The sequence below is a fragment of the Usitatibacter rugosus genome (genome assembly GCF_013003965.1).
Lineage (GTDB): Bacteria > Pseudomonadota > Gammaproteobacteria > Burkholderiales > Usitatibacteraceae > Usitatibacter > Usitatibacter rugosus.
This window is the reverse complement of the sequence record NZ_CP053069.1, coordinates 2,996,284-3,443,408: the sequence shown is the minus strand read 5'-3', so window position 1 is coordinate 3,443,408 and position 447,125 is coordinate 2,996,284. Positions and strand designations below refer to the sequence as shown.

General features: G+C 66.9%; 428 protein-coding genes and 1 tRNA gene (2 of these 429 only partly in view). 226 read left to right on the top strand and 203 right to left on the bottom strand.

The window, feature by feature from the left end; genetic code table 11:
• From DSM104443_RS16245 to DSM104443_RS16220, 6 genes are all read left to right on the top strand, one after another.
• On the top strand, positions 1–1,077 hold the 3' portion of the coding sequence (locus DSM104443_RS16245) for a sigma-54-dependent transcriptional regulator (protein ID WP_171094064.1). The gene continues 300 nt to the left of window position 1, outside the view; only the last 1,077 of its 1,377 coding nucleotides appear in the window; its start codon lies beyond the left edge, outside the window; the stop codon is at positions 1,075–1,077.
• A gap of 107 nt (positions 1,078–1,184) precedes the next feature.
• Positions 1,185–1,685, top strand: coding sequence for a 1,6-anhydro-N-acetylmuramyl-L-alanine amidase AmpD (gene ampD, locus DSM104443_RS16240; RefSeq protein WP_171094063.1), 501 nt, complete (start codon positions 1,185–1,187; stop codon positions 1,683–1,685).
• 26 nt (positions 1,686–1,711) lie between these two features.
• Positions 1,712–2,893, top strand: coding sequence for an efflux RND transporter periplasmic adaptor subunit (locus DSM104443_RS16235; RefSeq protein WP_171094061.1), 1,182 nt, complete (start codon positions 1,712–1,714; stop codon positions 2,891–2,893).
• Positions 2,894–2,923: 30 nt separating this feature from the next.
• The gene (locus DSM104443_RS16230; protein ID WP_171094059.1) at positions 2,924–6,067 is read left to right on the top strand and encodes an efflux RND transporter permease subunit; all 3,144 of its coding nucleotides are present in this window, start codon (positions 2,924–2,926) and stop codon (positions 6,065–6,067) included.
• Positions 6,057–7,463, top strand: a complete 1,407-nt coding sequence (locus DSM104443_RS16225; RefSeq protein WP_171094057.1) for an efflux transporter outer membrane subunit — start codon at positions 6,057–6,059, stop codon at positions 7,461–7,463. The genes DSM104443_RS16230 and DSM104443_RS16225 overlap by 11 nt, the downstream gene beginning before the upstream one ends.
• Positions 7,460–8,245 carry an FUSC family protein gene (locus DSM104443_RS16220; protein ID WP_171094055.1) on the top strand — a complete coding sequence of 262 codons (786 nt, stop codon included), beginning with the start codon at positions 7,460–7,462 and terminating at the stop codon, positions 8,243–8,245. The genes DSM104443_RS16225 and DSM104443_RS16220 overlap by 4 nt, the downstream gene beginning before the upstream one ends.
• Here the strand turns inward: DSM104443_RS16220 and DSM104443_RS16215 are convergent.
• From DSM104443_RS16215 to DSM104443_RS16200, 4 genes are read right to left on the bottom strand one after another with little or no spacing between them, the layout of a single operon-like run.
• Positions 8,232–8,807, bottom strand: a complete 576-nt coding sequence (locus DSM104443_RS16215; protein ID WP_171094052.1) for a YSC84-related protein — start codon at positions 8,805–8,807, stop codon at positions 8,232–8,234. The two genes, DSM104443_RS16220 and DSM104443_RS16215, sit on opposite strands and share 14 nt — an antisense overlap.
• A gap of 27 nt (positions 8,808–8,834) precedes the next feature.
• Positions 8,835–9,968, bottom strand: a complete 1,134-nt coding sequence (locus tag DSM104443_RS16210; protein ID WP_171094050.1) for a hypothetical protein — start codon at positions 9,966–9,968, stop codon at positions 8,835–8,837.
• A gap of 13 nt (positions 9,969–9,981) precedes the next feature.
• Positions 9,982–11,682: an aspartate:alanine exchanger family transporter gene (locus tag DSM104443_RS16205; protein ID WP_171094048.1), complete on the bottom strand. Its 1,701-nt coding sequence runs from the start codon at positions 11,680–11,682 to the stop codon at positions 9,982–9,984.
• A gap of 34 nt (positions 11,683–11,716) precedes the next feature.
• On the bottom strand, positions 11,717–14,515 hold the full coding sequence (locus DSM104443_RS16200) for an aminotransferase class I/II-fold pyridoxal phosphate-dependent enzyme (protein WP_171094046.1): 2,799 nt from the start codon (positions 14,513–14,515) through the stop codon (positions 11,717–11,719).
• A gap of 442 nt (positions 14,516–14,957) precedes the next feature.
• Between DSM104443_RS16200 and DSM104443_RS16195 the strand changes: the two genes are divergently transcribed.
• The 16 genes from DSM104443_RS16195 (at position 14,958) to DSM104443_RS16125 (ending at position 27,474) form a co-directional block, all read left to right on the top strand.
• On the top strand, positions 14,958–17,849 hold the full coding sequence (locus tag DSM104443_RS16195; RefSeq protein ID WP_171094044.1) for a ribonucleoside-diphosphate reductase subunit alpha: 2,892 nt from the start codon (positions 14,958–14,960) through the stop codon (positions 17,847–17,849).
• The gene (locus DSM104443_RS16190) at positions 17,831–18,202 is read left to right on the top strand and encodes a hypothetical protein (protein ID WP_171094042.1); all 372 of its coding nucleotides are present in this window, start codon (positions 17,831–17,833) and stop codon (positions 18,200–18,202) included. Before DSM104443_RS16195 ends, DSM104443_RS16190 begins: the two co-directional genes overlap by 19 nt.
• Before the next feature lie 2 nt (positions 18,203–18,204).
• Positions 18,205–18,681, top strand: coding sequence for a hypothetical protein (locus DSM104443_RS16185; RefSeq protein ID WP_171094040.1), 477 nt, complete (start codon positions 18,205–18,207; stop codon positions 18,679–18,681).
• A 44-nt stretch (positions 18,682–18,725) separates the two neighbouring features.
• The gene (locus DSM104443_RS16180; RefSeq protein WP_171094039.1) at positions 18,726–19,049 is read left to right on the top strand and encodes an HNH endonuclease signature motif containing protein; all 324 of its coding nucleotides are present in this window, start codon (positions 18,726–18,728) and stop codon (positions 19,047–19,049) included.
• A 24-nt stretch (positions 19,050–19,073) separates the two neighbouring features.
• Positions 19,074–20,216, top strand: coding sequence for a ribonucleotide-diphosphate reductase subunit beta (locus tag DSM104443_RS16175; protein WP_171094037.1), 1,143 nt, complete (start codon positions 19,074–19,076; stop codon positions 20,214–20,216).
• A 125-nt stretch (positions 20,217–20,341) separates the two neighbouring features.
• Entirely contained in the window at positions 20,342–20,821 is a 480-nt protein-coding gene (locus DSM104443_RS16170; protein WP_171094036.1) for a TIR domain-containing protein, read from the top strand.
• A 3-nt stretch (positions 20,822–20,824) separates the two neighbouring features.
• A complete protein-coding gene (locus DSM104443_RS16165) occupies positions 20,825–21,421 on the top strand; it encodes an Nmad2 family putative nucleotide modification protein (protein WP_171094033.1) in 597 nt (198 codons plus the stop codon).
• Positions 21,406–22,518 (top strand): pyrophosphatase, encoded by a 1,113-nt coding sequence (locus DSM104443_RS16160; RefSeq protein WP_246232310.1) that lies wholly within the window; start codon positions 21,406–21,408, stop codon positions 22,516–22,518. The genes DSM104443_RS16165 and DSM104443_RS16160 overlap by 16 nt, the downstream gene beginning before the upstream one ends.
• A gap of 20 nt (positions 22,519–22,538) precedes the next feature.
• On the top strand, positions 22,539–23,189 hold the full coding sequence (locus DSM104443_RS22210) for a uracil-DNA glycosylase (protein WP_425509633.1): 651 nt from the start codon (positions 22,539–22,541) through the stop codon (positions 23,187–23,189).
• An 85-nt stretch (positions 23,190–23,274) separates the two neighbouring features.
• Positions 23,275–23,898 (top strand): TIR domain-containing protein, encoded by a 624-nt coding sequence (locus DSM104443_RS22205; RefSeq protein WP_171094032.1) that lies wholly within the window; start codon positions 23,275–23,277, stop codon positions 23,896–23,898.
• A 221-nt stretch (positions 23,899–24,119) separates the two neighbouring features.
• On the top strand, positions 24,120–25,100 hold the full coding sequence (locus tag DSM104443_RS16150; RefSeq protein ID WP_171094030.1) for a toll/interleukin-1 receptor domain-containing protein: 981 nt from the start codon (positions 24,120–24,122) through the stop codon (positions 25,098–25,100).
• Positions 25,097–25,912, top strand: a complete 816-nt coding sequence (locus DSM104443_RS22200) for a hypothetical protein (protein ID WP_171094028.1) — start codon at positions 25,097–25,099, stop codon at positions 25,910–25,912. The genes DSM104443_RS16150 and DSM104443_RS22200 overlap by 4 nt, the downstream gene beginning before the upstream one ends.
• Positions 25,913–26,011: 99 nt before the next feature.
• Complete coding sequence (locus tag DSM104443_RS16140) at positions 26,012–26,518, top strand: DUF1993 domain-containing protein (protein ID WP_171094026.1); 507 nt, start codon at positions 26,012–26,014, stop codon at positions 26,516–26,518.
• A gap of 6 nt (positions 26,519–26,524) precedes the next feature.
• The gene (locus DSM104443_RS16135) at positions 26,525–26,812 is read left to right on the top strand and encodes a hypothetical protein (protein WP_171094024.1); all 288 of its coding nucleotides are present in this window, start codon (positions 26,525–26,527) and stop codon (positions 26,810–26,812) included.
• A complete protein-coding gene (locus tag DSM104443_RS16130; RefSeq protein WP_171094023.1) occupies positions 26,813–27,064 on the top strand; it encodes a hypothetical protein in 252 nt (83 codons plus the stop codon). It abuts the gene before it with no gap.
• Between the two features lie 29 nt (positions 27,065–27,093).
• Positions 27,094–27,474, top strand: coding sequence for a hypothetical protein (locus DSM104443_RS16125; RefSeq protein WP_171094021.1), 381 nt, complete (start codon positions 27,094–27,096; stop codon positions 27,472–27,474).
• Between the two features lie 791 nt (positions 27,475–28,265).
• Here DSM104443_RS16125 and trxC read toward each other — a convergent pair.
• The gene (gene trxC / locus DSM104443_RS16120; RefSeq protein WP_171094019.1) at positions 28,266–28,691 is read right to left on the bottom strand and encodes a thioredoxin TrxC; all 426 of its coding nucleotides are present in this window, start codon (positions 28,689–28,691) and stop codon (positions 28,266–28,268) included.
• Positions 28,692–28,834: 143 nt separating this feature from the next.
• Here trxC and DSM104443_RS21925 point away from each other — a divergent pair, with 143 nt between their 5' ends.
• From DSM104443_RS21925 to DSM104443_RS16105, 3 genes are all read left to right on the top strand, one after another.
• Entirely contained in the window at positions 28,835–31,528 is a 2,694-nt protein-coding gene (locus DSM104443_RS21925; protein WP_246232297.1) for a patatin-like phospholipase domain-containing protein, read from the top strand.
• Between the two features lie 212 nt (positions 31,529–31,740).
• Positions 31,741–32,886 (top strand): hypothetical protein, encoded by a 1,146-nt coding sequence (locus DSM104443_RS16110; protein WP_212756742.1) that lies wholly within the window; start codon positions 31,741–31,743, stop codon positions 32,884–32,886.
• 15 nt (positions 32,887–32,901) lie between these two features.
• Positions 32,902–33,897, top strand: a complete 996-nt coding sequence (locus DSM104443_RS16105) for a hypothetical protein (RefSeq protein ID WP_171094015.1) — start codon at positions 32,902–32,904, stop codon at positions 33,895–33,897.
• Here the strand turns inward: DSM104443_RS16105 and DSM104443_RS16100 are convergent.
• Entirely contained in the window at positions 33,894–34,901 is a 1,008-nt protein-coding gene (locus DSM104443_RS16100; protein WP_171094013.1) for an AraC family transcriptional regulator, read from the bottom strand. The two genes, DSM104443_RS16105 and DSM104443_RS16100, sit on opposite strands and share 4 nt — an antisense overlap.
• A gap of 2 nt (positions 34,902–34,903) precedes the next feature.
• Positions 34,904–35,722, bottom strand: coding sequence for an SDR family oxidoreductase (locus tag DSM104443_RS16095; protein ID WP_171094012.1), 819 nt, complete (start codon positions 35,720–35,722; stop codon positions 34,904–34,906).
• 149 nt (positions 35,723–35,871) lie between these two features.
• On the opposite strand from DSM104443_RS16095, the gene DSM104443_RS16090 reads away from it, so the two are divergent.
• Positions 35,872–36,906: an alpha/beta hydrolase family protein gene (locus DSM104443_RS16090; RefSeq protein WP_171094010.1), complete on the top strand. Its 1,035-nt coding sequence runs from the start codon at positions 35,872–35,874 to the stop codon at positions 36,904–36,906.
• 171 nt (positions 36,907–37,077) lie between these two features.
• Here the strand turns inward: DSM104443_RS16090 and DSM104443_RS16085 are convergent, their stop codons facing one another.
• The 8 genes from DSM104443_RS16085 to DSM104443_RS16050 are packed head-to-tail and all read right to left on the bottom strand — an operon-like array spanning position 37,078 to position 44,756.
• On the bottom strand, positions 37,078–37,788 hold the full coding sequence (locus DSM104443_RS16085; RefSeq protein WP_171094009.1) for an SDR family oxidoreductase: 711 nt from the start codon (positions 37,786–37,788) through the stop codon (positions 37,078–37,080).
• Positions 37,785–39,248: a methyl-accepting chemotaxis protein gene (locus DSM104443_RS16080; protein ID WP_171094007.1), complete on the bottom strand. Its 1,464-nt coding sequence runs from the start codon at positions 39,246–39,248 to the stop codon at positions 37,785–37,787. Before DSM104443_RS16080 ends, DSM104443_RS16085 begins: the two co-directional genes overlap by 4 nt.
• A gap of 19 nt (positions 39,249–39,267) precedes the next feature.
• The gene (locus DSM104443_RS16075; RefSeq protein WP_171094005.1) at positions 39,268–40,170 is read right to left on the bottom strand and encodes an SDR family NAD(P)-dependent oxidoreductase; all 903 of its coding nucleotides are present in this window, start codon (positions 40,168–40,170) and stop codon (positions 39,268–39,270) included.
• Entirely contained in the window at positions 40,155–40,868 is a 714-nt protein-coding gene (locus tag DSM104443_RS16070; RefSeq protein ID WP_171094003.1) for an ABC transporter ATP-binding protein, read from the bottom strand. Before DSM104443_RS16070 ends, DSM104443_RS16075 begins: the two co-directional genes overlap by 16 nt.
• On the bottom strand, positions 40,865–41,617 hold the full coding sequence (locus tag DSM104443_RS16065; protein WP_171094001.1) for an ABC transporter ATP-binding protein: 753 nt from the start codon (positions 41,615–41,617) through the stop codon (positions 40,865–40,867). The genes DSM104443_RS16070 and DSM104443_RS16065 overlap by 4 nt, the downstream gene beginning before the upstream one ends.
• Positions 41,614–42,564, bottom strand: a complete 951-nt coding sequence (locus DSM104443_RS16060) for a branched-chain amino acid ABC transporter permease (protein WP_171093999.1) — start codon at positions 42,562–42,564, stop codon at positions 41,614–41,616. Before DSM104443_RS16060 ends, DSM104443_RS16065 begins: the two co-directional genes overlap by 4 nt.
• Positions 42,565–42,568: 4 nt before the next feature.
• Positions 42,569–43,453, bottom strand: coding sequence for a branched-chain amino acid ABC transporter permease (locus DSM104443_RS16055; RefSeq protein WP_212756740.1), 885 nt, complete (start codon positions 43,451–43,453; stop codon positions 42,569–42,571).
• A 58-nt stretch (positions 43,454–43,511) separates the two neighbouring features.
• Positions 43,512–44,756 carry a branched-chain amino acid ABC transporter substrate-binding protein gene (locus DSM104443_RS16050; protein WP_171093997.1) on the bottom strand — a complete coding sequence of 415 codons (1,245 nt, stop codon included), beginning with the start codon at positions 44,754–44,756 and terminating at the stop codon, positions 43,512–43,514.
• 109 nt (positions 44,757–44,865) lie between these two features.
• On the opposite strand from DSM104443_RS16050, the gene DSM104443_RS16045 reads away from it, so the two are divergent.
• Positions 44,866–46,512 carry a carboxylesterase/lipase family protein gene (locus DSM104443_RS16045; protein ID WP_212756738.1) on the top strand — a complete coding sequence of 549 codons (1,647 nt, stop codon included), beginning with the start codon at positions 44,866–44,868 and terminating at the stop codon, positions 46,510–46,512.
• Between the two features lie 21 nt (positions 46,513–46,533).
• Here the strand turns inward: DSM104443_RS16045 and DSM104443_RS16040 are convergent, their stop codons facing one another.
• The 3 genes from DSM104443_RS16040 to DSM104443_RS16030 are packed head-to-tail and all read right to left on the bottom strand — an operon-like array spanning position 46,534 to position 51,042.
• Positions 46,534–47,244: a TetR/AcrR family transcriptional regulator gene (locus tag DSM104443_RS16040; protein ID WP_171093995.1), complete on the bottom strand. Its 711-nt coding sequence runs from the start codon at positions 47,242–47,244 to the stop codon at positions 46,534–46,536.
• Positions 47,245–47,276: 32 nt separating this feature from the next.
• Positions 47,277–48,860 carry an AMP-binding protein gene (locus DSM104443_RS16035; RefSeq protein ID WP_171093993.1) on the bottom strand — a complete coding sequence of 528 codons (1,584 nt, stop codon included), beginning with the start codon at positions 48,858–48,860 and terminating at the stop codon, positions 47,277–47,279.
• A gap of 4 nt (positions 48,861–48,864) precedes the next feature.
• Positions 48,865–51,042 (bottom strand): TonB-dependent receptor, encoded by a 2,178-nt coding sequence (locus DSM104443_RS16030; RefSeq protein ID WP_171093991.1) that lies wholly within the window; start codon positions 51,040–51,042, stop codon positions 48,865–48,867.
• A gap of 114 nt (positions 51,043–51,156) precedes the next feature.
• On the opposite strand from DSM104443_RS16030, the gene DSM104443_RS16025 reads away from it, so the two are divergent.
• Positions 51,157–52,896, top strand: a complete 1,740-nt coding sequence (locus DSM104443_RS16025; protein ID WP_212756736.1) for a carboxylesterase/lipase family protein — start codon at positions 51,157–51,159, stop codon at positions 52,894–52,896.
• Here DSM104443_RS16025 and DSM104443_RS16020 read toward each other — a convergent pair.
• Positions 52,893–54,353 carry a M23 family metallopeptidase gene (locus DSM104443_RS16020; protein ID WP_171093989.1) on the bottom strand — a complete coding sequence of 487 codons (1,461 nt, stop codon included), beginning with the start codon at positions 54,351–54,353 and terminating at the stop codon, positions 52,893–52,895. The two genes, DSM104443_RS16025 and DSM104443_RS16020, sit on opposite strands and share 4 nt — an antisense overlap.
• Before the next feature lie 34 nt (positions 54,354–54,387).
• Positions 54,388–55,176, bottom strand: coding sequence for an IclR family transcriptional regulator (locus DSM104443_RS16015; protein WP_171093986.1), 789 nt, complete (start codon positions 55,174–55,176; stop codon positions 54,388–54,390).
• 57 nt (positions 55,177–55,233) lie between these two features.
• Here DSM104443_RS16015 and DSM104443_RS16010 point away from each other — a divergent pair, with 57 nt between their 5' ends.
• From DSM104443_RS16010 to DSM104443_RS15980, 7 genes are all read left to right on the top strand, one after another.
• A complete protein-coding gene (locus DSM104443_RS16010; protein ID WP_171093984.1) occupies positions 55,234–56,250 on the top strand; it encodes a TauD/TfdA family dioxygenase in 1,017 nt (338 codons plus the stop codon).
• Entirely contained in the window at positions 56,247–56,975 is a 729-nt protein-coding gene (locus DSM104443_RS16005; RefSeq protein WP_171093982.1) for an SDR family NAD(P)-dependent oxidoreductase, read from the top strand. Before DSM104443_RS16010 ends, DSM104443_RS16005 begins: the two co-directional genes overlap by 4 nt.
• A gap of 18 nt (positions 56,976–56,993) precedes the next feature.
• Positions 56,994–57,956, top strand: coding sequence for a Bug family tripartite tricarboxylate transporter substrate binding protein (locus DSM104443_RS16000; RefSeq protein ID WP_171093979.1), 963 nt, complete (start codon positions 56,994–56,996; stop codon positions 57,954–57,956).
• An 81-nt stretch (positions 57,957–58,037) separates the two neighbouring features.
• The gene (locus DSM104443_RS15995; protein WP_171093978.1) at positions 58,038–58,607 is read left to right on the top strand and encodes a carboxymuconolactone decarboxylase family protein; all 570 of its coding nucleotides are present in this window, start codon (positions 58,038–58,040) and stop codon (positions 58,605–58,607) included.
• Entirely contained in the window at positions 58,604–59,752 is a 1,149-nt protein-coding gene (locus tag DSM104443_RS15990) for a M20 family metallopeptidase (protein WP_171093975.1), read from the top strand. Before DSM104443_RS15995 ends, DSM104443_RS15990 begins: the two co-directional genes overlap by 4 nt.
• Positions 59,749–60,594 carry a polysaccharide deacetylase family protein gene (locus DSM104443_RS15985; RefSeq protein WP_171093973.1) on the top strand — a complete coding sequence of 282 codons (846 nt, stop codon included), beginning with the start codon at positions 59,749–59,751 and terminating at the stop codon, positions 60,592–60,594. Before DSM104443_RS15990 ends, DSM104443_RS15985 begins: the two co-directional genes overlap by 4 nt.
• The gene (locus DSM104443_RS15980) at positions 60,591–61,622 is read left to right on the top strand and encodes an aldo/keto reductase (RefSeq protein WP_171093971.1); all 1,032 of its coding nucleotides are present in this window, start codon (positions 60,591–60,593) and stop codon (positions 61,620–61,622) included. Before DSM104443_RS15985 ends, DSM104443_RS15980 begins: the two co-directional genes overlap by 4 nt.
• 49 nt (positions 61,623–61,671) lie before the next feature.
• Here DSM104443_RS15980 and DSM104443_RS15975 read toward each other — a convergent pair whose 3' ends face one another.
• From DSM104443_RS15975 to DSM104443_RS15965, 3 genes are read right to left on the bottom strand one after another with little or no spacing between them, the layout of a single operon-like run.
• A complete protein-coding gene (locus DSM104443_RS15975; protein WP_171093969.1) occupies positions 61,672–61,935 on the bottom strand; it encodes a MerR family transcriptional regulator in 264 nt (87 codons plus the stop codon).
• Entirely contained in the window at positions 61,932–62,879 is a 948-nt protein-coding gene (locus DSM104443_RS15970) for a DnaJ C-terminal domain-containing protein (RefSeq protein WP_171093967.1), read from the bottom strand. The genes DSM104443_RS15975 and DSM104443_RS15970 overlap by 4 nt, the downstream gene beginning before the upstream one ends.
• Positions 62,880–62,909: 30 nt before the next feature.
• Positions 62,910–63,278 carry a YciI family protein gene (locus DSM104443_RS15965; protein ID WP_171093964.1) on the bottom strand — a complete coding sequence of 123 codons (369 nt, stop codon included), beginning with the start codon at positions 63,276–63,278 and terminating at the stop codon, positions 62,910–62,912.
• A 162-nt stretch (positions 63,279–63,440) separates the two neighbouring features.
• On the opposite strand from DSM104443_RS15965, the gene DSM104443_RS15960 reads away from it, so the two are divergent.
• The gene (locus DSM104443_RS15960) at positions 63,441–64,169 is read left to right on the top strand and encodes an enoyl-CoA hydratase/isomerase family protein (protein ID WP_212756734.1); all 729 of its coding nucleotides are present in this window, start codon (positions 63,441–63,443) and stop codon (positions 64,167–64,169) included.
• Here DSM104443_RS15960 and DSM104443_RS15955 read toward each other — a convergent pair.
• Positions 64,166–64,396, bottom strand: coding sequence for a DUF2188 domain-containing protein (locus tag DSM104443_RS15955; protein WP_171093961.1), 231 nt, complete (start codon positions 64,394–64,396; stop codon positions 64,166–64,168). The two genes, DSM104443_RS15960 and DSM104443_RS15955, sit on opposite strands and share 4 nt — an antisense overlap.
• Positions 64,397–64,720: 324 nt before the next feature.
• Between DSM104443_RS15955 and DSM104443_RS15950 the strand changes: the two genes are divergently transcribed.
• A complete protein-coding gene (locus tag DSM104443_RS15950; protein ID WP_171093959.1) occupies positions 64,721–65,590 on the top strand; it encodes a pirin family protein in 870 nt (289 codons plus the stop codon).
• A 36-nt stretch (positions 65,591–65,626) separates the two neighbouring features.
• Here the strand turns inward: DSM104443_RS15950 and DSM104443_RS15945 are convergent, their stop codons facing one another.
• Complete coding sequence (locus DSM104443_RS15945; RefSeq protein WP_171093957.1) at positions 65,627–65,980, bottom strand: winged helix-turn-helix transcriptional regulator; 354 nt, start codon at positions 65,978–65,980, stop codon at positions 65,627–65,629.
• Positions 65,981–66,035: 55 nt separating this feature from the next.
• Between DSM104443_RS15945 and DSM104443_RS15940 the strand changes: the two genes are divergently transcribed.
• On the top strand, positions 66,036–66,554 hold the full coding sequence (locus DSM104443_RS15940; protein WP_171093955.1) for a hypothetical protein: 519 nt from the start codon (positions 66,036–66,038) through the stop codon (positions 66,552–66,554).
• Here the strand turns inward: DSM104443_RS15940 and DSM104443_RS15935 are convergent.
• Both DSM104443_RS15935 and DSM104443_RS15930 read right to left on the bottom strand, forming a co-directional pair.
• The gene (locus DSM104443_RS15935) at positions 66,551–69,070 is read right to left on the bottom strand and encodes a choice-of-anchor D domain-containing protein (RefSeq protein WP_171093953.1); all 2,520 of its coding nucleotides are present in this window, start codon (positions 69,068–69,070) and stop codon (positions 66,551–66,553) included. The two genes, DSM104443_RS15940 and DSM104443_RS15935, sit on opposite strands and share 4 nt — an antisense overlap.
• A 137-nt stretch (positions 69,071–69,207) precedes the next feature.
• Positions 69,208–70,122: a LysR family transcriptional regulator gene (locus DSM104443_RS15930; RefSeq protein ID WP_212756732.1), complete on the bottom strand. Its 915-nt coding sequence runs from the start codon at positions 70,120–70,122 to the stop codon at positions 69,208–69,210.
• A 94-nt stretch (positions 70,123–70,216) separates the two neighbouring features.
• Between DSM104443_RS15930 and DSM104443_RS15925 the strand changes: the two genes are divergently transcribed.
• Together DSM104443_RS15925 and DSM104443_RS15920 are read left to right on the top strand one after the other, a co-directional pair.
• Positions 70,217–71,266: a porin gene (locus tag DSM104443_RS15925; RefSeq protein WP_171093951.1), complete on the top strand. Its 1,050-nt coding sequence runs from the start codon at positions 70,217–70,219 to the stop codon at positions 71,264–71,266.
• A 2-nt stretch (positions 71,267–71,268) separates the two neighbouring features.
• Positions 71,269–72,774 (top strand): lyase family protein, encoded by a 1,506-nt coding sequence (locus DSM104443_RS15920; protein ID WP_171093949.1) that lies wholly within the window; start codon positions 71,269–71,271, stop codon positions 72,772–72,774.
• A gap of 25 nt (positions 72,775–72,799) precedes the next feature.
• On the opposite strand, the gene DSM104443_RS15915 is transcribed toward DSM104443_RS15920, so the two are convergent.
• Positions 72,800–73,762: a tripartite tricarboxylate transporter substrate binding protein gene (locus DSM104443_RS15915; protein WP_171093947.1), complete on the bottom strand. Its 963-nt coding sequence runs from the start codon at positions 73,760–73,762 to the stop codon at positions 72,800–72,802.
• Between the two features lie 79 nt (positions 73,763–73,841).
• Positions 73,842–74,324, bottom strand: coding sequence for an Lrp/AsnC family transcriptional regulator (locus DSM104443_RS15910; RefSeq protein WP_171093945.1), 483 nt, complete (start codon positions 74,322–74,324; stop codon positions 73,842–73,844).
• Between the two features lie 127 nt (positions 74,325–74,451).
• On the opposite strand from DSM104443_RS15910, the gene DSM104443_RS15905 reads away from it, so the two are divergent.
• The 3 genes from DSM104443_RS15905 (at position 74,452) to DSM104443_RS15895 (ending at position 76,835) form a co-directional block, all read left to right on the top strand.
• The gene (locus DSM104443_RS15905) at positions 74,452–74,889 is read left to right on the top strand and encodes a VOC family protein (RefSeq protein WP_171093943.1); all 438 of its coding nucleotides are present in this window, start codon (positions 74,452–74,454) and stop codon (positions 74,887–74,889) included.
• Between the two features lie 189 nt (positions 74,890–75,078).
• Entirely contained in the window at positions 75,079–75,585 is a 507-nt protein-coding gene (locus DSM104443_RS15900; RefSeq protein WP_171093941.1) for a DUF1993 domain-containing protein, read from the top strand.
• A gap of 38 nt (positions 75,586–75,623) precedes the next feature.
• Positions 75,624–76,835, top strand: a complete 1,212-nt coding sequence (locus tag DSM104443_RS15895; RefSeq protein ID WP_171093940.1) for a pyridoxal-phosphate-dependent aminotransferase family protein — start codon at positions 75,624–75,626, stop codon at positions 76,833–76,835.
• Here DSM104443_RS15895 and DSM104443_RS15890 read toward each other — a convergent pair whose 3' ends face one another.
• The 4 genes from DSM104443_RS15890 to DSM104443_RS15875 all read right to left on the bottom strand — a co-directional run bounded on the left by DSM104443_RS15890 (position 76,836) and on the right by DSM104443_RS15875 (position 80,286).
• Complete coding sequence (locus tag DSM104443_RS15890) at positions 76,836–77,282, bottom strand: SRPBCC family protein (RefSeq protein WP_171093938.1); 447 nt, start codon at positions 77,280–77,282, stop codon at positions 76,836–76,838.
• Between the two features lie 68 nt (positions 77,283–77,350).
• A complete protein-coding gene (locus DSM104443_RS15885) occupies positions 77,351–77,914 on the bottom strand; it encodes an NADPH-dependent FMN reductase (protein WP_171093936.1) in 564 nt (187 codons plus the stop codon).
• A 58-nt stretch (positions 77,915–77,972) separates the two neighbouring features.
• Positions 77,973–79,007 carry a glycosyltransferase family 4 protein gene (locus DSM104443_RS15880; RefSeq protein WP_171093934.1) on the bottom strand — a complete coding sequence of 345 codons (1,035 nt, stop codon included), beginning with the start codon at positions 79,005–79,007 and terminating at the stop codon, positions 77,973–77,975.
• A gap of 67 nt (positions 79,008–79,074) precedes the next feature.
• Positions 79,075–80,286 (bottom strand): MFS transporter, encoded by a 1,212-nt coding sequence (locus DSM104443_RS15875; RefSeq protein WP_171093932.1) that lies wholly within the window; start codon positions 80,284–80,286, stop codon positions 79,075–79,077.
• A 443-nt stretch (positions 80,287–80,729) separates the two neighbouring features.
• On the opposite strand from DSM104443_RS15875, the gene DSM104443_RS15870 reads away from it, so the two are divergent.
• The 5 genes from DSM104443_RS15870 (at position 80,730) to DSM104443_RS15850 (ending at position 86,836) form a co-directional block, all read left to right on the top strand.
• A complete protein-coding gene (locus DSM104443_RS15870; RefSeq protein WP_171093930.1) occupies positions 80,730–81,950 on the top strand; it encodes an RtcB family protein in 1,221 nt (406 codons plus the stop codon).
• 22 nt (positions 81,951–81,972) lie between these two features.
• Positions 81,973–82,995, top strand: coding sequence for an AAA family ATPase (locus DSM104443_RS15865; RefSeq protein ID WP_171093928.1), 1,023 nt, complete (start codon positions 81,973–81,975; stop codon positions 82,993–82,995).
• Positions 82,996–83,123: 128 nt separating this feature from the next.
• Positions 83,124–83,762: an aldehyde dehydrogenase iron-sulfur subunit PaoA gene (gene paoA, locus DSM104443_RS15860; protein WP_171093926.1), complete on the top strand. Its 639-nt coding sequence runs from the start codon at positions 83,124–83,126 to the stop codon at positions 83,760–83,762.
• Positions 83,759–84,706 carry an FAD binding domain-containing protein gene (locus DSM104443_RS15855; RefSeq protein WP_171093924.1) on the top strand — a complete coding sequence of 316 codons (948 nt, stop codon included), beginning with the start codon at positions 83,759–83,761 and terminating at the stop codon, positions 84,704–84,706. Before paoA ends, DSM104443_RS15855 begins: the two co-directional genes overlap by 4 nt.
• Before the next feature lie 3 nt (positions 84,707–84,709).
• Complete coding sequence (locus DSM104443_RS15850) at positions 84,710–86,836, top strand: xanthine dehydrogenase family protein molybdopterin-binding subunit (protein WP_171093922.1); 2,127 nt, start codon at positions 84,710–84,712, stop codon at positions 86,834–86,836.
• A gap of 82 nt (positions 86,837–86,918) precedes the next feature.
• On the opposite strand, the gene DSM104443_RS15845 is transcribed toward DSM104443_RS15850, so the two are convergent.
• Positions 86,919–87,428, bottom strand: a complete 510-nt coding sequence (locus tag DSM104443_RS15845; protein WP_171093920.1) for a BON domain-containing protein — start codon at positions 87,426–87,428, stop codon at positions 86,919–86,921.
• A 100-nt stretch (positions 87,429–87,528) separates the two neighbouring features.
• Entirely contained in the window at positions 87,529–90,249 is a 2,721-nt protein-coding gene (locus DSM104443_RS15840; protein WP_171093918.1) for a TonB-dependent receptor plug domain-containing protein, read from the bottom strand.
• Positions 90,250–90,448: 199 nt separating this feature from the next.
• On the opposite strand from DSM104443_RS15840, the gene DSM104443_RS15835 reads away from it, so the two are divergent.
• Both DSM104443_RS15835 and DSM104443_RS15830 read left to right on the top strand, forming a co-directional pair.
• Positions 90,449–91,381, top strand: coding sequence for a ketopantoate reductase family protein (locus DSM104443_RS15835; RefSeq protein WP_212756730.1), 933 nt, complete (start codon positions 90,449–90,451; stop codon positions 91,379–91,381).
• Positions 91,378–92,472 (top strand): enolase C-terminal domain-like protein, encoded by a 1,095-nt coding sequence (locus DSM104443_RS15830; RefSeq protein ID WP_171093916.1) that lies wholly within the window; start codon positions 91,378–91,380, stop codon positions 92,470–92,472. The genes DSM104443_RS15835 and DSM104443_RS15830 overlap by 4 nt, the downstream gene beginning before the upstream one ends.
• On the opposite strand, the gene DSM104443_RS15825 is transcribed toward DSM104443_RS15830, so the two are convergent.
• Positions 92,465–93,505 (bottom strand): SH3 domain-containing protein, encoded by a 1,041-nt coding sequence (locus DSM104443_RS15825; protein ID WP_171093914.1) that lies wholly within the window; start codon positions 93,503–93,505, stop codon positions 92,465–92,467. The two genes, DSM104443_RS15830 and DSM104443_RS15825, sit on opposite strands and share 8 nt — an antisense overlap.
• 75 nt (positions 93,506–93,580) lie before the next feature.
• On the opposite strand from DSM104443_RS15825, the gene DSM104443_RS15820 reads away from it, so the two are divergent.
• Positions 93,581–95,137 (top strand): alpha/beta hydrolase, encoded by a 1,557-nt coding sequence (locus DSM104443_RS15820; protein ID WP_171093913.1) that lies wholly within the window; start codon positions 93,581–93,583, stop codon positions 95,135–95,137.
• 69 nt (positions 95,138–95,206) lie between these two features.
• Positions 95,207–96,121 carry a VTT domain-containing protein gene (locus tag DSM104443_RS15815; protein WP_171093911.1) on the top strand — a complete coding sequence of 305 codons (915 nt, stop codon included), beginning with the start codon at positions 95,207–95,209 and terminating at the stop codon, positions 96,119–96,121.
• 74 nt (positions 96,122–96,195) lie between these two features.
• Here DSM104443_RS15815 and DSM104443_RS15810 read toward each other — a convergent pair whose 3' ends face one another.
• The 9 genes from DSM104443_RS15810 to DSM104443_RS15770 all read right to left on the bottom strand — a co-directional run bounded on the left by DSM104443_RS15810 (position 96,196) and on the right by DSM104443_RS15770 (position 104,254).
• A complete protein-coding gene (locus DSM104443_RS15810; protein WP_171093909.1) occupies positions 96,196–97,407 on the bottom strand; it encodes an ArgE/DapE family deacylase in 1,212 nt (403 codons plus the stop codon).
• Positions 97,404–98,627: an allantoate amidohydrolase gene (locus DSM104443_RS15805; RefSeq protein WP_171093907.1), complete on the bottom strand. Its 1,224-nt coding sequence runs from the start codon at positions 98,625–98,627 to the stop codon at positions 97,404–97,406. The genes DSM104443_RS15810 and DSM104443_RS15805 overlap by 4 nt, the downstream gene beginning before the upstream one ends.
• Complete coding sequence (locus DSM104443_RS15800) at positions 98,624–99,352, bottom strand: amino acid ABC transporter ATP-binding protein (protein ID WP_171093904.1); 729 nt, start codon at positions 99,350–99,352, stop codon at positions 98,624–98,626. Before DSM104443_RS15800 ends, DSM104443_RS15805 begins: the two co-directional genes overlap by 4 nt.
• Complete coding sequence (locus tag DSM104443_RS15795; RefSeq protein WP_171093902.1) at positions 99,333–99,989, bottom strand: amino acid ABC transporter permease; 657 nt, start codon at positions 99,987–99,989, stop codon at positions 99,333–99,335. The genes DSM104443_RS15800 and DSM104443_RS15795 overlap by 20 nt, the downstream gene beginning before the upstream one ends.
• Complete coding sequence (locus DSM104443_RS15790) at positions 99,986–100,660, bottom strand: amino acid ABC transporter permease (protein ID WP_171093900.1); 675 nt, start codon at positions 100,658–100,660, stop codon at positions 99,986–99,988. The genes DSM104443_RS15795 and DSM104443_RS15790 overlap by 4 nt, the downstream gene beginning before the upstream one ends.
• A 10-nt stretch (positions 100,661–100,670) precedes the next feature.
• The gene (locus DSM104443_RS15785) at positions 100,671–101,447 is read right to left on the bottom strand and encodes a transporter substrate-binding domain-containing protein (protein WP_171093898.1); all 777 of its coding nucleotides are present in this window, start codon (positions 101,445–101,447) and stop codon (positions 100,671–100,673) included.
• Positions 101,444–102,175, bottom strand: a complete 732-nt coding sequence (locus DSM104443_RS15780) for a GntR family transcriptional regulator (protein WP_171093896.1) — start codon at positions 102,173–102,175, stop codon at positions 101,444–101,446. Before DSM104443_RS15780 ends, DSM104443_RS15785 begins: the two co-directional genes overlap by 4 nt.
• 98 nt (positions 102,176–102,273) lie before the next feature.
• Positions 102,274–104,019 carry a DEAD/DEAH box helicase gene (locus DSM104443_RS15775; protein ID WP_171093894.1) on the bottom strand — a complete coding sequence of 582 codons (1,746 nt, stop codon included), beginning with the start codon at positions 104,017–104,019 and terminating at the stop codon, positions 102,274–102,276.
• Between the two features lie 43 nt (positions 104,020–104,062).
• Positions 104,063–104,254: a hypothetical protein gene (locus DSM104443_RS15770; RefSeq protein WP_171093892.1), complete on the bottom strand. Its 192-nt coding sequence runs from the start codon at positions 104,252–104,254 to the stop codon at positions 104,063–104,065.
• 140 nt (positions 104,255–104,394) lie between these two features.
• Here DSM104443_RS15770 and DSM104443_RS15765 point away from each other — a divergent pair, with 140 nt between their 5' ends.
• Positions 104,395–104,832 carry an organic hydroperoxide resistance protein gene (locus DSM104443_RS15765; RefSeq protein WP_171093890.1) on the top strand — a complete coding sequence of 146 codons (438 nt, stop codon included), beginning with the start codon at positions 104,395–104,397 and terminating at the stop codon, positions 104,830–104,832.
• On the opposite strand, the gene DSM104443_RS15760 is transcribed toward DSM104443_RS15765, so the two are convergent.
• The 3 genes from DSM104443_RS15760 to DSM104443_RS15750 all read right to left on the bottom strand — a co-directional run bounded on the left by DSM104443_RS15760 (position 104,813) and on the right by DSM104443_RS15750 (position 106,955).
• On the bottom strand, positions 104,813–105,712 hold the full coding sequence (locus DSM104443_RS15760; RefSeq protein WP_212756728.1) for a DMT family transporter: 900 nt from the start codon (positions 105,710–105,712) through the stop codon (positions 104,813–104,815). The two genes, DSM104443_RS15765 and DSM104443_RS15760, sit on opposite strands and share 20 nt — an antisense overlap.
• 45 nt (positions 105,713–105,757) lie before the next feature.
• Positions 105,758–105,949, bottom strand: coding sequence for a hypothetical protein (locus DSM104443_RS15755; protein ID WP_171093888.1), 192 nt, complete (start codon positions 105,947–105,949; stop codon positions 105,758–105,760).
• Positions 105,950–106,013: 64 nt separating this feature from the next.
• A complete protein-coding gene (locus DSM104443_RS15750) occupies positions 106,014–106,955 on the bottom strand; it encodes a LysR substrate-binding domain-containing protein (protein WP_171093887.1) in 942 nt (313 codons plus the stop codon).
• A 111-nt stretch (positions 106,956–107,066) separates the two neighbouring features.
• On the opposite strand from DSM104443_RS15750, the gene DSM104443_RS15745 reads away from it, so the two are divergent.
• From DSM104443_RS15745 to DSM104443_RS15730, 4 genes are read left to right on the top strand one after another with little or no spacing between them, the layout of a single operon-like run.
• Complete coding sequence (locus tag DSM104443_RS15745; RefSeq protein ID WP_171093885.1) at positions 107,067–107,744, top strand: RraA family protein; 678 nt, start codon at positions 107,067–107,069, stop codon at positions 107,742–107,744.
• Positions 107,744–108,577 carry an HpcH/HpaI aldolase/citrate lyase family protein gene (locus tag DSM104443_RS15740; RefSeq protein ID WP_171093883.1) on the top strand — a complete coding sequence of 278 codons (834 nt, stop codon included), beginning with the start codon at positions 107,744–107,746 and terminating at the stop codon, positions 108,575–108,577. Before DSM104443_RS15745 ends, DSM104443_RS15740 begins: the two co-directional genes overlap by 1 nt.
• Entirely contained in the window at positions 108,577–109,698 is a 1,122-nt protein-coding gene (locus DSM104443_RS15735) for an iron-containing alcohol dehydrogenase (protein ID WP_171093881.1), read from the top strand. The genes DSM104443_RS15740 and DSM104443_RS15735 overlap by 1 nt, the downstream gene beginning before the upstream one ends.
• Positions 109,699–109,718: 20 nt before the next feature.
• Complete coding sequence (locus DSM104443_RS15730; protein ID WP_171093879.1) at positions 109,719–110,684, top strand: Bug family tripartite tricarboxylate transporter substrate binding protein; 966 nt, start codon at positions 109,719–109,721, stop codon at positions 110,682–110,684.
• 78 nt (positions 110,685–110,762) lie between these two features.
• Here DSM104443_RS15730 and DSM104443_RS15725 read toward each other — a convergent pair whose 3' ends face one another.
• Positions 110,763–112,940 (bottom strand): winged helix-turn-helix domain-containing protein, encoded by a 2,178-nt coding sequence (locus DSM104443_RS15725; protein ID WP_171093878.1) that lies wholly within the window; start codon positions 112,938–112,940, stop codon positions 110,763–110,765.
• A gap of 242 nt (positions 112,941–113,182) precedes the next feature.
• On the opposite strand from DSM104443_RS15725, the gene DSM104443_RS15720 reads away from it, so the two are divergent.
• The 7 genes from DSM104443_RS15720 to lon all read left to right on the top strand — a co-directional run bounded on the left by DSM104443_RS15720 (position 113,183) and on the right by lon (position 119,643).
• On the top strand, positions 113,183–113,404 hold the full coding sequence (locus tag DSM104443_RS15720; protein WP_171093875.1) for a hypothetical protein: 222 nt from the start codon (positions 113,183–113,185) through the stop codon (positions 113,402–113,404).
• Between the two features lie 108 nt (positions 113,405–113,512).
• Positions 113,513–114,190 carry a glutathione S-transferase family protein gene (locus DSM104443_RS15715; RefSeq protein WP_171093873.1) on the top strand — a complete coding sequence of 226 codons (678 nt, stop codon included), beginning with the start codon at positions 113,513–113,515 and terminating at the stop codon, positions 114,188–114,190.
• 35 nt (positions 114,191–114,225) lie between these two features.
• Complete coding sequence (locus tag DSM104443_RS15710; protein ID WP_171093871.1) at positions 114,226–114,849, top strand: YqgE/AlgH family protein; 624 nt, start codon at positions 114,226–114,228, stop codon at positions 114,847–114,849.
• Positions 114,846–116,210 carry an MATE family efflux transporter gene (locus DSM104443_RS15705; protein WP_171093870.1) on the top strand — a complete coding sequence of 455 codons (1,365 nt, stop codon included), beginning with the start codon at positions 114,846–114,848 and terminating at the stop codon, positions 116,208–116,210. The genes DSM104443_RS15710 and DSM104443_RS15705 overlap by 4 nt, the downstream gene beginning before the upstream one ends.
• A gap of 69 nt (positions 116,211–116,279) precedes the next feature.
• On the top strand, positions 116,280–116,723 hold the full coding sequence (locus tag DSM104443_RS15700) for a low affinity iron permease family protein (RefSeq protein WP_171093868.1): 444 nt from the start codon (positions 116,280–116,282) through the stop codon (positions 116,721–116,723).
• Positions 116,724–116,783: 60 nt separating this feature from the next.
• On the top strand, positions 116,784–117,194 hold the full coding sequence (locus tag DSM104443_RS15695) for an Hsp20/alpha crystallin family protein (protein ID WP_171093866.1): 411 nt from the start codon (positions 116,784–116,786) through the stop codon (positions 117,192–117,194).
• A 13-nt stretch (positions 117,195–117,207) separates the two neighbouring features.
• Entirely contained in the window at positions 117,208–119,643 is a 2,436-nt protein-coding gene (gene lon, locus DSM104443_RS15690; protein WP_171093864.1) for an endopeptidase La, read from the top strand.
• Positions 119,644–119,724: 81 nt separating this feature from the next.
• Here the strand turns inward: lon and DSM104443_RS15685 are convergent, their stop codons facing one another.
• Complete coding sequence (locus DSM104443_RS15685) at positions 119,725–120,315, bottom strand: YceI family protein (protein ID WP_171093862.1); 591 nt, start codon at positions 120,313–120,315, stop codon at positions 119,725–119,727.
• The gene (locus DSM104443_RS15680; RefSeq protein WP_171093860.1) at positions 120,293–120,661 is read right to left on the bottom strand and encodes an ArsR/SmtB family transcription factor; all 369 of its coding nucleotides are present in this window, start codon (positions 120,659–120,661) and stop codon (positions 120,293–120,295) included. The genes DSM104443_RS15685 and DSM104443_RS15680 overlap by 23 nt, the downstream gene beginning before the upstream one ends.
• 169 nt (positions 120,662–120,830) lie before the next feature.
• Here DSM104443_RS15680 and DSM104443_RS15675 point away from each other — a divergent pair, with 169 nt between their 5' ends.
• Complete coding sequence (locus tag DSM104443_RS15675) at positions 120,831–121,142, top strand: thioredoxin family protein (protein WP_171093858.1); 312 nt, start codon at positions 120,831–120,833, stop codon at positions 121,140–121,142.
• Positions 121,143–121,210: 68 nt separating this feature from the next.
• Here the strand turns inward: DSM104443_RS15675 and DSM104443_RS15670 are convergent, their stop codons facing one another.
• Positions 121,211–121,840: an FMN-dependent NADH-azoreductase gene (locus tag DSM104443_RS15670; protein ID WP_171093856.1), complete on the bottom strand. Its 630-nt coding sequence runs from the start codon at positions 121,838–121,840 to the stop codon at positions 121,211–121,213.
• 103 nt (positions 121,841–121,943) lie between these two features.
• On the opposite strand from DSM104443_RS15670, the gene DSM104443_RS15665 reads away from it, so the two are divergent.
• Positions 121,944–122,849: a LysR family transcriptional regulator gene (locus DSM104443_RS15665; RefSeq protein WP_171093854.1), complete on the top strand. Its 906-nt coding sequence runs from the start codon at positions 121,944–121,946 to the stop codon at positions 122,847–122,849.
• Between the two features lie 81 nt (positions 122,850–122,930).
• Here DSM104443_RS15665 and DSM104443_RS15660 read toward each other — a convergent pair whose 3' ends face one another.
• The 5 genes from DSM104443_RS15660 to DSM104443_RS15640 form a co-directional block, all read right to left on the bottom strand.
• Complete coding sequence (locus DSM104443_RS15660) at positions 122,931–124,142, bottom strand: MFS transporter (protein ID WP_171093852.1); 1,212 nt, start codon at positions 124,140–124,142, stop codon at positions 122,931–122,933.
• Between the two features lie 258 nt (positions 124,143–124,400).
• A complete protein-coding gene (locus DSM104443_RS15655; protein ID WP_171093851.1) occupies positions 124,401–125,828 on the bottom strand; it encodes an efflux transporter outer membrane subunit in 1,428 nt (475 codons plus the stop codon).
• Complete coding sequence (locus DSM104443_RS15650) at positions 125,825–126,328, bottom strand: nuclear transport factor 2 family protein (protein WP_171093848.1); 504 nt, start codon at positions 126,326–126,328, stop codon at positions 125,825–125,827. The genes DSM104443_RS15655 and DSM104443_RS15650 overlap by 4 nt, the downstream gene beginning before the upstream one ends.
• A gap of 11 nt (positions 126,329–126,339) precedes the next feature.
• The gene (locus DSM104443_RS15645) at positions 126,340–129,531 is read right to left on the bottom strand and encodes an efflux RND transporter permease subunit (RefSeq protein WP_171093846.1); all 3,192 of its coding nucleotides are present in this window, start codon (positions 129,529–129,531) and stop codon (positions 126,340–126,342) included.
• 78 nt (positions 129,532–129,609) lie between these two features.
• Positions 129,610–130,788, bottom strand: a complete 1,179-nt coding sequence (locus tag DSM104443_RS15640; protein WP_171093843.1) for an efflux RND transporter periplasmic adaptor subunit — start codon at positions 130,786–130,788, stop codon at positions 129,610–129,612.
• Between the two features lie 241 nt (positions 130,789–131,029).
• Here DSM104443_RS15640 and DSM104443_RS15635 point away from each other — a divergent pair, with 241 nt between their 5' ends.
• Genes DSM104443_RS15635 through DSM104443_RS15610 form a run of 6 tightly spaced genes read left to right on the top strand, consistent with a single transcriptional unit; the run spans position 131,030 to position 134,142 of the window.
• Complete coding sequence (locus DSM104443_RS15635) at positions 131,030–131,695, top strand: TetR/AcrR family transcriptional regulator (protein ID WP_171093841.1); 666 nt, start codon at positions 131,030–131,032, stop codon at positions 131,693–131,695.
• A gap of 10 nt (positions 131,696–131,705) precedes the next feature.
• Positions 131,706–132,161, top strand: coding sequence for a GNAT family N-acetyltransferase (locus DSM104443_RS15630; RefSeq protein ID WP_171093839.1), 456 nt, complete (start codon positions 131,706–131,708; stop codon positions 132,159–132,161).
• Positions 132,158–133,033, top strand: coding sequence for a hypothetical protein (locus DSM104443_RS15625; RefSeq protein WP_171093837.1), 876 nt, complete (start codon positions 132,158–132,160; stop codon positions 133,031–133,033). The genes DSM104443_RS15630 and DSM104443_RS15625 overlap by 4 nt, the downstream gene beginning before the upstream one ends.
• A gap of 16 nt (positions 133,034–133,049) precedes the next feature.
• Complete coding sequence (locus tag DSM104443_RS15620) at positions 133,050–133,544, top strand: hypothetical protein (RefSeq protein ID WP_171093835.1); 495 nt, start codon at positions 133,050–133,052, stop codon at positions 133,542–133,544.
• A gap of 4 nt (positions 133,545–133,548) precedes the next feature.
• Positions 133,549–133,896, top strand: coding sequence for a ribonuclease E inhibitor RraB (locus tag DSM104443_RS15615; protein WP_171093833.1), 348 nt, complete (start codon positions 133,549–133,551; stop codon positions 133,894–133,896).
• A gap of 9 nt (positions 133,897–133,905) precedes the next feature.
• Positions 133,906–134,142, top strand: a complete 237-nt coding sequence (locus DSM104443_RS15610; RefSeq protein WP_171093831.1) for a hypothetical protein — start codon at positions 133,906–133,908, stop codon at positions 134,140–134,142.
• A 23-nt stretch (positions 134,143–134,165) separates the two neighbouring features.
• Here the strand turns inward: DSM104443_RS15610 and DSM104443_RS15605 are convergent, their stop codons facing one another.
• From DSM104443_RS15605 to ligD, 4 genes are all read right to left on the bottom strand, one after another.
• Positions 134,166–134,918 carry a spermine/spermidine synthase domain-containing protein gene (locus DSM104443_RS15605; protein ID WP_171093829.1) on the bottom strand — a complete coding sequence of 251 codons (753 nt, stop codon included), beginning with the start codon at positions 134,916–134,918 and terminating at the stop codon, positions 134,166–134,168.
• Between the two features lies 1 nt (position 134,919).
• Positions 134,920–135,774, bottom strand: a complete 855-nt coding sequence (locus DSM104443_RS15600; protein WP_171093827.1) for a tetratricopeptide repeat protein — start codon at positions 135,772–135,774, stop codon at positions 134,920–134,922.
• Between the two features lie 115 nt (positions 135,775–135,889).
• Positions 135,890–136,801 carry a non-homologous end joining protein Ku gene (ku, locus tag DSM104443_RS15595; protein WP_171093825.1) on the bottom strand — a complete coding sequence of 304 codons (912 nt, stop codon included), beginning with the start codon at positions 136,799–136,801 and terminating at the stop codon, positions 135,890–135,892.
• A 98-nt stretch (positions 136,802–136,899) separates the two neighbouring features.
• On the bottom strand, positions 136,900–139,632 hold the full coding sequence (gene ligD, locus DSM104443_RS15590) for a DNA ligase D (protein ID WP_171093823.1): 2,733 nt from the start codon (positions 139,630–139,632) through the stop codon (positions 136,900–136,902).
• 37 nt (positions 139,633–139,669) lie between these two features.
• Between ligD and DSM104443_RS15585 the strand changes: the two genes are divergently transcribed.
• Together DSM104443_RS15585 and DSM104443_RS15580 are read left to right on the top strand one after the other, a co-directional pair.
• Entirely contained in the window at positions 139,670–140,371 is a 702-nt protein-coding gene (locus DSM104443_RS15585; protein ID WP_171093822.1) for a DUF72 domain-containing protein, read from the top strand.
• Positions 140,368–141,042 carry an alpha/beta hydrolase family protein gene (locus DSM104443_RS15580; RefSeq protein WP_171093820.1) on the top strand — a complete coding sequence of 225 codons (675 nt, stop codon included), beginning with the start codon at positions 140,368–140,370 and terminating at the stop codon, positions 141,040–141,042. Before DSM104443_RS15585 ends, DSM104443_RS15580 begins: the two co-directional genes overlap by 4 nt.
• 52 nt (positions 141,043–141,094) lie before the next feature.
• Here DSM104443_RS15580 and DSM104443_RS15575 read toward each other — a convergent pair whose 3' ends face one another.
• The 6 genes from DSM104443_RS15575 to DSM104443_RS15550 form a co-directional block, all read right to left on the bottom strand.
• Positions 141,095–141,865 (bottom strand): LytR/AlgR family response regulator transcription factor, encoded by a 771-nt coding sequence (locus tag DSM104443_RS15575; protein ID WP_171093818.1) that lies wholly within the window; start codon positions 141,863–141,865, stop codon positions 141,095–141,097.
• Positions 141,858–143,105 (bottom strand): sensor histidine kinase, encoded by a 1,248-nt coding sequence (locus DSM104443_RS15570; protein WP_171093817.1) that lies wholly within the window; start codon positions 143,103–143,105, stop codon positions 141,858–141,860. Before DSM104443_RS15570 ends, DSM104443_RS15575 begins: the two co-directional genes overlap by 8 nt.
• A 242-nt stretch (positions 143,106–143,347) precedes the next feature.
• Positions 143,348–144,304, bottom strand: coding sequence for a TAXI family TRAP transporter solute-binding subunit (locus DSM104443_RS15565; protein WP_171093815.1), 957 nt, complete (start codon positions 144,302–144,304; stop codon positions 143,348–143,350).
• Positions 144,305–144,318: 14 nt separating this feature from the next.
• On the bottom strand, positions 144,319–145,278 hold the full coding sequence (locus tag DSM104443_RS15560; protein WP_171093813.1) for a Bug family tripartite tricarboxylate transporter substrate binding protein: 960 nt from the start codon (positions 145,276–145,278) through the stop codon (positions 144,319–144,321).
• A gap of 12 nt (positions 145,279–145,290) precedes the next feature.
• Complete coding sequence (locus DSM104443_RS15555; protein ID WP_171093811.1) at positions 145,291–146,079, bottom strand: alpha/beta fold hydrolase; 789 nt, start codon at positions 146,077–146,079, stop codon at positions 145,291–145,293.
• Positions 146,079–146,834, bottom strand: a complete 756-nt coding sequence (locus tag DSM104443_RS15550) for a class II aldolase/adducin family protein (protein WP_171093808.1) — start codon at positions 146,832–146,834, stop codon at positions 146,079–146,081. The genes DSM104443_RS15555 and DSM104443_RS15550 overlap by 1 nt, the downstream gene beginning before the upstream one ends.
• A gap of 187 nt (positions 146,835–147,021) precedes the next feature.
• On the opposite strand from DSM104443_RS15550, the gene DSM104443_RS15545 reads away from it, so the two are divergent.
• On the top strand, positions 147,022–147,240 hold the full coding sequence (locus DSM104443_RS15545; protein WP_171093806.1) for a DUF6496 domain-containing protein: 219 nt from the start codon (positions 147,022–147,024) through the stop codon (positions 147,238–147,240).
• Positions 147,241–147,312: 72 nt separating this feature from the next.
• On the opposite strand, the gene DSM104443_RS15540 is transcribed toward DSM104443_RS15545, so the two are convergent.
• The 8 genes from DSM104443_RS15540 to DSM104443_RS15505 form a co-directional block, all read right to left on the bottom strand.
• Positions 147,313–147,846, bottom strand: coding sequence for an SRPBCC family protein (locus DSM104443_RS15540; protein WP_171093804.1), 534 nt, complete (start codon positions 147,844–147,846; stop codon positions 147,313–147,315).
• A 7-nt stretch (positions 147,847–147,853) separates the two neighbouring features.
• On the bottom strand, positions 147,854–148,303 hold the full coding sequence (locus tag DSM104443_RS15535; RefSeq protein ID WP_171093802.1) for a VOC family protein: 450 nt from the start codon (positions 148,301–148,303) through the stop codon (positions 147,854–147,856).
• Positions 148,300–148,662, bottom strand: a complete 363-nt coding sequence (locus DSM104443_RS15530) for a YciI family protein (RefSeq protein WP_171093799.1) — start codon at positions 148,660–148,662, stop codon at positions 148,300–148,302. Before DSM104443_RS15530 ends, DSM104443_RS15535 begins: the two co-directional genes overlap by 4 nt.
• A 63-nt stretch (positions 148,663–148,725) precedes the next feature.
• A complete protein-coding gene (locus tag DSM104443_RS15525; RefSeq protein WP_171093797.1) occupies positions 148,726–149,082 on the bottom strand; it encodes a YciI family protein in 357 nt (118 codons plus the stop codon).
• A complete protein-coding gene (locus DSM104443_RS15520) occupies positions 149,079–149,468 on the bottom strand; it encodes a YciI family protein (protein WP_171093795.1) in 390 nt (129 codons plus the stop codon). Before DSM104443_RS15520 ends, DSM104443_RS15525 begins: the two co-directional genes overlap by 4 nt.
• On the bottom strand, positions 149,465–149,821 hold the full coding sequence (locus DSM104443_RS15515) for a DUF1428 domain-containing protein (protein WP_171093793.1): 357 nt from the start codon (positions 149,819–149,821) through the stop codon (positions 149,465–149,467). The genes DSM104443_RS15520 and DSM104443_RS15515 overlap by 4 nt, the downstream gene beginning before the upstream one ends.
• A gap of 88 nt (positions 149,822–149,909) precedes the next feature.
• Positions 149,910–151,160, bottom strand: a complete 1,251-nt coding sequence (locus tag DSM104443_RS15510) for an RNA polymerase sigma factor (protein ID WP_171093791.1) — start codon at positions 151,158–151,160, stop codon at positions 149,910–149,912.
• Positions 151,161–151,194: 34 nt separating this feature from the next.
• On the bottom strand, positions 151,195–152,094 hold the full coding sequence (locus DSM104443_RS15505; protein ID WP_171093789.1) for a LysR family transcriptional regulator: 900 nt from the start codon (positions 152,092–152,094) through the stop codon (positions 151,195–151,197).
• A 101-nt stretch (positions 152,095–152,195) separates the two neighbouring features.
• Between DSM104443_RS15505 and metE the strand changes: the two genes are divergently transcribed.
• Together metE and DSM104443_RS15495 are read left to right on the top strand one after the other, a co-directional pair.
• Positions 152,196–154,487, top strand: coding sequence for a 5-methyltetrahydropteroyltriglutamate--homocysteine S-methyltransferase (gene metE, locus DSM104443_RS15500; RefSeq protein ID WP_171093787.1), 2,292 nt, complete (start codon positions 152,196–152,198; stop codon positions 154,485–154,487).
• Positions 154,488–154,557: 70 nt separating this feature from the next.
• Entirely contained in the window at positions 154,558–155,346 is a 789-nt protein-coding gene (locus DSM104443_RS15495) for a hypothetical protein (RefSeq protein ID WP_171093785.1), read from the top strand.
• 11 nt (positions 155,347–155,357) lie between these two features.
• On the opposite strand, the gene DSM104443_RS15490 is transcribed toward DSM104443_RS15495, so the two are convergent.
• Complete coding sequence (locus DSM104443_RS15490; RefSeq protein ID WP_171093783.1) at positions 155,358–155,894, bottom strand: YaeQ family protein; 537 nt, start codon at positions 155,892–155,894, stop codon at positions 155,358–155,360.
• The gene (locus DSM104443_RS15485) at positions 155,894–156,160 is read right to left on the bottom strand and encodes a hypothetical protein (protein WP_171093781.1); all 267 of its coding nucleotides are present in this window, start codon (positions 156,158–156,160) and stop codon (positions 155,894–155,896) included. Before DSM104443_RS15485 ends, DSM104443_RS15490 begins: the two co-directional genes overlap by 1 nt.
• 84 nt (positions 156,161–156,244) lie before the next feature.
• Here DSM104443_RS15485 and DSM104443_RS15480 point away from each other — a divergent pair, with 84 nt between their 5' ends.
• The 4 genes from DSM104443_RS15480 to DSM104443_RS15465 all read left to right on the top strand — a co-directional run bounded on the left by DSM104443_RS15480 (position 156,245) and on the right by DSM104443_RS15465 (position 161,997).
• Positions 156,245–157,423 carry a TCR/Tet family MFS transporter gene (locus DSM104443_RS15480; protein ID WP_171093778.1) on the top strand — a complete coding sequence of 393 codons (1,179 nt, stop codon included), beginning with the start codon at positions 156,245–156,247 and terminating at the stop codon, positions 157,421–157,423.
• Positions 157,424–157,577: 154 nt separating this feature from the next.
• Positions 157,578–160,535 carry a sensor histidine kinase gene (locus tag DSM104443_RS15475; RefSeq protein ID WP_171093776.1) on the top strand — a complete coding sequence of 986 codons (2,958 nt, stop codon included), beginning with the start codon at positions 157,578–157,580 and terminating at the stop codon, positions 160,533–160,535.
• Positions 160,532–161,167: a response regulator gene (locus DSM104443_RS15470; RefSeq protein ID WP_171093775.1), complete on the top strand. Its 636-nt coding sequence runs from the start codon at positions 160,532–160,534 to the stop codon at positions 161,165–161,167. The genes DSM104443_RS15475 and DSM104443_RS15470 overlap by 4 nt, the downstream gene beginning before the upstream one ends.
• A 128-nt stretch (positions 161,168–161,295) precedes the next feature.
• Complete coding sequence (locus DSM104443_RS15465) at positions 161,296–161,997, top strand: alpha/beta hydrolase (RefSeq protein WP_171093773.1); 702 nt, start codon at positions 161,296–161,298, stop codon at positions 161,995–161,997.
• Positions 161,998–162,066: 69 nt separating this feature from the next.
• On the opposite strand, the gene DSM104443_RS15460 is transcribed toward DSM104443_RS15465, so the two are convergent.
• Both DSM104443_RS15460 and cls read right to left on the bottom strand, forming a co-directional pair.
• Positions 162,067–162,681 carry an arylesterase gene (locus DSM104443_RS15460; RefSeq protein ID WP_212756726.1) on the bottom strand — a complete coding sequence of 205 codons (615 nt, stop codon included), beginning with the start codon at positions 162,679–162,681 and terminating at the stop codon, positions 162,067–162,069.
• The gene (gene cls, locus DSM104443_RS15455; RefSeq protein WP_171093770.1) at positions 162,678–164,132 is read right to left on the bottom strand and encodes a cardiolipin synthase; all 1,455 of its coding nucleotides are present in this window, start codon (positions 164,130–164,132) and stop codon (positions 162,678–162,680) included. Before cls ends, DSM104443_RS15460 begins: the two co-directional genes overlap by 4 nt.
• A gap of 269 nt (positions 164,133–164,401) precedes the next feature.
• Here cls and DSM104443_RS15450 point away from each other — a divergent pair, with 269 nt between their 5' ends.
• The 4 genes from DSM104443_RS15450 to DSM104443_RS15435 all read left to right on the top strand — a co-directional run bounded on the left by DSM104443_RS15450 (position 164,402) and on the right by DSM104443_RS15435 (position 172,130).
• On the top strand, positions 164,402–165,874 hold the full coding sequence (locus DSM104443_RS15450) for a M20 family metallopeptidase (RefSeq protein WP_171093769.1): 1,473 nt from the start codon (positions 164,402–164,404) through the stop codon (positions 165,872–165,874).
• A 679-nt stretch (positions 165,875–166,553) separates the two neighbouring features.
• Positions 166,554–167,762: an MFS transporter gene (locus DSM104443_RS15445; RefSeq protein ID WP_171093767.1), complete on the top strand. Its 1,209-nt coding sequence runs from the start codon at positions 166,554–166,556 to the stop codon at positions 167,760–167,762.
• Positions 167,763–167,769: 7 nt separating this feature from the next.
• The gene (locus DSM104443_RS15440) at positions 167,770–169,029 is read left to right on the top strand and encodes an efflux RND transporter periplasmic adaptor subunit (protein ID WP_171093765.1); all 1,260 of its coding nucleotides are present in this window, start codon (positions 167,770–167,772) and stop codon (positions 169,027–169,029) included.
• Positions 169,026–172,130 (top strand): efflux RND transporter permease subunit, encoded by a 3,105-nt coding sequence (locus DSM104443_RS15435; RefSeq protein ID WP_171093762.1) that lies wholly within the window; start codon positions 169,026–169,028, stop codon positions 172,128–172,130. The genes DSM104443_RS15440 and DSM104443_RS15435 overlap by 4 nt, the downstream gene beginning before the upstream one ends.
• 141 nt (positions 172,131–172,271) lie before the next feature.
• On the opposite strand, the gene DSM104443_RS15430 is transcribed toward DSM104443_RS15435, so the two are convergent.
• The 3 genes from DSM104443_RS15430 to DSM104443_RS15420 form a co-directional block, all read right to left on the bottom strand.
• Positions 172,272–172,634, bottom strand: a complete 363-nt coding sequence (locus DSM104443_RS15430) for a hypothetical protein (protein WP_171093760.1) — start codon at positions 172,632–172,634, stop codon at positions 172,272–172,274.
• A 76-nt stretch (positions 172,635–172,710) separates the two neighbouring features.
• Positions 172,711–173,028, bottom strand: coding sequence for a hypothetical protein (locus tag DSM104443_RS15425; protein ID WP_171093758.1), 318 nt, complete (start codon positions 173,026–173,028; stop codon positions 172,711–172,713).
• Positions 173,029–173,062: 34 nt separating this feature from the next.
• The gene (locus DSM104443_RS15420) at positions 173,063–175,498 is read right to left on the bottom strand and encodes a putative bifunctional diguanylate cyclase/phosphodiesterase (protein ID WP_171093756.1); all 2,436 of its coding nucleotides are present in this window, start codon (positions 175,496–175,498) and stop codon (positions 173,063–173,065) included.
• A 125-nt stretch (positions 175,499–175,623) separates the two neighbouring features.
• On the opposite strand from DSM104443_RS15420, the gene asnS reads away from it, so the two are divergent.
• Positions 175,624–177,024, top strand: coding sequence for an asparagine--tRNA ligase (gene asnS, locus DSM104443_RS15415; protein ID WP_212756725.1), 1,401 nt, complete (start codon positions 175,624–175,626; stop codon positions 177,022–177,024).
• Positions 177,024–177,515 (top strand): pilin, encoded by a 492-nt coding sequence (locus DSM104443_RS15410; RefSeq protein WP_171096569.1) that lies wholly within the window; start codon positions 177,024–177,026, stop codon positions 177,513–177,515. The genes asnS and DSM104443_RS15410 overlap by 1 nt, the downstream gene beginning before the upstream one ends.
• Here DSM104443_RS15410 and DSM104443_RS15405 read toward each other — a convergent pair whose 3' ends face one another.
• On the bottom strand, positions 177,516–178,949 hold the full coding sequence (locus tag DSM104443_RS15405) for a hypothetical protein (RefSeq protein WP_171093752.1): 1,434 nt from the start codon (positions 178,947–178,949) through the stop codon (positions 177,516–177,518). It abuts the gene before it with no gap.
• 15 nt (positions 178,950–178,964) lie between these two features.
• Positions 178,965–179,918, bottom strand: a complete 954-nt coding sequence (locus tag DSM104443_RS15400; protein WP_171093750.1) for a YVTN family beta-propeller repeat protein — start codon at positions 179,916–179,918, stop codon at positions 178,965–178,967.
• 72 nt (positions 179,919–179,990) lie between these two features.
• On the opposite strand from DSM104443_RS15400, the gene DSM104443_RS15395 reads away from it, so the two are divergent.
• Positions 179,991–180,611, top strand: coding sequence for a glutathione S-transferase family protein (locus DSM104443_RS15395; RefSeq protein ID WP_171093749.1), 621 nt, complete (start codon positions 179,991–179,993; stop codon positions 180,609–180,611).
• A 122-nt stretch (positions 180,612–180,733) separates the two neighbouring features.
• Here the strand turns inward: DSM104443_RS15395 and DSM104443_RS15390 are convergent, their stop codons facing one another.
• A complete protein-coding gene (locus DSM104443_RS15390; protein WP_171093747.1) occupies positions 180,734–180,940 on the bottom strand; it encodes a cold-shock protein in 207 nt (68 codons plus the stop codon).
• A 241-nt stretch (positions 180,941–181,181) separates the two neighbouring features.
• Between DSM104443_RS15390 and DSM104443_RS15385 the strand changes: the two genes are divergently transcribed.
• Entirely contained in the window at positions 181,182–182,258 is a 1,077-nt protein-coding gene (locus DSM104443_RS15385; protein WP_212756724.1) for a S1C family serine protease, read from the top strand.
• 57 nt (positions 182,259–182,315) lie between these two features.
• Here the strand turns inward: DSM104443_RS15385 and DSM104443_RS15380 are convergent, their stop codons facing one another.
• The 4 genes from DSM104443_RS15380 to DSM104443_RS15365 are packed head-to-tail and all read right to left on the bottom strand — an operon-like array spanning position 182,316 to position 184,321.
• Positions 182,316–182,882 carry an SRPBCC family protein gene (locus tag DSM104443_RS15380; RefSeq protein ID WP_171093745.1) on the bottom strand — a complete coding sequence of 189 codons (567 nt, stop codon included), beginning with the start codon at positions 182,880–182,882 and terminating at the stop codon, positions 182,316–182,318.
• A 20-nt stretch (positions 182,883–182,902) separates the two neighbouring features.
• Entirely contained in the window at positions 182,903–183,433 is a 531-nt protein-coding gene (locus DSM104443_RS15375) for an SRPBCC family protein (protein WP_171093743.1), read from the bottom strand.
• Positions 183,430–183,960, bottom strand: a complete 531-nt coding sequence (locus DSM104443_RS15370; protein WP_171093741.1) for an SRPBCC domain-containing protein — start codon at positions 183,958–183,960, stop codon at positions 183,430–183,432. Before DSM104443_RS15370 ends, DSM104443_RS15375 begins: the two co-directional genes overlap by 4 nt.
• Positions 183,953–184,321, bottom strand: a complete 369-nt coding sequence (locus tag DSM104443_RS15365) for an ArsR/SmtB family transcription factor (RefSeq protein ID WP_171093739.1) — start codon at positions 184,319–184,321, stop codon at positions 183,953–183,955. Before DSM104443_RS15365 ends, DSM104443_RS15370 begins: the two co-directional genes overlap by 8 nt.
• A gap of 63 nt (positions 184,322–184,384) precedes the next feature.
• Here DSM104443_RS15365 and DSM104443_RS15360 point away from each other — a divergent pair, with 63 nt between their 5' ends.
• A complete protein-coding gene (locus DSM104443_RS15360; protein ID WP_171093737.1) occupies positions 184,385–184,984 on the top strand; it encodes a hypothetical protein in 600 nt (199 codons plus the stop codon).
• A 276-nt stretch (positions 184,985–185,260) separates the two neighbouring features.
• On the opposite strand, the gene DSM104443_RS15355 is transcribed toward DSM104443_RS15360, so the two are convergent.
• From DSM104443_RS15355 to DSM104443_RS15310, 10 genes are all read right to left on the bottom strand, one after another.
• Entirely contained in the window at positions 185,261–185,761 is a 501-nt protein-coding gene (locus tag DSM104443_RS15355) for a ferritin-like domain-containing protein (RefSeq protein WP_171093735.1), read from the bottom strand.
• A gap of 10 nt (positions 185,762–185,771) precedes the next feature.
• On the bottom strand, positions 185,772–186,551 hold the full coding sequence (locus DSM104443_RS15350) for a beta/gamma crystallin-related protein (RefSeq protein WP_171093733.1): 780 nt from the start codon (positions 186,549–186,551) through the stop codon (positions 185,772–185,774).
• A gap of 30 nt (positions 186,552–186,581) precedes the next feature.
• Positions 186,582–187,415 carry a transglutaminase-like domain-containing protein gene (locus tag DSM104443_RS15345; protein ID WP_212756722.1) on the bottom strand — a complete coding sequence of 278 codons (834 nt, stop codon included), beginning with the start codon at positions 187,413–187,415 and terminating at the stop codon, positions 186,582–186,584.
• Entirely contained in the window at positions 187,409–188,137 is a 729-nt protein-coding gene (locus DSM104443_RS15340; RefSeq protein WP_171093731.1) for a proteasome-type protease, read from the bottom strand. Before DSM104443_RS15340 ends, DSM104443_RS15345 begins: the two co-directional genes overlap by 7 nt.
• A 4-nt stretch (positions 188,138–188,141) precedes the next feature.
• Positions 188,142–188,411, bottom strand: a complete 270-nt coding sequence (locus tag DSM104443_RS15335; RefSeq protein ID WP_171093729.1) for a hypothetical protein — start codon at positions 188,409–188,411, stop codon at positions 188,142–188,144.
• A gap of 147 nt (positions 188,412–188,558) precedes the next feature.
• Positions 188,559–188,705: a lmo0937 family membrane protein gene (locus DSM104443_RS15330; RefSeq protein WP_171093727.1), complete on the bottom strand. Its 147-nt coding sequence runs from the start codon at positions 188,703–188,705 to the stop codon at positions 188,559–188,561.
• A 12-nt stretch (positions 188,706–188,717) separates the two neighbouring features.
• Positions 188,718–189,032 carry a BON domain-containing protein gene (locus tag DSM104443_RS15325; protein ID WP_171093725.1) on the bottom strand — a complete coding sequence of 105 codons (315 nt, stop codon included), beginning with the start codon at positions 189,030–189,032 and terminating at the stop codon, positions 188,718–188,720.
• A gap of 69 nt (positions 189,033–189,101) precedes the next feature.
• Positions 189,102–189,449 carry a hypothetical protein gene (locus tag DSM104443_RS15320; protein WP_171093723.1) on the bottom strand — a complete coding sequence of 116 codons (348 nt, stop codon included), beginning with the start codon at positions 189,447–189,449 and terminating at the stop codon, positions 189,102–189,104.
• Positions 189,446–189,664, bottom strand: a complete 219-nt coding sequence (locus DSM104443_RS15315; RefSeq protein ID WP_171093721.1) for a hypothetical protein — start codon at positions 189,662–189,664, stop codon at positions 189,446–189,448. The genes DSM104443_RS15320 and DSM104443_RS15315 overlap by 4 nt, the downstream gene beginning before the upstream one ends.
• A gap of 56 nt (positions 189,665–189,720) precedes the next feature.
• Positions 189,721–190,848, bottom strand: a complete 1,128-nt coding sequence (locus DSM104443_RS15310; protein ID WP_171093719.1) for a sensor histidine kinase — start codon at positions 190,846–190,848, stop codon at positions 189,721–189,723.
• A 155-nt stretch (positions 190,849–191,003) separates the two neighbouring features.
• On the opposite strand from DSM104443_RS15310, the gene DSM104443_RS15305 reads away from it, so the two are divergent.
• The 5 genes from DSM104443_RS15305 to DSM104443_RS15285 all read left to right on the top strand — a co-directional run bounded on the left by DSM104443_RS15305 (position 191,004) and on the right by DSM104443_RS15285 (position 203,185).
• Positions 191,004–199,487 (top strand): glycoside hydrolase family 94 protein, encoded by an 8,484-nt coding sequence (locus DSM104443_RS15305; RefSeq protein WP_343034614.1) that lies wholly within the window; start codon positions 191,004–191,006, stop codon positions 199,485–199,487.
• Positions 199,488–199,566: 79 nt separating this feature from the next.
• Complete coding sequence (locus tag DSM104443_RS15300; protein ID WP_171096560.1) at positions 199,567–200,217, top strand: Crp/Fnr family transcriptional regulator; 651 nt, start codon at positions 199,567–199,569, stop codon at positions 200,215–200,217.
• A gap of 70 nt (positions 200,218–200,287) precedes the next feature.
• Positions 200,288–200,998, top strand: coding sequence for a Crp/Fnr family transcriptional regulator (locus DSM104443_RS15295; RefSeq protein ID WP_171093716.1), 711 nt, complete (start codon positions 200,288–200,290; stop codon positions 200,996–200,998).
• 592 nt (positions 200,999–201,590) lie between these two features.
• The gene (locus tag DSM104443_RS15290; protein WP_171093714.1) at positions 201,591–202,643 is read left to right on the top strand and encodes an alpha/beta fold hydrolase; all 1,053 of its coding nucleotides are present in this window, start codon (positions 201,591–201,593) and stop codon (positions 202,641–202,643) included.
• A complete protein-coding gene (locus DSM104443_RS15285; RefSeq protein WP_171093712.1) occupies positions 202,640–203,185 on the top strand; it encodes a GNAT family N-acetyltransferase in 546 nt (181 codons plus the stop codon). The genes DSM104443_RS15290 and DSM104443_RS15285 overlap by 4 nt, the downstream gene beginning before the upstream one ends.
• Positions 203,186–203,202: 17 nt before the next feature.
• Here the strand turns inward: DSM104443_RS15285 and DSM104443_RS15280 are convergent, their stop codons facing one another.
• A complete protein-coding gene (locus tag DSM104443_RS15280; RefSeq protein ID WP_171093709.1) occupies positions 203,203–203,883 on the bottom strand; it encodes a TetR family transcriptional regulator in 681 nt (226 codons plus the stop codon).
• 125 nt (positions 203,884–204,008) lie between these two features.
• Here DSM104443_RS15280 and DSM104443_RS15275 point away from each other — a divergent pair, with 125 nt between their 5' ends.
• The 3 genes from DSM104443_RS15275 to DSM104443_RS15265 are packed head-to-tail and all read left to right on the top strand — an operon-like array spanning position 204,009 to position 209,935.
• The gene (locus DSM104443_RS15275; RefSeq protein ID WP_171093706.1) at positions 204,009–205,298 is read left to right on the top strand and encodes an efflux RND transporter periplasmic adaptor subunit; all 1,290 of its coding nucleotides are present in this window, start codon (positions 204,009–204,011) and stop codon (positions 205,296–205,298) included.
• Between the two features lie 9 nt (positions 205,299–205,307).
• Positions 205,308–208,529: an efflux RND transporter permease subunit gene (locus DSM104443_RS15270; protein ID WP_171093704.1), complete on the top strand. Its 3,222-nt coding sequence runs from the start codon at positions 205,308–205,310 to the stop codon at positions 208,527–208,529.
• Positions 208,526–209,935 (top strand): efflux transporter outer membrane subunit, encoded by a 1,410-nt coding sequence (locus DSM104443_RS15265; RefSeq protein ID WP_171093702.1) that lies wholly within the window; start codon positions 208,526–208,528, stop codon positions 209,933–209,935. Before DSM104443_RS15270 ends, DSM104443_RS15265 begins: the two co-directional genes overlap by 4 nt.
• A 164-nt stretch (positions 209,936–210,099) precedes the next feature.
• On the opposite strand, the gene DSM104443_RS15260 is transcribed toward DSM104443_RS15265, so the two are convergent.
• A complete protein-coding gene (locus tag DSM104443_RS15260) occupies positions 210,100–211,077 on the bottom strand; it encodes an NAD-dependent epimerase/dehydratase family protein (protein WP_171093700.1) in 978 nt (325 codons plus the stop codon).
• 36 nt (positions 211,078–211,113) lie between these two features.
• Between DSM104443_RS15260 and DSM104443_RS15255 the strand changes: the two genes are divergently transcribed.
• From DSM104443_RS15255 to DSM104443_RS15245, 3 genes are all read left to right on the top strand, one after another.
• Complete coding sequence (locus DSM104443_RS15255; protein ID WP_171093698.1) at positions 211,114–212,127, top strand: elongation factor P maturation arginine rhamnosyltransferase EarP; 1,014 nt, start codon at positions 211,114–211,116, stop codon at positions 212,125–212,127.
• Positions 212,128–212,220: 93 nt separating this feature from the next.
• Complete coding sequence (gene efp, locus DSM104443_RS15250; RefSeq protein WP_171093695.1) at positions 212,221–212,781, top strand: elongation factor P; 561 nt, start codon at positions 212,221–212,223, stop codon at positions 212,779–212,781.
• Between the two features lie 218 nt (positions 212,782–212,999).
• Positions 213,000–214,979 (top strand): YncE family protein, encoded by a 1,980-nt coding sequence (locus DSM104443_RS15245; protein WP_171093693.1) that lies wholly within the window; start codon positions 213,000–213,002, stop codon positions 214,977–214,979.
• Positions 214,980–215,075: 96 nt separating this feature from the next.
• Here DSM104443_RS15245 and DSM104443_RS15240 read toward each other — a convergent pair whose 3' ends face one another.
• On the bottom strand, positions 215,076–215,897 hold the full coding sequence (locus DSM104443_RS15240; RefSeq protein ID WP_171093691.1) for a fatty acid hydroxylase family protein: 822 nt from the start codon (positions 215,895–215,897) through the stop codon (positions 215,076–215,078).
• 117 nt (positions 215,898–216,014) lie between these two features.
• On the opposite strand from DSM104443_RS15240, the gene panB reads away from it, so the two are divergent.
• The 24 genes from panB (at position 216,015) to tal (ending at position 238,433) form a co-directional block, all read left to right on the top strand.
• Positions 216,015–216,905, top strand: a complete 891-nt coding sequence (panB, locus tag DSM104443_RS15235; RefSeq protein WP_171093690.1) for a 3-methyl-2-oxobutanoate hydroxymethyltransferase — start codon at positions 216,015–216,017, stop codon at positions 216,903–216,905.
• A gap of 3 nt (positions 216,906–216,908) precedes the next feature.
• Positions 216,909–217,577: a GntR family transcriptional regulator gene (locus tag DSM104443_RS15230; protein ID WP_171093688.1), complete on the top strand. Its 669-nt coding sequence runs from the start codon at positions 216,909–216,911 to the stop codon at positions 217,575–217,577.
• 34 nt (positions 217,578–217,611) lie between these two features.
• Complete coding sequence (locus tag DSM104443_RS15225; protein ID WP_171093686.1) at positions 217,612–218,592, top strand: Bug family tripartite tricarboxylate transporter substrate binding protein; 981 nt, start codon at positions 217,612–217,614, stop codon at positions 218,590–218,592.
• Entirely contained in the window at positions 218,592–220,235 is a 1,644-nt protein-coding gene (gene mdcA / locus DSM104443_RS15220) for a malonate decarboxylase subunit alpha (protein ID WP_171093683.1), read from the top strand. Before DSM104443_RS15225 ends, mdcA begins: the two co-directional genes overlap by 1 nt.
• Positions 220,236–220,239: 4 nt before the next feature.
• The gene (mdcC, locus tag DSM104443_RS15215; RefSeq protein WP_171093681.1) at positions 220,240–220,551 is read left to right on the top strand and encodes a malonate decarboxylase acyl carrier protein; all 312 of its coding nucleotides are present in this window, start codon (positions 220,240–220,242) and stop codon (positions 220,549–220,551) included.
• Positions 220,548–221,447: a biotin-independent malonate decarboxylase subunit beta gene (locus tag DSM104443_RS15210; protein ID WP_212756720.1), complete on the top strand. Its 900-nt coding sequence runs from the start codon at positions 220,548–220,550 to the stop codon at positions 221,445–221,447. Before mdcC ends, DSM104443_RS15210 begins: the two co-directional genes overlap by 4 nt.
• Positions 221,440–222,144 (top strand): biotin-independent malonate decarboxylase subunit gamma, encoded by a 705-nt coding sequence (locus DSM104443_RS15205; RefSeq protein WP_171093680.1) that lies wholly within the window; start codon positions 221,440–221,442, stop codon positions 222,142–222,144. Before DSM104443_RS15210 ends, DSM104443_RS15205 begins: the two co-directional genes overlap by 8 nt.
• Positions 222,145–222,148: 4 nt before the next feature.
• Positions 222,149–222,799, top strand: a complete 651-nt coding sequence (gene mdcG, locus DSM104443_RS15200) for a malonate decarboxylase holo-[acyl-carrier-protein] synthase (protein ID WP_171093678.1) — start codon at positions 222,149–222,151, stop codon at positions 222,797–222,799.
• On the top strand, positions 222,790–223,677 hold the full coding sequence (gene mdcB / locus DSM104443_RS15195; RefSeq protein ID WP_171093676.1) for a triphosphoribosyl-dephospho-CoA synthase MdcB: 888 nt from the start codon (positions 222,790–222,792) through the stop codon (positions 223,675–223,677). The genes mdcG and mdcB overlap by 10 nt, the downstream gene beginning before the upstream one ends.
• A gap of 2 nt (positions 223,678–223,679) precedes the next feature.
• Positions 223,680–224,594, top strand: a complete 915-nt coding sequence (locus DSM104443_RS15190; RefSeq protein ID WP_171093674.1) for an ACP S-malonyltransferase — start codon at positions 223,680–223,682, stop codon at positions 224,592–224,594.
• A 138-nt stretch (positions 224,595–224,732) separates the two neighbouring features.
• Positions 224,733–226,013 (top strand): ABC transporter substrate-binding protein, encoded by a 1,281-nt coding sequence (locus DSM104443_RS15185; protein WP_171093672.1) that lies wholly within the window; start codon positions 224,733–224,735, stop codon positions 226,011–226,013.
• Between the two features lies 1 nt (position 226,014).
• Positions 226,015–226,896, top strand: a complete 882-nt coding sequence (locus DSM104443_RS15180; RefSeq protein ID WP_171093670.1) for a branched-chain amino acid ABC transporter permease — start codon at positions 226,015–226,017, stop codon at positions 226,894–226,896.
• Positions 226,893–227,849, top strand: a complete 957-nt coding sequence (locus DSM104443_RS15175) for a branched-chain amino acid ABC transporter permease (RefSeq protein WP_171093668.1) — start codon at positions 226,893–226,895, stop codon at positions 227,847–227,849. Before DSM104443_RS15180 ends, DSM104443_RS15175 begins: the two co-directional genes overlap by 4 nt.
• Positions 227,846–228,622: an ABC transporter ATP-binding protein gene (locus DSM104443_RS15170; protein WP_171093666.1), complete on the top strand. Its 777-nt coding sequence runs from the start codon at positions 227,846–227,848 to the stop codon at positions 228,620–228,622. The genes DSM104443_RS15175 and DSM104443_RS15170 overlap by 4 nt, the downstream gene beginning before the upstream one ends.
• Position 228,623: 1 nt before the next feature.
• On the top strand, positions 228,624–229,328 hold the full coding sequence (locus DSM104443_RS15165; protein WP_171093664.1) for an ABC transporter ATP-binding protein: 705 nt from the start codon (positions 228,624–228,626) through the stop codon (positions 229,326–229,328).
• Between the two features lie 16 nt (positions 229,329–229,344).
• Entirely contained in the window at positions 229,345–230,208 is an 864-nt protein-coding gene (locus tag DSM104443_RS15160) for a phytanoyl-CoA dioxygenase family protein (protein WP_171093662.1), read from the top strand.
• Between the two features lies 1 nt (position 230,209).
• Positions 230,210–231,037 (top strand): isocitrate lyase/PEP mutase family protein, encoded by an 828-nt coding sequence (locus DSM104443_RS15155; protein WP_171093660.1) that lies wholly within the window; start codon positions 230,210–230,212, stop codon positions 231,035–231,037.
• A gap of 9 nt (positions 231,038–231,046) precedes the next feature.
• Positions 231,047–232,150: a Zn-dependent alcohol dehydrogenase gene (locus DSM104443_RS15150; protein WP_212756718.1), complete on the top strand. Its 1,104-nt coding sequence runs from the start codon at positions 231,047–231,049 to the stop codon at positions 232,148–232,150.
• Positions 232,147–233,178, top strand: a complete 1,032-nt coding sequence (locus DSM104443_RS15145) for an alpha/beta fold hydrolase (RefSeq protein WP_171093656.1) — start codon at positions 232,147–232,149, stop codon at positions 233,176–233,178. The genes DSM104443_RS15150 and DSM104443_RS15145 overlap by 4 nt, the downstream gene beginning before the upstream one ends.
• Positions 233,175–234,353, top strand: coding sequence for an MFS transporter (locus DSM104443_RS15140; protein WP_171093654.1), 1,179 nt, complete (start codon positions 233,175–233,177; stop codon positions 234,351–234,353). Before DSM104443_RS15145 ends, DSM104443_RS15140 begins: the two co-directional genes overlap by 4 nt.
• A 210-nt stretch (positions 234,354–234,563) precedes the next feature.
• Positions 234,564–235,646 (top strand): tartrate dehydrogenase, encoded by a 1,083-nt coding sequence (locus DSM104443_RS15135; RefSeq protein WP_171093652.1) that lies wholly within the window; start codon positions 234,564–234,566, stop codon positions 235,644–235,646.
• Positions 235,643–236,572: an ABC transporter ATP-binding protein gene (locus DSM104443_RS15130; protein WP_212756716.1), complete on the top strand. Its 930-nt coding sequence runs from the start codon at positions 235,643–235,645 to the stop codon at positions 236,570–236,572. The genes DSM104443_RS15135 and DSM104443_RS15130 overlap by 4 nt, the downstream gene beginning before the upstream one ends.
• On the top strand, positions 236,569–237,330 hold the full coding sequence (locus DSM104443_RS15125; RefSeq protein ID WP_171093649.1) for an ABC transporter permease: 762 nt from the start codon (positions 236,569–236,571) through the stop codon (positions 237,328–237,330). Before DSM104443_RS15130 ends, DSM104443_RS15125 begins: the two co-directional genes overlap by 4 nt.
• 50 nt (positions 237,331–237,380) lie before the next feature.
• Entirely contained in the window at positions 237,381–238,433 is a 1,053-nt protein-coding gene (gene tal, locus DSM104443_RS15120) for a transaldolase (RefSeq protein WP_171093647.1), read from the top strand.
• On the opposite strand, the gene DSM104443_RS15115 is transcribed toward tal, so the two are convergent.
• Positions 238,425–240,800: a phosphoketolase family protein gene (locus tag DSM104443_RS15115; RefSeq protein ID WP_212756714.1), complete on the bottom strand. Its 2,376-nt coding sequence runs from the start codon at positions 240,798–240,800 to the stop codon at positions 238,425–238,427. The two genes, tal and DSM104443_RS15115, sit on opposite strands and share 9 nt — an antisense overlap.
• Positions 240,801–240,901: 101 nt before the next feature.
• Between DSM104443_RS15115 and DSM104443_RS15110 the strand changes: the two genes are divergently transcribed.
• The gene (locus DSM104443_RS15110) at positions 240,902–241,951 is read left to right on the top strand and encodes an acetate/propionate family kinase (protein ID WP_171093645.1); all 1,050 of its coding nucleotides are present in this window, start codon (positions 240,902–240,904) and stop codon (positions 241,949–241,951) included.
• Between the two features lie 29 nt (positions 241,952–241,980).
• Complete coding sequence (locus DSM104443_RS15105; RefSeq protein WP_171093643.1) at positions 241,981–243,090, top strand: alpha/beta hydrolase; 1,110 nt, start codon at positions 241,981–241,983, stop codon at positions 243,088–243,090.
• A 65-nt stretch (positions 243,091–243,155) separates the two neighbouring features.
• Here the strand turns inward: DSM104443_RS15105 and DSM104443_RS15100 are convergent, their stop codons facing one another.
• On the bottom strand, positions 243,156–244,124 hold the full coding sequence (locus DSM104443_RS15100; protein WP_171093641.1) for an AraC family transcriptional regulator: 969 nt from the start codon (positions 244,122–244,124) through the stop codon (positions 243,156–243,158).
• A gap of 75 nt (positions 244,125–244,199) precedes the next feature.
• On the bottom strand, positions 244,200–245,387 hold the full coding sequence (locus DSM104443_RS15095) for a DUF2863 family protein (protein ID WP_171093639.1): 1,188 nt from the start codon (positions 245,385–245,387) through the stop codon (positions 244,200–244,202).
• A gap of 16 nt (positions 245,388–245,403) precedes the next feature.
• On the opposite strand from DSM104443_RS15095, the gene DSM104443_RS15090 reads away from it, so the two are divergent.
• From DSM104443_RS15090 to DSM104443_RS15080, 3 genes are all read left to right on the top strand, one after another.
• Complete coding sequence (locus DSM104443_RS15090; RefSeq protein WP_171093637.1) at positions 245,404–245,769, top strand: DUF2237 family protein; 366 nt, start codon at positions 245,404–245,406, stop codon at positions 245,767–245,769.
• 198 nt (positions 245,770–245,967) lie between these two features.
• Positions 245,968–246,894 carry a LysR family transcriptional regulator gene (locus tag DSM104443_RS15085; protein ID WP_212756712.1) on the top strand — a complete coding sequence of 309 codons (927 nt, stop codon included), beginning with the start codon at positions 245,968–245,970 and terminating at the stop codon, positions 246,892–246,894.
• A complete protein-coding gene (locus DSM104443_RS15080; protein WP_171093635.1) occupies positions 246,894–248,324 on the top strand; it encodes an exonuclease domain-containing protein in 1,431 nt (476 codons plus the stop codon). Before DSM104443_RS15085 ends, DSM104443_RS15080 begins: the two co-directional genes overlap by 1 nt.
• Here the strand turns inward: DSM104443_RS15080 and DSM104443_RS15075 are convergent.
• Entirely contained in the window at positions 248,316–249,014 is a 699-nt protein-coding gene (locus DSM104443_RS15075) for an SOS response-associated peptidase (RefSeq protein WP_171093633.1), read from the bottom strand. The two genes, DSM104443_RS15080 and DSM104443_RS15075, sit on opposite strands and share 9 nt — an antisense overlap.
• Positions 249,015–249,036: 22 nt before the next feature.
• Here DSM104443_RS15075 and DSM104443_RS15070 point away from each other — a divergent pair, with 22 nt between their 5' ends.
• A complete protein-coding gene (locus DSM104443_RS15070) occupies positions 249,037–249,465 on the top strand; it encodes an META domain-containing protein (protein ID WP_171093631.1) in 429 nt (142 codons plus the stop codon).
• A complete protein-coding gene (locus tag DSM104443_RS15065; protein WP_171093629.1) occupies positions 249,462–249,872 on the top strand; it encodes an META domain-containing protein in 411 nt (136 codons plus the stop codon). Before DSM104443_RS15070 ends, DSM104443_RS15065 begins: the two co-directional genes overlap by 4 nt.
• Before the next feature lie 47 nt (positions 249,873–249,919).
• On the opposite strand, the gene DSM104443_RS15060 is transcribed toward DSM104443_RS15065, so the two are convergent.
• Complete coding sequence (locus tag DSM104443_RS15060; RefSeq protein ID WP_171093628.1) at positions 249,920–251,827, bottom strand: potassium transporter Kup; 1,908 nt, start codon at positions 251,825–251,827, stop codon at positions 249,920–249,922.
• Between the two features lie 201 nt (positions 251,828–252,028).
• On the opposite strand from DSM104443_RS15060, the gene DSM104443_RS15055 reads away from it, so the two are divergent.
• On the top strand, positions 252,029–254,263 hold the full coding sequence (locus DSM104443_RS15055; RefSeq protein ID WP_171093626.1) for a carbohydrate binding family 9 domain-containing protein: 2,235 nt from the start codon (positions 252,029–252,031) through the stop codon (positions 254,261–254,263).
• A gap of 56 nt (positions 254,264–254,319) precedes the next feature.
• On the top strand, positions 254,320–255,540 hold the full coding sequence (locus tag DSM104443_RS15050; RefSeq protein ID WP_171093624.1) for an aspartyl protease family protein: 1,221 nt from the start codon (positions 254,320–254,322) through the stop codon (positions 255,538–255,540).
• Positions 255,541–255,613: 73 nt separating this feature from the next.
• Here DSM104443_RS15050 and DSM104443_RS15045 read toward each other — a convergent pair whose 3' ends face one another.
• The 8 genes from DSM104443_RS15045 to gstA all read right to left on the bottom strand — a co-directional run bounded on the left by DSM104443_RS15045 (position 255,614) and on the right by gstA (position 260,758).
• On the bottom strand, positions 255,614–256,888 hold the full coding sequence (locus DSM104443_RS15045; RefSeq protein ID WP_171093622.1) for a metal-dependent hydrolase family protein: 1,275 nt from the start codon (positions 256,886–256,888) through the stop codon (positions 255,614–255,616).
• A complete protein-coding gene (locus DSM104443_RS15040; RefSeq protein WP_171093620.1) occupies positions 256,885–257,430 on the bottom strand; it encodes a DUF1697 domain-containing protein in 546 nt (181 codons plus the stop codon). Before DSM104443_RS15040 ends, DSM104443_RS15045 begins: the two co-directional genes overlap by 4 nt.
• Positions 257,427–258,038 carry a DinB family protein gene (locus DSM104443_RS15035; protein ID WP_212756710.1) on the bottom strand — a complete coding sequence of 204 codons (612 nt, stop codon included), beginning with the start codon at positions 258,036–258,038 and terminating at the stop codon, positions 257,427–257,429. The genes DSM104443_RS15040 and DSM104443_RS15035 overlap by 4 nt, the downstream gene beginning before the upstream one ends.
• Positions 258,035–258,364: an MmcQ/YjbR family DNA-binding protein gene (locus DSM104443_RS15030; RefSeq protein WP_171093618.1), complete on the bottom strand. Its 330-nt coding sequence runs from the start codon at positions 258,362–258,364 to the stop codon at positions 258,035–258,037. Before DSM104443_RS15030 ends, DSM104443_RS15035 begins: the two co-directional genes overlap by 4 nt.
• Before the next feature lie 10 nt (positions 258,365–258,374).
• Positions 258,375–258,791 carry a DUF3052 family protein gene (locus tag DSM104443_RS15025; RefSeq protein ID WP_171093615.1) on the bottom strand — a complete coding sequence of 139 codons (417 nt, stop codon included), beginning with the start codon at positions 258,789–258,791 and terminating at the stop codon, positions 258,375–258,377.
• 70 nt (positions 258,792–258,861) lie between these two features.
• Positions 258,862–259,611: an SDR family oxidoreductase gene (locus DSM104443_RS15020; protein ID WP_171093613.1), complete on the bottom strand. Its 750-nt coding sequence runs from the start codon at positions 259,609–259,611 to the stop codon at positions 258,862–258,864.
• 149 nt (positions 259,612–259,760) lie between these two features.
• Positions 259,761–260,141 (bottom strand): tautomerase family protein, encoded by a 381-nt coding sequence (locus DSM104443_RS15015; RefSeq protein ID WP_171093611.1) that lies wholly within the window; start codon positions 260,139–260,141, stop codon positions 259,761–259,763.
• Positions 260,142–260,143: 2 nt separating this feature from the next.
• On the bottom strand, positions 260,144–260,758 hold the full coding sequence (gstA, locus tag DSM104443_RS15010; RefSeq protein ID WP_171093609.1) for a glutathione transferase GstA: 615 nt from the start codon (positions 260,756–260,758) through the stop codon (positions 260,144–260,146).
• Between the two features lie 103 nt (positions 260,759–260,861).
• On the opposite strand from gstA, the gene DSM104443_RS15005 reads away from it, so the two are divergent.
• Positions 260,862–261,257 carry a winged helix-turn-helix transcriptional regulator gene (locus DSM104443_RS15005; protein WP_246232290.1) on the top strand — a complete coding sequence of 132 codons (396 nt, stop codon included), beginning with the start codon at positions 260,862–260,864 and terminating at the stop codon, positions 261,255–261,257.
• Here DSM104443_RS15005 and DSM104443_RS15000 read toward each other — a convergent pair.
• Positions 261,242–262,204, bottom strand: a complete 963-nt coding sequence (locus DSM104443_RS15000; RefSeq protein ID WP_171093607.1) for an acyltransferase family protein — start codon at positions 262,202–262,204, stop codon at positions 261,242–261,244. The genes DSM104443_RS15005 and DSM104443_RS15000 overlap by 16 nt on opposite strands.
• A gap of 134 nt (positions 262,205–262,338) precedes the next feature.
• Here DSM104443_RS15000 and DSM104443_RS14995 point away from each other — a divergent pair, with 134 nt between their 5' ends.
• From DSM104443_RS14995 to DSM104443_RS14980, 4 genes are all read left to right on the top strand, one after another.
• Positions 262,339–264,183, top strand: a complete 1,845-nt coding sequence (locus tag DSM104443_RS14995) for a C1 family peptidase (protein WP_171093605.1) — start codon at positions 262,339–262,341, stop codon at positions 264,181–264,183.
• Positions 264,180–264,938: an SDR family NAD(P)-dependent oxidoreductase gene (locus DSM104443_RS14990; protein ID WP_171093603.1), complete on the top strand. Its 759-nt coding sequence runs from the start codon at positions 264,180–264,182 to the stop codon at positions 264,936–264,938. The genes DSM104443_RS14995 and DSM104443_RS14990 overlap by 4 nt, the downstream gene beginning before the upstream one ends.
• Positions 264,935–265,687, top strand: coding sequence for a sulfite exporter TauE/SafE family protein (locus tag DSM104443_RS14985; protein WP_171093600.1), 753 nt, complete (start codon positions 264,935–264,937; stop codon positions 265,685–265,687). The genes DSM104443_RS14990 and DSM104443_RS14985 overlap by 4 nt, the downstream gene beginning before the upstream one ends.
• 81 nt (positions 265,688–265,768) lie before the next feature.
• Entirely contained in the window at positions 265,769–266,014 is a 246-nt protein-coding gene (locus DSM104443_RS14980; protein WP_171093598.1) for a hypothetical protein, read from the top strand.
• A gap of 55 nt (positions 266,015–266,069) precedes the next feature.
• On the opposite strand, the gene DSM104443_RS14975 is transcribed toward DSM104443_RS14980, so the two are convergent.
• From DSM104443_RS14975 to DSM104443_RS14955, 5 genes are all read right to left on the bottom strand, one after another.
• Positions 266,070–267,623, bottom strand: a complete 1,554-nt coding sequence (locus DSM104443_RS14975; RefSeq protein ID WP_171093596.1) for an alkaline phosphatase D family protein — start codon at positions 267,621–267,623, stop codon at positions 266,070–266,072.
• Positions 267,620–268,123: a disulfide bond formation protein B gene (locus DSM104443_RS14970; RefSeq protein WP_171093594.1), complete on the bottom strand. Its 504-nt coding sequence runs from the start codon at positions 268,121–268,123 to the stop codon at positions 267,620–267,622. The genes DSM104443_RS14975 and DSM104443_RS14970 overlap by 4 nt, the downstream gene beginning before the upstream one ends.
• On the bottom strand, positions 268,123–268,740 hold the full coding sequence (locus DSM104443_RS14965) for a glutathione S-transferase family protein (RefSeq protein WP_171093592.1): 618 nt from the start codon (positions 268,738–268,740) through the stop codon (positions 268,123–268,125). Before DSM104443_RS14965 ends, DSM104443_RS14970 begins: the two co-directional genes overlap by 1 nt.
• An 80-nt stretch (positions 268,741–268,820) precedes the next feature.
• Positions 268,821–269,327, bottom strand: coding sequence for a universal stress protein (locus tag DSM104443_RS14960; RefSeq protein WP_171093590.1), 507 nt, complete (start codon positions 269,325–269,327; stop codon positions 268,821–268,823).
• Positions 269,324–269,992 carry a TerC family protein gene (locus tag DSM104443_RS14955; protein ID WP_171093589.1) on the bottom strand — a complete coding sequence of 223 codons (669 nt, stop codon included), beginning with the start codon at positions 269,990–269,992 and terminating at the stop codon, positions 269,324–269,326. The genes DSM104443_RS14960 and DSM104443_RS14955 overlap by 4 nt, the downstream gene beginning before the upstream one ends.
• Before the next feature lie 308 nt (positions 269,993–270,300).
• Here DSM104443_RS14955 and DSM104443_RS14950 point away from each other — a divergent pair, with 308 nt between their 5' ends.
• From DSM104443_RS14950 to DSM104443_RS14940, 3 genes are all read left to right on the top strand, one after another.
• On the top strand, positions 270,301–270,777 hold the full coding sequence (locus DSM104443_RS14950) for a helix-turn-helix domain-containing protein (RefSeq protein ID WP_171093587.1): 477 nt from the start codon (positions 270,301–270,303) through the stop codon (positions 270,775–270,777).
• Positions 270,713–271,075: a GlcG/HbpS family heme-binding protein gene (locus DSM104443_RS14945; RefSeq protein ID WP_212756708.1), complete on the top strand. Its 363-nt coding sequence runs from the start codon at positions 270,713–270,715 to the stop codon at positions 271,073–271,075. Before DSM104443_RS14950 ends, DSM104443_RS14945 begins: the two co-directional genes overlap by 65 nt.
• 96 nt (positions 271,076–271,171) lie before the next feature.
• Positions 271,172–272,518: an amidase gene (locus tag DSM104443_RS14940; protein ID WP_171093583.1), complete on the top strand. Its 1,347-nt coding sequence runs from the start codon at positions 271,172–271,174 to the stop codon at positions 272,516–272,518.
• Here DSM104443_RS14940 and DSM104443_RS14935 read toward each other — a convergent pair.
• Positions 272,481–273,155: a hypothetical protein gene (locus DSM104443_RS14935; RefSeq protein WP_171093581.1), complete on the bottom strand. Its 675-nt coding sequence runs from the start codon at positions 273,153–273,155 to the stop codon at positions 272,481–272,483. The two genes, DSM104443_RS14940 and DSM104443_RS14935, sit on opposite strands and share 38 nt — an antisense overlap.
• A gap of 271 nt (positions 273,156–273,426) precedes the next feature.
• On the opposite strand from DSM104443_RS14935, the gene DSM104443_RS14930 reads away from it, so the two are divergent.
• Entirely contained in the window at positions 273,427–275,547 is a 2,121-nt protein-coding gene (locus DSM104443_RS14930; RefSeq protein ID WP_171093579.1) for a putative bifunctional diguanylate cyclase/phosphodiesterase, read from the top strand.
• A 46-nt stretch (positions 275,548–275,593) separates the two neighbouring features.
• On the opposite strand, the gene DSM104443_RS14925 is transcribed toward DSM104443_RS14930, so the two are convergent.
• The 4 genes from DSM104443_RS14925 to DSM104443_RS14910 form a co-directional block, all read right to left on the bottom strand.
• The gene (locus DSM104443_RS14925; RefSeq protein WP_246232285.1) at positions 275,594–276,253 is read right to left on the bottom strand and encodes a transposase; all 660 of its coding nucleotides are present in this window, start codon (positions 276,251–276,253) and stop codon (positions 275,594–275,596) included.
• Between the two features lie 130 nt (positions 276,254–276,383).
• The gene (locus tag DSM104443_RS14920; protein WP_171093574.1) at positions 276,384–277,559 is read right to left on the bottom strand and encodes an amidase; all 1,176 of its coding nucleotides are present in this window, start codon (positions 277,557–277,559) and stop codon (positions 276,384–276,386) included.
• Positions 277,556–278,443 (bottom strand): polysaccharide deacetylase family protein, encoded by an 888-nt coding sequence (locus DSM104443_RS14915; RefSeq protein WP_171093573.1) that lies wholly within the window; start codon positions 278,441–278,443, stop codon positions 277,556–277,558. The genes DSM104443_RS14920 and DSM104443_RS14915 overlap by 4 nt, the downstream gene beginning before the upstream one ends.
• A gap of 55 nt (positions 278,444–278,498) precedes the next feature.
• Positions 278,499–278,909, bottom strand: a complete 411-nt coding sequence (locus DSM104443_RS14910; protein ID WP_171093571.1) for a nuclear transport factor 2 family protein — start codon at positions 278,907–278,909, stop codon at positions 278,499–278,501.
• 65 nt (positions 278,910–278,974) lie between these two features.
• On the opposite strand from DSM104443_RS14910, the gene DSM104443_RS14905 reads away from it, so the two are divergent.
• Genes DSM104443_RS14905 through DSM104443_RS14895 form a run of 3 tightly spaced genes read left to right on the top strand, consistent with a single transcriptional unit; the run spans position 278,975 to position 283,525 of the window.
• Complete coding sequence (locus DSM104443_RS14905; protein ID WP_171093569.1) at positions 278,975–280,165, top strand: ABC transporter substrate-binding protein; 1,191 nt, start codon at positions 278,975–278,977, stop codon at positions 280,163–280,165.
• A gap of 7 nt (positions 280,166–280,172) precedes the next feature.
• The gene (locus DSM104443_RS14900; RefSeq protein WP_171093567.1) at positions 280,173–281,048 is read left to right on the top strand and encodes a branched-chain amino acid ABC transporter permease; all 876 of its coding nucleotides are present in this window, start codon (positions 280,173–280,175) and stop codon (positions 281,046–281,048) included.
• On the top strand, positions 281,045–283,525 hold the full coding sequence (locus DSM104443_RS14895) for an ATP-binding cassette domain-containing protein (RefSeq protein WP_171093565.1): 2,481 nt from the start codon (positions 281,045–281,047) through the stop codon (positions 283,523–283,525). Before DSM104443_RS14900 ends, DSM104443_RS14895 begins: the two co-directional genes overlap by 4 nt.
• 46 nt (positions 283,526–283,571) lie before the next feature.
• On the opposite strand, the gene DSM104443_RS14890 is transcribed toward DSM104443_RS14895, so the two are convergent.
• Positions 283,572–284,270: a transposase gene (locus DSM104443_RS14890; protein ID WP_212756706.1), complete on the bottom strand. Its 699-nt coding sequence runs from the start codon at positions 284,268–284,270 to the stop codon at positions 283,572–283,574.
• Positions 284,271–284,370: 100 nt separating this feature from the next.
• Between DSM104443_RS14890 and DSM104443_RS14885 the strand changes: the two genes are divergently transcribed.
• The 6 genes from DSM104443_RS14885 to DSM104443_RS14860 are packed head-to-tail and all read left to right on the top strand — an operon-like array spanning position 284,371 to position 287,951.
• Positions 284,371–285,291, top strand: coding sequence for an ROK family protein (locus DSM104443_RS14885; protein WP_171093562.1), 921 nt, complete (start codon positions 284,371–284,373; stop codon positions 285,289–285,291).
• Positions 285,288–285,926: a DUF2238 domain-containing protein gene (locus DSM104443_RS14880; RefSeq protein ID WP_171093560.1), complete on the top strand. Its 639-nt coding sequence runs from the start codon at positions 285,288–285,290 to the stop codon at positions 285,924–285,926. The genes DSM104443_RS14885 and DSM104443_RS14880 overlap by 4 nt, the downstream gene beginning before the upstream one ends.
• Positions 285,927–285,975: 49 nt before the next feature.
• A complete protein-coding gene (msrA, locus tag DSM104443_RS14875) occupies positions 285,976–286,581 on the top strand; it encodes a peptide-methionine (S)-S-oxide reductase MsrA (protein ID WP_171093558.1) in 606 nt (201 codons plus the stop codon).
• A 58-nt stretch (positions 286,582–286,639) separates the two neighbouring features.
• Entirely contained in the window at positions 286,640–287,137 is a 498-nt protein-coding gene (locus tag DSM104443_RS14870) for a DinB family protein (protein WP_171093556.1), read from the top strand.
• Positions 287,134–287,739 (top strand): YceI family protein, encoded by a 606-nt coding sequence (locus tag DSM104443_RS14865; RefSeq protein ID WP_171093554.1) that lies wholly within the window; start codon positions 287,134–287,136, stop codon positions 287,737–287,739. Before DSM104443_RS14870 ends, DSM104443_RS14865 begins: the two co-directional genes overlap by 4 nt.
• A gap of 8 nt (positions 287,740–287,747) precedes the next feature.
• On the top strand, positions 287,748–287,951 hold the full coding sequence (locus tag DSM104443_RS14860; RefSeq protein WP_246232977.1) for a KTSC domain-containing protein: 204 nt from the start codon (positions 287,748–287,750) through the stop codon (positions 287,949–287,951).
• Here DSM104443_RS14860 and DSM104443_RS14855 read toward each other — a convergent pair whose 3' ends face one another.
• Positions 287,952–288,323: a hypothetical protein gene (locus DSM104443_RS14855; RefSeq protein ID WP_171093549.1), complete on the bottom strand. Its 372-nt coding sequence runs from the start codon at positions 288,321–288,323 to the stop codon at positions 287,952–287,954. It lies immediately after the preceding gene.
• A 228-nt stretch (positions 288,324–288,551) separates the two neighbouring features.
• Here DSM104443_RS14855 and DSM104443_RS14850 point away from each other — a divergent pair, with 228 nt between their 5' ends.
• Entirely contained in the window at positions 288,552–289,901 is a 1,350-nt protein-coding gene (locus tag DSM104443_RS14850; protein ID WP_212756704.1) for a serine hydrolase, read from the top strand.
• A gap of 598 nt (positions 289,902–290,499) precedes the next feature.
• Here DSM104443_RS14850 and DSM104443_RS14845 read toward each other — a convergent pair.
• The gene (locus DSM104443_RS14845; RefSeq protein WP_171093545.1) at positions 290,500–292,404 is read right to left on the bottom strand and encodes a DUF6600 domain-containing protein; all 1,905 of its coding nucleotides are present in this window, start codon (positions 292,402–292,404) and stop codon (positions 290,500–290,502) included.
• Positions 292,405–292,562: 158 nt separating this feature from the next.
• On the opposite strand from DSM104443_RS14845, the gene DSM104443_RS14840 reads away from it, so the two are divergent.
• The 6 genes from DSM104443_RS14840 (at position 292,563) to DSM104443_RS14815 (ending at position 303,856) form a co-directional block, all read left to right on the top strand.
• Entirely contained in the window at positions 292,563–295,769 is a 3,207-nt protein-coding gene (locus DSM104443_RS14840) for an AsmA-like C-terminal region-containing protein (protein ID WP_171093543.1), read from the top strand.
• A 64-nt stretch (positions 295,770–295,833) separates the two neighbouring features.
• Positions 295,834–297,522: an ABC transporter transmembrane domain-containing protein gene (locus DSM104443_RS14835; RefSeq protein ID WP_212756701.1), complete on the top strand. Its 1,689-nt coding sequence runs from the start codon at positions 295,834–295,836 to the stop codon at positions 297,520–297,522.
• A gap of 2 nt (positions 297,523–297,524) precedes the next feature.
• Positions 297,525–299,897, top strand: a complete 2,373-nt coding sequence (locus DSM104443_RS14830) for a prolyl oligopeptidase family serine peptidase (RefSeq protein WP_171093542.1) — start codon at positions 297,525–297,527, stop codon at positions 299,895–299,897.
• A 60-nt stretch (positions 299,898–299,957) separates the two neighbouring features.
• Positions 299,958–302,276, top strand: a complete 2,319-nt coding sequence (locus DSM104443_RS14825) for a heavy metal translocating P-type ATPase (protein ID WP_171093539.1) — start codon at positions 299,958–299,960, stop codon at positions 302,274–302,276.
• 7 nt (positions 302,277–302,283) lie between these two features.
• On the top strand, positions 302,284–303,246 hold the full coding sequence (dmeF, locus tag DSM104443_RS14820) for a CDF family Co(II)/Ni(II) efflux transporter DmeF (RefSeq protein ID WP_171093537.1): 963 nt from the start codon (positions 302,284–302,286) through the stop codon (positions 303,244–303,246).
• Positions 303,247–303,286: 40 nt separating this feature from the next.
• Positions 303,287–303,856 carry a DUF924 family protein gene (locus DSM104443_RS14815; protein WP_171093535.1) on the top strand — a complete coding sequence of 190 codons (570 nt, stop codon included), beginning with the start codon at positions 303,287–303,289 and terminating at the stop codon, positions 303,854–303,856.
• Here the strand turns inward: DSM104443_RS14815 and DSM104443_RS14810 are convergent, their stop codons facing one another.
• From DSM104443_RS14810 to maiA, 5 genes are all read right to left on the bottom strand, one after another.
• Positions 303,857–303,982, bottom strand: coding sequence for a 30S ribosomal protein THX (locus tag DSM104443_RS14810; protein ID WP_171093533.1), 126 nt, complete (start codon positions 303,980–303,982; stop codon positions 303,857–303,859).
• 49 nt (positions 303,983–304,031) lie between these two features.
• Positions 304,032–305,375: a hypothetical protein gene (locus DSM104443_RS14805; protein WP_171093532.1), complete on the bottom strand. Its 1,344-nt coding sequence runs from the start codon at positions 305,373–305,375 to the stop codon at positions 304,032–304,034.
• Positions 305,376–305,396: 21 nt separating this feature from the next.
• Positions 305,397–305,894, bottom strand: coding sequence for a hypothetical protein (locus DSM104443_RS14800; RefSeq protein WP_171093530.1), 498 nt, complete (start codon positions 305,892–305,894; stop codon positions 305,397–305,399).
• Positions 305,895–305,896: 2 nt separating this feature from the next.
• Positions 305,897–306,502, bottom strand: a complete 606-nt coding sequence (locus tag DSM104443_RS14795) for an RNA polymerase sigma factor (protein ID WP_171093528.1) — start codon at positions 306,500–306,502, stop codon at positions 305,897–305,899.
• A gap of 166 nt (positions 306,503–306,668) precedes the next feature.
• Positions 306,669–307,304: a maleylacetoacetate isomerase gene (gene maiA, locus DSM104443_RS14790; protein WP_171093526.1), complete on the bottom strand. Its 636-nt coding sequence runs from the start codon at positions 307,302–307,304 to the stop codon at positions 306,669–306,671.
• 25 nt (positions 307,305–307,329) lie between these two features.
• On the opposite strand from maiA, the gene DSM104443_RS14785 reads away from it, so the two are divergent.
• From DSM104443_RS14785 to DSM104443_RS14765, 5 genes are all read left to right on the top strand, one after another.
• Positions 307,330–307,929: a CoA pyrophosphatase gene (locus DSM104443_RS14785; protein WP_246232280.1), complete on the top strand. Its 600-nt coding sequence runs from the start codon at positions 307,330–307,332 to the stop codon at positions 307,927–307,929.
• 31 nt (positions 307,930–307,960) lie between these two features.
• Positions 307,961–308,605, top strand: a complete 645-nt coding sequence (locus DSM104443_RS14780) for a TetR/AcrR family transcriptional regulator (RefSeq protein WP_246232275.1) — start codon at positions 307,961–307,963, stop codon at positions 308,603–308,605.
• Between the two features lie 103 nt (positions 308,606–308,708).
• The gene (locus DSM104443_RS14775) at positions 308,709–309,581 is read left to right on the top strand and encodes an alpha/beta hydrolase (RefSeq protein ID WP_171093521.1); all 873 of its coding nucleotides are present in this window, start codon (positions 308,709–308,711) and stop codon (positions 309,579–309,581) included.
• 10 nt (positions 309,582–309,591) lie between these two features.
• On the top strand, positions 309,592–310,038 hold the full coding sequence (locus DSM104443_RS14770) for a hypothetical protein (RefSeq protein ID WP_171093519.1): 447 nt from the start codon (positions 309,592–309,594) through the stop codon (positions 310,036–310,038).
• Positions 310,035–310,460, top strand: coding sequence for a PaaI family thioesterase (locus tag DSM104443_RS14765; protein WP_212756699.1), 426 nt, complete (start codon positions 310,035–310,037; stop codon positions 310,458–310,460). Before DSM104443_RS14770 ends, DSM104443_RS14765 begins: the two co-directional genes overlap by 4 nt.
• Before the next feature lies 1 nt (position 310,461).
• Here the strand turns inward: DSM104443_RS14765 and DSM104443_RS14760 are convergent, their stop codons facing one another.
• Positions 310,462–311,085 (bottom strand): glutathione S-transferase family protein, encoded by a 624-nt coding sequence (locus DSM104443_RS14760; protein ID WP_171093516.1) that lies wholly within the window; start codon positions 311,083–311,085, stop codon positions 310,462–310,464.
• Positions 311,085–311,327, bottom strand: a complete 243-nt coding sequence (locus DSM104443_RS14755) for a hypothetical protein (RefSeq protein WP_171093514.1) — start codon at positions 311,325–311,327, stop codon at positions 311,085–311,087. Before DSM104443_RS14755 ends, DSM104443_RS14760 begins: the two co-directional genes overlap by 1 nt.
• Before the next feature lie 111 nt (positions 311,328–311,438).
• On the opposite strand from DSM104443_RS14755, the gene DSM104443_RS14750 reads away from it, so the two are divergent.
• Positions 311,439–312,146, top strand: coding sequence for an SDR family oxidoreductase (locus DSM104443_RS14750; RefSeq protein ID WP_171093512.1), 708 nt, complete (start codon positions 311,439–311,441; stop codon positions 312,144–312,146).
• Positions 312,147–312,230: 84 nt separating this feature from the next.
• Entirely contained in the window at positions 312,231–313,085 is an 855-nt protein-coding gene (locus DSM104443_RS14745) for a DUF6279 family lipoprotein (RefSeq protein ID WP_171093510.1), read from the top strand.
• Here the strand turns inward: DSM104443_RS14745 and nagE are convergent.
• From nagE to DSM104443_RS14725, 4 genes are all read right to left on the bottom strand, one after another.
• Positions 313,062–314,699 (bottom strand): N-acetylglucosamine-specific PTS transporter subunit IIBC, encoded by a 1,638-nt coding sequence (gene nagE / locus DSM104443_RS14740; protein WP_212756697.1) that lies wholly within the window; start codon positions 314,697–314,699, stop codon positions 313,062–313,064. The genes DSM104443_RS14745 and nagE overlap by 24 nt on opposite strands.
• Positions 314,696–317,158 (bottom strand): phosphoenolpyruvate--protein phosphotransferase, encoded by a 2,463-nt coding sequence (gene ptsP / locus DSM104443_RS14735; protein ID WP_171093508.1) that lies wholly within the window; start codon positions 317,156–317,158, stop codon positions 314,696–314,698. The genes nagE and ptsP overlap by 4 nt, the downstream gene beginning before the upstream one ends.
• Positions 317,155–319,419 (bottom strand): beta-N-acetylhexosaminidase, encoded by a 2,265-nt coding sequence (locus DSM104443_RS14730; RefSeq protein ID WP_171093506.1) that lies wholly within the window; start codon positions 319,417–319,419, stop codon positions 317,155–317,157. Before DSM104443_RS14730 ends, ptsP begins: the two co-directional genes overlap by 4 nt.
• A gap of 109 nt (positions 319,420–319,528) precedes the next feature.
• The gene (locus DSM104443_RS14725) at positions 319,529–322,234 is read right to left on the bottom strand and encodes a TonB-dependent receptor (RefSeq protein ID WP_171093505.1); all 2,706 of its coding nucleotides are present in this window, start codon (positions 322,232–322,234) and stop codon (positions 319,529–319,531) included.
• 183 nt (positions 322,235–322,417) lie between these two features.
• Here DSM104443_RS14725 and DSM104443_RS14720 point away from each other — a divergent pair, with 183 nt between their 5' ends.
• From DSM104443_RS14720 to nagA, 3 genes are read left to right on the top strand one after another with little or no spacing between them, the layout of a single operon-like run.
• A complete protein-coding gene (locus DSM104443_RS14720) occupies positions 322,418–323,164 on the top strand; it encodes a GntR family transcriptional regulator (protein WP_171093503.1) in 747 nt (248 codons plus the stop codon).
• Between the two features lies 1 nt (position 323,165).
• Complete coding sequence (locus DSM104443_RS14715) at positions 323,166–324,209, top strand: SIS domain-containing protein (RefSeq protein WP_212756695.1); 1,044 nt, start codon at positions 323,166–323,168, stop codon at positions 324,207–324,209.
• Positions 324,209–325,342, top strand: a complete 1,134-nt coding sequence (nagA, locus tag DSM104443_RS14710; protein ID WP_171093498.1) for an N-acetylglucosamine-6-phosphate deacetylase — start codon at positions 324,209–324,211, stop codon at positions 325,340–325,342. Before DSM104443_RS14715 ends, nagA begins: the two co-directional genes overlap by 1 nt.
• Positions 325,343–325,398: 56 nt before the next feature.
• Here nagA and DSM104443_RS14705 read toward each other — a convergent pair whose 3' ends face one another.
• Entirely contained in the window at positions 325,399–325,872 is a 474-nt protein-coding gene (locus DSM104443_RS14705; RefSeq protein ID WP_171093495.1) for a hypothetical protein, read from the bottom strand.
• On the bottom strand, positions 325,869–326,312 hold the full coding sequence (locus DSM104443_RS14700; RefSeq protein ID WP_171093493.1) for a hypothetical protein: 444 nt from the start codon (positions 326,310–326,312) through the stop codon (positions 325,869–325,871). The genes DSM104443_RS14705 and DSM104443_RS14700 overlap by 4 nt, the downstream gene beginning before the upstream one ends.
• A 66-nt stretch (positions 326,313–326,378) precedes the next feature.
• On the opposite strand from DSM104443_RS14700, the gene DSM104443_RS14695 reads away from it, so the two are divergent.
• From DSM104443_RS14695 to DSM104443_RS14685, 3 genes are all read left to right on the top strand, one after another.
• A complete protein-coding gene (locus DSM104443_RS14695) occupies positions 326,379–326,807 on the top strand; it encodes a nuclear transport factor 2 family protein (protein ID WP_171093491.1) in 429 nt (142 codons plus the stop codon).
• Positions 326,808–326,911: 104 nt separating this feature from the next.
• On the top strand, positions 326,912–328,531 hold the full coding sequence (locus tag DSM104443_RS14690) for a peptide chain release factor 3 (RefSeq protein WP_171093489.1): 1,620 nt from the start codon (positions 326,912–326,914) through the stop codon (positions 328,529–328,531).
• Positions 328,532–328,549: 18 nt separating this feature from the next.
• A complete protein-coding gene (locus DSM104443_RS14685; RefSeq protein ID WP_171093487.1) occupies positions 328,550–329,452 on the top strand; it encodes an extracellular catalytic domain type 1 short-chain-length polyhydroxyalkanoate depolymerase in 903 nt (300 codons plus the stop codon).
• On the opposite strand, the gene DSM104443_RS14680 is transcribed toward DSM104443_RS14685, so the two are convergent.
• A complete protein-coding gene (locus DSM104443_RS14680) occupies positions 329,449–329,826 on the bottom strand; it encodes a glutaredoxin domain-containing protein (RefSeq protein WP_171093485.1) in 378 nt (125 codons plus the stop codon). The two genes, DSM104443_RS14685 and DSM104443_RS14680, sit on opposite strands and share 4 nt — an antisense overlap.
• 153 nt (positions 329,827–329,979) lie before the next feature.
• Here DSM104443_RS14680 and DSM104443_RS14675 point away from each other — a divergent pair, with 153 nt between their 5' ends.
• Positions 329,980–331,482: a DUF3300 domain-containing protein gene (locus tag DSM104443_RS14675; protein ID WP_171093483.1), complete on the top strand. Its 1,503-nt coding sequence runs from the start codon at positions 329,980–329,982 to the stop codon at positions 331,480–331,482.
• Between the two features lie 49 nt (positions 331,483–331,531).
• Positions 331,532–331,858, top strand: a complete 327-nt coding sequence (locus DSM104443_RS14670) for a rhodanese-like domain-containing protein (RefSeq protein ID WP_171093481.1) — start codon at positions 331,532–331,534, stop codon at positions 331,856–331,858.
• Here DSM104443_RS14670 and DSM104443_RS14665 read toward each other — a convergent pair whose 3' ends face one another.
• On the bottom strand, positions 331,859–332,680 hold the full coding sequence (locus DSM104443_RS14665; protein WP_171093478.1) for a M90 family metallopeptidase: 822 nt from the start codon (positions 332,678–332,680) through the stop codon (positions 331,859–331,861). It lies immediately after the preceding gene.
• Positions 332,681–332,821: 141 nt separating this feature from the next.
• On the opposite strand from DSM104443_RS14665, the gene DSM104443_RS14660 reads away from it, so the two are divergent.
• On the top strand, positions 332,822–333,292 hold the full coding sequence (locus DSM104443_RS14660) for a VOC family protein (RefSeq protein WP_246232270.1): 471 nt from the start codon (positions 332,822–332,824) through the stop codon (positions 333,290–333,292).
• Positions 333,293–333,310: 18 nt separating this feature from the next.
• Here DSM104443_RS14660 and DSM104443_RS14655 read toward each other — a convergent pair whose 3' ends face one another.
• Genes DSM104443_RS14655 through pip form a run of 3 tightly spaced genes read right to left on the bottom strand, consistent with a single transcriptional unit; the run spans position 333,311 to position 335,452 of the window.
• Positions 333,311–334,114, bottom strand: coding sequence for an NYN domain-containing protein (locus tag DSM104443_RS14655; protein ID WP_171093476.1), 804 nt, complete (start codon positions 334,112–334,114; stop codon positions 333,311–333,313).
• 42 nt (positions 334,115–334,156) lie between these two features.
• Positions 334,157–334,444, bottom strand: a complete 288-nt coding sequence (locus DSM104443_RS14650) for a WYL domain-containing protein (RefSeq protein ID WP_171093474.1) — start codon at positions 334,442–334,444, stop codon at positions 334,157–334,159.
• Between the two features lie 30 nt (positions 334,445–334,474).
• Complete coding sequence (pip, locus tag DSM104443_RS14645) at positions 334,475–335,452, bottom strand: prolyl aminopeptidase (protein WP_171093472.1); 978 nt, start codon at positions 335,450–335,452, stop codon at positions 334,475–334,477.
• Between the two features lie 45 nt (positions 335,453–335,497).
• Between pip and DSM104443_RS14640 the strand changes: the two genes are divergently transcribed.
• Together DSM104443_RS14640 and DSM104443_RS14635 are read left to right on the top strand one after the other, a co-directional pair.
• Entirely contained in the window at positions 335,498–336,715 is a 1,218-nt protein-coding gene (locus DSM104443_RS14640; protein ID WP_171093470.1) for a polyhydroxyalkanoate depolymerase, read from the top strand.
• A gap of 22 nt (positions 336,716–336,737) precedes the next feature.
• Positions 336,738–337,010 (top strand): PhaM family polyhydroxyalkanoate granule multifunctional regulatory protein, encoded by a 273-nt coding sequence (locus tag DSM104443_RS14635; RefSeq protein WP_171093469.1) that lies wholly within the window; start codon positions 336,738–336,740, stop codon positions 337,008–337,010.
• A gap of 66 nt (positions 337,011–337,076) precedes the next feature.
• Here the strand turns inward: DSM104443_RS14635 and DSM104443_RS14630 are convergent, their stop codons facing one another.
• The 17 genes from DSM104443_RS14630 to DSM104443_RS14550 form a co-directional block, all read right to left on the bottom strand.
• Entirely contained in the window at positions 337,077–338,669 is a 1,593-nt protein-coding gene (locus DSM104443_RS14630; protein ID WP_171093467.1) for an adenylate/guanylate cyclase domain-containing protein, read from the bottom strand.
• Entirely contained in the window at positions 338,669–340,042 is a 1,374-nt protein-coding gene (locus tag DSM104443_RS14625) for a phosphomannomutase/phosphoglucomutase (protein WP_171093465.1), read from the bottom strand. The genes DSM104443_RS14630 and DSM104443_RS14625 overlap by 1 nt, the downstream gene beginning before the upstream one ends.
• Positions 340,039–340,995 (bottom strand): hydrolase, encoded by a 957-nt coding sequence (locus DSM104443_RS14620; RefSeq protein WP_171093463.1) that lies wholly within the window; start codon positions 340,993–340,995, stop codon positions 340,039–340,041. The genes DSM104443_RS14625 and DSM104443_RS14620 overlap by 4 nt, the downstream gene beginning before the upstream one ends.
• Positions 340,992–341,723 carry a type II secretion system protein N gene (gspN, locus tag DSM104443_RS14615; protein ID WP_171093461.1) on the bottom strand — a complete coding sequence of 244 codons (732 nt, stop codon included), beginning with the start codon at positions 341,721–341,723 and terminating at the stop codon, positions 340,992–340,994. Before gspN ends, DSM104443_RS14620 begins: the two co-directional genes overlap by 4 nt.
• A 1-nt stretch (position 341,724) precedes the next feature.
• Positions 341,725–342,192 (bottom strand): type II secretion system protein GspM, encoded by a 468-nt coding sequence (gene gspM, locus DSM104443_RS14610; RefSeq protein WP_171093459.1) that lies wholly within the window; start codon positions 342,190–342,192, stop codon positions 341,725–341,727.
• Entirely contained in the window at positions 342,189–343,277 is a 1,089-nt protein-coding gene (gspL, locus tag DSM104443_RS14605; protein ID WP_171093457.1) for a type II secretion system protein GspL, read from the bottom strand. The genes gspM and gspL overlap by 4 nt, the downstream gene beginning before the upstream one ends.
• A complete protein-coding gene (gene gspK, locus DSM104443_RS14600) occupies positions 343,277–344,203 on the bottom strand; it encodes a type II secretion system minor pseudopilin GspK (protein WP_171093455.1) in 927 nt (308 codons plus the stop codon). Before gspK ends, gspL begins: the two co-directional genes overlap by 1 nt.
• Positions 344,200–344,796, bottom strand: a complete 597-nt coding sequence (gspJ, locus tag DSM104443_RS14595; protein ID WP_171093453.1) for a type II secretion system minor pseudopilin GspJ — start codon at positions 344,794–344,796, stop codon at positions 344,200–344,202. Before gspJ ends, gspK begins: the two co-directional genes overlap by 4 nt.
• A gap of 70 nt (positions 344,797–344,866) precedes the next feature.
• Entirely contained in the window at positions 344,867–345,223 is a 357-nt protein-coding gene (gene gspI, locus DSM104443_RS14590; protein ID WP_171093451.1) for a type II secretion system minor pseudopilin GspI, read from the bottom strand.
• Positions 345,220–345,687 carry a pilus assembly FimT family protein gene (locus DSM104443_RS14585; RefSeq protein ID WP_171093449.1) on the bottom strand — a complete coding sequence of 156 codons (468 nt, stop codon included), beginning with the start codon at positions 345,685–345,687 and terminating at the stop codon, positions 345,220–345,222. The genes gspI and DSM104443_RS14585 overlap by 4 nt, the downstream gene beginning before the upstream one ends.
• Positions 345,662–346,090 (bottom strand): type II secretion system major pseudopilin GspG, encoded by a 429-nt coding sequence (gene gspG / locus DSM104443_RS14580; protein WP_171093446.1) that lies wholly within the window; start codon positions 346,088–346,090, stop codon positions 345,662–345,664. Before gspG ends, DSM104443_RS14585 begins: the two co-directional genes overlap by 26 nt.
• A 17-nt stretch (positions 346,091–346,107) precedes the next feature.
• The gene (gene gspF, locus DSM104443_RS14575; RefSeq protein WP_171093444.1) at positions 346,108–347,322 is read right to left on the bottom strand and encodes a type II secretion system inner membrane protein GspF; all 1,215 of its coding nucleotides are present in this window, start codon (positions 347,320–347,322) and stop codon (positions 346,108–346,110) included.
• Positions 347,323–347,328: 6 nt separating this feature from the next.
• Entirely contained in the window at positions 347,329–348,810 is a 1,482-nt protein-coding gene (gene gspE, locus DSM104443_RS14570) for a type II secretion system ATPase GspE (RefSeq protein ID WP_171093441.1), read from the bottom strand.
• Position 348,811: 1 nt separating this feature from the next.
• Positions 348,812–350,890 carry a type II secretion system secretin GspD gene (gspD, locus tag DSM104443_RS14565; RefSeq protein ID WP_212756693.1) on the bottom strand — a complete coding sequence of 693 codons (2,079 nt, stop codon included), beginning with the start codon at positions 350,888–350,890 and terminating at the stop codon, positions 348,812–348,814.
• An 81-nt stretch (positions 350,891–350,971) separates the two neighbouring features.
• Positions 350,972–351,787 (bottom strand): type II secretion system protein N, encoded by an 816-nt coding sequence (locus DSM104443_RS14560; protein ID WP_171093436.1) that lies wholly within the window; start codon positions 351,785–351,787, stop codon positions 350,972–350,974.
• 9 nt (positions 351,788–351,796) lie between these two features.
• Positions 351,797–353,524, bottom strand: a complete 1,728-nt coding sequence (locus tag DSM104443_RS14555) for an ABC transporter substrate-binding protein (RefSeq protein ID WP_171093434.1) — start codon at positions 353,522–353,524, stop codon at positions 351,797–351,799.
• A 187-nt stretch (positions 353,525–353,711) separates the two neighbouring features.
• The gene (locus DSM104443_RS14550; RefSeq protein WP_171093432.1) at positions 353,712–354,179 is read right to left on the bottom strand and encodes a YybH family protein; all 468 of its coding nucleotides are present in this window, start codon (positions 354,177–354,179) and stop codon (positions 353,712–353,714) included.
• 69 nt (positions 354,180–354,248) lie between these two features.
• Between DSM104443_RS14550 and DSM104443_RS14545 the strand changes: the two genes are divergently transcribed.
• The 5 genes from DSM104443_RS14545 (at position 354,249) to DSM104443_RS14525 (ending at position 360,002) form a co-directional block, all read left to right on the top strand.
• A complete protein-coding gene (locus DSM104443_RS14545; protein ID WP_171093430.1) occupies positions 354,249–354,716 on the top strand; it encodes a (2Fe-2S)-binding protein in 468 nt (155 codons plus the stop codon).
• Positions 354,717–354,724: 8 nt separating this feature from the next.
• Entirely contained in the window at positions 354,725–356,884 is a 2,160-nt protein-coding gene (locus DSM104443_RS14540) for a xanthine dehydrogenase family protein molybdopterin-binding subunit (RefSeq protein ID WP_171093428.1), read from the top strand.
• A 94-nt stretch (positions 356,885–356,978) separates the two neighbouring features.
• On the top strand, positions 356,979–357,944 hold the full coding sequence (locus tag DSM104443_RS14535) for an alpha/beta hydrolase (RefSeq protein ID WP_212756691.1): 966 nt from the start codon (positions 356,979–356,981) through the stop codon (positions 357,942–357,944).
• A gap of 47 nt (positions 357,945–357,991) precedes the next feature.
• Complete coding sequence (locus DSM104443_RS14530; RefSeq protein WP_171093423.1) at positions 357,992–358,969, top strand: XdhC family protein; 978 nt, start codon at positions 357,992–357,994, stop codon at positions 358,967–358,969.
• 28 nt (positions 358,970–358,997) lie between these two features.
• Positions 358,998–360,002 (top strand): GNAT family N-acetyltransferase, encoded by a 1,005-nt coding sequence (locus DSM104443_RS14525; RefSeq protein ID WP_171093421.1) that lies wholly within the window; start codon positions 358,998–359,000, stop codon positions 360,000–360,002.
• Here DSM104443_RS14525 and DSM104443_RS14520 read toward each other — a convergent pair.
• Positions 359,999–360,709: a hypothetical protein gene (locus DSM104443_RS14520; RefSeq protein WP_171093419.1), complete on the bottom strand. Its 711-nt coding sequence runs from the start codon at positions 360,707–360,709 to the stop codon at positions 359,999–360,001. The genes DSM104443_RS14525 and DSM104443_RS14520 overlap by 4 nt on opposite strands.
• A gap of 133 nt (positions 360,710–360,842) precedes the next feature.
• Here DSM104443_RS14520 and DSM104443_RS14515 point away from each other — a divergent pair, with 133 nt between their 5' ends.
• From DSM104443_RS14515 to DSM104443_RS14505, 3 genes are read left to right on the top strand one after another with little or no spacing between them, the layout of a single operon-like run.
• On the top strand, positions 360,843–361,607 hold the full coding sequence (locus DSM104443_RS14515) for a hypothetical protein (RefSeq protein ID WP_171093416.1): 765 nt from the start codon (positions 360,843–360,845) through the stop codon (positions 361,605–361,607).
• Positions 361,604–362,569 (top strand): Bug family tripartite tricarboxylate transporter substrate binding protein, encoded by a 966-nt coding sequence (locus DSM104443_RS14510; RefSeq protein WP_171093414.1) that lies wholly within the window; start codon positions 361,604–361,606, stop codon positions 362,567–362,569. The genes DSM104443_RS14515 and DSM104443_RS14510 overlap by 4 nt, the downstream gene beginning before the upstream one ends.
• 1 nt (position 362,570) lies before the next feature.
• Positions 362,571–363,464, top strand: coding sequence for an alpha/beta hydrolase (locus DSM104443_RS14505; RefSeq protein WP_246232975.1), 894 nt, complete (start codon positions 362,571–362,573; stop codon positions 363,462–363,464).
• A 92-nt stretch (positions 363,465–363,556) separates the two neighbouring features.
• Here DSM104443_RS14505 and DSM104443_RS14500 read toward each other — a convergent pair whose 3' ends face one another.
• From DSM104443_RS14500 to DSM104443_RS14470, 7 genes are all read right to left on the bottom strand, one after another.
• Positions 363,557–364,015: an RES family NAD+ phosphorylase gene (locus tag DSM104443_RS14500; protein ID WP_171093410.1), complete on the bottom strand. Its 459-nt coding sequence runs from the start codon at positions 364,013–364,015 to the stop codon at positions 363,557–363,559.
• A complete protein-coding gene (gene parS, locus DSM104443_RS14495) occupies positions 364,015–364,446 on the bottom strand; it encodes a type II RES/Xre toxin-antitoxin system antitoxin (RefSeq protein WP_171093407.1) in 432 nt (143 codons plus the stop codon). The genes DSM104443_RS14500 and parS overlap by 1 nt, the downstream gene beginning before the upstream one ends.
• 30 nt (positions 364,447–364,476) lie before the next feature.
• Entirely contained in the window at positions 364,477–365,007 is a 531-nt protein-coding gene (locus DSM104443_RS14490; RefSeq protein WP_171093405.1) for a hypothetical protein, read from the bottom strand.
• A gap of 54 nt (positions 365,008–365,061) precedes the next feature.
• Entirely contained in the window at positions 365,062–365,946 is an 885-nt protein-coding gene (locus DSM104443_RS14485; protein ID WP_171093403.1) for a DUF1684 domain-containing protein, read from the bottom strand.
• Positions 365,947–366,021: 75 nt separating this feature from the next.
• A complete protein-coding gene (waaF, locus tag DSM104443_RS14480; RefSeq protein WP_171093401.1) occupies positions 366,022–367,017 on the bottom strand; it encodes a lipopolysaccharide heptosyltransferase II in 996 nt (331 codons plus the stop codon).
• Positions 367,018–367,048: 31 nt separating this feature from the next.
• Positions 367,049–367,252, bottom strand: coding sequence for a zinc-finger domain-containing protein (locus DSM104443_RS14475; protein WP_171093399.1), 204 nt, complete (start codon positions 367,250–367,252; stop codon positions 367,049–367,051).
• 2 nt (positions 367,253–367,254) lie between these two features.
• The gene (locus DSM104443_RS14470) at positions 367,255–368,175 is read right to left on the bottom strand and encodes a branched-chain amino acid transaminase (RefSeq protein WP_171093397.1); all 921 of its coding nucleotides are present in this window, start codon (positions 368,173–368,175) and stop codon (positions 367,255–367,257) included.
• Positions 368,176–368,408: 233 nt separating this feature from the next.
• Between DSM104443_RS14470 and DSM104443_RS14465 the strand changes: the two genes are divergently transcribed.
• Complete coding sequence (locus DSM104443_RS14465; RefSeq protein WP_171093395.1) at positions 368,409–369,656, top strand: adenylate/guanylate cyclase domain-containing protein; 1,248 nt, start codon at positions 368,409–368,411, stop codon at positions 369,654–369,656.
• Positions 369,657–369,829: 173 nt separating this feature from the next.
• Here the strand turns inward: DSM104443_RS14465 and glnE are convergent, their stop codons facing one another.
• Positions 369,830–372,514 carry a bifunctional [glutamate--ammonia ligase]-adenylyl-L-tyrosine phosphorylase/[glutamate--ammonia-ligase] adenylyltransferase gene (glnE, locus tag DSM104443_RS14460; protein ID WP_171093394.1) on the bottom strand — a complete coding sequence of 895 codons (2,685 nt, stop codon included), beginning with the start codon at positions 372,512–372,514 and terminating at the stop codon, positions 369,830–369,832.
• 40 nt (positions 372,515–372,554) lie between these two features.
• Between glnE and DSM104443_RS14455 the strand changes: the two genes are divergently transcribed.
• The 5 genes from DSM104443_RS14455 to DSM104443_RS14435 all read left to right on the top strand — a co-directional run bounded on the left by DSM104443_RS14455 (position 372,555) and on the right by DSM104443_RS14435 (position 380,787).
• A complete protein-coding gene (locus DSM104443_RS14455; RefSeq protein WP_171093392.1) occupies positions 372,555–376,442 on the top strand; it encodes a YhdP family protein in 3,888 nt (1,295 codons plus the stop codon).
• Positions 376,443–376,504: 62 nt separating this feature from the next.
• A complete protein-coding gene (locus tag DSM104443_RS14450) occupies positions 376,505–377,311 on the top strand; it encodes a carbon-nitrogen hydrolase family protein (protein ID WP_246232968.1) in 807 nt (268 codons plus the stop codon).
• A gap of 145 nt (positions 377,312–377,456) precedes the next feature.
• Entirely contained in the window at positions 377,457–378,905 is a 1,449-nt protein-coding gene (gene tldD / locus DSM104443_RS14445) for a metalloprotease TldD (protein WP_171093388.1), read from the top strand.
• A gap of 105 nt (positions 378,906–379,010) precedes the next feature.
• Complete coding sequence (msrB, locus tag DSM104443_RS14440) at positions 379,011–379,493, top strand: peptide-methionine (R)-S-oxide reductase MsrB (RefSeq protein ID WP_171093386.1); 483 nt, start codon at positions 379,011–379,013, stop codon at positions 379,491–379,493.
• Between the two features lie 7 nt (positions 379,494–379,500).
• On the top strand, positions 379,501–380,787 hold the full coding sequence (locus tag DSM104443_RS14435; RefSeq protein WP_171093384.1) for an esterase/lipase family protein: 1,287 nt from the start codon (positions 379,501–379,503) through the stop codon (positions 380,785–380,787).
• On the opposite strand, the gene DSM104443_RS14430 is transcribed toward DSM104443_RS14435, so the two are convergent.
• The 11 genes from DSM104443_RS14430 to DSM104443_RS14380 form a co-directional block, all read right to left on the bottom strand.
• Positions 380,747–381,511 (bottom strand): glycosyltransferase family 2 protein, encoded by a 765-nt coding sequence (locus DSM104443_RS14430; protein ID WP_171093382.1) that lies wholly within the window; start codon positions 381,509–381,511, stop codon positions 380,747–380,749. The genes DSM104443_RS14435 and DSM104443_RS14430 overlap by 41 nt on opposite strands.
• A complete protein-coding gene (locus DSM104443_RS14425) occupies positions 381,508–381,936 on the bottom strand; it encodes a hotdog family protein (RefSeq protein ID WP_171093380.1) in 429 nt (142 codons plus the stop codon). The genes DSM104443_RS14430 and DSM104443_RS14425 overlap by 4 nt, the downstream gene beginning before the upstream one ends.
• Positions 381,930–382,700: a beta-ketoacyl synthase chain length factor gene (locus DSM104443_RS14420; protein ID WP_246232963.1), complete on the bottom strand. Its 771-nt coding sequence runs from the start codon at positions 382,698–382,700 to the stop codon at positions 381,930–381,932. The genes DSM104443_RS14425 and DSM104443_RS14420 overlap by 7 nt, the downstream gene beginning before the upstream one ends.
• Positions 382,700–383,920, bottom strand: a complete 1,221-nt coding sequence (locus DSM104443_RS14415) for a beta-ketoacyl-[acyl-carrier-protein] synthase family protein (RefSeq protein WP_246232265.1) — start codon at positions 383,918–383,920, stop codon at positions 382,700–382,702. Before DSM104443_RS14415 ends, DSM104443_RS14420 begins: the two co-directional genes overlap by 1 nt.
• The gene (locus tag DSM104443_RS14410; RefSeq protein WP_171093376.1) at positions 383,872–386,178 is read right to left on the bottom strand and encodes an MMPL family transporter; all 2,307 of its coding nucleotides are present in this window, start codon (positions 386,176–386,178) and stop codon (positions 383,872–383,874) included. Before DSM104443_RS14410 ends, DSM104443_RS14415 begins: the two co-directional genes overlap by 49 nt.
• 2 nt (positions 386,179–386,180) lie before the next feature.
• Positions 386,181–386,729, bottom strand: a complete 549-nt coding sequence (locus DSM104443_RS14405; protein WP_171093374.1) for a LolA-related protein — start codon at positions 386,727–386,729, stop codon at positions 386,181–386,183.
• A complete protein-coding gene (locus tag DSM104443_RS14400; RefSeq protein WP_171093372.1) occupies positions 386,726–387,622 on the bottom strand; it encodes a lysophospholipid acyltransferase family protein in 897 nt (298 codons plus the stop codon). Before DSM104443_RS14400 ends, DSM104443_RS14405 begins: the two co-directional genes overlap by 4 nt.
• Positions 387,623–387,653: 31 nt before the next feature.
• Positions 387,654–389,804 carry an ApeI family dehydratase gene (locus DSM104443_RS14395; RefSeq protein WP_171093370.1) on the bottom strand — a complete coding sequence of 717 codons (2,151 nt, stop codon included), beginning with the start codon at positions 389,802–389,804 and terminating at the stop codon, positions 387,654–387,656.
• The gene (locus DSM104443_RS14390) at positions 389,779–390,048 is read right to left on the bottom strand and encodes a phosphopantetheine-binding protein (RefSeq protein WP_171093368.1); all 270 of its coding nucleotides are present in this window, start codon (positions 390,046–390,048) and stop codon (positions 389,779–389,781) included. The genes DSM104443_RS14395 and DSM104443_RS14390 overlap by 26 nt, the downstream gene beginning before the upstream one ends.
• 50 nt (positions 390,049–390,098) lie before the next feature.
• Positions 390,099–390,488: a hypothetical protein gene (locus DSM104443_RS14385; protein WP_171093367.1), complete on the bottom strand. Its 390-nt coding sequence runs from the start codon at positions 390,486–390,488 to the stop codon at positions 390,099–390,101.
• A 74-nt stretch (positions 390,489–390,562) separates the two neighbouring features.
• A complete protein-coding gene (locus DSM104443_RS14380) occupies positions 390,563–390,916 on the bottom strand; it encodes a hypothetical protein (RefSeq protein ID WP_171093365.1) in 354 nt (117 codons plus the stop codon).
• A gap of 193 nt (positions 390,917–391,109) precedes the next feature.
• Between DSM104443_RS14380 and aroG the strand changes: the two genes are divergently transcribed.
• From aroG to DSM104443_RS14350, 6 genes are all read left to right on the top strand, one after another.
• Positions 391,110–392,177: a 3-deoxy-7-phosphoheptulonate synthase AroG gene (gene aroG / locus DSM104443_RS14375; protein WP_171093363.1), complete on the top strand. Its 1,068-nt coding sequence runs from the start codon at positions 391,110–391,112 to the stop codon at positions 392,175–392,177.
• Between the two features lie 70 nt (positions 392,178–392,247).
• Entirely contained in the window at positions 392,248–393,312 is a 1,065-nt protein-coding gene (locus DSM104443_RS14370; protein WP_246232960.1) for a 3-deoxy-7-phosphoheptulonate synthase, read from the top strand.
• Positions 393,313–393,861 (top strand): hypothetical protein, encoded by a 549-nt coding sequence (locus tag DSM104443_RS14365; protein ID WP_171093359.1) that lies wholly within the window; start codon positions 393,313–393,315, stop codon positions 393,859–393,861.
• Positions 393,858–394,772 (top strand): DAHP synthetase I family protein, encoded by a 915-nt coding sequence (locus DSM104443_RS14360; RefSeq protein ID WP_171093357.1) that lies wholly within the window; start codon positions 393,858–393,860, stop codon positions 394,770–394,772. Before DSM104443_RS14365 ends, DSM104443_RS14360 begins: the two co-directional genes overlap by 4 nt.
• A gap of 35 nt (positions 394,773–394,807) precedes the next feature.
• Positions 394,808–396,601: a hypothetical protein gene (locus DSM104443_RS14355; protein ID WP_171093355.1), complete on the top strand. Its 1,794-nt coding sequence runs from the start codon at positions 394,808–394,810 to the stop codon at positions 396,599–396,601.
• Positions 396,601–397,476, top strand: a complete 876-nt coding sequence (locus tag DSM104443_RS14350; protein WP_171093353.1) for a cobalamin-binding protein — start codon at positions 396,601–396,603, stop codon at positions 397,474–397,476. Before DSM104443_RS14355 ends, DSM104443_RS14350 begins: the two co-directional genes overlap by 1 nt.
• Positions 397,477–397,491: 15 nt before the next feature.
• On the opposite strand, the gene DSM104443_RS14345 is transcribed toward DSM104443_RS14350, so the two are convergent.
• The 3 genes from DSM104443_RS14345 to DSM104443_RS14335 are packed head-to-tail and all read right to left on the bottom strand — an operon-like array spanning position 397,492 to position 399,309.
• Positions 397,492–398,199 carry an anti-sigma factor gene (locus tag DSM104443_RS14345; protein ID WP_171093351.1) on the bottom strand — a complete coding sequence of 236 codons (708 nt, stop codon included), beginning with the start codon at positions 398,197–398,199 and terminating at the stop codon, positions 397,492–397,494.
• On the bottom strand, positions 398,186–398,764 hold the full coding sequence (locus DSM104443_RS14340) for a sigma-70 family RNA polymerase sigma factor (RefSeq protein ID WP_171093349.1): 579 nt from the start codon (positions 398,762–398,764) through the stop codon (positions 398,186–398,188). The genes DSM104443_RS14345 and DSM104443_RS14340 overlap by 14 nt, the downstream gene beginning before the upstream one ends.
• Positions 398,761–399,309 (bottom strand): cob(I)yrinic acid a,c-diamide adenosyltransferase, encoded by a 549-nt coding sequence (locus DSM104443_RS14335; protein WP_171093347.1) that lies wholly within the window; start codon positions 399,307–399,309, stop codon positions 398,761–398,763. Before DSM104443_RS14335 ends, DSM104443_RS14340 begins: the two co-directional genes overlap by 4 nt.
• Positions 399,310–399,737: 428 nt before the next feature.
• Between DSM104443_RS14335 and DSM104443_RS14330 the strand changes: the two genes are divergently transcribed.
• The 18 genes from DSM104443_RS14330 (at position 399,738) to DSM104443_RS14245 (ending at position 417,341) form a co-directional block, all read left to right on the top strand.
• Complete coding sequence (locus tag DSM104443_RS14330; RefSeq protein WP_171093345.1) at positions 399,738–400,703, top strand: acetyl-CoA carboxylase carboxyltransferase subunit alpha; 966 nt, start codon at positions 399,738–399,740, stop codon at positions 400,701–400,703.
• A complete protein-coding gene (tilS, locus tag DSM104443_RS14325; protein ID WP_171093343.1) occupies positions 400,675–402,012 on the top strand; it encodes a tRNA lysidine(34) synthetase TilS in 1,338 nt (445 codons plus the stop codon). The genes DSM104443_RS14330 and tilS overlap by 29 nt, the downstream gene beginning before the upstream one ends.
• A 62-nt stretch (positions 402,013–402,074) precedes the next feature.
• On the top strand, positions 402,075–402,500 hold the full coding sequence (gene ndk, locus DSM104443_RS14320) for a nucleoside-diphosphate kinase (RefSeq protein ID WP_171093341.1): 426 nt from the start codon (positions 402,075–402,077) through the stop codon (positions 402,498–402,500).
• A 22-nt stretch (positions 402,501–402,522) separates the two neighbouring features.
• Positions 402,523–403,710 carry a 23S rRNA (adenine(2503)-C(2))-methyltransferase RlmN gene (gene rlmN, locus DSM104443_RS14315; protein WP_212756686.1) on the top strand — a complete coding sequence of 396 codons (1,188 nt, stop codon included), beginning with the start codon at positions 402,523–402,525 and terminating at the stop codon, positions 403,708–403,710.
• The gene (gene pilW / locus DSM104443_RS14310) at positions 403,707–404,483 is read left to right on the top strand and encodes a type IV pilus biogenesis/stability protein PilW (protein WP_171093337.1); all 777 of its coding nucleotides are present in this window, start codon (positions 403,707–403,709) and stop codon (positions 404,481–404,483) included. Before rlmN ends, pilW begins: the two co-directional genes overlap by 4 nt.
• Complete coding sequence (locus DSM104443_RS22070; protein WP_171093335.1) at positions 404,480–405,451, top strand: RodZ domain-containing protein; 972 nt, start codon at positions 404,480–404,482, stop codon at positions 405,449–405,451. Before pilW ends, DSM104443_RS22070 begins: the two co-directional genes overlap by 4 nt.
• Before the next feature lie 10 nt (positions 405,452–405,461).
• Complete coding sequence (ispG, locus tag DSM104443_RS14300) at positions 405,462–406,736, top strand: flavodoxin-dependent (E)-4-hydroxy-3-methylbut-2-enyl-diphosphate synthase (protein WP_171093334.1); 1,275 nt, start codon at positions 405,462–405,464, stop codon at positions 406,734–406,736.
• A complete protein-coding gene (gene hisS, locus DSM104443_RS14295; RefSeq protein WP_171093332.1) occupies positions 406,733–407,983 on the top strand; it encodes a histidine--tRNA ligase in 1,251 nt (416 codons plus the stop codon). The genes ispG and hisS overlap by 4 nt, the downstream gene beginning before the upstream one ends.
• Before the next feature lie 26 nt (positions 407,984–408,009).
• On the top strand, positions 408,010–408,648 hold the full coding sequence (locus DSM104443_RS14290; RefSeq protein ID WP_171093330.1) for a YfgM family protein: 639 nt from the start codon (positions 408,010–408,012) through the stop codon (positions 408,646–408,648).
• Positions 408,645–409,787, top strand: a complete 1,143-nt coding sequence (bamB, locus tag DSM104443_RS14285; RefSeq protein WP_171093328.1) for an outer membrane protein assembly factor BamB — start codon at positions 408,645–408,647, stop codon at positions 409,785–409,787. The genes DSM104443_RS14290 and bamB overlap by 4 nt, the downstream gene beginning before the upstream one ends.
• 1 nt (position 409,788) lies before the next feature.
• Positions 409,789–411,192 carry a ribosome biogenesis GTPase Der gene (der, locus tag DSM104443_RS14280; RefSeq protein ID WP_171093326.1) on the top strand — a complete coding sequence of 468 codons (1,404 nt, stop codon included), beginning with the start codon at positions 409,789–409,791 and terminating at the stop codon, positions 411,190–411,192.
• 97 nt (positions 411,193–411,289) lie between these two features.
• On the top strand, positions 411,290–411,529 hold the full coding sequence (gene hfq, locus DSM104443_RS14275; RefSeq protein ID WP_076020565.1) for an RNA chaperone Hfq: 240 nt from the start codon (positions 411,290–411,292) through the stop codon (positions 411,527–411,529).
• On the top strand, positions 411,507–412,670 hold the full coding sequence (hflX, locus tag DSM104443_RS14270) for a GTPase HflX (RefSeq protein WP_246232261.1): 1,164 nt from the start codon (positions 411,507–411,509) through the stop codon (positions 412,668–412,670). Before hfq ends, hflX begins: the two co-directional genes overlap by 23 nt.
• 25 nt (positions 412,671–412,695) lie before the next feature.
• A complete protein-coding gene (gene hflK / locus DSM104443_RS14265; RefSeq protein ID WP_171093324.1) occupies positions 412,696–413,889 on the top strand; it encodes an FtsH protease activity modulator HflK in 1,194 nt (397 codons plus the stop codon).
• The gene (hflC, locus tag DSM104443_RS14260) at positions 413,886–414,761 is read left to right on the top strand and encodes a protease modulator HflC (protein ID WP_171093322.1); all 876 of its coding nucleotides are present in this window, start codon (positions 413,886–413,888) and stop codon (positions 414,759–414,761) included. Before hflK ends, hflC begins: the two co-directional genes overlap by 4 nt.
• Positions 414,758–414,943 carry a DUF2065 domain-containing protein gene (locus DSM104443_RS14255; RefSeq protein WP_281359530.1) on the top strand — a complete coding sequence of 62 codons (186 nt, stop codon included), beginning with the start codon at positions 414,758–414,760 and terminating at the stop codon, positions 414,941–414,943. The genes hflC and DSM104443_RS14255 overlap by 4 nt, the downstream gene beginning before the upstream one ends.
• A 2-nt stretch (positions 414,944–414,945) precedes the next feature.
• Positions 414,946–416,058: an ATP phosphoribosyltransferase regulatory subunit gene (locus tag DSM104443_RS14250; protein WP_171093321.1), complete on the top strand. Its 1,113-nt coding sequence runs from the start codon at positions 414,946–414,948 to the stop codon at positions 416,056–416,058.
• Entirely contained in the window at positions 416,043–417,341 is a 1,299-nt protein-coding gene (locus tag DSM104443_RS14245) for an adenylosuccinate synthase (protein WP_171093319.1), read from the top strand. Before DSM104443_RS14250 ends, DSM104443_RS14245 begins: the two co-directional genes overlap by 16 nt.
• On the opposite strand, the gene DSM104443_RS14240 is transcribed toward DSM104443_RS14245, so the two are convergent.
• Positions 417,338–419,470, bottom strand: a complete 2,133-nt coding sequence (locus DSM104443_RS14240) for a hypothetical protein (RefSeq protein WP_171093315.1) — start codon at positions 419,468–419,470, stop codon at positions 417,338–417,340. The two genes, DSM104443_RS14245 and DSM104443_RS14240, sit on opposite strands and share 4 nt — an antisense overlap.
• Positions 419,471–419,492: 22 nt before the next feature.
• Positions 419,493–419,577, bottom strand: a tRNA-Leu gene (locus DSM104443_RS14235).
• A gap of 39 nt (positions 419,578–419,616) precedes the next feature.
• On the opposite strand from DSM104443_RS14235, the gene rnr reads away from it, so the two are divergent.
• A complete protein-coding gene (gene rnr, locus DSM104443_RS14230; protein WP_281359529.1) occupies positions 419,617–421,848 on the top strand; it encodes a ribonuclease R in 2,232 nt (743 codons plus the stop codon).
• 2 nt (positions 421,849–421,850) lie between these two features.
• The gene (rlmB, locus tag DSM104443_RS14225) at positions 421,851–422,600 is read left to right on the top strand and encodes a 23S rRNA (guanosine(2251)-2'-O)-methyltransferase RlmB (protein ID WP_212757200.1); all 750 of its coding nucleotides are present in this window, start codon (positions 421,851–421,853) and stop codon (positions 422,598–422,600) included.
• Here the strand turns inward: rlmB and DSM104443_RS14220 are convergent.
• From DSM104443_RS14220 to DSM104443_RS14210, 3 genes are read right to left on the bottom strand one after another with little or no spacing between them, the layout of a single operon-like run.
• Positions 422,597–424,441, bottom strand: a complete 1,845-nt coding sequence (locus tag DSM104443_RS14220) for a PQQ-dependent sugar dehydrogenase (protein ID WP_171093314.1) — start codon at positions 424,439–424,441, stop codon at positions 422,597–422,599. The genes rlmB and DSM104443_RS14220 overlap by 4 nt on opposite strands.
• Positions 424,442–424,475: 34 nt before the next feature.
• Complete coding sequence (locus DSM104443_RS14215; RefSeq protein ID WP_212756684.1) at positions 424,476–424,949, bottom strand: low molecular weight protein-tyrosine-phosphatase; 474 nt, start codon at positions 424,947–424,949, stop codon at positions 424,476–424,478.
• Complete coding sequence (locus tag DSM104443_RS14210) at positions 424,946–425,938, bottom strand: MraY family glycosyltransferase (protein WP_171093312.1); 993 nt, start codon at positions 425,936–425,938, stop codon at positions 424,946–424,948. The genes DSM104443_RS14215 and DSM104443_RS14210 overlap by 4 nt, the downstream gene beginning before the upstream one ends.
• A 153-nt stretch (positions 425,939–426,091) precedes the next feature.
• Between DSM104443_RS14210 and gmd the strand changes: the two genes are divergently transcribed.
• Positions 426,092–427,183: a GDP-mannose 4,6-dehydratase gene (gmd, locus tag DSM104443_RS14205; protein ID WP_171093311.1), complete on the top strand. Its 1,092-nt coding sequence runs from the start codon at positions 426,092–426,094 to the stop codon at positions 427,181–427,183.
• On the top strand, positions 427,152–428,162 hold the full coding sequence (locus tag DSM104443_RS14200) for a GDP-L-fucose synthase family protein (RefSeq protein ID WP_171093309.1): 1,011 nt from the start codon (positions 427,152–427,154) through the stop codon (positions 428,160–428,162). The genes gmd and DSM104443_RS14200 overlap by 32 nt, the downstream gene beginning before the upstream one ends.
• Here DSM104443_RS14200 and DSM104443_RS14195 read toward each other — a convergent pair.
• From DSM104443_RS14195 to DSM104443_RS14180, 4 genes are read right to left on the bottom strand one after another with little or no spacing between them, the layout of a single operon-like run.
• A complete protein-coding gene (locus tag DSM104443_RS14195; protein WP_171093307.1) occupies positions 428,149–429,894 on the bottom strand; it encodes a carbamoyltransferase family protein in 1,746 nt (581 codons plus the stop codon). The two genes, DSM104443_RS14200 and DSM104443_RS14195, sit on opposite strands and share 14 nt — an antisense overlap.
• Positions 429,891–430,889, bottom strand: coding sequence for a UDP-glucose 4-epimerase GalE (gene galE, locus DSM104443_RS14190; protein WP_171093305.1), 999 nt, complete (start codon positions 430,887–430,889; stop codon positions 429,891–429,893). The genes DSM104443_RS14195 and galE overlap by 4 nt, the downstream gene beginning before the upstream one ends.
• Positions 430,882–431,736 (bottom strand): glycosyltransferase family 2 protein, encoded by an 855-nt coding sequence (locus tag DSM104443_RS14185; RefSeq protein ID WP_171093303.1) that lies wholly within the window; start codon positions 431,734–431,736, stop codon positions 430,882–430,884. The genes galE and DSM104443_RS14185 overlap by 8 nt, the downstream gene beginning before the upstream one ends.
• Positions 431,737–433,221: a hypothetical protein gene (locus tag DSM104443_RS14180; RefSeq protein WP_171093301.1), complete on the bottom strand. Its 1,485-nt coding sequence runs from the start codon at positions 433,219–433,221 to the stop codon at positions 431,737–431,739. It abuts the gene before it with no gap.
• Between the two features lie 62 nt (positions 433,222–433,283).
• Between DSM104443_RS14180 and DSM104443_RS14175 the strand changes: the two genes are divergently transcribed.
• Positions 433,284–434,426, top strand: coding sequence for a glycosyltransferase family 2 protein (locus DSM104443_RS14175; protein WP_171093299.1), 1,143 nt, complete (start codon positions 433,284–433,286; stop codon positions 434,424–434,426).
• The gene (locus tag DSM104443_RS14170; protein WP_171093297.1) at positions 434,423–435,565 is read left to right on the top strand and encodes a glycosyltransferase; all 1,143 of its coding nucleotides are present in this window, start codon (positions 434,423–434,425) and stop codon (positions 435,563–435,565) included. Before DSM104443_RS14175 ends, DSM104443_RS14170 begins: the two co-directional genes overlap by 4 nt.
• On the opposite strand, the gene DSM104443_RS14165 is transcribed toward DSM104443_RS14170, so the two are convergent.
• The 7 genes from DSM104443_RS14165 to DSM104443_RS14135 all read right to left on the bottom strand — a co-directional run bounded on the left by DSM104443_RS14165 (position 435,529) and on the right by DSM104443_RS14135 (position 442,605).
• Positions 435,529–436,533: an aldo/keto reductase gene (locus tag DSM104443_RS14165; protein ID WP_171093295.1), complete on the bottom strand. Its 1,005-nt coding sequence runs from the start codon at positions 436,531–436,533 to the stop codon at positions 435,529–435,531. The genes DSM104443_RS14170 and DSM104443_RS14165 overlap by 37 nt on opposite strands.
• A complete protein-coding gene (locus DSM104443_RS14160) occupies positions 436,533–437,099 on the bottom strand; it encodes a hypothetical protein (protein WP_171093293.1) in 567 nt (188 codons plus the stop codon). Before DSM104443_RS14160 ends, DSM104443_RS14165 begins: the two co-directional genes overlap by 1 nt.
• A gap of 293 nt (positions 437,100–437,392) precedes the next feature.
• Positions 437,393–438,328, bottom strand: a complete 936-nt coding sequence (locus tag DSM104443_RS14155) for a class I SAM-dependent methyltransferase (protein ID WP_171093291.1) — start codon at positions 438,326–438,328, stop codon at positions 437,393–437,395.
• Positions 438,325–439,569 carry a glycosyltransferase gene (locus DSM104443_RS22195; RefSeq protein ID WP_425509632.1) on the bottom strand — a complete coding sequence of 415 codons (1,245 nt, stop codon included), beginning with the start codon at positions 439,567–439,569 and terminating at the stop codon, positions 438,325–438,327. The genes DSM104443_RS14155 and DSM104443_RS22195 overlap by 4 nt, the downstream gene beginning before the upstream one ends.
• Before the next feature lie 102 nt (positions 439,570–439,671).
• Positions 439,672–440,388 carry an FkbM family methyltransferase gene (locus DSM104443_RS14145; RefSeq protein WP_171093287.1) on the bottom strand — a complete coding sequence of 239 codons (717 nt, stop codon included), beginning with the start codon at positions 440,386–440,388 and terminating at the stop codon, positions 439,672–439,674.
• A 136-nt stretch (positions 440,389–440,524) separates the two neighbouring features.
• Positions 440,525–441,781 carry an ABC transporter ATP-binding protein gene (locus DSM104443_RS14140; protein WP_171093285.1) on the bottom strand — a complete coding sequence of 419 codons (1,257 nt, stop codon included), beginning with the start codon at positions 441,779–441,781 and terminating at the stop codon, positions 440,525–440,527.
• The gene (locus DSM104443_RS14135) at positions 441,778–442,605 is read right to left on the bottom strand and encodes an ABC transporter permease (protein WP_246232256.1); all 828 of its coding nucleotides are present in this window, start codon (positions 442,603–442,605) and stop codon (positions 441,778–441,780) included. Before DSM104443_RS14135 ends, DSM104443_RS14140 begins: the two co-directional genes overlap by 4 nt.
• A 113-nt stretch (positions 442,606–442,718) precedes the next feature.
• Between DSM104443_RS14135 and DSM104443_RS14130 the strand changes: the two genes are divergently transcribed.
• The 5 genes from DSM104443_RS14130 to DSM104443_RS14110 form a co-directional block, all read left to right on the top strand.
• Positions 442,719–443,801, top strand: a complete 1,083-nt coding sequence (locus tag DSM104443_RS14130) for a CgeB family protein (RefSeq protein ID WP_171093283.1) — start codon at positions 442,719–442,721, stop codon at positions 443,799–443,801.
• A gap of 83 nt (positions 443,802–443,884) precedes the next feature.
• Positions 443,885–444,817, top strand: coding sequence for a Gfo/Idh/MocA family protein (locus DSM104443_RS14125; protein ID WP_246232252.1), 933 nt, complete (start codon positions 443,885–443,887; stop codon positions 444,815–444,817).
• A gap of 45 nt (positions 444,818–444,862) precedes the next feature.
• Entirely contained in the window at positions 444,863–445,882 is a 1,020-nt protein-coding gene (locus DSM104443_RS14120; protein ID WP_171093278.1) for an NAD-dependent epimerase/dehydratase family protein, read from the top strand.
• Entirely contained in the window at positions 445,879–446,823 is a 945-nt protein-coding gene (locus DSM104443_RS14115; RefSeq protein WP_171093276.1) for a glycosyltransferase family 2 protein, read from the top strand. The genes DSM104443_RS14120 and DSM104443_RS14115 overlap by 4 nt, the downstream gene beginning before the upstream one ends.
• Positions 446,824–446,841: 18 nt before the next feature.
• On the top strand, positions 446,842–447,125 hold the 5' portion of the coding sequence (locus DSM104443_RS14110; RefSeq protein ID WP_171093275.1) for a methyltransferase domain-containing protein. Its footprint extends 745 nt past the window's final position; the window shows 284 of its 1,029 coding nt (coding positions 1–284); its start codon is at positions 446,842–446,844; its stop codon lies off the right edge, out of view.

Here is a 447,125-nt window from a genome sequence, read left to right as displayed (position 1 = left end):
TATCTCGCCAAGCCGATCAAGATCGAGCAGCTCCGTCCGATCGTCGTGTCCGCGCTCAAGTTGCCGCGTCCGGTGCATGCGCGCCGAGCCTCGATCGGCGAGGTTCCGCCGCCGGGCACGCCGCGCCTGCTCGGCGAATCGCCCGCCATCCAGAAGGCGCGCGAGATGATCGGCAAGCTCGCGCGGTCGCAGGCCCCGGTGTACATCACGGGCGAATCGGGCTCGGGCAAGGAAGTGGCCGCGCGGGCGATCCACATGGGCTCGGCGCGGGCCGCCGAGCCGTTCGTCGCCGTCAACTGCGGCGCGATTCCCGAGAACCTGATGGAGAGCGAGTTCTTCGGCTACAAGCGCGGAGCCTTCACCGGCGCGGATTCCGATCGCGAAGGCTTCCTGCAGGCGGCGCAGAAGGGCACGCTCTTCCTCGACGAGGTGGGCGATCTTCCGCTCGCGATGCAGGTGAAGCTGCTGCGCGTGATCCAGGAGAAGAAAGTCCGCCGCGTCGGCGACACGGTCGAGGAGAACCTCGATGTGCGCATCATCTCCGCCACGCACCGCAACCTCTCCGAGCAAGTGGAGGCCGGAGCGTTCCGCCAGGATCTCTTCTACCGCCTCTCCGTGATCGAGCTGCGGATGCCGGCGCTGCGCGAAGTGCCCGAGGACATTCCCCTTCTCGTCGAGCAGCTCCTCGCGCGACTCGCGAAGCAGGCGGGCGCGCCCGTGGCCACGATCGGCGAGGACGCGATGCTGGCGCTGCGCCGCTACGACTTCCCCGGCAACGTGCGCGAGCTGGAGAACATCCTCGAGCGCGCGCTGGCCCTGTGCAGCAACAACACGCTGCACGAGAGCGACCTCTACCTCACGCAGGCCACGCCGCGCGGGGAGAAATCCGGCGCCATCGCCGACGGCTCGCTCGGCACGCGCGGCCTTCCGCTCCACGATTTCCTGGACCAGGTCGAGCGCGAAGTCATCACCAAGGCCCTCGAAGCCACGCGCTACAACAAGACCGCCGCCGCCAAGCTCCTCGGCATCACCTTCCGGTCCCTCCGCTACCGCCTCGACCGCCTCGGAATCGACTGAAATGAATGGGGTCAGACTCCATTCGGACTGTCCCGCAGGAAATGAATGGAGTCTGACCCCATTCATTTGTTCTTTGGAATCAATTGGAGTCAGACCCCAATTCATTCATGATCCTCGCCGACTTTCGACCGTCGCCTAATTTCGACGAGCGCCCTGCTGGCGCGACGGTGGACGTGATCGTGATCCACAACATCTCGCTGCCCCCCGGCGAGTTCGGCGGCCCGCATATCGAGGAGCTGTTCCAGAACCGGCTGCACCCCGGAGCGCATCCGTACTTTGCGGGGATCGCGGCGCTCAAGGTCTCGGCGCATTTCCTCATCCGGCGCGACGGCGAGGTGATCCAGTTCGTGGATACCGACCAGCGCGCCTGGCACGCCGGTGTTTCGAGCTGGAACGGGCGCGAGCGCGTGAACGACTTCTCCATCGGCATCGAGATGGAGGGCACCGATGACCGTCCGTTCGAGGATGCGCAGTACGCCGCCCTGAACGCCCTGCTGGCCAAGCTCCGCGAGCGCTACGGGCCAGTCCCCCTCACCGGCCATTCACAGATCGCGCCCGGTCGCAAGACGGACCCGGGGCCAAGTTTCGACTGGGGGCGATTGGGCTAGGATTGGCGATCGAGGAGGTACTGAAGATGCGCCGGTTTCCCCCCCTGTGGCACGCCCTCCCGCTCGCCCTCGTCCTGGCGGCCTGCGGCGAGAAGGCCGCGCCCCCCAAGCCCCCCGTTCCCGAGGTCGGCGTCGTGACGCTGGCCCCGCGCACGCTCCCCCTCGTCTACGAGCAGGTCGGCCAGACCGCGGGCTACCGCGAGGTCGAGGTCCGCGCCCGGGTCGCCGGCATCCTGCAGAAGCGCCTCTACACCGAGGGCCAGCAGGTGAAGGAGGGCCAGGTGCTCTTCAAGATCGACCCGGACACGTACAAGGCCGCGGTGGACCAGGCCAAGGGTGTCGTCCGCCAGAACGACGCGGCGCTCGAGCGCGCCACCCAGGACCGCGACCGGATCGTCCCGCTGTTCAAGGAAAACGCCGTCAGCCGCAAGGACTTCGACGACGCCAACTCCAGCTTCGAGAGCGCCAAGGCCGCCGTCGAATCCGCGCGCGCCAACCTCAAGCAAGCGGAAATCAACCTGGCGTACACCGACGTGGTGGCGCCGATCGCCGGCTACGCCAGCAAGGAAAACAAGAGCGAGGGCAGCCTCGTGTCGCCCACGCCCGAGGGCGGCCTCCTCACGACGATCTCGCAGCTGGACCCGCTGTACCTGAACTTCTCGATCGCCGAAGCCGACATGCTCGAGTACAACTCCGCGGTTCGCGCCGGGAAGATCACCGCGCCCCCGAACCGGCGCTACGAGGCGCGCGCGAAGCTGGCCGACGGCACGATCGCGGAATCGCGCGGCGTCATCGACTTCACCGACGCGAAGGTCGACACCAAGACGGGCACGATGCGTGCCCGCGCGGAGTTCGCCAATCCGAAGGGGGCCGTGCTGGCCGGCCAGTTCGTGCGCGTGCTGATCAGCGTCGGGGACCTGAAGGACGTGCTCGCCGTCCCCGAGCGCGCCATCACCCAGGCGCAGGCCACGCGGCTGGTGCTGGTCGTGAACCCGGACAACAAGGTCGAGGCGCGGCCGGTAAAGCTGGGTGCTTCGGTCAACGGCGAAGTGGTGCTGGAAAGCGGCGTGAAGGCGGGCGAGCGTGTCGTGGTCGATGGGCTGATGAAGGCACGGCCCGGCAGCGAGGTGAAGCCGGTCGCACCCAAGCCCACGCCGCCTCCCGGCGCGCCGCCGCCCTTGCCCTCCGAAGCCAAGAAGAAGATCTGATCCCCCCGCAAGGCTGAAAGGCCCCGCGAAATGTTCTCCAAGTTCTTCATCGAGCGACCGATCTTCGCGAGCGTCATCTCGATCATCATCGTGCTGGGCGGCCTGGGCGCGATGAAGGCGCTCTCGATCGAGCAGTACCCGAACCTGTTGCCCCCCGTGGTCTCGGTGAGCGCGTTCTACTCCGGCGCCTCGCCCGACGTGATCTCGCAGACCGTCGCCGCTCCGATCGAGCAGCAGGTGAACGGCGTCGAGGACATGATCTACCTGCAGTCGGCCGCCTCCGCCGACGGCACGATGACGCTCAACGTCTACTTCGCGATCGGCACCGATCCCGACCAGGCGACGATCAACGTGAACAACCGCGTGCAGGCCGCGCTCCCGGTGCTGCCCGAGGAAGTGAAGCGCCAGGGCGTCACGGTGAAGAAGAAGTCCACGTCGATCCTCCTCTTCGCCTCGATCACCTCGGACAATCCCGCGCACGACCAGGTGTTCCTCTCGAACTACGTGGATCTCAACATCCTCGACGAGATGAAGCGCATCCCCGGCGTCGGCGACGCGACGATCATGGGCGCCAAGGACTACGCGATGCGCATCTGGCTGCGGCCGGACCGCCTCTCGCAGCTTGGCCTCACGCCCACCGACGTCGTGAACGCGATCAAGGAGCAGAACGCGCAGTTCGCCGCGGGCAAGATCGGTGCCGAGCCCCTCAACAAGCCCGTCGAGTTCACGTACACGGTGACCACGAAGGGCCGCCTCGAGGAGCCCGAGGAGTTCGCCGAGATCATCATCCGCTCGTCGTCCGACGGCTCGCGCATCCGCGTGAAGGACGTGGCGCGGGTCGAGATCGCGGCCAAGGACTACTCGATGCAGGCGCGCGTGAACGGCAAGCCCGCCGCGCTGATCGGCATCTACCAGCAGCCCGGCGCCAACGCGCTCGGCGTGGCGGACAAGGTCTACGAGACGCTGGAGAACGCCAAGGCCCGCTTCCCGCAGGGCATGCGCTACGACGTGCCTTACGACACGACGACCTTCGTGCGCATCTCGGTGAAGGAAGTCGTGCACACGCTCTTCGAGGCGATCGTGCTCGTGTTCCTCGTGGTGTTCCTCTTCCTGCAGAACATCCGCGCGACGCTGATCCCCTCGATCGCCGTGCCGATCTCGCTCATCGGCACCTTCGCGGGCATGTATGCCCTCGGTTTCTCGATCAATTTGCTGACGCTCTTCGGCCTGGTGCTCGCCATCGGCATCGTCGTGGACGACGCGATCGTGGTGCTGGAGAACGTCGAGCGTTTGATGAAGGAGGAGCATCTCTCGCCGAAGGACGCGGCCATCAAGGCGATGGAAGAGGTCTCCGGCCCGGTGGTGGCGATCGTGCTCGTGCTCTGCGCCGTGTTCGTCCCCGTGGCGTTCATGGGAGGCTTCACCGGCCAGATGTACAAGCAGTTCGCGGTGACGATCGCGATCTCGGTGACCATCTCGGGCATCGTCGCGCTCACGTTGACGCCCGCCCTGTGCGCGATCCTCCTCAAGCCCGGGCACCACGAGCCCAACCGCTTCTTCCGCGCGTTCAACACCGGCTTCGAGAAGCTCACGCAGAAGTTCGCGGGCGGCGTCGCGTTCATCTCGCGGCGGGTGGCCATCGCGTTCACGCTCATCCTGGTGCTGCTGGGGTGCATGTTCCTGCTCTTCAAGCACGTGCCGGGCGGGCTCGTCCCCGACGAGGACCAGGGCTACATCATGATGGCCTCGATCATGCCGGACGCGGCCTCGTTCAGCCGCGCCGACGCGACGATCCGCGGCGCCGAGGCCGTCATCGGCAAGTTCCCGGAGACCAAGTACATCATCGCGCTGCCGGGCTATGACCTGCTCTCCAGCACCATCCGCCCCAACGCCGGCGCGATGTTCATCACGCTCAAGGATTGGGAGGAGCGGAAGGGCCCGGGCCAGGATTCGTTCGCGCTCGCCAAGAGAGCCCTCGCCGCCAACGGGGCCGTGAAGGAAGGCCTGCTCTTCGCCTTCAACCCGCCGCCGATCATCGGACTCTCCACCACGGGCGGCGTCGAGGCCTACCTGCAGAGCCGCACCGGCGCGCCGTCCGCCGCGATCGGCGCCGAGGCCCAGAAGGTGGTCGAGGCCGCGCAGAAGCGCCCCGAGTTCGCGAGCATCACGACCACGTTCAAGCCCACGGTGCCGCAAGTCTTCCTCGACGTGGACCGCGAGAAGGCCAAGGCGATCGGCGTGCCCGTGAACTCGATCTTCGACGCGTTGCAGGCCACGTTCGGCTCGCTGTACGTGAACGACTTCAACAAGTTCGGCCGCACGTACAAGGTGCAGATCCAGAGCGAGGCGGATTTCCGCGCGAACCCGGAGGACATCCGCAACGTCTTCGTGCGCTCGAATACCGGCGACATGATTCCGCTGAACGCGCTCGTGCGGACCTCGAAGATCCCGGGTCCGGAGCTGGTGGAGCGCTTCAACGTGTTCCCCGCGGCGAAGATCGTCGCGACGCCCGCGCAGGGCACGTCCACGGGCCAGGTCATCGCCGCGCTGGAGGAGGTGGTGAACGAGGTGTCCACCACGGACTACTCGCTCGCGTGGACCGGCAGCGCGTTCCAGGAGAAGCAGGCGTCGGGCACCGCGGTGTTCGCGTTCGGCTTCGGCATCATCATGGTGTTCCTGATCCTCGCGGCGCAGTACGAGCGTTGGTCGCTGCCGTTCGCGGTGATCACGGCCGTGCCGTTCGCGCTCTTCGGCGCCGTCCTCGCGGTGTGGCTGCGCGGCCTCAACAACGACGTGTACTTCCAGGTGGGCCTCGTGACCCTCGTGGGCCTCGCGGCGAAGAACGCGATCCTGATCGTGGAATTCGCCGTGCTCAAGATGGAGGAGGGCTTGCCGCCGGGCGAGGCGGCGATCGAATCGGCGCGGCAACGCTTCCGGCCGATCGTGATGACCTCGCTTGCGTTCATCCTCGGCTGCGTGCCGCTCGTGCTCTCCAGCGGCGCGGGTGCGGCGAGCCGCCATGCGCTCGGCTGGCCCGTGATCGGCGGCATGCTCGCGGCGACCTTCATCGCGATCTTCTTCGTGCCGCTCTTCTTCCGGCTGATCATCGGCTCCGGCGGGAAGAAGTCCGCGCCACCGCCGGCGGCCGTTCCGGAGGCGGGCCATGACGACTAGGCCGCTCGCCATCACGGCCATCGCGGCGCTGCTCGCCGCGTGCACGCCGCAATACAACCTGCCGCCCACCGAGGCGCCGGCGGGCATGGTCGTCACGCCGGTCGTGAAGGACTGGTGGAAGAGCTTCCAGGACCCGGTGCTGGACCAGGCGATCGCCATGGCCTTCGCGCAGAGCCCGACGCTCGAGGCCGCGATGGCGCGCGTGGATGCCTCGCAGGCCCGACTCGGCGCCTCGCGCTCCTTCCTCTTCCCGTCGTTCGACGCCCAGGCTGGCGCCGGCCGCGCGCGCCTCTCGCAGGATACGAACCCGCCGCCCACGGGTCCCACCACGGTTTATCAAGCGGGGCTCACCGCGTCGTGGGAGGTCGATCTCTGGGGACGGCTGCGCAATGAGGTGGCCGCATCCCGGTCCGATCTCCTCGCCTCCACATACGCGCGCGATGCGGTGGAGCTCGAGCTCGCTTCGCAGGTGGCGCTCACCTACTTCCTCATCCGCTCGCTCGATGCGCAGCTCGACGTCGCCCGCAGGACGCTCGAGTCGCGCGTGGCCTCGTACGACCTGCGCCTGAAGCGCTTCTCGCGTGGCATCACCTCCGAGCTCGACGTGCGCCAGGCGGAGAACGAGCTCGCCACCGCGCGCGCCGCCATCCCCGACATCCAGGATGCGCTCTCCAGCGCCGAAGGCTCCTTCGCGGCGCTGACCGGCATGAGCCCGCGCGAGCTCGTGGAAGGCGGCGTGGTCCGCGGCAAGGACATCGACGTGATCCCCGTGCCGCCCGCGCTGCCCGAGGGCATGCCTTCGGATCTATTGCTTCGCCGCCCCGACATCCAGGAAGCGGAGCAGACCTTGCGGGCGGCCCAGGCGCGCATCGCCGGTGCCCGCGCGGCTTACTTCCCGGTCATCGGCCTCACCGGCGCCTATGGCGGCGAGAGCCTCGCGTTCGGCGACCTCTTCTCGGGGCCGGCGCGCGCGTGGAGCTTCGTGGGCGCGCTCACCATGCCGGTCTTCAACAGCGGGCGGACGGCGGCCCAGGTCGATCTCGCCACGGCGAGCGAGCGCGCGGCGATCGCGGCGTACCGCAACACGGTGATCCAGGCGTTCGCGGAGACGCGCTCCGCGCTCACGGCCACGCGCCAGTCCTCGGAGCGCGTGTCGGCGCGCCAGCAGTCGGTCAGCGCGCTACGCCGCGCCTACCGGCTCGCGAACCTGCGCTACGACAACGGTTACTCGAGCTACCTCGACCTCCTCGATGCGGAGCGCCAGCTCTTCGCGGCCGAGCTCTCCGTGGCCGACGCGCAGCGCCTGCAGCTCTCCGCGGTCGTGGCGCTCTACCGCGCGCTGGGCGGCGGCTGGGTGCCGCCCGAACCGCCCCCGAAGCCGCCCGCGCAGCAGTGACGTTCAAGCTGAACGGCTCGCAGTGGCGCTATTGCGCCAAGGTCGGCATCGCGGCCGGACTGGGCTACCTGCTCACGCTCGGGCAATACAACCAGTACGCGGTCTACAGCGCGTTCACGGCGTCGCTGGTCGTCGGCACCAGCGTCGGCGAGGACCTCGCCACGTCCATGAACCGCGTGAAGGGCACGATCGCGGGGATGGCCTCCGCGATGATCATCACCGCGCTCGTGGGCCCCAACTTCTGGTCGGTGGGCGCTTCCGTCGCGCTCACGGCGCTGATCGCGGTGGGCTTCGGCTGGGGCGTGCCGGTGGCGCGGATCGGCGTCACCATCGGCATCATCACGCTCGCCATGCATGGCGCCAATGCCCTCGAGTACGACCTGATGCGCGCGGCGAACACGGCCGTGGGCATCGTGGCGGGGCTCGCCGTGACGTTCTTCGTGTGGCCGGTGCGCGGGCACGACGACCTCCAGCGTGCCGCGCTCCAGGTGCTGCAGGCCACGGCCGGGCTGCTGGACGCGCTGGATCGCGGCGAGATCCGGCCGCGGGTTGCCGAGGGCAAGGTGCACGACGCCATTGCGGCCGTCGTGAAGGCCGTGCGCGACACGCAGCGCGAGCAGAAGGTGGGGCAGGCCATCGACGTCGACGTGGCCCGCGTGATCGCGGTGATGCGGCTGGGGATGGACGCCCTGTCCGCCGCTTTGGCGGAGCAGGGCGCGAACTGCGTGCCGCCGCTGCGCGAGCGGCTGGCGTTGCTGCAGCCTCCGGTTACGCCTTCCTAGGCTTGTAGTTGAATTTCTGCCCGCTGATGGAGGCCTCGTACATCAGGCCGCCCTTGGCGATGGTGAAGGTCGCCATGCCCTTGTTGTACTTGTGGCCCGCGGTGACGGCGTCGTTCTTGCCGCCGCTCGCGCCCGCCGACGAACCGGCCGTGCTGCCCTTCGCGTTGGCCGCCGCCGTGATCGCGACCGCCGAAGCTTCGGCGCCGAACTCGAAGTTGCCGCCGGTGAACTCCTTGAACGCGCGCTCGTCCTCGAAGAACACGATCATGCTGTAGCCCTGGCCTCCGAGCTGCAGCCCGACGCTCACCTGCGTCATCGAGGTGTCGCCGACATACGCCCCCTTCTGGTAGACGTGGCCCTTGCCGTAGGCGCCGCCGATGCCCACGCCGCCTTTCCCGATGTTCGGGAAGACCGCGTACCCATAGGCATTGTCGAAGAACCGGCCGCTCGCGCCGGCTTTCTTGAAGAGGTTGATGGTGTCGCTGTACGAGTCCGCCCAGGCCGACGAGACCGGCACCGCGAGGGCGAGGACAGCGAAGAGGGATGTGAGGAATCGCAACATGGAGGAGCTCCTTTTCTTTGAGTGAGTTCAGGTCGGGGAAACCAGGGTGACTTCCGCGAGGCCCAGTGCTTTGAACGTGGCGTCGGGCGGCCGTTCCCCGGAAAACTGGAAGCACGCCGCGCGCGCCTCGACGACCGGCTGCACGGGATGCGCCTCGATGTAGGCGAGGTAGGCGTCGAGCAGCCGCGTGGCGAGCGCGCCCGACGGGCTTACGATGCCGCCGCGCGCCGCGAGCGTGGGCAGCAGCATGGAGAAATCGCGCTCGAAGTATTCGAAGTGCGTGCATCCGAGGATGAGCGACGTCGCCCGGCGCTGCATGAGGTCCTGCGAGACCTGCGCGAGGTACTCGGAGAGGCGATCGCGCCACTCCATCTTCACGCGGCCCTCCTCGTCGAGGATGTGCGCCACGTCCACGGCCGCCACGAGCTTCTGCGCGTCGCGGGCCACGATGCGTACCGCCTGGGGCAGCTCCGCGGGCGGGTCCCAGTTCACGATCGCCGCGCGCGTGGTGCCGCCGGGCGCCTGCTCGTCCTCGCGCAGCACCCCGATGTGCGGCGTGGTGGCGAAGTCGATGGTGCCGGCCGGCAGCGTGGGACGAAGGCCGGCGGGACCGAACTCGTAGGGCACGAGCGGCAGCTCGTGGCCGATCGCCTTGCTGAGCGCGGCGCGGTGGAGCTGCACGATCACCGCCGCGTGCGACTGGATGGTGGCCGTGAGTTCGGTGCCCAGCACGCCGACGACCTTGGTCCGCAGGTTGGAGCGCGCGTCGAGCACGGTGCGCGCCCGCTCGTAGCCGAGCTCGGCGGCCACCTGGACGACGCTGAACACCTGCGGGCGCGTGCCCGCTTTTCCGGCGCGCCCGAAGTTGCTCCACGCCGCGCTCGCCGTGTTGCACGCGATGCCGATGACCGGGCAGACAGGCGCCAGCCGCTCGATCACCGCGTCGGAGAGGGCGGCGACGTTCTCCTGCGTTCGCTTGCCGTACGGGAGGTTGGCGGTGTCGCCGAAGAAGTACGTTCCGGCGGCAATGCCGGAGTCCTTCAGCATCCGCGCGAGGTAGGAAGCGGCGACCATGCCGCCGCTGCCCGAATCGAAGACGCCGATCGCCTGGTCCCAGCGGGCGGGCACGCTGCCCGCCTGCTTCATGACGAACCCGGCCATCGGCGCCGTACCGCTACTGGGCCAAGACCATCGCGAAGTACCCGAACACCGTGATCAACACCCCCGACACGGCATAACCGACCGGGAAGCCGATCCACGGCACCGAGCTGTTGATCTCGTGCGCCGCCTCGCGGCACGGACCCGAGTGGCTGCGCGCTCCTGCCACGCCGCCCATCAGCACCGCCGGGTTGATCTTGAAGAAGTGATACCCGATGGCCCAAACCACGATCGGCGGGATGGTGCAGGCGATGAAGCCGACGATGAAGATCTTCAGTGCGATCGCGCCCGTGAGCTGCGTGAGCAGCGAGTTGCCCGAGTTGATGCCGACGATGCACACGAAGATGATCAGGCCCATGTCCTCGAGGATGTTCCTCGCGGCGTTCGGCGTGTTGCCGAAGAAGCGCAGCCGCGACTGCAGCGAGGACACGATCACGCCGGCCACCAGCAGGCCGCCCGCGTTGCCCAGGCCCACGTTCGAGCCGAAGGCCGGGAACTGGATCAGGCCGATCACGAAGCCCAGGATCATGCCGATCGAGAGCGTGAGCAGGTCGGTGGCGGTGCTGGGACGGGCGATACGGCCCACCAGGTCGCCCACGCGCTGCACGGCGCTCTTCAAGCCCGCGACGAACACCACGTCCATCCGCTGGAGCTTGATGTCCAGGCCCAGCGGGATCGGGTTGCCGGCGCGCTCGATCTTCGTGATCTGCACCTGGCCCGCCGCATCGGTGTTGCGGAATTCCCGCAAGGGCTTGTCGATGAACTCCTTGTTCGTGACGAGGATCTCGGCCTGGTCGAGCGGGATGTTGAGGACCTTCGCGTCATCCACCTCGCGGCCGATCAAACCCATCTTGTCGGTGAGCGCCGCGCGGGCGCCGCCGAGGGCGATGGAGTCGCCGGACTTCAGCACGAGGTTCGGATCGGCGCCGAGAAGCTCGTCGCCGCGCCGCACGTTCACGATGCGGTACTCCGGGTTCTCCGCCCGGAAGTCCTTGATGGTCTTTCCGTCCCACTTCGCGTTCTCGAGGACGTAGGCCCTCAGGCTGAACTGCTGGTAGCCCGTGAGGCCTTCGCCGTCGGCGCTCTTCACGCCGAATTCCGCCTCGTACTGCTTGGCCGCGGCGCGGGCATCGACACCCCACCACGTCGGCAGGTACTTGCAGATGAGGATGATGCCGACCGTTCCCCAGATATAGGTGATGCCGTAGGAGAGCGCGATCATCGCCGAGACCTGCTCGGCCGTCGTACCGTCCGCCAGCTTCACCGCACCCTGCGTCACGGCCTGCTCCGCCGAGCCGATCGCCGCCGACATCGTCTGCGAGCCGGCAAGCATGCCGCCCGCGGCGCCCATCGGGAGGTCCATCAGCTTCGCGCCGATCACGCAGAGGCCGAGGCCGATGACGCTGGAGACGAAGGCCAGGAACGTGAACTTGAGGCCGTCACCCTTCAGGCTGTTGATGAACGACGGGCCGACCCGCAGGCCCACGCCGTACATGAACAGATAGTAGAAGAGGCTCTTGGCGAAGTTGTTCAGCTCGAGCTTCACGCCGTAGACCGAAGCCCACACCGAGAGCGCGCAGCCCACGACGATCGACGCGGCCACGGCCCCCAAGCCGTAGCCCTTGATCGAGAACTTGCCGATCCACACCGCCAAGCCCACGGTGACGAACAGCAGCATGAACGGATTGGCTGCAAGGAACTTGAAAACGGAATCCATGACGTTGCCCCCTCTATGAGTTGTCCTGACGTCGTTACTTGCGAGCCTTCTTCGCCTTCCGTGCCACCTTCTTCGCTGCCGGCCGTGCCTTCGCTGCCGCGGCCTTGCGCCGGCCTTCGCCCAGTGCCGCCGGCGAGATCAGCTTGAGGCCGAGATCCTTGTCGTACCCATGGATCTCCTTCACGTCGAGCTTGCGCATGAACTCGATCGTGTCGGGCTTGATGACCTGCCCCGGCACCATGATCGGGAAGCCCGGCGGGTAGGGGATCACGAAGTTCGCGGACACGAGCGGCAGCCCGCCGCGCGCGCGCTTGTCGGCCTCGGAGCTGAAGAGCTTCACGTGCTCGCAGCCCTCGGGGTTGTAGGCCATGTAGAAGGCCTCGCGCATGTGGCCCTCGAGCGTGGTGCCCTTCGGGTTGTCGCGGAACTTGTCATGGAAGTAGCTGAAGTTCGGCAGGTTCGGCACGTCCTCCACCAGCGACTTCACGCGCGCGTTGAAGGTCTTGCGCGTGTTCTCGTCGCCGTTGGTGAGCGTGTCATCGACCTTCTTCGCGATCTCGACCAGCACCTTCATCAGGTTCGCCACGTCGCTGCGCGTGTTGTTGATGTTGGTCTGGAAGAGCACGGAGTTGCGCGACGTCTTGTTCAACTGGATGCCGTACTCGGAGGCGAGGATGCCCTTGAACTGCGTCCCGTCGAAGCCCGCGGTGCCGCACATGAGCGTGAGGCGCGTGGGATCGAGGACGAACTCGTCGTCGCGGATCGACTTCACCGCGTCCATCCAGGTGATGCCGTCCTGGATGTGGTCCTTCATTCCCGAGGGGCGGAACTCGGACGGAACCATCTCCTCGACCGAGAGCATGCGGAAGTACTTCGAGACCAGCGGGTGGTTGTTCACGCTGCGGCGCAGCTCCAGTGCCAGCTGGATCGAACGCATTACGAGCTCGTAGCCTTCCAGCTCCATCTGCCGGCGCGCGATGTCGAGCGAGGCGATGATCTGCTGGTTGGGCGACGTGGAGGCGTGCGTGAAGACCGACTCGTGGAAGCTCTCGATGACGGTGTGGAATTCCTCGTCGCCCACGTGGATCTGCGAGCCCTGGCGCAAGGCCGACATCGACTTGTGCGTCGAGGTCGTCGAGTAGATGCGCAGCTTCACCTTCTTCGGGTCCGGGATCAGGCGCGCGTCGAGCAGCCGCTTGTCCTTCGGGTTCAGGTCCTTGCCGAACTTCGCGGCCTGGGCCTTGTACGCCTCGTTATAGGCCGGGTCCTTGAACGCACGCTTCAGCTCATCGCGCGCGCCCATGCCGGTGCGGCCGCGATAGAAGGGCGAGAAGCGGGCGAAGCCGAACCACGCCTCGTCCCACAGGAAGATCAGGTCCGGCTTGATGGCCAGGCACTCCTCCATCACGCGCTTGGTGTTGTAGACGTGGCCGTCGAAGGTGCAGTTGGTGAGGATCACCATCTTCACCTTGGCCAGGCGCCCCGCGGCCTTGAGGTCCAGCAGCGCCTTCTTGATCTCGCGGACCGGCACGCCCCCGTACATCGAGTACTCCGTCATCGGGAACGCTTCGACGTAGTACGGTTGCGCACCGGCGAGCACGCAGCCGTAGTGGTGCGACTTGTGGCAGTTCCGGTCCACCACGACGATGTCGCCCGGCTGCAGCAGCGCCTGCTCGACCATCTTGTTGGAGGTCGAAGTTCCGTTCGTGACCCAGAACACGTGGTCGCACCCGAAGGCGCGGGCCGCCATCTCCTGGCCCTTCTTGATGTTGCCCGTGGGCTCGAGCAGCGAATCCAGGCCGCCGCTGGTGGCCGACGATTCCGCGAGGAAGAGCGTGGGCCCGTAGAACTCGCCCATGTCGCGGATCCAGTTGGACTTGAAGATCGACTTGCCGCGCGCGACCGGCAGCGCGTGGAACGTGCCCACCGGCTTCTGCGCGTACTTCTTCAAATTGTCGAAGAAGGGCGTGGCGTAGCGGTCCTGCACGCCCTGGAGGATCGAGAGGTGGATCTCGAGCGGCTCCTCGACGTCGTAGAAGACGCGGCTCACGCAATCGGCCGCCGGATCGGCCGCGATGGCCTCGGCGTTGCGGTCGGAGAGCAGGAAGATGTCCAGCTCGGGGCGGATCTTCTTGATGGCCTGGGCGAGGCGCACGCCGTAATCGTGGGGCGCCAGGTCGTCGGCCTTGATGTCCAGGTACGCCATGAGGAACTGGCGCATCACGGGCGCGTTGTGCGTGGAGGCGAAGGGGAAGCCGTCATAGATAAGGACGGACTGCACGTTCGTGTTGAGCATGGCGCCCAGGACCGCGTCCTCGAAGTTGCCGACGATCACCGGCTCGTAGATGAAGGCGTCGAGGTTGCGGCGGAGCTTGCGCATGTTCTGGATCTGCGCCGGCCACTTCTGGCTGGGCGAGGGCGCCACGACCAGCACCTCGAAGTAGGGGCGGGCGCTCGGATCGCCCGAGGCCGTGGGCATCTGGCGTTCGCCGCCGCCGGACTGCTCGTCTTCCGTCTCCCACTCGCCGGCTTCCGAGCGGTAGGCGCGCGACATGAGGGATGCGGAGATGCGCTGCACGATGCGAGCCGAGCCCACCGTGTCGCCGGCCTTGATGCGGTCGCGCATCGAGGCCACGAGGCGCGTGCCCGGATAAGCCTGGAAATCCTCGAAGGGCAGCAGCTCCTTTAGCGCTGTATTCACGGCCGTGCGGGACGCGGCGTCGTTCTTCGCCGCCCACACCTGCACGGCGCGGCTCAGCTCGCGCCAGCGATCGAGCCGTGCTTCGGCTCCGGAGAAGAAGTGATCGATGCGGGTGGACGGGGTCGCGGGCATGGGATTTTTCCTCTGATTGAGCTCTGTGTCGGGAGCAAAGATTCTGCGCCCCGCCCCTCTGCGAGGGCACTTGTCCCTTGGGACAAGCTCGTGGACCCCCTCCCGGGGCCGTCACACCCGCGTCATTGCTCAAATCTTGTGCAGGAACCCCTCGCAAGTAGTTGTTTCCCGAGCCATAAATATATTTTCACGCTCGCGCTTGCGCCGTCCGGGCTGCTTCCCTACACTTTGTGCCTGACCCCATACCCACCCACTATATGTTGTGGGTTGGTTGTGGATAAGGGGTAGCAAAACCGGCCTGAAAACCCGGGTTATCCCCAAAGAATACCTAAGCAATACCGGCACTTAGAGCTGCAAAAGCAGCAGCCCGTCCAAAAGACCGCCAACCGGGTCCCAGCGTGCCCCGGGAAGGCCTGAAAACAGATACTTAAGGAGACGACCCATGCGCCTGGCTTCGGATATCCATTCTTCGGCCCCGCTCGCGAATCCCGAACTCATCGAGCCGGCTAGCTCTTCGCCGCAGGATCGATATACCGACTACAAGGTCATCCGAAGAAACGGTGCGGTCGTCGGCTTCGAGCCCGACAAGATCGCCGTTGCGGTGACCAAGGCGTTCCTCGCTGTTGCCGGTGGCACGGCCGCGGCTTCGGCTGGCGTGCGTGAAAAGGTGCAGCGCGTGACGGAAGGCGTTGTCGGTGCATTGCTGCGCCGTCATCCCGCCGGCGGCACGTTCCATATCGAGGATATCCAGGACCAAGTCGAACTGGCATTGATGCGCGGTGGCGAGCACCAGGTCGCCCGCTCGTACGTCCTTTATAGGGAAGAGCGTGCCCGCGAGCGCCAGAAGCGCATCGACGAGGCCAAGGAAGCCCGCGCCCCCAAGATCCACGTCACTGTTAATGGGGGCAAGGAGCCGCTGGATGTCGCCAAGCTGGAAGCGCTGATCGTCTCCGCGTGCCAGAACCTCGGCAAGGACGTCGAGCCCAAGCGCATCCTCGAAGCCACGTTGAAGGACCTGTATGACGGCGTGCCGCTGGACGAGGTGCACAAGTGCGCCATCCTCGCCGCCCGCATGCTGATCGAGCAGGACCCGGACTACACGTACGCGTCCGCCCGCCTCCTCATGCACACCATCCGCCGCGAAGTCCTGGCCGAAGAGGTGACGCACGAGCAGATGGCGAGCCGCTATCTGGAGTACTTCCCCACCTTCATCCACAGCGGCATCAAGGCGCAGCTGCTGGATGAGCGCCTCGGGACCTACGACCTGCAGATGCTCGGTTCGGCCCTCAAGCCCGAGCGCGACCTGCAGTTCGATTACCTCGGCCTGCAGACGCTCTACGACCGCTACTTCCTCCACATCAACGACCACCACATCGAGCTGCCGCAGGCGTTCTTCATGCGCGTCTCGATGGGCCTCGCGTTGAATGAAGTGAACCGCGAAGCCCGCGCGATCGAGTTCTACAACATCCTCTCGACGTTCGACTTCATGTCGTCCACGCCGACGCTGTTCAACTCGGGCACGCTGCGCTCGCAACTCTCGTCCTGCTACCTCACGACGGTGGCCGATGACCTCGACGGCATCTACGAGGCCATCAAAGAGAACGCCTTGCTATCCAAGTTCGCCGGCGGCCTCGGCAACGACTGGACGCCGGTGCGCGCTCTCGGCTCGTACATCAAAGGCACCAACGGCAAGTCGCAGGGCGTGGTCCCGTTCCTGAAGGTGGTGAACGACACCGCCGTCGCCGTGAACCAGGGCGGCAAGCGCAAGGGCGCGGTGTGCTGCTACCTGGAGACGTGGCACCTGGATATCGAGGAATTCCTCGAGCTCCGCAAGAACACGGGCGACGACCGCCGCCGCACGCACGACATGAACACCGCGAACTGGATTCCGGACCTGTTCATGAAGCGTGTGATGGAAGGCGGAGAGTGGACTCTCTTCTCGCCCTCGGATTGCCCGGACCTCCACGACAAGTTCGGCAAGGCCTTCGAAGAGGCCTACAACATCTACGAGAAGAAGGCCGCCCGCGGCGAGATCAAGGTGCACAAGCGCGTGCCGGCGCTCACGCTCTGGCGGAAGCTCCTCACGATGCTCTTCGAGACGGGCCATCCCTGGATCACGTTCAAGGACCCGTGCAACATCCGCTCCCCGCAGCAGCACGTGGGCGTGGTGCACTCCTCGAACCTCTGCACCGAGATCACGCTCAACACCAACGCCACCGAGATCGCCGTCTGCAACCTCGGCTCGGTGAACCTGCCCGCGCACCTGGTGAAGGACGCGAAGGGCAAGGTCACGCTCGACCACGCCAAGCTGAAGAAGACCATCTCGACGGCCATGCGGATGTTGGACAACGTGATCGACATCAACTACTACGCCGTCCGCAAAGCGCACGACAGCAACAAGAAGCACCGCCCGGTGGGCCTGGGGATCATGGGCTTCCAGGATTCGCTGCAGGAGCTGCGCATTCCGTACGCGTCGGATGATGCGGTGGAATTCGCCGACCGTTCGATGGAAGCCGTCTGCTACTACGCGTACTGGGCCTCCACGGAGCTCGCGGAAGAGCGCGGCCGCTACTCGTCGTACACGGGCTCGCTGTGGGACCGCGGCATCCTCCCGCAGGACACGCTCAAGTTGCTGCTCGAAGAGCGCGGTGGCTACGTGGACGTGGACCAATCGGTGAGCATGGAGTGGGACAAGCTCCGCGCCCGCATCAAGCAGCACGGCATGCGCAACAGCAACTGCGTGGCCATCGCCCCGACGGCGACGATCAGCAACATCATCGGCGTGTCGGCCTCGATCGAGCCGAACTACCAGAACCTCTACGTGAAATCGAACCTCTCGGGCGAATTCACGGTGGTGAACGAGCATCTGGTTCGCGACCTCAAGGCGGCGAATCTCTGGGACAACGTGATGGTCTCGGACCTCAAGCACTTCGACGGGTCCATCGGCAAGATCGACCGCGTCCCGCAGGAGATCCGCAACCTCTACGCCACGGCCTTCGAGGTGGATACCAAGTGGCTGGTGGAAGCGGCGGCGCGCCGTCAGAAGTGGATCGACCAGGCGCAGTCGCTCAACATCTACATGGCCGGCGCCAACGGCAAGAAGCTGGACGAGACGTACAAGCTGGCGTGGCTGCGCGGTCTCAAGACCACGTACTACCTGCGCACGCTGTCGGCTTCGTCGGCGGAGAAGTCCACGGGTAAAGGCGGCGAGCTGAACTCGGTGTCGGTCGGTGGCGCGATGGGTGCGATGGGCACGATGGGCGCCGCAGCGGCGGACGAACCGGAGGCCAAGTTCTGCAGCATCGACAATCCCGAATGCGAGGCCTGCCAGTGATTTTCTTCGGGGGCCTTCAGTTCTCGGACCCGACGCCCGTCATGATCTACGGCGGGGCGCCGTTGCCGGCTCTGTATGTGCTCTCGGTCTTCGATGTTCGCGGCAACCCGCAGCCGTACCGCGCGGTCTACATCGGCCAGACGGGCAACGCCGCCGCCAAGCTGGATGTGAACCACCCGGCGGTCGTGCGGTGGACGGAATCCGGCGAAGCCCTCGGCATGCTGAACGTGTGCGTGCTCTACCTCCCGTACGTGCGGGAGAGGGAGCGCGCCATCCTCGCCAACCGCCTCGTGGGCCAGTACGAGCCGGAGCTGAACCGGAAATTCTCGGTCGGCCACCGGATCGCGGATTGAGCATGAGCAAGCACCCGACCACGTCGAACCGCCTCGGCCTGATGTTGAAGCTCGCCGTCGAGGAGAAGGCGCGCGAGCCGGCGAAGCCGCCGCCCTTCGGCCTTCTTCCGGAGTTGCCGCTGGAGATCGCGGTGGAGTGGGTGCAGGCGCGCGATAGCACGTGGTTCAACCTGGACGAGCTGGACTTCGACCACGAGTACTTCCGCCAGGAGCTGACGGGCGTGTACATCGTGTGGAGCGCTCCGGGGCGGTGCCTGCGCGTGGGGCAGGGCGAGATCGCCGTGAAGCTGGATGGCATCCGCCGCGACCCGCAGGTCCGGAGCCTGAGCCTCTTCAGCCCGCTCTTCGCGACGTGGGCACGCATTCCGGACGGACTTTGCGACGGAGTAGAGAAGTACCTCGAGGAGCGCTTCAAGCCGGCCACCGGCGCGCGGGGACTCGATGTGGATGCAATCAAGGTGAACGACCCGGTTCTGTAGCACAGGGAATGCCCGAGACAAGACGAAAGACAACGGAGGCAACCATGTCCTTGCACGAACACATGAATCTCCTGGAAGACCTCAAGCGGGCGGCTTGGGCACGAACGAGCCCGGTCTCCGGCCAGCTCAACTCGTGGGAGTTTCGCAAGGACTGCCTCGGTAATTTGGTGAGGTACCAGGACTACGGCAAGAGAACGTCGCCCTTCGGCTGGGAGCTGGATTTCATCAAGCCCCGCCAGCTCGGCGGCGACACGAACCCGGACAACCTCCAGGCCCTGCACTGGAAGGCGAACGCGGCGAAGAGCGACCAGATCCCCGTTGGCTTGGTGAGCGCCACGGTCATCGATACATCGGTCAAAGCTGCCTGAACACGTAACAGAGGAATCGAACACATGTTGAGCTTCGAAGACGAAACCCCCGTTGCCCGTCCCTCCCTCGGGCTCCAGCAAGTCACGCCGTCCGCCCGCGCCCCCCAGGCCCCGGTGGTGGAAGACGAGAGCCTCGCCCCCGCGGCTCACACCCGCGTGCGTGCCGAGGACAAGCGGATCATCAACGCCCGCACGGACGTGAACCAGCTCGTGCCGTTCAAGTACAAGTGGGCGTGGGAGAAGTACCTCGCCGGCTGCGCGAACCACTGGATGCCGCAAGAGATCAACATGAACCGCGACATCGCCCTCTGGAAGAACCCCAACGGGTTGACCGAGGACGAGCGGCTCATCGTGAAGCGCAACCTCGGCTTCTTCGTCACGGCCGATTCGCTCGCCGCCAACAACATCGTGCTGGGCACCTACCGCCACATCACCGCGCCGGAGTGCCGCCAGTACTTGCTGCGCCAGGCCTTCGAGGAGGCGATCCACACGCACGCCTACCAGTACATCGCGGAGTCGCTCGGCCTGGACGAGAGCGAGATCTTCGCCGCGTACAAGGAAGTGAAGTGCATCCGGGACAAGGACGACTTCCTCATCCCGTTCATCAACACGCTCACCGACCCGAACTTCAAGACCGGCACGCCCGAAACCGACCAGGCCCTGCTGAAGAGCCTGATCGTCTTCAGCTGCATCATGGAAGGCCTGTTCTTCTACGTGGGCTTCGTGCAGATCCTCTCGCTCGGCCGCCAGAACAAGATGACCGGCGCCTCCGAGCAGTACCAGTACATCCTTCGCGACGAGTCGATGCACTGCAACTTCGGCATCGACCTGGTCAACACCATCAAACTCGAGAACCCGCACCTCTGGACGCCGGAGTTCCGGAGAGAGCTGACTGACTTGATGCAGAAGGCGGTTGAACTTGAATACGCTTACGCCGAGGACACCATGCCTCGCGGCGTGCTGGGCCTGAACGCTCCGATGTTCAAGGAGTACCTGCGGTTCGTTGCGAATCGCCGGTGCCAGCAGATCGGCCTAGATCAACTGTACCAAGGCGCTACCAACCCGTTCCCCTGGATGTCGGAACTCATTGATCTTAAGAAGGAAAAGAACTTCTTTGAGACTCGAGTTATTGAGTATCAAACCGGCGGCGCATTGAGCTGGGATTAGCGACCTTAACTCCGTTGAAAGGGCGGCCTTGAGCCGCCCTTTTTTGTTTTCAAACCCTACCTATGAAGGTGGGGCGCCCGTCTACGGTCCCTCCCAATCTGCCGAAGCGCACAGAGGAGATTCGTATGACGAAAAAACAAGTAAAGAACGTCTTTGTAAGCCACATTCACGAAGACGATTCAGGGCTAAAAGAGCTCAAGGCCTTGCTCGACGAAAACGGGTTGACGATTCGCGACTACTCGATCAATTCGAGCAGTCCAAACAATGCTAAATCGGAAACCTACATAAAAAACGAAATCTTGGCCCCGCAGATTTCCGCATGCGACACGCTGGTCGTCTACATCTCGCCGGGCACAAAAGACAGCAAGTACGTTGCATGGGAAATTGAATATGCCGAAAAGCACGACAAGAACATAGTTGGCGTATGGGCCCATGGTGAAAAGGGCTGTGACGTTCCGAAGGCGCTTGCCGACCATGCTGACGCAATCGTGGGGTGGCACGGGACATCAATTGTGGATGCAATCACCGGTACGCAAGTTGGCTACCAGGAGCCCGATGGCTCGCCAACAACGCCGATCAACATCAAGCGCTACCGCTGTAGCTAAGCCATGTTTGTCTACGTGGTCGCCCGAGACTTCGGTTTCGCACCGAACCCCTTTGGAGGCACGTGTTCGCTGGCGACTTGCAAGCCTGAAATACGTCGTCTGGCTCAACTCGACGAATGGGTGATTGGTACAGGCAGCAAGAAGCACGGCCGACAACACTCGATCGTGTACGCGATGCGCGTGACAGAGACAATTACCTTCGATGAGTATTGGAGCGATCCCAGATTCCAGTTCAAGAAACCCCATTTTCGTTCTGGAAAGAAACATGGTTACGGCGACAACATATATAGAAAAGTCGGCGGTGAATGGAGTCAGCTTGATTCACATCACAGCAAAGAAGACGGCAGTCCGAATCCACTCAACATAACCACTGATACCCGAGTTAGTCGGGTACTTCTCTCTGACGACTATGTCTACTGGGGCAGGGCCGGTCCCACGATTCCCGGCCATCTCCTCAAGTTCCAGGGCGAAGACCTCCTAATAGTGAGGGGGCAACGCCATCGAATTTCCGATCAACACCAAGCTGCGTTGGTCGATTGGATTCGATCTTGCGATCAGACGGGATATTGCGGAACTCCGTTGGAGTGGCGGCACAAATGACAGGTCAATCGTGGCGTGAAGCGTTGGTGGAGTACGACCAAAGAATTCGCAGGACTGACCAGATGCCCGTGGCCTTCTTGCCTGTGATCATGGGGATTTTTGGCGAAGCAGGGTCTGCGATGGCGCCCGCAAAGAAACTCCATCGCGAGGGAGTGGCGTACGTGACGTACTTTGCCGCGGCTGAGGAAGAATTCGGAGATCTCTTCTGGTACTTCGCCGCCTTGGCTCGGCGCCTGGACATGTCCATTGTCGAAATCTTTGAGAAGCTTGAGTATGCCGAACCGTCTATCGTCGGGGCTCAGGCGATGGCATGTGCACTTCCCTCGAATGAGGTCGATTCGGCTTTAACAAGTCTCGGCTCGCGTGCGGCACGCTTCTTGGCGCTCAACGAGCCGAATCTACTCAAAGACGAGATGTCGCCATTCGCTGGCGTCTATTTGGATGCTGTACGCGCGACTGGACTTTCATTTGCCGCGATCCTTCGAAGGAACTTGGGCAAGACGGAAGGTCGCTTTGTTGATCCAGATCCCGCTTTGCTTCCTACCTTTGATTCCGGCTTCGATGAAGAAGAGCGCATTCCTGACAAATTCGCGATACGGTTCATCCAGCGAAAGTCTGGAAGATGCCATCTTCAGATGAACGGGGTATTCATTGGCGATCCGCTCACCGACAACATTGCTCCAGGTGACAACTATCGATTCCACGATGTTTTCCATATGGCATATGCCGCAATCTTGCATTGGTCGCCCGTGTTGCGCGCGTTGCTAAAGCGCAAGCGAAAGAGTGTCAGACATACGGACGAAAATGAAGATGGTGGCCGTGCGATTGTTGTTGAGGAAGGCGTTTCGGCACTTCTGTTTTCCTACGCTAAGCAAGTGAACTATTTCGAAGGCGCGACGAGCGTGCCCTACGACCTGCTGAAACAGGTTGAGCAATTTACAAAGGGTTATCAGGTTGAGGAGTGCCCACTAAGACTCTGGGAGCGCGCAATCTTAGATGGATATCAGGCCTTTCGGAGTATGCGAGACGAGGGAGGTGGAATCATTGATGGCGATCGATCTGCTCGGTCAATTTCGTTTAGATCAACAAGGAACTAGGCTTGTCACCCACCCGATTTGTGTCTGAACTTGCCGCCCTACGAATAGCCGATTGCTTCAATCCGTATGGCGAGCAATGTCCGATATTTGATGTTTCCGGGGCGGCCGACCAACGTCGTCAAATACTCGAGGCGATTGTTGCTTCAGCGGCGAGTCGCGGCGCGCGCGCATTGTGGGTCGGCCGCGATCTGGGCCATCGAGGTGGACGCAGAACCGGGCTGGCATTCACCGACGATTTGTCGGCGCCGCTGCACACCGCCCGATGGGGAGTCGAGTTCAAAGCGTCCACGATCGGGCCGCCTGTCAGCGAACGGACGGCGACTCTCGTCTGGTCTGTCCTTCGAGAAGTCGACGACGCGGTCTTTCTTTGGAACGTCTTCCCGCTGCACCCTTTCGTCCGCGACCAACCCTTATCAAATCGCGGGCACACATCACGAGAGCGCGGTGTCGGCGAGGAGTTTCTGCGTACGCTGATTGGTCTCCTCAGGCCGGAAATTGTCTATGGCATTGGAGCTGACGCGTCGAGCACGCTTCGGAGGGTCGCTCAGTGCGAGGTGGTCAGTGTTCGCCATCCGTCGTATGGAGGGCAGTCTCTCTTCCTCAGGCAAATGGAGGACGCTTATGGACCCCTTAAGTTCGCTTCGAGGCGGGCGCAGTCTTCACTGTTGTAGATGCGTAGTCGAAGACGCGCTGCACTAGTTACGTCACGAAATTGCGATTTGGCATGCCTCGAAATCCACATAGGGCGGGGGACGTGTGACTTCGAACGAACGTCATCGAGTCTTTGTGAGCTATCACCACGCGCGGGACCAGGGCTATAGGGAGGCCCTTCGCGACCTCAACAGACGGTACGAGATATTTCTCGATTGGTCTGTCGATACTGGTGATATTGACGAGACTCTTGATGATCAGTCGATTCGCCGAAAAATTCGAGATGAGTATTTGCAAGACTCGTCAGTCACCATTGTGCTCGTCGGTCTTGAGACAAGCCGGCGGAAGCACATCGACTGGGAGATCTATTCAAGCATGTACGACGGCGCTGTGAATAAGCAGTCTGGGATTCTTGCAATAAATCTACCGTCCACTGGGACAACAGACTGTTGGGCGGCCCATGGCGAGGCCGAGAAAAGATCCGTATATCCAGAAATGGAAACATGGTACGGCGTTCCCGCGCGCGCCGATCTTGAGAGAATTCATCCATACCTGCCCGAGCGAATCATCGACAACATACTCACGGGTAGATCCAGGATATCCGTGGTCCCATGGGGAAAGATCGCTAACAGTCCTTCGATACTTGGATTGCTGATCGATGTCACATGTGAGGACAGAGCGCTAAATGAGTACGACCTTAGTCGTCCTATGAGACGGTCGAATTCTTAACGAAGGGTGACGAGAGGGCTATCGTGTCTAGACCACCGCTTCAGGTGTTTTTGATGGTTCAGCCGAGGGACAAAGAGATGGTCCCTTTTTTTGAGGCAGTGGAACGAACCTTAGTTGGCGGCGCAGGGACTGCCGGCTATATCGCTAGTGGCGAAGATCTCGGTATCGAGATACGGCGATTCCGAGGGACTTGGTTGGCCGAGGCGGATCTACTGCCCGCCATGGATGGCGCCGAGCATTCCCTTGTAGTTGCGTTCGTGGACCACCATCTTGTTGAGGATATCGACGCGGGTCGAATGCTAGTCGATGCCTGGAAAATTGCCCGCGATAGCAAAGGGCGGCATTCACTTCTTCTTCTTTGCTTTAACGAACGGGAACGAGACAATTTGATCGGTCGTTATGGCGATCTAAAGTCAAATCAGGCGGTCGTAATCGACCAACTTGGGGAGCGAGCAATTCGCCCGGCACTGGTTGGCGTGAGATTCTTACACGAGTGTCGTAGGCTTCTTGCCACTGCGTTGGAATTGAAAGGGGTGCCAGGATTTCTGCACCTCTTCATTAGTCATGCCAAGTTGGACGGGCTGCCATTGGCGCAGTCATTGCAGCACCACATTAAGACTATTCCGTGGCTCACGGCTTTCTACGATGCGACAGATTTGGCAGGAGTTGTCGATTGGGAAGGTGAACTGGAGCGTTCGGCGTCTACGTCGCTGCTGATCATTCTAAGAACTGATGCCTACGAGCACAGGCCATGGTGCCAAAAGGAGGCCCTTTGGGCCGAAGAGTCGGGAGTTCCTACGGTATTGGTGGAGGCCCGACCGGGGTTGTTTTACCCTGCTGGCGAATTGCCGCTGGAGCGGATGCCTTCTGTGCGAATTCCCGATGGCAATCTTCTTAGGGTGCTTAATGCAGCTCTACGCGAGAGTCTCAGATATCTGCTGTTTCAACGTCGTGTCGTCTCATTGAGGGCAGCCGGGCTTCTAGCTCCGACGTTGCTTGTAAGAGCTTTCTCATATCCGCCTAGCATGTCAGGAATACTCAAAGTCTGTCACGAGATAGGAATGAGCGAAGCCGTCATCATCTATCCAGATCCACAGCTTCGCAGCGGTCCGTTTGAAGCGGCCGAGGCGTTGGTCGCCAAGAAGGCGCCGAACGCTCGACTCACGACACCCACAACACTCTTCGCGAGCCCCCCACCGTGAGCCGCCTCTTAGAGAGCAAGGTTGTTGGTCTATCAATCTCCCCATCGGAAGAGGCGATAGGACTGGGCTTTGATAGTTCTGAAGTCAACAGAATTGTGCTCCGGATGATTGCTGCGTTTCTTTCCCAGGGTGCCCGCGTGGTGCTTGGACATGACTGGCGGGACGACGGAGTGATGGAGGCAGTCTTTGGATTTGTTCAGCGATATCGGTCGCCTGAGGTGAGTGGCGGACCTGCCCTTGTGACCAATGTCCTGCCTTGGCCGAGTCGCTCGCGTCTATCCGAGGATGAGCGTCGCGCGGTCCGTGGGGGAATCGAAATTCACGAGATGGGGCGACCCAAAGAGGCGACCGGCGATGCCGAAGTTGATCGGGTTCTTAGTCTCACCGCCCTTCGGCACGAACTTACTCGCCTAGTCGACGCGAGAGTCTGTGTTGGCGGTCGAAGGTCAGCCTATGAAGGTACGGTGCCGGGAGTTATTGAGGAGGCCGCCGTGGCCTTTGAATCCGAAGTTCCTTTGTACCTAATGGGCTTCCTTAGGGGTGCGGCATCCGAGGTTATAGAGGCTTTACGGCAGCGCTCTCCCGATCAACACGCTTTGCACAAAATTGGGCCTGGCATCTCAGGCACGAGACACTCCCCTGCCGCAATGCTCTTTGGCCGGATCGGAGTGGAGGACGTAGCGCGAATCAATCGACTCACGCCCGCCGAGAACGAGCGTCTATTTTCTGCAACAACTGTCGATGAGGCGATAGACCTAGCGATAGATGGAATTGCGCGAATTCCAACGCGCAAGGATCGCGAGGGTGCGTGAAGTATCGAAGATGAGCGTTGCGATGTATTTTGCACCCGAAGCGAGGGATTGCCTTTCTCCAACGGCTATCATTGTCCTGACACAAACCAGAGAAGACCCATGACAATCTCGATGTACCAAGCCAGCATCCCCACCTTCACCCGCCACCTGAACATCCTCGTCGACATCCTGACGAAGGGCGCGGCCCACGCGGAAGCGAAGAAGATTGACCCCACCGTCTTCATCAACAGCCGCCTCGCCCCCGACATGTTCGCGCTGGCGAAACAGGTGCAGATCGTGTCGGATACCTCCAAGGGCGCATCAGCCCGTCTCGCCCAGGTCGAGCCGCCGTCCTATGAGGACACCGAGACCACCTTCCCGCAGCTGATCGAGCGCGCGAAGAAGACCATCGCCTGGCTGGAGACGCTGAAGCCCGAGCAGATCGACGGAGGCGAGGAGCGCGAGGTGAGCTGGAAGACGCGCACCGCCACGAAGACGATGAAGGGCCAGCCCTACCTGTTCCAGCACGCGCTGCCCAACCTCTTCTTCCACGTGTCGATGGTGTACGCGATCCTGCGTCACAACGGCGTGGAGCTCGGCAAGGGCGATTACCTCGGCAAGCTCTGAGCCCGGATGAAGGTCCACTCGGCGGGCGGCTGGATTGCGATAGGGCTCTTTCTGCTCTTCATCGCCTGGCAGCTCGCCGAGGCCGTGTTCTTCGGCCGCATGGGCGACATCCTGTTCGAAGATGATGACTACATCTACTTCTTCGAGAGCCCCTTCCTCTTCACCATCCAGTTCGTGGTGTTTGCCGCATTCGGGGGCGCCGTCGTCTACGGTGGACTAAAGCAATTCCGCAAAGAGCGGCGGGAGAGGATGGATACGGCCCCGCGCCACACCCACGACGCGCGCAAACACTGAATGAAGGTGCGCTCGGCCGGCGTGTGGATTGCGGCAGCCGTCTTCCTGCTCATCATCGCCTGGCAGGTCGCGCAGGCCGTGCTCTTCGGCCGCATGACCGAGTTCGTGGACGAAGACGAGGACTACATCTTCTTCTTCGAGCAACCTTTCTACTTCATCGTCCAGTTCCTGGTGCTCGTCGGGGTGGGCTACGCGATCGTCCACTACGCACGAAAGAAACACCGCAGGGACCGAAGGCGCAGAATGGACTAGGTCCCCTCAATGACGCCTGGAATCCAACTATGACTACTGAACACGAGCGCGGCGGCCAAGCATCGGAGCCCGTGTTCGGCAAGCCCGAAGGCCGCGACGCCCACGCCCAGTTCACGCTCCCACCGGAGGCGCTCGAGGCGTTGAAGCGAGGCAGCCTGATCGAAGCGATCAAGATCATCCGCGAGAAGAGCGGCGTGGGGCTCGCCGAAGCGAAGAGCATGGTGGAGGAGATCGCGAGGTCGATTCCGAAGGACGGCCGCTTCGGTGACCACACCGCCACTCCTCAATCGGTTCACGCTCGCGCCGGCCTCGGACCCGGAGAAGTGGCGCGCGGTGGCGGCAGCGGCAAATGGCTGGTGCTCATCGCCATTGCTGCGCTCGCCATCCTGGCTGCCCTGTTTTATCGCTAATAGGCTGGCGCCGTGCTGTGACGGATCACCGGCAATAGCCCTTTTCCCGGAATCGAGTCGCCTTCTGCAGGCGGTTCGCAAGTCGGCAGGGCGTGCGCAGCGGAGCCTACGGGACATCTTGGTGAAGCCTCCGGAATCATGGGTAGGGCCAATCTGAGGCCCCGTGACACGCTGGCCAGCTCTGTTTGCTCCTCGTTAAGGGGCCAGGGGGCCGCAAGTACGGTCAGGATCGCGAGAAAAATCAAAGAAGAACCTCTCGAAATGGCTGGGTGATCTCTCCTCGCTGGAGGGCAGCTGGATTGGCGACAGCCACTGCACGATAGCCTTTCTGCAAGCGTATCGATTTGAACGCCAAAGAAATCAAGGGTCGGAGCGGGGCGGGCGGGTCATGTCGCGTGCTACCTGCCGTCTAGCGCTCGGGCCCAACCCCGTCAACGATCGAGTACGCGTTGATTCGAACAGAACCAGAGAAGAGACTCGCGATTTCCCGGCGCATCAATCGCCGAGTAAGCCGCCTTCTTTATTCTGCTTAGTCGCGACGGACACTCAGCCGCCATGAATGCCGGCCTTCAAAGGCAAGAACGCCAGGCAAATCAACGGCCAAGCGATCGATCCGCTGATCCTGCGGATCAATTTGGCGATCCACTGGATCAGCCGAATGCATTTCGCCGTTTCGAGCTACCTCATGCGCTCAAGCGATCCACCGAAGCCGGGGAGGGGAAAGGAGCGGCCACCCAATAATCGGGCGCCGCCCTTGCGGCGCTCGCCGTACTCGCTGCCCTGTTCTGCCGCTAGCGGACGGAGCTCACCCAGCGAACGATGTCCCCGGCGCCCAGCGCGCCGGACTGCCGCGCCACTTCGCGGCCACCCTTGAAGGCGATCATCGTCGGGATGCTGCGGATGCCGTAGCGCGCGGCGAGCGCCTGCTCCGCCTCCGTGTCCACCTTGGCGAAGCGCACCTTCGGCTCCAGTTCCTCCGCGGCCTTCGCGAAGTGCGGCGCCATCATCTTGCAGGGGCCGCACCAGTCGGCCCAGAAGTCCACCACGATGGGGATCTCGTCCTTGCCGAGGTGGGCGTCGAAGCTCGCCTGTGTGAGAGCCACCGGCCCGGCGAAGAGCGGCTTGTGGCAGCGACCGCAGTTGGGCTTGCCGTCGCGATCATCCGGGACGCGGTTCACGGCCTGGCAGTTGGGGCAGAGGATGTGGTGGGTACTCATTTCGATTAGATCGAGGCGAATGCGGCCGGTTCAAGGCGGAATCGAAGTGCGGAATATTCTGCGTCGCGCCCGCGCAGTCCTACCGTGGTCGGCCGGTGCGAAGCGCCTAGGCTTCTCGGACAATCCGTCGCCGGGAGGGCTGGATGATCGATACCCGTGCAGAAGAGATTTCCCCTGAAGCCGCCTATCGCCAGGAATCCAGCCGGATCGACAGCCGTCGCTCCACGCTGGGCCTGAACCATCCGGCCGGCACCGGAAAGCGCTGGGCCCTTGCACTGTCCGGCGGAGGGATCCGAAGTGCCACGTTCGCCCTGGGTGTCCTGCAAGGTCTCGTCGCCGCGAAGCCGGCCGCCACGGCCACAGCGACGTCAAAGGACCGCAAGCCGATCCTTTGGTACTTCGACTATCTCTCCACCGTAAGCGGTGGCGGGTACATCGGAAGCTTCCTTTGCAGTCTGTTCGTGCCGGGCCGCCTGCTTCCGAACTCGACCTCCAAGTCCGCTGCGGAAGACGCTTACGAGGTCTTCACGAACGACCCGCCCGGGCGCATTCGCCACAACGCGGAAACGGGTAGTACGGTCGAAAAGCCGCTGGCCTGGCTGCGTGACAACGGCCGCTATCTCGCTCCCGACGGTGCCGGGGACATGTTCTATGCCGCGGCCCTGGCGCTCCGGAACTGGGTCTCCCTCCACTTCGTGATCGGCACGCTGCTTGTCGCGGCGTTCTCCTTCATTGCGTTGGTCCGGGCCCTTGCCGCGTGGCAGTTCCCGGATGTTGCGATCTTCGAAGTGCTGGCCCTGGATCGCTCGCTCGCATGCCCCTGCGAGGAGGTGTCTGCCTGTCCCTGCGGCACGACGAAGTCCACTTTCGAGTGGACACGCCTCATCTGGTGGAGCTCGCTCTTCGCCATCCCGGCCGCTCACTTCATCCTCGCCACCGTTCCCGTGGGTGTGAGCTACTGGTTGTGCCACCCGAGTCGCGGACAATCGCTCGGCACGAGGACGCATGTCTTCACGCTTGCAACGGTCGGTGCGGTCCTGGTCGCGGTCGTCCTCGGGCTGTTGGCGTACGGCGAGTACAAGTTGAATGCGCCGAGGCCGGCGATCGCCCTGGCCGTGGTGGGCGTGATTGTCGCCATCGCAGTGGGCGTGCATGCGTTCACCGCCTTTCGCAAGGACAACACGGTCGCGCTTCATCGCCTGCGCCTGACTCGCCTTTTCTCGATCTGCCTCGGCTGGTCGTTGGTGCTGCTCTTCCTTGCCGTCGCCGACACCACGGGCCAGACGGTCTATCGCCTGATCGAAGGCAGCCCCGGCGGATATTCGTTGCTCACGCTGCCCGTGCTGGTTTCGGGAATCGTCTGGATCGTTCGCAAGTGCGCGAAGTTCTTCGACCAGAAGGACAAGGGCGCGAAGACCTGGTTGGACAAGGTGCCGGTCGACCTGATTGCCGGCGCGGCCGGCGTGGTGATGCTGCTTGCCGTCATGTTGGCCTGGCAGCTCCTGGTTCAATGGCTCATGTGGCGCGGTGGGCCCCCGGGCCGGGAATTCGTGGGAAGCCCGCACCATGTGCTCGTGCTCGCGACGGTCACGGCGACGGCGGTGTTCCTCGCCTACCTGACAGGGCTGTTCCCGGGCTTCATCAACCTCTCGTCGCTGCAACAGCTCTACGGATCGCGCCTCACGCGCGCGTACCTCGGGGGATCGAACGGCCAGCGCTTCCAGGGTGGGAGCGAGAAGGGGCGCTTGCTCACGTCCGCCTCCGAGCCGCAGCGCGAGGACGAGCTCCGCCACGAGCAGTACTACGCGCCCGAGGTTGCCGCTCCACTACACATCATCAACACGACGATGAACGTCACGTCGGATCCCGGGGAACAGCTTGTGCAGCGCGACCGCAAGGGCCAACCCCTGGCGGTGCTGCCCCACGGCTACTCCATCGACGGAACGCACTACACGTTCGCGCAGGTGGCCCGGCCGTTCGAGAACCAGCAGCCGCTCAAGATCGGCCAATGGATCGGCACCTCGGGTGCGGCGTTCACGACGGGCCTGGGACGGTCCACGAGCCTGGGTACTTCGCTCGCGTTGGGGCTCGCGAACGTCCGGCTTGGTACCTGGTGGGAGTCGGGCGCGGGAGAGAACAAGGCTCGCAGCGTCGGATGGGTGGGGCATGCGCTGTTCAAGTCACAGACGTACCTGGCGTACGAGCTCCTCGCCATGTTCCACGGGCTCGCGCGCAAGTGGCAGTACCTCTCCGACGGCGGGCACTTCGAGAACACAGGGCTCTACGAGTTGCTGCGGCCGGAGCGCAAGGTTTGCCTCGCGATCGTGAGCGACAACGGATGCGATCCCTTGTACCAGTTCGGCGATCTTGCGAACCTGGCGCGGCTCGTGCGGATCGATCATCGCATCGAGCTCACGGCGCGAAGCGACTTCCCGGCGCCCCTGTCGCACGTCTTTGCCCATCCGCGCGACTTCCGCAAGAAGAGCACCGATGATCCGGCAGGTCCCCGGCAATGCGCCGTGCTGCTGGAGGCGCGGCCCGTGTCTTCCAGTGGTGTCGTCGGAGCCGTGAGCACGGTTGTCATTCTGCTCAAGCCGCGGCCGATCTCTGATGCTCCGGTCGACGTGCAGGAGTACCACGCGACGCACGAGCTGTTTCCGCAGGAGCCTACGGCCGACCAGTTCTTCGACGAAGCGCAGTGGGAGAGCTATCGGAAGCTGGGGCAGACGATTGCGAGCCGGGTTTTCGGACCCGTCCAACCCGGCACGAAGCCCGAGGACGATGTTCCGGCGGCGCTGTGGGAATTGCTCGAGAGGGAATACCAGATTCAACGATAACCGGCGTGCTCGTGGCCAGCGGACGGAACTTGCCCAGCGAGCGATGCCTCATCGCCTCGGATTGGTGCTCTCCGCAAGCGCGCCAAGGTGATGCAGAAGAATGCAGAGTCTCGTTGTGACTTATTCACCTCTGCAGGCGGCTAGACGCAATTCGGAGTAGGAGTACGCTTTCGTCACAGAAAAAAAGCAATCTAGCAAGGGAGGTCTCCTAAATGGCTGCGTTGGCGCCGGCTCGCGTAAGGGATATTGCTGCGGTGGTGGAGAGTGCCCTCGCGGGTAAGGATCCCGGGGACGAGTTTGTTAGGCTGCGATCAAGGCCAGTGTGGCTGGACGGCGACCGAAATTCCAAGATCGACAGAGAACCGAATGCTTATGCCCGTCTATTCGGAACCGACATTGGAAAGCGCGCTGCTTCGGCGATTGGTAACGAATCGACCACGCTGGACATTCTGTCGTTCCTCGCTATCGAAGTGCTTTATGAGTACCTGAGTCTTCGCTTTCGCGCCGCACCCAATCCCGGCGTTCGATTTGTGACTGTTCGCCGTCGGCCAGAAGATCCCCCGGTGCTGACGATTCTCGATTCGAGAGTTGAAAGTGTGGCCGACACCCGACGAATAACAGACGAGATCCCCCTCGAACCTGCGGGACTTGTTGTGGCCTTTGATGAACTTCGTTCGCAGATCATCAAGGTCGAGCCAAGGCTTCAAGAATTCGAGAAGTACCCCGCAGAGGCGGTCATCGAACTATTTGCAATTGTGCAACCCGAGGTTGTGATAACTCGAAACCCCCGCATGGATAGGATCTGTGCCCCTTCTCCCTTCGTTGACGTGCGTCGCGCGGATTCGTTGTCTTCGCTAGGAATCTACTGCAAGGACCAACAAGGAACACTTGGAGGTACGGCCTGTTATCACGGCACAGGACCTCGCGGAACATCAGTGAAGGTAGGCGGTGTTCCCAGAGTCGTTGGAGCGGACGATGTCGTTCAAGACATCGTTTTCATTCCTCTTGAGGGGAGGATCGCGCCGTCGACTCGGCTCGGCAAGGGCGGCATACGGAGCGGGCGAGCGCCTTCCGAAGCTGAGCCGGTGCGGTTCGATGGAGCCGGAAGCGGCGGACTGATCAAGACGCGAGTGAGGTCGCACGATGCCGGACTTCTCCGGCGGCGGACATCGGTGCAGCTAAAGGTGCAGACGCCCGCGGACACAAATTTTGGAGATTCAGGAGCCGCGCTCGTTGACTCCGATGATCGAGTCGTTGCGTTCGGATTCGAACGAACTGGGCTTGGGGAGTTTCCTGAGTTCACTGATTGGATTTGGGCAGACAACGCACTGGCGGCACTAGACCTAACCCCCGCATAGACGAGGAGAGCGTACATGGGATGGTTTTCTGATTGGTTCCGAAGCGTGAAGGGTGCACCGCCGACTGACTTGACCTACCTGGCCAACGTGACCGGCTCGGACCTCCCCGGTCTCGGAGACCCAATTGAACCTGACATGTGTTACATCGAGTTGTACGTCGAATCCCTGCGAATCGAAAAGGCCCGAAAATTTGCGACCACTTTCAACGGGGCGGTGTACTCGTTCGTGTCACTGCCACGTGAAGCTGATAGCGCTGCGAGCTTTGCTGCGGTATCGAAACCGGCAAAGCTGAGCGGCATTGATCCTAAGGCAGCGGGAAGTGTGATCACCGTTTCCAAGCAGATGATGGGGCCAGTGGCGTGGCGAGGTGGTCCACTTAGGCTCGAGATCGGACTTTTTTCGATCAAGACGGGCAACTTGCTCACGCCCGTGCTTGACTACGTCGCCAGTGTTTCCACGATTGCCGGAGTCAGCTTTGTTGGGGCGGTGAAACCATTTCTGCCTCTAATCACACAAGGCATGGAAATGCTTGCGGGACAGCGAGACGACACGCAGTTGGAGGTGGGAATTGACACCGATCTCGGCCTGAACAAGAGCGTCATGATGGCGATCATTGACGCTCCGAAAGGCACCTACGACGGGGTAGCGCTTCAACTCGATCCGTCTGATCGAAAGTTGTTGGTCAACGGAAAACCCTTGGAGGCTGCGTACTGTGTGTTTTCGATTCGCCGGACGCTTCAGAAAAATGACTTTGGCGAGATTCCTGAGTTGAAAGAGCGGTATGCGGCGATCCAAGCTGCAATAAAGGCAAACAAACCCACCGACGCGAAGGATGCCTTGGTGGCTTTCCGCCTTACGACTCTGGCGTCACCAGATTTGATTCGGGCCGACGCCGTCCGGCTCGTTGAAAAGGTCGAACAGAAGGTCAAGGACGCGTTTCCTGCGGGAGGTATTTCGAGTGAAAAATCTCGGCCGGACCCAGGACCCCTTTCGCAGATACCACTCTACTAAGTGCTAAGACGTTCCGGGGTGCCTCTCCGCAGGCTGTCGGGCGTGGTACCCGTCCACGTCTTGAACGCCCTGTAGAACGAGTTCGCCTCGTTGAAGCCCAGTAGGAACGAGATCTCCGCCACCGGCAGCTTCGTCTTCTCGAGGTAGTGCAGGGCGAGGTCCTTCCGCGTCTCGGCCAGGATGTCCTGGTAGCTCGTCCCTTCAGCCTCGATGCGCCGCTGCAGCGTTCGCTTGCTCACGGCGAGCTTCTTGGCGATGTCCTCGATTCCCGTGAGCCCGCTGGGGAGTCCTTCCAGCAGCGCCGCACGCACACGCCGCACAGTGGTCGCGGATGCATCAAGGTCCGCGAGGCGCCGCCGCAGCTCAGGCTCAAAGGCAGACCACAGCGGCTCGTTGGACGTCAGGAACGGACGTGTTGCATCGGCGGCCGTGAACCGGACCAGGTGCTTCGTGCCCCGCTCCAAACGCACACCGAGAAAAGATTCGTAGGGCGCCAGCGGGGTAGGCAGCACCGTGGTCATGACCTCGACCGGCCGAACCTCCTCGCGAGTGCCCATGCGCGCGAGTGTCACGCAGAACAGCAGCTCCATCACGACGAAGGAAACCGGTGGGGCGAGCGAGCTGTCCAGCCATGTGAACTCGATCGTCACGAGGTTGTTCGCCTGCGTGACGTCCAGCCGCATGGGCCCGATGAGCGCCTTATAGCTCGCGATTCTCTGCGCGGCCACGAGGAGGTTCGGGCTGCACAGCGCCGCGAAGAGCGGCGGCGAGAAGGACTCGCTGCGCACGGCCTCGCACAGCCGCAGCGGGAGGAGGGGATCGCCCACCTCCGCCTCGACGCTGTCCCAAAGGCGGAAGTAGTCCCGGGATGCGAGCCGCACGGACGGCTGCTGGAAGAGATCGTCCGCGAGTCCGGCACGCCGCAGGACGTTGGCCGGAACGGCGCCAAGGTCCTTGAGGAGCGTGCGCCACGTGGTGTCGAGTGCGTAGCCGGGCGTTTCCATGCTCAGGCGCCGATTGCGAATTGCTCTTTCATACCACGGAAGAAGCTGGCGTCGTCGGCGGCGCGGCGGCTCGCGAGCATCTGCACCGCGCCCCCCGCTTCATAGCGGAGCTGGTCGGTACCGTCCGTCGTCGCGGCGTAGATGACTGCGGCGATCTCCTCGGGTTGCGAGCCCGCGGCCATCATCGGGCCCAGCGTCTGCATCAGCGACTGCACGAGAGGTTGGTACTCGGTGAGTGCCGGATCGTTGTTGAAGTCGAACGAGCGGCCGCCGAAGTCGGTCTTGATTCCGCCCGGCTCGACGACCTTCACGCGGATCCCCAACGGGCTCAGTTCGTATTGCAAGGACTCGGACATCCCCTCCACCGCGAACTTCGTGCCGTGGTACAGCGTGCCGAGCGGGAACGCCATGCGGCCGCCCATCGACGAGACATTGACGATGGTCCCGGAGCGGTTCGCGCGGAAGTGAGGCAGCAGCGCCTGGGTCGTGGCGAGGAGGCCCAGCACGTTCACGTCGAACTGGCGGCGGATCTTCTCCAGCGGCGTGGCCTCGAGGGGACCGTAGGCGCCGTAGCCCGCGTTGTTCACGAGCGCATCGATGTGCCCGAACTTCGCGATTCCGGCTTCGACCGCGGAACGGACCGAGTCGTTGTCCTGGACGTCGAGGCGTGTCACCAGGGCACGATCCATTTTCGAAAGCTCTGACTCCTTTTCGGGTGAACGCATCGTCGCGACGACATTCCAGCCCTTCGCGAGAAAGAGCTTCGCCGTGGCGCGGCCCAGACCGGTGGAAGAACCGGTGATGAGGACAGTCTTGGTCATGTGGCGCTCCTTGTTGAATGAGCCCCACACTATCGACGCGGGTGCGACACCACACTGGCAGGCGGTGCCATTCTTCAATCGGATGGTGCCAATCTGCCGCATCCCCGCTGGCATACTCCGAAGACTAAGAAAACATGGGAGGAGCCCTCATGACCGCCAGAACCCTTGCCGCACTTGTTGTCGCCGGCGTAACGCTGCTGGTCGGCGGTTGCGCTTCCCAGCCCACGATGCAGGGCGATCTCGTGATCGCGAAGCAGGGCAGCTTCTTCGTCGGCGGGCGCGAAGTGCGCTCCGACAAGATGTCGATGGTGCCCACGGTCACCGCGGCCGGCACCATCGTCGTCGACCAGATGTACGTCCGCTACCAGGTGCCGCCTTCGGCCAAGCGCTTCCCGATCGTGATGGTCCACGGCTGCTGCCTCACGGGTAAGACCTGGGAGACCACGCCCGACGGCCGCATGGGCTGGGACGAGTTCTTCCTGCGCAAGGGCTACGGAACCTACGTGGTCGATCAAGCGTGGCGTGGGCGCTCCGCCTGGAACCCGGCCGCGATCAACCAGGTGAAGGCCGGCGCCGCCGCACCCGACACGCTGCCGACCCTTTTCGCCGCGGGCCAGGAGCCGGCGTGGGCCATCTTTCGTTTCGGGCCGGAGCACGGGAAGACATTCCCCGGCATGAAGTTCCCGCTCGATGCACAGGCCGAGTTCTGGAAGCAGATGGTGCCGGACTGGTTCAATGCGCTGCCGATGCCCAACCCCACGGTGCCCTCGCTGGGTGAGCTCGCGCGCAAGCTCAACGGCGCGGTCCTCATGAGCCATTCGCAATCGGGCATCTATCCGTTCCAGGCCGCCGCGCTCGATACGACCGGCATCGCCGCCATCGTCTCCATCGAGCCCAGCGCCTGCCCGGCGGTCACCAGCGACCTCACGCCCTATACGAAGATGCCGATTCTCGTGCTGTACGGCGACTACATGGAGCTCTCACCGCGCTGGGCGCCGCGCCTGAAGCTGTGCCGTGAGTTCGTCGCCGCGGCCAACGCGCGCGGAGGCAAGGCGCAGCTCGTCGTGCTCCCGGAGATCGGCATTCCCGGCAACTCGCACATGCTCATGCAGGACACCAACAGCCTCGAGATCGCCGAATGGCTGTCGAAGTGGCTGGATGGGGCGCTCCGCACGGGCGGATGAGAGGCTGGCCGAAAACAGAAACGGCATTCACCTGGTCCAGGGGATTCCCCAAGTGATCCCCGGGATCAGTCTCTTGGTCCACTGGATCACTTGATGAATCCAGTGGATCGGGCGAATGCATTTTGCTGGTTTGAGGTACCTCGTCCCTCACCCAGCTCCAGCGCGTACTTCTCAGCCAGCGCGCGGCGGCAGGTAGCTCGGCCTCGGGGCCGTGAGCCCCTGCTTCACGAGGCGCGTGCGCTCGTCGGCGAGCACTTCGTCCAGGCCGGCTTCCAGTCCGTCGAGCGCGTATTGCACGATCTCCAGCGCGCTTGTCTTGGGCTCGTCGATGCCACGCACCATGTCGGTATCGACGTACGCCATGTGCAGCGCCAGGACCTGCGTCCCTTCCGGACGCAGCTCGTGTCGCAACGCATTGGTGAGCGACCAGGCGGCCGACTTGCTGGCTGCGTAGGCCGCGAGCTGTCCGCCGTTGACCCACGAGGCGATGGAGAGCACGTTCAACAGCGCGCCCCCGCCGTTGGCCGCGAGCACGGGCGCGAAAGCCCGGCTCATGCGCAGCATCCCGAAGAAATTGACCTCGAGCATGCGATGGGCGAGTGCCTCGCTGCCGGGCGTGAGGAAGCCACCCTGGTGGGCCACGCCGGCGTTGTTGACGAGAAGCGTGACGTCGCCTGCGCGAGCTACCGCCGCAGCCGCCTCATCGGGCCGGGTGACATCGAGGCGGACAGCCTCCACGCCGCGTTGGGCAGCGATCGTGGCGGGCTCACGCGCGGCGGCGTAGACCTTGCGCACACCGCGGGCGAGCAGCTCTTGCGTGAAGACCAGTCCGATGCCGCGGTTGGCACCGGTGACGAAGGCAACGGCGTTCTCGATCTTCATGAAAGGCGCGGCCGGGCGATGAGGCGGGGGCGTGCGCGCCGCAGGATTTCCGGCTGGGCGGTCTCGGTGTCCTTCTGCATGTAGATGCCGCAGCCGAGGATGATCCCCTCCACCGCCTCCACGTACACCGACTTCGGCGCGATCCGTCCGGTCGCGGGATTCCGAAAGAGGTAGTCCACCCATCCGAAGCCGGCACCGTTCGCGACCTTCAGGATCTCGCGTCCCACCGCCTTGCCGCCGGGGTCCTTCTCGTCGATGTTGTTCTTGCCCACGATGCTGGGATCCGGCGCGAAGGCGAGCTGCGTGCCGTTGGCGGAGAGGGCGAAGACGTAATCCTCGCCGCGTACGAAGAGGCCGCGAGGATCGTTGAGATCCGCACAGGCCTGCTTCACGCCATGGTGGCGCACATGCTCCACGGCCTCTTTGACCAACGCGATGACGCGCCCACGGTCGTCGCTGCGGTCGGTCTTGAAGCGGCCCACGGCTTCGACCAACTGGCGAGCCTCGTGCCGGAACGACTCCGCGGTGGCCGCCGCCTCCTCGACCAGGGCCGCGTTCTGCTGCGTCACGGTGTCGGCCTGCGCGATGGCATGGTTGATCTCCTGCACGCCGGAGCTCTGCTCGCGCGAGGCCAGCGCGATCGCGCCCAGGACTTCGGTGACCTCAGCGACGCTCGTCACCACCCTCGTCATCGTTTCCCCGGCCTGGTCCACGAGTTGCCGGCCCGCCTCGACATTCGCGATCGATTCCCCGATCAACGCATGGATTTCCTTCACGGCCTCGGCGCTTCGATGTGCCAGCTCGCGCACCTCCGAGGCCACGACCGCGAAACCGCGGCCCTGCTCGCCCGCGCGTGCAGCCTCGACCGCGGCGTTCAGCGCCAGGATGTTGGTCTGGAAGGCGATGCGCTTCACCGTGTCCAGGATCTCGCCCACACGGCGCGCGCTGTCGTCGATCTTCCCCATCGTGGCCGCGACCTCCTGCATGCGCTCCGAGGCTTGCGCCGCCACGTCGCGCGACTGGCCGGCCAACGTGTTCGCTCGTTCGCAATTCTCGGCGTTGCGGCGTGCGCTCGCGGCCAACGCCTCCATGCCGCTCGCGGTTTCCTCCAGCGAAGCAGCCTGTGCCTGCGTGCGGTCCGTGAGCTGCGCGTTGCCTTCGGCGAGCATGCCGGAGCCGGCCGCGACCGCCTCGGCGCTGGAACGCACCTGCCTCACGATGTCCGTGAGCGTGCTGCTGATCTTCAGGACCGACTCGTGCAGCCGCCGCGCGTCGTGGCTGCCGGTGGTCGCTGCCCGAACGTCTCCCAGCAGCTCGCCGCTGGCCATGCGGTCGGTGATCCGCACGATGTGCGCGATGTCCTTCGAGGCGCGCGGGCGCCATGCCAACCACGCACACAAGGCCAGCAGCGCAACCACGCAGGCCACCAGGCAAAGCTCTCGGAGCGACAGCGGATCCATCGAGATCTCCGTGTGCCGGCTACGCGGCGGTGGCCTTGAGGATTTCCATCTGGTACTGCTCCCATCCCGACTCCGGAACGGTTTCGCCCGCGCGCGCCGCCACGTCACCCAGCCGGGCGCAGAGCTGCTCGGCGGTGTCGGCCGCATCGCCCAGGTAGACACCCCGCGTCATCGTGATGTGGGCGCACTCGAAGCTGCCGGCTCCGGCCAGCAGGATCATTCGCGACGGCGCTTTGTCGCCCACGAGCGCGATGAGGGCCGGGCTCACGCGTTCCGCACCCAGATGGGCCAGTGCGTGCGGCGGCAAGACGCTCTCGGTCATGCCGGTCGCCGCGGTGGGCGCCAGGCAGTTGACGTGCACGCCGTACTTGGCACCTTCCAGCGCCAGCGTCTGCATGAGGCCTACCAGCGCCATCTTGGCCGCGCCGTAGTTCGACTGGCCGAAGTTCCCGTAGAGGCCCGAGGACGAGGTGGTCATCACGATGCGGCCGTAGTTCTGGGCCACCATGTGCGCCCACACCGCCTTGGTCGCGTTCACGGCGCCCATCACGTGGACGTCGAGCACGCGCCGGAAGTCCTCGAGCGGCATCTTCGCGAAGGTCTTGTCGCGCAGGATGCCGGCGTTGTTCACCAGGATGTCGATGCGGCCCCAGCGGGCGATGGCGAGCGCGGCCATCGCTTCCATGTCGGCGGGGGAGGTCACGTCGCCGAGATGCACCGCGGCCTCGCCACCGCGGATCGCGACCTCGTGGGCAACGGCTTGCGCCGCGGCGCCATCGTCGCGGCCGGCGATGTCGTTGACGATCACGCGCGCCCCATGGCGGATGAGCTCGAGGACGTGCGCCTTTCCAAGGCCACCGCCCGCACCGGTCACGATGGCAACCCTGTCCTGCAGCAACTTGGTGTTCAGACGGCTAACCATTGCGCGATCATTCCTTGGTTGACTTGCAGTTCTTCGGAGCGGCCCTCGAACACGATCTGGCCATGGCCCATCACGCACACGCGGGTGGAGACCTTCAGCGCGATGGCGAGCTTCTGTTCCACCAGCACGACCGCCACGCCCTGGCGCTGCATGTCGAGGATGAACTCGGCCACCTGCGAGACGATCATCGGCGCCAGTCCCTCGGTGGGCTCGTCGATCAGGATGGCGAGCGGGTTGCCGAGCAGCGAGCGGCAGATCGTGAGCATCTGCTGCTCGCCGCCGGACAAGCTGCCCGCCTTGGCGCTGCGCCGTTCCCTCAGGCGCGGGAAGTAGTCGAACATCTGCGCCACGCTCCAGCGGACGGCACCGGCCACGGGCGCTTGCTCGCCCATGCGCAGGTTCTCGTCCACCGTGAGGTTCGCGAAGACCTCGCGCTCTTCCGGCACGTAGGCGAGCCCCGCGCGGCAGATGGTGTGCGGCGGCGCGCCTGCCAGCGCGCGGCCACCGAGTTCGACGCGGCCGGCACTCGGCGGCACCAGTCCCATGATGGCCTTCAGCGTCGTCGAGCGGCCCGAGCCGTTGCGCCCCAGCAGGCTCACGACCTCCCCGCGCTCCGCCGAGAGCGTCACGCCGCGCAGCACGTGGCTCTTGCCGTAGTGCGCGTGCAATCCCTCCACGTGCAACAAGGGCGCCGTCATGCTGCGTGCTCCTCGCCGAGATAGGCTTGCCGAACGCCCTGGTGCTGTCGTATCTCATCGGGAGTGCCGGTGGCGATGATCTCGCCATAGACCAGCACGCTGATTCGTTCGCCGAGTGAGAACACGACGTCCATGTCGTGCTCCACCAGCAAGAGCGTTCGCCCCGCCGTAACCTCGCGGATCAGCTCCGCGGTGTACTGCGTCTCCTCGCTCGACATGCCGGCCATGGGCTCGTCCAGCAGGATCACCTTGGGATCGGAGGCCAGCGTCATCGCCAGCTCGAGCGAGCGTTGCCCGGAGTAGGTCATCTCGCCGGCCAGCGTGTGGGCCTGGTGCTGCAGGCGCACGCGCTCCAGCAGTTGATCCACCTTCTCGCGCAGGTTGCTCACTCGCTCGATGCGGCGCCAGAAGACGTACTGCAGGCTGTAGCGCTGCATCACCGCGATGCGCACGTTCTCGAACACGCTCAGCTTGGGAAAGATGTTGGTGATCTGGAAGGACCGCGCCAGCCCCAGGCGATTGACCCGCTCCGGCGACCAGCCCTCGATGCGCTGCCCGTCGAGCTCGATCTCGCCCGACGTGGGCCGCAGGTTGCCGGAGATCAAATGGAACAGCGTGGACTTGCCCGCGCCGTTGGGACCGATCAGCGCCCGGCGCTCGCCCGCGCGCAGCTCGAGATCCACGCCGCGAATGATCTCGGTGGCGCCGAAGGACTTGCGCAGGCCGCGGAGGGTGAGGGCGGCACTCATGAGCGCAGCCTTTTCACCAGCCGCACGCCCATGCCGTACAACCCCGACAGGCCCGTGGGCAGGAACATCATCACCAGTACGAACAACACGCCCTGGTAGAGCATCCACGACTGCGTGACGTCGGACATGGCGTATCCGAAGAGGGTCATCAGCGCGGCACCGACCACGGGCCCGAGGAAGCTGCCCACGCCGCCGATGTAGCTGTTCAGGACCACGGCCGCCGAAACGCCGGCGTCGAACACGGCATAGTTCGCGGCCTCGTTGTTCAGGGCCTGGAGGCTCCCCGCGACGCCCGAGAACATCGCCGAGATCGCGAAGGCCGAGACGCCCAGGCCGTGCACGTTGTAGCCCAGGAAGCGCAGGCGATGCGAGTTCTCGCGCAAAGCCAGCGTGAGCCGGCCCGCGGGCGTGAGCGTGTGCCAGTACAGCAGTGCGAGAGAGACGGCCACCCACGCCAAGACCAAGTAGTACACCTGCATCGTCGAGCCGAAGGTGAGGCCCCACGCCGGAGCGCGCATGGCCGAGATGCCGGACTCGCCGCCGAACAGCCCCTTCAACTGCGGCGCCAGCGAATGCAGCAGCTCGGCGATCGCGAGCGTGATCATCGCGAAGGCGGTCCCGCCGCGCTTCGTGGCGAACCAGCCGGCCACGATGCCCACCGCGAGCCCGACGAAGGCGCCGACGAGCGGCAGCAACGGCGTGGGCAGCAGGCCCGTGCCGCCGAACGCGTTCATCGCATGGACGGTTCCAAAGGCGCCCACGCCGAAGTACGCCGCGTGCCCGAACGACAGCATTCCTGCCCGGCCGCTGAGCAGGCTGTACGCGCTGGCGAACAAGGCCGCGATGAGCATCTGGATCGAGGCGATGAGGAGGCCTGCAGGCAGCACGGCGGGCAGCGCCGCCAGCAATGCGAGGCCCGCGGCGCAGGCGAGGAGGGGCGTGCGCATCGCGTCAGGCCTTCTCGCCCATCAGGCCGCCCGGCCGAACGAGCAGGATCAACAGCATCAACGCGAACGGCAGCGTGGCGGCGAGGCTCGAGAGTTTCAGCGTCAATAAGCCGCCCGTGGACTGCGCCCAGGGGCCCGCACCGACCAGGGCAAACACGTCCACGAGGCTGTGATCCACGCCCACCGCCAGTGAAGTGATGATGCCGATCAGCAACGACGCCACCATCGCACCGCCCAGCGAGCCGAGGCCGCCCACGACGACCACCACGAACACCATCACGCCGACTTCCAGCGCCATGTTCGGGTTGGTGGTGTAGAAGGCGCCCGCGACCGCACCGGCCAGTCCGGCCAGCGCGGCGCCGACGCCAAAGACGCCCATGAACACCAGCTTCACGTTGTGTCCCAGCGCCTCGGCCATGCGCGGCTTGTAGATCGCCGCCCGCACGACGATGCCGATGCGTGTGTACCGCAGCAGCAGGAAGAGCGCCGCGAACATCGCGATCGCCACGCCCGCCATCAGCACGCGGTACACGGGGTATTGCTGGCGGCCGAGGGTGAACGCCGCGAAGTCGAGAGCCGCGGGAATGCGGTAGTCGACCGGGTAGTTGCCGAAGACGAGCTTGATCGTCTCGGCGATGATGAAGGACAGCCCGAAGGTGAGCAGCAGCTCGTGCGCGTGGCCGTACTGGTGCACGCGCCGCAGGAAGAAGCGTTCGACGATCACGCCCACGCCACCCGAGAGCACCGCGGCCAGCACGACGGCCGGCCCGAAGCCGATCACGCCTTGCAGCGAGTACGCGAAGTACGCCCCGAGCATGTAGAAGGAGGCATGCGCGAAGTTGAGCACGCCCATCATCCCGAAGACCAGCGTCAGCCCGGCCGACACCATGAACAGCAGCAGGCCGTAGACCGCGCCGTTGAACAGCGAGAAGAAGAACGCGTCCAGGTCAGCCCGGGCGCTGCATCTTGCAATTGCCCTGCGCCGGGACGGCGGCCTCTTCGGCCGTGAACGTCTTCACCGGCTTGAATCCCAGCGCCGTGTCGTCGGCCTTGTACTTCGCATCCGCGGACACGGTGGATACCACCAGCGGCAGGAGCACCTGGTGGTCGCTCGCGCGCATGCTGGATTCACCCATCGGAGTCTTGAGCTTCGTCGTCTCCAGGTTGCGGGCGAACGCGTTCACGTCGAGCGAGCCGGCTTTCGGTTTGGTACGACGGAGGGCGTCGGCCACCATCTCCAGGCCGAACACGGTCTGCGGCTCGGTGGCCACGGGCACGCGGCCGGTCTTCGCCTTGTAGCTGGCCACGAACTTCGCGCCTTCTTCCCCGGCTGCTTCCGGGTTGAAGGTCTGCGCGACGTAGTGCCCGACCGCCTGGTCGCCGGCATTGGCGATGTTGCCCACCTGGTCGAGGAAAACGGTGCCGAAACGAACCTTGAGGCCGGCCGCCTTCGAGGCTTTCATCATCAACAGCAGGTCGTTCGACCAGTTGCCCGTGATGACCGTATCGGCACCCGAAGCGCTGATCTTCGCGACGTACGGCGCGAAGTCCTGGATCTTGTTCACGTCGTGCAGCGTCTTCGCAACCACTTGGTATCCGCCAGGGCCCGCATTCTCCTCGATGGAGCGCTCCATGTCCTGGCCCCACGAGTAGTTCTGGTTGATCGAGTAGACCTTCGTGCCGAGGACGTTGGCCTGCTTCATCGCCTGCACGAGCGCCTTGGTGCGCACCTGCGCGTTGCCGGCGAAGCGGAAGTGGTGGAAGTTGCACTTCTCGCCCGTGAGCTCCAACGCCTCCGCTCCGACGTTGATGTAGACGATCTCCTGGCCGGGGTTGCGCAGGTTGTGCTTGCGCACGTCTTCGGTGATCTGCCCGCCGATGGCCGAGGAGCCGCCCTGCACGACGATCTGCACGCCGTCGGCGACCGCGGCCTTGAGCTTGTCCGAGGCGCCGGCCGGGCCGCCCTGGTTGTCGTACTCCAGCAGTTGCACGGGCGCGCCGTTCCAGCCACCTTCGGCGTTGAGCTTGTCGACGGCATAGCGCACGGCGGCGCGATAGGCGATGCCCGTGGAGGCCTGGGGGCCGGAGAGGGTTTCGAGCACGCCGATCTTGACCGGGCCGGCGTGTACCAGGCCGGTGAACAAGACGAGCAGGGGAGCGGCAAACGGGATGGCCGAGCGGGCAGCACGCATTGTGGTCTCCTCGCGGCTTTTGTTGGTCATCGATCCGCCACAGCCGCAAAGAAACTCTATCATGAACTAATATTCACGCAAAAGAGAATTAATAACGGAGGAGCGTCGAATGAAACTCAAATGGATTCCCGCCTTCGCGGGAATGACGGTGGCGGGCCTGACGGTCGCGATCGGCCTTGCGGCCCCGGTCTCTTTCGCCTCGGACGCAGGCCCCGTAGTGAAAGCCCCCGCGGGCGACGTCCAGGGCGTGGCGCAGGATTCGCTGCGCGTCTTCAAGGGCATCCCCTATGCCGCGCCACCGGTTGGCAAGTTGCGGTGGAGGCCACCCGTGCCGATGCAGCCCTGGAAAGGGCGCCTGGAGGCCACGCGGTTCGGGCCCGCCTGCATCCAGCCCGCCCCTCGCACCGCCAACATCTATTCGAGCGACATCACGCCCACCAGCGAGGACTGCCTGAGCCTCAACGTGTGGGCTCCTACGGACGCGGCCCGCGCTCCGGTGTTCGTCTGGATCCACGGCGGGGCACTGGTGGGGGGTGCGGCCAAGGAACCCGTGTACGACGGGGCGCCGCTGGCCCGACGCGGGCTCGTCGTCGTGTCGATCAACTATCGGCTCGGCGTGCTGGGCTACCTCGCGCATCCGGAGCTCAGCCGGGAGTCGGAACAGGGCGTCTCCGGCAACTACGGGCTACTCGACCAGATCGAGGCCCTGCGCTGGGTGCGCGCCAACATCGCGGCCTTCGGGGGCGATCCTTCGAACGTCACCATCGCGGGCGAATCCGCCGGCGGCTTGAGCGTGATGTACCTGATGGCCTCCCCGCCGGCGCGAGGATTGTTCGCCAAGGCGATCGCACAAAGCGCGTACATGATCTCCACGCCGGAGCTGAAGCAAACGCGCTTCGGCGAACGGGCATCGCAGGAGGCCGGAGCACGCCTGGCCGGCACCTTGCACGCGCGCAATATCTCAATGCTTCGCGAAGCGAATGCGCAGCAGCTGACCGAGGCTGCCGCGGCCAACGGGTTCATGCCGTTCGCCACGATCGATGGCCAGGTCCTGCAGCGCCAACTGGTGGAAGTCTTCGAGAAGGGCGAACAGGCGCCGGTACCGCTGCTCGCGGGATTCAACAGCGGCGAGATCCGTTCGCTCACGTTCCTGGCACCGCCGGCTCCGGCAAGCGCCGAGAAGTACGAGGCCGTCATCCGCGAGCGCTACGGTGACCTGGCCGGCGAGTTCCTACGCCTGTATCCCGGCACCGACATGAAGGAAAGCATCTACGCCACCTCACGCGATGCACTCTATGGCTGGACCGCGGAGCGCCTGGCGCGAAACCAGTCGGCGATCGGCCAGCGCGCGTATCTCTACCTCTTCGACCATGGCTATCCGGCCGCGGATGCCGCCGGGCTGCACGCATTCCACGCGGCCGAATTGCCGTACATGTTCGGAACGACGGATCGCACGCCGGCGCTCTGGCCGAAGATCCCCGTCAATGCGACGGAGGCGCGCATGACCGAAGCGATGCTCAACTACTGGAGCAGCTTCGCGCGCACGGGCGAACCCCGCGCGAAGGGGGAAGCGGACTGGCCGGAGTACGGCAAGTCGGCGAGCTACATGCTCTTCGGCGAGTCTCCGCAAGCGTCGCAGCGTTTGATGCCCGGCATGTACGAGCTGCACGAAGAAGCCGTGCGTCGGCGCCGGGCCAGCAAGGAGCTGCCGTGGAACTGGAACGCGGGATTGGTTTCGCCGAAGCTCGTGCCGTAGGGCTTTCGGCGCGCGAGATGCCTACTTCTTGCGCTTCGCCGCCGGCTTCGACTTCGCTGCGGGCTGCGGCTTGAGGGAGAGGAAGCCCGCAGCCATGAAGGGGGCCATGCGCTGCTTCACCGCCGCGAAATCGTCGGAACGGCAGAGCCCGCCCGAGAGCCTGTCGATGCGCCCGGTGCGCGCATAGGTATTCATCAGCGCGCCGGTCACGAAGTGATAGCCCCAGAAGATGTCCGCGTCGGAGTAACCCGGAAGCGCGCGCTTGATGATCTCGAGGAGCTTCAACACCACGGGATCGAAGTGGACGTCCATCAACGCCGCGCCTTCGGGCGTGTTGCTGACGCGTGCGCAGAAGGCCGCGTAGTTCATCCAGTACTCGCCGCGCTCGACGTAGAGATCGAGGTCGGTATCCAGGAACGCGCGCAACGCGCCTTCCACGGTGGGATTGTCCCCGGCGTCTTCCTCGTACTTGTGAAGCGCCTCCATGCGCCCTTCGCTGCTGATGCTCGCGCGGCGCGCGAACACCGACTCGAAGAGATCCTGCTTGTCCTTGAAGTAGTAGTGGACCAGCGTGGTGTGGATTCCGACTTGCTGGGCCACGTCCCGCAGGCTCACGCCGTGCAGGCCGTTCCTGGAGAAGAGGTATTCGGCCGCGTCCAGGATCTGCTCGATGCTGTTGGCGCGCTGATCGGCTTTGCTGCGGAGGACTCGCTTCTTCTGGGGCTTGACCATCGCGGTAGTCTAGGCAGCACCCTCAAAGAACGTCAATCGGACGCATCGAGCATGGTGCGCAGCAGGTTCTTGTCGATCTTTCCCGTGGCGGCCAGCGGCAGGGATTCCATCTGGATCACCCGGTCCGGAATCCACCACGAGGCGACCTTGCCCTTGAGGCAGCCCAGCAATTCGTCCGGCCCGCAGGATTCTCCCGGGTGCAGCTCGACGACGAGGGCAGGGCGCTCGGTCCATTTTCGATCGGCGATTCCGACCACCGCGACCAGGCGGACCGCGGGAAGGCGGCCCACGATGTCCTCGATCTCCGCGGGATTGATCCATTCGCCGCCGGACTTGATCAGGTCCTTCGAGCGGCCCCGGATCGTGAGATTGCCCGCCTCGTCGAGGCTCGCGAGGTCGCCCGTGTCGAAGTAGCCGTCTTCATCGAGCGCATCGGCATCGGCCTTGTAGTACCGGTCGAGGACGCTCGCACCCTTCACCTTCAGGTGACCGACCACGCCGCGTTGCGGTGCCAGCTCCTTCCCCTGCGCGTCGGTGAGCTTGAGATCGAGGCCCATCGACGGACGGCCCGACGCCTGCTCCTCGGACCATCCCTCGCCCGGCGGCGTGATGGTGCCCATCGGCGAGAGCTCGGTCATGCCCCAACTGGTCTGCACCTGGACGCCCAGGCGCTTCTCGATGCGGCGAAGCAAGGCTTCGGGGCACCGCGAGCCGCCGATGAGCACGCGCTTCAGGCTCGGCAGCTCCATGCCGCTGCTTTCGACATGATCGACCACGCCGAGCCAGAGCGTATGCACGCCGGCGGCGAGAGTGACGCTTTCCTCGCGGATCACGGCGGCGAGGCTGGCGCCGTCGGCGTGCCGGCCCGGCAACACCATCTTGGCGCCAGCCGCAGGCGCAGCGAACGGCAAGCCCCAGCCATTGGCATGGAACATCGGCACGCCGATCAGCACGACATCCTTGCTCGTGATCCCGAAGGAATCAGCCTGCAAGGCGCGCAGCGTATGCAAATAGTTGGAGCGATGCGTGTAGAGCACGCCCCGCGGAGCGCCCGTCGTGCCCGAGGTGTAGCAAAGGCCGGCCGGGGCGTGCTCGTCGAACTCGCCCCAGGCCACCGGCGCGCCGTGCGATTCCAGCAAGGCATCGTGGGACCACAGCTTCGCCTTCGAGCCCGCCAGCGACCGCAGCTCGCTCGTTCCCTCATCCATCACCACGACGTGCTCGACGGTCGCGCAAAGCGGAGCGAGCTCCTGCAACAACGGCACGAGGTTGGAGGCCACCGCGAGCACGCGGTCCCCGGCCTCGTTCACGATCGCGGCCAGGTGCGCGACCGTGAAGCGCGGATTGAGCGTGTGGCAGACGAGGCCCACGCCCATGGTCGCGAAGTACGTCTCGAGATGGTGCTGGGTGTTCCACGCCAGGGTGCCGACACGGTCGCCCACCGCCAGCCCGAGCGCCTTGTAAGCGCCCGAGAGGCGATTGCTGCGATCGCGCAACCTGGCATAGCCCATCCGGCCCTGCGCGATCCCGGCTTCGCTCCAGACGATCTCCCTCGACGGCGACCACTTGGCCGCGTGATCGAGGAACTTGTCGATCGTCAGCGCATGCGCTTGCATCAGGTCAGAACGAAGTGGCCAGTCGCACCCCGTACTGGCGCGGCGGCCCGACGAAACGCAAGCCGGAGTTGATCGCCGTCACATAGGTCTGGTCGGTGAGGTTGGTTCCGTACAGCGTCACGAGATAACCCTTGTGCAGCCACGCGAGCTGCGCATTGAGGATGTTGCGGCTGCCGATGCGATCGCCGCGCGCCTCGTTCTGGAACAGCGTGGCCCACTGCTGCGAGACGTGCCCGTAGTTGAGCCGCGGCGTGATGATGTCCTCGCCCCAGCGGAATTCGCGCTGCACGCCGAAGTTGAAGGTGAGGTCCGGCGCATAAGTCTGGTCCGTTCCCTCCAGGTTGCGGCAAGCGGCACTCTCGGGTCCCGTGTTCGGATCGCAAGGCACGGTCGAGGCGCCTCTCGGGTCCACCGCGTAGAAGCGGCCGAGGTTGCTGCGCATCACGCCGAGGCCGGCATCGAACTTCCAGTCGTCGAAGTTGGCTTGCAGCTGCGCCTCGAATCCGGAGATCTTCGTCGTGCCGGGCACGTTCAGCTCGAAGCCGAAGGTCGGGAACGTCGGGTAGCCGACGATCACCTGGAAGTTCTTGTAGTCGTTGTGGAACGCGGTGAGCTGCGCGCGGAACTTGCCGTCCAGCCAGATCGACTTCCATCCGGCCTCGTAGCTGTTGACCTTCTCCTCGTCGAAGGGCGGCGGAATTCCCAGGCCGACGGGGACGTTCAATCCGCCCGGACGGAAGCCGGATGCGGCGAAGGCATAGAGGAAGTTCCGGTTATCGAGCTGGAAGTTGAGCGCGGCCTTGCCCGAGAAGTTGGTGTATTCGGCTTCCTGGACCTGCTTCAACGGCAGTCCGTACTGGACGACGTTGACGTCGTTGGCCGTGGTGCTCTTGGTGTAACGGCCGCCCAGCTCGAGCTCGAGACGGTTGGTCAGGTCGAAGCCGACCTTGCCGAACACCGCCGAGGTCTTCTTCGGATTGGTGCCGTCCAGGACGTACTCGCTGAGGGGGCTTCCCGGCGGCACGCCGATCACGAATTCCTTCGGGGGAAACGTGAGGGTGTCCTTCTGCCAGTAGGCGCCCACGATCCACTTCAACCAGCCCGTGTTGGGCGAGATGAGGTTCACCTCCTGCGAATAGATGCGTTCGTCGACGACATCGCGGAACGTGCTGTTGCCCGTGCTGGTGCCGTCCAAGTCCGAGCGATACGCGGTGGTGCCGTCCTGGTAGCCGCTGACGGAGCGCAGCTTGATGCCGTTGGCGAACTGGTAGTCGAGCGTGAGCACCGAGCGCACGACCCGGTCCACCGCCTTCAGGTCGGCGTTGGCCGTCAGGTTGAACGGGTCGTTCGTCGCGTTGACCGGGTCGGCCGGATAGGCGCCGAAGTCCAAGTGGCTGTAGTCGGTCTTGAACAGCACGGAGAACGCGCTGGTGGGTTGCCAGTGCAGGCCGATCCGCGCGCTCTGCGTGCGCATGCGCGCATCGGTGCCCGTGTAGGGGCCGCTGATGTCATAGAAGCTGTCGTGGTTCTCGGTGTTGAACGCGATGCGCGCGGCCAGCGTTTCGCCGAGGGGGATATTGAGCGCGCCCTGGAAGCCGTAGTCGCGGTAGTTACCGAGCTGGGCTTGCGCGTAGCCCGTATACCCGCCGCCGATGATCGGGTCGTTGGTGGTGACGAAGACCGCGCCGCCCGTCGCGTTCTGGCCCACGAAGGTGCCTTGGGGGCCGCGCAGGATCTCGATGGTCGCGATGTCGTAGTAAGGCTCGCCGGTGAAGTAGCCGGGGAACGTGGCGACGCCGTCGCGGTAGGTGACGACACCCGTGGTGGTCTGCGAGTTGTGCTCGCCCTTGCCGATGCCGCGGATGTTGAAGTCGATGCCCTGGCCGAAATTGTTCACCGTCGCCGAGGGCGTGACGAACATGAGCTGGTCGACGTTGTTGATGCCCTTGTTGACCAGGTCGTCGCCGGTGAGCACGGTCGCCGAGATGGGGCTCGTCTGCAGGGGGCGGCTCCGCCGCTCCGCCGTGACGACGACGGTCTCGACCTTCGTGGCTTCCTGCTTGGCCTCTTCCGCTTTCTTGGCTTCCGGCGTGGCCTCCTGGGCGGAGGCGATTCCATACCAGGGCAGGGCCAGCAGCAGGCTTGCGCGCAACACGTTCTTCTTCGTGTTTCCAGTTTTCATCTTCTCCTCCTCCAAGGATCCGGCTCGGTTAGGCGCCGGGTCTTTGCCCGGCCTTGCCATTAGGAATCATTTTATCTAATGTGTCTATATTCATTCAGCGGATAGTGAATGTAAATGGGTCAAGGCTTCCTGGCAAAAGGCATGGGTGCGTTCTCGGCGGCCCTGCTGTTGAGCGGCTGGGCCCACGGCGAGACGCCGGCCCCGCCCGTGCAGCGAACGACATCCCTCGGCACGGTCGTCGGCAACGACGACTCGGCAAGCCGCGGCACCTATTCCTGGAAGGGCATTCCGTACGCCAGGCCTCCGGTCGGCGAGCTGCGATGGAAGGCTCCGGCCGATGCGGTCCCCTGGACGTCCCCGCGGCTCACGCAACAGTTCGCCAATGCCTGCGCATCGCTGGGCCGCCTGTACGGGCCGGGCTTCAACAATCGCTACGACGCCACCATCGGCGCCAGCCTCGACAAGTACGTCGGCTCGGAAGACTGCCTCTACCTCAACATCTGGCGCCCCGCGACCGCGGCGAAGAACCTGCCGGTCATCGTCTTCGTGCACGGCGGCAGCAACATCACCGGCTATACCGCCGACCCGCTCTACGACGGCGCCATGTTGGCGAAGACCGCCAATGCCGTCGTCGTCACGGTGAACTATCGGTTGGGCGTGCTGGGCTTCTTCCGCTCGCCGTACCTCCGGACGGGCGACCCGCAGGACGATTCGGGCAACTTCGCGCTGCTCGATATCATCAAGTCGCTGCAGTTCATCCATCGCAACATCGCGAGCTTCGGCGGCGATGCCGGCAAGGTTTCGCTGATGGGTGAATCCGCCGGCGCGGTCAACGTCTATGCGCTGATGACCTCGCCGCTGATGGTCAAGGCCCATCCCTCGCTGGTGCATCGTGTCGTGCCGCTCAGCGGCGGCATCTCGCGCGCCGCGGATCTGCCCCCTGGCGCTTTCCCGGTGCTGTTCCCCGCCTCCGTGTTCGAGACGCAGGCGAATGCGCTCCTCACCCACCTGCTGATCGCCGACGGCCTGGCGACGGATGCCGCGACGGCGCAAACCTATATGGGGTCACGCAAGGCCGAAGAGATCGCCGGGTACCTGCGCGGCAAGAGTGCCGACGCCGTGTTGACGACGGTGCTCAAGCTCCGGCCCCTGGGACTGGGGGGATCGAACCCCGTGCCCGATGGCCATGTCGTGTCGGAGAGTCCCATCGAGGCCATCAAGGCGGGCCGCTATCTCAAGGTCCCCGTGCTGGCGGGCAACACGCGCGACGAGGGCAAGCTCTTTCCGGGCCTGCTGGCGGTGTCGCCGGCCCTGGGAGGAGCCAGCGGCCGCTTGCTGACCGATGAGCAGGCGTTCGCGATCCATTTCAGCTACGACCCCGATGCGGCCCCGGCCACGAAGCTGGAGCAGTGGATTCCGGAGGCGTACCTGCCGATCGCGAAGCCCGTGACCGGCTTCAACGCGCGCATGGCCACGCTCGACAGCTACTGGTTCAGGCCACTGCGCGACAACGTGCTGGGCGCGCTGAAGACGCAGCAGGCCAACGTCTGGTACTACAGCTTCGAGTGGGACGAGGAGCCGTCGCCCTTCAACGAGATCTTCGGCGCCGCGCACGCGTTCGACCTTCCCTTCGTGTTCGGGAATTTCGGCCCGCAACTGTGGGCGAATTTCAGCTTCACCAAGGCCAACCAGCCCGGGCGCGTGGCCCTGGCGGACGCGATGATGCGTAGCATCGGTGCCTTCGCTCGCAATGGCGATCCGAACGACGCCTCGCTGGGTGTGACGTGGCCGACATGGCCCAAGACGCTGGTCTTCGACGCCACTCCGACGGTCAAGGCGATTCGAGTCCCCTAGCGGGGGTGCCGCTTCCCCGAGCTCTTGTTGCCTGGGCTCTTGGTCGCCGAGCTCTTCTTGGCGGCGATGCGTGCACCTTGCTGTGCCTCGTGAATCTCGATGCCGCTCTGGCCCGCGAGCTTCGGCGTGACGTTGGCCTCGATCCACTTCGCGTCCCACCACTCCACGGGCAGGATCGCCAGGCCGTCGAGGTAGACGCCGAAATGCAGGTGATCCCCCGCGGCCAACCCCGTTTCGCCGGATTTCCCCAGCGGCTGGCGCTTGGTCACGGTGTCGCCCACCTTCACGTCGATCGACGAGAGGTGGCCGTACAGCGTGAAGAGCCCGAGGCCGTGGTCGAGGATCACGGCGTTGCCGTAGATGCCCAGGTCGCCGGTGAACGCCACCGTGCCGCCGTTGGAGGCCTCGATCGGAATGTGCTTCGTCACCGAGAGGTCGTAGCCCAGGTGGTACGCGGTGTCCACGGGCTGGCCGTTGTAGGTGTAGGTGCGCTGGTCGGCGAAGTTCGCCTCCACCTTGCTGTTGCTCAATTGCGCGAAGGCGCCGTCCCACAGCTTCTTCGGCGTGGCTTTCGTCGTCACTTCGGTGATCTTCGCTTCGTTCACCTTGCGCAAGGCCTTGTTCACCGCCACGAAGACGTCCTGGGGCGTGCCTGCGCGGGCGGACGCGTCGGCGAGCAGCGGCGCCACCTTGTTCTGCAGGAAGTTGTCGGAGAGCGCGATCGTGCTCTTCTTGTAGCGCACGTCCTTCAGCTCGTAGGAGATGCCGATCTCGCGCGTGTTGCCGGCCTTGTCCGCGGCCACCAGGCGCGGGCGCGTGCCGGGCTCCACGTTGTACGGATGCGCGAACATCGCGACGAAGTGATCGGGATGCCCTTCTACTTGACCCGCGAAGCCGGGGAAGAAGTACTCGCCGATCTTCACGCCGGAGGCAGCCGTGTCCGCGGAGGCCTTGTAGACGATGACGCCCACGCCGCCGAAGTTCACGTACCGGTCGTCGGCCACCAGCTCCAGCGTGGGCGGCGTGATGTCGATGGTGACGTTCTTCTCTAGCAGGGCTTCGTTGCCGCTGAAGGATTGGCGCAGGGAATTGTCCTTGGCTCGCACGCGCAGGACCGCGGGGCCTTCCTTCACGCCCGCCACCTTCGCGAGCGCGACCGTGAGCTTCTTCTCCGCCACGGGCTGGGCGAACTGCTCGGAGGCGAGCGGGATCTCCGCACCGCCCTGCGAGAGGGTCGCCACGATCGACTTCAGGCCCGTGCCGGCATCCGCGACCTGGATCTCGAGCGGCGCCGTGCCCAGCGCATCCGCGTTCGGGAGCAGGGCGATGGTCGGCGGGTCGGATTCGAAGCGCGGCCGCAGGTACCAGGCGCTTGCAGCCAGGCCGGCGAACACGATCAGGAGGAGGGCGACGAAGAGGGGTGCTTTGCTGCGGGGACGGTCGTTCTGGAGGCTCATCTCGACTTGCGAAGTTGCACGTGCGTCCCGAATTTTAGCCGTGTTTTCGGCTCAGTGCGTGCGCCGTTTGGGAAGCGAGCGGCCCGAACTTCTTCTCGAACTGCAGCGGCGTCCAGTTTCCCAGCGACCCGGCGATGTGCACTGCCCCTGCAGGACGGCCGTCGGCAGCCGTGATCGCCCCAGCCACGACCAGCTCGCCCATCACCGTCTCCTCCACGGTCAACGCGTAGCCCTTCGTCCGCGCCTCGGCGATCTTGGCCTTCACCTTCGGGCGCTCGAAGATCGTTTTCGGCGTGACAGGCTTCAGGTCGCAGCGGTCGAGGATCGCGTCCACATGCTCGTCGTCCAGCAACCCCAGCATCACGCGCCCGCCCGACGAGCAATACACGGGCATCCGCCGCCCGATCAGGGACGAGAAGTAGTACTCCCGCTTCGAGAGCTGGCGGACGGCGTAGATGATCGAGGTGTCGTCGAAGAGCGAGAGGTTGACCCGCTCGCCGCACGTCCGTTGCAGGTCCAGCAGCACGGGCGAGGCGGCCTCCACCAGCGTGTTGGCGCGCAGGTAGTTGAACGAGAGCTCGAGCACCTTCTTGCCCAGCGAGAAGCGCTTGGTGTCGCCGCACTTCTCCAGGTAGCCCAGCTGCGAGAGCGTGTGGGTGAAGCGCTGCGCCGCGCTCTTGTCGATCTCGCACGCCTCGGCGATCTCGCGCAGCGTCATGAACTGCTGGCCGGCGCTGAACGCCCCGAGCACGCGCAATCCCTTTTCCATCGATCCCACGAACAACGCATCTTCGCGAACCGCAGGTGTCGTTTTCTTTTTCATCCGTTATAGTGAACTGGAAGGCAATACAGACATATTGCATTGTAATACGGAGCCCCAATGGAAATCCGCCGCGAGCACGTGACCCACCCCAGCGCGTGGACCGGGCGCCAGATGCGCGCCAGCACCGACTGGATCGTGGATTGGCCCGCGGAGGCGCTCTCCGAGGTCGAGTGGGCCACGCGCGACCTGCGGACCCTGCGCAAGACCATGCCGGCCTTCGGCCGCGAGCACTTCGCGCTGCCCCGTGCCTACGCCTTCCTGGCCGGCGTGATGCGCGAGGTGACCCAGGGCCGCGGCTTCGTCCTGCTCCGCGGCCTGCCGGTGCACAAGTACGACAGCCAGTTCCTGCGCGACCTCTATTGGGGCCTCGGCCGGCATTGGGGCACCGCGGTCACCCAGAACGCCCAGGGCGATCCGATCGCGGAGATCACCGACCACGGCCTGGACCCGAACAAGGTGGGCGTGAAGCCCTCGATGACCAACGCCGAGCAGCGCCCGCACAGCGACCCGTGCGACGTGGTGGCGCTGCTCTGCGTGCAACCGGCGAAGGAGGGCGGCCTCTCCCGCATCGCGAGCTCGGCGGCCATCTACAACCGCCTGCTGGAGGAGAACCCGGAGGGCATGGCATCGCTCTACCGCGGCTTCCACCACGACCTTCGCGGCGATGAAACGCCGGCGGCGCCGTACGGGTGCACGCCGGTGCCGATCCCCGTCTATCGCTGGCACCAGGGGTTGCTCTCCTGCGTGTTCAACGCGAGCAGCGCACGCCAGGCGGCCGAGCGCATGAACCGCGCGCTTTCGAGGGACGACCTCATGCTCCTCGACCGCATCGTCGATCTCGCGCATTCGGACGAATACCGGCTCGACATGGCCTTCAAGCCGGGCGACATCCAGCTCCTCAACAACTTCACCACCGTCCACTGGCGCACGGGCTACGTCGACCACGCGGAGCAAGAGAAGAAACGCCGCCTCTACCGCCTGTGGATCAACCGCCCGGGCGAGCGCCCGGTCGATCCCGAATTCCATCGGGGCTACATCACGGGCTCCAACGCAGGCCTTCCGGTGACCGCATGAACAGCGACGCGAAGCTCACGGCCGTCATCACGGGCGGCAGCAACGGCATCGGCCAAGGCCTTTGCGCCATGTTCTTAGCGGAGGGCCACACGGTGATCAACCTCGACGTGCAGCCGCCGAAGGTTGCCGAGACCGACAAGTACCGCTACTTCAAGATCGACCTCGTCGATGCGGACGCCACGCAGAAGCTCGCCGAACGGATCGCGAAGGACTTCACCGTGGATTGCATCGTGAACAACGCGGGCACGCCGACGCCGGGCAACCTCGAGGGCGTCACGAATGCGCACATCGACACGGGCGTGAACCTCTCGATCCGCACGCCCGTGATCCTCGCGCAGGCGTTCGTGCCGGGCATGAAGGCGCGCAAGTTCGGAAGGATCATCAACATCTCGTCGCGCGCGATCCTCGGCAAGAAGGCGCGCACGGTTTACTCGTCGACCAAGGCCGCGATGGTCGGTCTCACCCGAAGCTGGGCGCTCGAGCTCGGGCCCAGCGGCATCACCGTCAACGCCATCGCCCCCGGGCCGGTGCTGACGGAGCTCTTCAAGAAGAACAACCCGCCCGAGGTGGCCGCGAAGTTGGTCGAGCACGCGATCGTCGGCAGGGCGGGCACTCCGGAGGACATCGCGCGCGCGGTGCTGTTCATGGCCGATCGCGCGAATGGATACGTCACGGGGCAGGTGCTGCACGTCTGCGGCGGCTCGAGCCTCACCCTCAACTGGTAATACAAGGGAGTAATCCGGATGAAGACCTTCAGCGCACTTGCAGCGCTCGCCGCCACGCTCGTCATGGGTGTCGCGAACGCGCAATTCCCCACCAAGCCGATCAGGATCGTCGTCGCCAACCCCCCGGGCGGCCAGACGGACGTGGCCTCGCGGATCATCGCGCAGGAGATGTCCAACATCCTCAAGCAGCCGATCATCATCGAGAACAAGCCGGGCGCGAACGCGAACCTCGGCACCGAGTACGTGAAGGGCCAGGCGGCCGACGGCTACACGCTGATCGTCACGGCCATCAACAACTTCGGCTCCAATCCGGCGCTGATGAAGGAGATGCCGTTCGACCCGGTCGCCGACTTCAAGATGATCGTCCACACGATCTCCAGCACCAACGTGCTGGTCGTCGCTCCCGAATCGCGCTTCAAGACGCTGCAGGACGTGCTCACCGAAGCGAAGGCGAACCCCGGCAAGTTGACCTACGGCTCCGCGGGCGCGGGCTCCTCGATGTTCCTCTTCATGGAGCTGCTGAAGTCGCTCACAAAAGTGGACATCCTCCACGTTCCCTACCAGGGCAGCGCCAAGGCCAACATCGACATCATCGGCGGCAGCATCGACATGCAGTTCGATTCGATGCCGGGCGCCTCGTCACTGGTCGAGTCGAAGCGGCTGCGTCCGCTGGCGGTGTCGAGCGCCAAGCGCTCGCCGGTGCTGCCGGACGTTCCCACCGTCGCGGAATCCGGCGTTGCGGGCTTCGAAGCGGAATCGTGGCTCGGCTTCGCCGCGCCGAAGGGCACGCCGGACGACGTCATCCTGATCCTCAACAAGGCTGCCAACCAGGCACTGCAGGCCCCCACCGTGCGCGACAAGCTGCTCGGCATGGGCACGCGTCCCGTCGGGGGCACGCCGCAGGAATTCACGAAGTTCGTCGAGAACCAGGTCTCGATGTGGAAAAAAGTCATCGCGTCGAACGGCATCCAGCCCAAATAAATAGGGTCAGACCCTAATTAATTGATTCACCGCAAATGATCGTCGTCCCCGCGCAGGCGGGGACCCAGCCAAGGAGCAAGCATGGCCGTACTGAACGAAGTCGATCCCGCCACCAACCCGGAAGCAAAGAAAGTCTTCGACGAGATCACCGCCTCGCGCGGCTGGGTCTCCAACGCGATGAAGTCGCTCGCCAACGCGCCCGAGGGCCTGCGCCGGTTCGCGCACGTGGGCGACTACGTGCGCTATCACACCAAGCTCTCGGAGCGCCTGGTCGAGCTCACCATCGTCACCATCGGCCACAAGGTCCGCTACGCCGCCACGCACCACGGCCAGCTCGCGGTGCAGGCCGGTATTCCGCAGGCGGCGGTGGACGAGATCCTGCAGGGCAAGGTGCCGTCGTCGCTGCCGGAAGTCGAACAGCTCGCCGTCCGTTACGTGCTGGAATTCGCGTCGGCGGACTCGATCGCCAACTCCACGTTCGCGGCGCTTCGCAAGCACCTGGACGATCGGCAGATGACGGATCTCACGCTGCTGGCCGCGTACTATCTCGCGTACGGCACGATGATCAAGGGACTCCAGGTGCAGCTCGAGAACAAGGACAAGCTCGACATCGAGATGCAGTGGCAGAAGGCGCACCTCGAGCGCCAATGACCACGACGCAAGGCAAGGCCGTCTGCGACTGGCTCGCTGGCCACCGCGCCGAGATGATGGCGCTGCTGGAGGAGGCGGTGAACATCGACTCCGGCAGCTCCCACAAGCCGGGTGCCGATCGCATGGCGGGCCTCATGGCCTCGGTGCTGCAAGGCGCGGGCATCTCGACGCATCGCGTTCCACTCGCCACGCACGGGGATTGCGTCACGGCCGAGCTGGGCGGCGGCCTGGGGGGCCACGTGCTTCTCCTCGGCCACATGGATACGGTGTTCCCGGTGGGCACGGCGAACCAACGCCCGTTCCGCATCAACGGCGAGACGGCCCACGGTCCCGGTGTGGCGGACATGAAGGCAGGCCTGGTGATGAACGCGTATGTCGCGCGCGCATTCGCCGAGGTTGGCGCGAAAGCTCCGCCGATCCACATCCTGTTCACGGGCGATGAGGAAGTCGCATCGCCCGCATCGCGTGCCATCACGCTCGAACGTGCGAAGGGTGCTCGCGCCGTGTTCAATGCGGAGCCCGGGCGTCCGATATGGAACGTGGTCAATGCGCGCAAGGGTGCGTTCTTCATCGACTTCGAGGTGAAGGGTGTCGCCGCGCATTCGGGCGTGAATCCGTACAAGGGTGCTTCCGCCATCGAGGCCATCGCCCACAAGGTCGTCGAGCTGCAGGGGCTGAACAGCCCGGACCAGGGCATATCCGCCAACGTCGGCACGATCTCGGGCGGCATGACCGTGAACACCGTCGCGGACTACGCGCGCGCCCAACTCGACGTGCGCTACCCCGGCAGCGTGGACCGCGCGGCCCTGCACGCGAAGATCCTCGAGATCATCCAGCGCCACGCCGTGAAGAACACGCATGCGCACATCACGAACGAGGGCATCTTCTATCCGCTGGCCCCTTCACCCGAGAGCGAGGCGTTGCTGGCCCGTTACCAGCGCTGCGCGAGCGAGCTCGGCATGAAGGTGGAGGCGGAATTCACCGGCGGCTCGGCGGACAGCGGCCTCACCGCGTCCGTGGGCGCGCCGACGCTTTGCGCCACCGGCCCCGTCGGCGGCGACGTGCACACCGACCGCGAATGGCTGCGCGTGGACAGCCTGGTGCCGCGCGCGCAAGCGCTGGCCCTCACGATCCTCGACCTATGACCCAGCGCCTGATCGCGTGCGTTACCTTCGACGTCGACGCCATGTCCGGCCTCGTCGCCCGCGGCCTCACGAGTGCCACGCCGGTCTCGCGCGGTGAATTCGACACGGTCGCCATCCCGCGGATTCTCAAGCTCCTCGACCGCTACTCGATCAAGACCTCGTTCTTCATCCCCGGCGTCGTTGTCGATACGTACCCCGCGATGTGCGAGTCGATCGTGAAGGCGGGGCACGAGATCGGCCACCACGGCTGGACGCACGTGCCGCCCGCGAACCTGAAGCCCGAGCAGGAAGAAGCCGAGATGGTGCGCGGCCTCGAGCGCCTGAAACAGCTCACCGGGAAGGTCCCCGTCGGTTACCGCTCGCCGTCGTGGGATCTCAGCGCCGATACGGTCCGCCTGCTCCTCAAGTACGGCTTCTACTACGAGAGCAGCATGATGGGCGACGACCACACGCCCTATCGCGTGCGCCAGGGCGACAAGATCCACACGGACCGCGGCATCGAGTTCGGCGCGGCAACACCTTTGATCGAGCTGCCCATCAGCTGGTCCACCGACGACTTCCCGCACTTCGAGTACCTGCGCCTCCCGACCACCGTGAACCCGGGCCTCATGAACGCGCGCGGCGTGCTGCAGAACTGGCTCGACGACTGGGAGTACATGCGCAGGAACGAGCCGTGGGGAATCCTCACCTATACCTGCCACCCGTACGTCATCGGCCGCGGCCACCGCATGCTGATGCTGGAGGGGCTGCTCGAAGGGCTCGCCAAGGGCGGCGCGGTGTTCACGACGCTCGAGGCCGCCGCCCGCGAGTACGACCAGCGCGCGCCGTTCAAGCGCGGATGAAGCTCACGCGGCTGGGCAAGGCCGGGGTACAGGTCTCGCGCCTGTGCCTGGGCACCATGAGCATGGGGGCACAGCAGTGGCGGCCGTGGGTCCTTGGTGAAGCCGAAGCGCGGCCGCTCTTCCAGCGCGCGGTCGAGCTGGGCGTCAACTTCTTCGATACGGCCGACACATACTCCGCGGGTGAAGCGGAGATGCTCCTCGGCAAGCTCGTGCGCGAGACCGGCCGCCGCGACGAGTTCGTCATCACGACCAAGGTCTACAACCCGGTCACGTTCGACTTCAAGTCGGGGCAGGACCTCGCCTCGCTCGAGAAGGCTCGCAAGCCCAACATGCAGGGGCTCTCACGCAAGCGCATCTTCGCGGCCATCGATGCGTCGCTGCAGCGGTTGCAGCTCGATCACGTCGACCTCTACCAGATCCATCGCTGGGACTATGCGGTGGAAGTGGAAGAGTTCATGGAAGCGCTGCACGACGTCGTGAAGGCCGGCAAGGCGCGCTACATCGGAGCCTCCAGCATGTGGGCCTGGCAGTTCGCCAAGGCGCAGCACGTGGCCGAGCGCCATGGCTGGACGAAGTTCGTCTCGATGCAGAACCACTACAACCTCGCCTACCGCGAGGAAGAGCGCGAGATGCTGCCGATGCTGCGCGACATGGGCGTGGCGTGCATCCCCTGGAGCCCGCTCGCGCGGGGATTCCTCCTGGAAGAGCCGGGCGCGCCGTCGTCCAGCGTTCGCCGCGACGTCGATCCGCTTCGCAAGCAGTACTACAGCGGGGAGTCGGATCGCGCGGTGGCGGCGGCGGTGGGCGAGGTGGCGAAGGAGCGCGGCGTGACCCGCGGCCAGGTCGTCATGGCGTGGCTACTTTCGCCGCACTCCGCTTCGGGCGGCGTGACGGCACCGATCGTGGGACCGCAGACGATCGCCGAGCTCGAGGATCTCGCGGCCGGCACGGAGCTGCAGCTCAGCCCCGATGAGGTGCGCCGCCTCGAGGCGCCTTACCAGCCGAAACGGGTGATGGGTCACCAGTAGGATCCCGTTCATCGCGGACAGGATCCGTTCCGCGTGGAGAGGATCCCGTTCAGCGGGAATGCGAGCGCCTCGCGTCCAGCTCCTCGAGAAGATCCGCCACCAGGGCAGCCAGCTCCGGCACGGCGTCGTAGTCGCGCTCGATCTGCCGGATGCGGCGGGCGCGCACCAGCGTCGTGACCGTGAAGCGAGGCTCGCCGGCAGCTGCAATCAACAAGCCTTCCTCCACGTGGTGCACGACCCATTCCTGCTCGACCGCGCACAGGCGCGCCAGCTCCTCGAGCGTGAACTGCGTCTTGATCTCGTGCTCGCTCATGCCTGTTCCTTCGGCGCGCGCGGGTCGAAGGCCATCTCGCGCGCCATCGTCTCGTACAGCTCCTTCGCCTTGTCCGTGTCCGCCGGCGGCAGGACGACCTGCAGGTCGAGGTAGATATCGCCCGGCGTGGCGCCCGGAATACCTTTCCCGCGAACCCGCATCTGCTTCCCGGATTGCGCACCCGCCGGCACGCGCACGTTGAGCAGGCCGCCCGGAGTCTCCACGGGCACCACCGCGCCCATCGCCGCTTCCCACGGGGCGAGGGGGAGGGTTACGTGCAAATCCCTTCCGGCGACCCGATAGCGGGGATGCGGATTGAAGTGGACCTCCAGCAGCAAGTCACCGGCCGGCTGCCCACCCATCCCCGGTGAGCCCTGGCCCGCGAGCCGGATCATCTGGCCCTCGTGCACGCCCTTGGGGATCTTCACGTCGAGGGTTCGTGTCTCCAGCGTCGCGTGACCCTGGTCGTCCACGCGCGGGGAGCGAAGCGAGATCTGCCGTTCGGCGCCGGTGTACGCGTCCGTGATGTCGAGCATCACCTTCGCAACGTGGTCTTCGCCGCGCGCTTCGAACGACGGCCCCCGGGCGCGTCCCCCCATGCGGCCGAAGAGGTCGCTGAAGAACTCGCTGAAGTCCGCGGACTCACGTGGATCGAACTCGTGGCGCGAGAACTCGAAGCCGGCGTCCCAGTCCGGCGGCGGGCGGAAGTCCTGCCCCGACTGGTAGCCGCTGCCCACCTGGTCGTAGGCCGCGCGTTTCTCCGGATCCGAGAGCGCCGCGTAGGCCTCGTTCACTTCCTTCATGCGCGCATCCGCGTCCGGCTCCTTGGAGACGTCCGGGTGGTACTTGCGGGCGAGCTTGCGGTACGACTTCTTGATGTCGTCCACGCTCGCGTCCCGGGCGACGCCCAGGACCTCGTAGTAATCCTTGAATGCCGTGGCCATCCCGATCAGATGGGAGCGGCCCGGCGAGGTTCAACCCGCGCGGACCCCGAACTCCGGCCCGTCCAGCGCCCGGACCTCGCATTCGACGTTCCATTCGTCGCCGTGGATGGCGAGGAAGCGGTGGGTGATCTCGAGCGCTTCCTTCATCGAGGGGGCCTCCAGGATCGCGTAGCCGCCGATGATCTCCTTGGTCTCGGTGAACGGACCGTCGGTGACCGAGACCTTTCCCCGGTTCCAGCGCACCCGAACGCCCTCGGCCGTGGGGCGCAGGCCCGCGGTGCTGATCATCGTGCCGCTGCGGGTCATCTCGTCCAGGAGCTTGCCCATTTCCTGCATGAGGCGGTCGCTCGGCTGCCCGGCGTTCTTCTCGTCAAGACGGATCATCGACAGGAATTTCATCGTTCTTCCTTCATTAGGTGTTGGATGACTCTAGTCGAACGGCGGCCGGTCGTTTCGACAGGGCATCTGGATGAGTTTGGGGCATGCACGGCATGCCCCGAAGTCGTTTGTGAGCGCATGCACCTCGGCCGCAGGATCGTCGTTTCCCCCCAAGAGAGCGCCATGACCCAGATCGCCCGTATCGTCATCGACCGTCCCGAGGCCATGAACGCGATGAATGCCGCGGTCCTCCAGGCCCTCCTCTCCGATATCGAATGGGCCGCCGCGGATCCCGACGTGCGCGCCCTCATCATCGTCGGCGCGGGCGACAAGGCGTTCTCGGCCGGCGCCGACATCGCATACCTGAACCGCGCCACGCCGATGGAGGTCCGCGAGCTGGCCCGCCTCGCCGTGGAGGTGAACCACCGGATCGAGACGCTCGGCAAGCCGGTCATCGCCGCACTCAACGGCTACGCGCTGGGGGGCGGGCTGGAGTTGGCCGAGGCGTGCGCCATCCGGATCGCGGCATCCCACGCCGTCATGGGTCACCCCGAAGTGCGCATCGGTGCCGTGGCGGGATTCGGTGGAACGACGCGCCTGCCGCGCATGGTCGGCAAGGGCAGGGCGGCCGAGATGCTGCTGACCGGCCGCGTCATCGATGCGAACGAGGCGCTCGCGATCGGCCTCGTGAACCATGTCGTGCCGGCGGAGGAGCTCCTGCCGACCGCAGAACGTATCGCAATGGACATGGCGTCATGCCCGTCCCCTGCGGTATGGCTTACATGGGAGGCCCTGCATCGCGGCCTCAACATGTCGCTCGAAGAGTCGGCCGGGCTGGGTGCGGACTATTTTGGATTGGCCGCCTCGACGCCCGGGTTTCGTGAAGGCACTTCCGCCTTCCTGCGGCGCTAGCCCTTCGTGCCGCGCGGATCGTTGCCGTAGCTGTGCTTCGCGGAGATCTGCCCGTTCTCGTTCTTGATCAGGAGCTCGGTGTGCTTGTTCTCCGCCAGCTCCTTGCCGCGCGCGATGGCGTCGGACTTTCGCTCGTGCAGCGAGTCCGCACGCTGGGTCTTGTCGGTCTGGACGGCCCAGCGCCCATCGGGCCGGGGTTCTACGGCGACTTGCGGTCTTGCAGCCATGGTGATTCCTCGCTTCGAAAGGGCGGTGTTGCCCGATCTTGGGACACGCGTGGGTAGCCGAGATTCAATGAAATGCATTCCCCTGATCCCGTGGATCTCCAAAGTGATCCTTTGGATCAGAGGCGTTGCTCCCGTGGATCACTTTGCCGATCCAGTGGATCAGGCGAATGCAGAAGTGCACTTTGAGGTACCCCCCACGTCTTCATGGAGCGATCTTGCCGAACCGCTGGGTCGCCCCGCCGAGCCACTGGGATCGCCCTTGCCGAGCCACCCGACGGGCTCCCGGGGTTGAGTCGCTCCGATTCGCCGCCATATTCTTCTTCCATGAACACTCCCAAGAAGATCCTCGGTACCCACAGCGCTCCCGACCGCCACTGGGTCGGCGACGGCTTCCCCGTCCACGGCATGTTTGGCTATACCGGCAACACGGGCCGCATCAGCCCGTTCCTGTTGCTGGACTACGCCGCCCCCATCCACTTCGAGCCCACGGACAAGCGCCGCGGCGTCGGAGCCCATCCGCACCGCGGCTTCGAGACCGTCACGATCGTCTATGACGGCGAGGTCGAGCATCGCGACTCCACCGGCAGCGGCGGCGTGATCGGCCGTGGCGACGTGCAGTGGATGACGGCGGGCGGCGGCATCCTCCACGAGGAATTCCACTCCGCCGGCTTCGCCAAGTCCGGTGGCCCGTTCGAGATGGCCCAGCTCTGGGTGAACCTCCCGGCCAAGGACAAGATGACCGCGCCCGGATACCAGGCCATCACCGACAAGCAGATTCCCGCCGTGCCGCTTCCGGATGACGCGGGAACCGTGCGCGTGATCGCGGGCGACTACGCCGGGAGCAAAGGCCCGGCACGCACTTTCACGCCGATGAACGTCTGGGACGTCCGGGTGAAGGCGGGCAAGACCGTGGATCTCTCGCAGGCCGAAGGCTGGACGGTGCAGATCGTCGTGATGGCGGGTGCGGTGCAGTTGAACGGCGGGACGGACCTGCGCGAGAAGCAGATGGCTACGCTTTCCACCGAGGGCGGCGGCGTCACGATCGAAGCCAAAAGCGACGCCAAGGTCCTGCTGCTCGCGGGCGAGCCCATCGACGAGCCGGTCGTCGGCCACGGCCCCTTCGTGATGAACACGCGCGAGGAGATCGTGAAGGCGGTCGTGGACTTCAACGCCGGCAAGTTCGGCCGGATGTGACGGGCAGCCGGAAGGGATCTGGCAGCGGGATATGACCTAGCAGGAGGAGGGCCTCGGCCCTCCGTCCCGCTCCAGGTGCGCCATTCCCCAATGACGCACGCTGTGCAGCAGCGGCATCACGGTCTTCCCGTGCTCCGTCAGCGAATAGACCACCTTCGCCGGCACCTTCCCCGTCTCCATCCGCTCCACGATCCCGTCCGCGACCAGCTCGCGCAATTGCTGCGTGAGCACCTTCTGCGAGATGCCGAACATGCGTTCGCGCAGCGCGGCGAAGTGGCGCGGAGATTCGCCGAGCCAATAGACGATGATCAGCTTCCACTTCCCGCCGAGCGCCGCATTCGTCGCGGTGTAGGGGCAGTCGGCGAGGGGGTTGGTGCGGGCACGGGCCATGGGAACCTCCAGGTGCCTTCTGTTCGAAGGCGGGTGACCGCGCTAATTTACCGCGATGCGCGCACCCCGACTGTTACTGGCCCTCGTCATGACGATCCCGCTCGCCGCACTGGCGGCCCCGAACGACTTCGACTTCGAGTTCGGCGACTGGAAGGCGCATCTGAAACGCCGCCTCGATCCGCTGACCGGCTCCGACAAGTGGGTGGAGTATCGCGGCACGTCGATCGTGCGCAAGGTGTGGGGCGGTAAAGCCAATCTCGGAGAGATCGAGCTCGAGGGCGCCGCCGGCCGCATCCAGGGCCTGAGCCTGCGCGTGCACAACCCGACGACCGGCCAATGGAGCATCTCGTTCTCGAACAGCGCCGGCGGCACGATCGGCACGCCGATGATCGGCGGCTTCAAGGACGGCCGCGGCGAGTTCTACAACCAGGAGACGTTCCGCGACCGCGCGATCTTCGTCCGCTTCGTCTTCTCCGGCATCACGGAGAAGGCCTTCCGTCTCGAACAGGCCTTCTCCGACGATGGCGGCAAGAATTGGGAAGCGAACTGGATCGCGACGTTCACGCGCGACTAGCGCGCCATCCCGCTCATGGGCACGTCGAACGGTGCCACCCCCATCGAGAGGTTCGCCCGCAACACGGCCTGGTGCGTCGCCGAGGCAGTCGGCAGGTAGGCGATCACGAACTCGCACGCCTGCCCCGGCTCGATGGTGGTCGGCGGCACGCCGTTCTGGCACATCGACTTGATGATCCGGAACATCGCCGGATTCGCGCCCGCGATCGTGAAGCCGTCCACGAAGGCCAGCATCGTCCCGGTGTTCCGTATCTTCAGCTGCTGGATCCCGCTCTGCCCCACCGGCACCATTCCGAACGCGACGGGATTCGGCACGGCTGTCAGCGTCGGTGTCCCCGTTGCCATCCCCTGCAGCGGCACGGACTGCGGCCCGCTGGGAACATTGGAGGCGACTTGCAGGCTGCCCGAATGCGGACCGACGACGCCAGGCATGAAGAGCATGTCCACGTAGCAGGAGGCCCCGGAAGCGAGCGTGTACGGCTTTGGTCCGCACGTGTCGCCGAAGATCAGGAACGTGCCGGTGCCGGTGTAGAGGTTCGAGATCACGACCGGAGCGCCGCTGCTGTTTCCGATCGTCGCCCTCGCGTAGCTCCCGCCGACGGTGCCGATCGTCACGTTGGCGAACACGACGGGACTCGGGTTGAACGTGAGGCCGGGCACCTTCCCCTCGCCGTGCAGCGCGACGGTGTGGTCGAGCTGGTGGATATCGTCGGTGCGGATGTAGAGCGTGGCGTCGTAGGCGAAAGCCGCGGGCGCGAAGAACTCCACCCTCAGGTCGCACGCCTGGCCACCGCCGAGCCGGCCGACGCACGTGGAGCCCGGAATCACGCGGAAGTAGTAGCTGTCCGTCATGACCGAGACGATGTTCATAGCCGACACGCCGCTGTTGCGCAGCGTCACGATGCCGGGCGTGCCCCATGCGCCCACGGGTGCCGTGAGGCTCACCGCGGACGGCGTGACCTCGAGGTGGGGCGAGACTGTGAGCTGGTGGTACGGGTACTCGACGTTGCCGGCCTGGTCGACCGCCCAGTAGAGCAGCGTGCTCCAGCCACTCGGGTTGAGGAGCACGGTCGCCGCGCTGCCCGCCACCACCTGGTCGGGCCCGAGGCCGCCCAGGTTGTAGCGGATCTCGCGAACGCCCGATGTCGCGTCGGTCGCGACGATCCGCGCCTGGAAGCCCGCGGACGTCGGCACCAGGGTCGCGTGGCTGAGCGGAGGCGTCTTGTCGATCGCGATCTCGATCCGGCCCTCGTCGCCCAGGTTGCCGTCCTTGTCCACGGCCGCGAAGTTCACCGCGCTGATGCCTTCCGTGCGCAGCGGCAGGAGGATCGTGAACGCCGATTGCGTGGACGGGAGCGCGAAGTCCGCGCCCTCGATGTCGAACGTGATCTCCGGCGCGGTGTAGCGCGGCACGGGATGGTTCGCTTCCAGCCGCACTTCGACGTCCGTGGTGTTCCAGCCCGTCCCGTTCGGCTGCGGATGCAGCGAGGCACGGACCGTGGGGCCCGTGGGCCCGATCTCGATGTCGGCCTTCGCGTTGCCGAAGTCGATGGAGCGGACGCGGACCTGCACGTCGTATGCGGCGTCGTAGTAACGTTCGCCCGGCTGGAGGTCGTACGAACCGCCGGCGTTCCTCTCGAGGAGCGTGACGTGGCCGAGGCCCACGCGGTGTACCAGGACCACGGGTTCCGGAATGCCGGCATCCCACCCATCCTGGGTCCGCAGTTCGACATCGAGATGCTCGTCCGGCGTGAGGCGGATGCGAGCCATGTGCATGTCGGTGCCCGCCTCGAAGGAAACCGAATCGAGGCGCACCGCCCTCAACGGGCCGGGTGTCACGTCGACGATGCGACGAGGATCGAGCCATTCGAGGAGCGCCCGGTACGAGGCGTTCAAGCCCGGTCCGCTTTTGCCCCCGCTGCCCATGAACGTGTGCACGCGGGCGAAGCTCATGGTGTCCCACGGATCGCCGTAGACGATCCTGGGCCAGCCCATCGAGTGGTTCATGCCGTACCCATGCCCCATCTCATGGCCCGCCGCGGCAGGGACCAGGGAGCTCGGCGTCAGCGCCACCCGCTTGGTGGTCCCCCAGAACTCACCGCGATCGTCGTTCCAGACCACCACGGTGCCGTAGAAGTCGTCGAGCTTCACGCCCTTGGCCGCCTTCCGGCAGAGCTCGAGCTTCTCGTCGCGCCCTGCAGGCGGCTCGCCGCCCAGCTTGTTGAACTCGTCGAACGTGAGCGGCAAGTCGAACCATCCGAAGACCTTCGAGCCGGTGAGATCCACCTTGCCGAAGGACATGTCCCTCCAGAAGTCGAACATCATTCCCTGGCCCTTGCCGGCCTCCGTGAAGAAGATCTCGGCGTCCTTTACCGTGAAGGGCTCGGCCGGGATGTCCTTGAACTTGCACAGGACGATCGCCCAGGAGGTCTTTCCGGAGACCGGATTGACGGCCAGGGCCGGCAGCGCGAAGAGCAGCAACAGGGACAGGACTGCAAGGCGGACAAGGGAAGCCATCGATCGATCCTCCGAAGTGAAGGCAGGATCTTGGGGGCGGACGGTGTCGTGGCGATGCAGCTTGGAGCCGGTTGGGAGTGCAGAATCGTGCGTGAATTCGGTGGCGTGATTCGGGGGCCGATTCCGTTCACGGCGTGTTAGTCCAGCACGCGGCGAGCCACGGCAATCAGGTTCGTCACGGCCGGATTCGTGTCCTCGCGATGGGTCAGCAGCGTGAGCGGCGCAACCATCCTCCCGGCGCCTTGCACGGGCAAGTAAGCGATGCGGTCGGCGAGAATGCCGCGCATCGATGAGGGAACCACGGTAGCTCCCACGCCCGCGGCCACGAGCATCAGGTTCGTGAGCATGTTCTCCACCTCGGCGGCGATCTTCGGCGTGAGCCCCGCTTCCCGGCAAGCGTCGAGCAGCGTTCCGTACATGCCCGGAGCACCGGGACGTCGGACGAGGATCAGCGGTTCCTTCACGAGGTCACGCAAGCCGATGCCGGGAGTGGATTTCTTCCGGGCGCGCTGAGCCAGCGGATGCGACGCGGCAAGGGCGGCGACCAGCGGCTCCTGGTCGATCTGCACGAATCGAAGGTCCGGGTCGCGCACGACGGGCACGCGCACCATGGCCGCCTGCGCGTGCCGGCCCAGCACCGCTTCTGACAACGACGCCGCGTTTCCCTCGAGGAATGAGAGGTGCACGTCCGGGTAGCGGGTGCGAAACGACGCGATCGTGTCCGAAGCCGCGGGGTGCGTGGCCGCGGAGCTTGTGAACCCGATCCGCAGAGTGCCCGCCACGCCCTTGGCCACGCGGCGCGCGCGGGCCGTGGCGCCATCCACGCGTTCCAGCAGGGCCAGCGAATCCTCGAGGAAGGCCGAGCCCGCGGGCGTGAGCTCCACGCCGCGCGGCAGCCGGTCGAAGAGCCGCACGCCCAGCTCCCGCTCGAGCGCGGCCAGCTGTTGGCTGAGCGGCGGCTGCTGGATGCCGAGGCGTTCGGCCGCGCGCGTGAAGTTGCCTTCGGCCGCGATGGCCGTGAAGTAACGCAGGTGGCGGAGCTCCATCGTCATATCTCCAACGTCTTGCAAGGTGCCGGACAGGATATTGGATATATGGATTCCGTGCTGCTAGTGTCGCCGGACAACATCGGAGGAGTCCAAGAAAATGAAGAAATGCCTCGCCGCGCTCGCGGCCGTCGCTGCATTGCCCTGCGCTGGCCAGGAGACCGAAGGCGCCGATGGCAGCCCGGTCACGCTCTATGGCCGCGTCTACCTGATGTTCGATTCGGTCGAGGCCAAGGGCGGTACCAATCCCGTCCCGCGCCGCAACCGCGTGACCGACCAATCCTCGCTGCTGGGCGTGCGCGGCACCGAGAATCTCGGCGGCGGACTGAAGGCGGTCTACCAGCTCGAGACCGGCTTCTCGCCCGACGCGGGCAGCGGCACGTTCGCCAACCGCAACAGCGGCGTGGGCCTGGCGCACCCGAACTTCGGCACCGTGATCATGGGCCGCTGGGACATGCCGATGAAGACCGCGCAGGCGGCACCCCTCGACCCGTACACCGACCTGGCGCTCGCCGACATCACCGGCACCGCGCTGAACCAGGGCAACTTCGCCAACCGCGAGGCGAACACCATCCAGTATTGGTCGCCGACGCTGAGCGGCTTCGAGGTGCGGCTCGCCTACGCGGCCAACGAGGCCAAGGCCGCCGATCGCAACCCGTACAAGTACGGCGCGTCGGTCGTGTGGTCGAACAAGGAGGTCTACCTCACCTACGCCTACGAGAAGCACAACGACTCGCGCGACGGCACGGTCACCCCGGGCATCGAGGAAGAGGGCCACGGCATCGGTGCCTACGTGCGCCTCTTCGGAGCCAAGCTGATGGCGCAGTACGGCGAATACAGCCGCACGAACACGGTGAAGCAGAAGGGCTACGCGCTCGGCGTGGATTGGGTGCTCGCCGAAAAGCACCACGTGCTCGCCATCTACCAGAACTCGAAGGACGGCGGCGTGACGACGGCCGCCCAGCCGCGTTGCGACATGACCGGCGTCGGCTACCGCTATGACTTCTCTCGCCGCACGTTCGTCACCGCGTACTACACGCGGGTGAGCAACGAGGTCGGCAATCTCTGCAACTTCGGCGCCGGCACGTTGAGCATCACGGCGGGTGGGGATCCGCAGGGCATCTCGGCGGGTATCCGCCACGTCTTCTGATCATGAAAAAAACCTTCTTCCTGGTTGCCGTCGCGGCGACCCTCTGTTGCGGATCCGCATTCGCCCAACGTCGGGCCGCCGCCACCTTCAACGACGAGTTCTACTGGCTGAACGAGTTCAACAAGGCCTCGACGGTGATGGTGGTCGAGCAGGGCATCGTCTCGAAGGAGCTGGGCGCGCGCATCGCCGATGGAGTCTCGAAGGTCATCGCGGACGGCGCGAAGCCCGGAGCCAGGCGGCCGGGCGACTACCTCCAGTACGAACCGCTGCTGCTCGCCTACGCAGGGCCGGACGCCACGCGCATGCACTCCGGACGCAGCCGCCAGGACATCATCCCCACCAACCGTCGCGTGATGCTGCGCGAGCGAACGCTCGCCCTCATGGAGGCGATGACGGCCGCGCGGCAGAAGCTCCTCGAGACGGCGGGCAAGCACCAGAAGACGATCGTGCCCGGCTACACCAACGGCGTGCAGGCGCAGCCCACCACGTACGGCCACTATCTGTTGGGCTTCTCGAGTGCGTATGCGAGACAGGGCGAGCGCCTGCGCCAGGCGTACGCGCGGTTGAACCAGAACCCGCTTGGCGTCGCCGTGTATGGGACGTCGAGCTTCCCGATCAATCGCGTGCGCCTGGCCGAGCTGCTGGGGTTCGACGGCAACGTGGAGAACGGCTACGACGCGGCCCAGCTCTCGATCATGGATGTGCCCGTCGAGCTCGATTCCGTCGCCGCTCTCAGCGCGCTCACCACCGGCTCGCTGGTAGCCGACGTGCACACGCAGTATCACCAGACCACGCCGTGGCTGCTGATCCAGGAGGGCTCCGAGACGCACGGCAGCAGCATCATGCCGCAGAAGCGGAACCCGACGGTGCTGAACAACCTGCGCCTGTCATCGAGCCTCGTGGTGGGTGACGCGCAGCTCTCCGTCATCGTCGCGCACAACGTGACGCCCGGCATGCCCGACTCCAAGCGCGACCATTCGCACCGCGCGCTCGAGGACGCGATCGCGATGTTCGGCCACCTGCAGCGCTTCTTCGAGAACCTCGTGGTGAATGCGCCCGCGGCCCTGGCCGAAGTGAACAAGGAGTACTCGACAACCACGGAGCTCGCCGACGTGCTCCAGCGTGAAGCGGACATCCCGTTCCGCGTGGGCCACCACTTCGCTTCGGAGCTGGTGACGTTCGGCCGCAGCGCGGGGATCGGCCCGAGCGAGATCTCGTTCGCCGATGCGAAGATCGTCTGGTCGGAGGCCGCGAAGAAGTACAACGCGCCGGCCGCGTTCCCGCTCACCGAGAAGCGCTTCCGCGATTCGCTGTCGGCCGAGGGCATGGTGGCGGCCAGCCGCGGCCTCGGGGGGCCGCAGCCTGCCGAAGTCGCGCGGATGCTGGAGTCGGAGAAGAAGAAGCTCGCGGCCGACGTGGAGTGGCTGCAGGCCCAGCGGGGCCGGTTGGAGCAGGCCCAGTCCAAGCTGGACCAGGCCTTTGGGGCGCTCGCCGGAGCGAAGCGCTAGGCGCAGGGGCCCGGCGCTCCCGGGTCTACTCGGCCTTGATGCCGGCGTTCTTGACGATCGGCTCCCACTTGTCGACTTCGCTCTTGATCACGGCGGCGAACTGCTCCGGCGTGCCGCCCTGGATCTGGACGCCAGCGGCCTCGAGCTTCGCGCGCACGTCGTCCATCCTGAGCGCCGCGTTGGCGGCGACGTTGAGCTTCATCACGATGTCCTTCGGCGTGCCCGCCGGGGCGAGGATGCCGCCCCAGGTCGCGGCGTCGAAGCCGGGCAGGGACTCGGCCACCGTCGGGATCTCGGGCGCCGACGACGAGCGCTTGAGGGTGGTCACCGCGATGCCGCGCAGCGACCCTGCCTTCACGTGCGGAAGGATCGCCGTGATCGGGTCGAAGATGATGAAGGTGCGGCCCGCCAGCAGGTCCGGGTGCGCGGCGGAGCTGCCCTTGTAGGGGACTTGCTGCATCTTGGTGCCGGTCATGCTCATGAAGAGCTCGGCCGCCATGTGCAGGGAGCTTCCGTTGCCGCTCGTGGCGTAGATCGCCTTGTCCGGATTGGCCTTGATCCATGTGACCAGCTCCGGGACCGTCTTCGCGTTCACCGTCGGATTCACGGTGAGCAGCAGCGGCACGATGTGCGTGTAGATGACCGGCTCGAAGTCCTTCACGGGGTCATAGGGCAGGTTCTTGAAGACCCACTTGTTGGTGGCATGGCTGGAGGCCACGATCACCAGCGTGTAGCCGTCGGGCGCGCTCTTGGCCACGACGTCGGTGCCGAGGTTGTTGGAGGCTCCCGGCCGGTTCTCCACGACGACCGGTTGTCCCAGCGAGGTGGTCATCTTGTCCGCCATGATGCGGGCGATCGTGTCGATCGCGCCGCCCGTGGTGGCCGGCACGACGATCTTGATGGGTTTGGTGGGATAGCCCTGCGCCCACGCGAGCGACCCTGCGAAGAATGCGAGTGCGGCGGCCGCGACCTTCAGTCCGTTCTTCATGCTGGAACTCCTCCGGTGGTGTTGTGTGTTTGTTCTTGTGGTGTCGTGTGTTGTTCTTGTGTGCCGCTTTGCGTTCATCTTAATCTCGAATCGGCAGGCTCATCCCCACTTTCACGCGGTCCATCACGACGTGGGTCGTGAAGCTCTTCACGTTCGCGTCATCGAGCAGCGCCTCGCGCGTGAACGCTTCGTAGGCCTCCATGCTCGCGGCGATCACGATCAACATGAAGTCCGCCTGCCCGGTCACGTAGTAGCACTGCTGCACCTCGGTGCGGGCGACCATGCGGCGCTTGAAGCGCGTCATCTCCCGCGTGCTCTCGTCGCGCAGGTCCACGGCCACGACGCAGGTCACGGGCAGGCCCACCGACTTCGGTGAGACTCGTGCGGTCTCAGCCTCGATGACGCGTGTTTCGCGGAGCCGCTTCAGGCGGCGTTGCACCGCTGCGGCCGATAGCCCCACCTGCGCGCCGATCTCCGCGGCGGGCACCTGCGTGTCGTGCTGGTAGAGGGCGAGGATGCGGAGGTCGAAGGTGTCGAGGGAGGGTTCAGTCTTCGGGGGCATGGTTTTTTGAGGCGGGTGGCGGCACGGGTTTGCGGCGACGCGACGGTTTGGGGCCTCACTTCGCGGCGAAACGCCAGGCGGCCTGCCTCAAAGTCATCGGTTCCCGGACAAGTCTATCCAACCCCCGATGATCGATCACCTCGAAATCTCCGTATCCAATCTTCCCGCATCCACGGTGTTCTACACGGCCGCGCTCGCACCCTTGGGTTACCGGCACTACGTGGCCCGCGAAGCGTTGTGTGGCTGGGGCACGACCGAAATCGCGCCGGACTTCTGGGTGCGGACGAGCGGTCCCTCGCAACCGGGCGGCCCTTTGCTTCCGGGCGGTCTCTCGCAGGCGACCCCGGCCGCGACGCCGTTGCCCCACGTAGCCTTCAACTGCGTCTCCCGCGACCTGGTGCGGCGTTGCTACGAGGCGGCAGTGGCGACCGGAGCTCGAAGCCGCGTCGAACCCACGTTGATGACGCAGGTCCACGCGAACTACTTTGCGGCCCAGGTGTTCGACCCTGATGGCCACAACATCGAGTTCGCCTGCCACGCGGCCGATTCAGAGCGAGAACGGTGAGCTGTGGAGCAAGGATGGCTGACTGACCGAGCGGGGTGCATTGAAATCGCAATTTGCACTCGCCTGATCCACTGGATCGCCAAAGTGATCCAGTGGACCCTCGGGGTTGATCCAGCGGATCAGTTCAGCGATCCAGCGGATCAGTCGAGTGCAAAATGAGGTTTCGACCTACCCCCCGCTCCTCCGACCATGACGTTCCCGATGTACGACGCCAGCATCCCCACGTTCACGCGCGCCTTGGGGCACCTGGCGGGCATTCTCCAGAAGGCGGCCGACCACGCCGCGGCGAAGAACATCGATCCGGCGGTCCTGATCGAGAGCCGCCTCTATCCGGACATGTTTCCGCTCTTGAAGCAGGTGCAGCGGACGACGGACATCGCGAAGAGCGGCGCGGCCCGTCTCGCGCAAACCCAGCCACCGTCCTTCGAAGACAACGAAACCACATTTCCCCAGCTGATCGAGCGAGTTCGAAAGACGATCGCATACCTGGAGACGCTCAAGCCGGAGCAGTTCGAGGGGGCGGATGAGCGCATGGTGACGTGGCAGATTGGCGAGCGGACAAAGACGCTGCGGGGCATCTCTCATCTGCAACAGTTCGTCCTCCCCAACTTCTTCTTCCACGAGACAGCCGCCTACGCCATCCTCCGACACAACGGCGTAAAGCTCGGCAAGCGGGATTTCCTCGGTGGTTTCTAGAGCCCGTTATCATTGAGGAATAGAACCAGGAGACAGCGATGACGGTTGCACGTGGCTGGCAGTTTTTCATGCACCCCGGTCCCACCAACATCCCGCACCGGGTGCTGCAGGCGATGGCGCGCCCGACGGTGGACTTCACCGCGCCCGAGTTCGTGGCCCTGCGCGACCGGTCGCTGCAGCGGATGAAGGGCATCCTCAAGACGCGCGAGGGCTTCGTCATCATGTACGCCGCGTCGGGCAACGGAGCCTGGGACGCGAGCATCGCGAACCTGTTTTCTCCCGGGGACAAGGTCCTGGTCCCGCAAACCGGCTTCTTCGCCGACCGCTGGTCCAACACCGCGCGGGCGTACGGGCTTGAAGTCGAGGCGCTGCCCACGCCCGATCGCCGCCCCGTCGATCCGGAAGCCGTGGGCCGAGCGCTCGCCGCGGACACGAAGCATCAGATCAAGGCCGTGATGCTCATCCAGAATGAAACGGCCACCGGCATTCGCCATCCCATCGCGGAAGTGCGCGCGGTGATGAATCGCCTCGGCCATCCGGCGCTCTATCTCGTCGACACCATCTCCTCGCTCGCCTCGTACGACTTCCGCATGGACGAGTGGGGCGTCGACCTCGTGATCGGCGGCTCGCAGAAGGGCTTGATGCTGCCGCCGGGCATGGCCTTCACGGCGATCAACCCGCGTGCGTGGGCCGTGGCACAGACCACGACCAACACCCGCAAGTACTGGGACTGGCGCCCGATGATCGAGAACGGCCGCCAGGTGCAGTTCTGCGGCACGCCGCCGATCTCGCACTTCTTCGGCCTCGAGGCGTCGCTCGACATGCTGGAAGAAGAGGGACTCGAGAACGTCTTCGTTCGCCATCGCCGGCTCGCCGATGCCACGCGCGCCTGCGTGCGTCATTGGGGGAAGAGCGGCGGCGTCGAGATCTACAGCCTCGATCCCGACTTCGCCTCCGATTCACTCACCGCCGTGATGGTCCCCGCGGGACACGACGCCGATCGAGTCCGTGCCATCGCGCAGGATCGCTACGGCGTGGCTCTCGGCCGCGGCCTGGGCGTGCTGCAGGGAAAGATCTTTCGTATCGGCCACATGGGCGATCTCAACGAGCCGATGGTTCTTGGCGCATTGGCCGCGATCGAGCTGGCGCTCGCGGAGGCCGGCATTCCCCACGCGAGCGGCGGCGTAGAGGCAGCGATGGACTCGCTGCGTGCGCCGGCGGCCGCGCGTCGGGCCGCTGTGGCTGCGTAACTACTCGGTCGGAATCTCCGGCTCGACCAGCAGCTTCAGCAGCTCGAGCGACTCGCCCCACCCGAGGTAGCAGGCCTCTGCCGGAATCGCATCGGGCACGCCTTCCTGGGTGATGTTGATCTCGGTGCCCACGGACACCTTCTTCAGCTCGATCGTCACGGTCATCGCGCCGGGCATGCTGGAATCGTCGAACTTGTCCACGTAGCGCAGGCGTTTGCCGGGCACCAGCTCGAGATACTCGCCGCCAAACGAATGGCTCTGGCCGGCGCCGAAGTTCGTGAACGACATCTTGTACTTTCCTCCCACGCGCGCGTCCATCTCGTGGACCTTGGCGGTGAAGCCGTGCGGGGGCAGCCACTTCACCATCGCCTCGGGCGTGATGAAGGCCTTGTAGAGTTTCTCGGGCGTGGTCTTGAAGACGCGGTGCAGCCGGATGGTGCTGGGCATGTGTTTCTCCTGGGTCGATAAACGGGTGGGTACCTCTAGTCGAACGGGCGGTTCCGTTTTCGACAACGTCAGGATGTTTTTGCGCGAGTCGTGTCGATCCACGCCGCGAACGCGTCCATGAACTTGCGCAGGAACGCCTCCGTATCGGCATTCGTGAGCTTGCCGCCCTCGTCGAAGAACTTCGCGACGCCGCTCAGGTAAGCCTCCGGCTGTTGCAGCGTCGGCATGTCGAGGAACGCGAGGCTTTGCCGCAGGTGGTTGGCCGCGCCGAAGGCACCAAGTGCGCCGGGCGTCACGCCCAGGACGGCGGCGGGCTTCTTCGCCCAGGCGCTCTGCCCATAGGGACGCGAGGCGACGTCGATCGCGTTCTTCAGCACGCCGGGAATGGAGCGGTTGTATTCGGGCGTCACGAACAGAACGGCATCGCTGCCCTGGATGCGCTCCTTGAACGCCTTCCATTCCGCCGAGGGCGTCTGCTCCAGGTCCTGGTTGAAGTGCTGGAGCTGTCCGATCTCGGCGATCTCGCAGTCGAGCCGCGCATTCATCCCGCTCACCGCCTTGGCGACCATCCGGCTGTACGAGCCTTTGCGCAGGCTGCCCACGATCACTGCCACCTTGGTTTTCTTGTCCATGCTCGTTCTCCCAGGGAATTGACCCAGGATAGACGCACCGTTGGCGGCAGGGTTCCTTCTATCGGGCTTCGGCGCCCAAGGGATCGCGCTGCGCGAGCCGTGCGGGCGCCATGTGCGCCAGGAATTGCCGCGTGGTCTCCTCCCACGGGAAGGCTTCCGCGTAGCGGCGGCAGCCGGCGCGGTCCAGCTCCAGCGCCGCGAGGGCCGCACGGCGAAGGTCCTGATCAAGGACGCCGACGCGCGCGTCCTTCACGACGTCGATCGGCCCGCGCACCGGGAACGCAGCCACAGGGACTCCGCACGCCAGCGCTTCGAGCATCACGAGACCGAAGGTGTCGGTGAGGCTCGGGAACACGAAGGCGTCCGAGCGCTGGTAGTAGCTCGCCAGCTCCACGCCGTGCCTGAAGCCTACGAAGCGGGCGTTGGGGAACTCACGCTCCAGCTTCTTCCGCGCGGGACCATCGCCCACGACGAGCTTGCTGCCCGGCAGGTCGAGCTCCAGGAACGCGGGCAGGTTCTTCTCGAGGGCGACACGGCCCACGTAGGTGAAGACCGGCCGGGGCAGGTCGGTGAAGCGCTCGTTCGTCGGATGGAAGAGCTCGAGGTCCGTGCCCAGCTTGTAGTCGACGATGCGCTCGAACCCGTGCTCCTCGAGCGAGCGGCGCATCGCCGGTGTCGCAACCATCACCGCCGATGAGGGCGCGTGGAAGCGGCGCATGAACGCGTAGCCCCACGCGAGCGGCACGCCGAAGCGCGGCTGCACGTACTCCGGGAAACACGTGTGGTACGCGGACGTGAAAGCGAGCCCGCGGCGCAGGCAGTAACGGCGAGCCGCGGCGCCGATCGGTCCCTCGGTCGCGATGTGGATCGTGTCCGGATCGAACTCGCGAATCTGCCGCGACACGCCGCGCCCCGGCATCACCGCGAGCGGGATCTCCGGATACGTCGGCATCGGCAGCGTGAAGAAGCCTTCGGGCGAGATCACGTGCACCTCGTGCCCGTGCTTCCGCAGGCGCGCGATGATGTTCACCAGTGTGACCACCACGCCGTTGATCTGCGGCGCCCACGCATCGGTTGCGATCAGGATTCGCATGACGTTTCCGGGAGTTACGTTCGCGCGATTATCCCTCGCGCTCGCGTGTACGGCTGTCCCCGTTCTGTCACACGGCGGCGCGACCCGGCTTCGGGAATGCGAAGGCCATCGCCACCGCGCCGAGTCCCACGGCCGCGGAGCCGAGGAACATCCAGGTGTAGGTGTTGTAGTGGTCGTAGACCCAGCCGCCGATGAGCGGGCCCGCGGCCATGCCGATGCTGGAGACCATCATCGCGGCGCCGAGCACGGAGCCCATGACCTCCTGCCGGAAGTAGTCGCGCGCAAGCACGGAGTAGAGCGGCATCACGCCGCCGTACGCGGCGCCGAACACGATCGCGAGCGAGTAGAACTCCTTCAGCTCGCGGACATGGACGTAGCTGCCGATCGCGAGGGCCTGGACGAGCAGGCCAAAGATGAGCACGCGTTTCGTGCCCAGCTTGTCCGCCGCCACGCCGAAGAGCACGCGGCCGCCGAGACCCGCGAGCCCTTCCACGCTGTAGATGCTCACGGCGGCCATCGGGCCGATTCCGCACACCATCGCGTAGCTCACCATGTGGAAGATCGGTCCGGCGTGCGCCGCGCAGCACGCGAAGAACGTGAGGCCGAGCACGATGAACTGCGGCGAGCTCAGCGCTTGCCACAGCTCCCCTTGCGATCCCCGCTCGCCCTGTCGTCCCCGCGAAGGCGGGGACCCAGCCTCCGCCGGCTCTTCGGCCGCAGGCGGCCGCCGAACCAGCAGCGTGCAAGGCAACGTCACGAGCCATGCCCCGATGCCGATCATCAACATCGCCGGCCGCCAGCCGTAGTCCGTGACCAGCCACTGCGCGATCGGCGACACCGTCATCGGCGCCGCGCCCATGCCCGCGGAGACGAGCGACACGGCGAGCGCCCGCTGCGTCGTGAACCAGCCCATCACCGTCGCGATCATGGGGGCCAGGAACGCGCTCGCGGAGAGGCCCACCAGCACGCCGTAGGTGACCTGGAAGCCCACGAGGCTCGTCGTCCGGCTGGCGAGCACGAGCGCCAAGCCGAGCAGCACCGCGCCGATCGTCACCACGACGCGGGCCCCGTACCGGTCGCTGGCCCAGCCCCATGCGAAGGCGCCCAGGCCGAGGGTGATGAAGTTGAGGCTCATCGCGCTCGAGATGGCGGCCCGCGACCAGCCCGTATCCCTCGAGATCGGCTCCAGGAAGATCGCCAGCGAGAACATCGCCCCGATGGCCACGCAGCCCATCAAGGCGCCGGCGGCGACGATGACCCAGCGGTAGTTCTTTTCCATGTCCGGCCCATTTTCCAGTGAGGGATACCCCTTGTCCAATGGCGGGGCGTCCAATCGACACGCATCGCAAAAACTTCCCGCGGGTGCTTGACACGATTCCCGAATGCCCTCAGGATTCGCACCCTTGTCGTACAACGCAACACGAATTTTTGGAATCGAGATGCAACACGTGATCAAACAGACGAACGACCTGCGGGCGCCAGCGCTCGTGCAAGGCCTTGTGCCGTGCACGTCCGCAAGCGTCGGGGATCGTCTTGCCTCCGGGAGCCTGGCGAAGGGATAGCACCCTCGCCATTCGTGGTCACCACGAAGCCCGGAGACTCGACAGAGCTCCGGGCTTTTTGCTTGTCACCCCCGCGTAGGCGGGGGCCCAGCTGGATTCCCGCCCCCCGATGAAATCATTCGGGGGCAGGCTTCGCGGGAATGACGTATATGGAGAGAACATGAAGACGAAAACGAACTATCGAGAAATCCTGCCGGACGCGCGCCTCTGGACCGGCGACCTGGAGATCGAGGGCGAAGCGATCGAGCAGATCCGCAACGTCTCGATGCTCCCGATCCTCGCCGGGCCGGTGGCCGTGATGCCGGACGTGCACCTCGGGCGGGGTGCGACCGTGGGAACCGTGATCCCGACCCGCGCGGCCATCGTGCCGGCGGCGGTGGGCGTGGACATTGGCTGCGGGATGCTGGCGGTGAAGACGAACCTCGTCGCCGGCGACCTGCCGCACAACCTGCACGGCGTGCGCTCGCAGGTCGAGCGTGACGTGCCGGTGGGTTTCGGATTCCACAAGCATCCCGTGGAGCCGAAGCACGGCCTGGTTGCCCCGAAGCTCGACAAGCGCGTGCGCGACCTCGAGACGCGATACCCGAAGCTGCGCATCCTGGAGTGGATGGGCCGCTTCGACGAGGGCCGCATGTGGCGCCAGCTGGGCAGCCTCGGTGGGGGAAACCACTTCATCGAGATCTGCCTGGATACGAACGGTGCCGTGTGGATCATGTTGCACTCGGGTTCGCGCAACGTCGGCAACACGATCGGCACGGTGGCGATCGAGCGGGCCAAGCGCATCGCGAAAGAGGTGGACCGCGGTCTGCCCGATCGCGAGCTCGCGTGGCTGGACGAAGGCACGGCGGAGTTCGAGGCGTACGTGGAAGGGCTCGGCTGGGCGCAGGAGTACGCGTCGCTCAACCGGGACCTGATGCTCTACCTCGTGCACCGAGCTCTCGAGAAGGCGCTGGACCGCAAGGTCGAGTTCGTGGGGGAAGTGACCAACTGCCACCACAACTACGCGCGCGTCGAGGAGCACTTCGGCGAGAACGTGTGGATCACGCGGAAAGGCGCGGTGAGCGCGCGGTCCGGAGAGCTGGGGATCATCCCGGGCTCGATGGGTGCCAAGAGCTTCATCGTGCGCGGCAAGGGCAACGCGGATTCGTACTGCTCATGCTCGCATGGTGCCGGCCGCCGCATGAGCCGCACGGCTGCCCGCAAGCGCTTCACGCGGGACGATCTCGAGGCCCAGACGAAGGGCGTCGAATGCCGCAAGGACCAGGGCGTGATCGACGAGATCCCGTCTGCGTACAAGGACATCGACAAGGTGATGGCCGCGCAGTCGGACCTGGTCGAGATCGTCGCGACGCTCAAGCAGATTTTGTGTGTGAAAGGTTGATATGGAACAAATCAGGGTCGGGATGAAGGCGGGAAGGATCCAGGAGGCGATCTTCAAGTCGCGCCTGGTCCACGCCTTCGAAACCGGCACGAGCCGCTATCCGATCTACCGTCGCGTGCGGTTCGCCGCCCGCGTGGAGTTGGAGGCATTGCTGGATGCCGTGGCGCTGGATACGTCCTGGCACGCCGAGCGACTGGATCAAGGCACGCTGATCCTGGACGCCGAGGGCCTGTACGCGACCGGATGGGGTGGACGAAAAGCGGACTACTGCTCGTTCGTCTTCCACATCCACGCGGCCAGCCCGCAGCGTGCGGAGGAAGCGACGCAACGGATTCTCGGCAAGGCCGCGGCGACGCGGATCACCGAGCCGATGTTCACCGTCAACTGGTGCTTCGTGACCGGCAACGGCGACATCGAGAGCGCGTCGATCGAGGAGCTCGCGGACGACGTGCTGATCGACGAGGCCTATCCGGAGATCAAGGGCGGCGTGCAGGCTTTCGTCGAGCGCTACCTGGATGCGAAGGAGACGGTGCTGGTGTTGCAGGGGCCTCCGGGCACCGGCAAGACGCGCCTGATCCGCGCGATCCTCGGCGAGATCTCGCGCCGCAAGGATGGCGAGTCCGAAGCGCTGTACACCGGCGACATGAAGGCGCTGCAGACGGACCAGATCTTCGTGAAGTTCATCACGGGCTGGGACGATGCCTTCGTGGTCGAGGATGCGGATCACCTGCTGAAGCCCCGTTGCGACGGCAACGAGCATCTGCACCGCTTCCTCACCATCGCCGATGGCGTGGTGCGTTCGCAGGGCCGCAAGATCATCTTCTCGACCAACCTCCCGAACGTGGGAGACCTGGACGAGGCGCTGATCCGCCCGGGACGCTGCTTCGCCCGCGTCAACGTTCGCGCGCTCACGGCCGACGAGGCCCGCAAGCTCGCGATCCGCGTCGCGGATGGAGATCCGGTGGAGCTCGAGCGCGCCGGCAAGGCGTTCGAGGCGGGCCGCAGCCACTCGCTGGCCTCGGTGTACCAGAGCGTGAACGCGTAGCCACCGCTGCAAGAAGTACGAAAAGGCCGGGGAGGAATCCTCGGCCTTTTTTCATGTCGAACCGCCGAGAGCGGCGGAGGTACGCCGGTAAGTTTTTCTTCAGGGCCACCCAGGAAGGATCCCAGGCAATGGAAGAGTCCAGCGGCATGAAGGTCACACGGCGTACATTCCTCCTCACCAGCGCCGGTTCCGCGGCCGCTGTCACGCTGCCGGCCGTATCCGCCGTGCCCAAGCCACCTTCCGCGAGGCCGCCCGTGTCCAGCAAGCTGTCCCTGAACGTCAACGGTACGCTCCGCGATCTCGAGGTCGACACGCGCACGACCCTGCTCGATGCGCTCCGCGAAAACCTGAAGCTCACCGGCAGCAAGAAAGGCTGCGACCACGGCCAATGCGGCGCGTGCACCGTTTTGGTGGATGGCCGCCGCGTCGTCTCCTGCCTCACCCTTGCCGTAATGCAGCAGGGCAAGAGCGTCACCACCATCGAAGGCCTGGGCACTCCGCAGAACCTCCATCCCATGCAGGCCGCCTTCGTGAAGCACGACGGCTACCAATGCGGCTACTGCACGCCCGGCCAGATCTGTTCCGCCGTGGGCATGCTGGACGAGATCAAGGCCGGGATCCCCAGCCACGTGAGCGCCGACATCACCGCCAAGCCGCAGGCCGTGGCTGCCGAGTTTCGCGAGCGCATGAGCGGCAACATCTGCCGGTGCGGTGCGTACTCCAACATCGTCGAGGCGATCGGCGAAGTCTCGGGGAGGTCGGCATGAGGTCCTTCACCTACGAAAAGGCCGCCACGCCCGCGCAAGCCGCCCGTGCCGCGCGCGAGCCGGGTGCGAAGTTCATCGCGGGCGGTACCAACCTCCTGGACCTCATGAAGCTCGAGGTCGAGACGCCGCAGCACCTGGTCGACGTGAACGGCCTCGGCCTCGACAAGATCGAGTCCACTCCGGAAGGAGGGCTTCGCATCGGCACGCTCGTCCGCAATACCGATCTCGCCGCGGATGCCCGGGTGCGCCGCGACTACGCCGTGCTCTCGCGCGCGATCGTCGCCGGGGCCAGCGGGCAGATCCGCAACATGGCCACCACCGGCGGCAACCTGCTCCAGCGCACGCGGTGCCACTACTTCTACGACACCAACCAGCCGTGCAACAAGCGCGTGCCCGGCAGCGGCTGCAGCGCGATCGAAGGCTTCAGCCGCCAGCACGCCGTCGTCGGCGTGAGCAAGGCGTGCATCGCCGTCCATCCGAGCGACATGGCGGTTGCCATGCGCGCACTCGACGCCACGGTGGAGACGGTCAAGCCGGATGGCTCGTCGCGCACGATCCCCATCGCGCAATTCCATCGGCTCCCGGGCACGACGCCGCACGTGGAGAGCGACCTCGCCGCGGGCGAGCTCATCACCGCGGTGACCTTGCCGAAGCCGATCGGGGGCACGCACATCTATCACAAGGTGCGCGACCGCTCGTCTTATGCGTTCGCGTTGGTCTCGGTGGCCGCGATCGTGCAGCGCGACGGCACGGGCCGCGTGGCCCTGGGCGGCGTGGCGCACAAGCCGTGGCGCGTGGAAGCGGCCGAATCGGAGATGCCGAACGGCGCGAAAGCCGTTACCAAGCGCCTGCTCGCGGAGGCCAAGCCTACGAAGGAGAACGCGTTCAAGGTGCAGCTGGCCGAGTGCACGCTCGACTCCGTCCTCACGCAGGCGAAGGGGTAAGCCATGAAATTCGAAACGGCTGCAACGAAGAACCCCATCGACCAGATGAAGATCGTCGGCCAGCCCGTCGATCGTATCGATGGCCCCGCGAAGACCACCGGCACCGCGCCCTATGCCTACGAGCGCCATGACGTCGTCGCGAACCAGGCTTACGGCTGCATCGTCGGCAGTGCCATCGCCAAGGGAAAGATCACGTCCATCGACGTGTCGGCCGCCAAGGCAGCGCCGGGCGTGCTGGCCGTCGTCACGTACCAGAACGCCGGCAAGCTGGCCAAGGCCGATTCGCATACCGCGAGGCTCCTCGCCGGGCCCGACGTCCAGCACTACGACCAGGCCGTGGCCGTCGTCGTGGCGGAGACGTTCGAGCAAGCGCGTTCCGCCGCGAAGCTCGTGCGCGTTCGCTACGACCGCCAGCCGGGCCGCTACGACCTCGCCCATGAGGTGAAGAACGCGAAGCCGCCCAAGCCCGACGAGAAGGATCCGAAGCCGCCGATCCAGAAGCTCGGCGATTTCGACAAGGCCTTCGCGGCCGCACCGGTCAAGCTGGACCAGACGTACACCACGCCGGACCAGAGCCACGCGATGATGGAGCCGCACGCGAGCATCGCGGCCTGGGAGGGCGACAAGCTCACCGTGTGGACCGCCAACCAGATGATCGATTGGGCGGTCCGCGATCTCGCGAAGACGTTCTCCATCCCCAAGGACAGGATCCGCGTGGTCTCGCCCTACGTCGGTGGCGGCTTCGGCGCGAAGCTCTGGATCCGTTCCGATGCCTTGCTGGCCGCGTTGGGAGCCAAGGCCGCGGGGCGGCCGGTGAAAGTCGCCCTGGCGCGCCCGCAGATCGCCAACAACACCACGCATCGTCCGGCCACGATCCAGCACGTCCGCCTCGCCACGGAGCTCGACGGCCGCATCACCGCCATTGCGCACGAGAGCTGGTCCGGCAACCTCCCCGGCGGCGATCCCGAAACGGCCGTCGACCAGACGAAGCTGCTTTACGCGGGCGCCAATCGCCTCACCGGCATGAGGCTCGCGGTCCTCGACCTTCCCGAGGGCAATGCGATGCGCGCTCCGGGAGAAGCGCCCGGCCTGATGGCGCTCGAGATCGCGATGGACGAGATGGCCGAGAAGCTCGGCATCGACCCGATCCAGTTCCGGATCCTCAACGACACGCAGGTCGATCCGATGAAGCCGCAGCGCCCGTTCACGCAGCGCCGGCTGGTCGAGTGCATGCGCATCGGCGCGGACCGCTTCGGCTGGAGCCGGCGCAATCCCACACCGGGCCGCGTGCGAGAGGGCCGCCTGCTGATCGGCATGGGCATGGCCGCCGCGTTCCGCAACAACCTGCTGATGAAGTCCGCCGCGCGCGTCCGCCTGGACGATCGCGGCTTCGTGATCGTCGAGACCGACATGACGGACATCGGCACCGGCAGCTACACGGTGATCGCGCAGACCGCCGCCGAGGTGATGGAGGTGCCGCTCGACAAGGTCATCGTGCGGCTTGGCGACTCGTCCTTCCCCGTCTCGTGCGGCTCGGGGGGTCAGTGGGGCGGCAACAATGCGTGCGCCGGCGTCTATGCCGCATGCATGAAGCTCAAGTCGCAAATTGCCGCGGGCGGCGAACGTGTCGCCGAAGACTTCATCGACTACCCCAAGGAGCTCGCCGAATCCCAGCAGCAGTCCACCTTCGGCGCGCACTTCGTCGAGGTGAGCGTGGATGGCGCGACCTCCGAGATCCGCGTGCGCCGCATGCTGGCCGTGTGCGCCGCGGGACGGATCCTCAATCCCAAGTCCGCCCGCAGCCAGGTGATCGGCGCGATGACGATGGGCGTGGGCGCGGCCCTGATGGAAGAGCTCGCGGTCGACACGCGGCCGAATTACGGCTTCTTCGTGAACCACGATCTCGCCGGCTACGAGGTCCCTGTCCACAACGATATCCCGCACCAGGACGTGATCTTCCTCGACGAGACCGATCCCTTGTCCTCGCCGATGAAGGCCAAGGGCGTGGGCGAGCTCGGGATCTGTGGTGTTTCCGCAGCGGTGGCGAATGCGATCTACAACGCCAGCGGCGTTCGCGTCCGGGACTATCCCATCACGCTCGACAAGATCCTCGGGAAGATGAGCGCCTGAGCAGCGGCACCAAAGAGAAGGGCCCCGAGATGCGGGGCCCTGTGCTGCCTTGCTTCTGCTTACAGCAACTGCTCTTCGGTCCTTAGTACGACCCGCCGATTCGGCCGCGGACGTCGTTCTGCACGTACTTCACGCCTTCCACGCTGCCGGCATAGCGGCCCGCGCGATACGCCTGCGCCGAGGTCGACGTATAGCCGGTGAGCGTCACGACGGCGTCCTTCGATTCCACGCCGATTTTCCCGGAGATGTTCGGGGAGGCCGCGAGCTTGTCCATCACGTCCGACTGGATCCGCTCGTCGAGCGTCATCCGTCGATCCTCAATGGTGATGGGCGTCGAGGGAACGTTGAGCAGCGGTGCGCTTTCGGCCGGGGTCGCCGGCGTCGTCACGACCGTTTCGTTCGTCGTCAGGCTCTCGACCGGCGCAACGGGCTCGATCGTCGTGGTCGTCGTGGTGGTCACGACGGTCTCGGTCGGCGCAACGACGGTGTCGCTATGGGCCGACACGTACTCGTTCGTCGCGTAAGCCGTCGCGGTGACGGCGGCGAGGGCAGCGACCAGTGCAGCGTTGCGGATCTTGAGGTGAGTCTTCATGTTGTTCGCTCCATGAGTGAAATGGGATACGCAGTGGTTCGAACCTGCGTATCCCCGGGAGTTCCAACCAAGACTTACACCCTTTGTCGCCGATCGGAGACTACTTGAACTTGTAGCTCACGTTCGCCGTGTAGTAGCGGCCGAGCGCGTTGTGGAACTGTGCGTTGAAGCCTTGTGCCGTCGTCACTTCGAAGTTCGGATCGAACGGCGCGGCCTTGTCCGCGAGGTTGCGCACGAGCAGGCCCAGCGTGAGGCCGCGAATGCCGGTCCACACCACGCCCACATCCACGGTCGTCCAAGGCTTCACGCGGCAATCCAGGTCCACGAGCTGGCCCGGCGTGAAGAAGCAACCGCCGCCCTGGTCCGCCGGACCATTCTGTCCGTCGAACCATCCGCGCACGTAGTTCACGCGGCCGGTGAACGCCCACGGTCCGTACGTCCACGTCGAGCTCAGGTTGCCCTTGAAGCGCGGCAACGCGTCCGAGGGGCCACCGAGGGAACCGGCCTGGTCGAGGATCGGATCGGTCGGCGCCACCGCGTACTTGTAGTGCGCGAGGTACGTCCCTCCGAGCGTCGTGACGACCTTGCCCAGCTCGCCCGGGCGCGCGGTCCAGCTGAAGTCGACGTCCACGCCGTCCACCTCGGTCGTGGCCAGGTTGAAGAACTGGCGCAGCACCGCGAAGATCGGCCCGGAGTTGGGCACGCCCGGCAGCCACGTCGCCGGGTTCGGGTCGCGAACGATGGCCTGCGGGAACTGCGCCTCGCGCGCGAGCAGGTAGGCCGCGGAGAAGCGATCGATCTGGTCCTTCCTCTTGATGCGCCAGTAGTCGACCGTGGCGGAGAGATCGCGCGTCGGCTGGATGATGAAGCCCAGGTTGTAGTTGTCCGACTTCTCGGGCTTCAGGTCCGGGTTCGCGCGGATGTACGACGCGAACGACGTCGCGCAGTCGCGCAGGTTGGCGTCGAACACCGGGCAGCGGATCGGATCGCGAACGCCGTTGTTGAACGCCTGCACGCTCGATTCCGAGATCTGCGTGAGCGCCGGCGCGCGGAATCCCTTCGCATACGTGCCGCGCAATGCGAGGAATTCCCAGGGCGTGTACTTCACGCCGAACTTCGGCGTCGTCGCGTTACCGAAGTCGCTGTAGTGCTCGGTACGGATCGCCGCGCTCGCCTCGAGGTTCTTCAGCACGGGGAACGAGAGCTCGGCGTAGAGCGCCTCCACCGTGCGGTCGCCGTTTGCCGACGACGTGCCGCGGCCCACGATGTCGCCGGCCACGATCTTCGGGTCCGACGTGATCTGGAGCTCCTCCTTGCGAACCTCCACGCCCACGGCGAGGGAGAGCGGACCGCCGGCCATCGGCATCAGCTCGCGGCTGCCTCGCAGGTCCCAGCTCGTCACCGACGATTCGCCCACTTCCTTGAAGCTGGTGGAGATCTGGCTGATGACGTCCGGGCTGTTCTGCCGGCCGTCGAAACGGTAGCTCGCGCTGTTCATCGCGGCCTGCAAGCCGGGGAAGAAGAGATAGCCGCCGTTCACGTCCTCGCGCTCGTTCTTGTTGTAGAGGAACGCGGTCTCGTAGTCCCAGGCCCCGAAGACGCCCTTCACGCCGACGAGGAACCGCGACGTGTCGTTGGTCTGGCTGTCGGTGCGTCGTCCCACGTCGGAGAACGTGTACGCCGCGGCCACCGGGACGGTGGTCGGGTTGTCGGGGTGGCCCACCGGGAGGATCAGCCGGTATTGGCGCAGGTTGCCTTCCGCGGTGCCCCAGACGGAGATCCCGCTGTTGAACGCCGCCGGCGTGCTGAAGTAGTCCGTCTTCACGCGCGAGAACAGGAACTCGGCGAAGGCCGTGTGGTTGGCGGTGAGCGCCAGCGACCCGCGCAGGTACGCGTCGGTGCGGTCCTGGTCGAAGATGATGTTCACGTCCTTGTACGAGTCGTAGCGGCAGCGCGCGGCGATGACCTGCTCCGGCGGGCAGTGGCTGTCGATCCCGACGAAGGTGGCGAAGTTGCCGTTGCCCAGCACGTTCTCGCGGAAGTAGTTGGCCGGGAACCCGTTGGTCGATTGCGTCGTGCGCCAGCCGCCCCGGCTCGCGAGGTCTTCGGCCGGGACGTTGGTGAGCTCCTTGATGGTCACCGGATCGCGGTGGTAGGCCTCGAAGCTGCCGAGGATGTTGAAGCCCTGCTTCGCGAGCGTGCCGTAGCCCGCGGTCACGCTGGCGCGGTAGGTGCCGAACTCGCTCTGCTCGTTCTGGCCGATGCTGGCCGATACCTCGGCGCCGTCGTAGTCGCTGCGAAGGATGATGTTCACCACCCCCGCCAGTGCGTCCGAGCCGTAGATCGCCGAGGCGCCGTCCTTGAGGATCTCGATCCGCTCGATGGCATCGACCGGAATCGCGTTGAGGTTGTAGACGGTCGAGTTGCCGGTGTTCGGGTCGGCGTAGGCGGACGGCGTCATGCGCCGGCCATTCAGCAGCACGAGCGTGGAAGCCGAACCGAGGCCGCGCAGGGAAACCGTCTGCGCGCCGCCCGAGAAGCTGTTGGCGGACATGTCGAGCTGGCTGCCGGCGCTTACCGCGGGAACATTGCGCAACAATTCAGCAATGTCCCGTTGGCCGCTCTGCTGGATCTGCTCGCGCGTGATGGTCACGACGGGCGAGGGGGTCTCTGAGTCGACGCGCTTGATGTTGGACCCCGTGACCTGGATCTTCTCGGTCGTTTGTGCGACCTGCTGTGCGTGGGCTGCGCTGGCGGCCATGGCGACGGCAAAGCCGTGCGCGAGCGCCCTCGTGAGGCGCTTCCTGTTCATCGTCTTCATGGGTCTCCCGATTTGTGGCGTTGTGTTGTGAGATGAGATGCCGGCCCAGACTAACGGGCAGAAATCGGGAGGCAAGAAACATTGCGTCACCGAATGACGCATTTATTTCGGTAGATGGCGCGCGGTCGAAAGGATTGAGACCTCCGGAGCGACTCACACGGGACCCGCCGTTATAAGGTGGACCCTCGAAAGGAAGGCAATGACTCAACCTTTGAAGATCGCGGTCATGGGCTCGGGCGGCCTCGGCGGCTACTTCGGTGCTCGCTTGGCGAACGGCGGCGCGGATGTGCATTTCGTCGCTCGCGGGGCGCACTTGCAGGCGATGCGCTCCGACGGACTTCGCATCGAGGGCCCCGAGCCGATCCACCTCCCGCGAGTGAGCGCCACCGACGATCCTGCGACGATCGGCCTGTCCGATGTCGTGATGCTGGGCGTGAAGCTGTGGGACACCGATTCGGCCCTGGCGCAGATCCGCCCGCTGGTCGGTCCGGATACCGCGATCATCTCGTTCCAGAACGGCGTGCTGAAGGATCAATACCTGCGAGCCGCGTTCGACGCGAAGAACATCATGGGCGGCGTCGGCTATGTCGCCACCGCGATCGACCGTCCTGGCGTGATCAAGCAGACGGGCCCGATGCAGCGCCTCCTCTTCGGCGAGTTCGACGGCTCGCGCTCGCCGCGCGGGGAAAGGCTGCTCGAAGCGTGTCTCGCGGGCGGCATCAAGGCCGAGCTGTCGGGCGACATCCGGCGGGAGATCTGGCAGAAGTACGTCTTCCTGGTCGGGCTCTCCGGCACCACGGCCACGATCCGCAAGCCCATCGGCCCGATTCGCGAGAACCCCCAGACGCGGGCCTTCCTGCACGACGTGATGCGCGAGGTCGTGGCCGTCGGGCGTGCGCACGGCGTGGATCTTCCCGAGGATTTCGCCGCGAATCGCCTGGAGTTCGTCGATACGGTTTCGAAGGACATGACGGCGTCGATGCACCACGACCTCGAACGCGGCAACCGGCTCGAGGTGCGCTGGCTCTCGGGCGGTGTCGTGGAGCTGGGCCTCGAGAAGGGCGTACCGACGCCGCTGAACCGCGCGATCAGCGACATCCTGGCGCTTCACGCCGGCGGCAAGGCCGCATGACGCACCCGGCGCTCACGCTTCGAGGCGTTCGCACCGTCGCGGTGGAAGTGCCGATGCGCTACGTGCTGGGAACGAGTGCCGCCACCGTGCGGGCGGCTCCGTTGCTCCTCGTCGATGTCGAGACGGAGCAAGGCGTAACCGGTCGAACGTACATCTTCTGCTACCGGAAGAGTGGCGCGCGGGCCATTGCGGGCGTTCTCCAGGAGGCGGCGGAGCTCGTGGCAGGTTCGCCGGTGGATCCTTCCGCGCTGGGCGCGTTGCTCGAACGGCGCTACGCGCTGCTCGGCGTCAGCGGTGTCGTACGCATGGCGCTGTCCGCCTTTGATGCGGCGCTGTGGGATGCGCTGTCGGTTGCGGCCGGTGTTCCGCTCGCGACGTTCCTCGGAGCGTCACCGCGGCCCATTGCCGCGTACAACTCCTGCGGCCTGGGCTTGATGGACAAGGATGCGGTCGCCGACGAGGCGGAGCAGCTCCTCGAGAACGGATTCACGGCGCTCAAGCTGCGGCTCGGCCATGCACGGCTCGAAGACGATCTCGCCGTCACCCACGCCGTGAAGAAGCGGCTGCCCGCCGGCGTGCAGATCATGGTCGACTACAACCAGGCGCTCTGCGTCGAGGAGGCGCTGCTGCGTGGAAAGGCGCTGGATGGCGAGGGCCTCGCGTGGATCGAGGAGCCGATTCGCCACGACGACTACGCGGGCAACGCGAGGATCGCCGATGCGCTCTCGCTGCCGCTGCAGATCGGCGAGAACTTCAACGGTCCCCACGCGATGCGGGCCGCACTCGATGCTCAGGCGTGCGATCTCGCCATGCCGGACGTCGCGCGGATCGGCGGTGTCACGGGCTGGATGCAGGCCGCGAAGATCGCCTCCGCCCGGGGCACGCCGATCAGCTCGCATTTGATGCCGGAGCTGAGCGCGCACCTGCTGGCCGCATCGCCCACGTGTCACTGGCTCGAGTACGTCGATTGGGCCGACGTACTTCTGCAGGAGCCGCTTCGGATCGTGGACGGCCAGGCGATCGTCGCGAAGCTCCCCGGCGCGGGAATCACCTGGGACGCGCAGGCCGTGGAACGCTACCGGATTACTTGAAGACCAGCCGGTCCTGTCGCACGTAGCCCTCGATGGGCTTGCCGCCGAGCGTCGTTCGCACGCGCCACCAGTCGGCCTCGGCTTTTTGCGCGAGCACGGGCATGCCCGGATCGAGCTGCACGACGAGGCCGGACTGCAGCGTGGGGCCGGCGCGGACGTTGGTGCGGCCGGTTGCGACGGCGCGGGCTTGTTGCCAACCGTCGGACGGGGCTGCTTTCGTCGCGGGTGCAGGTGCCGGTGACGGAGGAGGGGGCGGCGGAGGTGTTGTCGCGGGCGCAGGGGTTGTTGCGGGCGGTGTCGAAGCGGGCACCGGCGCTTGGGCCACCTGCTTCGGCGGAGCGGGAGGCGGGGCCTTCGCGGGTGCTGCCGCTTTGGCCGGTGGTGCGGCCTTGCCTGGTGCCGGTGCCTTCGCGACGGCCGTCGCCGGCTGCGCGTACGCAGAAACCTCGCCGCAGCTCGCGAAGATCTCGTCGAGCTGCTTGTTATAGGGCGTGATTTCGAACGTCACGGCGGCGCTCGGCTGCGCCCAACCTTTCGGCAGCTCCACATCCTCCAGCACTTCGATCGACACGCATTCGCGCAACGGGAAGGCGGTGAGGCTGTGCGCGAGCACGTCGCCGATCTTGCTCACTTCCCAGCGCGGGGCGAGCAGCTCCTCCTTGATGGGCGTTGTGTCGTTCGGCGTGGCAAGGCGGCTGCACACGAGGCGCGGCAGGGTCTTGGGCCGCAGGCCGCCGGGATCGTCGGGCGACGTGGTGTTGGTGAGCTCGATCGCGATCTTGCGGCGCGTGGGATCGCAGGAGACGTACGCGCGTGAATAGACCTTCGCGTTGCCCACCGGCGTCTCGACGAGGTTCTTCAGGTAGGCAAAGCGGATCTTGCCGAGCTTGGGATGGCTCGCCTCCTGCACGTCCCATTCGAGCGGGGACGCGGCGGCGAATTGCTTGCCGAGGGTGACGGTAGCGTCCTGGGCGAGGAGGGGCAGCGATACGATGCAGCCGACTCCCATCGAAACAGCGATCCAGCGAGTCATGGCCCGATTATATTGGCGGTTGGGCGTGGAAGGAATGGTAACGTGGGCGCCACCCGATCCCCCTACGATGGCTTCATGAAGCGCCTCCTCGCGATTGCCCTGCTGGCCCTGGCCGCCGTCTTCCCGGCCGCGGCGCAGACTTTCACCGGCGCGATGTCGGGATCATGGTGGGACGCGGCCCGTGCCGGCGAAGGCCAGTTCATCACCTTCGAGACGCTCGGCACCCGAAACGTCGTCTATCTCGCGTACTTCACGTATACCGCGGACGGCCGCGCCACGTGGCAGGTGGGATCGGCGGACTATGCGGCCAACGCGACCACGGTCGAGATTCCGCTCATCACCGGCTCGGGCGCGCGCTTCGGCAACGCGTTCAACACCGGGGACGTTCGCACGGCTCCGTCCGGAACCGCGACGCTGGAGTTCGTCTCCTGCACCCGCATGCGCATGCGCCACACCGCGATCGCGGGCCTGGTGCTCGACCTCACGCGCTCCGTGGGGCCGCTTGCCGGCGCGGGCTGTGGGGACAAGCCGCCCGCGGCCTCCTCGCTCACGGGCGTGGTCTCGGGCTCGTGGTGGAACGCGCAGCGAAACGGCGAGGGGCAGTTCATCACCTTCGAGACGCTGGGCAACCGCAACGTCGCGTATCTCGCGTACTTCACCTACGCCGCGGATGGCACGGCCTCGTGGCTCGTGGGCAACGCGGACTACACGATCGGCGCCCGCACCATCACCATCCCGCTGATCACCGGCTCGAACGCACGCTTCGGCACGGCATTCCGGAGCGCGGACGTGCAGACGACGAGCGCGGGCACGGCCACGCTCGAGCTCACGTCGTGCTCGACGCTGCGCCTGAGCTACACGGGCGCCGCGCAGACGTTTGCTCATGACATCACGCGCCTCGTCGGGCCGCTCACGGGCCTGGGGTGCACCGATGGCATCGTCACGGCGTCTCCGCTTGCCAACGAAGTCCACACCGATCAGTACGCCTCGACGTTCACCGGCTTCACGTATCCGATCTCGATCTCGTTCCCGCCGGGCTATGTGCCGGGCAGCGCGAACCATCCCGTCATCTATTCGGCGGATTCCGAATTCCTTTTCCAGATCCTCGTCGGCACGGTGCGTGAGCGCGGCTACAACGCGATCGTGGTGTCCGTCGGCAACGGCGGATCGGACCGGCGCTTCGTCGACTACGTGAGCCCGGGCTGGAACGACTATTTTCGTTTTCTCAAGCTCGAGCTCATGCCGTTCATCGAGACGCGCTTCCGGGTGGACCGCACGCGGCGCACGTTCGTGGGCTACTCGCTCTCCGGCTCGCTGGCCGGCGTGGTGATGCTGATGGACGATCCCGCCGACCGCCGCTTCGGGAGCTTCATCTCGATCGACGGCTCGTTCTGGAACCAGACGGCCACCATCAACGGCTTCGAGGACGAGCTCTTCGCGCGGACGCACGCGCTGCCCGTGTCGATGTATCTCGCCGCGGCCGAGAACCGCGCGTCGATCGCGAATTTCCGCGCGCGCCTCGACTTGCGCAGCTACACGGGCCTGCGCGTGAACCTGCACGACTACGCCCTCAGCCACGCCGCCGTCGTCCTGCCCGCCATCCAGGACGGCCTCGCCTTCACCTTCCCGTAAATTAATTGGGGTCAGACTCCCATTTCGGAATGGGAGTCTGACCCCAATTAATTGGTCGTAGACTGGGTCATGGATCTTGTCGACCTTGTCACCCGCTGGGGCGTTCCTCTTATTGTCATCGCGGTCCTCCTGGAGCAGGGCGGCCTGCCGCTGCCCGCCGCGCCGCTCCTTGTCGTCTCCGGAGCGCTCGCGGACGTTGGAACGATGCGGGCGGACGTTCTCCTCGGCGCGGCGGTGTTCGCCTGCCTGATGGCCGACCACGTCTGGTTCTGGCTGGGGCGGTCGCACGGGCGGCGCGTGTTGGCGACCGTCTGCCGGATGTCCCTCTCCCCGGACACGTGCGTCCGCCAGACCGACGACCTGATACGACGGCACGGCGCTCCGTTGTTGCTCGTCGCGAAATTCATCCCGGGCGTATCGGCCGTCGCCATCCCGTCCTCCGCGGCCTCGGGCCTTTCCTACCGGCGCTTCGTCGTTTTCGACGTGCTGGGAGCATTCGCCTGGTCGGGGGCCTACCTCGGCGCGGGCATGATCTTCAGCCGCGAGGTGAACCGCCTGCTGGACCGGATGAGCGTCATCGGCTCGTGGTCCCTCGTGATCTTCGGGGCGGCGATCGGCCTCTATGTGGTGGCGAAAGTTCTCCAGCGGCGGCGGCTGAAGCGCCTGCACCGCCTGGTGCGCATCTCGCCGGAGGAGGCCTCGAAGTTGCTGGATGACGAGCCCGACGCCTTGATCGTCGACGCACGCTCACAGCTCGCCCGGGAGCAGGACACGCGTGCATTCCGCCGCTCCGTCGTCCTCGGCGATCGCACCATCGTGGAAATCGTCCCGCTGGAGCAGCGCGGCCGCACCATCGTCACCTTCTGCACCTGCCCCAACGAGGCCAGCGCAGCGCTCCTGGCCGAGCAGCTGATCAAGGCCGGCTACGAGCGCGTCCGCGTGCTCACCGGCGGGGAAGAGGCCCTCCGGCGGCTGGCGAGCTAGCCAGGATCGAATTAATTGGGGTCAGACTCCCATTCGGAAATGGGAGTCTGACCCCAGTTTATTTTGACCCCAGTTTATTTCAGCAGGGCGGCGAGGGCGCCGGCGATGACTTTGGTGGCTTTTCGGAGGTCTTCGAGGACCAGGTTCTCGTCGGCGCGCTTCGCGTTGGCTTCGAGGATGGTGCGCGGGCCGGCGCCGAAGAGCACGATCGGTACGCCCGATTCTCCGTAGAGGCGCGCGTCGGTGTATAGCGGCACGCCGACCGCCGGCGGCTCGGCGCCGAACACGCGCGCACCCTCAGCCTGCAGTGCCTTCACGAGTGCCTCGTGGCCCGGCCGCGGCGTGAGCGCGCGGGCCAGCATCAGGCGGCGGATGTCCACGCGGACCTTCGGATGCGAAGACTGGGCGTGGAAGATGGTCTCCCGCAGGGCCTTCTCCACCGCGTCCGGATCCTCTTCGGGAATCATCCGGCGATCGAGCGAGAAGCGCACCTTGTCGGGGACCACATTGGTGTTGATGCCGCCTTCGATCTTGCCGACGTTGATCGTGGGCGAGCCGATGCCCGTCACCTTCGACTGGACGACGGAGAAGCCCTCGCGCAGCACGTAGAGCGCCTGGATGATATCCACCGCCGCCTCGAGCGCATCCACGCCCGTCTCCGGCATCGCGGCGTGGGCCGCCTCGCCCCGCACGGTGATCTCCAGGTGCAACGCTCCGTTGTGCGCCGTCACCACCGCATACGAGAAGCCCGCGCCGATCGCGAGATCCGGCTTGCTGATGCCGTGCGCGAGCAGCCAGCCGGGACCCAGCTCGCCACCCATCTCCTCGTCGTAGGTGAAGTGGAGCTCGACGGTGCCCGCCGTGTGGCCGGCGCGCTTCAATGCATCGAGCGCGAAGGTGTACGTGGCGAAGTCGGACTTCGACACCGCGACGCCGCGGCCGTACATGCGCCCCTTGTCCACGACGCCTTCGTACGGGCCCTTGGTCCAGCCATCGCCCGGCGGCACGACGTCACCATGCGCATTCAGCGCGATCACGGGGCCGGGGCCGAAGCGATGGCGCACCACGAGGTTGGTCACGGACTTCATGCCGCGCTTGGCGACGAGATCGGCCGGGACGACGTGGCGCTCGACCGCGAAGCCCATCTTCTCCAGCAGCTTCGCGGTGCCCTCCGCGTGGCCCGCGTTGTCGCCGGGCGGCGTATCGCTGGGCATGCGCACCAGCTCGCGCAGGAAGGCGACGGATTCTTCGAAGCGCGCGTCGACGAGCGCGTCCAGTTGAGTCATGGCCGGAAGTTCTCCAGGAAATGCAGCAGCACCGAGGTCGCGATCTCCGCATCCTCGGCGGTCATGGTTTCGAGCGGGTTGTGGCTGATGCCGCCGGCGCCGCAGCGCACGAAGAGCATCGCCATCGGTGCGATGTGCGCGAGCTCCATCGCGTCGTGGCCCGCCCCGCTGGGCAGGTGGCGCACCTTCACGCCGTGCGCCGCGATGCTCGAGGCCAACGCGGATTGCAGGCCCGCATCGCACGGCATCGCCTTCATCTCGAAGAACGGCTCCCACGCGAGCGTCACGCCGCGGCGCCGCGCGATCTCGTGCAGGTGGCTCTCGAGATCCGCCATCGCCCGCCGGCGCACGGTGTCCTCCCCCGAGCGCAGGTCCACGGTGAACTCCACCGAGCCGGGGATCACGTTCACCGCGCCGCCGCCCGCGACGGCGAACTTGCCGACCGTACCCACGAGCTCCTGCGGCCGCGAGCCGCACAGGGATTCAACGGCGAGCGCCATCTCGGACGCCGCGGTGAGCGCATCGCGCCGCCCGGGCATCGGAACCGTGCCCGCATGTCCCGCCATGCCCGTCACGCGCGCCCGCGCCCGGCCCGCCCCCGCGATCGATGTCACCACGCCGACGGGCAGCCCTTCATCCAGCAATACGGGCCCCTGCTCGATGTGCGACTCGACGAAGGCGGCGAGGCCCTTCCTCTGCAGCGACGGAATTACATCGGGATCGCCCCCGAAAGCGATGAGCGCATCGCGAAGCGTCACCCCATCGCGATCGCGCGCCTCCAGCATGGAAGGCTCGAATCGCCCCGCCAGCGCACGGCTGCCGATCAACGTCACGCCGAACCGCACGCCTTCCTCGTCGCAAAACGCGACCACCTCGAAAGCAAACGGCAGCCGCCTCCCACGGGCATGGAGGTCTCGCACGCAAGCAATGGCCGTGAGGATTCCGAAGATCCCGTCATACCGTCCGGCATCGACGACCGTATCCATGTGCGAGCCGGTAGCGACCGCGGGCGCATCGGGACGATCCCCGGCATAGCGGCCGACCACGTTGCCCAGCGCATCGAAGCCTGCCTCCATTCCCGCCTCGCGCATCCACACCGCGATCTGTTCGCCTGCTTCCCGATGGCGCGGCGTGAGGTAGGTGCGCGTGAGGCGGCCTTCGTCTTCGCTGAAGGACGCGAGCCGGTCGGCCTGCGCGAGGATCCGCGTGCCGAACTTCAATTCAGCTGGCCGAGGAACTGCTGGAGCTCGGGCGTCTTCGGGTTGGCGAACACATCCTCCGGCGGCCCGATCTCGTGGACTTTTCCGAGGTGCATGAAGATGACCCGATCACAGACATCGCGCGCAAATCGCATCTCGTGCGTGACCATCGCGAGCGTCATGCCGTCGGCGGCGAGGCTCTTCACCACTTGCAGCACTTCGTTCACGAGCTCCGGATCGAGCGCCGAGGTGATCTCGTCGCACAGCAGCGCCCGCGGCTCCATCGCCAATGCCCGTGCGATCGCCACCCGTTGCTGCTGGCCACCCGACAACTGGTCCGGGAAGGCATCGAACTTGTGCCCCAGCCCGACGCGGTCCAGCACCTTCTGCGCCGTGGTCTTCGCTTCAGCCTCCGACGTCCCCTTCACGATCATCGGCGCCAGCATGACGTTGCGCCCGGCGGAAAGATGCGGAAAGAGATTGAACTGCTGGAAGATCATGCCGACCCGCAGCCGAAGCGTGCGGAGGTCCGTCTCGTCTTGCGTGACGGGCGTGTTCTCCACCGTGATCTTCCCCGACTGGTAGGCCTCGAGCCCGTTCAGGCAGCGCAGCAGCGTGCTCTTGCCCGAGCCGCTCTTGCCGATGATGGCCACGACCTCGCCCGCTTCGATGGAGAGGTCGATGCCCTTCAGCACTTCGTTGGTGCCGAAGCGCTTGTGCAACCCTTCAATGGAGATGAGAGCCACCGAGCTTCCTTTCGAGGCGCCGGCTCCAGGCCGACAGCGGCCAGCAGAGCGCGAAATAGAGGAGGGCCGTCACCGCATACACGGTGAACGGCTTGAAGGTCGCGTTGGTGATCATCGTGCTCGCCTTCGAGAGCTCGACGAAGCCGATGATCGAGGCGAGCGCCGTGCCCTTCACGACCTGCACGGAGAACCCGATCGTCGGCGCGATGGTCACGCGCAACGCCTGCGGCAGGATCACGTAGCGCATCTGCTGCAGGTAGCCCATCGCGAGGCTCGCCGACGCTTCCCATTGCCCGCGCGGGATCGACTCCACGCAGCCGCGCCAGATCTCGGCGAGGAACGCCGCGGTCCAGAACGTGAGGGCGAGCGCCGCGGCCACCCACGGCGAGGTCTGCAGCCCCAGCAGCGAGAGGCCGAAGAACGCGAGGAAGAGCTGCATCAGCAACGGCGTGCCCTGGAAGAGCTCGATGAAGCCGATCGCCCCCACGCGCAGGCCCTTCGACTTCGACACGCGCGCGAAGAGCACCAGCAGCCCGACGATGCCGCCCAGCACGAACGCCGTGAGCGAGAGCGCGATCGTCCAGCGTGCGGCGAGCAGGAGGTTCCTCACCACGTCCCAGAGGGTGAACTCCATCATGGCGAGCGCCTCCCGAAGACGAGCCACGCACCCAGCCCGCGCATCGCCTGCCGCAGCACGATCGCGAGGACGAGATACACGCCGGTCGCCACGAAGTACACCTCGAAGGCGCGGAAGTTGCGCGACTGGATGAAGTTCGCCGCGAACGTGAGCTCCTCCACGGCGATCTGCGAGCACACCGCCGAGCCGAACATCACGATCACGAGCTGGCTCGTGAGCGCGGGCCAGATCTTCTGCAGCGCGGGCCCAAGCACCACGTGCTTGAAGACCTGCAGCCGCGACATCGCGAGGCTCGCGCCCGCCTCGAGCTGGCCGCGCGTGATCGACTCGATACCCGCGCGGATGATCTCGGTAGAGTAGGCGCCGAGGTTGAACACCATCGCGATCAGCGCCGCCTGCAGCTCGGTCAGCTTCACGCCCAGGCTCGGCAATCCGAAGAAGATGAAGAAGAGCTGGATCAGGAAGGGCGTGTTTCGCACCAGCTCGACATACGCCCCGACGATCCAATCCAGCCACGGCAGCCGGCTATAGCCGCGCGCCCAAGCCCCGAAGATTCCCACCGCGATGCCGAGCGTCCCGCCCACGCCGATCAGCGTGACCGTGAGCACGACCCCTTTCGCGAGGACGTCGGTGTACTTGAAGACGTCGACGAAATCGAACGTGTAGGCCATGGGAGTGGCCTTACAAGTCTGCCGGCAACCCCGTCCCCAGCCACTTCTGGGAGATCTTCGCGAGGCGCCCGTCGGCCTTGGCCTTGGCGATGGCGGCATCCACGGCGGCGAGCAGCTTCGGCTCGCCCTTGTTCAAGCCCACGTAGCACGGCGAGTTCTTGATGAGGAACTTCACTTCGGGGCGCTTCGGCGGGTTCCTCGCGAGGATCGCTGCGGCCACGACGTTGCCCGTCGCGATGACGTCGACCTGCCCCGAGAGGAAGGCGGAGATCGTGCCGTTGTTGTCCTCGTAGCGCTTCACCGTGGCCGAGGCCGGGATGATCTTCGTGAGCTCGAGGTCTTCCACCGAGCCGCGCGTCACGCCGACCGACTTGCCCGCGAGCTCCTCGACCTTGGTGACCTTCTGGTCCGCCGCGCCGAAGACGCCGTTGTAGAAGGGCGCGTAGGCCGTCGAGAAATCGATGACCTTCTCGCGGTCCGGATTCTTGCCGAGGCTCGAGATGACGAGGTCGACCTTCTTCGTCGTGAGGTACGGGATGCGGTTGGCGCTCGTGACCGGCACCAGCTCCACCTTCACGCCGAGGTCCTTGGCGAGCATCTCGGCGACGTCGATGTCGTAGCCGAGCGGCTTGAGATCGGGGCCGACGGTGCCGAAGGGCGGGAAGTCCTGCGGGACGGCGACCTTGAGGACGCCGGCTTTCTTGACGTCGTCCAACTCGGCGCGGGCGGGGAGTGTGGCGAGCGTGGCCGCGGCCACCAATGCGACGGCGATGTGTGCGAGCTTCATGAGCGAGTCTCCTGGGCTGGGGATTTCGGGAGTCTCTTCCTGCCGAGGGGCTGCTCGTGAGCGGCGACGGGCTTCAGGGCCTCGCGCAGCTTCTCTAATGGGTCGGGTGCCGCGGATACGTCGATGCCGGCTTCCACCGCGCCGATATGGGCGCGCATCAGGCGCTCGGCGCGGGCCATCTCGCCCTTGGCGAGCGCCGCGACGATCTCCTCGTGCTCGCGGCACGATTGCTCCGCCTGGTGCGTGGACTGGTACAGCATCGAGATCAAAGTGGTTCGTGCCGTGAGGTCGCGCAGCGTGTCGGCGAGCAGCGAGTTGCCGAGCGTCTCGGCCAGGCACACGTGGAAATCGCCGAGGAGGTAGCTGCGCGTGCCGACGTCGCCGGACTTGATCGCCTGCTTCTCCTTGAAGATGTGGCCGCGCAGGCGCTTGAGGCTTGCCGGCGGGAGGGATTTCAACTGGCGCAGCAGCCCCGTCTCGATCACCTGTCGGGCTTCGAAGGCTTCGCGCGCTTCCGCCTCCGAGGGCTGCAGCACGAACCAGCCGCGCCGGGCGTTGACGGTGACGATGCCGCGGGCGGCGAGGCGCATCAGCGCCTCCCGCACCAGCGTGCGGCTCACCTTGAAGAGGTCTGCGAGGGGTTGTTCGCCCAGCCGCGAGCCGGGCGCGAGCTTCTCCGAGAGGATCGCTTCGACGATGCGCTGCGCGATTTCGGGAGAGGTAGGCATGGGAGTCTCGAACCCATGCTACCGCACACTTCCGTTGTATACAAGAAATTAGGGTCAGACCCTATTTTTCGCGGAAAGAGGGTCTGACCCTTATTCGGTCAGTCGGACTTGTCTCGGCGGACTGGGACCTTCTTGCCGCGAAGGGTGCTCTTGCCGAGGGCCTTGATCACCTGGTCGGCCGTGTCCGCCGGCACTTCCACCAGCGAGAAGCGGTCGGTGATCTGGATCGCGCCGATGAGGCTCCCCGCGACACCGGCCTCGTTGGCGATGGCGCCGACGAGATCCTGCGGACGCACGCCCGACTCGCGGCCCGCGCCGATGAAGATGCGGGTCATGTCGAGATTGGGGCCGCCCTTGCCGCGGCGCAGCGGCGAAGAGCCGTCGCTCGAGGCCTTGTCGTGCGCGCGGTACGGATGCTTGGAGGGCTTGTCGCCGCTCCACGGATTGCGCGGCGGAGGCGTCGGAACATCGACCACGTCCGGCTCGTTCTCGCTTTCACCCACCGTGGCCTGGTGATAGAGCTTCACCGCGGCCATCGCGATCTGGACGGGATCGTAGTCGCCCGAGAGCGAATCGACGGCGACGCGATAGTGCTCGTTATCGTCGGTCACCAGCGCTTCGCGCAAGGCCACCAGCGTGAGCTCGAGCTTGCGGGCCTTGAGGTCCGCCGCGGTCGGAACCTTGGCGATGTCGATCTTGTGCTTGGTGAGGCGCTCGATGTTGCGAAGCCCGTGATGCTCGCGCGGCTCGACGAACGTGATCGCGACACCTTCACGTCCCGCACGTCCGACGCGGCCGATGCGGTGCACATAAGCCTCGGGCTCCGCGGGCAGGTCGTAGTTGATGACGTGCGTGAGGCGGTCGATGTCGAGGCCGCGAGCCGCGACGTCGGTGGCGATCAGCAGCTCGGAGTCACCCGAACGCACGCGGCGCATCACTTTGTCCCGCGCCTCCTGCGTCATGCCGCCGTGCAGCGCTTCGGCCTTGTAGCCGCGCGCCGAGAGCGTCTCGGAGAGCTCGTCCACCTCGGTGCGCGTGCGGCAGAAGACGATCGCGGCGGCCGGCGACTCGAGGTCGAGCACGCGGCCGAGCGTGGTCATCTTCGACGAGCGCGGAATGAGATAAGCCTGCTGCCGGACCTTCGGCGCCTCGCCGGCCTTCACCGGCGCCTTCGCGATGCGGATCCTCACCACCGGCTCGCGCTGGTTGCGCTTGGCGATGGCTTCGATGCGCGGCGGCATCGTCGCGGAGAAGAGCACCGTCTGGCGCGTGGCCGGCGATTCCTTCAGCACCGCCTCGATGTCCTCGGCGAAGCCCATGTCGAGCATCTCGTCGGCTTCGTCGAGCACCACGATGCGCACGCCCCCCATCTGCAGGCTGCCCCGGCGCAGGTGGTCCAACGCACGGCCCGGCGTTGCGATCACGACATCCACGCCGGCTCGCATGGCGTGAAGCTGCCGGCCGATCGGCTGGCCGCCGTAAACAGGAAGCACGCGAACGCCGAGGGACTTGCCGTAGCGATGCACGGCCTCGGCCACTTGCATGGCGAGCTCGCGCGTGGGCACGAGCACGACGGCCGTCGGGCTGCCGTCGACGCGGCCCTCGTTCACGATGCGCTGCAGGATCGGCAGCGCGAACGCGGCGGTCTTTCCGGTGCCAGTGGCCGCCTGGCCGAGAAGATCCTTCCCTTCGATGAGGGGCGGGATCGTCTGCTGCTGGATGGGGGTGGGCTCTTCGTAGCCCAGCGCGGTCAGCGCGGCGACGATGCGCGGATCCAGGCCGAGGGCCTGGAAGGCGTTGTCGGGTACGGGGGGATTCGTGTCGGGTGCGGGGGATTTAGGCATCCCCCAGTTTACGCCGGGTCCCTAGAGGCCGACCTCTAAAGCCTCACTTGTGCGCGATGGAACCGTTCACGAAGACACTCACCTTCGGACGCTCGTTGCCCTGGCGATCCGGCGGCGTGCAGCTTTCCTCGCCCTCGCCGTCCGGCTTGCACGGCTTGCCGTCGCTGTGGTTCGTGTCGTGCTGGCGATCGGTGTTGGGACGCGGCTCGGTGTGGCTCTGGGGATTCGTTTCCATGGTCTTCCTCCTGCGGTGACTGATTGTTGCTGCGTTCACTGACAGTACTCCGCGCCGACGGTACCGTTCGCAGGACGAGTCCGACTCTCGTGTCGGTGAAGGTGAAGTAGACTTTGGACGTCATTCCCCGGGAGCACGCCATGGACACGATCAAGCCCCTCTACACCGCGACCGCCAGCGCCACCGGCGGCCGCAACGGCCACACGCAGTCGAGCGACGGGATGGTGAGCGTCGATCTCTCCGTGCCGAAGGAGATGGGCGGCCCCGGCAAGCCCGACACCGCCACGCCCGAGCACCTGTTCGCCGCGGGCTACGCAGCGTGTTTCGGCGGCGCGCTCGACTTCGTGGCGAAGAAGCAGAAGAAGAACGCGAGCGGCGCCACGATCACCTGCGCCGTGTCCATCGGCCCGCGTGACGGCGGCGGCTTCGGCCTTTCGGTAAAGCTTGCCGTCGAGGACAAGACGATTCCCACGGCGGAGCTCCGGGCGCTGGCGCTCGAGGCGCACGAGCAGATCTGCCCGTACTCGCACGCCACGCGCAACAACGTGCCGGTGGAAGTTACGGTGACGGGCGCGTGATGGAAGCGGGCTTGCGCGACGGCAGCGTCATCGCCACCACGCCCGCGACCACGAGACAGAGGCCGATCCACATGCTGGTCGTCGGCCGCTCGCCGAGGAAGGCGATGCCGAGCCCCACGCCGACCACGATCCGGAGGTAGGCCTGGCTCGACATCGCGATCGAGCCCACGGTCGCGAGCAGCTTGAAGTAGACGACCATCGCGAGTCCCGTCGAGAGGATCGCGCTCGCCAGCACCGCGAGCAGCGAGCGCATCGAAGGCGTCGCGTTCCACGGATGCTCCAGCAGCAACGCGAGCGGGATCATCACCGCCGCTGCGAGGAGCGTTGTCCCGGCCGCGGGCACGAGCGGTGTGACCTTCGCGAAGCGCACGCCGATCACGCCGGCGATCGCGTAGGACAGCGATCCCGCCACGCACGCCAGCTCCGCCACCGTCTTCGTGCCGACGTTCTCGAGCGCATCGAGCCCCACGATCGCGAGCACGCCGCTCAACCCGAGCACCACGCCCACGCCCTTTCGCGCCGTCACCGCTTCATGCCGCGTGATGAGCGCCGTGATGAGGAAGATGAAGATCGGCGAGAGGGAATTCAGGATCGACGCCAGCCCCGCGTCGATCTCGCGCATCGCATGCGCGACGAGGATCCACGGAATGATGCAGTTGAACGCGGACTGGATCGAAAGGGCCCGCAGCGACGCGCCCGAGCTCACGTCGGCGAAGAGGCGAATGCGCGGCCCGAGTAACGCCAGGAGAAAAAGCCCGCCCACGAGCGAGCGGATAGCGACCACCGTCATCGGCGGGATCGTCTCGACGGCGAGCTTGAGCAGCGGGTAGGAGCCGCCCCAGAGCAGGGCGAGGAGGGCGACGAGCGCGAAGGATCTCACCCGCGGGACTCTAACATCGGCCCCGCGCGCGGCTTCGGGAAGGAATTACTGCGTTTTCTTGTTCACTTCGCCCGGCGTGGCGTGCTCGGGGTTGATCGCGCCATCCGGCATGGGGTCGGGGGCTTTGTCGGCGCTTTCGAAGCTCTGCGCGGGACCGTAGGGGTTCTCGCGCGGGAAGCCGGGCGGCGGGGCTCCATTCCGGCGGTCCTTGATTCGTTTTCTGCGATAGAGGGCCATATCTTGCAGACCTGTACGGCCAAGAGATGGTTCCCGGATTCATTTGTTACAACTCGTACGGGCCTTACGCCGCGATCGCGGGCGCGCGCTTTCGTCCTACGACGACACCGAAGCGCCCCGGGCGCCGCGCGATCACCCCGTTGGGCGTGCGCGCATCGAGCTCGACGATGCGTTGCGCCAGCCGCTCGCGCAACAGCTCCACCAGGTTCATGACGGCGGGCGAACGCGCGCCCTTCGCGAGATAGAGCGAGACGTCGACGCTGCCGAGGTTCGGAAGGCCGAACTTGCGGTCGACCACTTCCAGCTCGGGCAGCAGGCCTTCCGGGGTTCGCACCGTGACACCGAGGCCGGCATTCACCGCGGCCCACACGCCGTAGAGGCTGGGCGAGGTGAGGCCGATGTTCCAGCGCACGCCCGCGGCATCGAGCTCCGCGATGGCCTTGGTGCGGAAACGGCACGGTGAGGTGAAGAGCGCGAGCGGCAGCGGCTCGCGCTTGTTCCACCCGAAGTCGCGGTGCGCGATCCACACCAGCGGCAGGTGGCCGATGCAGATCGCGTTCGCGCGCTCACCCAGGCCGAGGGCGAGCGCGAGGTCGATCTCGCCCGCATCCACTGCGTTGACGAGCTTGGTGCCGCCGTCGACGCGGATCTCGACGCCCACCTCGGGATGCGCCTTGCGGAATTGCGCGAGCACCGTGGGCATCCACGACTCGCCGAAATCCTGTGACGAGCCGAACTTCACGTCGCCGGAAACACGGGAGCGCGTGAGGGCCTGCACCGCGTCGTCATTGAGGGCGAGGATGCGCCGCGCGTAAGAGAGCAGTACATCGCCGCCTTCGGTGAGGACGAGCTTGCGCGAGTCCTTGCGAAAGAGCGCTTCGCCGGCCTGCGATTCGAGCTTGCGCATCTGCAGCGAGAGTGCGGCCTGGGTGCGGCCGACGCGCTCGGCGGCGCCCTTCAGCGTGCCGTGGTCCGCGAGGGCCACCAGCGAGCGGAGCAGGTCCATGTCCAGGTTGCGCATAAGCAGGCCTTGAGTCGATGTTGAGAAAGATTAGCTATCCTTGATTACGGCCGCAGTCTACCATCGTTGAAAACATCGTCCACTCCGGAGAAACGCATGGCCACCGTCGATACCCGCCTCGTCAGCCAGTTCCTCAACGTCTCCACCTGCAACATCTCGGACGCGCTCGACCGCCTCGGCATCGAGGGCGCTCCGCAGGGCGTGCTGCCTATCTATCCCACGATCAAGATCGCCGGTCCCGCCGCCACGCTGAAGTTGGTGCCCGCGGGCCAGGCGCAGGAATCGACCGTGCTCGGGACGCTGCGCGCCATCGTGAAGGGTGGAGCCGGCTCGGTGCTCGTGATCGACGCGTCGGAGAACCCGAAGGTGAATGCGTACGGCGGTGTGGCCGGCGCCACTTCGAAGCACAACGGCCTCGTGGGCTGCGTCACGGACGGCGTGGTGCGCGATGTCGACGAATACAAGCAGTACCACATGCCCGTCTACGCACGCGGCATCGCGCAGCAGTCGGTGCGCGGGCGCTCGTCGTGCGCAGGCTACGGCATTCCGGTGAAGCTGGGCGGCGTCACCGTGCGCCCCGGCGACTTCATCGTGGCCGACGACAACGGCACGGTGGTCGTTCCGCAGGAGCGGCTCGCCGAAGTGCTCGCCTTCGCGCAGAAGGTGAAAGCCACGGAGGACGCCGTCATCGCCGCCATCCGCGCCGGAGCCGACCCGATGGAAGCCCACGAGAAGGTGAACTACGACAACATGTTGAAGGCGCAGGCCGCCTGATGCCGCAGCGACAGAGGCGCGCCACGCTCTTCGTCGGCGCGCTGGCCCTCGAGGCGCTGCCGGCCGCGTTGGCGAGCGGCGCCGACCTCGTCTGCATCGATCTCGAGGATGCGGTGCCGCCCGGCCGCAAGGACGAGGCGCGCGAGAAGATGCTCGTCCATCTCGGTGGCGTGACGGTCCCGCCCGCGGTGCAGCTCATCGTCCGCGTGAATGCGGTTGGAACGCCCGAGGGCGATGCGGACGTCCGCGACGTTCTCGCTCGGGCTCCCACGGTCGGTGCGCTGCTGATTCCTAAAGTCGAGAGTGCGGACGAGGTGAGGTCCGTGGCGCGCTCGGCGGACGCGACGCGTTCCACGGTCGAGCTCTACGCGATCATCGAGACGGCGCTGGGGCTCGAGGGTGCCGCGTCGATCGCGCGCGCCGATCCGCGGCTGAAGGCGCTCTTCTTCGGCGGCTTCGATCTCTCGACGGCGCTGGGATGCGAAATGGCGTGGGAGCCGTTGCTCTATGCCCGCTCGCGCGTCGTCCATGCGGCGGCGATTCGCGGGCTGGAGGTGCTGGACTCGCCCTTCCCCGACGTGGACGACCTGGCGGCCCTGCTCGAGAACTGCTCGCGCGTGCGCGCGCTCGGCATGACCGGCAAGGCGGCCAAGCACGCGAGCCAGGTGAAGACGATCCTCAATGCCTTCACGCCGACGCCCGGCGAGATCGCGAAGGCGCGCAAGATCGTCGCGATGTTCCGCGAGGATCCCACGCGCCCGCTCGTCTACGAAGGCAAGCTGGTGGAGCTGCCCACCATCAAGCGCATGGAGCGGCTCGCCGCCCTCGACTGATGGCCACGATCAACTACCTCACCGCGATCGAGTTCGACTTCGGCGCGAGCGCCCGCCTGAAGGACATCGCCGCGTCCGTGGGCATCCGCCGCCCCATGCTGGTGACGGATCCGGGATTGTCTGCCGGCGATGTCATGGCCCGCATTCGATCGGTGCTGCCGGATGCCGTCGTGTTCGACAAGACGCCGCAGAATCCGACGGAGGACGCGGTGATGGCCGCCGCGGCGCTCTTCCGGGATTCGGGTTGCGACGGACTCGTGGCGCTCGGCGGCGGCTCACCCATCGATCTGGCGAAGGGCGTGGCGCTGATGGCCACGCACGACGGAGCACTCGAGCCCTACGCGATGATCCGCGGCGGCCTCGCGAAGATCACCGCGAAGATCGCGCCCGTGATCGCCGTGCCCACGACCGCCGGTACCGGCAGCGAGGTCGGCCGCGCCGCGCTCATCACGCTGCGCGACGGCAGCAAGCTGGGCTTCATCAGCCCGCACATGATCCCGAAGGTTGCGGTGTGCGATCCGGAATTGACGCTGGGGCTGCCGCCCAGGCTCACCGCCGCCACCGGCATGGATGCGCTCACGCATTGCATCGAGACGTATCTCTCGCCGCGCGTGAACCCGCCGGCCGATGCGATCGCGCTCGACGGGGCTTCGCGGGCCGCGCGCTGGATCCGCACCGCGTTCATCGAGGGCGGCAATCGCGACGCGCGATGGAACATGATGATGGCGTCGCTGCAGGGCGGGCTCACGTTCCAGAAGGGACTGGGCGCCGTGCATTCGATGTCGCATCCGTTGGGTGGCTTGAAAGCGCCGGTGCTGCACCACGGGACGCTGAACGCCGTTATCCTGCCTGCGGTGCTTCGGTTCAACCGGTCGCACGCCGCGGAGAAGATCGCGGCGCTCGAACGAGCCGTCGGGGTCATCGGCACCGATCTCGCGAGCTGGATCGAGCGCCTGAACGCGGACCTGGGCCTCCCGCCGTCGCTGCGCGCGATGGGCGTGACCGACGACATGATCCCGCGCATGGTCGAGGGCGCGATGCAGGACCACTCGACCGCTACCAACCCGCGATCGCTCGCGCGCGCGGATTTCGAGAGCCTGTTCAAGCAGGCCATGCACTGAACCCTTCGAGGAGCGCACGCATGCTGAAGCCGTTGACCGCCCTGTTCGCCGCCGCTGGCCTGGCCTTGTCGTCGCTCGCCTCGGCGCAGGCGTATCCCAGCAAGACCATCAAGATCATCGTGCCCTTCGCCGTGGGCGGCATCGCCGACACGTTCGGACGCGTGATCGCGCAGAAGCTCACAGAGACCTGGGGCCAGCCCGTCGTGGTCGAGAACAAGGGCGGGGCAGGCGGCAACATCGGCGCGGATCTCGTCGCGAAGTCGCCGCCCGATGGCTACACGCTCGTGATCGGCAACATCGGCACGCACGCGGTGAACCCGTTCCTCATGAAGAACATGCCCTACGATCCGCTGAAGGATTTCGTGCCGATCGCGCACGTGCTCGACGCGGAGGGCCTGCTGGTCGTGAATCCCGCGCTGCCGGTGAAGACGGTGGCCGAGCTGATCGCCTACGGCAAGGCGAATCCCGGCAAGCTGAGCTACGCCTCCGGCGGCCTCGGCACCACGAGCCACCTCGCGGGCGAGCTCTTCAAGTCGATGTCGGGTATCGACATGGTCCACGTTCCCTACAAGGGCAACTCGCCGGCGATCACCGACGTGATGGGCGGCCAGGCGCAGATGATCTTCGCGACGATGCCCACCGTGATCCAGCAGGCGAAGTCGGGGCGCCTGCGCGCCATCGCCACGCTCGGCAAGACGCGTGCGAAGGCCGTGCCGGACGTGCCCACCATCGGCGAAACACTCCCGGGCTTCGACGTCGCGAACTGGATCGGGATGTTCGCGCCCGCCGGAACGCCCAGGGAGATCGTCGATCGCCTCAACGCCGAGGTGCAGAGGATCATGCGGGCGCCGGACGTCGAAGCGCGGCTGGAGACCGAGGGCGCGAAGTTCGTCCCCACGACGCCGGAGACCTTCGCCGCGTTCCAGAAAGCCGAGTCCGCCAAATGGGCCGCGGCCATCAAAGCCGCCGGCATCAAGCAGGAATAAGTAATTGGGTCAGTAATTTGAATAAAGGGGTCAGACCACTTTATTGCCGTGAGCAATAAAGTGGTCTGACCCCTTTATTCATTTGTCTTTGACGATCGCGTCGTAGCGCGCCCGCATCGCGGCGGCTTCGTCCTTCTTGCCAAGACCTTCGAGCGCCTTGGCGGTGCCGAGCAGCGAGAGCGGGAACTGCACCTGGTTGCGGATGAGGTGCGGCCGCGAGGTGATCTTCTCGAACTCGCGGATCGCGGCGGTCCACTGCTCGCCCATGAGGTACGCCTTGGCGCGCAGGTAGGGCGGATACAGGCCCGGATTAATGAAGGGCTGCGGGATGCCCATCTCGACGGGGATCGCGGGCTCGAGCGCCTGGATCGCCGCGGCCCAATCGCCACGCGCCATCGCGATCGAGCCGCGGATGCAGGGCAACCAGTACCGCTGCACATGCGTGGCTTGCGGCGTGGCCTTCTCCATCTCGGCCGCCAGGCTCTCCGCGCGGACCGGATCGCCAGTGGCGGCGAGCACCATGCCGGCGAGGCCATCGACGTTGCGCGAGCGGCTGATCGTGAGCGCCTCCTCGGCCTGCTTGCGGGCGAGCTCGGGAGAGCCGGCGTCGAGATCGCGCAGCGCCGAATGCGCGCGCCAGCATGCTGCCATTTCGAGCGACGTGGAGCGCAGCGCCGATTCGACCGCGCGCCGCCCCAGGTCCCGTGCGCGATCGAAGCGGCCGTAGTACGCCTCGGTGCCGGCCTCGAGATCGGCCATGTAGTCTTCCTCGCCCTCGCGCCCCGCCACGGCATCGAGGTGGCGCTGCATCTCGGCGCGGTCGCCACGAAGGAACGCGACGAGGTAGGCATCCGCGTGATGGTAGAAGGCGTCGAAGCCGCGCTCGAACCCTTGTTGGATCACCTCCGCGGCCTCATCCACGCGCCCGAGGCCCAGCAGCGCCTGTGTCTGGTTGCCGTACTCCACGCTGGTGTGTTCGTACTGCAGCGCGATCTTGATGTCGCGCAGCGCGTTGTCGTATTGCCCGAGGACGATATAAAGGTTGGCGGTGTTGTTCGCCATGTTCGCGTCGCGGGGATAGGAGCGCAGCGCCGCGCGGTACGCATCGAGCGAACGGTGGAGGTCCCCGGTCATCACGTCGTGGTACATCGCCTCGATGCGCAGCCGCTCGCGCTCGGTTGCGCGCTCCCGCAGGTCGTAGGCCCGCTGGATGTGCTGGGCGCCGCGCGCGGTCTGGCCCATGTTGTTCAGCATGACCGCGAGCCCGGAATGCGCGGAGACGAAGTGCTCGTCGAGCTCGATCGCGCGCTGCATGTGCGGGATGGCCGCCATCTCGCTGTGCGAGAGCCAGATCTCGCGGCCCGTCGTGTATGCCTTGAGGGCCTCGAGCGACGAGGTGACCACCTCGTCGAAGTGCGCGCCGTACTTGCGCACTGACTGGATGGACTCGCCCAGCTTCGAGCGCAGGCTGAGCGCCGCCTGGTCCAGCGCCTGGAGGATGCCGCCCTTGCCGCGGGCCCGCGCCTGCTCGGAGACGAGCGTATCCCCGGTATCCGCGCGGATCGCGTAGAGCCCGATCACGTATTCGTCGCCCAGCGCGAAGATCGAGCCCGTGACGGCGGCGCGCGTGCCGGTGCGCTGGCAGATCTCCAGGGCCACCTCGCCGACCACCGCCGCGCCCGGCTTGTTCATGAGGCCGAGCACCGAGTGCACCTTCCGGTCGCTCATGATCTCCAGCACCGGCGACTGCGCCAGGTTCAGCGCCAGGGCCTGCCGGATGGTGCCGTCGAAGAGCGGATCGCCCGTCTTGTTCTCGATGTCGGCGACGAGGATGGTGTTTCGCTCGCCCGATGTTTGCGCTTGCTTAACGATCGCCATCTCGTCGGCAGCCCCCGCCGGCGCCGCGGCCTTGCGTCCGTCCCCGCGCGTCACTTCGACGGTGAAGCGGTAGCCGCGCCGGGCGATCGTGGAGATCGGGCCGTCCTCGCCGAACTCCGCGTTAAAGATCTTGCGCAGGGCCGAAATGTTGTTGGCGATCCCGCCTTCTTCCACGACGACGCCGGGCCACACGCGCTCCAGCATCTGTTCCTTCGTGACCACCCGGCCGGCTTCCTCCACCAATAGAAGGAGTGTCTCGGCGACCTTGGGGGTGAGCGGGACGAACTCGCCCTGCCGGAAAAGGGACCGCGAAGCGATCTCCAGGCGGTAAGGGCCGAACTCGTACGAATCGGCGTGCGCGGGGGCGGTGGAAGCCATTTCTCCGAGACTAGCACAGCCGAAATTCCCTCACGAAACTCTCATGGAGTTCTCACGGACCCTTGCAGGCCGTTGAGAATGCAGGGAATTTTCCCAGCCACCGGCCGCGCTCTCTTTCGTGAGCCTTCCGCGAGATTGACGCGATGAGTCGGCGGGAAATAGCCCGGACTTCTTGCAGGACCGCGCAGGGGTGCGCGCCGGACGATGCGTCCAGTCACTCACCCAACGCGAAAGGAAACACCATGAACGCACGTTCCGAAGCCCACCTCGATTTCACCCGCACCACCGTCATCCGTCCGGGCAGCACGCAACGCCGCGCCGATGTGTCGCGCCCCGTGAAGAGCGTGAAGGTCACGATGAAGGAAGACGCGGGCGTGAACATCGACGCCGACCGTCCGTACAACATCGTCGAGCGGATGTTCCTTCGCGTACTGGGCGCGCTCACCGCGCGCCAGATGATCTAGGAGCGCGCCGTGTTCTTCTGAACAGCCGGCCGAGCGTGAGCGCGTTTCACAAGCGTTGCTAAATCTTGTCGTTGGCGCGCTCCGCGACCCCGCCCGTATGATGGGCGCATGTACACCCTCTACATCGGCAACAAGAACTACTCGTCCTGGTCGCTGCGCCCGTGGATCCTCATGCGCGAGCTGGGGATCCCGTTCAACGAGATCCTCATCCCGTTCAACGAACCGGGCTTCCCCGCCTTCTCGAGCATCTCCCCCACCGCCAAGGTTCCCTGCCTGCACGACGGCAGCGAGCGCGTGTGGGAATCGCTCGCGATCTGCGAGTACCTGGCCGAGCGGCATGAGGGCGTGTGGCCGAAGGATGCGAAGGCGCGCGCCTGGGCGCGCAGCGCCGCCTCTGAAATGCACGCGGGCTTCGGCAACCTGCGAAACGTCTGCTCCATGTCGGTGGGCCTGCGCGTCGAGCTGCACAAGGTGACGCCCGAGCTGCAGAAGGACGTGGATCGTATCGGAGCACTTTGGAGCGAGGGCCTGCAGCGTTTCGGCGGCCCGTTCCTCGCCGGTCCCACGTTCACGGCCGTGGATGCGTTCTTCGCGCCGGTCGCCTTCCGCTTCCAGACCTACGGCCTGCCGTTGCCGAAGCCCGCGGCGGACTACGTGAAGCGCGTCCTGGAGCTCAAGGGCATGAAGGAGTGGTACGCCGCCGGCCTCGCCGAGAAATGGCGCGACCTTCCGCACGAAGCCGAGACGCCCACCTTCGGCAAGATCACCGCCGACCTCCGCAAGTAATTAGGGTCAGACCCTAATTGTTGTAGGCTGGCCGGATGCTTCGTGTCCTGGCCTTCGTGTTCCTCTGCTTTGCCGTGCCCGCGATGGCGCAGGACGCACAGGAACCGCCGGGCGCGCTCAGCTCGATCTTCCTCGTCGCGCAGAAAGGCTCGCGCGATCCCTTCTTCCGCGACGCCGTCGTCCTCGTCACGCACCGCATCGGGCCGACGCCGATCGGCGTGATCATCAACCGGCCCACGGGCATCACGGTGGAGAAGGCGATCCCGGATTCGGGCGTGGCGTCGCTGAAGAGTGAGCTCGTCTACTTCGGCGGGCCGGTGTCGGCCGAGCAGGTGATCGTGGTGTTCCGCGCCAAGAACCCGCCGCCGCTCTCCGTCGAGGTGATGGAGGGCGTCTACATGACGATGGATCGCGATGCGATCCGCTCGCTCCTCGCTCGCAAGCTCTCGCCGAAGGACATCCGTTTCTTCGCGGGCTACGCGGGTTGGGGATTCGGCCAGCTCGAGGCCGAAGTCGCCCGCGGAGGGTGGGTACTTGTACGCGCCGACGCCGCGACGCTCTTCGAGAGGAAGGGCGACGGCCTGTGGCAGGACCTGCACCGCAAGGGCTCGGCCAAGCAGGCGCGCGCGGGAGCCGCCGAAACCCTCGCCGCGCGATGAGGGACCTCACGCAGGGTCCGATCCCCAAGCATGTGGTGGCGATGTCGGTGCCGATCGCGGCCGGCATGCTGCTGCAGACGCTCTACTTCTTCATCGACCTCTATTTCGTCGCGCGCCTGGGCAATGCCGCGCTGGCCGGGGTCGGCACCGCGGGCAACGTGATGTTCGTCGTCTTCGCGCTCACGCAGGCGCTCGGGGTCGGCACCGGCGCACTGGTTTCGCAGGCCGTCGGTCGCAAGGATCAACCCGAAGCCAACCTGGTCTTCAATCAGTCGGTGGGCATGGGCGCGTGGATGGCCGCGGCGACAATCCTCGGCGGCTACGCGCTGTCCGGCCCTTACATGACGATGCTCGGTGCGGATGCGGCCACCGCGCAGGCCGGGACGACATTCCTGTATTGGTTCCTGCCGGGACTCGCGCTGCAGTTCCCGATGGTGGTGATGGGCTCCGCGTTGCGCGGCACGGGCATCGTGAAGCCGACGATGGTCGTGCAGATGCTCACCGTCCTGCTGAACGCCGCTCTCGCGCCGGTCCTCATCGCGGGCTGGGGGACGGGCCACGCGCTCGGTGTCGCGGGCGCGGGCCTCGCCACGTCGATCGCCACGCTCGCCGGCAATGTCGTCCTGGCGGTCTACTTCGTGCGCCTCGAGAAGTACGTGCGCTTCGACCCCTCGCAGTGGGCGCCGCGGCTTGCAACGTGGAAGCGCCTGCTCTCCATCGGCGTGCCCGCGGGCGGAGAGTTCGCGGCGATGGCCGTCTTCACGGGCACCGTCTACGGCATCGCGGGGACCTTCGGCCCCGAGGCGCAGGCGGGCTTCGGCATCGGCTCGCGCATCAACCAGATGATCTTCCTGCCGGCGATGGCCGTGGCGTTCGCGGCGGCGCCGATCGTCGGGCAGAACTACGGAGCGAAGCACGCCGGGCGCGTGCGCGAGACCTTCCGCGTCTCGGCGATCGCGAGCGCCCTGATCATGCTGGCGATCACGCTCGCGTGCCAGTTCGAGGCCGAGTCGATGGCGCACATCTTCACGAGCGACCCCGCGGTCGTGGAGGTCACCGCCACGTTCCTGCGCGTGATCTCCTGGAACTTCATCGCGATGGGCATCGTCTTCACGTGCTCGAGCACGTTCCAGGGGCTCGGCAACACGTGGCCCTCGCTGCTCAGCATGGGCGGCCGCGTTTCGGTCTTCGTGGTGCTCGCGTTCTGGCTCTCCCACCAGCCGGGCTTCCAGTTGCGCCAACTCTGGCTGCTCTCGGTCGCCACGGCCACGCTCCAGGCGCTCTTCAGCCTGTGGCTGGTGCGCGGCCAGTTCCGCTCGCGCCTGGGCGCATCCGCCGCTGCCGATCCCGCGCGCGCGTAGGTTCCCTCCGACAAGGACGGCGCCCCGAGTCCGATTGTGACGAGGCGGGCGGACACGGACCATGCGTCGATGAAGACACGCGCGTGGTTTCCCGCGTTTGCGCGCGGCCTCTCCGGATGGACGGGCCGTGCCTCCACGTTCGCGCTCGCCGTGGGCCTGGTGGTTGCGTGGGCGCTCACCGGCCCCATCTTCGGCTATAGCGACACGTGGCAGCTCGTGATCAACACGGCCACCACCGTCGTCACCTTCCTGATGGTCTTCCTCATCCAGAACACGCAGAACCGCGACACGCAGGCGATGCACATCAAGCTGGACGAGATCATTCGCGCCACGCAGGGCTCGCACAACGCGATCCTAGACCTGGAGGAGATGGACGAGGAAGAGCTTGCCGCCCAGCACGCGCGCTACCTGGCCCTTGCGGAGCAAGCGCGCGAGGCTCTCAAACGGGGCGGGCAGGACGTCGATTGCCCGGAGCTCGAAGCTGTCCGCGAAGGCTTGCGGAAAGCGGGCTAGGCGCCACCCGGTTGAATCCCTCCCGAATCGTCCCTATCTCAAGGGAAATGGAGGAATCCGATGTATCGAAAGCACGATCCCGTTGACGGGATGTGGGCCCACGCGCTGGACCTCATGGCCCAGGCGGAGCGAATGCACCAGCAGTTCTTCCGGCTGGGCACCGGGGCCCGAGCCCAGGCGAACTGGGAGCCGCCCGCGGACGTCTTCGTCGATGGCCGCGATGCGGTGATCGTCGTGGCGCTGCCCGGCGTTTCCGCCGACCGCGTGGAAATCGCGAGCGAGCCCGGCGCCCTGTGGGTGCGGGCCGAGCGCGAGCTGCCGCCGGCCGCGCGCCGCGGTGCGATCCGCCAGCTGGAGATTCCCTACGGCATCTTCGAGCGCCGCATACCGCTGCCCGAGGGCCTGTGGGAGCTGGGCCCGCAAGAGCTGTCCCATGGATGCCTCGTCCTGCGCCTTCGCAGGGCGGGTTAAGGAAAGAAGAGACATGACCCAGAACGAACCGATTCCGCTCCACGCCGACGCCGCCCGCGACGCGGGCTCGAACGAATCCTCACGCCCCTCGCACGGCAACGTGTCGTATCCGCCACTGCCCGAGGACGCGATGCTGATCCTCCCGGTGCGAAACATCGTGCTGTTCCCCGGCATCGTGGCGCCCGTCTCCATCGGCCGCGAGCGCTCGCTCGCCGCGGTGCAGGAAGCCGTGCGCCTGCAGCGCCCGATCGGCCTCCTGCTGCAGAAGAACGCCGAAGCCGACGAGCCGATGCCCGAGGACCTCTACACCGTCGGCACGCACGCGACCATCGTTCGCTACATCACGGGCCAGGACGGCTCGCACCATGCCATCGTGAAGGGCACGCAGCGCTTCCGCGTGCTGCAGTTCCTCGAGGGCTATCCGTTCACCGTCGCGCGCGTGCAGTTGGTCGACGAGCCCGATCGCCACGATCCCGAGGTGGAGGGGCGTGCCCGCGCGCTTCGCCAGCGCGCGCTCGAGGTGATCCAACTCCTGCCGAACGTGCCCGAGGAAGTGGGCACGGCGCTGCAGGGCCACGACAAGCCGGCGCAGCTCGCCGACTTCATCTCCGGCCTCATGGACGCGAGCCCCGAGGACAAGCAGGGCTTGCTGGAGACGTTCGACCTCACGCGCCGCCTCGATCGCTTGCTGGATCTTCTTTCGCACCGCATCGAGGTGCTGAAGGTCTCGCGCGACATCGAGGAGAAGACGCGCGAGTCGATCGGCGACGCGAACCGCAAGCACTTGCTGCGTGAACAGATGCGCAGCATCCAGAAGGAGCTGGGCGAGGGCGACGACGAGGACAGCGCCGAGCTGGAAGAGCTGGACAAGGCGATCACCGAGGCGAAGATGCCCGAGGACGTGGAGAAGCACGCCCGCAAGGAGCTGAAGCGCCTGCAGCGCATGCAGGGTGGCGGCGCCGAGTCCGGGATGATCCGCACGTACCTCGACTGGCTGGTGGAGCTGCCGTGGAAGGACGAGCCGCAGGCGTCCGTGGACCTCGTCACCGCCCGCAAGGTGCTGGACGACGACCACTACGGCCTCGAGAAGATCAAGCGCCGCATCATGGAATACCTCGCGGTTCGCAAGCTCAATCCCACGGGGAAGAGCCCGATCCTTTGCTTCGTCGGTCCTCCGGGCGTCGGCAAGACTTCGCTCGGCCAGAGCATCGCGAAAGCGACGGGCCGCCAGTTCCAGCGCGTGAGCCTGGGCGGCGTGCACGACGAAGCCGAGATCCGCGGCCACCGTCGCACGTACATCGGCTCGCTGCCGGGCAACATCATCCAGGCGCTGAAGAAGGCCGAGTCGAAGCACACGGTGATGATGCTGGACGAGGTGGACAAGCTCGGCGGTGGCGGCTTCCACGGAGATCCTTCGAGCGCGTTGCTCGAGGTGCTGGATCCCGAGCAGAACTCGACGTTCCGCGACAACTACCTCGCGGTGCCTTTCGACTTGTCGAAGGTGCTGTTCATTGCCACGGCGAACGTGCTCGACACGATTCCCGGTCCGTTGCGCGACCGCATGGAAGTGATCCAGCTTCCGGGCTACACGCAGGCGGAGAAGCTGCAGATCGCGCGGAAGTACCTCGTGGACCGGCAACTCTCCTCGTCGGGCATCAAGGCGGAGCAGGCCGAGATCACCGACGCGGCGCTGGAATCCATCATCGCGGACTACACGCGCGAGGCGGGCGTTCGCAACCTCGAGCGCGAGATCGGCAACGTCGTGCGCCATGTGGCGGTTCGCATCGCCGAAGGGCAGGCGGAGCACGTCAAGGTGGATGCTGCGGATCTCGCGTCGATCCTCGGGCCGTTGAAGTACGAGGCGGAGACCGCGATGCGCTCGGGCATTCCGGGCGTGGCGACGGGCCTCGCGTGGACGCCGGTGGGTGGCGACATCCTCTTCATCGAGGCGGCGCGCATGCCGGGTAGCGGGAAGCTGATTCTCACGGGTCAACTCGGCGACGTCATGAAGGAGAGCGCGCAGGCTGCGCTCTCGCTGGTGAAGGCGCGCTCCACGCAGATGGGCATCGAGGCGGGGCTGCTCGAGAAGTCGGACATCCACGTGCACGTGCCCGCGGGCGCGACGCCGAAGGATGGGCCTTCCGCAGGGGTGGCCATGTTCACGGCATTGTCTTCGCTGTTGACCGGTCGCCCGGTCCGTAGCGATGTCGCGATGACGGGCGAGATCTCGCTGCGGGGCCTGGTGCTGCCGATCGGCGGCGTGAAGGAGAAGGTGCTGGCCGCGCTGCGGGCTGGGATCACGACGGTGATGCTGCCGTCGCGCAACCGCCGCGACCTGGAGGAGATCCCGGCCGACGCGCGGGCCCAGCTCACCATCGTCTGGGTCGAGACCGTCGACGACGCCATCGCCACGGCGCTGGCGCCGTCCCCGATCGAAGCCGCCGCTTAAGTCCAATAAGGGCAATAAAGGGGTCAGACCACTTCATTCGCATGAAGCGCGAATGAAGTGGTCTGACCCCTTTATTGGTTTTCAGTCCTGCTTCATGGCCTCGACCTGGATGCGCAGCGTCACGCGTCCGGCATCGCCCTTCGCGTACTCGCTGTGCTTCATGCCGAACTGGCCCCAGTTCACCTCGCCGCTGGCATCCGCGCCGCATTGCTCCTTCTTGAGCATCGGATGCGGGACGCAGCCGAAGAGGTTGATGGTGAGCGGCACCTTGGTCGTCACGCCGCGGAAGACCAGCGTGCCGTCCACGCCCGTGGGCTTGTCGCCGGTGAAGGTGATCGCGCCCTTGTAAGTGGCGGTCGGGTACTTGGCGATGTCGAACCAGTCCTCGCCCGTGGCGTGCACGTACATCGATTTCAGGCCGAAGTTGATGCTCGCGGGATCGATCGCGAGGTCGACCGTGCCGGTCTTCTTCTCGCGGTCGAGCACGATGGTGCCGCTCGTGCGGTCGAACTTCCCGCGCCAGATGGAGATGCCCATGTGGTTGAACTCGAGGCTGGGGAAGGTATGGTCGGAATCCACCTTGTAGACGGTGGGTGCCGCGGCGACGGCGAACGGGAATGCCACGGCCACGAGGGCTGCGGCGAGGAGGCTATTTCTTCTTGCGGGTTGCACGGGCTTTCTCCTTGGGTTTCGCTTGCGATTGAATGCGGTCTAGGTAGGCGGCGAGGCGGTCGAGGCGCTTCTCCCACAGCTTTCGATACTCCTCGATCCACGCGTTGGCGTCCTTCAGCGGCGCAGGGTTCAGGTGACAGGGGCGCCACTGGGCTTCCCGCGCCCGCGTCACGAGGCCGGCGCTCTCCAGCACCTTCAGGTGCTTGGTGACGGCAGGCATGGTCATGTCGAAGGGCTCGGCCAGCTCGGTCACCGAGGCTTGGCCCTGGGCGAGCCGGGCGAGGATGGCCCTGCGCGTGGGGTCGGCCAGGGCGGCGAAGGTGGCGCTCAGGCGGTCGGGGTTCATGGCTTTACCATCGAGTTAATTAACCAAACAGTGAAATTAACTCCCGTCCCTGTCAAGAACTATTCAATGGGGTCAGACTCCATTGGAGACATTCCCCGCCAATGAATGGGGTCAGACTCCATTTAGAGTTGTCGGGCAGCATTGAATGGAGTCTGACCCCATTTAATCCATGGACTATTCACCGGAACAACCTTCCCGCGAGTCGATCGACCGGCTCCCCGGATCCACGCTGCTGCAGTTCGGCACGAACTGGTGCGGCCATTGCGCGCGTGCCGAGCGCCTGGTCGAGGAGGCGCTGGAGGACCACGCCGGGATCCGCCGCGTGAAGGTGGAAGACGGGAAGGGTGAGCCCCTCGGCCGCTCCTTCGGGGTGACGCTGTGGCCCACGCTCGTCTTCCTCAAGGACGGAAAGGAAATCGCCCGGCTGGTGAGACCGGGCGACGTCCGGGACATCGATTCGGCACTGCTCAAGATTGAATAAGACAAAACCCGGGTCAGAGTGGAGTTCTTGCACCGCCGAAAACTCCACTCTGACCCGGGTTTTGCTTCTCAGGCCGCCAGCCGAGTCTCGGCGACGCGAGAGGCGAGGCGGTGCGCGGCGAGAGTAGCTTTCTCGAGCGCGGGCTTCGCGACCGCATCTCCCATCGCCAGCCCCTCGGCGTAGATGAACTCGACGTCCGTGATGCCGAGGAACGCGAGGAAGTCGCGCACGTGCCCCGTTTGCGTATCGCGCGGGAAGCCGGCATGCACGCCGCCGCGCGTCGCGAAGAGGTACGCCTTCTTGCCTTTCAGCAGGCCCTCGGGGCCGGTCGCGGTGTAGCGGAAGGTGATGCCCGCGCGCGCCACGTGGTCGAAGTAGGCCTTGAGCGTGGACGGCACGCCGTAGTTGTAGAGCGGCAGGCCGATCACGAGGACGTCCGCGGCCTGCAGCTGGGCGACGAGCTCGTCAGAAACGGCGGCCTCGCGGTTCTGCGCTTCGGTGCGGTCCTCGGGCTTGGTGAGGAAGGCCTGGAAACGTTCGCCCGTCAGGTGCGGAACCGGGTTCGTGGCGAGATCGCGCACGACGACGTTGGAGTCCGGGTTCGCATCTTTCCAATCCGCCACGAAGGCGTTCGCGAGCTGGCTCGACTGTCCGCCGGTGGAGAAGAGGCTGGTGTTCAGTTGGAGGAGGGTCGTCATGGTCTTGTCCCGGGTGTGCGTGTTCGATGGGGACCACTTTATGATTTACCCAGCCGATAAAAAAGCGCAATAATTCGGCCTAATCCATCGATTGAGTCGATATATGGCCAGCCCTGTCCCCCGCATCACCCTCGAGCAATGGAGAGCGCTGCAGGCGGTCGTCGAAAGCGGCGGTTATGCGCAGGCGGCCGGGACGCTGCACAAGAGCCAATCGACCATCACGTATGCCGTGCAGCAGATCCAGCGCCTGCTCGACGTGAAGGTGTTCGAGATCCACGGGCGGAAGGCCGTGCTGACCGATGCCGGCCACGTCCTCTACCGGCGGGCGAAGACGCTGCTCGAGGAGGCGCAGGCCCTGGAGCGCGGCGCCGCCGAGATGGCCGAGGACTGGCAACCCGAGATCCGCATCGCCGTGGAGATCGTCTTCCCGACGTGGCTGCTGCTCGAGTGCCTGCAGGAGTTCGCGAAGACGCGTCCGGCCACGCGCATCGAGGTGTACGAGACGGTGATCACCGGCACCCGGGAAATGCTGGCCGACGGCCGCGTGGATATCGCCATCGGTCCGGAGGCGGGACCGGGAGCGACGGCGCTGACACCCATCCGCGGTGTCGCCGTCGCGAGCCCCGACCACCCCTTGCACAAGCTCGGCCGCAAGCTCACCGACCGGGACCTCAAGCGCCATCGCCGTATCTTCATCCGCGACACCGGGGCCAATCGCACGGTCGACGTAAGCGGCGTCGAGCTGCGCTGGACGGTGAGCACCAAGGCCACGCAGATCCGCGCGCTGGTGATGGGGCTCGGCTTCGCCTGGGTTCCCGACGACGTGATCCGCGACGAGCTCCGCGACGGCACGCTGAAGCGCCTGCCACTCCGATCGAACACGGAGTTGATGGGCCAGCTCTATCTCTCGCACGCCGATCCGGAATTCCCCGGCCGCGACGCTGCCTTCCTCGCCGACCTCATCGTCGAGCGCACCCGCACCGCCTGCCGAGCCGCTGCGAAGAAATAGGCCAAACCAATAAAGGGGTCAGACCACTTTATTCGACAGGGCAATGAATGAAGTGGTCTGACCCCTTTATTGGTCTGACCGTTACGCGGGGACTGCTCGAGGAGGGATCGGTGCTTCCTTGATCGGCAGGTTGATCACGGCTGCCATGGCGGCGAGCGCCATGTCCGCGTACCACATCCAGTTGTAGTCGCCGAACGCGGTGAACGCGAGGCCGCCGAGGTACGCACCCAGGAAGCCGCCGATCTGGTGCGAGAGCAGCGTGAGGCCGAAGAGGGTCGCGAGATAGCGGATGCCGAAGAGCTTCCCGACGATCGCGGCGGTGGGCGGAACGGTGGCGAGCCACGTGAGGCCGAGGCCGGCAGCGAAAAGATAGAAGGTCGTGGTCGTCTTGGGCGCGAGGAGATAAGCCCCGATCAGCAGCGCGCGCGACCCGTACATCGCCGCGAGCACGTACTTGCTGCGGAAGCGCGAGACCGACGCGCCCGCAAGCAGGCTGCCGACGATGTTCGAAAGGCCGATGATCGCGATCGACCACGATGCGACCGTCGGCGGCAGCCCGCAGAGGTTCACCTCGCCCGGAAGGTGCGTCACCAGGAACGCGATGTGGAAGCCGCAGGTGAAGAAGCCGAGGTGCAGCAGCAGATAACTGCGGTCGCTCATCGAGCCGCGCACCGCCTTCCACAGGCCGCCTTCTTCGGGCGCGGCCTTGGGCACCAACGTCTTCGTGGCGACCGCCCCCACGAGCGGCAGCGCGGCCAACGTGAGCAATGCGACTCCCCACATCGAGCCCATCCAGCCAAAGAGCTGGATCAGCTTCTGTACGATCGGCGCGAACACGAACTGGCCGAAGGATCCGCCGGCGTTGATCACGCCCGAGGCCGTGCCGCGCGCTTCCGGGGAAAGGCGTTGCGCCGCGGCGCTGATCAGCACCGAGAAGCTCCCGGCGCCCGAGCCGACCGCCGCGAGAATCCCCAACGAGACCATGAGCCCGAACCCCGTCCCGGCGAGGAACGGCGTCACCGCCATGCCGAATGCGAGCAGCAGGATGCCCCCGATGAGCACCGGGCCGGGACCATAGCGGTCCGACAGTGCGCCCGCGACCGGTTGCACCGCGCCCCATGCGAACTGGCCGATGGCGAGCGCGAAGCTGATGGTCGCAATGCCCAGGCCCGTGCTCGTGTTGAGCGGCGAGACAAACAGCCCCTGCGACTGCCGTGCGCCCATGGTGACCATGAGGATCGCGGCGGCGGAGAGGGTGATGATCCAGGCCCTGCGGTCGAGTGTCGATGCCATCGGTCGAGGCTAACAGGAAATCATCGAAGGCTGCCCGGACAAGTTCTCATCGTTCGCATGCACGCGCCGCATGAAACGAATATAGGGGGCAGACTGAATAAAGGGGTCAGGACAACTTATTCGTACGCTTCTTTTTTCGAATAAGTTGTCCTGACCCCTTTATTCGGACGCCCTTTATTCGTCACGCGAGGAGGAGGATGGCGAGCGCGACGATGGCGACGAGCATGCCGACCAGCGGGCCACTGTCGTCGTAGCGGTTCACGTGTTCACCTCCCAGCCGCCTCCGAGGGCGCGCACGAGTCCGACGGTGGCCTGGTACTGGGCCGAGCGCACCTGCAGCGCCTGGCGCCGATTGCGCAGCTCGGACCGCTGCGAATCGAGGAGGTCCAGCTGGCTCACGAAGCCGTTGCGATAGCGCGCATCGGAAAGCGCCGTGGCTCGAGCCGCGGACGAGACCGCGCGATCCTGCGCCTCGGCCTGCTCGGAGAGCAGCCGCAGCGCGGAGAGCTGGTCCTCCACATCGCGGAAAGCCACCAGCACCTGCTCGCGATACTTCGCCGCGTTTTCATCGAGGATCGCGTCCGCGTTCTTCACGCCCGCGTCGCGCCGCCCGCCGTCGAATACTGGCAGCGACAACAGCGCACCGATGCCCCACGCACGCGCCGACCACTTGAAGACGTCCGACAGCTCCGAAGACGCATAGCCCGCGTTCGCCGTGAGCGACACATCCGGGAACCACGCGGCGCGCGCAACACCGGCCCGCTGCTGGGCTGCGAGCATCCGGTCCTGGGCGGCCGCCACGTCGGGACGCCGGGCGAGCACGGTCGAGGGCACGCCGGCAGGAATGCGCGGCAGCGCGGTCTTCCACGCACCGGACGAGACATCGAAGTTCGAGGCGACTTCACCGACCAGCACGGCGAGGATGTGCTCCACCTCCGTGCGTCGACGTTCGATCGCCAGGAGATCCGCCTCGGTCGCAGCGACCTCCGTGCGGGCACGAGCGACGTCCAGTTCCGCGACATCCCCGGCGCGATAGCGGCGTTCCGTGAGATCGAGGGTTCCGCGATAGGCGGCAATCGTTTCGCGCACGATCGTGCGTTCGTCATCCAAAGCACGGAGCGCGAGATAAGCCTGGGCCACATCGGCCTGCACCAGCAGTTGCGTGCTCACGAGCAGGCTCGCCTGCGCACGGGCATCGAGGCGTGCAGCCTCGCTACCGCGCGAGAGCTTGCCGAACAGATCGAGCTCGTAACCCAGGTTGGCGCCCACGGTGCCGAAGGAGCGCGCGGGACCGTTCGTGCCTTCGAACACACCGCCCACGCGGCCGACACCAGCGCCGACGCCGAGCTGCGGATAACGATCCGCATCGGTGATGCGGGCAAGGGCGCGAGCCTGCGCGAGCCGTGCTGCGGAAGCCTGGATACTCGCGTTGTTGCGGTTCGCGCGTTCAATCAGCTCGTCCAGCACCGGATCGTCGAAGGCCTTCCACCAATCCGTACGGGCCGGCGTCGTCGACGGATTCACGACGGTCCACTTGCCTTGGTCCTTGTACGCGGCCTGTTCCTTGAACTGCGCGGGTGCCTGCGGGAATTGCGACGCGTCGATGTCGGGGACGGTCGCGCAGGCGGCCATCACCGCAGCGACGAGCGTCGCGACGGCGAAGCGGCTGACGGTTCTCGTGTTCATGCCTTGGCTCCATGGAACAGCACCGAGGGATCGCCGCGATGCCAGGCGTTCTCGATGCGAAGCTGCCAGATCTTCCACGTCGAGCCGCTGCGGATCAGCGCGGCGCGATAGAAATTCTTCAGCAGCAGGTTGCGGGCATGGTCTTCGCGCGGCAGGTGCTGCGCCTCGACGAGCGCGAAGAGCTCCGCGGAGTTCTCGTCGATGGCGATGCGCGTGTTGGAGACCGTGTGCGTGGTGTCGATGTCGGCGAGCGCGCGGTTCAACGCCACGACGATCTGGTCGCTGCCGCGCAGCACCGGCATCTCGACGCCGAACTTGCGCGCCGGCTGCGTGAAGTCGAGCGAGGCGTCCAGCGTGAAGGCCGAGGCGAGCAGGTCGCGCTCGCGAAGGTCCTGCCCCGCGGCGAAGCGGTGCAGAGCGTCGGCGATCTCGTAGCGGTCGTTGGCGACCTCGGCGATGTCGGGCACGGGGCGGCGGAACTTGCGGGAAAGGGCATGCATGTCGTTTCTCCTTAGTCGTTGGCGCCGGCGAACGCTTCCACGTCGTGCGGCACTTCGCCGTGCTGCTTGAGCGGGCGATTCTTCGTCGCGGCGCGCAGCAGCACGTAGAACAGCGGTGTGAGGAAGAGCCCGAGGATCGTGACGCCGATCATTCCGGAGAACACAGCCGTACCCATCGCCCTGCGCATCTCGGAGCCCGCGCCCGTCGCGAAGGCGAGAGGCACGACGCCCATCACGAACGCGGCAGACGTCATCAGGATCGGACGCAGCCGGAGGCGACTGGCCTCGAGCGCCGCGGCCACCGGCGACTTCCCGGCAAACTCCAGCTCTCGCGCGAACTCCACGATCAGGATCGCGTTCTTCGCCGAGAGCCCCACCAGCACCATCAGGCCGATCTGCGTGAAGATGTTGTTGTCGCCGTGCGTGAACCAGACGCCGAGCATCGCGCCCAGGATCGCGGCCGGCACGATCAGGATGATGGCCAGCGGCAGCGTGAGGCTCTCGTACAGGGCCGCGAGCACGAGGAACACGAGCAGGATCGACAACGGCAGCACCCACACCATCGTGTTGCCGGCGAGCTCCTCCTGGTACGCGGTCTCCGTCCACTCGAAGCTGATGCCCGGGGGCAGCGTCTCGGCGGCGATGCGCGCGATCGCGTCCTGGGCCTGGCCCGACGAATAGCCGGGAGCGGCGCGGCCACTCACGTCCGCCGCGAGGAAGCCGTTGTAGCGCATGGCACGCTCCGGCCCGTTGCTGGGCCGCACCTTCATCAGCGCCGACAGCGGCACCATTTCACCCGAGTTGGTGCGGACCTTGAGAGTCCCGACATCCTCGGCCTGCGCCCGGAACGGCGCGTCGGCCTGCACGCGCACGGAATACGTCCGGCCGAAGCGGTTGAAGTCGTTCACGTACAGGCTGCCGAGGTAGATCTGCATCGTGTCGAACACCTCGGTCAACGGCACGCCGAGCTGCCGCGCCTTGGTGCGGTCGATGTCGGCGAAGAGCTGGGGGGAGTTCACCTGGAAGCTCGAGAACACGCCGGCCAGCTCCTTCGTCTGCCACGCCTTCATCAGGAACGCCTTCGTGGCCTTGTCGAGTTCGTCATAACCGAGCGACGCGCGGTCCTCGATCTGCAGCTTGAACCCGCCCGTGGTCCCGAGCCCCTGGACCGGCGGCGGCGGGAAGATGGCGATGAAGGCTTCCGGGATGGCGGCGAACTTCTGGTTGAGCGCCCCGGCGATCGCGTTGCCCGAAAGCTCCGCGGACTTGCGCTCGTCGAAGGGCTTCAGCGCCGCGAAGACGATCCCGGAGTTGGAGCTGTTGGTGAAGCCGTTGATCGAGAGACCGGGGAAGGCGACCGCGTTCTCGACACCCGGCTGCTTCAGCATGATGTCGCCCATCTTGCGGATCACGTCCTCGGTGCGGTCGAGCGAGGCGCCGTCCGGAAGTTGCGCGAAGCCGATCAGGTATTGCTTGTCCTGGCTCGGCACGAACCCGTCCGGCACCGCCTTGAAGAGGCCGGCCGTGGCGACGACGATGACGCCATAAACGGCGAGCATCACGGTCTTGCGGCCGAGCGTCTTCGTGAGGCCACCGGAGTAGGCCGTCGAGCCGCGCTTGAACACCTTGTTGAAGCCGCGGAAGAGCCAGCCGAGGTAGCGCTCCATGAAGCGGGAGAGCGGATCCTTCGGCGCGTCGTGGCCGCGCAGCAGCAGCGCGGAGAGCGCGGGCGAGAGCGTGAGCGAGTTCACCGCCGAGATCACCGTGGAGATGGCGATGGTGAGCGCGAACTGCTTGTAGAACTGGCCCGAGAGTCCGCTGATGAAGGCCATCGGCACGAACACCGCCACGAGCACGAGGGCGATCGCGATGATCGGCCCGGTCACTTCCTTCATGGCTCGATAGGTGGCATCGCGCGGCGAGAGGCCGGCTTCGATGTTGCGCTCGACGTTTTCCACTACGACGATCGCGTCGTCCACCACGATGCCGATCGCCAGCACCAGGCCGAAGAGCGACAGCGCGTTGATCGAGAAGCCGAAGAGGTGCAGCACCGCGAACGTGCCGATCACCGACACCGGCACGGCGAGCAGCGGGATGATGGAGGCTCTCCACGTCTGCAGGAAGAGGATCACGACCAGGACTACGAGCAGGATCGCTTCCAGCAGCGTCTTCACCACCGCCTTGATCGAAGCGCGCACGAACTGCGTCGGGTCGTAGACGATCGAGTAGTCCACGCCTTCGGGCATGGCCTTCTTGATGTCGGCCATCGTGGCTCGGACGTTGTCGGAGATCTGGATCGCGTTGGAGTTGGGCGCCGCGAAGACCGGGATGGCGACCGCGGGCTTGTTGTTCAGCAGCGAGCGCAGCGCGTACTCGGACGCGCCGAGCTCGAGGCGGGCGATGTCGCGAAGTCGCGTGACGGCGCCGCCGGCGTCGGTCTTCACCACGATGTCGCCGAACTCTTCCTCGCTCTGCAGGCGGCCGAGGGCATTGATGTTGAGCTGCACGTCGACACCCGTGCCGCTGGGCGAGGCGCCGATCACGCCGGCCGCGGCTTGCACGTTCTGCTCGCGGATGGCGCGCACGACATCGCCGGCCGAAAGCCCGCGTTCGGCGGTCTTTCGCGGGTCCAGCCACACGCGCATCGAGTAGTCGCCCGAGCCGAAGAGCTGCACCTGGCCCACGCCGTCGATGCGCGCGATGCGGTCCTTCACGTTGAGGACCGCGTAGTTGCGCAGGTACGTCATGTCGTACCGCTCGTTGGGCGAGGTCAGGTGGACGACCATCGTGAGGTCGGTCGCGCCCTTGGCGGTGGTGACGCCGAGGCGCCGCACTTCTTCCGGCAGCCGGGGCTCGGCCTGCGAGATGCGGTTCTGCACGAGCTGCTGCGCCTTGTCCGGATCCGTGCCGAGCTTGAAGGTGACGGTGAGCGTGAGGCGACCGTCACTCGTGGCCTGGCTGCCCATGTAGAGCATGTTCTCGACGCCGTTGATCGATTCCTCGAGCGGGGTGGCCACCGTCTCGGCGATCACCTTCGGGTTGGCGCCCGGATAGTTGGCGCGCACCACGACCGACGGCGGCACGACCTCGGGATACTCCGCGATCGGCAGCACCCACATGGCGATGAAGCCGCCCAGCAGGATGAGGGTGGAGAGCACGCCCGCGAAAATGGGGCGGTCGATGAAGAATTTGGAGAAATTCATGTTCTGTGACTCCTTTTATTGCTGGACTCCCGCCTTCGCGGGAGTGACGACGTCATCCCCGCGAAGGCGGGGATCCAGTCAACGACTGGCGACGGTGGCCATCTGTGCAGGTTGGGGTGCCACGGTCGCACCGGGCCGCACGCGCTGCAGGCCGTTCACGACGATGCGTTCGTTGGGCTTCAGGCCCGCGGTGACGATGCGAAGCCCGTCCACGTTCGAGCCGAGCGACACCTCGCGGTAGGCGGCCTTGTTGTCGTCGCCCACCACCAGCACGAAGCGCTTGCTCTGGTCCGTGCCGACCGCGCGGTCGTTGATGAGGATCGCGGGCGTGGCCTTGGCGCGGCCCAGCTTCAGCTGCGCGAACTGGCCGGGGATGAGGCGGCCGTCCACGTTGTCGAAGATGGCGCGCACGCGGACGGTGCCGCTCTTCGCGTTCACCTGGTTGTCCACGAGCTGCAGCCGTCCTTTGATGGTGGCGTCGGCTCCGGCCGAGGTACCCATCATCACGGGGATGGTTTCGAGCTTGCCGCGGGCGGTGGTGCCGCCGATTTCGTCCAGCGCGCGCAGGACCGCTTGCTCGTCCGCGTCGAAGCTGGCGTAGATCGGGCTCACCGAGACGAGCGTGGTGAGGACCGGGGCGCTGGGACCTGCGGGGACGAGGTTGCCGACCGTCACTTCGAGCCGGCCGACGCGACCGGAAACCGGGGCGCGGACCTGGGTGTAGCCGAGGTTGAGGCGAGCGGATTGCAGCGCGGCTTCGGCGGCCCGCACGTTGGCTTCCGCTTCCTGGCGGGCGTTCACGCGCTCGTCCAGCTCGCGCTTGGCAATGGCGTTTTCGTCGGAGAGGCGCTGGGAGCGCTCCAGCTCGCTCTTCGCGTAGGCGAAGCGGGCCTTGGCCGCGACGACCTGCGCCTCGGCTCGGTCCATGTCCGCGGCGAAGGGGGCGGGGTCGATGGTGATCAATAGGTCGCCGGCCTTCACCAGCGCGCCTTCATGGAAGTGGACGGCCTGGACGGCGCCGGCGACACGCGAGCGGACATCCACGCGCTCGACCGCTTCGAGGCGGCCGGAGTACTCGTCCCACGTGTTGACGTCGGCCTGGACGACGGTGGCGACAGCGACCGGCGTGGCGGGCGGCGGGCCGTCGGCGTTGGCGGCGTGGGGAGTGCGGTATTGAATGACGCCGGCGGTGAGGGCCGTGACGGCGATGGCGGCGAGGGCTGCCGCGAGGGGGCGGCGCTTGAGGGTGGCGGGCATGTCTTGATCTCCTGTTCTGTATCGTCCGTTACACAATTGAACGGATTCTGAACGGTTCAAGACACCACTGTCAAGGATTTATTTAGCGATAGCTATGGAAATAGGACAGAACACGCCCGAGATGGGATGGACGGGGTTTAAAGGAGGGCCGGATCCGGTGCCGCAATTCGGTTTCACCTGCAAAACCCCGATTGCGGTAAGGTCTTGCAAGACGCGACAACCTTATTTAATATCGATCACTATGAAAAAGGCAAGCACAATCGGCGGTGGCTCGGAGGCCACACAGCCGAAGAAGGCCCGGGGCCGTCCCCGCTCGTTCGACCGCGAAGCCGCGCTGAACGCCGCGATGGAGGTTTTCTGGACGAAGGGCTACGAGGCCGCCTCCATCAGCGACCTCACCGAGGCCATGGGCATCAATCCGCCCAGCCTCTATGCCGCTTTTGGCGACAAGGAGAAGCTCTTCCTCGCGACCATCGAGCAGTACGCCTCCTCGCGCAGCGACCAGATGTGCCCCCAGCAGCCCACCGCCCGGGCCGCCGTCGAGACCTACCTGCGCTTCAAGGCCGATCTCCTCTCCGGCGCCGGCCACCCGCGCGGCTGCATGCTGATGGTCGCGTTCTTCACCGCGGCCAACGCGTCGCCGGGGCTGAACGCCGTCCTCACCAAGAAAAGGGCGGAGGCGCGCGAGCACATGCGCCAGCGCATCAAGCAGGGCATCACCGAGGGCGACGTGCCGGAAGGCACGGATGCCGGGGCGCTCGCCGACTTCTACGCCACCATCACCAACGGCATGGCGCAGATGGCTCGCGACGGGGCCGCGCGCAAGACCCTGATGTCCACGGTGGACCAGGCGATGACGGTATTCCCGGCCGCGCCCAAGGCAGCCAAGGTCCGGAAGGCCGCGTAAAGTCGCTCCCGTGAAGACGGGAGCCCAGCCGGTTCTGAGAATCGCCACGCGGGAGGACATCCCCGCGATGCACCGCATCCGCCTCGCGGTGCGCGAGAACATTCTCACCTCCAAAGTCGGCGAGTCCGACTACGTCGAAGTCATCGAGAAGCTCGGCCAGGGCTGGGTGATCGAGGCCGAGGGCGTCATGACCGGCTTCGCCTTCGGCACCCTCGACGGCAACATCTGGGCGCTCTTCGTCCACCCCGACCACGAGCGCCGCGGCTACGGCCGCATCCTCCATGCCGTGATGGTTTCCTGGCTCTTCGCCCAGGGATGCGATCGCTTGTGGCTCACGACCGGCGTGAATACTCGCGCGGAGCGGTTCTATCGAGCGGCGGGCTGGACGTATGTCCGTGACGAGGGCGGGGAGGCGAGGTACGAGATGGCGAACGGTAAAATGCCGCTTCTCGAGAAATACCCGTGACGGCAAGCCCGGATACCGAACCGCCCATTGATGTCTCGCTCAGCTATTACATGGAGGAGCGGGCGTTGGCCATCGCGCTCGAGAAGGCACCTGCCGGGCTTCAGCGGGGCAAGATCGAACGGTTGATCGAGTTGCGCTCCGCCCTCATGCGGCACCGCGACACTCACACGCAGGAAGCCGTTGCCAAGCGCCATGCCCGCGGAGAGATTTACTCGAAGTCGCGGGTGGCCGCCATCAACGCGATGATGCCGGACAAGGCCAGCCAGGATGAGAGCGTCGCGACCCTGTACCTGCGACAGCCGGATGCCGAAGGCGTGCTCAAGATGCACGCCCGCACGTCCTTCGCGTACGTGCTCGTTTCGCAGCGCCTGATGGTGAAGGACCATACGCCCGACATGGTGGAAGGCGCTCGCGTCATCCAAGAGCATGAAGAGCGCTTCGCACGGGCGTGGATCGCAGCCGTGGGTGACAAGAGCTTCGAATCCGAGATGCGCGAGCGGCAGCGAGAGGCCATCGCGACGCTGCGGACCTCGACCCGAGCCATGTTTTTCGTCAGCTATCCTGCCAATGAGCTGGACGACGAAGATGCGCGCGAGCTCGGCAAGGCCTGGACGAAGCTCGATAAGCTGGCCGAGTCACTCGGTCACAAGGCGCTCTCCAGCTTCATCGCGCTCGACGAGGAGGGTGAAAGCGCCAGCGTGCCCGCCGGTGAGCTCGTGCCTGTGATCGAGGCCCTGATTTCGGCCGTGGAGAATCCGGCCGAGCGACTGCCGTCGAAGCGTAAGGTCGTTGCGGTACTCGGCAAGCTCCGGGCGATGCTTGTGTCACTGGAAGAGAAGGGCGGACGCGCACACTTCGAGGTGGACCTATGAGCGTGGAGGGCTAGACATGGCCGAGTTTTCGATTCTCGTCGTACCGAAGGACCGCAACTTCGTTCCCGAGCCCGACGCCGTTGAAGCCGCCGCGGAGCTGATGGAGAGCTTCTATCCGGATCGCCAGCACGGCGTCGATGAAGAGGACTCCGAGACTCCCAAGCTGTTCACCGCCCGCGATGGGTGGGAGACGCTCAAGTGCCCGGAGTGCGGCGAGAGCGTCGAGCGCTGGGACCTCGACGAAGACGACGACGGGGAGACGTGGTGGACGCTCTTCGAGGTGCAGCTCGAGGATTCCGACGATCCCGTCGCGGAGGTCGTCGAGATGCCGTGCTGCGGCGCCGAGGTGAAGGCCGGCGACCTGGATCTTGGCGACGGGGCCGCGTTCGCGCGCTTCGTGCTGACGATCCGCGATCCGGGCGACAACCCTGCGCTCACGCCCGAGCAGGAAGACGAGTTGGGCCGCGTCCTCGGCTGCGAGGTCGTCGGGATCGTCGAGGTCCGGAGCTAGCTCGGTGAAGGGCCTGCCGATCACGCTGTCGCAACTGGAGGATCTCTTCGCTCGCATGGGCGAGGAGCTCGATGTCGAAGACGAGCTGCTGTGGGGCTACTTCTTCACAGACAAGGACAAGAAGAAGCTGGCTCCGGTACGCGACGAGTTGGTTCGCGCTGGTTATCGTGAAGTCGCGCTCTACCAGACGGACGACGAGACGACGTACTTCCTCCACGTGGAGAAGGTGGAGAAGCACACGCCGGCTTCCCTGCATGAGCGCAACCAGCATTTCTACGCGATCGCCGATCGCTTCGGCATCGAGTCGTACGACGGGATGGACGTGGGCGCCGTCGAAGACAACGAGGAGTAAAGGGGAAGCATGTTCATCTGGAAAGGCAACGGGCACTGGGCGGCGCTGCTGGTGGCGCTCATCATCGTGGGCGCAGGGAAGGCGCTGGGGCCCATCGGCACATCGGCGGGCCTGGCGGTTTCCGGCGTGCTGATGTTCCTGCTCCACGGGGCGTTCGGCGAGGATGCGTCGGCCTTCTACTTTCCGGTGAAGTACTGGCCGTGCCTGCTACTGCCGCTCGCCGTGCTGACCTTCTTCTCGCGGTAGACCTTCGTCGCGAGTCGAAGGCGTCACAGCTTCAGCGGCTCTCCGGATGTTGCGCGCTTCCCCAGCGCGCGTTCCACGGTGGCCCCGAAATCCACGCCGGTTTCCTTCTGCAGCGCGGCGCCCGCGGTCCGCAACTTGAGCATGCGCACCTCGATCGGCTCGCCGAGCGCCGCGACGAGAATGAGGTTCGCGTCGCCTTCGCGCTCGGTGGTGATCATCCGGTTTTCGAAAGCGTGGGCGATCCGCTCGCGCGCGGTCTTCTGCTTCAGGCGCGGGCCGACGAGGTTCACGGAGATCATGCCGTTCGCGGTGAGGTGGGCGCGGGCGTTGTGATAGAAGGGCGCGGAGTCGAGGGCTCCCGCGTGACCGTCGCCGTCGAAGCCGTCGACGATGATCCAGTCGAAGGGCTTTCTCTGCCTTGCGAGGTAGTCGAAGCCGTCGGCGATCTCGATGCGAAGCATCGGCGATTCGTCCGGCAGCTTGAAGTACTGGCGCGATACGGCGAGCACGTCCTCGCGCAGCTCGACCACGACGAGGCGCGTTTCGGGGCGATGCTTGTGCAGGAACTTCGTGATCGACGCCGAGCCCAGGCCGATCTGCAGCACGCTCGCGGGCCAGCGGGCGGAGCCGCGCAGCATCAGCGGCAGCATCATGTCGCGCGTGTACTCGAGCTCGAGGCCGTAGGGGCGGGCGATGCGCATCGCGCCCTGCACGAGCGCGGAGCCGAAGTGCAGGTAGCGGACGCCCTGCTGCTCGGAGACGCTGATCGCCGACACGCTAGCGGACCAGCTTGCGGTAGTGGGCCATGTGGCGGATCGCCTCGCGGTCCTTGCCCACGGCTTCGTAGAGGAGCGCGATGTTGTAGTGGCCGTCCGCGAGGTTCGGATCGATCTTCAACGCACCAAGGTACGCGGCGATCGCTTCGGGGCGGCGGCGGCGATCTTCCATCAACACGCCGAGGTTGTACTGGATCAGCGCCACGGCCGGGCAAGCCTTCACGCCGACGCGGTAGATCTTCTCGGCCTCGGGGAGATATCCGATCTCGTGCAGCAGGCGGCCGAGGTTGAGGTAGGCGTCGGCGTGGCGTTGGTTCGATGCGATCGCTCTTCCATAGGCACGGACCGCACCTTCCGTGTTGCCTTCGGCTTCCATGGAGACTGCGGTCGCATACCAGTCCTCGGCGGGATCGAGGTCGCCCTCGACGACTTCCGCCACGGCTCCGGCGAGCTCGGGCTTGCGCTCGACCACGCCCAGCGTTCCGGCTTCCGGGTCGCCTTCGAAGCCGAGGAGGTACTGCCCGGAATCCGCCTGCCAGCGCTTGCGGCCTTCGCGAACGACGACCTTGTCGCCTTCGGCTCCGATGCTGAGACCCGAGAGCGGCATCGATGCGGGGAGGCTCGCGCGTAGCCCCTTCAACGCTTTCACGATGCGGCGTTGCGGGACTTTGGAATCGACGAGGGACTGGGCGGTGCGCAGGACGATGAGGTCCTGGAACGAGAATCGCATCGCGTTACGCTCACCGCGCGTCGGCGTCACGAACCCCGCATCGATGAGCGCGCGGATCGTGGTGCGCGGAAGGCGGAGCAGCTTCTCCACCTCCGGCATCCCATACGTTTGCGTGAGCGGTCTCATGGAACCAAGAATAAAGGGGCCAGAACAAAACCCGGGTCAGAGTGGAGTTTTCCCTGTCGCGTTACGCGCCGAAAACTCCACTCTGACCCGGGTTTTGTTCTGGTCCCTTTATTCGTCAGGCTTTCTTGCGCTTCGCGGCGGGGGCTGCGGTGGCCGTTTCGGCTTCGGCCTTCTTCGGCGGCTTGCGAGCGCCGGCCTTGGCTTCCTTCACCTCGGCCACGGCGGCGGGCTTCGCCTTCGCGGGACCCGCGGCGCGCTTCTCGAGGCTTGCGCGAAGCGCCTCCATCAGGTCGATCACCTGGCCGCCGCCACCTTCGGGCGCCTCGGCCATCGTGATCTCCTGGCCCTCGACCTTCTGCTCCACCGCGGCACGGATGCGGGCCGCGACTTCATCGGTGTACGACGTCGGATCGAAGGTGTCGACGGACTGCGCGTCGATGAGCTGCTTGGCGAGCTTGAGCTCCGCGTCCTTCACCGGCGTGTCGGGGATCTCGATCTCCTTGATGGAGCGGACCTCCTCCGCGTAGAGGAGCTGCTGCATGACGAGGCCCTCGTCCACCGGGCGGATCATCACGATGTATTGCTTGCCGCGCGCGGCCCAGCGGCCGAGGGCGCAGCGGTTGGAATCTCGCAGCGCCTTGGCGAGCAGGGCGTACGGCTTGTTGCCGCCCTTGTCGGGCGCGATGTAGTAGGCCTTGTCGAAGTAGACCGGATCGATCTGCTCGATCGGCACGAACTCCGTGATGTCCGCCGTGCCCGTGCCGGCCTCTTCCATGGCCTTCAGCTCCTCGGGCGTGAACATCACGTACTGGTCCTTGGCGAATTCGAAGCCCTTGACCATGTCCTCGCGCGCGACGGGGATCTCCTCCTTGATGCAGAGGTACTGCTGCTTCAGGCGCGAGCCGCACGTCTTGTGCAGCATGTTGAACGAGATGGCCTTGCTCGCTTCCGTGGCGGAATAGAGCTTCACCGGGATGGAGACCAGCCCGAATGAAACGGTCAACGACGCGATCGATCGTGCAGCCATGGCAGGCCCCTTGGGCACCTCAGGACCGGTAAGCCTACTCGCCTCTAAAAGAACTTGCAAATCATAGGTCTACGAGCGTTACTTCGCGTAACTTTTGCCTACTTCTTGAGCGCCCGCTCCAGGCTCTGCTTGATCGTGAGCGCGTCGTGCCAGCGATCCCCGGTTTCGACCAGGCGATCCATCGCATTGGTGAGCCGGAAGTCGAGCGGGTGCGCATTGGCGAGCTCTTCCCACGTGAGCGGCATCGAAACCGGCGCACCCGGCTCGCCGCGCGGGGAATACGCGACGTTGAGCGTCTTGCCGCGGACGTTCATGTTGTAGTCCATGAAGATCTTCCCGGTGCGCTTCGGGATGCTCCACTCGAGCGTGATGTCCTTCGGGTGCTGCTTCATCAGGTGCCGGCCCACGAGCTCGGAGACGTGGCGCGCGGCATCGAAGTCGATCGTCCGCTTGATGGGCACGAAGATGTGGAGCCCCGTCTTGCCCGAAGTCTTCACGATGGGATTCAGCGACATCGTGTTCAGCAGCTCCTTCAGCCAGAACGCGACCTCCTTGCCCTTCTCGAACGCGACGGTGTTCAGCTCCGGCTCCGCGCCCTTCGATTCCTGGCCCGAGTAGATGTAGGGATCGAGGTCGAAGACGACGTAGTCGGGAAAGTTGAGGACGGAGCTCTCGAGCGCTTCGAGCGACGAATCGAAATCGGAGGCCTGCATCTTCGCGTCCAGGCCGGGATTGGAGCGCGAATGCCACACGTGGAATTCGAGCGTGCCCGACTGCGCGAGCCACAGCAGCGTGGGCAGGTTGTTGCACAGGAGGTAATCGTGCTGTTCGTCCTTGCTGCCCGAGAACACGCGGATCTTCTCCACGAACGCGGGCTTCTCCTGCTCCCAATGCTTCTGGAAGAACCGCTGGCCGCGGATGCCGTCGGGCATGCGGATCATCGTGAGCGGCCGGTCCCTCAGGTGCGGCAGGATGAACGGCGAGACGCGCGCGAAGTATCTCAGCAGATCCCGCTTCGTCAGCGCCGGCTGCTTCAACGCCTTGTCCTCGGGCCAGTACACGCGGTCGAGGTTCGTGACCTTGATGCGGTCCTTGCCGACCACGAGCACGAGGTCTTTCTTCTTCTCCTCCAGTTGTTTCACCACGTCCCCAATAAAGGGGTCAGACCACTTTATTGTTGGTTCAATAACGTGGTCTGACCCCTTTATTGGGGTGGACCTGAACTCGGGCTTCTTGACCTTCTTCGCGTCGAGGTCGTCGCGCAGGCGAAGGAAGATGGGCGCGCGCAGGTGGCCGTCGTCGGTCCAGCTCTGGAACTCCACTTCGGCGACGTTCGTGGGCTCCACCCAGATCGGAACGCCGCCATTCATCAATTCCGGCTTCTCGGCGAAGGGCATCGTCTTGCGCTCGAGGGGCTTGATGCGCGCGAGCACGGCGGCGAGCGTGCGGTCGTCGAAGCCGGAGCCGACGCCGGAAGCGAAATGCAGCTTCTTTCCTTCCCAGTAGCCGACGATGAGGGCGCCCAGCTCGCCCCGCGAGCCCTTCCCCTTGGTGTAGCCGCCGATCACGAAGTCGCCGGTCTGCGTGGGCTTCACCTTCAGCCACGACTGCGAGCGCTTGCCCGATTCGTAGCGGCTCTCCTTCCGCTTGCCGATCACGCCCTCGAAGCCCGCGGAGATCGCCGCCTCGTTCAGCGCGATGCCATCGTCCACCGCATGCACGAGCTGCACGCGCGGCGAGGGCAGGATGCACTGCGCGAGATAGCGGCGCCGCTCGCGATACGGCACGGCACGAAGGTCGATGCCGGCGAACCAGGGCATGTCGAATGCGAAGAACACGACCGGCATGTCGCGGTCCGCGGCGGCGATCTCGCTCGCGGTCTTCAGCTGCGCGCGTTCCTGCAGTGCGCCGAAGGAGGGGCGTGCGTTGGAATCGAAGGCCACGATCTCGCCGTCGAGCACCATGCCGTTGACCGCCTGTTGCTTGCCGAGCTCCGCGGCAAGCGCGGGAAAATTCGCGGCATAGTCGATCCCGCGGCGCGAGCGCAGTCTCACGCCATCCTCGCCGATGAACGCGAGCACGCGATAGCCGTCCAGCTTTGGCTCCCACATCCAGTCGGGCTTGTTGAAGGCCTTGTCGGCCGACTCCGCCAGCATGGGGGCCAGCTTCGCCACCGCAGGCATCGGCACCACCTCGCCATTGGGAACGAGCTGCACGGCGGGAAGCCTCTTGCCCGCGGGCACCGTCTTCATCTCGGATACCGCGATGCCGGAGAGCACCGAGCGGTCCTGCTGCGTCACGTCGTCCGCGGTCACGAAGCGGTCGCGATGCTTGATCAACAGCCACTGCTTCGCTTCCTTCGTCTTCACCAGTGCGAAGGAGCCTTTCAGCTTTTCGCCGCGCAGCGTGAAGGAGAGCTTCCCCTTCGCCAGGCCGTCGAGCACTTCGCGCTCGGCGCCCGCGCGGTCGTGGTACCAGGTGGCGCCCTCGTCGGGCGAGTACACGCCGCAGTCCCACACGATCACCTCGCCGGCCCCGTATTGCCCCGGGGGGATCACGCCCTCGAAGGAAGCGTAACCAAAGGGGTGATCCTCTGTTTGCACCGCGAGGCGCTTCTCGTTAGTGTCCAGAGACGGCCCCTTGGGGACCGCCCAGGACTTGAGGACGCCGTCGCATTCGAGGCGGAAGTCGTAGTGCAGCCGTGAGGCTCGGTGTTGCTGGACGACGAAGAGCAGCGGACCGCCGCGGCCCTCGGCGATGGCGGCGGGCGGCTCGGGCGTTGCGGTGAACGTGCGCTTCGCGGAGTATTCGCGCAGGCTGTCTTTCGCCATGAGCCCGATTCTAAGGGGCAACGACCAGGGAGCACCGATGAAACTTTGGGCCGGCGCGAGCGGGTACTCCTTCAAGGAGTGGAAAGGCCCGTTCTACCCCGAGAAGATGAAGGCCGAGGAGATGCTCGCGTTCTATTCGGAGCGGCTGCCCACGGTCGAGATCAACAACACCTTCTACCGCATGCCGAAGGTATCGGTGCTCGAGTCGTGGGCGGGCACGGTGCCGAAGGACTTCCGTTTCGCGATCAAGGCCCCCAAGCGCATCACGCACATCTCGCGGTTGAATGTCGCGTCGTGCGAGGAGTCGGTGGGGTTTCTTTATGCGAACCTCACGGCGCTGGAAGGCAAGCTGGGTGCGGTGCTGTTCCAGCTCCCTCCCAACCTGAAGAAAGACGTGCCGCGGCTCGAGGCTTTCCTCGCCTGCCTGCCCGCGAACCACCAGGCGGCCTTCGAGTTTCGCAATGACACGTGGTTCTCCGACGAGGTGTACGCGCTGCTGAAGGCGAAGGGCGCTTCCCTCTGCCACTCGGAGCGCGAGGACAATGCGCCGCCGCCCCTCGTGGAGACCGCGCCCTGGGGCTACGTACGGCTGCGGCTCGAGGAGTACACGGACGAGGATCTCGAGACCTGGGCCCAGCGCCTCGAGAAGACCGGCTGGCGCGAAGTGTTCGTGTACTTCATGCACGAGCCCACGGCGCCGGGATACGCACGGAAGCTCATGGACATCGCCGCGAAATGACGACGGCCGTCGCCGCCACCGGCGTCACGATCGTGGTGGACGACACGCGCACCGTCTCGGGCCTGCTGCAGGTTCCGGCGAAGGCGGGCATCTGCTACGTGCTGGCTCACGGCGCCGGCGCGGGGATGGCGCATCCCTTCATGGCCTCGGTGGCGAGCGGCCTCGCCGATCGCGGTGTCGCCACGTTGCGCTACCAGTTCCCGTACATGGAGCAGGGCTCGAAGCGGCCGGACACGCCGAAGGTCGCGCAGGCCACGGTACGCGCCGCCGTGATGGAGGCGGGCAAGCGTCTTCCCAAGGCCGCGCTCTTCGCGGGTGGAAAATCCTTCGGGGGGCGCATGACCTCGCAGGCCCAGGCCTCGGGGGCGCTGCGCGATGTCGAAGGCCTCGCCTTCATCGGCTTTCCGTTGCACGCACCCGGCAAGCCCTCCGACGAACGCGCGGCGCACCTCTTCGACGTCGACATCCCGATGCTCTTCCTCCAGGGCACTCGCGACGAGCTGGCCGAGCTCGAGCTCCTCACGCCGGTGGTGAAGCGCCTGGGCGAGCGGGCGTCGTTGAAGCTCTTCGCCGACGCCGATCACTCGTTCCATGTGCCGGCGAGAACAGGACGCAAGGATTCCGAGGTGCTGGCAGAACTGCTGGATGCTTTGATGGAGTGGATGAAGTAAATAGGGTCAGACCCTTTATTCGTCGAATAAAGGGTCTGACCCCATTTATTTCCTACATGTTCTTGAAGAGGGGCATGAAGGTGAGGGATACCGGCAACGTCTCGGGCCGGTTGCGAAGACGGAGCGTCCCGCGCCCCGATTCGTCGCGCGCGATCGAGGAGATCGCCTTCATGTTCACGATCGTGGAGCGATGGATCTGCTTGAAGACGTTCGGGTCGAGCGCATCCAGCAGCTCGCGGATCGGCGTTCGCACGAGCGCCTCGCCGTCCTTCGTCATCACCACGGTGTATTTGTTGTCGGCCTGGAAGTAGGCGATGTCGTCCACGAGGATCAGGCGCGTCTCCTTGCCCGCGGAGGCCGTGATCCACACCAGGGGCGGCGCCTTGCTGGTCGCGGGCAGGCGCGCGCGCAACTGGTCGAGGATCGCCGCGAGCTCGCCGCCATCCTTCATGCCCGAGGCGATGCGAGCCTGCACGCGCTGCACCGTGGCCGCGAGGCGATCGGGCGCGATGGGCTTCAGCAGGTAGTCGACGGCGCCGCGGTCGAAGGCATCGATCGCATATTGGTTGTACGCGGTCACGAATACGACCTGCGTACCCGGGCTGGCGCTTGCCGTTGCCGCGGCGACCTCGAGGCCCGTGAGGCCCGGCATGCGGATGTCGAGGAAGGCGACGTCGGGCTTGTGCGCTTCGATCGCTTCCAATGCCGTGCCGCCGTCCTCGCACGTGGCGACGATCTCGAGGTCGGGCCAGGCGCGTCCGAGGAGCGAGAGCAATTCGTCGCGCAGCAGCGCTTCGTCTTCGGCGACGATTCCCTTAGGCATTCGCGCCCCCGCTAGGCCCGCGCGCCGGCACGGTGATCGTCGCCGCCACGCCCTTCGGGAAGTTCGCCACGATCGCGAACGACGCCGCATCCCCGTAGGCGAGCTTCAGCCGCTCGCGGACGTTCTTGAGGCCGATGCCCGTTCCCGCGGACGCATCGTGGAACCCGCGCCCGTCGTCGGCCACCGTCACCGCGACCTTGCCATCGGTCTCGCGCGCGAGCACCCACACCGTGCCGCCGCCCGTGACGGGCTCGAGGCCGTGCTTGATCGCGTTCTCGACCAGGGTCTGCAGCATCATCGCCGGCATCGGGACGGTCTTCAGGTTGTCGGGGACCTGCACCTGCATGTCGAGGCGCTCGCCCATGCGGATCTTGAGGATCTCGAGGTAGGCCACGGCCCGCTCGAGCTCGTCGCCGATCGTCGAGAGCGCGTCCTCGGTGCGCGGCAGCGACCTGCGCAGGTACGTGATGAGGTGGCCCAGCATCTGGTCGGCGCGGGCGGGGTCGCTTCGCGTGAGGTACTGCGCCGAGGCGAGCGTGTTGTAGAGGAAGTGCGGCTCCACCTGCGCGTGCAGCAGCGAGAGCTTCGCGACCGTGAGCTCTTTTTCGGTGGCGGTCTGCTGCGCGCTTTCCTGCTCTGTCCTGCGAAGCTCGGAAGTGCGCCGCGTGATCGCGCGCGAGATCGCTTCCATGTTCTCGAGGTTGGTGCCGTCGTCGACGAGGAACCAGTCCACCCAGGCCCCGCCCTCGGGCTCACAGATCACCATCACGCTGCACGTGCCGCTGCCCGGCGTGACGGTCGCGAGAACCTGGTTCCGGATGGCGCCGGACGATCCCATCATTTCCTTCGCGCCCTTCTTGCTACTCATGTACGGGTCCATCCGTTTGACCCGCGCTCGCACGCGCAGGTTCGGCCGGCTGCTCTCGCACGATTCCACGTACGGCAGCTCGCGGATCGTCGCGTCCACGAGATCGAAGGCGGCGTCGGCCTCGAGCGGCAGCTCGAAGCGGCGGCGATGGCGGCTCGCGAACGAGGTGGAATCCGTGCGGTCCGTGATGAGCCGCACGCGCCGGACATGCGAGAACGCGCTCACCATCGCCCAGGCGATCGCGCCCAGGCCCGTGATCACGATGAACCAGGGCGGCGATTTGTGGGAGAACGCGCTCCACATGATGAGCGAGGTGGCGAAGACCACGCCCCACGCGGCCATGTTGCGGATGATGAAGAAGAAGGAAGACATGGCCCGCAGGATATCAAGGGTGAAGCGGGCACCGAATCCCTATCCGACGAAATGGAGCCCCGAAGCGTGAAATGGGGGGATCGGGCAACTAAAGGGGGTGAGGCGAGGGGGTTGTCGAAACCTTCTGGAACCCGCCGGTGTCCAGACATCGTTTCGCCAACCCCCTCGCCTCACCCCCTTTGTTGCCTTGCTTTCCGATTTTCCGGATGGCGAGCCACGCTGACCGAATAGAGGGTCTGACCCTAATTTCGGACTTCCTTCAGGTACTTGGCTACGCCGGGGTGCAAGACGGCCGGATCGGCCGCCACGGCTGTGTTGGCCGCGGTGCTCTCGATTGCCTGGGGCAACCGTTTGGCGATCCCGGCCTCGGCCTTGTGCAGCGCCCGCGCCAGCCGGTAGGCGGTGGCGTCGGGAAGGTCGGCGCGCGCGAAGACGAAGCTCCACGAGCCCACGGACTCGATCGGCTGCGCCTGGCCCGGGTAGCTGTCGGGCGGAACGGTGATCGCGCGCAGGAACTTGTGCTTCGCGAGGATCTTCGCGATCTCGTCCTTCGAGGGCGCGATGAAGCGGGCGCCGCCCGGCGAATTCCACATCGTCACGAAGCCTGGCCAGCCCACGCCGCCGCCCCAGAGCGCGGCCACGCGGCCATCGAGCACCATGGCCGGGCCGTCGCCCGCACGGTCGAGATACGTCGGCGTGAAGTCGCGGTCGCGCTGGAGACCGAGCGGATCGAGCGTGTAGCCCGCGAGCAGCACGAGCCCCGAGCCCTTGGCACCCCACGCGACGGGCTTGCCCTTCAGGTCCGCGATCGTCTTGTACGGGCTGTCGGCGCGCACCACGAACATCCCCGGCGACGAATACATCGCCCAGAGGATCCTGATGTTGGCGGGCTTGTCGCGCCCGATTCCGGCCAGCGCCTCGTACGCCGCCTCGCCCTGCACCAGCGCGAGATCGACCTCGCCCTTTTCCAGCAACGGCACGTTCTCCGCGCTGCCCTTCGTATTGCGCGTATTGATGGTGATGGAGGGATCGGCCTCCTGCACCGCGCCCTGGAACGCGGCGCCGTAGACCGGGAAGCCGCCGCCGGGCGTGGCGGTGGCGAGGCTGATCGTGAGCGGGGTCTTGTCCATGGTGAGGGAAGCACAGGACGCGAGTCCCGCGGCGAGGATCACGGTTGCGATTCGTTGGAAGGACGGCATGGGATCTCCGGAGCTCATTCGACCTTGACGTTGGCGTCCTTGACGACCTTGGTCCAGCGCGCGAGGTCCTCGGCGATGTAGGCGGTGAACTGCTCGGGCGTGCCGCCCGTGGTCACGGCGCCAACACCCGCGTACTTCTCGCGCACTGCAGCCTGCTGCAACACCTTGTTCACCGCGGCGTTGAGCAACGCGACGATCTCGCGCGGCGTGTTCGCGGGCGCGATGAGGCCGGTCACGTTGATCGGGCCGAAGGAAGGAAATCCCGCTTCGGCGGCGGTCGGCACCTCGGGCAGCATCGGTGTGCGTTCCTTCGAGGTCACGAGCAGCGCGCGCAGCTTGCCGGCGAGCACCTGGTTCCCGGCGGACGTCACCTGGTCGAAGTGCATGTCCACCTGCCCGCCCATCACGTCGGAGATCGCGGGATTGCTCCCCTTGTAGGGCACGTGCGTGAACTTCACGCCCGCGAGATCCTGGAAGAATTCGCCGACCAGGTGGTTCGAGCTGCCCGTGCCCGCGGAGGCCATGGTGAGTTTCCCCGGCGCTGCCTTGGCAGCGGCGACCAGGTCCTTCACCGTCTTCATCGGCGAGTCGCCCTTCACCACGAGCAGGAACGGCGTCGAGGCGATGGAGGCGACGGGTGCGAAGTCCTTCACCGGGTTGTACGGATTCTTCGGGTTGAGCGCGGGCGCCACGCTGAAGGTGCTGTTCGAGCCCATCAGCAGCGTGTAGCCGTCGGCGGGCGCGCGCACGACGAAGTCCGCGCCGATCGTGCCGGCGGCGCCGGGCTTGTTCTCGATGATGACCGGCTGCCCGAGCGCCTCCTGCAGTGCCGGGGCGATCACGCGAGCGGTCACGTCCACGTTTCCGCCGGGCGCGAACGGCACGATGATCTTGATGGGCTTGTTCGGGTACTGCGCGAACGCGCTGGTGGCGGCGAGCGCCAGGAGCGCTGCAAAGCGTGCGGCGATACGCATTTCGTTCTCCTCCTAGGAGATCTTGTTGTAGAACGCCTCGAGCGCGGCGTTGAACGCCTCGGGCTGCTCCAGGTTCGAAAGGTGGCCCGCGTCGGGAATGACGGTGAGCTCCGCCTTCGGCAGGTGCTTCACGAGCGTTTGCGAGAAGGCGAGCGGCATCGCGATGTCGTCGGCGCCCACGAGCACCGCGCACGGCACCTGGATCTCGCCGAGGCGGTCGGTGACGTCGATCGTCGGGATCGCCGCGGAGATGCCGATGTAGCCTTCGATCGGCGTCATGCGCACCCAGCTCCCGACGCGCCGCATGAGGTCGGGCTTCTTGATGCGGAAGGATTCCTTGAACCAGCGCTGCAGCGTGGGCTCGACCATCGCTTCCATGCCGCCCGCGGTCACCTTCGCGACACGATCCTTGAACGCGGCGATGCCCTCGGGCGAGAGGCGCGAGGACGTGTCGGCGAGAACCATGGAATCGAAAATCCCCGGATAGCGAAGCGCCGTGTGCAACCCGAAGACGCCGCCCATCGAGAGGCCGATCCAATGCGAGGATTTGATGCCGAGCCCGTCGTACATCGCCTTGATGTCGTCGGCCACCTGGTCGAGCGTGTACGGGCCGGGCGGGGCGCTCGTGTGGCCGTGGCCGCGCGAATCGTAGGCGAGGACGGTGAAGCGCTTCGAGAGGCGCGCGATCTCGGCGTCCCACATCTCGTAGCGGCAGGCGAGCGAATGCGAGAGCGTGACCCAGGGGCCGCTGCCCGTGACGGAGTAACGGACGTCGAGCCCGTTGGCGCGGACGACCGGCATCAGTCCCGGTAGCCCGGGAGCTCGCGGTCGACGATGCGCATCATCGCCTCGAAGAACAGGCGGTCGCGCTCCTCGCGCGGATGGCTTTCCTGCTCGGCGGGCGCGACCACCGCGGCGATCACGTCTTTCGAGAGGATGTTCAGCTCCTTGCCGGTCGAGAGTGCCAGCACCTGCGTGCGGCACACGCGCTCCATCTTGTAGAGCCGGCGGTACGCTTCGGCCACCGTGTCGCCCGCGACGAGGATGCCGTGGTTCTTCATGAACACGATGCTCTTGTCGCCCATCAGGTGGGCGAGGCGCTCGCCTTCCTCCAGCGTATCCGCCGTGCCCTTGTACGTGTCGTCGTACGCGATCATGCCGTGGAAGAACGCCGCGGTCTGCGTGGCCGGCAGCAGGCGGTTGTCCTTCAGCATGTTCAGCGCCAGCGCCCACGTCTGGTGGGTGTGCATCACGACGCGCTTGCCGGTGATGCGGTGGATCGGCGCGTGGATGCAGCGAGCCGAAAGCTCCACGTGCCCCTGTCCCTCGAGCGTGCGGCCTTGCTCGTCGAAGACGAACATGTCCGAGGCCTTCGCCTCCGACCAGTGTTTTCCGAAGGGCAAAACCAGGTACTGGCCGTCGCGGCCCGGCACCGTCACCGTGAAGTGGTTGTCGATGCCTTCGTCCAGCTCGTGGATCGTGGCGATGCGGTGGGCGGCGGCGAGCTCGACTTTCGCCTTGGTGATGGCGTCCGCGGCTACGGTATGGGTATCCATCCCTCTAGCGTACTAAAGAAAAGAACCCTCCGCAGATAAACGCGGATAAACGCAGATGAAAGGCAATCCAGGGTTAGACCCTGCATTGCTGTTATCTGCGTTTATCCACGTTTATCTGCGGAGGACGCCTTTCGCCTTAGGCATGCTTCGTGCAAACGAAGCAGCATCTCAACAGCGGGAGCGACACATGGCCCGGTACGGCAAGAAGGCGGCGGAGAAGGTCGAGAAGGTGATGAAGGAACGCAAGGCCGGCACGCTGAAGAGCGGCCGCTCGGGGAAGAAGGTCACTTCCCGCAAGCAGGCCATCGCGATCGGCCTGTCGGAAGCGCGCAAGGCGGGCGGCAAGGTTCCGCCCGCGCCGAAGCGCTCGGCGTCGTCGAAGAAGCGAAAGTCTTCCTCGAAATGAGGTAAAGCCTTACAACGCCCGCGCGGTCCGAGGCCGTGCGGGCGGGTTTGCCGAAGACGTTCCAGGCCATGGCTATTTCTCGGCGACGGACTTGAGCGCCGCGAGCCCGGCGTCGAAGTCGGGGCCGACCAGCTTGTCCATGCTGAAGAACACGCACATCACCCTCTGCACGTAGTTGGACGGCCCGAACATGGCCCACTTCACGGTGGTGCTGTCGCCCTGCGGCGTGAGCGTGAATTCGGCGGTGTTGGTCGATTCGAACGGCTCGAGGAACATGAGCTTGATCACGATCTTCTGCGCCTCGGCCACGAGGATCTCCATGCGGCCGCTGCCCACGTCCTTGTTGCCTTCCCAGCCGTAGGTCGCGCCCTTGCCGCGCTCGGGCCCGCCGTAGGTGCGCTTCATCGCCGGGTCCTTCTTCTCCCAGGGCGACCAGGCCATCCAGGCTTTGAAGTCGGTGATGAGCGGCTGGATCTTCTCCGGCGGCGCCTTGATGGCGATCGAGCGCTCGAGGCGGAAGGTGTCGGGTTGCGTGGAGGCCGCGATGAGCACGCCGATGATGGCGAGCGCGATGAGCGCGGCGATGATGCCGAGGATCTTGAGCATGGGACTCCTACGGGGCTTTCGGTTGGGTGTTCGAGACGATCATCCACGTCACGCCGAACTTGTCGGCGACGATACTGAAGCTGGTGGTGAAGAAGGCCGGCGTGGGTGCCTGGATCGCCATGCCGCTCGCGGCGAGCGCATCGAAGCGCTTCTTCGCGGTGGCGTCGTCCGGCACCGTGATCGCGAGCGAGATTCCCTTGAACTCGGGCTTCTCGCCGGACATGCGCCCGTCGGAAGCCATGAGCTGCGTCTCGCCGATCGTGAACGACGAATGGAGGATCTTCTCGCCGTTGGGGATCACCGGGGGGCTCTCGCCCGGGCCGCACTGGACAGGGCCGCTCATTTCCTTGAAACGCATGATGTTCTCCACGACGGCGCCCAGGTTGGCCTTGTAGAACTCGAGGGCCTCTTCGCACCGTCCCTCGAACGACAAATACGACTGCACCTTGGTGGTCATTTGAAATCCTCCATCGTGTAGAGCGGCCGGATCTCGATGTCGGATTCCTCGCCGGGCATCGGGGCGGGGCACTTCTTCGCCCACTCGACGGCCTCTTCCACCGACTTCACTTCCCAGAGCCAGTAGCCGGCCACGAGCTCCTTCGTCTCCGCGAACGGGCCGTCGATCACCGTGCGCTTGTCGCCGTTCACATGCACGCGCTTGCCCACCGAGCTCGGCTTCAGCCCATCGCCGCCCAGCATGATGCCGGCCTTCATGAGCTGCTCGTTGAACTTGCCCATGTCGTCCATCAGCTTCTGGCTGGGCATCACGCCCGCCTCGGAGTTCTTCGAGGCCTTCACGAACACCATCACCTTCATGTCATTTCTCCTGGTAACGAAATTGGGGTCAGACCCCATTTCGCGGGGAAAAGGGGTCTGACCCTATTTCCCGAGTTGGTCGAATAGCGGTCGGACTTCGATGCTGCCGGTCTTGGCGACCGAGATCTTCGAGGCGATGCGAAGCGCCTCGTCCAGGTCCCTGGCCTCGATGACCGTGAGGCCGCCCAGCTGTTCCTTGGTCTCCGCGAACGGGCCATCGGTGTACGAGACCTGTCCGTCGCGCACGCGCACCGTGGTCGCGGTTTGCGTGGAGGCGAGGCCCAGCGCATCCACGTACTGGCCTTCGCGCTGCAGGCCCTCGACCCAGGCCTTGCAGCTCGCCGCCAACGCGTCGCGCTGCGAGGCGGGGAACGCGGTCATCGCGTCCTCGTTGTGATAGAAGAGGCAGGCGAATTTCATCGCGGCTTCGACGACGCGATGCGCGGCGTTCCGTCGACCACGAGGTTGCGGCAGGGGCGGATCTCGATCGTGCCCAACTCCGCGCTCGGGATGCGCGAAGCCACTTGAATGGCCTCGTTCAGGTCCCGGGCCTCGATGAAGTAGAAGCCCGCGACCTGCTCCTTGGTCTCGGCGAACGGTCCATCCACCACCCCGACCTTGCCCGCCCGCACGCGAATGACGGCGGTCGTGTTCGCGGGCTGCAGCGCCTCGGCCTCGATGAAGTGGCCGCTCTTCAGCAGCGACTCGTTCAGCTCGAGATGCCGGTCGTTCAGCACCGACATCTCCGCCTCGGGCATGGCGTCGAGCATCTGCTCGTCCAGGTGGATGAGGACCAGATACCTCATCCCTGCACCAGCACCTTGAAGCCGCCCATCGACATCTTCTTCGGGTCGAAGGGCATGCCGTTCTTCATCATCTTTTCGATGCGCGGATCCTTCATCACCTTCTTGTTGATGCGATCGCGCGCGCCCTTCGAGGCGTACACGATCCACGAGAACACCACGGTGTCCTTCGGGCCGGTCTTGGCGAGCTTGGGAAAGGGCCGCCCGAACTTCGTGTTGAGGTCGTCGCCCACGCACTCCACGTAGTCGACGGCGCCGAATTCGCGCCAGATCTTGCTCGCGGCGCGTGCGATCTTCTTGTACGCCGCCACGTTTTTCTTCGGCACCACCATCACGAATCCATCGACGTAAGCCATCTCCATCTCCTTAGCGGTTGAGGGGAATTGCGCCCTTCCTGCCCCCTAGTCGAACGGCAGGACGGGGATTTCGACATCGCGCCGAAAATTATTTTTCGAGCTCGGCCAGGCGGGCGCGGAGGAACCGCTGCTCGCTGGGCTGGCGGGTGAGGGCCAGGGCCTTCTTGTAGGAATGGGCGGCCTCGGCGGACTGGCCCAGCCGGCGGCAGAGGTCGGCCCGGGCGGAGTGGGCGAGGTGGTAGTCGTCGAGGCTGCCTTCGGCGAGCAGCGTGTCGACGAGGGCGAGCCCCGCGGCCGGCCCGTCGCGCATGGCCACGGCCACGGCCCGGTTCAGCGCGACGATCGGCGAGGGGGTTGCCTGCAGCATGAGGTCGTAGAAGCCGACGATGCGGCCCCAGTCCGTGGCCCCGGCGCTCGGGGCCAGGGCGTGGATCGCCGCGATCGCCGCCTGCAGCGTGTAGAGCCCGATCTCCCCGGCGGCGAGGGCCCCTTCCACCAGTTTTACGCCGTCGGCGATCTGCGCGCGGTTCCACAGCGATCGGTCCTGGTCGGCGAGCAGCACGATGTCGCCGTTCGGTGCCGTGCGTGCGGCGCGGCGCGACTCGTGCAGCAGCATGAGGGCGAGCAGGCCCACCGCTTCGGCTTCCGGAAGCATCTCGACGATGAGGTGCCCGAGGCGGATCGCTTCGCCCGAGAGGTCGTGGCGCGTGAGCGTTTCACCGGAGGAGGCGAGGTAGCCCTCGTTGAAGACGAGGTAGATCACGCGCAGGACACTGTCCAGGCGCTCGGGCAGCTCGGTGCGTCCCGGTACTTCATACGGGATGCGCGCATCGCGGATCTTGTTCTTGGCGCGCACGACGCGCTGCGCGATCGTGGCCGGCGTGGCGAGGTAGGCGCGCGCGATCTCTTCCGTGGTGAGGCCGCAGACTTCGCGCAGCGTGAGCGCGACCTGCGCGTCGGGGGCCAGCGCCGGGTGGCAGCACGTGAAGACGAGGCGCAGGCGGTCGTCCTCCACGCCCTCGCGATCATCGAGCGTGGCGGGGTCCGTGGCCTCGTCCAGTTGCTCGGCCACATCCTCCAGCGAGACATCCCATTTTGCGCGGCGGCGGATGCGGTCGATCGCCTTGAAGCGGCCGGTCGAGACGAGCCACGCGCGTGGGTTCGCGGGAATCCCCTCGCCCGGCCATTGCTCGACGGCGGCGATGAAGGCGTCGTGCAGCGCCTCCTCGGCGATGTCGAAATCGCCCAGCAGGCGGATCAGCGTGGCCAGCACGCGCCGCGATTCGGCGCGATAGACCGCCTCCACCTGGGCCTGGATACCCGTTGCGACGTCGTTCATCTCCCCATTATGACCAACGCGCGCGGGCCGAGTTTTACCGTTCCTTGACGGTTCGGCGGGATCGGGCGAGGTCCACGAAGGCGCGGACGTAGTCGATGCCGGCGTCCGCTTCGCGGGTCCCCAGGAAGATCTGCTTGGCGATGCCTTTTTCGCCGAGGCGCACGGCCGTCACGTCCAGCTTCGCGGCGTACTCCTTCACCAGCCACCGTGGGAGGGCGGCGACGCCGCGGCCGCTCACGACCATCTGCAACATGATGTCGGTGGTCTCGATGGGCTTGTGGCGCTTCGGGCTGATGCCGGCGGGCATGAGGAACTGCGTGTAGATATCCAGCCGGTCCGTCTCGACGGGGTAGGTGATCAGCGTCTCGTTCGTGAGGTCCGCGGGCTTCGCGAACTTCGCCTTCCGCAGCGCATGCTTCGGGCCCACGACGAGGACCTGCTCGTAGTCGAAGACGGGTTCGAACCGCAGGCCCGGCTTGTAGAGGGGATCGGGCGTGACCAGCATGTCGATCTCGTAGCCGAAGAGCGCCCCGATGCCGCCGAACTGGAATTTCTGCTTCACGTCCACGTCGACGTCCGGCCACTTCGCGAGGTAGGGCGAGACCACCTTCAGCAGCCATTCGTAGCAGGGGTGGCACTCCATTCCGATTCGCAATGTGCCGCGCTCGCCCTGCGCGAACTGGCGCAGCTTCCCCTCGGCGAGTGCCAGCTGCGGGAGCACGCGGTTGGCGACGGCGAGGAGGTATTGGCCCGCTTGCGTGAGGCGGAGGCTCCGGCCTTCGCGCAGCCAGATGTCGGTGCCGAGCTGCTGCTCCAGCTTCTTCATGCTGTGGCTCAACGCCGATTGCGTGAGGTGGAGCTCGCCCGCGGCCGCGGTGAGCGAGCCCAGGCGCTCTACTTCCCGGACGATCGAAAGGTGGGATCTCTCTAGCATGAGTCGATCTCATGGATGATTGAATTAATACCATTTTACTTCATGGGCCTTCGAGCCCAGGATTTCCGGCTTCCCCCTGCCTTTTCGTCCGGAGATCCACCATGTCGCTCGTCCACAACCTCGGCTTCCCCCGCATCGGTGCACGTCGCGAGCTCAAGTTCGCGCTGGAGTCCTACTGGAAAGGTGAATCGTCGCGCGACGCGCTGACGGCTCAGGGCCTCGCGCTGCGCACGCGTCACTGGGCGGAACAGGCCGGGCTCGATCTTGTTCCCGTCGGCGACTTCTCCTTCTACGACCAGGTCCTCGACATGAGCTTCACGCTCGGCAACCTGCCCGAACGCGTGCAGGGCTTCCATGGCGATGCGCTGGACAACTACTTTCGCGTGGCGCGTGGTCGTTCCGCCGCGGGCGCCGACGATCACGTTGCGTGCTGTGGCGGTGTTGCCGCGGGAGAGATGACCAAGTGGTTCGACACCAACTACCACTACATCGTCCCCGAGTTCACGGCCGCGACGGGATTCAAGCTGGACGCGTCACGCCTGCTGGATCAGTTGGCGGAGGCGAAGGCCCAGGGGGTGAACGCGAAGCCCGTCATCATCGGGCCCGTCACGTACCTGTGGCTGGGCAAGTCCAAGGACGGCTCCGACAAGCTGGCGCTGCTGCCGCGGCTGCTCGCCGTGTATGCCGAGCTGCTCGAAGCGCTCGCGGGGCAGGGCGGGCAGTGGGTGCAGGTCGACGAGCCGGTGCTCGTAACGGAGCTGGACGATGACTGGCGCCATGCGCTGACGCATGCGTATCACGAGCTCAAGTCCAGCCGCGTGAAGATCCTGCTCGCCACGTACTTCGGCACGCTGGGCGACAACTTGTACCTGGCGGGCAAGCTGCCCGTGGCCGGCATCCACCTCGATGCCATCAACGCGCGTGGCGAAGTCGACGCACTGCTCGGCCATCTGTCCTCCCACAAGGTGCTTTCGCTCGGCGTGGTCAACGGCCGCAACATCTGGAAGACGGATCTCGAAGGCGCGCTCGAATGGCTGGAGCCGCTGCACGAGCGCCTGGGCGATCGCCTGTGGATCGCGCCGTCTTGCTCGCTGCTCCATGTCCCGGTGGACCTGGACGGCGAACAGAAGCTGGATGCCGACGTGAAGTCCTGGCTCGCGTTCGCGCTTCAGAAGCTGGACGAATTGAAGGTGCTCGGCACGGCGCTCCACAGAGGGCGTGATGCCGTGAAGGCGGAGCTCGCGGCCAACCGGGCCGCCCTCGCTTCCCGCCGCGGCTCGCCGCGCGTGAACAATCCCGCGGTGAAGGAGGCCCTCGGCAAGCTGGATGCTTCGCTCGGCCGCCGCCGCAGTGCCTACGCCGAGCGTGCGGCGAAGCAGTCCGCGCGCTTGAAGCTCCCGGCCTATCCGACGACGACCATCGGATCCTTCCCGCAGACGGCCGAGATCCGCCATGCGCGCAGCGAATTCAAGGCCGGGCGGCTCGATGGCGCGGGTTACCGCGACGCGATGCGCACCGAGATCGAGCGCAGCGTGCGCGAGCAGGAGATGCTGGGACTGGATGTGCTCGTGCACGGCGAAGCCGAGCGCAACGACATGGTCGAATACTTCGGCGAGCAGCTCGAGGGCTACGCCTTCAGCCAGCTCGGCTGGGTACAGTCCTATGGCTCGCGCTGCGTGAAGCCGCCGATCCTCTTCGGCGACATCCGCCGTCCCAAGGCGATGACGGTGGAGTGGATCCAGTACGCGCAGTCGCTCACGCAGAAGCCGATGAAGGGCATGCTCACCGGCCCGGTCACGATCCTCAATTGGTCCTTCGTGCGCGACGACCAGCCGCGTTCGGTGTCGTGCCGCCAGTTGGCGCTCGCGATGCGCGAGGAGGTGCTGGACCTCGAGAAGGCGGGCGTGCGCGTGATCCAGATCGACGAGGCGGCGCTGCGCGAAGGACTGCCGCTACGCAAGTCGCAGTGGAAGGAGTATCTCGGCTGGGCCGTCGAAGCGTTCCGCATCACGGCCAACGGCGTGGAGGACGAAACGCAGATCCACACCCACATGTGCTATTCGGAGTTCAACGACATCATCGCGTCGATCGCGGAGATGGACGCCGACGTGATCACGATCGAGACCTCGCGCTCGGACATGGAGCTGCTCGACGCCTTCGACAGCTTCAAGTACCCCAACGAGATCGGGCCGGGGGTCTACGACATCCACTCACCCAACATCCCGACGCCGGAGCACATCGTGGCCCTGATGCGGAAGGCCGCGGAGCGCATTCCCGCCGAGCGGCTCTGGGTCAATCCGGACTGCGGGCTGAAGACGCGCCAGTGGGAGGAGGTCATCCCGGCGCTCGCCAACATGGTGGCCGCGGCGAGGACGCTGCGAAAGGCGGCCTGACCGCCTCCGTTTTTCCTCCAATCCTCCCGGAGACCGGGACACGGGGCCGCTGCGGCGATAACGTCGCCGCATGCCCCGTGTCCTCCTCGCTTCACTGGCCCTCGTTCTCGCCGCCTGCGGGAGCGGGGGTGGTTCGAGCTCGCCCGCTTCCCCGCCGCCCCCTCCGCCCCCGGCCGGGACGAAGGCGGACGTGCAGATCCTCATGATGGGCAACAGCCACACCTCCGCGAACGGCTTGCCCAACATGGTGGCGGCCCTGGTGCGCGCGGCGTGGCCCGGCCGCACGGTCGAGGCGGTCGAAGCGCCCACCTGGATGTTCCTCCAGCAGCGCGCGTCGGATCCGGCCTCGCTCGCATTGCTGCGCTCCACGCCATGGCGCTTCGTCGTCCTGCAGGCGCAGGAGTACAGCAGCTCGGGGCTCTTCGACTATCCGATCGACGGCGCCGTGGCGCTGGTCCGGGAATCGCGAGCGGTGGGCGCGTTGCCGATCCTGTTCCCCGAGTGGCCGCGTGCCGAAATCCCCGAGACGCAGCGCATCTATGACCTGCACCTGTCGATCGCGCGCGTGGCGCCCGCGTGCGTGCCACCGATCCCGCAGGCGTGGGACCTGGCGCGCGTTCGCCTCCCCGATATCGAGCTGCATGCGCCGGATGGAAACCACGCGCGGGCGCCGGGCTCGTTGCTCGCGGCGATGGTGATCACCGCGACGATGACCGGCGTGTCCCCGGGCCTGTTTCCGGCGATCGAGGGCGTCGGGGTGGATGCCGGCGTGCAAGCGCGGTTGCGCTCGGTGGCGGCGGAGACGGTGACGGTCTATGCGCCGCGCACGGGATGTCCGGGCGATGCGGTCGGGCCCTAGCGCGAGTTACTTCACTTCACGCGGTGCGGCGCGATCTCGAGCGTCTCGCCATCCTGCTCGAGGTACACATGGCCATCCTGCACGGTGCAGGAGACGGTCATCGTGCGATCGGCGCGCGAGGCGAGCGTGCGCGTGATCTCCGGCGCCAGGTCGTAGACGCTGAGGTTGTCGAGGCGGCCGAGTGCCGAGCCATTCGCGTTCCACCACATCTCCGCCGATCGTCCGCCGTACGTGTAGACGATCACGCGGTTGGCGCGCCCCGAAGCCTTGCGGATGCGCCGCTCGTCGGGTAGCCCCACGTCGATCCACGCGTCGATGGCGCCGGTGAGGTCGGTCACGGCGAGGTCGGCTTCGTCCTCGGTGGAGATGCCGCGGCCGAACGCGAGGAACTCGTCGGCGTTGAGCGCGAAGGCCAGCAGGCGAACCATCATCCGTTCGTCGGTCTCCGACGGATGGCGCGCGATCGTGAGCGAGTGCGAGGCGAAGTAGTTGCGGTCGAGGTCGGAGACTTGCAGCTCCGCCTTGAAGATCGTTGCCTTGATGGCCACTACTTGGCCTTCAGGCCCTTGCGGATGATCTCGTCGACGACTTCGTTCAGGCCCTTGCCGGCTGTCACCTTGGCCTGCAGCTCCTTCACCAGGTCGCCATGCAGCTTCACGGCGAAGGGCACGAGGCCTGCTTCCTGGTCGCGCTTGCGCTGCTCGCGGCGGTCCGCGGACTCGAGCCCGCCCTTGCCGAACTTGTCGGACGGGCCCGGCTGGTTTCGCACGGCGATGGTCTTGCCCTTCAGTTTCTGGAGATCGGCGGGTTTCAAGTGCACTCCTGCGATGGGTGAACCCTCGATTCTATAGAATGCGGCTCCCCATGCGTCGTTCCCGCGAACGCGGGAGCCCAGCCGATGAGAAAAGCCACGCTCACCTTCATCTTCATCCTCGTCGCGCTCGACGTCCTGGCGCTCGGGATCATCATCCCGGTGCTGCCGAAGCTCGTGGAGCGCTTCATGGGCGGCGACACGGCGCGCGCCGCGGAGGTCTTCGGGCTCTTCGGCACGGCGTGGAGCCTGATGCAGTTCTTCTTCATGCCGCTGCTGGGCATGCTCTCGGACCGTTTCGGCCGCCGTCCGGTGATCCTCATCTCCTGCCTCGGCATGGGGCTCGACTACTTCTTCATGGCGCTGGCCCCGAGCCTCGTGCTGCTCTTCATCGGTCGGCTCATCTCCGGCATCACCGCGGCTTCGATCTCGACCGCCTTCGCGTACATCGCCGACGTGACGCCGCCGGAGAAGCGCGCGGGCGCCTTCGGCATGATCGGCGCCGCATTCGGGCTCGGCTTCGTGATCGGCCCCGCGCTGGGCGGCGTGCTGGGCAGCGTCGATCCGCGCCTGCCGTTCTGGGTCGCGGGCGCGATGGCGATCCTGAACGCGGCCTACGGCCTCTTCGTGCTGCCGGAATCGCTGCCGCCGGAGAAACGCGCGCCCTTCAACTGGAAGCGGGCCAATCCGCTGGGCTCCCTCACGCTGCTGCGCTCGCACAAGGAGCTGTTCGGACTCGCGTCCGTGCTCTTCCTCATGAACCTCGCGCACATGGTGCTGCCGAGTGTCGCCGTGCTCTACATGGGCTACCGCTACGGCTGGGGCGAGCTCGCGGTTGGGCTCGTGCTTGCCGGCGTGGGCGTGTTCGCGGTCATCGTGCAGGGCGGGCTCATGAAGCCGGTCGTGAAGCGCGTCGGCGAACGCATGGCGATGACCATCGGCCTGCTCTTCGGCACGGTGGGCTTCGTGATCTACGGCCTTGCGCCGACGGGAATCCTCTTTCTCGTCGCGGTGCCGATCATGTCGCTGTGGGGTTTCGCGGCTCCCTCCGCCCAGGCGCTGATGACGAAGCACGTCGGGCCTTCCGAGCAGGGGCAACTGCAGGGTGCGACGGCGTCGTTGGTCTCGATCGCCGGCATCGTCGGCCCGGGTCTCTTCACGCAAACCTTCGCGATGACGATCACCACGTTTCCGGGTGCGGCGTTCGTGATGGCGGGCGCGCTGCTGCTCGCGGCCGCCACCGTCGGCTGGCGCGTGACGAAGTAGTCCGCCTCCGTCCGTGCCTGCACCCCCATTCGGGTTATCGCGCGGGCACGCGATCACGGCATGGCCCGACCGGCGCCGCCGCCGCATAATTCCAGCCTTGGAGAACATCCGGAGGCGAACAGTGCGGGTTCGCGGCCTGGCGGCGAGCTGTGCGATGGCGGCGTTTGCACTCGCGTCCACGGCGTGCTGGCCGATCGACCGCGACCGCAGCTTCGCGCAACTGCATCACGTTCCCTGGACGGCTCGCGACGGGGCTCCTGCCGATGTCGAGGCCATGGCCCAGACGGAGGATGGATTCATCTGGCTCGGCACCCGGAGCGGGCTGGTTCGCTTCGACGGCCTGCAGTTCGAGCGCTACGCACCCGCGAGCGGCGACACGCTGTCCTCCGGGTCGATTCGCTCCCTCCTCGCGCTGCCCGGCAATGGATTGATCATCGGATGGGTCTTCGGGGGTGCCACCGTGTTGCGCGATGGCCGCACGACGCATTTCGGCGCGAAGGATGGATTTCCCGGCGGCAGCCCGCACCAGTTCCTTGCCGACGCCGACGGCAAGCTCTGGGTGGCGACGGCCAACGCCCTGGCCCGCTTCGACGGCACGCGCTGGCAGGCGATCGGCGCCGACTGGAACTTCGCCGGCCAGCGCGCCATCGCGCTCTTCCTCGATCGCGATGGGACATTGGGTGCGTTCACTCCCAGCACGCTCATGATCCTGCCCAGGGGAGGCACCGCGTTCCAGCCCACGGGCGGCAAGTCGACGACGCGAGCGCCGATCGCGAGGGCGCGTGACGGAACCCTGTTCGTCTCGGACGGGCGGGGCATCCGCTCCATCGCGAGCCTCGCGCAATACGACGAGAGTGACCGGCCGGTTCTCGTGGCGACGACGACCGTCAACGCGCGGCGGATGATCGTGGACCGCGACGGAAGCTTGTGGTTCGAGGACTACGCCGGCGTGGGGCGCATCGCGCATCCGGAACGTCCGGGTGCCACGGCCGAGTACTTCACGAAGGCCGAAGGCCTCTCGGACGTGGGTGCCGCTCCCCTCCTGGAGGATCGCGAGGGCAATGTCTGGGCCGCCACGCCCGGCGGGATCGACCGGTTCCGCGGGGGGCCTTTCGTGTCGCCGGCGGGAGCCCTGCAGTTGAGCGGCGCGGCGCTGGCGCCCGACTCGAACGGCGGCCTCCTGTTCACGGGATTCAAGGGCGAGAGCTGGCACCTGGCGGCGGATGGAACGGTGAGCGCGTTCGGGCCGATCCGCGGGATCTGCGCCTATCGCGACCCGGATGGCATCGTCTGGTTCGGATCGCAGAAGGAGACTCCGCGCGTCGCGGAGCTGTGGCGCCACCAGGCGGGCCGGCTCGATCGCGTGGACCTGCCCGCCGACATTCCGCTGAACGCCACCGTGCAATCGATCACGATGGATGCCGGCCGCTCCCTCTGGGTTTCGGTGCGGCGCGCGGGCATCTACCGGCTCTCGCAAGGCGCGTGGTCGAAGCCGGCGGAGTTGCCCGAAGCCGGCAAGCGGGTGGCGGTCGTCATGACGGCCGATTCGAAGGGCCGTGTGTGGCTCGGCTACGCCGAAGGCGGCGTTGCCCTTTGGGACGGCGGGAAGGTCCGCACGTACGGCGCGAAGGAAGGTCTCGACGTCGGCACGGTGTTCGCGATCCAGGAGAAAGGAACCCACCTCTGGGTGGCAGGCGAGCGGGGCGTCGCGATCCTTGAGTCCGATCGCTTCCGGGCCGTGTCGATCGAGGAGCGCGACGTGCTGCGCGGCATCGCGGGACTGCTGGAGACCGACGGCGGCGATCTCTGGCTGTTCGCCTCGACCGGCGTGATTCGAGTCCCGGCGGATCAGGTCCTGGCGGCGCTCGGGCAACCGGGCCGTGCGATGAGCGCTCGCCGCTACGATTACGACGATGGCTTTGCCGGCGCTCCCCCGGCCATCGGTCCGCTGCCCGCGCTCGTGGCAACGACCGACGGCCGACTGTGGTTCGCGACCAGCCGCGGCGTGTTCATGCACGATCCGCGGACGGCCGGCGCGAACCGGGTCGCGCCCACGGTCGTCGTGAAGGCCCTCCTCGCCGGGGGCGCCCACCATGTCCCGGCCGGGAACGTCGGCCTTCCCGAGCTGATCACGAGCGTCGAGATCGACTACACCGCGACCTCCATGACCGTGCCACGACGCATGCGCTTCCGGCACAGGCTCGAGGGGGTCGACACGGACTGGCAGGAAGCCGGCGCACGCCGCCAGGCGTTCTACACCAACCTTGGTCCCGGCCACTATCGATTCCAGGTGACGGCAGCGAACGAGGATGGCGTGTGGAATCCGGCCGGCGCGAGCTTCGAGTTCACGATCGCACCGGCCTGGTACCAGACGAGGTGGTTCTTCATGCTGTGCGCGCTGGCCGCGATCGGCGCGTTGGCGCTCGCCTATCGCCTGCGCATGGACCGCGTGAGCGCGCGGATCCAGGCGCGCCTGCAGGACCGCCAGCTCGAGCGCGAACGCATCGCGCGCGACCTGCACGACACTTTGCTGCAGGGGTTCCAGGGATTGGTGCTCACGTTTACGGCGGCGATGCGGCGCATTCCGCCGGGAGAGCCTGCCCGGGCGCAGATGGAAAAGGCCCTCGAGCGCGCGAGCGGCGTCCTCGCCGAAGGGCGCAACCGCGTCCGCGACCTGCGCGACTCCGTCGTCTTCCAGGGCGACCTCGCCGCGGCGCTGAAGGATGCCGCCGACGACCTCGCGCATGCCCATCCGGCGGCGTTCGCGCTCACGGTGCAGGGCGACCGGCGCCGCCTGCATCCGCTCGTGCTCGAGGAGGCGTACCGGATCGGCCGCGAGGCGCTGGCCAATGCCTATCGACATGCCGCCGCGAACCGGATCGAGATCGAGGTGATCTTCGATCCCGCGCAGTTGCGCCTGCGCATTCGCGACGACGGCATGGGCGTCGCCGGCGATGTGCTCGAGAACGGGGTGCCCGGCCATTGGGGCATCACGGGCATGCGCGAGCGAGCGCAGAAGCTCGGCGCGAGGCTCCTCATCCGCAGCGGCACGGGCTCGGGGACGGAGGTCGAGCTCGACATTCCCGGTACCGTGGCCTACGACTCGCCATGACGACGACGCCCGCGAAGCCGATTCGCCTGCTGATCGTGGACGACCACCCGCTGCTGCGCGAGGGCGTGGCCGCCGTGCTCGAGGACGAGCCCGGTGTCGAGGTCGTCGCCCAGGCGACCAACGGGCTCGAGGCCATCGAAGCGTTCGAGAAGTACCTCCCCGACATCACCTTCATGGACCTGCAGATGCCGCAGATGAACGGCATCGATGCGATCGCCGCGATCCGGTCGCGCTTTCCGGCCTCGCGCATCGTCGTGCTGACGACGTACAAGGGCGACGTGAGCGCCTTGCGGGCGCTGCGCGCAGGGGCGGTGGGCTACCTCCTGAAGGACCAGCTCAGCACGGACCTCATGGAGACGATTCGAACGGTGCATGCCGGAGGGCGGCGCATCCCTCCCGAGATCGCCGAGGCCCTCGCGAGCCACCTCGGCGAGGATGCACTTTCCGAGCGCGAGATCCAGGTGCTGCGCAGCGTCGCGCAAGGCAACTCGAACAAGCGCGTCGCCGCCGAGCTCGGCATCAGCGAGGAGACCGTGAAGGGGCACATGAAGAGCATCGCCGAGAAGCTGAACGCCAACGACCGGACCCACGCCGTCACGATCGCCCTTCGCCGCGGCATCCTCGAGCTCTGATCCCCCCGATCTGGGGACCCTGCGTCACCGCGTTTCAGGCTGTAGCGCCGGCCGTGCACGCGCCACGATGGAGTCGCTGCACATCGATCGCTCATGGGGAGCGTTCACAAAGCGAAAGGAAGTCCATCATGGTCCACCTTGCAACCGCACTGGCTTCGATCGTCCTCGTCCACGGTGGATTCGTGGACGGCTCCGGCTGGGAGGACGTGTACAAGATCCTGAAGAAGGACGGCTATGACGTGAGCATCGTCCAGAATCCCACCACGTCGCTTGCCGATGACGTCGCAGCAACGAAGCGCATCATCGCGACGAAGCAGCAGCCGGTGATCCTCGTCGGCCACTCCTATGGCGGCGTTGTGATCACGGAAGCGGGCAACGATCCGAAGGTCGCGGCGCTCGTCTACATCGCGGCCTTCGCGCCGGACAAGGGCGAGTCGGTCGGATCGATCATCAAGGATCCCGTGCCCGGCACGACCCCCCCGCCGATCCAGCCCGCGGGCGAAGGATTCCTCGGACTCGACAAGGCGAAGTTCCACGAAGCGTTCGCCGCGGACGTCAAGAAGGACAAGGCCGACTTCATGGCGAACTCGCAGGTGCCGTGGGGCGTGAACGCGCTGAACGGCGCCGTCACCGAGCCGGCGTGGAAGACGAAGCCGAGCTGGTATCTCGTCGCGACCACCGACCGCATGATCCCGCCACCGGCGCAGCAGGCGATGTCGAAGCGCGCCGGCTCGACCGTCGTCGAGGTCGCAGGGAGCCACGCGATCTACGTGTCGAAGCCCCAGGCCGTGGCGTCGATCATCAAGGCCGCCGCGCAGTCCACGAAATAGCAATGAATGGGGTCAGACTCCAATTAGGTTGAAGACCTCAACCTAATTGGAGTCTGACCCCATTCATCTTCAGACGGCGCCGGCTTTCTTCAGCATCTTCGCGACCGACTCGGCGATGTGGCGGTAGCCGTCGGCGTTGGGGTGCACGAGGTCGGACTTCAACTTGTTGTCGGTGAGTACGGCCGCGAGGATGTCGATCTCCACGGGAATGCCGAACTCCTTGCCGATGTCCTTGTAGAAGAGCGGCATCGAGACCCCGAATCCGGGCTTCGGGGTGGCGACGAGGACCACGGCGATCTTGCGGTCGCGCGCGAGCTTGATCATGGCGCGCAGGTTGGCGGCCGCCTCCTCCTCGCTCATCCGACGCAGGAAGTCGTTTCCACCGTGGCATAGGATGAGAAGCGCCGGCGTCTCTTCATCGAGCACGCCCGGCAGGCGCGCCAGGCCCTCGGCGCTCGTCTCGCCCGGCACGCCCGAGCGCACGACCTTGCGGCCGATGAGGCCTCCGAGCACGGCGGGATAGGACTGCGCGGCACTGGCTCCGGTGCCGAAGGTGAGGCTGTCGCCGAAAGCGAGCACGGTGGCACCGGGATCCAGGCGCGCCATCTTCGGGTAGCTGCCGCCGCAGGCAGCGAGTGCGAACGCGAGCAGCAGCGCGAAGGCGCGCGCGAGACGAACCCTCACAGGACGGGCGACGTGAGCCGCGCCACCGACTCCAGCAGCGCGGAGAGCTTCGCGCCCCGCCGGCGCTTGTGGTGCCGTGCGACCGCGCGGTCCTCCGCGAACGTCTGCGCGAGCTGGTCGATCACGTCCTTGTCGTAGAAGGCCGCCGCCACCTCGAAGTTGAGTCGGAAGCTGCGGTTGTCCATGTTCGCGGTGCCGACCATGCCGAGCGTGTCGTCGACGATCATCGTCTTCGCGTGCAGCATCGGCGGCCCGAACTCGAAGACATGCACGCCGGCCTCGCCCATCGCGTCGCAGTAGGTGCGGGACGCCGCCGTCACCAGCTTCGAGTCGCCCTCGTGCGGCACGATGATCTGCACGTCCACGCCGCGCAGCACCGCGATCTTGAGCGCGAACTCCAGCGGCTCGTCGGGAATGAAGTAGGGCGTCGTGATCCACACGCGATGCCGCGCCGTGGAGATCGACGCGAGGATGAACGCGTGGATCGAGTAGCGATCGTCATCGGGGCCGGAAGCGAGGATCTGGACCGCCTTGCCGGGACATTCGCGCGCTTCCGGCATGTAGCGCTTCACGTTGTCGAGGTCCAGCACGAACTTGCCGCCCGAATACGTCCAGTTCTCGATGAAGAGGCGCTGCAGCCTGCGCACCGGCTCGCCGTCGATGCGCGTGTGCATGTCGCGCCACGCTCCCTTGCCCGACGTCGTGGCGCTCACCGGATCGTGCAGGTTCTTGCCGCCCATGAAGCCCACGGAGCCGTCGATCACGACGATCTTCCGGTGCGTGCGGAAGTTGGCGAAGTTGAGGCCGCCCGCGGAGAGGCGCAGCGGATTGAAGTGATGCACCTCGCCGCCCGCATCGACGAGCGGTTTCCAGAAGTGGTCGTTGGCCGCGCGCGAGCCGACCGCATCGACCACGATCCGCACCTCCACGCCGCGCAGGGCCGTCGTCGTGAGCAGGTCGCGAATCCGCGTGCCGACGCTGTCCGGCTCCCAGATGTAGTACTCGCAGTGCACGTGGTGCTGCGCGGCCGTCATCGCGCGCTCGAGCGACGAGATGTACGTATCGCCCGTGTCGAGCAGCTTCACCGAATTCGCAAACGTCGGATCGCCCTGGCCCAGGCGTGAGACCACTTTCGCGAGCGCATCGGCCTCGGGACTCAACCGCGGCTTCGTCTTGCAGGCCGAGCCGCGGATGTACTCCTGGATCTGCCCCGCGATCGAGCGCCGCGCGAGGCTGTAGCGCAGGCGCCGCCGGTGCAGCCGCCTCGGGCCGAACACCATGTAGTAGATGCCGGAGATGAACGGCAGCGCCACGAACGCGAAGATCCACGACAGCGTAGCCGCCGCCGGGCGTCGCTGCAGCAGGAGCGTCCACACCGCGCCCACCACCCAGATGAAATAGGCGGCGAGGATCAGCTTGAGGTAATGCTCCGAGAGGAAATCCAAAACCATGGCGGCAAGGATACCGGGTCGGCCTGATGGCCGACGCTGCGCTCCTTAGGGACCCCTTGAACCACGGAGGCACGGAGACACGGAGGGCCACGGAGAAAATCGGATGGCATGTCAGTTGGCGGACGGTCATGACTCACCGAGGCCCAATCCCGTCACGTCCATTCATGTATTGCTCCGTGGCCCTCCGTGTCTCCGTGCCTCCGTGGTTCAAGGGGTTCCGAGCACAAAAGCGAAGCGTAAAATAGACGAATCGAAAGCAAGGAAAGACCATGACCGCCCGCCAACCCATCGCCCCCGCCATCGACGTCGCCGCCCTCGAGTCCCGCATCTCGAAGCAGTGGGACGACGACATCACCCCCCAGCTCGTCGAGTACGTGAAGCTGCCGGCCAAGAGTCCGCATTTCGACCCGGATTGGGTGAAGCACGGCCACATCGAGGCCGCGATCCAGCAGGCGAAGCGCTGGGTGGAGAAGCAGGGCGTGGCCGGCCTGACCCTCGAGATCGTCCGCATCGAAGGCCGCACCCCGGTCCTCTTCTTCGACATCCCCGCAACCGGCGGACGCGATGCGAGCCGCACTGTGTTGCTCTACGGCCACCTCGACAAGCAGCCCGAGATGACGGGCTGGCGTCCGGGCCTCGGCCCTTGGATCCCGGTGATCGAGGATGGCAAGCTCTACGGCCGCGGCGGCGCCGATGACGGCTATGCGGTCTTCGCCGCGCTCTCGGCCATCGCGGCGCTCGATGCGCAGGGCGTCTCGCGCCCGCATTGCGTGGGCCTGATCGAGACGTGCGAAGAGAGCGGCAGCTACGACCTTCCCGCCTACCTCGAAGCGCTCGCGCCCCGCATGCACGATGTGCAGCTCGTGGTCGCGCTCGATTCGGGCGCCGGCAACTACGACCAGCTCTGGGCCACGACGTCGCTTCGCGGCCTCGTCAACGGCACGCTCGAGGTGCGCATTCTCGAAGAGGGCGTGCACTCCGGCGACGCGGGTGGCGTGGTGCCGTCGTCGTTCCGCATCGCACGCTCGCTGCTCGACCGCATCGACGACTCGCGCACCGGTGTCGTGAAGCCCGCGGCGTTCAATTGCGACATCCCCGCCGAGCGGCTCGAGCAGGCGAAGCAAGCGGCGCAGATCCTCGGCGACACGCTGTGGCAGCGCTTCCCCTGGACGTCGTGCTGCGACGACCAGGGCACGGCACGCCTCTTCGCGCAGCCCGTAACGAAGGATCCGGTCGAGCTGGTGCTGAACCGCACGTGGCGTGCCGCGCTCGCGGTGACCGGTGCCGACGGCCTTCCCGCCCTCGAATCCGCGGGCAACGTGCAGCGCCCGTACACGTCGTTCAAGCTTTCGCTGCGCATCCCGCCGCTGGTGGACGGGCCGCAGGCGGGCGCGGAACTGAAGCGCGTGCTGGAAAGCGACGCGCCGTATTCCGCGAAAGTGAGCTTCGAAGCCGATTCCGCCGCCACCGGATGGAACGCGCCCGCCACCGCGCCGTGGCTCTCGGCCGCGCTCGATCGCGCATCGCAAGCGCTCTGGAGCAAGCCCGCGGCGTACATGGGCGAGGGCGGCACCATCCCCTTCATGGGCATGCTCGGCATCAAGTTTCCGAAGGCGCAGATGCTCGTCACCGGCGTGCTGGGGCCCAAGTCCAATGCGCACGGGCCCAATGAGTTCATCCACCTCGGGTATGCGAAGAAGGTCACGGCGGCGACCGCGATGGTGATCGCTTCCGTCGAGTAGATTCAACAGGCGAGGGGGACGAGGGGGTCGGTAGGCCTTTTTTCGTCGATTCCGGACTCGGGGGATCGTGGACTTCGGGACGCACTTCACGTTGACGTCACTTGCACTGGTTGCAGGCGGAGCATCCAGGACCGCGGCATGAGGCTTCACTCCGATGCGAACGGTCCATTCCCCCGGTCCTCCATCGAGAAAAAAGTCCTACGCGACCCCCTGTCCCCCGCGACCCGTTGCGATGCGAGGGTCGTGATCGAAGTTCGGACACCTGAGCCTGATGTCGGTCGGACCTTCGCATTCGAATTCGGTCGGTGCTTCGTCGCCGGTCGCGGAGGGCAGGGGGTCGCGTCGGGCTTTTTTCCTTCGGCGAGAGGACTGGCGGAATGAACCGTTCGCGTCGGAGTGGGGCCAGATGACGCGGCCTCAAATCTTCGATCTGCAATCGTCGCAAGTGACATCGACGCGTCGGACGCACACGACTAGTCCACGATCCGCCAGATCCGGGGGCCGAAGGACAAAAGACCGACCGACCCCCTCGCCCTCCTCACCGTTGTAGCCCCGCCCTCCTCGCGAGGGCAAAACGACCTCTGAATTTGCAACGAGTTGTAAGGCGGAGGCCGAAATAGGCACTTCCTGTGCGGCGCATCACTCGAAGGGACAGACCCGGTCGGTAGAATGACCGGTGATGGAAACTTCGAAGGCAGGTGCGCCCGGCGCGGCCATCGTCGCGCTCTCGGCAGCCGCCTTCGGTAGCGGCCTTTCGTTGCGGGTCACCGACCCGTTGCTGCCGCGCCTCGCGACGCAGTTCGACGTGACGCTCGGTCGCAGCGCGGATGTCGTCACGTTCTTCGCCGTCGCCTATGGCTTGTCGCAACTCTTCTTCGGCCCTCTCGGGGATCGCTTCGGGAAGGTCCGCGTCATCGCGTTCGCCTGCGTGGCGAGCGCGGTCACGGCATTGCTGTGCGCTTTCGCATCGAGCTTCGAGATGCTGCTCGCCGCGCGGCTGCTGGCCGGCATCACCTGCGCCGCGGTCATCCCGCTCGCCATGGCGTGGATCGGCGATGTCGTCCCCTACGAGCAGCGCCAGCCCGTCATCGCGCGCTTCCTCATCGGGCAGATCCTCGGCGTCGCGATGGGCCAGCTCTTCGGCGGCTTCGCGGCCGACCATGCGCACTGGAGCACGCCGTTCTACGTGCTCGGTGCTTTCTTCGCGCTCGTGGCCGCGGCGCTCTTCGCCGTGGTCGCCGGCCTGCCCGCCGCCGCGCGCACGACGATCGCCGTGCCGGGCAATGCCGTGGCGCATGTCTTCCGCGAATTCCACAACGTGGTGTCGCGGGCCTGGGCGAGGCAAGTGCTCGTCACCGTCTTCCTCGAGGGCCTGTTCGTCTATGGCGCTTTCGCGTTCATCGCCTCGCACCTGCACCGCACCTATGGCGTGTCGCTCTCCACGGCGGGCGCCGTCGTGATGCTCTTCGGCGCGGGCGGCATCGGCTTCGCGGCGTTCACCGCGGGGTTCGTGGCGCGCTACGGAGAGCAGGGCCTGATCTGGCGCGGCGGCCTCCTCGCCGCGGTAGGCCTGCTTGCCATCGCCGCGGGCGGCGGATGGCAATGGGCGGCGCCGGCGAGCGCGCTGCTCGGGTTCGGCTTTTACATGCTGCACAACACCCTCCAGACCAACGCCACGCAAATGGCGCCCGAGCGGCGCGGCGCGGCGGTGTCATCCTTCGCTTCGTTCTTCTTCCTGGGGCAGGCCGCGGGCGCATTCGCGGCGGGCCTCGCGGTCGAGCGGTTCGGAACAGGCCCCACCATCGCGGTGGGCGGGGCCGGAGTGCTCGTCGTCGCCCTGGCATTCGGCCGGGCGAAGGCACGCCGCGAGTATCATCCACAACCATAAAAGACCCATGAGCGCACACGACATTTCCCATCCTCCGCGGCGCCGCACCTGGCTCGTCGTCGCCGTCATCGTCCTGATCGTCGCCGCGTCGGGCTTCTGGTGGTGGTCGCGCGCCAAGACGGACGACAGTGCCGCCAAGAAGGGCGGCGGCGCCGTCTCGGTCGTCACCACGACCGTGCAAAGCCGCGACGTGCCCGTGAAGCTCACCGCCAACGGCTCCGTGGTCGCGGTGCAATCCGTGGACCTCCGCTCGCAGGTGACGAGCACGGTGCGCGAGGTGCACATCAAGGAGGGCCAGTTCGTGAAGTCGGGCGACCTGCTCTTCTCGCTCGACTCCCGCGCCGAGGAAGCGAACCTCAAGAAAGCCGAAGCGCAGGTCGAGAAGGACCGCGCCGATCTCGCCAACGCCAAGCGCAACCACGAGCGCAACCGCGAGCTCTTCAACCAGAAGTTCCTCTCGCAGGCCGGGCTCGACACGTCGCAGAACCTGGTGGACACGCTGAGCGGCCAGCTCGCCGTGGATCTCGCCGCCATCGAATCGGCGAAGGTCGCCCGCGCCTACATGGAGATCCGCGCGCCGTTCGCGGGGCGCACCGGCACGATCGGCGTCCGCGCCGGCAGCCTCGTGCAGCCCGGCGGCGGAAACTCCACGACCACGCCGCCGCTCGTCACCGTGACGCAGATCGATCCGATCACGGTCTCGTTCACGCTGCCGGAGAAAGAGCTCTCGGGCTTGCAGCGTGCCGTCGCCGCTGGACCGGTGACGGTCACCGCGACGCTCGACAACAACGAGTCGATCGCCGGCAAGATCATCTTCGTGGACAACGCCGTGGACACCACGACCGGCACCATTCGCGTGAAGGCCGAGTTTCCCAACACCAACGCGCGCCTCTGGCCGGGCATGTACGTCATCGCCACGCTGTCGCCGCGCACGATGGAGAAGGCCTCCGTCGTTCCCGCGCAGGCCGTGCAGACGGGGCCCGAGAATCGCTTCGTGTACGTCGTGGGCGAGGACAAGAAAGTCAGCTCGAAGGTCGTGACGCTTGCGTACCTCGAGCGCGGTGTCGCGGTCGTGACCGGCGTCGAGCCGGGTGCACGCGTCGTGGTCGAGGGCGCGCAGAATCTGCGTCCCGGCAGCACGGTGGTCGAGGCCGAGCGCACCACCAAGGGCGGCGGGAGCGAGAAGAAGGGCGAGGGCAAGAAGGACGGCGAGGCCAAGAAGGCGGAGGGCGAGGCGAAGCCCAAGGCCGTGGAGGGCAAGTCATGAACTTCTCCGAAGCATTCATCCGCCGTCCGGTGATGACGGTGCTGCTGTCGGCCTCGTGCGTGGTGGCCGGCGCCATCGCGTACGACGACATCCCGATCGCGGCGCTTCCGCAGTTCGAGACGCCGACGATCAACGTGACGGCCGTGCTGCCCGGGGCCAGCCCCGAGAACATGGCGGCCTCGATCGCCACACCGCTCGAGAAGCAGTTCGCGACGATCTCCAGCCTGAACGTGATCTCGTCCACGTCCACGCTCGGCAACACCACCATCACGCTCGAGTTCGACAACGACCGCGACATCGACAAGGCCGCGGTCGACGTGCAGGCGGCACTGCTGCGCGCCCAGCGCCAGCTCCCGATCGAGATGACCGCGCCCCCCGCGTACCGCAAGGTGAACCCGGCGGATTCGCCGATCATCTTCCTCACGCTCACCTCGCCTTCGATGGCGCTCTCCGAGCTGAACAGCTACGCGGACAACCTCATTTCGCCCACGCTCTCGACCATCCCGGGCATCGCGCAGGTCGACATCAACGGGCAGAAGCGCTTCGCGATCCGCGTGCGGGTGCGCCCCGACGCGCTCGCCGCGCGCAACCTGACCGTGGACGACATCGCCGCCGCGGTGAAGGCGGCCAACGCCAACACGCCGGTCGGCACGCTGGACGGCGTTCGCCAGACGCTCACCATCCAGGCCAACCGCCAGATGACGCGCGCCGCGGAATACTCGAACCTCATCGTCGCCACGCTGGCCGGCGGCGGCCAGGTGCGCCTCCAGGACGTCGCCGACGTGGAAGACAGCGTCGAGTCCGTGAAGACCGCGAGCTGGGCCAACGGCGAGCGCGCCATCACGATGGCGGTGCGCCGGCAGCCTGACGCGAACACGGTCGCCACCGTGGACGCGATCAAGGCCGTGATGCCGAGCCTCATCGCGCAGATGCCCGGCTCGATCAAGGCCGAGATCCGCAACGACCGCTCGGTCTCCATCCGCGAGTCGATCCACGACGTGAAGGTGACGCTCGGCATCACCGCGTTCCTCGTGGTGCTGGTGATCTATCTCTTCCTGCGCAGGCCCATCGCCACGCTGATTCCGGCGCTGTCGCTGCCGATCTCGCTCATCGGCACGCTCTTCCTCATCAAGTGGCTGGGCTACAGCCTGGACAACATCTCGCTCCTCGCGATCACGCTCGCGGTGGGCCTGGTCGTGGACGACGCCATCGTGATGCTGGAGAACATCGTGCGCCACGTGGAGGAGGGCATGGAGCCCTTCGCCGCCGCGGTGCAGGGCTCGAAGGAGATGGGCTTCACCATCCTCTCGATCTCCGTGTCGCTGGTCGCGGTGTTCATCCCGATCTTCTTCATGCCGGGCGTGATCGGCGGGCTCTTCCACGAGTTCGCCGTGGTGGTGTCGCTCGCGATCCTCGTCTCGGCCGGCGTGTCGCTGACCCTCGTGCCGATGCTGGCCTCCCGCCTTCTCAAGCACGAGAAGGAGGACGATCCGGTCCTGCGCTACACGCAGTGGTTCGAGAACGGCTTCCGCTGGGTCCAGGGGCGCTACGCCGCGACTCTCGATTGGGGGCTCGACCACGCGCGCGTCGTGCTGGCCGTGGCCGCGGCGACGCTGCTGGCGACGGTGGCACTCTTCATCACCATTCCCAAGGGCTTCTTCCCCAACGAAGACATCGGCCAGATCATCACCACCGCGGAGGCGGTCGAGGACATCTCGTTCACCGCGATGACGGACCTGCTGCAGCGCGTGGGTGCCAAGCTGAAGGAGAACCCGGCGGTCGACACGGTGATCGTGAACGCCAGCGACTCCAACCAGGGCCGCATCTTCATCAATTTGAAACCGCTGGGCGACCGCCCGAAGATGGACGTCGTGCTGGAGCAGTTGCGGCGCGAGGTGCGCACCATTCCGGGCGTCAACGTCTATTTCAACCCGCTGCAGAACCTGCGCATCGGCGGGCGCATCAGCAAGGCGCGTTTCCAGTACACGCTGAAGAGCGTCGGCGACGGTGGCCTGCAGGAATACGCGGACAAGCTGATGGCCGTCATGCGCCAGGACAACAGCTTCCGCGACGTGACGAGCGATGCCCAGCTGAAAGGCCTGCAGGCACAGCTCAACATCGACCGCGACAAGGCCAACGCGCTCGGCGTGCAGATCCAGGACATTCGCACCGCGCTCTACTCGACGTTCGGCGAGCGGCAGGTCTCCACGATCTACACGCAGACGGATTCGTACCAGGTGATCCTGCAGGCCACCGACCCCGACCGCCGCGACGAGAGCGCCTTCACGAAGATCTTCCTGCGCGGCAAGGGCGGGACGCTGGTGCCGCTCTCGAGCATCGCCACGGTGGAACGCAAGGTGGGACCCATCGCGATCAACCACCAGGGGCAGCTCCAGGCCATCACGGTGTCGTTCAACCTGGCGCCCGGCGCCTCGCTGGGCGATGCTTCGGCGAAGATCGCGAAGTACAAGGACCAGGTCCAGATTCCCGCCAGCATCCTCACCAACTACGGCGGCGACGCGGCCGCTTTCCAGGCCTCGCAGTCTTCGCAGGTCTGGCTGCTCGTGGGCGCGCTGCTCGTGATCTACGTGCTGCTGGGCGTGCTCTACGAGAGCTACATCCACCCGCTCACCATCCTCGCGGGCCTGCCCGCCGCGGCCGTGGGCGCGCTGGTCACGCTGTGGATCTTCGGCATGGACCTCTCGATCATCGCGGTGATCGGGATCCTCATGCTGATCGGCATCGTGAAGAAGAACGCGATCATGATGATCGACTTCGCGCTCTCCGCGCAGCGCGAGCAGGGCATGAGCCCGCGCGAGGCGATCCACGAGGCGTGCATCCTGCGCTTCCGGCCGATCATGATGACGACGTTCGCGGCGCTGATGGGCGCGGTGCCGATCGCGCTGGGCCTCGGTGCCGGCGCGGAGCTGCGCCAGCCTCTCGGCCTCGCGGTGGTGGGCGGGTTGCTGTTCTCGCAGGTGATCACGCTCTACATCACGCCGGTGATCTACCTGGCGCTGGATCGCTTCTCCGGGAAGGGGCCGATTACCCGGCCCGTCGCGACTCCGATCACCGCGCCTGCGGCTCAGCCTGGCGACTAGTTAAGGCGAAAGGCGTCCTCCGCAGATAAACACGGATAAACGCAGATAAAGTCAAAAACTTGCAGGGCCAATCCCCTCAAGGTTTTTCATCTGCGTTTATCTGTGTTTATCTGCGGAGGACGCCTTTTGCCGTAACCCGCGCTAGCGGACAGGCGGAATCGCCTCGTCGGGAGAGAGCGTCCCGCACGAAACCTGCACCGACATCTTCTCGATATCGGGATCATTCACCCGCCGATTCACGCGAGCGACCGTGCCGGGGGCCAGCCACGCTTCCTTCCGCCAGGGCGTGAGCTTTCCGCCCTCGAAGTCCACGAAGCAGCGCACGCGCTGCCCCGAGCGGTTGCTCACATCCACCTGCGCCAAGGGTCCGGGCGTCGCTGTCGCGACGACATCCAGGCCGCTGGTCTCGGTCTTCAGGTCGATCGAATAGTTGTCGGGTGTCGCGAACGCGCCCAGGGACGCGATCGTGGCAGTGACGAGCAGGGTGAAACGGAACGTCCGCATGGCGCACCTCCTCATGCCACTTTGCGCTGCGGGAAGTGCCCAGCGCATCGGAATCGTCCGATACGCGTGTCGGCGGCTACGCCGGTTTGCAGCGCAGCGTCACGTGCAGGCGCGCGATGTCGTCCTTCATGGTGTAGCTGAGGGTTGCCGTCTTGCCGGGCTGGACCATCGCCGCGCGGCGCACCGGGGTCGCGAGGCCGCCTTCGAACTCCGCCCGGCAGTCGGCTTTCTGCGCCGACTTGTTCTGGAGCGTCACGACGGTCACCGCGCCGGAGGACGACTTCACCTCGATGTCGAGGCCGCCCAGCTCCTGGTCGATGTCGATGGGAATGACGCGGGGCGCGGCAACGGCCGCGGTGGCGGCGAGCAGCGTGCAGGCGAGCAGGGTGCGCATGGGGGACCTCCGGGGCAGTGCGGGTAGGACCCGCCTATTGCACCGTCGTTCCGAGCGCGGCGCGCGCGATGTGCGGGATGCGGTGGGCGTCGACCGGGCGGCTGAAGAGGTAGCCCTGCGCGAAGGGGCAGCCGGCGGCGGCGACGGCGAGCCGCTGCGGCGAAGTCTCGACGCCCTCGGCGATCACCGCGAGCCCGAGCATCCGCCCCAGCGTGGCCACGGCCTGCACGATCGCCATCGACTCGGGGTCGGACGGGCAGCCGGAGACGAACGAACGGTCGATCTTCACCGTGTCGAGCGGGAAGCGGCGCACGAGGGAGAGCGACGAGTAGCCGGTGCCGAAATCGTCCACCGCGAGGCGCACACCCAGCGCCTTCAACGAGCGCAGCGCCCGCTCGGCGCCGGCGGGATCGTGGACCATCATCGTCTCGGTGATCTCGAGCTCCAGCTGGTCCGGAAGGATTCCCGAGTTCTGGAGCGCCTCGTAGACCTCGTTCACGAGGTGATGGTGGAGCACCTGCCGCGCCGAGACGTTCACCGCCACGCGCATGTCGAGCAGCCCCGCGGACTGCCACTCTTTCAAATCGCGGCACGCGCGTTCCAGCACCCAGCGGCCGATGGCGAGGATGGAGCCGGTCTCCTCGGCGATGGGGATGAATTCGGCGGGCATCACCAGGCCGCTCTTCGGATCCCTCCAGCGCACCAGGGCCTCGACGTTGCGAAGCCGCCCGGTCGCGAGGTCCACCACGGGCTGGTACTGGACCATGAACTCGTCGCGCTCGAGGGCGCCGCGCAGCCGCGCCTCGAAGTCGAAGCGCTGCAGCGTGAGCTTGTTGATCGACGGCGCATAGAAGCTGAACGCGTTGCGGCCCTCTTCCTTCGCCTGGTACATCGCGATGTCGGCGTTCTTCACCAGCTCGTCGAGGTCGTCACCGTCGTCGGGGTAGCTCGCGATGCCGATGCTGGCGGTGAGGCCCACCTCGCGTCCGTCGATGGAGAAGGGATTCTCGAGGTGATGCAGCATCTTCTCGGCGAGGCGGCTCATGTCCTCGGGGCCGCCGTGGCCGGTGGCGAGGATCACGAACTCGTCGCCGCCCAGCCGCGCCACGAGGTCGGATTCGCGCACGCCTTCGCGCAGCCGCTCGGCCACGAGCTGGAGCAGGCGATCTCCGGCGAAGTGGCCCAGCGTGTCGTTGATCACCTTGAACCGGTCCAGGTCGATGAAGAGCACCGAGAAGCGCTCCTCGTTGCGCTTGGCGACCTTGAGTGCCCGGTCGAGGGCATCCAGGAAACTCGCGCGGTTCGGCAGCCCCGTGAGCGCATCGTGGAAGGCGCGGAAGCGCATGTCGTCCTGCAGGCGCTTGCGGTCGTCGATGTTGTGCAGCGCCGTGAGCAGGCAGCTGTCGCCCTGGTAGCGGATGCGCTGCGAGGAGATGACGGCCCAGAAGCGCTGGCCGTGGCGGTCGCGCATCTCCACCTCGAAGTCGCGGATGGCGCCGTCGCGGTCGATGGCGGCGATCATCGCGTCTCGCATCGTCGTGTCCGCATAGAACTCGCTCGCCTTCGACGTGCGCGCCTGCGCGGCGGTCACGCCGAACTGTTGGTGGGCGCGCGAGTTGGCGTAGACGATCGCCTCGTCGCGCCGGCGCACGATGAGCAGCGGCAGCGGGGCGCTCTCCACGAGCTGGCGAAGCTGCGCCTCGCTCTCGCGCAGCGACCCCTCCATGACGTCCCTCTGGCGCAGCAGCCGCCGCGAGATGCCCACGCCCGCGACCAGGAAGAGCGCCGACACGGCGAGCATGAGGGTGATGATGGCCCGCTGGGCGGTGCGCTGCGCGTCGCCCAGCGTGGCGGAGAAGCTGTCGGTGATCGGCACCAGCCGGTCGTTGATCTGGCGGATCTCGCGAAGGTAGCGCTGCACCTCGCCGTCGTCGGGGCCGCCCGCCGCGACCGACTCGCGAACGCGTGCGGCGATCACCGTGAGCTCCACGATCGCCTTGTCGGCCTCGCTCCAGAGGCGGATCACCTCGGCCATCGGGCCCGCGTCGTGGAACCACTGGAAGAGGCGGATCATCCCGGCGATGTCGTCGGGGTGGTTGCGGCCGCGGAGGAACCCGTCGCGAACGCGCGCGAGATCCGGCGTGGCGCTTTCGAGGCCGAGGCGCGCATCGCGGTCGCCCAGCGGCACGGCGATGGCTTTCTCGTAGGCGGCGAGGTCGGCGGCATCGCGGTCGCGCACGTAGCGCGCGAGGTGGATCACGGCTTCCTTCTGGCTCTTCGACCAGATGCTCTCGCCGGCGATGTACGAGCGGCCGGCGGCGAGCAGCTCCATGCTCTGTATGGCCAGGCCCAGCACGGCCACCGTGATCGCCACGAAAAGCCAGACGATGAGGACCAGGCGCCGGCCCCGGGGCGGGGCGGACACCGAGGGCGTGAGCGCCCGGGGGATGCTGCCGTCCTGCTGTGCCACGCTGCTCTCCGTTTGACGGTTCTTGTCAGCGCCCTGCACCCCGGTGCCTCTCCGGGGCCGTGCTGAGCTTAGCTGAAAAGCCGGTTCGGATAAAATTCGTTTTCGATCGAAGAACCTGGATGGCAATGACTTCGTATTCCTGCAGCGAGATCCTTTCGGGCCGCGCGCCCGCCGATACCCCTGTCACCGTTCGCGGCTGGGTCCGCACGCGGCGCGATTCGAAGGCGGGGCTCTCCTTCGTCCACGTCTCCGACGGATCTTCGTTCCACCCTGTGCAGGTAGTTGCGCCCGCGGCCCTGGCCAACTACGCCTCCGAGGTGCAGCGGTTAACGGCCGGTTGCGCCGTCGAGGCCACCGGCACCATCGTCCCGTCGCCGGCGAAGGGCCAGCCCTTCGAGATGCAGGCCACGGAACTCAAGGTCATAGGTTGGGTGGACGACCCGGACACGTACCCGATCCAGCCGAAGCCGCACACGATGGAGTTCCTGCGCGAGGTGGCCCACCTGCGGCCGCGCACCAACGTGATCGGCGCGATGACGCGCGTGCGCAACACGCTGGCCCAGGCGATCCACCGCTTCTTCCACGAGAACGGCTTCCTGTGGATCCATACGCCCATCATCACCGCCTCGGATGCGGAGGGCGCGGGCGAGCTCTTCCGGGTTTCGACCCTCGACCTCGCGAACCTGCCGCGCACCCCCGACGGCAAGGTCGACTTCTCGAAGGACTTCTTCGGCAAGGAGTCCTACCTCACGGTTTCCGGCCAGCTGAACGTCGAGACCTATTGCATGGCGCTCTCCAAGGTCTACACGTTCGGGCCGACGTTCCGCGCGGAGAACTCCAACACCAGCCGCCACCTGGCCGAGTTCTGGATGATCGAGCCGGAGATCGCCTTCGCCGATCTTGCGCAGGACGCGACGCTCGCCGAGCAGCTCCTGAAGTACATCCTCAAGGCCACGCTCGACGAGCGCGCCGACGACATGGCCTTCTTCGAGGAGCGCATCGAGAAGGGCGTGATCGCGAAGCTCCAGGGCATCGTCGACAAACCCTTCGTGCGGATGGACTACACGGAGGCGATCAGGATCCTCGAGGCCTCCAAACAGAAGTTCGAGTACCCGGTACAGTGGGGCACGGACCTGCAGAGCGAGCACGAGCGCTACCTGGCCGAGAAGCACGTCGGCGGGCCGGTGATCCTCATGAACTACCCGAAAGAGATCAAGGCGTTCTACATGCGCATGAACGACGACGGGAAGACGGTGGCCGCGATGGACGTGCTGGCGCCCGGCATCGGCGAGATCATCGGCGGCAGCCAGCGCGAGGAGCGGCTGGAGGTGCTCGACCGGCGCATCGTCGAGTCCGGCCTCGATCCGGCCGCATATGGCTGGTACCGCGACCTCCGCCGCTACGGCACCGTGCCGCACGCGGGCTTCGGCCTCGGCTTCGAGCGCACGGTCGCGTACGTGACGGGCCTGTCCAACGTGCGCGACGTGATCGCCTTCCCGCGCACGCCCGGATCGGCGCGATTCTGATGCGCGCCCGGGGTTTCAGCTTCATCGAGCTGATGCTGGTGATCCTCGTGATCGGCATCCTGATCGCGATGACGATTCCCGGCCTCAAGGAATCGGCGATGCGGAAGCAAGTGAAGGAAGGGCTGCCGCTCGCGGACGTGGCCAAGCGCGGCGTCGAGGCGGTCTATGCCTCGACCAGCAAGATGCCCGCCAACAACGCGGATGCCGGCGTGCCGCCGGCGGACAAGATCATCGGCGCCTTCAACACGGCGGTGACGGTGAAGGACGGCGCCGTGACGCTCACCTACGGCAACAACGCCGGCGATTCCATCAAGGGCAAGAAGGTCACGCTGCGGCCCGCGGTCGTGCCGGGCTATCCGGCGGTGCCGATCTCCTGGATCTGCGCCGACGTGCCGGTGCCGCCGAACATGGAGCTGAAGGGCGCCAACGAGACCGACATCCAGGTGGCGTGGCTGCCGGTGGAATGCCGCGGCGCCAGCGCCAAGAAGTAGCTAGCGCTTCTTCGACGCCTCGGTGGCCCGGTCCGCGATCCATCCCGCGGGATTCGCGATGACGGGTACCGGCGAGCGCTGCAGGGCTCGGTAGATCGCGACGCGCGTCGCGAAGGCCGCATCGCCCGGGTGCGGTTCCAGCACCGGCTGCGTTACCCATTCGGAGAGGAAGGCGCGCGCGGCGAGCCGCGTGGGTTCGTCCTCGCCGGGTGCTGCGACGGCTTCGGCGGCCAGCGGCACGAACGCGAGGCCCGCGTCGTAGAGCGAGCGCTGCTTCTCGGCGGTGAGGTTCGCGAAAAGCGCCTGGCGATCCGACGCACTCCAGGTCCGCGCTTGCGCTGCCACGACGGCGTGCAGTGCCCCGAAGGCTTCATCCGTTGACGCGGCCGGCGAGGCGGGCGCCTTCAGCGCGAGACGCCCGAAGGTCTGTGCATAGGGCGCGACGACCGGATCGAACACGATGCGCTCGCCGCTCGCCATCAACGCCTCGCCCGGATCGGTCGCGGTCAGCCGGCCCAGCCGGTCGATGTCGCCGACCATGTCCTCGATCACCTCGCCGAAATCCTCGTTCAGCTTCGCGATCGAGCGCGGCAGGTGCTCGCCCCACCATGGCAGGGCAAGAAGCGGGATCACCGCCATGAGAACGCGGGTCAACGGCGGCAGGCCGCTGAACAGGAGCAGCATGCCGGGCGTGTAGATCGCGAGGCCGAAGGCGCCGGCCACGATCGCGGCGAGCCAGGGACGCGGCTCCGCAAGACGGTTGGCGATGAAGCGCTGCGGCCACGACTGCGCGGGATCGTCCGGATCGACGGCGAGCGGAAAGGCGACGTCCTGCGAGGACCATCCGCGGATCGTCCGCTCGACGGGCTGTGCGTTCTCGAGCTGCAGCAATTCCAGGGCCGTGCGCGCGCCGGAGATGCTGGGGAAGGCCGGCGGGATCGGCGGCTTCTGCGCGAGGTAGGCGCGCAGCTCCGGGGCCATCCGCACTTCGGTGGCGAGCAGGCCGCGCGCGTCGCGGGACCACGCGAACGCCACGCCCGGCGCGAGCTCGGACAATTCGTGCAACCGGTATTCGCGGTTGAACGGAAAGCGCGTGCCGCAGAAGGCGCGCTGCTGGCTTCCCCACGCGCCGTCGTATTCGACGACCACGCACGGTGTCGCCTTCGCGACGTTGCGCCAGTCGGGAGCGCGCTCGGCATCCTTCGGTTTCCACTCGAGCGCCACCCAGCGCTCGACGATCTTCGCGTCGGCTTTCGCGGTGAGCTTCGAGTAGCGATGGGCCTCGACGAGCTGCTGCGGGCCCATCGTCCAGGCGAGCGCGAGGACGAAGCCGCCCAGGCCGATGAAGATCGCCGCGTAGAAGCGGACGAAGCGCCCGAGGGCGGCCTCGAGCGCGAAGAGGAGGACTTGCTGGTGTCGTTCTGGGGGCGGCAAGCGCCCTATGCTACGTCAGCGAGCGTAAGCGAGTCCGTCGGGGCCTTTCCCGGTCTCGACGGAGCCCACGACTTCCAGCTTCTCGAGGTCGATCGCATCGACCTTTCCCGCCTGGGCGCGAGAGACGTATGCGCGCTTGCCGTCCGGCGCCATCTGGATGCCGAGCGGCACGCCGTCGATCGCGATCCGCTTCACCTCGCGGCGCGTCGCGACATCGACCACCACCAGCGCGTCGTTCTTCGGATCGGCCACCAGCACGCGCTTGCCGTCGGGCGTGAACTTGAGGCGGATCGGCAGCTCGCCCACCTTGAACGAGTCCTTCACCGTGTTCGTCGCCGTGTCGATGATGGAGATGCGCCCGTCGCCGTTCTGTCCCACCCAGACTTCGCGGCCGTCCGGCGATGCGTCGATCGCTTCCGGGCTCTTGCCGACCGCGACTTGCACGATGGCCGCGGGCGTCGGCGGGCCGATGGTGAGGACGGTGACGGAGTCCGACTGGATGTTCGCCGTGTAGATCTTCTTCCCGTCGGGCGAGAGGGCGAGCATGTGGGTGGTGGATTGGCCCGTGCCCGCGATCCAGTCCACCTTGTCCGTGGCGGGGTCGTAGCGGGCAACCGTGCGCGAGGTCTCCGACGTGAAGTAGATCTTGCCGCCGTGCTCCGCGAGGCCGTGCGGGCGGACCAGCGCGCCCAGGTCCACGCGCTTCACTTCCTTCAGCGTGGCGAGGTCGATGATCGAGAGCGAGTTGTTCGGCGACTGGTCGCCGTAGTTCGCGACGTAGGCGAGCTTGCCGTCGGCCGAAGCGACGGCCTCGTGCGGCCCGCGCCCGGTGGCCACGCGACCCAGCACCTTCATCGTGGCGGGATCGACGGTGACGAGCGTGCTCTCGGCCTTGTTGAGCACGACGAGCGTGTCGGCGTGGGCGGTGGCGGCGAGGGCGAGCGTGGCTGCGAGGAGGGCGGTCTTCATGGCGCGAAAGTGTACGGTGAACCGGCGGGCGCCGTGTCGCGCTGTGTCACGGCGATCGGGTAGGATCGGGCCATGGTCCTGGTCGGCAAGCTCGATTCTCCCTACGTCCGGCGCGTCGCGGTGTCGATGCGGCTGATGGGGCTCGCGTTCGAGCACCGGCCGGTCTCCGTCTTCAGCACCTACGAGCAATACCGCAAGATCAATCCGGTGGTGAAGTCGCCGTCCTTCCTCGCCGACGACGGCACGCTGCTGATGGACTCCTCGCTGATCCTCGACTACGTCGAGGCGGTGGCGCCGCCCGAGCGCCGCCTGATGCCCGCGGACGTGAAGGCCCGCCTCGCCACGCTGCGCCTCATCGGCTTCGCCATGGCCGGCAACGAGAAGTGCGTGCAGGTCCACTACGAGCACACGCAGCGCCCCGCCGAGAAGGTCCACGGCGCCTGGCTCGAGCGCGTGACCACGCAGGCCAACGCCGCCTTCGAGGAGCTCGAGGTCGACGTGCTGGGCCTGAAGGGCGGATGGTTCGGCGGCCCGCGCCTCGACGCCGCCGATGTCGCCGTGGCCATCGCGTGGCGCTTCTCGCAGCACTACTGCGTGAAGGAGGTTCCCGCCGCGAAGTATCCCGCGCTCGTCGCCTACTCCGCCCGCGCGGAGGCACTTCCGGAGTTCACGGCCTTCCCGGTCGGTAATTAGGGTCAGCTTCTTTTTTCCATTCTCCGGCCGGTCGGCCGGCGCGGAAAAAAGAAGCTGACCCCAATTACCGGCATAAAAAAACGGCAGCCGAAGCTGCCGTTGTTTTTGAGTGACAGGTGACTTCAGTCGATCGGCTTGATCGCGGTGGCTTGCTTGCCCTTCGGGCCAGCCTTGATCTCGAACTCGACCTTCTGGTTCTCCTTGAGGGTCTTGAAGCCCGAACCCTGGATCTCGGAGAAGTGGGCGAAGAGATCTTCGCCGCCGCCGTCGGGCTTGATGAAGCCGAAGCCCTTCGTGTCGTTAAACCATTTGACGGTTCCCGTGCTCATTTACTGTTTCCTTTACCGATTTGCCCGGATCCCCCGGGCGGGGGCCAGCGACTGAAGGAACACATAAGGGAACTGAAGGATCGACGTCGGATGGCGTCGGTACTGGAGTTGCGGCTTAAGGCACCTATCACTGCGAGGCGAATTGTACCAAAAATGGACGATTTCACGCCCCGCGAACGGGCTTGAACGGACTGCATTTGCCACGATCTATTCTTGTAATCGCTACCTCGAAAGACCCCCCGTGAATCCCAAGAAAATCCTCCTCGCCGCAGCCGCGATCGCGGCCGTCCTCACCGCTGCCGTCCCTCTTGCGCAGACGCCGCGAGAGCCCGCGGAGCCCCGCGCCGTCGCCACCCGGGGCCCGCTGCCGGGGCACGAACAAGCGGTCGTGGGCCTCTTCGAGGCCACCGCCCCGTCGGTCGCGTACATCACCACGGAGGCCGTGCAGCGCACCAGCCTCTTCACCTCGGCGATCGCGCAGGGCGCCGGCAGCGGTTTCGTGTGGGACACGCGCGGCCACATCATCACCAACAACCACGTGGTCGAGGGCGCCCGCAAGGTGCTGGTGGCACTCGACGCCGGCTCGCCGATCGAAGCCACGGTGATCGGCGTGGCGCCCGACTACGACCTGGCCGTACTCAAGCTGAAGAACGTGCCGAAGGACCTGAAGCCGATCCCGCTTGGGCCCTCGCGCGAGCTGAAGATCGGGCAGACGGTCTACGCGATCGGCAATCCGTTCGGCCTTTCACGCACGCTGACGCAGGGCATCGTGAGCGCGCTGGACCGCCACCTGCCGACCTCGGACGTGCGCGAGATCACCGGTGCCATCCAGACCGATGCGGCGATCAATCCCGGCAACTCGGGCGGCCCGTTGCTGGATAGCGCCGGGCGCCTCATGGGCGTCACGACCGCGATCCGCGGCTCGTCGGCGCAGTCGTCCGGCGTGGGGCTCGCCATTCCGTCGGACCTCGTGAACCGCATCGTCCCCAGCCTGATCTCGCGAGGCAAGGCGCCGCGTCCCGGCATCGGCATCGACGCGGTCGATCCCGCCCTCGTCGCGCGGGCCGGCATCGTGGGCGTGGTGGTCGCGGGCGTGAACGAAGGGACGCCGGCCGCATCGCTGGGCCTCAAGTCCGTGAGCAAGAAAGGCGTGCCGGGCGACATCATCACCGCCGTGAACGGCCGTCCCATCGAGTCGCTGCAGAACTTCGCCTCCGAGATCGACCGCGCGGGCATCGGCAGCACGGTGGAGCTCACCGTCGAGCGCGACGACAAGCCCCGCAAGATCAAGGTGAAGGTCGTCGACCTGGCGCTGTAATGTCGTCCCCGCGAAGGCGGGGACCCAGCTGGATTCCCGCCTTCGCGGGAATGACGATCATTTCGCGGCCTGGGCCTTGAGGCGCTCCAGGAACGGCGCCCAGTCGATCGGCTTCTGCTCGGTGAAGCGCTTCTGCAGGTTGGACAGCACCCGGCCCCACGCGCCGTCGAAGTACTTATAGGTGTCGTCCCACTGGCCGCCGTCGCCCCAGCCGCCGTGGAAGAGCGTGACTTCCGTTTCCTTGTCGGAGAGCGCCTTCATCCGCACCGTGACGTAGGTGCGTTGCCCGCGAGCTTCGGGCAGGTGGGGCGGCGCATTCCACGTGAAGGAGATCATCTTCCCCTCCTGCACGGCGAGCACGATCATGTCGTCGGCGCCCTTCAAACCCGGCGCGGCGTAGGGGTTGAAGTAGATCCAGAACTTGCCCATGGGCCTGGCCTCGACGTGGGCCTCGGGCGCGAAGAACGACTGGATGCCTTCGGAAGTGGTCCAGGCCTTCCACACCTCGGCCACCGGAGCCCCGATGATCGCGGCCTTGTTGAGCGAGCGCTCCTCCGCGTGCGACACCGTGGTGACCATGCCGAGGGCGAGGAGTGCGGCGAAGCTTGCGAGCGTGAGGTTCATGTCGGTTCCTTTCGTTCGAGTCAGGCCTGCTTCTCGACCAGGATCTTCAGGTCCGCGAGTCCGGCCTCGTAGTCGCCGCCGATCATGCGGTCGAGGAACGGTACGAACCAACGCATCATCGGGTTCTTGCCCACGTCGCCTTCGTTGGTCCACTTCACGCGCGTGCCCGGGCCTTCCGGCGTGAGCGTGATGGCGCCCTTCGACGCCATGCCCATCTCCGGGAAGGCGAGCACGTAGTCGATCGACTTGTTGGGCTCGGCCTTCGTGAACTCCATCTCGCCGCTGCCTTCCTTGGCCTTCCAGGCCCACTTGGCGCCGGCGCCGGATTCCGCACCCGCGAACGTGAGCTTCATGTCGTGCTCGCGCTTGAACCAGATGGCCCACTTGGGCCATTCCTTCGGTGCGGCGATCAGCGGATAGATCTTCTCGGCCGGCGCGTTGATGACGACGCTTCTTTGCACGTTGTAGCCGGAGGGCATGAGCGCGGCGCCGACGAAGAACACGGCCACCAGCACGCCCACCACGATGGCGATCCATTTCACGACTTTCATTTCTTCCCCCCGATCGGCCAGTTCTCCGACTTCGTGGACGCGGGCAGCACGAATTCGAGCCAGTGGAACATCACGTACATCAGGCGGCACCCGAACGACGGCTTGCCGGTCTCCACGATCGCCTTCAGGTTATTCAGGATGAACATGCCGCCCTTGTTCATCTCGACCTCGGTCTTCGTGCCGGCGGGCATGTTCTCCACGGTGAGCGTGACCTCGACCCCGCCCGGGACCTGTTTCAAGTCATAGACGACCTTGCAGGACGGGTCCGTGAACTGCGTGAACCGGTGGGTGTGCGCGAAGCGCCGCGGGGCTTCGACCTCCATCACCTCGCCGATCACGACGGCGTGCCGGCCGCTCACGGTGCGCATCTGCATCTTGCGGCCGGGGATGAGCCCGGGCTCGTCCAGCGTGAGCATCGAGTTGAAGACCGCGCCCTGCGGCGAGTCGGTCTTGGTGAGCTCGCGGAACACCGCCTCCATCGTTCCGTTGATGACGATCTTGAAGACTGCCTTCGGGGGCTCAGCCACGGCTACCTCCTCGTTTCTTCTTGTCGATGGGGACCGGCGCATTCTCGAGCCGGTATTTCATCCGCGCCAACTTCCCGGCCCAGTAGGCGCTGAACTCGGTGGTCCATCGGTCGTAGATCATGTGCACCGGGACCGGGTTGAACCACAGCAGCCGCTCCCGCCCGACCTTCTCCGAGATCACGAGGTTCGCGCCCTCGAGCACGTCGATGTGCTTCATCACCGCGACGCGGCCGATGTCCTCGAAGAACTCCGTCACGCGATTCACGTTGCAGCCGGGCTCCTTCTTCAGCACGTCCAGGATCCTCCGGCGGGGCTCGGAGGCGAGGGCGGCGAACACGGCGTCCATCTCGTCGGGATTCATATGTCACCAAAAGGTGACATGACGGGGCTGCGATGTCAAGCCCGCTTCGGCGATAATTGCGTCATGACAAATTACCGCCTGTTGCTGAAGCTGTCCCTCGTCGCCGGATATCTCCTCGTGCCGGGAGGTCCCGCCGCGGCCGCCGATCCCGTGAAGCCTCCGGCCAAGCCGGCCATGACCCTCGAGCTGGGAGGCACGGCCTACCTGCATCGCTGGACGAAGAACAACGAGCACGAGTTCACGCCGCAGAACGACGCGGACCTCCAGAAGTGGCACGACATGGTGACGCTCAAGGTCTACGAGCAGGCCACGACGCCCGAGAAGATCGCGGAGCTGGCCAACCGCATGCTCACGGTCTATCGGGCCAACGGCAAGGTCCTGAAGACGGCCTCGCGGCCGCGCACCGTCGATCGCCCGGCCGAGCACCTCATCGTCGCCATGTTCGGCAGTCCCGATGCCCTCGAAGCCGCGTTCGTGCGCTTGATGTTCGTGGACGGCGCCGGCCTGGCCGTCGTGTATTCGCACCGCGTGTACGGTTCTCCGGCCGGGCCTGCGATGAGCAAGTGGCTCGAGACCGACGGCGGCGATGCCGAGCGGGCGCTGATGGAGTGGAAGCAACTGCCGAAGGCGGCAGCGCTGAAGAAGCTTCCGGTCAGTCCCTAACGTCGCTCTGTGCGATGCCGTTCATCCATGGCACGTCGCAAGAGGCCGCTTCGCGTCGAGGGGAGGAGGAGGGGGTACGGTAGGACCTCTTTTTCCGCTCGGGGCATTGGCGCTGTCCCCAACGTGTTCGAGCCGGAGTGCGGTGCAATCCTCGACGCGGACACCGTCATAGAACCCACCCCGTCCCAATCCATCACGCCCTGAAGCCCGGTCAAGGCCCCGACGGAAAAAAGGTCCTACCGACCCCCTCCTCCTCCGCCTGAACAAAGCGAAGCGTCAAGTCTTGCGAAGGGACTTGATCAGCGTCGTGAGCTGCTTGCCCCGGATGCGATCCGCCGCAAGGATCGAATTCAGCAACCGCTTCGTCGCTTCATCGTCCGCGCCCACGTAGTGGACCAGGTCGTTCAGGATCGCTTCCGTCCGGATCGCCGCCTCGAGGTCGTCGGAGGCCATGTCGGCGACTTCGCCGTAGCGAGGGACGAACGGGATGTGGCTGCTCGCGCCGATCGATGCCGGGGAAAAGTCCGGCTGCGCTCCGAGCTGGACCATGCGATCGCCGATGGCATCGGCGTGCGACTGGTCCAGGTTCGAATGCGCGAAGAACATGTCCACCGCGTGGAGCGATCCGCCGCGCTTGGCGCTGAAGTAATGGCGCCGGCAGCGGAGCATCCCGACCAGCTTGGTGGCGAGTGCTTCGCCCAGCCGCGCGGTGAGCTCGGTGCCGTCGTGCCCCACGGTCCCTTCGAGGGCCGCCGCGGCCAGGGAATAGGCTCGCATGCCTTGCTCCTTAAGCGCGCGGCTCGCCGCGATTGTTGACGGTCACGGTGCGGCCGGGCGCCTGCGCCATCTGCATGCGATGCTCGACACCTTTGTACGAATAGGTGACGTCGTAGTAGTCCGCGCGCGCCTGGCTGGGCACGTTGGCGCAGCGCTGCACGTCCCGCGTGCCGCTGCCCCGGTTCACGTTGGAGCCCACGACCGCGCCGCCGACCGCGCCCAGCGCCGTCGCCACGTCGTTGCCTCGTCCGCTGCCGACCTGGTGGCCCAGCACGCCGCCGAGAATCCCGCCGATGACGGCGCCCGGAATGTTGCGGTCGTTGTTCGTCTGTTCCTGCTCGACCCAGCAGCGCTGCTCGGTGGGGCCGACCACGGCGCGCACGGAGGTCACGTTGGCTTCGTACAGGCGCTCGTTGTTGCGGCGGCGGTTGTCGTAGACGGGCACGGGCTGCGGCGCGTAGCGGTTGTCGTCGATGCGCGCGTTGGTGGCGACCTTGCGCACCGAGGACAGGCGGTCGTTCAGGCCCATGGCGCTCAGCGTGGGGTAGCGGCCCGGGCGGAGCACGACGCAACGCCCGGCGTACTGCGCGTCCTCGCAGACCTCCCAGCGTTCGGTGAAGACGATCAGCGACGACGCGCGGTCGTTGAAGCCCGTGCGCTCGAAGTTCTTCATCGCCTTGTCGGCGCGCAGCGTGCGGCCCTGGAAGTTGTCGTGCTCGTAGAGGACGACTTCGGCGGCGGCGGGGAGGGCGAAGGTGAGGGCCAGCATCAGGGGGGTGAAGCGATTCATGGCATTCCTTGGTTTACGGCTTCTGCTTGTTCATGCGGAGACCTGTTCGGTCCAGACCTTGAAGCCGGTGAGGACGTTGGGTCCGAAGGTGCTGCTGATCGCGACGTCCGAGGCATCACGGCCACGGGCGATCAGGATGCGTCCGATGCGCGGCACGTTGTTGCGCGCGTCGAAGGTATGCCAGCGGCCGCCGAGGTAAGCCTCGAACCAGGCCGAGAAATCCATGGGGTCGACCACCGGCACGCCGATGTCGCCGAGGTAGCCGGTGCAGTAGCGCGCCGGGATGTTCATGCAGCGGCACAGCGCCACGGCGAGGTGCGCGTAGTCGCGGCACACACCCGTGCGGTCGTGGTACGCCTCGAGGGCGGAGCGCGTCATGCGCGCGTGGTGGTAGCCGAACTTGATGTGGTGGTGGACGTAGTCGCAGATCGCCTGCACGCGGGCCCAGCCCAGCGGCGTGGTGCCGAAGAGGCCCCACGCGATCTCCGAGAGCCGGTCCGTCTCGCAGTAGCGGCTGCCCAGCAGGAAGAGCAGTGTCTCCTCCGGCAGGTTCGCCACGGCGTGCTGCTCGGCGTCGGGGAAGGTGGGATCGTGATTTCCGCTATCCCTCACGAGCGCTTCGGAGGTGACGCGCGTGAGGCCGGTGGGCGCCACGATCCGCGTGCACCAGTTGCCGAAGCTGTCGCGGTACGCGTCGATCGGGACCGACGGGTCGACGACGATGTCGTTGCGGCCGATGAGGTCCGACATGCGCGAGAAGTGCACGTTGAGGTTGAAGATCATCGGCGTGGGCTGCGGGCAGTCGTAGACCAGCTCGAACCCGGCGCGGATGCGCATCGGCTTTTCAGGGGTGGCGATCACCATGCGAGCTCCGGAAGGCCGCGGAACACCTGGCGCGTGCCTTCGCTCCAGGCGGTGCTGAGCGCCGTGAAATAGGCATCGCCGGCATCGAAGCGGCAACGCTTGCCGACCGCGAGCTGGTCGCGCTCGTAGCACAGCAGGTCGATGGGCATGCCCACGGAGAGGTTGCTGCGCATCGTCGAGTCGAAGGACACCAGCACGCACTTGGTCGCGTCGGAGAGCGGCGTCGCCCAGGTGACCACGCGCTCGATGACGGGCTTGCCGTACTTGGTCTCGCCGGTCTGGAAGTACGGTGTGTCGCCGCCGGCCTCGATGAAGTTGCCCTCCGCGTAGATGCGGAAGAGGCGCGGTGCCTCGCCCCGGAGCTGGCCACCGATGATGAAGGAGGCGTTGAATTCCACGTCGCTGTCGAGGAGGTACTGGCCGTCGCGCCGCTCGATGTCGCGCATGGCGTCGGCCACCAGCATCGCTACGTCGAACATGGTGGTGGCGTTCCACAGGTTGGGCGTACCGTCCGTGGCCGCGCATCGCCGGTTCAGCACGCCGATCACGGCCTGCGTGCCCGCGAGGCTGCCCGAGCTGAGCAGCACGATCACGCGCTCGCCCGCCCGCTCGAAGACGGTCATCTTGCAGAACCGGCCGATGTCGTCGATGCCGGCGTTGGTGCGTGAATCGGAGGCGAAGACGATGCCTTCGTCGAGCATGACGCCGATGCAATACGTCATCCGGTCAAAGGTCCCAGCGCTTGAGGGACTGGTCGGCCACGACGATGAACGCAAGGGCGGTCACCACCGCGAACACCATCGGCAGCATGGCGAAGTCGCTCGAGGGCGGGCCGGCCGCGGCGAACATCGGCGCGAGGATGTTGCCGCCGAAGAATCCGCCGATGGTGCCCAGCACGATCGAGATGACGAGGCTGCGGCCGTCGTTCCAGCCGATCTTCGTGAAGCCGATCCAGCCGATCACGGCGCCGGCGAGGACCCAGAGGGCGATGTTCATTGTGTGGCTCCAGTCCCGGGAAAAGTCCGCTCCGGCTTCATCGGGACGTTGCCGGAGGCGGTGAGAACGGGGGAGGGGGAGCGCGAGGCGCCTTGGGCTTGGGAGCCTTCTTCGTCTCGCGATTGCTTTTCTGCTGGCCCTTGGGCATCAGAGCTTGCGTCCGCTGATGACCCTGATCAGGATCACGATGATGGCGACCACGAGCAGCACGTGGATCAACCCGCCCATCGTGTAGCTCGAGACGAGCCCGAGCAGCCACAGGATGATGAGGATGACGACGATCGTGTAGAGCACGGCGGCGTCCCCTTACTTGATGCGCATGTCGTTCTTGACCGACGACACGCCCTTCACGCCCTTGGCCGTGGCCACCGCGAGGTTCGCGTTGTCCTGCGAAGTCACGAAGCCCGAGAGCTGCACGACACCCTTGAACGTCTCGACGTTGATCTCGGCCGACTTGAGCGTGGCCTGCTCGAAGATCGCGGTCTTCACCTTGCCGGTGATGACGGTGTCGTCGAAGTACTCGCCCGTGCCTTCGGTCTTCGCCGTGGAAGCGCAGCCCATCGTGAAGGCGAGCGCGGCGATGGAAAGGACGGATGCGATGCGGCTGGAAATGTTTTTCATGGGTTGGCTCCTCTGGTGAACCCCGAGACTATCGCCGTGGTGCGCCGACGTCTGTTCGATACCGAACACTCAGGGACCCGCCCACTCCCAGCTCGTGACGTTCCATGCGGGCGGCACCTTCGAGCCGAACTCCACCCGCAAGGTCGCGTTGCCGGACGTGCCGGCCCAGGTGTAGGTCCATTGCTGCGTCGAGCGCGTCGCATCGGAGACGCTGCTGCCTTCGCTGCGGATCGTCATGCGCTTCGGGTTGCCGAGGAGCTTGCGCACGTCCTCGAGCGGCATGCCCTGCCTCAGGCCCGCGGCCACGCGTTCGGCCTGCACGGGCGTCGCGTCGGCCGGCATGTTCGCCAGCGCCGGTGCAACGCACGACGCGCCGAGCGTCGCAGCGACGAGCAAGGCGCACCGGAGCGATCTCATGGCGTCGGGACGATCCCCGCCAATGCACCACCTTCGGATTCCCACACGCCGACGCGCAGTGTTTCGCGCGCCGTGATGCGGGCTGCGGCGGCCTCGCGGGCCAGGCGCGCACCGAGGAAAGCGGGCGGCGGCCCGGTCACCTGGCGGTAGACGGTGTTGAAGTATCTCTGGCCGGCTTCACGGATCGAACGGGCATTGCGTTGGGTCGTTGTCATGCGCCGACAGTACGGGGGATCGAAGGCCGCGTCTGTTCGGTGCCGAACCGATCGTCCTACGCGGGATTCGGAGCGAAGCTCGGCAGATCGACGGTGAAGACGCACCCCAGGCCGGGCATGTCGCGCACCCGCAGCACGCCGTCGACCGCTTCGATGGCCCGGCGGGCGATCGACAGGCCGAGCCCCAGGCCGCTGCGATCCGCATGGTTCTGCTCGAACGACGAGAACATCGACTCGGCCTTGCCCTTGGGCAGGCCGCCGCACTGGTCCTCGATCTCGATCAGCACGCGGCCGCCCGACGTATACGCCTTCAACGAGACGTGGCTGTGCAGGCGCGTGAACTTGAATGCGTTCTGCAGCAGGTTGGACAGGGCCGAGCCCAGCATCTGGCGGTCGCCCTGGATCTGCAACTCCCGCGACACCGGGTACACGGCGAAGTGGCAGCCGCGCGTGCGCGCCTCGAGGCTCGCCGCGACCTGCACGTCGCTGATGAGCCCGTCGACGGCGATGGTCTCCAGCGTCTGCACCGGCCGGCCGGAAGCCAGGCGCACGTCGGTGAGCGCGTGGTCGACGAGATCGCGCAGCCCCGTGAAGCTGCGGTCGAGCACCGCCGCGGTGGCGCCGTCGATCGAGACGCTGCCGCTCTTGATCGCGGCGAACGCGAGCATCGCGGTGTTGAGGAAGTTGCGCAGTTCGTGGGCGAGGAAGCCCAGCCGCTCGCCCGTGGCGACGTCGCTGCGCTCGGTGACCATGGTGTCGCGCTGGCGCGCGTACTCGGTCACCGCGTCGGCGATCGCGTCGTCGAGGCACTTGTTGAGCGTCTGGAACTCGGACGTGCTCACGGGGGCGTGCCTCTCGCCCGCGATCTCGGTGATGGACTGGCACAGGTCGCCGTACCCATGCACGACCTGGTTCACCGTGTAGCCGTGGCGGAACGCGTCGGATCCCCGGGTCGTGGCGCCGGAGGTGATCTCGGAGCGCAGGTCGCGGATCGGGTCGCCGGTGGTCGTGCGCTCCGGCCCGGTCTGCACGATGCGCAGCGTCTCGATCAGCTGCTCGAGGAAGAGGGGAATGCCCAGCTCCATCTCGGGCTGCGTCGCCAGCGGTGCGGTGCGGCGCGAGGCCTTGGTGCGGCATCGCTCGATGAGCTCGCTGCGGTGGGATTCGAGGAATTCATAGAGCATGGATCGGATCGTGCCCCGACGGAACGTTCCTGACTGTGCGGTGCCGAACACAAGGGGACGGTCTGTGCGTTATCGAACCGACTGCACTTGCCGGGGAGTCCCATGCTGGGGCTCCCGGTGGCGTGGCCCCGATAACCCAAGGAAGTGCCCCGGTAGTGTCGATCCTGGAACGTGGCACCGGCGAAGCGCCGCTGCGCTCGGAGCTGTTCAACGCCGACCAGATGGAGCGGCACGGCCGCAGCCTCGCGGCCACGCACCGCCTCTCGGTGGCGCGGCCCTCCGAGCGGCTCCTCGCGCGCCTCGCGCGGAACGAACGCCTCCTGGTCGAGTACCGGACGCTGCTTACCGAGGCGGTCACCGAGGACCGGCGCATCACGCCCGCGGCCGAATGGCTGCTCGATAACTTTTACCTGATCGAAGAGCAGATCCGCACCGCGCGGCGGCACCTGCCGAAAGGCTATAGCCGCGACCTGCCGCGGCTGGCACACGGCCCCTCCGCGGGGCTGCCTCGTGTCTACGATCTCGCGTTCGAAGCGATCTCCCATGGCGACGGGCGCGTGGATGCCGAGGGCCTCTCGCGTTTCATCGCCGCCTACCAGACCGTCACGCCGCTCAAGGTGGGCGAGCTGTGGGCCATCCCGATCATGCTGCGCCTGGCGCTGATCGAGAACCTGCGGCGGGTCGGCGTGCGCATCGCCGCAGCCACGGTCGAACGCGGCCGCGCGGACGTGTGGGCCGACCAGATGGTGGAGACGGCGGAGCATGACCCGAAGAGCCTGATCCTCGTGGTCGCCGACATGGCGCGCTCCGATCCGCCCATGGTGAGCGCCTTCGTGGCCGAGCTCGCGCGCCGGCTGCAGGGGCAGAGCGCCGCGCTGGCGCTGCCGCTCACGTGGATCGAGCAGCGGCTCGCGGAGTCGGGCCTCTCGATCGAGCAGCTGGTGCAGGCCGGAGCGCAGGAGCAGGCCTCGAACCAGGTCTCGATCAGCAACTCGATCGGGAGCCTGCGCTTCCTGGGCGCGATGGACTGGCGCGCCTTCGTCGAGACGATGAGCCTGGTGGAGGACACGCTGCGGGAGGATCCGGGCGGGTTGTACGGCGCGATGGACTTCGCCACGCGCGACAGCTACCGGCATGCGGTCGAGGAGATCGCGCGGGGCAGCACCTGGTCCGAGGGCGAGGTGGCGAGGAAAGCGGTCGAGCTGGCGCGCGAAGCCGCGGAGCGCTCCGGAGCGAGCGACGGCGATGGCGATCGCTCCGCCCACGTGGGCTTCTTCCTCGTCGACAAGGGCCGGCCGCGCCTCGAGGCGGCGGCGCGCATGCGCCGCGGCTTCTTCGCGGCGCTGGATCACGCGGCGGGACGCGCACCCCTGCTGCTGTATCTCGGCGCGATCGGCGCGATCACGCTCGCGATGACGGCGACGCTGATGGCGAAGGCGGTCGCCGACGGGGTTGCGGACATCGTGCTCGCTCTCCTCGCGTTCCTCGTGCCGCTGGCCGCGAGCCAGCTTGCGGTCGGGCTGGTCAACTGGCGCTCGACGCGCGTGGTGACGCCGCGGCACCTGCCGCGCATGGATTTCTCCGAAGGCATCCCGGCCGCCTCGCGCACGCTGGTGGTGGTGCCGACGATGCTCACGGGTATCGCCGACGTCGAGCGCCTCGTCGAAGCCCTCGAGGTCCGCTACCTCGCGAACCGCGAGGAGGGCCTGCACTTCGGCCTGCTCACGGATTTCCCCGACGCGTCCGTGCAGGTCCGGCCCGAAGACGAGGCGTGGCTCGCGGCCGCGCGCGAGGGCATCGAAGCGTTGAGCGAGCGCTATGCACGGCCCTTCTTCCTCTTCCATCGCCCGCGCCGGTGGAATGCGCGCGAGGGCGTATGGATGGGCGAGGAGCGCAAGCGCGGCAAGCTCGCGGACCTGAACGCGCTGCTGCGCGGGCGGGCGAGTGCCGCTTTCTCGGAGGTCGTCGGCGACATCGCGTTGCTGCAGGACGTGAGATACGTGATCACGCTCGACACCGACACGCAGCTTCCGCGCGACTCGGCCCGCGAGATGGTCGCCGCGATGTCGCATCCGCTGAACCGCGCGCGCTTCGACGCCGCGAGCCTGTCGCAGGGCCGGGTGCAGGCGACCGAGGGCTACGGGATCCTGCAGCCGCGGGTCGGCATCAGCCTGTCTGGTGCGGGCCGCTCGTGGTACGCCCGCCTGCACGGCGGCGATGCGGGCATCGATCCCTACACGCACGCCGTCTCCGACGTTTACCAGGACGTGTTCGGCGAAGGCTCCTTCATCGGCAAGGGCATCTACGACGTCGACGCCTTCGAGCACGCGCTGGCCGGCCGCTTCCCCGACAACCGCATCCTGAGCCACGACCTGATCGAGGGTTGCTACGCGCGTTCCGGCTTGCTCTCCGACGTGCAGCTCTACGAGGAGTATCCGTCCACCTACGCCGCGGACATGAGCCGCCGCCACCGCTGGATCCGCGGCGACTGGCAGCTCGCGAGCTGGCTGCTGCCGTTCGTGCCGGGCCCGGGAGCCACGCGCCTTGCCAACCCGCTCTCGACGCTGTCGCTGTGGAAGCTCTTCGACAACCTGCGCCGCAGCCTCGTGCCCGCGGCGATGACGCTGCTGCTCGTCGTCGCGTGGCTGGTGCTTCCGCACGCGCTCGCCTGGACACTCGCGGTCGTCGCCATCCTGCTGCTGGCACCCGCGAGCGCGGTGCTGGGCGAGCTCCTCACGAAGCCCGCCGAGGTCCCGATGCGCCAGCACCTCGCGGCGACCGCGGGCGTGGCGATGAACCATGCCGCGCAGGCGTTGCTCACGCTCGTGTTCCTTCCCTACGAGGCGACGGTCAACCTCGACGCGGTCGCGCGCACCGTGTGGCGGGTGATCGTCACGCGCCGCGACCTGCTCGAATGGAACACCTCGGCCGCCGAAGAGGCCGCGCGCCGGGCGCGCGCCGCGAGCGGGCACTCCGAGCTGATCGCTGCGTTCCGCTCGATGTGGATCGCGCCGGTCATCGCGGTGGCCACGGGGGTTGGCGTCGCGGCCTGGGGTGGGCCTGTGATCGCCGTGCCTTTCCTGTTGCTGTGGCTCGCGTCGCCCGCGGTCGCGTGGTGGATCAGCCGGCCGCTCGTTCGGCGCGAGGCGCGGCTCACCGCGGAGCAGGCCCTGTTCCTGCGCAAGCTTTCGCGCCGCACGTGGGCGTTCTTCGAGACCCACGTCGCCGAAGAGGATCACTGGCTTCCGCCGGACAACTTCCAGGAGCAATCCTCGGTGGGCGTCGCGCACCGCACCTCGCCCACCAACATGGGGCTCGCGTTGCTGGCCAACCTGACGGCCTACGACTTCGGCTACGTCGGCGTGCCTCAGCTCCTCGAGCGAACGGCCCAGACCCTGCGCACGATGCAGGGGCTCGACCGATACGAGGGCCACTTCTACAACTGGTACGACACGCTCACGCTGAAGCCGATGCCGCCGCTCTACGTCTCGGCCGTGGACAGCGGCAACCTGGCGGGCCACCTGCTCACGCTGCGCTCGGGGCTGCTCGCGCTCGACGCCGGGCCGGTCGTGTCGCCGCGCTGGATCGATGGCCTGCTGGACACCGCGCACGTGCTCGCAGAGCTCGCGATGCCGGATTCGCTCGTGCGCCTGCTGGCGGCGCTCGAGATCGCGCGCGCTACGCCGCCCGCCAACGCCGAAGCGACGCGGGAGAGCGTGGAACGGCTCACGGAAACGGCCGCCGAAGTGGCCGCGGCGCTCGCGCACGAGACGACAGGCGACGTGGCCTTCTGGGCCGAGGCGCTCGGCCGGCAGGCTGCGTTCCTCCGAAGCGACGTGGCGAGTGCGCCCGGCCGCGCGGACGAGCTGCGGCGCGAGATCGGGCGCCTCGCCCTGCAATGCGAAGAGCTTTCACGGATGGAGTTCGGCTTCCTCTACGATCGCGGCCGCCACCTGCTCGCGATCGGCTACAACGTGGCCGAGCGCCGGCTGGACGCGGGCTTCTACGACCTGCTCGCGTCTGAGGCACGGCTCTCGTGCTTCGTCGGGATCTCGCAGGGGCGGCTGCCGCAGGAGAGCTGGTTCGCGCTGGGCCGGCTGCTCACCAGCGCGGGAGGGCGCCCGGTCCTCGTCTCGTGGAGCGGCTCGGTGTTCGAGTACCTGATGCCGCTGCTCGTGATGCCGACGTACGACAACACGCTGCTCGACCAGACGTATCGCGGCATGGTCGAGCGGCAGATCGCGGACGGCAAGCTGCGCGGCGTTCCCTGGGGCATCTCGGAGTGCGGCTACAACGCGACCGACGCGGCGATGAACTACCAGTACCGCGCGTTCGGCGTGCCGGGCCTGGGCTTGAAGCGCGGCCTCTCGGACGACCTCGTCGTGGCGCCGTACGCATCGGCGCTGGCATTGATGGTCGCACCCGAGGCGGCGTGCCGGAACCTCCAGCGCCTGGGCCTGGCCGGCCTCGCGGGACGCTATGGACTCTATGAGGCGATCGACTACACCCCGGCCCGCCTGCCGCGCGGCCAGTCGAGCGTCGTGGTGCGCTCGTTCATGGCGCACCACCAGGGCATGGTGCTGCTCTCGCTCGGCCACGCGCTGCTCGACCGCCCGATGCAGCGCCGCTTCGCCGCCGATCCGATCTTCAAGGCCACGCTGCTGCTGTTGCAGGAACGCGTTCCGCGCACCATCGTCCTGCACGCACAGGCCGTGGAGCTTTCCGCCGTGAGCGAAAGCCGCGAGTCCGCCCCCGCGCCCGTGCGCGTGCTCGCCACACCCGATACGCCGGTCCCCGAGGTGCAGCTCCTCTCCAACGGCCGCTACCACGTGATGGTCACCAACGCGGGCGGCGGCAGCTCGCGGTGGAAGGACCTCTCGGTCACGCGCTGGCGGGAGGATGCGACGGGCGACCCGTGGGGCACGTTCTGCTACATCCGCGACGTGGCGAGCGGCACGTACTGGTCCACCGCGCACCAGCCGTCGTTGAAGCGCGCCGCGCGCTACGAGGCGATCTTCACTGAAGGCCGCGCGGAGTTCCGGCGCAGCGACCACGACTTCGAGGCGCACACCGAGATCGCCGTCTCGCCGGAGGACGACATCGAGCTGCGGCGCCTTCGGATCACGAACCGCTCGCGTGCCCGGCGCACGATCGACGTCACGAGCTACGCCGAGGTGGCCCTGGCGCCCGCCGCCGCCGATGCGCTGCACGCGGCGTTCTCCAATCTCTTCGTGCAGACCGAGATCGACGCCGAACGCCAGGCCATCCTGTGCATGCGCCGCCCGCGCTCGCGCGAGGAGGCCGCGCCGTGGATGTTCCATCTCATGGCGGTGCACGGTGCGTCTTCCTCCGAGGTCTCCTACGAGACGGACCGCTCCGCGTTCATCGGCCGCGCCCGCACGCTCGCCGCGCCGCGCGCGCTGACCGATGCCGGCAAGCTCTCCGGGAGCCAGGGCTCGGTGCTCGACCCGATCGTCGCGATCCGCCATCGGGTGACGCTCGATCCGGACCAGACGGCGACGATCGACATCGCCACCGGCATGAGCGAGACGCGCGAGGGAGCGCTGGCGCTGGTCGGCAAGTACCGCGACCGCAGCCTCGCCGACCGCGTCTTCGACCTCGCGTGGACGCACAGCGGTGTCACGCTCCGGCAGATCAACGCGACGGAATCCGACGCGCAGCTCTACGCTCGCCTGGCCGGTTCGATCATCCACGCGAATGCGTCGATGCGGGCCGAGACGGGTGTGCTGCTGCGAAACCGCCGCGGCCAATCGGGCCTGTGGAGCTACGCGATCTCGGGGGACCTGCCGATCGTCCTCTTGCAGATCGGAGAGCCCGAGAACATCGACCTCGTGCGGCAGATGGTGCAGGCGCACGCGTACTGGCGCCTGAAGGGCCTCGCCGTGGACCTGGTGATCTGGAACGAGGACCGCGGCGGCTACCGCCAGGTGCTGCAGGACCAGATCATGGGATTGATCGCGGCCGGCGTGGAGGCGCACGTGATGGAGCGCCCGGGCGGCATCTTCGTGCGCCGGCCGGAGCAGATCTCGGACGAAGACCGCATCTTGTTCCAGTCGGTCGCGCGCGTGCTGATCAGCGATCGCCGCGGAAGCCTTTCGGAGCAGGTCGCGCGCCGCGGCCCGGCCGAGGTACGCGTGCCTCGGCTCGTGCCGACGCGCCATGCCCGCAGCGAGGCCGCTCCCGCGGACGAAGCGGCCGGCGAGCTCGTGCTCGCCAACGGCCTCGGTGGATTCTCGCCCGATGGCCGCGAATACGTGATCACGATGCGCGCGGGCGAGGTCACGCCGGCGCCGTGGGTGAACGTGATCGCCAACGCGGGCTTCGGCACCGTGGTCTCGGAAAGTGGGCCTGCGTACACCTGGGGCGAGAACGCGCACGAGTTCCGCCTCACGCCGTGGAACAACGACCCGGTGAGCGACGCGAGCGGCGAAGCGTTCTACCTTCGCGACGAGGAGACGGGCCAGTTCTGGTCGCCCGGTCCGCTGCCGGCCCGCGGCTCCGGCACCTACACGACGCGCCACGGCTTCGGCTACAGCGTGTTCGAGCATGTCGAGGATGGCATCGCGACCGAGCTGTGGGTCTACGTGGCGCTCGACGCTCCGGTGAAGCTCTGCGTGCTGAAGGTGCGGAACGTTTCCGGCCGCGCGCGCCAGCTCTCGGCGACCGGCTACGTGGAATGGGTGCTGGGCGACCTGCGGCCGAAGACCGCGATGCACGTCGTCACCGAGATCGAAGCACGCAGCGGGGCTCTCGCCGCGCGCAACGCCTACAACGGGGAGTTCCCGGGACGTGTCGCGTTCTTCGCCGTGGACGATCCCGCCCGCACCGTGACCGGCGACCGCACCGAGTTCCTCGGACGCAACGGGACGCTTCGCGATCCCGCCGCGATGTCACGCACGCGCTTGTCGGGAAAGGTCGGTGCCGCGCTCGATCCGTGCGGCGCGCTGCAGGTGCCGTTCGAGCTCGAGGACGGAGCCGAGCGCGAGATCGTCTTCCGGCTCGGCGTGGGGCGCCATGCCGTCGATGCAGCCGCGCTCATGCAGCGCTTCCGCACGCCGGGCGCGGCGCGGGATGCGCTCGACGCCGTGCTCGACCATTGGACGAAAACCCTCGGCGCGGTCCAGGTGAAGACCCCGGATCCGTCGCTCGACGTGCTGGTGAACGGCTGGCTGGTCTACCAGACGCTCGCGTGCCGCCTCTGGGCGCGCAGCGGCTTCTATCAATCCGGCGGCGCGTATGGCTTCCGCGACCAGCTTCAGGACACGATGGCCCTCGTGCACGCCGAGCCCGCGCGCGTGCGCGACCACCTGCTGCTCTGCGCGGGACGGCAGTTCGTGGAAGGCGACGTGCAGCACTGGTGGCATCCGCCTTCCGGGCGCGGCGTGCGAACGCGCTGCTCGGACGACTATCTGTGGCTGCCCCTGTCCGTGGCGCGCTACGTCGAGGCCACGGGCGACACGGTCGTGCTGGACGAGATGGTCACGTTCCTCGACGGGCGGCCGGTGAATCCCGGCGACGACTCCTACTACGACCTCCCGGGACGATCCGCGGAATCGGCGAGCCTCTACGAGCATTGCGTGCGCTCGATCAAGCACGGGCTGCGTTACGGCGTGCACGGCCTGCCATTGATGGGCTCGGGCGACTGGAACGACGGCATGGATCGCGTCGGCATCCACGGCTCGGGCGAGAGCGTGTGGCTGGGCTTCTTCCTCTGCGGCGTGCTCGAGCGGTTCGCCGGGCTCGCACGGCTGAAGGGCGATGCGGCGTTCGCCGAGCGCTGCGCGGCGGAGCTCTCGACCTTGCGCGCGAATCTCGAGCGGCACGGCTGGGATGGCGAGTGGTACCGGAGAGCCTACTTCGACGATGGAACACCGCTCGGATCGGCCAGCAACGCCGAGTGCCGCATCGACGCGATCGCGCAGAGCTGGTCGGTGCTGTCGGGCGCGCACGATCCGCAGCGCTCGAGGCAGGCCATGCAGTCCGTGGACAAGCACCTCGTGCGCCGCGACCTCGGTATCGTCCAGCTCCTTGATCCGCCTTTCGACACCTCGAGCGTCGATCCGGGCTATATCCGTGGCTACGTGCCGGGCGTTCGAGAGAATGGCGGCCAGTACACGCACGGCGCGATCTGGGCCGCGATGGCCTTTGCCGCGCTGGGCGACCGCGAGCGCGCCTGGGAGCTCGCCGCGATGCTGAACCCGCTGAACCGCACGCGCACGCCCGAGGATGTGGCCACCTACAAGGTGGAGCCGTACGTGATCGCAGCCGACATCTATGCGAAGGCGCCGCACGAAGGGCGCGGCGGCTGGACCTGGTACACCGGCTCGGCGGGCTGGATGTACCGCCTGCTGCTGGAGTCGCTGCTCGGCCTCGCGCGCGAGAAGGACCGCCTGCGCTTCGCTCCGTGCCTTCCCGCCCAGTGGAGCGGCTTCGAGCTTCGCTATGCCTTCGGCACGACAACCTACGACATCGAAGTGCGGCAGGTCCTCGCGGCGCCGGGCGAGGCGGGCGGCGTGAGCGTCGTGCTGGACGGCGCTGCACAGCAGGGCGACTTCGTGCCGCTCGTCGACGACCAGCAGGAGCACCGCGCGGTCATTACGGTGGCGACGGTGCGATAGCGCACAATGGGGCGTGCCCACCCCTACCCCCAGATCCAACCAGCTTCTTGCAGCCCTCTCCGCCGTCGAGCTGAAGCGCATGAGCCGCCGCCTGGAGAAAGTCCCGATGGGGCTGGGAGAGGTCCTCTACGAATCGGGCCGCCACGTGGATCACGTGTACTTTCCGGCCGACTGCATCGTGTCGCTGCTCTACGTGCTCGAGAACGGCGCCTCGGCGGAGATCGCCGTGGTGGGCAACGAAGGCGTCGTGGGTGTTTCCATCTTCATGGGCGGCGAGACCACGCCCAGCCGCGCCGTGGTGCAGAGCGCGGGCTCGGCCTACCGCCTTCCGGGGCAGATGATCAAGGACGAGTTCATCCGCGGCGGTGCGATGCAGCACCTGATGCTGCGCTACACCCAGTCGCTGATCACGCAGATGGCGCAGACCGCGGTGTGCAACCGCCACCACTCGGTGGACCAGCAGCTTTGCCGCTGGCTGCTGCTCAGCATCGACCGCCTGCCGACCCCCGAGATCACGACGACCCAGGAGCTCATCGCCAGCATGCTCGGCGTGCGGCGCGAAGGCGTGACGGAGGCCGCGGGCAAGCTGCAGAAGGCCGGCGTCATCCGCTACCGGCGCGGCCACATCAGCGTGCTCGACCGGCCGCGGCTGGAAGCGATGTCGTGCGAATGCTACGAGGTCGTGCGGCGCGAGACCGCGCGGCTGCTGCCGATCGTCGCTCCGCACTGACGGCGGACTATCTTCGCGAAGGGTGCGGTAGCGCGCAGACCGGCAGGACCGTTTTGCCCTAGCGTGCGCCATGGTCCGTTCCGCGCAAGCTGCCTCGATCACCAACCGCCTGCTCGACCGCCTGGTCGTGCGCGAGCGCAACCACATGCTCGCCCGATGCGAGCAGGTGGACCTTTCGCTGGGCCAGGTGCTGGCCGATCCGGGCGGGGCGATCCCCGACGTCTACTTCCCGGCGGGCAGCTACATCTCGCTGCTGAAGCCCATGGACGGCAAGCACATCATCGAGGTCGCGCTCGCCGGCAACGAGGGCTTCTACGGCGTTCCGGTCGCGCTGGGCGTCGATGTCTCGCCGGTGCACGCGACAGTGCAGGGCGCGGGCCCCGCCTGGCGCATGAGTGCCGTGGCGTTCCGCCGAGAGCTCGCGCGGAGCCCCGCGATGCGCGACAGCGTCGACCGCTACATCCACGTCCTGATGACGCAGCTGATCCGCACCTCGGGCTGCAACCGCTTCCACGTCGTGGAGAAGCGCGTGGCACGCTGGCTCCTCATGACGGCGGATCGCGCGCACTCGACCACCTTCCACATCACGCACGAGTTCCTCGCGCGCATGCTCGGCGTGCGGCGGGTCGGCATCACCGAGGCGGCCGGGGCGCTCCAGTCGCGACGGCTCATCGGGTACACACGTGGCGTGTTGTCCATCCTCGACCGGAAGGGGCTGCAGACAGCCTCGTGCTCGTGCTACCGGGCCGATGTCGCGGCCTACGTCGCTGCGCTGGGGTGACGCTACGGCGGAGGACGGGGGTCGGTAGGACTTTTTTCTCGTCGGGGCCTTGACCGGGCTTGAGGGCTGGATGGTCTCGGACGGTATGGGTTCTGCGGCGGGATTCGAGTCGAGGATTTCACCGTACTTCGGCGCGAAAACGTTGGGGACAGCGCCACTGCCCCGAGCGAGAAAAGAAGTCCTACGCGCACCCCCGTCCTCCCCACCGTGCACGCCGATGGCGCGCATCGATCGAGTGAGCCGAGAGAGCCTGCAAGTGCCGACGTACTCGTACGCGAGGGTTGGATGCATGACCTTCGTGGCGAGCAGTTTGGGCACGATGCCATCGACAGCATCGCGTTGAGTGGGGAGGAGGGGGTACGGTAGGACCTCTTTTCTCGCTCGGGGCAGTGGCGCTGCATCCAACGTGTTCGAGCCGGAGTGCGGTGCAATCCTCGACTCGAATCCCGCCGTAGAACCCACACCGTCCGACACGACCAAGCCCTGAAGCCCGGTCAAGGCCCCGACGAGAAAAAGGTCCTACCTACCCCCTCCTCCTCCCCGCCACCGAAGGAGTGGCAAAATCGACCCAAACAACGAGGAGAGATCAAACATGCGTTTCGCGAACATCCTGTCATTGGCGCTCGCCGCACTCACCCTGAACGCGTTCGCTGCTGACTTCCCCGCCCCCAAGGAAGGCATCTACGTCGCGCGCGACTTCAAGTTCAGCACCGGCGAGACGCTGCCCGAAGTGAAGCTCGCATACCGAACGATCGGCGAACCGACCGGTGAGCCGGTGCTCGTGCTGCACGGCACGGCAGGCTCGAGCGCCAACATGCTGACGCCGGCGTGGGGCGGCGAGCTCTTCGGGGCTGGGGCACCGCTCGATGCCACGAAGTACTACCTCATCATTCCCGACGCGATGGGTCACGGGAAGTCGTCGAAGCCTTCCGATGGACTGCGGACGAAATTCCCGAAGTACAACTACGACGACATGGTCGTGGCGCAGCACCGCCTGCTCACCGAGCACCTGAAGGTGAAGCACCTGCGGCTCGTGATCGGCAACTCGATGGGCGGCATGGAGACGTGGATCTGGGCGCAGAAATATCCCGACATGATGGATGTCGCGGTTCCGATGGCGTCTCTGCCCAGCGAGATGGCGAGCCGCAACTGGATGATGCGCCGGCTCATCATCGACTCGATCCGCAACGACCCCGAGTGGATGGACGGCAACTACACGAAGCAGCCGAAGAGCGCGCAGTTCGCCTCCGTCTTCTTCGGCATCGCCACCAACGGCGGCGACCTTGGCTACGCGAAGACGGCCGCCACGCGCGAGAAGGCCGATGCGCTGCTCGACGCGCGGCTGAAGGCGCCTTTCCCCGCGGATGCGAACGACGTCCTCTACCAGTGGGATTCGTCGCGCGACTTCAACCCCTCCGCGGGCCTGGAGAAGATCAAGGCCACGCTGCTCGCCATCAACGCCGCGGACGACGAGCGCAACCCGCCGATCGTCGGAACGCTCGACCGCGAGATCAAGCGCGTGAAGAACGGCCGCGTGCTGCTGATCCCCGCCTCGAACGAGACGACGGGCCACGGCACGACGGGCAACGCGAGGTTCTACAAGAAGGAGCTTGCGGAGCTGCTGCAGTCCGCGCCGCGGATGTGATCGAGCTCGAGACGCCGCGCCTGCTGCTGCGGCAGTGGCGCGATTCAGACCGCGATCCCTACGGGGCGCTGAACGACGACCCCGCGGTCATGGAGTTCTTTCCGGCGCGCCTGTCGCGCGCGGCCAGCGACGAAGCCATCGACGCCATGAGCCGGTCGATCGCCGAGCGCGGCTGGGGCAACTGGGCGGTGGAGATCCGGGAGACGGGCGAGTTCATCGGCTTCACCGGCCTCTCGGTGCCGAAGCGCGTGCTGCCGTTCTCGCCCTGCGTCGAGGTCGGATGGCGGTTGGCGAAGGCACATTGGGGGAAGGGCTATGCGACGGAAGCGGCGACCGCTTCGCTGCGGGCGGGATTCGACACGGTCGGGCTGGAAGAGATTGTCTCGTTCACCGCGCTCATCAACCTGCGCTCCCGTGCGGTGATGGAGCGCATCGGCATGAAGAACGCGAACGCGGATTTCGAGCATCCCGGCGTGCCCGAAGGCAACGCGCTCCGCATGCACTGCCTCTACCGGATCTCCGCGGCGGACTTCGCGAAATAAAGAGGGTCTGACCCCAATTACTTGACGGACTTCAACCGCGCGCGGGGCGCGGGCTTGCTGCGCGGCTCCTGCGCCGTGACCGGCGTGGACTGCAGCCCGCGGAAGTAGATGTCCACCAGCGATTCCGCGTGGCGCGAGAGCGAGAAGCTCTTGGGATCCAGCACCCAGTTGGCGATGAGGCCCGAGACCAGCGACATGGCGCCGATGGCCGCTTCCTTGGCGCTCACCGACTTGGGCAGGTAACCCTGCTCGATGCATGCGTGGAAGCCCGCCTCGATGGAGCCGAGGCATTCCTGCTGGCTGGCGATGTGGCGCTCGCGGACGCCCGCGGCATCGCCGACGTATTCGCACTTGTGGTACGCGATGTCGAAGACGCGCTGCAGGTGCGCGTCCCTCGCGGTGCGCTGCAGCACCTCGATGGTGGCCAGGCGGAGGATGGCGAGGGGATCGGTGGCGCCGGCCTGCGTGGCGCGGTCGAGCATGGCCTCCACGGGGAGAACCACCCGGTCCATCATCGCGTCGAAGAGATCCGCCTTGTCCTTGAAGTGCCAATAGATTGCACCCCGCGTGCAGCCGGCGGCGTGTGCAATTTCTTCCAGCGACGCGTGGGCGACGCCTTTTTCGTGGAAGACCTTCTCGGCCGCGTCGATGATGGTTTCGCGCGTGGCCTGGGCCTCTTCCTTGGTGCGACGGACCATGCCTTATCCTTCGGGTTGCGGCGCTGCAACAAAATAAGCGTTGACATACATTCACGCTTGTATGTAATTTAGCATACATTCACCGCTGTATGTAAACCCCCTCGGTTCTTGTGGAAATCCCCGCCATGGCCTCGTTCAAGCCCTCCCTCGCGCTTCCCTTCCTCTTTACCGTCGTGGCCCTGCTGGTGCTGCTCACGGCCTGCGGCCCCAAGGGCCCGCAGCACGCCGGGGGATTCCCGCCCGGGGTCGTCGCGGTGAAGGAAGTGCAGCCGCGCACCGTGAACGTGGAGTTCGAATATCCCGCGCAAACGGCGGGATCGCGCGAGGTGGAAGTGCGCGCCCGCGTCACCGGCATCCTCGTGAAGCGCAATTACGTCGAGGGCTCGACGGTGAAGGCCGGCCAGTCGCTGTTCCAGCTCGATGCCGCGCCGTACGAAGCCGTGCTCGCCCGCACGGATGCGGATGTCGCCGCCGCCGAGGCTCGCCTCGGTGCCGCCGCGCGCAACGCCAAGCGCTACAAGCCGCTCTACGAAGCCAAGGCCGCGTCGCAGAAGGACTACGACGACGTCACCTCCGCGGAGGAAGTCGCTGGCGCGGATCTCAAGGCCGCGAAAGCCCGCCAGAACGAAGCGCGCCTGAACCTCCTCTGGACGCACGTCGAGTCCCCGGTCTCCGGCGTCACCAGCCGTTCGCTGAAGAGCGAGGGCAGCCTCGTCTCCGGACCGGATGTGCTGCTCACCACCGTGAGCCAGTACGACCCGATCTACGTGAACTTCGGCATCTCGGAATCGGAGCAGCTTCGCCTTCGCGGCGAAGTGGCCGCCGGCAAGCTCGTGCTGCCGAAGGACGGGCGCTTCGACGTCACCGTGAAGCTCGAGAACGGCAAGGTCTATCAGGCGCCGGGCAAGCTCACCTTCAACGACGTGCGCGTGAACAACACCACGGGCACCTCGGACGCGAGAGCGGAGCTTCCCAATACCGCGGGCGAGCTTCGCCCCGGCCAGTTCGTGCGTGCCGTCCTCAAGGGGGCGCAGCGTCCCAACGCCATCACCGTGCCGCAGCGCGCGGTGATGGAGATGCCGCAGGGCAAGCTCGTCTATGTCCTCGGCGCGGAGAGCAAGGCGGAGCCGCGTCCCGTCACCGTCGGCGATTGGGTCGGTGACGAGTGGGTGATCGAATCGGGCCTGAAAGCCGGCGACAAGGTGATCGTCGATGGATTGATGAAGGTCTATCCCGGAGCGCAGGTGCAGGTGGGCGACCCGAATGCCGCGCCGCCCGGAGCGCCCGGCGCCCCCGGCAAGGGTGGACCGCCGGCCAAGGACGCGAAGGCGGAGCCCGCGAAGGCGGAGCCCGCGAAGGCCGAGCCCGTCACCCCCGCGAAGGCGGGGGCCCAGCCCAAAGAAGAAAAGAAGTAGGAGACCGCCATGTTCTCCCGCTTCTTCATCGACCGACCTATCTTCGCGATCGTCATCGCGCTGTTCATCACGCTGGCGGGCATTGCGTCCATGCGCATCCTGCCCATCGCCCAGTATCCGGAGATCGCGCCGCCCGTCGTCACGGTCACGGCCGTCTATCCCGGGGCTTCCGCCGCGGTGCTGGAATCCACGGTCGCGGCACCCATCGAGAACACGCTGAACGGCGTCGAAGACCTCCTGTACATCAGCTCCGCGTCGTCCTCCAACGGCACGGTGCAGATCCAGGTCACCTTCAACATCGGCGCGGATGTGGACAAAGCCGCGTTGAACGTGAACAACCGCGTGAAGCAGGTCGAGCCGCGCCTGCCGCAGGAAGTGCGCCGCCAGGGCGTCACGGTGGAGAAGGGCTCGTCGTCGTTCCTGCAGGTGATCGCGGTGTATTCGCCCGACGGACGCTTCGACGACTTCTACACCTCCAACTACGTCACGCTGAACGTGCTGGACCAGGTGAAGCGCATCCCCGGCACCACCAACGTGCAGATCTTCGGCGCCAAGGACTACGCGATGCGCATCTGGCTCCGGCCGGACCGCCTCGCCGCGTTGAAGCTCTCGCCGGGCGATGTCATCCGCGCCGTGAACGAGCAGAACGCGCAGTTCGCCGCCGGCAAGATCGGCGAGCCGCCCACGGGCGGCGGCACGGAGCTCGTCTACACCATCACCACCAAGGGTCGCCTGCAGGACCCGAAGGAATTCGAGCAGATCATCATCCGCGCGAATCCCGACGGCTCGCGCCTGCGGTTGGTCGATGTGGCACGCGTCGAGCTCGCGTCCAAGGACTACAGTTTCACCGGCCGTGTCAGCAACAAGCCGGCCACGCTGATCGGCGTCTTCCTGCAGCCGGGCGCCAACGCGCTCGAGGTGGCGAAGCAGGTGAACGCCACCATGAAGGGCCTGGAGGCCAAGTTTCCGCAGGGCCTCACGCAGGTCGCCGTGTACGACACCACGCGTTTCGTCGAAGTGTCGATCAACGAGGTGATCCACACGCTGCTGATCGCGATGGTGCTGGTCTTCGTCGTGGTCTACGTGTTCCTGCAGAACTGGCGCGCCACGCTGATTCCGTTCGCCACCGTGCCGGTCGCGCTGTTCGGCGCCTTCGCCGGCCTGCTGGCCCTCGGCTACTCCATCAATACGCTCACGCTCTTCGGCATGGTGCTCGCCATCGGCATCGTGGTGGACGACGCCATCGTCGTCATGGAGAACGTCGAACGCATCATGCGCGAGGAGGGGCTCGAGCCCCGAGAAGCCGCAATCAAGGCGATGAACGAAGTGACGAGTCCGATCGTCGCCATCGTCCTCGTGCTTTGCGCGGTGTTCATCCCGATCGCGTTCCTGGGCGGCCTCACGGGCGAGCTCTATCGCCAGTTCGCGGTCACCATCTCCATCGCCGTGGTGATCTCCGGCATGGTCGCGCTGATGCTCACGCCGGCGCTGTGCGTGATGGTCCTGCGCCCGCACGACGAAGCGCATGAAGCCCGCTGGGCCCGCTGGTTCAACCGCAACTTCGCCAAGGCGACCGACCGGTACGAAAACGGCGTCGCCTGGATGATCCGCCGCGGCGGCCTCGTGCTGGCGCTCTATGCCGTGATGATCGGCGTCACCGCGTTCTTCTTCTGGCGCACGCCCACCTCGCTGGTGCCGGAGGAGGACCAGGGCTTCTACATCGCCGCGGTGATCCTGCCGGACGGCTCGTCGCTCGAGCGCACGGACAAAGTGGTGCAGCAGGTTGTCTCGTCCGTGCTCGAGAACAAGAACGTCGAGAACGCCGTTGCCTTCACGGGCTTCGATTTCCTCGGCGGCACCTACCGCAACAACGCGGCCACGATCTTCTTCCCGCTGAAGCACTGGAAGGACCGCAAGGTCCCGGTGCAGGCGCTGGTGGGCGAATACTTCGGCCGCACCATGGGCATGAAGGAGGGCCTCGCCATCGCGTTCAACGCTCCGGCCATCTTCGGCCTGGGCACGGCGGGCGGCTTCGAGGTCTACATCCAGAACCACGGCGAAGGCGGTCCCAAGCGCCTGGCCGAGGTGAAGGACCAATTCGTCGCCGCCGCCAGCAAGGATCCGCAGCTGGGCATGATGCAGACGCTGTGGCGCCCCAACGTGCCGCAGCTTTTCGTCGACGTGGACCGCGAGAAGGCCAAGGCCTACGGCGTCTCGGTGGACGAGGTCTTCAACACCCTCGCCGCCACGCTGGGCACGTACTACGTGAACGACTTCAACAAGTACGGCCGCACGTGGCAGGTGCTGATGTCGGCCGAGCCGGGCTACCGCAAGCGCCCGGAGGACGTGGGCGCCGTGTACGTGCGCAGCGACAAGGGCGAGATGATCCCGGTGAGTGCGTTGGCGCGCATCGAATACATCAGCGGCCCGGACACACTCGAGCGCTACAACAACGCGCAGGCCACCAAGATCTTCGGCAGCGGGGCTCCGGGCGTGAGCTCGGGCCAGGCGATCGAGGCGGTGGAGCGGCTCGCGAAGACGCTGCCGCCGGACTTCAGCATCGACTGGACGGGCGCCTCCTTCCAGGAGAAGCGCTCGTCGGGCAGCTCCAGCATCGCGCTCGTCGCCGGGGCGTTCATGGCCTTCCTCATCCTCGCGGCGCAGTACGAAAAGTGGTCGCTGCCGCTCTCCGTCATCCTCGCGGTGCCGTTCGGCATGTTCGGGGCGCTGCTGGCGATCACGCTGCGCAGCATGATCGGCGAGACGCAATACACGAGCGACGTGTACTTCCAGATCGGCCTCGTCACGCTGATCGGCCTCGCCGCGAAGAACGCGATCCTGATCGTGGAATACGCGCTGCTCAAGTCCCAGGAGGGCCTGTCATACTCGGCGGCGGCGCTGGAGGCGGCGCGATTGCGCTTCCGGCCCATCCTCATGACCTCGCTCGCGTTCATCTTCGGCGTGCTGCCGCTCGCCATCTCGTCCGGCGCGGGCGCGGGTGCCCGCCAATCGGTCGGCACGGGCGTGATGGGCGGCATGCTGGCGGCCACGTTCCTCGCGATCTTCTTCGTGCCGTACTTCTACAAGCTGGTGATGGAGCGCAAGCTCGGCGAGTCGCGCTCGAGCGAAGAGCTGAAGCAGGAAGCCGCGCACCACCGCGAGTTGCAGCAGCACAAGGCCGGGTCGCACTCCGTGGTCCACGGCATGCAACGGCCGGAGGGTCCGCAATGAACAAATTTCCTGGGTCCCTGTCTGCACGGGGACGGCTCGTAGTCGCGGTGACGCTCACCGCTCTCCTCGCCGCCTGCACGGTAGGCCCCGACTACGAGCGTCCGCCGGTCGAGCTGCCCGGCAACCTCGGCGTGCCCTCGACCAACGCGACCACGGTGCCGGACCAGTGGTGGAAGGTCTTCAACGACGCGGTGCTGGATTCGCTCGTGGCCGAAGCGCTCGACGCCAACCGGGATCTCAAGGCCGCCGCGGAGCGCATCGAGCAGGCACGGGCGCAGTTCACCATCACGCGCTCGGACCAGTTCCCGCAGGCCGGTGTCGGGTTCGACAAGAGCCGCGACAAGGCCTCGGCCGTGGGCCCGTTCCCGCTGCCGTCGGATGCGATCTACAGCGACACCAACCGCCTCGTGCTCCGCGCGAGCTGGGAGCTGGATTTCTGGGGCAAGTACCGCCGTGCGACGGAAGCCGCGAAGGCGGAGCTCGCGGCCACCGAAGCGGGACGCGATGCGATCCGCAACACCCTCGTCGGCGACGTGGTGCGCGGCTACTTCGCGCTGCGCGCGCTGGATGAAGGCGCGGCGATCGCCGAGCGCACGCTCGTGGGCCGCAGCAAGGGCCTCGAGCTGCAGCAGCTGCGCTACGACTCCGGCATCGTCGGCGAGCTCGAGCTGAACCAGGTCCGCTCGGATGTCGAGGGCGCCCGCGCGCTCATCCCCGCGATCTACCAGCGGCGCCTGCGCCAGGAGGGCGCGCTCGCCGTGCTGCTCGGCCGCAGCCCGCGCGAGGTGTTCACTGCCCGCGTCGAACGCGGCATCACGTACGACGCCGTCGTCGAAGTGCCGGCCGCACTGCCGTCCGACCTGCTGCTGAGGCGGCCGGATCTCCGCCAGGCGGAGGAGCGCCTGAAGGCCGCCAACGCGCGCATCGGCGTGGCCCGCGCGGCGTACTTCCCGTCCATCTCGCTCACCGGCTTCTATGGCGGCGAGAGCCAGCAGCTCTCCGATCTCTTCAAGGGTCCGGCGCGCGTCTGGTCGGTGGGCGGCAACCTGCTGCAGCCGCTCTTCGCCGCGGGGCAGATCCGTGGCGGCGTGGATCTCGAGAATGCCCGCACGCGCGAGGCGGCGCTGCTGTACGTGCAGGCGATCGCCAATGCCTTCCGCGAGACCCGCGAGGCCATCGCCGCGCAGAGCAACACGCGCGAGATCCTCGAGGCGCAGCGCAATCGCGAGAAAGCGCTCGCACGTTCGCTGGAGCTTGCGCGGCTGCGCTACGACAACGGGGTGTACAGCCTCTTCGAGCTGCTCGAGACGGAGCGCCAGTTGCTCGCCGTGCGTCTCGAGGCGGTGGATGCGGAGCGCGATCGACGTAGCGCCATCGTGGATCTCTACCTGGCTCTCGGAGGGTGAAGGTTGGGAAGGACTTTTGGAACCGCCGATCCCCGCCGATGAAGGGCGCCGATCTCCGCCGATAAATCCTGAGGTGTTTGGTCGTGGCGGGAGTGGCGCTGCCTCGTTTCGCGCAGCTCCACACCCAAGATTTTCATCGGCGGAGATCGGCGGTTCCAACAACGTTAGCGCTTGGCGAGCAGCTCGCGTTCTCGCTCCGGCGTAATGCCCGCCTTCCAAACGTGATCGACCGGCCGTTTGCGGGACCACGCGAGCGTGTCGGCGATGGTCTCGGCGAGCGGACGAAAGCGAAGCGCCGTCCCCAGCGCCCGTCCGATCGGCACCTGCAGGAATCCTCCGTCCTTCTCGGGCACCCAGAGCGGCATTTCTTTCCACGGCGCGACGCCGTTCTCCGCCAGGAAAGCCTCGTCGGCCCACGCGAGCCCGGCGCGGGCCCGCGTGGTCGTGATGCAGCTCTCCAGCAGGTTGCCCATCGTGAGCGTTCCCGCGGGGCCGGTCGCGTTGAACGTGCCGCCGATGTCGCGCTCGAGCAGCGTCACCATCCACGCCGCGAGGTCGCGCACGTCGATGAACTGGATGCGCCGGCCGGCACGGCCCGGGGCGAGCACGGTGCCGCCCAGCGCGATGCGGTGCGGCCAGTACGTGAAGCGGTCGGTGGGATCGTGAGGGCCGACGATCAGCCCGGGCCGGACGATCAGCGCGCGGTCGCCGTGCACGTCGCGCACCGCGGCCTCGCACATCGCCTTCAACGCACCGTAGGTCTCGGGCGTCATCGCATCGGGCACCGGATCGGGCGGCGGGGCGACGCTCGCGTCCTCGCCGAATCCGTCCGCCCCCGAATACACCGAGATCGTCGAGACGAAGGCATAGCGCGGAGCCGTGCTGCGCAGCGCCTTCACGGCCATCGACACCACGCCCGGCAGGTAGCCCGAGGTGTCGACCACCACATCCCAGCGCTTGCCGGCCACCGCGGAGCGCAGCGCGCTCTCGTCGGTGCGGTCGGCCTTCAGGCACTCGACGCGCGGATCCGGCCCCGAGGACTGGCAGCGATTGAGGTGGGAGACGTCATGGCCGGCGGCGATCGCCGCGTCGGTGAGGGCGCGGCCCAGGAACACGGTGCCGCCGAGGATGAGGATGCGCATGCCCCGATGCTAATCCAGCCCCGTAGAATCCGCCGGATGGACGAGCGCTGGGACATCTTCTGCAAGGTCGTCGATAACTACGGCGACGCCGGCGTGGCCTGGCGTCTCGCGCGGGAGGTCGCGCGCGAGCACGGCAAGCGCGTGCGCCTGTGGCTGGGCGCGCTCGAGGTGCTCGCCGTTATCCGCCCCGAGATCGATGCGACGCGAGACACGCAGGAACTGGAAGGCGTGGAGGTCGTGCGCTGGCGCGAGGACTTCACGCCCGCGGACGTCGCCGACGTGGTCGTCGAGACTTTCGGCTGCGATCCGCCGCCGGCCTACGTCCTCGCGATGGCGGAGCGCTCGCCGCGCCCGCGCTGGATCAACCTCGAGTACCTGAGCGCCGAGGACTGGGTGGAGGGCAGCCACGCGTTGCCCTCGCCGCATACGAAGCTGCCGCTGGTGAAGCACTACTTCTTCCCCGGCTTCACGCGCAAGACCGGTGGCCTGCTGCGCGAGGGCGATCTCGTCGCAAGGCGCGAGGCCTGGCGCCTCTCGCATCCGCGCGAGCCCGGGCTGCGCGCGAGCGTCTTCGCGTATCCGTCCGCGCCTGTCGACGAGCTGCTCGCCGCATTTCGCGCGAGTGATCCTCCCGTGGAGGCGATCCGCCCCGGTGTCGATACGCCGTTCCTCCAGCAGGACCGCTACGACGAGCTCCTGTGGTCCTGCGACGTGAACTTCGTCCGTGGGGAGGATTCCTTCCTGCGGGCGCAATGGGCGGCGCGACCTTTTATCTGGCACATCTATCCCACCGAGGACGGCGCCCACTGGATCAAGCTCTCGGCATTCCTTGCGCGCTATACCGAGGGCCTGGATCGCCCGGACGCCGCGGCGGTCACGGCGCTCTGGGAAGCCTGGAACCGGGGTGAGGGCGTGGCGAAGGCGTGGGAGGAATTCCGGGCCCGGCTGCCCGCCCTCGGGGCCCACGCCCGGAGCTGGGCGGATCGGCAGGCCTCCCGGACCGACCTTGCATCCGCAATTGTCGATTTCGCCGACCACGTGCTAAAATAGCGAGCTTTTTCAACGACTTTAATACCGAGTACGGCGTTGGAGCGGACAGCGAAGCTGCCGCTCGACGCCAGCGGACAGAAAACGGAACCCACCATGAAAATTGCCCAAGAACTGCGTAGCGGGAATGTGATCCAGATCAACAATGATCCGTGGGTCGTGCTCAAGACCGAATACAACAAAGGTGGCCGCAGCGCCGCCACCATGAAGCTCAAGATGAAGAACCTCCTGACGGGCAGCAACCAGGAGACGGTCTACAAGGCCGACGACCGCTTCGAGCTCCAGATCCTCGAGAAGAAGGAAGTGAACTTCTCGTACTTCGCCGACCCGCTCTACGTCTTCATGGACAGCGAGTACAACCAGATCGACATCGAGAAGGATTCGATCGGCGAAGCGATCAACTACCTCGAAGACGGCATGACCGGCGAAGCCGTGTTCTACAACGGCCGCGCGATCTCCTTCGAGCTGCCCACGACGATCGTTCGTGAGGTGACGTACACGGAGCCGGCGGTTCGCGGCGACACGTCGGGCAAGGTGCTCAAGCCCGCCAAGCTTTCGACGGGGTTCGAGATCAACGTGCCGGCGTTCTGCGAGACGGGCGACCGCATCGAGATCGACACCCGCACGCACGAGTACAAGCGTCGCGTCACTGCCTAAGGCGAAAGGCGTCCTCCGCAGATAAACGCGGATAAACGCCGATCACAGCCAAGACGTAGCGGAAAGAAATCAGGGCGCCTTCGGGCGCCCTTTTTCATGAGGGGAAACTGTCCTACACCATTGATTGCAGACACGAAATTGTCACCAGCTTCGTGCAAGAAAGCGCAATAATCCGGTACGCCGCCCCCTCCGCCGCCCATGATGAAAGGACGCCATCCATGGATCGCCGCTCCGCCCGCCTCGCCACCCTCTTCACCGTACTGACGCTCGCGCTGCCCGCTGCCGCGGCCCTGCGCGAATCCGAGACGATCGCCGTCGGCGCCGGTGTGAACAACGCCGCGGTCGACAAGACCACGGGCCGGCTCTTCACGGCCAACGTCGGACCCGCCCGCAACGACGCCGGCTCGATCTCGGTGCTGGGCCTCGACGGTTTGGTCACCGTGCTCCCGAGCGCGGGCACGCCGGGCGACCTCGCCGTGAGCTCCGCGTTGCGCTCGGTGGTCGTCACGCATCCCACGGCCGATCGCGTCAGCCTCATCGACGCCGATACGCTTTCGATGCGGATCGTCACGACCGGGCAGCAGCCGTTTGCCGTGGCCGTCATCGACTCGAAGAATCGCGCCTACGTCGTCGGCCGCAACCGGGTCGCGACCACGACCTTCGTCCCCGGCCAGATGAGCGGAAACGTCACCGAGGTGGATCTCTCGACAGGCGCCACGCGCGTCTTCGCGATGCCGGACATGGACCCGACCTCGATCCTCGCCGTCGGCGACCGCGTGTTCGTCATGGTGAAGCTCTACGGTTTTGCCCAGGAGCTGCCGGCGTACGTGCGAGAGCTCGACACGGCTTCGGGTACGTTCGGGCCCGCGGTGTCCGTGGGTCGGCGCGGGATGCAGATGCTCGGATCCGCTTCCGGCGACGAGCTCTACGTCCTCGGGCACGCCGACTTCATGCGCGACGCCCCGAGCGTGCGCGCCGCGCTCTTCGTGCTCGACACGGCCACGCTGGCGATCAAGCGCACGATCCTGCTGCCGGACTACACGCCGGTCACCTACATGGCCGACGGGACGCGGGTCTACAACCTGCCGAACATCATGGGCGCGCTCACGCTCGATCCGCTGACCGGCAACGTGTATGCGCTGGACATGTTCAACAAGCGCTTCTCGATCGTGAACCCGGCCACCGGCGCCCTGACGGCCGTGGAGCTCGAATTCTCCACGCGCTCGATCGCCTTCGAGCCGGTGTCGCGCAACCTCTACGTGGGGTTCAGCTACGGCGGCTATGCCGCGGTGTACTCCGCGGGCGGCGATCGCCTCGACACCATCGCCCTCGGAGAGACCTTCCAACCCGGCTCGCTCGTGGCGCTGAGCATCGCGGTGAATCCGCTCAGCGGCGCGGCGTATGCCATCAACACGGGTCCGGGCACGGTCTCGATCCTGCGCGCTCCGGAATCGCTCGTCTCGCAGGCCTTCAATGCCACCGACCTCTGGTGGAATGCCAACGAGAGCGGCTGGGGCATCTACCTCGAGCAGCAGGGCACCACGATGTTCGGTGCGCTCTTCCTGCGCGACGAAGCGGGCGCCCCGCGCTGGTACACGATGTCCGAGGGCAAGCGCGCGGGTAACGGCTCCTTCTCCGGCACGCTCTATCGCATGCAAGGCCTCGCCGGCGCCGGCGTCCGCGCGACCGCGGTCGGCACGCTCACCTTCGCGCCGGACTCCAACGACAGCGCATCGCTCAGCTACACGATCGGCGACGCGAAGCGCAGCACGGCGATCACGCGCACCCGGTTCGTGAGCGACCGCAACTGCGGCTGGAGCAACTCCGCGGCAAGCAAGGCGACCCACCTGCCGAACTACACCGCGCTCTACTACCAGCCGGAGAACTCGGGCTGGGGCCTCGCGGTCTCGCATCGCGGCGACACGGCCTTCGGCGTGATCTTCGGCTACGACGCCCAGCAGCAGCCGACGTGGACGCTGATGTCCGACGGCAAGAGCCAGGCGAAGGGCAGCGGCAGCGCATTCGGCGGCACGCTCTACCGCGTGGCGGGCAACTCGGTGGCGGAGATCGGGTCGATGTCGCTCGCGTTCGGGGCCGAGGGATCCGCCTCGCTCTCGTACACGGCGGACGGCAAGTCAGCGAACCAGCTGCTTCAGCGGCATGTGTTCGGGGCGATCACGAGCGAGTGCGGCTTGTAGCTTCCGCTGATTCAAAGAAAAGGGCGCCTTCGGGCGCCCTTTGCATTTCAAGCATCTGCGTTCATCCGTGTTTATCTGCGGAGGACGCCTTTCGCCCTAAGCAGCCTTCGCGAGGACCTGCTTCTCCTCGTCGTTCAGCACCGGCCCCTCCAGCGTCACGCGCTCCTCTTCGACCTTCGCATTGCGGAAGCGCGCGATGATCGGCTTCAGCTCGTCCTTCACGTGCTTGTCGCTGTACCCGTTGAACAGGTGGCCGATCAGCCCGCGCTTCAAGTCGCTCGTCCCCATCGCCCAGTCCGCGACGGGGAAGGTGAGGTTCATGTTCACGTGCATCATGATCCCCATGTTGTGGTGCGCGGCGTGGTGGCGGCGGATGGTGTTCACGAACGGCATGTTGCGCACGAACCCGTTCTCGGGGACGTGGCAGCAGAAGTGGAACGTCTCGTACACCATGTAGTGGCCGAGCATCGTGATGAAGGTGACGTAGCCCGCATTCGCGCCCAGCACCTGCGCGACCAGGAGCGACAGCCCGCCGCCCGCGACGGCCAGCACCGTGAGCACGCGCCACGGGAAGAACACGATGCGGAACTCCTGGATCGAATGGATCTCGTGGTCGTTGTCGGTGAAGTACTGGTGGTGCTGGCGAGTGTGGCGGTCGTAGATGGCGCGCACGGCGAAGACATCCCGCAGCCGGTGCATCACGAACTTGTGCATGCCCCACTCGATGAAGTTGCCGCCGATCGCGACCGGGATGACGAGGAGCCACTCCCACGTCGGGTTCACCATGCGCGAGACGCACCACACGATGGCGCCGATGCCGGCCGTGTACATCACCGCGATGTGGAGCAGGCCGCTGTAGTACGGGCTGATCTCGGCGACGTACTTCTCGCGGAACTTGCGCTGCTTATCGGTCATCATGGGCGGGCCCTCCGGTGTTGCCGGGGTGGTCGAGTTGCTGATATATTAGTTGTGCATCACACAAGAAGTCAAGATTCCCGCCTTCGCGGGAATGACGGAGCGTTCGAGGAGAACGACGTGGCCGAGAAGTCCGAAGCACCCGCAACGCCGGCGCGGAAGAAACGCACGATCCAGGAGATCCGCGACTCCAAGCACACCGGCGAGAAGATGGTCTACATGTCGGTGCCGGAGTACACCGCCGCCCGCTGGGCCGAGATGGCCGGCGTGGACGTGGCCGTGGTGGGCGACAGCCTCGCGATGATCGCGCACGGCCATACCAACACCATCCCCGCGACCATGGACATGATGACGCTGCACGCGCAGGCCATCCGCCGCGGCGCTCCCAACACCTTTGTATTGGGCTGCATGCCCTACCAGAGCTACAACACGGTCGATCGCGCCCTCGTGAACGCCACGCGCTTCATGCAGGAGGCGGGCACGGATGCGGTGAAGCCGCAAGGCGGCAAGTCGCAGGCCCACATCCTCAAGGCGCTGGTGGACAGCGGCATCCCCACGGCTTCGCACATCGGGCTCACGCCCCACACGGTCGCCATGTTCGGCGGCTTCAAGATCCAGGGCAAGACGGCGGACACGGCGATGAAGATCCTCGAGGACGCCTTCGCCATCCAGGACGCGGGCTGCTTCATGCTCGAATTCGAAGCGGTCCCCTCGAAGATCGCGCGCGTGATCAGCGAGCAGCTCGAGATCCCCACCATCGGCATCGGCGCCGGCGTGGGCACCGACGGGCAGATCCTGCTCTGCCACGACCTGCTCGGCGTCTTCACCGACTTCAAGCCCAAGTTCACCAAGCGCTTCGCGAACCTGACCGAGGTGGCCGTGAAGGGCATCACGCAATACATCACCGAGGTGAAGGCCGGCACGTTCCCCGACGACGACCACAGCTACGGCGTGGACGAGAAGGAATACGAGAAGTTCGTGGGCCTGGTCGAGAAGCGGAAGCACCACTAGCCCATGCCGAAGCGTCCCGCCCGAGCCGACGGACCGGCCCAGAGCCTCACGGACCGCGCCTACGCGGATCTCGAGGAGATGATCGTCACGCTGCGGCTCGCGCCTGGCGCGGCCGTCTCCGAAGCGGAGCTCTCCGAGAAGCTGGGCATCGGAAGGACGCCGATCCGCGAAGCCCTGCAGCGCCTCGCGCGCGAACGCCTGGTGGTGATCCTCCCGCGCCGCGGCATCCTCGTCTCCGAGATCAACGTGAAGAGCCAGCTTCGCCTGCTCGAGGTGCGCAGGGAGCTGGAGCGCCTCGTGGCCCGCAGCGCGGCGAAGCGCGCCACCGAGCAGGAGCGCGAGCAGTTCCGCGAGATCGTGCGCAGCTTCGAGCGCTCCGCGAAGGCCAACGACGACGTGGCTTTCATGCGCACCGACCGCGCCTTCAACGAGCTTTGCAGCCAGGCGTCGCACAACGAGTTCGCCCTCGGTGCGATGAGCCTCATGCATTCGCTCTCGCGCCGGTTCTGGTACATCCACTACAAGCAGGCGGCCGACATGCCCATGACGGCGAAGCTGCACGCCGACATCGCGCGCGCCATCGCCGACGGCGATGCCACGGCCGCCGCGAAGGCCACCGACAAGCTGTTAGACGTCATCGAGAAGTTCACCCGCGACACCACCGACATCTAAGGCCCCGCTCCGTGGGCCGCACGAGGAGAGCTCCATGAACCACCAACGACGCACCGTGCTGCACGGCTTGGCCGCCGGCGCAGCGGCCCTCACCCTTCCCGGCGTCGCACGCGCCGCGTTTCCCGACAAGCCGGTGAAGATGATCATCGGCTACTCGACCGGAGGGGCCACCGACGCAACCGGCCGCCTCGTGGGCCGTTACCTCGAGAAGGGGTTGGGACAGCCCGTCGTGCCGGACTACAAGCCGGGCGCGGGCGCCTCGCTGGGCGCGGACTTCGTCGCCAAGTCCACCGGCGACGGCTACACCATCGGCCTCACCGATTCGGGCCCGATGACGATCATGCCGAACCTGCGCAAGGTCGGTTACGACCCGCTGAAGGATTTCACCGCGCTCTCGTACGTGTGCGCGACGGGCCTCGTGGTTCTCGTGCACCCCAGCGTGCCCGCCAACAACATCAAGGACCTGATCGCGCTCGCCAAGGCGCAGCCGGACAAGCTCAACTACGCGAGCTCGGGCGTGGGTTCCGTGCACCACCTCGCGGGCGAGCTCTTCAAGGCGCAGGCCGGCGTGAAGATGACGCACGTGCCGTACAAGGGCGCGGCTCCGGCGCTCACCGATCTCATCGGCGGCCAGGTGCCGGTGATGTTCGCGACGATCGGCCCGGCCCTGCAGATGATCCAGGCCGGCAAGGCGCGCGCTCTCGCGGTCACGAGTGCCAAGCGCTCCGCCCCGCTGCCCGACGTGCCCACGGTCGCCGAGACGATCCCGGGCTACGAAGCCGTGCTGTGGTTCATGATGGTCGGCCCCGCGTCGCTGCCCGCGCCGGTCGCGCAGCGCTTCGAGAAGGACCTGAAATCGGCCCTCGTCGACGCCGACCTCATCAAGGAGCTGGAGAAGCTCGGCAACGAGGACGTCGGGCCGCGCACCCCCGCGCAGGTGAACGAGATGCTCAAGGCCGACCTCGCCAAGTGGGGCAAGGTGATCCGCGAAGCCAACATCACGCTCGAGAGTTGATGGCCCGCGCCTGGAACCAGGGCGAGCAGGAGCGAGCGCGGCGCCTCGAGCGCGCCCGCGCCGCAGGCCTGGGCAAGGTCGTCGATGCCGCGCGCATTGGCGACCTGTTGAATGCCATCCTCGTTTCCGGCGATCGCATCTGCGTCGAGGGCAACAACCAGAAGCAGGCCGACTTCCTCTCGGGTGCGCTGGCGAAGCTCGATCCCGCGGTGATCCACGATCTGCACGTCGTGCAGTCGACGCTGTCGCTGCCTTCGCACCTGGATATCTTCGAGCGGGGTATCGCCCGCCGCCTGGACTTCTGCTTCTCCGGCGACCAGGGCGTGCGCATGGCGCGCCTGATCAAGGAGAACAAGGTCGAGGTGGGCGCGATCCACACCTACCTCGAGCTCTACAGCCGCTACTTCATCGATCTCACGCCGCGCGTGTCTTTCGTGGCGGCGCAGAGCGCGGACCGCGAAGGCAACCTCTATACGGGCCCCAACACCGAGGACACGCCCGCGGTCGTCGAGAGCACGGCGTTCAAGCAGGGCATCGTGGTCGCGCAGGTGAACGAGATCGTCGAGAAAGTCCCGCGCGTCGATGTTCCCGCCGACTGGGTCGGCTTCGTCGTGAAGGCGCCCAAGCCGCACCATCTCGAACCCATCTTCACGCGCGACCCGGCGCAGGTCACCGAGATCCAGATCCTCATGGCGATGATGGTCGTGAAGGGCATCTACGGCCCCTACGAGATCGCGCGCCTGAACCACGGCATCGGTTTCGACACGGCGGCGATCGAGCTCATCCTGCCCACGTACGCGGAGAGCCTCGGCTTGAAGGGGAAGATCTGCAAGTTCATGTCGGTGAACCCGTGCCCGACGCTGATCCCCGCCATCGAGTCCGGCTTCGTGGAGGCGATCCATTGCGCAGGCTCCGAGCTCGGCATGGAGGCGTACTGCGCCGCGCGGCCCGACGTATTCTTCAACGGACCCGACGGCACCATGCGATCGAACCGCGTGTTCTGCCAGTTGGCCGGGCATTACACCGATCTCTTCACCGGATCCACGCTGCAGATGGACCTCGAGGGCAATTCGTCGACGGCCACGTTGAATCGCGTGACGGGCTTCGGTGGAGCGCCCAACTTCGGCAGCGAGTCGCGCGGACGCCGTCACGCAAGCCCCGGTTGGCTGAAGGCGGGCCTCGAAAGCGCGCGCCACGGCTCGACAATGCCGCGCGGCCGGAAGCTCGTCGTGCAGCTGGTCGAGACCTTCCAGGACAAGATGGCGCCCACGTTCGTCGAGCGCCTCGATGCGTGGAAGCTGCAGGAAGACTTCGGCCTGTCACTTCCGCCGGTCATGGTCTATGGCGACGACGTGACGCACCTCGTGACGGAGGAGGGCATCGCGCACCTGCACCGCTGCGAGACGCTGGCCGAGCGCGAGCAGGCGATCCGCAATGTCGCGGGCTACACGCCCGTCGGCCTGGCGCGCGATCGCAAGGTGGGCGAGAACCTGCAAGGCCGCGGCATCGTGCAGCGCCCCGCCGACCTCGGCATCGATCCGCGCATGGCCACGCGCGACCTCCTCGCCGCCCGCTCGGTGAAGGACCTCGTGCGCTGGTCCGGCGGCCTCTACGATCCCCCCAAGCGTTTCCGCAACTGGTGAGCCCATGGAAAATCTCTCCTTCGAGTTCGGTCCTTTCCCGCCTGGTCCGCTCCGCTCCGAACCCGTGATCGTCGGCGTGGTCGGCTCGGGAAACATGGAAGCGCTGTGCGAGCCCACGCCGCTCGGTGGCCGCATGAAGATCGTCGTGAACACGTCGGTGCGCGGCTTCGGCGCCACGTGGGAAGCGGTGCTCGGCGATTTCGCGCAGCGCGTTCGCGTGCCCGACCTGCTGGTGACGATCAACGATGCCGGCGCCACGCCGGCCGTCGTGGGCCTTCGCCTCGCGCAGGCGGCCGCGGAGCTGGAGGCCTCGTGACCATCGCCAACGCCGGTTACCTGGAGGCCACGGCGCGCCAGCGCGTGCGCCGCTTCTTCGACGCGGGCAGCGTGCACGAATGGCTGGGGCCGGCCGAGCGCGTGACGAGCCCGCACCTGCCCGCGCTGGAGATGCCCGTCGCGTTCGACGATGGGGTCGTCACGGGCCGGGCCACGCTCGAGGGAAAGACGGTGTTCTTCGCGGCCGAGGAGCCGGAGTTCATGGGCGGTTCGGTGGGCGAGGTGCATGGCGCCAAGTTGACGGGCCTGCTGCTGCGCGCCGCGCGCGACAAGCCCGCGGCCGTGGTCCTGCTGCTCGATACGGGCGGTGTTCGATTGCACGAGGCAAATGCCGGCCTGATCGCGATCTCCGAGATTCAACGCGCGGTGTTCGATGCGCGCGCCGCGGGCGTGCCGGTCGTCGCGGTGTGCGCGGGCTCCAACGGTTGCTATGGCGGCCTGGGCATCGTCGCGCGCGGCTGCGACTGGGTCGTGATGACGGAGGAGGGGCGGCTCTCCGTCTCCGGTCCGGAGGTGATCGAGGCGCAGAAGGGCGTGGAGGAGTTCGACGCCCGTGATCGCGCGCTCGTCTGGCGCACGATGGGCGGCAAGCACCGGTATTTGCTGGGCGAGGCCGACGCGCTGGTCGCCGACCGCTTCGATGCGCTGCGTTTGGCGGTGGCGTCGTTCTTCGGGCGCACGCGCGCGATCGACCTCGCTTCCGTTCGCGCGGAGCACGCCGCGCTCGGGCGAAGGCTCGAACGCTTCGCAACCGCCGGCGACGCGACGGATGTCTGGGCGTCGCTGGGCGTGGCGGAGCCGAAAGCCGTGCCCATGCTCACGCCCGGCGATTTCGTCGCGATGGCCGACAGGGTCCGGGAGCGCGCCGATGCTTGATCCGATCCTGCTTTGCAGCCAGCTCTTTCCCGGCGGCCACGATGTGCACATCGAGGGCGAGCGCGTGGTGGGCACCGGCCTCGCGAAGGCCGGCGAGGTCGCTGTCGTCGGAACGCACGGCCACGCGGCCATCGGAGCCGACCTCGCCTTCGCACTCGCCACCGATGTCCTCGAGGTGATCGAGAAGCATCCGAAGCGTCCCATCCTCATGCTCGTGGACACGCAGGGCCAGCGCCTCTCGCGCCGCGACGAGATGCTCGGCAATCCCGGCTATCTCTCCCACCTCGCGAAGTGCTTCGAGGTCGCGCGCCGCCGCGGACATCCGCTGCTGGCGCTGGTGTATGGCGAGGCGGTGAGCGGCGGCTTCCTCGCGCTCGGACTCACCGCGGACAAGACGTATGCGACGCCGGACGCGCAGGTTCGCGTGATGGCGCTGCCCGCGATGTCGCGCATCACGCAAATTCCGATCGAGCGCCTCGAGTCGCTGTGCCGCACTTCGCCCATCTTCGGACCGGGCGCGGAGCACTACGAGAAGCTGGGCGCGATCGAGAGCCTGTGGTCGGGGGATCTCGCGGGCCACCTCGAGGCCGCTCTCGCGCTCCCGGCGGGCTCCGATCGGCGCCGCCACCTGGGTGCCGAACGCGGGGGCCGCACGGCGGCGCATTCCGTCGTCGAGCGCATGCTCGCCGCGCCCTGAGACGGTGGAAGCGCTCCGCCGCCACCATTGGGTCCATGTCGCGCCGGAGGCGCGGGCCCGTGTCGTGTCGTCGGCCGCGGAGGCGCATCGTGAGACCGTCGCGGCGTGGCTCGCGCGAGGATTGCCGGTGATTGCCCGTGCTCGCCAACCGGACGACGACCCCGCGCGGCATGCCATCGGTCTCGCATTGCCGCCCACGCAGGGAAAGCTGCGCATCGCGCTCACGGTCGCGGCGGACGGGATTGCGCGCATCGAGGAGCCGCCCGCGTTGCGCGAGGCCGCTGCCGTGCTGCCGTACGCGATGCGAACCGTCGCAACCGGTCTCGCGGAGCTCGCGGACCACCTGGGCTTCACCGCTCGCGTCTTCGGCTCTCTTGCCTGGCAGCACCGCACGGGCGAGGCGTATCTCTCGCAGGGTTCGGATCTCGATCTCCTCGCCGCGCCGCCCTCGACGTCCGCCGTCAGCGCGTGGCTGTCGCACCTCGCGTCGCTGGAAGCGCGCTCGCCGATGCGCCTCGACGGCGAGATCGAGTTTCGCGATGGCGGCGCCGTGAACTGGAGAGAGCTGGCGGGCGGAGCTTCGAGCCTGCTGGTGAAGGCTCCGGACGGGGCTCGTCTCGTGCCGGCCTCCGCCTGGGCGGCCGCATGGGCGTGATCGCGCTTCCGCTCGAGGCCGCGCGCGACGTACGCGCTGTCGATGCTCGCCGCATCGGCGCTCGTGCGAGCCGTGCATTGATCGCGGAGTTGCGCGCGTACCCGAAGCCCGGGCTCGTGAGCCTCGTGGACACGGGCAGCCACGCGGACATGGATGCGAGCCACTTCCTGCGGAGTGCCTTCGTGCTGCGCCGCTCTTTCGCGGAGTTCGCGCGGGCCGGAGCGAGCGGGGCTTCGTTCGATGCGTTGCGCCGGATCGGCGTGGCGGCCGAGGTGGCCATGACGCGCGCCACGGGCGGCGTGAACACGCATCGCGGAGCGATCTTCGCGATCGGCCTGCTTGCTGCGGCGGCAGGTGCGCGAGCGCGGAGCGGCATGATGGATGACGCCACGCTGGGTGACGTCGTTCGCGATCGATGGGGCGACAACATCGCCGCGCATCGCCGCGATCCGGCGAGCCACGGCAGCCGCGTGCAGCGCCGCTGTGGCACGGGTGGTGCGCAAGCCGAGGCGGCCGCGGGTTTCCCCACCGTCTTCACCGTCGCGCTTCCCGCATTCCGCGACGCCCGCGCTCGCGGCGCCGCGCACCCCGAAGCGAAGATCGAGGCGTTCTTCGCGCTGCTCGCCTGCGTCGAGGATACGAACCTCATCCATCGAGGCGGCCCGGAGGGGCTCGCGTTCGCCCAGGGATCGGCACGCGATTTCCTTGCAGCCGGCGGTGTGCACGCGCCCGATGCGATGACGCGCGCACAGTCCATCCACCATGCGTTCATCGCGAGACGCCTCAGTCCTGGCGGCAGCGCGGATCTCCTCGCCGCCACGCTCTTCGCCCACGCGGACGCCAACACGGACGCCGACGCCTGCGCGGATCGCGCGTAGCCATGGCGGGCTACCTGCTGCTCTGCCCCGGCCAAGGCTCGCAGCATCCCGCGATGCTCGACTTCGCCCTGGCCACCGAAGCGGGGCGTCGCGCGCTGGAGGAAGCATCGCAGGCGGCGAGCCTCGACATCGCAACACGCGTTCGCGCGGGCGACGATCTCTTCGAGCCGGTCTTCGCGCAGGTGGCCGTCGTGTCGGCAACCCTTGCGACATGGAAGGCCATCGAGACCGAGGTACCCGCGCCCGGCGCCGTCGCGGGCTACAGCGTGGGCGAAGTGTCGTCGTGGAGCTGCGCGGGCACATGGACGATGGCCGAGGCGATCTCGCTGGTATTGGAGCGCGCACGGCTGATGGCGGCCGCATCGCCTGCGGGAAGCGGCATGACCGCCGTCACGGGGGCCGGCCGCACCACGATCGACGAAGCGCTCGCGGGCCGCGCGGCCCACGTGGCGATCGAGGTCGCCGACGATCACTGGATTCTCGGCGGGCTTCGCGCCGATCTCGAGGCGGCCGGCGTGATGCTCGCGGCAGCGGGCGCGGTGCTGCACCCGTTGCCGGTGAACGTCCCTTCGCACACGCCGCTTCTCGCCACCGCCGCCGAGCAGTTGCGCGCCGCGCTCGCGCAGCGTCCCGGCCGCGATCCGGAGGTCCCCGTGCTTCGCGGCGTCGATGGACGTTCCCTCTCGCGCCGCGCCGAGGCCACCGATGCGCTCGCCGATGCCGTGCGCCAGGCGATCCGCTGGCGCTCCGTACTGGACGAAACGGTGGAGCGGGGCCTGGAGACCGCGCTGGAGCTCGGGCCGGGTAGCGCTCTCGCCCGCATGATGGCCCAGCGCCCCTCCGTCACCGCGCGCTCGGTGGCCGACTTCCGATCCGTCGAGGGCGTGGCCCGCTGGCTGGAGGCCCGGGATGAATAACGGGGCAGTGAATAAAGGGGTCGGGGCAACTTATTCGTACGCCTCTTTGTCCCCACGGCGCAGTTGATAAGGAAGCCCGCGTCGGGTATGTTTGATATTCAGGTGATATATCAATAACGAACCTCGGAGGAGGAAACGATGGACAACAAGCGCAGAAGGCTATTGCAGGCCCTCGGTGGCACCGGCGTCGCGGCCGCCGCCTCTCCTTTCCTCAGCTTCCCCGCGATCGCGCAGAACACGCCGCTGCGCGTAGGCATCATCGCGCCGAAGGCCGGCATCGCCGGCACCGTGGGCGAGTGCGGCCTGCGCGGCACGCTCTGGGCCACCGAGCGCATCAACGCCGAGGGCGGCATCGCCGGCCGCAAGGTCGAGCTGGTGATCGAGGAAGAGACCAACCCGAAGGATTCCATCGAGCGCCTGCGCAAGCTCGTGCTGCAGGACAAGGTCGATTGCGTGCAGGGCATCGTGTCCTCGGGCGTGTCGCTCGCGATGGGCGCCGTGGCCGAGGAGATGAAGGCCACGCTGATCTTCTGGGACGGCACCACGCAGGACGGCGTGAAGGAGACGATGGAGAAGCCGCGCTACGTCTTCCGCTCCACCGACAACGAATGCGAAGCGGTGATGGCCTCGCTGCTGTGCGTGAAGTACTGGAAGGGCCAGTTCACGCGCGTGGCCGGCATCAACCCCGACTACTCCTACGGCCGCAACAACTTCGCCGCCTTCCAGGCGCTGCTGAAGAAGTTCGGCGTCCAGTTCGAGGTCGTCGCCGAGCAGTGGCCCAAGGTCGGCACGCTGGACCTCACGTCGCACGTCGCGGCGCTGAAGGCCGCGAAGCCGGACCTTGTGTTCTCCTCGCTGCTGTTCGCGGACCTGCCCGTCTTCATGAAGACCGCGCACGGCGCCGGCCTCATGGATGGCAAGACCAAGTTCGCCTTCCCGGCCGCGGGCTTCCAGCACACGGGCCTCAAGAAGGAGTTCACGCCGGAAGGCATGATCTTCGGCCACAACACGCTCTACTTCGCGAAGGAGAACCCGTCGCCGCTGCAGAAGGCGTTCGTGGACCACTACGCGGACAAGTACAAGGACTACCCGCACTGGGAAGCCGACCGCGCGTACTTCGCGATGCAGGTCTACAAGGCCGGCGTGGAGAAGGCGCAGAAGGCGAAGAACGCCTGGCCCTCGCAGAACGACATCATCGATGCGATGGAAGGCATCGAGGTCACGTCGCTCGGCGGCCCGGGCAAGATGCGCAAGGACCACATCGCCGAGCAGACCTTCTACCAGGGCTTGACGACGCACAAGAACAAGTACGACTTCGCGACCCTGGGCCGCGTCGACACGATGTTCTCCGACCAGCTGCAGAAGCCGCAGGGGACGGATTTCTGGAAGTGGATCGAGACCGCCAACATCAAGCTCTGAGATGACGGCTTTCCTCGATGTCCTGATCGGAGGCGTGTTCCACGCCTCCGTTCTTTTCCTCGTGGCCGCCGGGCTGCAGCTCGTGTTCGGCGTGCAGAGGATCGTGAACCTCGCCTGCGGCTCGTTCTACGCCCTGGGCGCCTATTTCGGCATCACGGCGGTGAACACGGCCATCGCGGCCGGCGTACCGCCCTGGTCCTTCATCCTCGTGCTGATCCTCTCCGGCATCCTGCTGGCGGCGATCGGACCGGTGATCGAGCTCGTGCTTCGCACCGTCTACAAGCGCGACGAAGCCTTCCAGCTCCTGCTCACCTTCGCGTTCGTCCTCATGTTCCAGGACGTGCTGCGCTTCTTCTGGGGCGCGAATCCCCAGACCCTCGGCAACCTCTCCATGAGCTACGGGAAGGTGACGCTGGGCGAGGTGTCGTTCCCGACCTACAACGTCCTCGTGATCGCGGCATCGATCGGTATCGCGTTGGCGCTGGGCTGGTTCCTGCAGCGCACACGCTACGGGCGGATCCTGCGTGCCACGGCGGAGAACCGTGACATGGCCGCCGCACTCGGCGCCAACGTTCGCTGGATCAACGCGAGCGTCTTCACGCTGGGCACGCTGCTGGGCACCGTCGGGGGCGCGCTGGTGGTTCCGACTTCCGCGGCGTCGCTGGACATGCCGGTGGAACTGGTGGTCGAGGCGTTCGCCGTCGTCGTGATCGGGGGGCTGGGCTCGATGCGCGGTGCCCTCGTGGGGGCCCTCATCGTGGGCCTCGTGCGGGCCTGGGCGATCACCAAGTACGCCGAGCTCGAAGTGCTGGCGATCTACCTCGTGGTGATCGTCGTGCTGGTCGCGCGCCCGGCCGGGCTCTTCGGGAAACCGATCGAATGATGCGTCTCGCGCTGGTGGCCGTGGCGATCGTCGTGCTCGCCGCATTCCCGAAAGTGGCCGCCCCTTACTACGTGACGCTGGTGCTCCCGGCGCTCGCCTACGGCATCGCGCTGCTGGGCTTCAACCTGCTCTTCGGCTACACGGGGCTGCTGTCCTTCGGCCACGCGCTCTTCGTCGCGTTGGGCGCGTACGCGGCGGCGGTGCTCTCGTCGAAGCTCGGGGTGAAGAGCTTCGAGGTGATCCTGATCGTGTCCGGCGCGGTCGGGGCGGCGGTGGCCATCCCGGTGGCGCTGCTCTCGGTGCGCTACGTGAAGATCTTCTTCGGCATCCTCACGCTCGCCTTCGGCATGCTGTTCCACTCGTTCCTCTTCAAGTTCTACGACCTCACGGGCGGCGACACGGGCATCCGCGTGCTGCGCCCGAAGCTCTTCGGCATGGAGTTCGCCGAGCTGGACAAGACTTCGTTCCTGATCGGGCCGTTCTACTACTACTGCCTGGTGCTCCTCGTCGTGATGGGCTTCCTGATGTGGCGCATCGTGCACTCGCCGTTCGGCCTGCATCTCACCGCCATTCGCGACAACCCGCGCAAGGCCGAGTACCTCGGCGTTCGCGTGCGGCTCTTTCGCCTGATCGCGTTCGTGATCTCCGCGGTGTATGGCGCGATCGGAGGCGTGATCCTCGCGATCAACACCGGTCAAGCAGACCCCGAGCTGGCGTACTGGACGCATTCCGGCGAGCTGGTCTTCATGACGGTGCTGGGCGGCTTCGGCAACTTCTTCGGTCCCATCGTGGGCGCCTTCACGTTCATCTTCCTGAAGAGCGAACTGATGGGCATCACGCAGTACTGGCGCTTCCTGCTGGGCCTGATCCTGGCGTTGATCGTGATCCTCATCCCCGGCGGCCTGATGGGCCTCGCGCGCGACCTGTACCTGAAGATCGGAGCGCGCAGATGACCGTGCTCATCGAGACGCAAGGCGTCGGCAAGGCCTACGGCGAGTTCGTGGCGCTGGACGACATCACGCTCACGATCGCCGAGGGCGAGCTGGTTTCGATCGTGGGGCCGAACGGCGCGGGCAAGACCACGCTCGTGAACGTGCTCACGGGCCTGCTCAAGCCCACGGCGGGCCTGGTGCGCTTCAAGGGGCAGGACATCGCCGGCATCGGGCCGGTGAAGCTGGCGCAGCGCGGCATGGCGCGGGCCTTCCAGCTCGTGCACGTCTTCCCGGAGCTCACGGTCTCCGAGACCATCGCCACGGCCGTCGTGTCGCAGCGCGGCAAGTCGCTCGATCTCTTTTCGTCGGTGCGCGGCGATGCGGGCGTGAACGAGCGCGTGCGCGAAGTGGCCGCGATCTTCGGCCTGGACGGAAAACTGGATACGGTTTCGCGGCTGCTGTCGCAGGGCGAGAAGAAGCTGCTCGACATCGCGAGCGCCTTCGCGCTCTCGCCGGAAGTGATCCTGCTGGACGAGCCGACTTCCGGCGTGTCCTCGGGCGACAAGCACGGGATCATGACCACGCTGATCGGCGCGGCAAAGCGCGCGGGCGTGAAGGCCATCATCCTCGTGGAGCACGACATGGATCTCGTGGCCGAGTATTCGAGTCGCATCGTGGCGCTGAAGGGGGGCAAGGTGCTCGCCGACCGCGCCCCGAAGGAGTTCTTCGAGGATCCGGACATCATCGCCAACATCGTCGGCAAGCTGGTCGGCCGGCTCGCGAAGGCGAACTGAGATGCTGGAGCTGAAGGACCTCACCGTCGACATCCAGGGCTCGCGCATCCTGCGCGGCGTCTCGCTCGCAGTGGCCGCGGGTGAGCTCGTGTGCCTCGTCGGCCGCAACGGCGCGGGCAAGAGCACGACCTTCCGCACGATCATGGGTTACCGCCAGCCGGTCTCCGGAAGCATCACGTTCCAGGGCAAGGCGATCGCGGGCCTGCCCACGCATCGCATCGCGCAGCACGGTGTGGGCTTCGCGCCGGAGGAGAGCGAGGTCTTCGGCGACCTCACGGTGGCGGAGAATATCGAGCTGCCGACGTGGACGCGCCCTCAGGGCCGGGACGCCAAGACGCGCATCGACTTGGCCTACGAGATCTTCCCGAAGTTGCTGCAGTACAAGGAGCGCGGCGGCAACCAGCTCTCCGGCGGCGAGCGGAAGATGGTCTCCATCGCCCGGGCTCTGGCGCTCGATCCGCAGATGCTGCTGCTGGACGAGCCCTTCGAGGGCCTCTCGCCCGCGATCATCCCCAGCATCAGCGAGGCGATCGCGAACATCCGCAAGCTCGGGCACGGAGTGCTCATGGCCGAGTCCAACGTCCATCACATTCCCGACTACGCGGACCAGCTCTACGTCCTCGAGCGCGGGGAGATCCTCTACCACGGCAAGCCCGGCGACACGTATCCCCCCGAGGTGATGCGCGTCATCAGCGGCTCGGCTTGAAATGAAGGAGAACACCATGCCCAGGATCCTGACCCAATCGCAGATCGACACGTTCTGGAAGGACGGCTGCGTCTTCCCGATTCGCGTGATGCCGAAGGAGGATGCGCTGGAGCTGCGGCGCCGTCTCGAGGCCTTCGAGAAAGAGGCAGGCGGCCCGTTGAAGGGCGATCTGCGCCACAAGTCGCACCTGCTCTTCACGTGGCTCAATGAGACGGTCCATCACCAGAAGATCGTGGATGCGATCGAGGACCTCTACGGCCCGGATCTCCTCTGCTGGAACACCAACTTCTTCATCAAGGAGGCGAACAACCCGGCGTTCGTCTCGTGGCACCAGGACTCGACGTACTGGGGTCTCAACAAGCCCGACGTCGTGACCGCGTGGCTGGCCTTCACGCCGAGCAACAAGTCCAACGGCGCGATGGGGTTCATCCCCGGCACGCACACCGCCGACCAGATTCCCCATCGCGATACCTTTGCCAAAGACAACCTGCTGACCCGCGGGCAGGAGGTGGCGGTGGACGTGGATGAGTCGAAGGCGGTCACCATCGAGCTGGAGCCGGGCGAGATCTCGCTGCACCACGTGCGCCTCGTGCACGGCTCTCCGGCGAATCCGTCCGATGACCGGCGGATCGGCTACGCCATCCGCTACATCCCCACGTCGGTGGGCCAGGTCGCCGGGCGCGACCACGCCACGCTGGTGCGCGGCACGGACACGTTCCATCACTTCGATCTCGAGCCACGTCCCACCAAGGACATGGATCCGGAGTTCGTGGCCCTCCACAAGCAGATCGCCGAGGAGAGCGCGAAGATCCTCTACCGCGGCACCGACGTGAAGAGCTACAACGACCCGAAGGCCCTCCACGACAACCGGGCGGCCTAGCGTGGACGCTCGCGACAAGGCGGCGCTCTTCCGCAAGTACCACGAGGGTCCCGACCTCCTCATCGTGATGAACGCCTGGGATGCGGCGAGCGCGCGCATTTTCGAGGAGGCGGGCGCGAAGGCGGTGGGCACCGGTAGCGCCGGCATCGCCTTCAGCCACGGCTACCCGGACAACGAGGACCTGCCGCGCGACGTCATCCTCGCCGCGACGCGCGAGATGGTGAACGCGGTGGATGTGCCGCTGACCGCCGATATTCTCACTGGCCTCGGCAAGACCACGGAGGAGATCGTCGCCACGGTGAAGGACGTGATCGCGATGGGAGCGTGCGGCATCAACATCGAGGACAGCACGGAGGAGGGTGGCGTCCGCCTCTTCGACGTGGCCGCGCAGGTCGAGAAGATCGCCGCGGTGTGCAAGGCGGTGGAGGAATCGGGCGTGCCCATCGTGGTGAACGCCCGCACCGACAGCTACTGGGTGAAGATCGGCGACGACGTGCAGAAGCTGCGCGCCTCGATCGAGCGCGGCAACAAGTACCGCGAGGCGGGCGCGCACTGCATCTTCGTGCCCTCGGCCTCCGATCGGGTCGCGATCCGAACGCTCTGCGCCGAGATCGACGCTCCGGTGAACATCCTCACGGTGCCGGGCTGTCCCACGATCCCGGAGCTGCAGGAGCTCGGCGTGCGGCGCGTGAGCCAGGGCTCGGGCCCGGTGCGCGCCTCGATGGCGCTCGCTCGCCGCATCGCGAAGGAGCTGCTGGAGACGGGGACGTACAGGACCTTCCACGAAGGCTCCATTCCCTACCCGGACGCCAACAAGCTCTTCTCCTAGGATTTGCCGATGCACTTCAAAGCCGCGGTCCTCAACCGCGTGGGTGAGCCGCTCACGATCGATACGCTGGAGATGGCCGATCCCGGCCCCGGGGACGTGCTCGTGCGCCTGCGTGCAAGCGGCCTGTGCCACACCGACCTCGAGGTGATGCAAGGCTCGCTCGCCTATCCGCTGCCGATCGTGCTGGGCCACGAAGGGGCCGGGATCGTCGAGGCCGTGGGACGCGACGTGAAGGCCGTGAAGCCGGGCGATCACGTGATCTGCTCCTGGAACCCGCATTGCGGACACTGCTTCTACTGCGAGCGACAGTTGCCGATCCTCTGCGAGCCTTTCACGCAGAACCAGCCGCGCGGGCTGCTGCTCGACGGCACCACGCGCATGACGCGTAACGGCGAGCGCGTGCACCACTACTCGGTCACCTCGACGCACGCGGAATTCACGATGGTTCCGGAGTCCGGTGCGGTCCGGATTCCCGAGGGCATCGGCTTCGATCTCGCGTGCATCATCGGCTGCGGCGTGATGACCGGCATCGGCGCGGTGGTCCGCAAGGCGAAGGTGGAGGCGGGTGCGAGTGTCGCCGTGATCGGGTGCGGGCCGGTGGGGCTGAATGCGATCCAGGGTGCAAGGCTCGTGGATGCGGGGCGCATCATCGCGATCGACCTGGATGCGGGGCGGCGTGATCGCGCGCTCGAGTTCGGCGCCACCGACGTCATCGACGCGAAGGCGGTGGATGCGGCCGAGGCCGTGAAGGTGCTCACGAACGGGCGCGGTGCGGACTATGTCTTCGAATGCGCGGGCAATCGCGCGGCGTTCCGGCTCTCGGTTGAAGCCGTGCGCCCCGGCGGCCACGTCGTGTGGCTCGGAAAGGTCAACGTGAACGAGGAGGTCGGCTTCCGCTGGGGCTCGTTGATGGGCGAGAAGGAGATCGTGCGCTCGAGCTACGGTGGCGCCGAGCCGCGGCGCGACTTCCCGTGGATCGTCGAGGAGCATCTCGCCGGGCGCGTGAAGCTCGCGGAGCTGGTCACCAACCGCATCGCGCTGGACGACATCAACGCCGGCTTCGCGGCGATGACGCGCGGAGAAGGCATCCGCACCGTGGTGATGCTGCCGTGAAGCATCCGCCGCTGGCACCCGGGCATATCGACGCTCCGCACCTCGAGGCCGCGCTGGGCGACCTGCGGCTGGAATGCGGAGATCTCATCCGCGGATACCGGCAGTCGTACGTGACCCACGGCAGCCCCGGGGCGAAGGACAAGATCCTCGCCTGCATCTCGCTCACCGGCACGCACCACCGCCTGGATTTCCTCATCGGACCGGGCCGCGCGCTCGATCCGGAGAAGGCGTTCATCGTCGTCGCCGATCCGATCGGCAACGGCATGTCGACCTCGCCTTCCAACAGCGCCGCGCAGCCCGGCATGCGCTTCCCGCGCTTCACGCTGCGCGACATGATCCAGGCGCAGTACCGGCTGCTCACGGAGCATCTCGGCATCTCGCACGTGCGCGCGATCGTCGGCGCCTCGATGGGCGGCATGCAGGCGCTGCAGTGGGGCGTGAGCCACCCGGGGTTCGCCGACCGGCTGGTCGCGATGACGCCGATGGCGAAGACCTCGCCATGGGCCGCGATGGTGACGGAAGCGGCGCGCAGCGCTCTGATGGCCGATCCCGCGTGGAACGGCCAGTCGTTCACGGCGGTGCCGGAGCGTGGATGGCGGGCGTGGGCGGCGATGAAGACGGCGCTGCTGATGCGCTCGCCCGCGGCGCTCGAGGAACATCTCAAGGACGCAGCCCACGCGCACCGCTGGTTCGAAGACGTGCTGGGGCAGATCCGCTCCAACGCCTTCGACGCGCACGACTATCTCTACCAGTCGCGCGCCTACGACGCGCACGACGTCGGCACCACGCCCGGCTTCGGCGGCAACACGGCGCAGGCGCTCGGCTCCATCCGCGCGCGCACGCTGCTGCTCGCCCCGCCGCTGGATCTCTTCAATCCCTCTCACGCGGCGGTGGAGGCCGCGAAGGCGATCTCCGGCGGCACCTTCGTGGAGATCCCGTCGATCCAGGGCCACCAGGCCGCGACCAGCAACCGGCCGGAAGATGCGGCCTTCCTGAATCGCGTCATCGCCGAGTTCCTCGCGGCGTGAGTGCACCTGTCGCCGTGGGCGCGCCCGCTCCCCGATCGCTCGCGGCCTCGTTGCTCCTCTTGTGGATCGCAGGCCTGTGCCTGCGGCTCACGGTGCTGTGCGTGCCGCCGGTGATCCCGCTGATCCGCGAAAGCTTCCCGCTGTCGCAAGCCAATGTCGCGGCGCTCACGAGCCTGCCGGTGCTGCTCTTCTGCATCGCGGCGATTCCCGGCTCGCTGATGATCTCGCGCTGGGGCGCGGGGCGCGTGCTGGTCGCCGGAATTCTCGTCGCGGGATTGGCGTCCGCTTCGCGCGCGTGGAGCCCGGACCTCGCGATGCTCCTCGGCGCGACCTTCGTGATGGGCATCGGCATCGCGGTGATGCAGCCGGCGTTTCCCGCGATCGTGCGCGAGTGGGTGCCGGGCAACGTCGCGCTCGGCACCGCGGTCTACTCGAACGCGCTGCTCGTGGGCGAGGCGCTCGCGGCTTCGCTCACCATCCCCGTCGTCGTGCCGCTGGCCGGCGGATGGCGCGGGAGCCTGGTCGCCTGGTCGGGCCTCGTGATCGTGCTGGGCGTGGTGCTCGTCTTCGCCGTGCGAGGAGCGGGCACGGGCCGCGCCGCCGGTGTTGCAAACCCTCGCTGGTGGCCCGACTGGCGCGACCGCACGACGTGGCGGCTGGGGCTCATCGCGGGCTTCGCCTCGACGCTCTACTTCGGCACCAACGCGTTCCTGCCCGATCTCCTGCGCTGGCACGGCCGGCCCGAGCTCCTCGGCCCCGCACTCTCGGCGCTCAATTGGCTGCAGCTTCCGGCGTCGTTCATCATGCTCGCCTTCGCGAAGCGCCTCGCCGGGCGGCGTGCACCTTTCATCGCGACGGCCCTCCTGTCTTTCGCGTCGATTCCCGCGCTCTTCCTCCTGGGCGGCGTCGGCGTGGTCGTGTTCTCGGGCGTGATCGGGTTCGTGACGGCGTGGCTGCTGGTGCTCACGCTGGCGCTGCCGCCGCTCACCGTGAAGCCGGAGGATGTGCCTCGGGTTTCGGCGGCGATGTTCGCGATCGGATATTTCTGCGCAGTGGCCCTGCCGATCGTGGGGGGATTGCTTTGGGATGTCACCGGATTGCCGTGGACGGCGTTTGCGCTTATTGCGGTTTATGCGCTGCTGGCGGCCTGGTTGGCCGTTGGCTTAAAGCGTTAACACAGAGGACACAGAGGGGGCACAGAGGACACAGAGGAAAAGCAAATCTAGGGATCAATGCCGCGACGGTGGCGACTACCGCGACCCTGAATAGCATTTTTGCTTTTCCTCTGTGTCCTCTGTGTCCTCTGTGCCCCCTCTGTGTCCTCTGTGTTCCATAAGCTTTAGTCTTTTGGTTACCATGTGGTTCCCGCTCCCCCGAAGATCCCCATGAGAACGCACAAGATCGCCGTCATCCCGGGCGATGGCATCGGCACTGAGGTCCTCGCCGCCGGCCTCGAAGCCCTGGAAGCCCTTGCCTCGCATACGGGTTCCTTCAAGCTCGTGACGGAACATTTCCCGTGGAGCTCGGACTACTACCTGAAGCACGGCCACTACATTCCCGAAGGCGGCCTCGCGAAGCTGAAGACCTTCGACGCCATCTTCTTCGGCGCGGTGGGCTCGCAACAGGTGCCCGACCACGTGTCGCTGTGGGGCCTGCGCCTTCCGATCTGCCAGGGGTTCGACCAGTACGCCAACGTCCGGCCGGCTCGCGTGCTGCCCGGCGTGAAGAGCCCGCTCGTGAACGGCAAGGAGATCGACTGGGTCGTCATTCGCGAGAACTCCGAAGGCGAGTACGCCGGCATGGGCGGGCGTTCGCATCGCGGGCTGCCGATCGAGGTCGGGACCGAAGTCGCCGTGTTCACGAGGACGGGGGTCGAGCGCATCCATCGCTTCGCCTTCGAGCTGGCCCGCAAGCGTCCGCGCAAGCACCTCACGCTCGTCACCAAGTCCAACGCGCAGCGCTTCGGCATGGTGCTGTGGGACGAGGTGTTCTTCGAGGTGGCGAAGGACTATCCGGACGTGAAGACCGACCGCGAGCTGGTCGATGCGATGACCACGCGCATGGTGCTGAAGCCCGCATCCATCGACGTGATGGTCGCCACCAACCTGCACGCCGACATTCTCTCCGACCTCGCGGCTGCGCTCTCGGGCAGCCTGGGGATCGCGCCGACGGCGAACCTGAATCCCGAGCGCACCTTCCCGTCGATGTTCGAGCCGATCCACGGTTCCGCATTCGACATCACCGGCAAGGGCATCGCCAATCCGACGGCCACGTTCTGGACCGCGGCGATGATGCTGGAGCATCTCGGTGAAGAGAGCGCCGCGAAGACGCTGATGGCCGCGATCGAGAAGGCGACGGCGAGCGGCGTGCACACGCCGGATCTCGGCGGCAAGGCGCGCACGGCGGATGTCACCCAGGCCGTGTGCGACGCGATTCGCGCCACCGCCGCCAAGCCCGTCGCCGCGTGAGCGAAGCCATCCTCAGGATCTCCGGGCTGGAGAAGCGCTACGCCTCGGGGCTGCACGCCCTGAAGGAAGTGAACCTCGAGATCCGCCAGGGTGAGATCTTCGCGCTGCTGGGTCCGAACGGCGCCGGCAAGACCACGCTCATCAGCATCGTGTGCGGCATCGTCTCGCCCTCGGCGGGGACCGTCACGGTCGACGGGCACGATGTCGTGCGCGACTACCGGGCGTCGCGCTCGTTGATCGGCCTCGTGCCCCAGGAGCTGCACACGGACATGTTCGAGACCGTGTGGGCCACCATCAACTTCAGCCGCGGCCTCTTCGGCAAGGCTCCCGACGCAGCGCACCTGGAGAAGGTGTTGCGCGATCTTTCGCTGTGGGAGAAGCGCAACGACAAGATCATGACGCTCTCCGGCGGCATGAAGCGCCGCGTGCTGATCGCCAAGGCGCTGGCGCATGAGCCGCGCATCCTCTTCCTCGACGAGCCGACGGCCGGCGTGGACGTGGAGCTGCGCCGCGACATGTGGGCGCTGGTGCGGCGGCTGCGCGATTCGGGCGTCACGGTCGTGCTCACCACGCACTACATCGAGGAAGCCGAGGAGATGGCCGACCGCATCGGCGTCATCGCCAACGGCGCGCTCGCGATCGTGGAGGAGAAGGCGAAGCTGATGCGCGAGCTGGGCCGGAAGCAACTCACCGTGCATCTCCAGACGCCGCTGCAGAGCCTGCCCGAAGCGTTGGCGCCGTGGACCCTCGCGTTGAAGGCGGACGGCCGCGATCTCGAATACACCTTCGACGGCCACCAGGAGAAGAGCGGCATCCCCGAGCTGCTGAAGAAGCTCGCCGAGCTGGGCCTCGAGTACAACGACCTGCAGACGCGCCAGAGCACCCTCGAGGACATCTTCGTGGGCATCGTGCACAGGAAGCCATGAACTACCACGCCGTTTCCGCCATCTACCGCTTCGAGCTCGCGCGCTTCGGCCGCACGCTGTGGACCAGCCTCGCCACGCCCGTGATCACCACGTCGCTCTACTTCGTGGTGTTCGGAGCGGCCATCGGCTCGCGCATGGGCGGCCTGGGCGATGTCCCGTACGGTGCCTTCATCGTGCCCGGGCTCATCATGCTGGCGATCTTCACCGAGAGCCTGAACAACGCGTCCTTCGGGATCTACTTGCCGAAGTTCACGGGGACGATCTACGAGCTGCTTTCCGCGCCGGTGAGCCCGTTCGAGATCGTGCTGGCCTACGTAGGCGCGGCGACCACCAAGTCGGTGATCCTGGGGCTGGTGATCCTCGCCACGGCGAACTTCTTCGTGCCGATCCGCGTGGACCATCCGGTCTGGATGGTGGCGTTCCTCGTGCTCGTGGCGGCGACGTTTTGCCTCTTCGGCTTCATCCTCGGCATCTGGGCCAAGAGCTTCGAGCAGCTCTCGTTCATGCCGCTGCTGGTGATCACGCCCCTCACGTTCCTCGGCGGCGCGTTCTACTCGATCGACATGCTGCCGCCCGCTTGGCGCACCTTCAGCCTCTTCAACCCGGTGGTTTACCTCATCAACGGCTTCCGCTGGACCTTCTACGGGATGTCGGACGTTCCGGTGGCCGCGAGCTTTGCCGCGACGATGGGCTTCTTCGTCGCCTGCCTGGTCGTGGTCGCCTGGATCTTCCGCACGGGGTACCGCCTGAAGAACTGAGCGGTGCCGAACAGACGGAGCGCCGCTCGCCGCGGTACAACCGCTGTTCGATGACGCGACTCTGGCTGGACAACATCACCCGCGCGCTGCTGCGCAGCGGCACTCTCGCCGGCTACATCGAGCGCCTGTCGGTGACCGGGCTCACCTCGAACCCCACGATCCTCGAGCGGGCGATCGACGCGGGCGGGGACTACGACGCGAGCATCCGCGTGCTCGTCGAGGCGGGCTTCTCGGGTGAGGCGTTGCTGTTCGAGCTCGCGCTGGAAGATCTCTCGGAAGCGGCCGATCTCTTCAGGCCCGCGTTCGACGCGAGCGGGGGCGACGACGGCTGGGTTTCCCTCGAAGTCTCGCCGCGGATTGCCGGCGATGCCGCGCAAACCGCCGCGGAGGCCATCCGCCTGCACGCGCAGGCCGGCAAGCACAACCTCTTCATGAAGATCCCCGGAACGGCCGAGGGCGTTCGCGCGGTCGAGGAGGTGATCTTTCGCGGCGTCCCGGTGAACGTGACGCTCCTCTTCACGCCGGAACACTATCTCGCGGCGGCCCTGGCGTACCTGCGCGGCCTCGAGCGGCGCCTGGCGGCAGGCCTCGATCCGGAAGTCGAGTCGGTCGCCTCGGTCTTCGTGAGCCGCTGGGATGCGGCGGTGAAGGACAGCGTCGCTCCCGAGCTGCACAACCGCCTCGGCATCACCGTCGCGAAGGCGATCTACCAGGAGCACGTCGCGCTGCTGGCCTCGGAACGGTGGCGCAAGCTTGCCGCGGCGGGCGCGCGGCCGCAGCGGCTGCTCTGGGCCAGCCTGGGCACGAAGGATCCCGCCGCGCCCGATACGCTGTACGTCGACGCGCTCGCGACCCACGACACGATCTGCACGCTGCCCGAGCAGACGCTGCAAGCCTTCGCGGACCACGGAGAGGCGATCGGCACGCTGCCGAAGGAAGACTCGGACGCCCGGGCGGTGCGGGAGCTGCACCGGCTGGAGGGTGTCGACGTCACGGAGCTAGGCACCCGATTGCAGCGCGACGGCCTCGCCGCCTTTGCGGCCTCGTGGGAGAAGCTGCTCTCGAGCGTGGAAGGGAAGCGCGAGGCCCGGGCGTCAGCCTGAGGTCCAGCGCCAGTCGCGGATCTCCGGCATGTCGCGGCCTTCGGCGCGGATATGGCGCTCGTGCTCCACCAGCCGGTCGCGCGCCATCTGCTTCAGGTAGGCGGCCTTGCCCGCGAGGTCCGGGCGATCGGCCACCACGCAATCGATGACCTTCATCACCAGGTGGAAACGGTCCAGCCCGTTCTGCACGCGCATGTCGAACGCCGTGGTGACGGTGCCTTCCTCCTGGTAGCCGTGCACGTGGAGATTCCGGTTGGAACGGAAGTACGTGAGTTGCCGGACGAGCGACGGGTAGCCGTGGAAAGCAAAGACGATGGGCCGGTCGGTCGTGAAGATGGAGTCGTAGTCGGCATCGCTCAGCCCGTGCGGATGCTCCGTGGGCGGCTGCAGCTTCATGAGGTCGACGACGTTCACGACGCGCACCTTGAGCCCGGGCAGGTGCTCCCGCAGGATCGACACCGCCGCCAGCACTTCCAGCGTCGGCGTGTCGCCGCAGGCGGCCATCACTACATCGGGCGGGCCGTCGCCATCGTTGCCGGCCCACGGCCAGATGCCGATGCCCTCGGCGCAATGCCGCGCGGCCGCTTCGATCCCCAGCCATTGCGGCATCGCGTGCTTGCCCGCGATCACGACGTTCACGAAATTGCGCGTGCGCAGGCAGTGGTCCATCACCGAGAGGAGGCAGTTCGCATCCGGCGGGAGGTACAGGCGCACGATGCCGGCCTTCTTGTTGGCCACGTGGTCGAGGAAGCCGGGGTCCTGGTGGGTAAAGCCGTTGTGGTCCTGTTGCCAGACGTGCGAGGCGAGCAGGTAGTTGAGCGAGGCGATCGGTCGGCGCCACGGCAGCTCGGCCGTCACCTTGAGCCACTTCGCGTGCTGGCTCGCCATCGAGTCGACGATGCGGATGAAGGCCTCGTAGCTGTTGAAGAGGCCATGGCGCCCCGTGAGCAGGTAGCCTTCGAGCCATCCCTGGCATTGGTGCTCGCTCAGCATCGAATCCATCACGCGTCCCGAGGGGGCGAGGAACTCGTCGCCCGCCACGGTCGCCGCATCCCATTGGCGCGAGGTCGCCTGGAACACCGCACCCAGCAGGTTGGAGAGGGTCTCGTCGGGGCCGAAGATGCGGAAATTGCGCGCGCCGGCGTTGAGCCCCACCACATCGCGCAGGAAGCGGCCGAGGACGAGCGTGTCCTGTGATTCGACCGCGCCGGGCGCGGGGACGTCCACCGCAAAGTCGCGGAAGGCGGGCATGCGGAGATCCTGCAGGAGCAGGCCGCCATTGGCGTGCGGGTTGGCGCCCATGCGGCGCGCGCCCTTCGGCGCCAGGGCCGTGAGCGCGGGCACGAGGCGTCCCGACGCGTCGAAGAGCTCGTCCGCGCGATAGCTTTCCATCCACGACTGCAGATGCCGCAGGCATTCGGGGCGCGAGGCGTCCATCGCGATCGGCACCTGGTGCGAGCGGAACGTTCCCTCGTTGGGCAGGCCGTCGACCTCCTTCGGGCCGGTCCATCCCTTCGGCGAGCGCAGCACGATCATCGGCCATCGCGGCCGCGTGGTGGACCCGGCCGTGCGCGCATCGTGGCGGACGCGCAGGATCTGCCCCACGGCGCTGTCCAGCGCTGCCGCCATCGCCTGGTGCATCGCGGCGGGATCGTCGCCTTCCACGAAGATCGGCCGCCATCCCATGCCGCGGAAGTATTGCTCGAGCTCCTCGGGCTCGATTCGCGCCAGCACCGTGGGGTTGCTGATCTTGAAGCCGTTCAGGTGCAGGATCGGGAGCACGGCTCCGTCGGTGACGGGATCGAGCATCTTGTTCGAGTGCCAGGCCGTGGCGAGCGGGCCGGTCTCGGCCTCGCCGTCGCCGACCACGCAGGCGACGATGAGCGCCGGGTTGTCGAACACGGCGCCGAACGCGTGAGCCAGCGAATAGCCCAGCTCGCCGCCTTCGTGGATCGAGCCGGGCGTGGCCGGTGCCGCGTGGCTGGAGATGCCGCCGGGCGAGGAGAACTGCGCGAAGAGCTTCGTCATCCCGGCGTCGTCCTGGCTCACCTCCGGATAGGTCTCGCTGTAGCTGCCCTCGAGCCACGTGTTGCCCACGAGCGCCTGGCCGCCATGGCCGGGGCCGGCGACGTAGATCATGTCGAGGTCGTGCGCCGTGATCACCCGGTTCAGGTGGGCATAGATGAAGTTCTGGCCCGGCACCGTTCCCCAGTGGCCCACGACCAGCGGCTTGACGTGCGCGAAGGTGAGCGGCTCGCGCAGGCGCGCGTTGGAGCGGAGGTAGATCTGCCCCACGGAGAGGTAGTTCGCCGCGCGCCAGTAGGCGTCGATGGCGTTCAGCTGCGCGGGAGAGAGGGTCTCGATCATCGGATCACGATAGGCGAAGCGCATCGGCAGGTCGGTTCGGTGCCGCACACCGGTGCGATACCGTACAGACGCACGGGAGGCCGGGGCGCATCGTGGAATGCATGATCGTCCTCGCCCTGAACGCGGGCTCTTCCTCCCTCAAGTTCGGCCTGTATCGCGCCAGTGCGGCGGAAGCCGCGTGCCTGCTCTCGGGCCAGTCGGACTCGCTCGAGGCGATCGTGCGAAGCCTTGATTCGGGCGGCCTGCCCGCCGTCGATGCCGTGGGCCACCGCATCGTCCACGGTGGCCCGCGGCTACGCCGGCCTTGCGTCGCCGACGACGCGGCATTGCGGGAGCTCGATGCGGCTGCCGCCTTCGCACCGCTGCATGCGCCGGCCGCGCGGGCGCTCGTCGCGGAAGCGCTCGCGCGCTTTCCCCATCGTCCGCAGGTGCTGTGCTTCGACACGGGCTTCCACGAGGGGCTGCCGGATGCCGCGCGCGTGCTTCCCGTTTCGCGCGAGCTGCGCGAAGAGGGTGTGCAGCGCTACGGCTTCCACGGGCTGTCGTGCGAATCGATCGTGCGCCGTCTCGGGGCCGCGTTGCCCGCGCGATTGGTGATCGCCCACCTCGGAAGCGGCGCCAGCGTGACGGCGGTGCACGAAGGCCGCTCGGTCGACACCAGCATGGGCCTCACTCCGGCGGGCGGGTTGATCATGGGCACGCGCACCGGTGACGTGGATCCGGGGCTGCTGGTCCACCTGATGCGCACGCGCTCCCTCGACGCCGCCGCGATCGAGCGGCTGGTCAACCACGAAGGCGGCCTGCTGGCCGTCTCCGGCGTGTCCGGTGACATGCGTCGCCTGCGCGAGGCCGCGCCGGCCAGCCCCGGTGCGCGCCTCGCCATCGCCATGTTCTGCCGCGCCGCGTGCAAGCAGGTGGCCGCGATGATCACGGTGCTGGGGGGCCTGGACCTGCTCGTCTTCACCGGGGGCATCGGCGAGAACGACGCCGCGACGCGCTCGGCGATCTGCGAGGGTCTCGCGTGGTTCGGCATCTCGCAGGATCCCGTTCTCTCGCGCTGCGATGTGCGCGTCATGCCGTCCCTCGAGGAAGAGCAGATCGCTCGCCACGCCTGGAGCTTGCTGTCGGAAGGCGCGCTTCCCCCGGGCTAGAATCGGACCTTCGCATCCAGGGAGCTCTCATGGGCCTCAAGCGTCCCCAGTGGCAGTCGGGCACCGTCGTCATCCTCGAGCATGAGTCGAAGGTCCTGCGCGACAACGCGCTCGGCGATCCTTCGACCCGCAACCTCGCCGTGTGGCTGCCGCCCGGATACAACGAAGGCAGCACGCGCAACCGCGGCAAGCGCTACCCCGTCATCGTCGACATGGTGGGCTTCATGGGCTCGGGCCTCTCGCACATCGCGTGGAAGAACTTCACCGAGAACGTGCCGGAGAGAGCCTCGCGCCTCATCCACGAGGGGCGGATGGCGCCGGCGATCATCGTCTTCCCGGATTGCTTCACCGCCCTGGGAGGCAACCAATACGTGAACTCGTCGGCCGTGGGCAACTACGGGGACTACCTCACGAAGGAGATCGTCCCGTTCGTGGATCGCGAGTTCCGCACCAAGGCTTCGCGTGACCATCGCGCGTGCTTCGGCAAATCGTCGGGCGGCTACGGGGCGATCATCCACGGCATGAAGTACGCATCGACGTGGGGTGCGATCGCCGATCACTCCGGCGATGCCTACTTCGACTTCGTCTACTGGCACGACTGGCCGAACACGCTGGTCGAGCTCGCGAAGTACCGCCCGCGCAAGGCCGCGGCTTCCGGCAAGTTCGACGTCCGGAAGATGGAGAAGGGCGCGGAGAAGGGCCGCGACGATGGCCGCGTGCGCCGCTTCCTGGACACCGTGTGGAAGAAGGAAAAGGTCACGATGGCCGAGGGCCACGCGATCATGAACCTCTGCATGAGCGCCACGTACGATCCGGACCCGCGCGCGCCGAACGGCTTCCGCTTGCCGTTCAACCTCGAGACGGGGGAGGTGATCCCCGAGCGCTGGCGCGAATGGAAGAAGCACGACCCGATCAACCTGGTCGAGAAGTACAAGAGGAACCTGAAGTCGCTGCGCGGCATCTACGTCGACTGCGGCTCGCGCGACCAGTACCACATCCAGTTCGGCTCGCGGATCCTCTCGAAGCGCCTCGCCGCGGCCCGCATCGCGCACACGTACGAGGAGTTCGACGACACGCACTCCGACATCGACTACCGGTACGACGTGTCCTTCCCGTTCCTCTCCAAGGCCATCAAGTAGCAGTAATTAGGGTCAGCTACTTTTTTCTTTCCGTGTGGACGGTAGAAAAAAGTAGCTGACCCTAATTACTTGCGTCTCCGGTTCTTGCGGCGCCAGGCGGTGGGAGTTTTGCCGAAGGCGCGCTTGAAGGCGTGGGCGAAGGCGCCGGCGGATTCGTAGCCCGCGTCCTTGGCGATGCCCTGGATCTCGCGCGAGGAGTTGGCGAGGTCGCGGGCGGCGAGCGAGAGGCGCCAGCGCGTGAGGTAGGTGATGGGCGGGTCGCCCAGGATGCGCGTGAAGTGCTCGGCGAGCGCGGAGCGCGAGAGTCCCACCAGCTTCGCGAGCTTCTCCACGGTCCATTCGTCACCGGGCCGCCCGTGCATCAGCGCCAGCGCTCGACCCACGTAGCGATCGTCGAGGCCGGCGAGCCAACCGGTTGCGCCCGGCGGCGTGGCTTCGATGTGGCGTCGGATCACGTCGATCACCACCAGCTCGGCAATGCGGGCGAGGCTCGCGATCCCGCCGGGACGCGGCGCTTCAGTTTCCGTGAGCTCGAAGGCGAGCGATCCCTCCAGTTGCTCCAGTGCCGCGGTTCCACGCAGGTCCACGCGGACGACGTTCGGCAGCGCGGCCAGGAGCGGATCCGCGAGGCGCCGGTCGAACGACGCGAGCCCCGTCGCAAGCCTCGTGTGCTCGCCACCACCGCCATGTACGGCAGGCACCAGCTCGCCGGCGATCGGCGGCGTCAGCAGCGTAGCGAGCGGCGTGGAGACGGTCACGTCCGTGAAGCTCTCGAGCTTGTGCGCGTGGCCGTGCGGAAAGAGCAGGGCTTCGCCTTCGGTGACGCGGATGGGCTCGTCCTCGTCCACCTGCATCCAGCACTCGCCGCGCAGCATCACGTGGAAGATCGCGGGCTTGTCGGCGTCGTGCAGGAAGCCGCGCGCGAGCGGCGTGGTCTCGGTGACGGTGAGACCCCAGGGAGCTCCGAGATCCGCGTTGAGGATGACGGCGCCGGCAAGCCTTACGGCTCGCAAGACTTCCGACAGCGCGTCCACGGTTAATGAATAAAGGGGTCAGACCACTTTATTGCCAAAGGCGAGCAATAAAGTGGTCTGACCCCTTTATTCATCTCAATGGAAGTGCGCTGCGTGGGTGTCGGCTTCCTCGGGCAGCTCCGCATGCACGATCTCGCCCTCGGGATTGGCGAAGAGCGGAGCCCCGCAGTCCTCGCAATATTCGGGCGTGAACAGGCCGGAGAGCTTCTTCACCTCGGTGATGCCGCACTCGTTCAGCTGCGCCACGACTTCGTCCAGCGGGCCGGGACGCGTGTTCTCGTCCTCGCGGCCGTAGAGCGGCCACACGACGCCGTGGGCCACGTCCTCGTCGCCGGGGAGCGTGAAGGCGATGCGATATTCGTCCACGCGCTCGTCGCCGAAGCCGGCCACCACGGCGCGCAGATCCTTCGCTTTCGTGGAGAGCGCCGCCTCGAGGAAGGCGACCGCGGCCTTCACGCCGAACGGACGCACGCGCCGGTCCGACTCGCGGCAGTTCACGTAGTACGCGTCGGGAAGCAGGCACTCGAACACGCAGCCCGGCAGCAGCTTCGCGAGCGTGGGCCGCGCCTGGGCGATCCACTGCTCGAGGCTGTGCGTGCGGCCGGCGTGGCCCGAGGCGTCTTCCTGCCAGCGGAAGATCGGGGCTCCGCGAGGGGCCACCGCGCAGGCGATCACGAAGCGCGTGTCGGCGAGCAGGTTGGCGGTCTCGGGCAGGCGGGTGAAGTCGATGCGCGGGGCCTCGCCCGTCACGGCCGCGTCGGCCAGGCGCGCGGTGAGCTTGCGAAGCTCCGAGAAGTGGCGCGGAAGCTGGTCGATCGACTGGAGGTACGGCACCACGACGCAGCCGGCACCCTCGGCGAGCACGTGGCCCTGGAGCTGGGCGCGCAACGCATCGCTGTCCTCGCGGCCGATCGGGCCCGAGGGAATGGAGTACTTCGACCAGGCGACCATAGGCACCGCGATCAGCAGCGCCTGCCACGCGGCATCGCCCTTCATCACGGGCATGGCCTCGCTCTCGTTCTCCACGAGCTCGATCAGCGTGTCGTAGGCGCCGAGGTTGCTCACGTAAAGATGGTCGAGGGCCGCGTCGATCGGCGAATCGTTCCCGTTGCCGAGGAGGCGGGCCGTGAGCGCCGACATCTCGGACTCCCAGTAGCGGTCCTCGGTGAGGCTGCCGGACGCGTTCAGCCCCTGCGACAGGGCGATCAGGCGCTCGGCGTCGCGGGTGAATCGGGGCGGGGATTTGGCACGGGTGCGCGGCATGGGCTATTTTAGCCGAATGGATCGCAACGTTCTCGGCGGCGCGCTGCTCGCCTGCTGCTACGACCCGCTCACCGGCTACTACCGCGACGGCAGCTGCCGCACGGGCGAAGACGACGGGGGCGCGCACGTGATCTGCGCCCGCATGACGCAGGCCTTCCTCGACTTCAGCCGCGAGAGCGGCAACGACCTCTCCTCACCGGTACCGCAGGCGCGGTTCCGGGGCCTGAAGCCCGGCGACCGCTGGTGCCTGTGCGTGCTGCGCTGGCTCGAGGCGCTCGAGGCGGGGGTGGCCCCGCCCGTGATCCTCGAGGCCACTCACGAGAGCGCGCTGGAGTTCGTGCCCTTGGAAGAGCTCGAGCGCCACGCCTTCGAGACGAACTGAATCGCGCTGCCGAGCGCCGAGCCGATCAAGGTTCCGATCAGCGCTGCGCGGTCTTTCCTGGCTTTGCTGTGGGTCTCGTATGTCATTTCCGTGCTCCTGGAGGGTGCCCCTTTTGGGGGCTGTCCTCTCAACATAATTACCCCGGGAACGATATACAATCCGGGGTAAGGTCACAGAATTGATGAAATCCAGGCACAAATGAGCGCACCCGCCGACATGACGGTCTTCGTGCGCGCGCTCGAGCTGGGCGGGTTCTCCAAGGCGGCGCGGGAGCTGGGCCTCACCCCGTCCGCGGTCTCGAAGCTGGTCACCCGCCTCGAGGATCGCCTCGGCGTCCGGCTGCTGAACCGCACGACGCGCAAGCTCGCGCTCACGCCCGAAGGCGAGGCCTACCTTCACCGTGCTCGGCGCATCGTCACCGATATCGCCGAGGCGGAAGCGGAAGTGGCGCAGTTCCGCACCCGGCCGCGGGGCGTGCTGCGCGTGAACGTCGGCACGGCCTTCGGCTTCCATGCGCTGGCCCCGGCGCTGCCCGACTTCCTGCGCCGGCATCCGGAAGTGGAACTCGACCTCGCCTTCACCGACCGCGTCGTGGATCTCCTCGAGGAAGGCTCCGACATCGGCATCCGCACGGGCACGCTCGCCGACTCCTCGCTGGTCGCGCGCAAGATCTGCGACCTGGAGCGCGTGATCGTCGCCTCGCCCGCGTACCTGAAGCGCCACGGCACGCCGAAGAAGCCCGAGGACCTCCTGCAGCACAACTGCGTGCGCCTCTCGGGGTTCCCCGCGCTGTGGCGCTGGCCGTTCCACGATGCGAAGGGGGCCGTGCGAACGGTCGAGGTTCACGGCAACACCATGACCAACAGCGCGGAATCTGCGCTGCAGATGGCGGAGCTTGGCGTGGGGATCGTGCGCCTGGTGGACGTCGTGGCCGGAGCGCCGCTGCGCGAGAAGAAGCTCGTGAAGGTCCTTGCGGATGCGCACCACGTCGAGCCGCTGCCGCTGCACGTCGTGTGGCCGCAGGGCCGTCACCGCTCGCCCAAGGTCGCGGCGATGGTGGATTTCCTCGTGGAGCGTTTCGCGTCCGCGCCCTGGAGAGCGCACCGGAAGGCGAAGGACGCGTGATGCTGGCCCCGTCGGTCGCCTTCGTGGATGTGGAGACCACCGGCACGTCGCCGGCGAAGGAGCGCATCACCGAGATCGGCATCGTGCAGGTGATCGAGGGCGAGGTCGTGGAGGAGTGGTCCTCGCTCGTGAATCCCGAGTGCTCGATCCCCGAGGCCATCCAGGCTCTCACCGGGATCACCAACGACATGGTGCGTAGTGCTCCGACATTCGGGGAGCTGCGGCGCGACGTGATGCAGCGCCTCGAAGGCAGCCTCTTCGTCGCGCACAACGCGCGCTTCGACTTCGGTTTCCTCAAGCACGAGTTCAAGCGCGTGGAGATGCCCTTCACCGCGGAGGTGCTCTGTACCGTGCGCCTGTCGCGCCGGCTCTTTCCGGAGGCGATCGGCCACGGGCTCGATGCCGTCGTCGCCCGCCACGGGCTGGGCAGCGCGTTCTCCGGGGACCCCGCCTCGCGCACCGGCCGCCATTCCGCGCTCGGCGATGCGCGGGTGCTCTGGCACTTCGTGCAGCTGCTCTACCGCACGCGCAGCCCCGAGGAGATCGACGCGGCGGTGAAGCGCATCCTCAAGATCCCCAGCCTGCCGCCGCAGCTCGCGCACGACGCGCTGGAGAACCTGCCCGAGGGTCCGGGCGTGTACCAGTTCTACGGCGTGAACGACCTGCCGATCTACATCGGCAAGAGCGTCTCGCTGCGCGACCGTGTGCGTTCTCATTTCTCCGGCGACTATCGCAACTCCAACGACCTGCGCATCTCGAGCGAGATCCGGCGCATCGAGTGCGAATCGACGGCGGGCGAGATCGGAGCGCTGCTGCGCGAAGCGGACCTCGTGAAGACGGTGCTGCCGCTGCACAACTACCGGCTGCGACGGAAGCTCGGCGCCTGCTTCGTCGAGCTCACCAACTTCTCCGCGCCGCCCGAGGTGCACCTGGCCAGGGACATCGACTGGGCCTCGCGCGGCCCGGGTGCCACGCCGCTTCATGGTCCGTTCGCGTCGAAGGCCCACGTGCGCGCGATGCTGGAGGGGCTCGCGGGCGAGCACGGCCTGTGCTGGCGCTGCCTCGGCTGGGAGAAGCGCGGCGGCCCGTGCTTCGCGCGGCAGGTGCGCAAGTGCCGCGGCGCCTGCATCGGGGAAGAAACGACGCAGGTGCATGGGCTGCGGCTCCTCACCGCGCTGGGGCCCTACAAGCTGCGCGACTGGCCCTGCGAAGGCCGGGCCCTCATCCGCGAGCGCGATCCGCTCACGGGCCTGGAGGCCGCGCACGTGTTCGACCGCTGGCACCACGTCGGCACGGCGCGAGATGAGATCGAGCTGGAGGAGCTGCTGACGTCGCGCGTGGAGATCGACTTCGATCCGGACGTCTACCGCATCCTGCTGCAACACGTGGGCAAGCTGAAGCCCGTGCCGCAGCCGGTGCTCTCAGAATAGCGAGCGGTTGCGGTCCTCTTTCGCAGGCGGTTCGGCCGGCGGGTCCGCGAGCACTTCCGGCACGTCGTTCTTGGAATTGCCGACCAACGCACCAATGCGCCGCAGCGCGATCGTCTCCGCCGAGGGCTGCAGCAGCGAGCGCGCATCCTCCGCGGTGCCGAAGAGCCAGCGGTCGTATGCATCCGCGGGAAGGATCACGGGCATGCGGTCGTGGATGGCGCCCACCGCCTCGTTGGCGTCCGTGGTGACGATGGTGAAGGTCTCGACGCCCTCGCCATCCTCGCGCTTCCACCATTCCCACAGCCCGGCGAAGGCGAAGATCGGCCGCTCGGGGATGGTGATCGCGTAGGCCTGCTTGCGGCCGGCCTCGCCGGTCCACTCGAAGAATCCCGTGGCTGGGACGATGCAGCGGCGCAGGCGAAAGGCGTTGCGGAACGCCGGCTTCTCGGCGAGCGTCTCGGAGCGCGCGTTGATCATCTGCGAGCCGATCTTCACGTCCTTGGCCCAGGACGGCACCAGGCCCCAACGCAGCATCGCCATCTCGCGCACGCCCGCCTCCGCGGCCCGGATCACGGGCGCATCCTGGGTCGGCGCGATGTTGAAGCGCTTCTTGACGCGGTCGTGCACCGGCACCTGGAACGTGTAGGCGATGATGTTGCCGTCGGCGTCGAGGAAATAGCGGCTGCACATCGCGCAATGTTAATCTAGCCGGATGAAAACCCACCTCGCGATAGCCGCCTCCGCGCTCGTGCTCGGCGCGTGCGCCATGGCCCAGACCTGGGAGCAGTCGAAGGAGCCGCCGCCCAAGCCCTTCGTGGGCACGCGCTGGCAGGTGATCCTCGAGCTGCCGCTCCAGGGTGAGCAGCCGTACCTCCGCATGGGCGACGGCCGCCTCGAAGGCTTCGGCGGCTGCAACCGCATCAACGCGCGCTACCTGTCGGATGCGGTCGGTGCGCGCGCCATCGCGTTCACCGCGATCAGCGCCAGCAAGCGCATGTGCGATCCCTCCGCGATGGCCGCCGAGCAGCGCGTGCTCGAGACGCTGCAGTTCGTCTCCAGCTACAGCATCACCGGCCCCACCATGACGATGAGCGGCTCGGGCGGCACGCTCAAGCTGCTGGCGGTGGAACCTCCGAAGTGAAGCTCGTTCCGGTGGCGTTGGCGCTGCTGGTGACAGCGTGCGCCGCCTCCTCGCCGGAAGCGCCTCGCGCCGCTGCTCCGATGCCCGAACCCGTCACGCTCGCCGGCACCGGCTGGACCGTCCCCGGCGCCGCCAATCCCGGTGCCGCCGCGCGGCTCGAGTTCTCCACCACGGGGCGCGTCACGGGCTTCACCGGCTGCAACATGCTCACCGGCAGCTATACCTATGACGGGGATCGCCTCGAGGTCGCCGCGGCCACCACGAAGCGCGCGTGCCTGGGTGCGGGCAACGAAGCCGAGGCGCTGATGCTCGCCATCCTCGCGGGGCGGCCTCGCGCGGCCATCTCGGGCAACAAGCTGATCCTCACCACGCCCGACGGCAAGCGCCTGGAGCTCGACCGGAATTAGGGTCAGACCCTCTTTCGAAAATAATTGGGGTCTGACCCCAATTATTTCTAGATCTCGACGTGGGTCCCGAGCTCGACGACCCGGTTCGTGGGGATGTTGAAGAAGTCGGTGGCGCGCGTGGCGTTGCGCGACATCCACGCGAAGAGGTGGTCCCGCCACCTCGCCATCCCCGGCATGTCCGCGGGCACGACGGTCTCGCGCGACAGGAAGAACGACGTATCCATGAGGTCGAACCCCAGCCCGTAGCGCACGCGGCAGGAGTTGAGGATCTCGTCGATGTCGGGCTGCTCCTTGAATCCGTACCAGGCCTCGAGCCGGTAGAAGCCTTCGCCCAGCCGCTCGTATTGCACGCGGTCCTCCGCCGGCACCACGGGCACGTCGTGCGTGACGATCGTGAGGAACACCGTCTTGTCGTGCAGGACGCGGTTGTGCTTCAGGTTATGCAGCAGCGCGTGCGGCACGGCCGTGGTGCTGCTGGTCATGAAGATCGCCGTGCCTTCCACCTTGGTCGGCGGGCTCGCGCGCAGGCTGTCCAGGAACGGCTTCAGCGGGATGCCCTGCTCGGACAGGCGGTGGAACATGAGCGAGCGCCCGCGCCGCCACGTGATCAGCATGGTGAAGATGACGAGGCCCATGATCATCGGGAACCAGCCGCCGTGGTGGATCTTGGTGGCGTTGGACGCGAGGAACACGAGGTCGATGACCAGCATGCTGCCGATCACGAGCCCGGTCATCGGCGCGTTCCACTTCCAGATGCGCCGCGCGACGACCCACGCGAGCAGGCATTCGATCACCATCGTCGCCGCGACCGCGAGGCCGTAGGCCGAGGCCAGGTTGTCGGAGCTCTGGAAGCCCAGCACCAGCAGCACGACCGCGACATAGAGCGACCAGTTGATGAACGGCACGTAGATCTGGCCGATCTCCTTGGACGACGTGTGCTCGATGTTCAGGCGCGGGACGTAGCCCAGCAAGATCGCCTGGCGCGTGACCGAGAAGGCGCCGGAGATCACCGCCTGCGAGGCGATCACCGTCGCGAACGTGGCCAGCACCACCATGGGCATCAACGCCCACGACGGCAGCATGAGATAGAACGGGTTCTTGATGCCGGCGGGGTTCGAGAGCACGAACGCGGCCTGGCCGAAGTAGTTGATGATCAGCGCCGGCATCACGAGGCCGAACCACGCGATGCGGATCGGCTTCTTGCCGAAGTGGCCCATGTCCGCGTAGAGCGCCTCGCCGCCGGTCAGCGCGAGGAACACGGCGCCGAGGACGAAGAAGCCCTGCGTCGGGTAGAGCTCGAAGAAGGTGACGGCGTGCGCGGGGTTCAGCGCGCCCAGCACCTCGGGGTTGTCGACGATGTGCGAGGCCCCCGAGGCGGCGATCGCGAGGAACCACACGATCGTCACCGGCCCGAAGAGCGCGCCCATCTTTGCCGTGCCGTGGCGCTGGATCACGAAGAGCCCGGTGAGGATGCCCAGCGTGATCGGGATCACGTACTTGCTGAAGGCGGGTGTGGCGATCTCGAGGCCCTCGACCGCGGAGAGCACGGAGATCGCGGGCGTGATCATGCTGTCGCCGTAGAACATCGCGGCGCCGAAGATGCCGATGGAGATGACCGCCCATCGCAGCCGCGGCTCGGTCTTCTTCACCTCCCGCAGCGCCAGCGCCAGGAGGGCCAGGATGCCGCCTTCGCCGTTGTTGTCGGCGCGCATCATCACGATCAGGTACTTCATCGCGACGACCCAGAACATCGACCAGACGATGAGCGAGAGCAGGCCCAGCACGCTGGTGCGCGAAAGCGGGATGCCGTACTCGGGGCTGAACGCTTCCTTCAGCGCATACAGCGGGCTGGTGCCGATGTCGCCGAACACAACGCCGATCGCCCCAACGACCAGGGGGGCGATTGCCTTGCGGGGAACGTAGGCCGCTGGGGCCGTGGCTGAAGAGGCGTTCATCGTTTATCCGCGCCCGGAAATACCGCCTCCGGGGGGATGGCGCCGGACTATACGCCCGTTTGCTGCAGCGCACAACTTGACGGCCGGAAGCGGGCTTCCCCGCCATTTCGTTTCCTGATTTCCGCGTTTCATCGCAATCGGGCTTGCGCGGGACGGGCCCCCACCTTTAGTCTGCGGGCACTCTTCAAGGTCCTGAATAACATGAAAAAAACGCGTTGGCTGGGGGTGGGGCTCTGGGCCTGGATGCTGGCCGGGGCGGGCCAGGCCGGGGCCATCGAGGCGCACCGCCTCCCCGCGGGCGAGACCATCGTCCTGGACGGCAAGCTGGACGAAGCTGCGTGGCGCGACGCCCCGCTGATGGACGAATTCTGGGAGCTCTTCCCGCAGGACAAGGTGAAGGCGCGCGTGCGGACCGAGGCGCGCTTCGTGTTCGACAAGAGCGCGCTGTACGTCGGCGTGAAATCCTTCGACCCGGACATGAGCCAGCTGCGCGAGCCCTTCGCCCGGCGCGACAACGTGCTCGCGGACCAGGACATGATCGTGCTGTTCGTCGATCCGGTCGGCACGAAGAAGTTCGCCCATTTCTTCCGCGTGAACCCGCGCGGCTCCATCGGCGACGGGCTCTTCAACGAGGACACGGGCAACGAGGATTTCTCGCCCGACATCGAGTTCGAGGTGGTCACGGGTCGGTTCGATGGCGGTTGGACCGCGGAATTCCGCATCCCGTTCGCGTCGCTGCGCTACGGCGACCCGCCGTCGTCCACGTGGAGCGTGCTGGTCTTCCGCAACTATCCGCGCGACCAACGCTACCGCATCGCCTCGGCGCCGCTGCCGCGCGAGCAGAACTGCTTCATCTGCCTGAACAACCCGCTCACCGGCCTGAACGACCTGCCGTCCGCGGACCACCTTCAGGTCACACCGCTCGTGACGGCCCGCACCACGCGCGACAAGGTCGTCGGCGTCTACGACCGCACCGAGCGCGAGGTCGTCCCCAGTCTCGACATCAAATGGAAGCCGCGCCCCGACACCATCGTCGACGCCACCATCAACCCGGACTTCTCGCAAGTCGAGCTGGACACGCCGCAGCTCGTGGGCAACACGCAGTTCGCGCTCTTCTATCCGGAGAAGCGGCCGTTCTTCCTCGAGGGCGCCGACATCCTGCAGTCGCCGTTCAACGCGATGTACACGCGCGCCGTGACCGATCCTTCGTGGGGCGGCCGCGTGACGCAGCGCTCGGACAAGTTCGACGGCACCGCGCTCGTGACGCGCGACGATGGCGGCGGCCTCGTGCTCCTGCCCAATACCTACGGCACCAACTACGCGCTGCAGGACTTCAAGTCGATGGCGAGCTACGCGCGCGGCCGCTGGCAGGTGGGCGGAGCGTCGGCCGGCATCCTCGCCACAGATCGCACGTTGGAAGACAACCGTGGCTACAACCGGGTGCTGGGCCCCGACCTCGCGTGGTTCCCCAACGCCGAGCACCGCTTCCGCGCGCAGGTGCTCGAGTCGTGGACGACGGCGCTGCCCGACGCAACGGGCCGGCTCATCAAGCAGGAAGAGCAGCGCGGGCACGCGGCCATCGTCGACTGGCGCTTCAGCAACGCGAAGTGGGACGAGTACATCGCGCTCGAGGATGTGGGCACGCAGTTCCGCGCCGACAACGGCTTCTTCGGGCAGAACGGCTACCGGCGCATCTACAGCGAGACCGGGCGCAAGTTCCTCGAGCTGTGGGGCTTCAACGAGGTCACGCCCTACCTCAACGCCGAGTACAAGACGGACCGCGAGGGCGGCGTGCAGTACCAGCAGAACAACGTGGGGCTGCGCGTGACGCTGCCGCGCGCGACGACGCTCGCCGCGGAATGGCGCCCGAACAACCTCGTGGCCGTGACGCCGGGCGGCGGCATCCGCAAGCGCGACCAGTACTGGGCGAGCATCGAGAGCAACCCGTGGCCGTGGCTCTCGCGCTTCTACACCGAAGTCGCGTGGGGCGACCGGGTGGACGTGGCCAACAACCGCGTCGGCAAGGGCGCCTACATCGGCACCACCGCGAACATGCGGCCGCACTCGCGCCTCGAGCTCGAGTACCGCATCGACAACGACTGGATCGATTCCATCGAAGCGGTGGAAGGCTCCAAGCGGATCATCGCGCAGCGCTCGCAGCAGCTGCTCGCGTTCTGGCACTTCACCGCACGCGACGGCGTGCGCACCATCTGGCAGCAGAACTGGATCCGCCGTGCGGCCTCGCTGTGGAACGAGCCCGTGTCCCACCGCGAAAGGCAGGACACGGTGTCGATCGTCTACGGGCACCGCCGCGGGCTCTACCTCACGATGTACCTCGGCGCCACGTTCGGCCGCACCGAAGACGCCGACAGCGGTTTCCGGCGCTACCAGTCCGAGGTGTTCGCCAAAGGGTCGTGGACGTTCGACGTGTTCTAGCGGGGCCGCCCGGTCCGGCCCTGGGACCGCGTGGAAATCGGATACCCTGCTTCGTCGTGGACCTTCGACGCCTCCTCTTCGTCTGCCTGCTCGCGGGGTGCTCCGCCACGCCGCGCGTGTCGCTGGAGGTCGCCCCGGCGCCCGCGCCGCTCGCGCGCACCTACGCCGGCTTCTGGGATGCCGCGCTCGCGCTCGACTACGAACGCGCGGAGAGCCTGGCCGCGACGGAGCCGGAGCGCGAGTACGCGCGTTCGCTTCGCGACCTCGCCGAGGGGCGCCTGGACAGTGCGCAGGGCCGCCTCACGGAGTTGCTCGCCGATCGGGGGGCCGAGCCTCGCGCTCGCGCGTTGCTCTCCGCGGTGGCGAAGGAGAGCGCGACCGTTCCGGAGAAAGCCTTTCCGAGCCGCGTCGACCGCTCGTTCGTCGAGGCACTGCTCGAAGCGCGCAAGGCGGAGCGCTGGACCTACACGGAGCCGACGCGCTCGATCTTTGACCGTTCAACGGCGGCGCCCACGCCCGCGATCCCGATCCGCGTGAACGGCGTCGGCGCGATGCTGGGCCTCGATACCGGAGCCGGCCTCACGGTGATCGGCTCGGAGCTTGCGGCCGCGGCGGGCGCCAAACGCCTGGGTGCCCGCACGGGAGCGCGTGATGTGCACGGCGAGGGCGTGCTGGTCGAGCTCGCGGTGGCGGACCTCGACCTCGGCGGCATTCGCATCGAGCGTCATCCGGTGCTCATCATCGACTCGGCGCGGCTGCGCTTCCGGCAGGGCGGCGCCGAGATCAGCGGCTTCGAAGGCATGCTGGGCTGGAATGCGCTGGCGCGCCTTCGCACCACCATCGACAACGCGCAGCAGGCCGTGACGTTCGAGAAGCCGGCGGGCGCGCGGCGGGCTTCGGGCGACCTCGCGTGGATCGGCGAACCTTACGTGCGCGCTCGTGCCCCCAACGGGCTGCCCATGCGGCTGTTCCTGGACACGGGCGCGTCGCACTCCTCGCTGTCCGGAAACATCGCGCGCGCCATGGGCCTCGGCGACGGCGAGCGCGTGCCCTCGCAAGTCATGGGCGCCGGCAGCTCGCGCAAGGTGGATCTCGTGGTGCACCGCGACGCGACGCTCTTCGTGGGAGGCGCGCGCGTGGCCTTCGGAGAGATGCAGTCGATCGAGCCGCGCTCGACCGGCTACGCGGTACGCGACGGCGTGCTGGGAGCGGATGCCCTGGTGCGCGGCAAGGTCGTGATCGACCCCACGGCGCACGAGTTCCTCATCCTGCCCTGACGGAAATGAATGGGGTCAGACTCCATTTAGCCCGACGAGGGCAGGCTAAATGGAGTCTGACCCCATTCATTTCTCAAGGCTTTTTGTAGGCCACGCCTTCCTTCATCACGAAGGCGACGCGCGTGACGGCGGTGATGTCCTTCGTGGGATCGCCCGGCACGGCGACGATGTCGGCGAGCTTGCCGCGTTCGAGCGTGCCGAACTGCTCCTGGGCTCCGAGGATCGTGGCGGCCTCGAGCGTGGCGGCGCGGAAGGCCTCCAGCGCGGGCATGCCGGCCTCCACCATGTAGATGAATTCCTTCGCGTTGTCGCCGTGCGGGCTCACGCCGGTGTCGGTGCCGAAGCCGATCTTCACGCCGGCCTTGTAGGCGCGGGCGAACATCTCCTGGATCTGCGGGCCGATCGCGGCGGCCTTCACGCGGATGATCTCCGGGAAGAAGCCCGGCTCCTTCGCTCGCTCCGCGACGTACTTGCCGGCGCTGATGGTAGGCACGAGCCAGGTGCCGTTCTTCTTCATAAGGGCGAAGCCCTCGTCGTCGAGGAAGGTGCCGTGCTCGATGGTCTGCACGCCCGCTCGCACCGCGCGCTTCAACCCTTCCGCGCCGTGCGCGTGCGCCGCGACCTTGAAGCCGTAGTCGCGTGCCGTCGTCACGATCGCCGCGAGCTCATCGTCGGCAAGCAGCGGGGCATCTCCGGATTTCGCCACCGAGAGCACGCCGCCCGTGGTGGAGATCTTGATCTGGTCGAAGCCTTCCTTGTAGGCCTGGCGCACGGCTTTGCGGGCGTCGTCCGCGCCATTGATGATGTATTGGTCCGGGCCGGGATTGCCCGCCAGGTCGCGGCGAAGCCCGTTGGAACCATCCCCGTGTCCTCCGGTGGAGGTCATGAACGCGGCGGCGTAGACACGCGGGCCACGGACAGTGCCGGCCCGCACGGCGTTGCGAAGCGCGACTCCTGTCGCGTACGGACCGCCGAGGTCCCGCACGGTGGTGAAGCCCGCGAGCAGCGTCTTCTCCGCGTTGCCCGCCGCCTGCAGCGCGTAGTCGCCGGGATTCAACGTGTAGCCCTCGAGCTGGCTGCGCGGATTGATCTGCGCCGAGAGGTGCACGTGGAGGTCGATCCAGCCCGGCAGGCACGTGTGCGACTTCAAGTCCACGACCGTCGCACCGGGCAGCGCGGCGTATCCGGCTTCCACGCGCGCGATGGTCTTGCCCTCGACGACGATCGATTGTTCGCGCAGCAGGCGCTGGGCGCGCACGTCGGCGAGCTGCCCGCAATGCAGGACGGTGGTCTGGGCGGCGACGGGGAGTACAGCGGTGCAGAGGAGGGCGAGCAGGGATCGTTTCACGGAAGGTTCTTCAGGTTGACCAAGCGCAGGATGGTATTCCAGTTTCGGGTGGTGGCGGGCACGCCCAGCTCCTTTTCGAGCGGCAGGTTGGGCACGCCGAATTTTCCGTCGGCGAGGCGCTCCGCCACCATGAACGCCTCGCTGCCGGTGACGCGGAAGAGGCGCAGGCCCGAGCGCTCCGAGACGCGCGGCAGCTTCGGCTTTTCCTTCGGCGGCTCCCACAGGAAGGCGACGTAGAGCTTCGCGTCGGGCTGGCGCGTGACGCCCTTGAACGGATTGGACGCGACCAGGGCTTCCAGGTCCGCCCAGGTGCGCACCATCGCCGCCACCGGGTAGCCGAGCCAGTCGAGGAGATCGGCTTCGATGCGCTGCGCGAGCTCGAGCGGCTTGCCCTGGGCGGTGAAGATCACGTTGCCCGACGCGATGAAGGTCGAGACGTCGGTGAGGCCGAGCGCGGTGAGGCGCCTGGCGAGATCGGACATCTTCACGACGCCGCGGCCTCCCACGTTGACGGCGCGCAGGAATGCGACGTGCCGCGTCATGCGCCCGGCGGGTTCGCGCGCTCGCCCCAGATCGCGGCCTCGCTGAACCCGAGCTCGGCGAAATCCGGGGCCCGGAGGTGCGCTTCGGCGGTGCAGAAGAATTCGTCGAGCTGCGGTGGGGCCACGCGGGTGCCCGAGAGCATGGCGTGCGCCTGGCCGCGGTGGTGGATCTGGTGCTCGAAGAGGTGGGCGAGGATCCGGCGCGTGTAGTCGCGATGCGCGCCGCCCACCCGCCGCGGCATGAGGATCGCGGCGTCCAGCTTCGCATCGTCCAGCGATTCGCAGAACGAGATCAGGCGCCGGTCGGCCGCGTGTTGCTCGCGGGCGACATCCACGCAGCGCGCGAAGGGCTCCTCGGGCTCGAAATGGCGCCAGGCCTGCGGATGTGGCGGAAGGCCCGCGTGGCTGCGCTCGAACATCTCGAGGTAATACCAGTCCACGGTGAGGATGTGGTTCAGCGTGCCCTTCAGCGACGGGAAGAAGCTCGTGCGCGGGGCGGCGAACTCCTCGTCCGTGAGCTGCAGGCAGGCCTTGAGGAGCCGGTGGTTCGCCCAGGCGTTGTTGTAGGCCTCGGTGGCGAAGTGCTGCGCCAGCGAGTGCCCGGTCACGATGCCCTTTTCTTGGCCGCGACCTCGGCCCAGGAGGACTGGGCGAGCGAACGGAAGCGCGACGGCGTCATCTTGTCCAGGTGGACGGTGGTCCAGCCGTGGCGGGACCAGCCATTCGTGGAATACGCGTCCGGGTCGATCTGCATCACCGCCGTCTGGTTGGCGAGCGAGAGCTTCACCACGACGACCTTCTTCTTGTTCTTGCTGGGTGCCAGGCTCGCGAAGATGCGGTTGTTCACCCGGAAGTCCGGGTGCCCCATGTGGGCCTTCTCCTCGGTGTCGGGGAGGGCGAGCAGGATCTTGCGGGCAACGGAAACGGTGACCATGGCGATCTCCTCATTTCTTCGCGCGGTTTTCCTTGCGCACCACGAGCTTGAGCCCGGACCACTTCTCGTCCACGGCGCAGACTTTGACATCCACGAGGCCCAGCGGCAGGGCGATCTCGCGGATGGTGTCTTCCGTGATGTCGGTGGCGACCTTGGAAGCCTTCTTGGGCCAGGAAACCCAGATCGTGGCGTCGTCGCGCAGCTTGGCGAGCGCACGGGATAGCGCCGCATCGAGCGTCGTGCGGCGGGTGCAGAAGACGTGGAGGATGTCCGTGCCGCGGCCCAGGCGCGAGGCGAGCGTCACCTCCTTGGGCAGGGGAGCGAGCAGTTTCAGGTAGTTGCGCGGCGCGTCCCACGCGACCACGTTGCCGCCGGCCTTGATGCCGAGCTTCTTCGACAGCGGCGTTCCGGAATAGCCGACGGGCATGTGAATGCGCTTCCCCCAAAGCACGAGGGCGAATCTTACCGCTACATTCGCGCGGCGTGTTTGCGTTTCTTTAACGCCCGCCGGAAACGTCGATGAAAGTGCCGGTGCTGTATGAAGATTCGGACGAAAGCAGCCAGAGGATGGCGTGCGCGACCTCTTCGGGCTCGCCGCCGCGCTTCATCGGCACGGACTTGGCCACGCGGTCCACGCGGCCGGCCTCGCCGCCGGATGCGTGGATTTCGGTGCGGATCACGCCGGGTCGCACCGCGTTCACGCGAATTCCTTCCTCCGCTACTTCCTTGGCCAGGCCGATGGTGAGGCTGTCGATGGCGCCTTTCGAGGCCGCGTAGTCGATGTATTCGCCCGGAGAGCCCAGCTTCGAGGCCATCGAGCCCACATTGACGATCGTGCCGCCATGGCCGCCATGCTTCGTGGACATGCGGCGCACGGCTTCGCGGGCGCACAGGAAGGCGCCGGTGATGTTGATCGCGAACACGCGCTCGAAGCGGCCGGCCTCCATCTCGTCCAGGCGCATCTGCTGCTCGAGGATGCCGGCGTTGTTCACGAGGGCCGTCACCGGCCCCAGGGCCTGGGCCGCCGCGTCGAAGAGGCGGATGACGTCGGCTTCGTTCGCCACATTCGCCTGGGTCGCGAGGGCACGGCCTCCGGCCTTCGTGATGTCCGCTACCACGCGATCCGCGGCGTCACGGTTTGTCGCGTAGTTCACGCAGACCGCGTAGCCGCGCTGGGCGGCCAGCCGGGCGGTTGCTGCGCCTATTCCCCGGCTGGCGCCGGTGATGATCACCACGTTCTCACTCATCGCCACATGGTATGAGAAAAGGCAAAAGGCGTCCTCCGCAGATAAACACAGATCAACGCAGATGAACGCAATCGGGGGTCAGACCCTGCAGTGCTGTTATCTGCGTTTATCTGTGTTTATCTGCGGAGGACGCCTTTCGCCTTAATTCCTTAAACGTGGATCTGGCGCCCGCCGCCGAAGGCCCAGTTCTCCCAGGTGGTTTCCTTGAAGACCACGAACACGTCGTCGGGATGCAGCCCCGCCTTGCTGGTGCCGGCGATGAGGTCGGCGAGGATCTTCTTCTTGATCTTCACGCTGCGTCCCACGGAGAGGAGGATCTCGATCAGCACGAAATCCTCGCTCCGCGGCTTCGCGAGATCCGGGTACGAGGGATCGAAGCGGAAGTCGTCGGGCCCCAGCTCCAGCACGCGATGGAAGCGGTCCGTGTCGGGAACGCCCGAGGCGACGAGCGCGGAATGCACCGCGCCCAGCACCTGGGTCTTGTAGGCGGCCGATTTGCCGGGCCGCATCGTGACGGTGATGAGGGGCATGGTCAGGCTTTCTGGAGGAGGCCTTCGGCGCGCAGCGCTTCCTGCACCTTCGGGCGTGCGCCGACGCGCGCCTGGAAAGCGGTGAGCGCGGGCCAGGGCGTGAGATCGATGCCGACGAACTTCGTCCAGTTCAGCACCACGAAGAGATACCCGTCGGCGACCGTGAACGTGTCGCCCGTGAGGTAGGTCTTGCCTTCGAGCTGCTTGGCGAGCCAGTCGAAGCGCTTGGAGAGCTTGGCGCGCGCGATCGGCTTGTAGTCTTCGGGCGTGTCGGCCTGGAAGAGCGGCGTGAAGCCCTTGTGGATCTCGGACGTGATGAAGTTGAGCCACTCCTGCAGGCGCACGCGCTCCTTGGTTCCGGCCGCGGGTGCCAGCTTCGAGGCGGGGGCGAGGTCGGCGATGTATTGGACGATCGCCGGGCCTTCGGTGAGGCGATCGCCGTCCTTCATCTCGAGCATCGGCACGTAGCCCTTGCCGTTCAGGGCGAGATAGTCGCCGCCCCCGTCCAGCTGCTTGGTCTTGGTGTCGACTTTCTGCAGCGTGAAATCGAGGCCCGCTTCGCGAAGCGCGATGTGCGGGGAGAGGGAACAGGCGCCGGGCGAGAAGTACAGCTTCATGAAAATCCTCCGTGACTTGAGCGAGCGGGAAGCTTACGATTACCCGGTATCATTTGAAAAGTAGGCACCCAAACGTTACGTAGGTTCCAGAAGGATACTACCCATGGCCACGACCGCCCGGCGCTTCAACGCGATGACCGCCACCTGCCCCTCGAGGGCGGTGCTCGCCCACGTGGCGGACAAGTGGACCGTGCTCATCCTCGGTGTGCTCACGGAGGACACCACGCGCTTCAACGAGCTGCGCCGGCGCGTGCAGGGCATCACGCAGAAGGTCCTCACGCAGACGCTGCGCGACCTGGAGCGCCTCGGCTTCGTCTCGCGGAAGATCTACGCCGAGGTCCCGCCGCGCGTGGAGTACAGCTTGACGCCGCTCGGGCGCTCGCTGGTGCGCGTGCTGGACAACGTGCGCGAGTGGGCGGACACGCACACCGGCGAGGTGCTCGCCGCGCAGCAGCGCTTCGAGCGCCAGGCGGCCGCGAAGGCTCAGATCCGCACGTAGATCGCGCGCCGGTCGAGCCAGACGGCGACGATCCACCAGGCGAGCGTGAAGAGCGCCGCGTAGGCAAGCGATGCCGCCTCGGGCGAGGGGAGCCACAGCAAGGCCTTGTAAAGCGGCTCGTGCCAGCGCCAGGCATCGAAGAGTACGGACATGAGCCAGGCGCCCGCGTAGATCGCGATGGCGTTTCGGCCCATGCGCCGCCCGATCGCGGGCCAGCGCTGCTTGTCGATCGCCTCGTCCACGACCGCGAGCGCCAGCATCGCCCAGCCGCCGGTCCACAGCACGTACGACGACGTCCACAGCGTCTTGTTGAACGGGAAGGCCTGCGCCCACGCTTCGCCCGCGAGCAGGAGCACCACGCCCGCGACGCCGAGGGGCCACAGCGTGCCGCGCCTCAGCCACTCCGCCGCGCGAACGCCGAGCAGCGTGGTCGCGATGGCGGGGAACGTGCTCGCAACACCCTCCGGATCGGGACGCCCGTCGATCGCATACGGTTCGCCCCAGCCCATCCACGCCCAGTAGCCGAGGAGGATCGCGCCGATGATTCCCCACTGAGTGAGAGGCCGCGTGTGGCGCGCGAGCAGGGCGGCCGCACCGAAGCACAGCCCGATCCGTTGCAGCACGCCGGGAATGCGATACATCGGCTGGTCGAGGATGAGATAGGCGAACGCATGCAGCACGAGACCGAGGCCCACGATGCGAAGCGCGCGCAGCACGATCGCGCGGTCGGTGAGCGCGTCCTGGGCGAGCGTGATCGACACGCCAACCACGAACAGGAAGAACGGGAAGATGAGATCGGTCGGCGTGCAGCCGTCCCACGCCGCGTGTCGCAGCGGCGCATAGATGTGCGTCCAGTCGCCGGGATTGTTGACGAGGAGCATCGCCGCGACGGTGATGCCGCGGAGCGCATCGACCGAATCGAACCGCGGACGCTGGGTTATGGCCATGGCGGATAATAAAGGCAATGAATGGGGTCAGACTCCATTCAGATATTCCAGCGCGGGTCGAATGGAGTCTGACCCCATTCATACGTTCCAGTGCGGATTGAATGGAGTCTGACCCCATTCATTCGGGAGGCGAGATGGCCACGAAGAAGGAAACGCGTGTTCGCAATGTGACGCCGGACAAGGTGGATCTCCGCGACCGGCCGTACCAGCCTTCCGTCGCCGTGGTGCCGCCGCCGGCGTTTCGCGTGAAGACGAAGGTGGCCGTGGCCAACCAGGGCTCCACGAGCGCCTGCACCGGCTTCGGCCTCGCGACGGTCGTGGGACATCTCCTGCGCATCGCGGATCGCCCGAAGGAAGCGGAGGTCTCGCCGTGGATGCTCTATTCCATGGCGCGGCGCTACGACGAGTTCCCGGGCGCCGAGGATGCGGGCTCGAGCGTGCGCGGAGCGTTGAAGGGCTGGTTCAAGCACGGGGCCTGCGCGCTCGACCTCTGGAACGCGATCGACATGCCGTCCGCGACCAACGAGCCGGGCAAGGACTGGTGGCTCGATGCGGTGAATCGCCCGCTCGGCGCCTACTACCGTGTCGACCCGCGCTCCATCACCGACATGCACGTCGCGCTGAACGAGGCGGGCGTCCTCTACGCGAGCGCCGTGTGCCACGCCGGATGGGACGAGGGCGTGAAGCCGAAGACGCCGAAGGGCTGGGCGATCCCGCTGCGCGACGTGAAGGCGGGCGACGGCGGCCACGCCTTCGCGATCGTGGGCTACGACGACCGCGGCTTCCTGGTGCAGAACTCGTGGTCCGCGGAGTGGGGCGACGGCGGCTTCGCGACACTCACCTACGAGGACTGGCTCTCCAACGCCATGGACTGCTGGGTGGCGCAGCTCGGCGTGGTGACGGAGGAACACCGCCGCGTCGCGAAGGCGGTGACGCCGACCACGAAGAAATCCGGCGACGCGGCGCTCTCCACCAACGAGATGCTGCGCCGGCACCAGCTCGCGCCGTACGTGATCGACATGGAGCGCGACGGAGCCCTCTCGAAGTCGGGCGCCTTCCGTACTTCGGAGGACGACGTGAAGGCGCTCGTCACCGACTACCTCGAAACGGCGTGCAAGGCGTGGGGGCTCAAGGCCGGCGATCCGCTCGACCTCGTGATCTACGCGCACGGCGGATTGACCGGCGAGCGAGATGCCGAGTCGACGTTCTCGAGGTGGCTCCCGGAGCTCTACTCGGCGCACAAATTCCCGGTCTTCCTGATGTGGGAGTCGGACATCCTCTCCACGATCGTCAATCGCCTCGCGCACGCCGTGGAGATGACGCCGCGGCCCACGGGCGGGCCGGCCGAGGTCTTCACGCGCTGGTGGAACGAGCGCCTCGAGTCGCTGCTCGCGCCTTCGGGCTGCGCGTTGTGGGACGAGATGAAGCGCAACGCCGCGGCGATCACCGAGGGGCCGGAATCGGGCGGGCGCCTGCTCTTCAAGCACCTGCGCGATTCGCCGGTGGCCGCGCGCTACCAGCTGCGCCTGCATCTCGTGGGCCATTCCGCCGGCGCCATCGCGCACGCGCTGCTCATCGACCGCATGGCCGCGCTCGAATGGGATTTCCAGACCGTCACCTTCCTCGCGCCCGCGCTTCGCGTCGACCGCTTTCGCGAGCGCGTGCTGCCGTGGCTCGAGGCGAAGCGCATCCGCCGCTTCCGCGAATACCACCTCGCGGACTCCGCCGAGCAGCAGGACAGCACGATGCGAGCGCTGCTGGGCTATGGCCGCTCGCTGCTCTACCTCGTGTCGCGCTCCTTCGAAGGCGGCAACGACGTCCCCATCCTCGGAATGCAAAACCACTTTCCTGCCGACGTCGCGCGCCTGCGCTCGGTCGAGATATGCTGTGCTCCTTCCGAGAAATCGCGCTCCACGACCCACGGCGGCTTCGACAACGACGCGGCCACGCTCGCGAGCGTCATCGCCGGCCTGAAATGAACCTCTACATCATCACCGGCACCACGCAGGGACTCGGCAAGGCCCTCGCCGCGCAAGTGGGCGAATCCGCCGACAACGAATTGATCACGCTCGGCCGCTCGCCCGATGCGCCGGTGCGCGGCGGCGCCCACCTCGGCGTGGACCTGGCCGACACGAAGGCGCTCGAGGAGGTTTGCGACCGCATCGAGCTGCGCATCCGCGGCAAGCGCTACGCCAAGGCGGTGCTGGTCAACAACGCGGGCGTGGTCTCGCCCGTCGGCCCGATCGAGAAGGCGGATGGCGCCGAGCTCGAGCGCAACCTCGCCGTGAACCTCGTGGCACCGATGCTGCTGATGCGCCGGTTCCTCCGCGCCACCGAGGGCGTGGCGCTGCTGCGCCGGATCATCAACATCTCGTCGGGCGCGGGCCGCCGTCCCATCGCGGGCTGGGCCGCGTACTGCGCGGCGAAGGCGGGCCTCGACATGGCCACGCGCACCATCGCGCTCGACTGCGAGGCGCGCCACAAGCCCGTGGAGGTCGTGAGCCTGGCGCCCGGCGTGATCGACACGCAGATGCAGGGCGTGGTGCGAAGCGCCGAAGTGGCGGACTTCCCGGACCTCGAGCGCTTCAAGGAGCTGCACGCACAGGGCCAGCTTCGCAACGCCGACGACGTGGCGCGCGACATCCTGCGGCTCGAGTCCGAAGGCCGGCTCGCCGGCGAACCGGTCGCGGACCTTCGCGAGGTGGCGGCGCGCGGTGCCGCCGCGGCGCGTTGATCACCGACCCGGCGTTCTACTTCGTCGCGATCCCCGCGATCATCCTGGTGGGGATCTCCAAGGGCGGCTTCGGCAGCGGCGTCGGCATCCTCGCGACACCGATGGTGGCGCTCGCCGTCCCGATGACGCAGGCCGCCGCCATCCTGCTGCCGATCCTGTGCCTGATGGACGTCATCGGCCTCATCGCCTACCGCGGCCGCTGGATGCGAGACCACATCGTCCTGCTGCTTTGCGGCGGCATCGTCGGCGTCGCCCTGGGCACGCTCGCCTTCAGCTACATCGACGACGCGATGCTGCGCATCGGCATCGGTGCCTTCGCGATCTCGTTCGTCGTCCACCGGCTCGCGAGCCCCGCGCAGGCCGAGGCCACGCCCCACTCGGCGGCCAAGGGGCTCATCTGGTCGGCCGCCTCCGGGTTCACCAGCACGTTGATCCACGCGGGCGGCCCGCCGCTCAACGTCTACTTGCTGCCCCGGAAGCTCGACAAGGCGGTGTTCGTCGGGACGACGGTGGTGTTCTTCGCGGTCATCAACGCCGTGAAGCTGCTGCCCTACACGTGGCTGGGCCTCTTCGACCCCGCCAATCTCAAGACCTCGGCGGTGCTGGCGCCCTTGGCGCCGGTGGGCATCCTGCTCGGGGTCTGGATGATGCGGCGCATCCCGCAGGAGGCCTTCTACCGCATCTGTTACGCCATCTTGCTGGTGGTGGGCGCCAAGCTGCTCTGGGACGGCTTCTCCGGATTGAAATAAAAAGCCGTCCACGCTGTTCACCCCGTTGAAGTAGACTGGCGCGGCACCGTTTTCACCCCACCCCCACGAGGAGACCGAACCATGATCAAGCGTTACCTGGCGATCGGCGCGGCGATGCTGATGGCGGCCGGCACGGCCCTGGCCATGCACTGCCCCGCGGACATGAAGAAGATCGACGAAGCCCTGGCGAAGAACCCGAAGCTCACCCCGGCCGAGATGACGGAAGTGAAGAAGCTCCGCGCCGACGGCGAGGCCCTGCACAAGGCCGGCAAGCACCAGGAGTCGGTGGACACGCTCGGCAAGGCGATGAAGATCCTCAAGATCTGATCGTCTGCCCGCAGCACCGGAAACGCCGCGCTTGCCGCGGCGTTTTCTTTTGGAGCTACCGCAGCACGCCCGCGCGGCCCGCTTCCACCGTGAAGCTCGCGTGGGTGGAGACCGCCGGGTCGGTCTTCTTGGGCGTCTCGATCACGCGCTGCTTCGCCTCCAGCTTGTCGCGCCCGAGGTCGATCAGCGTGTAGCCGCGATGCGCCGCGTTGCCGTAGCGCAGGTGCGGATTGGTGTTGAGGTAATCCTGGACCACCTTGGCGCTCGTGCCCTGCGAGGTGATCGAGGTCGCGCAGAACTCGGTGGCCACGACGCGCGATCCGGCCACGCCGGGCTTCTCCTGGACGTCGGCCACGTAGGCGCAGTGCACGTCGCCGCCGAGGATCACGGGGTTCGAGGCGCGTCCGTCGGCGAGCTGCGCGGCCAGCCGCTCCCGCGCGGCCGGATAGCCTTCCCACCCGTCGGTCCAGTGCTGCGGCCCTTTCTCGGAGGGCCGCACGGCGGGCGCGAAGAGCGTCTGCTGCGTGATGAGGTTCCAGCGGCCCGTCGAGCGCGCAAGACCCTCGGCGAGCCAGGCTTCCTGCGCGGCACCGAGCATCGTGCGGTCCGGATTCAAACGCTCGGTGCATTCCTCGCCGACGACATTGCCGCCGCCGCGCATCGGCTTCGGGCAGGACTGGTACGAGCGGTACTGGCGGTCGTCGAGGACGTGCAGCGTGGCGAGGCTGCCCCAGTCGAAGCGGTCGTAGATGCGGATGCCGACGCCGTCCAGCAGGACCGAAGCGCGCATCGGGTGGTGCTCGAAGAACGCGCGGTAGGCGGCGGCGCGGCGCGCGACGAAGTTCTGGTCCAGGTCCTCGGAGCGGTCGGAGGCGTAGTCGTTGTCCACCTCGTGGTCGTCCCACGTGACGATCCATGGACAGGCGCGGTGGGCGAGCTGCAGGTCGGCATCGGACTTGTACTGGGCGTAGCGCGCGCGGTAGTCGGCCAGCGTGTGGGGCTCGCTGGTGGAGTGCTTGCGCACGTGCTCGCGGCCCCAGCTCGATTCGTAGATGTAGTCGCCCACGAAGGCGACCAGGTCCGGATCCTCGGCGGCGATGTGGCGGTGCGCGGCAAAGAAGCCCTGCTCGTACTGCTGGCAGGACGCGAGCGCGATGCGCAGCCGCTCGTCGCCCTGGCCGGCGGCGGGCGTGGTGCGCGTGCGGCCCACGGGGCTCGCGACGCCGCCCGCGATGAAGCGGTAGAAGTATTTGCGCGAAGGCTCGAGGCCGTCGCACTCGACATGCACGGCGTGCGCGCGAGACGGGCCCGCGAGGACGGTGCCGCGGCGGACGATCTTCGAGAATTTGTCGTCGTGTGCGACTTCCCACGCCACATCGATGCTGTCGGGGGCCATGCCGCCGCCCATCTCGAGGGGCTTGGGGGCGAGGCGCGTCCACAGCACGACGCTGTCGGAGCGTGGCGAGCCCGAAGCGATGCCGAGCGTGAAGGGGTTGTCGGAGAAGCGCAGCGCCGCGGTCGCGGCGAAGGCGGGGCGGAAGAACGACGCGGCCGCGAGGCCCACCGCGCGCGCGAGGAACGCGCGGCGCGCCGCGGCCGGAGCCTTCAAGCGCGGGCCTTGCGGAAGAAGCCGACCCAGAGCGCCGTCGCGAGGAAGATCACGAACCACACCAGCGCCCACTCCGGAATGGAGAGGCCCAGCATCGTCCAGTCGACCTTCGAGCAATCGCCCGAGCCCTGGAAGATCTTCGGCAGCGCCTCGCCGATCGGGAAGGTGTTGACGAGGTAGTCGAGCTCCACGCCGCACGAGCCGCCTTCCGGCGGGAAATGCTGCACGTAGGAATGGCGGATCGAAGTGCCGCCGCCCACGATCGCGAGCAGCGCCACGAGGCCCGCATAGAAACGCACGCCCCACGGGCCCTTCGGCCCATGGATCGTTCCGGCGAGCGCCACGAGGCCGATCGCGGCGAACGCGTAGCGCTGCAGGATGCACATCGGGCAGGGCGTGAGCGCGTAGGCCTCGGACATCCACACCGCGAGTCCGATGAGGCCCGCACAGGCGACGAAGAGGGCGCCGAAGACGGCGCGCGGCGAGAGTCGGGCGAGCATCACACCTCCCGCAGCTTGCGCGCCTTCAACGCTCCGGGGCGCGCGAGGATCCGGTCGAGCCAGGCCTTCACGTTCGGCCAGCGCGAGAGGTCGGCCTTGTTGAACCAGGCGGTGTACAGCAACGACGCGACGTTGAGATCGGCGATGGTGAAGGCATCGCCCACCATGTACTGGCGATTGGCGAGGTGCGCATCGAGCACGGCGAGCGGGCGCGGCAGCTTTGCCTCGGCCTCGGCCGCGATCGTCTCGCTGCGCTTGTCAGGCGGCAGCACGTAGCGGTTGCCGATCCACTGCACGAGCGGGAGCTCGATCTCGTTGGCGCCCCACAGGCTCCATTGCCACAGGCAGGCCTCGGCCTCCGGCGTGGCCGGATAGAGCTTCGCGCCGCCGTGCTTCTTGGCGAGGTACATCGTGATCGCGAGCGATTCGAACAGGTGGAAGCCGCCGTCGTCGATGGCGGGAATGCGGCCGTTCGGATTGATCGCGAGGAATTCCGGCTTCTTGCTGCCGTCCTGGAAATCCGTGGGGATGTGCTCGTAGGGAATGCCGAGCTCCTCCGCCGCCCAAAGGACGCGGAAGGCGCGGGAGCGGGGTGCGCCGTAGATTTTGAGGGTCATCCCGCCATTCTAGCGGGAGACCTTGGCACGGACTTGACCGGCCGTTACGACCAATAAATAGGGTCAGACCCCATTTACGGTCAGTCGGCAGCCAGCATGGCGAGGGCCGCGAGGCCGAGGCCCACGGGGAGCACGAGGCGGCCCAGCTCCGCGGTGTCCGTCGCGGGCACCACGCGCACGGGAACGCCCGAGTGCTCGAGCAGGCGCGAGCTGAGCGAGGCGCCGAGCATCCGCGCCCACGGGCTCTGCCGGCGGCTGCCGATCACGATCTCGTCGACGCGCAATTGCCTCGCGGTCTTCGCGATCGTCTCGGCGACGGGGCCTGCGGCGGCATGCGCTTCGTTGGCGATGCCGGCCTCGCGGAGGATGCGCTGCGCGGGCTCGAGGGCGCGCGCGGACCGTTCGGCACGCCATGCATCGCGTTGCTCGAGGGCCGTCCACTGCGAGACGCGGCGGTTGAAGAGCGGTGCCACGTGGAGGAGCTCCACGCGCAGCAGCGACTCGCGGTCATCACGCGCGACTCGGCGCACCGCCGCCAGGCCGTGCGCGCTGCCGTCGACCGGAATGAGGACGATGCGCTTGCTCACGAGCGGGCCATCCGGCGCGGCAGCATCACCGAGGCGAACACGCCGCCGATCACGAGGACATGGAGCGCGATCGCGAATTCCTGGCGCGTCGCGAACCACGGCTGCAGCACCGGCTCGCTCACGATCATCTTCGCCGCGGTCCATGCGAGCACCGCCACGCCGATGTGCACGAGCCACGGGAATTTCTCGACCCACTTCAAGATCATCGTCGAACCCCACACGACGATCGGCACGCTGATGAGGAGGCCGATCACGACGAGCGTGAAGGAGCCGTGCGCCGCGCCCGCGACCGCGAGCACATTGTCGAGGCCCATCGCGGCATCGGCGATCACGATGGTCTGCATCGCAGCCCAGAAGGTGGTGGCCGACTTGATCTCGTGTTCGCCGCTTCCGCCCTTCAAGAGCTTCCACGCGATCCACACCAGCACCGCGCCGCCGATCGCCATGAGGCCGGGAATGCCGAGCAGCCACACCACGGCCATCGTCATCGCGATTCGCACTGCGATGGCGCCCACCGTGCCCCAGAGGATCGCGCGCTTCTGCAATGCGGGAGGAAGGTTGCGCGCCGCCAGGGCGATCACGATCGCGTTGTCGCCGGCGAGGGCGAGATCGATCACGATGATGGCGACGAGCGCGGAGAGGAAGTCGGGCGAGAGAATGTCCATCGCTTCGATTCTCCGAAGCGCGATGCATCGCGTGATGCGGAAGGGCGATGCGCCGATTGATATTTGCGATTCGCGTGCATCAGCCCTTGCAATGGCGTGAGAGGGCGGGCTATAACGGAATGGCAATCCCTTCAAAGGGGAGTAGCTTTAGCGATCGCATCGTCAATACGGGCTTCGGCCCCGGTGCGGTCGGCAGACCGGGTGTTCCGGTTCGTTAGCGAGACCTTTGGCTAACGAACCCATGGAGAGACACCTTGGCTCGAGCTCAACGTCGCCGTTACTTCCGACACGGATTCCTTCCCCAACTGATGGCCTTCGAGGCGTGCGTGCGCCATGGCAGCGTCACGCGTGCCGCCGAGGAGCTGTCGCTCGCGCAGCCCACGATCTCGGGACACCTGCGCAAGCTCACCGATACCCTGGGCGAGCCGCTGTTGCAGCATCGCTGCGGCCGCATGGAGCCCACCGACACCGGGCGCAGGCTCGCCCTCCTCTGCGAGGACATCTACGCGGCCTTCGATCGCTTCGAGTCGCAGCGCGATCTCGCGCCGCAGATGATGCCGGCCACGGCACGCGTCGCGATGACCGGCGCGGGGTTGCGCCTCACGCTCGACGTGGAGGGCATGCCCGGGGCGGTATCATCCGCGCTCCCGCCCCCCGAGGAAGCGAACGATGGAACTGCCCCTGAAGAAGACCCTCTCCCTGGAGGCGGCACGCGCGGCGATGGCGGCCTGCGAGGCGACGGCGGCGAAGAACGGCTGGAAGGTCGTGATCGCGATCGTCGATGACGGCGGCCACGCGGTCCTCTTGCAGCGGCTGGACGGTGCGCAGTGGTCTTCCATCGAGACCGCGCTCGGCAAGGCGCGCGCCGCGGTCGCGTGGAAGCGGCCGACGCGAATCCTCGAGGAGATGGTGAACGGCGGCCGCAGTGCGTTCCTCTCGGTGCCGGGACCCTTCGCCATGCTGCAGGGCGGCGTGCCGCTCGAATCGGAGGGCGCCATCGTCGGCGCGATCGGCGTCTCGGGCGTGAAGGCCTCGGATGACGAGATCGTCGCGATGGCCGGCGCGGCCGTCATCGCCGGGTAAAAACCCAGTAATTTCAGGGCTTTAGGTCCGCCGTCCAAAAACCCTCCGGCGCGCTGCCCTTTCGCGGTGCAGGGCTTAACAGGCAAAATGCGGGCCATGGACCTCCACGCCCTTGGCCTCCTCGACGCGCTGCGCGCCCTCCGGGAGGGCCGCATCACGGTGATGGACCTCATCGGCGCTTGTTCCCGGCGGATCTCCGCGCTCGATTCCGAGATCCGGGCCTGGGAATGGTTCGAACCCTCGCGTGCGATGGCCGAAGCGGAAGAGCGCGGCGGCGGCATCCTCGGCGACCTCCCGCTCTTCGGCATTCCCGTCGGCGTGAAGGACATCATCAACACCCGCGGCATCCCCACGCGATATGGCACGCCGATCTTCGCGAGCCACGTGCCGACGACCTCCGCGGCCGCGGTGCGCCGCCTGGAAGCGTTGGGCGGGATCGTGATGGGCAAGACCGTCACGACGGAGTTCGCGTTCCGCCATCCGGGCAAGACGCGCAATCCGTGGAACACCGCGCATACGCCGGGCGGCTCTTCGTCCGGTTCGGCGGCCGCGGTCGCCGCGGGCTTCGTTCCCGTCGCGATCGGCACGCAGACCCTGGGCTCGGTGATCCGCCCCGCGGCCTTCTGCGGCGTGGTGGGCTACAAGCCGACGTTCGGCGCGATCTCGCGCACCGGCGTGCATCCCTTCAGCTCGACGCTCGACACGGTCGGCGTCTTCGCGCGCAGCGTGGACGATGCGGCCTGGTTCGCCGCCTGCCTCATGGGCCCCGATTCGCGCGACGAGGCCACGCTCGTGCGCGGAGCGCAACACACGCTCGCCGTGCCGCTCGAGCCGCTCGCGCAGGCTCCGCGCCTCGCGGTGGTGAAGACGGCGAAATGGCCGCTCGCCTCCGAGATCCAGCAGGCCAACTTCAACGAGGTGGTCGCAACGCTCAAGGACGCCGGCGCTCCGGTGCGCGAAGTGCCGCTGCCGCGCGCCTTCGAGGACGCGTGGGAAGTCGTGATGACCATCATGGCGAGCGACGCGGTCAAGAGCTTCGCGCTCGTCGAGTCGCGACACCGCGTGCGCCTCTCGCCCGCGCTGACCGAGCTGCTCGACCGCGGCCATCGCGTGACGCCCGAGCAGTACGCGAAGGCGCGCACGAAGCGCGAGGACTACAAGCGCTGGCTGGACGGCCTCTTCGACGGCGCCGATGCGATCCTCACCGTGCCCGCGCCGGGCGAGGCGCCCGAGGGCCACGCGAACACCGGCAACGCGAGCTTCAACTCGCTCTGGACGCAGACGGGATTGCCCGCGATCACGATCCCTTCCGGCCGCGGACCGCGCGGGCTGCCGCTCGGCCTGCAGATCGTCGGGCGCTACCGGGAAGACCAACGCGCGCTTCAGGTAGCGCGCTGGTGCGAGCTCACCCTGGGCGTGAACCTGGGGCTGGCCGGCGACTGAAAAGAAATGGGGTCTGACCCCATTTGTTTCCGGTCATCATCACCAGCAAATCCAGCACGCAGTAGAAGGCGCCCGCCGCGACCGGTGGGTTGTCCGCCTTGAGGCCCAGCACCGGCACGTCGCGGTGCCACGCCCAGTTCCCCAGCCACGTGCCGTAGAGCTCCATCGCGAGCGAGAGCACGAACATCACCGCGTAGAGCCGGCGCGAAGGCGACAGGACCATGCACAGGAGGAACATCGCGAAGAGCAGCGGGCCCAGCGTGTCGCGGCCGGTCCATGCGAAGAACACGATCACCGGCGCACAAGCGGCGGCGATCCACCATTCGGCTTTCGCGGGCAGGCGGTCGGCGATCTGCATGCCGAGGCAGAAGAGCAGCACGTGGCCCGGCGGGACGAAGAGCGGGATGTTGTCGAGGCGGTAGGTGTAGAGGCCCCACACCAGCGAGAGGAAGACCTCGCCCGCGGTGGCGAAGAGCAGGCACGCGAAGAGGAAGGGGCGGCGGGCGGCGTCGCTGCGGATCCACAGCAGCCCGAGGACCAGCCAGGCCGCGATGTTCACGGCGAGCTGGCCGTGGGCGGCCCATCGTTGGTCGACGAGCAGGCCCACGACGATCGTGGCGGCGATCAGGATTCCCATGTGCTGGGCATTGTCCCCGATCCCGTCCTGAAAAGGGTGGCGGCCAGCCGAGGGTATATCCCCTCGTACGGGACGCCGAATGTGCGCTCTTGCGGGTGTTTCCTGTTCACTACATGTGACAAGACTATGTGCCGCCCCCCGGAATCCGCCTGTGACCGGTTTCACTAAAGCCGGACGCGCCGGATTTCAGTTGCAACCCATCCCGGTTTCAGCTGCAACAAGGGGCCCGGAGTATGCTGTTTCCAAAGAACTCCCATTTCCCCGCGCGTTAGTGGACAACCTCCAGGCACGGCTTGCCGAATTCGAGTCGCTGGTCGAATCGGCCCAGGGCCAGCTCGACCTGGTGGTCGCGGCCATGGACCACCTCGAGCCCGGGGTGGTGCTCTACGGGGCCGACGACCGCGTCGTCTTCTGCAACAAGCGCTTCCGCGAGATCTATGCGGAAGTGGCCGACCTCCTCATCCCCGGTACGCCCTACTCGGAAATCGCGCGCGCGTACTACCGGCGTGGCTTCGAGTCGCGCACCGGACTCTCCGAGGAGGAATACGTCCGCGCGCGCCTGGACTACCACCTCAATCCCGACGAGCGCGACTACGAGTTCCTCCACGGCGACAAGTACTGGCTGCTGATCTCCGACCGCAAGACGAAGGACGGCGGCGTGATCGGCTTTCGCGTCGACATCACCGCGAGGAAGCGCGCCGAGCAGCAGCGCGAGGCGAGCGAGGCGCGCTTCAAGAGCCTGCTCGAGATGTCGTCCGACTGGTACTGGGAGCAGGACGCGCAGTTCCGCTTCACGATGATGTCGCAGGGCCTCGCCAACCTGGGCGAGGTGCCCGAAAGCCTCGTAGGCCGCGCGCGCTGGGAGCAGGGCTACGGCGGCCTCACCGAGGACCAGTGGGTGGCCCACCGGCGGCAGCTCGAGGCGCGCGAGCCCTTCCGCGGCTTCGAGTTCACCTTCATGCGGTCCTCCGGCGAGGAGCGCTGGGTTTCGGTGTCGGGCGAGCCGGTGTTCGACAACGCCGGGCGCTTCACGGGCTATCGCGGCGTGGGAACGGACGTCACCGAGCGCAAGCGCTACGAAGCGAAGATCCGCGAGCTCGCCGACTATGACTTCCTCACCGGGCTGCCCAACCGCAGCCTGCTGGCCGCGCGCTTCGGCCACGCGGTGCGCTCGTCGGACCGCACGGGACAGCCGATGGCGCTCGCGTTCATCGACCTCGATCGTTTCAAGACCATCAACGATTCGCTCGGCCACCACGTGGGCGATCGCCTCCTGAAGCAGATCGCCACGCGGCTGGTGCACGTGGTGCGCGCCACCGACACGGTCTGCCGCCACGGGGGCGACGAGTTCCTCGTGCTGCTGCCCGAGGTGGGGAGCGCGGAGAAAGCGGCGCACGTGGCCTCGGAGATCGCGCGCGAGCTCTCCAATCCCTACGACGTCGAAGGCTACGAGCTCGTGGTCACGCCCTCGATCGGCATCAGCCTCTATCCCGCGGACGGCGCGGAGCTGCCGGTGCTGATCCGCAACGCCGACGCGGCGATGTACCACTCGAAGGCGATGGGCAGGAACCAGTGCAGCTTCTTCAAGGAGGAGATGAACGCGCGCATCTCCGAGCGCCTCATCCTCGAGAACAGCATGCGCCGCGGCCTCGCGCGCGAGGAGTTCTACCTCGAATACCAGCCGATCTACGCGCTGGGCGCGGGCCGTCCCATCGTCGGCGCCGAGGCGCTGCTGCGCTGGCGCCATCCCGAGATGGGCATCGTGCCGCCCGCGCGCTTCATCCCCATCGCCGAGGATTCGGGGCTGATCCTCGACATCGGCGAGTGGGTGATCCGCGAGGCGTGCCGGCAGAGCCGCACGTGGACCGCGGCGGGACTGCGCGAGATCCCGGTGCGCGTGAACCTCTCGGGGATCCAGCTTCGGCAGAAGAACCTGCTCGACGTGCTGCAAAGGGCGATGCAGGACTACGGCCGCAAGCCCGCGCAGATCGAGTTCGAGGTGACCGAGAGCGTGCTGCTCTCCGAGGTCGAGATGGCCACCGGCGTGCTCGAGGCACTTTCGCGCCAGGGCTTCAAGCTCGCCATCGACGACTTCGGCACCGGCTACTCGAGCCTCTCGTACCTGAAGCGCCTGCACGTGGACAAGCTCAAGGTGGACAAGTCCTTCATCCACGACATCTCGATCGACGAGCGCGGAGCCGCGTTGACGCGCGGCATCATCGGCCTTGCGAAGAGCCTCAATTTGCGCGTGGTCGGCGAGGGCGTGGAGACGGCGCAGCAGCTCGCGTTCCTCACCGCGAACGGCTGCGACGAGGCCCAGGGCTTCTACTTCTCGGTGCCGCTCAGCGCCCCGGCGCTCGCCGAGAAGCTGCGCGACTCGCGCCCCTCGTAAATAGGGTCAGACCATAATTACCTGAATAAATGGGGTCAGACTCCATTTAGGTTAATTCGGGATTTTTCCGAGGGCGGCCGCGGGGACGTGGCGCGGAGCGGCGATTGCCTCGCCCCTCGACGCGGGCCTGGAAGTCCGGATCCCCCAGCACCCATCCCTTTTGCGCAGTGGAGCGAATGCGCTCAAGCGTATCGGCATCGAGGTCCACCTCGAAAAGTGCCCGATAGGCGAGTTGTCGCGAGCTTTCGTCATCGCCGAGGTTCTCGTAGAGGGAGTGCGGCGTAACGAGGTCATCGGAGCAACCCAAGGCCAGGCGCCGATGACTCGACCAGCGGAAGTTCGCGGGATGGCCGGCGATTCCTGCACGGACCGGATTGAGTTCTACGTATCGCTGGCAGGTGAGAAAGTAGCGCTCGGCCTCGACAAGCGTCGCCTTGTAGCGTCCTTCCCACAATGTGCCTGTTCGTTTGTGAAGGTAATTGAAGTAGCCCACGTAGCGCCGCCCAAGCCGTTGCACGAGGTCTGGGACGGCGGCTGAGTCGCGTCCCGTGACCAGAAGGTGGACGTGATTCGCCATCAGGACATAGGCATGCACATCGACCCCGGTTTCGCGCGAAAGCTCTGTAAGGCAGCGGTGGAAGAACAGGCGATCGCCCTCGGTGCGGAATGTGTCCTGGCGGTCGTTTCCTCGCACGATCACATGCATGGGAACGCCTTCCACGAAACAGCGGGGCAATCTGGCCATGCGTGCACAACGCAATGGCAGGCGATTGGAGGACGCCAGCGCGAAAAAATCAGGGAATTAACTTAAATGGAGTCTGACCCCATTTATTTGGCTAGTTGTTTCGGGCCACTTCGAGGGCGAGGGCCACGAGGGCACGATCGGAGCCCGCCGGACCCATCAGCGAAATGCCGATCGGCAATCCGGACGATCCGCGAAGCGGCATGCTCACCTGCGGCAAGCGTGCATGTCCGGCGATGCTCGTGATCCTCAGCATACGCATGCGGAACGCATCGACCTCTTCGGGCGACGCGTCGACGCGAGGGGCGGGGCCTGCCGTACTGGGAAGGATCGCCACGCCGCCGGAACCGATCACGGCATGCACGTGCGTCGCGATGCGTTCGCGCTCGCGAGTCGCTGCGGCGAAGTCCCCATCGGTCACGGTCTTGGCGTAGGCGAAGCGCTGCCCGATCGCCGGGCCGAACACCGGCTTCGCGGCTTCGATCCACGCACCGTGCACTTGCCACGCCTCGTACGCCGACACGCCGAGGTAGGTCTTGCGCCAGGACTCGAGGTCGGAGTCGCAGATCCTGATGCGCCGCGGTGGCCCCACGAGACGCGCCACGGCCGCGGCCACCGATTCGAGCAACGGCTGCACCTCCGGGTCCGCGAGCGCCCATGCGTCCTCGAGGATGAAGGCTTGCGTGAAGGCGGGCGCCGGAGGCAGCAGCGCATTCGCCACGCGCTCGAACGTTCCGGCTTCGGCGGCGAGCCATCCGCACGTGTCGTAGCTCGGGGCGAGGTTCACGACGCCTTCGTCCGGCACGAGGCCATGGGTCGGGCGGATGCCCCACACGCCGCAGAACGAGGCGGGAATGCGGACCGATCCGCCGGTGTCGCTCCCGAGCGCGAAATCGGCGAGGCGAGCGGCCGCGGCCGCGCCGGAGCCCGACGACGAGCCGCCGGGTACTCGGCCCGGCGCATTCACGTTCACCGGCGTTCCGTAGTGCACGTTGTCGCCGTGCGTGCTGTAGGCGAGCTCGTCGGTGATCGTCTTGCCCACGAGCGTCGCGCCGGCCGCGAGCAGCCGCCCGACCAATGCGGCGTGCTTTGCGGGCACGGGGTGCGTCGCGAGCCACGTGGGATTGCCCGCACCGGTGGGATGACCCGCGACGTCGTAGAGATCCTTGGCGAGGAACGTGAGGCCCGAGAGCGGCCCGAGCCTGGCGCCCTCGATGCGGAAGTGGCCATGCGGAACGAACGCGCCGACGGTATCGCGCACGCCGCTCATGCGACCACCCCGTCGGGCAGGGACTCGACGTGATCGAGGATCGCGCCCGGCGTGGTGATCCACGCGTTCTTTGCGGCGGCAATGTGCTGCAGGGCCCGGCGCAGGTGGCGCAGCCGGTAGGGCTGGCCGAGGATGTAGGCGTGCATGGCGATGCCCATCACGAGGGGTTGTCCTGTCGATTGCTCGAGCATCTCGTCGAAGTTGTCCACGATGAGGTCGCAGAAGTCCCGCGCGTCCATCTGCCGGGCCATGATCATCGGGATGTCGTTCAGCTCCTGCGGGTAGGGGATCGACCAGAGGGCGCCGGTGCGCGTCGCGAAGCGCGACGGCTGGTCGTCGTGGCACCAGTTGAGCGTGTAGCGATAGCCCGTCTCGGCGAGGAGGTCGGGCGTGACGGCGCTCTCCGAGATCCACGGCGAGAGCCAGCCGCGCGGCGCTTTCCCCGAAGCCTTCGCGATGCGCTCGCGGCACGACACCAGCAGTGCTCGCTCTTCGTCCTCGGCGAGCGCGCCCTGCCGATGCGAGTTGGTATGGCCATGGCCGATCATCTCGTCGCCCCGCTTCGCGAACGCCTCCACGAGCTCGGGCGCATGGTCGTACATCGCGGTGTTGAGGATCACGCCCGCCGGGACCTTGAGCGTCTCGAAGAGATCGAGCATGCGCCAGGCACCGACGCGGTTGCCGTACTCACGCCACGAGTGATTGAGCACGTCCGGATGCGGCGAGGCGGGGCCGAGCACGGCGCCCAGGCCCTCGCCGAACGAGAAGTGCTCGAGGTTCAAGCCGAGGTAAACGGCGAGCCGCTGTCCGCCCGGCCACGTGTACTCGGGCCGCTTCGTGATGGCGGAGTACGGATAGCGCTCGTGGGATGGCAGCTTGCTCATCGCTTGCGCACCAAAAACGTGCCCGCGCCCTTCGGCACGCACCGCGACGGACGGCTCATGCCGCGATTCCCGCGCGAAGCAGCAGGAGCTCGCCGCTGTCATTCCATACTTCCATGCGGACGATCAGCCCATTCGCGAGCGTGTAGCGGTCCACGTAGCGGTTGCCTTCGAAGGCGGAGCCGTCCGGCCATTCGCCGTGGAGCGTGCCGGTGTTGTAGACGACCGTGTGCGCGGGCGTGCCTCCGGCGACCACGTGCGTGTGCTCGAAGCGCTTCTTCACCCAGCGGTAGCGTTTCGCGTTGAACGCCGCGCATTCGGAGGGATCGCGCATCGGCCGGGCTCCGGTGAACACGATCTCGACGCCGGGGGCGATGAATCGCCTCGCGCCGACCGGGTCCGGGATCATCAGGGTGCGCAGGTAAGTCTCGACCAGCTTGGCGGGATCGGCGGGAATGTCGTTGGGCATGAGGCGATTGTTGCCCGTGGCACGGCGTTTGCAAAGTAGAAAGCACCGAACCGGAGACCCTCCCAATGACAAGAGCCCTTTCCCGCCGCTTCCTCCTTGCTTCCGCAGGCCTCGTGGCCGCCGCCTTCGTGCTGGCCCCCCGTGCCCACGCGCAGGAGCCCATCAAGATCGGCCTGGTGACGGCGCTCTCGGGCCAGTCCGCCCGCGCCGGCGAGGCCATCACGCGCGGCCTCACCATCGCCATCGACGAGATCAACGCCTCGGGCGGGCTGCTCGGCGGGCGGAAGCTCGTGCTGGTGCGCAGGGACGACGAGGCCAACCCGCAGAAGGGCGTCACCGCCGCGCGCGAGCTCGTGTTCAACGAGAAGGTCGCCGTGCTCTTCGGCGGCCTCGACACGCCGGTGTCGATGGCGATCGTGCCGCTCATGAACGCCGAGAAGAAGCCCTTCGTGGGCCCTTGGGCCGCGGGTACGCCGATCACGAAGAACGGCGCCAGCCCGAACTACGTCTTCCGCGTTTCCGCCGTCGACGAGATCGTCGACAAGGCGATGCTCAACTACGCGCAGAAGACCTTCGGCGCGAAGAACTGCGGGATGATCCTCGTGAACAACCCGTGGGGCGAATCGAACGAGAAGGGCCTCTCGGCGGCGCTCGCGGCGAAGGGCCTGAAGCCCGCGGGCATCGAGAAGTTCGAGGGCAGCGATCTCGATGTCGTCCCGCAGCTCACGCGCCTCAAGTCGGCCGGCGCCGACTGCCTCTTCCTCGTGGGCAACGTCGGTCCCTCCGCGCAGGTCGTGAAGTCGCTCGACCGCATGGGCTGGAAGGTTCCGATCGTCTCGCACTGGGGTCCCGCGGGCGGGCGCTTCACCGAGTTGGCCGGCCCGTCGGCGAAGAACGTCCACTTCGTGCAGACGTACAGCTTCTTCTCCAAGCAGGGCCCGGTGGGCGAGAAGGTCATGAAGGCGCTGATGGCGAAGTACCCCGACATCAAGGGCGCCGGCGACATCACGCCCGCGGTCGGCGTGGCCAACGCCTACGACGCGATGATGCTTGCGTCGCTCGCCATCACGGCGGCCGGTTCCACCGACGGCGACGCGATCCGCCAGGGCTTCTACAAGATCGGCACCTACGACGGCCTGATCAAGAAATACACGCAGCCGTTCACCGCGACGGTCCACGACGCGATCAACGAGAACGACTACGTCTGGACGCAGTTCATCGAGGATCGCATCGTCCCGGTCGGTTCGTCGAGCTGAGGCGGCGTTGCTCGCCTCCGCGCTGCTCGCCGGGCTCGCGCTCGGCAGCATGTACGGGCTGCTGGCGCTCGGCTACCACGTCACCTACGCCGTCTCCGGCACGGTGAACTTCGCCCAGGGCAGCGCGATGATGCTGGGCGCGGTCTTCGCGTACGCGCTGATGGTGGTGCTCAAGTGGCCGGTGGTGCCCGCCGTCGCGTGCGCGCTGGCGCTCTGCGCGATCTACGGCCTGCTGGTGGAGGCCGCGGCGGTGCGGCCCTTCGTGCGGCGCGGCTCGAATGCCTGGCTGATCGCGACCGTGGCCCTCGGCATCGTCGTGGACAACGCGGCGCTCTTCACCTTCGGCAAGGAGCCGCGCGGCCTTCCCTCGTCGCTCGCGATGACGCCGATCTCCATCGGCGAGACTTCGCTCGGGATCTATCCGCTGCAAGCGTTGATCCCGCTCGCGGGGCTGGCGCTCGCGGCGCTCCTCGATGCCGTGGCGCGCAAGACGCGCTGGGGTACCGCGATGCTCGCCGTCGTGCAGAACCGCGAAGCCGCGAGCCTGATGGGCATCGACACGGCCCGCGTGATCGCCGCCGCGTACGCGCTTTCGGCGGTTCTCGCCGGCATTGCGGGCATGCTGATCGCGCCGCTCTTCAACGTGAACGCGGACATGGGCACGCTCTTCGGGCTGAAGGCGTTCGCGGTCGCGATCCTCGGCGGAATCGGCAGCGCCTGGGGCGTGATGGCCGCCGGGGTGCTCTTCGGCGTGGCCGAGTCGCTCATCACGGCGACGCTCGGCTCGGGATACACGCAGATCCTCACCTTCGCGCTGGTGATCGGCGTGCTGGCGTGGAAGCCGCACGGCCTCTTCGGGCGGGCCGGCGTGAAGAAGGTATGAGGGGCGCGCACCCCGCCGCCTTCGCCGCGATCGCCGCCTTCTTCGCCGCCTCGATCGCGCTGGCGGCCTTCGTGAACGGGTACTGGGTGTTCGTGATCGCCACGGTCGCGCTCACCGCGATCGCCGGCATCGGGCTCAACGTGCTGATCGGGCTTTCGGGACAGATCTCGTTCGGGCATGTCGGTTTCTACGCGCTCGGCGCCTATGCGGTGGCGATCATTTCGACGAGCCTCAAGGTCTCGCCCTGGGTCGCGTTGCCCGCCGCGCCGCTCGTGGCTGCGCTCGCGGGATGGGCGCTCGCGGTGCCGGCCCTGCGCGCGAGCGGACCGTATCTCGCGATGGTGACGATCGCGTTCGGCTTCATCGTCGAGAACGGCGCGGTCGAATGGAGAGCGCTCACCGGCGGGCAGAACGGGATCATGGGCGTGCCTTCGCTTTCGGTTCCGGGCTTGCCGTCGGGCGAGCGCGGCGTGGCGATCCTCGCGATCGTGGCCGTCGCAGTCGCGCTGCATGGCTATTGGCGTCTTGCGCGCGGCACGTGGGGCCACGCGATGCGTGCGGTGCGAGACAGCGAGACCGCCGCGGAATCCGTCGGCATCGATCCGGTCCGGGTGAAGACGGTGTCGTTCGTGCTGTCCGCCGCGCTGGCGGGATTCGCGGGCGGGCTTTTCGCGCCGCTGTCGGGCTTCGTGACGCCCTCGACCTTCGCGTTCTCGCAATCGATCCTCTTCGTGCTCGTGGTGCTGATCGGCGGCGCGGGAAATTCGTTCGGACCCGTGCTGGGGGCGGTGCTGGTGATCCTGATGCCGGAGATGCTCTCGGGCCTCGCGGAATACCGCCTGCTCTTCTTCGGGGGCCTGCTGCTCGTGGTGCTGTGGGTCGCGCCGCGGGGCGTGATGGGCACGCTCGAGGGGTGGATCGCGGCGCGTCGCAGGAAGAGTACGTCGGGCGTCGACGGTGAGGGAACGCTGCCGCTCGCGCCTCGCTCGCGCGCGACGCTGGCCGCCGAGGGTCTCGCGATCCGCTTTGGCGGCGTGACGGCGCTCGAGGGCTTTCGCTTCGAGGCGAAGCCCGGCACCGTACACGCGCTGATCGGGCCCAACGGTGCAGGGAAGACCACCGCGTTGAACCTGCTCTCGGGTTTCTATGCGCCGCAGGAAGGGACGATGCGCCTGGGAGGCTCGGCGCTCCCTGCGGGGTACGCGCATCGCATCGCGCGCTCTGGCGTGGCGCGCACGTACCAGACCTCGCAGCTCTTCGGCTCGCTCGACGTCGCGTCGAACCTTGCGCTCGCTCGCCTGCGGGGCAAGCTCGGGGCGCTGCTGGGCTCGAAGGCGATCGAGCGCGCGCGCGAGCCGGCGCCCGTGCTACTTGCATTCGCTGGCTATGGGGGCGACGCGGGCGCGCCCGCCGCCTCGCTTCCGCACGTCGACCGGCGCCTGGTGGAGATCGCCCGCGCTCTCGCTGCGGATCCCGACGTGATCCTGCTCGACGAGCCCGCGGCCGGCCTGGCCCGCGAAGACAAGGCGAAGCTCGCGGCGTTGCTGCGGAAGATCGCGGAGCAGGGCATCGGCGTCGTGTTGGTCGAGCACGACATGGCACTCGTGATGGGCTGCTCGGATGTGGTGACGGTGCTCGAGTCGGGTCGCGTTATCGCGAGCGGTTCGCCGGCGCAGGTGCAGTCGGACGAAAATGTCCGCCGCGCTTATCTCGGCGAGGGGTTGGATGCGACAGCGGCTTCCGCCCGCGAGGCTTCCACCGGCGTCCCCTTGCTCGAGGTGGGCAAGCTGGCGACAGGCTATGGCGCGGGCGACGTGCTGAAGGGCATCGACCTGCGCCTCAATGCCGGCGAGATGGTCGCCGTGCTCGGAGCGAACGGCGCGGGCAAGTCCACGCTGATGCGCGCGATCGCCGGGCTCCAGCGCCCGGTTCGCGGCGGCATTGCGCTCGCGGGTGAGGAGACCGCCTCGCAGCCCGCGCATCGGATGGTCGCGCGCGGGCTGGTGCTGGTGCCCGAGGGCCGCCAGGTGTTCCCCGAGCTCACGGTGCGCGACAACCTGCGCCTCGGCGGCTTTCTGCGCCGCGTGGCCATCGACGCCGACGTGGAGGCGATGCTGGAGCGCTTCCCGCGCCTGCGCGAGCGGATCGGCCAGCGCGCGGGCCTGCTCTCCGGCGGCGAGCAGCAGATGCTCGCGGTCGCGCGCGCGCTGATGGGCAAGCCGGTGGTGCTGCTGCTCGACGAGCCTTCGCTGGGCTTGGCGCCCAAGGTGATCGCCGACCTCTTCGCCGCCCTCGACCGCCTGCGTGCCGAGCGCATGACCCTGCTGCTCGTCGACCAGATGGCGGGACTTGCACTTTCCCTCGCGGACCGCGCCTACGTCATCGAGGACGGCCGCATCGTCGCCGCCGGTGCGGCCTCCGACCTCGCCGCCGACAAAGCGCTCGAGCGCGCGTACTTGGGCCACACCCCAAAATGAATGGGGTCAGACTCCATTTGCATCGATTCAGCCCCGATGAATGGGGTCAGACTCCATTCGGATCGTCCAGGTCGAGTGCCGGCTGAACAGGTTTGGGACCACGGCGACGCGGCTGGGCGCGGCGGCCTCCGAGCGACTCCAACTGTTTGCAGAAGGCGTCGCTGCCCAGAGCCCAGCCTTTTTGGACGGAACTGCGGATCTTCTGCAGCGTCTCGGCGTCGAGGTCTTCTTCAAAGAGGCTGCGGTATGCCAGCGTCCGCTCTCCCTTGTACCCGAGCGTCACGATGAGCTCGTGAGGCGTCACGAGGGTATCTGGCTTGTCGAAGGCGAAATGCCGGTGGCTGGACCACGGATAGTCGGCAGGATGCTTCACGATCCCCGCGCGAACGGGGTTCAGCTCGATATAGCGCTGGCAGTCGACCAGGTGCCGGTCGGTTTCAACGGGAATCGACTTGTGCCGGCCTTCCCATAGCGTGCCGGTGCGATCGTGCTGGTGGTTGTAGTAGCCCACATACCGTCGCCCGATGGACTGCATGAGCCGCGAGATCGACATGGAGCCCGATCCGGTGGCGAGCAGGTGGACGTGATTCGTCATCATCACGTAGGCGTGGATCGAGACGCCATGAACAGGCGCCCTCTCGGCCAGGCATCGATGGAAGAAAATGCGATCACCTTCCGACCCGAATATCGCCTGGCGATTGTTGCCGCGGACAATGACGTGATTGGGAACGCCGGGGACGTACAAGCGTGGGAGTCGAGCCATGGCAGGATAACGGTCCCGCACGAACGATGGACGACAAGGTAAATGGAGTCTGACCCCATTCATTCGACAGGAGCCAGGGTAAATGGAGTCTGACCCCATTCATTGGCGGTTCGGGATCGACCTGGGTGGTACCAAGACGGAGATCGTCGCGCTCGATCCTGCGGGTGGCATCGTCTATCGCCATCGTGTCCCGACTCCGGCTTCGAGTTACGACGATACCGTCGCAGCCTTGGTGGCGCTCGTGAAGGGCGCAGAACGTGAGATGGGTGAGGGCTCCGTGGGAATCGCCGCCCCCGGTGCGCTCTCGCTCGTGACCGGCCGCGTGAAGAACTCCAACTCCACGCGCCTGAACGATCGCCCCCTCAAGGAAGACCTCGAGCGCGAGCTCGGCCGCGAGATCCGCATCGCCAACGATGCGAACTGCTTCGCGCTCTCCGAAGCGGTGGACGGTGCGGGGCGCGGCGCCTCGATCGTGTTCGGCGTGATCCTCGGCACGGGCGTGGGCGGCGGCGTGGTCGTGAACCGGCACGTGCTCACGGGCGCCAACGCGATCGCGGGCGAATGGGGCCACAACCCGATGCCGCTGCCGACCCCGGGCGACCTGCCGTTGCCGCGCTGCTATTGCGGCCGTGCCGGGTGCATCGAGGCGTATCTCTCCGGGCCGTCGCTCGCGGCGGACCATGCGCGCGCCACGGGCGAGAGCTTCGACACGAAATCCATTGCGGAGCGCGCGGCGCAGGGCGACGCGGCGTGCGAAGCGACGCTGCAGCGCTACGAGGAGCGGCTCGCCCGCGCGCTCGGCGGCGCCATCAACCTCCTCGATCCGCACGTGATCGTGCTGGGCGGCGGGCTCTCGTCGCTGGACCGTCTCTACGAGAACGTCCCCGCGATCTGGGGCCGCTACATCTTTTCCGACGACGTGCGCACGCGCCTGCTGCCCCCGGTGCATGGCGACTCGAGCGGGGTTCGCGGCGCGGCGTGGCTCTGGGACAATGGGGGATGACAACAAGAACAGCTTCGCCGGCGTTGCACCTCGCCCTGCTCGCCGTCACGATCGCCATCCTCGGGTGGTCGGCCTTCGGCCCCTCCGACCGGACCACGTGGATCCTCGAGACGGCCCCGATCTACGCCGCGGCCCTCTGCATCGCCGTCGCCTATCCGCGCTGGCGCTTCACGCCACTCGTGCTCACGGCCATCGCGGTTCACGCCGCGATCCTCTGCGTCGGCGGCAAGTACACCTACGCCGAGGTGCCGGCCTTCAACTGGCTGCGTGACGAATACGGCCTTGCCCGCAACTACTACGACCGCATCGGCCATCTCGCGCAGGGCTTCGTGCCCGCGCTGGTCGCGCGCGAGATCCTGATTCGCCGCGGCGTCGTGCGTCCCGGCGGCTGGCTCTTCTTCATCGTGACCAGCATCTGCCTCTCGATCAGCGCGTGCTACGAGTTCGTCGAGTGGTGGGCCGCCGTGGCGCTGGGGCAGGGCGCCGATGCGTTCCTCGGCTCGCAAGGCGATGTCTGGGACACGCAATGGGACATGTTCTGCGCCTTCCTCGGCGCGATGCTCGCGCAGCTCCTGCTCTCGCGCCTGCACGATCGCCAGCTCGGCACGGCATCCGTTCGCGCCGGGAATCCGTAAGTTCCCACGCGGTCGAACGACCGACACTCATCATCCCCCGGAGAACCGAATGAACCGCGTGCTCGCATCCCTCGCCGTTTCCCTGCTCGTGGCCGTAGCACCCGCGGCGTTCGCGCAGGCCAAGACCGAGAAGGCCACCTTCGGCGGCGGCTGCTTCTGGTGCATGGAGCCGCCCTACGACAAGCTCCCCGGCGTGATCTCCACGATCTCCGGCTACATGGGCGGCAAGGTCACGAATCCGACGTACGAGCAGGTCTCCTCGGGCAGCACCGGCCATGTCGAAGTGGTGCAGGTGACCTACGACCCGTCCAAGGTGAGCTACGAGAAGCTGCTCGAGGTGTTCTGGGTGAACGTCGATCCCACGGTGAAGGACCGCCAGTTCTGCGACGCCGGCACGCAGTACCGCACGGTGATCTTCTACGGCTCGGAGGCGCAGCGCAAAGCGGCCGAGGCTTCGAAGGCGGCGATCGAGAAATCGAAACCGTTCAAGGAGCCCATCGTGACGCCGATCGAGATGGCGGGCACGTTCTATCCGGCCGAGGAGTACCACCAGGACTACTACTCGAAGAATCCGACGCGCTACAAGTTCTACCGCTCCGGATGCGGACGCGACGCGCGCCTCAAGTCGTTGTGGGGCGACAAGGCCGGCGGCTAGGGAAGAACGCCGCGGATAGAATGGAACGTCCGTTCCCACTCCCGACTCCAATCGATCCATGGGCACTGCCGAGTTTCCTGTCGTTTCGCTGGCCGAGGCGCTCGAGCGCCTCGCCGGGATGCCACCGTTCCTCGAGAAGGCGCTCGCCGGCCGCACGGCCGAGGCGCTGCGCATCCGTACGGAGGCGGGGGGCGAGTTCTCGCTGGTGGAGCAGGCCTGCCACCTGCGCGACCTCGAGCGTGAGGGCTATCTCCATCGCCTGCATCGCATGCTGATCGAGGACACGCCCGAGCTCCCGGGCTTCGAGGGCGGCGAGATCGCGCGCATGAGGAATTACCAGGCGCAGGATGCGCATGCGGCCGCGTGCGATTTCGCGCGTTGCCGCGCCGCGCTCGTCGCGGGCCTGGCGGCGCTCGATCCGCCGCAGTTGCAGCGCACGGCCCGCTTCGGCGGGCGGCTGATCTCGGTCGCGGACCTCGCCTCCATGGTCGTGGACCACGACCGCGGCCATCGCGAAGAGCTGCAGCGCCTGGTGGCCTCGCTGCCGGCGCCATGAAGGCGGCGCCCCGGCTCGCGGCCGCTCTCGCCGCGTGGTCCGCGGCCGGCGCGCTCGCGGCGCCCGAGGAGTTCAACGTCGATCCGGCGCACACCTATCCCGGGTTCGCCGTGCGCCACCTCGGCATCTCCACGCAGCGCGGGCGCTTCGACAACACCACCGGGAAGATCATCATCGACCGCGCCGCGAAGAAGGGCTCCATCGACATCGCGATCGAGACCACGTCGGTGAGCACCGGCAGCCCCAAGATCGACAACGTCCTTCGCGGCGAGGATTTCTTCAGCGTCGAGAAGCACCCGAAGATGTACTTCAAGTCGAGCTCGGTGGAGTTCGACGGCGACCGTCCGAAATCGGCCCGGGGCGACCTCACGCTGCTGGGGGTCACGAAGCCGGTCACGCTCGTGATCGACAGCTTCGGGTGCACCAAGCTCCCGTTCTTCGTGCGCACGACGTGCGGGGCCGACGTGAACACCGTCATCAGCCGCTCCGAGTTCGGGATGAATGCCTACTCGGCATTCCTTTCGGATGACGTGCGGATCAGCGTGCAGATCGAGGCGGTGAAGGTCGAGCCCGCCGCCGAGATGCCCGGCGCGGGAGGCTGACCGTGGAAATGAAGCGCCTGAACGGCAGCGGCCTCAAGGCGGCCGGCTACGACGAGCGCAACCGCAAGATGGTGATCGAGACCTCCACCGGCATGTTCGAGTACGCGAACGTGGGGGTGGAGATCTACCGTCGGCTGATGAGCTCGCCCACGCCGGCCAGCTACTTCAAGGACGTGATCGAGGAAGACTTCACGGGGCGTCGGATCAAGTAGCTACTTGTACGGGTCTTCGCAGCGGACGATGTTCGCGAACGGCGCCGAGGGATCCTTCGCCTTGCGCGGGTCGACGCAGAAGCAGGCTTCGTTCCAGTACCACCGGCCGCTCTTGCCCTGCCGCATGATGTGCTCGCAGGCGAGCGTGCCCATCTGCGTGTTGATTCGGTACGGGCGCATCGACAGGGGCGGCATGGCCGGCGGCTGGGTGTTGGCCGGAGGCGTCGGCGGCACTTCGTAGACGCTGTCGCAAACCGGCATCAGCTTGCAGTTGCCATCGCCGTTGCACAGCCACTCCCACGTGCAGTTGGCGGCGGCCGGCAGCGGGCCGAGGGCCAGCGCGGCGGCGGCAAGCAGGATTCGGGTATTCATGTGACTCTCCTTGGGATTCATTCACTTCCCTCCGGGCGTTCCCGGAAGCGATGCGCGAAGTGTGATGCCCGACCCCCATACCCTCAATGCGCCGGGGCTTGCCGATTGTTACGGTTTGTCACGTGGGGAACGAAGGGTGCGTCCGGAACCCCGTCCGTATAATGGTGAACCCGAAACGACGGTGACCAAGCCTTGAGAATTGTTGCCTGCATTGCCGTCCTGGCTTGCGTGTTGCCCTGCGCAGCCCAGGAGCCGCCGAAGAACCCGATGGCCTCGCCCAACGAACGGCTTTCCCAGACCGTCGTGGCGCGCCTGGCGGCCGAGGACCAGCCGGCGTGCGTGGCGGTCGGCATCGTCGGGCCGGCCGCGCGGACCGCCATCGCGTGCACCAACTCCGCGGGCAAGCTCACCATCGACCCGGATTCCATCTTCGAGATCGGATCCTTCTCCAAGGTGATGACGGGCGTGCTGCTCGCCAACATGATCGAGCGCGGCGAGGTGAAGCTCACCGACCCGATCTCGAAATACGCGCCGGCCGGCAGCAAGCTGCCCACCCGCGGCGGCCGCGAGATCACGCTGGGGGATCTCGTCAGCCATCGCTCCTCGCTCCCGCGCGTTCCCCCCAACTTCAAGCCGACGAACCTCTCGAACCCGTACAAGGGCTTCGACTCGAAGGCGCTCTACGAGGGTCTTGCCCAGACCGAGCTCACCGCCGACATCGGCACGCGGCAGGAGTATTCCAATTTCGGCTTCATGCTGCTGTCGGACCTCCTCGGCCGCGCCGGGGGCAAGCGCTTCGACGAGCTCCTCGCCGAGCGCATCTTCAAGGTGCTGGAGATGACGAGCACGGGCGTCGTCCTTCCCGCCGAGGTCGAGAAACGATTCGTGCAGGGGCATGCGGCGGGGTACACGCCGGTTCCCATGTGGGACATCGATCCCGCGCTCGCGGGCGCAGGCGGCATCCGCTCGTCGCTGGTCGACATGATGCGGTTCGCGGACGCGGCGGTCGGCCGCAGGACGCTGGGGCTCGGCAAGACGTTCGATGCCTCGCTGGTGCCGCTGATCGACAATTCGGAAGGCACGTCCACGCTCTTCGCCTGGGGCATGCGCCGGCGCGGAGTCGGCCGCCTCATCTTCCACAACGGGCAGACGGGCGGCATGCGCTCGATGGTCGTCGTGAACCCCGACAACGGCACGGGTGCGGTGGTGCTCACGGACAGCGTCGTCAGCTTCGAGGATCTCGCCTTCTATCTCGTGGACGCGTCGATGCCCCTCAAGCTGAAGCGCGAAGAGATCACCCTCGACGACAAGGTCCTCGACGAGTACGTCGGCACCTATCAGCTCACGCCGGAGTTCGCGTTGCGCATCTTCCGCGAGGGCTCGCGCTTGCTGGTGCAGGCGACGGGGCAGTCGGCGCTGCCCATGTTCGCGGAGGCGCAGGACCGGTTCTTCCTCAAGCTCGTCGACGCACAGCTCACCTTCCGGCGCGACGCCAAGGGGCGGGTCATTTCCGTCGTTCTCCACCAAGGTGGACGGGATCTTCCCGGGCCGCGGACGACGCCTGCTCGCGGGAGTTAAAGCGAGGCCAGGGGGGCGGTAGGCCTTTTTTCGTCGATTCCGGACTCGGGGGATCGTGAACTTCGGGACGCTTCGATGCGTTGACGTCACTTACGACGGCTGAAACCGAGGCATTGATCGTCGCTGCATTCGGCCGCACTTCGACTCGAACGGTTCATTCCCCCGGTCCTCCATCGAGAAAAAAGTCCTACGCGCCCCCCCTGTCCTCCTCTTTGCGCCGAGGCTCTGCTTGTCCGTGCCAGGGATGACCGCCTCGTCATGTGAGGGAACGACGGCGACGATCACCACCTCTCTTCGATGCGAGGAAGTGCTGATCGGCGTGATTGTGGTGTGCGCGCCGAGATGCGGGCAACGAGCCCGCTGCATGGGACGACGGGGTATTGCGTAGGTCCTTTTTTTCGGCGACGGGGCTGGCGGAATGTACCGTTCGCGTCGGAGCGAGGCCGAATGCAGCAATCCTCAATGCCACGCCTTCAACCGTCGTAAGTGACGTCAACGCAATGCCGTATCCCGAGTAGTCCACGATCCGCCATGTCCCGGCGCCGACAAAAAAGGACCTACCAATACCCTGTCGGACCCGCGCGCTTCGGTGGTCGCCCTACTTCTCCCGCCCACCACTACTACGCCCCGGCTTTTCCTGGGGCGGAGGTTTGTCATCCGCCGCCGGCTTTTCAACAGGCTGCGGCTTCTCGGCAGGAGCCGGCTTCGCGACCGGAGCGACCTGAGGAGCACCGCGCGGCTGGAGCTGTTGCGGCGGCTGAGCCTGTTGCGGCGCCTGCTGAGGCACAGGACGCGGAGCCTCGTGCACTTCCACCGGCTGCACCGGCGCCGGACGCGCGCGGAGTGCAGGCTGCTGTTCAGGACGCGGACGAGCGGGCTGCGGTTGCACCGGTTGCGGCTGCACGGGCTGCGCCTGCTGCGCGGGCTGCAGTTGTTGCGGAGGCTGCAGTTGCTGCGGCGGTTGCGCACGCACGGGCTCGCCACCGACTCGCGACGGCGGAACGGGCGCCGGTGCGGGGGGCGCGGGCGAGATGTAGGCCGGCTTGGTGCTGCCGACCGGAGCGCCGCCGATCGACTGGCCGCGCGGCGGTTGCGCGGCTTGAGCGGGCGGTTGGCCGCGAGGCGGCTGACCCGATGGCACCGGCGGTGCGCCGACGACCTGGCCACCGACCGACGTGCCGCCCTGGATGGGGACGTTGGCGGGACGTTGCACCGCAGTGCGCGGCGGAAGCACCGAGACCGGATTCGCGGCGACGGGCGCGCGCGTTGCCTCGCGCACCGCTTCGCCGGAGACGCGCGTCATGCCTTGCGTGACCGGGCGCTGCTGCACGAAGTCCTCGCGCAGCACGACGGTGGAGCCGCGCTCGCGGTTGCGGTCGCGATAGTGGTTGTCGTCGCGGCCGCGCGGCGGGCGGTTCACGATCACGTTCACGTTGTTGATGTACGTCGCGTTGTTCGTGTACCAGGGGCGATAGCGGTCGTACGGCGAGAGCGGATACCAGCCCATCGCGGGCGCGCGGCCGCTGGTGACGGCGACGCTGAAGCCGCCGGACGATCCGACCCAGCCCACCAGCGCGGGCGCCCACACGGGACGCGCGACATAGCGGCCCGGGCACCAGCCCCAGCGGTTGCCCGTGTAGACCCAGCGTCCGTAGTGGAACGGCGCGTAGCCCCACGGAGCGTTGTCGACCCACGTCCAGCCCCAGGGGCGAGCGTAGACCCAGCGGCCATCGCGGTACGGGACGTAGTCCACCTCCACGCGCGACGGATACCAGATGGCGCCGTACTCGGGCTCTTGCGACCACGAGCCGTAGGTGCCGAGATCCTCGTAGCCGGTCATGTTGGGCGAGACGTAGCGCGTGGTCTCGGCGGTGGAGCGGTCCAGGCTGTCGTCGCGCGCGAGGGCCCAGTCGTCGAACGGCGTGGCGGCGGTGCGCTCGAACTCGAAGCGCGAGCCGTCGTCGGCCACGAGGATCGATTCGCCCGCGCCGGCGCTCGCCCGGCGCGTGGCTTCCACTTCGGCCCGGCCCTGGAAGACGGTGATGCGCGACTCGGCGCGGTCTTCGTCGGCATCGATGCGATAGCGGCCGACGGCGGCGAGCTCGAACTGCGCGTTGGGCGTGGTGACGAGGTAGCGTTCGCCGCGCTCGAGATGGCGGATGCGGACGGCGAGGCTGCCGCGCACGACGTGGGCTCGCAGCTCCTCCTCGCCCAGGCGGCGTACGTCGAGCTGCGTGGTTTCGTCCAGCCGCAGCGTGGTGGAGCCGATGCGCACTTCCACGCGGCCGCGCGGCTCGGTCCACAGCGAGTTCTCGGACGTGAGCGGGGAATTCACGAGGGCCTTTTCCCAGCCGTGCTCCGGGTCCGAATAGAGGGCCACGGTGCCGTTGATGAGGGAAACGCGGCCCACGCGCGAGGGCGGCTCGGCGTCCTGGGCCGAGGCGGGGAGGGCAGGCGCCGCGAGGGCGGCGGCGAGGAAGAGGGAGACGACGGCGCTACGCATGGATTCTCCTTGTCAGCTTGCCTTATAACGCTTCAGGAGCCCTCGTGGACGACAGGGATGCGAAAGGTCTTCAGGTACATTTTCCAAGGGCCTGAATTCATGCCATTATTCGGAGGTTCACGGTAGGGACCGAGACAAGAACCCCGCGGGGAATCCGGATGGATCGAAATACGGTTTTCACGAAGACCGCGAAGGGCATTACGCAGGTCAACCAGAAGTCCGCGTCCCTTTCCAAGGACCTCATGAAGGTCCTGAAGCTGATCGACGGCAAGTCGAACTTCAGCCAGATCATGGAGAAGGCCGACCTCGACAAGCCCGTCCTCGAGAAGGCCCTCACCACGCTGCAGAAGGACGGCTTCGCGCGCGTCTTCGAGACCCGCAAGGAAGAAGCGGACCCGTTCGCCGGCGAGGACGATTTCGACTTCACCGCCCCGGGCAAGCTCCCCGGCCAGACGCAGCGCGTGATCGCGGCCGCGGCCAACGACATCAGCGAGCTCGCCCGCCAGCAGGACGCGCGGGACAACACCAAGAAGCAGATGTCGCAGGCGCAGGACGCCGCGCGCGCCAAGGCCAAGCAGGAAGCCGAGACGCGGGCCCGCCTCGAAGCCGAAGCGAAGGCGAAGGCCGAAGCCGAGCAGCGCGCCATGGAGCAGGCGCGCAAGGCCAAGGAAGCCGCCGAGCGCGCCAAGGCCGAGGTCGAGGCCAAGCAGCGCGAGGAAGCCGTGCGCCAGGCCGCGCTCGCCGAGCAGCAGCGCCAGGAAGTGGCGAAGGCCGCCGCGCTCGCCGCGCAGCAGGCGAAGGACGCCGCCGAACGCAAGATCAAGGAAGCGGAGGAGGCCAAGCGCCTCGCCGAGCTGCGTGCCCGCGCCGAAGCCGAGGCCAACGCACGCGCGCGCGCCGAACTGGAGCAGAAGGCTCGCGACGAAGAGAAGCGCCAGGAAGAGCTCCACGCGCGCCAGGCCGAGGAAGAGCGCAAGGCCAAGGAAGTCGCCGCGAGGGCCGCGGCCGAATCCGCCGCCCAGAAGGTGAAGCAGGACGAAGAGAGCCGCCGCCTGGCCGAGATGCGCGCCAAGGCGGAGGCCGAGGCGAAGGCGCTCGCGGAAGCGAGGCAGAAGGCGGAGGCCGAGGCGCAAGCGCTCGCCCGCGCCCGCGCCGACGCGGAAGCCGCGGCCAAGAAGCAGGCCGTCGAAGCCGGTGCCGCCGAGAAGGAGCTGAAGGCGCGCCTCAAGGAAGAGATCGAAGTGCGCATCCGTGCGGAGATGGAACAGCTCCTCCGCAACGAGATCGAGGAGAAGGCCCGCGCCGAAATGACCGCCCAGATCATGGCGGAGGCGAAGCTCGCCGCGCAGGCCGAGCTCGAGGAGCGCCTGGTCGAGGAGCGCGCGAGCCTGAAGGCCGCCGAGAAGGTCGCGCGCGAAGCCACGGAAAAAGTCACCCGCGAAGCCGCCGCCAACGAGGCGAAGCTGCGCGCCGAAGCCGACAAGCATGCGGCCGATGCCGCGGCCGCCCGCAAGGCCGGCGAGGCCGCCGAGGCCACGCGCCGTGCCGCGGCCATCGCCAAGGACGAGGCCGAGCGCCGCGCCGAGGAGATCAGCCGCCAGGCCGCGGTGGAGAAAGAGGAAGCCGAACGCAAGGCCGAGCACCTGAAGCGCTTGGCCGCGATGGAGGCCGATGGCCTGCGCCGCGCCGCGGAAGCCGCCGAGCGCGAGAAGGACGAAGCCGGCAAGCGGGCCGAAGGCGACCGCCGCGCCAAGATCGAGGCCGAAGCCAAGGCCATGGTCGAGGCGGAGGAGAGCGAGCGCCGCGAGAAGGAGCTCGCCCTCAAGATCGAGGCCGAGAAGAAGGGCCGCGAGCACGCCGAGATGCGCGCCAAGATCGAGTCGCGCGCCCGCGAGACGATCGAGGTCGATACGCGCAACAAGGTCCAGGCCGAGATCGAAGGCGACATGACCAAGCGCGCCGAGCTCGAGGGCAAGGCCCAGGCTCGCGCGTACATGGATGCCAAGGCGAAGGCGGAGCAGGACGAAGACGACAAGATGCGAGCCGACCAGGCCCGCAAGGCCCGCGAGATCGCCGACATCCTGCGCACCAAGGTCGAGCCCGATTCCGTCGAGTCCGACGCCCCGGCCGCCAAGCGCCGCCGCCCCCGCAAGCGCAAGGGGCTCATCAAGAACATCTTCGTGGCACTCGTGGCATCGCTCGTGATCGCCGTGGGCCTGCTGCACGTGATCCCGCTGCGCAGCTTCGCCACCAAGATCGAGAAGGCGATGTCGGGCTGGCTGCACGACGACGTGCGCATCTCGGCGGTCAAGTTCTGGCTCGTGCCGACGCCGCACCTCAAGTTCGAAGGACTCACCGTCGGCAAGCTGCTGGACGCGAAGGCGCAGAGCGGCCGCATCTACCTCGACGTGGGTGGCTTCTTCAGCGACCAGATCCGCATCAGCTCGCTGGAGCTGGACAACGTCTCGCTCTCCGCGGATGCGGTGAAGCGCGTGGCGGAATGGTCGAAGGTCGAGGGCAAGCAGGCCGCGGCCGAAATCGAATCGATCAAGATCCGCGGCCTCAAGCTCGACGTGAAGCCGGCCCTCGAGCCCTTCGGCGCGGATATGCGCTTCACGCGTGACGGCGCCCTGCGCGACGCGACGCTGCGCGAGGGCGGCGGCAAGTGGACCGCGACTTTCAAGCCCGCCGGCAAGGGCGTGATGGACGTCGACTTCTACGCGCGCTCGTGGGAGCTGCCGCTGGGCGCCGCGATCCCCGTCTCCGAGGTGAAGCTGAAGGGCCAGATCACGGGATCCGAGCTGATCGTCCCCGAGTTCGAGGCGGACTCCATGGAAGGCAAGGTGAACGGCACGCTCAAGGTCACGTGGGGATCGGGCGTGCGCCTGGAGAGCGACCTCTCCGTGGCGAAGATCCGGGCCGGCGAGCTGATGAAGCCGATCACCAAGGACGTCACCGTCACCGGGAAGCTCGACGGCAACTTCACCGTGTCGGCCGAATCGGGCGAGCTCGCGACGCTGCTCTCCGCGCCGCGCGCGCAAGGCAAGTTCCGGCTCGCCGAAGGCTCGGTCAGCAACGTCGACCTGGTGGCCGTGATGCAGTCCGACGCGGCGGGCCAGCGCGCGGGCGTGACCAAGTTCGCGGAGCTGACGGGCGAGGTGGCGAGCGGCGACAACCGCACGTCGTTCCGCAACATCGTGCTCCAGGGCGGAGTCCTGCGCGGCAGCGGCGCGATGGACATCGGCCAGAACAGCGCGCTGTCGGGACGCCTCCTCCTCGAGATCCGCTCCCAGGTGGCGCAGGATCGCGGCTCGTTCACCGTCAGCGGCACCGTTGCCAAGCCCAGCATCCGGCGCGGCGGTTAAGGCCAAGGGCGGCGCCCGCCGCCTCCTCCCGCTCTTCAGGCTCCTCGCGCCGTACAAGCGGCGCATGGCGGTGGCCATCGTGGCCATCCTCGTCTCGGCCGCGATGGTGCTCGTGATCGGCGAAAGCCTGAAGCGCGTCATCGACGCCGGCTTCGCGAGCGCCAACGAAGCCGTGCTCGACACGACGCTCACCGCGCTCGGCATCATGGTCGCGGTGCTGGGCGCCGTCACCTGGGTGCGCGTCTACAACGTCTACTGGATCGGCGCGCGCTTCACCGCGGATCTGCGCCGCAAGATCTACGAGCACCTCGTGAACCTCTCGCCGCGCTTCTACGAGGAAACGCGCACCGGCGAAGTCGCTTCACGCGTCACCAACGACGTGACACTCGTCGAGGCGGTGATGGGCGGCACGTTCCTCTACGCGATGCGCATGGCGGTCACGATGATGGGCTGTGCCGTGATGCTCGTGGTGACGAGCCCGAAGCTCGCCCTGATCGCGCTCGCGTCGACACCGGTCGTGCTGCTGCCCATCGGCTTGCTGGGCTTCCGCGTGCGGCACCTCTCGCGCGCGGTGCAGGACCGCGTGGCCGACGTGACCAGCCACGTGGACGAGACCATCCACGAGATCCGCACCGTCCAGGCCTACGCCCACGAGGTGCCCGAGGCGCACACGTTCGGCGAGCGCGTCGAAGCGGTGTTCGAGGCCACGGCCACGCGCGCGGGCTATCTCGCGCTGCTCATCGCCACGGTCATCGTGCTGGCGTTCGGCGCCGTGGGCATTCTGCTGTGGGTCGGCGCCCACGACGTCTTCGCGGCGCGCCTCACGGCCGGCGAGCTTACGGCCTTTATTTTCTATGCGGTCATCGCAGCCAACGGGATGTTCGTTGTTGCGGAGGTGTACGGCGAAATCCAGCGGGCGGCAGGCGCATCGGAACGGTTGCTGGAGCTCCTCGCCACGCAATCCGACATCAAGGCGCCTGCGAATCCCGTCGTGCTGCCCGAGCCGCCGCACGGCCGCGTCGCCTTCGAGGGCGTCACCTTCCACTATCCGTCGCGGCCCACGGTCGCGGCGCTGGACAACCTCACGCTCACCGTCGAGCCGGGCGAGGTCGTGGCGCTGGTCGGTCCCTCGGGCGCGGGCAAGACCACGGTCTTCCAGCTCCTGCTGCGCTTCTACGATCCGTCGACGGGCCGCGTCACGCTGGATGGCGTGGATGCCCGCGATGCCGATCCGCGGGAGCTCCGCCGCCGCATCGCGATCGTTTCCCAGGAGCCGGTGATCTTCGCCGCGAACGTGAGGGAGAACGTGCGCTATGGCCGTCCCGAAGCCACGGATGAGCAAGTGCGCTCCGCGCTCGAGGCGGCGTATGCGCTCGAGTTCTCCCAGCGCCTGCCCCAGGGGCTGGAGACCGATCTCGGCGAGCGAGGCGTCAAGCTCTCCGGCGGCCAGCGCCAGCGGGTCGCGATCGCGCGCGCCATCCTCGCCGACCGCGCCGTCCTGCTGCTGGACGAAGCCACGAGCGCCCTCGATGCGGAGAGCGAGAAGAGCGTGCAGCTCGCCCTCGAGCGCCTGATGCAGAACCGCACCACCCTGATCATCGCCCACCGCCTCGCGACGGTGCAGTCCGCCGACCGCATCGTGGTGATGGACCACGGCCACGTCATCGCCACCGGCACGCATGCCTCGCTGGTGGCGGAGAATGGCCTCTACGCGCGCCTGGCCGCGCTGCAGTTCAACGCGCCCACCTCGTGACCATGCTCAGACTCGCACCGCTTTTCTTCGTCGTTCTCGCCGGCATCGCCGGGGCGCAGCAGCCCGCCGCACCGCCTGCATCCCCCGCGCCGCTGGCATCGCCTGCACCGCTTGCACCGCCTTCGCCGTATCCGCCGGTGCGCGCGATCGACGTGCACGAGACGATTCACGGCGTCGATGTCGTGGACTCCTACCGCTGGATCGAGGATCTCGAAAGCCCGGAGACGCAGGCCTTCTTCCGCGCCGAGGCGGACTACGCGCGCTCGCAACTCGACCGCATCCCGGGCCGCGAGCGGCTGCTGGAGCGCATCCGCAGCCTCTCGGAGTTCCAGGTCACGGTGCTCACCGTCGCGGTGAGCGGCTCGCGCGTGTTCTACCTCAAGCTCGCCCCCGGCCTCGCCGGTCCCACGCTCTTCATGCGCGACGGCTTCGCGGGCGCCGAGAAGAAGCTCGTCGATCCGGACCGCTTCTCCGACGGTCCGCGAAAGGGCGCCATCGACTGGTTCGTCCCTTCGCCGGACGGCCGCCACGTCGCGTTCGGCACGTCCACGTCGGGCACGGAGGCCTCGGTGCTGCGCGTGTTCGACGTGGCCACGGGCAAGGACCTTCCCGTGACCATCGACCGCGCGCGCTTCAACAGCCGCCTCGCCTGGTCGCCCGACGGCCGCTCGTTCTTCTATGCGCGCCTCGCCGATGGCCCGGAGCGAAGCAAGCGCTACGCGAACATCCGCATCTATCGCCACCTCCTCGGCCGCGACGCTGCGCGCGATGAAATCGTCTTCGCGCCCGGTGTGGGCGGCGCGCGCGACGTGCCCGAGGTGTCGTTCCCCAGCATCATCGTGCCGATCGACTCGCACTACGCGTATGCCGTCGTGCGAGAGGGCGCGCGCCGTGAGCTCGCGGTGCACGCGACGGAGCTGAAGGAGCTCGAGGCCGGAACGCCGCGCTGGCGCAAGATCGTCGGCTTCGAGGACGACGTGATCGCCGTCGAGCCGTGGAAGGACGAGCTGCTGCTGCTCTCGCACCACAAGGCGGATAACCACAAGGTCCTGCGCATTCCCGCCTCCGCCGGGAGCTCGGTCGCGAAGGCGAAGGTGGCAGTGCCCGAGGGCGATGCCGTGATCCAGGGCATGGCGATGGCGCAGGACGCGCTCTACATCCGCAGCAACGTGGGCGGCGTGGACCGCCTCGAGAAGCTGCCCGTCGGCTTCCTGGGTCTGAAGAAGCCCGAGTTCGTGAAGACGCCGTTCGACACGCACATCGCGCAGATCATCGCGAGCCCGCGCCAGCCCGGCGCCCTGCTGAAGCTGCAGGGCTGGATCGAGCCGCCCGCGGTGGTGCACGTCGACGCGAAGAGCGGCGATCTTCTCGACACCAAGCTGCAGCCCAAGCCGGTCGCCGACTTCGACGCGATGGACGAGGTGCGCCTGTACGCGACGGCGGCCGACGGCACCAAGATCCCGGTCACGCTGGTGTACCTGAAGACCACGACGCTGAACGGCGAGAACCCGCTCATCCTCTCGGCCTACGGCAGCTACGGCACGCAGGTGATCCCGATGTACGACCCGGCGCGCCTCGCGTGGCTCGAGCGCGGCGGCGTCCTTGCCGTGGCGCACGTGCGCGGCGGCGGCGAGTATGGCGAGGGCTGGCATCGCGCGGGGCGCCTCACGGCCAAGCGCAACACGGTGCAGGACCTCGTGGCCGTGGCGGAATTCGTCACGCGCTACGGATTCACCAGCGCACGCAAGCTCGCGATCGAGGGCTCGGGCGCGGGCGGCATTCCCGTCGGCGGCGCGCTCGTGCGCCGGCCGGAGCTCTTCGCGGCCGTGGTGCCGCGCGTGCCGATGATGGACATGCTGCGCTTCGACGTCTCGCCCGCGGGCCGCACCGACATTCCCGAGTTCGGCACCATCACCACCAAGGCGGGCTTCGAGGCGCTGCGGGAGATCTCGCCGTACCACCAGGTGAAGGATGGCACCGCCTATCCCGCCGTGCTGTTCTCGGCCGGCATGAACGACGCGCGCATCGATCCGTGGCATGCGGGCAAGATGGCCGCGCGCCTGCAGGCGGCGAACCCGAACGGCAAGCCCGTGCTGCTGCGCGTCGATTTCGACGCCGGCCACGGGCCGGGCACCAGCCGGCGCCTGCGCGAGCAGGAAGTCGCCGATGTCTACGCCTTCCTCCTGTGGCAGTTCGGCGTGCCCGAGTTCCAGCCGCCGCAGGCCACGCCGCTGGCCCCCGCGCCCGTGATCGTTCCCGTGCCGGCTCCGGCCGGCGGGACTCCTTCGCCCACCCTGGCTCCTTCGACCACGCTGGCTCCCGCGCCGGCGCCCGTGCCCGCGCCCGGAACGCCGCCCGCGCCCGAGGTGAAGTAGCGGTTGCTCGCTTGAGGAAGTGGCATCGGGTCCGCATGTAGGGAAGATGGCCTCCGCCCAATGAAGACGATTCCGATCGCGGCCGCGCCGCCGCCCGACAAGCCCCACATCGATCCGGTGTGCGGCATGAAGGTGGCCGCGAATCCGCAGCGCCACGTGTTCCACGAGGGCACGGACTACTACTTCTGCTGCCCGAAGTGCGTGGAGAAGTTCTCCGCGGATCCGGCGAAGTATCTCCACAAGCACGACGTGCCCGCCGCGCCGCCGACGGCCGCGGAGGCCGCCGCCACGTACACGTGCCCGATGCATCCGGAGATCCGCCAGCAGGGGCCCGGCACGTGCCCGAAGTGCGGCATGGCCCTCGAGCCGGAGATGCCCTCGCTCGACACGGGTGAAGATCCGGAGCTGGTGGACTTCCGCCGGCGCTTCCTCGTGACGCTGCCGTTCTCCGCGGCCGTCTTCATGCTCGCGATGTTCGGCGGCCCGGTGTTCGCGGGCATGCCGGGGTTGTCGCCGAACTGGACGCAGCTCGTGCTGACGACCCCCGTGGTGCTTTGGGGCGCGTGGCCTTTCCTCGAGCGCGCCGTCGCTTCGGTGGTCACCTGGAACCTGAACATGTGGACGCTCATCGGCCTGGGCGTGGTTGCCGCCTATGCGTACAGCGTCGTCGCGACGGTCGCCCCCGGAGTGTTTCCGGAGAGCTTCAAGGAGCACGGCCAGGTGGCCGTGTACTTCGAGGCGGCGGCGGTCATCGTGTCGCTCACGCTGATGGGCCAGCTCCTCGAGCTGGGCGCGCGCGGCCGCACGGCCGAGGCGCTGAAGAAGCTGCTGGGCCTGGCGCCGAAGACCGCACGCCGCCTGAACCGCGACGGGACCGAAGCGGACATCGAGCTCTCGCACGTGCACGTCGGCGACAAGCTGCGCGTGCGCCCGGGCGAGAAGGTCCCGGTCGACGGCATCGTGGTCGAGGGCCGCTCGAACGTGGACGAGTCGATGGTGACCGGCGAGCCCGTGCCGGTGGAGAAGGCCGAGGGCTCCAAGGTGATCGGCGCCACGCAGAACGGCACCGGGGCGTTCGTCATGCAGGCCGAGCGCGTCGGAAGCGAGACGGTGCTGGCACGCATCGTGAAGAGCGTGGCCGAGGCGCAGCGCTCGCGCGCCCCGATGCAGCGCATGGCCGACGCGGTGGCCGGGTGGTTCGTGCTGGTCGTATTCGCGATCGCCGTCGCGAGCTTTGTGGCGTGGGCCACCGTCGGGCCGGAGCCGCGCTGGGCGCATGCCGTGGTGGCCGCCGTGTCGGTGCTGATCATCGCGTGTCCGTGCGCGCTGGGGCTCGCCACGCCGATGTCGATCATGGTCGCGATGGGCCGCGGTGCGGCGAGCGGCGTGCTGTTCCGCGACGCCGAGGCGATCGAGCGGCTGCGCGGCGTGGACACGCTCGTGATCGACAAGACCGGCACCCTCACGGTCGGCAAGCCCGCATTTCGCGCCATCGAGACGGCCAACGGATTCGCCGCCGACGAGGTGCTGCGCATCGCCGCTACATTGGAGCTCGCGAGCGAGCACCCGCTGGCCGAAGCACTCGTGGCCGAGGCACGGCGGCGCGGTCTCGAGCCCGGGTTCGCCGAATCGTTCTCGTCCGTCACCGGCCAGGGCGTGCAAGGCCGCGTCGAAGGACGCTCCGTCGCGGTGGGATCGGCCGCGTTTGTACGAACCGCTTTCGCATTCCTCCCGGAGCTCGACGCCCGAGCCGAATCGCTGCGGGGCGAGGGCGCCTCGGTGTTCTTCGTCACGCTCGACGGCGCGCTCGCGGGGCTGGTCGCGGTGGCGGATCCGATCAAGGAGAGCACGGCGGATGCGATCGCCGAGCTGCATCGCGCCGGCCTTCGCATCGTCATGGCCACGGGCGATGGAGCGACCACCGCGCATGCGGTCGCGAAGACGCTCGGCATCGACGAAGTCCACGGCGACCAGACACCGGAATCGAAGGCCGCGCTGGTGGCGAAGCTGCAGAAGGAAGGACGGCGCGTGGCGATGGCGGGCGACGGGATCAACGACGCACCGGCGCTCGCACGCGCGGACGTCGGCATCGCCATGGGCACCGGCACCGACATCGCGATGGCGAGCGGCAAGGTCACGCTGGTGAAGGGCGACCTTCGCGGCATCGCGCGGGCGCGCGCGCTCTCGGAAGCGACCGTGGCGAACATGAAGCAGAACCTCGCGTGGGCCCTGGGCTACAACGCGCTCGGCGTGCCGATCGCGGCGGGGGTACTCTATCCCGTGTTCGGCCTGCTGCTCTCGCCGATGGTCGCCGCGCTCGCCATGAGCTTCAGCTCGGTGTCCGTCGTCGCGAACGCGCTTCGACTGAGGAAGGCCTAGGACCGCCATGCCCGCATCGCCCGCCCACGATCTCTCCGGCCGCCAGCATTCGCACGTGTTCGACGCGGGAAACCGCGCGGGGGAAGTACGCACGCAGATCGTGATCGCGGTCACCGCGCTCACGATGGTCGTGGAGATCGCGGTTGGCTGGTGGTCGGGCTCGATGGCACTGCTCGCCGACGGCTGGCACATGGGCACGCACGTCGCGGCGCTCGCCATCGCGGTGTTCGCCTATCGCTACGCGCGCCGCTGGGCCACGGACTCCCGCTTCGCGTTCGGGACGTGGAAGGTGGAGGTGCTGGGCGCCTTCGCGAGCGCCATCGTGCTGGGCCTGGTCGGGGTGGCGGTCGCGGTGGAGTCCCTGGTGCGCCTCGCGCGGCCGGAGCCCATCGACTTCAAGATCGCGCTCATCGTCGCCGTCGTGGGGCTCGTGGTGAACCTGGTGTGCGCCTTCATCCTCGAGGGCGCGGGCGGGCATTCCCATGCGGGCCACGATCACGATCACAGGCACGATCATGGGCATGCGCACGACCTCAACCTGCGCGCCGCCTACGTGCACGTGCTCACCGACGCCTTCACGTCGGTCCTCGCGATCGTCGCGCTGACCGCGGGCCTGTTCCTGGGGTGGTCGTGGCTCGATCCCGCGATGGGCCTCGTGGGCGCGGCGGTGATCGCCGTGTGGGCCTGGGGCCTGATGCGCGACTCGGCGCGCGTGCTCCTCGATCGCGAGATGGATTCCCCGCTCGTGGGCCAGGTGCGCTCGGCCCTCGAAAGCGATGGTGATGCTCAAGTCGCGGATCTCCACGTCTGGCGCGTCGGGCGCGACCGCTACGCCTGCATCGCCTGCGTGGTGGCCGATGCGCCGCTCGCCCCCGACGTCTATCGCGCCCGCCTGGAAGCGCTGCCCACCATCGCGCACGCCACCATCGAGGTCAACGCATGTCCCGCCAAGTCCTGCTGCGGAAAATGAATGGGGTCAGGCCCCATTCAGCGAGAGGGAATTAGCGCCCATGCAGCCTGACCCCATTCATTCGGATGTCCTCTCGTTCTGGTTCGGGGAGAGCGGGAAGAGCCGCGCCGAGTGGTTCCGGAAGGATGCGGCGTTCGACCAGCAGATCCGCAAGCGCTTCGGCGCGCTGCATGCCGGGGCCTCGGCCGGCGGCCTTGCATCGTGGGAGGACGAGCCGCGGAGCGCGCTGGCGCTGCTCATCGTGCTGGACCAGTTCTCGCGCAACCTGTTCCGCAACGACCCGCGCGCGTTCGCACAGGACGCACGGGCGCTACGCGTCGCGGAGAAGGTGCTGGAGCGGGGATGGCATCGCGCGCTGCAGCCCATCGAGCGCCAGTTCGTCTACCTCCCGCTCGAGCACGCGGAAGATCTCGCACGGCAGGACCGGGCGGTGGCGCTTTTCGAGGAGCTGCAGGCGAGCCCGGGCATGGAGGGCATCGCGGAGTGGGCCGAGAAGCATCGGGTGGTGATCCGGCGCTTCGGCCGCTTCCCGCATCGCAACGCGGCGCTGGGAAGGACCTCGACCCCGGAGGAGGAAACCTTCATCCTCACGCCGGGCTCGGGTTTCTGACTACTTCTTCGCTTCCTTCGCCCGCGCGGCGATGTTCATCGCCTTGTTGTTCTTGCGCTTGCGGGTGTTGCCGTAGCTGCCCTTGAAAACCTTGCCCTTGAAGCTGCGTTTGTCGCCTTTGCCCATCGGTATGACTCCTTCATAGGATCCACCCCGATTATAGGCTCGTAAGGCCCTATCCCTTGAGTCTTTCGCGTTCGCGCTGCAGGCGCTCGCGCTCCTGGTCCAGGCGCTGCTGGTCGCGCTCCAGCTGCTTCAGCGCGCGCTGGCGGTCGCGCTCGGCGCGTTCCTTGTCGCGGTCGGCCTGGGCCTTCGCGCGTTCCGCGTCCTTCGACATCTTCTCGTAGCCCTCGGGCACGCTGAAGAGGTCGGCGGAAGGCTCGGAGCGCTTCACGCCGGCCAGGCGATAGATCGACTCGCCCTGGCGCGGATCGGCGTAGCGCGAGTACATCGTCACCTGCAGGTCCGGCGCATACCAGGTCTCGGAGACGACGTTGATCGGCGCTTTGTTGCCGATCTCGCCCGCGGGAATGGTCCACACGGTCTTGCGGCCCTCGGAGCGCACGCCCTCGATGTCCTTGGAGCCCAGGTCGGTGGTCACGCCCTTGCCGAGCTTGCCCACGCTGTCGAAGCGCATCACGGAGGCTCCGGGCAGCGGCGGGACCGGGGCCAGGGGAGCGAGGGGTGCCACGCCGGGCATCGGAGCCGCAGGCGGCCGCGGAGGCGCGGGTGGCGCGAGATAGATCTCCTCGCTGTCGCCGTTCCGGACGATCTGCACGCGCACTTCCTCGCGGTTCGGGCCGTCGCCCGTTTCCGCCGTGGTCACCTTGCGCACCGTGATCTTGGGGACGTCGAAGACATCCTTGCCGTCGACCGTCACCTTGATGCCATCGACCTTCACGGCCTTGCCGCCCGCGTTGATCTCGATCTTGCCGCTCACCTCCTTGCCGTCGACGAAGACCTTGCCGTCCTCGATGCGGATCTCGGTGCCGTTCATGCTCATGACCTGCTTGTTCTTCGAGTCGTAGCTGTACGAGTGGCCGAAGCTGCGGGGCGTGACGACGGCGCGCTTGGAGCCGGGCGACAGGATGATGCGCTGGCTCGTCACCGGATCGTTGATGTAGATCGCGGGTGTCTTGCCGTCGCCGCCCACTTCCTCGCGCGTTCGGCCCTGGGCGTCGCGGTAGACGCGGCTCGAGGTCCTCTTGGTGATCACGTTGCCGTCGGAGAGCGCCTGGTTGTTCTCGGTGACGACCTCCGCGCTGTAGGGCGCGTTCTTCACGACGCGGGAGGAGCCGACGCGGCTGGAGAACATCGTCCCCATCGACGTGCGCATCTCGTTGGAGAAGTCCTCGGCCCATTTGCGCCAGGCGTCGGCCTGGTCGTTCAGCACCAGCAGGTCGCCGCCGTTCCATTGGAAGGTCGGCGCCGCGGGCGCGTGGTTGTCGCCGGCGTACACGGCGGTGGCGGAGAAGGTGGCCGCGAGGGCGGCGGCGATCGCGTGCGTGCGGAAGGTCATGGTCTGTTTTGTCCTGTCGGTCTAGTCGAGCAGGCGCACGGCGAGCGGTTCGCCCTGCGCCGAATAAAGCATTTCCGCGCGCACCGGCTCGGATGCCCGCTCGGGAGAGACGGGCAAGCCCCAGTCGGCCAAGAGCGCGCGCGGAAATTCGGTGGCGACCACGGTGGCGCCGGGCTCGAGCGCGATGCGCTCCAGCGGCCGCAGCGCCAGGAACGGGCCGGGATCGGATTCGCCGGCGACGAGATCGTCGATCGCGGGCGTGGGTTGCTGGAGGACGATGGGCGCGTGGACCATCCAGCTCACCAGCGCCACGGTGGCGGCGAGGGCGAGGGGCGGCATCCACCACAGCGCGGGACGGCGGGCCTTCGCGTGGCGCCTGCGGAATTCCGCGGTGAGCGCGGCTTCGAGCGCGTCGGGCGCCTTCATGCGCGAGAGCTCGCCCTTCAGCTCGTCCAACCGCGAGGTGAGGTACGCGTCGTGCAGCGGGTTGGTCGTCGGTTCGTTCATGTTCGTGTTCATGGTCAGGACACCTCTTTGGCACGCGGGGGTGCCGCGAGGATTCCGCGGCGCGCCAGGCGTTCGGCCAGCTGCGCCCGCGCCCGGGAAAGGCGCGACCGCACGGTGCCGATGTCGATGCCGCACACCTGCGCGGCCTCGGCGTAACTCAGGTCGGACAGCTCGCAGAGGATGAGCACGTCCCGGTAGTGCGGCGCGATCTTCGCCACGGCTCGCCGCACCTCTTCAGCGATCTCGCCCTTCAGCACGCGGTCGAGCGGCGTCTCGCGGTCGATGTGCGCTTCGGGCAGCGAGGCGTCGTCGGCGAGATCCGCGGGGTCGGTCGCATCTTCGCGGCTCGCGAACTCCTTCCGCGCGAGGTTGCGCGCCACGCCGCAGAGCCACGCCCCGATCGAGCCGCGCGTCGGGTCGAATTGATCCGTGCGCGTCATGAAGTGGATGAAGGTTTCCTGCGTCACCTCGGCAGCACTGTGCGGCGATCCCGTGCACAGCAGGGCGAAGCGGTACACCGCATCCTTGTGCTTGCGATACAAGGCGACGAAGGCTTGCTCGTCGCCCTGCTTCATTTTCGCCAGCAGGCTCAGCTCGGGTTGCATGTTCCAGGGGGGCATGGGTCTCGGTGCATCCTCTCACCCGATATTGCGTCCCGGCCGTCCATAAGTTCCCACCAATGAACGATGGGGTCACGGGTGGCGAGGGGGTTGGCGATACGATGTCTGGACACCGGCTGGTTCCAGAAGGTATCGCCAACCCCCTCGCCACCCGTGACCCCCTCCCTCATTCGGCGTCGGGCTGGGCGGCGGGGACGGCGGCGGCGAAGGCGGGATGCTCGAGGCACGCGGCGTGGACGGCGGCGATGCGCGGCCACGCGGAGAGATCCTTTTCGAGGCGGAGCGCATTGAAGGCCTGGGGCACGAGGCAGATGTCGGCGAGCGTGGGCGAGTCGCCGAGGCAGTAGCGGCCGGAGGCCCGCGCCGCGAGCTGCGATTCGATGGCGCCGAAGCCCTCGCGGATCCAGTGGCGGAACCACTCGTCGCGCGCCTCCTGCGTGGCGCCGAACGCATCGCGCAAGTGCAGCAACACGCGCAGGTTGTCCACGGGATGGATGTCGCACGCGATGGCGAGCGCGATCGAGCGCACGAACGCGCGATCGGCGGGCGAGGCGGGAAGCAGCGGCGGCTCGGGGTGCGTCTCGTCCAGGTACTCGATGATCGCGAGCGATTGCGTGATGCTCTCGCCCCCGACGGTGAGCATCGGGACCAGCCCCTGCGGATTGAGCGCCAGGTATTCCGGCGAGCGCTGCTCGCCCTTGCGAAGGTGGACGAAGCGGCGCTCGGCCGGGAGGCCCTTCAGGTTCAGCGCGATGCGGACGCGAAACGCGGCCGAGGAGCGGAAGTAGTCGTGGAGGATCATGGTCGCGGCATCTTATACTTGGCCCGTGGACCGCGAAGAAATCCGGCGCCGGCTCGCGCACCTGCCCCCGCTCGAAGACCTCCTCACCGCCGACGACATCGAGAAGCAGCGCGACAACGCGCGCGCCTTGCTCCGCCCCGCGGCCGTGCTGGTGCTGGTCGTGAACCACGCGGCCGGCGCCACCGTCGTCTTCACGCAGCGCACCTCGAGCCTGCCCGCCCACGCGGGCCAGATCAGCTTTCCCGGCGGCCGCGTGGAGGAGGGCGACGAATCCCTCGAGGCCACGGCGCTCCGCGAATCGAGGGAGGAAGTAGGCCTCGACCCCGAGCGGGTCGACATCCTCGGCCGCCTCCCCGAGTACCGCACGTCCACGGGCTTCCACGTGACGCCGGTCGTGGGCTGGATCGAGCCGCCGGTGGCCTTCACCCCCGATCCCTCCGAAGTGGCGGATCTCTTCGAGGTCCCGCTGGCCTTCCTCCTCGACCCCAGGAACCACCGCCACGAGAACGCCTACTACAAGGGGCGGCTCCGCCACTACTGGGCCATGCCCTTCGGCTCCCGCTTCATCTGGGGCGCCACGGCCGGGATGCTGGTCACCTTCCAGCGGGTCCTGGACCGGGCTTGACAAGAACGAACGATCGTACTATTTTAGCGCCATGAACGCTCTCGCCATGCGCCAGAACACCAAGGGTGAGTCCACCCGGGCCCAGATCCTCGAGGCCGCCGTCCAGATGGCGTCCGAGAGCGGTTTCGAAGCGCTCACCATCGGATCGCTCGCGGAAAAGACGGGGCTGTCGAAGAGCGGCCTCTTCGCCCACTTCGGCTCCAAGCTGGACCTGCAGATCGCCACGCTGGACGAAGCCGCCCGGCGCTTCACCGAATCCGTGTTCCTCCCAGCCCTGAAGGTGCCGCGGGGGCTGAAGCGCCTCCAGGCCCTGTTCGAAGGCTGGGTGGATTGGCCCGGCCGCGCCTCGCTGAAGGGTTGCCCGCTCAACTCGGCCTCCGAGGAGTACAACCACCAGCCGGGCCCGATGCGCGATGCCGTGATGGAGCGCCAGCGCCTGCTCGAGCGCGAGCTCGCCAAGGCGGCGCACATGGCCGTGGACGCGGGCGAGCTGGCCCCCGGCACGGACACGAGCCAGATCGCCTTCGAGATGGTCGGCATCGTCCTCTCGTACTACCGCTGCGAGCTCCTGATCGGCCACGACCCGGCCCGCCAGCGGGCGCTCACCGCGTTCCAGCGCCTGGTCGATTCGGCCCGGCCGCAGTCTTCCGCCTCGCTCGCGGCCGTCCGCCGCTAGCCCCCTCCAGGAGTCCCTGAACATGCATCCTTCCCTCTCGCTCCCGAATAGCACGAACGTTCGTAACGCTTTGTCACTGGCGTGGACGCGGGCCCAGCTGAGCGTGTCTTCCGCCCTCGCGCCGGCCGCGGCGCTCGACAAGGCGACCCGGCTCTTCCTCACCCCGCCGCGCTTCAGCCACACGGCGCGCGAGCGGGAGCTGCTCTCCATCGGCGTGCGCTACGCCGTGGCCTCCCCGTACGGAACGCTCGCCGCCTGGCGCTTCGGCCACGAGGCGCGCCCCGCCGTCCTTCTCTCGCATGGATGGGGCGGACGCGGTGCGCAGTTCCGCGCCTCCGTCCCGCGGCTGCTCGAAGCGGGCTACCAGGTCATCGCGTTCGACCACGTGGCGCATGGCCACAGCGAAGGGCACGAAGCATCGCTCGTGCATTTCGTGCGCGGCGTGGATGCGGTCGCGCGCGACCTCGAGGCGCGCGGCGTCACGGTCGCCGGCGCCATCGGCCACTCGCTGGGTGCGGCCGCGCTCGGAGCGTGGCTGCGCGGCGCGAACGTGAAGCCCCGCGTCGTGCTGCTCGCGCCGCCCAGCTCGATCATTCGCTACTCCGGGCACTTCGCGCGGATGCTGGGCCTGCCCGAGCGGCTGCGGCGAGAGATGCAGTCGCGCATCGAACGCCGCCTGGGGATGGCGTGGAGCGAATTCGAGCTCCCGGGCGCACTGCAAGGTATCGATGCACCGGCGCTCGTGATCCACGACACCGCCGACAAGGACGTTCCGTACGCCAGCGGCCTCGCCGTCGCTCGCGCGTGGAAGGGTGCACGTTTCGTTGCGACCACCGGCCTCGGACACCGCGCGATCCTGCGCAGCGACACGGTCGTCGCCGACACCCTCGATTTCCTGCGCGACGAAGTCCGCTTCGCTCCGCCCCCCGGGCCGCGCGAAGGCTTCGCGTTCGCCGCGCCCGCGCCCCTGCTCTAGGAGAAGAACCATGAAACGCACGCTTCCCCCCGAAGACACGCCCCGCATCCTGTTCGTCGCGCTCGGGATCTGGGCCGTCGCCACCGTCGTCGCCGCGCTGCAGGGCGTGTTCGCCAAGCTCTCGCTCGCCGAGATGGGCGGACTGTCCCTCTTCGCCTTCGTGTTCGCCAGCGCAACCACGTATCTCGACCGCTCGCTTCGCGACTACCTCGCCACGCGCAGCACCCGCAGCTACCTCACCTTCGTGATCGAGGTGGACCTGGGCGTCGCGATCGGCACGATGATCGCGCTCGGGCTCGCGCAGGGCCGCGTCGAGGCCGCGCTCACGTCGTTCCCGCTCGCGGTCGTGATCGTGTTCGCGTTGCCCCTCGCGGCCGTCGGACACCTGCTGCTGGCACAGCGACTCCTGCGGCGCGATCCGGTGCACGCGCTTCGCTCGCCGGTGGTGCTGCCTTGAAGTTGCGGGACGGCATGGACGGCGGCGACTTCGAGCGGCGCGGCAAGCCCCACCTGCCGGGCCACCTCGGCATGCGCATGGTCTCGATCGCGCAGGGCCTGGTGGTGATGGAGCTCACGGTGATGCCCGAGCTCATGGCGCCCAACGGCTTCCTGCATGCGGGCACCGTCGTCTCGCTCGCGGACACCGCCTGCGGCTACGCGACCATCGCCCACCTTCCGGAAGGCGCGCAGAGCTTCACGACGGTGGAGCTGAAGGCCAACCTGTTGGGCACGGCTCGCGAAGGCGTGATCCGCGCCGAGGCGAAGGCGGTGCATCTCGGCAAGACGACGCACGTGTGGGATGCGCTGGTCTTCGGCAACGGCGGCGAGAAGCCCATCGCGCTCTTTCGCTGCACCCAGCTGATCCTCTACCCGAAGTAACTCAGGCGACGGGCTGCGAGAGCACCTGCTGCGCGCCCGGGCGGGTGCGAAGCGTTGCGTACCAGCGTTGCAGGTTCGGGCGCGGTTCGCGCTTCGCGGGAAGGCCCAGCCAGCGGTGCGTGGCGCAGCCCACGACGATGTCCGCGGGCGAGAAGGCCTTGCCCGCGACGTGCTCGCGGCCCGCGAGGTGCGCGTCGATCACCGCGGCGAACTTCTCGCCCTTCTGCAGCGAGGCTTCGATGGCTTTCGCGTCGCGCTTGTCCTCGGGCGTGCGGCAGAGGCCCCAGAACGCGACCAGCATTGCCGGCGTGAAGCCCGTCGATTGCCACTCCATCCATCGGTCGACGTCGGCGCGCCTCTCCAACTCCGAGGGCCATAGTCCCGACGCCTGCGCGTGCTTCGCCGCGAGGTAGCGCACGATCGCGTTGGATTCGTAGAGCACGAAGCCGTCGTCCTCGATCACGGGGACGAGGCCGTTCGGGTTCTTCGCGAGGTAGTCGGCCTGGTCGTTGCCGCCGAAGGCACCACCCACGTCCACGCGCTCGTACTCGAGGGCGAGCTCGTCCGCGCACCACACGACTTTCTGCACATTGACGGACGAGAGCCGCCCGAGGATTCGCAGCATCAGCTCTTGGCGGGCGGCTTGGGCGGGGGAATTTCGAGGGCCGGGCCCTTGTTCGCATCCGAGCTCTTGCTGCGGCTCATCATGACGACGGCGGCGAGGGCGGCGACGACCGCGACCACGGCAATCACGGCAACGAGCTGCTTCTGGTTGCCCTTCTGGTCCTCGGTTTCGATCTTGTCGACCAGGCTGCGGACGTTGCGCAGGGCCTTCTGCTCGAGGTCGCGTTGGGCGTCGTCGGTCATCGTTGCCTCCGGTGGGCGATTGCCGCGAGGGGCGGTACGGAACTTGCAGCTATCATAGCAGCCGGTCAAGGCGCTCCCAGCGAAAGCGTCGCCGGACGGAGACAGGAACAGATGCCCAGCAAGAAGATCGCCATCGTCACCGGTGGCAACCGCGGAATCGGTCTCGAGATCACCCGCCAGCTCATGAAGGAGGACGTGTTCGTCGTCCTCGGCTCCCGCGATCTCGCCAAGGGCGAGAAGGCCGCGGCCGACATCAAGGGGCGCAAGAGCAACGTGGTTGCGTACCAATTGGACGTGAACGACACGAAGAGCGTGCGGCGCTTCGTCGAGCAGGTCGAGAAGGCCCACGGCCCGCCCAGCATCCTGGTGAACAACGCCGGCGTCTATCCCGAGGAGACCACCGCCAAGGTGATCGACACGCCCACCTCGGCCTGGCGCGAGACGTTCGAAACCAACCTTTTCGGCGCGGTCCGCATGTGCCGCGAGGTGGTCCCGCTGATGCGCAAGCTCCGCACCGGCCGGATCGTGAACATTTCCAGCGGCCTGGGACAGCTCCACCACATGGGCGAGGGCAGCCCCGCCTACCGCGTCTCCAAGGCGGCGCTGAACGCGCTCACCAAGACGCTCTCCGCCGAGGTCGCCGACGCCGGCATCCTCGTGAACTCGATGAGCCCCGGGTGGGTGAAGACCGACATGGGGGGCGAGCAGGCCACCCGCTCGGTGGAAGAAGGAGCGGATACTGCCGTCTGGCTTTGCATGCTGCCTTCCAATGGTCCTACAGGACAGTTCTTCAGGGACCGCAAGCCAATACCCTGGTAGACGACAGCCGTAACGCAGCGCACAGGCCGACAATGCGATAGAGGGGAAACTCCCCGCGCACCCGGCACTCGAATAGCGATGACCATGAAGACCCGCAAGATCCTGGCTCTCGCCGCCGTGGCGGCCACGGCCCTCGCACTCGGCGCCTGCACCGTGGGGCGCTTCGCGTACAACAACGCCTCGCCGGTCGTCACCTACATGGTGGACGACTACTTCGACCTGTCCGGCAACCAGGAAGGCTGGGTCCGCACGCGCTTCGAGCGCCTGCAGGACTGGCACCGGACGCACGAGCTGCCGGCCTACCAGGCGGATCTGCGCGACGCCGTCGCCCGCACCGAGCGCCCCCTGACCCTCGAGGACGCGCGCTGGGTGAACAAGACGCTGCGCGCCTACTACAAGCGCATGGTGGACCAGGCCCTGCCCGACATGGCCGATCTCCTGATGCAGCTCGAGGCCGACCAGGCCCAGCACTTCGAGCAGCGCTTCGCCAAGGAGAGCGCGAAGATCGAGAAGGAGAACAAGGGCGATGCGGCCGAGCGCGAGAAGAAGCGCGCCGAGAAGCTGATCGACCAGGTGGAAACGTATACCGGTCGCCTCGACGACCACCAGCGCGACCTCGTGCGCGGCCGCGTGCACTTCATGACCGACGTCTCGCAGATGCGCCTCGCCGATCGCCAGCGCCGCCAGCACATCGTGGCCGAGCTGGTGCGCTCGAAGCCCTCCAAGCCGGAGATGGTGGCGGGCCTGCGCAAGGTCCTGATCGACACCGACTCGTGGCGGAGCCCCGAGTACACGAAGGCGATCGCGAAGCGGGACGAGGAAGTGGCCGAGATGATGGTGCAGCTCGCCGCCACGTGGTCACCCGACCAGCGCGAGCACGTGCAGAAGAAGCTGCGCGGTTACCTGAACGACGTCTCAGCGCTGATCGCGACCCGCTAGCGCGGCAGCGAGCGCCGCCGCATCGGGGTGCAGCAGGTGCAGGCGCCCCGCGGCGAACCGCGCAACACCCCGTAGTCCCACGCCCTGCAGGGCGTCGGCTTTCACCGCGGCGCCATCCTTCACCGTCACGAGCACCCGGCCCGGCTTGGCATCGGCCTCGAGGACATTCGCGCGGCCCCCCAATGCTTCGAGCACCGATCCGGCATCGAGAACGGTTGAAGTCTCGCCGCCGGCAAGCCATGCGCGGATGTCGCTCGCGACCTGGTCCGCGATCGGCCCCACCACGACCTGCAATCCGTTCGGGCCGACGGCGATCATGCCGCGCGCGCCCAAGGTCTTCAGCGCGGGCTCGTTCACCTTCGACCGGTCCACCAGCACGAGGCGTAGTCGCGTCGTGCACGCATCGACGCTCTCGAGGTTGGCGGCACCCCCGAGGGCAATCACGAACCCTTCTGCGCCACCCGCCGTACGCGAACTCTTCGTGGCGGATGTCGCGGCCTCGAGCGGCTCGCGCCCCGGCGTCTTCAGGTCCAGCTTCACGATGAAGTAGCGGAACAGGCCGTAGTAGAGGCCGAAGTAGAGCGCGCCCACGGGAATGAGATAGAGCGGGTGCGTCGCCTTGCCGTAGTTCAGCACGTAGTCGAAGAATCCCGCCGAGAAGCTGAAGCCCAGGCGCGTGCCGAGGAGGTCCATCGTCACCATCGCGAGGCCCGTCAGGATCGCGTGCACGAGGTAGAGGAACGGTGCGAGGAACATGAACGTGAACTCGATCGGCTCGGTCACGCCCGTCAGGAAAGAGGTCAGGCCCATCGAGAGCAGCAGGCCGCCGGTCGCGCGTTTCCGCTCGGGACGGGCCGTGTGGTACATCGCGAGGCACGCAGCCGGCAGCCCGAACATCATCACCGGGAAGAAGCCGCTCATGAACGCGCCCGCCGTCGGGTCGCCCGCGAAGAAGCGGTTCAAATCCCCCGTCTTGCCCGCGAACTCGCCGAGGATGAACCACGCGACGTTGTTCAGAATGTGGTGCAGGCCCGTCACGATCAGCACGCGGTTCAGCACGCCGTAGATGAAGAGCCCGAGGCTGCCCGCTTCCACCACGGCGCGCGTGAGCGAATCCATGCCGGCCACGAGCACCGGCCACGCGATGCCGAAGACCACGGCAATGCCGAGCGCCGCGGTGCCGGCCGCGATGGGCACGAAGCGCCGCCCGCCGAAGAACGCGAGGTAGTCGGGGAGCTTGATGTTGCTGTAGCGGTTGTAGAGCGCGCCGGAGACGACGCCGCAGATGATCCCGAGCGGCACCGAGAGGCGCGCGATCTCCTTCGCGGGCAGCCCTGCGACCGCGGCGGTGCCGTGCGTGGAGATGAAGTACGCGACCGCGCCCGCGAGGCCCGCCGCCCCGTGGTTCTCCTTCGCGAGGCCGACCGCGACGCCGATCGCGAAGAGGATGCCGAGGTTCGCGAACACCGCGTCGCCCGCGGCCGCCACGAACGCGATGTTGAGCAGGTCGGGCTGCCCGAGGCGCAGCAGCAGGCCCGCGATCGGCAGCACCGCGATCGGGAGCATGAGCGCGCGGCCCAGGCCCTGGATCCACTCGAGGAAGGCTTTCATCATCGCTTCGCTCCGGTGAGCGCGCGCACGTCGGCGGCGGTGGATTGCAGCAGCGCTTCGCGCGCGAGGGCCTCGCATTCGGCGAGCGTGCGCTCGCGCAGCACGCGCTTGATGCGCGGGATGGCCGCGGGCACGGCCGAGACCTCGTCCACGCCGAGCCCGACCAGGATGGGAATCGCCGTGACGTCGGAACCGAGGCCGCCGCACACCGCGACTTCCTTGCCGGCGCTGCGCCCTGCGTCCGCCGCGAGCGCGATCAGCCGCAGCACGCTGGGGTGCAGCGCATCGAGCTGCGAGGCGAGCTCCGGATGCCCGCGATCCATGGCGAGCGTGTATTGCGAGAGGTCGTTGGTGCCGATCGAGAGGAAGTCGGCGTGGTTGACGAGCTGGTCGGCCAGGATGGCCGAGGCGGGCGTCTCGATCATGATGCCGAGCGCGGGTGCGGAGTCGAGCCCCAGTGCCCGGCAGTGCTCGTCGACGAACGAGCGCACCAGGCGGATCTCGGAGGCATCCGTGACCATCGGCAGCAGGATGCGCACCTGCGAGGCGGGCTTCACGCGCAGGATCGCGCGCAGCTGGGTGTGCAGCAGCTCGGGCCTCCAGAGGCTCGTGCGCAATCCCCGCAAGCCGAGCGCCGGATTGTCCTCGTGCGGCATCGGCAGGTAGGCGATCGGCTTGTCGCCGCCGATGTCGAGCGTGCGGATGGTGAGCGGCCGGTCGCCCAGCGCATCGGCGATCGACTGGTAGGCATGGAGCTGCTCGTCCTCGTCGGGCGCTTCGCGGCGGTCGAGGAAGAGGAATTCGGTGCGAAGCAGCCCGCAGCCTTCGGCGCCGTGCGTGACGGCCGACTTGGCGTCGTCGAGCGAGCCCAGGTTCGCGTAGACGGCGATGTGCGTGCCGTCCTTCGTGGCGCCGGGCTCGCCGGCGCGCGCGAGATCCGCGGTTTTCTCGACGGCGCGCTGCGCGAGGCTGCGTTCCACCTGGGCACGTTGCTCGGGCTTCGGATCCGCGTGCAGTCGGCCTTCCTCGGCGTCGAGGATGACGATCGTTCCTTCCGGCACGTCGAGCACGGCGCGCCCGGCTGCGACCAGCGCGGGAATGCCCTGCGAAGCGGCGATGATCGCCACGTGCGAGGTCGCCCCCCCGCGCGCCATCACGATGCCCGCGAGGCGCTCACGGTCCATCGCCGCGAGTTGAGAGGGCAGCAGCTCGTCGGCGATCACGATCGCGCCGAGGGGCAGCTCGCGCGAGCTCGACGGTCCCTTGCCGACCAGCACGCGCAGCACCTGGTTCTCGAGGTCGCGCAGGTCCGCGGTGCGCTCGCGCATGCGAGGATCTTCCAGCGTCGAGAGCAGGGCGACGGTCGCGCGCGTCGCTTGGCGCCAGGCGTGGCCGGCGCTCTGGCCGCGCGCGACGAGGTCGGCCGCGTGCCTGGCGAGCTCGGGATCGTCCACCAGCTCCACATGCGCTTCGAGGACCGCGAGCTGCTCGCCGGAGGCCTCTGCGGCGAGGCTCTTCAGGTGCTCGCGCACGCGGCCGATTGCGAGCTTGAGCGCCTCGCGTTCTTCCGTGACGCCGCGCCCGGCTTCGGGCACCGCGATCTCGGCTTGCGTCCATTGCACGGCGGGGCCGACCGCGATGCCACGACAGGCGATGACGGCCGACCTGCGCTCCGACGTGGCGGGCTTGGGCATGCCGGCCGCGGCGGGGGGCGTCGGTTGCGTGAAGAGCGAGTCGAGGGCGTCCAGCGCGTGCAGGGCGTGGGTGCCGGTGGCCACGACCTCGATACGATCGCCGCAGCGAACGCCGAGCGACATCATCGCCGTGGTGCTGCGCGCGTTGGCGCTGCGGCCCTTGGCGTGCACGAAGACTTCGGCCTCGTAGGGTTTCAACGCGCCGGCGATGACGGACGCGGGGCGGGCGTGCAGGCCGTGCTCGAACGGAACGCCGAAGTGCCGGCGCTCCTCGGGGCCCTGCGGCGTGGAGGGCGCGGTAGGTGCAGCGGCGATATCGGCCTCGATCTCGAACAGCACGTCGCCGACCGCCACGATCCGGCCGGTGACCGCGCGAACGATGCGCCCGCCCGCCGTGACCAGCACCGGTGTCGCTGCGCTCGCAGCCTTGCGCGCGACGAGGTCGAGATCGAACTGCAGCACCGGCTCGCCGGCACGCACACGCTGGCCCGCGGCGACGAGGCGCTGGAAGCCGGCACCGTCCAGCTTCACGGTATCGATGCCGACGTGGATCAGCACGTCCTGGCCTCCCGCGGTGCGGACCGTCAGGGCATGCCTCGCTTCCTTCGGGAAGAGGACTTCGCCGTCGCACGGCGCGTGCACGATGCCGTCGGTAGGTTCGATCGCGACGCCCTCGCCGGCCATCTTCTGCGCGAACACGGCGTCGGGCACTTCCTCCAGCGGCAGGCACCATCCGGCGAGCGGCGAACGCACGACGATCGTCGTCATTTCACCAGCTCGATGCTGTCCAGAATCCACATCGGTTCGAGCGTGGGCTGGGCGAAGCGCATGCAGAGGTCGGCCTTGCCGGTGCGCGGCGCGAGAGGCGCGGCGGGCAGTGCCGTGATCGCCATGTTGGCGGCCGCGGGTGCGAGCGGCAGGCGTGCGACGAGCTCGCCTTCGCAGCCGAGGCGCACCTCGAGCTCGCCCACGGCGGTCTCGGGCTTCGGGAAGGTGACCTTCTTGATGAGCTCGCCGATCTGGTAGTTGTACGGAAGCTGGCCCACGGTGACGGCGACGGCCTTCACGCCGGTCAGGTCCACGCCCGGGTAGATCCAGCAGGGGCTCTGGATGTCGGCGTAAAGGGCGGCGCGGTCGCCACCGATGGGTGCATCGTCTTCCATCGAGAGCGCGATGTTCTCGGTGCAGAGCTTCAGCTCCTGGCTCTTGCGGCGCGTCTCGTGCGCGGGATCGAGCACGAAAGCGCGCGTCTTCGAGATGCGCCGCTCGCCGTCGAATGCGGCCGCCTTCAGCGTGGCGCCGGCCGCGGCGCTGACGGGCGATGCGTAGCGGTTCGACGTGGCTTGCGGTTCCGTTCCATCGAGGGTGTAGCGGATGTCGCCGTAGGACGCGGCGTTTGCGAGCGTGACTTCCATCTCGCCATTCCCGCGCAGGCGGGAATCCAGCCGCGGTGCGAAGGCGCTGTCCGCGACGGGCATGCCGAGCGCTTCGTAGTGCGGCAACTGTGCGGAGAGCCGGCGGAGGAAGTCGTTCCAGTCGCGGCGCTCGGGCTTCGACCAGCCCAGCTCCGCGATGGCGGCCGAGCGCGGGAAGAGCATGTGGGCCACGCGCTCCTCGGTTCGGATGTGCTCGGTCCACACCTGGCCCTGCAGGCCGAGCACGTGCTTGCGCTTCGCGGCGTCGATCTCGCCGGGCATCGGGTCGAAGGCGTAGACGTCCTTCAGCGTGATCACGTTGCCACGGCCCGGGGGCTCGTCGGCGGCTCCGGACTGGCGATTGTCGAGGTAGAGCGTGGGATGCGCGGCGAGGATCGTGTCGTGGCCGGCCGCGGCGGCTTTCAATCCGCCCTCGATGCCGCGCCACGACATCACCACGGCTTCTTTCGGAAGCGTGGGCTCGAGGATCTCGTCCCAGCCGACGAGGCGGCGCTTCTTCGAAGCGAGGTACTTCGCCATGCCGACGGTGAAGGGGCCCTGCAGCTTTCCCGCCTTCCATTCAGCGTTGTCCACTTCGTCGCCGCCGACGTGGATGTACTTCGACGGGAAGAGCGCGATCACTTCGTCGAGCACGTCCTGGAGGAAGCGCGTGGTCTTCGCGTCGAGCTTGTAGGCATCGTGATAGACACCCCAGTCCGCGGGCACGGCCGTCGGCGGATCCGCCCTCGCGGAGTACTCGGGATACGCGGCCAGCGCCGCCGCCGCGTGGCCCGGCATCTCGATCTCCGGCACGACGGTGATGCCGCGCTCGGCGGCGTACGCGACGATCTCCTTCATCTCGGCCTGCGAGTAGAAGCCGCCGTAGAGGCGCGGCTTGCCGGTCGCGGGATCGATGTCCTTCTGCGGCGCCTGGCCCGCCGGCACGCGCCATGCGCCCACCGACGTGAGCTTCGGATACTTCTTGATCTCGATCCGCCACGCCTGGTCGTCGGTGAGATGCCAATGGAAGACGTTCAGCTTGTTCATCGCCATCGCGTCCAGCAGCTTCTTCACGAACGCGGTCGACTGGAAATGCCGCGCCGAGTCGAGCATCAGTCCGCGCCACCGGAACCGAGGCGAGTCCTCGATGGCCACGGCCGGCAAAACCCGGGTCAGAGTGGAGTTTCCCGGTGGAGAAGAAACTCCACTCTGACCCGGGTTTTGAAGGAGCTGTGCGAGCGTCGTCCCGCCGTACAGCATTCCGGCTCGGTCGGAGGCATCGACCACGGCGCGGCGTGGCGTGATGCCGATACGGTAGCCCTCGGCGGGCGTCGAGACGCGCGCGCGCTGGAAGGCGATCGCGCCGTCGACGACGGGACCCTGAGACACCGCGAGCTTGAGGCCGTGCTCGCGCTCGATCACCGCGGCGAAGCGCCGTGCGGCCGCGAGGCCGTCGGCATCCTGCGCGACGATTCGCGTGGCGGCGGAAACCGGGAAAGAACCCTCGCCGCGCACGACCGAAGCAGGGTTGGGAACGACGGCGATCTCGGCGGCGCGAGCCGTCCCGATGACCGCCAGGCAGACGATGACGCCTACGAGGAAGAGGATGCGCATGCGAGATGCAGTCTAACGTCGAAAGAATGAAAAGAGGGCGGGGTATGTTGCATCCCCGCCCTCGAAATGGGGGTTAAGCGAGACCCCCCACGGCCACTCCCACCTGCAACTACAACTTCGCGCGGATCCCGAAGTAGAACTGGCGGCCGTTGCGGTAGAACGCGCGCGGCTGGTCCTGGTTCGCTCCGTAGTACTTCAGGATCGGATCGTTGAGGTTCAGGGCTTCGGCACTGACGCTGAAGCGGTCGTTGATCTGGTAGTTGATGGCGGCGTTCAGCGTGCCGGTGTCGTCCTGGAACTGCGGCGTGCTGCGGTCCAGGCCCACGAAGAACTCCGAGCGGTACGTGTAGGCGAGGCGGATGCTGAAGCCCTTCGCCTCCCAGTAGCCGCCGATGTTGCCGGTGTTCTTCGACGCACCCACGAGCGGCGCACCGTTGTCTTCCTCGGCGTGCGAGTAGGTGTAGTTCGCGAAGCCGCCGAAGCCCCAGGGCAGCGGGCTCTGCCACGACAGCTCCACGCCCTTCACCTTGCCGCTGCTGTTGATCGGCGCGGAGATGGTGTAGGTCTGGAACGTGTTGTTGCGGATGTTGAGCAGCTGCGTCTGGTACGTGCCGAAGGCGACGTAGTTGGTGAGGTCCATGTAGAACCCGCCGATCGCGAACAGCGCACGGGGGGCGTAGTAGAGCTCGAGCGACACGTCCGCGTTGGTGGAGCGGATCGGCTTGAGATCCGGGTTGCCGCCGTTGCCCGTGAGCGTGGTGTCGTCCGCCGTGATCGAGCCGCCCAGCGCGCTGTAGTCCGGGCGCGCCATGGTCTTGGCGAGCGCGAAGCGAAGCACGGTGTTCTTGTCGAGGTCGAACTTCAGGTTCGCGGACGGCAGCCAGTCGGTGTACGTGTTGTTCACCGAGCGGCGGTAGAACGTGCCGAAGGCCGAGGTCGTGATCGCGCCGGGAACCTGCGGGCAGGGAGCCTGCACGGCGCAGACGCTGCCGTCCACGCCCTGGTTCACGAGCACGCTCTCATCCGTCTTCACGTAGCGAAGGCCCACGTTGCCGGCGTAGCCCTGGCCCTCGAAGTTGGTCATGAGGTAGGCGGCTTGAATTTTCTCCTTCAGCGAGAACTCGCCCGGCCAGAACTGGCGGCCCAGCGGATCGCGGTTGGAGTAGAGGTTGCCCCAGCGCTCGAGCTCGCCCGTGTCGATCTGCCACGGCTGGCGCGGGAAGTTGCCGCCGAGGCCGCTGCCGAAATCGCCCGGGTACGTCGAGCCGTTCCACGCCGGCAGGTTGGCCGGGTTGAACGGGTCGGCCGCGAAGTTCGGGCCCTGGGCCACTTGCTGCGTGCTGCGCTCATGCTCCGCCCAGCGGTAGCCGAACTTGAGACCCGAGAATGTCCCGGCGCCGAGGTCGTAGTCGCCGTCGATCTGGCCGTACTTCTCGTCATCCTTCGTCTTGCCGGGGCTGGCGCCGAAGATCCAGTTGAGCGACGTGCCGACGAACGACGAGGGGTTGCCGTTCGGGAACGAGACATCCGCGGCGGAGCGCAGGCCGTTGAAGTTGTACGAGGCGCCGGTGTTGAACACGTCGCCCTCGAACACTTGCTGCACGGGCGTCTCACCCTTGCCTTCGGACTTGCCGACCTTGCCGGAGAGGTTCATGCGGTCGGAGACGCGCCACTTCACGTCGAAGTCCCAGAAGTTGGTCTCCGAGAACGCGCCGGGGCGGTAGATATCGTCCACCACCGCGTACTGCGCGTTGTTGCCCGGGGAGCCCACGTTGTTCCAGGTGGCGGCGGTCAGCGTGCCGTTCTCCACGCGATAGAACGAAGGGACGCGGTTCGCGTTGATGATGGCGTTGCCGAACATCATCCAGTTGCGGTTGTAGTTGGTCGCCTCGAGCTTCGAGCTGAAGGCCGAGAAGTCGATGGTGACGTCGCGCAGCGGCTTGAACTGCACGTCGAGGAAGCCGCCCTTGCGTTCGCGCTCCTGCTCGAAGAGCGAAGAGCCGATGAGCGTGGGGAACGCAACGCCGGCCAGCTCCGGGACCGCGGTCGCGAGCGCGCTGGTGGGCGAGATCGTGCCGTAGCCGAGGATCTCCTGGCCGTCGCGGCGCAGGTGGCGCTTCTCGTAGAAGCCCTGGAGCATGATGCCGAAGTTGTTGGCTTCGTTCTTCCACGCGAGCAGCGCGTTGAACTGCGGATCGGTCTTCTTGGGCAGCTCGGCGTACACGCCGCCGAGATAGGCCTCGACCGTGAGGTTCTTGCGGAAGTCGAGCGCCTTGCGCGTGATGATGTCCACCGCGCCGGCCACGCCGCCTTCCACGAGGTCGGCCGTCGCGCTCTTGCGCACGAAGACCTGGCTCACCAGCTCCGACGGAAGCATGGTGTAGCTCACGCTGCGGCCGACGAGGCCCACCTGGTCCAGGATGAACCAGTCGGACGAGGCGACCGTGTGGCCGTTGATCAGGGTCTGCGTGAGGCTGGGGTTCGTGCCGCGCAGGCTCACGCGGTCGTTCTCGTCGAAGCCGCCCGAGCCGCCCGATTGGGAGCTGGTGGTGACGCCGGGGATTCGCTGCAGCGAATCGGCGATGTTCTTGTCCGGCATCTTGCCGATGTCCTCGGCGGTGATGACCTCGACCACCGAATCGGCATTGCGCTTGGACTCGATGGATTTCTCCAGCGAGCCGCGGATGCCGGTGACTTCGATCTTCTCGACCTTCTCGGTCTTGTCCTTGTCCTGGGCTTGCTGGGCATATGCGCTGGCGACACCCATGCAAGCGAGTGCGACTGCGGCGGCGATGGGCGTTGGCTTGAACTTCATTCGGAATCCCCCTTTGTGGCTTGGCTTAAGAACCGTCGGAAATACAGCGGTGCAGACCTATCTGAGCCCACTGTACTACCAGACAATGCCAAAAAGCTACCAATTTTTGAGGCCCGGTGGTACCTTGTCTCGGAAGCACCCCAATCGTGGTACTGTACTGGTACCAAACCGGAGCCCCATTTGATGAGTTCCCTGGCCGAAATCCTCGGTCCGCTCGACCCCGGCGGAAGCCTCCCGCTCTACCAGCAGCTGCAGCGGGCGCTGCGCGAGGCGATCGAGAAGCGAATCCTCGGTCCCGACGACGCGTTGCCGGCGGAGCGCCAGCTCGCCACCGACCTCGCGATCTCGCGCATCACGGTCCGCAAGGCTATCGACGGCCTCGTGGACGAAGGGCTGCTCGTCCGCAAGCAGGGCGCCGGCAACTTCGTGTGCGCGCGGATCGAGAAGAACTTCGCGAAGCTCACCTCGTTCTCGGAAGACATGCGCGCCCGGGGCCGCACGCCCCGCAGCGTGTGGCTGCGCCGCTCCGAAGGCACGGTGACGCCGGAGGAATCGCTGGCGCTGCGGCTCTCGCCCGGCACGCCCGTATATAGGTTCCACCGGCTGCGCTACGCGGACGAGGCGCCGATGGCCCTGGAGTACGCGACCATCGTGTCTTCCGCGCTCCCCTCGCTGGAAAGCGTGGACAGCTCTCTTTATGAAGCGCTGCAGGCCGCCGGAGCCCGGCCGAACCGGGCCCTGCAGAGGCTTCGCGCGCTGCTCCTCAATGCCGAGCAGGCCAAGCTCCTGCATGCGAAGGAGGGCGACGCCGGATTGCTGGTCGAACGGGTGGGCTTCCTGCCCGACGGGCGCGCGATCGAGTTCTGCCAATCCTATTACCGTGGCGACACGTACGATTTCGTCGCGGAGCTGAGCTCCTCGAATGAGTGACTTGAGCGCGAACGCCATCGATCCGGGTTCCACGCAGCTGTTCCAGGAGGCCGCACAGGCTTCCGATGCCGTACGCCTGCAGTTCGAGCGCACGCACTCGGCCGCGCTGGCCCTCGGCTCGGCCCTTCGGACACTGAAGCCGCGCGCCGTCGTCACGTGCGCACGCGGCAGCTCGGATCACGCGGCAACGTTCGCCAAGTACCTGATCGAGACGCGCACCGGCGTGCTGACGGCCTCCGCCGCGCCGTCGGTGAGCTCGGTGTACGGAGCGCGGCAGGATATGCGCGACGTGCTCTTCCTCGCGATCTCGCAGTCGGGCCGGTCGCCGGACCTCGTGTCGGCCACGGCCGCCGCCAAGCAGGCGGGTGCGCTCGTGGTCTCGCTCGTGAACGCCGAAGGCTCGCCGCTTGCGGAGGTGTCGGACTACGCGCTGCCGCTTTGCGCGGGGCCGGAGACGAGTGTCGCGGCGACCAAGAGCTACATCGCATCGCTCGCGGCCATCGTGCATCTCGTGGCCGCGTGGGCGCAGGACGATTTGCTGATGGATAGCCTCGCCGTGGCGCCCGAGCAGCTTCGCCGCTCGTGGGATCTCGACTGGAGTGCGGCCGTGCCGAAGCTCTCCGCGGCCTCGAGCCTGTTCGTGGTCGGGCGCGGTGTCGGCCTTGGCATCGCGCAGGAAGCGGCGCTGAAGTTGAAGGAGACCTCGGGGCTGCATGCCGAGGCTTTCTCTTCGGCCGAGGTCCGCCATGGCCCGCAGGCGCTGCTGAAGGAAAACTTCCCGGCGCTGCTCTTCTCGCAGAACGACGAGGCGAAGGAGGGCGTCGAGACGCTGGCCTCCGATCTCGCCGCGCGCGGCGTGGACGTAATGCTGGCCGGTGCATCGGTCGAGGGCGTCACCGTGCTGCCCTCCGTCGCCGCGCATCCCGCCATCCAGCCGATGCTGCTGGTTCAGAGCTTCTACAAGCTCGCCAACGCCGTGGCCATCGCGCGCGGCTTCGACCCGGACCGGCCGCCGCATCTGCGCAAGGTGACCGAGACCCTCTGATGCGGGAGGCGCTCGGTAACGGCCGCGTGCTCCTCGACGAGGGTTTCGTCGACGGTCGCGTCGTGCTCGTGGAAGACGGAAAGATCGTGGACATCTGCGGGATGGGCGATGCGCGGATCGCGGATGCGAAGCGGGTGGATCTCGCCGGCGCGCTGCTCGTCCCCGGCTTCGTGGATTCGCAGGTGAATGGCGGCGGCGGCGTGCTCTTCAACGACAACCCGTCCGTCGAGACCATCCGCACCATCGGCGCGGCGCACCGCCGCTTCGGCACGACGAGCTTCCTGCCCACGCTGATCAGCGACGACCTCTCCGTGCTGCTGCGCGCGATCGGCGCGGTGCGCGATGCGATCGCGGGCGGCGTTCCCGGCGTGGCGGGCGTGCATCTCGAGGGCCCGTTCCTCTCGGAAGCGAAGAAGGGCACGCACGACCCCACCAAGTTCCGCGACCTGGACCGCGATGCGGTGGCGATGTTGTCGTCGCTCGAGGTCGGCCGCACGCTCGTCACCCTCGCGCCCGAGGAGACGACGCCGGATTCGATCGCGAAGCTGGTCCGCTCGGGTGTCGTCGTCGCCGCCGGCCACACCAACGCGACCTACGACGAGATCAAGGCCGCGTTCGACCACGGCCTCACCGGCATCACCCACCTCTTCAACGCGATGTCGCCGATGACGCACCGGGAGCCCGGCACGGTGGGAGCCGCGCTGGACGACGAGCGGAGCTGGTGCGGCATCATCGTCGACGGCCGCCACGTCTCGCCGGTGGTGCTGAAGATCGCGCTGCGTGCGAAGCGCCGCGACCGCTTCATGCTCGTCACCGATGCGATGCCCAGCGTGGGCGCGGAGCAGCCCGAGTTCACGCTGCAGGGCAAGAGGATCACGGTGAAGGACGGCATCTGCGTCGACGAGAACGGGACGATCTCGGGCAGCGCCATCGACATGGCCTCGGCCGTTCGCAACACGGTCTCGATGCTGGAGGTCCCGCTCGAAGAAGCGGTGCGGATGGGAAGCGCGTACCCCGCGGAGTTCCTGGGGCTGGGCCACGAGATTGGCCGGATTGCGCCCGGCTACCGCGCGAACCTCGTGGCGATGACCGAGCGCGTCGAGGTCAAGCAGACCTGGATCGACGGGAAATGAATAAAGGGGTCAGACCACTTTATTGATGGCTCAATAAAGTGGTCTGACCCCTTTATTCATTTCTTGGCCGCCGCCCGCTCCGCGTTCACGGCCTGCATGTCTTCCTGGCTGACGGTGAGGCCCGAGCAGCGCTTCGACGCCTCGGCGCTCACGCGGTTGTGGTCGGCGATGTCCTTGTCGAACTGGTCGGCCTCGGAGTTGAGCAGCATGTTGCGGGCATTCAGCTGCTCGGTCGTGGTGTTGTAGGCCTCGGCGAGCTTGGTGCCGGGCTTCACCGTGTCCTTGGCGTCGAGGTGGGCCTTCATCTCGATCGAGAGCTGGCGCGAGCGCGTGTCGTAGTCGTACTTCTGCTGCTGGAGCTTGCCGCGGCGGGCGACGGCTTCGTCACCAAGCCTGAGGCAGGTGCGGTATTCGTCACGCGTGGCGAGCGCCTTTGCGGCGGGAGCGGGCGCCGCGGGAGCCGGCGCCGTTTGAGCCAGCGCGAACCCGGCGGGTAGCGTGAAGAGCAGTGCTGCGATCAGGTTCTTCATTTCTTCCCCACCGCGGCGCGTTCCTTCATCACCGCGTCGCGATCGGCCTTGGTGACCGTCAACGTCGAGCAGCGCTTGTTGCGGGCCGCGAGCTGTTGGTTGAACGTGACGACATCCTTGTCGTACTGGTCGGCGGCCGAGTCGAGCGTTTCCTTGCGCGCCTCCAGGTCCTTGGTCTTCGCGCGGAAGGCGGTGAAGGCGTCCTCGGGCGCGTTGGGCAGGGGCGAGGTGGCCATGTGGCTGCGGACCTCGGTTTGCAACTTCTTCGAGGCCGCATCCTGCTCGGCGCGGCGGGTCTCGAGCGTCTTGCCCGTTTCCTGCAGCGTGTCCTGCTCGGCCAGGCAGGAGCGGAGCTCGTCCTTGGTGGAGGTCTTGGGAGGCGGGGTCTGGGCCAGGGCCAGTCCGGCGGGGAGCAACAGGAGGAGGGCGAGGGATTTCATGGCGGCGATTTTACCGCGACGGTGCTATAACGGCGATGCACCGCCAACCCAGAGGAGACCACAACAATGAAACGGATCGTCGCATCGTTCGCCCTGCTGCTCGCCGTCGCCCTGCCCGCCCTTGCCCAATCCCCGGATGAAGCCGCCGTGCTCAAGGCCTACGAGGCGCTTTCGAAGGCCATCGTCGCCGTGGACAAGGCCGCGCTCGAGAAGCTCACCGTGCCGGAGCTGAGCTACGGCCACTCCGCCGGCCGCATCGAGAACCAGGCCCAGTTCATCGACCAGCTGGTCTCGAAGCGCAGCGTCATCACGTCCGTGGACAACACCAAGATGGTCGTGAGCATCGTCGGCGACCTCGCCGTCGTTCGCGGCCACTCGTCGCTCATGGTCGCCAGCGCCAACCCCCCGGCGAAGAGCGAGCTGGAGTTGCTGATGGTCTGGCAGAAGCGCGGCGGGGAATGGCGCCTGCTGGCTCGCCAAGGCTACAAAGTCTAGGAAATGAATGGGGTCAGACTCCATTCAACTTCGTCGTTTGAGGTTGAATGGAGTCTGACCCCATTCACTTGGTAAAATCGGGGGTTCTCTCGAGAAACCCCCGAATGTCTTCCATCGCCACCGAAGTCTCCCGCCGCCGCACGTTCGCGATCATTTCCCACCCGGACGCGGGCAAGACGACCCTCACCGAGAAGCTGCTGCTCTACGCCGGCGCGATCCAGATCGCGGGCTCGGTGAAGGCGCGCAAGGCTTCGCGCCACGCGACCTCCGACTGGATGGAGATCGAGAAGCAGCGCGGCATCTCGGTGGCGAGCTCGGTCATGCAGATGGAATACCGCGACTGCGTGGTGAACCTGCTGGACACCCCGGGCCACGCGGACTTCTCCGAAGACACGTATCGCGTGCTCACGGCCGTCGATGCGGCGCTCATGGTGATCGATGCCGCGAAGGGCGTGGAAGCGCAGACGCTGCGGCTCCTCGAGGTCTGCCGCGCGCGCAACACGCCGATCATCACGTTCATGAACAAGATGGACCGCGAGGTCCGCCCGCCGCTGGAGCTCATGGACGAGATCGAGTCGATCCTCAAGCTCACCGCCACGCCGTTCACGTGGCCCATCGGCATGGGCAAGCTCTTCGGCGGCGTGGCGGACCTCCGCTCCAACCAGATGCGCGTCTTCAAGGCGGGCGAGGATCGGCGGCAGGACGACGTCGAGATCATCGAAGGCCTCGACAACCCGCTGCTGAAGGAGCGCTTCGAGGATTCCTACGACCAGGCCCGCAGCGAGATGGACCTGATCCGCGACGCCTCTCCCGAATACGATGCCCCGGAGTTCCTCTCCGGCCGCCAGACGCCGGTGTTCTTCGGCTCGGCGGTCAACAACTTCGGCGTGCGCGAGGTGCTGGATGCCCTCATCGATCTCGCGCCGCCCCCGGGTCCCAAGCCCGCGATCCAGCGCGTGGTCGAGCCGACGGAGCCGAAGTTCACCGGCGTCGTGTTCAAGATCCAGGCGAACATGGACCCCGCGCACCGCGACCGCATCGCCTTCGTGCGCGTGGCCTCGGGCAGGTTCGAGCGCGAGATGAAGCTCGTGGTGACGCGTACCGGCAAGGCCGTTCGCGCATCCTCGGCGGTGTCCTTCCTCTCGCAGCGCCGCGACCTCCTCGACGAGGCGTTCGCCGGCGACATCCTCGGCATTCCGAACCGCGGCCTCCTGCAGCTCGGCGACACCATCACCGAAGGCGAGGACCTCCAGTTCACCGGCCTGCCGTTCTTCGCGCCCGAGCTCTTCCACGAGGTGGAGGTGAAGGATCCGCTGCGCTTCAAGCAGCTTCGCACCGGCTTGCAGCAGCTCGGCGAAGAAGGCGCGATCCAGGTCTTCCGCATGGCGCTGGGCGGGCCGTTGCTGCTGGGCGCGGCCGGAGCGCTGCAGTTCGAGGTCGTGGCACACCGCCTCGCGCACGAGTACAAGGCCGAGGCGCGCATGCAGCCCAGCAAGTACCGGATGGCGCGCTGGATCACCTCCGACCTGCCCGGCGAGGTGGACCGCTTCATCGACGCGAACGGACATCGCGTCGCCTACGACGTGGTCGAGGCGCCCGCGGTGCTGCTGGAGCGGCCGTACGACCTCAAGGTGCTGGGCGACCTGTGGCCGAACATCAAGCTGCACACGCTGCGCGAACACGCGGGATTGGTGTTCCACGCCAACATGGCCCAGGCGCAGTAAGCCGATGAGCAGCGCGGCGTGATCCGCCGCTTCATCGCCTTCGTCCGCGCGTTCTTCGCGCGCCTCTTCGGCCGTGTCGAGCGGCCGGGATACTTCGTGAAGGGCAGCGCCGCCGCGCTCCTCGGCCAGGTGGTCGTGGCACCGTTCCTTCCGCCTTCGCGGGAGTACCTCGTGTACGTCCCGCGCAACTACGGCGGCCTCAAGCGGCACACGCTCATCGTCTTCATCCACGGCTGCAAGCAGACGCCCGAGGAGTTCGCCGCCGGCACGCGCATCGCCGCATTGGCGGATACGAAGGGATGGATCGTGCTCATGCCGCGGCAGACGGAGCGCGCCAATCGCTTCGGCTGCTGGAACTGGTTCGACCCGCAGACCTCCGCGGGGCGCGGCGAGGCGGCGATCGTCCTGGCGCAGATCAAATCGGTGCAGCGCCAGTTCCGCGTGGACAAGCATCACATCGTTGCGGCGGGTTTCTCTTCCGGCGGCGCATTGGCGGCCGCACTCGGCATTCGCCACCCGCGGCGTTTTGCCGGCGTGTTCGTGCATTCGGGAATCGCGTGCGAGGCGGCGCACCTGCCGTCTTCCGCGTACGACGTGATGGCGCGCGGTGCGAGGACGGATCCCGCGGGGATCGGCCGGAAGGCAAGGGCCTCCTCAGGCGCGATTCGACTTCCGATGCTGGCGGTGCATGGCGAGGACGACGAGGTCGTCGCGCTGATCAACGGCGAGCAGGTCGCCGAGCAATTCCGCGCACTGAATGGCGAAGGCCACCAGGGCGAGGATCTCGCGCCGCTCGTGAAGGTGCCGAAGCTCGCGCACGCGTGGAGCGGCGGAGATGGCGCTTATCCGTTCAACGATCCGAAGGGCCCGGACGCGACGGCGATGTTGGGGGAATTCGTGGAGCGCTTGCGCGGGAACTAGCTGCGCTCGGCTCGACGCAGGTGCTTCAACTCGCCCTTGTCGATCAGCTTCGCGATGTCGCTCGCCCCGCCCACGAGCACGCCTTTCACGAACACCATCGGGAACGTCTGCCATCCCGTCCACATCTTGAGCGCCGTGCGCCGGCGCCAGTCCCGGAAGTAGCTGCCGTACGTGAGGTACTTGTACGGGATGCCCGCGGCGTCGAGGAGCTTCCTCGCCTTGCGCGGCGCGGGATTGAGGGCCATGCCCACGATCACAACGTCGTTCGAACGGATCGCGTCGCGCACCTCCTGGACGATGTCGTTGCGGTCGGTCGCGATCCTCTGGCGAATGGCCGGGTGGATGTGGGATTCGTCGAGGATGGGGCGGGACATGGCGTCTCCTGGGGTCAACGGTTCGCGGGCTGCGGCGTTGATCGCACTGTAGCTCGGCAAACCGCTTCGCAAGATGTAACCAGGTGTTGATTTCGGGACCATTCCCGTCGGTTTGCTGACTAACTTGTCATGGATCATCGGAGGTTACCCACCATGAAATCGATCGCAAAAGTGCTTACGGGCGCCGTGGCGATCACGGCAGCTTCGGCATTTGCCCAAGCGCCCGAATTCCCGCAGCAGCCGTCCTACAGCGAAAACGCCTATCAACAGGCGGCGTACCAGGACCGCGGACCCGCGATTCCCCAGCAGGAGCTCGACTCCATCCTGGCGCCGATCGCGCTGTACCCGGACGCGCTGCTTTCTCAGCTCCTCATGGCCGCCACGTTCCCGCAGGACGTCGCGCAGGCCGCCCAATGGTCGCGCTCCAACACGGGCGTGAAGGGCGATGCCGCCGTGCGAGCCGTGGACAACGAACCCTGGGCCCCGGCCGTGAAATCCATGGTCGCGTTCCCGGAGGTGCTGAAGGCCATGGGCGACCAGCCCGAGTGGACGCGCAAGTTGGGCGAGGCCTTCCTCGCGAGCGAGTCCAACGTCATGCAGACGGTGCAGAACCTGCGCCAGCGCGCCGACCAGGCGGGCAACCTGCGCTCGAGCGAGCAGCTCGCGGTGAATCGCGATGGCGACAACTACGCCCTCGCGTCGCCGTCGCCCGAGACCACGTACGTTCCGTACTACGATCCGCGCACGGCCTACGGCACGTGGATGTACCCGGACTATCAACCGGTCTACTGGAACCCGTGGCCGGGCTACGCGTACGCCGGTGGCTGGGGCTGGGGTCCTGGCATCTACCTGAGCACGGGCTTCTTCTACGGCGGGTTCAACTGGCGTTATCGCTCCGTCTACTACTCGGGCCATCGTCCGTACTACTGGCGCGGCAACGACTACTACCGGGGCTGGCGTAACGACCGCCACGACGGCCGCCGCTGGAACACGAACGGAAACGGCAACGGCTGGAATGGCCGCGACCGCAATCCGGGTAACGGGAACGGCAACGGCAACTGGAATGGCCGTGGCGACGGGAACAATGGCAACGGCAACTGGAGCGGCCGCGGCAATGGCAACAACGGCAACGGCCAGGGCCGGGGCAACGACAGCTGGCGTCCGCCGCAGCGCCAGGAGGGCTGGCAGAACGCCCAGCGTCCGGTGCGCGTCGAAGAGGGCACCCGCACGTCCAATGGCTCGGTGCGCAGCGCGGCGCCGCGCTACGGCCTCGAAGGTGGCGGCCGGGTCGTGAGGCCGGCGCAAGTGCAGGCCGCCCAACCCGGGCGCGCGGTCCAGGGTGAATCCATCGGTGCCGTGCGAACGGCGCCGGCCCAGGTCCAGGGCGCGCAGGTGCAACGCGTGCCGACGGTTCGCAACTACACGCCGCGCCAGCAGGCGCCCAATGCGGGCGTACCGCAGAGCGCATCGGTGGCGAAGCCCATGCAGATGCATTCGGCTCCGGCACCCGCGGCGCAAGCCGCGCAGCGCAGCTTCCAGCCGCAGCAGCATTCGGGCGGCGGCCAGCGCTCCGGCGGTGGTGAACGCAGTGGCGGTGACCGCGGCGGTGGAAACCGCGGCGGCGGTGAAGGTGGTGGTCGCGGTCGCGAGCGCTAGTACTTTCGCGGCAGCGTCAATCAGTCGGGCATGGGGCATGATTTCCCCCATGCCCGATTCCATTCATGAGATCCCCGCGACCGAGCTGAAGGCGATGCTCGATCGCAACGAGCCCCTCGAGCTGATCGACGTCCGCAACCCCGGCGAGCATGCCTTCGCCGCCATTCAGGGCGCCAAGCTCCTGGATGAGCCGACGTACCAGGCGCTCCTCGCCCTGGACCGCGGCACGAAGATGGTCTTCCAGTGCCACCACGGCGCGCGCAGCCGCCAGATGGCGCATCACTTCATCCAGCAGGGATTCACGAACGTCTACAACGTGAGCGACGGCATCGAGGGCTGGTCCCTCCATGTCGATCCCTCCGTGCGGCGTTACTAGCTACCAGGCGACCGGATCGACGCGGTAGAGCTGCCGCAGCTCGTCGTAGAGCGCGGGGTGCAGCGTGGCCATCGCGGCGGGCTGCTCGAAGAACACCTCGGAAGCCACCGCGAAGAACTCCGCGGGGTTCGTGGCGCCGTAGTAGCTCAGCAGCACCGGCGGCTCGCCGGACATCGAACGCTGCTGCAGCATCGCGAACTCGTAGCTGAGGACCTGGGACCAGCGCGGATAACGATCGCGGTTGCCGAGATACGGCGCGCCGTTCGCATGCCCCTTCTGCTGGTCCAGCTGGTGCGCGAACTCATGGATGACGACGTTGCGCCCATCGTTGTCGACGGCCGCGCCCTGAAGCGTGTCGTCCCACGAAAGCACGACCTGGCCGTTCGACCACGATTCGCCGGAGAGGGCGTTGCGCTCTTCCTGGAGGATTCCCGAAGGCTCGGCCCGTACGCGTTCCACGATGAAGGCGCCTGGATACACGAGCACTTGCGAAAGCTTGGGGAAATAGTCCGGCTTGCGGTTGAGGATCAGCAGGCAGGCCTGCGCCGCGATGGTGACGCGCACCTCGTCGTCGATCTCCTGTCCGTCGCACCCGATGAAGGGCTTCTCGGCGATGAAGACCTGGATGTGCTGCTCGAGCTGACGGCGAAGATCGGCGGGAAGGCGGTGCACATAGGGCACGCGCCGCTCGAGGATCGCGCGCCACGCGGGCGGGAACGGCCGCGCGCGGATCTTCCGCCGGCGCCGCTCCGTGATGAAGGGCCCCGACACCAATAGCCCTATGACGAGCAGGGTGACGAGGGCGATGAGGAGGGGACCCATGGTCACCACCTTGGTGCGTCCCGGACCCGTTTCAAGGACAGGTCTGCAAAAGTAGGACAAACGTTACCGGGCGGAACACCCCTGCCTCGGGCTGTCCAACTTGCAGAAGGTCTCATTTTCCAACCTTGCAAGGAGCTCTCCATGGCCCAGGTCAAAGCCGTTCCCGAAGGCATGCACACCATCACTCCGCACATCGTCGTCGCCGGCGCGGCGAAGGCCATCGAGTTCTACAAGACGGCCTTCGGCGCCGTCGAGGAAGCGCGCCTGGCCGGTCCCGACGGCAAGATCATGCACGCGCTGGTACGCATCGGCGATTCGCAGGTGATGCTGATGGACGAGGACGAGCGCTGGAAGTCCGTGGGCCCGAAGACGCTGAAGGGCTCGCCCGTGACGATCCACCTCTACGTGAAGGACGCGGACGCCACGTTCGAGAAGGCGCTGAAGGCGGGCGCGAAGGCGACGATGCCCATGGAGGACATGTTCTGGGGCGACCGCTACGGCGTCATCGAGGATCCGTACGGCCACAACTGGGCCATCGCCACGCACGTGCGCGACGTGAGCCGCGAGGAGATCGACAAGGCGGCGAAGAAAGGCACGCCGCAGGCGCACTGACCGCCCGGGGCGGGTGCCTCAGTCCTCGGGAAACCGGACGATGTACCCGCCCGACTTCGCGTCGCGCTCGAGTTCCAGCTCGCCGCGCTTCTGCGCTTCCTCGAGCAACTCGTTGAACGAGCGGAAGCCGTAGTAGCTCTCGCTGAATCCCGGCTTCCGGCGCTTCAGGGCCTGCTTCACCATCGAGCCCCAGATGGTGTCGTTGTCGCCGCGCTCGTCGAGCAGGGCATCCATCGTGTCCAGCACCAGGTCGAACGCTTCTTCCTGCTTGTCGGTCGCCTTGGGCGGGGGCGGCGACGACGAGGACTTCTGCCGGGGCGGGGTCGCCGGCTTCCTCGGCTTCTGCTCGCGCACGAGGTCGTCGTAATAGATGAACTCGTCGCACGCGGCCACCAGGAGGTCCGACGTCGACTTCTTCACGCCCACGCCGATCACGGTCTTGTCGTTCTCGCGCAGCTTGCTCACGAGCGGCGAGAAGTCCGAGTCGCCGCTCACGACGACGAACGTGTCCACGTGCACCTTGGTGTAGCAGAGGTCCAGCGCGTCCACCACCATGCGGATGTCGGCGGAATTCTTGCCGGACATCTTGATGTGCGGGATCTCGATCAGCTCGAACGACGCCGAGTGCATCGGCGCCTTGAATTCCTTGTAGCGGTCCCAGTCGCAGTAGGCCTTCTTCACCACGATGCTGCCCTTCAAGAGCAGGCGCTCGAGGACCTTGCCGATGTCGAAGCGGTCGTACTTCGCCTCGCGCACGCCCAGCGCGACGTTCTCGAAGTCGCAGAAGACCGCCATGCTCTTCGTGTCGTTGGATTTGTTCATGGGGGCATCATACCCGCCGCCGGGTGGGCCATCCGCCCGGGGCTAGAGCTCCGCGATGACCTTTGTCATGACGTGCTCCCCATGCTTGTACGCGGGGCGTGGCCCGGGGAAGGAGTCCGTGGTCACGGTGACGGCCACCATCTCGGGCACGCGGAACGTCTTCCACCCGACGCTCGTGCCGGACTCACTGCCGCCGCCGAGCTGCCACGCGAGCAGCAGCTCCTGGCCGAGGCGGTCCGTTCCGTAGACGTGAGGCTCGACGCGGCGCAACGAGCCGCCATAGCTGAAACGAAGGATCCGCTTGTCGCGAATGGCGTCTGCGATGTTCATGGCTGGATTCCCGCCTGCGCGGGAACGACGTCAGGCGAACGCCTTGAACTTCTCCGTGGCCGCGACGAGGCGCGAGCGGATGCCGGGCTCGAAGGCGGAGTGGCCCGCGTCGGCGACGATCTCGTAGCCGGCCTCGGGCCAGGCGCGATGCAGGTCGTCGGCGGAGAAGACCGGACACACGATGTCATATCGGCCCTGCACGATGGTGGCGGGGATCTTCGCGATGCGCGAGACGTTGTCGAGCAGGAAATTCTCGGGCAGGAAGATGTCGTGCATGAAGTAATGCGCTTCGATGCGCGACAACCCGAAGGCGATGCGCTCGCTGCCGAAATCGGCGACCAGTCCCGGATTGGGCAGCAGCGTCGAGCACGACGCCTCGTAGGTGCTCCACGCCTTGGCCGCGGGCACGCTCACCTTCGGATCGGCGTCTGTGAGGCGCTTGTAGTACGCCGTGAGCAGGTCGCCGCGCTCGGCTTCGGGGATGGGCCCGGCGAACGCGCGCCACGCCTCGGGGAAGAGCGTCTTGATGCCGTAGAGGAACCAGTCGATCTCGCTCTTGCGGCAGAGGAAGATGCCGCGAAGGATCAGCCCGAGGCAGCGCTGCGGATGATGCTCGGCATAGGCGAGGGCGAGCGTGGAGCCCCACGAGCCGCCGAACACGAACCACTTCTCGATGCCCAGCGTTTCGCGCAGCTTCTCGATATCGGACACGAGCGCCGGCGTCGTATTGTTCTCGAGGCAGCCCAGCGGCGTCGAACGGCCGGCACCGCGCTGGTCGAACACGACGATGCGGTAGAAGGCCGGGTCGAAGAACTGGCGATGGACCGCGCTGGCTCCGGCGCCGGGGCCGCCGTGCAGGAAGACGACGGGCACGCCGCGCGGATTGCCGGACTGCTCGTAGTACATCCGGTGCGGCGCGTCGAGGTCGAGATGGCCGCTCTGGTACGGCTCGATCGGCGCGAAGAGGGGGAGCAGGGGGCTCTTGTTCGAGCGATCGTCGGCGGGCATGACGGATACATTACACTAGGCGGCGAGACTCGAAAGTCACTGAAAATGCTCTACCAACTCTACGATTGGCAGCGTGCGGCGATGGAGCCGTGGCGCTACCTGGCCCAGGTCGGCACGCAGGTCTACGGCAATCCGCAAAGCCCGTGGGCGCAGCTGCCGGGCAGCCGCAATGCCGCGGCCGCCTTCGACCTCATGAACCGCCTCACGCAGGACTACGCGCGGCCGCCCTTCGGGATCGAGACGGTGACGGTCGGCAAGCGCGAGTTGAAGGTCCGCGAGGAGCGCGATCTCGAGAAGCCCTTCTGCACCCTGCTGCACTTCGCCAAGGCCGGGGCGCCGCGCCAGCCGCGCGTGCTGATCTTCGCGCCGCTCTCGGGCCACTTCGCCACGCTGCTGCGCGACACGGTGAGCGCCATGCTCGCCGACCACGACGTGTGGATCACCGACTGGAAGGACGCGAAGGAGATCCCGGTCTCCGTCGGCCCCTTCCACTTCGACGACTACGTCGCCTACGTGCGCGAGTTCATCACGTTCCTCGGTGCCGCGGACCTGAACGTCGTCTCCGTCTGCCAGCCCACGGTACCGGTGCTGGCCGCGGTTTCGCTCATGGCCGCCAACGGCGAGAAGACGCCGCGCACCCTCACGATGATGGGCGGCCCGATCGACTCCCGCAAAAGCCCGACGCAGGTGAACAACCTCGCCACGACGCGGCCGATCTCGTGGTTCGAGTCGAAGGTGATTCAACGCGTGCCCGTTCGCTTCCCGGGCTTCATGCGCCGCGTGTATCCGGGCTTCCTGCAGTTCGCCGGCTTCGTCGCGATGAATCCCGACCGGCACCGCGACTCCTACCTGCAGTACTACCAGCACCTGGTCGAGGGCGACCGCAGCAACGCCGATGCGCATCGCCGCTTCTACGACGAGTACAACGCGGTGATGGACCTTCCCGCGGAGTACTACCTGGAGACGGTCGAGCGAGTGTTCCAGAAGCACCTGCTGCCCCAGGGCAAGCTCGTGGTCGCCGGCGAGAAGGTGCGCCCGGAAGCCATCAAGACCTCCGCGCTGCTCACGATCGAGGGCGAGCTGGACGACATCTCCGGCAGCGGCCAGACCCAGGCGGCGCATGCGCTGTGCAAGGGCATTCCCGCTTCCCGCAAGCAGCACTACGAGGCGCCGAAGGTCGGCCACTACGGCATCTTCAGCGGCCGCAAGTACCGCGAGACCATCTACCCCCGCATCAGGGACTTCATCGCCAAGCATTCATAACAAGATCGCTCGGAGGGCGCGCATGGCCAAGATGATGACGCCGCAAGAGATGTTCGAAGCCTGGCAGAAGATGTTCAACCCGGCGAACTACACCCCGGGCGCTTCCTCGATGCAGATGTTCCCCGACCTGAAGGACGTCGAGAAGAAGCTCTCCGAGCTGCATGCCGTCGAAGGCTGGCTCTCCGCCAACCTCGGCATGCTGCAGGTCTCCATCAAGACCCTCGAATACCAGCGCGCCATGCTGCGCGGCGGCGAGAAGGCGCGGGAAGTGATGAAGGAATCCCGCAAGAAGTGAATAAAGGGGTCAGGACAACTTGTTCGTACGCCTCTTTTTTCGAATAAGTTGTCCTGACCCCTTTATTCACTTCTCGTAAAGCGTGAAGGCGGCGTCCCAGTCCGGCCCCGGCGGGTTCGCCGTGAGGTCGCGGATGTATCCGAGATAGAGGTCGCCCAGCCGCACGTAGTCCTTGTGGCTGTGCAGCGATTCGAAGACGGCCTTCGCGGCCGTCCAGCGCCGGGCGCGGAAGTCCTCGAGCCCCGCATGCCAGGTGGCGAGCAGCTCCGCGTCGTGGGCCGGGAGCTCTCCCTCGGGGCAGAGCGGCTCGAAGATGCGCTCGGCCCGCACCCTGCCGCGCACGCGCACCTTGTCCAGCTCGCGCCACACGAAGCCTTCGGATCTCTCGCGCACGCGCTCGCCCGCGACGATGGGCACGTGGTATCGCTTGGTGAGGCCCTCGAGGCGCGAGGCGAGGTTCACGCCGTCGCCCAGCACCGTGTAGTTGAGGCGCTCGGGCGAGCCGATGTTGCCCGCGATCATGTTCGACGTGTTGAGGCCGCATCCGACCTCGGGGTTGGGCATCCCGCGCGCGGCGAGGCGCACGCCCAGGGCTCGCACGCCGTTGCGGATCGCGATCGCGGCCATCACGGCGCGCTGCGTGTCGCCCGCGCGCGGCACCGGGGCACCGAACACCGCCATCACCCCGTCGCCGATGTATTTGTCCACCACGCCCTCGTGCTGTTCGACGATGCGGCTGATCTCGGTGAGGAACTCGTTCAGCAACCCGAGGCTCTGCGTCGGCGTGAGCGTTTCGGCGAGCGCCGTGAAGTTGCGCACGTCGGTGAAGATCACCGAGGCCTCGACCTCCGCGCCGCCGAGCTCGATCTCCCCCTTCAGCAGCTGCTCGGCGACCTGCGGCGAGGAGACCTTGCCGAGGATGTCGCGCATGGTGTCGCGCTCGACCAGGCCGCGCGCCATGCCGCTGAACGCGCTCGCGAGCTCGTCGATCTCGGAGCTTCCGGTCGCGCTCACGTCGATGTCGTAGTTGCCGCGCTCGATCTCGCGCGCCGCGGCCGCGAGATGGGCGATGGGCCGCGTGATGCGCCGCGCGATGCGGATGGAGCCCAGCAGCGTGACGCCCAGGCACAGCGCCGCGAGGAAGATCATCACCACGCGCAGCAGGTTGTAGTTCTCGAGCCCCTCGGCGACCGAGAGCTGCAGCACCGCGTAGAGACGGGGCCGGCGCGGGTCGTCGAGCGCGATCGTGACCACCTCGAACTCCTCGCCCATCATCTCCGCCCGCGTGGTTCCGGGCGCGGTCCGGAGGATTTCCGGAGCCGTCTTCAGCAGGTCCGGCAGGCGCGTGCTGGGCACCGTGCTGGCGAGCAGCGTCGGCGGATTCGTGGACGCATCGAAGAACGTGATGTCCGTCGAGGTGAGGAACTTGCGGTCGCGCGCCAGCGCCTCGTCCCACACCTTCGTGCCCGGCGCATGCGGGTCGTTCTGCAGGCGCTGGAAGACGCGGGCGCCGACCTGGAGCTTGCCGCGCACGGCCTCCTGCGCGGTGCGCTCGACCGTGAGGTGGATCAGCCAGAAGCTCACCAGCAGCACCGCCATCAGCAGGCCGACGAAGAAGACGACGATGCGGTCCTGGAGCCGTGTGGCCCGCTGCGCCATCAGTGCGGCTTGGCGGAGGTGGGGTTGAACTCGGCGAGCACGCGGTCGAACTCGCCGCGGATCCTCGCCAGGGCTTCCTCGGAATCCGCTTCGAAGCGCATCACCAGGACGGGCGTCGTGTTGGACGCCCGGATCAACCCGAATCCATCCGCGTAGTGCACGCGCAAGCCGTCGAGCGTGACGATGTCGGTCGCGCCGGGGAATTTCGCGCTCGCCTGCATCTTCGCGATCAGCTTGTGGTTCGCGCCTTCGGGCACGTTCACGTGCAGCTCGGGCGTGGAGAGCGAGTCGGGCAGGGACTCCAGCGTCTGCGTGGGGTCGGCGACTTTCGAGAGGATCTCGAGCAGCCGTGCCCCGGCGTAGAGGCCGTCGTCGAAGCCGTACCAGCGGTCCTTGAAGAACACGTGGCCGCTCATCTCGCCGGCGAGCGGGGCGCCGGTTTCCTTGAGCTTCGCCTTGATCAGCGAGTGCCCGGTCTTCCACAGCGTGGGCTTGCCGCCGTGCTTGCGGATCCAGTCGAAGAGGTTGCGGGTGCTCTTCACGTCGAAGATCACCTCGCCGCCGGGATTGCGCGAGAGCACGTCGGCCGCGAAAAGCATCAGCTGCCGGTCGGGATAGATGATCGAGCCGCGCTTCGTGACCACGCCCAGCCGGTCGCCGTCGCCGTCGAAGGCAAGGCCGATCTCGCTGTCGCCCTTCTTCAGCGCTTCGATCAGGTCGACGAGGTTCTCGGGCTTCGCGGGGTCGGGATGGTGGTTGGGGAAGTCGCCGTCCACCTCGCAGTAGAGCGCCTCCACCTCGCAGCCCAGGCGCGTGAAGAGCTCCGGCGCGATGGCCCCCGGCGAGCCGTTGCCGCAGTCGATGGCCACCTTCATTTTCCGCGCGAGCTTCACGTCGCCCACGATGCGCTGCAGGTACTGCTCGCGCACGTCCGACTTCTCGAATTTCCCCCGGCCCGAGACCATCGCCCCGTCCTCGATCATGTGGCGCAGGCCCTGGATCGCCTCCCCGGAGAGCGTCTCGCCCGCGACCATCATCTTCAGGCCGTTGTACTCGGGCGGGTTGTGGCTGCCGGTGACCATCACGCCGCTGCCGGTGGCGAAGTGGTGCGTGGCGAAGTAGACCATCGGCGTGGCGACCACGCCGGTGTCGATCACGTCCATGCCCGCGGCCTGCAGGCCTTCGGCCAGCGCGGCAGCGAGCTTCGGCCCGGAGTGCCGCCCGTCTCGCCCGACGATGAATTTCTTCACGCCCTTCGCGGCGCCGAGCGTGCCGAGGGCCTGGCCCACTGAGCGCGCGACCGATTCGGTGAGCGTCTTGTCGACGATGCCGCGGATGTCGTAGGCCTTGAAGATGCTGGAGTCGAGGATCATTCGCCTTGCTCGAAGAAGTGCATGAGTCGGTTCGGCAGCCAGCGGCCGTGCCCCGGGAAGCCGGACACGAAGCCGACGTGTCCGCCGTGCTTCGGGAATTCTATCGCCACCCGGTCCGAGACCTCCTCGGCACGCGGCAGGAAGCGCTCGGGAAGGAAGGGATCGTCGCGCGCATTGAGGAGCAGCGTCGGCACGCGGATCTTCGTGAGCCACGGCTTGGAGCTGGCGCGCGTGTAGTAGTCGTCCACGCCGGTGAAGCCGTGCACGGGCGCGGTGACGACGTCGTCGAAGTCGCGGAGCGTGCGCGCCGCTTTGGCACGGTTCGCATCGAAGATCCCGGGAAAGCGCGCGAGCTTGTCGAACGAGCGCCGGCGAAGCGTTCCGAGGAAGTGCTTGCCGTAGAGCTGGGCGAAGCCGGTCGAGAGCGCGTTGCCGGCCGCGGTGAGGTCGACGGGCGCCGAGATCGCCGCGGCGCGCGATACGCGGGGGACGGCCGCCTCGCCTTGCTCGCCGAGCCATTTCAGCAGCACGTTGCCGCCGAGCGAGACACCGGCTGCGTAGAACGGCACGTCGCCGGCCAGCGCCTTCAACTTCGCCAGCACCCACTCGACTTCCGGCGTGTCGCCCGAGTGGTAGGCGCGCGCGAGGCGGTTGGGCTCGCCGCTGCAGCCGCGGAAGTTGAAGACGCTGCCGCGCCAGCCACGCTGCTTCGCGAGGGTCATGAGGTGCTTTGCGTACGGCGAATCGGACGAGCCTTCGAGGCCGTGGAAGAGATGGACCCACGGCGTGCCCGGCGGGCCGTCGACGAAGTCCACGTCCACGAAATCGCCGTCGTGCGTGTCCCAGCGTTCGCGGCGATAGGCGATGTCGGGGCGCGCGGTGAAGAGCGAGCCGTAGAGGGTCTGCAGGTGCGCGTTGGCGAAGCCGGGCGTGGGGACGAACGGCTCGCTCATCGCGAACGCCAGTCGAGGCTGTAGGCGCCGTCGGGGCGGCGGGGGCCCATCACCGCGAGCAGCGGTTCCAGTGCCGCGGCCTGGGCCGCGTCGGCGCGCGCTTCGCCCGTGAAGGCGAACGTCCTGGGCGGCGTGAGCGTGCCCTGGCCGTTGATGCGCAGCGGGCCGTCGATCGTCGCGAGGGTGATGCGCGAAGGGCCGTCGATCGCCTCGAGGCTCATCTTGAAGGAGCCGAGGGGACGCACTTCGGAGAGTGCGAGGACAGCGCCGCGCCACTCCGCCTGGGCCGCGCCGCGCAGGCGCTCGCCATCCCAGTCGAGGCGCGGGGCCGTCACGGTCAACGCTCCGGTGGGACGAAGCGTCGCGAGCACCGGCAGCAGCGCCGAGAGCGCCGACGCATCCCCGCGTGCCTGGAGATCGCGGGCCTGCCAGCCGCCGATCGCGCGCGCGGCCTCCGCCTCGAGGGCCAGGTTCGGCGCCGCGGCGCGAACGTCGAACGCGATGCGTCCCGCGAAGATGCGCGAGGGCTTGAAGGTCCACGTGACGAGGTTCCCGTTCGCGCGCGCCTCGCCCTGCCACCACCGGCCGCTCACGTCGGTGAGGCGAACGGTGCCTTGCGTCGCGGCCCCGACCCGCGCGGCGATGAACCTCGCGGGCGTGAGCACCGCGAGGAACAGGAGGTAGGCCGCGAGGCCGAGGGCGGCGAGCGCGGCAGCGCGGCGGTTCATGTCAGGGGCGCGAGAGGACGAGCTCGGCGCGCACGCGCCCGGCAGCGGGAAGGGCCTCGATGCGCGCGGTATCCACGCGCAGGCCCAGGCTCGATTGCGACGCGGCGATCGTCTCGAGCAGCGCCCCGTACGGCACGTCGGCCGCGGCGAGGCGAATGCGCTTCGCGTCGATCATCGTCACCTGCGCCGCGGGCAGCGCCCGGCCGATCGACGTCGAGAGGTCGGCCACGGCGCCCGTCGTCGCATTGGCGAGCGCGGGCATCGAGCGCACGCGGGCGACTTCACCCGCCTGGCGCTCCATCGTCGCGAGCGCGGAAGCGAGCTGCGGGATCTCGGAGGCCATGCGCGAGCGCGAGCGTTCGAGCGGCAGCCACACCAGCGCCACGAGGAGCAGCACTCCGGCGATGGCTCCCCCGATGAGCAGGGTCCGGCGTTCGCCCGGGGAGCGCTGCGCCCAGAACGCATTCATGGCTTCACCTCGAGCCGGCCGTTGGCGTAGCTCACCGCCTTCGCGCTGCCGGTGGGGAAGTCGCGCGCCGCCTTCGTCGCCTGCGCGAGGAAATCGTCGTCGGAAGCCAGGCCCCGGCTTCGCTTCAGGTCGGCCAAGTTGCGGGAGAGCTGCAGCGACGGGTCCACGATGACCTTCGCATCGGGGAATGCGGTGCGGAAGACTTCCTCCTGCCGGGCCACGAGCGCGTCGTGGGCCTTCTGCAGGCGCCACGCATCCACGGCGGTGAAGGCGAGCTGCAGCAACGCGATCAGTCCCAGCAGCACGACGGCGGCGCGCGGCAGGATTCCGGCGCCCCGCATGGTTCCGGGGGTGACGACGCCTCGCAACAGGTCGATGGCACCGCGCGGCGCGGGCGAGGCGACGATCGTGCCCCACGCCGATCCCGCGGCGAACGCGATACCGGCCTGCTCGCTCCAGCGCGCGAGGTCGGGCAGTGTCGCACTCGCATCGGTATGCAGGCGGACGGTGTGCGGGCGCTGGCCGCGGCCACCGGCTTCATCGATGGCGACGCGAAGGGCAAGCGGCAGCTCGCCGCCGACCGAGCGGTCGAACGAGACGGCGACCCCCTCGTCGTCCACCAGGAATCCATGGTCGTCGCGCAGTACCGCGTGCCAATCGCCCTGGCCGCCCGCGAGCAGCGCGCTCTCGCACCAGGCGGAGCGCGGCCGGATGCCGTGCGCAGCGAGCACGCGCGTGGCCGATTCGATCCAGCCGCGATCCACGACCGCGACCAGCGTGTCGCCGGCTTCGTTGGTGGCGCCGGCCACCGCGTGGATGTGCGCGGGATCGGCGAGCAGGCGATCTTCCACGGCGAACGGCAGCAGCTCGCGGATCGTCGCGGCGTTCACGCGCGGGAGCTTCAAGCGCGCGAACAGCACGCGCGATGCGGGCAGGATGGCCTCGACGTCGTCCGCGCGCGGGATGTCGGCCATCGGCGAGGTCCCGGAGCGCAGCACCTCGCCGCGCGCGTCGAGCAGCAGCCACGCGAGCGGGGTGGCGTCGTCGAGGCGGTCGGTGGCGGGGAGGAAGAGGCGGAGCTTCATCAGTACAGGGGGCGGCGCCAGATTATAGCGGTGGACCCGGCGGCGTTCGCCTTGCGCTCGATCAGCGCCTCGCTCGCGAGCTGCACGTCGTCCTGGGCCACCTGCACGCGCGCGATGAAGTAGCCCGACTTCACGTCGAGGTCGTTGCCGAGCGCGCCCGCGGGCACCTTGGCCCAGCGTTCGAAGATCTGCTGCGGGGACTTGATCGGCAGGGCGTTGCGCGACTTCACGAAGGCCGCGACCTGCTCGGCGGGCACCTCCGGCGCGATCGCGAGGATCACCTCGGCTGCGGCGGTGTTCACGTTCACCGGCGTGCGCGCGGGAAGCGCCGTGACGTACGGCTTCAGCTTCGCGACCGTGGCCGAATCGAAGCCGCGGATGCGGTAGAGCTCTTCGACCTGCACCATCGGCTGGTTGGACGGCCGGTAGGGACGCGCGAGGCTGAGGTAGTACGGATCTTCGGCACCGGCCGTACCGACGAGGTCGGAGTCGGCATCGATCCAGTCGATCACCGCGGGCACGAGGTCCTCGTTGACGCCGAGCGAGGCGAAGAGGCGCCGCGCGATCTTCTCGTCGTTGAGGCTTGCCTTCTTGTCGAGGCCCACGAGGTTGTTGAGGTTGTACTTGCCCTGCTCGTCGAAGAGCACGCCGGACACCAGCGCACGCTCGACGGGGAGCGCCGAGATCGGCTGCGCCCAGGGCTCGCCGAGGGAATCGACGGCGCTCGCGGTGCGGCCATCCTCGGCGATGACGCCGCGCGCCCAGTCGAGGCCGGCGCGCGCGTAGAGGTCGGCCTGCGCCCGCGAGGCGACGAGGGTCGCCTGGTTCAGCAGCGCCGATTGCTGCGAGAGCATGAACATCGCGGTGGATGCGGCCACCGCGACGATGAGCAGCGCCGTGACGGCGGCGACGCCGCGCTGCTTCATGGCAGCACCACCGGCAGGTCCACGAGGCGCACGATCCGCTCGCCCGTTTCCAGCTCGAGGGTCATCTCGACGGCGGCGGGCATCGCATCGGGGCTGCCCGACAGGCCCCACGTCGGCCGCCATTCGCCGCGCGGATCCATGAACCGGAACGCGAGCCCACGCACGCCTTCGATGACGGTCGTCGACGCCGGATCGATGCGCGGCGCGGAATCGACCGCCGGCCAGGCGAGGCGCATCACGCGGCCATCCATGAAGCGGTAGGCGATGCGCTGCGGAGCGGCGAGGGCGTTGTCGTAGAGGCCGCCGCCCGAGCGCGTGACCGAGAGGCCCGGCGCGGGATTCGGCCCCAGGTCCACGACGGAGGTGACCGGCGCCATGTCGTTGCCGTAGGTGTTCTTCGCTCGGCGGTTCAGCACGGCCTGCAGATCGCGCTCCACGCGGCCCACGAACAGCGCCACGTCACGCCACTTGCGCGACTCGTTGGCGAGCGAGGCGCGGCTCTCCAGCAGGACGTTGAGCCCGCGATACGCGAACGCCGCCAGCAGCGCGAAGATCGCCAGCGCCACCAGCAACTCGATCAGCGTGAACCCCAAAACCCGGGTCAGAGTGGAGTTTCCGGGCCATCGGGAAACTCCACTCTGACCCGGGTTTTGGGGGCGGGGTCTATTGCGCGACATAGGCCGTGAGTTTGGTGAGGACCCGTCCGGGGTCGCGAGCATCGGCCACCGAGAGATCGACGCGGCGAATCGTAGGATTCGCGGTGTTGCTGACTTCCTCGACGATCGTGAGCCCGAGCCCGGCCTGCTCGGCCGTGTATTGCGTGGAGCCGGTGTTCGGGAAGACGCGGCGGGCGCGCATCTCCGAGACGCGATTCTCCGCGGCCCAGGTGGCGAGCAGGCGATGCCGGGTTTCCAGGGCACCGTCAGTAGCAACACCAGCCGCGCGCGTCGTCGCGGCGAGCGCCACGGCGAGGATCGCCACCGCGACCAGGATCTCGATCAGCGTGAAGCCGCGGCTCACTGCACGATCCTCACCGCGCCGGCGGCATCGCCTTCGATCGCTCGCGGGAGGCCGCGCACGTCGACGCCGAGGCGGAACGGGACCCCGAAGCCATCGGGCAGGAAGATGAGGCGCGTGTTGGTCGGCAGCTCCTGGCCATCGACGTAGAGGGAGGTGATGCGTACTCCGGCCGCCAGGGCCTTCTCGCGAGTCGTGTCGGGCTCCCAGGTGCGCTCGGCGCCGAGGCGCCATTGGCGAAGCCGCGCGTCCTCGATGCTGACCGCGGTGGGCCGTCCGCCGAACCAGGCCTGGTCGCGCGCGTCTTCGAGGGCGAGGGCGAGCAGGCCGCTTTCGCGCTTGGCCACTTCCTCGTCGCCGGGAAAGAGGTTCACCGCGGCGATCGCCACCATGAAGCCGGCGATGGCGACGACGACCAGGACTTCGAGGAGCGTGAAGCCCCTAGTCCCAGTTCCCGATGTCGGCATTGTTGCCTTCCCCGCCGCGCGCGCCGTCGGCACCGAGGCTGAACACGTCGATCTCGCCTCGTACGCCGGGACTCAGGTACTGGTAGTCGCGGCCCCAAGGGTCCTTCGGTACGCGGTCGAGGTAGGGCTTGGTCCAGTTGGACGGCACGGGGTTCGTCGTGGGCTTCTGCACCAGCGCGGCGAGTCCCTGGTCCGTTTGCGGATAGGAGCCGTTGTCGAGGCGATACATCTTGAGCGCCTGCACGATGGCGGCCGTGTCGGCCTTGGCCGCCACGCGGCGTGCCTCGTCCGGACGATCCATCACGCGGGGCACCACGATGGCCGCAAGGATCGCGAGGATCGCCACGACGACCAGCACCTCGATCAGGGTGAAGCCTCGCGAATGAATGGGGTCAGACTCCATTGAAGTCAATTTCACGTTCATTTTCCGATGAGCTGGTTCAGCTGGAAGATGGGAAGCAGGATCGACATGACGATGAACATCACGAGCCCGCCCATGAGGAGGATCATCGCCGGCTCGAAGATGGCGGCGAAGGCGGCGAGGCGCACCGCGATGTCGTTCTGCTGGGTCCTGGCCGCGCGCTCGAGCGCTTCGTCGAGCTTGCCGCTGGCCTCACCGCTCGCGATGAGATGCACCATCACCGGCGGGAAGGCCCCGGTGGCCCCGAGGGCGCGCGAGAGCGTCATGCCTTCGCGCACGCCACGCGTGGCGGTGGCGAGCGCTTCGCGCATCGGCGTCAGCGTCATCACGCCGGTGCCAGCCTCGAGTGCCTGCAGGATGGGCACGCGGCTGCCGACGAGGATCGAAAGCGTGGCGGCGAAGCGCGCGGCGTCCAGGCGGCGGAGCAGCCGGCCGATCACGGGCATGCGCACGACGACGCGATGCAGCGATGCGCGCGAGTTGGGCCGCTTCAATGCAAAATGGATCGCCACCCCGGCGGCCACCGCGAGCCCGATCCACAGGACCCACGTCGCCTGCAGGAAGCTCGAGAACGCGATCAGCACGCGCGTCATGATCGGGAGCTGCTGGTGGGCGTGCTGGAACACCTGCACCACCTGCGGCACCACGTAGACCAGCAGCGCGCCCACCACGCAGAGCGCGACGGCGAAGACGATGGCCGGATAGATGAGCGCGAGGCCCAGGCGGCCGCGGAGCAGGGCGCGGTCCTCGAGATAGTCGGCGAGCCGCGAGAGCACGCGCGGGAGCGCCCCGGAAGTCTCGCCCGCGGCGACCAGCGTGCGATAAAGCTCGGGGAAGATGCGCGGGAATGCGGAGAGTGCCTTGGCGATCGTATTGCCGGCGAGCACTTCACCGCGCAACGCGGCCAGCACCTGGCGCGATCTCTCGTCCTCGGCCTGCTCGATCAGCGCGTTGAACGACTGCTCGACGGTGAGGCCGGCCTCCAGCAGCGAGGCGAGCTGGCGCGTGAGCTGCGTGACCTCGGTGTTCGAAAGGGTGACGGCGCGGAAGCGCGAGCCGCTCGCAGGGTCGTTGGCGGCGATGACCTCGACGCGATGCGGGGTGAGGCCCTGGTCGCGCAGCAGCGAGCGCGCCTGGCGGGCGCTGTCCGCTTCGAGGACGCCCTTGTGGAGCTTTCCCTCGACGTTATAGGCCTGGTAGCGGAACCCGGGCATCCGGAGTTACGTCCGGGTGACCCGGAGGACCTCATCCATCGAGGTCGAACCATCCTTGACCCAACGCATCCCATCCTCGCGAAGGCGCGTCGTGCCGTGCGCCACCGCATGCTCGCGAAGCTCGCGCTCGGAGACGGAGTCGTGGATGAGCCTGCGAAGGTCGTCGTCCACCGTCACCAGCTCGTAGATGCCGGTGCGGCCCTTGTAGCCGGAGAAGTTGCACGCCGCGCAGCCCACCGCGGTGTACGTGCGCTCGTTGTTCGCTTCGAACGGCGTCTTGCACGCGCCGCAGAGCTTGCGCACGAGGCGCTGGGCCAGCACGCCGTTCAGCGTGGAGGCGAGGAGGTAGGGCTCGATGCCCATGTCGATCAGGCGCGTCACGGCGCCCGGCGCGTCGTTCGTGTGCAGCGTGGCGAGCACCAGGTGGCCGGTGAGCGAGGCTTGGACGGCGATCTGCGCGGTTTCGAGGTCGCGGATCTCGCCGATCATCACCACGTCCGGGTCCTGGCGCAGGATCGCGCGGAGCGCCCGGGCGAACGTCATGTCGATGCGCGTGTTCACCGGCGTTTGGCCGACGCCATCCAGCTCGTATTCGATCGGGTCTTCGACGGTGAGGATGTTGCGGGTCTTGCGGTCGAGGCGGTTCAGCGCCGAATAAAGCGTGGTCGTCTTGCCCGAGCCGGTAGGGCCCGTGACCAGGAAGATTCCGTGCGGTTGCTGGATCAGCGCGTCGACTTCGTCGCGCGTGTTCGCCGGCATGCCGAGGGCGTCGAGCGTCAATCGGCCGGCCTGCTTGTCGAGCAGGCGCAGCACCACGCGCTCGCCGGCGGCGGTGGGAATGGTGGAGACGCGAACATCGATCGGGCGGCCGGCAATGCGAAGCGCGATGCGGCCATCCTGGGGAAGGCGTTTCTCCGCGATGTCGAGCGACGCCATGACCTTGATGCGCGAGACCATCGCGGGATGCAGGCCGCGGCGGGGCTCGACCACGTCGCGCAGCGCTCCGTCCACGCGGTAGCGCACCAGTGCGCGCGACTCGTAGATCTCCAGGTGCACGTCGGACGCTCCGTCGCGCACGGCTTGCGTGAGCAGCGCGTTGATGAGGCGGATGATCGGCGCGTCGTTCTCGGCTTCGAGGAGGTCGGCGACTTCGGGCAGCGCCTCGGTGAGCTTGGCGAGATCGACCGACTCGCCCATGTCCTCGACGATCGTCTCGGCGGTGTTCGGCTCGCGCGTGTAGGCGAGATTGAGGCAGTGCTCGAACTCCTCCGCGGTGAGCAGCACCTCCTTGAGGGGCTTGCCCGCCATGCGTCGCACTTCCGCGAGCGTGGCACCCGCCGGATACGGCTTCACCCACACCTCGAGAGCCCCGTTCGCGATGCGCGCGGCGATCACGCCCTTCGACTTCGCGAAGGAGTAGGGCAGCAGGCGCACGGCCTGTGGATCGAGCTCTTGCGGGTTCACGGTGCGTTCGAGGGGAGCGGTCATCCTATTTTCCGAGAATCTGGCTCTTCTGTTCTTCCAGCGGCGGAAGGACCTTGGCGGACTCGGCCGGCAGCAGCACGTTCCACGGCAGCTTCATGTCGCCCTGCAGGCCGCGGATGTATTCGTAGCGGTCGGCGGTGATCGACGCGGCGGCCTTGTCGTCCTTCAGGATCACGGGGCGCAGGAAGACCATGAGGTTGGTGCGCTTGCGGTTCCTCGACTCGTACTTGAAGAGCGAGCCGATCCAGGGGATGTCGCCCAGCAGCGGCACCTTGTCGATGGTGGCTTGCTGGTCGTCCTGGATCAGGCCGCCGAGGACCACGATCTGGCCCGCGTCCACGAGCACCGTGGATTCGAGCGAGCGCTTGTTGGTGATGATGTCCGCGGACTGCACCAGCGCCTTGTCGCGCGTGATGCTCGAGACTTCCTGGAAGATCTTGAGCTTCACCGCACCGGCTTCCGAAACCTGCGGCGTGACCTTGAGCTGGATGCCGATGTCCTTCCGCTCGATGGTCTGGAATGGGTTTGCCGCCGAGCCCTGGCTCGCGGTCTGGTAGCTGCCGGTGATGAACGGCACGTTCTGGCCGACGGTGATCTTCGCTTCTTCGTTGTCGAGCGTGAGCACGTTGGGCGTGGAGAGCACGTTGGCGCCGGAGGTGCCTTCGAGCGCGCGCGCCAGCACCTGGAGGTTCAGCACCTCGATGTTGGTGCCGGGGATCCGCAGCGTTCCGTCGATGATGCCGAGGTTCAGGCCCTGGCCCAGCGAGGCGGGGAAGTTCGACGCGGCGCCGACGATGTTGGTGCCCAGGCCCCCTGCGATGCCGGTGTTGAAGTTGGTGCCCGCGAAGCCCGTGCGGCTGCCGACGTCGCCGGCACCCTGCCACTGCACGCCGAATTCCTGGGCGAGGCCGGTGGAGATCTCGACGATCAACGCTTCGACGTAGACCTGCGCGCGGCGCTGGTCGAGGCTGTCGATCACCTGGCGGAGCGCCCGATACACAGGCTCCGGCGCGGTGATGATGATCGAGTTGGTCGGCGGGTAGGCCTGGATGATCGAGCTGGGCGCGGCCCCGGAGAGCGGCGAGGCGCCGCTGGTGCCGGGGCTGCTGCCGAGGGTGGAAGTGGCGGTCGTTTGCGTCGCCGTATTGCCGGTGGGCGTGGTCTGCGTGGTCGTGCTGCGCGAGGTCTCGTTGCCGGAGAGCAGGCCACGCAGCGTGTCGGCGATGCGCACCGCCTCGGCATTGCGCAGGAACACGACGTAGATGTTGCCGCTGCCCGCTGCCGGCGTGTCGAGGCCGAGGGCGAGGGTCTTGATGCGGTTCATGAGGTTCGGGTTGTCGGCGCGCACGACCAGGCTGTTGGTGCGCGGATCGATGGCCACGGCCGCTTTCGGCTGCGCGCCCGGGGCGTTGGCGGGCGCCACCGTCTCGGGCACCACGCGCTGCAGCATCTGCCCGATGTCCACGGCCGAAGCGTTCTGCAGCTTGATGATCTGCACGTCCGCGCCCGAGGGCAGGTCGATCGAGCGGATGATGCGTTCGATCCGGCGCACGTTCTCCGCGTAGTCGGTAATGACGATCGCGTTGTTGTTCGGGTAGGCGGCGATGAAGTTGTTGGCCGTCACCAGCGGGCGCAGCACGGGTACCAGCTGCACGGCCGATTCGTTCTGCAGCAGGAAGACCTGCGTGACGATCCGGTCGCCGGGGATGCGCGTGGCGGCTTCACCCGTGGGCCCGCCGCTCGTCTTCGCTTCCGATTCGGGGACGATCTTCACGAAGCCGCCTTCCTCCACCGCGGCGAAGCCTTGCACGCGCAGCGCGGAGAGCAGCATCTGGTAGAGCATGTCCTTCGGCACCGGCCGGTCGGACACGATGTTCACCGTGCCCTGCACGCGCGGATCGAGGATGAAATTCTTGCCGGTGTGCTGGCTGATGGTCTTGATCACCGACTGGATGTCGGCGTTGACGAAATTCAGCGTGATCCGCTCATCGGCGGCCGGCGTGGCGGGCTGCGGGGCCTGGGCCGAAACGTTGAGCGCGAGGGCCGCGAGGAGTGCGGCAGACCAACTTAGAAACCGTGTCACGTTTTGGGGCTTCCTCTTTGATTTATCGGGCATTTTGCGCCCAAACCCAGAATTATGACAGGGGGTTGTGACAGGGCAACTTCACGGGTTTATCGCGTAGGTCAGCTGGACCGTGGCCGACCCCCGCTGGACGTCGGCCTGGATGGTCGAGGTGGTGGCGAACTTGGAGTAGAGGCCGGCCAGGTCCCCGGGCGAAAGGACGGTCTGGCCGTTCACTCGCTTGATCACGTCGCCGGGCTGGAGGCCCAGCTTGGCGGCGAGGCTTCCGGGAGGCGCCGCCTCCATCCTCACGCCGCCGGAGCTGTTGGGCGAGATGCGGCCGAGCAGGTTCAGCTGGCCCGGGTCGCGCAGGGTCTCGTCCAATTCCTTGCGCGAGATGGCGAAGCTGTTGCCCGCCGACGTGACGTTGAGGCGGAACTGCGGCGTGCCGGCGGCGAGCTTGGTCGCGCCGCCCTTGGGCGCGGTCTTGCGCGTTTCCAGCTCGATCCGCTCGCGAAGCCCGGCGCGCGAGACCACCACGGCATCGGGCAGGACTTCCACGAGCTTCACGCCCGGCATGACGTCGTTGCCGATGTAGACCGAGAGGTCGCGCGCGGCTCCGGTGTTGAAGATGGCCGAGGCCGCGGTGCCGGGCGTGGGCGCCACGACGCCCTTCAGCCTCAGGCTCGAGGTGGCCGCCGTGGCGACGGTCGTTCCGGATGCGGTGCCTCCGAAGAGGCGGGCAGCGACCGCGAGATCCGCGGTGCCCTCGGTAGCCGGAGCCGACACGGTGGGCGAGGGGGCGAGGAAGACCCAGGTCCAGTGGGCGAGCTGCCACGCGAGCACGAGCACGAGTGCCGCCACGACGAACGTGCCGGCGCGCGATGCGGGTGAAGTCAGTTGGGGTGCCGCGGCCATGCCGTCATGTTAACCGCGGGCGCGGCGTTCGAGGTCGACGTCGAGGTACTTCCACGGCTCGTGGTTGAACGGGTGCTTCCGGAAGTTGAGGATCCACGGCTGCACCAGGATCGTCTCGGTCTTGTACGTCTCCACCACCCAGGGGACGTAGACGAGGATCAGCTTCACCATCCTCGCCATGAGGGCGCTGCGCTCGGGGCCGTCGGGAAGGCGCTTCATCTTCTCGTACAGCGCGTTGTACTCGGGAAGGTCGAACATGGCGTAGTTCACCTGGTTGATCGAGCCCTTCCACAGCAGCTGCAGGAAATTCTCGCCGTCCGGGAAGTCCGCGATCCATCCGTAGCTGAACGATTGCACCCGCCCCAGCTGCGCCAGCTTGCGAAGCGACGGCAGCTTTTCCACCGTGTTGAAGGTGACGCGGAGGCCGATGTCGTCCATCGACTTCTTCCACAGCTCGTTTCGCTGCCGCTCGCGCAGCGTGGGGTACGACGCGTGGTCGAACGAGAGCGGCGTGCCGTCGGGGTTCTCGCGGTAGCCGTCGCCGTCGCGGTCGACGAAGCCGAACATGTCGAGCAGCGCCTTGGCCTTCGCGGGGTTGTACTCCAGCGTCGGGCTCACGAAGTGGGGGTCGTGGCCCGAGACCGCGGGCGGCAGCGGCGTGTACGCGCGCCTCGAGGTGTGCTTGTCGAGGATCGTCACCTGCTCGTCGATCCGCCAGGCGTGCGCGATCGCTCGCCGCAGCGCGATCCGTTCGGGCGTGAATCCGCCGAGCGCGTTGGGCACGCCGCCGATCTTCTCCTGCGTGTTGAGCGTGGTGTACGTCGTGTACGCGATCTCGTCGGGCACCGCGTAGTAGCCCTTCTTCGCGAGCGCGGGCGCCACCTTGCCGCCGGGGATCGCGAAGCTCGCGTACTCCTGCGGGAAAGGCCGCAGGTAGTCGGTCTCGCCGTTCAGGAACGCGAGCCAGCGCGGCTGCGCTTCCTCCACCGTGAAGAACTCGATGCGCCCCACGAGCGGAAGGCGCTTGCCCTGGAGCGCGGCGTGGACCTTGCGGCTTTCCTCATCCGGGCCGGGCTCGCCGTCGAAGTAGTCCTCGCGATAAGTGGGGTTCGCGTCCAGCACGACGCGCGAGCCGCGCACCCATTCCCGCAGCAGGAACGGGCCGGTGCCGATGGGGTGGCCCGAGACGTCCTCGGAATATCGCTCGACCACCTCGCGGGCCAACGCTCCGGTGGGCACCATCGCGAGCACGTAGGCGAAGGAGTAGTCGCCGGTGACGAGGCGGATGCGCACGGTGTAGCGGTCGAGCGCCTGCAGGCCTTCCATCGGAGCGTCGAAGTCGAAGCGGCCGGTTTCCTTGGCGCGCTTCATCGCCTCGTCACCGCCGCGGATCTTGCCTTCGACCAGGAAGAGCCACGTGCTCCTCACCTTGGGGTCGAACATGCGCTTGATGGAGAAGACGTAGTCCTCGGCCGTGAGCTCGCGAGGTTTGCCGCCGAAGGCGGGGTCGGGCGTGAAAAAGATGCCGGGCTTGATGCGCAGCGTGTACGTGGCACCCTCGTCCGTCACCTCCGGCAGCGCGACCGCCGTGTTGGGCTTCAGCTTCGCGGGGCGCGCGAGGAAGTCGTAGGTGAGGAGCGGGTCGAAGATCACCTGCATGATGCCGCCGGAGGCTTCGTCCGATTCGGCGACCGGGTCCAGCTTCGCCTCGGCGCTGGGCGATGCGTACCGCACCACCTTGCGGACGTCCGCTGCTTTCGCGCTCGCTAGCGAAAGGACTAGGGCGAAAGGCAATATCCACGGATAAACACGGATAAACACGGATGAGTCGCGGATCATTGCGGCAGGGTCCCACATCGAGACGCCCATCAGTGTTTATCCGTGTTTATCCGTGGACAACGCCTTGCAGTAACCCGCGCAGCGGCTAGTGCAACGTGTGCGTTTCGGTAGGGACGTCGCGGACGGCCTGGGGAGCTTCGCCGGCCGGCGAGGCGTGATGAACCGTCATCCGCCAGCCATTTTCCGTGAGCACGTAGACATTCGTCGCGCACACGGGCGCGGAAGCGCCTTGCTCCCCGGGCGCGGAGAGCATCTCGACCACGGCATGCACGGCCATCGTGGAGCCCATGTAGCGGCGGGCGTCGGTGGTGCGGATGCGGATCGCCGTGCCCGACGCGAAGATCTGCATCCAGCTCTCGCGAATCGCTTCGAAGCCCACGAGGCGCGGGCCCTGGGGATGGACGCAGACGATGTCGTCGTCGGCTGCCCAGACGGCCATCATCGCGGAGACGTCGGAGCGCTCGAAGGCGTCGTAGAACGCGGCTTCGGCCTCGTCCGGCGTGGGGAACATCTGGTCCTTGCGGCGCTTTTCCGGCATGAAACGTACGGTCATCGAGCGGGAGCGAATGATAGCTTATAGTTCACGGTTCCCCGAATGAGCCACGCGATTCCCGGAGCCATCATGATCAAGTTTTTCGTCAACGGCGACCCCGTCCAGTTCAACGCCTCCCCCGACACCCCGCTGCTGTGGGTGATCCGCGATTCGATCGGCCTCACGGGCACCAAGTTCGGCTGCGGCATGGCGCAGTGCGGGGCCTGCACGGTCCACGTGAATGGCGAGGCCACGCGCTCGTGCATCACGCCGGCCTCCGCGGTTGCCGGGAAGCGCATCAACACCATCGAGGGCCTGCCGGACACGCCGGTCACGAAGGCCGTTCGCGCCGCGTGGCTCGACAAGGACGTCGTGCAGTGCGGCTACTGCCAGCCGGGCCAGATCATGTCGGCCACCGCGCTGCTCGCGAAGAACCCCAAGCCCAGCGACGCCGACATCGACGCGGCGATGGACGGCAACCTCTGCCGCTGCGGCACCTACCAGCGCATTCGCGAGGCGGTGAAGACCGCGGCCGCGGCGCTGCCGGCGAAGAAGTGAGGCCCGCCATGACGACTTCCGTGAAGAACGCCTCGCGCCGCAAATTCCTGCAGTCCTCCGGGGCGCTTTCGGGCGCGCTGGTGATCGCCTTCTACCTGCCGATGGGCGGCCGTGCGTATGCGCAGGCTCCGAAGATGGTCTATCCGCCGAACGCGTTCCTGCGCATCGGCAAGGACAACACCGTCACCGTGATCGTGAAGCACCTCGAGTTCGGCCAGGGCGTGCAGACGAGCCTCCCGATGCTGATCTGCGAGGAGCTCGAGTGCGACTGGACCAAGGTGAAGGCGGAGTTGGCACCCGCCGATCCGGTGTACGGCAACATCTTCTGGGGCGGCATGCAGGGCACCGGCGGCTCCTCGTCGGTGGCCAACTCGTTCGACCAGCTTCGGCTCGTCGGCGCGCAGGCCCGCACGATGCTCATCCAGGCGGCCGCTACGCAGTGGAAGCTGAAGCCCGAGGAGCTGAAGGCCGACAAGGGGTTCGTGACCGGCCCCGGCGGCAAGAAGGCGAGCTTCGGCTCGCTCGCCGACGCGGCGATGAAGCTGCCGATCCCGCAGGACGTGAAGCTGAAGGACCCCAAGGACTGGAAGCTCATCGGCAAGCCCACGCGCCGCCTCGACGCTCCCGACAAGGTGGACGGCAAGGCGGTCTTCGGCATCGACGTGAAGCGCCCGAACCTGCACACGGCCGTGGTGATGCATCCGCCGGTGTTCGGCGCGCAGGTGAAGTCCTTCAACGTGGACAAAGTGAAGGCCGTCTCGGGCGTGACGCACGTGATCGAGATCGCCAGCGGCGTCGCCGTCGTGGGCAAGGGCTACTGGGCGGCGAAATCGGGACGCGACGTGCTCGAGGTGGAATGGGACATTCCCAGGACCGCGTCCACGCTCTCCACCGAGAGGCTGCGCGCGGACTATCGCGATCTCGCGGGCAAGCCGGGCGGCGCCGTCGCGAAGAAAGCCGACAACCCCGAAGCGATCAAGGGCGCGGTCCGCACGATCAGCGCCGAATACGAATTCCCGTTCCTCGCGCATGCGGCGATGGAGCCGCTCAACTGCACGGTGGAGCTGCGTGCGGATGGCGCCGAGATCTGGGCGGGCACGCAGATGCCCGGGGTCGACCAGGCCGCGGCCGCGAAAGTGTTCGGCTTCAAGCCCGAGCAGGTGAAGGTGAACACGCTCACCGCGGGCGGCGGCTTCGGCCGGCGCGCGAACCCGAACTCCGACTGGATCATCGACGCGTGCGAGATCGCGAAGGGCGCGCAGGTGCCGGTGAAGCTCGTGTGGTCGCGCGAAGACGACATCCGCGGCGGCTACTACCGGCCGATGTACGTGCACCGGGCCGACATCGGCCTCGATGCGCAGGGCAACATCGTCGGCTGGAACCACGTGGTCGTCGGCCAATCCATCCTCACGGGCACGCCGTTCGAGGCGTTCGCGGTGAAGGACGGCGTCGACGGCACCTCGGTCGAGGGCGTGCCCGATACGAAGTACGACATTCCCAACCTCGCCGTCACGCTGCGCAGCGTCGGTCTCCCGGTGCCGCCGCTCTGGTGGCGCTCGGTAGGCCACACGCACACCGGCTTCGTGATGGAAACGCTCATCGACGAGATCGCCGCCGCTTCGAAGCAGGACCCGGTCGCATTCCGCCGCAAGCTGCTCGCCAAGGATCCGCGCTTCGTGAAGGTCCTCGACCTCGCCGCCGAGAAGGCCGGCTGGGGCTCGCCGTTGCCCGCGGGGCGCGCTCGCGGTGTCGCGATCGTCGAGTCCTTCGGCACCATCTGCGCGCAGGTGGCCGAGGTATCGCTCGAGAACGGTGCGCCCAAGGTGCATCGCGTGACGGCCGCGATCGACTGCGGGCCGGTCGTGAATCCCATGACGGTGGAGGCGCAGGTGCAAAGCGCGATCGCCTACGGCCTCGGCGCGGTGCTCTACAGCGAGCTCACGCTGAAGGACGGCGGCGTGCAGCAATCCAACTTCCACGACTATCGCGTCCTGCGCCTGAGCGACATGCCCCAGGTGTCGGTCTTCACGGTGCCCGGGGGAACGAAGGTCTCGGGGGTTGGCGAACCGGGTACGCCGCCCATCGGACCGGCCGTCGCGAATGCGTTAGCTGCGCTTACGGGCAAGCGCGCGCGCGTGCTTCCGCTCGCCAACATGAAGTGGGCCTAGAAGTTGCATGAGGGACAAGCCGGATGTGCCCGTGAACCAGCCTTGTCGGGCGCTGTCCTACGCAGAAGGGAGCACCCGGCATGTTGGGACAAAATTGGCAGAAGACTATTTTCAGGATCGTCTCGAACCCCGCGTTCGAAGCGATCGCGGCAGCGTTGATCATCGGCCTGGCGGTCTACGTCCTGGTGGACACGGATCCCCTGGTGAAATCGCCGCACCTGCCCGTCATTACGCAGCACTGAGCAGGTTCCTGCGCAGGCTGCTGCTGGGCGTCGCCGTCGTCATCGCCGGCGGGTGCGCCTACCTCGCCGAGAAACAGGGCGAGCTGATATTCCGGCCCGCCACGCAAGACTGGCGCGGCTACGCCCAGGGCACCTGGGCCTTCGAAGAGAAGTGGATTTCCGTCGGCCAGAACGGCGAGAAGCTGCACGCCTGGTGGCTTCCGGCTGCCGACAAGAACGCTCCGGCGCTTCTTTACCTCCACGGCGCGCGCTGGAACCTCTCCGGCAGCGCTCCGCGCATCGAACGCTGGCAGAAGCTCGGCTTCTCCGTCCTCGCGATCGACTACCGCGGCTTCGGCAAGAGCTCGCCCGCATCGCCCACGGAGCAGATGGCCACGGAGGACGCCGCCGCCGCGTGGGATGAGCTCGCGAAGCTGGCCCCGGGACGCCCGCGCGTGATCGTCGGCCACTCGCTGGGTGGTGCCATCGCCGTGGACCTCGCGCGCGATCGCACCGACGTCAACGGCCTGGTGCTCGAGGCCACGTTCACCTCGATCAAGGACATGATCGCCTCCACGAGCTGGAGCTACCTGCCCGTCGACCTCATCCTCACGCAACGCTTCGACACGCTCTCGAAGATCGCATCCGTGAAGGCGCCGGTTCTCATCACGCACGGGACCCGCGACCAGATCGTTCCGTTCGAGATGGGAGAGAAGCTCTTCGAAGCCACCACCTCGCCGAAGAGGTTCATCAAGGTCGAGGGTGGATCGCACCACAACCTCTCCTCGGTCGCCTTCGATCAATACAAGGCCGCGATGAAGGAGCTGTTCTCCTTCTGAAATAATTGGGGTCTGACCCCATTTATTTCCTCTAGTACCATTCCTCCATGCAATCCCTAGATCTCGACGTTCTCGAACGCGCTCTGGAGTGGAAGACTTCCGGGAAGCGCGTTTGGCTGGTGACGGTGGCCCAGACGTTTGGAGCCAGCCCGCGTCCGCCCGGCTCGCTGCTTGCCATTCGCGAGGACGGCATCCTCGTGGGTTCAGTCTCCGGCGGCTGCATCGAGGATGACCTCGTGTCGCGCCGCAACGAGTACACGGGCCGCAAGCCGGCCTTCGCGTCGTACGGCATCACCGCGGAAGAGGCTCGCCGCTTCGGCCTGCCGTGCGGCGGGCAGCTCGAGGTGATCATCGAAGCGGACGTGGCACCCGCGGACATTCGCGCGTTGCTCGATCGCATTCTTGCCGGCCGCATCGTGGCGCGGAGCGTGGATCTCGCGTCGGGGGCGTGGAGCTTCGCCGATGCGCAGCCCACCGATGAATGCGTGCGTGGTGAATCGCGCTTCACGAGCGTCCACGGCCCGCGCTGGCGGATGCTCATCATCGGAGCCTCGGAGATCGCCGTGTACCTGGCGCAGATCGCCGAGACGCTCGACTTCAGCGTCTCCGTGTGCGACCCGCGCGAGGAGTACCGCGGCGCCTGGCGTGTCGAGGGCACGCACTGGGTCGCGGGCATGCCGGACGATGCCGTGCTCGCCTTCCGTCCGGACGGGCATTCGATCATCCTCACCGTCTCGCACGATCCCAAGCTCGACGACATGGCGCTGCTCGAGGCGCTGAAGAGCGAAGCGTTCTACGTCGGTGCCGTGGGCTCGAAGCAGACGAGTGCGGAGCGGCGCAAGCGCCTCGCCGATTTCGACCTCTCCGCGGGGCAGATCGCGCGCCTTCGCGGCCCCGTGGGCCTCACCATCGGCTCGCGCACTCCTCCGGAGATCGCGGTGGCGATCCTCGCGGACCTCGTCGCGGCGCGCAACAACATCGCGCTGGAACGCGTCGTCGCGAGCGACAAGCGCCGCAGCGCCTGACGTGCCTTCATCGCGCAGGATTCGCGGGTTGCTCCTCGCGGGCGGTGCGGCCACGCGCTTCGGTTCCGCCAAGCTGCTGCATCCCTATCTCGGCTCGACCGTCGGCGCGGTGAGCGCGCGTAATCTCGTCGCGGGCGTGGGCAACGCGCTCGCGGTGGTGCGCGAAGGCGACGATGCCATCGCTTCCATGCTGCGCGAGGCCGGATGCGAGGTGCTGGTGACGGAGCGATCCCGCGAAGGCCTGGGCGCCAGCATCGCGGCCGGCGTCGCGGCATCTCGCGATGCATCGGGCTGGGTCCTCGCGCTGGCCGACATGCCGCGCATTCCCGCGGACGTATCGCGCACCATCGCGGCCAAGCTCGCATCCGGGGCGAAGGTCGTGGCGCCGATGCTTCCCACGGGCGAGCGCGGGCATCCCGTGGGATTTTCCAGCGCGCTTCTCGACGAGCTGCTGGCACTCACCGGCGAGGGCGGGGCGCGAACGGTCCTCGAGCGCTATCGCGGCGTGCTGTCGACGGTGGCCACGGCCGATCGCGGCGTGCTCTACGACATCGACCGGCCGGCGGATCTCTCGCCCGCGGAGCTTCGCCGCGCGACGAAGGCCGATGCGGACGCGATGAGTGCCCTGGCCCTGCGCTCGAAGGCGCATTGGGGCTACGGCGCGGCCACGATGGACGCGTGGCGCGGCGCACTGCATGTCGATCCGGAGTCGCTCTCGTCCCGGTACGGCTACGTGGCGACGGTGCGAGACGCAATGGTCGCGTTCTACGTGATCGAACCCGGCGAGGGCGCGTGGACGCTCGACGACCTGTGGGTCGATCCGGACTTCATGGGCCAGGGCATCGGCAGCTCGCTGATGCGCCACGCGCTGGCCACGGCCTGGGAGAACGGCGCGCACCTCGTGACGGTGGATGCCGACCCGAATGCGGAAGCGTTCTACGTGGCGTGCGGCGCGAAGCGCGTCGGGGAAGTGGCCGCGCCCATCGAAGGCGACGACGCACGCGTGCGCCCACAGCTCGAGTTCCGGCGCTAGGGCTTCTTCAGCTTCCTGGCCGAGCCCTTCGCGGGCAACTTCTCCGGCAACTTCTCCGGCCTCGGGTACTGCACGAGCTTGCTGATTTGTCGCTCGAACGTATCGCGCCGCATGAGGAGGCGCTCCTGGCGCTTCGTCACCAGCGGGAAGTGGCGCAGGGCCGCGAGCTTGTCGTGGACTTCCCAGCAATCCTTGCCATTCGTGACCCAGTGCCCCGGGTCGAAGCGCCGCATGTCGTACGCGATCGAGTAGCTGCGCAGGGTCTTGCGGCCGCGCTTGTCGAAGTACTCGTGGAAGTACGACATGGCGAGCTCGCGGATGGAGCGGTAGATCGGGTCGCGGAATCGCAGCGGCGCCCCGTTGGTCTTGGAGATCGCGCCCCAGCAGCGTCCGCGGCGGAACACCACGATCGCGTGCGGGTAGTCGGAGAGGTCGCAGTCGAGGTGGACCATCAGCGGCTTCTCGCCATGGATCCACAGCGCGGCCGCGGCGAGGAAGGCGCCTTCCATGCAATGCGCGCGCTTGTTCTTCAGGACCTCGCGCACGGAGTAGAGCGTCTCGCCGTCCAGCTCGTGGTTGCTGGGCGTCGCGTTGAGGAAGCGCTGGATCTTCTGGGGCGTGTCGAGCTTCGCCAGGCGGCCGTATTCGCCCTTCGTGAGGCCCAGGTCCTCGCACCGCGCGGTGCGCCGTGGCGCGCGCCGATTCATCCCTAACTCCTTGTGCGGGTTGCAAAAACTGCGCTGCCCCCGGAGGCGGGTGGCGGGTCCATCTTAGCGCGTCGGAGGCCTTGTTACCGCTCCGCGTTTGCCAGCGGCGCGGGGCTCCGGGATAGTTCGGGCGGTGATCCCGACCCTTGCCCTTTCTCTTGGCCTCTACGTGAGCATCGTCGCTTGGGGCGCGTGGCGGCTGCGGCGATTCCTACGCGCCCATCCGGTCATCGCCACGCCCGCGGACCTGGTCGCCTACCGTGCGCTCGCCGCGTCCAACATGATTGGCGCACTCGTACTGATGGCGCTCGTCGCCGTCATCGTGGCGTGGTTCGCCTTGTACGTCCTGAGTGACGGGCCAGGCTTCGCTTTCTTTCTCACCGTGGCGGGAGTCGTCCTCAGCGTGACGAGCGCGCTCTTCAAGCCGCTGGAGAATCGCGCGCGTTACATCGATTGCATGAACGCCGAGCTCTATGCGGAACAGCAGCACATCGCCGACGTCTGGTTTCGCCGGGTGTGGCCGAATTTCGACGGCCCGCGGAAGCCCCTGCCGGATGCCGCGGCCCGCATGGCGCACTGGCTCACGGTGGAACACGATGCTTCCGGAATCCACCTCCGCGCGTGGCCGCCCGGCAACGCGCCGTGGACCCAGGCGATCGCATGGACCGAGATCCGGCGCGTTTGCCTGCGAACCGTGGGCCCGCTGGGTTCGGATGAATTCCACCTGCATACTTCGCTGCGCGCCGCGCCCTTCGTCGTGCCAACCGAGGCGGGCGGAGCGGAGGAAACGTGGGGCGTGATCCTGGAGCGCCGTCTGTTCCCGGCCGAGCGCGCGATCGAGATGATGAGCAGTCCGGAGGAGAAGACCCAATGCTGGCCCGAGGAGGTAACCGCTTGAATGCGTTTCGTGCAGGACTGCTGGGAGTCGCCCTGTGCGTCGCGGGATTTGCCGTGGCGCAGGACTTTCCCACGCGCCCGATCAAGATCATCGTGCCGTTCTCGCCGGGCGGCGCGGTCGATGGCCCCACGCGCGTCGTGGCCAACGAGCTTTCGAAGCGCCTGAACCAGGGCGTGGTGGTCGAGAACCGGCCGGGCGCGGGCGCCACCATCGGATCGGAGGCGGTCGCGAAGGCACCGGCCGACGGCTACACGCTGCTGCTCGCGTCGCAGACCAACGCCATCAGCGCCACGCTCTACTCGAAGCTCAACTTCCAGCCCATCGACGACTTCGTGCCGATCTCGCTCATCGCGCGCGAGCCGGGCGTGCTCGTGGTCCACCCGTCGTTTCCCGCGAAGAACGTGGCGGAGCTGATCGCGATGGCGAAGGCCAAGCCCGGCGAGATCCATTACGCGTCCTCGGGCAACGGCAGCGGCCAGCACCTCTTCATGGCGCAATTCGCCTCGATGGCCGGGATCCAGCTCACGCACGTGCCGTACAAGGGCAGCGGGCAGGCCACCACGGATCTCCTGGGCGGCATGGTGCCGATCTCGATGCCCGGCCTGGCGGCGATGGTGCAGCACGTGAAGTCCGGCAAGCTGCGCGCGCTCGCGGTCACGGGCTCGAAGCGCTCGCCCGTGCTGCCCGATGTGCCGACATTCATCGAGGCCGGCGTGCCCGGGTTCGAGGCCTATGTGTGGTCGGGGCTGCTGGCACCGAAGGCGACGCCCGCGCCGGTGCTGGAGAAGCTCCGCCGCGAAACGGCCGCGGCCCTCGCGAGCCCGGAGGTGAAGGCATACATGGCCGCCAATGCGCTCGAGGGGTACCCCGACAGCACGCCGGCGCAGTTCGACGCGTACTTCCGCGAGGAGCGCGATCGCTGGGCAAGGATCATCAAGGAAACGGGAGCGAAAGTTGAGTGACGTGATCGGCAAGGAACACTGGACGACGAAGGGCGACGTTCGCCTCTTCATGTGGGAAAAATACGTGGGCTCGCCGGAGGGCAAGCCCGCGGCGCTGTTCGTGCACGGATCGTCGATGGCCTCGCAGCCGACGTTCGATCTCACCGTGCCCGGTCGTCCGCACTCCTCGGTGATGGACTGGTTCGCCGAGCACGGCTTCACGTGCTGGTCGGTGGACATGGAAGGCTACGGCCGCTCCGACAAGAAGCGCGACATCACCTGCGATATTCCCAATGGCGCGGATGACCTCGCCGCCGCGACGGACTACATCCTGAAGACGCGGGGGATCCAATCGTTCCTCGTGTACGGGATCTCCTCGGGGGCGCTGCGTGCCGCGCTCTTCGCGCAGAACCATCCGGACCGCGTGGCCCGCCTGGCGCTCGATGCGTTCGTCTGGACGGGCGAGGGCAGCCCCACGCTCGAGCAGCGCCGCAAGAAGCTGCCGCAGTTCCTCGCGTCGAAGCGCCGGCCCATCGACCGCGCGTTCGTGTATTCCATCTTCGAGCGCGACCATCCGGATTGCGCCGAGAAGCGCGTGGTGGATGCCTTTGCCGATGCCATCCTGTCGCTCGACGACTCGATGCCCAACGGCACCTACATCGACATGTGCTCGAAGCTGCCCATCGTCGACCCGGAGAAGATCACGGTGCCCACGATCGTGATGCGCGGCCAGTTCGACGGCATCGCGGGCTTCGAGGACCTCATGAAGTTCTTCGACAAGCTCCCCAATCCGGACAAGCAGTTCACCGTGATGTCCGGCATCTCGCATGCGAGCTTCCAGCAGAAGAACTACATGCTGGTCTACCACATCCTCCATTCCTGGTTCACGCAGCCCGACCCAGCGTACAAGGCGTGAAGAAAATAAATGGGGTCTGAATAAAGGGGTCAGACCACTTTATTCTCGCGTCCTGATCTCGAATAAAGTGGTCTGACCCCTTTATTCATCCGTCATTTCCAGAGCCGGTCGTCGAAGGTGAAGGGCGTCGGGTAGAAGAGGGTGACGCGGCGGGTGTCGGGGTGCTCGGGGTTGAGGAGCACGCACGATTCGCCGGGCACCAGGACCGAAGGCACGCGAAGCGCCACGCTCGTGCCGCCGCGCTGCCAGAGGCTGCCGACTTCCTGCGTGGACGTCGGCGTGACCGACGAACGCCAATCGCGCGGCAACTCCCGGGGCTGGAGTGTCCTCACGCATTCGTCGGGCACCTCCAGCTCGTAGGTGAGGAAGCCGATGCCGCGCTCCTCGCCGGAGAAATGCACGACGGTTTCGAGGGCGGCGAGGGCCAGCGATTCGGCGGCGTACACCATCGGAGTGCCGGGGCGGTTCCAGCGGCCGCCGTAGTGGCGCGCGCCGGTGCCGGTGAAGGCCTCGAGCGCGTGGCGGGCCTTCACGAGCCGGAACCCGCGCATCAGGTGAAGACGCCGTGCTCCAGGCGGCCGAGCAGCTGCTCGACTTCGCGGGCGCCCGCGTCGGTGGCCGCGAGGTCGAGCGGCTTCACTTCGCCCAGCGCGCGCTGCGGCGAGCGCAGCCACCGGACGGCCGCCGCTTCGTCTTCCAGCACGTCCGATGCGAGGGCGTAGATGCGGGCGAGGCGATAGAGCCTGTCGCCGGTGACGGGGTCCAGCGTGCGCGAGGCCGACAGGCGCGTGAGCGAGCGCGCGGAGAGACCGAGCAATTTCGCGAGCTCGTCGTTGCGCAGGCCCAGGTGGTCCTTCAGCAGGAAGGCGGCGCGGGAGGGGACGCCGGACTGGATGAGGCCATGCCAGTCGGAGGCGCTGCGCGGGGCGCGGGAGCCGAAGGTCTCGGGACCGCCGAGGACATGACTGAGGGCGTGGGCCATTTGGCGTTCCAGTTTACGCCAAATGGCGGCTCAGCGGGGACGGATGGCGCGGCCGGTGGCCGGGTCGACGTAGCCGCCCGGCACCTGCGGCAGCGCGCGCCCGGTAGCCGGATCGATCGCGACCTGTCCGCTGGGAACGAGCGTCCGGCCGGTCTGCGGGTCGATGAAGGGCGGAATCGCACGCGGTGCCGGGACGACGTGGGCCACCGGCGGGTCCGATTCCCGGGGCGCTCCGGTCACCGAGGCGCCGGTCGATGGCGGCGCCGGCGAGGGCATCGGAGGCGCGACCGCGAGCGGCGTGCGGGCCCTTCTCGGGGCCTCCTCGGCTTCGGACGCCGGCTTGGCGGCAGCGGGACTCCCCAGCAGGCGCTTCAATTCGGCGCGCGCGGTGTCGCGGGCGTCGAGAGTGGCCTTCGGGTCCGAGATCACCAGCTGCAGCTCGGTCATGCGCGAGCGGACCTCCGGCGAGGGCGGCCAGGTGGGAGCAGGCGAAGGGCCTGCGGCGATCGCGCAGGCGGCGTATCCCAGGACGAAAACCAGCATGCGCGCGGCGGCGTTCATGCGAGTGGGACAGGCGGGATTCGATGCCGTTCCGCGAAGGACGGCATCGAGGGGCTAGCTGGCCCGGCGCGGCGGGTATTTCTCGCCCGCTTCGACCTTCACCTTGAGGATGTTCTGCTCGGGGGGCAGCGGGCAGGTCGTGTATTCGCTGAACGCGCACGGCGGGTTATAGGCGCGATTGAGGTCCAGCTTGAAGGTCTTGTTGGGCTCGGGCTTCTTCTCGACGTACAGGAAGCGGCCCGGCTTGTAGGTCGATTTCCCGGCCGTGTCGTCGCGGAAGATCATGAAGAGGCCGTCGTCGTCGCCGACCACGTCGAGCTTCTGCACCTTGCCGCCGACCTTGAACTCCACGTAGCCGGGCGAGGGCTCGTCGGACACTTCGTCCAGGACGTTGACGATCGGCACGGTCTTGCCCGCCTTGTACGGGACGAACTTCGCGTCGACCCAGTAGGCATCGTTCACCGGATACCAGACGCGGCCCTCGAAGCCGGAGCGCACCTTGCTCTGGTTGTCGGCGAGGCGAAGGATGTAGCGGCCCTCGCGCTCGATCACGTGCATCGCGATGCGCCCCATGGCCACCCAGTCGCGCGTCTCGCCGGTGGTGCTCATGCGGCGCTCGGTGTATTCCATCCCGTCCTTGGTCATCACGACACCGGGCTCGAGCTTCACCATCACGGCGCCGGGCTCGACGTTGATCACGCCCATCTTCTCGGGACCGAGGCCGGCGGGAAACACGATGTCGTTCTTGTCACCCGTGCCGAAGGTGTTGGGGCCGGGCTTCATCACGTAGCGCCCGGCGAGTGTCAGCCAGCCGTTGTCGGCGCGCAGGCTCTTCTCGACCTTGGTCCGCCACGCTTCCACGGTCTTCACATGCTCCGGATCCGCCGCGACGGCGTTGGCGGCGAAGAGGGCGGCGAGCAGGATGGCGGCGTGCTTCATGACGAACTCCGGAAATGAATGGGGTCAGACTCCATTGGGGGCAGAAACATCAAGTTCAATGGAGTCTGACCCCATTCATTTTACGTCCAAAGCGGCGAGGACCCGGGTGGGCTCCATCTGTACCAGGCAGTTGGTGTGGCCCAGCGGGCAGACTCGCTTGAAGCAGGGGCTGCAGTCGAGGTGCAGCGAGATCACGCGGGCCTTCGCGGAGAGCGGCGGCGTGAAGCCGGGGCTGGAGGAGCCGAAGAGGGCCGCCATCGGCCGGTCGAGCGCCGCGGCGATGTGCATGAGGCCCGAGTCGTTGCTCACCACCTGCGAGGCGCACGACATCAGGTCGATCGCCTCGTCGAGCGAGGTGCGGCCCGCGAGGTCGACGCATGCGGCCTTCGTGCCGGCGACGATCTGCGCGGTGATCTCCTGGTCCTTGCCCGAGCCGAACAGCCACACCTGGAAGCCGCGATCGGCGAGCTCCGTGGCGAGCGTGGCGAAGTGCGCGGCGGGCCAGCGTTTCGCGGGGCCGTATTCCGCGCCGGGAGCGAACGCGACCACGGGCCGATCGAGCGAGAGGCCGAACTTCGCGAGCGTCGCGTCGCGTGCGACGGCATCGACGATGAGGCGCGGCTCGGGCAGCGGCTGGCGCAAGGCCTCGCCCTTCGGCTGCGCGAGCGCGGCGAAGCGCTCCACCATCAGCGGCACCGCATGCTCATCGAGGGGACGGCGGTCGTTGAGCAGGCCGATGCGCATCTCGCCCGAATAGCCGGTGCGAAGCGGAATGCCCGCGTGCCACGGCACCAGCGCCGACTTGAAGCTGTTGGGCAGGACGATCGCCTGGTCGTACTTGGGCAGCGTCTTCGCGAAGCGGCGGCGCTCGCCGAGTTGCAAGTCCCCATGGCCGAAGGGCAGCATGAGCGTCTCCGACACTTGCGGCATGCGGCGAAACACGGGGACGGCCCACGCGGGGCCGAGGACATCGATGCGCGCGGCGGGATCGCGCTCCTTCAGGCGGACGAGGAGGGGATGCGACATCACCGCATCCCCGACCCAGGCCGGCGCGACGACGAGGATGCGCACTGGATCCCCGACGCCTCGGGGACTGGCCGGCTCAGTGCCCGCCAGAGCGTGCACCGCCGGCCAGCTTGTACAGCGTGCCGCAGTACGGGCAGCGCGATTCGCCGGTCTTCTCGATCGGCATGAACACGCGCGGATGCGTGTTCCACAGCTTCTGCGAGGCCAGCGGGCAATGCAGCGGGAGATCCGAGGGCTGGATCTCCACGAACTTCTGGTTCAGCTCGGTGGGCAGGGCCATCGTCACACCTTGGCGAGCCAGTGGTGGTACTTCGGGTTGCGGCCGTTCACGACGTCGAAGAACGCCTTCTGGATCTTCTCGGTGACGGGGCCGCGCGAGCCGCTGCCGATCACGCGGCGGTCCAGCTCGCGGATGGGGGTCACTTCCGCGGCGGTGCCGGTGAAGAAGGCCTCGTCGCAGATGTAGATGTCGTCCCGCGTGAGGCGCGTCTTCTCGACCGGGATGCCCAGGTCGGAGGCGAGCGCCTGCACCGAGCGCCACGTGATGCCGTCCAGCGCCGTGGTGAGCTCGGGCGTGAAGATCTTCCCGTCCTTCACGATGTAGATGTTCTCGCCCGCGCCTTCGGCGACGAAGCCGTCGGTATCCAGCAGCAAGCCCTCGTCGTAGCCATGCTGCGTGGCTTCGAGGTTGGCGAGGATCGAGTTGGCGTACGTGGAGGAGACCTTCGCGCGCGCCATCGTGACGTTCACGTGGTGGCGGGCGTGCGAGGAGGTCTTCACGCGGATGCCCTTCGTGAGGCCTTCCTCGCCGAGGTAGGCGCCCCAGGGCCAGGCGGCGATGGCGACGTGCACCTTGGCGCCGATCGGCGAAACGCCCATCTTCTCGGAGCCGTAGAACGCGAGCGGGCGCAGGTAGCAGCTCTCCAGCTTGTTCACGCGGACGACCTCGCGCTGGGCATCCATGAGCTGCTGCTGCGTGAACGGGATGTCCATCAGGTAGATCTTGGCCGAGTTGAAGAGGCGCTTGGTGTGCTCCTCCAGCCGGAAGATGGCGGTGCCGATCTCCGTCTTGTAGGCGCGAACGCCTTCGAAAACGGCGAGGCCGTAGTGCAGCGAGTGCGTGAGGACGTGGGTGGTCGCGTCGCGCCAGGGGACCAATTTTCCGTCGTACCAGATCTGGCCGTCGCGGTCTGCCATCGACATGTTCTTCTGCTCCGATTGCCTTGGTGAGCCCCAAATTTTACACGGTCCGGGAGGCGGGGTCGCCTTCGGGGGCCCAAAGCCGCGTGGGACGTTACTGCGTCGTTACTGTAGGACAGGGGTCGTCGCCCTTGGGTTGTGTGCCATAATCGATCGCACACAAAGAGTCACATAAGAAAACGGCTTCTGAGCCTCGAATGCACCAGGAACCCGTTTCGCACGCACCCCTTGCCCCGATGAGCGCGGCGAACCCAGCCGGCGCCAATCTTTCCGCGTCGCCGATGACGCCGGAAGAGAAGCTCTCGGGCGACATGCTGATGCTGACCTCGGGCTTCATGATGTGCGCGGCCGCGCTCTGGCTCGCCGTCTACTGGAGCCTCGGCCACCAGTACTCCACCGCGATTCCCCTCATCTTCCAGGGCCTGTCGGCCGCCACGGTGCTGCTCTACTGGCGCACGCGCAAGCTCATGCTCTTCGCGTTCGTGCAGCTGGGCCTGATCCTCTTCGCGCCCTTCGCGATGCAATGGGCCATCGGCAACTTCGTGAGCTCCTCGGGCGTGAGCCTCTGGGGCCTGATGGCGCCGGTGGGCGCGGTTACCGTGCTCGGCACGCGCCAGTCCGTGCCGTGGTTCTTCGCCTGGCTCTTCATGACGGTGATGGCGGGCGTGTTCGACTTCCTGTTGGCCGGCAACGTGCCGACGCGCGTCGACATGGCCACGGTGGCGGTGTTCTTCGTGCTCAACTTCGCCGCCATCTCGGTGATGATCTACTCGCTGCTCTGGTACTTCGCTTCCGAGAAGCAGAAGTTGCGAGCCCAGGTCGATGCCCAGCATGCCGAGTTGAAGCTCGAGAAGGACCGCAGCGAGAAGCTGCTGCTGAACATCCTGCCGCCCGCGATCGCCGAGCGCCTGAAGCGAAACGAGATGAACATCGCGCAGGGCCACGCGGACGTCACCGTGATGTTCGCGGACATCGTCGGCTTCACGCGCATGACCGAGGAGCTCTCGCCGGTCGAGACGGTGAAGATCCTGAACGACGTGTTCTCGATGTTCGACGAGATCGCCGACAAGCACCGCGTCGAGAAGATCAAGACCATCGGCGACGCGTACATGGCCTGCGCGGGCCTCGATGCCGGCGCCAACATCCACTACGCGGATGCCGTGGGCTCCATGGCGCTCGAGATGCAGGACAAGGTCCGCGAATACCGCGAGCGCACCGGCGAGCGGATCGAGATCCGCGTCGGCATCGGCACCGGGCCCGTGGTCGCCGGCGTGATCGGCAAGCGCAAGTTCATCTACGACATGTGGGGCGACACGGTGAACGTCGCCTTCCGCATGGCCGCCGACGCCTACTCGGGCGCGATCCAGGTGGACCTCATGACGTACCGGCGGCTCCACAACCGCTTCCGCTTCGACGAGGCGCACGAGGTCGAGATCAAGGGGAAGGGCCGCATGCAGGTCTTCCACCTGATGGGGCGGCAGTAGCCGCAACGCTCCGCTGGAAGTGCCCCTTGAACCACGGAGGCACGGAGACACGGAGGGCCACGGAGGAAATCTTGAACTTGCAGTTGCGGCCACCGTGCATCACGACGATCGCACTACTTCCCGTTCATTCAAGTATTCCTCCGTGGCCCTCCGTGTCTCCGTGCCTCCGTGGTTCAAGGGGTCCCGAATACAGCTCGCCAGAGCTCCTCAACGGCTTCGCGTTCGACCTTCAACTCGCCGTCCTGCACGATTACTTTTTCCTCGTCGTTGAGCGCCGCGGCGTGGGTTCGACGGCGTAGCGCGAGGTAGGCCTCCGCCGCCGCGTTCGCGACGGCCGCGTCGATCAGCCCGAGCTCTCCCGCCCAGCGCAGCAACTGGTGGTTGCCTTTGTCCTCGCGCAGCTTCGGGTGTGCCGGGCCGTGCAGCAGGACGATCGCTTGCACCCCGAATTCGAGGTCGACGATGCCGCCGGGCACGTGCTTCAGCTCGTGGGACTTGCGGTGCTCGTCGCGCATCTTGGCGCGCATCGAGACGATGTCGGCGAGCAGCTTCGATCGGTCGCGGGGAATGGCGAGCAGTTCGTCGCGAAGCGCCTCGAAGCGCTTGCCGAGCGCGGGATCGCCGGCGGAAAAGCGCGTGCGCGTGAGCGCCTGGTGCTCCCAGGTCCACGCGCGATGCAGCTGGTAGTCGCGGAATGCGGGCAGCGAGCTCACGAAGAGGCCCTTGGCGCCGTCGGGCCGCAGGCGAAGATCGACTTCGTAGAGCACGCCCGCGGGTGTGAGCGCCGTGAGCCACGCGTTCACGCGCTGCGCGATGCGGGCGAGCTTCTCCGCGTCCTCGGCGCGCGATTCGTCGTAGAGGAACACGATGTCCAGGTCCGAGCCGTAGCCAAGCTCCTTGCCGCCCAGCTTGCCGTAGCCCACCACGATGAAGCCCGGCAGGCCCCCGCGCGCGAAGCCGAGGCTCGCGGACGCCTCCGCGAGCGTCGCGTCGAGCACGAGGTCGGCGAGCGCGGAGAGCTCGTCCGAGAGCGCCATCACCGGCAGCTCCCCTTCGAGGTCGGCGATGGTGAGGCGCAGCACGTGTCGTTGCTTGAAGTGGCGCAGCAGATCGAGGATGCGCTCCGTGTCGCCCGCGGCCTGGGCGATCGCGTCGTGGAGCCACTTGCGCTCGGCCTTCCAGTCGGTGGCGGTGAAGCTCGCGGCGCTGCGCGTGAGCTCGTCCAGCAGGATCGGATGGCGCGCGAGCAGGCGGGCGGCCCAGCGGCTGCGCGCCATGAGATGCGCCGCACGGGCGAGCACCTGCGGAAACTCGACCAGCAACGCGAGATAGGCCTCGCGCCGGTCGATGGCCTCGATCAGCTCGAGCAACCGGATCGCGGTGGCCGAGGATTCCGGCTCGCGCGCGGCGGCGGCCACGATCTTCGGCAGCAGCGCCTCGACACGCGTGCGGCACGCGGCGGAGAGTCCCTGGTAGCGCCGAGCGCGCGTGAACTCCAGCAGCCGCGCGGCGAGCGCCGCGGGTGAATCGATGCCCGCATGGCCCAGCTCCTCGGCCAGGCCCTCGGCATCGGGGGTCCCTTGCGGATCGTTCAGGCGAGCGCCGAGCCGGACCGCGGCGCCCGATTCGACGGGCCGCTCGAAGAGCGACGTGAACGTCTCCTGGATGCGCGCGCGATGGGTGTCGAGCTCGGCCCGCAGCGCCTCGAAATCGGGCTGGTCCATCGACTCGGCAATCGCCGCCTGGTGCTCCGGCGCCTCGGGCAGGGCCTGCGTCTGCTGGTCGTCGTAGTACTGCAGCCGGTGCTCGAGCTTGCGCAGGTACGCATACGCGGTACCGAGCGCGGTACCGCGCGCGGTATCGAGCAGGCCCAGGGCGATGAGGCGCGCGAGAGCCTCCCGCGTCGAGGTCGTCTGCAGCGAGAGCTCGCGGCCGCCGCGAACCATCTGCTGGAGCTGCACGGCGAATTCCGATTCGCGAATGCCGCCCGCGCCGACCTTGATGTCGTTCGACTTGCCGCGCTGCGCCGCCGCTTCCGAGATGCGACCGTGCAGGTCGCGCAGGGACTCCAACATGCCGTAGTCGAGGTAGCGCCGGTAGACGAACGGGCGCACGAGGGCGGCGAGCGCTTCGCTTTCCCCGGAGATCACGCGCGCCTTCAGCCACGCATAGCGCTCCCACGGCCGCGCCTGCCCGACGAAGTACGCCTCGAGCGACGCGAGCGACGTGACCAGCGGCCCCGAATCGCCATAGGGGCGCAGCCGCATGTCGACGCGGAACACCTGGCCCTCGTCCGTGACTTCCGCGAGCAATGCGATCAGCCGCTTGCCGGCCGCGGCGAAGAACTCGTGGTACGAGACGCTGCGCGGGCCCGGCGTCTCGCCTTCCTCGGCGTAGAGGAAGATCAGGTCCACGTCCGAGGACACGTTCAGCTCACCGCCGCCCAACTTGCCCAGGCCGGCGACGATGAGCCGCATCGGGCATCCCGTTGCATCGACGGGCTCGCCGTGCACGGCCACGGTGGCGCGGTGCGCTTCCGCAGCCGCGTAGGCGATCGTCGTGTCGGCGAGCGCGCTCATCGTCGCGAGCACCTCGTCCAGCGACGCGAGGCCGTTCAGGTCGCGGTGGGCCAGGACGAGCATGACCTCCTGGCGAAGGCGGCGAAGCGCGCTGGCCGGAGCGATGTCGAGCGCGAGGGCGGCCTCCATCTCGGCCCGGGAATAGGACTCCGCGACATGCCTTTCGACGACGGCCTCGAGCTCCGGCCGGGCGGTCAGGAGGCGGTCGCAGTAGCGGGAGAGGCGGCGGGTGCGTTCCAGGGCCGCGGCGAGGGGCAGCGCGGCGGGGGATGCGGGCATTGAATTGCGCGATTCCGGCGAGCGGGAGCCGTACAATACCGTGAAAATCCCGCCACCCCCGCGCTTCCGAGGCCCCAGCATCCAGAACTTCACCCGCTTTTGCTACCGCGCTCTCGCGGGTGCGGGCCTCCTGCTCGTGGTCGTTTTCGCAGCCGGCGTCCTCTGGCTGCGGTACGTGACGCTCCCCAACGTCGAAAGCTGGCGTCCCCAGCTGATCGCCTCGATCGAGTCCGCTTCCGGCATGGCCGTGGACGTGCGCCGCCTCGAAGGTGGGTGGGAAGGCTTGCGCCCACGCCTCTCGATGGAGGGCTTCGCGCTCAACGACCGCAAGGGCCGGGCCGCGCTCGCGTTCGACCGCGCGCAGGTGACGCTCTCGTGGTGGGCGCTGCTGCTGGGCGAGGTGCGCTTCCACGACATCGCCTTCGAGCGGCCGGAGCTGGTCCTGCGCCGCGGCACCGACGGGCTCATCTACCTTGCCGACAAGCCCCTCACGCAGGCGGGCCCCGGCGACGGCCAGTTCTCGCGCTGGCTGCTCGAGCAGCCCAACCTGCAGATCCACAACGCGACGCTCCTCTGGCGCGACGAGAAGATGGGCGCTCCGGAGGTGAAGCTCTCCAACGTGGAGATCGCCGTGCGCCGCAAGGGCAAGCGCCACCTGGTCGCGCTCACCGCGACGCCGCCCGCCCACCTCGCGCGAGCCATCGACGCGAGGGGCGAGCTCCACATCGAGCGCCAGGGCGATCACTGGATGGCCACGGGCCGTCTCTATGGCGAGGGAACCGACGCCGACCTCGCGGCGCTCCGCACACACGTCCCCGTGCCCGAGACGATGCGCAGTGGCTTCGGCAGCGTGCGTGTGTGGGCGGACATCGCGGCCGAAGGCGTGCGCGAGATCACCGCGGACGTGACGCTGCGAGACGTCCGGGGCCAGCTCGCTGCCGACGTGCCGCAGATCGACCTTGCGCACGTCTCGGGGCGCGTCATGTATCGCTACGAGCCGGGCGGTTTCTATCTCGGCACGGAGAACCTGCGCTTTCGCACCGCCTCCGGCCTCGACGCGAAGCCGGCCGCTTTTTCATTCCTGAAGCGCGCGGCGAAGGGCGAGACTCCGCGCGGCGAAGTCCACGCCGACGGGATCGACCTTCGCATCGCCGCCACGCTCGTCGACTACTTCCCGATCCCCAAGGACGTGAAGACCGGCATCGCGCAGTACGCGCCGCGTGGCGTGATCACCAAGGCGGCGTTCATCTGGACAGGCGCCACGCCGGCCCAGGCCACGTCCTTCGAGCTGCGCGGCCGCTTCGAGAATCTCGCGATCGCCGCGGCCGATGGCCATCCCGGTGCGAGCGGCCTCTCCGGCGTGGTCGATGGCAACGAGAGAGGCGGCACGCTGCGGCTCGCATCCAGGAACGCCACGCTCGAGATCGCTTCGTTCTTCCGGGCTCCGCTCACGTTCGAGGCACTCGATGCCGACGCGAGCTGGAAGCGCGAGGGCGCGAAGCTCGAAGTGACGGTCGGCGATTTCCATTTCGCCAACCCGGATACCGAGGGCCGCGCGAAGGCCGTGTGGCGCTCGATCCCCGGCTCGAGCGTGCGCTCGCCCGGGCACCTCGAGATGAAGGGGACGCTCTCCCGCGCCAACGCGAAAGCCATCGCGAACTACTTTCCCGCGCGCTTCGCGGTGACGCAGAAGTGGCTCGACAACGCGATCCAGGGCGGCGAGGTGAAGCGCGCCACCTTCGAGGTGAATGGCGACCTGTGGCACTTCCCGTTCCGCGACAACAAGGAGGGCCGCTTCCTCGTGGAGGCGCAGCTCGCCGACGGCCGCCTCAAGTACCACCCGGACTGGCCCGAGGTGACGGGCATCGATGCGGCGCTGCACTTCGAAGGCCAGCACATGGAGATCCGCTCGAGCTCGGCGTCGATCTTCGCCTCGCGCATGAAGGACACCACGGTTGCGATCGACGACTTCGGCGCGCAGCCGCCGGTCGTCGTGTTCACCACGCAGATCGATACGGCCGGCGCCGACACCGTGCGCTTCCTGCGCGAGAGCCCGCTCGTGAACGGTCCCGGCGCGTTCACGAAGGCGGTGCAGGTCGAAGGCCCCGCGCGCCTGGGACTCAAGCTCACCTATCCGCTCTACGGCACGGAGCCGGCGCGCGTCGCGGGCGACTTCCAGTTCGCCGGCGCCACCGCGACCGTCGGCAAGTCGCTCACGATGTCGGGCATCAAGGGCAAGCTCCTGTTCACGGAGCGAGGCGTGCGCGCGCCCGAGCTCACCGGCACGATGTTCGGCCAGCCCACGATGCTGCGCATCGCCTCGCAGCCCGACGGCGTCCTGACGACCCTCGAAGGGCGCATCGCCTCGAACGTGATGGGGGCCTTCGTGCCGGAACCGATCGCCGCGCGCCTGGACGGCACGATCGACTGGAAAGCCCGCGTGAATTCCACGGCCGAGGGCACCGACCTCGCGCTCGAATCGGACCTGAAGGGCCTCGCCTCGACGCTGCCCGCGCCGTTCGCCAAGACGCCCGACGATGTGAAGCCGCTCGCCATCACCATCCAGCGCATGGGCACGCGCGAGGAATTCACCTCGGCCTCGCTGGGAGACGCGGCGCGCGGGCGTTTCGCGACGCGCGGGGCTCCGGGCGCGGAGCACTGGCAGGCCGCGTTGCTCTTCGGCACGACGGTCGACACGCCGCCGATGAAGGACGGCATCTGGCTCTACGGAGACCTGCCGCGCCTCGACGTCGATGCATGGCTCGCCGTCTTCGCGGCGAAGGGGCCGCAGTCGCCAGCCGCGGTGGATACCGGGCCGGCCCTGCGCGGCTTCGACCTTCGCCTGCGCGAGGTCGTGTTCACCCAGCGCCAGTTCCGCGACCTGGCGGTGAGCCTCGAGCGGACCGGCACCGAGTGGAAGGGGCACCTCGAGGGTCCGCAGATCTCGGGCGACATTTCATGGAATCCCGCCGGCAAGGGGCGCGTGGCCGCACGCCTCGACCGCTTCCTGCTGCGCCCCACGGAGCGACCCGAAGGCGCGAGCGCGCCACCGCAAGCCCCGCAGGACGGCGCCGCGGAGCTGCCGGCGCTCGACATCGTCGCCGAGCGCTTCGAGTTCAAGAGCACGCCGATGGGCCGCCTCGAGCTGAAGGCCGTGCACGCCGGCGACGAATGGCGCATCGAGAAGCTCGACATCACCAACGGGCAATCGAAGTTCCACTCCACGGGCGCGTGGCGTCCGACCGGCAACGGCTCGATCACCACGCTCGACCTCAAGGTGGACGCGGGGAACCTGAACGCGCTCTTCGCGCAGTTCGGCTACGGCGACTACGTGAAGGGCGGCCGCGCCACGCTCGAGGGCAAGCTCGCCTGGCCGGGCTTCCCCTACGACTTCGAGGTCGGCAAGCTCTCGGGCAACTTCCGGCTGGACGCGCGCGACGGCCAGTTCGCCAAGATCGAGCCGGGCGCAGGCAAGCTCCTGGGGCTCCTCTCGCTGCAGTCGATCCCGCGGCGCGTCACGTTCGACTTCAAGGACGTCTTCGCCGAGGGCTTCGCCTTCGGGAGCATCACCTCGAACGTGCGCCTGGCGCGCGGCATCCTGCTCACCGACGACCTCGAGATCAACGGCCCCGCGGCCTTCGTGAGCATGTCGGGCGAGGTGTCGCTGCCGCAGGAGACGCAGAGGCTGACGCTGCGCGTGGTGCCGGAGGTCGGCGAGAGCGTGGCGCTCGCCGCCACGCTGATCGGCACCCCGGTGCTGGGCTTGAGCACGCTGGTCGTCTCGAAGCTACTGCAGAATCCGCTCGGCAAGGTCGTCGCCTACGAGTACCAGGTGACGGGCTCGTGGGATAATCCTTCCGTGACGCGCGTATCGGCCCCGCCCCCGAAGGCCGCCGCGGCCGCACCGAGCCCGACGCCCACTCCATGATCATCACCAAGAACTCGACGACGCCCGAAGCGCTTCGCGAGACCTTCAACATCACGCAGTCGATGTTCCGCGTGGCCGCGATCCAAATGGCCTCGGGACCGAACGTGGCCGCCAACCTGCAGGAGGCCGCGCGCCTGATCGAGCTCGCCGCCGCCTCCGGGGCGCGCATCGTGGCCCTGCCGGAGTACTTCGGCATCATGGGCATGAAGGACACGGACAAGGTGGACGCCCGCGAGAAGGACGGCGAAGGCCCGATCCAGTCGTTCCTGTCGGCCGAGGCGAAGCGCCACCAGATCTGGCTCGTCGGCGGCTCCGTTCCGCTGGACTGCGGCTCGACCACCAAGGTCAACAATTCCTGCCTGATCTACGACCAGGACGGAAAGCGCGTCGCCCGCTACGACAAGATCCACCTCTTCGGCTTCGACATGGGCCAGGAACGCTATACCGAGGAACGAACCATCCAGCCGGGGAACCGAGTCGTCACGGTGGAGTCTCCCTATGGACGGATCGGCGTTTCGGTGTGCTACGACCTGCGGTTCCCGGAGCTCTACCGGGCCATGGGCGAGGTCGATTTGATCCTCGTCCCCTCGGCCTTCACGGAAACGACGGGCAAGGCGCACTGGGACACGCTGGTGCGAGCGCGCGCCATCGAGAACCTCGCCTACGTGATCGCCCCCGCGCAGGGCGGCTACCACGTGAACGGGCGCGAGACGCATGGCCACACGATGATCGTGGATCCGTGGGGCGTCGTGCTGGACAGGCTGCCCCGGGGTTCCGGGGTTGTGGTTGCCGGAGTGAACCCCACCTATCAAGCCAAGATCCGTCGTTCCCTGCCCGCGTTGACGCACAAGACGGTGAGGAGTTGGTAAGGCAAATGCAACCGCCGATCCCCGCCGATTTCTCGCAGATGGCCGCCGATAGAGCAGGCGAACTGTACTGCAAGATTTCATCCGCGGAGATCGGCTTGTGTTATCGGCGGGGATCTGCGGTTGCGCCTTTGTATTCAAGGAAGCCATGACGAAGCCAGGACCGAGCACTCTCGACATCGCGAAAGCGACTCTCCTCGCCCCCAGCGGGCTCGACGAGTCGTCGCTGCAATCCGTGTTCGGCACCATCCTCGCCCACAAGGCGGACGACGCGGACCTCTACTTCCAGTACAACCGCTCCGAGGGCTGGACGCTCGAAGAGGGCGAGGTGAAGAACGGCAGCTACTCGATCGACCAGGGCGTGGGTGTGCGCGTCGTGAGCGGCGAGAAGACGGCCTTCGCCTACGCCGACGACATCACCGCCGAGGCGCTCGATTCCGCCGCGAAAGTCACGCGCGCGATCGCCGCCGCGGGCGGCTCGCAAGCCGTCGCGGCGCCGAAGGTGCGCGAAGGCCGCGGCCTCTACGCGCCGATCGACCCGGTCTCCAGCCTCGACGACGCGCAGAAGGTCCGCATCCTGGAGACGGTGGAGCGCATGGCGCGCGCGCAGGATCCGCGCGTGAAGCAGGTGATCGGCCGCCTCTCCGGCGAATACGACGTGGTGCTGGTCGCGCGCTCCGATGGCACGCTGGCCGGCGACGTGCGCCCCCTGGTGCACATCTCGGTCTCGGTGATCGTGGAGCACGAAGGACGGCGCGAGCAGGGCAATGCCGGCGGCGGCGGGCGCTTCGGCTACGGATATTTCACCGACGAGGTGCTGCGCGGCATCGCGGAGGAAGGGGTCAAGCAGGCGCTCGTGAACCTGCAGGCGCGCCCGGCTCCCGCGGGCGTGATGAGCGTGGTGCTCGGCCCCGGCTGGCCCGGCATCCTGCTGCACGAGGCGATCGGCCACGGCCTCGAGGGCGACTTCAACCGCAAGGGAACGTCGGCCTTCAGCGGCCGCATCGGCGAGCGTGTCGCCGCGAAGGGCGTGACCGTCATCGACGACGGCACCATGCCCGACCGCCGCGGCTCGCTCTCCATCGACGACGAAGGCAACACGCCGGGCAGGAACGTCCTCATCGAGGACGGCATCCTCCGCGGCTACATGCAGGACAGCCTCAACGCGCGCCTCATGGGCGTGGAGCCGACGGGCAACGGGCGGCGCGAGTCGTACGCGAGCCTGCCCATGCCGCGCATGACCAACACGTACATGCTCTCCGGCGACAAGGACCCGGCGGAAATCCTCGCCTCGCTCGACCGCGGCATCTACTGCGTGAACTTCGGCGGCGGCGAGGTCGACATCACCAGCGGCAAGTTCGTGTTCTCGGCCTCCGAGGCGTGGTGGGTCGAGAACGGCAAGATGCAGTACCCGGTGAAGGGCGCGACGCTGATCGGCAACGGCCCGGAAGCGCTCACGAAGGTGGCGCTGATCGGCAACGACCTCGCGCTCGACCCCGGCATCGGCATGTGCGGGAAGGAAGGCCAGTCGGTGCCTGTGGGCGTGGGGCAGCCCACGTTGCGTATCGAGGGCCTGACGGTCGGAGGAACGGCGTAAGAAAATCCGGTATCGCGCGACCGACGTAGTAACTGCGTCATGTCACTACAACCCGCGTGTATCCGTCATTCCCGCGAAAGCGGGAATCCAGAACAAGGAGCCAGAATGCAACGCCGTCAATTCGTCATCGCCCTGACCGGCCTCTTCGCCGCCCACCGCATCGCCGAGGCTGCCGTGAATCCCACCGATCCGATCAAGATCGAGAAGCTGGTGCTTTCCGACGCCGAATGGAAGAAGCGCCTCGCGCCCGAGGCCTACCAGGTGCTGCGGCACGAAGGCACCGAGCGCGCCGGCACGAGCCCGCTCAACGCGGAGAAGCGCAAGGGCTACTTCGCCTGCGCGGGCTGCGATCTTCCGCTGTTCCTCTCCGAGACCAAGTACGAGAGCGGCACCGGCTGGCCCAGCTTCTACAACTTCATCCCCGGGCGGATGGAGACGAAGACCGATTTCAAGCTGATCCTGCCGCGCACCGAGTACCACTGCGCGCGCTGCGAGGGCCACCAGGGCCACGTCTTCGACGACGGTCCCAAGCCCACGGGCAAGCGCTACTGCAACAACGGCGTCGCCCTCAAGTTCGTGCCGGCCTAGCGCCGGCATGACGGGCCGCGTAGCGCTTTCATTCCTGCTCGCGCTCGCCGCGAGCGGCTGCGTCTTCCGCGAGGTCCGGGAGCAGCAGGAGGAGCTCGACGCCTACTGCATCGTCACCGGGACGCTCTCCGCGCAGAGCGAAGTGCAGGGCCCCTTCATCGTGACGCTCTCCCGGGCCGCGGCCGGGGCCGGCCCCGCCTGGAACGGCATCGACCACTTCGTGCTCGAAGGCCCGGGACGCTGGGGCTTCATCGCGCCCGCGGGTACGTACCGCGTCTCGGCCTTCGAAGACGCCAACCGCGATTTTCGCTACCAACCCGGCGAGCCCTTCGTGGCGCCCGGTGCGTTCTCGCCGGTCACGTGCAAGCCGGGGACGCGCGTTGCGGAGCTCACGCTTCGCGTGCCCGAGCGAACGGCGGGCCGCCTCGACGAAACGCTCGACCTCGCGAGCCTCACGCCGCGCGACTCGACGAGCCAGGTCAACGCGACGCTGGGCCAGCTCACGGCGGCGGGCCAGGTGACGACGCTCGCCGACCCGCGCTTCAGCGAGGACACGGCGCGAAGCGGGCTGTGGCGACCGTTCGACTTCCTCATGGACGGCAACGCAGGCGTCTACATGCTCGGCCCGCACGACCCCCGGAAGACACCGGTGCTGTTCGTGCACGGCATCAACGGCACGCCGGCCAGCTTCTCGTACCTGATCGAGCACCTCGACCGCGCCCGCTTCGAGCCCTGGGTCTACTACTACCCGTCCGGAGCCCACCTCGAGCGCCTGGCCGAGCATCTCGAGCAGACGGTGGCCAAGATGCAGCTGCGCTACGGCGTGAAGCACTTCGCGGTCGTCGCCCACAGCATGGGGGGCCTCGTCGCGCGCGGCTTCATACAGCGCCATGTGCAGCGCGCGCGAGCGGGCGAGATCCTCACCTTCGTCACGATCTCCACGCCCTTCGCGGGCCATGCCGCGGCGGAGCTCGGCGTGAAGACCGCCCCCACGGTGGTTCGCGTGTGGGAGGACATGGCGCCGGGCAGCGCATATCTGCGCAGCCTGTACGCGGCCGCCTTGCCGAACGACCCGCCGCACCACCTGCTGTTCACGTTCGAGCGGAAGAGCACGTCGTTCGGCCCGTCGGACGACGGCGGCGTCACCGTCGCGAGCCAGCTCGCGCCCGCCGTGCAACGCAACGCCGTCCGCCTCTACGGATTCGACGACACGCACATGGGCGTGCTGCGCGACGCGGAGGTCTCCGCGCTCCTCAATCGCCTGTTGAGCCAGGCAGCGGGCCCGGCACGATGACCTCGGCGCGGCCGAGGCTGCGCCACAGTCCCATCGGGAACATGCCCTTGCGAAGCAGGTGCCCGGCCACCATGCGCACGATGAGCAGGATGTCGAGCACCGGCCGGAAGTGGCTGGCGCGGGCGGCCTTGGGATAGATCCCGGGGATCGGCACCGCTACCGCGCGGGTGCCGCGATGCGCGGCGCGGATCAGCACCTCGCTCTCGAAGACGAAGCCCACGCCGTGGAAGTGCGCGCGCTCCAACTGCTCCAGCAGGCGCGCCGGGTAGATGCGGAAGCCCGTCTGCGTATCGGCGATCGGGTAGCCCGCGGCCCACGAGATCCAGAAGCGCGCGAAGCAGTTCGCGTAGTAGCGGCGCGCGGGGAAGTTCGAGCGGTCGTGCAGGCGCGAGCCGACGACGATGCTCTCCGGATGCTGCCGGTAGGCCTCGATCAGGCGCGGGATGTCCTCGGCGCGGTGCTGCCCGTCGCCGTCGAGGGTCACGACGAGGTCGGCGCCCAGCTCGAGCGCGCGCGCGAACCCGGTCCACAGGGTGTCGGCCTTGCCGCGGTTCTTCTCGTGGCGCAGGACCAGGACGTCCAGTCCCTCGAGCTTCGCGGCGGTGCCGTCGCGCGAGCCGTCGTCCACGACGATCACGGTCTCGGCGAGCGCGCGCGCTTGCGAGGCAACCTCGCGGATGGTGGCGGCTTCATCGTAGGCCGGGATGACGACAACGATCTTCAAGCGGTTTCCTTCGCGTACATGAGAGTGGTTCGCCCAGTGAGGAGGACACGCGTCGGGCACGCGAGTTCGAAATGGTAGATGGCGCCGGCCGGATCCGCGTGGACGAGCGTGGCGCGCACGACCAGCTCGCCCTCGATGCCGTCCAGGTGCTCGCAGAAGGGCTGCACGTCGCGCGCCAGGGCGAGGTAGCCGCGCCGCGGGGCGCCACCCCCCAGCAGCGAGCCGTGCAGGGCGGCAGCCTGTGCCGCGTACTCGAGGCCGGCCCACACGGGCAGGCCCTCCGGCTCGCGCAGCGGGTTGTGCGGGTCGAGGTGGGTGCGCGTTCCGCAGGAGAGCGCTTGCGCATCCCACTCGATCACGCGGTCGAGCAGCACCATCCGGCCGGTGTGCGGGATGCGCGCGGCGATGGCTTCGCGGTCTAGCACCGGATCTCCAGGGCCTGGCCGGGTGCGAAAGGCACGCGCACCGTGCCGTGCGGGGAAGCGAAGGCTCCGAGGGCGGCGAGGCCCCGCGCGCTCGGGTTCGCGTGCCACGACGCGGGGATCCACGCCGGCCATTCATTCTCGACGTCGGCCTGGACGATCTCGAGGCTCGCGCTGGCGACGGCGTCGATGCGGTCGGGAGCCAGCACCATCGCTACCGCGGTGGGGTCGACCATCGCGCACACGGCCTGCAGCGGCATCGGCATCGGGCTGTCGTAGCAGACGAAGAGCACGGGACGCTGCGCGGCCTGTGCCTGCAACGCGGCGCACACCAGGCCGTTCGCGAACGACCAGCGGCCGCGGCAGACACTCGTGCCCGAGAGCTTGGCACCCATCGCGATGCTGAGGTAGCCGAGCGGAGCGTTGTGCACGGAGTTGTGGAAGACGGTGGGCGAAATCTCGCGCGTGGTCGCGAGCACCTCGCAGAGCTGGTGCGTGATCTCGCCCGCGGCTTCCGCGGCGGCGAACACCATCTCCATCTCCGCGGCCGGGATCGCGGAGGCGTCGATCGCCTGCTCGGCCACGGCGATGGCGAGGCGCGCGGTGGGACTGCTGCGCCGGCGCTCGGCGGCGGGCAGGCAGCGCGGCACGGGCGGGGTGAGCGGCGCCATTTCGAGCGCGCGCTCTCCACGCACCACGGGTTGCGCCGCTTCCCAGCCGGGGAGGCCGGGGGCGAGCACGCCGATCGATCGCACGTGGACGCGCATCACGAGGCCCTCCCGAAGACGAGGGCGCAGTTGTTGCCGCCGAATCCGAAGCTGTTGCTCATCACGCGCTGCAGCTTCGCTTCGGCTCCCGTGGGCTCGAAGCGGCAGCGCGTCGCTTCGTCCACCGAACGTGTCGTGGGACTGCCGGGGCGGAAGCCGGCCTCGAGTGCGAGGAGCGAGATGACCGCCTCGGTGATGCCCGCCGCTCCCAGCGTGTGTCCGGTCACGCCCTTGGTCGACGAGCACGGCACGCGATCGCCGAAGAGGTCGTGCACGGCGCGGCCCTCGGCGAGGTCGTTGGCGGGCGAAGCCGTGCCGTGGAGGTTCACGTAGTCGATGGCGTTGGCATCCAGCGATGCGGCCTCGAGCGCACCGATCATGGCGAGGCGCGCGCCCGCACCCTCGGGATGCGGCGTGGACATGTGGTGCGCGTCGCAGGTCTCGCCGTAGCCGAGCAACTGGAGGGCCGCCTCGCTATCTTCCAGGAGCGCGAACCCGCCGGCTTCACCGATCGTGAGGCCCTTGCGCGCCGCGTCGTAGGGCCGGCACACATCCTCGGAGACGAGCTGCAGCGCGTTGAATCCGTAGAGCGTCGTCTGGCAGAGCGTGTCGACGCCGCCCACGACCGCGGCATCGACGAGCCCTGCGCGCAGGTAACGCTCGGCGGCGGCGAAGACCTTCGCGGAGGACGAGCACGCGGTGGAGATCGTAAGGCTCGGTCCCGACACGCCGAGGAAGCGCCGCACCAGCTCCGTCGTCGCGTCCATGTTGTGGCACGTGTCGTAGCGGAAATCCGCGGGCAGCGAGCCGTCGGGGTTGCGATGGGCGTAGGCGATCTCGGTGGAGCGGATGCCGGAAGTGGTCGTGCCGAGGAATACGCCGACGCGATGGGCGCCGACCCGCTGGACCGCGCGTGCGACGGCGTCGCGGAAGCCGTCCTGCTCGAGCGCCAGCAGGGCGAGGCGTGTGTTGGCGCAGTCGTAGTCGCGCAGTGCTTCGGGCAGCGCGATGCGCGCCGCGCCGGGAACCTGGCCCACCCAGCATGCGATCGGCGCCCAGTCGAGCGTGTTGGGCACGAGGCCGGTTCGGCCTTCGCGCAAGGCGGCGAGCGTTGCGGCATTGCCGATGCCCGCGGGGTTCGTCGTCGTGAAGGCGGTGACGGCGAGCGGCTTCATGGCGCGACGGTCCGTGCCGTGGAGATACGCGGCGCGCCGAGCCATGCGGCGGCGAGGGCGAGCGACAGGAGCGCGCCCAGGGCCACCGTGACACCGATCGCGCGTAGCACCGGCGTGGTGGAGAACGCGAGCACGCCGAAGGTGATCACGGTGGTCGCCACGCACAGGGCCAACGCCTGGCGCGTGCGCTCGCGCTGCTCGTCGTTCGTGCCGGCATTCTCGAGGAACAACGCGTAGTTGAGGCCGATACCGAGCACGAGCAGCAGCGCCACGAGATGGAAGACCGAGATGCGAGTGCCCAACGCCACAAGGACCGCGGCCGCGAGCACGAGGGCCGCGAGGCACGGAGCCATGACCCGCCCGGCGCGCACGAACGAGCGCAATCCCACGACGAGCAGCAGCGCGATCAGCGCCGCACCGATCGCCACCTGGCGCAGCGACTCCCGGAGGTAGTTGTCCACCATGCCGGTCGAGATCGCCTTCAGGTCCACCAAGCGCGTCGTTCCGTTCGTGGCCTTCGCGAGGGTGCTTTCGAACGCGCGGGCATCGCGGACTCCGGCAAGGGTCGTGAGGGCGAGCCACTGGCCGTCCGCCTGGACGACGAGTGCTTCGAGCTTGGCGGCGAGCGGCGTGCCGGCGTAGTCGGCGCGCGTCACCGGCGCACGGGTCTTCGCGGCGCGCACATCGTCGAGGAAGGGTGTGAACGCGTCGGGACGGAAGGGCAAGCCCCGAAGCGCCGTCGCGAGGTTGGCGGCGAGCGCTGCAGGCTCGGGCAGCGCCGCGCGCCTCGCATCCTGCGTGGCGGTGGAGGGCAGGAGCGTCGCGGGCGAGTCATAGCCGCGCAACGCTCCGTTGGACTTTTCGCGATCGAGGACGGGCAGCAGGGATTCGGCGCGCGCCAGGGCCTCGGCTTCGGTCGCGCCGCTCGTGGCCGCAAGCAGGCCCACGTCGGGTGCGCCCATCTCGGCTCGCAACTGGGCATCGCGCGCGCGCATGTCCTGCGAGATCGGGCTCAGGTTTGCGAGATCGCGCTCCCACCATGCGGGATGCGTCGCGGCGAGGCCTGCGATCGCCGCGAGTGTCGCCACGCCGGCCAGCAGGCGCGTGCGGCGCGTGGCGGAGAAGCGGATGCGGGGCAGCGGCAGCGCGTGCACCACCGGCGTGTGGCCCGCCGCCATCCAGGGTACGAGCCAGCGCGCCGCGGCGCCCGCGACGACGATCCCGACCATCGTCAGGACGCCGAGCTGCGCCAGGCCCTGGAAGCCGGAGAAGGCGAGGGCGAGCGCGCTGGCGACGGTGGTGAGGACGCCGAGCGCGAGCGTGCGGCTGATGCGTTGGAGCGCTCCCGGATCGCCGCTCGATTGCACGAGGACATAGTTGGGATAGTCGACGGCTTCTCCGACGAGCGTCGCGCCGAAGCCGAGCGTGATCGCGTGCACCGAGCCGAAGCCCGCCTGCACGGCGAGCACGCCGGCGGCGATGCCGAGCGCCACGGGTGTCGCGACCAGCAGCACGGCGCGCGGCGATCGATAGACGTACGCAAGGAGCGCCAGCACCGCGACGACGGAGATGCCCCCGAGCCACTGGGCGTCGCGCTCGATCACTTGATGCGACTGCGCCGCGAACGCACCGGGGCCGGTGATCAGGGCGGGGCGGCCCTTCAAACCGAGCGGTCGCACGGCTTCTTCCACCCGCGCGACGGCCGCCGCCTGGGCGACGCTGTCATAGCCGGGCGCGCGCGTTTGCGCGACGAGCAGCGCGCGTCGTCCCTTGGTGTCGAACCACACGCCGTGCAAGAGCGCAGGTTGCGAGGCCGGGACCAGGAGCCGCGTGAGGGCGGCGAGCTCGCCCGTGGGATCGCGGGGAAGCAGCGCGCGCGTCGCTCCTCCGAGTGGCGAGGAGAAATCGTCGAGGCGCTTCTCGAGCGTCTCGTGCAGCGCCGCCGCGGTGAACGCTTCGGGCTTCACCTGCGGGCTGAGCGCGTAGCGGCGCGCCATCAGCAGCTCGACCAGCCCCGGCGACGCCAGCGTGCCGCCGTTGGACACGAAGGTGAACTCGGGCGAGCTCGCGAGGACCGTGGCGAGCTTGCGGCTCGCGTTCGCAAGGTGGACGTCCACGTCGCCCTGGAGGGCGATCAGCATCGTGCGCGACACGAGCCCATCGCGGAGCTGCGCCACCAGCAGCCGTTGCTCCGCGGTCGTCGTCGCCGGCAGGAAGGCCGTGAAGTCGCTCTGCACGTGCACCGTCTTCGCGAGCGCGAAGGCGAGCAGTGCGAACAAGGCGGCGACGATGGCCAGGCGCATGGTCAGGGAATCTCCAGCAGCGTGCGGTCGCCCGAGGACTCGAAGGTCTCGATGCGCGAGACCTGCCCCTGGCGCCCGGCGACGACCACGCGTTCGACGTAGCCCTTGATCGCGTCGTCGGAGGGCGTGAGCTCGAGCGTCCACGCTTCTTCGGTGCCGCTCGCCTTCAGCTTGAAGTAGCGCTGCAACTGGGCCGCGTCGCCCGAGAGCACGCCGCGCAGGCTCGCCGCGATGGCCGCGAGCGCCGGCTGCGACGAGAGCGCGATGCGCTGCTCCTTGCCGCCGCGCTCGATCACCACCGCGTCGGCGAGGATCCGATAGCGTTCGCTGCGCGGCTTGGTCACCTGCTTCTCGAGGAGATCGGGACGCTTGTAGCGAAGCGTGCCGGCGCTGTCCACGCTCGCCACCAACAACGGCGAGAACTTGCGTTCCGTGTACGGCTTGGTGACCTCGTTCGTCGCCGCGAGGAGCTTCATGAGGCCGGGCACGTCGAGGGCCGCGGCGGGAAGCGCGGCGGCGGCGAGCGCGAATGCGAGGAGCCATCGTCTCATCGCGACGCCGCCCAGTAGTCGTAGAAATTGAACCAGTTCAGCGGCGCCTCGCGGGCGCGCACCTCCAGGCCTTCCACGTAGCGCTGCACCCAGGGCATCACGCCCTCGCAGGGCGCGCCGCGCGTGCGCTCGATGCGCTCGGCGAGCGGGGCGAAGCTCACCCGGTAGCGGTTGCCGCCGAGGAAGAGCGCGTAGGCCGTGACGACGGGCGCTCCGGTGATCGCGGCGAGCTGGTAGGGCGCGAGGGAGAAGACCGCGGGATGGCCGAGGAACGGAAGCTCGCACTTCGCCTCGTCGCCGTAGACGCGGTCGACCAGCAAGCCGACGATCTCGCCCCGCTCGAGGCACTCCTTCACCGCCATCATGGCGCCGGGCGTGCCGAGCGCGATCACGCGGTAGGGCAGGCCGCCGCGCTGCTCGGCGAGGATGCGCTGGATGTTCGCGCCCGCATCCACGTTCATCACCACGTTGACGGGCAGGCCGCGGCCGTCGCTGCCGACCACGCCCATCAGCTCGAAGCTCCCAAGGTGCGAACCGAAGAGCAGGCACCCGCGCCCGTGCGAGAGCTTCTCGCGAAGGATGTCCTCGCCCTCGACCTCGATCGCGAGGCGGTCGGCGTGGCCGGTGAAGAGGTAGATGCGGTCGAGCAGCGTGGTGCCGAAGCAGGCGAGGTGGGCGAGCGCGTCGCGAAGCCGCGCGGGCTTGCCGCGGGCGCGCGTGAGGAACTGGCGCGAGGCCGCGCGGGCCTCGGGCGCGGTCGCGAGGAAATAGACGCACGTGGTCGCCATCACGGCGCGGCTGAACGTGCGGCCGCCGTGCACGGCGATGGCCACGAAGGCGCGCATGGCCCAGCGCGAGCCTCGCTCGCGGCGCTCGCGCCATACGGTGCTCATGCGCGGGTCCTTTCCATGCGAATCCCGGCGTTCATTCGAGCCTCCAGGATCCGCTGGCCACGAGCGTTTCGCCGCGTTTCACGTCGAAGGTGACGCGCGAGCCCTCGCGCTTCGCATCGACGACGGCGGTCTCGCCCGGCGCGAGCGTTGCGTGGAAGCGCGCCGTCGCAAGCGCGCCCGGACGCTGGCCGAAGCGGGCGCGAAGCACGCGGGCTACCCGCGCGACGATGAGCGCGCCGGGAACGATCGGTTGTCCCGGGAAGTGCCCCGCGAGCGCCGGATGGTCGGCGGGCACGGTGAAGCGCTCGGGCGAGTGCGACGCTTCGAGCAGTGCTGCGAGCGACGAACGCGAGAGCTTGCCGTTGGCAGTACGCGGCAGGCTCGCCACGCGCACCAGCGGCCGCGGCATGAAGACCGCATCGACCTCCTGGCGCAGGCGCTCCAGCACCGCCTCGGGCTCGATCGTCCCGGAGACGTAGAACGCGGCGAGGCGCCGGACATCGCCCGCGGGCGATTCGGGCGCGAACCACGCGCCGTCGTCCACGCCTTCGATCTCCTGCAGGCGGCGGTCGAGCGCGGAGAGCGACTCGCGCTTGCCGGCGACTTTCACCAGGTCGGCGGCGCGGCCCTTCCAGAGGAAACGTCCGTCGGGCCCGAATTCCAGGAGGTCGCCGAGGCGCACGGGCACGCCGATGCGTTCGCCCTCGACACGAACCGCCTCGGGCTCGGCATGCAGCGTGAGTCCCGCGAGCGGAGTCCATCGCGGCTCGACCGCGGTGCGGCGTAGCGCCACGGCACCCGTTTCCGTCGATCCGTAGATCTCGTGCACGGGCGTATTCCAGCGTTCCTCGGCGGCGCGCGCGGTGGCGGGAAGCAGGCTCATCGTCGAGGAGACGATGCCCGCGGGCCGGGCCTCCCCGGCGCTCGAGGCGAGCGAGGTGCGGAGGTGAACCGGCGTGGTCATCCACCAGTACGCGTACGGACTGCCATGCAGGACATCCTCGACATCCGCCGGGAGCAGCGGACGATGCGCATGCACCGGCACCCCGGCCCAGAACGGCAGCACGACGGTCGCTTCGAGGCCGTACATGTGTTGGGGCGCCACGCTTCCGACGACGGCGATCGGCGCCGTGTCGTTCCATCCGAGCGCTTGCGCCCACGCCTCGGCGCCGCTCCAGAGCTGGGCCCAGGTCTTGGCGTGCGCCACCGGCTCGCCCGTGCTGCCCGAGGTGAAGAGGATGGCCGCGGGAAGGTGCGCATCGATGTCGGGGATCTCGGCGCTGTGCACGTCGAGCGCGAGATAGGGACGGACGTCGAGCCATGCCGGCGGAGCGTCGGCGGGCGGCGGGTCCCCGAGGACGATGGCGCCCGGATGGCGCGCGAGGAGCCGTTCCCAGTCGCCGCGCGCATGGCCCGGCGGCAGCAACGAGACGCGGCCGCCCGAGAGCGCCGCGGCGAAGGCCACGAGGAACGCGTGGCGCGACTCGCAGAGATTGATCACCGGGACGCCCTCGGGGAGCGCCGCGGCGAGGGCGCGCGCCTGGCCGAGGAAGCGCTCCACGCTGACCGGCACGCGCGTGTCGAGCAGGAACGGAGCGTCGAGGCTGCGGCAGCGCAGCAAAGGCAGGGTGGCCGGCCGGGAGCCGAGCGCCGCTTCCTTCATCACGCCCACGATGTTGAGGAAGAGGCGAAGCGGCGATGCGTGTTCATGGTGGGCAAAGCGGTCGCGGCGATACAGGTATTCGCCGAAGAACAGCACGGCGGGAACGGCGATCGCCAGGCCCTGCGTCCACCGGGCCCACGCCGGGAACGGCAGCGTGAACGCGAGCTCGAGCCCGACGGCGAAGAGCGCCATGAATGACGCCGACCAGATCGCGGTCAGCGTGCGCGTGTAGGCCACGAGCTCCGCGGGCAGGCGCGGATGCTCGCGCATCGCCACGCGCGTGACGAGCGGCACCTGTCCCTGCCCCAGGGTCAAGCCGAAGAACACGGCCATGAACGCGAAGCCCGCGAGCGGCGGCAGGTACGCCACGCCCGGCAAGCCCGTGTCGAGGCGCACGCCCGCCAGGGACGCAGCCACGTAGGCGGCCCCCAGCGCGAGCAGGGTCCAGCGGAGGAGCGTTCGGGGTGCGGAGGTGCGGGGAGAGGCGCCGGACTCAGGCCCGGCGGTTCTTCTGGACATGCTCGCTCAGGCTGCGCAGGGACGCGAAGATCGTCCGGTTGTCCGGATCGTCGGAGCGCAGCTTGATGCCGTACTTCTGCTCGATCGCCATCGAGATCTCGAGCATGTCGAGCGAATCGAGGCCCAGGCCCTCGTCGAAGAGGGGCTGCACGGGGTCGATCTGCTCCGCCGCGATGCCTTCGAGGTGGAGGGTTTCGACGAGGAGTCGGGCGATTTCTCGCTCGTGGTCGATGGTGTGGTCCATGGTGCGGTTGCCGTTCGCAGCGGCGGGGCCGGAGGGCCCCGCCCGTGAGTCTAGTTGAGCGCCGAGACTTTGGCGTTGATGTCGCGCTGGAGGTTCTGGATCCAGCCGTTGTAGTTCTTGTGGATGCTGCCGTTGGCTTCGTTCAAGTTTGTGCTGGACTTGTAGACGATGCTGTAGGACTTCTCCGAATACGGGATCTCGACGACGGCCGTGTGCGAACGCAGGGCCAGCTTGCCCTCCAGCACGCCGGGCTTCACGTCGGTCATGACCCAGCCCAGGCCGGCACCGGCTTGCAGGATGGCGCCACGCACGGCCGCGGCCGTGGGGGCCTTGCCGCTCGCGGTGGAGACGGGGGCGTTCTGGACGTTATTGATGGCAACGGTGCCACATGCGATGACGCCGACCGCAAGGCCGACCATGGCGACGGTGCGCAGGAACATGGTGATTCTCCCTTGGTTGTTGGACGCGCCTGGAGTGTCCCAAGCTGGCGCGCATTTTATCACCTGGAACGGCTTTACCTGATCACTCCGGTGACCTTCGCCGTATCCTTCAGCGCCGTCCACATCCAGCAGTATTCGTCGGCATGGTCCGCCGTGAACTTCGCCTTGGCCGCCTTGCGGCTGTTGGCCTTGAACGGGTAGAAGGCGGCGTCGCCCTTGTGATAGTGAACATTGAAGTCGACGATCACGTTCGAGGCCCATTCGAAGCGGCGCGACTGGCCCTTGGCGAGCTTCACGCAATGCTCGTGGACCTTGCCGGGCTCGAGCGTGAAATCGAGGGGGGTTTCCTTCTTCGCAGCCGTATCCTGCGCGGCCGCGGGAAGCGCCGTCAGTGCGGTAGCGAACATGGCCAAAGCGAGGGTTTTCATGGTGTTGGGGAGTATAGGCGTTGTGCTAACATCCCAGCCATGCATCGCGCCGTGTCCTACTTTTTCTGGTACTGGTTTCCCAAGCCGAAGGCGGCCGGGAGCAACTGACGCGTACCTGCAGCAACGACGCGAACCCCGAAACCGCCAGCCGAGCCTGGCGGTTTTGTTTTTTGGTGAACGGGATGATGAATCGATGACGCAACACCGCACCGACGACGTCCGCATCGAGCAGGGTGACGAGCTCCTGGCGCCCATGCAGGTGATGCGCCAGCTGCCCGCGACCGATCGCTCCGAGGAGACGACCTTCGAGGGCCGCCGCAGCGTCCACGACATCCTGCGGGGCGCGGACGATCGCCTGCTGGTGGTCGTGGGGCCGTGCTCGATCCACGACCCGGCCGCCGCGATCGAATACGCCACGCGCCTGAAGGCCGAACGCGACCGCCTCAAGGCCGACCTCGCGATCGTGATGCGCGTGTACTTCGAGAAGCCGCGCACCACCGTCGGCTGGAAGGGCCTCATCAACGATCCGCACCTGGACGAGACGTTCGACATGAACGAGGGGCTGCGCCTCGCGCGGAAGCTCCTGCTCGACATCAACCTCCTGGGCGTTCCCTGCGGCACCGAGTTCCTGGACCTGATCTCGCCGCAGTACATCGCGGACCTCATCGCGTGGGGCGCGATCGGGGCGCGCACCACGGAATCGCAATCGCATCGCCAGCTCGCCTCGGGACTCTCGGCGCCGGTGGGCTTCAAGAACGGCACCGACGGCAACATCCGCATCGCCGTGGATGCGATCAAGGCCGCCTCGGCGCGCCACCATTTCATTTCGGTCACGAAGTCCGGGCATGTCGCCGTGTTCAAGACCGCGGGCAACGAGGACTGCCACGTGATCCTGCGCGGCGGCAAGGCGCCCAACTACGACGCCGCGAGTGTGGATGCCGCGTGCAAGGAGCTGGCCTCGGCCGGGCTCGCGCAGCACCTCATGATCGATTTCTCGCACGCCAATTCCTCGAAGCAGTACCAAAAGCAGGTGGACGTCGCGGGTGATGTGGCGAAGCAGATGGCGGGTGGCGAGGACCGCGTGGTCGGCGTGATGGTGGAAAGCCACCTGAACCCGGGACGGCAGGACCTCGTGCCGGGCAAACCCTTGGAATACGGTGTGTCGATCACCGATGCGTGCATCGGCTGGGCGGACACGGTGAAGGTGCTGGATACGTTGGCGGATGCGGTGCGCAAGCGGCGCGTCGCGAAAGGGGAGTGACATGAAGGTGGTTGGAAATTCCGGGGGTCAGGTTCCCGAACGGCAAGCAAAACCGGGGAACCTGACCCCCATAGGCCGCACGGATGACCTTCGGATCGGGGCCATACGAGCGCTCATCGCGCCGCAGCTGCTCACCGAAGAGATGCCGGTGGATTCGGCGGCGCTCGCCACGGTGGCCAACGCACGGCAGGCTATCCACCGCGTGTTGCACGGCGCTGACGACCGGCTTCTTGCCATCGTGGGCCCGTGCTCGATCCACGATTCGGATGCCGCGCTGGAGTACGCGAAGCGCCTGCGCGCCGCCGCCGCGAAGCACGAGCACGACCTGCTCGTCGTGATGCGCGTGTATTTCGAGAAGCCGCGCACCACCGTCGGCTGGAAGGGCTACATCAACGACCCCCACCAGGACGGCAGCTTCGCGATCAACGAGGGGCTGCGGCTCGCACGCAAGCTCCTGCTCGAGATCAACCGCATGGGCATGCCCGCCGGCAGCGAGTTCCTGGACCTCCTGTCGCCGCAGTACATCTCGGACCTCATCGCCTGGGGCGCTATCGGAGCGCGGACGACCGAGTCGCAATCGCACCGGCAGCTGGCTTCCGGCCTGTCGTGCCCGGTCGGCTTCAAGAACGGCACCGACGGGTCGGTCAAGATCGCGGTGGATGCGTTGCGGGCCGCCGCCGCTCCACATGCGTTCATGGGGATGACGAAGACCGGCCAGGCCGCGATCTTCGAGACCATGGGCAACGAGGATTGCCACGTGATCCTGCGCGGCGGCAAGGCGCCCAACTACGATGCGGCGAGCGTGGATGCGGCGGCGAAGGAGCTCGCCTCGGCGGGGCTGGCACCGCGCGTGATGGTCGATTTCTCCCACGCCAACTCGTCGAAGCAATACCAGAAGCAGATCGACGTCGGTGCCGATGTCGCGCAGCAGCTGTCGGCCGGCGACGAGCGCATCGTGGGCGTCATGGTCGAAAGCCATTTGAATCCCGGGCGACAGGACCTCGTGCCGGGCAAGCCGCTGGAGTACGGCGTGTCGATCACCGACGCTTGCATCGGCTGGGAGGACACCGAGAAGCTGCTCGGCGTGCTCGCGGACGGCGTGCGGCAGCGCCGGCTCGCGAACCGCGAGCAGTAGATGAAGGCACTCGCGATCGCGTTGGCCGTCTTCCTGGCCGGCTGCTCGACAACGGTCAATCGCCTGTATGACGGCGACCTTCCCAATTCGCAGGTGGCGATCCTGGTCTCGGGCGGCAGCAGCCACCCGGAGATCAAGGAGGCGCTGTACGCGAACCTCGTCACCGTCGACGGAGAGCAGTGCTCTTCCATCTCCGCCGTCATGCCGGGCAAGCGCGGGTCGTGCACCGGCATCATGCTCGTCCGTGCGGGACCGATCGCCCTCACCGGACGGATCGAGACGCGAAAGACCATGGCGGGCGATCTCTACAAGTGGCGCGAGGGCACGTTCGAATCGACGGATACGATCGAGGGTGGACACCTCTCCATCTTCGAGGTGGTCCCGCAGGGGAAGGGCGTCGCCGTCGCGATCCGCAAGGTGTGCCGCTCCGCCGATCTCGTCACGCTGGCGGCGCGAATGAAGGCGATCTGGCCGCAGCTGCAAGCCAAGGTTGCCGCGCATCACGTGGCGCACGCGCCGGTATTCGAATGTGAAAGCGCCCTGACATGAAGAACGACGAATTCCGCATCCTCGGACGCCGCCCCGGCAACGAGGAGTCCCTGCGCTTCGAGTACAACGGCGTCACGTTCGACCAGGATTGCTTCCACGTGGTTGCGGGGCTCAACGCCGTCGATACCCGCGAGTTCACCGAGCAGACGTTCCGCGCGCTGAAGGAGCACGGCCAGGTATGCGCGCGCATGGGCGCGTACAAGCCGCGCACCAGCCCGTACTCGTTCCAGGGCTACGGCAAGCAGTGCCTGCCCTACGTGTTCGAGCTGGCGGGCAAGTACGGCATCCGCGTGATCTCGATGGAAGTCACGCGGGACGAGCATCTCGACGAGATCCGCGAGGCGCTCAAGCAGACCGGCAATCCCACCGGCGTCATGCTGCAGATCGGAACGCGCAACACCCAGAACTTCGAGCTGCTCAAGTCCGTGGGCAGCCAGAACGAGTTTCCGATCCTGCTGAAGCGTGGCTTCGGCATCACGCTGCACGAGTCGCTGCTGGCGGCCGAGTACGTCGCCTCGGCCGGCAATCGCAACATCGTCTTCTGCCTGCGCGGTATGAAGACGAACTTCGGCGATCCGCACCGCAACCTGATCGACTTCGGCCACGTGCCGGTGGTGAAGCGCTTGACGCGCATGCCCGTATGCGTGGACCCGTCGCATTCGGTCGGCACGCGCGATGTCGCACCCGACGGGCTCACGGATGTCTTCCATGTCGCGGCGCAGGGCGTGATCGCGGGCGCGAATCTCGTGCTCACCGACGTGCATCCCCAGCCGAAGAACGCGCTCGTGGATGCGGCGCAGGCGCTCACGCTGGAAGAGCTGCCGCACTTCCTGGACGACTGCGCGCTCGTTCGCGAGGCGTATGTGGCGCGCTGCACCCGGGCCCGGGGTCGCGAGGTCTCGTCCGGCTGACGTAGACTACGCCGGGTCGAAATTCCGGAGCTTCCATGCGCTCGCTCTTCCCGAGGTTGCTGTCCGGATGGCTCGCCGGCATCGCCGCCAGTGCGGCTGCGCAGGTGATCCCGCTACCGCCCGTCCCGATTGGCGGGACTTTCCGCGCGATCGTCTCGCTCTCGACTGAAGCGGGACCGGTCCCGGCGGGCGTCGGCATCTTGCTCAGCGTCCCCACCGGGTGCGGCAGCTTCAACGGGCAGCCCACCGGCTTCGCGACCACCGACGGCCGCGGCCAGTTCTCGTTCGATTTCCGGGCGGGCGTGAAGCCGGGTCCCTGCCGCATCGAAGGGCGCAACGGTGGCACCGTCGGTGTCGCGGAGACGGAGATCTTCGTCCCCGCCGACCTCGCCATCACGCCCGACTACACCACGCGCGAAGTGGACGTGAACGGCAGCACGCTGATCACCTTGACCGTTTCGGGCGCGGGCATGCCGCTGCAGGGGATTCCCGTCGCGGTCGATCCGCCTCCGGCCACCGGCGCCTCGGCGACGCTGTCGCCTCCCACGCCGACGGATTCGAAGGGCAAGTCGTTGCTGCTCGTCCGCCCGAACGGCACGCCGGGCATCTACGAGATCGTCGCGCGGTACGGCAACGCGAAACGCATGCTGCGGATTGCCCAATACCCGCCCTCGCCGGTGCCGGCACTTGCGCGCGCCCGCGACGTCGAGGGCACGGTCTATGGGCCGCCTCGCATGTCGATCGTCTCGGGGCCGGCGTCTTGCGCCCTGCCATCCGTCTATCTCTGGCCCGATGTGTTCGTGCGTCCCGCGGGCATCGGCGCGTTCCCGCTGGGGCTGGTCGAGACAAGCGTCAAAGGCTGCCCGGGTGTCGCAGTGCGGCTTCAACTCGACTATTCCGACCCCCTTCCCGCCGATGGCGTGATGTACATGCACACGTCATTCAACGGAAACGAAGTTCCAGCTCCGTGGACCGTGCTGCCTGCGGTGGTGAGCGGCAACTCGGTGTCCTTCACGTTCACGGCCGACGACGCGTCCGAGCAGCGGCAGCGCCGGTTAGGTGTGGGCCGGCCGGGAGCGCCGGCGACGCTCCCCTTGCCCGCGCCGCCGCGAGTGGGGGACATGTGGTGGTCGGGCGTCGCGGAGAATGGTTGGGGCATGACGCTCTCGCAGAGCGCCGAGGGCAAGTTGTTCACGGTGGTCTACGGGTATGACGACGCCGGGCGATCGACCTGGTGGGTGAGCTCGAGTGGCACGTGGAACGACGCGCGCACGAAGTTCGACGGCTATTTCCATGTTCCCTACGGCACGCCATGGCATGCCTATGACCCGTCGCTGACGGTCATTGGCCGCTCGGTGGGCTCGGCACGGCTGGAATTCAAGGACGCGAACACCGCGACGTTCCGCTACACCTTCAACGGAATCCCGGGCGAGAAGGCGTTGCAGCGCCAGGTATTCGGGCCGGTCGAAGCATCTCCGCAGCCGAACGTGGGCGGGATGTGGTGGGGCGGTGCGGCGCAATCGGGATGGGGTGTCGCGATCGTGCAGCAGCACGCCACGCTCTTCTCGGTCTGGTACACGTACGACGATTCCAACCGCCCCACCTGGTACATGATGCCCGGCGGGCGCTGGAGCTCGAGCCAGACGTACGAGGGCCGCTTGTACCGCACGCAGGGATCGCCGTGGCTCGGACGTCCCTACGATCCGTCGAGGCTGCAGGTCATCGACGTCGGGACCTACAAGCTTACGTTCGATGGAACCGGCGCCCGGTTCGATTTCACGATCGATGGGCGGTCCGGATCGCACATCCTGTCGCGACTGCCGTTCTAGTGCGGGCCCTGGCCTGGCCGCGGCGGATCGCGGCGCTGCTGCTGGGCGTCGCCTTCGCGACGACGTCGGTGGCACAAGTGCGCGACGACCTCGGCCGTTCCATCGCTCCGGTCGGCACGGGCAAGCGCATCGTCGCGCTCTCGCCCTTCATCACCGAGGCGGTCTATGCGGCAGGTGCGGGTGCCGAGCTCGTGGGCGTGAGCGAGTACAGCGACTATCCCGAAGCCGCGAAACGGCTGCCGCCGGTCTCCGGCGCGCTCGGCGTCGAGTGGGAGAAGCTCGCCGCGCTGAAGCCCGACCTCGCCTTCGCGTGGAAGGACACGCTGCGCGACAACGACCTCGAGCGCTTCGCGCAGCTTCGCATCCCCGTGTTCGTGCTCTCGGGCCGGCGCCTCGACGACGTCCCGCGGACGTTGCGCGCGGTGGCCATGATGACCGGCCGCCCGCCGCCAGCCGCGGCGATGTCCTTTGAGCTGCGCATGACGAAGGTGCGTGTGGCCAACGCGAAGAAGCCGCGCGTGACGGTGCTCCTGGAAATCCAGCACCGGCCGCTGATGACGATCGCCGGCCCCCACTTCATGAACGACACCCTCGCGGCGTGCGGCGCGGACAACGTCTTCGCCAACCTCCCGGGCGTGGCGCCCGAGGTCTCGTGGGAGCAACTGATGGCGCGCGACCCGCAGGCCATCGTCGGCGCAGGTGCCCTGGAGAACGAGAAGGACTTCCGCGATCGATGGAAAGATCACCCGACGCTTCGCGCGGTGAAGACCGGCGCGCTCATCTACGTGAACGGCGATCACTTCTACCGGCCGACGGCGCGCCTCGCGGAAGGAGTCGAGTCGCTGTGCTCGAAGGTCGACGAGGTCCGGAAGTGATTCAGCAATTACTGATTACGCGGTGCGGGCGATGGGGCCGGAGCAGATGACCGGACCGGAAGGCCCCTCGGGGTTCTTCGAGCCACCGGTGGGCTCCCGCGAGATGGCGAAGGCCACGGTCCCGGCGAGCTTCTCGTCGAGGTTCGGGAGCTGCACCTCGGAATCCTTGTTGTAGGCGACGATGCCGAGCGAGCGCGGCTTGCCGTCCTTCGGGATGGCCCACAGCTCGAGGTCCTGGTTGGGCATCTCGGCCCAGGGCTTCACCATTTTCACCATCAGCTTGCCGGCGTGGCGCTCGATCACCATGCGGGGATCGGCCTCGGGCGTGGCGAGCACCGCGACCATCGAAGCCCGGTCGGGCGCGGCCGGCGAGCGCGGGAACATGACGATCAGCGCGACCAGGGCCACGGCCATCGCCGTGCCGAGACCGCGCCAGAAACCGAGGCTCGAGAAGAAACCGGTCGGCGCCTGCGCAGCGCGCGGCGTGATGCGGGCCTCGATGGCGCGCCAGACGCGCTCCGGCGGCTCGACGGGCTGCACGAACGCGCAGAGCGGCGTGAGCCAATCCTCCCAGCCGCGCACGACATTGGCGAGCGCGCGGTCTTCCCGCATCAGCGCTTCGAAGCGTTGGCGGGCGCGGCCGCGCAGCGTCCCGAGGACGTATTCGGCGGCGAGGGCGTTTTGAGCGGTGGCGGAGAGATGGCGCATGTCAGTGCCGTCCATCCGCGGTGCCGTGGCGCACGAGGCAGTCCTTCAGCTTCATGAGGCCGCGGCGGATATGGGTCTTCACGGTGCCCAGGGGCTTGCGCATGTGCGAGGCGAGCTCGGAGTGCGACAGGCCGTGGAAGAACGCGAGCGCGATCGACTGGCGCTGGTCGGCCTCCAGCTCCTTCAGGCACTCGTGCACGGAATGCATGTCCTGCCCCGCGTCGAATTCCTTCGACGGAGAGGCGGATTCGTCCACGAGGTTCAAGGCCATGACCTCGTCGACGTCCTCGGTCTCGTGGGCGCCCCGGCGGAGCACGTCCAGGCTGCGGTTGCGGACGATCGCGGTCATCCACGTCGTGGGCGCGCTCTTGGCCTGAGCGTAGTCCGACGCGTGATTCCAGATGGCCACGAAACTGTCTTGCAAGACTTCCTCCGCCAGTTGTCTCTCCCGGACTATACGAAGCGAGACCGCAAACAGTTTCGAATGCGTGGCGCGATAGACCTCCTCGAAGGCGCGGCGGTCGCCGAGGGCGGCGCGGGCGAGGAGGGCGGCGAGGTGTGCGTGCGTTTCAGTCGTCATTTTCCGCGGGGCTTCCAGGCGGGCTCGGCAACGCCATCGGCACGGTTGACCGTGCGGGCGGCGACGAAGAGGAGGTCGGAGAGTCGGTTCAGGTAACGAAGGCTTACCGGTGAGACCGTTTCGTTGCGCGCCAGGGCCACGAGGGAACGCTCGGCGCGGCGACAAACAGTCCGCGCCATGTGGCAGGCCGCCGCGGCACGCGAACCGCCGGGCAGCACGAATTCTTTCAAAGGGGGAAGCGATGCATTCAACGCCGACACATCGGCGTCCAGCTTCGCGACGTGCGCTTCCTCCATCGCGATGCGGCCGGGAATCGAGATCTCGCCGCCCAGGTCGAAGAGGTCGTTCTGCGCCGCGAGCAGCGCGGACCGGACTTCAGTCGGCAAGGGCTCGGCCAGCGCGACGCCGAGGGCGCTGTTCAGCTCGTCGATGTCGCCGAGGGCCGCGATGCGCGGCGCATCCTTCGGCACGCGCGAGCCGTCGCCGAGGCCGGTCGTGCCGTTGTCCCCGGTGCGAGTCACGATCTTGGAGAGGCGGAATCCCATGGCGGGTGATTCTATCTTGGTACGACCTCGGGCGAGGGTTTGTCCTCTTGCGAGGGTTTGCCCTCTACAAGGCCTGTGGGCCCACGGGGCGCGGGTGCGCACGCAGATGCCCACCCTTGGCAAGAGGAAAGCCGCCCGGAGGCGGCTCTCAGTAGGCGGGGTTACGCAGATGAACGCAGATAAATTCACTTGGACTGAATGGATGGCGCTGGAGATGGTGAGTACTGGACGACAAGAAATGGCATCACCCAGGGGTTTTATCTGCGTTCATCTGCGAACCCCTGCCTACTGAGAGCCGCCTCCGGGCGGCTTTCTTCCTTCCAAGGGTGGGCATCTGCGTGCACGCCAGTGCCCCGTGGGCCGACAGGCCTTGTGGAGCAAACCGAATTACGTTCAATGGAGTCTGACCCCATTGGTATAATCGCTACGTGAAAACGAGCTTTTTGGATTTCGAGCAACCCATCGCGGAGCTCGAGCAGAAGATCGAGGAGCTGCGCTTCGTGCAGGACGACTCCGCCGTGGACATCTCCGCGGAGATCGACCGCCTGTCGAAGAAGAGCCGCGACCTCACCAAGGACATCTACGCCAAGCTCACCGCGTGGCAGGTGTCCAAGGTGGCGCGCCATGCGCAGCGGCCCTATACCCTCGACTACATCAACCTGATGTGCACCGACTTCGACGAGATGCACGGCGACCGCGGCTTCGCGGACGACCCGGCGATTGTCGGCGGCCTCGCGCGCTTCAACGGGCAGAGCGTGATGGTGCTGGGCCACCAGAAGGGCCGCGACACCAACGAGAAGATCTTCCGCAACTTCGGCATGCCGCGCCCCGAGGGGTATCGCAAGGCGCTGCGCCTGATGAAGCTGGCTGAAAAATTCGCCATCCCGCTGCTCACGTTCGTCGATACGCCCGGCGCCTATCCCGGCATCGGCGCCGAGGAGCGCGGCCAGTCCGAAGCGATCGGCAGGAACCTCTATGTGCTGGCGGGCCTGCGCGTGCCGGTGGTCGTGTCGATCATCGGCGAGGGCGGCTCGGGCGGCGCGCTCGCGATCGCCGTGGGCGACGTCACGCTGATGATGCAGTACTCCACGTATTCGGTGATCTCGCCGGAAGGCTGCGCGGCCATCCTGTGGAAGAGCCCGGAGAACGCGGGCGAAGCGGCCGAAGCGCTCGCCATCACCTCGGGGCGCCTGAAGACGATGGGCCTCGTGGACAAGGTCATCACCGAGCCGCTGGGCGGCGCGCATCGTGACCCGGTGGAATCCGCGAAGAGCCTGAAGAAGGCGATCGCCGAAAGCCTGAAGGGCTTGCAGGACCTCTCCACCGACGATCTCCTCGAGCGCCGCCAGGACCGGCTGGTGAACTATGGCAAGTTCAAGGAACTCGCCGAGTGAGGCGCTGCTCCGCAGCCTGAGGGCCCACGTCGCGCCGGGCACGCCGGTGTGCGCCGGCCTCTCGGGCGGCCTCGACTCCGTCGTCCTGCTGCACCTCCTCGCGACCCAGCGCGAAGCCCATGGCTTCGAGCTCTCCGCGCTCCACGTCCATCACGGCCTCTCCCCCAACGCCGACCGGTGGGCCAGTGCCTGCGAGCAACTCTGCGAGACATTGCGCGTGCCGCTCTCGATCGAACGCGTCCACGTCGAGCGTGATTCGGGAACGGGGCTCGAGGCCGCGGCGCGCGAGGCGCGCTATGGCGCCTATGCGCGAGCAAGCGCTTCCGTGATCGCGCTCGCGCATCACCTCGACGACCAGGCTGAGACGGTCCTCCTGCAGCTCCTGCGCGGCACGGGCCTGCGTGGCGCGGCGGGCATGCCGGAATGGCGCGCTCTTCCTGGGACGACCGCCTCGCTGTGGAGACCGCTGCTGTCCGTGACGCGCTCCGAGCTCGAGTCGTACGCGAAGACGCAGGGCCTCACGTGGATCGAGGACGAGTCCAATGCCTCCACTGCATTCGACCGGAACTTCCTGCGCCTCCAGGTCGCGCCGCTGCTCGAGGGCCGCTTCCCGGGCTGGAAGCAGGCCATCAGCCGCTTCTCACGCCACGCGGGTACGAGCGCGGCGCTGCTCGAACAGGCGGCCCGCGAGGAGGGCGTGGATCCCGGATCGCCCCTTGCCGTCGAGCTGCTGCGCGCCCAGTCGCCCGAGGCCCGCGCCCACGCGCTTCGTACCTATCTCGAGGACCAGGGCCTGCCGATGCCCACCGAGGCGAGGCTGGCCGAGATGACGCGCCAGCTCACGGAAGCGCGCGAGGATGCGCGCGTTCGCATCGAGCATGGGGGTGCCGCCCTCGTGCGCCATCGGGACACCGTGCACGTGGACCGCGGCCCGCGCGGGGCCTCGCCCTGGAACGTTCCGTGGGCGGGCGAGGAGGAGGTGGCCCTGGGCGCCGACCGGGGCGCCGTCCGCTTCGCCACGGCCACGGGGGCGGGCATCGCGGAGCGCTACACCCACGACGGCACCTGGCATTTCGGTCCCCGGGCGGGCGGAGAGCGGATCCGCCTCGAGGCCGAGCGCCCGACCCGGACGCTCAAGAACCTGCTGCAGGAAACAGGGGTCCCGGACTGGGAGCGCGGGCGCCTGCCGCTGCTCTTCCACGGAGGCGCCCTGGTCTGGGTCCCCCGTGTAGGAGTGGCCGCGGGCTACCGGTGCGGCGCGGGGGAGCCGGGGCGCGTGCCGGAGTGGTTTCCCGGTGCGCGAGCCTAGCTTTTTCACCCCCGCTCTGCTAGAATGAAAAGCTAAATATTTCATTCAGTTAGCGAGGATTTATGGCAGTGGAGCGCACCTTTTCGATCATCAAGCCCGACGCCGTCGCCAAGAACGTCATCGGTGAGATCTATTCGCGTTTCGAGAAGGCCGGCCTCAAGGTCATCGCCACGCGCATGGTCCACTTGTCGCGCAAGGATGCCGAGGGCTTCTATGCCGTCCACAAATCGCGCCCGTTCTTCAAGGACCTCGTCGATTTCATGATCTCCGGTCCCGTCGTGCTGTCGGTGCTCGAGGGCGAGAACGCCATCCTCAAGAACCGCGAGCTGATGGGCGCCACGGATCCGAAGAAGGCCGACAAGGGCACGATCCGCGCCGATTTCGCGCAGTCGATCGACGCCAACGCCGTCCACGGCTCCGATGCACCGGAAACCGCCAAGGGCGAGATCGCGTATTTCTTCCCGGAGCACCAGGTCTACTCGCGCTAACCGCGCGGGCAAGAGCCCGACCATGACTTCGAAGACCAACCTGCTGGGTCTCACGCGAACGGCGATGACCGAGTGGTTTGCCACGCTCGGCGAAAAGCCGTTCCGCGCGAAGCAGGTCTACCACTGGATCCACCAGCGCGGCGTCGCCGATTTCGACGCCATGACGGATCTCGCGAAGTCGCTGCGCGCCAAGCTGCACGAGCACGCGACGGTGGAGGGTCCCGAGATCCTCTCCGAGCATCGCTCGTCCGACGGCACGGTGAAGTGGCTCTTCGATGTCGGCGTGGGCAACGGCGTGGAGACGGTCTTCATCCCCGAGGACGATCGCGGCACGCTGTGCGTGTCGTCGCAGGTCGGCTGCGCGCTCGACTGCAAGTTCTGCTCGACCGGCCGCCAGGGCTTCAATCGCGACCTTTCCGTCGGCGAGATCGTGGGCCAGCTCTGGGTCGCGAATCGCCGCCTGGAAGAGATGGCGAAGGAAGGCCTGCCGTTCCGCATCCCGCCGCGTACGGTGAAGGGTGAGGATCCGGTGGAACGCGAAGAGGATCCCGAGCACGGCCTCGAGCGCAAGGACGAGCGCCGTCCCGTCACCAACGTCGTGATGATGGGCATGGGCGAGCCGCTCAACAATTTCGTTCCGGTCACCGATGCGATGGAGATGATGCTCGACGACCACGCCTACGGGCTGTCACGTCGCCGCGTCACGCTCTCCACGTCGGGCGTCGTGCCCGGCATCCGCAAGCTGAAGGATCGCCTGCCCGTGGCACTCGCGGTGAGCCTTCACGCTCCCGACGACGAGCTGCGCACGAAGATCATGCCCATCAACGCCACCTACCCCATCGAAACACTGATGGACGCGTGCCGTGATTATCTCGAGGTCGCCCCGCGCGACTTCATCACTTTCGAGTACGTGATGCTCGCCGGCGTGAACGATTCCCCGGCGCAGGCGAAGCAGCTCGCGAAGCTGCTCTCGCGCATCCCGTCGAAGGTGAACCTCATCCCGTTCAACCCGTTCGCAGAATCGGGGTTCAAGCGCACCGACATGGAGGCCGTCCGGCGCTTCCAGTCGATCCTCATCGAAGCCGGATTCATCGCCACCGTGCGCAAGACGCGGGGCGACGACATCGACGCGGCCTGCGGCCAGCTGGCCGGCCAGGTCGTGAACCGGATGAAGAAGAAGACCATCAAGATCCATCGGGAGGCTGCTTGAACCGTGCGCTGATCGGCATCACCCTGGCCGCGCTCGCGCTGGCCGGTTGCGTTTCCTCCAATACCTCGACGACGGGCGGCGTGACCGAAGGCTCGCTCGCCGATGCCCGCCGCCGGGCCGAGATCCACGCCTCCCTCGCGGGCGAGTACTACCAGCGCGGCGCCATCGCCGTGGCGCTGTCGGAGACGAAGCTCGCGATCAAGGACGATCCGAACTACGTCCCCGCGTACAACATGCAGGGCCTGATCCTCATGGAGCTGCGCGACGACGCCGGCGCCCGCGAGGCCTTCGAGCGCGCCGTGCGCCTCGACCCGAACAATTCCGAAGTGCTGAACAACTACGGCTGGTTCACGTGCACGCGCGGCGACATGCAGAAGGGCATCGACATGATGGTGCGCGCCGCGGCCAACCCGCTGTATCCCACGCCGGAGAAGGCGTACCTCAACGCGGGCCTCTGCATGCGCCGCGCCAATCGTCCCGCCGACGCGGAGCTCTACCTGCGCCGCGCGATCTCCATCCGTCCGGACCTCATCGGCGCCCTCTTCAACCTGGCCGAAGTGACGTACGAGCGCGGCGAGATGAAGGACGCCGAGGCCTACCTGAATCGCTACATGCGCGTGTCGCAACCTTCGCTCGAGTCGCTGGTGCTCGGCGTGAAGATCGCGCGCGGCACCGGTGACAAGGCTTCCGAGGACAGCTTCATGCAGCAGCTTCGCCGCCGCTTCCCGGACCACCCTCAAACCAAGGACCTGGAGCAGAAGAAGGCGTCGTGAGCACCTTGCCGATCGCGGGCGCAGCCCTAGCCGCCGAGCGCGAGCGCCAGAACCTCTCGCGCTCCGACGTCGCGCAACGCCTCCACATGAGCGTCTCGCAGGTCGAGGCGCTGGAGACGGGCGACTACTCGCGCCTGCCGCGCGGCACGTTCCTGCGCGGCTTCGTGCGCAACTACGCGAAGGTGATCGGGCTCGATCCCAACCCGATCCTCGAAGCCCTTCACAACGAGAGCCCGGAACACTCGCGTCCCGGCATCGTGGTCGCGAGCCAGAACATCCGCTTCGATCCGCTGGCCGACCGCCTCGCCAATCCGTACGTGAAGGCCGCGGGCATCGCCACCGTCGTCGTCTCCGTGTGCTTCGCGACGATGTACTGGTGGCTCTTCGTCCGCACGTCTCCGCCGCCGTCGGCCGCGCGCAAGCCGGCGATGGTCGTCGAGGCGCCGAAGGCCGTCGAGCCGTTGCCCGCTCCGGTGGAGGCGCCGAGGTACGTGGAGCCTGCGAAGCCCGAGCCCGTGAAGGCCGAGCCCCCGCCTGCGCCCGCGCCCGCGAAGCCCGCCAAGAGCGAGCCTCCGAAGGCCGAGGCTGCGAAAGCCGAGAGCGCGAAAGCCGAGACCGCGAAGGCCGCGCCGCCCAAGACCGAAACCGCATTCGCATCGCCCGCTTCGTCGGTCAACTCCGCCTCTTCGCTGCCGAACACCGTCGATGCCGGCTCCGTGGTCGCGGCGGGCGGCAGCGTGATCCGCCTCAAATTCCGCGGCACGGCTTGGGTCGAGATCAAGGACGGCCGCGGCAAGGTGTTGCTGTCGCGCAACCAGCAAGGCGGCAGCGAGGCCGAGGTGATCGGCAAGGGACCTTTCAGCGTCGTCGTCGGCAACGCGCCCGAGGTCTCCATGTTCCTCAACGACCGGCCGTTCGACCTCGAGCCGCATACCAAAGTCGCCGTCGCGCGATTCACGATCAACTAGGACTTCCCGCATGAGCGTCATCCGCCGCGCCTCGCGCGCCGTCCGTGTCGCCGACAAGGTGATCGGCGGCGACGCGCCCATCCTCGTGCAGTCCATGACCAACACGGACACCGAGGACGCCAAAGCCACCGCCGAGCAGGTCGCCGCCCTCGCGCGCGCCGGCAGCGAGATCGTGCGCATCACCGTGAACACGATCGAAGCCGGCCGCCAGGTGCCGGAGATCCGCAAGCGCTTGGACGCGATGGGCGTGAAGGTCCCGCTCGTCGGCGACTTCCACTTCAACGGCCACAAGATCCTCGCCCAGGCGCCCGAGTGCGCGGTGGTGCTCGACAAGTACCGCATCAACCCGGGCAACGTCGGCCACGGCACGCGGCGCGACGAGCAGTTCTCCGCGATGATCGAGAAGGCCATCGAGCACAAGAAGCCCGTGCGCATCGGCGTGAACTGGGGCTCGCTCGATCCGGAGCTGCTCGCCCGCCTGATGGACGAGAACGGCAAGCTCGCCCGACCGCTGGAAGCCGATGCCGTGATGCGGGAGGCGCTCGTCGTCTCCGCGCTCGAGAGCGCCGCGCAAGCCGTGAAGTGGGGCCTGCCCGCCGAGAACATCATCCTGTCGTGCAAGGTCTCCGCGGTGCAGGACCTCATCAAGGTCTACCGGGACCTCGCCACCCGCTGCGACTACGCGCTGCACCTGGGCCTCACCGAAGCGGGCATGGGCTCCAAGGGCATCGTCGCCTCGACGGCCGCGATGGGCGTGCTGCTGCAGCAAGGCATCGGCGACACGATCCGCGTCTCGCTCACGCCGGAGCCGAACGGCGACCGCACCAAGGAAGTCATCGTCGCGCAGGAGATCCTGCAGACGATGGGCCTGCGCTCGTTCACGCCGATGGTGACCGCATGCCCCGGCTGCGGCCGCACGACGAGCACGTATTTCCAGGAACTCGCCGAGCGCATCCAGACCTACCTGCGCGAGCAGATGCCGGTGTGGAAAGCGAAGCACCCCGGCGTCGAGGACATGCACGTGGCCGTGATGGGCTGCGTCGTGAACGGCCCGGGCGAATCGAAGCTGGCCGACATCGGCATCTCGCTGCCGGGCTCGGGCGAGAAGCCCGTGGCGCCGGTGTTCGTCGACGGCGAGCGCTCGGTCACGCTGAAGGGCGATCGCATCGCCGAGGAATTCCAGGCGCTCGTCGAGGAGTACGTGCGCACCCGCTACGCGGCCGGCGCCGACCGCAAGCCCGCCCAACGCAAGAAGACCATCGCGATCCAGGCCGTCGACTCATGAGCGAGAAACTGCAGGCGATCCGCGGCATGGAAGACGTGCTGCCGGATGCGTCCCCGCTTTGGGAAAAGCTCGAGGACGCGTGCCGCGACGTCTTCCGCCAGTACGGCTACGTGTACATGCGCACGCCCGTGGTGGAGTTCACGCCGCTCTTCGTACGCTCGATCGGCGAGGTGACGGACATCGTGGGCAAGGAGATGTACACCTTCCCCGACCGCAACGGCGAGAGCATGACGCTGCGCCCCGAAGCCACCGCCGGCATCGTGCGCGCGGCGATCGAGCACAACTTCCTCTACAACGGGCCCATGCGCGTGTGGACCTCGGGCCCGATGTTCCGCTACGAGAAGCCGCAGAAGGGCCGCCAGCGCGAGTTCTACCAGTACGACGTGGAGGCCCTCGGCTTCGAAGGCCCGGACGTGGACGCGGAGCAGATCGTGATGCTGGGCAGGCTCTGGAAAGCGCTCGGGATCGGACCGGTCTCGCTGCACGTGAATTCGATCGGCGATGCGTCCGACCGCAAGGCGCACCGCGAGAAGCTCGTCGCGTACTTCACGAAGCACGAGAGCGAGCTGGACGAGGATTCGAAGAAGCGCCTGCACGCCAACCCGCTGCGCATCCTCGATTCGAAGAACCCTGCCATGCAGTCGATGATCGACGGCGCGCCGAAGCTCGCCGCGGATCTCGGCGAGCCTGCCGCCAAGCATTTCGAGGGCCTGCAGCGGCTGCTGAAGGAGTCGGGCCTGGAGTTCACCGTGAACCCGCGCCTCGTGCGGGGCATGGACTACTACAATCGCACCGTGTTCGAGTGGGTCTCCGACAAGATCGGCGCGCAATCGACCATCGCGGGCGGCGGCCGGTACGATGGCCTGTTCGAGCAGCTGGGCGGCAAGCCCACGCCGGCCACCGGCTTCGGCATGGGCATGGAGCGCGTGCTGCTGGTCATGCAGGCGCACGGCATCGCGGCAAAGGCCGAGCCGGACGTGTTCGTCGTCCACTCGGGCGAGGCGGCGACCACCGCCGCGTGGAAGCTTGCCGAGTGGCTGCGCGACGGCGGCCGCTCGGTGGTGATGGGCAACGGTGCGAGCTTCAAGTCGCAGATGAAGAAGGCGGACGCCTCGGGCGCCCGCTTCGCGGCAATCCTCGGTGACGACGAAGTCGGCGCCGGGAAGGTAACGCTGAAAGCGCTGCGGGCCGAAGAGCCCCAGGCGCTCGTGACGCGCGAGGCCTTCCTCGCGCGCGTATCCGAATAACAGACGCGCAAAGACGAAAGAAGACCATGTCCGGACAGTACGATCTCGAGGAACAGGAACGCATCGCCGAGCTGAAGGCCTGGTGGGAAGACAACCGCTGGTTCGTGATCGGCGCCATCGTGGCCGCGATCGTGGCGTTCGGCGGCTGGAAAGGCTGGAACCACTACAAGCGCACCTCCGCCGAGGACGCCTCGCTCATGTTCACGCCGGTCGCCGATGCGGTGAAGGCGAAGGACACCAAGGCGCTCGACACGGGCGCGCAGGCGCTGATGGCGAAGCATCCGGGATCCTTCCGCGCTTCCGAGGCCGCGCTCTACTCCGCCAAGGCCGCCTTCGACGCGGGCAAGAACGCCGAAGCGCGCGAGAAGCTCGAGTGGGTGGTGAAGAACGGGCCGAAGGAGCTGCAGGGTGTCGCGCGCCTTCGCCTGGCCGCCGTCCTCATGGACGAGAAGAAATATCCCGAAGCCCTCACCGTGCTCGACCAGAACAAGGACGAGGCCTTCGTGGCGCTCGTGGCCGACCTTCGCGGCGACGTGATGCTCTCGCAGGGCCGCCTGGACGAGGCGCGCGCCTCGTACAAGCTCGCCATCGAGAAGGCCGAGCCGCGCAACCCGGTGAAGCAGGTCGCCGAGGTGAAGCTGAACGCCCTCGGAGGGGCCCAATGAGTCGCGCCGCGCTCGCCGCACGCATCGCGGGCTGCGCGATCACGCTGGGCCTCGCAGGCTGCGGGGTCTTCGGCATCGGCGGCGGCGACGCTCCGAAGCCCACGCCGCTGACACCCATCGAGTCCACGGTCGCGATGAAGGCCGCATGGACCACGCCGGTCGGCAAGGCGCTCGGCTTCTCGTTCACGCCGGAGATCGAGGGCGGGCGCGTGTACGCCGCCGCGGCCGACGGCGGCATCACGATGATCGAGGAAGACACCGGCAAGGTCGTGGGCCGCATCGACGCCAAGCGCCCGATCTCGGGCGGCCTCGCGGTCGAGGAGAGCAAGGTCATCGTGGGCACGAGCAAGGGCGACGTCATCGCCTTCGATCCCACGGGCAAGACCGTGTGGACCACGAACGTGACGAGCGAGGTGATCGCCCCCGCGTCGGTCTCGAAGAAGACCGCGGTGATCCGCACCGCCGACGGCCGCATCGTCGGCATCAACCTCGACGACGGCAAGCGCAAGTGGGTCTACCAGCGCCCGATGCCGGTGCTGATGCTGCGCTCGGACACGGGCGTGCAGGCCATCGGCAACGACGTCCTCGCCGGCTACCCCGGCGGCAAGCTGATCGCGCTCGACATCGACACGGGCCAGCTCACGTGGGAAGTCACGGTGTCGCTGCCGAAGGGCGCCACGGAGCTGGAGCGCATCGCCGATATCTCGGGCGTGCCGGTGGTCGACGGCGCGCGCGTGTGCGCGGCCGCGTTCCAGGGCAAGGTCGCGTGCTTCGAGATCCAGACGCGCAACATGGTCTGGTCGCGCGACATCTGGAGCTCGAAGGGCCTCGCCGTGGACGGCAAGAACATCTACATCGCCGACGACACGGGCAACGTCCACGCGCTGGACAAGAACACCGGCGCCAGCCTGTGGAAGCAGGACAAGCTCCTCTATCGCCGCCTCACGGCTCCGCTCATCGTGGCCGGGCGTGTCGCGGTCGGGGACATCCAGGGCTTCGTGCACGTGCTGTCCGTGGAGGACGGCAAGTTCATCGGTCGCATCGCCACCGACGGCAGCCCCATCCGCACCATGATCCCGGCTCCGGGCGGCATCGTCGTGCAAACCGCGAACGGCTCGGTCGTAGCCATCCGGTTCTAGCTTGAAGCCGACCGTCGTCCTCGTCGGCAGGCCGAACGTCGGGAAGTCGACGCTGTTCAACCGCCTCACGCGCTCCCGCGACGCGCTGGTGGCGGATCTCCCCGGCCTCACGCGCGACCGCCACTACGGCCAGGGCCGCCTGGGCGAGAAGCCCTTCATCGTCGTGGACACCGGCGGCTTCGAGCCGGTCGCGAAGGAAGGCCTCCTCTCCGAGATGGCGCGCCAGGCGCGTGAAGCGATCGCCGAGGCCGACGTCATCGTGTTCCTCGTCGACGGCCGCGCGGGCCTCGCCCCGCAGGACAAGCGCATCGCGACCATGCTGCGCAAGGAAGCCAAGGCGCCCGTGTACCTCGCGGTCAACAAGGCCGAAGGCATGCGCGAGGCGATGGTCACCGCGGAATTCCACGAGCTGGCCCTCGGAGATCCGATCGCGATCTCCGCCGAGCACGGCGAGGGTGTCCGCCAGCTGATCGAGGACGCGCTCGCGAAATTCCCCGAGCCCGAGGAAGACGAAGAGATCCCCGACCATCCGCGCGTGGCCATCGTGGGACGGCCGAACGTCGGCAAGTCCACGCTCGTGAACCGCCTGCTGGGTGAAGAACGCGTGATCGCGTTCGACCAGCCCGGTACGACGCGCGACTCCATCGAGATCGAGCTCGAGAAGGACGGCAAGCTCTACACGCTGATCGACACCGCCGGCATCCGGAAGCGCGGCAAGGTGTGGGAGGCCGTGGAGAAGTTCTCGGTCATCAAGACGCTGCAGGCGATCGAGCGCGCCAACGTGGTGATCCTCGTCGTGGATGCGGACCAGGACATCGGTGAGCAGGACGCCCACATCGGCGGCTACATCCTCGAAGCGGGCCGCGCGCTGGTGGTGGCGGTGAACAAGGTGGACGCGATCGACAGCGACAAGCGCAAGGACATCGCGACCGACCTCGAGCGCAAGCTCCACTTCCTCGATTTCGCGGAGTTCCACAAGATCTCGGCTCGCCATGGCACTGGCATCAAGAAGATGCTGGAGGGCGTGGACGGCGCTTTCGCCGCGGCCATGGCCAAGCTATCCACCCCGAAGTTGACGCGCGCGCTCATGGCCGCCGTGCAGGCGCAGCAGCCCCCGATGGCCGGCCGCATCCGCCCGAAGCTGCGCTACGCACACCAGGGTGGGTCCAATCCGCCCATCGTGGTGATCCATGGCAGCGCCACGGACCATATCAAGGCCACCTACAAGCGCTACCTCGAAGGCATCTTCATCAAGACCTTCAAGCTGAAGGGAACGCCGCTGCGGGTCGAATTACGCTCGGGAGCGAACCCCTACGCGGGGAAGAAAGCCCAGGTGCTCACTGTTAGCCAGGAGCGCGCAAAGCGTAAAAACCGCATCTACTCCAAGAAGAAGTACGGGAACTAGCCGTAAGAGGGGGGGTCGGACCGGGGTGGTATGATGCTTGCTCGATGCCTTTTGCATCGGGCAGTCGCAGAAAACCCGCAATCCCAAGGGGCAAACAATGAGCAACAAAGGGCAACTCCTCCAAGACCCGTTCCTCAACACGCTGCGCAAGGAACATGTCCCGGTTTCCATCTACCTGGTGAATGGCATCAAGCTCCAGGGCCAGATCGAATCGTTCGACCAGTACGTCGTGCTCCTCAAGAACACCGTGACCCAGATGGTCTACAAGCACGCCATCTCCACGGTGGTCCCGGCGCGACCCGTGTCGGTCCCACTTGACCACTCGCAAGACGCCTGACCGCACCCCGAAAGGGGCTGATCCGCGCGCTACGGCCGTCCTCGTTTCCCTGGAGTTCGGGAAGCGGGACGCCACTGCTCGTGCGGAGGAAGCGGCACGCCTGGTGGAAACGCTCGGCGCCCGAGTGGGCGAGGTCGTCACCGGCAAGCGGGATCGTCCCGATCCGGCCACCTTCGCCGGCTCCGGCAAAGTCGACCAGATCCGCGACGCGCTTCGCCTCCACAACTCTCAAACAGCGGTCTTCGACCAAGCCCTCTCGGCCGCGCAGGTGCGCAACCTCGAGCGCGCGCTGGGCGAGGGCTGGAAGCCGGTGCGCGTGTACGACCGCACCGAGCTCATCCTCGAGATCTTCGCCTCGCGTGCCCGCTCCCACGAGGGCAAGCTGCAGGTCGAGCTCGCGCGCCTGGAGCACCAGTCCACGCGCCTCATCAAGGGCTGGTCCCACCTGGAAAGGCAGCGCGGCGGCCTCGGCAAGACCGGCGGCCCGGGCGAGAAGCAGCTCGAGCTGGACCGCCGCCTGATCGGCGAGCGCGTCAAGAAGCTGAAGGAGCGCATCGCCAAGGTGGTGCGGACTCGCGAAACGCAACGCTCGGGGCGGCATCGCTCGGGCATGCTTCGGGTCTCCATCGTGGGCTACACCAACGCCGGCAAGTCCACGCTCTTCAACCGCCTCACCAAGGGCGAGACGCTGGTGGCCGACAAGCTGTTCGCGACTCTCGATACCACGACGCGCCGCCTGTGGCTTGCAAACGACGCGACCGCCGCCATCTCCGATACCGTGGGCTTCATCCAGGATCTTCCGCACTCCCTCGTGGCCGCGTTCCGCGCGACGCTGGAGGAGGCCGTGCAGGCCGACGTGCTGCTGCACGTGGTCGACGCGGCCGATCCCCTTCGCGACGAGCGCATCAGCTCGGTGAACGAGGTGCTGGAAGAGATCGGCGCGGGCGAAGTCCCGCAGATCCTGGTGTACAACCAGATCGACCGGGTGCCCGGCCTGGAGCCGGAAATCGTCCGCGATGCTCATGGTAAGATATTGAATATCAAGGCAAGTGCGGCAACCGGGCAGGGCGTCCCACTGGTACGGGAAGCGCTCCTCGAGCTCGCCGCCACCGGCGGAAGCCCACTCGCTTCCGCCGCCTGAAAAACCCCTCGCTTCCGGAATATCCATGCCGCCGAACGAGCCCCCGTGGGGCAAGAAGAACAACGAAGGTCCGCCCGACCTCGATGAAATCCTGAGGAAGATCCAGCAGAAGTTCGCGGGTCTCTTCGGCGGACGACGCACGCCTGCCGGCGGCCCTCCCTCCGGCCTCAACGGCAACGCCATGTTCGGCGGGACGCTCATCTTCATCGTCCTGCTGATCATCGCCGTGTGGCTCGCGAGCGGCTTCTACATCGTGGACGAAGGCCGCCGCGGCGTCGTGCTGCGCCTGGGCAAGTACCTCGAGACCACGATGCCCGGCCCGCGCTGGCACGTTCCCTATCCGGTCGAAGCCGTGGAGGTCGTCAACGTCTCCGAGGTGAACACCGTCGAGGTCGGCTACCGCGGCAACCCCAAGAACAAGCAGCCGCAGGAAGCGCTGATGCTCACGGACGACGAGAACATCGTCGACGTGCAGTTCGCCATCCAGTACACGCTGAAGAGCCCCGAGGACTACCTCTTCAACAACAACCGCCCGAAGGACAACGTGCTCCAGGCCGCCGAGACCGCGATTCGCGAGGTGGTCGGCAAGAGCAAGATGGACTTCGTGCTGAACCAGGGCCGCAGCGAAGTCGCCGCCCGCGTGAAGGTCTTGATGCAGCAGATCCTCGACCGGTACAAGACCGGCATCAACGTCACCACCGTGTCGCTGCAGAGCGTGCAGGCCCCCGAGCAGGTGCAGGCGTCGTTCGACGATGCCGTGCGTGCCGGCCAGGACCGCGAGCGCTTCAAGAACGAAGGCCAGGCGTACGCCAACGACGTGGTGCCCAAGGCCCGTGGTGTTGCCGCGCGCCTCTTCGAGGAAGCGGCCGGCTACAAGCAGCAAGCCGTCGCGACCGCACAGGGCGACAGCGCGCGCTTCAAGAGCGTGCTCTCCGAGTACGAGAAGGCTCCCGCGGTCACGCGCGAGCGCATGTACATCGAGACCCTGCAGCAGGTCCTCACCAACACGAGCAAGGTGATCATCGACCAGAAGGCGGGTAACAACCTGCTTTACCTGCCGCTCGATCGCCTGATGCAGATCACGGGGCCGACCTCGTCGTCCACCGAAACGCTGCCCAAGACCAGCGCCACCGAGCCGGCCGTGGTGCCGGCGCCGGTGGTGCCCGAGCCGTCGCGCCGCGAAGGCATTCGCAGCCGTGACCGGGAGGGGGGACGATGAAACGCTCCACCGCATTCGTCGCCATGGGCGCCATCATCGTGGCGCTCGCGCTCGCGATGAGCCTCTACACGGTCGACCAGCGCAAGGCCGCCATCAAGTTCCAGCTGGGTGAAGTGGTCTCCGTGATCACCGATCCGGGCCTGTACTTCATGGTCCCGGTGCTGCAGAACGTGCGCATGTACGACACGCGCATCCAGACGCTCGATTCGCGCGACGCCGAACGCTTCCTCACGTCCGAGAACAAGAACGTGCTGGTCGATTCCTTCGTGAAGTGGCGCGTGATCGACGTGCGCCAGTTCTATGTGTCGGTGCGTGGCGATCCGATCGCCGCCGAGGCACGCATCTCGCAGACGGTGAACGATGCGCTGCGGGCGGAATTCGCCAAGCGCACCGTGCACGAGGTGGTCTCGGGACAGCGCGAAAGCATCATGAGCACCGTCGCCGACAAGGTCGACAAGGACGTGAAAGGGATCGGCGTCGAGGTCGTGGATGTGCGCCTCAAGCGCGTGGACCTCGTGCCGGAGATCTCCTCGGACGTGTATCGCCGCATGGAGTCGGAGCGGAAGCGCGTCGCCAACGAGCTTCGCGCCACCGGACAAGCCGAAGGCGAGAAGATCAAGGCCGAGGCCGACCGCCAGCGCCAGGTGATCGTGGCCGAGGCGTATCGCGATGCCCAGCGCGTGAAGGGCGAGGGCGACGCGCTCGCCGCCCGCATCTACTCCGAGGCCTACGGCAAGAACCCGGAGTTCTACAGCTTCTATCGCAGCCTCGACGCCTACCGCCAGACGCTTCGCTCGAAGAGCGACGTGATGGTCCTCGACCCCAGCTCGGACTTCTTCAAGTACCTCAAGAATCCCGGCCGCGGCAAGTGACCGAAGTCCTGTTCGCGGCCTTTGCACTCATGCTCGTGCTGGAAGGACTCCTGCCGTTCGCCTTCCCCAAGGTATGGCGCGAGGCCTTCAAGCGCTTCACGGAGATGTCCGACGGGCAGATCCGCTTCGCGGGCCTCACGTCGATGCTCGTGGGGCTGATCCTCTTCCTGCTGGTGTGGTGACCATGCGCCGCTGGCTCCTTCCGGAACACATCGAGGACGTCCTGCCCGCCGAGGCGCGGGTGATCGAGCGGCTGCGCCGCGCGATCCTGGATCTCTTCGAGCGCCACGGCTACGAGCTGGTCGCGCCCCCGATGCTGGAGTACGTCGAGTCGCTGCTCTCCGGCACCGGCAAGGACCTCGACCTCGCCACGTTCAAGCTCGTCGACCGGCTCTCGGGCCGCATGATGGGCGTTCGCGCCGACCACACGCCGCAGGTCGCGCGCATCGATGCGCACCTGCTGAATCGCCAGGGCGTGGCGCGCCTCTGCTACTGCGGCAGCGTGCTGCACACGGTGCCCGCGGGCATGACCCGCACGCGCGAGCCGCTGCAGATCGGCGCCGAGCTTTACGGCCACGCCGGCCTCGAAGCCGACGTGGAGATCGTGCGGCTGATGATCGACTCGCTGAAGGCCGCGGGTGTGGACACGGTGCACGTCGACCTCGGCAACCCCGCGATCTACCGCGCGATGGCCGCGGACCTCACCGTGGATCCGGAAAGTGCCGAGTCGCTCTTCCACGCGGTGCAACAGAAGAACGCTGTGGAGGCGGGCCCGCTCGCGGTGCTCACGGGCCTGCACGGCGGAACCGAGACGATCGACCGTGCCCGGAAGGACTTGCCCAGCAAGCCCGCGATCCGCGAGGCGCTGGATTCGCTCGCGAAGCTCGCGGCCGCGGTGGCCGGGCCCGGCGTGGAGGTCTCGGTGGACCTCTCCGAGCTGGGCGGCTTCAACTACGAGAGCGGGCTGGTGTTCGCGGCCTTCGCGGAAGGCTCGCCGGAGGCGCTGGCGCGCGGCGGCCGCTACGACGAGGTCGGAGCCTCCTTCGGGAGATCGCGGCCGGCGACGGGATTCACGATGGACCTGCGGCAGCTCGCCGCGCGTTCGAAGGGCAATGGGCGGCGCGCGGCAATCCTCGCGCCGCTGGGCGAGGATAAAGCGCTGCGCGACGAGATCGCACGGCTGCGGGCGGCAGGCGAAGTGGTGATCGTCGACCTGCCAGGACATGAAGATTCTGCGAACGAGCTCGGCTGCGACCGCAGGCTCGAAAGGAAAGACGGGAAATGGCGCGTAACGTAGTCGTGATCGGCACCCAGTGGGGTGACGAGGGCAAGGGGAAGATCGTCGACTGGCTCACGGATTACACCGCGGGCGTCGTGCGCTTCCAGGGCGGGCACAACGCCGGGCACACGCTGGTGGTCAATGGCGTGAAGACGGTGCTGCGGCTCATTCCTTCCGGCATCCTCCACCCGCAGGTGAAGTGCTTCATCGGCAACGGGGTCGTCATCTCGCCCGAGGCGCTGGTGCAGGAGATCGGCGAGCTGGAGAAGGCGGGCGTGGACGTCGTCTCGCGCCTTCGCGTCTCCGAGTCCGCGCCGCTCATCCTCGCGTACCACGTGGCGCTCGACCAGGCGCGCGAGCGCGCGAAGGGCGAAGCGAAGATCGGCACCACCGGCCGCGGCATCGGCCCCGCGTATGAAGACAAGGTGGCCCGCCGCGCCATCCGCGTGCAGGACCTCTATGCCCGCGAGCGCTTCGCCGCCAAGCTGGGCGAGGTGCTCGACTATCACAACTTCGTCCTGAAGAACTACTTCAAGGCCGACATCGTCGACTTCCAGAAGACGCTCGACGACACGCTCGCGTTCGCCGAGCGCCTGCGGCCGATGATCGCGGACGTGTCAGGTGAAGTGAACGCGCTGATCCGCGAAGGCAAGTCGCTGCTGTTCGAAGGCGCGCAGGCTGCGCTGCTCGACGTGGACCACGGGACGTATCCGTACGTGACGTCGTCGAACACCGTCGCAGGGCAGGCGAGTGCCGGCGCCGGAGTCGGTCCGCAGCAGCTTCACTACGTGCTCGGCGTTGCGAAGGCGTACGCCACGCGAGTGGGCTCGGGTCCGTTCCCGACGGAGCTCGAAGACGAGACGGCCGAGCACCTGCGCACGCGCGGCAACGAATATGGCTCGGTCACGGGCCGCCCGCGGCGCTGCGGCTGGTTCGACGTGGCGGCGCTCAAGCGCGCCGTGCAGCTGAACGGCGTTTCGGGCCTGTGCATCACCAAGCTCGACGTGCTGGACGGGTTGGACAAGATTCGCATCGCCACGGGCTACAAGCTCGCCGGCGGCGGCACGCGCGACATCCTGCCCTCGGGCGCCGAGGCGCTCGCGATCTGCGAGCCGGTGTACGAGGAGCATCCGGGCTGGAAGGAGAGCACGCTCGGCGTGAAGCGCTTCCAGGACCTGCCGAAGAACGCGCAGTCGTACATGAAGCGGCTGGAAGAGCTCTCGGGCGCACCGGTCGCGTTGATCTCCACGGGACCCGATCGCGAAGAGACGATCGTGCTGAAGCACCCGTTTGAAGGCTAGCGTTTTCCCGGAGGCGCGCGCAGACGCGAGAGGTCGAGCGTCGTATCGAGCTTGGCGACCGGAACGAAACCGGTCTCGGGCTGCTGCCCGATCTTCCCTGTCGCCGTTGCCGCGGCCGGCGGCGGGACCGTCACCGTGGATTCGTTCGAGCGTCCCACGCTGAACGCCACCACGCTCGCCACCGTCACCAGGCCCGCGATCGCCACGGGGCTCAACGAGCGGCGAGGGGCGAGCCGACGCTCTTCCGCGAGGATGCCCGCCTGGGCCTGCTGGCCCGCCTTCGCGGCCGCACGGGCCTGCTCGGCTTCCGCCCGCTTCGCTTCCGCATCGGTGCGCGCGCGCAGGGCTTCGGCCTCGCGGGCGAGGGCCTGCGACTTCTCGATGGCGGCGGCCTCGGCGGCACGCTCGGCTTCGGCGCGCTCGAGGGCCTTCTCTTCCGCGCGCTTCTCCTCGGCGATCTTCGCTTCGGAAGCCATCACGAATGCGGCTTCCACGGCGGCGACTTCCTTCGCTGCGATGCGGCCAGCTTCCTCAGCATCCGCCCGGGCGCGGGCGACGTTGGCGAGCTCCTGCTCCGCGGCGGCTTGCGCTTCGAGCGCGCGGACCTTCTCGCGATCGGCGGCGGCGCGCTCGTCCAACGCATGCGCTTCACCGGACTGCGCGCGCTGCAGCGCCTGGGCTTGCTCGGCCGCTTCGCGCGCGACGGATGCGGCTTCGAGCGCGGCGGACTGCGCGCGCGTTTCCTCGGCGATGCGGACTTCGGTCGCCTTGGCGAGCGCGGCGTCCGAGGCGACGAGCTTCACGCTCGCGGCGCGGGCGGATTCTTCCGCGTCGGCGCGCTTGCGTGCGGCGCCTGCGAGCTCCCGCTCCGCGGCCGCTTGCGCTTCGAAGGCTGATGCTTTCTCGCGATCCGCGGCAGCACGTGCTTCGATGGCAGCCGATTCCTCGGCGCTCGATCGTTGCGCAGCGGAGGCTCGTTCCGCCGCGGCGCGTGCGGTGGCAGCGGCTTCCAGCGCGTGCGCCTTGGCGCGCTCTTCGGCTGCGATGCGCTCCGCGGTCGTTTTGCCGAGCAATGCATCGGCCTGCGAGCGCTCGAGGGCTTTCGCGGCCGCGAGCTTCTCTTCGGCGAGCTTCGATTCGGCGGCCTTGGCCAGCGCGGCTTCGGCGGCAGCGCGTTCCGCGCTGGCGATGCGGGCGGATTCCTCCGCAGTGGCGCGAGCTTGCGCGGCTTGGGCGAGATCGCGTTCCGCCTGGGCTTGCGCTTCCAGCGCCTTGGCGCGGGAGCGATCTTCAGCGGACTGTGCCTCGGCCTTCTGCGTGGCGAGGCGCGCGGTTTCGGTGGACCTGGAGGCGGCCTCCGCGGCCTTGCGAGCGGCCTCGGTCGCCTCGCGGGATGCCGTGGCGGCCTCTTGCGCCGCGGCCTCCGACTTGCGGGCGGCATCGCGGGCTTCGAGCGAGCGGGATTCCGCCAGCGTCTCGGCTTTCGCCTTGTCGCGGGCTGCCGCGGATTCCGCCGCGAAAGCTTTCACGCGGTCGCGCTCGACCGCGGCGTTGGATTCCGCGATGCGCGCTTCCTCGAGCTTGGCCTGCTCCACGCGGCGGGCTGCAGCTTCGGCTTCGCGAGCCGCCTCGGTGGCCGCAAGCGCGGCATCGGCAGCCTGCTTGGCCGCGGCAACCCGCGCTTCGGTGGCTTCGGCCTGGGCGCGTGAGGCTTCGGCCTGGGCGCGCGAGGCTTCGGCGAGCGCGCGGGATGCGGCGGCCGCATCGGATTCCGCCTTGGCGCGCTGCCGGGAAGCTTCCGCGGCGGCCAGGGCTTCAGCAGCGGCTTGTTTTTCCGCTTCCGCGGCGCGCAGGTTCGCGGCCGCTTCTTCGCGCACACGCGCGGCGATGCGGGAGTCTTCCTCGATGGATTGCTTCGAACGTTCGGATGCGGCCTGGGCCGCGGCGGCGCGAGAGGCGTCGGTGGAAAGCGCGTCGTCCAGCTGCTTCAGGCGCGCGCTGATTTCCTCATTCCGGGCGACCGGCCCCTTTGGGGCGGCCGGAGCCTCAGGCGGATGCTCCTTACCCTGCTCGAGAAGCTTCTTTCGAGCCAGGGCCGCCTTGATGAGTTGTTCGTGAAGTTTGCTCAATAAGCCCCACGAAGAAATAAACTGGTGCCCGGAAGAGGACTCGAACCTCCACGGTGTTACCCGCCAGTACCTGAAACTGGTGCGTCTACCAATTCCGCCATCCGGGCACTGTTTTGAACCCGTAATTTTACCGATTAGAGAGAATATTGTCTAGAAAAACCAAAGGCCTGCAGGCCCAGAACCACCCCTTCCCGATCCCCGAGCGCGAGCAGATGCTCGGCGTCCTCGAGGAAGCCGGCGTCCCCATGACCGAGGAGCAGATCCTCGAAAAGCTGGGGGTCGCCCCCGAGGAGCGCGAAGGCGCCGGACGGCGTATCGCCGCCATGGAGCGCGACGGCCAGATCCATCGCAACCGCCGCGGCCTCCTCGTCATCGCCGACAAGGCCGGCCTCATCAAGGGCAAGGTCATCGGCCACCCCGACGGCTTCGGCTTCCTCCAGCCCGAGGACGGCACCGACGACCTCTTCCTCGGCCCCAAGCAGATGCACACGGTGCTGCACGGCGACATCGCGCTCGCCCGCGTGACCGGCTTCGACCGCAAGGGCCGGCGCGAGGGCTCGATCGTGGAGGTGCTCGAGAGAGCCAACAGCAAGGTGGTCGGCCGGCTCTTCATCGAGCACGGCGTGATGTTCGTGATCGCCGAGAACAAGCGCCTCTCCCAGGACATCCTGATCACGCCCGAGGGCTCGTTGCCCGCGAAGGCAGGGCAGGTCGTCGTGGCCGAGATCCTCTCCCAGCCCACCAAGAACGCCGAGCCCATCGGCCGCGTGATCGAGGTGCTCGGCAACTACGCCGACCCGGGGATGGAGATCGAGATCGCGCTGCGCAAGCACGACCTGCCGCATGAATTCCCCGCCTCGGTCGAGAAGGCCGCGTCGCTGTTTCCCGCGACGGTGCCGGCATCGGATCTCAAGGGCCGCAAGGACCTCCGCGATCTCGATTTCGTCACCATCGACGGCGAGACGGCCCGCGACTTCGACGACGCGGTCTACGCCGAGAAGATCGCCAAGGGCTGGAAGCTCTGGGTCGCGATCGCCGACGTGAGCCACTACGTGAAGCCCGGCGACGCGCTCGACAAGGAAGCGCGCGAACGCGGCAACTCCGTGTACTTCCCGCGCCGCGTGATCCCGATGTTGCCGGAGGCGCTGTCCAACGAGCTCTGCTCGCTGAAGCCGAAGGTCGACCGCCTCGTGATGGTGTGCGAGATGGAAATCCTGCCCAGCGGCTCGCTCAAGAAGTACTCGTTCTACCCGGGGGTGATCCACTCGAAGGCGCGCCTCACGTACACGCGCGTCGCCGCTGTTCTCGAGGGCCGCGAGGCCGATCCGCCGGTGGAAGCCGCATTGGTTCCGTCGCTGGAGACGCTCTACGGTCTCTACAAATCGTTGCTCGGGTCGCGCAACCAGCGTGGCGCCATCGACTTCGATTCGGTCGAGACGCAGATGATCTTCGACGACAAGGGCAAGATCGAGAAGATCGTGCGCGTGCAGAGGAACGACGCGCATCGCCTGATCGAGGAGTGCATGCTCGCGGCCAACGTCTGCGCTTCGGACTTCCTGCAGGAGAACGGCCAGCCCACGCTCTACCGCATCCACGAAGGCCCGACGCCTGAGAAGCTGGAGGCGCTCCGTTCGATGCTGAAGGACTTCGCACTGTCGCTGGCCGGCGGCGACGAGCCGCAAGCCAAGGACTACCAGCAGCTCCTCTCGCGCATCAAGGGCAAGCCCTTCGCGAGCCTCCTGCAGACGGTGATGCTGCGTTCGCTCCGGCAAGCGGTGTACAGCCCGGAGAACGTCGGCCACTTCGGCCTGGCGTACGAGGCGTACGCGCACTTCACCTCGCCGATCCGCCGCTATCCGGACCTTCTCGTACACCGCGGCATCAAGTCCGTGCTGAAGAAGAAGCTCTACGAGGAGCCGGACTGGCACGCGATCGGCAACCACTGCTCCGAGACCGAGCGCCGGGCGGATGAAGCCACGCGCGACGTCGAGAACTGGCTCAAGTCCTACTACATGCAGGACCACGTGGGCGACGAGTTCGAGGGCACCATCAGCGGCGTCACCAACTTCGGCCTCTTCGTCACGCTGGACGAGATGTTCGTCGACGGCCTGGTGCACATCTCCGACCTCGGCCAGGACTACTTCACGTACGACCAGGCGCGCCACACGCTGAAGGGCGAGCGCTCGGGCGTGAAGTACCAATTGGGCGGCCACGTCCGCATCAAGGTGGTTCGCGTGGACATCGAGGCGGCGAAGATCGACTTCACGTTGGTCGGGCAGCCCGTGCCGGCCGTCACGTCCATGGGCAAAGCGGAGAAAGCACCGAAGCCCCGCGACATCGACAAGAAAGCCAAGAAGCACCAGGGGAAATACAAGTGAAGATGCTGGCCGGGTTCCACGCCGTGAAGAGCCGCCTCCGGGTGAAGCCGGAGAGCGTCCGCGAGATTTTCATGGATGCCGAACGGAAGGACGCCCGCGCGAAGGAGCTGCGGGCGCTGGCCGAGAAGGTGGGCGTCCGGGTCCTCACGGTCGATGCCAAGCGCCTCGACGGCATGAGCGGCGGCACGCGCCACCAGGGCGTGGTCGCCCAGGCCGAGGATCTCCACATGCCGCAGTTCATCGAGGATGTGCTGGAGGATCTCCAGGATCCGCCGCTGCTCCTCTTGCTGGACGGCGTAACGGACCCGCACAACCTCGGGGCCTGCTTGCGCGTGGCCGACGGGGTCGGTGCCCACGCCGTCATCGCGCCGAAGGATCGCGCCGTCGGGCTCACGATGGCGGCCATCAAGGTCTCGTCGGGGGCCTCGGAGACCGTGCCCTACATCGTGGTGACCAACCTCGCGCGCACCATGCGCGACTTGAAGGACCGCGGCATCTGGCTCGTGGGCACGGACGACGAGGCCGGCGCCTCGATCTACGACTCGAAGCTGGAAGGCGCGCTCGGCATCGTGCTGGGTGCGGAGGGCGAGGGCCTCAGAAGGCTCACCGCCGAGACCTGCGACAGCCTGGTCTCCATCCCCATGAACGGGACGGTGGAGAGCCTGAACGTCTCCGTGGCGAGCGGCGTGTGCCTGTACGAGGCGCACCGGCAGCGCATGGCTGCCGGGCGCAAGAAGGCGAAGCCGGCCTAGAACTCGAAGCGCGAGATGCGCTTCGTTCCCGAGACGCCGTTCACCGTGTAGCTCAGGGTCGCGTCGTTCGCGTTGTCGAACGCGAGCGTGATGTTGCCCACGGGCGTGCTCACGACCTGCGAGGTGTCGAAGTTCGACGCGAGCGGCGGGCCGGTCACCTTGTAGAGCGTGCCCGCGCAGCCGTTACCCGTCACGTTGCACGACGAGGCGATGAACCACTGCGGGTGGCCGGTTTCGTCATACACGTACCAGGCGACGAAGAAGACATCGCCCTGGTTCGAGATCGTGACGCCCCAGCCGGGCTCCGCCGAGTTGTAGTAGAGGTCGGTGTAGTCCGTCTGCAACGCCACGGCACGATCGCGGAACACGTTGCGCTGCAGTGCCACGTCGCGGGTGATGCTGCCGACGTTGAACACCAGCTGCACGTGCTCGGTATCGAACGCCTTGACGTTGATCCGGCCGACGGCGGTGGAATGCACGGCCGACGGATCGAACGGCACGCCGAAGTAGCGCGGGCCCTGGACCTCGTAGAGATCCCCGGAGCACTGCAGCGGCACGGCGGCGGATGCCGGCACCCGGTGGCAATCCGAAGCGATGTACCACTTGGGCTGCCCGTCCGGACCGTAGTTGTAGATCGTCGCGAAGACCACGTCGCCGCGGTGGGTGAACTGCACGCCCCAGCCGGACTCGGCGGGGTTCCACCACAGCCCGGAGATCGTGCCCTGCTGGAAGCGCGCCGTGGCCGAGCCTTCCAGCGCGTAGAGGCGCCCGGTGTTGTAGCTCGCGACGTAGAGCTCGCCGGCCTCGTCCTCGCCGAAGCTGCTGATGCCGTCGGGACCCGCGCCGGGGCCGATGATCTGCTCGGTCACCCAGCCGCCTTGGGTCTGGCGCGCCGCCCAGATGCGGTTGCTCACGAAATCGCCGTAGATGTAGTAGCCGTAGAGGTCGCGGCTCTTGAAGCCCCGGTAGACGTACCCGCCGGTGATCGACTGGCCCATGTCGTGGCCGTACGTGAGGACCGGGCCCGTGGCCCCGGCCAGGAAGCAGCTCGTGGGCGGGTTGAAGCAGGCGTTCCCCTCGATGACGCGCCAGCCGTAGTTGCGGCCGTTGCCGGTTCCGGCCGCGGCGTAGTTCACCTCCTCGAAGCGGTTCTGGCCCACGTCGCCGATGTAGAGGTCGCCCGTGCCGCGGTCGAAGCTGAAGCGCCAGGGATTGCGCAGGCCCTTGGCCCAGATCTCCGGGGAGGCCTGGGCGCGCGTCACGTCGAGGCGGAGGATCTTGCCGAGCAGGCTGCCGTCCGACTGGGCGTTGTTGTTCGGATCGCCGCTGCCGCCGCCGTCGCCCGTGCCGATATAAAGGAAGCCATCCGGGCCGAAGGCGAGCTGGCCGCCGTTGTGGTTGTCGGCTCCCGGATGCGCGATCGTGAGCAGCGATTGCTCGGAATCCGGATCGGCCTGGTTGGGCACGCCCGGCCGGTTGGTGAAGCTGGAGACGCGCAGCGCCCCATCCTCGATGCGCGCGTAGTAAACGAAGAAGCGGCCGTTGTTCTCGTAGTTCGGATCGAACGCCAGGCCCAGAAGGCCGCGCTCGCCCGACGTGCTCACGCGCGGGCTGATGTCCAGGAATGGAGTAGGAAGTACAGCGCCGTTTTGCAAGATCTGGATGCGCCCGACTTTCTCGACGATGAAGAGGCGTCCCGTTCCGTCGCCGGGGTGCGCGATGGCGACGGGCTGGGTGAGGCCTTCAGCGACGAGGCGCGGTGTGACGAGGGGGGCGGCGGCGGTGAGGCCGGTCGCGAAGAGGAGCAGGGCGGCGAAGCCCAGGCGCGCGGATGTTTTCATGCCTGCGTTGACAGGCCAGAGTCAGGAAGATTCCCTAACGAACGCGAACCAGTAGGTCCGCAAGCCCGCGGCAACCGTCTTCGATCATGTCGATTGCGAGTTCGAACGCCTCGGGCTTTCCACCGTACGGGTCCGGCACGTCCTTGCCGTGGAATTTGTCGCCGTACTCCAGGAAGAGCTCGATCTTCTGCTTGCAGCGCGTTGGTGCGATAGACCTGAGCGAACGGAGGTGCGAAGCGTCCATCGCGAGGATGAGGTCGTACTCGTCGAAGTCGTTTCCCTTGAGCTGACGAGCGACGTGGCTTGTGATGTCGTACCCCCGGCGCTTGGCGACTTCCATGGCGAGAGGGAATGTCGGCTTGCCGAGGTGATAGTCGTGCGTGCCGGCGGATGCGATGGCGACGCTGTCCGCCAAGCCGGCAGTCGTCAGAAGCTTCCGCAGCACGCCTTCAGCCGTGGGGGATCGGCAAATGTTGGCGGTGCAGACGAACAGGATGGAGCGAATCACGTGGCGGCTTCAAGCCGTTTCCATTCCCGCGTGATCCAGAAATGGTAGGCAAAGTATCCGAAGAAGAAGGGCCAGAAGAGCACCGGCTCCGGAACGCCCATTCTCCAACCGAAGTAGCCCACGGCTCCGAACGCGCTGGACAAGAGCACGAGGATGCCCAGTGTCTGGGAATGAGTGAACCCGCGCGACAGCAGGTAGTGATGAATGTGTTGCCGATCGGCCTCGAAGGGGCTGCGCCGCGCCCGGAGGCGCCGCGTCATGAGGGAAACGCAATCGGCGAGCGGAAGGACGATGACCCAGAGAGCCGCGATCGGCGGAAACGTGCGCCCCGGACCTTGCGTGAGATCGATCGCGAACCATCCGAGGGCGAAGCCGATCATCAGGCTGCCGGCGTCGCCGAGGAATACGCGCGCATGCGGCTGCCACGGAAAGCGGAGATTGAAGAGCAGGAAGCCCGCGATCGCGCCCGCCAGGATGAGGGCCGTCTCCCACTGAAGGGTCAATCCCGAGGTCACGGCGACGGCGGCATACCAGGCGAGTGCGATGACCGCGATCGATCCTCCCAGGCCATCCATGCCATCCATCATGTTGACGGCGTTGATGACACCGACGACGGCGAAGACCGTCATCGGAATGGCGAAGGCAGAAAGCCCGATGGATCGCCATCCCAGGAGGTCGCCCACGCTGCGGAGCTCGACGCCGGCGCCCCAGATCATCAGGCAGGCGGCGGCGATCTGGATGGCAAGCTTTACGCGCGGGGAAACCTCGGCGAAGTCATCCCAGACTCCGACCGCGGCGACGAGAGTGATTGCTACCAGGAAGGGGGCGGCCGGACGCGCGATCCCCGTGAACCAGGCGGTGCCGATCAGTGCGATGAAGATCGCGAGACCTCCCACCAGCGGAACCGCCCGCAAGTGCGCCTTGCGGCCGCCGGGATGGTCAACCAATCCCAGCGACGGAGCGAGTTGCGAGAAGAGCAGGGTGCCCACGGCCGAAATGATCACTGCCGCGATGATCGACAACCATGGTTGTTGTGAAGCCTCCACCATCGTGTTCCGTTTCCCTGACGCCTTGTTTCCTTGGAAGTATACGTGTCGGGTTAGAATCCGGTCACACCGCGACCAACGAGCAGAAGAACCATCGTGCCCTCCCAGAAAGTGGCGCTCATCACCGGGATCACCGGCCAGGACGGGGCATACCTCGCCGAGTTTCTCCTCGCGAAGGGCTACGTCGTGCACGGCATCAAGCGCCGCACTTCGCTCTTCAATACGGATCGGATCGATCACCTCTACCAGGATCGCCACCACAAGGGCGTTCGCTTCTTCCTGCATCACGGCGACCTCACGGATTCGATGAGCTTGATCCGCGTGATCCAGCAGGTGCAGCCGGACGAGATCTACAACCTCGGTGCGCAGAGCCACGTCGCGGTGAGCTTCGAAGAGCCGGAATACACGGCCAACTCGGATGCGCTGGGCGCGCTGCGGATCCTTGAAGGGATTCGTATCCTCGGCCTGGAGAAGAAGACGCGGTTCTACCAGGCCTCGAGCTCGGAGATGTACGGGCTGGTGCAGGAGGTCCCGCAACGCGAGACCACTCCGTTCTATCCGCGCTCTCCGTATGCGGTGGCCAAGGTCTATTCGTACTGGATCACGGTCAACTACCGTGAGGCCTACGGCATCTTTGCGTGCAACGGCATTCTCTTCAACCATGAATCTCCGGTGCGTGGCGAGACGTTCGTGACGCGGAAGATCACGCGCGCGCTCGTTCGCATCAAGCTCGGCCTCGAGGAATGCTTGTATCTGGGAAACCTGGATGCGAAGCGGGATTGGGGGCATGCGCGCGACTACGTCGAAGCCCAGTGGCTGATGCTGCAGCAGGAGAAGCCCGACGATTTCGTGATCGCCACCGGCGAGCAGTACAGCGTTCGAGATTTCGTGAATGCGGCGGCCGAGCAACTCGGCATGACGCTGCGTTGGTCGGGCGAGGGCAAGGATGAGCTCGCGGTCGATGACAAGGGCGTGAAGCGCGTGTGCGTCGATGCCCGTTACTTTCGACCCACGGAGGTCGAGTCGCTACTCGGCGATGCGACGAAGGCTCGCGAGGTGCTCGGTTGGAAGCCGCGGACGACGTTCAAGGAACTCGTCGCGGAGATGGTCACCTCGGATCTCGCGGATGCGGAGCGCGACGCGCTGATCACCAAGCATGGCTACAAGCACTTCAGCCACCGGGAGTGACGGCGGCGTCCGGAAGGACGCGCGGATCTTCGTGGCCGGCCACCGGGGAATGGTGGGCTCGGCCGTTGTGCGCGCCCTCGAGAAACGGGGATACCGCAATCTCGTCCTCCGCACTCACGCTCAGCTGGACCTCTTGCGCCAGGACGATGTGCGGACCTTCTTCGAGACCGAGCGGCCCGACCATGTCGTGCTCGCCGCTGCGAAGGTCGGAGGCATCGTCGCCAACAGCACGGCACCGGCCGATTTCATCTACGAGAACGTCGCGATCGAGGCCAATGTCATCCATGCAAGCTGGCAGGCGAACGTCAAGCGCCTGCTGTTCCTGGGATCGAGCTGCATTTACCCCCGCGATTGCCCTCAGCCCATCAAGGAGGAGTACCTCCTGACGGGTCCGCTGGAGGCGACCAACCGCGCGTACGCCATCGCGAAGATCGCCGGCATCGAGATGTGCGCCGCGTACAACCGCCAGCATGGAACCGAGTACGCGTGCGCGATGCCCACCAACCTGTTCGGGCCCGGCGACAACTACGATCTGCAAACGTCCCATGTGCTCCCCGCGCTGATCCGCAAGGCGCACGAGTCGAAGGTGAAAGAGCTGCCCCACCTCGTGGCATGGGGAACGGGGAAGCCGCGCCGGGAGCTGCTGCTTTCGGACGATCTCGCCGCAGCCTGCGTGGACATGATGGAAGCAAGTTGGGCCCGGCTCGCGAGCCTGTTCCCGAGCGCGGGCCTGCCGATGGTCAACATCGGAACCGGCAACGACCTCACGATCGCGGAGCTGACGGCGTTGGTCTGCGAGGTCGTCGGCTACCGCGGTTCCGTCACGTGGGACACGTCGAAGCCGGATGGCACGCCGCGAAAGTTGCTGGACGTGAGCCGGATCCGGTCGCTGGGTTGGGAGCCGCGCACGCCGCTGGCGGAAGGAATCCGCCTCGCCTACCAGGACTTCCTTCGCCAGGCTCCGGCTACGACCGGGTAAGTACCCAGGTGCCCATCACGAGGGTATCCATGCGGGTCCGCAGGAAGCAATCGAGCGCTTCTTCCGGCCTGCACACGACGGGCTCGTTTTCGTTGAACGACGTGTTTAGGACCATCGGAACGCCCGTCAAAGCCCTGAAGCTTTCGATCAGCGCGTAGTAGCGCGGATTGGCGGCACGGGTGACTGTCTGGAGCCGACCCGATCCGTCGACGTGCGTGACGGCCGGGATCTGGCCTCGCTTCTCGGCGCGGATCTGGTAGACCTGCATCATGAAGGGCACGTCATCGTCGGTCTCGAACCATTCGGCGGTCGCTTCCCGAAGGATCGAGGGAGCGAAGGGGCGAAACGATTCCCGGCGCTTGATCTTCTGGTTGAGGATGTCCTTCATGTCCGCGCGCCGCGGATCGCAGACGATCGACCGATTGCCCAGCGCGCGGGGGCCCCACTCCATGCGCCCCTGGAACCAGCCGAGGACGTCGCCCCGCGCAGCGCATGCGGCAGCGCGATCGACGAGCACTTGCTCGTCGGTGAGCTGCTCGATCGTGCAACCCGCTCCCGCGATTTCCGTGCTGCGGCGCGTGACCAACGCTCCGATCTCCTCGTCGCTGAAGTGTGGGCCCCAGAAGGCGTGATCCATCGTCGATCGCGCAGACGAGCCTCCTGCTTGCTGCCGATGCGTAATGAGCGCCGCGCCCAGTGCACCGCCCGCGTCGCCGGCCGCAGCCTGCACGTAGAGCTTCTTGTACGGTGAATTGCGAAGCACCTTGCCGTTGGCGACGGAGTTCATCGCGCATCCGCCGGCCAGCGCGAGCGCGTCGACGTGATACTTCTCGTGGAGGCGGGTGACGAGGTGGAAGAACGCTTCCTCGTACATGGCTTGCGCGGAGCGGGCGATGTCCTTGTGGCGCTGTTCGAGGGGATCGTCCTTGCCTCGCGCGCTCCCGAGCAGTTCGATCAGCGCATCGGAGAAGAGCGAGCCCACGATGGGCTGGCCGTTGTCCCACTCGTATTCGACCTTCTCACGGTGATGGCGGAAGTAGTCGAGATTCAGTTCGAAGCGTCCGTCGTCCTGGAGGCGGACGATGCGTCGCATTTCCGGCAAGTACTTCGGTTCACCGTAGGGCGCCAGGCCCATGACCTTGTATTCATCGCCGTAGTGCGGAAACCCGATGAACTGGGTAATCGATTCGTAGAAGATCCCCAGCGAATGCGGGAAGTAGACCTTGTCGTCGACCTCGACCTGGTCGCCGCGGCCGATTCCCCATGCCGCGCTGGCGAAGTCGCCGAATCCATCGACCGATACGGCAACGGCCTCGGGGAACGGCGAGACCAGGAATGCCGATCCCAAGTGGGCGTGGTGGTGCTCGACGTAGTGGACTTCACCCTTGAAAGGTTGGCCCAGCGAGGTCGAGAGCTCTTCTGCAACGCCCGTCCGCTTGCGCTTGTTCTTCAGGCGATCGAGGACAAGCGAGATGTCCGGCCGTTGCTTGAGCGTGAACGCCAGCTTGCGCCAGAGGTTCGCGCCCGAGTCCTGATTGATCGCGACATGGTCGATGTCGGACAGAGAGAGCCCGGCATCCTTGAGGCACCAGGCGATGGCCTGGCTCGGAAATCCGGCCCAGTGCTTGATGCGGCGGAACCTCTCCTCCTCGGCGGCGGCCACGAGCTTGCCGTCGCGCAGCAGGCACGCCGATGCGTCGCCATGATAGGCATTCAGTCCGAGGATATTCATGTGCGGGAGAACCAGCGCCAGGCCGTGGAAACGATCTCGGGAAGATCGGCATAGCGGGGACTCCACCCGAGGTCCCTTCGCGCGCGTTCCGAGCTCGCGATCAGGCGAGCGGGGTCGCCGGCGCGGCGGCCGGCCATCTTGTAGCCGATGTCCTGGCCGGTGATCCGGCGACAGCACTCGATGACGTCGAGGACCGAGCTTCCCTTTTCCGAGCCGAGGTTGAACGCCTCGAACGCGCGACCTGGAGCGTCGAGCCGGCGCATGGCGAGAAGGTGCGCGGCGCACAGGTCGGATACGTGAACATAGTCGCGGATGCACGTTCCATCCGGCGTGTCGAAGTCGTCGCCGAAGACCTGCAGTTGCGTCGCATCGCGAGCGCCGCCCGCGCGCAGCCGCAGCGCCTCGCGAAGCACGAGCGGGATCAGGTGCGTTTCGGGGTCGTGGCGTTCGCCGAGCGTGCCGTCGGCGTCGAGCCCCGACGCGTTGAAATAGCGGAGAGCCACTGTGCGCAACCCGTAGGCGCGCCCGTAGTCCTTCATGGCGCGTTCGCCCATGAGCTTGGTGGCGCCGTACGGATTCACGGGATCTTGCGGATGCTCTTCCGTCATCGGGGTCATCACGGGATCGCCATAAGTGCTGCACGACGACGAAAAGACAAGTTTTCCGACGCCGTTCGTGCGCATCGCCTCGAGAAGGTTCGCCGTGCCCAACACGTTGTTGCCGTAGTACTTGGCGGGATCCTGCACCGATTCACCGACGTAGCACTTCGCGGCGAAGTGAAGGACGCTCGAGAATTTTCGCAGGGCTAACGCCTTCGTGATCGCGACGGGATCGCGGAGGTCTCCTTCCACGAGGACGGAGCTGGCGATCGCGTCGCGATGGCCGGTCGAGAGGTCGTCGAAGACCACGACCTCGTGTCCCGTGCTCGCGAGGAGCTTCACCATGTGCGAGCCGATGTAGCCCGCGCCACCCACAACGAGAACCGAATCAGCCACCGGCCACCGCCCTTCGACGAATATCGTGCTTCTTCGCAACCACCATGCCCTGGTACAGCGCGCGCATCATGCAGAAGACGAATCCGTCGCGGCCGTCGCGGAACCCGCCGCGAAGCACATAGGCATAGATGAAGTAGAGGAGAGGACGCCCCGGCATTCGCATGGCGATGCCCTTCAGGGCGGCTCGCCGCACCAGCGGGTCGCCGTTGACGAGGCCGCTCCACGACGGGGATGCGCGCTCCGCCGCGATCTCGTGTTCCGCATCCTTGGTCGAGTAGCGGTTCTGGCGCTCGAACCACTCGTCGATGCCCTTCAAGTTCTCATCGATGAGGTCGAATTCCAGGTCGGCGGTCGCACCGTCGACGACCTGCGTTTCCGCGTGTCCGCGATTCACGTAGCGGACGTGCCCCAGGCGGACCAGGCGCACGACCCACGTCGGATAGAGGCTGCTGTGCTGCAACCATCGTCCCCACATATGGAAGCGCCGCTTGACTCGGTATGCGTCGATCGACGCAGGTGTGGTGTGCGAGACGCGCTTCAGTTCTTCGGCCAGCGGCGGGGGGACACGTTCGTCCGCATCGAGGATGAGGATCCACGGATGCTTCGGCGACGTGTTGTCGAGCGCCCAATTGCGCTGGTCCCCGAAGCCGGTGAAGGGGTGCACGAACAAGCGCGCTCCCGAGTCGGAGGTGATGGCGGTTGTGCGGTCGGTGCTGCCCGAGTCGACGACGATCACGTCATCGCACCAGGAGAGGCTTTGGAGGCAGCCCGGGAGATGGATTTCTTCGTTCAGCGTGAAGATCATCGCGGAAACGCCAGCCGGGGATTGCGATGCGTCGGTCTCCAATCAGATCGACCCCTTGCGTCTTGAAAGCCGGGCTGCGGTGACGTTGGCGAGCAGGTCGCGGATCTGACGGCGCTCCATCGCGACGAACGCGAGGGTCACCAGGGCGACCATGGCCTGGAAGAGGGCGGTCACGTACACCGCCAAGGTGATGCCAACCTGTACGCAAAGCGACAGGATGACCAGAGACGCCAGTACCCTAAAGGAGAAGATCTCGTGGCCGCGCGACCAACGCTCCACGCGGGCGTAGAACCAACCGAGGATCATGAATGCGGCGACAACGCCAATCAGTCCGAAGTTGGCCTGCGCTTCCCCAATCAGGTCCCAGGCGATGGTCGCGGTCATGGCCGTTTCTCGAGTTTGAAGACCGTGGTGCACGTTCAAGATGACGGTGCCCTCGTGGGTCGACATTCGCTCCGGATTGATGAAACGTGGTACGAGCAGGCGCGGGATTGGCTCATAGCTCGCACCGAACAGATACGGCGTGCGATCCGGCGACATCTCGTAGACCATCAGGAAGAGATAGGCAAGCCCGGCCCTCTCGCGAAGCGAAAGCTGTTCGCGGCTCTGTGTAGTGCCGTCGTCCGTGAATGCTTCCAGTCCATATCCGATCCACTCCGCATACAAGCCCACGTACTCTGTTGGCTGAGGTTCGTAGTCGGTTGTCCCGAACCAGTGCTTGTCGCGCATCTCGCTCTTGCCCGCGTGCAGGAGGGAAAAAGCCAGGAGGGCAGCGACCAAGATCTTGACTGGAACGCGTCCGCGCCCAAGTGAGTAGGCTGTAATGCCGATCAAGACCTGCAACATCGAGCCAACCAGGAGCAGGCTTGCACTGCTCGCCATCTCCGCGAGCGTGAAAACGACGATAAAGGCGTATGCCTGCGGCCCCCGCAGCTTTCCTGCGCCAATGTCATGGAAGTGCACAAAGACCGACAAGACGTAGAGGCTGGTGATAAACGCGCGGAAGACTCCGAGCACCTCCGAAGGCACCCACCACCACCATTGCCCCGTAGTTCCGAACAGGAAAAACATGTTCAGAACCGCGGCCGCGAGGAGCAAATTCCTCATCCGATTGATCGGAAGCTGGAGCGTGGAATCCCCAGGCTTTGGCAGAGGACCGCGCCGGAACCAGTACCAAGTGATCGTTCCGGCGGCAAGGCCAAAGGCAAGAATGCCGCCCACGCTGATCTTGGTCGTCTCACTCACCGAGTCGAGATACGCTTGCCCGCCCAGCATTGGCAACGCGTAGGTCATGAGGAAGGTAAGTCCGTAGATCGGGAAAATCGGGATATCCGCCCCGCCATCCTGGATCCAGAGCCAAGTCGGAACCAAGCCCGCGATACTGATTGCCAAGGAGGCGGCCACGGCGCCCGACGAGGAGTCGGGCACATACCAGAGCTCGATCGCCAGCACGCCGATCGCGAGAAGCCAGAAGCCGCGCTCGAAGGCCTGCTGGCGCTTGGCGGCCAAGGTCAATGTCGTCGTCATGATTCATCAGGGGGCCGGTTGCCGATACAATCCCTGCAGGCCCCAACGGTGATTGTCCCACAGTGTCTCCCTCTTCGGCTGCACCCACGCCCCCAGTAGCGGAGCTTCTCGCGTCACGGGAAGCTCCCGGGCACAGCGAGCCATTTTTTACACTGGCGATCCCGAACTACAAGCGCCGTGAGTTCCTCGAGGTCAATCTCCGCCACGCGTTCGCGCAGGATTGCCGCGACTTCGAGATCCTGGTTTCGGACGACTGCTCGTCGGACGATTCCAACCAAGTGATCCCCGGATTCCTTTCCGCCTCGCCCGTGCCGTTCCGGTACGTCGCCCAATCGGTAAATCTCGGATATGACGGCAACGTCCGCTATTGCCTGAACAACGCGCGCGGCAAGTACGTCTTCATGCTCGGCAACGATGATGCACTCGCGTCTCCGGATGTCTTGACCCGCCTGATGGCGGCGCTCGTATCGCTCGAGATGCCCGACATGTGCATCACGAACTATCAGGATTGGCACACACAGGCCGTGACGCAGCGGGCTTTCAGCACGTCCATCCTCGGCCAGGGGCCTGCCGCTGCCGCGCACTACTTCCGCTCATTCAGCTTCACCAGCGGGCTCGTTTTCAAGCGGGAAGCCGCGGCGCGCCACGACACCGACCGCTGGGACCGCTCGATCTATATTCAGATCTTCCTCGCCAGTCGCATCCTTGCCGCAGGAGGGCGTCTCGCCGGAGTTGACGTGGTGGCGGTGTTGGACCACATCCGCCTCGACGGCAAGCTCGTTCCCGAGACCTACCGCGTGCGCTACGCGAATGCCCCGCTTTCGTTCAAGCACAAGCACACGGGTCTTGATTCGGTCGCCCGCGTGACCATTGACGCGATCTCGCCCTATCTCGACGACGCGCAGCGTTCCAACCTCATTCGACGCATCTACTCGCAACTTCTGACGATCACCTATCCTTTCTGGCTCTTCGAGTACCGGCAGCTCGCGAACTGGGGCATGGCGTGGGGCGTGGCCCGCGATCTTTGGCCTGGGCACCAGCTCCGCGAGTACAAGCTGCGCTTGCGCGACCGCGCTTATCTCTGGACGCTCTACCTCGCCGTCACGTTCTGCGGTCTCACGATTCCAGCAGGCCTTTTCAACCGGTTCCGCCACCGGCTCTCGACCTGGGTGCGGCGCAGGCGGCAGCACCTCGTGACCGGGTGAAGATCGCCCAGGTCAGCCCTGCGTTCCATCCCGCGCACATTTACGGCGGGCCGACCTACTCGGCGTTGCGATTATGCGAGGCGTTGGCGGATGCGGGCGGGGAAGTTCGCGTGCTCACGACGGACGCCAATGGGCGGGAACGGACGCTGGAAGTCGACACATCGCGCGAGGTCGAGCTCGCCCCGCGGTTCCGAGTCCGCTACTGCCATCGCATTGCCGTGCATGCCGTGTCGCCTACGCTCGTGGGAAACCTGCCGGAGCTCCTGCGCTGGGCCGACGTCGTGCACCTCACTGCGGCTTACAACTTCACGACGTTCCCGACGCTGATCGCGTGCCGTGCACTCGGCAAGCCGCTGGTGTGGTCGCCGCGGGGAGGGTTCCAGCGCTGGGAAGGAACGACGCGAGCCCGGACGAAGAACGCCTGGGATGGCGCATGCAGGAGCGTTGCCCCCGGCCGCCTGGCGCTGCATGTCACGTCGGAAGACGAAGCCCGGCAAAGCCTCGCACGGTTTCCGGGTGTGAAGGCCGCCGTGATTCCCAACGGAGTGGACATTCCGGCGCCGCACGTGAAAGAGGACTCACCGGTGCTGAGGCTGCTCTATCTGGGACGGTTGCATCCGATCAAGGGTATCGAGAACCTGCTTGATGCGTGCGCTAAGTTGAACAGCGATTCCACACTGCGATGGTCCCTCGTCCTCGGCGGCGACGGCGAAGCCGCCTACCGGTCGCAGCTCCAGGCCCGATCGATCGAGCTCGGCTTGTCCGACTCGGTTCGATTCGTAGGCGACGTGAGGGGGGATGCGAAGCAGGCGCTGTTCCATGCGGCCGACGTCGTCGTCGTCCCCTCCCACAGCGAGAACTTCGGCATCGTGGTGACCGAGGCTCTCGCACATGGCCTGCCTGTCATCGCGAGCCGCGGGACACCCTGGGGACGGCTCGAGGAAGTAGGGTGCGGGCTCTGGGTTGCGAACGATGCGGATTCGCTGGCCGATGCGATCCGCCGCGTTGCCGCCCTGCCCCGGGCGGAGATGGGCGTTCGTGCGCGACAGTGGGTGGAGTCGGAGTTTTCCTGGAAACGTGTCGCGCGGGACACGCTCGACCTCTACGAGTCGCTCATGGCCCCGGCGAAGTACGCCTGAACCTCTCCGATCTCGGCATCCGAGAAGCGGCTTTCGCGAACCACTCCCGCATTCGTCCGGATGTGGTCCACCGTGTACATCGCGCACACTGCGACGTCCACGCCGGTGTTACGAACAACGCTGTTGAGGGCGAGATCTGCCAGCAATCGCGGGTCGGCGCTGGCCAGCTTTTCTCGCAAGGGCGTGGATAGTCGCGAATCGATTCGCATGGGCTCGAGGGCTTCCCGAAGCCGAGCAACTCCTTCGGGCCCGCCGAACGGCTGGTGCGCCATCCGCCCCGAGCCGGCCGCCCCAGGCAATGCAGCGATCGTGCGGGCATCGGCCTGCGCGGAGAGGTTCTGCAGGAATTGCAGGGCTCGCACCTGCTGGGGCCGTACCCGAAGCATCTCGGCGATGGCGGCCGCACTCGACGCGACGCCGATGCAGCGCACCTTGCCTTTCCGAACTAGCTCGTCCAAGGCGGCGAAGAGCTCATCGTCGAGCGCCACGTTCGGTGCGCAGGAGTGGAGGAACAGCACGTCGATGTAGTCCGTTCGCAGCTCTGCGAGACTGCGCTCCACGCTCGACGTCATCTCGGCGACGGAGAATCCATGGCTGGAGAACTGGGCGCCCATTTGCGATCGGACCGCCGGTGTCGCGAGCTTCCTCGCACCCGGAATCACCTTGAACACCTGGCGGGCCACGGCTTTGGCGAAGCGCTTCACCGGCGTACTTGGGGATGCGCGAATGCCGAACTTCGTCGAGACAATCACGCGGTCGCGCTTGCCCTCGAGGAAGCGCCCCAGGATCCCTTCGGCATCCCCGTAGCCGTATGACCGCGCGGTGTCGAAGGTCGTTATCCCGTCGTCGAATGCAGCGTCGAGCGCGCGCCGGCTTTCGCGGACGCCGAAGCGGCTGCCCATGGGCCCGCAGCCGAAGCCGAGCGCGGAAACGACGATGCCCGTTCCCCCGAATGGGACGTAGCGCATCAGTAGTAGCGGATCTGCAGCATCAGGCGCTCGCGATCTACCGGCGCAATGGCCTTGTGATAGCAGGAGGCGTCCTGGATGAATCCGAAGCCTGCTGGACCCTGGATCACGACCTCGCTGTCGGCGCCGTAGCGTTCGAGCACGGCATCCCTTCCCTGGCGCACCGAGCCGAGCAGCCACGGTAGCGGCTTCTTGCGGTGGCTCGCGAGGATCATGGCGTGCGCGCCGGAGCGCGTGTCGACGTCGCTCAGGTAGTAGTTCGCATAGATGAAGTTGTAGCTCTGGACGTCGAAGTGATAGTCGATCGTCTGTGCGGCGGCGATGCGCTCCGCATCCGGTACGCTCGTGACGAAGCTCCAAAGCAGGCGGATGTTGAGTCGCGGAGGGGCGTAGCCGAGGTAGCGGCGAACGATCTCGCGGACCTGTGGGTCGTTCGCGATTTGCAGTACCAGCGGGTGCTGATCCGCTCCGACCACCACCGCGATCACAGCGGATTCTCCATTGGGAAGCCGTCCGTCGCGCACCTGGTCGTACTGGAACATCGTGCTGTGGGCGTTGCGCCGCAACGTGCTGGATCGCGCGTATGCGCCTAGCGCTTCGACTGTTGCAGTGGGGAGTTGGAGGCCGGGGAAGAGTGCCGTGTCGCCAAGTTGCCGGACCGCGCTGGCGATCGGCAAGGGTGCGAAAAGTGAGGTGCCGTCGTCGCCTTGGGTTCGGACTGCACCTCCCTGGCGCAAGCCCATGCCCAGACCGTAGGCGCGGCGGATCAGGTGGAATCGACCGAGGACGTAAGAGGACGTTTCGCTCAGGCGCCTGCGACGCAGACCGTCCCAGAGGAATCTTCCGAAGCCACTCATCGTCAGGTGGGCTTTCGCCAGCAGAAGCGCCAGCGATAGCCAAGGAGATCGTCGTCCGAATATGCCGAGAGTTCACCTGTGGCGCGCAACGCCTGGAGCGCGGGGAGGAGCTCTTCGTGATTGAACGGTCGCGAACGCTCGAAGGTCGCTCCGGGGAGCTTGCGTTCGATGAGTGCGATCCAGTCTGCAGTGGAGAGTTGATTCACGTAGACGCTGGGCTGCACGTCGGCGGCGTAGGCGGGCCGCAAGTGAGCCCAGTATGCGAGTCCGTGACGCGGGCCACCGTGCGTCCGAAGGTCGTGGGGGCCGGACTCCGCGGTATACGGCAGGAGGCTGATCGCTGCGACGCCGCCAGGCTTGAGCACGCGAATCGTCTCGTCGATAACGCGCTCCGGTTCGGGCAAGTGCTCGAAGACATCCACCGAGTAGACGAGGTCGAACATCCCGTCGTCGAAGGTCATCTTGGCTGCGTCCATCTGCATGCGCGCGAACTCCGGGGCGTGGACGCAGCCGAGCTGGCGATGGAGCTCGCGCATCAGTCGGCGGTCGAAGCCAAGCGCCTTGCGACCCAGTGTCTTCACGACTCGGCCGGGTCCGTTGCGCCGCCACATCTCGGCGTACTGTGACCAACCCTCATCCGGCGCCACACGGTCGAGGTCGATTCCGGTCACCTGATTGCGGCGCGCGAAATACGTCAGTTGCCGGGGGAGTTGCCCCGCGCCAATCTCAAGCATGCGGAGTCCCACCGCCTTCCCCGGCAAGTGGCCTTCGGCGAGTCGTTCGAGCGCGCGGCATTCCTCGACGATCCTGCCTACGTATTCGGGCAGTTCAGCAATGGACCGCTGCGCGCCCTCGACGAGTCGAACGTAGTTCACCAATCGCGTACGCAGCGCGCCAACGTCGCCGTATGAACGCAAGGGTGCTTTTCCGGAGCTCATGCAGTGTGTCGAGCCTTCTGGGCGAGGAGCTCAATGTAGACCCGGTGCATTTCCTGGGCAACGTCCCGCATGCGTGGCGGAGAAACGATTCCTTCCCTCAGTCGTTTCAATAGGCCTCGATCGGATATCAGCCGTGCGAGAGCATTGCTCCATGCGGTTGCGTCAGAAGGAGGTATCAGCAATCCATCGACGTCGGCACGAACCCTTTCGGTGATACCCCCGAGGTCGGAACCCAATACGGGCACGCCGGCAGCGAAAGCCTCCAATACGACAAGTGGTCCGGTCTCCAAGCCTTGAGAGGGGACCGCCAGGACGTCATACAGCGCGATTGTCTCTATCATCGCCTGGTTCTCAATGGGGGGAAGCAACCGGACGCGCGAATCCTGGGCGACGCTGTTCGCGATCGACGCGTAGTACGGATCATCGCCCACAGCCATCCTGACTCCATAGATGTCGAGCGACATCGGTAGCTTTGGCACCCGAGCGAGCGCATCCAGGAGGACATGAATTCCCTTGGTAGGATCGAGGCGCCCGAAAAACGCGACTCTAAGAGAACCACTACTCTCCGTTCTTCGGGATCGACTTGGCGAGATTGCGACGCCATCCGCCAGACCTTGCCGACATACAACCATTTGCTCGATAGGGACGCCGTTGTCCTCCAGGAGTCGTGCAACCCAGTTTGATGGCGCGACGATTCGATCCGCGCACTGTAAGAACGACCGTACCGCGCGCTGGCGCTTCGATGTGAGATCTCGCATGCGCAACGCAGTCCAGGCCCCACCCGTAAGTCCCCTCGAACCCAGCAAGTCGCCAAGCGCCGGTGGAACATGCGCGACGGTTTCTGCGAGCACTCTAGGAACGCCGAGTCCGGCGAGGCTGCAAGCTGTGCAGCGAGTGGTGCGCATGACACCGTCGCATGCGACGTTGCCCCAGCGCAGCAGCGTCCCGCGCTGACACGTCGTGGTCGGCGTATGGTAGGTGTAGACCAAGGGAATGGACTTTGACTTCACTCCGTGAGCCAGGAGACTGGAAACGGCGATCGAATAGGAGTGAAGGTGTACCAAGTCTGGCTTCTCGAACTCGAGAATGGAGTCGAAAGCCCGTGCTGCGCCCATGTCACCGTCGCCGTAGTTGTACCCCGCATCGGCCGAAATGGTGTTCCCGATGAAGCGGTGCGTACGAATGCCCTGGTACTCGTATTTCGCTGCCGCAGGTCCTGGTGCGCAAACTACCGATTCCACTCCAAGCGTCGATAGAGAGCGCGTGAGTCCCTCGACGTAGATCTCGGTTCCCCCCGCTGGATCCGGGTAGTACGAATAAGGTACGTGAATGACCTTCACGGCCTAACTGGCGATCACTGACGAATGGCGCCACCACAGGTTCTGTTCCGGCAAATGCTGAGGCGCCTCAAATCGCTCGCCGAGGACGGTAAACGGAACGTAGCCGTGGCTGGAAAGCAGGTCGTAGCAAGACCGGAGATCATCGGGACTTGCGACGCGAACCTCATGCTCGACGATGATGTTTTCGGGGCGATAGGGCGCAGAGAACTTCATTCCTCGAAATACTTCGAGCTCATAGCCCTCGACATCGATCTTCATAAGTCTAATGGGGCCAACGTTCAGGTCGGACAGGATCTCGTCCAGAGATACGGTTGCGACGAGGTGTGTGAGCCCTGCGTTGTCCTGTTGCAATCGGTCAACGCGCGTGGTCCCAAGATTGCCTTCATCCGGTGTACTGAGGTGCACAAGGCCTCTGCTTGTCCCCAGGGCGACATTGATGGCAGCAGCAGCAACACCCGAATTGCGACGCACGTTTCGCATCAACTGAGTAAACGCTTGTGCGGAAGCATCAACCGCGATGCACTTCACGCCCGGAAGGGCTCCCAGGCAACATGTAAAAATCCCCAGGTTGGCGCCGACGTCCAGAAACGTCCCGCCCTTGGACATGATCTGCCGCGCAAGCGAGATCGTGCGTGCCTCGAACTCGCCCGTGTGGGTCAGCACGTGTCCGATGTAGTCGTTTGGATTTACCAGCAGCCGTACGCCGTACCCGTCGCGCACGGGAAGGCCTCCAGGAAAGAGACCTCGCGAGAGCATGCCAAGAAGGCGCAGCTTGGCGGGGTGTCCGGGCACTGATCGGACGTACGCCAAGAACAGCCTTGCGCCCAGGCCGTCCCCTTCCCATTTCGTCAAGTTGTCAGCCAATGTCGAACTCGTACGACAGTTCGACCAAACCCCGATCGTGCGGGGCGTACGGCGGAAACTCCGTGCTGTTGGCAGTTCGGACGATGGACAGTGAGGTGAGATCGTAGATATCTCCCCTGAAACTGCCACAACTCATGTACAGGCCGATTGAATACTCCCCTTCGACAAGTGGAAGTGTGTCAATGGCACCCTGGATTCGCGTCGGCGTGTCCGGAGTGATCCGATAGTCGATGCGGGTGCTGCGTAGATCGACTATGGCTACGCGCGTGCCGAGAGCCGAGTACACGAGGATCGAGAGTTCGGTGAGTCTCGCGGATTCCAGCGAAGAGAAGCTCATGGCGAAGCGCAGCGTCGTGCCGGACTCGATCGGATTGGGCGTGAATGTGAGTTCGGTCAGCGTCAGTGTCGGCGACACCCGGTAAGAAGCGAAGTTTTGTGCGCCCTCGCGACGAGACATCTCGCCAAGATAGGCCTGGATCTGATCCCCCACGGGGCCTATTCCCGCTACCTTGCCGTGGCGAAGAAAGATTGCTCGTGTGCACAGCGTCTCGATGGCGGCCATGTTGTGGCTGACGAAAAGGACCGTGCGCTGCTCGGACTTCGCGACGGCCTTCATCTTGCCCAGACACTTGCGCTGAAACTCGGCATCCCCGACCGCCAGCACTTCGTCCACGATGAGTATTTCCGGGTCCAGATGTGCCGCCACCGAGAAGGCCAGTCGCACATACATTCCCGACGAATATCGCTTTACGGGCGTGTCAAGAAACCTCTCGACCTCCGCAAAATCGACTATCTCGTCAAATTTCCTTTTGATCTCGGAGCGGGCCATCCCGAGAATCGCCCCATTCAGATAAATGTTCTCTCGCCCGGTGAGCTCAGGATGGAATCCCGTTCCGACCTCGAGCAAGCTAACGACTCGACCGTTGAGTTCGATCCGTCCCTCGGTAGGCTCCGTTATTCGGCTGAGAATCTTGAGCAACGTCGATTTTCCCGCGCCGTTGCGACCGACGATCCCACATACCTCGCCCGGGGCAACGTCGAACGACACGTCTTTAAGGGCCCAGAATTCCTGGGACTGGTCTCCTTGCGCTTCGTTCGGATCTGCACGGCCACGAAGCAGTGACCACACTCGAGCGGCACGCATGGCGATCACGTCTCGCAGCGCAACGTACGATTCGCGCTTCCGACGGCCAATTTGATAACTCTTCGAAAGGCCTTCTACGCGGATGGCGGCTGACGTGTCCTTCATATGACGTCTGCAAAGCTGCGCTCGGTCCTGCGAAAATAGCGAATGCCCAGAATGAGGATCGCCAGGGAGAGTGCGGCAGAAAGCAGAAGACCGGGAACGTGCAATGGGAACTTGCCACCCAATAGTGACCATCGGAAGCCGTCGATGATCCCGACCATCGGATTCAGGGAATACAGCAAGCGCCATTCGTCGGGTACCACGGAGCTCGTGAAACCCACGGGGGAGACGTACAGGCCGAACTGGACGATGAAGGGGACGATGTACCGAAAGTCCCTGTACTTCACGTTCAGTGCCGTGAGCCAGAACCCGCATCCCATCGTTGCTGCCAAGGCCAGGAGCACGAATGCGGGAAGCCATACAACGCGCCAATCCGGCCAATAGCCATACCAGGCCATGAGGCCGGCCAGAACCAGACAGGCGATCAGGAAATCCACAAAGCTCGTTATGATCGACGCGGCAGGAATGATGAGCCGGGGGAAATAGACCTTCGAGATCAGGTTGGAATTGCCGATTAGGCTATTGCTTGCCTCCGAGAGGGCGCTTGAGAAGAATTGCCAAGGCAGGATTGCGCAATATACGAGGATCGGATATGGAACCCCATCAGAAGGAAACTTGCCGAGAACGCCGAAGACAAGCGTGAACACAAGCATTATCAACACGGGACGAAGGACTGCCCAGGCGATTCCAATGACGGTCTGCTTGTACCGAACGAGAATGTCGCGCCACGCTAGGAAGAGAAATAACTCCCGGTAGCGCCAAAGGTCGCGCCAGTAGCGGCGCTCTGCACGACCGGGCACGATAACCAGCTGTTCGATTTCGCGCACATTGGAATTCAAAATTGCCTCACCCGGAAAGGGGTTGGATCAGTGATTCAAAGCCGTTCGTGGAAGGCGAAGTCCCTAGCCTTGGCTAGGGCAAATGATAGCGGAATGTTCGCGTGAAGCGTCGCTTGCATGACCTTAAGATCGCCGCGTTGGTCGGCGAAAATGAGCCGGGCCTGCTCGGATCCTACGTGCGCGCGTACAGGTCCATGGGCTGCACGGTCGTGTGCTGGGATCCTCACGCAGCCCTTCGAAGGCACACGAAGTTCGGTCGATTCGGTCGCTATGCGGTGAGCTTTTTGCCGGTCGATGCATGGACGCACAAAGCCAACAGGGAGATGATCCTCGCGCTCGCCCAGGAGCAGCCGGATGTTGTCCTGGTTAGTGGCAACGCACCGATCCGTGCAGGGGCTTTGTCCCAGCTTCGCATCAGCGTTCCTCATGCACAGGTGGTCCTGTTGTGGCCGGATTCACTGCTCAATCTCTGGCGGCACACAATCGAGGCATTGCCGGCTTATGACCTGGTGGCCACCTACAGTCGATCCACCATCCCGGAGTTTCTCCGATTGGGTGCAAGAAGCGTTGCGTGGGTGCCATTTGCAGCAGATACGATGCAGTTCTCCCGGGAGGTTTCGATAGCGGACCCGGAGCGAAGGGAATTGCAGAGCGATGTTTGCTTTATCGGCAACCATCGCCCCGAGCGAGAAGCGGCTATTGCGGCCCTGGTTCGCGCGGGTCTTTCCGTAAAGGTCTGGGGCGAGCCGAACTCATGGCGGCGGCACGCGCGAGACAAGGGCCTGGTGTCGACGTACTTCCAAGGAAAACCGCTCTACGCAGAAGCATTTGCTAAGGCAATTCGATGCTCGAAGCTTTGCCTCAATCCGATCGATCCGACGACATTTCCCGCGGCGAACATGAGGTTCTTCGAGATCCCGGCATCGGGAGGAGTGGCGTTGAACTCTTCTTGTCCAGAAATGGCGAACATCTTTGGCGAAGGCCATGCGGCCTTCTACTTTGATTCGGTCGACAGTCTGCCCGCCATGGCTCGCGAGCTCATAGCGGATTCCTCCCTGCGGTCGCGTATTGCTGACGTGGCGCACGATCTTGTCACTCGCGACCATACGTACATTCATCGCGCGCAAGAGATCCTGCGCCTGTTGGGCTTGGACGGCAGCGAGAAAGAGGCGATTTCAACATGACTTCGTCACCCACGCGGGCGAGAGAGAGGGTTCGTGTTGGAATCATTGGCGCTGGAGAAATCGTGGAGTACAGCCATCTTCCCGTGCTGAAGAGCATCGGCGGCGTCGCCGTCAGTTGGGTATATGACAGGAACAGAGAACGAAGCAAGCTGCTCAGCTCCATGTATGGCGTAGATACTGCCACGGAATCCGCGCTCGACAAGGCGCTGGACGAGATCGACTTGTGCGTTCTTGCGGTGCCCTACGCGTCCAGGAGTGGGTACATCGAGATGTGTGCGGCGAAGGGCAAGGCGATGTACGTTGAAAAGCCCTTCGCGACGACGGTCGCAGAGCACCAGCGGTACTGCAAGTTGTTTCCGTCCAATAGTTTGGCGGTCGGCTATCAGCGTCGCTACCACCGTATTGTCGCTACGCTTGCGTCGGTTATTGAGTCCGGTGTTTTTGGGGCGCTCGAGGAGATCAATTTCCGGTACGGGGCATTTCACCTCAAGGGCGGCGCAGATGTCGGGACACCTCGGTCGTCGGAAGGTCGTGGAGTAACCATCGAGAGTGCGGTCCACTCACTCGATCAGATTCTCGTCTTTACTGGTGCAACAGCCGTGGAAGTGCTTCACGTGAAGAGCCTTCACCGACTGGGAGTCGACTACGACTCGAAAATCGTCTCCGAGATCGTCACGCCGTCTGCGAAGGTTGCCGTGAATTCCGAGATATCTTGTCTGCGCAATCTGGGGACTGGTTTGGAGTTGCACTTCGAGCGGGCAGTGATTCGGTGTGGCCTGTCGCATGACGCGACAATCTCTGTGGCCGTGAAAGGAGGCGTCGCTGCCCGGTTCGAACTGGACCAGTCGAGTGTCCCTGACGACGCGCCGACAACGATCGTCGAAGCGTTTTTTGTATTCTGGACACGTTACCTTGAGTCGCTTTCCACCGGACGTCACAACCTCACGCTCGCCCAGTCAAGCGTGCTGACCACCCACTGGCTAGAACAGATCTACGGATCCATGGGACGCGACTGAATGCGAATCGGGATCATCGGTGCCAGCAGTCAGGTGGGATCGTCCGTGGCCTACTACCTGTACGGTCGACAGAACATTGATGTGGTTTGCTTCGTTCGCTCATCGTATAGCGAGGTGTACTTTGAGCTCATGGGAATCCCATGCGAACGAATCGATCTTCGCGACGACAGCGCCTTGAAGGCTCGGCTTGCGGGCCTCGACGTTGTGCTGGATTTCAGTTTCCCCAAGGGCCAACTGTTCGCGCTGGAGAGAGCGGCTCTGGACACGATTGAGCCTGTCGTTTCGTCTATGCGAAGAGGCGCAACCTACATCTACATGAGCAGCATCATGGCGTTTGGTATGAAGCCGGATGAGAAGTACGTTAGAGACTGTCGAATTTCCCGTTCGCCGTATTCGCGCATCAAGAGGGGCGCCGAGCGTGCGGCCTTACGAGCTGGCGCTGCGAATGGGGTAAGTGTCTACAACTTCCGGCTGGGCCAAGTACATGGTGTCCTTCAATCCGTGTCCCTGGCATTCAGGGAGAGATTGGCCACCGAAGCGGCCACGCGCGTCGACGGCAATCGTTGGGAGTTGACGAATACCATTTTCCCGAGCTCCATCGCGGACGCCGTCATCAAGTGCGTCGAAGGAGGCTGCAGGCCAGGAACGTACGCACTGGTCTCCAGCCCCCAGTGGACGCTCGAAGAGCTCTATGGGTACTACGCGGACTACTATGACCTCAAGCCCAACTTGGTCTACGAGCCGCAGGCCCCAGCGAAGCGCAATCGCATTTCATGGAGAGGAGGCATCTTTCGAGCACTCGCGGCGCAGAGGCCGCTTCTCGAGGCCTACGTTTTGATGAACTCGCCGTTGCTCTCGACGAAGCTGAAGGGGAGATATCGCGTCGCCGAGTTATTGGGCGCGCCCGCGAGAATGAGAAGTCGGATTGGCGGGGCTGATGCTCACCTGCTCGGGATGCCGCCGGCGGTACTTGCAACGTCGAACTCCTCGGTTGAAATCGTGAAGCGTGTCGAAAGGACGTTCGATCGGCACTACCAGGAAGCGGTATTCCGCGGCCGATCATGAAATGTCGTCTTACAGTAGTTATCCCCACCTATAGGCGTATCGACTCTGTTGAGCGGCTTCTGACGCTGCTGGCAAATCAGACAATCGCCGATCAGATGCAAGTGGTTCTTGTTGATCAGAACGAGAAGGGAGTGCTCGAGAGGGAGTTGGGAATCTCTGGCCGATCACGAGTCGAGCACATTTGGCTCGATCGGCCCAACGCATCTCTTGCGCGGAATGTGGGTGCCAAGCGATCGTTTGGGGAATACCTGCTGTTCCTTGACGACGACTTGTTGCCGGACGCGGAGTTTTGCGAGCGAGGCATCGTGTTTTTTCAAAAGTATGATTTCGTGCGCTGCCTTGTTCCGCGGTTGAGGGATCGGGCGCCCGAAGGGAGTCCGTCGCACGGGGACGAGACCTCGGGCGTCCGCAGGCAACTGGTTCAGAAAATAAACTCTGAGTTGTACAGAATCACCGACACGATGAGCGCGGCTGTTTTCATGGCAAGAGACGCGTTCTTCCAATCTGGCGGATTCGATCCCTTGCTTTTCGAGTTTGCTAGAACTGCCGAGGATCAGGAGTTCTTCCTGCGCCTCAATTTCAAAGGAATCAACCTCTACTACACGCCGTCGATTTCGGTTGTTCATGACGACTCCCAAGCGGGAGGATGTGATCTGCGTACGACGGACTATTGGGTCACGCGCGAGAAATGCATCAAAGCATGGGTGTACAGGTACAGAATTCATCGCGGAGGAGATCTTTCTCTTGGCTTGGCGGATCTGCTGCGGCTGTCGCGTTCCGTCTTCGTGAACAGAGCGGGGCTGACGTCTGGAGTCCCTTCAGTGCGACGGCAAATTGGCTTGCTGAAGGCTGCGTTGCACGAGACAAGCAAGTTCCTCGTGAGTTATCGGGGGAAGTACTCGGTCCCCAAGGCGATCGACCACCTTGTCGATGAACTTTGAACGAAAGACAACCTACTGATGGATCTCTCGAGTGAACTCGCCAGGCGGATCCTGGTTTGCCCGGATACCAAGCAGTCGCTTCGTTATCAGGACGGCGAGTTTGTGACGGATGACGGCCAGATCCGCTATCCAATTGTGGATGGCATTCCGATCTTGCTCAGTCGGACTCTGCCGTCGAATTTTTGGGTCGGCGACTACGCCAGGGACCAGGCAAGCGGAAAGATTTCCCTCGAAGAGATGCCCGAGGTCTCCGAGGTCGAGAATGACCCGAGGCCGATCAAGGCCGTGCGCGATTTGCAATC

What these genes read in the sequence shown, in the direction of transcription:
- DSM104443_RS15710 (WP_171093871.1), top strand. Translation starts at nt 114,226, where the DNA reads ATGCTTCGTGTCCTGGCCTTCGTGTTCCTCTGCTTTGCCGTGCCCGCG.
- mdcC (WP_171093681.1), top strand. Translation starts at nt 220,240, where the DNA reads ATGGAAAATCTCTCCTTCGAGTTCGGTCCTTTCCCGCCTGGTCCGCTC.
- parS (WP_171093407.1), bottom strand. Translation starts at nt 364,446, where the DNA reads ATGGCCCACGCCCTCAGTCATGTCCTCGGCGGTCCCGAGACCTTCGGC.
- DSM104443_RS14920 (WP_171093574.1), bottom strand. Translation starts at nt 277,559, where the DNA reads ATGAGCGGCGTGCGCGATACCGTCGGCGCGTTCGTTCCGCATGGCCAC.
- DSM104443_RS14865 (WP_171093554.1), top strand. Translation starts at nt 287,134, where the DNA reads ATGAAGGCGGCGCCCCGGCTCGCGGCCGCTCTCGCCGCGTGGTCCGCG.
- DSM104443_RS15960 (WP_212756734.1), top strand. Translation starts at nt 63,441, where the DNA reads ATGACCCAGATCGCCCGTATCGTCATCGACCGTCCCGAGGCCATGAAC.
- DSM104443_RS15070 (WP_171093631.1), top strand. Translation starts at nt 249,037, where the DNA reads ATGAAAACCCACCTCGCGATAGCCGCCTCCGCGCTCGTGCTCGGCGCG.
- DSM104443_RS15255 (WP_171093698.1), top strand. Translation starts at nt 211,114, where the DNA reads ATGGACGAGCGCTGGGACATCTTCTGCAAGGTCGTCGATAACTACGGC.
- DSM104443_RS16210 (WP_171094050.1), bottom strand. Translation starts at nt 9,968, where the DNA reads ATGGCCGGGTTCGTCATGAAGCAGGCGGGCAGCGTGCCCGCCCGCTGG.
- DSM104443_RS15865 (WP_171093928.1), top strand. Translation starts at nt 81,973, where the DNA reads ATGAAGGCGGGAAGGATCCAGGAGGCGATCTTCAAGTCGCGCCTGGTC.
- DSM104443_RS14400 (WP_171093372.1), bottom strand. Translation starts at nt 387,622, where the DNA reads ATGAGCACCGTATGGCGCGAGCGCCGCGAGCGAGGCTCGCGCTGGGCC.
- DSM104443_RS14845 (WP_171093545.1), bottom strand. Translation starts at nt 292,404, where the DNA reads ATGCGTAGCGCCGTCGTCTCCCTCTTCCTCGCCGCCGCCCTCGCGGCG.
- DSM104443_RS15230 (WP_171093688.1), top strand. Translation starts at nt 216,909, where the DNA reads ATGCCGAAGCGTCCCGCCCGAGCCGACGGACCGGCCCAGAGCCTCACG.
- DSM104443_RS15430 (WP_171093760.1), bottom strand. Translation starts at nt 172,634, where the DNA reads ATGCGGACGTTCCGTTTCACCCTGCTCGTCACTGCCACGATCGCGTCC.
- DSM104443_RS15470 (WP_171093775.1), top strand. Translation starts at nt 160,532, where the DNA reads ATGACGACGACGCCCGCGAAGCCGATTCGCCTGCTGATCGTGGACGAC.
- DSM104443_RS15020 (WP_171093613.1), bottom strand. Translation starts at nt 259,611, where the DNA reads ATGAGTGAGAACGTGGTGATCATCACCGGCGCCAGCCGGGGAATAGGC.
- DSM104443_RS15390 (WP_171093747.1), bottom strand. Translation starts at nt 180,940, where the DNA reads ATGAGCACGGGAACCGTCAAATGGTTTAACGACACGAAGGGCTTCGGC.
- DSM104443_RS15970 (WP_171093967.1), bottom strand. Translation starts at nt 62,879, where the DNA reads ATGGCCACGGCATTCAAGGATTACTACGAGGTCCTGGGCGTCGCCCGG.
- DSM104443_RS14365 (WP_171093359.1), top strand. Translation starts at nt 393,313, where the DNA reads ATGAAGGCACTCGCGATCGCGTTGGCCGTCTTCCTGGCCGGCTGCTCG.
- DSM104443_RS14195 (WP_171093307.1), bottom strand. Translation starts at nt 429,894, where the DNA reads ATGAATATCCTCGGACTGAATGCCTATCATGGCGACGCATCGGCGTGC.
- DSM104443_RS15265 (WP_171093702.1), top strand. Translation starts at nt 208,526, where the DNA reads ATGAACAAATTTCCTGGGTCCCTGTCTGCACGGGGACGGCTCGTAGTC.
- DSM104443_RS15550 (WP_171093808.1), bottom strand. Translation starts at nt 146,834, where the DNA reads ATGGATACCCATACCGTAGCCGCGGACGCCATCACCAAGGCGAAAGTC.
- DSM104443_RS15575 (WP_171093818.1), bottom strand. Translation starts at nt 141,865, where the DNA reads ATGCCTAAGGGAATCGTCGCCGAAGACGAAGCGCTGCTGCGCGACGAA.
- DSM104443_RS15555 (WP_171093811.1), bottom strand. Translation starts at nt 146,079, where the DNA reads ATGCCGGTCGTCCGCGCCAACGGGCTCGACGTCCGTTACTCCGTCACG.
- DSM104443_RS15995 (WP_171093978.1), top strand. Translation starts at nt 58,038, where the DNA reads ATGGCCGTACTGAACGAAGTCGATCCCGCCACCAACCCGGAAGCAAAG.
- DSM104443_RS15005 (WP_246232290.1), top strand. Translation starts at nt 260,862, where the DNA reads ATGGCCACGACCGCCCGGCGCTTCAACGCGATGACCGCCACCTGCCCC.
- DSM104443_RS15885 (WP_171093936.1), bottom strand. Translation starts at nt 77,914, where the DNA reads ATGGACAAGAAAACCAAGGTGGCAGTGATCGTGGGCAGCCTGCGCAAA.
- DSM104443_RS15640 (WP_171093843.1), bottom strand. Translation starts at nt 130,788, where the DNA reads ATGCCCGCCACCCTCAAGCGCCGCCCCCTCGCGGCAGCCCTCGCCGCC.
- dmeF (WP_171093537.1), top strand. Translation starts at nt 302,284, where the DNA reads ATGCCCGCATCGCCCGCCCACGATCTCTCCGGCCGCCAGCATTCGCAC.
- DSM104443_RS14840 (WP_171093543.1), top strand. Translation starts at nt 292,563, where the DNA reads ATGGATCGAAATACGGTTTTCACGAAGACCGCGAAGGGCATTACGCAG.
- DSM104443_RS14345 (WP_171093351.1), bottom strand. Translation starts at nt 398,199, where the DNA reads ATGGACGGCACTGACATGCGCCATCTCTCCGCCACCGCTCAAAACGCC.
- DSM104443_RS16230 (WP_171094059.1), top strand. Translation starts at nt 2,924, where the DNA reads ATGTTCTCCAAGTTCTTCATCGAGCGACCGATCTTCGCGAGCGTCATC.
- DSM104443_RS15530 (WP_171093799.1), bottom strand. Translation starts at nt 148,662, where the DNA reads ATGAAGGTGATGGTGTTCGTGAAGGCCTCGAAGAACTCCGAGGCGGGC.
- DSM104443_RS15975 (WP_171093969.1), bottom strand. Translation starts at nt 61,935, where the DNA reads ATGAGCGAGCACGAGATCAAGACGCAGTTCACGCTCGAGGAGCTGGCG.
- DSM104443_RS15540 (WP_171093804.1), bottom strand. Translation starts at nt 147,846, where the DNA reads ATGCTCAAGATCCTCGGCATCATCGCCGCGCTCATCGCGCTCGCCATC.
- DSM104443_RS16175 (WP_171094037.1), top strand. Translation starts at nt 19,074, where the DNA reads ATGTTGAGCTTCGAAGACGAAACCCCCGTTGCCCGTCCCTCCCTCGGG.
- DSM104443_RS15585 (WP_171093822.1), top strand. Translation starts at nt 139,670, where the DNA reads ATGAAACTTTGGGCCGGCGCGAGCGGGTACTCCTTCAAGGAGTGGAAA.
- DSM104443_RS14420 (WP_246232963.1), bottom strand. Translation starts at nt 382,700, where the DNA reads ATGCGCGTCCACGTGCGATCGATCGGCGTGCTCGCCCCCGGCCTCCCC.
- DSM104443_RS15015 (WP_171093611.1), bottom strand. Translation starts at nt 260,141, where the DNA reads ATGCCCCTCATCACCGTCACGATGCGGCCCGGCAAATCGGCCGCCTAC.
- DSM104443_RS16075 (WP_171094005.1), bottom strand. Translation starts at nt 40,170, where the DNA reads ATGGTTAGCCGTCTGAACACCAAGTTGCTGCAGGACAGGGTTGCCATC.
- asnS (WP_212756725.1), top strand. Translation starts at nt 175,624, where the DNA reads ATGACTTCGTATTCCTGCAGCGAGATCCTTTCGGGCCGCGCGCCCGCC.
- DSM104443_RS14965 (WP_171093592.1), bottom strand. Translation starts at nt 268,740, where the DNA reads ATGACCCTCAAAATCTACGGCGCACCCCGCTCCCGCGCCTTCCGCGTC.
- DSM104443_RS15315 (WP_171093721.1), bottom strand. Translation starts at nt 189,664, where the DNA reads ATGACAACGACCCAACGCAATGCCCGTTCGATCCGTGAAGCCGGCCAG.
- DSM104443_RS15670 (WP_171093856.1), bottom strand. Translation starts at nt 121,840, where the DNA reads ATGACGACCCTCCTCCAACTGAACACCAGCCTCTTCTCCACCGGCGGA.
- DSM104443_RS15820 (WP_171093913.1), top strand. Translation starts at nt 93,581, where the DNA reads ATGAAGCGCCTCCTCGCGATTGCCCTGCTGGCCCTGGCCGCCGTCTTC.
- DSM104443_RS14155 (WP_171093291.1), bottom strand. Translation starts at nt 438,328, where the DNA reads ATGAGCTCCGGAAAAGCACCCTTGCGTTCATACGGCGACGTTGGCGCG.
- pip (WP_171093472.1), bottom strand. Translation starts at nt 335,452, where the DNA reads ATGCCCGCCGACGATCGCTCGAACAAGAGCCCCCTGCTCCCCCTCTTC.
- DSM104443_RS14705 (WP_171093495.1), bottom strand. Translation starts at nt 325,872, where the DNA reads ATGAAGAACCTGATCGCAGCACTGCTCTTCACGCTACCCGCCGGGTTC.
- DSM104443_RS15175 (WP_171093668.1), top strand. Translation starts at nt 226,893, where the DNA reads ATGATGCGTCTCGCGCTGGTGGCCGTGGCGATCGTCGTGCTCGCCGCA.
- DSM104443_RS15380 (WP_171093745.1), bottom strand. Translation starts at nt 182,882, where the DNA reads ATGAACCTCACGCTCGCAAGCTTCGCCGCACTCCTCGCCCTCGGCATG.
- DSM104443_RS14520 (WP_171093419.1), bottom strand. Translation starts at nt 360,709, where the DNA reads ATGAATCGGCGCGCGCCACGGCGCACCGCGCGGTGCGAGGACCTGGGC.
- DSM104443_RS14245 (WP_171093319.1), top strand. Translation starts at nt 416,043, where the DNA reads ATGGCGCGTAACGTAGTCGTGATCGGCACCCAGTGGGGTGACGAGGGC.
- DSM104443_RS15340 (WP_171093731.1), bottom strand. Translation starts at nt 188,137, where the DNA reads ATGACGTATTGCATCGGCGTCATGCTCGACGAAGGCATCGTCTTCGCC.
- DSM104443_RS15525 (WP_171093797.1), bottom strand. Translation starts at nt 149,082, where the DNA reads ATGAAATTCGCCTGCCTCTTCTATCACAACGAGGACGCGATGACCGCG.
- DSM104443_RS15365 (WP_171093739.1), bottom strand. Translation starts at nt 184,321, where the DNA reads ATGAATCCCGACGAGATGGACGCCGTGTTCGCCGCCCTCGCCTCCGAG.
- DSM104443_RS14550 (WP_171093432.1), bottom strand. Translation starts at nt 354,179, where the DNA reads ATGACCGTACGTTTCATGCCGGAAAAGCGCCGCAAGGACCAGATGTTC.
- glnE (WP_171093394.1), bottom strand. Translation starts at nt 372,514, where the DNA reads ATGCCCGCATCCCCCGCCGCGCTGCCCCTCGCCGCGGCCCTGGAACGC.
- tilS (WP_171093343.1), top strand. Translation starts at nt 400,675, where the DNA reads ATGGCAAGTTCAAGGAACTCGCCGAGTGAGGCGCTGCTCCGCAGCCTG.
- DSM104443_RS15110 (WP_171093645.1), top strand. Translation starts at nt 240,902, where the DNA reads ATGATCGTCCTCGCCCTGAACGCGGGCTCTTCCTCCCTCAAGTTCGGC.
- hflC (WP_171093322.1), top strand. Translation starts at nt 413,886, where the DNA reads ATGAAACGCTCCACCGCATTCGTCGCCATGGGCGCCATCATCGTGGCG.
- DSM104443_RS15870 (WP_171093930.1), top strand. Translation starts at nt 80,730, where the DNA reads ATGAAGACGAAAACGAACTATCGAGAAATCCTGCCGGACGCGCGCCTC.
- DSM104443_RS15480 (WP_171093778.1), top strand. Translation starts at nt 156,245, where the DNA reads ATGAGAAAAGCCACGCTCACCTTCATCTTCATCCTCGTCGCGCTCGAC.
- DSM104443_RS14695 (WP_171093491.1), top strand. Translation starts at nt 326,379, where the DNA reads ATGAAACGGATCGTCGCATCGTTCGCCCTGCTGCTCGCCGTCGCCCTG.
- DSM104443_RS15925 (WP_171093951.1), top strand. Translation starts at nt 70,217, where the DNA reads ATGAAGAAATGCCTCGCCGCGCTCGCGGCCGTCGCTGCATTGCCCTGC.
- DSM104443_RS14795 (WP_171093528.1), bottom strand. Translation starts at nt 306,502, where the DNA reads ATGCCCCCCTGGAACATGCAACCCGAGCTGAGCCTGCTGGCGAAAATG.
- DSM104443_RS16100 (WP_171094013.1), bottom strand. Translation starts at nt 34,901, where the DNA reads ATGGAAACGCCCGGCTACGCACTCGACACCACGTGGCGCACGCTCCTC.
- DSM104443_RS15515 (WP_171093793.1), bottom strand. Translation starts at nt 149,821, where the DNA reads ATGGCTTACGTCGATGGATTCGTGATGGTGGTGCCGAAGAAAAACGTG.
- DSM104443_RS15990 (WP_171093975.1), top strand. Translation starts at nt 58,604, where the DNA reads ATGACCACGACGCAAGGCAAGGCCGTCTGCGACTGGCTCGCTGGCCAC.
- DSM104443_RS15310 (WP_171093719.1), bottom strand. Translation starts at nt 190,848, where the DNA reads ATGCTCTATGAATTCCTCGAATCCCACCGCAGCGAGCTCATCGAGCGA.
- DSM104443_RS16110 (WP_212756742.1), top strand. Translation starts at nt 31,741, where the DNA reads ATGGCTGCGTTGGCGCCGGCTCGCGTAAGGGATATTGCTGCGGTGGTG.
- DSM104443_RS14630 (WP_171093467.1), bottom strand. Translation starts at nt 338,669, where the DNA reads ATGGCGCAGCGGGCCACACGGCTCCAGGACCGCATCGTCGTCTTCTTC.
- DSM104443_RS14990 (WP_171093603.1), top strand. Translation starts at nt 264,180, where the DNA reads ATGAACCTCTACATCATCACCGGCACCACGCAGGGACTCGGCAAGGCC.
- DSM104443_RS15080 (WP_171093635.1), top strand. Translation starts at nt 246,894, where the DNA reads ATGCTGGCCCCGTCGGTCGCCTTCGTGGATGTGGAGACCACCGGCACG.
- DSM104443_RS16235 (WP_171094061.1), top strand. Translation starts at nt 1,712, where the DNA reads ATGCGCCGGTTTCCCCCCCTGTGGCACGCCCTCCCGCTCGCCCTCGTC.
- DSM104443_RS14810 (WP_171093533.1), bottom strand. Translation starts at nt 303,982, where the DNA reads ATGGGCAAAGGCGACAAACGCAGCTTCAAGGGCAAGGTTTTCAAGGGC.
- DSM104443_RS14905 (WP_171093569.1), top strand. Translation starts at nt 278,975, where the DNA reads ATGACAAGAGCCCTTTCCCGCCGCTTCCTCCTTGCTTCCGCAGGCCTC.
- DSM104443_RS14340 (WP_171093349.1), bottom strand. Translation starts at nt 398,764, where the DNA reads ATGACGACTGAAACGCACGCACACCTCGCCGCCCTCCTCGCCCGCGCC.
- DSM104443_RS16215 (WP_171094052.1), bottom strand. Translation starts at nt 8,807, where the DNA reads ATGTTGCGATTCCTCACATCCCTCTTCGCTGTCCTCGCCCTCGCGGTG.
- DSM104443_RS14335 (WP_171093347.1), bottom strand. Translation starts at nt 399,309, where the DNA reads ATGGGATTCCGCCTCTCCAAGATCGTGACTCGCACCGGGGACAACGGC.
- DSM104443_RS15205 (WP_171093680.1), top strand. Translation starts at nt 221,440, where the DNA reads ATGCTTGATCCGATCCTGCTTTGCAGCCAGCTCTTTCCCGGCGGCCAC.
- DSM104443_RS15445 (WP_171093767.1), top strand. Translation starts at nt 166,554, where the DNA reads ATGGAAACTTCGAAGGCAGGTGCGCCCGGCGCGGCCATCGTCGCGCTC.
- DSM104443_RS14915 (WP_171093573.1), bottom strand. Translation starts at nt 278,443, where the DNA reads ATGAGCAAGCTGCCATCCCACGAGCGCTATCCGTACTCCGCCATCACG.
- lon (WP_171093864.1), top strand. Translation starts at nt 117,208, where the DNA reads ATGACCCAGAACGAACCGATTCCGCTCCACGCCGACGCCGCCCGCGAC.
- ku (WP_171093825.1), bottom strand. Translation starts at nt 136,801, where the DNA reads ATGGCTGCACGATCGATCGCGTCGTTGACCGTTTCATTCGGGCTGGTC.
- DSM104443_RS15440 (WP_171093765.1), top strand. Translation starts at nt 167,770, where the DNA reads ATGAGCGCACACGACATTTCCCATCCTCCGCGGCGCCGCACCTGGCTC.
- DSM104443_RS15965 (WP_171093964.1), bottom strand. Translation starts at nt 63,278, where the DNA reads ATGAAATTCCTGTCGATGATCCGTCTTGACGAGAAGAACGCCGGGCAG.
- DSM104443_RS14465 (WP_171093395.1), top strand. Translation starts at nt 368,409, where the DNA reads ATGAGCGCGGCGAACCCAGCCGGCGCCAATCTTTCCGCGTCGCCGATG.
- DSM104443_RS15765 (WP_171093890.1), top strand. Translation starts at nt 104,395, where the DNA reads ATGGACACGATCAAGCCCCTCTACACCGCGACCGCCAGCGCCACCGGC.
- DSM104443_RS15845 (WP_171093920.1), bottom strand. Translation starts at nt 87,428, where the DNA reads ATGAAGACTCACCTCAAGATCCGCAACGCTGCACTGGTCGCTGCCCTC.
- DSM104443_RS15030 (WP_171093618.1), bottom strand. Translation starts at nt 258,364, where the DNA reads ATGGTCACCGTTTCCGTTGCCCGCAAGATCCTGCTCGCCCTCCCCGAC.
- DSM104443_RS14835 (WP_212756701.1), top strand. Translation starts at nt 295,834, where the DNA reads ATGGCGGTGGCCATCGTGGCCATCCTCGTCTCGGCCGCGATGGTGCTC.
- DSM104443_RS15125 (WP_171093649.1), top strand. Translation starts at nt 236,569, where the DNA reads ATGAACTACCACGCCGTTTCCGCCATCTACCGCTTCGAGCTCGCGCGC.
- DSM104443_RS16140 (WP_171094026.1), top strand. Translation starts at nt 26,012, where the DNA reads ATGACAATCTCGATGTACCAAGCCAGCATCCCCACCTTCACCCGCCAC.
- DSM104443_RS14805 (WP_171093532.1), bottom strand. Translation starts at nt 305,375, where the DNA reads ATGACCTTCCGCACGCACGCGATCGCCGCCGCCCTCGCGGCCACCTTC.
- DSM104443_RS15830 (WP_171093916.1), top strand. Translation starts at nt 91,378, where the DNA reads ATGACGCACCCGGCGCTCACGCTTCGAGGCGTTCGCACCGTCGCGGTG.
- DSM104443_RS15435 (WP_171093762.1), top strand. Translation starts at nt 169,026, where the DNA reads ATGAACTTCTCCGAAGCATTCATCCGCCGTCCGGTGATGACGGTGCTG.
- DSM104443_RS14660 (WP_246232270.1), top strand. Translation starts at nt 332,822, where the DNA reads ATGGCCCAGGTCAAAGCCGTTCCCGAAGGCATGCACACCATCACTCCG.
- DSM104443_RS15565 (WP_171093815.1), bottom strand. Translation starts at nt 144,304, where the DNA reads ATGCCGTCCTTCCAACGAATCGCAACCGTGATCCTCGCCGCGGGACTC.
- DSM104443_RS14945 (WP_212756708.1), top strand. Translation starts at nt 270,713, where the DNA reads ATGGCGGCCTGCGAGGCGACGGCGGCGAAGAACGGCTGGAAGGTCGTG.
- DSM104443_RS15770 (WP_171093892.1), bottom strand. Translation starts at nt 104,254, where the DNA reads ATGGAAACGAATCCCCAGAGCCACACCGAGCCGCGTCCCAACACCGAT.
- DSM104443_RS14380 (WP_171093365.1), bottom strand. Translation starts at nt 390,916, where the DNA reads ATGAAAACCCTCGCTTTGGCCATGTTCGCTACCGCACTGACGGCGCTT.
- DSM104443_RS15900 (WP_171093941.1), top strand. Translation starts at nt 75,079, where the DNA reads ATGACGTTCCCGATGTACGACGCCAGCATCCCCACGTTCACGCGCGCC.
- DSM104443_RS15810 (WP_171093909.1), bottom strand. Translation starts at nt 97,407, where the DNA reads ATGACTCAACTGGACGCGCTCGTCGACGCGCGCTTCGAAGAATCCGTC.
- DSM104443_RS16095 (WP_171094012.1), bottom strand. Translation starts at nt 35,722, where the DNA reads ATGACCAAGACTGTCCTCATCACCGGTTCTTCCACCGGTCTGGGCCGC.
- DSM104443_RS14560 (WP_171093436.1), bottom strand. Translation starts at nt 351,787, where the DNA reads ATGGCCGCGGCACCCCAACTGACTTCACCCGCATCGCGCGCCGGCACG.
- DSM104443_RS15135 (WP_171093652.1), top strand. Translation starts at nt 234,564, where the DNA reads ATGAGAACGCACAAGATCGCCGTCATCCCGGGCGATGGCATCGGCACT.
- ispG (WP_171093334.1), top strand. Translation starts at nt 405,462, where the DNA reads ATGAGCGTCATCCGCCGCGCCTCGCGCGCCGTCCGTGTCGCCGACAAG.
- DSM104443_RS14405 (WP_171093374.1), bottom strand. Translation starts at nt 386,729, where the DNA reads ATGAGACGATGGCTCCTCGCATTCGCGCTCGCCGCCGCCGCGCTTCCC.
- DSM104443_RS15410 (WP_171096569.1), top strand. Translation starts at nt 177,024, where the DNA reads ATGCGCGCCCGGGGTTTCAGCTTCATCGAGCTGATGCTGGTGATCCTC.
- DSM104443_RS15165 (WP_171093664.1), top strand. Translation starts at nt 228,624, where the DNA reads ATGCTGGAGCTGAAGGACCTCACCGTCGACATCCAGGGCTCGCGCATC.
- maiA (WP_171093526.1), bottom strand. Translation starts at nt 307,304, where the DNA reads ATGATCCTCCACGACTACTTCCGCTCCTCGGCCGCGTTTCGCGTCCGC.
- rlmB (WP_212757200.1), top strand. Translation starts at nt 421,851, where the DNA reads ATGCTGGCCGGGTTCCACGCCGTGAAGAGCCGCCTCCGGGTGAAGCCG.
- DSM104443_RS14895 (WP_171093565.1), top strand. Translation starts at nt 281,045, where the DNA reads ATGAGGGGCGCGCACCCCGCCGCCTTCGCCGCGATCGCCGCCTTCTTC.
- DSM104443_RS15395 (WP_171093749.1), top strand. Translation starts at nt 179,991, where the DNA reads ATGGTCCTGGTCGGCAAGCTCGATTCTCCCTACGTCCGGCGCGTCGCG.
- DSM104443_RS15270 (WP_171093704.1), top strand. Translation starts at nt 205,308, where the DNA reads ATGTTCTCCCGCTTCTTCATCGACCGACCTATCTTCGCGATCGTCATC.
- DSM104443_RS14670 (WP_171093481.1), top strand. Translation starts at nt 331,532, where the DNA reads ATGCCCGATTCCATTCATGAGATCCCCGCGACCGAGCTGAAGGCGATG.
- DSM104443_RS14355 (WP_171093355.1), top strand. Translation starts at nt 394,808, where the DNA reads ATGCGCTCGCTCTTCCCGAGGTTGCTGTCCGGATGGCTCGCCGGCATC.
- DSM104443_RS14390 (WP_171093368.1), bottom strand. Translation starts at nt 390,048, where the DNA reads ATGGACCACACCATCGACCACGAGCGAGAAATCGCCCGACTCCTCGTC.
- DSM104443_RS15890 (WP_171093938.1), bottom strand. Translation starts at nt 77,282, where the DNA reads ATGCCCAGCACCATCCGGCTGCACCGCGTCTTCAAGACCACGCCCGAG.
- DSM104443_RS16040 (WP_171093995.1), bottom strand. Translation starts at nt 47,244, where the DNA reads ATGGTCAAGCCCCAGAAGAAGCGAGTCCTCCGCAGCAAAGCCGATCAG.
- tal (WP_171093647.1), top strand. Translation starts at nt 237,381, where the DNA reads ATGACGCGACTCTGGCTGGACAACATCACCCGCGCGCTGCTGCGCAGC.
- DSM104443_RS16130 (WP_171094023.1), top strand. Translation starts at nt 26,813, where the DNA reads ATGAAGGTGCGCTCGGCCGGCGTGTGGATTGCGGCAGCCGTCTTCCTG.
- DSM104443_RS16015 (WP_171093986.1), bottom strand. Translation starts at nt 55,176, where the DNA reads ATGAAAAAGAAAACGACACCTGCGGTTCGCGAAGATGCGTTGTTCGTG.
- DSM104443_RS15650 (WP_171093848.1), bottom strand. Translation starts at nt 126,328, where the DNA reads ATGCATGCCCTTTCCCGCAAGTTCCGCCGCCCCGTGCCCGACATCGCC.
- DSM104443_RS15300 (WP_171096560.1), top strand. Translation starts at nt 199,567, where the DNA reads ATGAGCCGCCGCCTGGAGAAAGTCCCGATGGGGCTGGGAGAGGTCCTC.
- DSM104443_RS14830 (WP_171093542.1), top strand. Translation starts at nt 297,525, where the DNA reads ATGCTCAGACTCGCACCGCTTTTCTTCGTCGTTCTCGCCGGCATCGCC.
- DSM104443_RS14500 (WP_171093410.1), bottom strand. Translation starts at nt 364,015, where the DNA reads ATGCGCGGGTTCCGGCTCGTGAAGGCCCGCCACGCGCTCGAGGCCTTC.
- DSM104443_RS15260 (WP_171093700.1), bottom strand. Translation starts at nt 211,077, where the DNA reads ATGCGCATCCTCATCCTCGGCGGCACCGTGTTCCTGGGCCGCGCCCTC.
- DSM104443_RS15715 (WP_171093873.1), top strand. Translation starts at nt 113,513, where the DNA reads ATGTACACCCTCTACATCGGCAACAAGAACTACTCGTCCTGGTCGCTG.
- DSM104443_RS15240 (WP_171093691.1), bottom strand. Translation starts at nt 215,897, where the DNA reads ATGATGACCGATAAGCAGCGCAAGTTCCGCGAGAAGTACGTCGCCGAG.
- DSM104443_RS15150 (WP_212756718.1), top strand. Translation starts at nt 231,047, where the DNA reads ATGCACTTCAAAGCCGCGGTCCTCAACCGCGTGGGTGAGCCGCTCACG.
- DSM104443_RS15790 (WP_171093900.1), bottom strand. Translation starts at nt 100,660, where the DNA reads ATGGCCTACACGTTCGATTTCGTCGACGTCTTCAAGTACACCGACGTC.
- trxC (WP_171094019.1), bottom strand. Translation starts at nt 28,691, where the DNA reads ATGAGTACCCACCACATCCTCTGCCCCAACTGCCAGGCCGTGAACCGC.
- DSM104443_RS16035 (WP_171093993.1), bottom strand. Translation starts at nt 48,860, where the DNA reads ATGCAAGCGCATGCGCTGACGATCGACAAGTTCCTCGATCACGCGGCC.
- DSM104443_RS14640 (WP_171093470.1), top strand. Translation starts at nt 335,498, where the DNA reads ATGCTCTACCAACTCTACGATTGGCAGCGTGCGGCGATGGAGCCGTGG.
- DSM104443_RS15245 (WP_171093693.1), top strand. Translation starts at nt 213,000, where the DNA reads ATGGATCGCCGCTCCGCCCGCCTCGCCACCCTCTTCACCGTACTGACG.
- DSM104443_RS15825 (WP_171093914.1), bottom strand. Translation starts at nt 93,505, where the DNA reads ATGACTCGCTGGATCGCTGTTTCGATGGGAGTCGGCTGCATCGTATCG.
- DSM104443_RS14925 (WP_246232285.1), bottom strand. Translation starts at nt 276,253, where the DNA reads ATGCATGTGATCGTGCGAGGAAACGACCGCCAGGACACATTCCGCACC.
- DSM104443_RS14360 (WP_171093357.1), top strand. Translation starts at nt 393,858, where the DNA reads ATGAAGAACGACGAATTCCGCATCCTCGGACGCCGCCCCGGCAACGAG.
- DSM104443_RS15840 (WP_171093918.1), bottom strand. Translation starts at nt 90,249, where the DNA reads ATGAAGACGATGAACAGGAAGCGCCTCACGAGGGCGCTCGCGCACGGC.
- DSM104443_RS15095 (WP_171093639.1), bottom strand. Translation starts at nt 245,387, where the DNA reads ATGCCGCGCACCCGTGCCAAATCCCCGCCCCGATTCACCCGCGACGCC.
- DSM104443_RS15620 (WP_171093835.1), top strand. Translation starts at nt 133,050, where the DNA reads ATGGCCGAGTTTTCGATTCTCGTCGTACCGAAGGACCGCAACTTCGTT.
- DSM104443_RS21925 (WP_246232297.1), top strand. Translation starts at nt 28,835, where the DNA reads ATGATCGATACCCGTGCAGAAGAGATTTCCCCTGAAGCCGCCTATCGC.
- DSM104443_RS15400 (WP_171093750.1), bottom strand. Translation starts at nt 179,918, where the DNA reads ATGAAGACCGCCCTCCTCGCAGCCACGCTCGCCCTCGCCGCCACCGCC.
- DSM104443_RS15875 (WP_171093932.1), bottom strand. Translation starts at nt 80,286, where the DNA reads ATGGAAAAGAACTACCGCTGGGTCATCGTCGCCGCCGGCGCCTTGATG.
- DSM104443_RS14250 (WP_171093321.1), top strand. Translation starts at nt 414,946, where the DNA reads ATGCGCCGCTGGCTCCTTCCGGAACACATCGAGGACGTCCTGCCCGCC.
- DSM104443_RS14140 (WP_171093285.1), bottom strand. Translation starts at nt 441,781, where the DNA reads ATGAAGGACACGTCAGCCGCCATCCGCGTAGAAGGCCTTTCGAAGAGT.
- ligD (WP_171093823.1), bottom strand. Translation starts at nt 139,632, where the DNA reads ATGGCGAAAGACAGCCTGCGCGAATACTCCGCGAAGCGCACGTTCACC.
- DSM104443_RS15295 (WP_171093716.1), top strand. Translation starts at nt 200,288, where the DNA reads ATGGTCCGTTCCGCGCAAGCTGCCTCGATCACCAACCGCCTGCTCGAC.
- DSM104443_RS15535 (WP_171093802.1), bottom strand. Translation starts at nt 148,303, where the DNA reads ATGACCACCAAGGTGCAGTCGTATTTGTCGTTCGAGGGACGGTGCGAA.
- ampD (WP_171094063.1), top strand. Translation starts at nt 1,185, where the DNA reads ATGATCCTCGCCGACTTTCGACCGTCGCCTAATTTCGACGAGCGCCCT.
- DSM104443_RS14490 (WP_171093405.1), bottom strand. Translation starts at nt 365,007, where the DNA reads ATGAACGCCGCCGCGCGCATGCTGGTTTTCGTCCTGGGATACGCCGCC.
- DSM104443_RS15780 (WP_171093896.1), bottom strand. Translation starts at nt 102,175, where the DNA reads ATGCCTACCTCTCCCGAAATCGCGCAGCGCATCGTCGAAGCGATCCTC.
- DSM104443_RS16045 (WP_212756738.1), top strand. Translation starts at nt 44,866, where the DNA reads ATGAAACTCAAATGGATTCCCGCCTTCGCGGGAATGACGGTGGCGGGC.
- DSM104443_RS15180 (WP_171093670.1), top strand. Translation starts at nt 226,015, where the DNA reads ATGACGGCTTTCCTCGATGTCCTGATCGGAGGCGTGTTCCACGCCTCC.
- DSM104443_RS15835 (WP_212756730.1), top strand. Translation starts at nt 90,449, where the DNA reads ATGACTCAACCTTTGAAGATCGCGGTCATGGGCTCGGGCGGCCTCGGC.
- DSM104443_RS14470 (WP_171093397.1), bottom strand. Translation starts at nt 368,175, where the DNA reads ATGTCGATGGCAGACCGCGACGGCCAGATCTGGTACGACGGAAAATTG.
- DSM104443_RS14540 (WP_171093428.1), top strand. Translation starts at nt 354,725, where the DNA reads ATGACGACTTCCGTGAAGAACGCCTCGCGCCGCAAATTCCTGCAGTCC.
- DSM104443_RS15895 (WP_171093940.1), top strand. Translation starts at nt 75,624, where the DNA reads ATGACGGTTGCACGTGGCTGGCAGTTTTTCATGCACCCCGGTCCCACC.
- DSM104443_RS14855 (WP_171093549.1), bottom strand. Translation starts at nt 288,323, where the DNA reads ATGAATACCCGAATCCTGCTTGCCGCCGCCGCGCTGGCCCTCGGCCCG.
- cls (WP_171093770.1), bottom strand. Translation starts at nt 164,132, where the DNA reads ATGGTTTTGGATTTCCTCTCGGAGCATTACCTCAAGCTGATCCTCGCC.
- DSM104443_RS15645 (WP_171093846.1), bottom strand. Translation starts at nt 129,531, where the DNA reads ATGAATTTCTCCAAATTCTTCATCGACCGCCCCATTTTCGCGGGCGTG.
- DSM104443_RS14620 (WP_171093463.1), bottom strand. Translation starts at nt 340,995, where the DNA reads ATGAGCGAGCCGTTCGTCCCCACGCCCGGCTTCGCCAACGCGCACCTG.
- DSM104443_RS15740 (WP_171093883.1), top strand. Translation starts at nt 107,744, where the DNA reads ATGCCGCAGCGACAGAGGCGCGCCACGCTCTTCGTCGGCGCGCTGGCC.
- DSM104443_RS15955 (WP_171093961.1), bottom strand. Translation starts at nt 64,396, where the DNA reads ATGGCTGCAAGACCGCAAGTCGCCGTAGAACCCCGGCCCGATGGGCGC.
- DSM104443_RS16150 (WP_171094030.1), top strand. Translation starts at nt 24,120, where the DNA reads ATGGATGGCGCCGAGCATTCCCTTGTAGTTGCGTTCGTGGACCACCAT.
- bamB (WP_171093328.1), top strand. Translation starts at nt 408,645, where the DNA reads ATGAGTCGCGCCGCGCTCGCCGCACGCATCGCGGGCTGCGCGATCACG.
- ptsP (WP_171093508.1), bottom strand. Translation starts at nt 317,158, where the DNA reads ATGACGACGATCGTCGTGCGTTCGCCGCTCGCCGGATGGTGCCTGCCG.
- DSM104443_RS14935 (WP_171093581.1), bottom strand. Translation starts at nt 273,155, where the DNA reads ATGGGAATCCTGATCGCCGCCACGATCGTCGTGGGCCTGCTCGTCGAC.
- DSM104443_RS14690 (WP_171093489.1), top strand. Translation starts at nt 326,912, where the DNA reads ATGTCTTCCATCGCCACCGAAGTCTCCCGCCGCCGCACGTTCGCGATC.
- aroG (WP_171093363.1), top strand. Translation starts at nt 391,110, where the DNA reads ATGACGCAACACCGCACCGACGACGTCCGCATCGAGCAGGGTGACGAG.
- DSM104443_RS14940 (WP_171093583.1), top strand. Translation starts at nt 271,172, where the DNA reads ATGGACCTCCACGCCCTTGGCCTCCTCGACGCGCTGCGCGCCCTCCGG.
- DSM104443_RS16060 (WP_171093999.1), bottom strand. Translation starts at nt 42,564, where the DNA reads ATGCGCACGCCCCTCCTCGCCTGCGCCGCGGGCCTCGCATTGCTGGCG.
- DSM104443_RS16025 (WP_212756736.1), top strand. Translation starts at nt 51,157, where the DNA reads ATGGGTCAAGGCTTCCTGGCAAAAGGCATGGGTGCGTTCTCGGCGGCC.
- DSM104443_RS16225 (WP_171094057.1), top strand. Translation starts at nt 6,057, where the DNA reads ATGACGACTAGGCCGCTCGCCATCACGGCCATCGCGGCGCTGCTCGCC.
- DSM104443_RS16050 (WP_171093997.1), bottom strand. Translation starts at nt 44,756, where the DNA reads ATGCGTGCTGCCCGCTCGGCCATCCCGTTTGCCGCTCCCCTGCTCGTC.
- hfq (WP_076020565.1), top strand. Translation starts at nt 411,290, where the DNA reads ATGAGCAACAAAGGGCAACTCCTCCAAGACCCGTTCCTCAACACGCTG.
- metE (WP_171093787.1), top strand. Translation starts at nt 152,196, where the DNA reads ATGTCGCTCGTCCACAACCTCGGCTTCCCCCGCATCGGTGCACGTCGC.
- DSM104443_RS15935 (WP_171093953.1), bottom strand. Translation starts at nt 69,070, where the DNA reads ATGGCTTCCCTTGTCCGCCTTGCAGTCCTGTCCCTGTTGCTGCTCTTC.
- DSM104443_RS14780 (WP_246232275.1), top strand. Translation starts at nt 307,961, where the DNA reads ATGAACGCTCTCGCCATGCGCCAGAACACCAAGGGTGAGTCCACCCGG.
- DSM104443_RS15275 (WP_171093706.1), top strand. Translation starts at nt 204,009, where the DNA reads ATGGCCTCGTTCAAGCCCTCCCTCGCGCTTCCCTTCCTCTTTACCGTC.
- DSM104443_RS14880 (WP_171093560.1), top strand. Translation starts at nt 285,288, where the DNA reads ATGACAACAAGAACAGCTTCGCCGGCGTTGCACCTCGCCCTGCTCGCC.
- DSM104443_RS16085 (WP_171094009.1), bottom strand. Translation starts at nt 37,788, where the DNA reads ATGAAGATCGAGAACGCCGTTGCCTTCGTCACCGGTGCCAACCGCGGC.
- DSM104443_RS15755 (WP_171093888.1), bottom strand. Translation starts at nt 105,949, where the DNA reads ATGGCCCTCTATCGCAGAAAACGAATCAAGGACCGCCGGAATGGAGCC.
- efp (WP_171093695.1), top strand. Translation starts at nt 212,221, where the DNA reads ATGAAAATTGCCCAAGAACTGCGTAGCGGGAATGTGATCCAGATCAAC.
- DSM104443_RS15190 (WP_171093674.1), top strand. Translation starts at nt 223,680, where the DNA reads ATGGCGGGCTACCTGCTGCTCTGCCCCGGCCAAGGCTCGCAGCATCCC.
- nagA (WP_171093498.1), top strand. Translation starts at nt 324,209, where the DNA reads ATGCGGGAGGCGCTCGGTAACGGCCGCGTGCTCCTCGACGAGGGTTTC.
- DSM104443_RS15665 (WP_171093854.1), top strand. Translation starts at nt 121,944, where the DNA reads ATGGCCAGCCCTGTCCCCCGCATCACCCTCGAGCAATGGAGAGCGCTG.
- DSM104443_RS15850 (WP_171093922.1), top strand. Translation starts at nt 84,710, where the DNA reads ATGAAATTCGAAACGGCTGCAACGAAGAACCCCATCGACCAGATGAAG.
- DSM104443_RS16125 (WP_171094021.1), top strand. Translation starts at nt 27,094, where the DNA reads ATGACTACTGAACACGAGCGCGGCGGCCAAGCATCGGAGCCCGTGTTC.
- DSM104443_RS14585 (WP_171093449.1), bottom strand. Translation starts at nt 345,687, where the DNA reads ATGCCGACATCGGGAACTGGGACTAGGGGCTTCACGCTCCTCGAAGTC.
- DSM104443_RS14720 (WP_171093503.1), top strand. Translation starts at nt 322,418, where the DNA reads ATGAGTTCCCTGGCCGAAATCCTCGGTCCGCTCGACCCCGGCGGAAGC.
- DSM104443_RS14475 (WP_171093399.1), bottom strand. Translation starts at nt 367,252, where the DNA reads ATGGCCCTGCCCACCGAGCTGAACCAGAAGTTCGTGGAGATCCAGCCC.
- DSM104443_RS15985 (WP_171093973.1), top strand. Translation starts at nt 59,749, where the DNA reads ATGACCCAGCGCCTGATCGCGTGCGTTACCTTCGACGTCGACGCCATG.
- DSM104443_RS15795 (WP_171093902.1), bottom strand. Translation starts at nt 99,989, where the DNA reads ATGATGGAGTTCACCCTCTGGGACGTGGTGAGGAACCTCCTGCTCGCC.
- DSM104443_RS14635 (WP_171093469.1), top strand. Translation starts at nt 336,738, where the DNA reads ATGGCCAAGATGATGACGCCGCAAGAGATGTTCGAAGCCTGGCAGAAG.
- DSM104443_RS15610 (WP_171093831.1), top strand. Translation starts at nt 133,906, where the DNA reads ATGTTCATCTGGAAAGGCAACGGGCACTGGGCGGCGCTGCTGGTGGCG.
- DSM104443_RS14220 (WP_171093314.1), bottom strand. Translation starts at nt 424,441, where the DNA reads ATGAAAACATCCGCGCGCCTGGGCTTCGCCGCCCTGCTCCTCTTCGCG.
- DSM104443_RS15505 (WP_171093789.1), bottom strand. Translation starts at nt 152,094, where the DNA reads ATGCTAGAGAGATCCCACCTTTCGATCGTCCGGGAAGTAGAGCGCCTG.
- DSM104443_RS14385 (WP_171093367.1), bottom strand. Translation starts at nt 390,488, where the DNA reads ATGTTCCTGCGCACCGTCGCCATGGTCGGCCTTGCGGTCGGCGTCATC.
- DSM104443_RS15600 (WP_171093827.1), bottom strand. Translation starts at nt 135,774, where the DNA reads ATGAGACCGCTCACGCAAACGTATGGGATGCCGGAGGTGGAGAAGCTG.
- DSM104443_RS14165 (WP_171093295.1), bottom strand. Translation starts at nt 436,533, where the DNA reads ATGCGCTACGTCCCATTCGGGGGAACGGGCATCGTCGTTTCCGCGCTC.
- DSM104443_RS16105 (WP_171094015.1), top strand. Translation starts at nt 32,902, where the DNA reads ATGGGATGGTTTTCTGATTGGTTCCGAAGCGTGAAGGGTGCACCGCCG.
- DSM104443_RS15545 (WP_171093806.1), top strand. Translation starts at nt 147,022, where the DNA reads ATGGCCCGGTACGGCAAGAAGGCGGCGGAGAAGGTCGAGAAGGTGATG.
- DSM104443_RS15225 (WP_171093686.1), top strand. Translation starts at nt 217,612, where the DNA reads ATGAACCACCAACGACGCACCGTGCTGCACGGCTTGGCCGCCGGCGCA.
- gspF (WP_171093444.1), bottom strand. Translation starts at nt 347,322, where the DNA reads ATGCCCGGGTTCCGCTACCAGGCCTATAACGTCGAGGGAAAGCTCCAC.
- DSM104443_RS15350 (WP_171093733.1), bottom strand. Translation starts at nt 186,551, where the DNA reads ATGAATCGCTTCACCCCCCTGATGCTGGCCCTCACCTTCGCCCTCCCC.
- DSM104443_RS15700 (WP_171093868.1), top strand. Translation starts at nt 116,280, where the DNA reads ATGAAGACACGCGCGTGGTTTCCCGCGTTTGCGCGCGGCCTCTCCGGA.
- DSM104443_RS15915 (WP_171093947.1), bottom strand. Translation starts at nt 73,762, where the DNA reads ATGAAGAACGGACTGAAGGTCGCGGCCGCCGCACTCGCATTCTTCGCA.
- DSM104443_RS16005 (WP_171093982.1), top strand. Translation starts at nt 56,247, where the DNA reads ATGAACAGCGACGCGAAGCTCACGGCCGTCATCACGGGCGGCAGCAAC.
- DSM104443_RS15085 (WP_212756712.1), top strand. Translation starts at nt 245,968, where the DNA reads ATGAGCGCACCCGCCGACATGACGGTCTTCGTGCGCGCGCTCGAGCTG.
- DSM104443_RS14450 (WP_246232968.1), top strand. Translation starts at nt 376,505, where the DNA reads ATGTTCCGCGTGGCCGCGATCCAAATGGCCTCGGGACCGAACGTGGCC.
- DSM104443_RS15520 (WP_171093795.1), bottom strand. Translation starts at nt 149,468, where the DNA reads ATGAGGTATCTGGTCCTCATCCACCTGGACGAGCAGATGCTCGACGCC.
- DSM104443_RS15880 (WP_171093934.1), bottom strand. Translation starts at nt 79,007, where the DNA reads ATGCGAATCCTGATCGCAACCGATGCGTGGGCGCCGCAGATCAACGGC.
- DSM104443_RS14625 (WP_171093465.1), bottom strand. Translation starts at nt 340,042, where the DNA reads ATGATCCTCGACTCCAGCATCTTCAAGGCCTACGACATCCGCGGCATC.
- DSM104443_RS15375 (WP_171093743.1), bottom strand. Translation starts at nt 183,433, where the DNA reads ATGAAAGTCGTGAAATGGATCGCCATCGTGGTGGGCGTGCTGGTGGCC.
- DSM104443_RS14485 (WP_171093403.1), bottom strand. Translation starts at nt 365,946, where the DNA reads ATGAAGCACGCCGCCATCCTGCTCGCCGCCCTCTTCGCCGCCAACGCC.
- DSM104443_RS15950 (WP_171093959.1), top strand. Translation starts at nt 64,721, where the DNA reads ATGAACACTCCCAAGAAGATCCTCGGTACCCACAGCGCTCCCGACCGC.
- DSM104443_RS15730 (WP_171093879.1), top strand. Translation starts at nt 109,719, where the DNA reads ATGCTGAAGCCGTTGACCGCCCTGTTCGCCGCCGCTGGCCTGGCCTTG.
- DSM104443_RS15040 (WP_171093620.1), bottom strand. Translation starts at nt 257,430, where the DNA reads ATGACGCGGCACGTCGCATTCCTGCGCGCCGTCAACGTGGGAGGCCGC.
- DSM104443_RS15855 (WP_171093924.1), top strand. Translation starts at nt 83,759, where the DNA reads ATGAGGTCCTTCACCTACGAAAAGGCCGCCACGCCCGCGCAAGCCGCC.
- DSM104443_RS16185 (WP_171094040.1), top strand. Translation starts at nt 18,205, where the DNA reads ATGAGCAAGCACCCGACCACGTCGAACCGCCTCGGCCTGATGTTGAAG.
- DSM104443_RS15695 (WP_171093866.1), top strand. Translation starts at nt 116,784, where the DNA reads ATGTATCGAAAGCACGATCCCGTTGACGGGATGTGGGCCCACGCGCTG.
- DSM104443_RS16010 (WP_171093984.1), top strand. Translation starts at nt 55,234, where the DNA reads ATGGAAATCCGCCGCGAGCACGTGACCCACCCCAGCGCGTGGACCGGG.
- DSM104443_RS14395 (WP_171093370.1), bottom strand. Translation starts at nt 389,804, where the DNA reads ATGTCCAGAAGAACCGCCGGGCCTGAGTCCGGCGCCTCTCCCCGCACC.
- DSM104443_RS15920 (WP_171093949.1), top strand. Translation starts at nt 71,269, where the DNA reads ATGAAAAAAACCTTCTTCCTGGTTGCCGTCGCGGCGACCCTCTGTTGC.
- DSM104443_RS14290 (WP_171093330.1), top strand. Translation starts at nt 408,010, where the DNA reads ATGTCCGGACAGTACGATCTCGAGGAACAGGAACGCATCGCCGAGCTG.
- rlmN (WP_212756686.1), top strand. Translation starts at nt 402,523, where the DNA reads ATGACTTCGAAGACCAACCTGCTGGGTCTCACGCGAACGGCGATGACC.
- DSM104443_RS14680 (WP_171093485.1), bottom strand. Translation starts at nt 329,826, where the DNA reads ATGTCCCGCCCCATCCTCGACGAATCCCACATCCACCCGGCCATTCGC.
- DSM104443_RS15725 (WP_171093878.1), bottom strand. Translation starts at nt 112,940, where the DNA reads ATGGCTTCCACCGCCCCCGCGCACGCCGATTCGTACGAGTTCGGCCCT.
- DSM104443_RS16080 (WP_171094007.1), bottom strand. Translation starts at nt 39,248, where the DNA reads ATGGATCCGCTGTCGCTCCGAGAGCTTTGCCTGGTGGCCTGCGTGGTT.
- DSM104443_RS16205 (WP_171094048.1), bottom strand. Translation starts at nt 11,682, where the DNA reads ATGGATTCCGTTTTCAAGTTCCTTGCAGCCAATCCGTTCATGCTGCTG.
- DSM104443_RS15745 (WP_171093885.1), top strand. Translation starts at nt 107,067, where the DNA reads ATGGCCACCGTCGATACCCGCCTCGTCAGCCAGTTCCTCAACGTCTCC.
- nagE (WP_212756697.1), bottom strand. Translation starts at nt 314,699, where the DNA reads ATGATGAAAGCCTTCCTCGAGTGGATCCAGGGCCTGGGCCGCGCGCTC.
- DSM104443_RS14760 (WP_171093516.1), bottom strand. Translation starts at nt 311,085, where the DNA reads ATGCTGCGAATCCTCGGGCGGCTCTCGTCCGTCAATGTGCAGAAAGTC.
- DSM104443_RS15025 (WP_171093615.1), bottom strand. Translation starts at nt 258,791, where the DNA reads ATGCCCGTCGGCTATTCCGGAACGCCGCTGTCGAAGAAGCTCGGCATC.
- DSM104443_RS14860 (WP_246232977.1), top strand. Translation starts at nt 287,748, where the DNA reads ATGAAGCGCCTGAACGGCAGCGGCCTCAAGGCGGCCGGCTACGACGAG.
- tldD (WP_171093388.1), top strand. Translation starts at nt 377,457, where the DNA reads ATGACGAAGCCAGGACCGAGCACTCTCGACATCGCGAAAGCGACTCTC.
- DSM104443_RS14115 (WP_171093276.1), top strand. Translation starts at nt 445,879, where the DNA reads ATGAAATGTCGTCTTACAGTAGTTATCCCCACCTATAGGCGTATCGAC.
- DSM104443_RS15940 (WP_171093955.1), top strand. Translation starts at nt 66,036, where the DNA reads ATGCGCGCACCCCGACTGTTACTGGCCCTCGTCATGACGATCCCGCTC.
- DSM104443_RS15335 (WP_171093729.1), bottom strand. Translation starts at nt 188,411, where the DNA reads ATGAACATCGCCCTCTGGGTCCTCGCCGGCGCCGTGATCGGCTGGATC.
- DSM104443_RS15680 (WP_171093860.1), bottom strand. Translation starts at nt 120,661, where the DNA reads ATGAACCCCGACCGCCTGAGCGCCACCTTCGCCGCCCTGGCCGACCCC.
- DSM104443_RS14800 (WP_171093530.1), bottom strand. Translation starts at nt 305,894, where the DNA reads ATGAACACGAACATGAACGAACCGACGACCAACCCGCTGCACGACGCG.
- DSM104443_RS15060 (WP_171093628.1), bottom strand. Translation starts at nt 251,827, where the DNA reads ATGAACGCCTCTTCAGCCACGGCCCCAGCGGCCTACGTTCCCCGCAAG.
- DSM104443_RS15750 (WP_171093887.1), bottom strand. Translation starts at nt 106,955, where the DNA reads ATGGACCTGCTCCGCTCGCTGGTGGCCCTCGCGGACCACGGCACGCTG.
- DSM104443_RS15660 (WP_171093852.1), bottom strand. Translation starts at nt 124,142, where the DNA reads ATGGCATCGACACTCGACCGCAGGGCCTGGATCATCACCCTCTCCGCC.
- DSM104443_RS15905 (WP_171093943.1), top strand. Translation starts at nt 74,452, where the DNA reads ATGATCGATCACCTCGAAATCTCCGTATCCAATCTTCCCGCATCCACG.
- DSM104443_RS14180 (WP_171093301.1), bottom strand. Translation starts at nt 433,221, where the DNA reads ATGACGACGACATTGACCTTGGCCGCCAAGCGCCAGCAGGCCTTCGAG.
- DSM104443_RS14885 (WP_171093562.1), top strand. Translation starts at nt 284,371, where the DNA reads ATGGAGTCTGACCCCATTCATTGGCGGTTCGGGATCGACCTGGGTGGT.
- DSM104443_RS15570 (WP_171093817.1), bottom strand. Translation starts at nt 143,105, where the DNA reads ATGTCTTCCTTCTTCTTCATCATCCGCAACATGGCCGCGTGGGGCGTG.
- DSM104443_RS14955 (WP_171093589.1), bottom strand. Translation starts at nt 269,992, where the DNA reads ATGGACATTCTCTCGCCCGACTTCCTCTCCGCGCTCGTCGCCATCATC.
- DSM104443_RS15320 (WP_171093723.1), bottom strand. Translation starts at nt 189,449, where the DNA reads ATGAGATCGCTCCGGTGCGCCTTGCTCGTCGCTGCGACGCTCGGCGCG.
- DSM104443_RS15115 (WP_212756714.1), bottom strand. Translation starts at nt 240,800, where the DNA reads ATGATCGAGACCCTCTCTCCCGCGCAGCTGAACGCCATCGACGCCTAC.
- DSM104443_RS14700 (WP_171093493.1), bottom strand. Translation starts at nt 326,312, where the DNA reads ATGAAATCCCTCGCCCTCCTCCTGTTGCTCCCCGCCGGACTGGCCCTG.
- DSM104443_RS14980 (WP_171093598.1), top strand. Translation starts at nt 265,769, where the DNA reads ATGATCAAGCGTTACCTGGCGATCGGCGCGGCGATGCTGATGGCGGCC.
- DSM104443_RS14415 (WP_246232265.1), bottom strand. Translation starts at nt 383,920, where the DNA reads ATGGCTCGGCGCGCCGCGTATCTCCACGGCACGGACCGTCGCGCCATG.
- DSM104443_RS15910 (WP_171093945.1), bottom strand. Translation starts at nt 74,324, where the DNA reads ATGCCCCCGAAGACTGAACCCTCCCTCGACACCTTCGACCTCCGCATC.
- hflK (WP_171093324.1), top strand. Translation starts at nt 412,696, where the DNA reads ATGCCGCCGAACGAGCCCCCGTGGGGCAAGAAGAACAACGAAGGTCCG.
- DSM104443_RS15345 (WP_212756722.1), bottom strand. Translation starts at nt 187,415, where the DNA reads ATGGTGATCGCCACCCCTGAAAAGCCGATGCGCATCCGCGCCGGGTTC.
- DSM104443_RS14410 (WP_171093376.1), bottom strand. Translation starts at nt 386,178, where the DNA reads ATGCGCCTGGCCATCGTCGCCGCCTTGTTCGCACTGCTCGCCTTCGCG.
- DSM104443_RS15360 (WP_171093737.1), top strand. Translation starts at nt 184,385, where the DNA reads ATGACAAATTACCGCCTGTTGCTGAAGCTGTCCCTCGTCGCCGGATAT.
- msrB (WP_171093386.1), top strand. Translation starts at nt 379,011, where the DNA reads ATGCAACGCCGTCAATTCGTCATCGCCCTGACCGGCCTCTTCGCCGCC.
- DSM104443_RS15635 (WP_171093841.1), top strand. Translation starts at nt 131,030, where the DNA reads ATGAAAAAGGCAAGCACAATCGGCGGTGGCTCGGAGGCCACACAGCCG.
- DSM104443_RS15980 (WP_171093971.1), top strand. Translation starts at nt 60,591, where the DNA reads ATGAAGCTCACGCGGCTGGGCAAGGCCGGGGTACAGGTCTCGCGCCTG.
- DSM104443_RS15450 (WP_171093769.1), top strand. Translation starts at nt 164,402, where the DNA reads ATGACCGCCCGCCAACCCATCGCCCCCGCCATCGACGTCGCCGCCCTC.
- DSM104443_RS15170 (WP_171093666.1), top strand. Translation starts at nt 227,846, where the DNA reads ATGACCGTGCTCATCGAGACGCAAGGCGTCGGCAAGGCCTACGGCGAG.
- DSM104443_RS14970 (WP_171093594.1), bottom strand. Translation starts at nt 268,123, where the DNA reads ATGCTCGCCCGACTCTCGCCGCGCGCCGTCTTCGGCGCCCTCTTCGTC.
- DSM104443_RS16165 (WP_171094033.1), top strand. Translation starts at nt 20,825, where the DNA reads ATGTTTGTCTACGTGGTCGCCCGAGACTTCGGTTTCGCACCGAACCCC.
- DSM104443_RS14870 (WP_171093556.1), top strand. Translation starts at nt 286,640, where the DNA reads ATGGGCACTGCCGAGTTTCCTGTCGTTTCGCTGGCCGAGGCGCTCGAG.
- DSM104443_RS16090 (WP_171094010.1), top strand. Translation starts at nt 35,872, where the DNA reads ATGACCGCCAGAACCCTTGCCGCACTTGTTGTCGCCGGCGTAACGCTG.
- hisS (WP_171093332.1), top strand. Translation starts at nt 406,733, where the DNA reads ATGAGCGAGAAACTGCAGGCGATCCGCGGCATGGAAGACGTGCTGCCG.
- mdcB (WP_171093676.1), top strand. Translation starts at nt 222,790, where the DNA reads ATGGGCGTGATCGCGCTTCCGCTCGAGGCCGCGCGCGACGTACGCGCT.
- DSM104443_RS16200 (WP_171094046.1), bottom strand. Translation starts at nt 14,515, where the DNA reads ATGCCCGCGACCCCGTCCACCCGCATCGATCACTTCTTCTCCGGAGCC.
- gspG (WP_171093446.1), bottom strand. Translation starts at nt 346,090, where the DNA reads ATGGAGTCTGACCCCATTCATTCGCGAGGCTTCACCCTGATCGAGGTG.
- DSM104443_RS15495 (WP_171093785.1), top strand. Translation starts at nt 154,558, where the DNA reads ATGCCCCGTGTCCTCCTCGCTTCACTGGCCCTCGTTCTCGCCGCCTGC.
- DSM104443_RS15000 (WP_171093607.1), bottom strand. Translation starts at nt 262,204, where the DNA reads ATGGCCATAACCCAGCGTCCGCGGTTCGATTCGGTCGATGCGCTCCGC.
- msrA (WP_171093558.1), top strand. Translation starts at nt 285,976, where the DNA reads ATGAACCGCGTGCTCGCATCCCTCGCCGTTTCCCTGCTCGTGGCCGTA.
- DSM104443_RS15290 (WP_171093714.1), top strand. Translation starts at nt 201,591, where the DNA reads ATGCGTTTCGCGAACATCCTGTCATTGGCGCTCGCCGCACTCACCCTG.
- gspE (WP_171093441.1), bottom strand. Translation starts at nt 348,810, where the DNA reads ATGACCGCTCCCCTCGAACGCACCGTGAACCCGCAAGAGCTCGATCCA.
- DSM104443_RS16020 (WP_171093989.1), bottom strand. Translation starts at nt 54,353, where the DNA reads ATGAGCCTCCAGAACGACCGTCCCCGCAGCAAAGCACCCCTCTTCGTC.
- DSM104443_RS15355 (WP_171093735.1), bottom strand. Translation starts at nt 185,761, where the DNA reads ATGCGAGCCTATTCCCTGGCCGCGGCGGCCCTCGAAGGGACCGTGGGG.
- DSM104443_RS14750 (WP_171093512.1), top strand. Translation starts at nt 311,439, where the DNA reads ATGCCCAGCAAGAAGATCGCCATCGTCACCGGTGGCAACCGCGGAATC.
- DSM104443_RS15655 (WP_171093851.1), bottom strand. Translation starts at nt 125,828, where the DNA reads ATGAACACGAGAACCGTCAGCCGCTTCGCCGTCGCGACGCTCGTCGCT.
- DSM104443_RS14655 (WP_171093476.1), bottom strand. Translation starts at nt 334,114, where the DNA reads ATGAACAAATCCAACGACACGAAGAGCATGGCGGTCTTCTGCGACTTC.
- DSM104443_RS15055 (WP_171093626.1), top strand. Translation starts at nt 252,029, where the DNA reads ATGAAAAAAACGCGTTGGCTGGGGGTGGGGCTCTGGGCCTGGATGCTG.
- gspN (WP_171093461.1), bottom strand. Translation starts at nt 341,723, where the DNA reads ATGAACCGCCGCGCTGCCGCGCTCGCCGCCCTCGGCCTCGCGGCCTAC.
- DSM104443_RS15675 (WP_171093858.1), top strand. Translation starts at nt 120,831, where the DNA reads ATGGACTATTCACCGGAACAACCTTCCCGCGAGTCGATCGACCGGCTC.
- DSM104443_RS16170 (WP_171094036.1), top strand. Translation starts at nt 20,342, where the DNA reads ATGACGAAAAAACAAGTAAAGAACGTCTTTGTAAGCCACATTCACGAA.
- DSM104443_RS14530 (WP_171093423.1), top strand. Translation starts at nt 357,992, where the DNA reads ATGCAATCCCTAGATCTCGACGTTCTCGAACGCGCTCTGGAGTGGAAG.
- DSM104443_RS15160 (WP_171093662.1), top strand. Translation starts at nt 229,345, where the DNA reads ATGCCCAGGATCCTGACCCAATCGCAGATCGACACGTTCTGGAAGGAC.
- DSM104443_RS16190 (WP_171094042.1), top strand. Translation starts at nt 17,831, where the DNA reads ATGCGAGGCCTGCCAGTGATTTTCTTCGGGGGCCTTCAGTTCTCGGAC.
- DSM104443_RS15815 (WP_171093911.1), top strand. Translation starts at nt 95,207, where the DNA reads ATGGATCTTGTCGACCTTGTCACCCGCTGGGGCGTTCCTCTTATTGTC.
- DSM104443_RS14910 (WP_171093571.1), bottom strand. Translation starts at nt 278,909, where the DNA reads ATGCCCAACGACATTCCCGCCGATCCCGCCAAGCTGGTCGAGACTTAC.
- DSM104443_RS15510 (WP_171093791.1), bottom strand. Translation starts at nt 151,160, where the DNA reads ATGAACGACGTCGCAACGGGTATCCAGGCCCAGGTGGAGGCGGTCTAT.
- DSM104443_RS15735 (WP_171093881.1), top strand. Translation starts at nt 108,577, where the DNA reads ATGGCCACGATCAACTACCTCACCGCGATCGAGTTCGACTTCGGCGCG.
- DSM104443_RS16000 (WP_171093979.1), top strand. Translation starts at nt 56,994, where the DNA reads ATGAAGACCTTCAGCGCACTTGCAGCGCTCGCCGCCACGCTCGTCATG.
- DSM104443_RS14815 (WP_171093535.1), top strand. Translation starts at nt 303,287, where the DNA reads ATGCAGCCTGACCCCATTCATTCGGATGTCCTCTCGTTCTGGTTCGGG.
- DSM104443_RS14755 (WP_171093514.1), bottom strand. Translation starts at nt 311,327, where the DNA reads ATGACCGACGACGCCCAACGCGACCTCGAGCAGAAGGCCCTGCGCAAC.
- ndk (WP_171093341.1), top strand. Translation starts at nt 402,075, where the DNA reads ATGGCAGTGGAGCGCACCTTTTCGATCATCAAGCCCGACGCCGTCGCC.
- DSM104443_RS16065 (WP_171094001.1), bottom strand. Translation starts at nt 41,617, where the DNA reads ATGAGTGCCGCCCTCACCCTCCGCGGCCTGCGCAAGTCCTTCGGCGCC.
- DSM104443_RS15465 (WP_171093773.1), top strand. Translation starts at nt 161,296, where the DNA reads ATGGTCCACCTTGCAACCGCACTGGCTTCGATCGTCCTCGTCCACGGT.
- DSM104443_RS16055 (WP_212756740.1), bottom strand. Translation starts at nt 43,453, where the DNA reads ATGGTGTCGGCCGGGCTGACGCTGGTCTTCGGGATGATGGGCGTGCTC.
- DSM104443_RS15425 (WP_171093758.1), bottom strand. Translation starts at nt 173,028, where the DNA reads ATGCGCACCCTGCTCGCCTGCACGCTGCTCGCCGCCACCGCGGCCGTT.
- DSM104443_RS16070 (WP_171094003.1), bottom strand. Translation starts at nt 40,868, where the DNA reads ATGACGGCGCCCTTGTTGCACGTGGAGGGATTGCACGCGCACTACGGC.
- DSM104443_RS14665 (WP_171093478.1), bottom strand. Translation starts at nt 332,680, where the DNA reads ATGGGTCCCCTCCTCATCGCCCTCGTCACCCTGCTCGTCATAGGGCTA.
- DSM104443_RS14725 (WP_171093505.1), bottom strand. Translation starts at nt 322,234, where the DNA reads ATGAAGTTCAAGCCAACGCCCATCGCCGCCGCAGTCGCACTCGCTTGC.
- DSM104443_RS14650 (WP_171093474.1), bottom strand. Translation starts at nt 334,444, where the DNA reads ATGAACATCGCAGACGCCATTCGCGACAAGCGGATCCTTCGTTTCAGC.
- gstA (WP_171093609.1), bottom strand. Translation starts at nt 260,758, where the DNA reads ATGAAGCTGTACTTCTCGCCCGGCGCCTGTTCCCTCTCCCCGCACATC.
- DSM104443_RS14200 (WP_171093309.1), top strand. Translation starts at nt 427,152, where the DNA reads ATGGCTACAAGCACTTCAGCCACCGGGAGTGACGGCGGCGTCCGGAAG.
- DSM104443_RS14770 (WP_171093519.1), top strand. Translation starts at nt 309,592, where the DNA reads ATGAAACGCACGCTTCCCCCCGAAGACACGCCCCGCATCCTGTTCGTC.
- mdcA (WP_171093683.1), top strand. Translation starts at nt 218,592, where the DNA reads ATGGCCCGCGCCTGGAACCAGGGCGAGCAGGAGCGAGCGCGGCGCCTC.
- DSM104443_RS14545 (WP_171093430.1), top strand. Translation starts at nt 354,249, where the DNA reads ATGATCAAGTTTTTCGTCAACGGCGACCCCGTCCAGTTCAACGCCTCC.
- DSM104443_RS15090 (WP_171093637.1), top strand. Translation starts at nt 245,404, where the DNA reads ATGGATCGCAACGTTCTCGGCGGCGCGCTGCTCGCCTGCTGCTACGAC.
- DSM104443_RS14745 (WP_171093510.1), top strand. Translation starts at nt 312,231, where the DNA reads ATGAAGACCCGCAAGATCCTGGCTCTCGCCGCCGTGGCGGCCACGGCC.
- DSM104443_RS15560 (WP_171093813.1), bottom strand. Translation starts at nt 145,278, where the DNA reads ATGCGTATCGCCGCACGCTTTGCAGCGCTCCTGGCGCTCGCCGCCACC.
- DSM104443_RS15105 (WP_171093643.1), top strand. Translation starts at nt 241,981, where the DNA reads ATGGGCCTCAAGCGTCCCCAGTGGCAGTCGGGCACCGTCGTCATCCTC.
- DSM104443_RS14730 (WP_171093506.1), bottom strand. Translation starts at nt 319,419, where the DNA reads ATGCGCATCCTCTTCCTCGTAGGCGTCATCGTCTGCCTGGCGGTCATC.
- gspK (WP_171093455.1), bottom strand. Translation starts at nt 344,203, where the DNA reads ATGAAGCAGCGCGGCGTCGCCGCCGTCACGGCGCTGCTCATCGTCGCG.
- DSM104443_RS16030 (WP_171093991.1), bottom strand. Translation starts at nt 51,042, where the DNA reads ATGAAAACTGGAAACACGAAGAAGAACGTGTTGCGCGCAAGCCTGCTG.
- DSM104443_RS14435 (WP_171093384.1), top strand. Translation starts at nt 379,501, where the DNA reads ATGACGGGCCGCGTAGCGCTTTCATTCCTGCTCGCGCTCGCCGCGAGC.
- DSM104443_RS15945 (WP_171093957.1), bottom strand. Translation starts at nt 65,980, where the DNA reads ATGGCCCGTGCCCGCACCAACCCCCTCGCCGACTGCCCCTACACCGCG.
- DSM104443_RS14675 (WP_171093483.1), top strand. Translation starts at nt 329,980, where the DNA reads ATGAAATCGATCGCAAAAGTGCTTACGGGCGCCGTGGCGATCACGGCA.
- DSM104443_RS15280 (WP_171093709.1), bottom strand. Translation starts at nt 203,883, where the DNA reads ATGGTCCGTCGCACCAAGGAAGAGGCCCAGGCCACGCGCGAAACCATC.
- DSM104443_RS15325 (WP_171093725.1), bottom strand. Translation starts at nt 189,032, where the DNA reads ATGAAAAACATTTCCAGCCGCATCGCATCCGTCCTTTCCATCGCCGCG.
- DSM104443_RS16135 (WP_171094024.1), top strand. Translation starts at nt 26,525, where the DNA reads ATGAAGGTCCACTCGGCGGGCGGCTGGATTGCGATAGGGCTCTTTCTG.
- gspL (WP_171093457.1), bottom strand. Translation starts at nt 343,277, where the DNA reads ATGAAGCTCCGCCTCTTCCTCCCCGCCACCGACCGCCTCGACGACGCC.
- DSM104443_RS15720 (WP_171093875.1), top strand. Translation starts at nt 113,183, where the DNA reads ATGAACGCACGTTCCGAAGCCCACCTCGATTTCACCCGCACCACCGTC.
- DSM104443_RS15705 (WP_171093870.1), top strand. Translation starts at nt 114,846, where the DNA reads ATGAGGGACCTCACGCAGGGTCCGATCCCCAAGCATGTGGTGGCGATG.
- DSM104443_RS15930 (WP_212756732.1), bottom strand. Translation starts at nt 70,122, where the DNA reads ATGACGATGGAGCTCCGCCACCTGCGTTACTTCACGGCCATCGCGGCC.
- DSM104443_RS15075 (WP_171093633.1), bottom strand. Translation starts at nt 249,014, where the DNA reads ATGTGCAGCCGCTATTTCCTCGACGCCGACGGCAACATCATCGCCTAC.
- DSM104443_RS14825 (WP_171093539.1), top strand. Translation starts at nt 299,958, where the DNA reads ATGAAGACGATTCCGATCGCGGCCGCGCCGCCGCCCGACAAGCCCCAC.
- DSM104443_RS16180 (WP_171094039.1), top strand. Translation starts at nt 18,726, where the DNA reads ATGTCCTTGCACGAACACATGAATCTCCTGGAAGACCTCAAGCGGGCG.
- DSM104443_RS14995 (WP_171093605.1), top strand. Translation starts at nt 262,339, where the DNA reads ATGGCCACGAAGAAGGAAACGCGTGTTCGCAATGTGACGCCGGACAAG.
- DSM104443_RS15475 (WP_171093776.1), top strand. Translation starts at nt 157,578, where the DNA reads ATGGCGGCGTTTGCACTCGCGTCCACGGCGTGCTGGCCGATCGACCGC.
- DSM104443_RS15185 (WP_171093672.1), top strand. Translation starts at nt 224,733, where the DNA reads ATGGACAACAAGCGCAGAAGGCTATTGCAGGCCCTCGGTGGCACCGGC.
- DSM104443_RS15785 (WP_171093898.1), bottom strand. Translation starts at nt 101,447, where the DNA reads ATGAAGCTCGCACACATCGCCGTCGCATTGGTGGCCGCGGCCACGCTC.
- DSM104443_RS16195 (WP_171094044.1), top strand. Translation starts at nt 14,958, where the DNA reads ATGCGCCTGGCTTCGGATATCCATTCTTCGGCCCCGCTCGCGAATCCC.
- DSM104443_RS14950 (WP_171093587.1), top strand. Translation starts at nt 270,301, where the DNA reads ATGGCCTTCGAGGCGTGCGTGCGCCATGGCAGCGTCACGCGTGCCGCC.
- DSM104443_RS15580 (WP_171093820.1), top strand. Translation starts at nt 140,368, where the DNA reads ATGACGACGGCCGTCGCCGCCACCGGCGTCACGATCGTGGTGGACGAC.
- gspM (WP_171093459.1), bottom strand. Translation starts at nt 342,192, where the DNA reads ATGAATGCGTTCTGGGCGCAGCGCTCCCCGGGCGAACGCCGGACCCTG.
- paoA (WP_171093926.1), top strand. Translation starts at nt 83,124, where the DNA reads ATGGAAGAGTCCAGCGGCATGAAGGTCACACGGCGTACATTCCTCCTC.
- DSM104443_RS15775 (WP_171093894.1), bottom strand. Translation starts at nt 104,019, where the DNA reads ATGCCTAAATCCCCCGCACCCGACACGAATCCCCCCGTACCCGACAAC.